General features: G+C 62.0%; 398 protein-coding genes, 4 tRNA genes, 1 other RNA gene and 1 pseudogene. 222 read left to right on the plus strand and 182 right to left on the minus strand.

What is annotated here, in order from left to right:
• Positions 1–394: 394 nt before the first annotated feature.
• Together GR183_RS16480 and GR183_RS16485 are read left to right on the plus strand one after the other, a co-directional pair.
• Complete coding sequence (locus GR183_RS16480; protein WP_160776774.1) at positions 395–565, plus strand: hypothetical protein; 171 nt, start codon at positions 395–397, stop codon at positions 563–565.
• Positions 566–1,083: 518 nt separating this feature from the next.
• Positions 1,084–2,631, plus strand: coding sequence for a peptide ligase PGM1-related protein (locus tag GR183_RS16485; RefSeq protein ID WP_202396162.1), 1,548 nt, complete (start codon positions 1,084–1,086; stop codon positions 2,629–2,631).
• 74 nt (positions 2,632–2,705) lie between these two features.
• Here the strand turns inward: GR183_RS16485 and bhcD are convergent, their stop codons facing one another.
• The 4 genes from bhcD to bhcA all read right to left on the minus strand — a co-directional run bounded on the left by bhcD (position 2,706) and on the right by bhcA (position 7,090).
• Complete coding sequence (gene bhcD / locus GR183_RS16490; protein ID WP_312846851.1) at positions 2,706–3,671, minus strand: iminosuccinate reductase BhcD; 966 nt, start codon at positions 3,669–3,671, stop codon at positions 2,706–2,708.
• Between the two features lie 69 nt (positions 3,672–3,740).
• Positions 3,741–4,898, minus strand: a complete 1,158-nt coding sequence (bhcC, locus tag GR183_RS16495) for a 3-hydroxy-D-aspartate aldolase BhcC (protein WP_160776777.1) — start codon at positions 4,896–4,898, stop codon at positions 3,741–3,743.
• Positions 4,899–4,909: 11 nt separating this feature from the next.
• Positions 4,910–5,890 carry a beta-hydroxyaspartate dehydratase BhcB gene (bhcB, locus tag GR183_RS16500; protein ID WP_160776778.1) on the minus strand — a complete coding sequence of 327 codons (981 nt, stop codon included), beginning with the start codon at positions 5,888–5,890 and terminating at the stop codon, positions 4,910–4,912.
• A gap of 9 nt (positions 5,891–5,899) precedes the next feature.
• A complete protein-coding gene (gene bhcA, locus GR183_RS16505) occupies positions 5,900–7,090 on the minus strand; it encodes an L-aspartate--glyoxylate aminotransferase BhcA (protein WP_160776779.1) in 1,191 nt (396 codons plus the stop codon).
• A gap of 199 nt (positions 7,091–7,289) precedes the next feature.
• Between bhcA and bhcR the strand changes: the two genes are divergently transcribed.
• Positions 7,290–8,105 carry an HTH-type transcriptional regulator BhcR gene (gene bhcR / locus GR183_RS16510; protein WP_160776780.1) on the plus strand — a complete coding sequence of 272 codons (816 nt, stop codon included), beginning with the start codon at positions 7,290–7,292 and terminating at the stop codon, positions 8,103–8,105.
• On the opposite strand, the gene GR183_RS16515 is transcribed toward bhcR, so the two are convergent.
• From GR183_RS16515 to GR183_RS16580, 14 genes are all read right to left on the minus strand, one after another.
• A complete protein-coding gene (locus GR183_RS16515) occupies positions 8,095–9,705 on the minus strand; it encodes an FGGY-family carbohydrate kinase (RefSeq protein ID WP_160776781.1) in 1,611 nt (536 codons plus the stop codon). The two genes, bhcR and GR183_RS16515, sit on opposite strands and share 11 nt — an antisense overlap.
• Before the next feature lie 14 nt (positions 9,706–9,719).
• A complete protein-coding gene (locus GR183_RS16520) occupies positions 9,720–10,394 on the minus strand; it encodes an HAD family hydrolase (protein WP_160776782.1) in 675 nt (224 codons plus the stop codon).
• Positions 10,395–10,475: 81 nt separating this feature from the next.
• Positions 10,476–11,954, minus strand: coding sequence for a mannitol dehydrogenase family protein (locus GR183_RS16525; RefSeq protein WP_160776783.1), 1,479 nt, complete (start codon positions 11,952–11,954; stop codon positions 10,476–10,478).
• 44 nt (positions 11,955–11,998) lie between these two features.
• Positions 11,999–12,772, minus strand: coding sequence for an L-iditol 2-dehydrogenase (locus GR183_RS16530; RefSeq protein WP_312846846.1), 774 nt, complete (start codon positions 12,770–12,772; stop codon positions 11,999–12,001).
• Positions 12,769–13,776, minus strand: a complete 1,008-nt coding sequence (locus GR183_RS16535) for an ABC transporter ATP-binding protein (protein WP_160776784.1) — start codon at positions 13,774–13,776, stop codon at positions 12,769–12,771. The genes GR183_RS16530 and GR183_RS16535 overlap by 4 nt, the downstream gene beginning before the upstream one ends.
• A 9-nt stretch (positions 13,777–13,785) precedes the next feature.
• Positions 13,786–14,616 (minus strand): carbohydrate ABC transporter permease, encoded by an 831-nt coding sequence (locus tag GR183_RS16540; RefSeq protein ID WP_160776785.1) that lies wholly within the window; start codon positions 14,614–14,616, stop codon positions 13,786–13,788.
• Between the two features lie 3 nt (positions 14,617–14,619).
• Positions 14,620–15,492, minus strand: coding sequence for a carbohydrate ABC transporter permease (locus tag GR183_RS16545; protein WP_160776786.1), 873 nt, complete (start codon positions 15,490–15,492; stop codon positions 14,620–14,622).
• Positions 15,493–15,592: 100 nt separating this feature from the next.
• The gene (locus GR183_RS16550) at positions 15,593–16,900 is read right to left on the minus strand and encodes an ABC transporter substrate-binding protein (protein ID WP_202396163.1); all 1,308 of its coding nucleotides are present in this window, start codon (positions 16,898–16,900) and stop codon (positions 15,593–15,595) included.
• 247 nt (positions 16,901–17,147) lie between these two features.
• A complete protein-coding gene (locus GR183_RS16555; RefSeq protein ID WP_160776788.1) occupies positions 17,148–18,089 on the minus strand; it encodes a sugar-binding transcriptional regulator in 942 nt (313 codons plus the stop codon).
• Positions 18,090–18,212: 123 nt separating this feature from the next.
• Positions 18,213–19,202: an ABC transporter ATP-binding protein gene (locus GR183_RS16560; protein ID WP_160776789.1), complete on the minus strand. Its 990-nt coding sequence runs from the start codon at positions 19,200–19,202 to the stop codon at positions 18,213–18,215.
• Entirely contained in the window at positions 19,199–20,200 is a 1,002-nt protein-coding gene (locus GR183_RS16565) for an ABC transporter ATP-binding protein (protein WP_160776790.1), read from the minus strand. The genes GR183_RS16560 and GR183_RS16565 overlap by 4 nt, the downstream gene beginning before the upstream one ends.
• On the minus strand, positions 20,197–21,081 hold the full coding sequence (locus GR183_RS16570) for an ABC transporter permease (protein WP_160776791.1): 885 nt from the start codon (positions 21,079–21,081) through the stop codon (positions 20,197–20,199). The genes GR183_RS16565 and GR183_RS16570 overlap by 4 nt, the downstream gene beginning before the upstream one ends.
• Complete coding sequence (locus GR183_RS16575) at positions 21,078–22,052, minus strand: ABC transporter permease (protein ID WP_160776792.1); 975 nt, start codon at positions 22,050–22,052, stop codon at positions 21,078–21,080. The genes GR183_RS16570 and GR183_RS16575 overlap by 4 nt, the downstream gene beginning before the upstream one ends.
• Before the next feature lie 89 nt (positions 22,053–22,141).
• A complete protein-coding gene (locus tag GR183_RS16580) occupies positions 22,142–23,725 on the minus strand; it encodes an ABC transporter substrate-binding protein (protein ID WP_160776793.1) in 1,584 nt (527 codons plus the stop codon).
• A 175-nt stretch (positions 23,726–23,900) separates the two neighbouring features.
• On the opposite strand from GR183_RS16580, the gene GR183_RS16585 reads away from it, so the two are divergent.
• The 8 genes from GR183_RS16585 to GR183_RS16620 all read left to right on the plus strand — a co-directional run bounded on the left by GR183_RS16585 (position 23,901) and on the right by GR183_RS16620 (position 33,323).
• Positions 23,901–24,482 carry a MarR family winged helix-turn-helix transcriptional regulator gene (locus GR183_RS16585; protein ID WP_160776794.1) on the plus strand — a complete coding sequence of 194 codons (582 nt, stop codon included), beginning with the start codon at positions 23,901–23,903 and terminating at the stop codon, positions 24,480–24,482.
• 15 nt (positions 24,483–24,497) lie between these two features.
• The gene (locus GR183_RS16590; RefSeq protein ID WP_160776795.1) at positions 24,498–25,214 is read left to right on the plus strand and encodes a creatininase family protein; all 717 of its coding nucleotides are present in this window, start codon (positions 24,498–24,500) and stop codon (positions 25,212–25,214) included.
• Positions 25,196–26,215 carry a ketopantoate reductase family protein gene (locus GR183_RS16595; RefSeq protein WP_160776796.1) on the plus strand — a complete coding sequence of 340 codons (1,020 nt, stop codon included), beginning with the start codon at positions 25,196–25,198 and terminating at the stop codon, positions 26,213–26,215. The genes GR183_RS16590 and GR183_RS16595 overlap by 19 nt, the downstream gene beginning before the upstream one ends.
• Positions 26,206–26,961 carry an SDR family NAD(P)-dependent oxidoreductase gene (locus GR183_RS16600; RefSeq protein WP_160776797.1) on the plus strand — a complete coding sequence of 252 codons (756 nt, stop codon included), beginning with the start codon at positions 26,206–26,208 and terminating at the stop codon, positions 26,959–26,961. The genes GR183_RS16595 and GR183_RS16600 overlap by 10 nt, the downstream gene beginning before the upstream one ends.
• The gene (locus GR183_RS16605; protein WP_160776798.1) at positions 26,958–28,364 is read left to right on the plus strand and encodes a dipeptidase; all 1,407 of its coding nucleotides are present in this window, start codon (positions 26,958–26,960) and stop codon (positions 28,362–28,364) included. The genes GR183_RS16600 and GR183_RS16605 overlap by 4 nt, the downstream gene beginning before the upstream one ends.
• Positions 28,361–29,254: a DMT family transporter gene (locus GR183_RS22285; protein ID WP_208999891.1), complete on the plus strand. Its 894-nt coding sequence runs from the start codon at positions 28,361–28,363 to the stop codon at positions 29,252–29,254. Before GR183_RS16605 ends, GR183_RS22285 begins: the two co-directional genes overlap by 4 nt.
• Positions 29,255–29,390: 136 nt before the next feature.
• Positions 29,391–31,862 carry a peptidoglycan-binding domain-containing protein gene (locus GR183_RS16615; RefSeq protein WP_160776799.1) on the plus strand — a complete coding sequence of 824 codons (2,472 nt, stop codon included), beginning with the start codon at positions 29,391–29,393 and terminating at the stop codon, positions 31,860–31,862.
• Between the two features lie 84 nt (positions 31,863–31,946).
• Entirely contained in the window at positions 31,947–33,323 is a 1,377-nt protein-coding gene (locus GR183_RS16620; RefSeq protein WP_160776800.1) for a M20 family metallopeptidase, read from the plus strand.
• Here the strand turns inward: GR183_RS16620 and GR183_RS16625 are convergent.
• Genes GR183_RS16625 through GR183_RS16640 form a run of 4 tightly spaced genes read right to left on the minus strand, consistent with a single transcriptional unit; the run spans position 33,320 to position 37,021 of the window.
• The gene (locus tag GR183_RS16625; RefSeq protein ID WP_160776801.1) at positions 33,320–34,453 is read right to left on the minus strand and encodes an ABC transporter permease; all 1,134 of its coding nucleotides are present in this window, start codon (positions 34,451–34,453) and stop codon (positions 33,320–33,322) included. The genes GR183_RS16620 and GR183_RS16625 overlap by 4 nt on opposite strands.
• Positions 34,450–35,400, minus strand: a complete 951-nt coding sequence (locus tag GR183_RS16630; protein WP_160776802.1) for an ABC transporter ATP-binding protein — start codon at positions 35,398–35,400, stop codon at positions 34,450–34,452. The genes GR183_RS16625 and GR183_RS16630 overlap by 4 nt, the downstream gene beginning before the upstream one ends.
• Positions 35,397–36,347 carry an HlyD family secretion protein gene (locus tag GR183_RS16635; RefSeq protein WP_160776803.1) on the minus strand — a complete coding sequence of 317 codons (951 nt, stop codon included), beginning with the start codon at positions 36,345–36,347 and terminating at the stop codon, positions 35,397–35,399. Before GR183_RS16635 ends, GR183_RS16630 begins: the two co-directional genes overlap by 4 nt.
• Positions 36,344–37,021: a TetR/AcrR family transcriptional regulator gene (locus GR183_RS16640; RefSeq protein ID WP_160776804.1), complete on the minus strand. Its 678-nt coding sequence runs from the start codon at positions 37,019–37,021 to the stop codon at positions 36,344–36,346. Before GR183_RS16640 ends, GR183_RS16635 begins: the two co-directional genes overlap by 4 nt.
• 317 nt (positions 37,022–37,338) lie before the next feature.
• Between GR183_RS16640 and GR183_RS16645 the strand changes: the two genes are divergently transcribed.
• A complete protein-coding gene (locus GR183_RS16645; protein ID WP_160776805.1) occupies positions 37,339–38,040 on the plus strand; it encodes an RNA 2'-phosphotransferase family protein in 702 nt (233 codons plus the stop codon).
• 21 nt (positions 38,041–38,061) lie between these two features.
• On the opposite strand, the gene GR183_RS16650 is transcribed toward GR183_RS16645, so the two are convergent.
• Entirely contained in the window at positions 38,062–39,939 is a 1,878-nt protein-coding gene (locus tag GR183_RS16650; RefSeq protein ID WP_160776806.1) for a glycerophosphodiester phosphodiesterase, read from the minus strand.
• 166 nt (positions 39,940–40,105) lie between these two features.
• Between GR183_RS16650 and GR183_RS16655 the strand changes: the two genes are divergently transcribed.
• Positions 40,106–40,969 (plus strand): formate/nitrite transporter family protein, encoded by an 864-nt coding sequence (locus tag GR183_RS16655; protein WP_160776807.1) that lies wholly within the window; start codon positions 40,106–40,108, stop codon positions 40,967–40,969.
• A gap of 358 nt (positions 40,970–41,327) precedes the next feature.
• Entirely contained in the window at positions 41,328–41,633 is a 306-nt protein-coding gene (locus GR183_RS16660) for a hypothetical protein (protein ID WP_160776808.1), read from the plus strand.
• 203 nt (positions 41,634–41,836) lie between these two features.
• Here GR183_RS16660 and GR183_RS16665 read toward each other — a convergent pair whose 3' ends face one another.
• The 3 genes from GR183_RS16665 to GR183_RS16675 are packed head-to-tail and all read right to left on the minus strand — an operon-like array spanning position 41,837 to position 45,128.
• Entirely contained in the window at positions 41,837–43,069 is a 1,233-nt protein-coding gene (locus GR183_RS16665; protein ID WP_160776809.1) for an ABC transporter permease, read from the minus strand.
• A complete protein-coding gene (locus GR183_RS16670; protein WP_160776810.1) occupies positions 43,066–43,800 on the minus strand; it encodes an ABC transporter ATP-binding protein in 735 nt (244 codons plus the stop codon). Before GR183_RS16670 ends, GR183_RS16665 begins: the two co-directional genes overlap by 4 nt.
• A gap of 11 nt (positions 43,801–43,811) precedes the next feature.
• A complete protein-coding gene (locus tag GR183_RS16675) occupies positions 43,812–45,128 on the minus strand; it encodes an efflux RND transporter periplasmic adaptor subunit (protein ID WP_160776811.1) in 1,317 nt (438 codons plus the stop codon).
• Between the two features lie 495 nt (positions 45,129–45,623).
• Between GR183_RS16675 and GR183_RS16680 the strand changes: the two genes are divergently transcribed.
• From GR183_RS16680 to GR183_RS16695, 4 genes are all read left to right on the plus strand, one after another.
• Positions 45,624–45,917 (plus strand): hypothetical protein, encoded by a 294-nt coding sequence (locus GR183_RS16680; RefSeq protein WP_160776812.1) that lies wholly within the window; start codon positions 45,624–45,626, stop codon positions 45,915–45,917.
• Between the two features lie 291 nt (positions 45,918–46,208).
• Entirely contained in the window at positions 46,209–47,993 is a 1,785-nt protein-coding gene (locus tag GR183_RS16685) for an adenylate/guanylate cyclase domain-containing protein (RefSeq protein ID WP_160776813.1), read from the plus strand.
• A gap of 9 nt (positions 47,994–48,002) precedes the next feature.
• The gene (locus GR183_RS16690) at positions 48,003–49,358 is read left to right on the plus strand and encodes an adenylate/guanylate cyclase domain-containing protein (protein ID WP_160776814.1); all 1,356 of its coding nucleotides are present in this window, start codon (positions 48,003–48,005) and stop codon (positions 49,356–49,358) included.
• A 206-nt stretch (positions 49,359–49,564) separates the two neighbouring features.
• Positions 49,565–49,927, plus strand: coding sequence for a YybH family protein (locus GR183_RS16695; RefSeq protein WP_160776815.1), 363 nt, complete (start codon positions 49,565–49,567; stop codon positions 49,925–49,927).
• A gap of 53 nt (positions 49,928–49,980) precedes the next feature.
• Here the strand turns inward: GR183_RS16695 and GR183_RS16700 are convergent, their stop codons facing one another.
• Positions 49,981–51,735, minus strand: coding sequence for an adenylate/guanylate cyclase domain-containing protein (locus GR183_RS16700; protein WP_160776816.1), 1,755 nt, complete (start codon positions 51,733–51,735; stop codon positions 49,981–49,983).
• Positions 51,736–51,862: 127 nt separating this feature from the next.
• Positions 51,863–52,252: a MerR family transcriptional regulator gene (locus tag GR183_RS22205; RefSeq protein ID WP_160776817.1), complete on the minus strand. Its 390-nt coding sequence runs from the start codon at positions 52,250–52,252 to the stop codon at positions 51,863–51,865.
• Between the two features lie 176 nt (positions 52,253–52,428).
• Between GR183_RS22205 and GR183_RS16710 the strand changes: the two genes are divergently transcribed.
• Both GR183_RS16710 and GR183_RS22025 read left to right on the plus strand, forming a co-directional pair.
• Entirely contained in the window at positions 52,429–52,677 is a 249-nt protein-coding gene (locus GR183_RS16710) for a hypothetical protein (RefSeq protein WP_208999892.1), read from the plus strand.
• A 5-nt stretch (positions 52,678–52,682) separates the two neighbouring features.
• Entirely contained in the window at positions 52,683–52,901 is a 219-nt protein-coding gene (locus GR183_RS22025; protein WP_160776819.1) for a GDCCVxC domain-containing (seleno)protein, read from the plus strand.
• Between the two features lie 226 nt (positions 52,902–53,127).
• On the opposite strand, the gene GR183_RS16720 is transcribed toward GR183_RS22025, so the two are convergent.
• Genes GR183_RS16720 through GR183_RS16730 form a run of 3 tightly spaced genes read right to left on the minus strand, consistent with a single transcriptional unit; the run spans position 53,128 to position 56,513 of the window.
• Complete coding sequence (locus GR183_RS16720; protein ID WP_160776820.1) at positions 53,128–54,882, minus strand: adenylate/guanylate cyclase domain-containing protein; 1,755 nt, start codon at positions 54,880–54,882, stop codon at positions 53,128–53,130.
• A 51-nt stretch (positions 54,883–54,933) separates the two neighbouring features.
• Positions 54,934–55,440, minus strand: a complete 507-nt coding sequence (locus GR183_RS16725; protein ID WP_202396180.1) for an isoprenylcysteine carboxyl methyltransferase family protein — start codon at positions 55,438–55,440, stop codon at positions 54,934–54,936.
• The gene (locus GR183_RS16730; RefSeq protein ID WP_160776822.1) at positions 55,434–56,513 is read right to left on the minus strand and encodes a type III polyketide synthase; all 1,080 of its coding nucleotides are present in this window, start codon (positions 56,511–56,513) and stop codon (positions 55,434–55,436) included. The genes GR183_RS16725 and GR183_RS16730 overlap by 7 nt, the downstream gene beginning before the upstream one ends.
• A gap of 298 nt (positions 56,514–56,811) precedes the next feature.
• Between GR183_RS16730 and GR183_RS16735 the strand changes: the two genes are divergently transcribed.
• The 5 genes from GR183_RS16735 to GR183_RS16755 all read left to right on the plus strand — a co-directional run bounded on the left by GR183_RS16735 (position 56,812) and on the right by GR183_RS16755 (position 60,019).
• On the plus strand, positions 56,812–57,738 hold the full coding sequence (locus GR183_RS16735; RefSeq protein WP_160776823.1) for an AraC family transcriptional regulator: 927 nt from the start codon (positions 56,812–56,814) through the stop codon (positions 57,736–57,738).
• A gap of 254 nt (positions 57,739–57,992) precedes the next feature.
• Complete coding sequence (locus GR183_RS16740; RefSeq protein ID WP_160776824.1) at positions 57,993–58,526, plus strand: DUF4142 domain-containing protein; 534 nt, start codon at positions 57,993–57,995, stop codon at positions 58,524–58,526.
• A gap of 1 nt (position 58,527) precedes the next feature.
• Entirely contained in the window at positions 58,528–58,869 is a 342-nt protein-coding gene (locus GR183_RS16745) for a cupredoxin domain-containing protein (protein WP_160776825.1), read from the plus strand.
• Positions 58,870–58,905: 36 nt separating this feature from the next.
• Positions 58,906–59,295 carry a VOC family protein gene (locus tag GR183_RS16750; protein WP_160776826.1) on the plus strand — a complete coding sequence of 130 codons (390 nt, stop codon included), beginning with the start codon at positions 58,906–58,908 and terminating at the stop codon, positions 59,293–59,295.
• A gap of 124 nt (positions 59,296–59,419) precedes the next feature.
• On the plus strand, positions 59,420–60,019 hold the full coding sequence (locus GR183_RS16755) for a uracil-DNA glycosylase family protein (RefSeq protein WP_160776827.1): 600 nt from the start codon (positions 59,420–59,422) through the stop codon (positions 60,017–60,019).
• A 16-nt stretch (positions 60,020–60,035) separates the two neighbouring features.
• On the opposite strand, the gene uxaC is transcribed toward GR183_RS16755, so the two are convergent.
• Positions 60,036–61,442, minus strand: a complete 1,407-nt coding sequence (gene uxaC / locus GR183_RS16760; protein ID WP_160776828.1) for a glucuronate isomerase — start codon at positions 61,440–61,442, stop codon at positions 60,036–60,038.
• A gap of 21 nt (positions 61,443–61,463) precedes the next feature.
• A complete protein-coding gene (locus GR183_RS16765) occupies positions 61,464–62,921 on the minus strand; it encodes a mannitol dehydrogenase family protein (protein ID WP_160776829.1) in 1,458 nt (485 codons plus the stop codon).
• A gap of 343 nt (positions 62,922–63,264) precedes the next feature.
• On the opposite strand from GR183_RS16765, the gene GR183_RS16770 reads away from it, so the two are divergent.
• On the plus strand, positions 63,265–64,320 hold the full coding sequence (locus GR183_RS16770; protein ID WP_160776830.1) for a dipeptidase: 1,056 nt from the start codon (positions 63,265–63,267) through the stop codon (positions 64,318–64,320).
• Positions 64,321–64,342: 22 nt separating this feature from the next.
• Here GR183_RS16770 and GR183_RS16775 read toward each other — a convergent pair whose 3' ends face one another.
• Positions 64,343–64,654 carry a hypothetical protein gene (locus tag GR183_RS16775; protein WP_160776831.1) on the minus strand — a complete coding sequence of 104 codons (312 nt, stop codon included), beginning with the start codon at positions 64,652–64,654 and terminating at the stop codon, positions 64,343–64,345.
• Between the two features lie 198 nt (positions 64,655–64,852).
• On the opposite strand from GR183_RS16775, the gene GR183_RS16780 reads away from it, so the two are divergent.
• The 12 genes from GR183_RS16780 to GR183_RS16830 all read left to right on the plus strand — a co-directional run bounded on the left by GR183_RS16780 (position 64,853) and on the right by GR183_RS16830 (position 78,043).
• Positions 64,853–65,674 (plus strand): potassium channel family protein, encoded by an 822-nt coding sequence (locus tag GR183_RS16780; RefSeq protein WP_160776832.1) that lies wholly within the window; start codon positions 64,853–64,855, stop codon positions 65,672–65,674.
• A gap of 138 nt (positions 65,675–65,812) precedes the next feature.
• Positions 65,813–66,769 (plus strand): iron exporter MbfA, encoded by a 957-nt coding sequence (mbfA, locus tag GR183_RS16785; protein ID WP_160776833.1) that lies wholly within the window; start codon positions 65,813–65,815, stop codon positions 66,767–66,769.
• Between the two features lie 74 nt (positions 66,770–66,843).
• Positions 66,844–68,259, plus strand: coding sequence for a cytochrome ubiquinol oxidase subunit I (locus tag GR183_RS16790; RefSeq protein ID WP_160776834.1), 1,416 nt, complete (start codon positions 66,844–66,846; stop codon positions 68,257–68,259).
• A 5-nt stretch (positions 68,260–68,264) separates the two neighbouring features.
• Positions 68,265–69,272, plus strand: coding sequence for a cytochrome d ubiquinol oxidase subunit II (gene cydB, locus GR183_RS16795; protein ID WP_160776835.1), 1,008 nt, complete (start codon positions 68,265–68,267; stop codon positions 69,270–69,272).
• The gene (locus GR183_RS21700; RefSeq protein WP_202396164.1) at positions 69,269–69,409 is read left to right on the plus strand and encodes a hypothetical protein; all 141 of its coding nucleotides are present in this window, start codon (positions 69,269–69,271) and stop codon (positions 69,407–69,409) included. Before cydB ends, GR183_RS21700 begins: the two co-directional genes overlap by 4 nt.
• A 17-nt stretch (positions 69,410–69,426) precedes the next feature.
• The gene (locus tag GR183_RS16800) at positions 69,427–70,419 is read left to right on the plus strand and encodes a glycosyltransferase family protein (RefSeq protein ID WP_160776836.1); all 993 of its coding nucleotides are present in this window, start codon (positions 69,427–69,429) and stop codon (positions 70,417–70,419) included.
• Positions 70,420–70,564: 145 nt separating this feature from the next.
• The gene (locus GR183_RS16805; protein WP_160776837.1) at positions 70,565–71,629 is read left to right on the plus strand and encodes a LacI family DNA-binding transcriptional regulator; all 1,065 of its coding nucleotides are present in this window, start codon (positions 70,565–70,567) and stop codon (positions 71,627–71,629) included.
• Between the two features lie 35 nt (positions 71,630–71,664).
• Positions 71,665–73,017, plus strand: coding sequence for an ABC transporter substrate-binding protein (locus GR183_RS16810; protein ID WP_160776838.1), 1,353 nt, complete (start codon positions 71,665–71,667; stop codon positions 73,015–73,017).
• 139 nt (positions 73,018–73,156) lie between these two features.
• Positions 73,157–74,404 carry a carbohydrate ABC transporter permease gene (locus GR183_RS16815; protein WP_202396165.1) on the plus strand — a complete coding sequence of 416 codons (1,248 nt, stop codon included), beginning with the start codon at positions 73,157–73,159 and terminating at the stop codon, positions 74,402–74,404.
• Positions 74,401–75,630, plus strand: coding sequence for a carbohydrate ABC transporter permease (locus tag GR183_RS16820; RefSeq protein ID WP_160776840.1), 1,230 nt, complete (start codon positions 74,401–74,403; stop codon positions 75,628–75,630). Before GR183_RS16815 ends, GR183_RS16820 begins: the two co-directional genes overlap by 4 nt.
• A 32-nt stretch (positions 75,631–75,662) precedes the next feature.
• Positions 75,663–76,940, plus strand: coding sequence for an MGH1-like glycoside hydrolase domain-containing protein (locus tag GR183_RS16825; protein WP_160776841.1), 1,278 nt, complete (start codon positions 75,663–75,665; stop codon positions 76,938–76,940).
• A gap of 17 nt (positions 76,941–76,957) precedes the next feature.
• Positions 76,958–78,043, plus strand: a complete 1,086-nt coding sequence (locus tag GR183_RS16830; protein ID WP_160776842.1) for an ABC transporter ATP-binding protein — start codon at positions 76,958–76,960, stop codon at positions 78,041–78,043.
• Between the two features lie 280 nt (positions 78,044–78,323).
• Here the strand turns inward: GR183_RS16830 and GR183_RS16835 are convergent, their stop codons facing one another.
• The 4 genes from GR183_RS16835 to GR183_RS16850 form a co-directional block, all read right to left on the minus strand.
• Positions 78,324–79,952, minus strand: a complete 1,629-nt coding sequence (locus tag GR183_RS16835) for a thiamine pyrophosphate-binding protein (protein ID WP_160776843.1) — start codon at positions 79,950–79,952, stop codon at positions 78,324–78,326.
• Positions 79,949–81,190, minus strand: coding sequence for a CaiB/BaiF CoA transferase family protein (locus GR183_RS16840; protein ID WP_160776844.1), 1,242 nt, complete (start codon positions 81,188–81,190; stop codon positions 79,949–79,951). The genes GR183_RS16835 and GR183_RS16840 overlap by 4 nt, the downstream gene beginning before the upstream one ends.
• Positions 81,191–81,263: 73 nt before the next feature.
• Positions 81,264–81,755, minus strand: coding sequence for a hypothetical protein (locus GR183_RS16845; RefSeq protein ID WP_160776845.1), 492 nt, complete (start codon positions 81,753–81,755; stop codon positions 81,264–81,266).
• A gap of 154 nt (positions 81,756–81,909) precedes the next feature.
• Positions 81,910–82,728: a CE1 family esterase gene (locus GR183_RS16850; protein ID WP_160776846.1), complete on the minus strand. Its 819-nt coding sequence runs from the start codon at positions 82,726–82,728 to the stop codon at positions 81,910–81,912.
• 231 nt (positions 82,729–82,959) lie between these two features.
• Here GR183_RS16850 and GR183_RS16855 point away from each other — a divergent pair, with 231 nt between their 5' ends.
• From GR183_RS16855 to GR183_RS16865, 3 genes are all read left to right on the plus strand, one after another.
• Entirely contained in the window at positions 82,960–83,376 is a 417-nt protein-coding gene (locus tag GR183_RS16855; RefSeq protein ID WP_160776847.1) for a hypothetical protein, read from the plus strand.
• Positions 83,377–83,629: 253 nt separating this feature from the next.
• The gene (locus tag GR183_RS16860) at positions 83,630–84,169 is read left to right on the plus strand and encodes a YcnI family copper-binding membrane protein (RefSeq protein ID WP_160776848.1); all 540 of its coding nucleotides are present in this window, start codon (positions 83,630–83,632) and stop codon (positions 84,167–84,169) included.
• A gap of 60 nt (positions 84,170–84,229) precedes the next feature.
• Positions 84,230–85,843, plus strand: a complete 1,614-nt coding sequence (locus GR183_RS16865; protein WP_160776849.1) for a copper resistance CopC/CopD family protein — start codon at positions 84,230–84,232, stop codon at positions 85,841–85,843.
• A gap of 102 nt (positions 85,844–85,945) precedes the next feature.
• On the opposite strand, the gene GR183_RS16870 is transcribed toward GR183_RS16865, so the two are convergent.
• Both GR183_RS16870 and GR183_RS16875 read right to left on the minus strand, forming a co-directional pair.
• Positions 85,946–86,419, minus strand: a complete 474-nt coding sequence (locus GR183_RS16870) for a DUF302 domain-containing protein (RefSeq protein ID WP_160776850.1) — start codon at positions 86,417–86,419, stop codon at positions 85,946–85,948.
• A gap of 36 nt (positions 86,420–86,455) precedes the next feature.
• A complete protein-coding gene (locus GR183_RS16875; RefSeq protein ID WP_160776851.1) occupies positions 86,456–87,643 on the minus strand; it encodes a YeeE/YedE family protein in 1,188 nt (395 codons plus the stop codon).
• Between the two features lie 637 nt (positions 87,644–88,280).
• On the opposite strand from GR183_RS16875, the gene GR183_RS16880 reads away from it, so the two are divergent.
• The 3 genes from GR183_RS16880 to GR183_RS16890 all read left to right on the plus strand — a co-directional run bounded on the left by GR183_RS16880 (position 88,281) and on the right by GR183_RS16890 (position 91,894).
• On the plus strand, positions 88,281–89,663 hold the full coding sequence (locus GR183_RS16880; protein ID WP_160776852.1) for a tetratricopeptide repeat protein: 1,383 nt from the start codon (positions 88,281–88,283) through the stop codon (positions 89,661–89,663).
• 154 nt (positions 89,664–89,817) lie between these two features.
• Positions 89,818–90,993, plus strand: coding sequence for an OpgC family protein (locus GR183_RS16885; protein ID WP_260513963.1), 1,176 nt, complete (start codon positions 89,818–89,820; stop codon positions 90,991–90,993).
• Between the two features lie 145 nt (positions 90,994–91,138).
• Positions 91,139–91,894, plus strand: a complete 756-nt coding sequence (locus GR183_RS16890; RefSeq protein WP_160776854.1) for a phytanoyl-CoA dioxygenase family protein — start codon at positions 91,139–91,141, stop codon at positions 91,892–91,894.
• Between the two features lie 82 nt (positions 91,895–91,976).
• Here the strand turns inward: GR183_RS16890 and GR183_RS16895 are convergent, their stop codons facing one another.
• On the minus strand, positions 91,977–92,543 hold the full coding sequence (locus tag GR183_RS16895; protein ID WP_160776855.1) for a DUF4453 domain-containing protein: 567 nt from the start codon (positions 92,541–92,543) through the stop codon (positions 91,977–91,979).
• A 121-nt stretch (positions 92,544–92,664) separates the two neighbouring features.
• Complete coding sequence (gene mdoH, locus GR183_RS16900) at positions 92,665–94,539, minus strand: glucans biosynthesis glucosyltransferase MdoH (protein WP_312846847.1); 1,875 nt, start codon at positions 94,537–94,539, stop codon at positions 92,665–92,667.
• Positions 94,540–94,633: 94 nt separating this feature from the next.
• Between mdoH and GR183_RS16905 the strand changes: the two genes are divergently transcribed.
• Genes GR183_RS16905 through GR183_RS16920 form a run of 4 tightly spaced genes read left to right on the plus strand, consistent with a single transcriptional unit; the run spans position 94,634 to position 97,949 of the window.
• Entirely contained in the window at positions 94,634–95,644 is a 1,011-nt protein-coding gene (locus GR183_RS16905) for a zinc-dependent alcohol dehydrogenase (RefSeq protein ID WP_160776856.1), read from the plus strand.
• A 30-nt stretch (positions 95,645–95,674) separates the two neighbouring features.
• Positions 95,675–96,076: a 6-pyruvoyl trahydropterin synthase family protein gene (locus GR183_RS16910; protein ID WP_160776857.1), complete on the plus strand. Its 402-nt coding sequence runs from the start codon at positions 95,675–95,677 to the stop codon at positions 96,074–96,076.
• Between the two features lie 14 nt (positions 96,077–96,090).
• The gene (locus GR183_RS16915; protein WP_160776858.1) at positions 96,091–97,143 is read left to right on the plus strand and encodes a glycosyltransferase family 4 protein; all 1,053 of its coding nucleotides are present in this window, start codon (positions 96,091–96,093) and stop codon (positions 97,141–97,143) included.
• Complete coding sequence (locus tag GR183_RS16920; RefSeq protein WP_160776859.1) at positions 97,140–97,949, plus strand: methyltransferase domain-containing protein; 810 nt, start codon at positions 97,140–97,142, stop codon at positions 97,947–97,949. Before GR183_RS16915 ends, GR183_RS16920 begins: the two co-directional genes overlap by 4 nt.
• Before the next feature lie 2 nt (positions 97,950–97,951).
• Here GR183_RS16920 and GR183_RS16925 read toward each other — a convergent pair whose 3' ends face one another.
• Entirely contained in the window at positions 97,952–98,791 is an 840-nt protein-coding gene (locus GR183_RS16925) for a RibD family protein (protein ID WP_244313790.1), read from the minus strand.
• A 241-nt stretch (positions 98,792–99,032) separates the two neighbouring features.
• Here GR183_RS16925 and GR183_RS16930 point away from each other — a divergent pair, with 241 nt between their 5' ends.
• Positions 99,033–99,578, plus strand: a complete 546-nt coding sequence (locus GR183_RS16930; protein WP_160776860.1) for a cytochrome b — start codon at positions 99,033–99,035, stop codon at positions 99,576–99,578.
• A gap of 57 nt (positions 99,579–99,635) precedes the next feature.
• Here the strand turns inward: GR183_RS16930 and pcaF are convergent, their stop codons facing one another.
• The gene (gene pcaF, locus GR183_RS16935; RefSeq protein WP_160776861.1) at positions 99,636–100,841 is read right to left on the minus strand and encodes a 3-oxoadipyl-CoA thiolase; all 1,206 of its coding nucleotides are present in this window, start codon (positions 100,839–100,841) and stop codon (positions 99,636–99,638) included.
• 415 nt (positions 100,842–101,256) lie between these two features.
• On the opposite strand from pcaF, the gene GR183_RS16940 reads away from it, so the two are divergent.
• The 5 genes from GR183_RS16940 to GR183_RS16960 are packed head-to-tail and all read left to right on the plus strand — an operon-like array spanning position 101,257 to position 107,172.
• Positions 101,257–101,514: an acyl carrier protein gene (locus GR183_RS16940; RefSeq protein ID WP_160776862.1), complete on the plus strand. Its 258-nt coding sequence runs from the start codon at positions 101,257–101,259 to the stop codon at positions 101,512–101,514.
• Positions 101,514–102,695 carry an acyl-CoA dehydrogenase family protein gene (locus tag GR183_RS16945; protein ID WP_160776863.1) on the plus strand — a complete coding sequence of 394 codons (1,182 nt, stop codon included), beginning with the start codon at positions 101,514–101,516 and terminating at the stop codon, positions 102,693–102,695. The genes GR183_RS16940 and GR183_RS16945 overlap by 1 nt, the downstream gene beginning before the upstream one ends.
• Before the next feature lie 5 nt (positions 102,696–102,700).
• Positions 102,701–103,609 (plus strand): amino acid--[acyl-carrier-protein] ligase, encoded by a 909-nt coding sequence (locus GR183_RS16950; RefSeq protein WP_160776864.1) that lies wholly within the window; start codon positions 102,701–102,703, stop codon positions 103,607–103,609.
• 38 nt (positions 103,610–103,647) lie between these two features.
• A complete protein-coding gene (locus tag GR183_RS16955; RefSeq protein ID WP_160777147.1) occupies positions 103,648–104,646 on the plus strand; it encodes a DUF1839 family protein in 999 nt (332 codons plus the stop codon).
• Between the two features lie 12 nt (positions 104,647–104,658).
• Positions 104,659–107,172, plus strand: a complete 2,514-nt coding sequence (locus GR183_RS16960; RefSeq protein ID WP_202396167.1) for a glycoside hydrolase family 2 protein — start codon at positions 104,659–104,661, stop codon at positions 107,170–107,172.
• Here GR183_RS16960 and GR183_RS16965 read toward each other — a convergent pair.
• Positions 107,157–108,425, minus strand: coding sequence for a lipopolysaccharide biosynthesis protein (locus GR183_RS16965; RefSeq protein ID WP_160776865.1), 1,269 nt, complete (start codon positions 108,423–108,425; stop codon positions 107,157–107,159). The genes GR183_RS16960 and GR183_RS16965 overlap by 16 nt on opposite strands.
• Before the next feature lie 176 nt (positions 108,426–108,601).
• Between GR183_RS16965 and GR183_RS16970 the strand changes: the two genes are divergently transcribed.
• From GR183_RS16970 to GR183_RS16980, 3 genes are all read left to right on the plus strand, one after another.
• Positions 108,602–109,282: a polysaccharide deacetylase family protein gene (locus GR183_RS16970; protein ID WP_160776866.1), complete on the plus strand. Its 681-nt coding sequence runs from the start codon at positions 108,602–108,604 to the stop codon at positions 109,280–109,282.
• Between the two features lie 88 nt (positions 109,283–109,370).
• A complete protein-coding gene (locus GR183_RS16975) occupies positions 109,371–111,167 on the plus strand; it encodes an alpha/beta fold hydrolase (protein WP_160776867.1) in 1,797 nt (598 codons plus the stop codon).
• On the plus strand, positions 111,164–112,384 hold the full coding sequence (locus GR183_RS16980; protein WP_160776868.1) for a sugar-transfer associated ATP-grasp domain-containing protein: 1,221 nt from the start codon (positions 111,164–111,166) through the stop codon (positions 112,382–112,384). The genes GR183_RS16975 and GR183_RS16980 overlap by 4 nt, the downstream gene beginning before the upstream one ends.
• A 5-nt stretch (positions 112,385–112,389) precedes the next feature.
• On the opposite strand, the gene GR183_RS16985 is transcribed toward GR183_RS16980, so the two are convergent.
• The 11 genes from GR183_RS16985 to GR183_RS17035 form a co-directional block, all read right to left on the minus strand.
• Positions 112,390–114,597: a GumC family protein gene (locus GR183_RS16985; RefSeq protein WP_160776869.1), complete on the minus strand. Its 2,208-nt coding sequence runs from the start codon at positions 114,595–114,597 to the stop codon at positions 112,390–112,392.
• A gap of 388 nt (positions 114,598–114,985) precedes the next feature.
• Complete coding sequence (locus GR183_RS22030) at positions 114,986–116,281, minus strand: O-antigen ligase family protein (RefSeq protein ID WP_160776870.1); 1,296 nt, start codon at positions 116,279–116,281, stop codon at positions 114,986–114,988.
• A 50-nt stretch (positions 116,282–116,331) separates the two neighbouring features.
• Positions 116,332–117,606, minus strand: a complete 1,275-nt coding sequence (locus GR183_RS16995; protein WP_160776871.1) for a glycoside hydrolase family 5 protein — start codon at positions 117,604–117,606, stop codon at positions 116,332–116,334.
• The gene (locus tag GR183_RS17000) at positions 117,603–119,561 is read right to left on the minus strand and encodes a heparinase II/III family protein (protein WP_160776872.1); all 1,959 of its coding nucleotides are present in this window, start codon (positions 119,559–119,561) and stop codon (positions 117,603–117,605) included. The genes GR183_RS16995 and GR183_RS17000 overlap by 4 nt, the downstream gene beginning before the upstream one ends.
• Positions 119,561–120,811, minus strand: a complete 1,251-nt coding sequence (locus GR183_RS17005; protein WP_160776873.1) for a glycosyltransferase family 4 protein — start codon at positions 120,809–120,811, stop codon at positions 119,561–119,563. Before GR183_RS17005 ends, GR183_RS17000 begins: the two co-directional genes overlap by 1 nt.
• A complete protein-coding gene (locus GR183_RS17010) occupies positions 120,792–122,099 on the minus strand; it encodes a nucleotide sugar dehydrogenase (RefSeq protein WP_160776874.1) in 1,308 nt (435 codons plus the stop codon). Before GR183_RS17010 ends, GR183_RS17005 begins: the two co-directional genes overlap by 20 nt.
• Before the next feature lie 79 nt (positions 122,100–122,178).
• Complete coding sequence (locus GR183_RS17015; protein WP_160776875.1) at positions 122,179–123,549, minus strand: phenylacetate--CoA ligase family protein; 1,371 nt, start codon at positions 123,547–123,549, stop codon at positions 122,179–122,181.
• A gap of 3 nt (positions 123,550–123,552) precedes the next feature.
• Complete coding sequence (locus GR183_RS17020; RefSeq protein ID WP_160776876.1) at positions 123,553–124,749, minus strand: glycosyltransferase family 4 protein; 1,197 nt, start codon at positions 124,747–124,749, stop codon at positions 123,553–123,555.
• Complete coding sequence (locus GR183_RS17025; protein ID WP_160776877.1) at positions 124,746–125,699, minus strand: glycosyltransferase family 2 protein; 954 nt, start codon at positions 125,697–125,699, stop codon at positions 124,746–124,748. The genes GR183_RS17020 and GR183_RS17025 overlap by 4 nt, the downstream gene beginning before the upstream one ends.
• A gap of 101 nt (positions 125,700–125,800) precedes the next feature.
• On the minus strand, positions 125,801–126,562 hold the full coding sequence (locus GR183_RS17030) for a cobalt-precorrin-6A reductase (protein WP_160776878.1): 762 nt from the start codon (positions 126,560–126,562) through the stop codon (positions 125,801–125,803).
• Entirely contained in the window at positions 126,555–127,655 is a 1,101-nt protein-coding gene (locus GR183_RS17035; RefSeq protein WP_160776879.1) for a cobalt-precorrin-5B (C(1))-methyltransferase, read from the minus strand. Before GR183_RS17035 ends, GR183_RS17030 begins: the two co-directional genes overlap by 8 nt.
• Before the next feature lie 120 nt (positions 127,656–127,775).
• Between GR183_RS17035 and cobA the strand changes: the two genes are divergently transcribed.
• Together cobA and GR183_RS17045 are read left to right on the plus strand one after the other, a co-directional pair.
• The gene (cobA, locus tag GR183_RS17040) at positions 127,776–128,633 is read left to right on the plus strand and encodes a uroporphyrinogen-III C-methyltransferase (protein WP_160776880.1); all 858 of its coding nucleotides are present in this window, start codon (positions 127,776–127,778) and stop codon (positions 128,631–128,633) included.
• Positions 128,630–129,928, plus strand: coding sequence for a cobyrinic acid a,c-diamide synthase CobB (locus tag GR183_RS17045; RefSeq protein ID WP_160776881.1), 1,299 nt, complete (start codon positions 128,630–128,632; stop codon positions 129,926–129,928). Before cobA ends, GR183_RS17045 begins: the two co-directional genes overlap by 4 nt.
• Positions 129,929–130,090: 162 nt before the next feature.
• On the opposite strand, the gene cobM is transcribed toward GR183_RS17045, so the two are convergent.
• From cobM to GR183_RS17080, 7 genes are read right to left on the minus strand one after another with little or no spacing between them, the layout of a single operon-like run.
• On the minus strand, positions 130,091–130,864 hold the full coding sequence (gene cobM / locus GR183_RS17050) for a precorrin-4 C(11)-methyltransferase (protein WP_160776882.1): 774 nt from the start codon (positions 130,862–130,864) through the stop codon (positions 130,091–130,093).
• On the minus strand, positions 130,861–132,681 hold the full coding sequence (gene cobJ / locus GR183_RS17055) for a precorrin-3B C(17)-methyltransferase (protein ID WP_160776883.1): 1,821 nt from the start codon (positions 132,679–132,681) through the stop codon (positions 130,861–130,863). Before cobJ ends, cobM begins: the two co-directional genes overlap by 4 nt.
• Positions 132,651–133,382 (minus strand): precorrin-2 C(20)-methyltransferase, encoded by a 732-nt coding sequence (gene cobI, locus GR183_RS17060; RefSeq protein ID WP_208999894.1) that lies wholly within the window; start codon positions 133,380–133,382, stop codon positions 132,651–132,653. The genes cobJ and cobI overlap by 31 nt, the downstream gene beginning before the upstream one ends.
• Positions 133,379–134,584, minus strand: coding sequence for a precorrin-6y C5,15-methyltransferase (decarboxylating) subunit CbiE (cbiE, locus tag GR183_RS17065; protein ID WP_160776885.1), 1,206 nt, complete (start codon positions 134,582–134,584; stop codon positions 133,379–133,381). Before cbiE ends, cobI begins: the two co-directional genes overlap by 4 nt.
• The gene (locus GR183_RS17070) at positions 134,581–135,249 is read right to left on the minus strand and encodes a precorrin-8X methylmutase (protein WP_160776886.1); all 669 of its coding nucleotides are present in this window, start codon (positions 135,247–135,249) and stop codon (positions 134,581–134,583) included. Before GR183_RS17070 ends, cbiE begins: the two co-directional genes overlap by 4 nt.
• Positions 135,246–136,346 (minus strand): sirohydrochlorin chelatase, encoded by a 1,101-nt coding sequence (locus GR183_RS17075; protein WP_160776887.1) that lies wholly within the window; start codon positions 136,344–136,346, stop codon positions 135,246–135,248. The genes GR183_RS17070 and GR183_RS17075 overlap by 4 nt, the downstream gene beginning before the upstream one ends.
• Positions 136,343–136,597 carry a DUF6732 family protein gene (locus GR183_RS17080; RefSeq protein WP_160776888.1) on the minus strand — a complete coding sequence of 85 codons (255 nt, stop codon included), beginning with the start codon at positions 136,595–136,597 and terminating at the stop codon, positions 136,343–136,345. The genes GR183_RS17075 and GR183_RS17080 overlap by 4 nt, the downstream gene beginning before the upstream one ends.
• A gap of 439 nt (positions 136,598–137,036) precedes the next feature.
• Here GR183_RS17080 and GR183_RS17085 point away from each other — a divergent pair, with 439 nt between their 5' ends.
• Positions 137,037–137,540, plus strand: a complete 504-nt coding sequence (locus tag GR183_RS17085) for a cupin domain-containing protein (RefSeq protein WP_160776889.1) — start codon at positions 137,037–137,039, stop codon at positions 137,538–137,540.
• Positions 137,541–137,630: 90 nt separating this feature from the next.
• Positions 137,631–138,152, plus strand: coding sequence for a glycine cleavage system transcriptional repressor (locus tag GR183_RS17090; RefSeq protein ID WP_160776890.1), 522 nt, complete (start codon positions 137,631–137,633; stop codon positions 138,150–138,152).
• Between the two features lie 69 nt (positions 138,153–138,221).
• Here the strand turns inward: GR183_RS17090 and GR183_RS17095 are convergent, their stop codons facing one another.
• The 9 genes from GR183_RS17095 to GR183_RS17135 all read right to left on the minus strand — a co-directional run bounded on the left by GR183_RS17095 (position 138,222) and on the right by GR183_RS17135 (position 147,122).
• Entirely contained in the window at positions 138,222–139,367 is a 1,146-nt protein-coding gene (locus tag GR183_RS17095; protein WP_160776891.1) for a DUF1513 domain-containing protein, read from the minus strand.
• Positions 139,348–140,484 (minus strand): imelysin family protein, encoded by a 1,137-nt coding sequence (locus GR183_RS17100; RefSeq protein WP_208999895.1) that lies wholly within the window; start codon positions 140,482–140,484, stop codon positions 139,348–139,350. The genes GR183_RS17095 and GR183_RS17100 overlap by 20 nt, the downstream gene beginning before the upstream one ends.
• A 282-nt stretch (positions 140,485–140,766) precedes the next feature.
• A complete protein-coding gene (locus tag GR183_RS17105; protein ID WP_160776893.1) occupies positions 140,767–142,299 on the minus strand; it encodes a di-heme oxidoreductase family protein in 1,533 nt (510 codons plus the stop codon).
• The gene (locus GR183_RS17110; protein ID WP_160776894.1) at positions 142,293–142,595 is read right to left on the minus strand and encodes a hypothetical protein; all 303 of its coding nucleotides are present in this window, start codon (positions 142,593–142,595) and stop codon (positions 142,293–142,295) included. Before GR183_RS17110 ends, GR183_RS17105 begins: the two co-directional genes overlap by 7 nt.
• 14 nt (positions 142,596–142,609) lie before the next feature.
• A complete protein-coding gene (locus GR183_RS17115; protein WP_160776895.1) occupies positions 142,610–143,884 on the minus strand; it encodes an imelysin family protein in 1,275 nt (424 codons plus the stop codon).
• 47 nt (positions 143,885–143,931) lie between these two features.
• Positions 143,932–144,075 (minus strand): hypothetical protein, encoded by a 144-nt coding sequence (locus GR183_RS17120; RefSeq protein ID WP_160776896.1) that lies wholly within the window; start codon positions 144,073–144,075, stop codon positions 143,932–143,934.
• 218 nt (positions 144,076–144,293) lie between these two features.
• Entirely contained in the window at positions 144,294–144,758 is a 465-nt protein-coding gene (locus GR183_RS17125; RefSeq protein WP_160776897.1) for a MarR family winged helix-turn-helix transcriptional regulator, read from the minus strand.
• The gene (locus tag GR183_RS17130) at positions 144,751–146,019 is read right to left on the minus strand and encodes a flavin-dependent oxidoreductase (protein ID WP_160776898.1); all 1,269 of its coding nucleotides are present in this window, start codon (positions 146,017–146,019) and stop codon (positions 144,751–144,753) included. Before GR183_RS17130 ends, GR183_RS17125 begins: the two co-directional genes overlap by 8 nt.
• Before the next feature lie 68 nt (positions 146,020–146,087).
• A complete protein-coding gene (locus GR183_RS17135) occupies positions 146,088–147,122 on the minus strand; it encodes a TRAP transporter substrate-binding protein (protein WP_160776899.1) in 1,035 nt (344 codons plus the stop codon).
• Positions 147,123–147,453: 331 nt separating this feature from the next.
• On the opposite strand from GR183_RS17135, the gene GR183_RS17140 reads away from it, so the two are divergent.
• The 4 genes from GR183_RS17140 to GR183_RS17155 are packed head-to-tail and all read left to right on the plus strand — an operon-like array spanning position 147,454 to position 151,470.
• Positions 147,454–148,872: a circularly permuted type 2 ATP-grasp protein gene (locus GR183_RS17140; protein WP_160776900.1), complete on the plus strand. Its 1,419-nt coding sequence runs from the start codon at positions 147,454–147,456 to the stop codon at positions 148,870–148,872.
• An 11-nt stretch (positions 148,873–148,883) separates the two neighbouring features.
• On the plus strand, positions 148,884–149,831 hold the full coding sequence (locus tag GR183_RS17145) for an alpha-E domain-containing protein (RefSeq protein WP_160776901.1): 948 nt from the start codon (positions 148,884–148,886) through the stop codon (positions 149,829–149,831).
• A gap of 36 nt (positions 149,832–149,867) precedes the next feature.
• The gene (locus GR183_RS17150; RefSeq protein ID WP_160776902.1) at positions 149,868–150,686 is read left to right on the plus strand and encodes a transglutaminase family protein; all 819 of its coding nucleotides are present in this window, start codon (positions 149,868–149,870) and stop codon (positions 150,684–150,686) included.
• A gap of 52 nt (positions 150,687–150,738) precedes the next feature.
• Entirely contained in the window at positions 150,739–151,470 is a 732-nt protein-coding gene (locus tag GR183_RS17155; RefSeq protein WP_160776903.1) for a proteasome-type protease, read from the plus strand.
• A gap of 25 nt (positions 151,471–151,495) precedes the next feature.
• Here the strand turns inward: GR183_RS17155 and GR183_RS17160 are convergent, their stop codons facing one another.
• Positions 151,496–152,401: a LysR family transcriptional regulator gene (locus GR183_RS17160; protein WP_160776904.1), complete on the minus strand. Its 906-nt coding sequence runs from the start codon at positions 152,399–152,401 to the stop codon at positions 151,496–151,498.
• 103 nt (positions 152,402–152,504) lie between these two features.
• Between GR183_RS17160 and GR183_RS17165 the strand changes: the two genes are divergently transcribed.
• Entirely contained in the window at positions 152,505–153,686 is a 1,182-nt protein-coding gene (locus GR183_RS17165) for an NAD(P)/FAD-dependent oxidoreductase (protein ID WP_160776905.1), read from the plus strand.
• Here the strand turns inward: GR183_RS17165 and GR183_RS17170 are convergent.
• Positions 153,673–155,109 (minus strand): helix-turn-helix domain-containing protein, encoded by a 1,437-nt coding sequence (locus GR183_RS17170; protein ID WP_160776906.1) that lies wholly within the window; start codon positions 155,107–155,109, stop codon positions 153,673–153,675. The two genes, GR183_RS17165 and GR183_RS17170, sit on opposite strands and share 14 nt — an antisense overlap.
• 270 nt (positions 155,110–155,379) lie before the next feature.
• On the opposite strand from GR183_RS17170, the gene GR183_RS17175 reads away from it, so the two are divergent.
• Positions 155,380–155,676 carry a helix-turn-helix domain-containing protein gene (locus tag GR183_RS17175; protein ID WP_160776907.1) on the plus strand — a complete coding sequence of 99 codons (297 nt, stop codon included), beginning with the start codon at positions 155,380–155,382 and terminating at the stop codon, positions 155,674–155,676.
• Positions 155,677–155,682: 6 nt separating this feature from the next.
• Here GR183_RS17175 and GR183_RS17180 read toward each other — a convergent pair whose 3' ends face one another.
• Together GR183_RS17180 and GR183_RS17185 are read right to left on the minus strand one after the other, a co-directional pair.
• Entirely contained in the window at positions 155,683–156,477 is a 795-nt protein-coding gene (locus GR183_RS17180; RefSeq protein WP_160776908.1) for a citryl-CoA lyase, read from the minus strand.
• Positions 156,474–157,667 (minus strand): CaiB/BaiF CoA transferase family protein, encoded by a 1,194-nt coding sequence (locus tag GR183_RS17185; RefSeq protein WP_160776909.1) that lies wholly within the window; start codon positions 157,665–157,667, stop codon positions 156,474–156,476. The genes GR183_RS17180 and GR183_RS17185 overlap by 4 nt, the downstream gene beginning before the upstream one ends.
• A 162-nt stretch (positions 157,668–157,829) precedes the next feature.
• On the opposite strand from GR183_RS17185, the gene GR183_RS17190 reads away from it, so the two are divergent.
• Together GR183_RS17190 and GR183_RS17195 are read left to right on the plus strand one after the other, a co-directional pair.
• Positions 157,830–158,540 (plus strand): IclR family transcriptional regulator, encoded by a 711-nt coding sequence (locus tag GR183_RS17190; RefSeq protein WP_160776910.1) that lies wholly within the window; start codon positions 157,830–157,832, stop codon positions 158,538–158,540.
• A 293-nt stretch (positions 158,541–158,833) separates the two neighbouring features.
• A complete protein-coding gene (locus tag GR183_RS17195) occupies positions 158,834–159,463 on the plus strand; it encodes a Crp/Fnr family transcriptional regulator (RefSeq protein ID WP_160776911.1) in 630 nt (209 codons plus the stop codon).
• A gap of 50 nt (positions 159,464–159,513) precedes the next feature.
• Here GR183_RS17195 and GR183_RS17200 read toward each other — a convergent pair whose 3' ends face one another.
• Positions 159,514–160,116: a hypothetical protein gene (locus tag GR183_RS17200; RefSeq protein ID WP_202396168.1), complete on the minus strand. Its 603-nt coding sequence runs from the start codon at positions 160,114–160,116 to the stop codon at positions 159,514–159,516.
• 206 nt (positions 160,117–160,322) lie between these two features.
• Here GR183_RS17200 and GR183_RS17205 point away from each other — a divergent pair, with 206 nt between their 5' ends.
• Entirely contained in the window at positions 160,323–160,853 is a 531-nt protein-coding gene (locus GR183_RS17205; protein WP_160776912.1) for a hypothetical protein, read from the plus strand.
• 44 nt (positions 160,854–160,897) lie between these two features.
• Here GR183_RS17205 and GR183_RS17210 read toward each other — a convergent pair whose 3' ends face one another.
• From GR183_RS17210 to GR183_RS17235, 6 genes are all read right to left on the minus strand, one after another.
• Entirely contained in the window at positions 160,898–161,155 is a 258-nt protein-coding gene (locus GR183_RS17210) for a hypothetical protein (RefSeq protein ID WP_160776913.1), read from the minus strand.
• A 14-nt stretch (positions 161,156–161,169) separates the two neighbouring features.
• Positions 161,170–161,688 carry a transposase gene (locus GR183_RS17215; protein ID WP_160776914.1) on the minus strand — a complete coding sequence of 173 codons (519 nt, stop codon included), beginning with the start codon at positions 161,686–161,688 and terminating at the stop codon, positions 161,170–161,172.
• 133 nt (positions 161,689–161,821) lie between these two features.
• Positions 161,822–162,523, minus strand: a complete 702-nt coding sequence (locus GR183_RS17220) for an alpha/beta fold hydrolase (protein WP_160776915.1) — start codon at positions 162,521–162,523, stop codon at positions 161,822–161,824.
• 3 nt (positions 162,524–162,526) lie between these two features.
• On the minus strand, positions 162,527–163,873 hold the full coding sequence (locus GR183_RS17225) for an HlyD family type I secretion periplasmic adaptor subunit (RefSeq protein ID WP_160776916.1): 1,347 nt from the start codon (positions 163,871–163,873) through the stop codon (positions 162,527–162,529).
• Positions 163,874–163,932: 59 nt separating this feature from the next.
• On the minus strand, positions 163,933–166,194 hold the full coding sequence (locus tag GR183_RS17230; protein WP_376765780.1) for a type I secretion system permease/ATPase: 2,262 nt from the start codon (positions 166,192–166,194) through the stop codon (positions 163,933–163,935).
• An 868-nt stretch (positions 166,195–167,062) separates the two neighbouring features.
• Positions 167,063–169,093, minus strand: coding sequence for a hypothetical protein (locus GR183_RS17235; protein ID WP_160776917.1), 2,031 nt, complete (start codon positions 169,091–169,093; stop codon positions 167,063–167,065).
• Between the two features lie 102 nt (positions 169,094–169,195).
• On the opposite strand from GR183_RS17235, the gene GR183_RS21810 reads away from it, so the two are divergent.
• On the plus strand, positions 169,196–171,562 hold the full coding sequence (locus GR183_RS21810) for a hypothetical protein (RefSeq protein ID WP_208999896.1): 2,367 nt from the start codon (positions 169,196–169,198) through the stop codon (positions 171,560–171,562).
• Positions 171,563–172,273: 711 nt separating this feature from the next.
• On the opposite strand, the gene GR183_RS17245 is transcribed toward GR183_RS21810, so the two are convergent.
• The 8 genes and pseudogenes from GR183_RS17245 to GR183_RS17280 all read right to left on the minus strand — a co-directional run bounded on the left by GR183_RS17245 (position 172,274) and on the right by GR183_RS17280 (position 180,197).
• Positions 172,274–172,516, minus strand: a complete 243-nt coding sequence (locus tag GR183_RS17245; protein WP_160776919.1) for a hypothetical protein — start codon at positions 172,514–172,516, stop codon at positions 172,274–172,276.
• Between the two features lie 110 nt (positions 172,517–172,626).
• The gene (locus GR183_RS17250) at positions 172,627–172,998 is read right to left on the minus strand and encodes a phasin family protein (RefSeq protein ID WP_160776920.1); all 372 of its coding nucleotides are present in this window, start codon (positions 172,996–172,998) and stop codon (positions 172,627–172,629) included.
• A 248-nt stretch (positions 172,999–173,246) separates the two neighbouring features.
• A pseudogene (locus GR183_RS17255) lies at positions 173,247–173,886 on the minus strand (acetamidase/formamidase family protein).
• A gap of 7 nt (positions 173,887–173,893) precedes the next feature.
• Positions 173,894–174,688, minus strand: a complete 795-nt coding sequence (locus tag GR183_RS17260) for a FadR/GntR family transcriptional regulator (protein ID WP_160776921.1) — start codon at positions 174,686–174,688, stop codon at positions 173,894–173,896.
• The gene (locus GR183_RS17265; protein WP_160776922.1) at positions 174,685–175,674 is read right to left on the minus strand and encodes an ABC transporter ATP-binding protein; all 990 of its coding nucleotides are present in this window, start codon (positions 175,672–175,674) and stop codon (positions 174,685–174,687) included. Before GR183_RS17265 ends, GR183_RS17260 begins: the two co-directional genes overlap by 4 nt.
• Positions 175,667–177,604, minus strand: coding sequence for a dipeptide/oligopeptide/nickel ABC transporter permease/ATP-binding protein (locus GR183_RS17270; RefSeq protein ID WP_160776923.1), 1,938 nt, complete (start codon positions 177,602–177,604; stop codon positions 175,667–175,669). Before GR183_RS17270 ends, GR183_RS17265 begins: the two co-directional genes overlap by 8 nt.
• Entirely contained in the window at positions 177,604–178,548 is a 945-nt protein-coding gene (locus GR183_RS17275; protein WP_160776924.1) for an ABC transporter permease, read from the minus strand. Before GR183_RS17275 ends, GR183_RS17270 begins: the two co-directional genes overlap by 1 nt.
• A gap of 92 nt (positions 178,549–178,640) precedes the next feature.
• Positions 178,641–180,197, minus strand: coding sequence for an ABC transporter substrate-binding protein (locus GR183_RS17280; protein WP_160776925.1), 1,557 nt, complete (start codon positions 180,195–180,197; stop codon positions 178,641–178,643).
• A 143-nt stretch (positions 180,198–180,340) separates the two neighbouring features.
• On the opposite strand from GR183_RS17280, the gene GR183_RS17285 reads away from it, so the two are divergent.
• On the plus strand, positions 180,341–181,591 hold the full coding sequence (locus GR183_RS17285; protein ID WP_160776926.1) for a Zn-dependent hydrolase: 1,251 nt from the start codon (positions 180,341–180,343) through the stop codon (positions 181,589–181,591).
• A gap of 34 nt (positions 181,592–181,625) precedes the next feature.
• Here the strand turns inward: GR183_RS17285 and GR183_RS17290 are convergent, their stop codons facing one another.
• Together GR183_RS17290 and GR183_RS17295 are read right to left on the minus strand one after the other, a co-directional pair.
• Positions 181,626–182,141 carry a winged helix-turn-helix transcriptional regulator gene (locus GR183_RS17290; RefSeq protein WP_160776927.1) on the minus strand — a complete coding sequence of 172 codons (516 nt, stop codon included), beginning with the start codon at positions 182,139–182,141 and terminating at the stop codon, positions 181,626–181,628.
• A gap of 3 nt (positions 182,142–182,144) precedes the next feature.
• Positions 182,145–183,470 (minus strand): SCP2 sterol-binding domain-containing protein, encoded by a 1,326-nt coding sequence (locus GR183_RS17295; protein WP_160776928.1) that lies wholly within the window; start codon positions 183,468–183,470, stop codon positions 182,145–182,147.
• A 263-nt stretch (positions 183,471–183,733) separates the two neighbouring features.
• Between GR183_RS17295 and GR183_RS22210 the strand changes: the two genes are divergently transcribed.
• From GR183_RS22210 to ligD (GR183_RS17310), 4 genes are read left to right on the plus strand one after another with little or no spacing between them, the layout of a single operon-like run.
• Positions 183,734–183,865 carry a hypothetical protein gene (locus GR183_RS22210; protein ID WP_260513919.1) on the plus strand — a complete coding sequence of 44 codons (132 nt, stop codon included), beginning with the start codon at positions 183,734–183,736 and terminating at the stop codon, positions 183,863–183,865.
• A 49-nt stretch (positions 183,866–183,914) separates the two neighbouring features.
• Entirely contained in the window at positions 183,915–184,508 is a 594-nt protein-coding gene (locus GR183_RS17300; RefSeq protein WP_202396169.1) for a DNA polymerase ligase N-terminal domain-containing protein, read from the plus strand.
• A complete protein-coding gene (gene ligD / locus GR183_RS17305) occupies positions 184,505–185,500 on the plus strand; it encodes a non-homologous end-joining DNA ligase (RefSeq protein ID WP_160776929.1) in 996 nt (331 codons plus the stop codon). The genes GR183_RS17300 and ligD (GR183_RS17305) overlap by 4 nt, the downstream gene beginning before the upstream one ends.
• Positions 185,497–186,387 (plus strand): non-homologous end-joining DNA ligase, encoded by an 891-nt coding sequence (gene ligD / locus GR183_RS17310; protein WP_208999897.1) that lies wholly within the window; start codon positions 185,497–185,499, stop codon positions 186,385–186,387. The genes ligD (GR183_RS17305) and ligD (GR183_RS17310) overlap by 4 nt, the downstream gene beginning before the upstream one ends.
• Positions 186,388–186,708: 321 nt before the next feature.
• Here ligD (GR183_RS17310) and GR183_RS17315 read toward each other — a convergent pair.
• Positions 186,709–186,798: transfer RNA gene (locus GR183_RS17315), tRNA-Ser, on the minus strand.
• A 577-nt stretch (positions 186,799–187,375) separates the two neighbouring features.
• Here GR183_RS17315 and GR183_RS17320 point away from each other — a divergent pair.
• From GR183_RS17320 to GR183_RS17395, 16 genes are all read left to right on the plus strand, one after another.
• Positions 187,376–188,032 (plus strand): 50S ribosomal protein L21, encoded by a 657-nt coding sequence (locus tag GR183_RS17320; RefSeq protein WP_160776931.1) that lies wholly within the window; start codon positions 187,376–187,378, stop codon positions 188,030–188,032.
• Between the two features lie 53 nt (positions 188,033–188,085).
• The gene (rpmA, locus tag GR183_RS17325; protein WP_160776932.1) at positions 188,086–188,355 is read left to right on the plus strand and encodes a 50S ribosomal protein L27; all 270 of its coding nucleotides are present in this window, start codon (positions 188,086–188,088) and stop codon (positions 188,353–188,355) included.
• A gap of 135 nt (positions 188,356–188,490) precedes the next feature.
• Positions 188,491–189,096 (plus strand): GNAT family N-acetyltransferase, encoded by a 606-nt coding sequence (locus tag GR183_RS17330; protein WP_160776933.1) that lies wholly within the window; start codon positions 188,491–188,493, stop codon positions 189,094–189,096.
• Between the two features lie 265 nt (positions 189,097–189,361).
• Positions 189,362–189,907 carry a GNAT family N-acetyltransferase gene (locus tag GR183_RS17335; RefSeq protein WP_208999898.1) on the plus strand — a complete coding sequence of 182 codons (546 nt, stop codon included), beginning with the start codon at positions 189,362–189,364 and terminating at the stop codon, positions 189,905–189,907.
• Positions 189,904–190,947 (plus strand): GTPase ObgE, encoded by a 1,044-nt coding sequence (gene obgE, locus GR183_RS17340; protein ID WP_160776935.1) that lies wholly within the window; start codon positions 189,904–189,906, stop codon positions 190,945–190,947. Before GR183_RS17335 ends, obgE begins: the two co-directional genes overlap by 4 nt.
• Before the next feature lie 11 nt (positions 190,948–190,958).
• Entirely contained in the window at positions 190,959–192,107 is a 1,149-nt protein-coding gene (gene proB, locus GR183_RS17345) for a glutamate 5-kinase (protein ID WP_208999899.1), read from the plus strand.
• A gap of 41 nt (positions 192,108–192,148) precedes the next feature.
• Complete coding sequence (locus tag GR183_RS17350; protein ID WP_160776936.1) at positions 192,149–193,435, plus strand: glutamate-5-semialdehyde dehydrogenase; 1,287 nt, start codon at positions 192,149–192,151, stop codon at positions 193,433–193,435.
• A 10-nt stretch (positions 193,436–193,445) separates the two neighbouring features.
• Positions 193,446–194,099: a nicotinate-nucleotide adenylyltransferase gene (locus GR183_RS17355; protein WP_244313792.1), complete on the plus strand. Its 654-nt coding sequence runs from the start codon at positions 193,446–193,448 to the stop codon at positions 194,097–194,099.
• A 319-nt stretch (positions 194,100–194,418) separates the two neighbouring features.
• Entirely contained in the window at positions 194,419–194,829 is a 411-nt protein-coding gene (gene rsfS, locus GR183_RS17360) for a ribosome silencing factor (protein WP_160776937.1), read from the plus strand.
• A gap of 56 nt (positions 194,830–194,885) precedes the next feature.
• Positions 194,886–195,368: a 23S rRNA (pseudouridine(1915)-N(3))-methyltransferase RlmH gene (rlmH, locus tag GR183_RS17365; protein WP_160776938.1), complete on the plus strand. Its 483-nt coding sequence runs from the start codon at positions 194,886–194,888 to the stop codon at positions 195,366–195,368.
• A 272-nt stretch (positions 195,369–195,640) separates the two neighbouring features.
• Positions 195,641–196,960 (plus strand): murein hydrolase activator EnvC family protein, encoded by a 1,320-nt coding sequence (locus GR183_RS17370; protein WP_208999900.1) that lies wholly within the window; start codon positions 195,641–195,643, stop codon positions 196,958–196,960.
• Positions 196,957–198,297 carry a S41 family peptidase gene (locus GR183_RS17375; RefSeq protein ID WP_160776940.1) on the plus strand — a complete coding sequence of 447 codons (1,341 nt, stop codon included), beginning with the start codon at positions 196,957–196,959 and terminating at the stop codon, positions 198,295–198,297. Before GR183_RS17370 ends, GR183_RS17375 begins: the two co-directional genes overlap by 4 nt.
• Before the next feature lie 101 nt (positions 198,298–198,398).
• Positions 198,399–199,574, plus strand: coding sequence for a divergent polysaccharide deacetylase family protein (locus GR183_RS17380; protein ID WP_202396170.1), 1,176 nt, complete (start codon positions 198,399–198,401; stop codon positions 199,572–199,574).
• Between the two features lie 9 nt (positions 199,575–199,583).
• A complete protein-coding gene (locus GR183_RS17385) occupies positions 199,584–200,081 on the plus strand; it encodes an RNA pyrophosphohydrolase (protein ID WP_160776941.1) in 498 nt (165 codons plus the stop codon).
• Between the two features lie 105 nt (positions 200,082–200,186).
• Positions 200,187–200,957 (plus strand): SDR family NAD(P)-dependent oxidoreductase, encoded by a 771-nt coding sequence (locus GR183_RS17390; protein ID WP_160776942.1) that lies wholly within the window; start codon positions 200,187–200,189, stop codon positions 200,955–200,957.
• A 19-nt stretch (positions 200,958–200,976) separates the two neighbouring features.
• Positions 200,977–202,182, plus strand: coding sequence for an acyl-CoA dehydrogenase family protein (locus tag GR183_RS17395; protein ID WP_160776943.1), 1,206 nt, complete (start codon positions 200,977–200,979; stop codon positions 202,180–202,182).
• Between the two features lie 18 nt (positions 202,183–202,200).
• On the opposite strand, the gene queG is transcribed toward GR183_RS17395, so the two are convergent.
• Together queG and GR183_RS17405 are read right to left on the minus strand one after the other, a co-directional pair.
• A complete protein-coding gene (queG, locus tag GR183_RS17400; RefSeq protein WP_160777154.1) occupies positions 202,201–203,352 on the minus strand; it encodes a tRNA epoxyqueuosine(34) reductase QueG in 1,152 nt (383 codons plus the stop codon).
• Entirely contained in the window at positions 203,349–204,041 is a 693-nt protein-coding gene (locus GR183_RS17405) for a glutathione S-transferase family protein (protein WP_160776944.1), read from the minus strand. Before GR183_RS17405 ends, queG begins: the two co-directional genes overlap by 4 nt.
• A gap of 193 nt (positions 204,042–204,234) precedes the next feature.
• Between GR183_RS17405 and GR183_RS17410 the strand changes: the two genes are divergently transcribed.
• Positions 204,235–205,041, plus strand: coding sequence for an undecaprenyl-diphosphate phosphatase (locus GR183_RS17410; RefSeq protein WP_160776945.1), 807 nt, complete (start codon positions 204,235–204,237; stop codon positions 205,039–205,041).
• Positions 205,042–205,044: 3 nt separating this feature from the next.
• On the opposite strand, the gene GR183_RS17415 is transcribed toward GR183_RS17410, so the two are convergent.
• Positions 205,045–206,055 carry a helix-turn-helix transcriptional regulator gene (locus GR183_RS17415; protein WP_160776946.1) on the minus strand — a complete coding sequence of 337 codons (1,011 nt, stop codon included), beginning with the start codon at positions 206,053–206,055 and terminating at the stop codon, positions 205,045–205,047.
• 144 nt (positions 206,056–206,199) lie between these two features.
• On the opposite strand from GR183_RS17415, the gene GR183_RS17420 reads away from it, so the two are divergent.
• Complete coding sequence (locus tag GR183_RS17420; RefSeq protein ID WP_160776947.1) at positions 206,200–206,439, plus strand: DUF1127 domain-containing protein; 240 nt, start codon at positions 206,200–206,202, stop codon at positions 206,437–206,439.
• A gap of 55 nt (positions 206,440–206,494) precedes the next feature.
• Here GR183_RS17420 and GR183_RS17425 read toward each other — a convergent pair whose 3' ends face one another.
• Positions 206,495–207,469: a complex I NDUFA9 subunit family protein gene (locus GR183_RS17425; protein ID WP_160776948.1), complete on the minus strand. Its 975-nt coding sequence runs from the start codon at positions 207,467–207,469 to the stop codon at positions 206,495–206,497.
• 349 nt (positions 207,470–207,818) lie between these two features.
• On the opposite strand from GR183_RS17425, the gene GR183_RS17430 reads away from it, so the two are divergent.
• A tRNA-Leu gene (locus GR183_RS17430) sits at positions 207,819–207,905 on the plus strand.
• 86 nt (positions 207,906–207,991) lie between these two features.
• Positions 207,992–209,662, plus strand: a complete 1,671-nt coding sequence (locus tag GR183_RS17435) for a tyrosine-type recombinase/integrase (protein ID WP_160776949.1) — start codon at positions 207,992–207,994, stop codon at positions 209,660–209,662.
• Positions 209,663–209,702: 40 nt separating this feature from the next.
• On the opposite strand, the gene GR183_RS17440 is transcribed toward GR183_RS17435, so the two are convergent.
• Positions 209,703–210,152, minus strand: coding sequence for a very short patch repair endonuclease (locus GR183_RS17440; protein WP_312846848.1), 450 nt, complete (start codon positions 210,150–210,152; stop codon positions 209,703–209,705).
• Between GR183_RS17440 and GR183_RS17445 the strand changes: the two genes are divergently transcribed.
• Entirely contained in the window at positions 210,097–211,233 is a 1,137-nt protein-coding gene (locus tag GR183_RS17445) for a DNA cytosine methyltransferase (RefSeq protein ID WP_202396171.1), read from the plus strand. The two genes, GR183_RS17440 and GR183_RS17445, sit on opposite strands and share 56 nt — an antisense overlap.
• Here GR183_RS17445 and GR183_RS17450 read toward each other — a convergent pair.
• From GR183_RS17450 to GR183_RS17485, 8 genes are all read right to left on the minus strand, one after another.
• Positions 211,173–212,399, minus strand: coding sequence for a PP_RS20740 family protein (locus GR183_RS17450; RefSeq protein ID WP_160776951.1), 1,227 nt, complete (start codon positions 212,397–212,399; stop codon positions 211,173–211,175). The genes GR183_RS17445 and GR183_RS17450 overlap by 61 nt on opposite strands.
• Positions 212,396–214,285, minus strand: a complete 1,890-nt coding sequence (locus tag GR183_RS17455) for an ATP-binding protein (protein ID WP_160776952.1) — start codon at positions 214,283–214,285, stop codon at positions 212,396–212,398. Before GR183_RS17455 ends, GR183_RS17450 begins: the two co-directional genes overlap by 4 nt.
• Before the next feature lie 584 nt (positions 214,286–214,869).
• Positions 214,870–216,225, minus strand: coding sequence for a hypothetical protein (locus GR183_RS17460; RefSeq protein ID WP_160776953.1), 1,356 nt, complete (start codon positions 216,223–216,225; stop codon positions 214,870–214,872).
• Between the two features lie 120 nt (positions 216,226–216,345).
• Complete coding sequence (locus tag GR183_RS17465; RefSeq protein WP_202396172.1) at positions 216,346–217,008, minus strand: hypothetical protein; 663 nt, start codon at positions 217,006–217,008, stop codon at positions 216,346–216,348.
• Positions 217,009–217,116: 108 nt separating this feature from the next.
• Entirely contained in the window at positions 217,117–217,710 is a 594-nt protein-coding gene (locus GR183_RS17470; RefSeq protein WP_160776954.1) for a hypothetical protein, read from the minus strand.
• Positions 217,711–217,859: 149 nt separating this feature from the next.
• Positions 217,860–218,816, minus strand: coding sequence for a tyrosine-type recombinase/integrase (locus GR183_RS17475; RefSeq protein WP_446696958.1), 957 nt, complete (start codon positions 218,814–218,816; stop codon positions 217,860–217,862).
• Positions 218,813–219,337: a hypothetical protein gene (locus GR183_RS17480; RefSeq protein WP_160776956.1), complete on the minus strand. Its 525-nt coding sequence runs from the start codon at positions 219,335–219,337 to the stop codon at positions 218,813–218,815. Before GR183_RS17480 ends, GR183_RS17475 begins: the two co-directional genes overlap by 4 nt.
• A gap of 660 nt (positions 219,338–219,997) precedes the next feature.
• Positions 219,998–220,933, minus strand: a complete 936-nt coding sequence (locus GR183_RS17485) for an HNH endonuclease (RefSeq protein WP_160776957.1) — start codon at positions 220,931–220,933, stop codon at positions 219,998–220,000.
• A gap of 546 nt (positions 220,934–221,479) precedes the next feature.
• Between GR183_RS17485 and GR183_RS17490 the strand changes: the two genes are divergently transcribed.
• The 7 genes from GR183_RS17490 (at position 221,480) to ptsN (ending at position 227,569) form a co-directional block, all read left to right on the plus strand.
• Positions 221,480–222,100 carry a ribonuclease D gene (locus GR183_RS17490; RefSeq protein WP_160776958.1) on the plus strand — a complete coding sequence of 207 codons (621 nt, stop codon included), beginning with the start codon at positions 221,480–221,482 and terminating at the stop codon, positions 222,098–222,100.
• A 191-nt stretch (positions 222,101–222,291) separates the two neighbouring features.
• Positions 222,292–222,978, plus strand: coding sequence for an LPS export ABC transporter periplasmic protein LptC (lptC, locus tag GR183_RS17495; RefSeq protein WP_160776959.1), 687 nt, complete (start codon positions 222,292–222,294; stop codon positions 222,976–222,978).
• Positions 222,975–223,535, plus strand: a complete 561-nt coding sequence (gene lptA / locus GR183_RS17500; RefSeq protein ID WP_160776960.1) for a lipopolysaccharide transport periplasmic protein LptA — start codon at positions 222,975–222,977, stop codon at positions 223,533–223,535. The genes lptC and lptA overlap by 4 nt, the downstream gene beginning before the upstream one ends.
• A 232-nt stretch (positions 223,536–223,767) precedes the next feature.
• A complete protein-coding gene (gene lptB, locus GR183_RS17505; RefSeq protein WP_160777157.1) occupies positions 223,768–224,514 on the plus strand; it encodes an LPS export ABC transporter ATP-binding protein in 747 nt (248 codons plus the stop codon).
• Positions 224,515–224,614: 100 nt separating this feature from the next.
• Complete coding sequence (gene rpoN, locus GR183_RS17510; RefSeq protein ID WP_160776961.1) at positions 224,615–226,150, plus strand: RNA polymerase factor sigma-54; 1,536 nt, start codon at positions 224,615–224,617, stop codon at positions 226,148–226,150.
• A gap of 301 nt (positions 226,151–226,451) precedes the next feature.
• Entirely contained in the window at positions 226,452–227,036 is a 585-nt protein-coding gene (gene hpf, locus GR183_RS17515) for a ribosome hibernation-promoting factor, HPF/YfiA family (protein WP_160776962.1), read from the plus strand.
• 65 nt (positions 227,037–227,101) lie between these two features.
• Complete coding sequence (ptsN, locus tag GR183_RS17520) at positions 227,102–227,569, plus strand: PTS IIA-like nitrogen regulatory protein PtsN (RefSeq protein WP_160776963.1); 468 nt, start codon at positions 227,102–227,104, stop codon at positions 227,567–227,569.
• A gap of 94 nt (positions 227,570–227,663) precedes the next feature.
• Here ptsN and GR183_RS17525 read toward each other — a convergent pair whose 3' ends face one another.
• Together GR183_RS17525 and GR183_RS17530 are read right to left on the minus strand one after the other, a co-directional pair.
• Entirely contained in the window at positions 227,664–227,924 is a 261-nt protein-coding gene (locus GR183_RS17525; RefSeq protein ID WP_160776964.1) for a BQ00720 family protein, read from the minus strand.
• Positions 227,925–227,974: 50 nt separating this feature from the next.
• Complete coding sequence (locus GR183_RS17530; protein ID WP_160776965.1) at positions 227,975–228,406, minus strand: Hsp20 family protein; 432 nt, start codon at positions 228,404–228,406, stop codon at positions 227,975–227,977.
• A gap of 321 nt (positions 228,407–228,727) precedes the next feature.
• On the opposite strand from GR183_RS17530, the gene GR183_RS17535 reads away from it, so the two are divergent.
• Positions 228,728–228,991, plus strand: a complete 264-nt coding sequence (locus GR183_RS17535; protein WP_160776966.1) for a hypothetical protein — start codon at positions 228,728–228,730, stop codon at positions 228,989–228,991.
• An 81-nt stretch (positions 228,992–229,072) separates the two neighbouring features.
• Here GR183_RS17535 and GR183_RS17540 read toward each other — a convergent pair whose 3' ends face one another.
• The 4 genes from GR183_RS17540 to ugpB form a co-directional block, all read right to left on the minus strand.
• The gene (locus tag GR183_RS17540) at positions 229,073–230,155 is read right to left on the minus strand and encodes a sn-glycerol-3-phosphate import ATP-binding protein UgpC (RefSeq protein ID WP_160776967.1); all 1,083 of its coding nucleotides are present in this window, start codon (positions 230,153–230,155) and stop codon (positions 229,073–229,075) included.
• 6 nt (positions 230,156–230,161) lie between these two features.
• Positions 230,162–231,010: a sn-glycerol-3-phosphate ABC transporter permease UgpE gene (gene ugpE / locus GR183_RS17545; RefSeq protein ID WP_160776968.1), complete on the minus strand. Its 849-nt coding sequence runs from the start codon at positions 231,008–231,010 to the stop codon at positions 230,162–230,164.
• A gap of 11 nt (positions 231,011–231,021) precedes the next feature.
• Positions 231,022–231,906, minus strand: a complete 885-nt coding sequence (gene ugpA / locus GR183_RS17550; RefSeq protein WP_160776969.1) for a sn-glycerol-3-phosphate ABC transporter permease UgpA — start codon at positions 231,904–231,906, stop codon at positions 231,022–231,024.
• 140 nt (positions 231,907–232,046) lie between these two features.
• Positions 232,047–233,363 (minus strand): sn-glycerol-3-phosphate ABC transporter substrate-binding protein UgpB, encoded by a 1,317-nt coding sequence (ugpB, locus tag GR183_RS17555; protein WP_160776970.1) that lies wholly within the window; start codon positions 233,361–233,363, stop codon positions 232,047–232,049.
• 358 nt (positions 233,364–233,721) lie between these two features.
• On the opposite strand from ugpB, the gene GR183_RS17560 reads away from it, so the two are divergent.
• From GR183_RS17560 to GR183_RS17580, 5 genes are all read left to right on the plus strand, one after another.
• Positions 233,722–234,087: a group I truncated hemoglobin gene (locus GR183_RS17560; protein ID WP_160776971.1), complete on the plus strand. Its 366-nt coding sequence runs from the start codon at positions 233,722–233,724 to the stop codon at positions 234,085–234,087.
• Between the two features lie 53 nt (positions 234,088–234,140).
• The gene (locus tag GR183_RS17565) at positions 234,141–234,872 is read left to right on the plus strand and encodes a type IV pili methyl-accepting chemotaxis transducer N-terminal domain-containing protein (RefSeq protein ID WP_160776972.1); all 732 of its coding nucleotides are present in this window, start codon (positions 234,141–234,143) and stop codon (positions 234,870–234,872) included.
• Between the two features lie 2 nt (positions 234,873–234,874).
• Positions 234,875–235,381: an HPP family protein gene (locus GR183_RS17570; protein ID WP_160776973.1), complete on the plus strand. Its 507-nt coding sequence runs from the start codon at positions 234,875–234,877 to the stop codon at positions 235,379–235,381.
• Positions 235,382–235,613: 232 nt separating this feature from the next.
• The gene (locus GR183_RS17575; RefSeq protein WP_160776974.1) at positions 235,614–236,537 is read left to right on the plus strand and encodes a hypothetical protein; all 924 of its coding nucleotides are present in this window, start codon (positions 235,614–235,616) and stop codon (positions 236,535–236,537) included.
• A gap of 17 nt (positions 236,538–236,554) precedes the next feature.
• Positions 236,555–238,399, plus strand: coding sequence for a methyl-accepting chemotaxis protein (locus GR183_RS17580; RefSeq protein ID WP_160776975.1), 1,845 nt, complete (start codon positions 236,555–236,557; stop codon positions 238,397–238,399).
• 362 nt (positions 238,400–238,761) lie between these two features.
• On the opposite strand, the gene GR183_RS17585 is transcribed toward GR183_RS17580, so the two are convergent.
• The 3 genes from GR183_RS17585 to GR183_RS17595 form a co-directional block, all read right to left on the minus strand.
• Positions 238,762–238,837 (minus strand) — tRNA-Ala (locus GR183_RS17585).
• Between the two features lie 95 nt (positions 238,838–238,932).
• Positions 238,933–239,008 (minus strand) — tRNA-Ala (locus tag GR183_RS17590).
• Positions 239,009–239,320: 312 nt separating this feature from the next.
• Complete coding sequence (locus GR183_RS17595; RefSeq protein ID WP_160776976.1) at positions 239,321–239,704, minus strand: TIGR02300 family protein; 384 nt, start codon at positions 239,702–239,704, stop codon at positions 239,321–239,323.
• A 348-nt stretch (positions 239,705–240,052) separates the two neighbouring features.
• On the opposite strand from GR183_RS17595, the gene aroA reads away from it, so the two are divergent.
• From aroA to rpsA, 3 genes are all read left to right on the plus strand, one after another.
• A complete protein-coding gene (aroA, locus tag GR183_RS17600) occupies positions 240,053–241,405 on the plus strand; it encodes a 3-phosphoshikimate 1-carboxyvinyltransferase (protein ID WP_160776977.1) in 1,353 nt (450 codons plus the stop codon).
• Positions 241,402–242,022 carry a (d)CMP kinase gene (gene cmk, locus GR183_RS17605; RefSeq protein ID WP_160776978.1) on the plus strand — a complete coding sequence of 207 codons (621 nt, stop codon included), beginning with the start codon at positions 241,402–241,404 and terminating at the stop codon, positions 242,020–242,022. Before aroA ends, cmk begins: the two co-directional genes overlap by 4 nt.
• Positions 242,023–242,275: 253 nt before the next feature.
• On the plus strand, positions 242,276–243,988 hold the full coding sequence (gene rpsA, locus GR183_RS17610; protein ID WP_160776979.1) for a 30S ribosomal protein S1: 1,713 nt from the start codon (positions 242,276–242,278) through the stop codon (positions 243,986–243,988).
• A 90-nt stretch (positions 243,989–244,078) separates the two neighbouring features.
• On the opposite strand, the gene panB is transcribed toward rpsA, so the two are convergent.
• Positions 244,079–244,885, minus strand: coding sequence for a 3-methyl-2-oxobutanoate hydroxymethyltransferase (panB, locus tag GR183_RS17615; RefSeq protein ID WP_160776980.1), 807 nt, complete (start codon positions 244,883–244,885; stop codon positions 244,079–244,081).
• 220 nt (positions 244,886–245,105) lie between these two features.
• Between panB and sppA the strand changes: the two genes are divergently transcribed.
• The 3 genes from sppA (at position 245,106) to GR183_RS17630 (ending at position 246,819) form a co-directional block, all read left to right on the plus strand.
• Complete coding sequence (sppA, locus tag GR183_RS17620) at positions 245,106–246,110, plus strand: signal peptide peptidase SppA (protein WP_160776981.1); 1,005 nt, start codon at positions 245,106–245,108, stop codon at positions 246,108–246,110.
• Entirely contained in the window at positions 246,107–246,406 is a 300-nt protein-coding gene (locus GR183_RS17625; protein WP_160776982.1) for an integration host factor subunit beta, read from the plus strand. The genes sppA and GR183_RS17625 overlap by 4 nt, the downstream gene beginning before the upstream one ends.
• Positions 246,407–246,468: 62 nt before the next feature.
• Positions 246,469–246,819, plus strand: a complete 351-nt coding sequence (locus tag GR183_RS17630) for a LapA family protein (RefSeq protein ID WP_160776983.1) — start codon at positions 246,469–246,471, stop codon at positions 246,817–246,819.
• Positions 246,820–246,822: 3 nt separating this feature from the next.
• On the opposite strand, the gene GR183_RS17635 is transcribed toward GR183_RS17630, so the two are convergent.
• Positions 246,823–247,449 (minus strand): trimeric intracellular cation channel family protein, encoded by a 627-nt coding sequence (locus tag GR183_RS17635; protein ID WP_160776984.1) that lies wholly within the window; start codon positions 247,447–247,449, stop codon positions 246,823–246,825.
• Between the two features lie 143 nt (positions 247,450–247,592).
• Here GR183_RS17635 and GR183_RS17640 point away from each other — a divergent pair, with 143 nt between their 5' ends.
• Positions 247,593–248,618: an alpha/beta fold hydrolase gene (locus GR183_RS17640; RefSeq protein WP_160776985.1), complete on the plus strand. Its 1,026-nt coding sequence runs from the start codon at positions 247,593–247,595 to the stop codon at positions 248,616–248,618.
• Positions 248,619–248,675: 57 nt separating this feature from the next.
• Here the strand turns inward: GR183_RS17640 and grpE are convergent, their stop codons facing one another.
• The 4 genes from grpE to addB form a co-directional block, all read right to left on the minus strand.
• A complete protein-coding gene (grpE, locus tag GR183_RS17645; protein WP_160776986.1) occupies positions 248,676–249,344 on the minus strand; it encodes a nucleotide exchange factor GrpE in 669 nt (222 codons plus the stop codon).
• A gap of 143 nt (positions 249,345–249,487) precedes the next feature.
• Positions 249,488–249,808 carry a thioredoxin gene (trxA, locus tag GR183_RS17650; RefSeq protein ID WP_160776987.1) on the minus strand — a complete coding sequence of 107 codons (321 nt, stop codon included), beginning with the start codon at positions 249,806–249,808 and terminating at the stop codon, positions 249,488–249,490.
• A gap of 112 nt (positions 249,809–249,920) precedes the next feature.
• Positions 249,921–253,409 (minus strand): double-strand break repair helicase AddA, encoded by a 3,489-nt coding sequence (addA, locus tag GR183_RS17655; RefSeq protein ID WP_160776988.1) that lies wholly within the window; start codon positions 253,407–253,409, stop codon positions 249,921–249,923.
• Positions 253,406–256,546: a double-strand break repair protein AddB gene (gene addB, locus GR183_RS17660; RefSeq protein WP_160776989.1), complete on the minus strand. Its 3,141-nt coding sequence runs from the start codon at positions 256,544–256,546 to the stop codon at positions 253,406–253,408. The genes addA and addB overlap by 4 nt, the downstream gene beginning before the upstream one ends.
• Positions 256,547–256,743: 197 nt before the next feature.
• On the opposite strand from addB, the gene GR183_RS17665 reads away from it, so the two are divergent.
• Together GR183_RS17665 and GR183_RS17670 are read left to right on the plus strand one after the other, a co-directional pair.
• Positions 256,744–257,082, plus strand: coding sequence for a type II toxin-antitoxin system RelE/ParE family toxin (locus GR183_RS17665; protein ID WP_160776990.1), 339 nt, complete (start codon positions 256,744–256,746; stop codon positions 257,080–257,082).
• Complete coding sequence (locus tag GR183_RS17670) at positions 257,079–257,267, plus strand: hypothetical protein (protein ID WP_160776991.1); 189 nt, start codon at positions 257,079–257,081, stop codon at positions 257,265–257,267. Before GR183_RS17665 ends, GR183_RS17670 begins: the two co-directional genes overlap by 4 nt.
• A 67-nt stretch (positions 257,268–257,334) precedes the next feature.
• Here GR183_RS17670 and GR183_RS17675 read toward each other — a convergent pair whose 3' ends face one another.
• A complete protein-coding gene (locus tag GR183_RS17675; RefSeq protein WP_208999901.1) occupies positions 257,335–258,177 on the minus strand; it encodes a pyrroline-5-carboxylate reductase family protein in 843 nt (280 codons plus the stop codon).
• A 334-nt stretch (positions 258,178–258,511) separates the two neighbouring features.
• Between GR183_RS17675 and GR183_RS17680 the strand changes: the two genes are divergently transcribed.
• The 10 genes from GR183_RS17680 (at position 258,512) to GR183_RS21705 (ending at position 269,283) form a co-directional block, all read left to right on the plus strand.
• Positions 258,512–258,994 (plus strand): fasciclin domain-containing protein, encoded by a 483-nt coding sequence (locus tag GR183_RS17680; RefSeq protein ID WP_160776992.1) that lies wholly within the window; start codon positions 258,512–258,514, stop codon positions 258,992–258,994.
• A 354-nt stretch (positions 258,995–259,348) separates the two neighbouring features.
• Entirely contained in the window at positions 259,349–260,746 is a 1,398-nt protein-coding gene (ahcY, locus tag GR183_RS17685) for an adenosylhomocysteinase (protein ID WP_160776993.1), read from the plus strand.
• Between the two features lie 244 nt (positions 260,747–260,990).
• Positions 260,991–263,504, plus strand: coding sequence for a sensor histidine kinase (locus GR183_RS17690; RefSeq protein ID WP_160776994.1), 2,514 nt, complete (start codon positions 260,991–260,993; stop codon positions 263,502–263,504).
• A 19-nt stretch (positions 263,505–263,523) separates the two neighbouring features.
• Positions 263,524–265,029: a tRNA (adenosine(37)-N6)-threonylcarbamoyltransferase complex ATPase subunit type 1 TsaE gene (tsaE, locus tag GR183_RS17695; RefSeq protein WP_312846849.1), complete on the plus strand. Its 1,506-nt coding sequence runs from the start codon at positions 263,524–263,526 to the stop codon at positions 265,027–265,029.
• A 28-nt stretch (positions 265,030–265,057) separates the two neighbouring features.
• Positions 265,058–265,792 carry a nucleotidyltransferase family protein gene (locus GR183_RS17700; protein ID WP_208999902.1) on the plus strand — a complete coding sequence of 245 codons (735 nt, stop codon included), beginning with the start codon at positions 265,058–265,060 and terminating at the stop codon, positions 265,790–265,792.
• Between the two features lie 43 nt (positions 265,793–265,835).
• A complete protein-coding gene (locus GR183_RS17705) occupies positions 265,836–266,786 on the plus strand; it encodes a tyrosine recombinase XerC (protein ID WP_160776996.1) in 951 nt (316 codons plus the stop codon).
• A gap of 166 nt (positions 266,787–266,952) precedes the next feature.
• Complete coding sequence (locus GR183_RS17710) at positions 266,953–267,354, plus strand: hypothetical protein (RefSeq protein WP_160776997.1); 402 nt, start codon at positions 266,953–266,955, stop codon at positions 267,352–267,354.
• Positions 267,355–267,523: 169 nt separating this feature from the next.
• Positions 267,524–267,751 carry a hypothetical protein gene (locus GR183_RS17715; RefSeq protein ID WP_160776998.1) on the plus strand — a complete coding sequence of 76 codons (228 nt, stop codon included), beginning with the start codon at positions 267,524–267,526 and terminating at the stop codon, positions 267,749–267,751.
• Positions 267,752–267,940: 189 nt separating this feature from the next.
• A complete protein-coding gene (thiE, locus tag GR183_RS17720; RefSeq protein WP_160776999.1) occupies positions 267,941–268,579 on the plus strand; it encodes a thiamine phosphate synthase in 639 nt (212 codons plus the stop codon).
• A gap of 89 nt (positions 268,580–268,668) precedes the next feature.
• Positions 268,669–269,283: a hypothetical protein gene (locus tag GR183_RS21705; protein ID WP_202396173.1), complete on the plus strand. Its 615-nt coding sequence runs from the start codon at positions 268,669–268,671 to the stop codon at positions 269,281–269,283.
• A gap of 169 nt (positions 269,284–269,452) precedes the next feature.
• On the opposite strand, the gene lpdA is transcribed toward GR183_RS21705, so the two are convergent.
• The 11 genes from lpdA to GR183_RS17775 all read right to left on the minus strand — a co-directional run bounded on the left by lpdA (position 269,453) and on the right by GR183_RS17775 (position 282,900).
• Entirely contained in the window at positions 269,453–270,862 is a 1,410-nt protein-coding gene (gene lpdA / locus GR183_RS17725; protein WP_160777000.1) for a dihydrolipoyl dehydrogenase, read from the minus strand.
• Positions 270,863–270,913: 51 nt separating this feature from the next.
• Positions 270,914–271,678, minus strand: coding sequence for an SDR family oxidoreductase (locus tag GR183_RS17730; RefSeq protein ID WP_160777001.1), 765 nt, complete (start codon positions 271,676–271,678; stop codon positions 270,914–270,916).
• Positions 271,679–271,725: 47 nt separating this feature from the next.
• Entirely contained in the window at positions 271,726–272,088 is a 363-nt protein-coding gene (locus GR183_RS17735) for a tautomerase family protein (protein ID WP_160777002.1), read from the minus strand.
• Between the two features lie 191 nt (positions 272,089–272,279).
• Entirely contained in the window at positions 272,280–273,800 is a 1,521-nt protein-coding gene (gene odhB / locus GR183_RS17740; protein ID WP_160777003.1) for a 2-oxoglutarate dehydrogenase complex dihydrolipoyllysine-residue succinyltransferase, read from the minus strand.
• 114 nt (positions 273,801–273,914) lie between these two features.
• Positions 273,915–276,899 (minus strand): 2-oxoglutarate dehydrogenase E1 component, encoded by a 2,985-nt coding sequence (locus GR183_RS17745; protein ID WP_160777004.1) that lies wholly within the window; start codon positions 276,897–276,899, stop codon positions 273,915–273,917.
• Between the two features lie 265 nt (positions 276,900–277,164).
• Positions 277,165–278,073 carry a succinate--CoA ligase subunit alpha gene (sucD, locus tag GR183_RS17750; protein WP_160777005.1) on the minus strand — a complete coding sequence of 303 codons (909 nt, stop codon included), beginning with the start codon at positions 278,071–278,073 and terminating at the stop codon, positions 277,165–277,167.
• On the minus strand, positions 278,073–279,272 hold the full coding sequence (gene sucC, locus GR183_RS17755; RefSeq protein WP_160777006.1) for an ADP-forming succinate--CoA ligase subunit beta: 1,200 nt from the start codon (positions 279,270–279,272) through the stop codon (positions 278,073–278,075). The genes sucD and sucC overlap by 1 nt, the downstream gene beginning before the upstream one ends.
• An 81-nt stretch (positions 279,273–279,353) precedes the next feature.
• A complete protein-coding gene (mdh, locus tag GR183_RS17760; RefSeq protein ID WP_160777007.1) occupies positions 279,354–280,316 on the minus strand; it encodes a malate dehydrogenase in 963 nt (320 codons plus the stop codon).
• Between the two features lie 210 nt (positions 280,317–280,526).
• Positions 280,527–281,708 (minus strand): cell division protein ZapE, encoded by a 1,182-nt coding sequence (zapE, locus tag GR183_RS17765; RefSeq protein WP_244313793.1) that lies wholly within the window; start codon positions 281,706–281,708, stop codon positions 280,527–280,529.
• Positions 281,709–281,817: 109 nt separating this feature from the next.
• Positions 281,818–282,246, minus strand: coding sequence for a carboxymuconolactone decarboxylase family protein (locus GR183_RS17770; RefSeq protein WP_160777008.1), 429 nt, complete (start codon positions 282,244–282,246; stop codon positions 281,818–281,820).
• A 114-nt stretch (positions 282,247–282,360) separates the two neighbouring features.
• A complete protein-coding gene (locus GR183_RS17775) occupies positions 282,361–282,900 on the minus strand; it encodes a protease inhibitor Inh/omp19 family protein (protein ID WP_160777009.1) in 540 nt (179 codons plus the stop codon).
• 460 nt (positions 282,901–283,360) lie between these two features.
• Here GR183_RS17775 and GR183_RS17780 point away from each other — a divergent pair, with 460 nt between their 5' ends.
• Positions 283,361–283,921 carry a GNAT family N-acetyltransferase gene (locus GR183_RS17780; RefSeq protein ID WP_160777010.1) on the plus strand — a complete coding sequence of 187 codons (561 nt, stop codon included), beginning with the start codon at positions 283,361–283,363 and terminating at the stop codon, positions 283,919–283,921.
• 55 nt (positions 283,922–283,976) lie between these two features.
• Here GR183_RS17780 and GR183_RS17785 read toward each other — a convergent pair whose 3' ends face one another.
• Together GR183_RS17785 and GR183_RS17790 are read right to left on the minus strand one after the other, a co-directional pair.
• On the minus strand, positions 283,977–284,444 hold the full coding sequence (locus tag GR183_RS17785) for an arsenate-mycothiol transferase ArsC (protein ID WP_160777011.1): 468 nt from the start codon (positions 284,442–284,444) through the stop codon (positions 283,977–283,979).
• Between the two features lie 157 nt (positions 284,445–284,601).
• A complete protein-coding gene (locus GR183_RS17790; RefSeq protein WP_160777012.1) occupies positions 284,602–284,949 on the minus strand; it encodes a carboxymuconolactone decarboxylase family protein in 348 nt (115 codons plus the stop codon).
• A 179-nt stretch (positions 284,950–285,128) separates the two neighbouring features.
• Here GR183_RS17790 and GR183_RS17795 point away from each other — a divergent pair, with 179 nt between their 5' ends.
• Complete coding sequence (locus GR183_RS17795) at positions 285,129–285,506, plus strand: MAPEG family protein (RefSeq protein WP_160777013.1); 378 nt, start codon at positions 285,129–285,131, stop codon at positions 285,504–285,506.
• 45 nt (positions 285,507–285,551) lie between these two features.
• On the opposite strand, the gene GR183_RS17800 is transcribed toward GR183_RS17795, so the two are convergent.
• From GR183_RS17800 to mutM, 12 genes are all read right to left on the minus strand, one after another.
• Entirely contained in the window at positions 285,552–285,974 is a 423-nt protein-coding gene (locus tag GR183_RS17800) for a RidA family protein (RefSeq protein WP_160777014.1), read from the minus strand.
• A 107-nt stretch (positions 285,975–286,081) separates the two neighbouring features.
• Complete coding sequence (locus GR183_RS17805) at positions 286,082–286,465, minus strand: VOC family protein (protein ID WP_312846852.1); 384 nt, start codon at positions 286,463–286,465, stop codon at positions 286,082–286,084.
• 262 nt (positions 286,466–286,727) lie between these two features.
• A complete protein-coding gene (locus GR183_RS17810; RefSeq protein WP_160777016.1) occupies positions 286,728–287,510 on the minus strand; it encodes a succinate dehydrogenase iron-sulfur subunit in 783 nt (260 codons plus the stop codon).
• Between the two features lie 146 nt (positions 287,511–287,656).
• Positions 287,657–289,474 (minus strand): succinate dehydrogenase flavoprotein subunit, encoded by a 1,818-nt coding sequence (gene sdhA / locus GR183_RS17815; RefSeq protein ID WP_160777017.1) that lies wholly within the window; start codon positions 289,472–289,474, stop codon positions 287,657–287,659.
• Between the two features lie 4 nt (positions 289,475–289,478).
• The gene (gene sdhD / locus GR183_RS17820; protein WP_160777018.1) at positions 289,479–289,862 is read right to left on the minus strand and encodes a succinate dehydrogenase, hydrophobic membrane anchor protein; all 384 of its coding nucleotides are present in this window, start codon (positions 289,860–289,862) and stop codon (positions 289,479–289,481) included.
• Positions 289,863–289,873: 11 nt separating this feature from the next.
• Positions 289,874–290,272: a succinate dehydrogenase, cytochrome b556 subunit gene (gene sdhC / locus GR183_RS17825; RefSeq protein WP_160777019.1), complete on the minus strand. Its 399-nt coding sequence runs from the start codon at positions 290,270–290,272 to the stop codon at positions 289,874–289,876.
• Between the two features lie 555 nt (positions 290,273–290,827).
• Positions 290,828–291,955: a DNA replication/repair protein RecF gene (gene recF / locus GR183_RS17830; RefSeq protein ID WP_160777020.1), complete on the minus strand. Its 1,128-nt coding sequence runs from the start codon at positions 291,953–291,955 to the stop codon at positions 290,828–290,830.
• Between the two features lie 41 nt (positions 291,956–291,996).
• Positions 291,997–293,115, minus strand: coding sequence for a DNA polymerase III subunit beta (gene dnaN / locus GR183_RS17835; RefSeq protein ID WP_160777021.1), 1,119 nt, complete (start codon positions 293,113–293,115; stop codon positions 291,997–291,999).
• A 151-nt stretch (positions 293,116–293,266) separates the two neighbouring features.
• Positions 293,267–294,733: a chromosomal replication initiator protein DnaA gene (gene dnaA, locus GR183_RS17840; protein ID WP_208999911.1), complete on the minus strand. Its 1,467-nt coding sequence runs from the start codon at positions 294,731–294,733 to the stop codon at positions 293,267–293,269.
• Positions 294,734–296,019: 1,286 nt separating this feature from the next.
• Positions 296,020–296,286, minus strand: coding sequence for a 30S ribosomal protein S20 (rpsT, locus tag GR183_RS17845; RefSeq protein WP_160777023.1), 267 nt, complete (start codon positions 296,284–296,286; stop codon positions 296,020–296,022).
• Between the two features lie 275 nt (positions 296,287–296,561).
• Positions 296,562–297,335: an enoyl-CoA hydratase gene (locus GR183_RS17850; protein WP_160777024.1), complete on the minus strand. Its 774-nt coding sequence runs from the start codon at positions 297,333–297,335 to the stop codon at positions 296,562–296,564.
• 197 nt (positions 297,336–297,532) lie between these two features.
• Positions 297,533–298,456, minus strand: a complete 924-nt coding sequence (gene mutM / locus GR183_RS17855) for a bifunctional DNA-formamidopyrimidine glycosylase/DNA-(apurinic or apyrimidinic site) lyase (protein ID WP_160777025.1) — start codon at positions 298,454–298,456, stop codon at positions 297,533–297,535.
• Positions 298,457–298,565: 109 nt separating this feature from the next.
• Here mutM and ubiE point away from each other — a divergent pair, with 109 nt between their 5' ends.
• The 3 genes from ubiE to GR183_RS17870 all read left to right on the plus strand — a co-directional run bounded on the left by ubiE (position 298,566) and on the right by GR183_RS17870 (position 301,624).
• Positions 298,566–299,369 (plus strand): bifunctional demethylmenaquinone methyltransferase/2-methoxy-6-polyprenyl-1,4-benzoquinol methylase UbiE, encoded by an 804-nt coding sequence (gene ubiE, locus GR183_RS17860; protein ID WP_160777026.1) that lies wholly within the window; start codon positions 298,566–298,568, stop codon positions 299,367–299,369.
• Between the two features lie 5 nt (positions 299,370–299,374).
• Positions 299,375–300,943 carry a 2-polyprenylphenol 6-hydroxylase gene (ubiB, locus tag GR183_RS17865; RefSeq protein WP_160777027.1) on the plus strand — a complete coding sequence of 523 codons (1,569 nt, stop codon included), beginning with the start codon at positions 299,375–299,377 and terminating at the stop codon, positions 300,941–300,943.
• Positions 300,944–301,192: 249 nt separating this feature from the next.
• The gene (locus tag GR183_RS17870; protein WP_160777028.1) at positions 301,193–301,624 is read left to right on the plus strand and encodes a PRC-barrel domain-containing protein; all 432 of its coding nucleotides are present in this window, start codon (positions 301,193–301,195) and stop codon (positions 301,622–301,624) included.
• 2 nt (positions 301,625–301,626) lie between these two features.
• Here GR183_RS17870 and GR183_RS17875 read toward each other — a convergent pair whose 3' ends face one another.
• The gene (locus GR183_RS17875; protein WP_160777029.1) at positions 301,627–302,253 is read right to left on the minus strand and encodes an alpha-ketoglutarate-dependent dioxygenase AlkB family protein; all 627 of its coding nucleotides are present in this window, start codon (positions 302,251–302,253) and stop codon (positions 301,627–301,629) included.
• Positions 302,254–302,558: 305 nt separating this feature from the next.
• Here GR183_RS17875 and dnaK point away from each other — a divergent pair, with 305 nt between their 5' ends.
• The 3 genes from dnaK (at position 302,559) to GR183_RS17890 (ending at position 306,553) form a co-directional block, all read left to right on the plus strand.
• On the plus strand, positions 302,559–304,484 hold the full coding sequence (gene dnaK, locus GR183_RS17880) for a molecular chaperone DnaK (protein ID WP_160777030.1): 1,926 nt from the start codon (positions 302,559–302,561) through the stop codon (positions 304,482–304,484).
• A 254-nt stretch (positions 304,485–304,738) separates the two neighbouring features.
• Positions 304,739–305,866, plus strand: coding sequence for a molecular chaperone DnaJ (gene dnaJ / locus GR183_RS17885; protein ID WP_160777031.1), 1,128 nt, complete (start codon positions 304,739–304,741; stop codon positions 305,864–305,866).
• 72 nt (positions 305,867–305,938) lie between these two features.
• On the plus strand, positions 305,939–306,553 hold the full coding sequence (locus GR183_RS17890; RefSeq protein ID WP_160777032.1) for a class I SAM-dependent methyltransferase: 615 nt from the start codon (positions 305,939–305,941) through the stop codon (positions 306,551–306,553).
• 66 nt (positions 306,554–306,619) lie between these two features.
• Here GR183_RS17890 and GR183_RS17895 read toward each other — a convergent pair whose 3' ends face one another.
• Positions 306,620–309,010, minus strand: coding sequence for a thiamine pyrophosphate-binding protein (locus tag GR183_RS17895; protein WP_160777033.1), 2,391 nt, complete (start codon positions 309,008–309,010; stop codon positions 306,620–306,622).
• 158 nt (positions 309,011–309,168) lie between these two features.
• Complete coding sequence (locus GR183_RS17900) at positions 309,169–310,374, minus strand: methionine gamma-lyase (RefSeq protein WP_160777034.1); 1,206 nt, start codon at positions 310,372–310,374, stop codon at positions 309,169–309,171.
• Positions 310,375–310,511: 137 nt separating this feature from the next.
• Between GR183_RS17900 and GR183_RS17905 the strand changes: the two genes are divergently transcribed.
• From GR183_RS17905 to GR183_RS18045, 29 genes are all read left to right on the plus strand, one after another.
• Positions 310,512–310,970, plus strand: coding sequence for an Lrp/AsnC family transcriptional regulator (locus GR183_RS17905; protein WP_160777035.1), 459 nt, complete (start codon positions 310,512–310,514; stop codon positions 310,968–310,970).
• Positions 310,971–311,079: 109 nt separating this feature from the next.
• Positions 311,080–311,664 (plus strand): NADPH-dependent FMN reductase, encoded by a 585-nt coding sequence (locus tag GR183_RS17910; protein WP_160777036.1) that lies wholly within the window; start codon positions 311,080–311,082, stop codon positions 311,662–311,664.
• Positions 311,665–311,759: 95 nt separating this feature from the next.
• Positions 311,760–312,320, plus strand: coding sequence for an ATP-dependent protease subunit HslV (gene hslV / locus GR183_RS17915; RefSeq protein WP_160777037.1), 561 nt, complete (start codon positions 311,760–311,762; stop codon positions 312,318–312,320).
• 116 nt (positions 312,321–312,436) lie between these two features.
• On the plus strand, positions 312,437–313,564 hold the full coding sequence (locus GR183_RS17920; RefSeq protein WP_160777038.1) for a hypothetical protein: 1,128 nt from the start codon (positions 312,437–312,439) through the stop codon (positions 313,562–313,564).
• Between the two features lie 25 nt (positions 313,565–313,589).
• A complete protein-coding gene (hslU, locus tag GR183_RS17925; protein WP_160777039.1) occupies positions 313,590–314,894 on the plus strand; it encodes an ATP-dependent protease ATPase subunit HslU in 1,305 nt (434 codons plus the stop codon).
• A 78-nt stretch (positions 314,895–314,972) separates the two neighbouring features.
• Positions 314,973–315,467 (plus strand): universal stress protein, encoded by a 495-nt coding sequence (locus GR183_RS17930; RefSeq protein ID WP_160777040.1) that lies wholly within the window; start codon positions 314,973–314,975, stop codon positions 315,465–315,467.
• Positions 315,468–315,679: 212 nt separating this feature from the next.
• Entirely contained in the window at positions 315,680–316,234 is a 555-nt protein-coding gene (locus GR183_RS17935) for a NifU family protein (RefSeq protein WP_160777041.1), read from the plus strand.
• Between the two features lie 161 nt (positions 316,235–316,395).
• A complete protein-coding gene (tsaB, locus tag GR183_RS17940) occupies positions 316,396–317,088 on the plus strand; it encodes a tRNA (adenosine(37)-N6)-threonylcarbamoyltransferase complex dimerization subunit type 1 TsaB (RefSeq protein ID WP_160777042.1) in 693 nt (230 codons plus the stop codon).
• On the plus strand, positions 317,085–317,573 hold the full coding sequence (rimI, locus tag GR183_RS17945; protein ID WP_160777043.1) for a ribosomal protein S18-alanine N-acetyltransferase: 489 nt from the start codon (positions 317,085–317,087) through the stop codon (positions 317,571–317,573). Before tsaB ends, rimI begins: the two co-directional genes overlap by 4 nt.
• Before the next feature lie 128 nt (positions 317,574–317,701).
• Positions 317,702–318,100, plus strand: coding sequence for a Fur family transcriptional regulator (locus tag GR183_RS17950; protein WP_160777161.1), 399 nt, complete (start codon positions 317,702–317,704; stop codon positions 318,098–318,100).
• A 4-nt stretch (positions 318,101–318,104) separates the two neighbouring features.
• Positions 318,105–318,968: a lyso-ornithine lipid O-acyltransferase gene (gene olsA, locus GR183_RS17955; protein ID WP_160777044.1), complete on the plus strand. Its 864-nt coding sequence runs from the start codon at positions 318,105–318,107 to the stop codon at positions 318,966–318,968.
• A gap of 120 nt (positions 318,969–319,088) precedes the next feature.
• Positions 319,089–320,528: a tRNA (N6-isopentenyl adenosine(37)-C2)-methylthiotransferase MiaB gene (gene miaB / locus GR183_RS17960; protein WP_160777045.1), complete on the plus strand. Its 1,440-nt coding sequence runs from the start codon at positions 319,089–319,091 to the stop codon at positions 320,526–320,528.
• A gap of 93 nt (positions 320,529–320,621) precedes the next feature.
• Positions 320,622–321,677 (plus strand): PhoH family protein, encoded by a 1,056-nt coding sequence (locus GR183_RS17965; RefSeq protein WP_160777162.1) that lies wholly within the window; start codon positions 320,622–320,624, stop codon positions 321,675–321,677.
• The gene (ybeY, locus tag GR183_RS17970) at positions 321,674–322,201 is read left to right on the plus strand and encodes an rRNA maturation RNase YbeY (protein WP_160777046.1); all 528 of its coding nucleotides are present in this window, start codon (positions 321,674–321,676) and stop codon (positions 322,199–322,201) included. The genes GR183_RS17965 and ybeY overlap by 4 nt, the downstream gene beginning before the upstream one ends.
• Positions 322,202–322,261: 60 nt before the next feature.
• On the plus strand, positions 322,262–323,413 hold the full coding sequence (locus GR183_RS17975; RefSeq protein ID WP_160777047.1) for a transporter associated domain-containing protein: 1,152 nt from the start codon (positions 322,262–322,264) through the stop codon (positions 323,411–323,413).
• 138 nt (positions 323,414–323,551) lie between these two features.
• Positions 323,552–325,138, plus strand: a complete 1,587-nt coding sequence (gene lnt, locus GR183_RS17980) for an apolipoprotein N-acyltransferase (RefSeq protein ID WP_202396174.1) — start codon at positions 323,552–323,554, stop codon at positions 325,136–325,138.
• A gap of 215 nt (positions 325,139–325,353) precedes the next feature.
• Complete coding sequence (locus GR183_RS17985) at positions 325,354–325,761, plus strand: helix-turn-helix domain-containing protein (RefSeq protein WP_160777048.1); 408 nt, start codon at positions 325,354–325,356, stop codon at positions 325,759–325,761.
• 153 nt (positions 325,762–325,914) lie between these two features.
• Positions 325,915–327,087, plus strand: coding sequence for a methionine adenosyltransferase (metK, locus tag GR183_RS17990; RefSeq protein WP_160777049.1), 1,173 nt, complete (start codon positions 325,915–325,917; stop codon positions 327,085–327,087).
• Positions 327,088–327,126: 39 nt separating this feature from the next.
• Positions 327,127–327,813 (plus strand): tRNA (guanine(46)-N(7))-methyltransferase TrmB, encoded by a 687-nt coding sequence (gene trmB, locus GR183_RS17995; RefSeq protein ID WP_160777050.1) that lies wholly within the window; start codon positions 327,127–327,129, stop codon positions 327,811–327,813.
• 246 nt (positions 327,814–328,059) lie between these two features.
• Entirely contained in the window at positions 328,060–328,629 is a 570-nt protein-coding gene (rimP, locus tag GR183_RS18000) for a ribosome maturation factor RimP (RefSeq protein ID WP_160777051.1), read from the plus strand.
• A 78-nt stretch (positions 328,630–328,707) separates the two neighbouring features.
• Positions 328,708–330,363, plus strand: a complete 1,656-nt coding sequence (gene nusA / locus GR183_RS18005; protein ID WP_160777052.1) for a transcription termination factor NusA — start codon at positions 328,708–328,710, stop codon at positions 330,361–330,363.
• Positions 330,364–330,419: 56 nt separating this feature from the next.
• The gene (locus GR183_RS18010) at positions 330,420–331,067 is read left to right on the plus strand and encodes an RNA-binding protein (protein ID WP_160777053.1); all 648 of its coding nucleotides are present in this window, start codon (positions 330,420–330,422) and stop codon (positions 331,065–331,067) included.
• A gap of 8 nt (positions 331,068–331,075) precedes the next feature.
• Entirely contained in the window at positions 331,076–333,760 is a 2,685-nt protein-coding gene (gene infB / locus GR183_RS18015; RefSeq protein ID WP_160777054.1) for a translation initiation factor IF-2, read from the plus strand.
• 104 nt (positions 333,761–333,864) lie between these two features.
• Complete coding sequence (gene rbfA / locus GR183_RS18020; RefSeq protein ID WP_160777055.1) at positions 333,865–334,275, plus strand: 30S ribosome-binding factor RbfA; 411 nt, start codon at positions 333,865–333,867, stop codon at positions 334,273–334,275.
• A complete protein-coding gene (gene truB, locus GR183_RS18025) occupies positions 334,247–335,254 on the plus strand; it encodes a tRNA pseudouridine(55) synthase TruB (protein ID WP_208999903.1) in 1,008 nt (335 codons plus the stop codon). The genes rbfA and truB overlap by 29 nt, the downstream gene beginning before the upstream one ends.
• Positions 335,255–335,257: 3 nt before the next feature.
• Positions 335,258–335,527, plus strand: a complete 270-nt coding sequence (gene rpsO / locus GR183_RS18030; RefSeq protein WP_160777056.1) for a 30S ribosomal protein S15 — start codon at positions 335,258–335,260, stop codon at positions 335,525–335,527.
• A 378-nt stretch (positions 335,528–335,905) separates the two neighbouring features.
• A complete protein-coding gene (gene pnp / locus GR183_RS18035) occupies positions 335,906–338,023 on the plus strand; it encodes a polyribonucleotide nucleotidyltransferase (RefSeq protein WP_160777057.1) in 2,118 nt (705 codons plus the stop codon).
• 204 nt (positions 338,024–338,227) lie between these two features.
• On the plus strand, positions 338,228–339,040 hold the full coding sequence (gene dapB, locus GR183_RS18040) for a 4-hydroxy-tetrahydrodipicolinate reductase (RefSeq protein ID WP_160777058.1): 813 nt from the start codon (positions 338,228–338,230) through the stop codon (positions 339,038–339,040).
• Between the two features lie 31 nt (positions 339,041–339,071).
• Positions 339,072–339,692: a 2,3-bisphosphoglycerate-dependent phosphoglycerate mutase gene (locus tag GR183_RS18045; protein WP_160777059.1), complete on the plus strand. Its 621-nt coding sequence runs from the start codon at positions 339,072–339,074 to the stop codon at positions 339,690–339,692.
• A gap of 75 nt (positions 339,693–339,767) precedes the next feature.
• Here the strand turns inward: GR183_RS18045 and GR183_RS18050 are convergent, their stop codons facing one another.
• From GR183_RS18050 to GR183_RS18060, 3 genes are all read right to left on the minus strand, one after another.
• Positions 339,768–340,769, minus strand: coding sequence for an adenosine kinase (locus tag GR183_RS18050; RefSeq protein ID WP_160777060.1), 1,002 nt, complete (start codon positions 340,767–340,769; stop codon positions 339,768–339,770).
• 84 nt (positions 340,770–340,853) lie between these two features.
• Positions 340,854–341,744, minus strand: coding sequence for a prephenate dehydratase (locus GR183_RS18055; RefSeq protein WP_160777061.1), 891 nt, complete (start codon positions 341,742–341,744; stop codon positions 340,854–340,856).
• A gap of 47 nt (positions 341,745–341,791) precedes the next feature.
• Positions 341,792–342,526, minus strand: coding sequence for a 3-deoxy-manno-octulosonate cytidylyltransferase (locus GR183_RS18060; protein WP_160777062.1), 735 nt, complete (start codon positions 342,524–342,526; stop codon positions 341,792–341,794).
• Between the two features lie 193 nt (positions 342,527–342,719).
• Here GR183_RS18060 and GR183_RS18065 point away from each other — a divergent pair, with 193 nt between their 5' ends.
• The 9 genes from GR183_RS18065 (at position 342,720) to GR183_RS18105 (ending at position 353,525) form a co-directional block, all read left to right on the plus strand.
• Positions 342,720–343,274: a c-type cytochrome gene (locus GR183_RS18065; RefSeq protein WP_160777063.1), complete on the plus strand. Its 555-nt coding sequence runs from the start codon at positions 342,720–342,722 to the stop codon at positions 343,272–343,274.
• Positions 343,275–343,484: 210 nt separating this feature from the next.
• A complete protein-coding gene (locus GR183_RS18070; protein ID WP_160777064.1) occupies positions 343,485–344,894 on the plus strand; it encodes a diguanylate cyclase domain-containing protein in 1,410 nt (469 codons plus the stop codon).
• 169 nt (positions 344,895–345,063) lie between these two features.
• On the plus strand, positions 345,064–346,950 hold the full coding sequence (locus GR183_RS18075) for an extracellular solute-binding protein (protein WP_160777065.1): 1,887 nt from the start codon (positions 345,064–345,066) through the stop codon (positions 346,948–346,950).
• Positions 346,950–348,818, plus strand: coding sequence for an extracellular solute-binding protein (locus GR183_RS18080; protein WP_160777066.1), 1,869 nt, complete (start codon positions 346,950–346,952; stop codon positions 348,816–348,818). Before GR183_RS18075 ends, GR183_RS18080 begins: the two co-directional genes overlap by 1 nt.
• A gap of 42 nt (positions 348,819–348,860) precedes the next feature.
• On the plus strand, positions 348,861–349,976 hold the full coding sequence (locus GR183_RS18085) for a microcin C ABC transporter permease YejB (protein ID WP_160777067.1): 1,116 nt from the start codon (positions 348,861–348,863) through the stop codon (positions 349,974–349,976).
• A 4-nt stretch (positions 349,977–349,980) separates the two neighbouring features.
• Positions 349,981–351,159, plus strand: coding sequence for an ABC transporter permease (locus tag GR183_RS18090; RefSeq protein ID WP_160777068.1), 1,179 nt, complete (start codon positions 349,981–349,983; stop codon positions 351,157–351,159).
• Between the two features lie 12 nt (positions 351,160–351,171).
• Positions 351,172–351,426 carry a hypothetical protein gene (locus GR183_RS18095; RefSeq protein ID WP_160777069.1) on the plus strand — a complete coding sequence of 85 codons (255 nt, stop codon included), beginning with the start codon at positions 351,172–351,174 and terminating at the stop codon, positions 351,424–351,426.
• Positions 351,426–351,893, plus strand: coding sequence for a type II toxin-antitoxin system VapC family toxin (locus tag GR183_RS18100; RefSeq protein ID WP_160777070.1), 468 nt, complete (start codon positions 351,426–351,428; stop codon positions 351,891–351,893). Before GR183_RS18095 ends, GR183_RS18100 begins: the two co-directional genes overlap by 1 nt.
• Positions 351,894–351,896: 3 nt before the next feature.
• Positions 351,897–353,525 carry an ABC transporter ATP-binding protein gene (locus GR183_RS18105; RefSeq protein WP_160777071.1) on the plus strand — a complete coding sequence of 543 codons (1,629 nt, stop codon included), beginning with the start codon at positions 351,897–351,899 and terminating at the stop codon, positions 353,523–353,525.
• Between the two features lie 26 nt (positions 353,526–353,551).
• Here the strand turns inward: GR183_RS18105 and recR are convergent, their stop codons facing one another.
• The 5 genes from recR to ffs form a co-directional block, all read right to left on the minus strand.
• Positions 353,552–354,160, minus strand: a complete 609-nt coding sequence (recR, locus tag GR183_RS18110; RefSeq protein WP_160777072.1) for a recombination mediator RecR — start codon at positions 354,158–354,160, stop codon at positions 353,552–353,554.
• Positions 354,157–354,723, minus strand: coding sequence for a hypothetical protein (locus tag GR183_RS18115; protein WP_160777073.1), 567 nt, complete (start codon positions 354,721–354,723; stop codon positions 354,157–354,159). The genes recR and GR183_RS18115 overlap by 4 nt, the downstream gene beginning before the upstream one ends.
• Before the next feature lie 7 nt (positions 354,724–354,730).
• Positions 354,731–355,051, minus strand: a complete 321-nt coding sequence (locus tag GR183_RS18120; RefSeq protein ID WP_160777074.1) for a YbaB/EbfC family nucleoid-associated protein — start codon at positions 355,049–355,051, stop codon at positions 354,731–354,733.
• 54 nt (positions 355,052–355,105) lie between these two features.
• On the minus strand, positions 355,106–357,007 hold the full coding sequence (locus tag GR183_RS18125; RefSeq protein WP_160777075.1) for a DNA polymerase III subunit gamma/tau: 1,902 nt from the start codon (positions 357,005–357,007) through the stop codon (positions 355,106–355,108).
• A 98-nt stretch (positions 357,008–357,105) separates the two neighbouring features.
• An RNA gene (gene ffs, locus GR183_RS18130) (signal recognition particle sRNA small type) lies at positions 357,106–357,203 on the minus strand.
• Between the two features lie 212 nt (positions 357,204–357,415).
• On the opposite strand from ffs, the gene GR183_RS18135 reads away from it, so the two are divergent.
• Positions 357,416–357,598 carry a type II toxin-antitoxin system HicA family toxin gene (locus GR183_RS18135; RefSeq protein WP_160777076.1) on the plus strand — a complete coding sequence of 61 codons (183 nt, stop codon included), beginning with the start codon at positions 357,416–357,418 and terminating at the stop codon, positions 357,596–357,598.
• A gap of 17 nt (positions 357,599–357,615) precedes the next feature.
• A complete protein-coding gene (locus GR183_RS18140) occupies positions 357,616–358,011 on the plus strand; it encodes a type II toxin-antitoxin system HicB family antitoxin (RefSeq protein WP_160777077.1) in 396 nt (131 codons plus the stop codon).
• A gap of 40 nt (positions 358,012–358,051) precedes the next feature.
• Here the strand turns inward: GR183_RS18140 and GR183_RS18145 are convergent, their stop codons facing one another.
• The gene (locus tag GR183_RS18145) at positions 358,052–359,680 is read right to left on the minus strand and encodes an acyl-CoA synthetase (RefSeq protein WP_160777078.1); all 1,629 of its coding nucleotides are present in this window, start codon (positions 359,678–359,680) and stop codon (positions 358,052–358,054) included.
• Between the two features lie 127 nt (positions 359,681–359,807).
• Between GR183_RS18145 and GR183_RS18150 the strand changes: the two genes are divergently transcribed.
• The 4 genes from GR183_RS18150 (at position 359,808) to GR183_RS18165 (ending at position 362,543) form a co-directional block, all read left to right on the plus strand.
• Positions 359,808–360,218, plus strand: coding sequence for an HIT domain-containing protein (locus tag GR183_RS18150; RefSeq protein WP_160777079.1), 411 nt, complete (start codon positions 359,808–359,810; stop codon positions 360,216–360,218).
• A gap of 34 nt (positions 360,219–360,252) precedes the next feature.
• The gene (gene nudC, locus GR183_RS18155; protein WP_160777080.1) at positions 360,253–361,188 is read left to right on the plus strand and encodes an NAD(+) diphosphatase; all 936 of its coding nucleotides are present in this window, start codon (positions 360,253–360,255) and stop codon (positions 361,186–361,188) included.
• Positions 361,188–361,784 (plus strand): histidine phosphatase family protein, encoded by a 597-nt coding sequence (locus GR183_RS18160; protein ID WP_160777081.1) that lies wholly within the window; start codon positions 361,188–361,190, stop codon positions 361,782–361,784. The genes nudC and GR183_RS18160 overlap by 1 nt, the downstream gene beginning before the upstream one ends.
• Positions 361,785–361,862: 78 nt before the next feature.
• Positions 361,863–362,543: a sulfate transporter family protein gene (locus GR183_RS18165; protein ID WP_160777082.1), complete on the plus strand. Its 681-nt coding sequence runs from the start codon at positions 361,863–361,865 to the stop codon at positions 362,541–362,543.
• Positions 362,544–363,188: 645 nt separating this feature from the next.
• Here GR183_RS18165 and fsa read toward each other — a convergent pair.
• A complete protein-coding gene (gene fsa, locus GR183_RS18170) occupies positions 363,189–363,842 on the minus strand; it encodes a fructose-6-phosphate aldolase (RefSeq protein WP_160777083.1) in 654 nt (217 codons plus the stop codon).
• Positions 363,843–364,059: 217 nt separating this feature from the next.
• Here fsa and GR183_RS18175 point away from each other — a divergent pair, with 217 nt between their 5' ends.
• From GR183_RS18175 to GR183_RS18200, 6 genes are all read left to right on the plus strand, one after another.
• Entirely contained in the window at positions 364,060–366,264 is a 2,205-nt protein-coding gene (locus tag GR183_RS18175) for a primosomal protein N' (protein WP_160777084.1), read from the plus strand.
• A 300-nt stretch (positions 366,265–366,564) separates the two neighbouring features.
• Positions 366,565–367,125: a F0F1 ATP synthase subunit delta gene (locus GR183_RS18180; RefSeq protein ID WP_160777085.1), complete on the plus strand. Its 561-nt coding sequence runs from the start codon at positions 366,565–366,567 to the stop codon at positions 367,123–367,125.
• Positions 367,125–368,654 carry a F0F1 ATP synthase subunit alpha gene (gene atpA, locus GR183_RS18185; RefSeq protein WP_160777086.1) on the plus strand — a complete coding sequence of 510 codons (1,530 nt, stop codon included), beginning with the start codon at positions 367,125–367,127 and terminating at the stop codon, positions 368,652–368,654. The genes GR183_RS18180 and atpA overlap by 1 nt, the downstream gene beginning before the upstream one ends.
• A 32-nt stretch (positions 368,655–368,686) precedes the next feature.
• Entirely contained in the window at positions 368,687–369,559 is an 873-nt protein-coding gene (locus tag GR183_RS18190) for a F0F1 ATP synthase subunit gamma (RefSeq protein ID WP_160777087.1), read from the plus strand.
• A gap of 25 nt (positions 369,560–369,584) precedes the next feature.
• The gene (gene atpD / locus GR183_RS18195) at positions 369,585–371,009 is read left to right on the plus strand and encodes a F0F1 ATP synthase subunit beta (protein WP_160777088.1); all 1,425 of its coding nucleotides are present in this window, start codon (positions 369,585–369,587) and stop codon (positions 371,007–371,009) included.
• Between the two features lie 24 nt (positions 371,010–371,033).
• A complete protein-coding gene (locus GR183_RS18200; RefSeq protein ID WP_160777089.1) occupies positions 371,034–371,441 on the plus strand; it encodes a F0F1 ATP synthase subunit epsilon in 408 nt (135 codons plus the stop codon).
• A gap of 151 nt (positions 371,442–371,592) precedes the next feature.
• On the opposite strand, the gene GR183_RS18205 is transcribed toward GR183_RS18200, so the two are convergent.
• Positions 371,593–371,799 (minus strand): hypothetical protein, encoded by a 207-nt coding sequence (locus tag GR183_RS18205; RefSeq protein WP_160777090.1) that lies wholly within the window; start codon positions 371,797–371,799, stop codon positions 371,593–371,595.
• Between the two features lie 98 nt (positions 371,800–371,897).
• On the opposite strand from GR183_RS18205, the gene GR183_RS18210 reads away from it, so the two are divergent.
• The gene (locus tag GR183_RS18210) at positions 371,898–372,986 is read left to right on the plus strand and encodes a class I SAM-dependent methyltransferase (protein ID WP_160777091.1); all 1,089 of its coding nucleotides are present in this window, start codon (positions 371,898–371,900) and stop codon (positions 372,984–372,986) included.
• A gap of 15 nt (positions 372,987–373,001) precedes the next feature.
• Here the strand turns inward: GR183_RS18210 and GR183_RS18215 are convergent, their stop codons facing one another.
• From GR183_RS18215 to GR183_RS18245, 7 genes are all read right to left on the minus strand, one after another.
• On the minus strand, positions 373,002–373,523 hold the full coding sequence (locus tag GR183_RS18215; RefSeq protein WP_376765779.1) for an OmpA family protein: 522 nt from the start codon (positions 373,521–373,523) through the stop codon (positions 373,002–373,004).
• A 34-nt stretch (positions 373,524–373,557) separates the two neighbouring features.
• Positions 373,558–374,223 (minus strand): L,D-transpeptidase, encoded by a 666-nt coding sequence (locus GR183_RS18220; protein ID WP_160777092.1) that lies wholly within the window; start codon positions 374,221–374,223, stop codon positions 373,558–373,560.
• Between the two features lie 119 nt (positions 374,224–374,342).
• Entirely contained in the window at positions 374,343–375,968 is a 1,626-nt protein-coding gene (locus tag GR183_RS18225) for an NTP transferase domain-containing protein (protein WP_160777093.1), read from the minus strand.
• Positions 375,968–376,663, minus strand: coding sequence for an XdhC family protein (locus GR183_RS18230; protein ID WP_160777094.1), 696 nt, complete (start codon positions 376,661–376,663; stop codon positions 375,968–375,970). Before GR183_RS18230 ends, GR183_RS18225 begins: the two co-directional genes overlap by 1 nt.
• Before the next feature lie 3 nt (positions 376,664–376,666).
• Complete coding sequence (locus GR183_RS18235; protein WP_160777095.1) at positions 376,667–377,002, minus strand: XdhC family protein; 336 nt, start codon at positions 377,000–377,002, stop codon at positions 376,667–376,669.
• Between the two features lie 76 nt (positions 377,003–377,078).
• Positions 377,079–377,591, minus strand: a complete 513-nt coding sequence (locus GR183_RS18240) for a GNAT family N-acetyltransferase (protein ID WP_160777096.1) — start codon at positions 377,589–377,591, stop codon at positions 377,079–377,081.
• Positions 377,592–377,716: 125 nt separating this feature from the next.
• Complete coding sequence (locus tag GR183_RS18245) at positions 377,717–379,330, minus strand: phosphoenolpyruvate carboxykinase (RefSeq protein WP_160777097.1); 1,614 nt, start codon at positions 379,328–379,330, stop codon at positions 377,717–377,719.
• A gap of 516 nt (positions 379,331–379,846) precedes the next feature.
• On the opposite strand from GR183_RS18245, the gene GR183_RS18250 reads away from it, so the two are divergent.
• From GR183_RS18250 to GR183_RS18275, 6 genes are all read left to right on the plus strand, one after another.
• Entirely contained in the window at positions 379,847–381,226 is a 1,380-nt protein-coding gene (locus GR183_RS18250; protein ID WP_160777098.1) for an MATE family efflux transporter, read from the plus strand.
• 210 nt (positions 381,227–381,436) lie between these two features.
• On the plus strand, positions 381,437–382,135 hold the full coding sequence (locus tag GR183_RS18255; RefSeq protein ID WP_160777099.1) for a response regulator transcription factor: 699 nt from the start codon (positions 381,437–381,439) through the stop codon (positions 382,133–382,135).
• Between the two features lie 53 nt (positions 382,136–382,188).
• A complete protein-coding gene (locus GR183_RS18260; protein WP_160777100.1) occupies positions 382,189–384,006 on the plus strand; it encodes a sensor histidine kinase in 1,818 nt (605 codons plus the stop codon).
• Positions 384,003–384,467: an HPr kinase/phosphorylase gene (locus GR183_RS18265; protein WP_160777101.1), complete on the plus strand. Its 465-nt coding sequence runs from the start codon at positions 384,003–384,005 to the stop codon at positions 384,465–384,467. Before GR183_RS18260 ends, GR183_RS18265 begins: the two co-directional genes overlap by 4 nt.
• Positions 384,468–384,652: 185 nt before the next feature.
• Positions 384,653–385,057: a PTS sugar transporter subunit IIA gene (locus GR183_RS18270; protein ID WP_160777102.1), complete on the plus strand. Its 405-nt coding sequence runs from the start codon at positions 384,653–384,655 to the stop codon at positions 385,055–385,057.
• 29 nt (positions 385,058–385,086) lie between these two features.
• Positions 385,087–385,386 carry an HPr family phosphocarrier protein gene (locus tag GR183_RS18275; RefSeq protein ID WP_160777103.1) on the plus strand — a complete coding sequence of 100 codons (300 nt, stop codon included), beginning with the start codon at positions 385,087–385,089 and terminating at the stop codon, positions 385,384–385,386.
• 36 nt (positions 385,387–385,422) lie between these two features.
• Here GR183_RS18275 and GR183_RS18280 read toward each other — a convergent pair whose 3' ends face one another.
• Both GR183_RS18280 and GR183_RS18285 read right to left on the minus strand, forming a co-directional pair.
• The gene (locus GR183_RS18280; RefSeq protein ID WP_160777104.1) at positions 385,423–386,196 is read right to left on the minus strand and encodes an FkbM family methyltransferase; all 774 of its coding nucleotides are present in this window, start codon (positions 386,194–386,196) and stop codon (positions 385,423–385,425) included.
• 346 nt (positions 386,197–386,542) lie between these two features.
• The gene (locus tag GR183_RS18285; RefSeq protein WP_160777105.1) at positions 386,543–387,736 is read right to left on the minus strand and encodes a lytic murein transglycosylase; all 1,194 of its coding nucleotides are present in this window, start codon (positions 387,734–387,736) and stop codon (positions 386,543–386,545) included.
• Positions 387,737–388,246: 510 nt separating this feature from the next.
• Here GR183_RS18285 and gyrB point away from each other — a divergent pair.
• The 15 genes from gyrB (at position 388,247) to GR183_RS18360 (ending at position 411,363) form a co-directional block, all read left to right on the plus strand.
• Positions 388,247–390,700, plus strand: coding sequence for a DNA topoisomerase (ATP-hydrolyzing) subunit B (gene gyrB, locus GR183_RS18290; protein ID WP_160777106.1), 2,454 nt, complete (start codon positions 388,247–388,249; stop codon positions 390,698–390,700).
• A 431-nt stretch (positions 390,701–391,131) separates the two neighbouring features.
• On the plus strand, positions 391,132–392,721 hold the full coding sequence (locus tag GR183_RS18295) for a hypothetical protein (RefSeq protein ID WP_202396175.1): 1,590 nt from the start codon (positions 391,132–391,134) through the stop codon (positions 392,719–392,721).
• Between the two features lie 573 nt (positions 392,722–393,294).
• The gene (locus GR183_RS18300) at positions 393,295–394,617 is read left to right on the plus strand and encodes an ROK family protein (RefSeq protein ID WP_160777108.1); all 1,323 of its coding nucleotides are present in this window, start codon (positions 393,295–393,297) and stop codon (positions 394,615–394,617) included.
• A 59-nt stretch (positions 394,618–394,676) separates the two neighbouring features.
• Positions 394,677–395,663, plus strand: coding sequence for a sugar ABC transporter substrate-binding protein (locus tag GR183_RS18305; protein ID WP_244313809.1), 987 nt, complete (start codon positions 394,677–394,679; stop codon positions 395,661–395,663).
• 143 nt (positions 395,664–395,806) lie between these two features.
• Positions 395,807–396,883 carry an ABC transporter permease gene (locus GR183_RS18310; protein ID WP_160777110.1) on the plus strand — a complete coding sequence of 359 codons (1,077 nt, stop codon included), beginning with the start codon at positions 395,807–395,809 and terminating at the stop codon, positions 396,881–396,883.
• Positions 396,880–397,677 (plus strand): ATP-binding cassette domain-containing protein, encoded by a 798-nt coding sequence (locus tag GR183_RS18315; protein ID WP_160777111.1) that lies wholly within the window; start codon positions 396,880–396,882, stop codon positions 397,675–397,677. Before GR183_RS18310 ends, GR183_RS18315 begins: the two co-directional genes overlap by 4 nt.
• Before the next feature lie 67 nt (positions 397,678–397,744).
• The gene (locus tag GR183_RS18320) at positions 397,745–398,686 is read left to right on the plus strand and encodes a carbohydrate kinase family protein (protein ID WP_160777112.1); all 942 of its coding nucleotides are present in this window, start codon (positions 397,745–397,747) and stop codon (positions 398,684–398,686) included.
• Positions 398,687–398,699: 13 nt separating this feature from the next.
• Positions 398,700–400,172: a glucose-6-phosphate dehydrogenase gene (zwf, locus tag GR183_RS18325; protein WP_160777113.1), complete on the plus strand. Its 1,473-nt coding sequence runs from the start codon at positions 398,700–398,702 to the stop codon at positions 400,170–400,172.
• Between the two features lie 165 nt (positions 400,173–400,337).
• A complete protein-coding gene (edd, locus tag GR183_RS18330; protein ID WP_160777114.1) occupies positions 400,338–402,158 on the plus strand; it encodes a phosphogluconate dehydratase in 1,821 nt (606 codons plus the stop codon).
• A gap of 13 nt (positions 402,159–402,171) precedes the next feature.
• Positions 402,172–403,059 (plus strand): SMP-30/gluconolactonase/LRE family protein, encoded by an 888-nt coding sequence (locus GR183_RS18335; RefSeq protein WP_376765782.1) that lies wholly within the window; start codon positions 402,172–402,174, stop codon positions 403,057–403,059.
• 96 nt (positions 403,060–403,155) lie between these two features.
• Positions 403,156–403,947, plus strand: coding sequence for an inositol monophosphatase family protein (locus GR183_RS18340; RefSeq protein WP_160777116.1), 792 nt, complete (start codon positions 403,156–403,158; stop codon positions 403,945–403,947).
• Positions 403,948–404,131: 184 nt separating this feature from the next.
• Positions 404,132–405,166: an ABC transporter substrate-binding protein gene (locus GR183_RS18345; protein ID WP_160777117.1), complete on the plus strand. Its 1,035-nt coding sequence runs from the start codon at positions 404,132–404,134 to the stop codon at positions 405,164–405,166.
• Positions 405,167–405,402: 236 nt separating this feature from the next.
• Positions 405,403–407,568 carry an ABC transporter permease gene (locus tag GR183_RS18350; protein WP_160777118.1) on the plus strand — a complete coding sequence of 722 codons (2,166 nt, stop codon included), beginning with the start codon at positions 405,403–405,405 and terminating at the stop codon, positions 407,566–407,568.
• Positions 407,565–408,632, plus strand: a complete 1,068-nt coding sequence (locus tag GR183_RS18355; protein WP_160777119.1) for an ABC transporter ATP-binding protein — start codon at positions 407,565–407,567, stop codon at positions 408,630–408,632. The genes GR183_RS18350 and GR183_RS18355 overlap by 4 nt, the downstream gene beginning before the upstream one ends.
• A 58-nt stretch (positions 408,633–408,690) precedes the next feature.
• Entirely contained in the window at positions 408,691–411,363 is a 2,673-nt protein-coding gene (locus GR183_RS18360; protein ID WP_160777120.1) for an ATP-binding protein, read from the plus strand.
• Here the strand turns inward: GR183_RS18360 and GR183_RS18365 are convergent.
• The 6 genes from GR183_RS18365 to GR183_RS18390 form a co-directional block, all read right to left on the minus strand.
• Positions 411,321–412,067, minus strand: a complete 747-nt coding sequence (locus GR183_RS18365; protein WP_160777121.1) for a winged helix-turn-helix domain-containing protein — start codon at positions 412,065–412,067, stop codon at positions 411,321–411,323. The genes GR183_RS18360 and GR183_RS18365 overlap by 43 nt on opposite strands.
• Positions 412,068–412,177: 110 nt before the next feature.
• Positions 412,178–413,275: an ABC transporter ATP-binding protein gene (locus GR183_RS18370; protein ID WP_160777122.1), complete on the minus strand. Its 1,098-nt coding sequence runs from the start codon at positions 413,273–413,275 to the stop codon at positions 412,178–412,180.
• A 99-nt stretch (positions 413,276–413,374) separates the two neighbouring features.
• Positions 413,375–415,030 carry an alpha-glucosidase family protein gene (locus GR183_RS18375; RefSeq protein ID WP_160777123.1) on the minus strand — a complete coding sequence of 552 codons (1,656 nt, stop codon included), beginning with the start codon at positions 415,028–415,030 and terminating at the stop codon, positions 413,375–413,377.
• A gap of 26 nt (positions 415,031–415,056) precedes the next feature.
• Positions 415,057–415,890, minus strand: coding sequence for a carbohydrate ABC transporter permease (locus GR183_RS18380; RefSeq protein WP_160777124.1), 834 nt, complete (start codon positions 415,888–415,890; stop codon positions 415,057–415,059).
• Positions 415,887–416,822 carry a carbohydrate ABC transporter permease gene (locus GR183_RS18385; protein ID WP_160777125.1) on the minus strand — a complete coding sequence of 312 codons (936 nt, stop codon included), beginning with the start codon at positions 416,820–416,822 and terminating at the stop codon, positions 415,887–415,889. The genes GR183_RS18380 and GR183_RS18385 overlap by 4 nt, the downstream gene beginning before the upstream one ends.
• A gap of 89 nt (positions 416,823–416,911) precedes the next feature.
• Positions 416,912–418,183: an ABC transporter substrate-binding protein gene (locus GR183_RS18390; RefSeq protein ID WP_160777126.1), complete on the minus strand. Its 1,272-nt coding sequence runs from the start codon at positions 418,181–418,183 to the stop codon at positions 416,912–416,914.
• Positions 418,184–418,554: 371 nt separating this feature from the next.
• Here GR183_RS18390 and GR183_RS18395 point away from each other — a divergent pair, with 371 nt between their 5' ends.
• Positions 418,555–419,574, plus strand: coding sequence for a substrate-binding domain-containing protein (locus tag GR183_RS18395; RefSeq protein ID WP_202396176.1), 1,020 nt, complete (start codon positions 418,555–418,557; stop codon positions 419,572–419,574).
• A 4-nt stretch (positions 419,575–419,578) separates the two neighbouring features.
• Here the strand turns inward: GR183_RS18395 and GR183_RS18400 are convergent, their stop codons facing one another.
• Together GR183_RS18400 and GR183_RS18405 are read right to left on the minus strand one after the other, a co-directional pair.
• Complete coding sequence (locus GR183_RS18400) at positions 419,579–420,658, minus strand: ABC transporter ATP-binding protein (protein ID WP_160777128.1); 1,080 nt, start codon at positions 420,656–420,658, stop codon at positions 419,579–419,581.
• A 39-nt stretch (positions 420,659–420,697) separates the two neighbouring features.
• Positions 420,698–421,534, minus strand: a complete 837-nt coding sequence (locus tag GR183_RS18405) for an IclR family transcriptional regulator (RefSeq protein ID WP_160777129.1) — start codon at positions 421,532–421,534, stop codon at positions 420,698–420,700.
• A 210-nt stretch (positions 421,535–421,744) separates the two neighbouring features.
• Between GR183_RS18405 and GR183_RS18410 the strand changes: the two genes are divergently transcribed.
• The 12 genes from GR183_RS18410 to GR183_RS18465 all read left to right on the plus strand — a co-directional run bounded on the left by GR183_RS18410 (position 421,745) and on the right by GR183_RS18465 (position 436,654).
• Positions 421,745–422,989 carry an ABC transporter substrate-binding protein gene (locus GR183_RS18410; RefSeq protein ID WP_160777130.1) on the plus strand — a complete coding sequence of 415 codons (1,245 nt, stop codon included), beginning with the start codon at positions 421,745–421,747 and terminating at the stop codon, positions 422,987–422,989.
• A gap of 81 nt (positions 422,990–423,070) precedes the next feature.
• Positions 423,071–423,988 carry a carbohydrate ABC transporter permease gene (locus GR183_RS18415; protein WP_202396177.1) on the plus strand — a complete coding sequence of 306 codons (918 nt, stop codon included), beginning with the start codon at positions 423,071–423,073 and terminating at the stop codon, positions 423,986–423,988.
• Positions 423,988–424,839 carry a carbohydrate ABC transporter permease gene (locus GR183_RS18420; protein WP_160777131.1) on the plus strand — a complete coding sequence of 284 codons (852 nt, stop codon included), beginning with the start codon at positions 423,988–423,990 and terminating at the stop codon, positions 424,837–424,839. The genes GR183_RS18415 and GR183_RS18420 overlap by 1 nt, the downstream gene beginning before the upstream one ends.
• Positions 424,840–424,852: 13 nt before the next feature.
• On the plus strand, positions 424,853–427,027 hold the full coding sequence (locus tag GR183_RS18425) for an alpha-galactosidase (RefSeq protein WP_160777132.1): 2,175 nt from the start codon (positions 424,853–424,855) through the stop codon (positions 427,025–427,027).
• The gene (locus GR183_RS18430; RefSeq protein WP_160777133.1) at positions 427,024–427,968 is read left to right on the plus strand and encodes a 2-dehydro-3-deoxygalactonokinase; all 945 of its coding nucleotides are present in this window, start codon (positions 427,024–427,026) and stop codon (positions 427,966–427,968) included. Before GR183_RS18425 ends, GR183_RS18430 begins: the two co-directional genes overlap by 4 nt.
• A gap of 327 nt (positions 427,969–428,295) precedes the next feature.
• A complete protein-coding gene (locus tag GR183_RS18435) occupies positions 428,296–428,931 on the plus strand; it encodes a 2-dehydro-3-deoxy-6-phosphogalactonate aldolase (RefSeq protein WP_160777134.1) in 636 nt (211 codons plus the stop codon).
• 31 nt (positions 428,932–428,962) lie between these two features.
• A complete protein-coding gene (locus GR183_RS18440) occupies positions 428,963–430,945 on the plus strand; it encodes a beta-galactosidase (RefSeq protein ID WP_160777135.1) in 1,983 nt (660 codons plus the stop codon).
• 415 nt (positions 430,946–431,360) lie between these two features.
• On the plus strand, positions 431,361–432,695 hold the full coding sequence (locus tag GR183_RS18445) for a substrate-binding protein (protein ID WP_160777136.1): 1,335 nt from the start codon (positions 431,361–431,363) through the stop codon (positions 432,693–432,695).
• 164 nt (positions 432,696–432,859) lie between these two features.
• Entirely contained in the window at positions 432,860–433,888 is a 1,029-nt protein-coding gene (locus GR183_RS18450; RefSeq protein WP_160777137.1) for a branched-chain amino acid ABC transporter permease, read from the plus strand.
• Positions 433,889–433,891: 3 nt separating this feature from the next.
• On the plus strand, positions 433,892–435,046 hold the full coding sequence (locus GR183_RS18455) for a branched-chain amino acid ABC transporter permease (RefSeq protein WP_202396178.1): 1,155 nt from the start codon (positions 433,892–433,894) through the stop codon (positions 435,044–435,046).
• A gap of 10 nt (positions 435,047–435,056) precedes the next feature.
• The gene (locus GR183_RS18460; RefSeq protein WP_160777138.1) at positions 435,057–435,812 is read left to right on the plus strand and encodes an ABC transporter ATP-binding protein; all 756 of its coding nucleotides are present in this window, start codon (positions 435,057–435,059) and stop codon (positions 435,810–435,812) included.
• Positions 435,809–436,654, plus strand: coding sequence for an ABC transporter ATP-binding protein (locus GR183_RS18465; protein ID WP_160777139.1), 846 nt, complete (start codon positions 435,809–435,811; stop codon positions 436,652–436,654). The genes GR183_RS18460 and GR183_RS18465 overlap by 4 nt, the downstream gene beginning before the upstream one ends.
• A 229-nt stretch (positions 436,655–436,883) precedes the next feature.
• Here GR183_RS18465 and GR183_RS18470 read toward each other — a convergent pair whose 3' ends face one another.
• The 3 genes from GR183_RS18470 to GR183_RS18480 form a co-directional block, all read right to left on the minus strand.
• Positions 436,884–438,191, minus strand: coding sequence for an HlyD family type I secretion periplasmic adaptor subunit (locus tag GR183_RS18470; protein WP_160777140.1), 1,308 nt, complete (start codon positions 438,189–438,191; stop codon positions 436,884–436,886).
• Entirely contained in the window at positions 438,188–440,338 is a 2,151-nt protein-coding gene (locus tag GR183_RS18475) for an ATP-binding cassette domain-containing protein (protein ID WP_160777141.1), read from the minus strand. Before GR183_RS18475 ends, GR183_RS18470 begins: the two co-directional genes overlap by 4 nt.
• Before the next feature lie 21 nt (positions 440,339–440,359).
• Positions 440,360–440,623 (minus strand): DUF4915 domain-containing protein (locus GR183_RS18480; protein ID WP_160777142.1); only part of this gene is annotated, 264 nt, incomplete at its 5' end.

Raw genomic sequence — 440,623 nt, forward strand, 5'->3', positions numbered from 1 at the left:
TCCCGGTCCAATAACAAAATTTTCCGAAACTCCGCTGCGTGCATTAACACGTATTTTTTGAACGAACAATTACACTGCAAGGTATAATTGTGCGATAAGGTCAATGAGCGCGGGATTTAGTTTTAAATTCTTGTTAAAGTTGTATTTTTGGCTGACGCTTCATTGACATTTAGAATTCGCGGGCTGGCTACTGCCATCGGGCGTTCACCGGCAGCACATATACATATGGGCGATTCGCCTGCGAACCTCAGACACGGGAATCATGGAACACAACAACCTGAAGGATGCCATCACCTGACACTCGATCCCGAACGGAAAGGCAAGGGTGACGGCGGAATGCAATCCCCAAGGCAAAATGACATCTTCAATAGTCTGACAGACGACGGCGGAGAAAATGCCGGAGCATGCCCGCCCCGAAACCAATACTCCGCTCTCCGTCATGATCCGGTTTGACCGGTGGATCAAAATCGCCGGCCAAGTGGCGCTCCGGTCCACCCTGTCCATCCGTCGTCCACGCGACCACATGGCCGCCGTCGGCAAGGTGGCAAGCGAGGGCCAATCCTGATGGTCCGCCGTGGTGGTGTTGACCGAACGGTCGCCATTGGAAATTCTCCATCACGTCCCGTCCGGCAAACGCCCGCCGGCAGGCAAAATCGGTAAAACGAACAAGGCTTGGGAAAAGGACGCACATCCGCTCGCCCACCGCATGGCGCCGTCCGCGCGCCAGCCCTCAGCGCCGGTCACATCGGGAGCTCAATCAGAAATTGCGCCCCACCCCGCATGCAACTTCAACCACGGTCTGGTGTCGCATCAACCAAACCCGAAAACCGAACAATCACAGACGCTTGAGACCAAACGCAAAACCGCGAAAACCCCAACGGAAACCATCAAACCAATCGCAAGGGCGCCATTCCTATTGCAACTCGCTACCGCCCGCGTTTGGATCGCAGGCCCGTAAACAAGACTGCTCACGGACTTCATGAAAATACGATTGTTTTCGTCATATTCGACGTTTTGATACTGATTGATATACAGTAAGTTCCCGAAACTGTTCCAACATGAGTTTTGCAGCGGCAAATGCGCATGGATCCGGACGCAAGCAAGTTGGATGAAGAGCGCGCCGCGTTCGATCGGCTCCAGAAGAAATTCGCGGGACAATACAGGCGTGTCTTCTCGGATCCGCTCCATCCGCGAACGATTGTGGTCCTTCCAAGCCTTACGCTGGATCAGAATGTATTGTCGGGGATTTCGGGCGTTCACCATTACGAAGAACGCATGCTCTGCTTGCTGCTTCTCCTGAAATTTCCCAAGGCTCGAGTGATATATTTATCGAGCCAGCCGATCGCCGACGAAATCATCGACTATTATCTTCACCTGTTGCCCGGCGTGCCTCACCGTCATGCCGCGAAACGGTTGACGCTGTTTCCCTGTCACGATGTATCGAGCCGCCCGTTGACCACGAAGATCCTCGAGCGGCCAAGGCTCCTCTCGCGCATCAAGGGCCTTATCGACGATCCCGCAACCACGCATATGGTCTGTTTCAACGTATCGCCGTTGGAGCGCCGGCTTGCCGTCGAACTCGGCATCCCGATTTATGGCTGCGATCCCGACCTGCTTCCGATCGGCTCCAAGAGCGGCGGGCGTAAGCTCTTCCGCGAAGCGGGGGTCACGATCCCCGACGGGTTCGAGGACTTGCGGGATGCGAAAGACGTAAGTGTTGCGCTGGCGGAACTGAAAGCCAGGTATCCGGCGATGCGCAAGGCCGTTGTCAAGCTGAACGAAGGATTCTCGGGAGAAGGAAATGCGCTTTTCAACTTCGATCATCTATCGCAAGGTGCCGGGCTTTCCCGGTCGATAGAAGAACAGCTTCATACCCTCAAATTCGAGGCCGGGAGCATGAATTGGGAGACATACTCCGGCAAAATCGGCGAGATGGGCGCAATCGTCGAGGTGTTCATCGGCGGGCGGGACAAGCGTTCCCCGTCCTGCCAGTTTCGAATAGACCCGCTTGGTGCGCTGAATTTCATATCGACGCACGATCAGGTTCTGGGAGGCTCCGGCGGACAGGTTTTTCTTGGCTGTACTTTCCCCGCGGATCCGGCCTATTGCGCCAGCCTGCAGGAGGAAGGGCTGAAAGCCGCGAAGGCGCTGAAGGATAAGGGTGTGCTTGGCCGGTTCGGGGTGGATTTCATAACGCAGAGGCATGGCGACACCTGGACACACCACGCGATAGAAATAAATCTGCGCAAGGGCGGTACGACCCATCCATTTACAATGCTGCAATTCCTGACCGCCGGCCATTACGACACCGATCAAGGCCAATATTTCACCCCGGACGGGCGCTCACGATTTTACTATGCCACCGATAATCTTGAATCTTCCAACTATCGCGGACTTACGCCGGAAGACCTGATCGATTTTTCGGTTCGAAACGGTTTCCATTTCGACGGCGCAACGCAACGCGGCATCGTTTTCCACCTTATCGGCGCATTATCCGAATTCGGAAAACTGGGAGCGATATGCATTGCCGAAAGCGCGCCGCAGGCCGTCGACCTTTATCGCGACATGGTTTCCAGGCTGGAGCACGAAAACACCGCGAACGACGAAAACGCAAACTCTCCGGCGAGTTGAGGCATTTTTATCCGGCCGGCATTGCGGTGGTCCGGTTTCTCGTTTCGGCTGGAGCGCTTTCCGCGAAAGCGTCCTTAAAGGCGGACGAGCGTCGCTCTGCCTTCGACGGAAGCTTTACGCACGGCCGCATCTGCCACCGCGAGGTCTTGCAGCCCGACGCCCGTGCCGTCGAACAGCGTAATCTCGTCATCGCCCTTTCGCCCTGCATGCACACCATTGATGACATCGCCAAGCGGCGTGATGTCGGCTTCCTCTATGAGGCCTGCCGCGACAGCATGCTGCGCCTCGCCGATGGTGATCGACTGGGCAACCTCATCGGTGAAAACGCCTGCGGTAGCGACAAGCCCGGCATCCACCTCCTGCTTGCCTTTGGTGTCCGTCCCCATGCAGGCGATATGCGCACCCGGCTTGATCCATTCGCCGCGTAACAGCGGCTCGAAGGATGAGGTGATGGTGATGATCACGTCCGCCTGTCGGCCCAGCTCTTGAAGCGTGACGCCTTCGAAGGAAAGCCCCAGTTCCCCGGCAACCGTCACAAGACTTTCCAGCTTTTCCGGGCTGCGGTTCCATGCGACCACCTTCTCGAAATCGCGTTGCTCCGCAGCCGCTCGCAACTGGAAGGCCGACTGGTGACCGGCCCCAACGATGCCGAGCACTTTCGCATCCTGCCTGGCAAGATGGGCGATTGAAACGGCCGAGGCCGCCGCCGTGCGCACCGCCGTCAGATAATTGCCGCCGACAACCGCCTTCAGCCTGCCCGTGTCCGGATCGAACAGGAGTACGGAGGACTGGTGGTTCGTCAGCCCGCGCGCCGAATTTCCCGGCCAGTAGCCGCCGGACTTCACGCCCAGCGCCATGCCCGCACGGTCGAAGCCGGATTTGAATCCATAAAGCGCATCGGCATGACCGAGGGCTTCGCGAACGACCGGGAAGTTGCGGGCCTCGCCCCGCGCCATCGCCGCGAACACGCCCTCCACCGCCTTGAAGGCTTCCGCGCGCCCGACGAGCTTTTCACAAACCTCCTCGGACACGATCAGGATTTCGTGCCTGCCGGCCGGGGCGACGTCATTCATGGTTCGTCTCCTTCATGATGCGCCATGAACCCACGTTCAGTAAGCCTTGCCACGCGCGGAAACCGGCCAGAGCGTTTCCACTTTCCCGTTGCGGACGCCGACATACCAGTCATGCACGTTGCACGTCGGGTCGCAGTGACCGGGCACGAGCTTCAGCTTCTCGTTGATCTTCAGCGCGCCGTTCGGGTCGGAGATGACGCCATGCTCGTCGGAGCATTTGACGTATTCGACGTCGTTTCGGCCAAAGACGTAAGGAAGACCGCTGTCGACGGACTGCGCCTTCAGCCCGGCATCGCAGATCGCCTTGTCGGGCTTCGCGTGGCTCATCACGGAAGTCAGGATGAACAGGGAGTTCTCGAACTCCGATATCCGGTCGCCTTTTTCGTCACGGATACGCTGGTAATCGGCATCCATGAAGGCGTAGGAGCCGCATTGCAGCTCGTTATAGACGCCGGAATTCCCCTCGAAATAGTAGGAGCCAGTACCGCCGCCGCCGACGATGTCGCACTCAAGGCCTTCCGCCTTCAGGAGATCGATGGACTCCTTGACCATGGCGACCGCGATATCGATCTTCTCCTTGCGGTCCTCGTAGTTTTCCATGTGCTGCATCGCTCCCTGATAGGCCTGGATACCGGAGAACTTGAGCCCTGGTGCCGCCTCGATCGCCTTCGCCAGTTCGACGACCGGCTGACCGGCACCAACGCCGCAGCGCCCGGCACCACAGTCGATTTCCACCAGGCATTCGATTGTCGTGCCGTGCTTCACCGCCGCTGCGGAGAGATCGGCGACGTTGTCGATATCGTCGACGCACACGATCGTCCGCGCGCCCAGCTTCGGCATACGCGCCAGCCGGTCGATCTTGGCGGCATCCCGCACCTGGTTGGAGACGAGGACATCCTTGATGCCGCCGCGCGCGAAAACCTCCGCCTCGCTTACCTTCTGGCAGCACACGCCGACGGCATCGCCGAGTTTTTCCTGAAGGAGCGCGATATCGACGGACTTGTGCATCTTGCCGTGAACGCGGTGGCGCACGCCCATGTCGCGGCAGAAGGCGGCCATCGCCTTGATGTTGCGCTCCAGCGCATCGAGATCCACCACAAGGCAGGGCGTCTGGATATCCGCCTCGTCCATGCCCGGAAGCGCCGGGACGTCGTAGCCGACTTCGAGGTTTTCAAGCTTCGTCTGCATGTTCATATCCTACGTCCTCAGCCTTGCATCCAGGGCAGCTTGTCGAGATCGACATTGCCGCCGGTGATAATCACGCCCACGCGCTTGCCGCGATAGACGGACGGGTTCCTCAGGATCGCGGCAAGCGGCACCGCGCTGCTCGGTTCCATGACGATTTTCATCCGTTTCCAGATGAGCTTCATCGCGTCGACGATTTCCTGCTCCGATACGGTCTGGATGTCGCTCACGTACCTGGAAACGAAATGCCAGGTGTATTCCTTGAGCGGTACCTTCAGCCCGTCGGCCACCGTCTCGGGGGCGTCGTCGGCGATGATGTAACCGGCGCGAAAGCTGCGCGCGGCATCGTCCGCCTGTTCGGGCTCGGCGGCATAGATCGCAATGTCGGGCGCGATAGTCGAAAGCGTCAGGCAGGTGCCGGACACCATGCCGCCGCCGCCGATCGGCGCGACGACCGCATCGAGCCCGGGAACATCCTCGACGAGTTCCTTCGAGCATGTACCCTGACCGGCGATAACCCGTGGATCGTTATAGGGATGGACGAATTCCGCTCCCGTCTCTGCGACGACTTCCGCGAAGACCGCCTCGCGGCTCGACGTCGAGGGTTCGCATTCCACGATCCTTCCGCCGTAGCCGCGCACCGCGTCCTTCTTCGCCTGGGGTGCGGTATGCGGCATGACGACGGTGCAGGGAATGCCCCGCCGTCCGGCGGCATAAGACAGCGAAAGCGCGTGGTTGCCGGAAGAATGCGTGGCAACGCCGCGCGCCGCCGTTTCCTCGTCCAGGCCGAAGACGGCGTTCGACGCGCCGCGCACCTTGAAGGCGCCCGCCTTCTGAAAGTTCTCGCATTTGAAGAAAAGCTCTGCCCCTGTAAGCTCGTTGATCATCGTGCTCGTCAGAACGGGCGTGCGATGGATATGGGGCTCGATCCGGCGGTGCGCGTCGAGAACGTCGTCATAGGTCGGCAGCGCCAGCCCGGTTTCCGCTGTTTTGCTCAACATCGTCATGCCTCACGCAGCCTTGGTCTGAACGGAACCGCAGCTCGTACGGTAGTATTCTTGCGCCGCGGCGACACCCGAACCGATGCGGATCGGAAAGCCGAGATCGGCCATCACCATTTCCGCCGTTGCAATGCCGGAAAGCGCCATCACGTCCGTCATCGAACCTAGATGGCCGATGCGGAAGACCTTGCCGGCCACCTCGCCGAGGCCGACGCCGAAGGCGACGCCATATTTCTCCGCCGCATGGGTCACGACCCGCGTGCCGTCGAAACCGCTCGGCACGACGATTGCGCTGACGGTATCGGAATAAAGCTTCTGCTCCTTCGCGCAGAGCTTTAGCCCCCAGGCCGAAACAGCCTGCCGCACGCCCTCGGCGATGCGGAAATGGCGGGCGAATACATTATGCAGCCCTTCCGTCTCAAGCATGCAGATCGAACGGTCGAGACCGCGAATGAGGCTCACTGGCGGCGTGTAGGGAAAGCCGCCGCTTGCGTTTAGCTTCAGCATGTCGCGAAAGTCGAAGTAGCAGCGCGGGCATTTTGCGGAAGCCATCGCCAGCTTCGCCTTCGGGCTGATAGCGAGAATCGACAGTCCCGCAGGCAGCATGAAGCCTTTCTGCGATCCGGTTATCGCGATGTCGACGCCCCACTCGTCCATGCGGAAATCCATCGAGGCGATGGAGCTGACACCATCGACGAACAGCATCGCCGGATGTCCCGCTGCATCGATCGCCCGGCGAACCGCCGAAACGTCGCTGCGCACGCCCGTCGCCGTTTCGTTGTGAGTGACAAGAACCGCGCGGATCTCATGGTTGCGGTCCGCCGCGAGCGCTTCTTCGAAGGCCCCAGTCGGCGCGCCCTTGCCCCATTCTTCCTCGATCACCTGGACGTTGAGCCCCTGGCGCTGGCAAAGATCGATCCAGCGATGGGAGAACATGCCGTGGCGCGCGGCGAGCACCTTGTCGCCCGGCGACAGCGTATTGGTGACGGCCGCCTCCCATGCGCCGGTTCCCGTTCCGGGGAAAAGCAGTGTTTCGCCCTGTTTCGTCATGAAGACGCGTTTCAATCCGGCAAGCACGGGTGCGAGCATTTCCTGGAACACGGGCGAGCGGTGGTCGATCGAGGGATAGTCGACCGCCCTGCGCAATTCTTCGGGGATATTTGTGGGACCTGGAATGAAAACCGGGTTCTGCGTGGACATGATCTGCCTCCGTAGCGCCACTTGTCCGGCGCGATGAGCTTGTGAAGAAGCTAACCTTGCGTCGCCCGATGTGCAATTTTTTTGAAAAAGTTTTTCATAATTTGAGTTTTTGCTCTACCATTTAGAAATTACTACACTTTCTATTTTTTCATATGGTGAAAATAGATTTCATAATACAAAGGAACAAGGCTGAGGAACCATGACGAACCGCACCCGTGGCCGCCCGAAGGCCTTTCACGACAAGTCGCAAGGCGCGATAATACAGTCGCTCGACCGGGCGCTCGACGTTTTGAAAATCGTCGCCTCGGGCTCTGGAATGTCGCTGACGGAAATCGCGCGCGCCGGCGATCAGTCGCAGGCCACCTGCTACCGTATCCTGACGACGCTTTCCAAGCACCGGATCGTGGAGTTCGACGAGACAAGCCAGCTCTGGCACATCGGGCTTGAGGCGTTCCGCATCGGCATGAGCTTCCTCGGCCGGACCCGCCTTGCCGAGCGAAGCCGCCCGGTCATGCAGCGGATCATGAACGAGACTGGCGAAACGGCGAACCTTGCGATTCTCGACCGCAGCGAGGTTATCTTCGTCAGCCAGATCGAGACGCACGAGCCGATCCGCGCCTTTTTCAGGCCGGGCACGCGCGGTCCCGGACATGCGTCCGGCATCGGCAAGGCGATCCTGGCCTTCCTGCCGGAAGAGCAGGTCAGGAAACTCATGGCGGAGGATCTGCCGCGCTTCACCGATACGACCATCACCGCTCGTGAAGATTTCATGGCCGAGCTTGCCGAAATCCGGTCTCGCGGTTTCGCCGTCGACAACGAAGAACGCACGGAAGGAATGCGCTGCATCGCCGCTCCGGTCTTCAATGCCTACGGGGAAGCGGTCGCCGGCGTTTCCCTGTCCGGCCCGTCGGTGCGCGTCAGGCCTGGAAGGGATCTTGAATTCGGCGCGCTCATCCGCCGTGCGGCCGATGAGATCACGCGTTCCACCGGCGGCATTCTGCCGGTTACCGCGTGAGCCTGCGTGTCCGCTTTGACCTGTTGCCGACCTTCTCGAGTTCGCAGCGCTGGCGAAGCATCAGGTGGAATATCTCGTAATCGCGGTCGTACGCCTCGCGCAAGGCTGCGTTCGGCAGGCGCGTGCGGTAGGACCGGCGCATGGACCGGCAGGCTTCGGCAAGGCTTGAATAGGTGCCGGCTGCGCTCGCCGCGGCCATGGCCGTGCCAAGAAGCACGGCATCCTCCGTCTCGCTTTGGCGCACGGTGCGCCCGGTGGCATCGGCATAAAGCTCCATAAGGAGCGGATTTCGCGTGTGTCCGCCCGTGACGTGCAGATAGGTGATATCCATGCCGCCGCCGTTCAGGTGGTCGAGGATATGGCGCAGGCCCAGCGCGATGGAAACGGCGGTGCGCCAATAAAGCCGGCACAGGCCGTCGAAGCTCGCATCGAGCGAAAGCCCGCTGATGACGCCCCTTGCATGGGGATCGCCGGAGGGCGAACGATTGCCGTGAAAATCGGGCAGTACGTGCAGGTCGGCCGCGAAATCCTGGCCGGCGTGCAATCTGAGTTCCCTTATCCGGTGGACGATGCGCTCATGCATCCGGGCATCCGGTTCGCCGCCTGCACCATGGATGCGAATGATGTGGTCGAGCAGGGCTCCGGTTGCCGATTGCCCGGCCTCATAGAGCCACAGGCCCGGCAAGGCGGCCTCAAAATAGGGACCCCAGACGCCCGGTGCGAAATGCGCCGAGCTTGAAAAGCCCATCACGCAACTGGACGTACCGGCGATCAGCGCAAGGCTGCGCTCGATTTCGCCCCCCTCATAACCGCCGATCACGCCAAGCGAGCCCGCGAACGCGTCGATCAGACCGGTCGCGACCTGGCACGCTTCGCTCAGACCCAATTCCGCTGCCGCTTCGGCTGTCAGCGTGCCGATGGCGGCTCCGACCGGTACGGTGTCATGCGGCAGTCCGCCGCGCTCGATCAAGTCCTCCAGCCCGACCTTTTCGAAGAAATCCTCCTGCCACCCGCTGTCGTGCGAAAGATACGTCCATTTGCTCGTCAACGTGCAGCGCGAACGATCGTCCCGCCCGCTCGCCCGCCAGGTTAGAAAATCCACGAGATCGAAGAGCTTGCCGCAGGTTTCCCATACATCAGGCAGGTTGCGCTTAAGCCATATGAGCTTCGGCGTTTGCATTTCGGGCGACATCGCGCCGCCTAGGTGATCGAGAACGCGGTGGCCGGTCGCGGTGCATTCATCGGCCTCCGATATCGCCCGGTGATCGAACCAGGCGATTGTATCGCGCGCGGCATCTCCGGATGGCGAGATGCTGACCTTCCCACCATCGCTCCGCCGTGCGACGAGGGAACATGTCGCATCGAAGGCGATACCGGATATGTCCTGCGCCGTCAGGCCCGAGGCCAACAGCGCATTTCTGACGGCTGCGCAGACGGCGGCCCAGATTTCCTCGGAATCGTATTCGGCAAACCCCGCCTGCGGCCTGAAGATGGAAATCTCCTGGGTCGCCCTCCCCTGCAGGCTCCCCGCCGCATCGAAGATGCCCGCTCGTGCGCTGGCCGTCCCGACATCCACAGCACAGACGAACGCGCGTTCCATGGGTTTATCTTCGTTCAGGCCATATGGCCGAGGAGCGCGGGAAGCTCCCGCATGTCATCGAACACGAGATCGGGCCCGAGCGCTTCCGTTACCTCGCGCAAACCACTTGGGCCGGCATGGGTGCCGCCGACGAACGCGAAGACGCGCATCCCCGCGCGCCTGGCAGCCTCGATGCCTGCGGGACTGTCCTCGATCACGAGGCAGTTTTCCGGCGCCACTTTCATGGCACGCGCGGCATGCAAGAAGAGATCGGGTGCTGGCTTTCCGTGTTTCACCATGCTCGCACTGTATAAGTGCGGCTGCAGGCTTTCCAGTAGGCCGGTGACTTTAAGCGACAATTCTATGCGTTCGGGCTGGCTGGAAGAGGCGACGCAGCGGCGAAGTCCTATCTTTGCAAGCGCTTCGGCAATGCCGGGAATAGGCTTGAGTTCGCGGCGAAATCGCTCGTAGAGGCGTGAGCGCATGGCCTCCAGGTGGCCAGCGTTCATCGTCAGCCCGAATTCCTCATGCATGATCCCGGCGACTGTTGCCATCGAACGGCCGAGGAAGCGGCGATAGGCCGTCTCTTCGTCGAGGGAAACGCCCGCCTCTCCGATGATTTCAAGAAGCACCGCCACCGAAATGGGTTCGGAATCGACCAGCACGCCGTCGCAGTCGAAGATCAAAAGGTCCGGGACGTTGCCTGCCATGCCGCTCACGCGGGATCCGTCTTGTCGCCGGCGATCGCCACCCCCTCGCCCTTCAGCCCGAGCTTCATGCCCCATCTCCCCTTATGGTCGGCCTTCGAGATAGGCCTTGAGCACCGATTGGGTGCCGCTTGCCCATAGAGCCGACAGCCAGCCGGCAAAGGCCTTTCGAAATTCTTCCGACAGGCCGATGTCGCCGTAGATGTCATCCATGGCCAGCCAGTTGAGCGGATCGGCTTTCGCCTCGCGTGCTCTCTCGGTCAGCCGGTCCCAATTCGGGTCGTTCGGCGCGATTTCCGCACCGCTGTCGGTCGTGCCGAAGCAGTAGCGGCACCAAAGGGCCGATTCCAGTGCAAGGCCCGAAATACCGAGGCCCTTTTCAAGCCTGTCCCTGATGCTCGGGATGATGAACTTCGGCTGGCGGTTAGTCCCGTCAAGGCAGAGCCGGCGCACGGTATCGCCGATCTTGGGGTTGGCGAAGCGCGTTTCGATCAGCTTGTAGTAATCGCCGAGATCCGTATCCGGCACCGGCGGAACGACGGGAATGATCTCTTCACGCTCGATCTTCGCCAGAAAGCCGCGCACCAGGGGGTTTTCCATGGCCTCATGCACGAAGTGGATGTCCATCAGCCCCGCCGGATAGGCGATCACCGCGTGCCCGCCGTTGAGTATGCGGATCTTCATGTTCTCGTAAGGCGCGACGTCCGGCACGAACTGGACGCCGACCTTCTCGAGTTGCGGGCGCCCCGCGGGGAAATTGTCCTCAAGCACCCACTGCTTGAAGCCTTCGCAGAAAACCGGCCAGGTATCCTCGATTCCGAAGTCGCGGGCGAGGATTTGGCGCTCCCGTTCGCCGGTCGCAGGCGTGATGCGGTCCACCATGCCGTTCGGAAAGGCAACGTTATCCTTGATCCATCCGGCAAGGTCCCTGTCCGAAAGAGCAGCGAGCCCGACGACCGCGTTTTTCGCGATCACCCCATTATGGGGAAGGTTGTCGCAGGACATGACGGTGAATGCGGGGATGCCGGCGGCACGTCGGCGTTTCAGCGCCTCGACGATCAGCCCGAACACGGTCTTCGGCTTGTCCGGGGCGGCCGCATCGGCGGCGATTGCGGGATACGCCGGGTCGAAGGTGCCGGAAGCGGGGTTGATGAAATAGCCCCCTTCGGTGATCGTCATGGAAACGATCCGGATTGCCGGGTCTGCCAACCGCGCGATGATGATTTTTGTGTCGCCGGGTTCGATGTAGTCGATCATCGCCGCCGTGACCCGGGCTTCGCTCTTGCCCGCATCCTGTTCGACGACAGTCGTCAGATAATCTTGCGCCCTCAGCCGTTCGCGGATTTCCTTGTCGCCGGCCATGACGCTGGCACCCACGATCGCCCAATCATGGCCCTCGCCCGAGTTGAAAAGGGCGTCGAGGTAGACCGCCTGATGGGAGCGGTGGAAATTGCCGACGCCGAAATGCACGATACCGCGCGAAAGGTTCGCCTGCTTATAGGCGGGAACGGCAGCGCTCGACGCGATCGCGCCGAGCGAGGCGGCCGAAAGCTTCGTGGTCATGGGATCTGCCTCGTACTCAGTGCGTAATTTGTTGCGAACGAGCATCAGCTCATCCAGTTGCCGCCGTCGACGTTGTAGGTTTGGGCGACGATGTATTTCGCCTCGTCGGTGGCGAGGAAAACAGCCATTCCGGTCAGGTCTTCCGCCGTTCCCATCCGCCCGTAGGGCACAGCCTCGCCGACAAGGCGCTTCTTCTCGCCAAGCGGGCGGTTCTCGTATTTCGCAAACAGCGCATCGACGCCGTCCCAATGCTCGCCGTCCACGACGCCCGGCGCTATCGCGTTGACGTTTATGCCGTGCTTGATGAGGTCGAGACCTGCCGACTGGGTCAGGCTGATCACCGCGGCCTTGCTGGCGCAATAGACGGCGACCAGCGGTTCGCCCCGCCGCCCCGCCTGGCTTGCCATATTGATGATCTTGCCTCCTCGCCCGCGCTCGATCATCGCCCTGGCGACCGCCTGCATGGTGAAAAGCGTGCCGGCGACATTGATGGAAAACAGCCGCTCGTAGCTCTTGCGCGTGATCTCCACGACAGGAGCGAGGTCGAACAGCGCCGCGTTGTTGATGAGGATATCGATCCCGCCGAACGCCTCATCGGCAGCCTTGACGGCGGCGTCGATGGACGCCTGGTCGGTCACGTCCATCTCCACGGCAAGAGCGCTATCGCCTATTTCAGCGGCCGAGCGCGCGGCCCGCGCGATGTCGATATCGGCGATCGCGACCCTTGCGCCCTCGCGTACATAGGCCTCGGTGAACGCCCTTCCGATACCGCGGGCCGCTCCCGTGATAAGCGCTGACCTTCCTTCAAGCCGTCTCACGATATCCGCAGTCCTTCCTTGTCGAACCTGTGAATCTTGTCGTCTTGCGGGCTCAAGAAAACCGTATCGCCGTGGTGAATGTCGACCTCGCCATCGGAACGGACGGTTATCGGCTCGCTGGTCAAGTCCTTCGCGTGCACATGGAGGAAAGTGTCCGATCCCAGGTGCTCAGAAACACCGACGGTACCTTTCCATTGCCCTTCGCTCTTCGAGATCGAAAGGTGCTCGGGCCGGATGCCGATCGTCGCGGCATTGTGCTTTGCCGCCTCGGCGCCCTCGATGAAGTTCATCTTCGGAGAGCCGATGAAGCCCGCGACGAAAAGATTGCGCGGATTGCGGTAAAGATCGAGCGGCGTTCCCACCTGCTCGATGTGGCCCGCGCGCAGCACGACGATCTTGTCGGCCATCGTCATCGCCTCGACCTGATCGTGCGTCACATAGATCATCGTCGTCTCGAGCGAATTGTGCAGCTCGCTGATCTCCAGGCGCATGTTCACGCGAAGCGCGGCATCCAGGTTCGACAGGGGCTCGTCGAAGAGGAACGCGGCGGGCTCGCGCACGATCGCCCGGCCAATGGCGACGCGCTGCCGCTGGCCGCCGGAAAGCTGACCGGGGCGCCGGTCCAGATAGTCGGTGAGGTTCAGTACCTTCGCCGCCGCCTCGACGCGCTTGTTCTGCTCCGCCTGGTCCAGTCCCGCCATCTTCAGCGGGAATGAAATGTTCTTGCGAACGCTCATATGCGGATAAAGCGCGTAGGACTGGAAGACCATGGCGAGGCCGCGCTTGGCGGGCGGAAGTTCCGTTGCAGCCCGTCCGTCGATGCTGATCTGGCCGGACGACACGTCCTCAAGCCCCGCGATGAGGCGCAGCAATGTGGACTTGCCGCAGCCGGACGGCCCGACGAAGACGACGAATTCGCCGTCTTCTATTTCCAGATCGAGCGGCGGGATCACATTGACGTCGCCGAAGCTCTTGGTGACCTGTTCGAGTATGATGCGTCCCATGACTTTTTCCTATTTCACTGCGCCGAACGTCAGGCCGCGAACAAGCTGCTTCTGGCTGAACCAACCCATGATCAGGATCGGCGCGATGGCCATGGTCGATGCCGCGCTGAGCTTCGCGTAAAACAGCCCTTCAGGTGAGGAATAACTGGCGATGAACGCGGTCAGCGGCGCGGCATTCGCCGCCGTCAGGTTGAGCGTCCAGAACGCCTCGTTCCAGGCGAGGATGATGTTGAGAAGCAATGTCGAGGCGATGCCGGGAACCGCCATCGGCGTAAGCACGTAGATGATCTCCGCGCGCAGGCTCGCCCCGTCCATGCGCGCCGCTTCGAGGATATCGACCGGAATTTCCTTGAAGTAGGTGTAGAGCATCCACACGATGATCGGCAGGTTGATCAGCGTGAGTACGATCACGAGGCCCGTCCGCGTGTCCAAAAGCCCTGTATCGCGGAATATCAGGTAAATCGGGATCAGCACGCCCACCGGCGGAAGCATCTTCGTGGAGAGCATCCACATAAGCACGTCCTTGGTGCGCTTGCCCGGCACGAAGGCCATGGACCAGGCCGCGGGGATCGCGACCAGAAGCCCGATCAGCGTCGAGCCGACCGAAATGACCACCGAATTCAGGAAGTGCAGGAAGTAGTTCGAGCGCTCCATGACCGTGGAGTAGTTTTCAAGGGTCCAGTCGAACCCCACGAACGATGGGGGCGAGGCGATCGCCTCGGCCTCCGTCTTGAAGCTCGTCAGGATCGTCCAGAGGATCGGGAAGAAGATCAGGAGCCCGACCCCCCAGGCGAATACGGTGACGGTTGCCTTGCGGGCGGGTGTTACAGCGCGGGCCATGGTTCATGCATCCAGGTTCTTGCCGATCATCCGCATCAGGAAGATCGCGACAATGTTGGCAAGGATGATGGCGACGACGCCACCGGCGGAACCCGCACCCACGTCGAATTGCAGGAGGGACTGGGCGTAAACCAGAAACGTCAGGTTTGTGGTCGCCGTGCCGGGGCCGCCATTGGTCGTGACGAGGATTTCGGCGAACACCGACAGAAGGAAGATCGTCTGGATCAGGATCACGACGGTGATGGCGCGCGAAAGGTGCGGCAGCATGATGTAGAAGAAGCGGCTCAGCCAGCTCGCGCCGTCCATTTCGGCGGCTTCCAGTTGCTCGCTGTCAAGCGACTGAAGCGCCGTCAGAAGGATCAGCGTCGCGAAGGGCAGCCAGCCCCAGGCCACGATCAGGATGATCGAGGACAAGGGCGCATGGGCCAGAAAGTCGAACGGTTCGAGGCCGACGGCCTTTGCGAGAAACGCGAAGAGGCCGTTCACCGGGTTCATGAACATGTTTTTCCAGACCAGCGCGGAAACCGTGGGCATGACGAAGAACGGCGCGATCACGAGGATGCGGACGATGCCCTGCCCCCAGAACGGCTGGTCGAGCAGCAGCGCCAGGAGGACGCCGCCGACGATCGTTATGACAAGCACGCCCCCGACCAGAAGCAGCGTGTTCCATATCGCGTCGAAGAACGCGGGATCGGTGAGGAAGAAACGGTAGTTCAGAAAACCGGCCCATTCCTCCGTGCCCGGCATCAGGAGGTTGTAGCGCAGGAAAGAGAAATAGAGGGTCAGGCTCAGCGGGATCAGCATCCAGCCAAGCAGCAGGAGAACCGCCGGCGAGATCATGAAGCGTGCCGCGGACTTGGAATGCTGCGTCGCCATGTCGAGCGCTCCCATTCCTGGAGGAGGAAAATAAAACGGATGCCAATGAAAAAGAGGCAGGGCCCGCGGTCCGCGGACCCTGCATCCGGGAGGGACGCGGTTACTTGATATAACCCGCCTTCGTCATCTCGCGCGTGGCGACCTGCTGTGCGCTCCGCAGCGCCTGATCGGCGGTAATCGTGCCCGCGAGCGCTGCCGAGAACTGCTGGCCGATCACCGTGGCAAGCCCCTGGAATTCGGGGATGGCGACGAACTGCACGCCGACATAGGGAACCGGATCGACCGTCGGGTGCTGCGGATCGGCCGAGTTGATCGACTGAAGCGTCATCTCGGCGAACGGAACCTTCTTGTATTCCGGGTTCTCATAGAGCGAGGTGCGCGTTCCCGGAGGCACGTTGGCCCAGCCTTCATTGCTTGCGACCAGTTCCAGGTATTCCTTGGACGTCGCCCATTCCACGAACTTCTTCGCGGCTGCCTCGTTGTCGGTGCCGGCCGGGATGGCGAGCGACCAGGCCCACAGCCAGTTGCTGCGCTTGCCAAGGCCTTTGTCCGGGGCGAGCGCGAAGCCCACCTTGTCGGCCACTTCGCTGTCTTCCGGATTCGTCACGAACGATGCGGCGACCGTCGCGTCGATCCACATGCCGCATTTTCCGGTCTGGAAAAGCGCCAGATTCTCGTTGAAACCGTTCGACGATGCGCCCGGAGGGCCCGCGTCTTTCATCAGATCGAGATAGAACGTCAGCGTGTCCTTCCAGGCTTGCTGGTCGAACTGCGGCTTCCAGTCCATGTCGAACCAGCGAGCGCCGAAGGAGTTCGACATGGCGGTAATGAACGCCACGTTCTCGCCCCAGCCGGCCTTGCCGCGCATGCAGATGCCGTAGACCTCGTTTTCCTTGTCGGTCATGGCGCGGGCCGCTTCCGCGATGAAATCCCAGGTGGGCGCCTCGGGCATCTCGAGCCCGGCCTTCTCCATCAGGTCGGTGCGGTACATCACCATTGAGCTTTCGCCGTAGAATGGCGCGGCATAAAGCTCGCCGTCGACGGTCAGGCCACCTCGGATAGCGGGCAGGAGGTCATCGACGTCATAGCTTTCCGGCAGGTCGTTCAGCGAAACGAGCCAGCCCTGTTTGCCCCAGATCGGGACTTCGTAAGTACCGATGGTCATCACATCGTACTGACCACCCTTCGTGGCGATGTCTGTCGTTACCCGCTGACGCAGGACGTTTTCCTCCAGCGTCACCCATTCGACCTCGATATCCGGGTTCTTCGCCGTGAAATCGTCGGTCAGACCCTGCATCCGGATCATGTCGCCGTTGTTGACGGTGGCGATCGTAATCGTCTCGGCATGGACGAGGCCCGTCATCACGCCAAGCGAAACCGCTCCAAGGAGCATGGATTTGAACTTCATGGATTCCTCCCGATCAATCCGCTTCGGCCGGCCTTCCATCGGATTTGCCTATCCGAGGACGAATGAGCCGACCGTTTTCGAAGCGCCAGACCATCTCCTCCACGCTCCTCCGAACGCTGGATGGCCTTATGAGCAATTGCCTTTCGGCTGAGCAAATACTCATCAATCAGCACGTAAAGTCAACAGGAATTCGTTGCCGCAGCGCAGCATCCATCCTGTAGAAAATCGGAATTTTCAGCGCCTTCAGCTAGTTGAGCAAAGCGTCCGCGGTACGCTCATCCGTAATCAAACCGTTAATCAGGCCGCCCTTGATGGCCGCGCGAATGCCCGGAAGCTTCTTCTGGCCCATCGCAATGGCAATCACGCTGGAGGTTTTCGGATCGGGAAGCGGAGCGCTGGCGACCCGGTCGTTGGTGATGCCCTCGATCAACCTGCCTTCTGAATCGAAGGTCCAGCCGACGATCTCGCCGACGGCTCCCGCCGCCTGCAGCTCGTCAAGCTCTTCCTTCGATATGAAGCCGTCGACGAGCAGCGGCGCCTGCGGCCCGAAATCGCCGATGCCGACGAAGGTCACGTCGGCCTTGCCCGCAAGTTCCAGCGTCGGGCGGATCATCGCCTGGTTGTGCAGCATGGTGCGCTCGGTCTGCGAGGAAGCGAAAACCGGCAGCGGCATCGGGAACGAGCGGGACTTCACGGTATCGGCCATGGTGAAGACGACGTTGTAGTAGGCTGCCGAACCATCCGGCGAGATATTGCCGGTCAGCGAGACGACCTTGTGCTGCGGGCATTCGAAGGGCGGAAGCTGCTCGATCGCCGCCTTCAGCGTGCGCCCCGTGCCGAGCGCCATGATGATGGGCTCTTCCTTCCTGAGCCAGCGTTCGATTTCCACCGCCGCCGCCTGGGAGACGCCAAGCGTGGTGGACTCGCTTGCCGGGTCGCTCGGCACGACCTCGCAGAAGCTCAGCGAGTAGCGCTCCTTGAGCCTGCGGGCGAGATCGAGGCAACTTGCGATCGGGTGATCGATACGTACGTTGACGAGACCTTCCGAAACCGCGAGCGACACGAGCCGCTGCGCCGACTGGCGGGATACGCCGAGCTTCGCCGCGATCTGGTCCTGCGTGTTTCCGGCGACGTAGTAAAGCCACGCAGCGCGCGCGGCCTCATCTAGCCGGTTGCCGTTTGACGCCATGTTTCCGACTGCAATCCTGACACGAATGACGAGCGCTCATGGAACGCCCCCTCGCAACATATATGAATTGCAGAACGAATATTGCAAAAGTCTTCATACCGAAGTAGCGGATAACAATCCCCGTCATTCCGCCAGGTGGCAGGCTGCGCAATGTCCCGGCCCGATGAGCCGCAATCGAGGATCCTCGCTCCTGCACAATTCGACGGCGATCGGGCATCTCGGGTTGAAATGGCAGCCTGCGGGCGGAGCGAGAGGTGAAGGTATCTCGCCCATGATCGGCTTGAAATGGACGAGCGCGTCGTCCTCCACCAGGAGTTTGGGGACGCTCTCCAGAAGCCCCTTCGTGTAGGGGTGCTTCGGGTCGGTGTAGATCTTCTCCGTCGGGCCGGATTCCACGATTCGTCCGAGATACATGATCGCCACGTGATCGGAAACGTGCCTTACCACGGAAAGGTCGTGCGAGATGAAGATCAGCGTGATCGACATTTCACGCCGAAGCTTCAGGAAGAGGTTTACGATCTGCGCCTGGATGGACACGTCAAGCGAGGCGACGGGCTCGTCGCAGACAAGCACGTCCGGCTGCATGGCAAGCGCGCGGGCAATCGCGATGCGCTGGCGCTGGCCGCCCGAAAACTGGTGCGGAAACCTGTCGGCGAAGGACGGATCGAGGCCCGCCCGCTCAAGATAAGCCGCGACATACGCCCGCTCGCCCGCCTTGTCGGCGAGACCATGTGCAAGCGGGCCTTCGGCGATGATGTCGCCAACGCGCATGCGCGGATCGAGCGAGGCGAAAGGATCCTGGAAGATCGTCTGGATGCGGGTGTCCGCCTTGCGCCCGCCCTGCATCACCGGCTTGCCGTCGATCCTGACCTGTCCCCCGGTCGGTTCCAGAATGCCGGCGATCATCCGCCCGAGCGTCGATTTCCCGCACCCCGATTCCCCGACGAGGCCGAGCGTCTGACCGCGCTCGACCATCAGCGTGACCCCGTCGACGGCGCGCACGGGCCGCGTTTCCACCCTGGCGCCCAGCTTCGACACGATCCGGTCGGCCATGGAAAGGCGCGGCGAAAAGCGCTTGTAGACGTCATTGATCGAAATGAAAGCTTCGCTCATGCGCTCACCATCTCCTCAAGCGTGTGATGGCAGCGGTAACCGCGATCGTCCGCCCGCGTCATCGGCGGATCCTTGGCGCAGAGTTCGCTCGCGCGGTCGCAGCGCGGGCGGAACGGGCAGCCCTCGGGAAGATCGAGCAGCGATGGCGTCGTGCCGGGTATCTGCTCAAGATCCGTTCCGGGCTTTGCCATGGCAGGCAGCGAGCGCAGCAGCCCCGCGGTGTAGGGATGGCGCGGCGAGCGCAGCACCTGCGCCGTCGGCCCCTCCTCCACGATGCGCCCGGCATACATGACGAGGATGCGGCTTGCGAGCGTCGAGACGGTTGAAAGATCGTGGCTGATCCAGACGAGGGCGGTTCCCATCTCGCGCGCAAGCTCGCGCATTTCGCTCAGGATCTGCGCCTGGATCGAGACGTCGAGCGCCGTCGTCGGCTCATCGGCGATGATCGCCTTCGTGCCGTGCAGAAGCGCGATTGCGATTGCGACGCGCTGGCGCATGCCACCGGAAAACTGGTGCGGATAGGCGTCGAGCCGTGCTGGCGCATCGGGAATGCCGACGCGCGTCAGAGCTTCCGCCGACCGGGCGCGCGCTGCGCGTTTGGAGATGCTTTCGTGCGCGGCGAGCGCAAGATGCATCTGCTGGCCGATGGTGAGCACGGGGTTCAGCGTCACCATCGGGTCCTGGAAGACCATGGCGATCCGCGCGCCGCGCACCTTGCGCAAGCCCGCATCGTTCAGGCCTACCAGTTCCTGGCCCTCAAGCTTCACCGACCCGCCGACGATACGTCCCGGCGGATCGACTAGGCCGATCAGCGAAAAGCCCGTGACCGACTTGCCGGACCCCGATTCCCCGACAAGGCCGATAATCTCGCCCCGGTTCAGCGAAAACGATACGCCGTCCACCGCCTTCACAACGCCGGCGCGAGTGAAGAAATGGGTGGCAAGGTCCCTGACCTCCAGGATCGGCGCCTCGGAGATCGGCTTTCCGGCGGCGGTCATCGGTTGAGCCTCGGGTTCAGGATATCGCGCACGTGATCGCCGACGAGGTTGATCGCCACGATCAGGACGATCAGCGCGATGCCGGGATAGACGGATATCCAGTATCGCCCGCTCATCATGTATTTCACGCCGTTCGATATCAGCATGCCGAGCGAGGGCTCCGTCACGGGCAGCCCGAGACCGAGGAAGGAAAGCGTCGATTCCAGCGCGATCGCATAGGCCACCTGCACGGTTGCGACCACGATCAGCGCGGGCATGGCGTTCGGCAGGATGTGGCGGAAGACGATGCGCATGTTCGAAAGCGGTGTCGCCATCGCCGCCTCGATATAATCCTTCGAACGCTCGGCCGATGCCGCCCCGAAAGCGGTTCGCGCGAAATAGGCATATTGCGCGGCGACGAGTGCCGCGATCAACTGCGCCTTGCCCTGCCCCAGCACCGCGACGAGGACGAGCGCCAGCAGGATCGGGGGAAAGGAGAGCTGCAGGTCGATGATCCGCATGAGGACCGTTTCGGCGATCCCGCGATGATAGGCGGCGAGAATGCCGACGGTCGTGCCGATAATCAGGCCGACGGCGCCCGCAAAAATCCCGATCTGAATGGACACGCGAAGCCCGTAGAGGATCGCCGACCAGAGATCTCGTCCCTGCGCATCCGTCCCGAGCCAGTGAACGTAGGCTCCCGAGCCGACGAAGCCGGGCGGACGGCGCGCATCGCGCAGGGAAAGGCCGGAAAGGTCGTAAGGGTCCTGCGGCGCGATCAGCGGCGCGAAGAGTGCCAGCACCAGGATGATCGCCACGACGATCAGCGCGCCGAGCGCGATCCTGTCCTCGCAAAAGCGGATCCAGAGGTTGCGCCAGGGAGAGACGGCCTTCGTCGTCATTCGGCCCTCCCCCGTCTCAGCCTCGGGTCGAGCACGGCGTAGCCGATGTCGACGCAAAGATTGATTGTCACGAAAAGCCCCGCCGTCAAAATGAGATAGGCGACCATGACCGGCCGGTCGAGGTTCTTGATGGAATCGATGATGAGCTTGCCCACGCCCGGCCACGAGAAGATCGTCTCCGTCACCACGGCAAAGGCAAGCGTCGAGGCAAGCTCCAGCCCGAAGACGGTGACGATCGGGATCGAGATCAGCTTCAACACGTGCCGCGAGAGGATCGTCGTCTCCGACAGACCAGCCGCGCGGGCGAATTTCACCGCATCCGACAGCATCACTTCACGCGTGCCGGCCCTTGCCAGGCGGATCATGATCGCCAGCTTGAATAGCGCGAGGTTTGTCGCCGGCAGGATCAGATGCGACCACCCGTCGAGCGTGAAAATGCTCCAGTCGATGCCGAAGAGCTCCGCCGTATCCCCGCGTCCGCCCGACGGCAGCCAGCCGAGGGAAACGGCGAAGGTGAGGATCAGGATGAGGCCAACCCAGAAGGTAGGCACCGAAAATCCGAGGATCGACACGGCCATGATGGTGCGCGCGGTTACGCTATCGGGCTTGTAACCGGCGTAGATGCCAAGCGGAACGCCGATGAACGTCGCGCCGAGAACGGCCGTCAGCACCAGTTCAAGCGTCGCGGGCAGGCGGTTGCCGATAAGCTGCAGCACCGGCTCGTTATAGATGTAGGATTGCCCGAGATCGCCCTGGAAGAGATTGGAAATAAAGAGGAAATATTGCTCCACCAGAGACTTGTCGAGGCCGAAGCGGGCAATCGTGCGCGCACGCACGTCCTGGGTCGCTTCCGGCGGGATCAGCACTTCCAGCGGATTGCCGATCGCATAGACCCCGGCGAACACGATCACCGACATGACCGCCATAATGACGATACCCTGGAGAATGCGCTGCAGCAGGAAGCTCGACATGGGCCGTCAGGTCTCGTTCAGCGAGTTGATATCGTCACAATAGCAGGCGGCCGCGGTGTCTGCCGCGACCGCCGGATTTCGATGGGGCGTTATTTCGCCGGCTTGATGAAATAGGCCAGCGTCTCCTCGTCCGCACGCGGCGTGACGACGACCTTGTCCTTGTTGCCCGCCCAGACGGACTGAAGGACGACGATGGAGATATAGGCGCGGTCGGCCATGGTCTTTTCCATCGCCTGCTCGAAGAGCGCGCGGCGCTTGTCGGCGTCGAGTTCCTGCGCGCCTTCCTCAAGCAGCCGGTCGACCTCCTCGTTGTGGTACTCGATCCGGTTGAAGGCGCCCATCTTCACCTCGTCATCCGGCGAATGGGCCAGCGAGCCGAGCGTGTAGGAGGCTTCACCTGTGAGCGTGCCCCAGCCGTTCATGAAGACGGAATACTCCTTGCGCGCCTGCGTCGGGAAGTAGACGGTCTTGGAGATCGCGTTGACATTCGTCGCAATGCCGACCTGCGAGAACATCTGGCCGAGCGCCTCGCAGATCGCGCCGTCGCCCGGAAGCCGGTCGTTCGTGCAATAGAGGTCGATCTCGAAACCGTCCGGATAGCCCGCTTCCGCAAGCAATGCCTTCGCCTTTTCGGGATCGTATACCGGCGCGGGGATGTTTTCCGAAGAGCCGAAGAAACCTTCCGGCATCATCTGGTTGGCGGGCGTGCCGAGGCCTTCCAAAACGATCTCGACCATCGTCTCGCGGTCGATCGCAAGGTCGATCGCCTCGCGCACCCGGGAATCGCGCAGCGGGTTTTCGGCAAGCTTGCTGCCGTCCTTGGCGCGCACCTTCGGCGTGTCCTCTCGCTGGTCGAGCTGGAGGTTCATCACATAGACGGAATCGCCAATGAAGGTTGCGATATCGGGATCGCTGTCGAGCGCCAGATAGTCGGCGGAGGAGACATAGTTGATCACATCGACATCCCCGGCCTTCAGGGCTGCCAGACGCGATGCGTCGTCGGAAATTTCCTTGCGCGTCACGCGCTCCCAGGGCGCAGGGCCGCGCCAGTAATCGTCGAAGCGTTCGAGCACCAGGTCGCCCTTCGGCTCCCAGGACACGAATTTGAACGGCCCGGTACCGATCGCAGCCTTGCCGGAGTTGAAACCCTCGGCGGATGTTTCGGCGGTCGAATAGTCCTTCGCCGCGTCTGCGGAGACGATGAAGAGCCGCACGAAGTCGTAAGGCAGCGTCGCCGCCGGACCGTTCGTGTGGATGTTGAGCGTGTAGTCGTCGACGATCTCGACGTCGGCGACGCGGCGCACGTAGATCTCGGTCGTGGTCGGGCCGGTCACCTGCGGGATGCGCTCGATGGAGAATTTCACGTCCTCGGCGGTAAAGTCCGAACCGTCGTGGAACTTCACGCCCTCGCGCAGCTTGAATTCCCAGGTATCGTCGTCGACCGGCTTCCAGGAAACGGCAAGGCCGGGTTCGAGCTGCAGGTCGTCACCGGTCCACACCAGTGGATCGAAGATATGCTTCACAGCATCGGCTTGCGGACCGAGCGCGGAATAGTGCGGGTCCATGGATTCCGGGCCGCCGCGAACGCCGACCGTGAGTTCCTGCGCGCTTGCCGCCGTGGCCACGGCGCTGAGTGCTGCGGCGAAAGCGAAAGCTTTGGCATGTCTGTTCATGGCGTGATTGCTCCTCTCCCCTCTCGCGGCTCCGTGGGATCGCCGAAGGCCGCCGGACAACAAGTTCCATCTGGATTAATTCCAGATCATATATTTCCAAATGGAACTTGTTTATCTCACAATGATGGGCCATTCTGATGGCGTCAAGTCGATTTTGAGGTCGAGGGTCTTGAGGATGCAGTCTCGGCAAGGCAGGCAGGATCGTGAGGATTTTTCGCCCGGCGTAACCGGCGGACCGGTCGCGGCAGCCGGCCTCGACGAGATGACGGCGGCGAAGCTCTGGGGCAATCCCTGCTGGCTCACCTACCGGCTGAACTATCTCGCCCTTCGTTACAACGTGCCGCTCTACAACTGGGTGGAGCGCACTTATGGCCTGTCCCGGCCCGAATATGTCGTGATCTATTCGCTCGGGCTGAAGGACGGCGCGCTTGCCCGCGACATCGCCAATTCTTCCGGCTTTCCGCAGAACACGCTTAGCCGCGCGATCCAGAAGCTCGTCGGCCTCGGGTTGATCGAGCGCACGGCGGATGACGCCGACCGGCGCTGCAACGTCCTTCGCCTGACGAAGGAAGGGCGCGCGCTTTTCGAGGAATCCCTGCCTCGCTTCGTCGACTTCGAGCACATGATGCTGGAGGCTCTCGACGAGGATGAGCGCAAGACGCTTTCAGCCCTGATGGCCAAGCTCGTGCTTGCCTCCACGGGCTGGCCCGGCCGGATCGGCCGGGAAGAAAGCTCTCAAGAAAAAGCAAATTCATAAGGGAGACTGAAAAGTATGCGCATCAGCGACATGAACTGGATGGATGTCGAGAAAAGGGTCGCTGAAGACGATCGCTGCATCCTGCCCATCGGCTCGACGGAGCAGCATGCGCAGCTTTCGCTTTCCGTCGATTCCATCCTTGCCGAGCGTGTCTCGCTCGAGGCGGCCGAGCCGCTGGACATCCCCGTCTTCCCGGTCATGCCCTATGGCCTTGCGCCCTATTTCGCCGCCTATCCGGGCACGGTGACGCTGAGGGTCGAAACGCTGATTTCCGTCATCCGCGACGTCGTCTCCTCGCTGGAACGCTCCGGTTTCCGCCGCATCCTCATCGTCAACGGCCATGGCGGTAATCAGCCGGCGGGCGCCGTCGCCAACGAGATGATGCTCGATTTGCCCCATGTCAGCATAAAATTCCACAATTGGTGGAACGCCCCGAAGACATGGGCGAAGGTTCAGTCGGTCGATCCATCCGGCAGTCACGCCAACTGGATGGAAAACTACCCCTGGACGCGCCTTGCCCATGCGCCAGCACCTCGACCCGATACGCCAAAGCCTGCGCCCGACATGATCTCAACCAAGGCCGCGGCACCGGAGATCGCGCGCGACATTCTCGGCGACGGGGCTTTCGGCGGCGACTATCAGAAGGCCGATGAGATCATGCTCGAAATCTGGAAAACGGGCGTTGAGGAAGTGCGCGCAGCACTCGAGGGACCATGGCCGATCCGATCCTGATCTGGGGCGCCGGCGCCATCGGCGGCACGCTCGGCGCGTATTGGGCACGCGCGGGCGAGGATGTGCTGCTCGTCGATATCGTTCCCGAGCACGTCGAAAAATGCCGCAGCCGGGGCCTTTCGATCACCGGTCCGGTGGAGGAATTCAGGCAGGTCGTCCCCGCCGTCACGCCGGAAGAACTTTCAGGCGCATATCGCCGCATCGTGCTTGCCGTGAAGGCACAGGCGACCGCATCCGCCGCGCAAGCGTTGAAACCTCACCTTGCCGGCGACGGTTTCGTTCTGTCGGCGCAAAACGGCCTCAACGAACTTGAGATCGCCGAGGCGGTGGGGGCGGAGCACACCATGGGCTGCTTCGTCAATTTCGCCGCCGACTGGCACGGCCCCGGCGAAATCCTCTTCGGCAATCGTGGCGCAGTCGTCGTCGGCGAGATCGACCGCGCCATCCGCGAACGCACGAAGGAGATGCACCGCCTTTTGCAGACCTTCGAGCCGAACGCGGTGCTCACCGACGATATCTGGGCCTGGCTCTGGGGCAAGCTCGGCTATGGCGCAATGCTCTTCGGCACGGCGCTGACGAACGACTCGATGGCCGATAACTTCGCCGACCCCACCCGCCGCCCGGCGTGGCGCGCGCTCGGGCGCGAGGTCATGGCGGTCGCGGCCGCACGCGGCGTTTCGCCGAATGGCTTCAACGGTTTCGACCCGGCGGCCTTCGCGCCCGGCGCGCCCGATGCGGCGACGGACGCCTCCATCGCAGCCCTCGTCGAATTCACCAGCAAGACCGCCAAGACCCACACGGGCATCTGGCGCGATCTTGCCGTGAGGAAGCGCAAGACGGAAGTAGACCAGCAGATCGGCAAGATCGTCGAGCTTGCCAGCGAGGCAGGCATCGAAACGCCCGCCATGTCGGCCGTGGTCGATCTCATCCACGACATCGAGGAGGGCCGGCGCGAACAGTCGCTCGAAACGCTTCGGGAGTTGATTGCGCGATGCGGCTGAGTTTCGAGGGCAAGCGCGCACTTGTAACCGGCGCGGCTCAGGGTATCGGGCGGGCCATCGCGGCCAGCCTCAAGGACGCCGGCGCATCGCTCGTCCTTGCCGATATCGATGAGGCCGGTCTCGCCGAAACCGCCGGCAGCCTCAAAGCCAAGCACCATGCTCTCGATCTTGGAGAGCGTTCCGCCGTTCACGGCCTCATCGGAAAACTCGCCTCGTCCGGCAGCGCGCCCGACATCGTCATCCATGCCGCAGGCGGCACGCGCGGTCAGGCAGGCCGGCCGCTGGAAGAGATCGACGAAGCCTCCTGGCGCACGATCTTTGAGGCCAATGTGGACGCCGCATTCTGGCTCGCCCAGGCCGCAAGCCCGCATATGCGCGAAAAAGGATACGGGCGTTTCGTGGCGATTGCGTCGGGCGCGGGCCTGCGTCCCTCTCTCACGGGCATTCAAGCCTATACGGCGGCGAAACACGCGCTCGTCGGCCTCGTCAAGCAGCTCTCGCTGGAACTCGGGCCCCACGGCATCACGGTCAACGCAGTCGCCCCCGGCTTCGTGCGCTCCAATCCGACGACGGAGCGTCAATGGCAGGCGATGGGCGCGGATGGCCAAAAGCGCCTTGTGGAGTCGATCCACACGAAACGCCTCGGCACGGCGGAAGATATAGCAGCCGCCACGCTGTTTCTCGCTTCCGATGAAGCATCCTGGATCTCGGGCCAGATCCTTTCTGTCGATGGAGGCCGTTCATGAGCGATCCAGTCCTTGCCCGCCTTCAGGCCGACCGGGAAGGCATCGTCGCGCGCCTTGTCGAATACGCTTCGGCGCCCTCGGTCAGCACCGATCCGGCCTATCTCGACGGCATGAAGGCTGCCCGCGATATCCTGAAGGCCCGCCTCCAGACCGCCGGTTTCGACGCGGTTCAGGAACTTGAAGCAGGCGGGCATCCCGCCGTTTACGCCGAATGGCTCGATGCGCCCGATGCGCCCACCTTCATCGTCTACGGCCATTATGACGTTCAACCGCCCGATCCTCTCGAACTTTGGAAATCGCCGCCGTTTTCGCCGGAAATCCGTGACGGACGGCTTTTCGGGCGCGGAGTTTCGGACGACAAGGGCCCCGTCTCCATCGCCATTGAAACGCTCGCCACTTTTCTGGCTGTGGAAGGCCGACTGCCCGTCAACGTCCGCCTTCTGATCGAGGGCGAAGAAGAGGTCGGCAGCGCCACCCTCGGTGCGATCCTCGAAAAGCACCGCGGCCTTCTCTCCGCCGATGCCGTCATCTCCGCCGATGGCGCGCGCTGGCGGGCCGATCTTGCCAGCATCAACACGGGCTCGCGCGGAAACATGCGGCTCGAAATCGCGCTCAGGACCGCCGCCAAGGATCTCCATTCAGGCCGCTTCGGCGGCGCGGTGCGCAACGCGCTGCACGAGATGGCAGCCCTGCTTTCCTCGCTGCATCACCCTGACGGCTCCATCGCCATTGAAGGTTACACGCACGATGTCGCCCCGCTTGACGATGCCGAGCGTGCACGTATCGTCGCGCTCCCCTTCGACGAGGCCGATTTCTTCAAGGCAATCGGCGCGAGCGCCCACGGCGAACCGGGCTACCCGGCGCTGGAGCAGCTCTGGCACCGCCCGACAATCGAAGTGAATGGCATGTGGGGCGGTTATCAGGGCGCGGGCTCCAAGACGGTGACGCCGGCCGAAAGTTTCGCGAAACTCACGACCCGTCTCGCACCCGGCCAGGACCCGGCCCGCGCGGGCGAGTTGATCGAGGAACATCTTCGCCGCCATTGCCCGGATGGCGTGGAGCTTTCCATCGACCGGAGTGATTCCGGCACCGCCGCCTATACGCTGCCAGCCGGTCACCCGCTGCTTGCAGCCGCCGAGCAGGCGCTGGAAATCGCCCTTGGCACAGCGCCTGTCAGGGTACGCACTGGCGGCACGCTTCCCCTATCCGATATCGTGCGGCGCGTGCTCGGTCTCGATACAATAATGATGTCGTTTTCGACAGCGGATGAGGATTTCCACGCTCCGAACGAGTTTTTCCGCCTGTCGGCGATAGACGACGGCGTAAAGACCTGGGTCGCCTTCCTGCGTCTGCTCGCGAACCAGACGCCCGAAAACTACGCGCCCTTCAAGCAAAGCCGGTGAGCGCGCCCGCCACGGACACGGTATCGGGCGGCAATCTCAAGGGCGCGCTGCTTCTCATGCTGGCCGGTGCCGTCTTCACCGGCGAGGTGATGTTGGTGCGCCTTGCCGGCGAGACGGCGGCGACCGCGCAGATCGTCTTCTTTCGCGCGCTCGCCCAGCTTCTGCTTGGAACCGCGATGGTCGTCGCCTCGCGCGGCGCCTTCGCCACGCACCGCCCGTTCCTGCAGGTCACGCGCGGGCTGACCAGCCTCGGCGTCTGGTATCTTTATTACGTCAGCTTCCTGCTGCTCGACCTTGCGCTCGCATCCACGCTCACCTTTTCCACCTCGCTGTTCGTCACGCTTCTCGCCGCTCGCGTGCTGGGCGAGCGGATAGGTATGGCGCGATGGGCAGCGACGCTAATCGGCTTTGCCGGCGTCGTCATCGCCTCGGGTGCATCGTCCTCGTCCGTCGAACCCGGCGTCCTCGTCGGCATCGCCAGCGCGGCCCTTGCCGCCGTGCTTGTGCTCCTGAACCGGATACTGGTGCGCACGGAAAAGACGCCGACGATCATGTTTTACATCGGCGTGGTGACGACGCTCGGCACGCTGCCTGTCGCCTGGGCCAACTGGCAGCCTCTCAGCGGGGAAGTCTTCACCCTGCTCACCTGCGCCGGGCTCGTCGGTGCCTCCGGCATGTGGCTCACGATCGAGGCTTATCGCGCGGGCGAGGTTTCGGCTCTTGCGCCGTTCCCGTATCTTCGCCTCGTCTTCGCGGTCGCCGCCGGTTACGCCGTCTTTGCCGAAGTACCGTCAGCAAACACGCTTGCCGGCATGGCCGTCATCGTCGCCACCACGATTTATGTCGCCCGTTCGGAGCGTCGCCGCGGCCTTGCCGCGCCGCATCGATAGCCACGATGACATCACGCCGCGAGGGTGGCAAACACCTGACGGGCGGGCGGGCGGTTATTCCCGACGCCGCTTGAGGTGATAGAGCGCGCTCAATGTTCTACAATGGGACAGACATCCGAAACGGGGAGATCGGGTCATGCGTTTCGTCCCGGAAAATGTCTCGACCGCCATCGCTCGCGCCGCGCTAGCGTCTTTCATGACCGTGACGGGCCTTGCCTGGCAGGCGCCGCCGGCCATGGCGATCGATGTCTTCGACATTCTGCGCTTACCGCCCGTCTATGTGGAGCCCGCGCCGCGACGCCGCGCCTATCCCGCGCCACGACGGGTGCGGCCAGCACGCCCGGCCTATAATTCCGCGCAGGTGCGGCAGGTCCAGAGCATGCTCAACGATCTCGGCTATGACGCCGGCCCGGTCGATGGCGCTTATGGAGGGCGCACGCGTTCGGCCCTTTCGCAGTTCCAGAGCGACTATGGCCTTTCCGCGAATGGCAGGATCAACCAGCAGAGCGTTTCCACGCTGACGGCCGTCTGGCAGCGTTCGGGAGGATCTCCGCCGCAAACGGCGTCTCCGCGAACGGGCAGTGGCGGTGGTACGCCGCTTCAGGCCCCCGCCGCATCTCTCGGCGGCGGACAGGCATCGGGAAGCGACGGGACCGCACAAGCCGCCGGCGCCAATCTTTCGGCGGAAGAGGTACGTCAGCTTCTCATGAACGCCCGCTTTCGCCATGTCGCCGACGACGGTACGGGAGGGACCTTCTTCCTGAGCCCGGACGGCACGATCTCCTCGCATATGGACGGTGCGCCCATGGGCCAGATGGGCAAGTTTTCGATCAAGCCGGACGGACGCATCTGCTGGGATGTTTCGCGCATCAAGGGGTGCTTCCGCTATTATCGCGACAACGGCCAGCTTCGGGTACGCCGCGAGGATGAGGAAAGCACGATGGAGCTTGGCCGCGTCGAGGTAACGGGCGGAGCCGCCTTGCCCGAAACCGCCGCGAGCAGCGCGCCGCAACCGGGTGTCGCGCGAGCGCCCGACCGCTTCACCAGAACGCACATCCGCCAGATCCAGGCGGCACTTGCAAGCGAGGGGTATGACGCGGGGCCGGCGGACGGGGTTCTGGGGCGCAAGACGCAAGCGGCCATCGCCCAGTACGAAGCCGCCAACGGGCTCGAAATCACCGCGGAACCAAACCGTGCGCTTTACGAAGCGCTGATCCTCGGCGGCTCCCGCCAGACAAGCACGGAACCCGGGCCGTTGCAGGCGAATGTGCAATCCGGCTTGCAATCCGCCACCGCTCAGGACGTTCCCGCCCAAAGTGCGCAGGCGCCCGGCGATGGGAGCGCAACCGTCGATCTGACAATCCTCGGGAAGCCGTTCAACCTCAGGCTCGCCTTTGCGGCAGACGAGCCGATCAACCGCGATCCGGCGGAAGTGGCGACGCATTTCCCGCCCGACCTTGCAGCCGCCAGCGACGGCATTTCGAGCGACGACGATATCCTCGCCGTAATCGAGGAACGGGCGTGGGCCGAGCAGTCGCTCTACTGGGAAGAATTCGAAGCGCTTCTGGAGGAGCGCTCGCAAGGCGTTGCGCAAAAGGACCTCAACCAGGTCGAGGAGGATCTTTTCCTCGCCTTCCAGAGCGGAGAAGGTGCGGCGATTTCGCCGGAGATGCAGACGCTGCACGATGAGCAGCTTGCGCTTTACCTCGTTGCGCGCGGCTTGCGCCAGAAGCTCGGCTATCAGGAACCTTCCGGCGGAGACCATTTCACCGTGACAGGTCTGTCCGAAGATGTGCGCCAGAAATTCAAGAGCCAGGGCTTCGACCCCGAGGAAGCCTACCGCAGCTTCCGTCTGCTTCGCGCGGCCTATCGTGTGGGTGATGCGGGGCTCCTGAGCTGGGCCGCCGCCTATCCCGTCAAGCTGATTGACGGCGACGATACGAAGCCGCTGAAGAACCGGGCCGACATCGAAAACGCCGGCACGGACGTCCTGAACATGGCCCTTCGCGAGATCGTGCTGAAGCAGAAGTTCGCCGACATGTTCGTGCGCGATCAGGGCGCGATGTTCGGCAACGGCGAACTCTGGTTGACGCCGGCCTGCGAACAGGGGGCTTGCGAAAGGCTCGGCCTCGGGACGGTGAACGTGACCGGCATCGAGACCCGCGAGCCCATCCCCTTCCCCAGCGCGACGCAGGCGCCGCCGGGTTCAGCCGAAGCCACCCCGCAAGCGCCGCAAACGGACGAGCCCGTCACGACGGCCTCGATCCCGCGGGCGGAAATGACCACGGAGCCGCTGCGCTTCACGCCGGCACCGCAGTCGGATTACCGCTCCGCCCTTGCCCCCTTGCTCGACGGGCCGGACGGCATGGATCACGTCTCGATAGCGCCGTTCGATCTCGACGGCGATGGCGAGGTGGAGCTTGTCGCCAAGCTGACAGGCTCGCTCTGGTGCGGGGCGCAGAACTGCAACTATCAGATCTATGACGAAAACGGCGGCAGATGGGAGATGGTGAAGCCCTATCTTTCGCCCGACTGCGAGCAGGTGGTAACGACGACGGTGAAGAACGGCAGGCGGCAGATCCGCTCCTGCATGGGCGGATTGTTCTGAGGGTAACCTGCGATCCGCCGTTCCTGCCGGCCATGATGAGAGTACTATATAGAGGGGAATCGACGTCACGATAGGGAATGAGGAATGGCATCCAGACACGGAGCGATCACCCGCGCCGAGGCCTATTTCGACGAAGGAAGTTTTCAGGCGGATCTCGCCCGCCTCGTCGCCTTTCAGACCGAAAGCCAGAACCCCGCCCAGGCAGACGAGTTGCGGCGATACCTGAACGAAGCGATCCATCCCTGGCTGACGAGCCTCGGCTTTCATTGCGGGATTTACGAAAACCCCGATCCGCGCGGCGGACCGTTCCTGATCGGCGAGCGGATCGAGGATCCTGCCCTTGAGACCGTCTTCATCTACGGCCACGGCGACGTCATCCGCGCCCAGACCGACCAGTGGCGCGACGGGCTGCACCCCTTCCGCCTTGTGGAGGAAGGCGACAGGCTCTACGGGCGCGGCACGGCGGACAACAAGGGACAGCACCTGATCAACCTTTCCGCGCTCGCATGCGTTCTGGAAGAGCGGGGGCGGCTCGGCTTCAACGTCAAGGTATTGATCGAAATGTCGGAGGAAACCGGCTCGCCGGGCCTTGCCGACTTCTGCAGCGCCAACCGGGAGAGGCTTTCCGCCGACGTGCTGATCGCGTCCGACGGTCCGAGGCTGCAGCCTGAAACGCCGACCATGTTCATGGGGTCGCGCGGCGGGGTGAATTTCGACCTTTCGGTCAACTTGCGCGAGGGCGCGCATCACTCCGGCAATTGGGGCGGGCTTCTGGCCGATCCGGCGACGATCCTTGCCCACGCCATAGCCTCGATCGTCGACCGGCGAGGGCAGATAAAGATCCCCGAATGGCGGCCGACGAGCCTGACGCCGGAAATCCGCAGGGTGCTGAAAGACCTGCCGGTCGAGGGCAACAGCGGACCGGCGATCGATCCGGACTGGGGAGAGGAAGGGCTTTCGCCCGCCGAACGCGTCTTCGGCTGGAATTCCTTTGCCGTTCTCGCCATGAAGAGCGGCGTTCCCGAAGCTCCGGTCAATGCGATATCGGGCTCGGCCAGCGCCCACTGCCAGCTTCGCTATGTCGTCGGCACGGATGCGGACGATATCCTGCCGGCGCTTCGCCGGCATCTCGATGCCAATGGCTTTGAAATGGTGGAAGTGACGCCGGCTGACAGGCTGTTCTTCCGCGCGACAAGGCTCGACCCCGACAATCCGTGGGTGACGTTCGTGGCGGAATCGCTGAAGCGCACCTCCGGCAAGGCGCCGCACATCCTGCCGAACCTGGCAGGCTCGCTTCCGAACGATACGTTCTCCGAAATCCTCGGCCTGCCGACCGTCTGGGTGCCGCATTCCTACCGCGGCTGCTCCCAGCATGCGCCGGGTGAGCATGTGGTGAAGGAAACTTGCCGCGAGGCGCTCGGGCTCATGGCCGGTCTCTTCTGGGATATCGGCGAGCGCTAATCCAGCGTCTGGCGGTAGCGGCTCAGCGATATCACGATAACGACGGCCGCGATTGCGCCGATCGCCGCCATGTCGGATGCGATGTCCGCAAGTCCCGCCCCCTTCAGCATGACTTTTCGCGTGATGCGCAGGAAGTGGGTCGCGGGGATCGCGCTGCCGATCGCCTGCGCCCAGCCGGGCATTCCGGCGAAGGGAAAAAGGAAGCCCGACAGCAGGATCGTCGGAAGCAGGGTGAAGAAGGAGATCTGCATCGCCTGCATTTGCGAGCGAGCGACGGTGGAGATCAGGAAGCCGACCATCAGGTTGACGGCGATGAAGAGATTGAAGCCGATAAAGAAGGCAAGCGGACTGCCGAGGAACGGCACATCGAAGAGGAACCGCGCGGCAAGCAGAAAGACGGCGGTCTGTACATAGCCGACGAGAATATAGGGGATGATCTTTCCGAACATCACCTCCAGCGGGCGCACGGGCGTTGCAAGCAGCGCCTCCATCGTGCCGCGTTCGCTTTCGCGCACGATCGCAACCGCCGTGATCATCACCATGGTCATGGAAAGGATCACTCCAAGCAGCCCCGGCACGATGTTGATCGGCGTCTCGCTTTCGGGGTTGAACTGGCGGTGAACCGTGACCGTGAAGGGTGCTGCCGGACGCGGCTCCGGCTGGCGTGCGCCGGTAAGCGATTGGGCTACGGCCGCATCGACGATGCCGGTAAGCGCCGCGACAGCACCACTCGTCGCCGTGGGATCGGACGCGTCGGCAGCGAGCAGGATGTCGGGACTCAGGCCCCGCAGGACGTCGCGCTCGAAGTTCTGCGGAATGACGACGACGAAATTCGCCGTGCCGTCGCGCAGCGCCCGGTCGCCTTCCTCGCGGCCCGTGACGGCACCGAGAAAATCGAAATAGTCCGACGTCTGCATGCTTGCCAGCACGGCGCGGGTGATCGGGCCGCTGTCGTCCATTTGAACGAGTGTCGGCAGATGCTTCGGATCGGAGTTGATCGCGTAGCCGAAAAGCAGGAGCTGCATGACCGGGATGCCGATCATCATGGCGAAGGTGACGCGGTCGCGCCGCATCTGCACGAATTCCTTGATGAGGACCGCGCTGAACCGGGCGAAGGAGAGGGAGATCATTGTGCGCCCCCGGGAACCGCGAAATTGTCCCGCGCGCCGGCCATCAGATAGATGAAGGCCTCCTCCAGCCCCGCTTCGCGCGCCGTCCACTTGTGCGTGCCGCGCTTGATATGTTCATGCGCGACCTCGTCGAGGGCCGCCTGGTCGGTACCCGAGACATGCAGCACCGGGCCGAAACGGGCGACCTGGCCGACCCGCTCGTCTTCGCGCAGTTCCTCTTCAAGCGCGGAGATATCGCCGCCTTCCACCTGCCACGTGTGCAGGCCGATGATGTTCGGAATTTCGCCTGCGGGGCCGGAAATCAGCCTTCTGCCGTACGCGATATAGGCGATGAAATCGCACTGGACGGCTTCGTCCATATAATGTGTGGAAACGAGAACGGTGACACCTTTCGCCGAAAGCCTGCGGATTTCGTCCCAGAAGTCGCGCCGCGCCTTGGGGTCGACGCCTGCCGTCGGCTCGTCGAGCAGCAGAAGGCGCGGTTCGTGCAGCATGCAGGCGGCTAGCGACATGCGCTGCTTCCAGCCTCCGGAAAGCGTGCCGGCCAGCTGGTCGGCGCGGTCCTTGAGCCCGAGGTCGTCAAGCGCCTTGTCGACACGGGCGGTGCGATCCTTCAGGCGGAACATGCGGGCCATGAAATCCAGGTTCTCGCGGATCGTCAGGTCCTCGTAGAGCGAGAAGCGCTGGGTCATATAGCCCACATGTTCCTTGATCCGGCGCGATTGGGTGAGGATATCGTAGCCGAGGCATTCGCCCTCTCCGCCATCGGGCACGAGAAGCCCGCACATCATGCGAATGGTCGTCGTCTTGCCGCTGCCGTTCGGCCCCAGAAAACCGTAGATCGAGCCGCGCGGGACATCCATGTCGAAACGGTCGACGACCGTCTTGTCGCCGAAACGCTTGGTCAGGCCCCTGACCGAAATGGCAAGGTCGGCGTTGTCGGTCATTGCTTACGCACCAGCGATACCGGCTGGCCCGGCATGAGTTCGCTGTCGCCGTCGATATGCGCCTCCGCGCGGAAAACGAGCCTTGCCCGCTCCTCCCGGCTGTAGATGATGGGCGGGGTATACTGCGGGTCGGTAGCGACGAAGGTGACGGCGACTTCCAGGCCCGGCGGGCAGCCGTCGCAGGAAACCTCGAGACGGTCGCCGAGCTTGAAGGAAATGCGCTCCGGCTCCGGCAGGAAGAAGACGACCTTGCGCCGGTTCGGAGGCAGGATCGAAAGCACCGGCGCGCCGGCGGTCGCAAACTCGCCGGCATAGAATAGGACATCCTCGACGCGGCCCGAAACGGGAGACGCCATCACCCGGTCGTCGAGGTCGGAGCGGGCCCTGTCGGTTTCGGCGACCGCGGCATCCACGGCGGCGCGGGCGGCGGCAAGCTGCGCGTCGCGGCCCGGCAGTTCTGCGACCTGCAGGCGGGCTTTCAGTTCGGCGATTTCGGCTTCGATCTTGTCGAGGTCGGCGCGATGCGTGTCGACGGTCGCCTGCGCCACAAGTTCGCGTTCAAGAAGGGATGTGGAGCGATCCAAGGTCTTTTTCGCAAGCACCCTCTCCGCCTGCGCGCGGGCAAGGGAGGAGCGGATGACCTCAAGCTCCGGTTCCCGGCTTCCGGTCTGAAGGTTGTCGAGGTTGGCGCGGGCTTCCGCGACGCGCGCCTTCGCGGCCTCGAAGGCTGCCCGCTGGGTCCGGTCGTCAAGGATGACCAGTACCTGGCCTTCCGTAATCGCATCGCCTTCCTCCGCCTTGATGTCGGTAATCTTCCCAGGCATCGACGGGGCGATATAGACGAAATCCGCCTCGACATAGCCGTTATAGACGGGCTCCGGCGTGCCGAAGAAGCTTGCGTATATCGCGGCAAGGGCTGCAAGTGCCGAATTGAAGAACTCGCTCATCGCGCGCCATTCCTTTCCGGCGCCAGGCCTGCCATCAGGATTGTCAGGTGGTTGTCGACCAGCCGGTCGATGGCAAGTCCATCTTCGGGCCTTATCCCGAAAACCTCGTCGAGCAGGACATGCATGAACAGCGGGCCGATGACGGTGCGCACGGTAAGTTCGGGATCGACATCCCGAATGTAACCGCCCTCCACCCCTTGCGCGATGAGGCCGGTCATCGCAGGCAAGGCCTTGTCGATAACCTCCTCGCGGTACATGCGCGCGATCTCGGGCACGGCGGCGGCCTCGCGGATGACGAGCTTCGGCACGGCGAAACCGTCCGGCCCCTTGATGGCGCCCGCCACCATCGTCAGGAATTTGCGGATAACGGGGCGCGGATCGCCGCGATGGGCCGCGATCATCTGAAGCGCGCTATCGGCGACCGGCACCACCGCTCGGCGGATCAGCCCCTCAAGCAACGCCTTCTTGGAAGGGAAATAAAGGTAGATCGCGCCCTTGGAGATGCCGGCTTCCTTCGCGACATCCTCCATGCGCGCGGGCGAAAAGCCTTTTATCGAAAAGAGCTTCAGGGCCGCGTCGAGGATATCGTCGGGCCGCGCTTCGGCACGCCTTCGGAATTTCGGCTTGCGTTTGGCCGCATCGGCGGTTCGGTTTTGGGCTGGTCTTCCGGTCATCTCCATATAAATAACTGACTGGTCAGTTATTTGCAAGACAATTCCTGAAAACTCTGCCCGGCTCGATATTTCCCTCTGCGGAACTCGATAATCTTTACGATGCATCGAAAGCGAATTCTCAAATCACTTCAACGTCATGTTTTTTTGAAATTATAATTTTCACAGACATTCTCATGTATAAAATCCATCCATTTCAAAATTTACGCATATTCCGAAATCTTCCTTTAAGTAATCTATGCGAGTCTGTTCCAGCTTGTACCAATGTTCGAAATGACGGGACGCGGCAGAAGGCTGCGTCCGTCACGAGGGGTTTTGCGGTGGAGTTTCCAACTCTCCTCTATCACGGCACCAGCGGCGAGTTCGCACGCAAGGCGTTGCGGGAGGGCCTGAGGCCACGCTCGCTGAATGCCGATGCGCAGGATGAGGGCAAGCTGTCCAATCCTGACTGCGTCTATCTGACGGATGCCTATCCGATCCATCACGCCGCGCTGACTTCAGCGCGTCATGGCGACCCTTACGCCGGCGTTCTGGAAATCGATGTGCTGAGGCTCGACAGCTCCCTTTTTCGCGGAGACGAGAGCGTCATCGAGCAGTTGAACCGCGATAGCGACGGCCTGTCAGGGTCGCGTGAGGATCGGCTGCGGCATTATCGCGAAAAGCTTGAGAACAATTTCGACGATGCCGTGCTGACGCTGGACCGCATGGGTTCGGTCGCCTATCACGGCCCGATCCCGGCGGAAGCGATCAGCCGGATCGCCATTCTCCAGGCCGATCCGCCGATCCTGCCGGTGTCCTGGGCAAGGGACATCTCGGTCTCCGTCGCCAACTATCATTTCGTATGGATGCAGCAGTTCGCCGTCACCGAATGGGTGATGAACGACCGCTGGCCGCGTTTCGACCAGACCAACGACATCTATCGTTTCTGGCTCGGCGAACTGATGAACTACGACAGCCGGCAGGGCATCAAGGTCTCGGAAGCCCCGCGCTACCTCGCCCCGGCGGACGTGGTGAATGCGTGAAGCGGAACCGGCACACCGCCGTTACGCATCCTTTTCCTCGGCGACGAGATCGAAACTGCCGACGCGGAATCGGTCGCTCAGCCACAGCGCCAGGCGCTGGTAGGCCGTCAGGCCGTTGCGCGTTTCCATGACCTGCCTTGCGAGCGCCGGTTCGTTGGTGATCAGCCCGTCCACGCCCATCGAGATCATGCGCGACATCGTCACAGGGTCGTCGACCGTCCAGACGTAGACCTGCTTGCCCGCATCATGCGCCCGCCTGATAAGGCCAAGCGAAACCTGCCCCGTGTTGACGGCAAGGAAATCCGCCTCCAGACCCGCGAGGTTTCCGATCGCCGTTGCCGCCAGCACCCCATAGCGCCACTCGGGGCGCAGCGCCTGCATCTTCCGGATGCCGTCGTATTCCAGCGACATGACGGCGACGTCATCCGCCATCGCCGTTTCTTCGACGATACGGACCACCCGCGCTTCGAGGTCGACGTCATGGCCGTAGTACTTGAGTTCGATGATCACCTTGCCGCGCCCCTTCGCCGCAAGCAGCACCTGCCGCAGCGTCGGCGTTCGTTCCCCGGAATAGGCCGGATCGAACCAGCTGCCGATGTCGATTTCGCCGATATCCGCCATCGTGGCGTCCCAGACCTTCATGTCGACACCGGCGAGCTTCATGAAGTCGCTGTCATGGGCGACGACCACCTCGTCATCGGCGGTTTCCTGAACGTCGATTTCCACCCAGTCGGCGCGGTCCTCCATCGCTTTCTCCACGGCGGCCATAGTGTTTTCCGGGCGGATGCCGGCGGAACCGCGGTGCGCGATGATCTCGACGGTGCGATCCGCGCCGATCTCGTCCAGCAGGCCGCCGCCGAGATATATTCCGCCCGCGATGGCGGCAATCAGACCCGCCGGAATGACGATCTTCGGAATCGGCGAGCTGAGGGCAGGCTCGCCCGCGAATATCTCGACATCGGCAGCCGGTCGGGCTTCGTCTTCCGTCACGCGCATGTAGATGCGGTTCAAAAGATCGGCGAGAGCGCCGTTCGAAAGGGCCGACAGCAGGGCATTTCCCGCCGCCAGAAGCAGCAGGATCGAAATCGTGGCCGAGGCCGCCAGGTGAAGGTTCCCGCCGAACGCGCCGGGCAGGATGTTGATCAGCGCTCCGGCAATCGCCGCCACCGTCGCCGCGAGTGCGCCGCGTACCAGCGCCCAGGCGATGATCGCCGTGACGAGCGCGCGCTTGTGCCCGGCAAGCCGTTCCGCGCTTCGCCGGAAGACTTCCCCCGCCGGCGCGTTGCGGAGGAAAAGAAGGTGCAGCGATATCGCCCAGCCCGACAGCCGCCAGACGAGCACCAGCGCCAGCGCCAGCACGATCACACCGATGATTGCCGCCGCCACCACGAAGTCGGGCGGCCAATAGGTGAGGTAGTAGTTGATGTCGTATTGCCCGAGCGTGAAAAAGGCGATGGCGGCGGCCACGCCAAGAAACGGCACGGCGATCAGGAGAATGCGCAAGGTCAGGCGCGCCGCGAAGCCGAACAGCGCGGCCGATCGCCGGTAAATCAGCGCTAGCCCGAATGCGATCGCGCCGCGCGCGCCATGTTCGCCCCGGCGTATGATGCCGGTCATGATCGCGATATCCATCACGGCGCCCGCAATCAGCAGGCAGGCAACGGCAAGCGCGGCCGCCGCGCCTGAAGGCGTAAACAGGAACCAGGCGATTTCCTGGTCCGTCAGCGCGTCGCGTCCCTGCGTCGCGATGGCGAGCGCAAGGATGAGGCTCGCGAGCGGAACGACGACCGCCAGCACGATGAGACGAACCAGGAGATACGTGGTCAGCAACGGCCAGACGAAGCCGAGCGCCTTGCGGTAACAGTCGAGCGCCTCACGCGCCGGCGCAGCGGTTTTCATCGTATCTCGCACCTCTTCCCGGCCCTCGTTTTAATCATTTCGCAAAGGTCAAGTCGTCTGTTCCAGGCCCCCTTGAATTGATGACCACGGTAACTCGTTTATAAATTCTTGGCATCTGGCATGAACCCTACGTGATGGACCCATAGTAAGCCGGAGCCGCCGACCGATGAACGACGACTATCGCGCCGAGCCGACACCAAGCCACCGTTCACCGGGCCGACCTTCACCGGGTCAACCTTCACCCGCCAGCCTGTCGGTGGATGCCCATCCGCCCCGAAGGATCGCCGAACTCGTAGAAGAGGTGGGGGTCGGGAAAGCCCGCATGGCGCTTTTGCCCATGGCGCTCCTCGCCTTTCTGGCCGGCGTCTATATCGCCATCGGCGCGATGCTCTACACGCTGGTGATGACCGATCTTCAGGCGGGATTGGGCGTGGGCCGGTGGATCGGCGGCATGGCATTCTCCCTCGGGCTCGTTCTGGTGGTCGTGGCGGGCGCGGAACTCTTCACCGGCAACAACCTGATCGTCATGGCGCTTGCCGCTCGGAAGATCACCACGAGGGAACTCCTGCGCAACTGGAGCGTGGTTTACGCGGGCAATTTCGCAGGCGCGGTGGCCGCCGCCCTGCTGGTCTGGGCCGCCGGCACCTATGGGATCGGTGGCGGGCGTGTGGCGGAAACGGCGAATGCGATCGCCGCGGCCAAGGCCGGTCTGCCGTTCGGCGAAGCGCTATTGCGCGGAATTGCCTGCAACGTGCTGGTCTGCCTTGCGGTCTGGCTTTGCTATGCCTCGCACAGCGTGACGGACCGGGTTCTGGCCATCGTCTTTCCCATCGCCGCCTTCGTCGCGTTGGGTTTCGAGCATTCGGTGGCCAACATGTATTTCCTTCCCGTCGCCATGCTGCACGACGCCGAAGGCGTGACGGCGGCCGGCCTGATCGCCAACCTGCTGCCGGTGACTATCGGCAACATGATCGGCGGCGGAGCCTTCGTCGCCGGTGTCTACTGGGTTATTTACCTGCGCAAGAACTGACGCCCCTTGTGCGTTTGATGGCAGTCGCAAAAATTCCAAGGACGCATTGTGAAGTCGCTGTTCCGGCGCCCCGAATAGGCGTGAAGAGCGATTGTCAAAAATACGAATGCCCGCCGTAGATGCATTCGCTTGAAATATGCGCGATTTCGCGCAAGTGAGTAGCGCATCGAAAGGTGTTGGGTATCAATTACGTAGCGGCGAACGGCGTGGAAAATGATTTCTAAATCTGATTAAAGTATTAACAATATAATTGCATTTTTTAACTTATTTTTGATAAAGTATTCTCGATTGCAGGCAATAATTGAAATATAATTACCTGCAATCGTCACGATAGAGTGATTTTAAGGGAGTCGATCTCATGAAAACGCTTACGTTGACGATCGCCGCTGCTGGCCTGCTGGCCATGTCGAGCGCCTCATTTGCAGCTCCGAATGCGAATTCTCAGACGACAGGAAACCCGGGAAACGGGAACCAGGGGTGTGAAAACACGAATGGTGAAGTCGTAGCAAAGAACCCCGGAAAATACTTCCAGGCACAAGAAGAATATAGAGGTTATACAAGGAAAGAATTGTTCGATTGGTTGAGAAACGAAACCAATCTCGGCGAAGATAATCCGAACGTTGTTGCGGATTGGATTGCTCGAGATTGCGGTACGCCGGATTGATCATATGCAGAATGCTGTAACTTCGACATGGAATCTGAAGTTAAGCTAAACCTGCCTCTCCCATCCGGAAATATTACTGGCCAAGACAATGCCCCGAGGCGGGTTCCGCCTTGGGGCACTTGATGCTGGCACTGTACATTTGCTTGAGACTGACCGCGCTTGAGCCCGTAAAATATGGATCAATATTGCTTTCTGTTTATTGATCACTCACTCCTCAAGCACTCTATCGGCTCAAGTGCCGCGGCCCTTCGCGCCGGGTAGTAGCCGAAGAATATGCCGACGGCGCCGGAGAAGGCGATTGCCGCAAGCATCGCTTCCGGCGCGAGGAAGATCGGCCAGTTCGCAAGCCGCGCGATGGCGATGGAAACGGCGACCCCGAAGACAAGCCCGATCAGCCCGCCGAGCAGGCACAGGCACAGCGCCTCGATGAGAAACTGGTTGCGGATGTCGCGCCGCCGCGCGCCGACGGCCATGCGAAGGCCGATCTCGCGCGTGCGCTCCGTCACCGAGACCAGCATGATGTTCATGATCGATATTCCCCCAACGAGAAGCGATACGGAGGCGATCGCCGCCAGAAGCCAGGCGATGGTGCGTGTCGCCGCCCGTTCGGCGGCCATCGCGGCGGCCGGGTTGGTGACCAGGAAGTCGTCTTCTTCCCCGGGTTGCAGCCTGTGCCGCTGGCGCAAAAGGTCTGCGATCTGCCGTTCGGCGGGCTCCGTTCCCTCGCCCGGCCTTGCCTTGGCGAGAATATAGGCGACCGCTTCACGGTTGGTCTGGTGGGCGCTGCCGATGAGGCGCAGCTTTGCCGTTGAAATGGGAATGAAGACAACGTCGTCCTGGTCGCGGCCCGTTCCCGAGGGCCCCTTTTCGTCCAGAATGCCGATCACCCTGAATGGCACCTGAAGAATGCGGATGGATCCGCCGATGGCCTCGGTATTGCCGAAAAGCTGTTCGGCAACGGTGCGCCCGATCAGCGCGACCTTGCCTGCGGATGCCTCTTCCCCTTCGGAGAAATAGCGCCCCTGCGCGAGTGCCCATTCGCGTATGAAGAAATAAGCCGTCGTCGTACCGTTGACCGTGGTGTTCCAGTTCCGGTTGCCGGCCACGATCTGGACATTGCCGCGAATGGACGGCGCTGCGGCCTCCACGAGGGAAAGCTCCGAAATGGCGGTCGCATCGCTTTCGCTGAGCGTGTGGCCGCTTCCGCTTTCGCCGCGTGCGCCGCCCTGTCTCGACGTGCCGGGCTGAACCATCAGCACGTTGGAGCCGAGCGTGCGGATCTGTTCGGCCACTTGCGTTTGCGCCCCCTGCCCGACTGCGACCATGGTCACCACCGAGGCGACGCCGATAATGATGCCGAGCATCGTCAGGAGGCTTCGCACGGGATTTGCCCTGAGCGAGCGTAGCGCGATCTTGAGGCTTTCCAGCAGGTTCACGATACGGCCCCCGCTGCTTCGCGCTGCGCGTCGCGTGCGAAGATACGGTCCTCCACGGCCGCGTCCGATACGATGCGCCCGTCCTGGATGCGCAGGATCCGGCTTGCGTGGCGGGCCACCGCTTCATCGTGCGTGACCATGAGCACGGATTTGCCGAGCGTGTTCAGCTTCTGGAAAATCGCAAGCACCGTACGGCCCGTCGTGCTGTCCAGGGCGCCGGTCGGTTCGTCGGCCAGGATAAGTGCCGGATTGTTGACGACCGCGCGGGCGATGGCGACACGCTGCTGCTCCCCGCCCGAAAGCATGGCGGGAAGATGATCCATGCGGCCCGAAAGTCCGATGATTGATAGGAAGCGCCGCGCCAGTTCGCGGCGCTCGCGGCGTTGCATGCCCGCATAGACGAGCGGCAGTTCGACGTTTTCGATCGCCGAACTGCGCGGCAACAGATTGTAGGACTGGAAGATGAAGCCGATCCGGGCATTGCGCACTCCCGCCTGACGGTCCGGCGAAAGGCCGGTAACATCCTCGCCTTCCAGTATCAGCCGCCCCCCGGAGGGGCGATCCAGCAGGCCGACCAGGTTCATGAGCGTCGTCTTGCCGGAGCCCGAAGGGCCCATGATCGCGACGAACTCCCCGGCACCTATCGAGAAATTCACCGCGTCGAGCGCCGTCAGCGTTCCCGTTCCGGAAGCGTAGGTCTTCGTCAGGTTATGGGCATCGACGAGCTTCATGGGCCTTTCCGTCAGAAGCCGAGGCGGACGCCGAAGATATCGCGGCGGGTCGGCTGCTGGGCGATCTCGTTGACGATCACCTCGTCGCCCGGTTCGAGTGCGCCGGAAAGGACGGCGGTGCTTCGCGCGTCCGACGCCCCGGTCTCGATTTCCACCGGCTCGGGGTCGCCGTCGACAACCTTCCAGACGGTGTTCTTGCCGCCCCCTGCCCCGGCGCGCGCGCGCCCGTCGGGCGAGTAGCGCAGGGCATCGGTCGGGATAAGGTTTGCCGGCTCGCTTTCCATGACCAGTATCTCGACAAGCGCGGTCATTCCCGGCAGCAGCAGCAACGCCTCGTTTCGCGTGCGGATGACGACGGTATAGGTGACGACGTTCTGGATGACCTCCGGCGCTTTGCGGATCTGCACCACTTCGCCGGCAAAGCGGCGTTTGGGGTAGGCATCGACGCGGAAGCCCGCCTTCTGCCCGAGTTCGATCTTTCCGATGTCCGTTTCGTCGATGCGCGCATGAACCTCCATTTCCGAAAGATCCTGCGCGATGGTGAAAAGCGTCGGAGCCTCCAGGCTCGCCGCGACCGTCTGTCCGGCATCGATATTCCGGTCGATGACGATGCCGTCGATCGGCGAGCGGATGGTGGTGCGTTCCAGCTCGACTTCCGCAAGTTTCAGCGTCGCTTCCTTTTCCGGAATATCGGCGACCGAGTTCTGCAGTTCCGCCTTCTCGCGGGACAGTTCGGCCCGCGCGACGGCGAGATCGATTTCATGGGCGGAAAGATTGGCCTCCGCCTCCCGCAGTTCGGCGGCCGTGGCGAGATGAACGGCCAGCACCTCGTCGATGGTGCTTGCCGAAACCGTTCCCCCCGATCCAAGCCGCTGTTTGCGTTTCAGGTCGTTGTCGGCGGCCGTGAACTTCGCCTTGGCACTGTCCCGGCGCGCTTCGAGGACGGCGCGCATGGCCCCCGTTTTCCGCACGGTTTCCTTGGCGCGCTGGACTTCCGCCTCCTGGGTGCGGATGTCGGCTCGCGCCATCTCCAGCGCCGCCTTGGCCTGCGCGAGCCTCGCCTGGTAGCTCTGCTGGTCGAGGATGGCAAGCGGCTGCCCTTTTCGTACGGCGTCGTTGAAATCCGCCCGCAGGGTATCGATCTGGCCGGAAAGCTGCGAGCCCACCTCGACCGTCGTCACCGCGTTCACGGTCCCGCTGGAGGTCACGCTCTCATGCAGCCGTCCCTGGGTTACCGGCGCGGTGACGTAGGTGACGTTCTCACCGCCGCCGCTGGCGAAAGCGAAATAGGCGAGGACAAACAATGCCACCGAAATGGCGGTGATCATTCCAGCCCGCATAGAGTTCCCTTTTACCCTGTACTGAATGGAAACCGCTTGTGGAGTCCAAGCTTAATATCTCAACCATACAACTCAATAGCGCACTCGCTATTTCATGCCTGACAAATGTTTTAAAGAAAATACGCACCGCTGAACCGGTGTAACTTGGAAGCTGTTTCACGCTTGTCGGTGCCTGCAAATTAGGGACTGCCTCAGCGGATCTTTCTGTTTTCGCTGGTTTTTCGGATTTATGTTGCAGCGGCACATTACAGCCTGGAAGCTTCAGCATATGGGCATATTGTCAAAAATAACAATTTACGTAAGGTTAACTGACTTGATTCCCCATTATACAATGCTATAAGTGGATTTATAACAATCCTAATCACTGACATCACTAATTTAGATCAGAAATGATCTAAATTAGCCTTATACAATCCTTGTATAAGGCTTGGATGGGCTTGCTTTATAATTAATTCAAGTCCGATTATACAGGGAGGCCTTGTCATGAGGAAGTCATCTATTTTGATCTCTGCCGCAATCATCTTCGGTTTTACAGGCAGCGCATTAGCAGCTCCCAACGCGAATAGCCAATCCACCGGAAACCCTGGAAACGGAAACCAAGGTTGTGGCTATGGAGATCCTAACTTCTTCAAAAATCCGGGTGACCTTTTCAAGTTCATTAGGGAAAACAACGGACAAAACCCGAAAGAGTTCATCACTGAAAACATTATAATCGACGATCCGGAAACGGTCGGAGAATATCTCAATAATATCTGCAAGGGGACCGACCCCAGCTGATTATTCAGCGGGAACTTTTTCCTGCTTACCGAAGAACTCATACCGGGGTGTTCCCGGCCGGAAATCGGCTGTTCCACCTCCAAGTGAGCGAAAGTAGCGGCTTTTAACAAAAGCGACTCCACACGTAAATAACTTCAAATCCTGTTGCAGCCCAAGACCGGATTGCAACAGGATTTTTTACGTATTCAGCTTCAGGTTCTTTTTTCACACCCCGACAAGCGAACTCCTTGTTGCCTGCACCGCTCCCCAGAAATCTCCTCTATGCTAAATTCACGTTGGGAGAACTAGCCAATGGTGGAGCAGAGGAAGCTCGCCGCGATCCTTGCGGCGGATGTGGCCGGGTTCAGCCGGCTGGCGGGCGCCGACGAGGAGCGTACGCTCGCCCGGCTGCGCGCGCTGCGCAGTGACCTTATCGACCCGACGATAGCCGTCCACCATGGGCGCGTCGTGAAACGGACGGGCGACGGTGCGCTGGTGGAGTTCCGCAGCGTCGTCGATGCCGTTCGCTGCGCCATCGAGGTTCAGACCGCGATGGTCGAGCGCAATGCCGGCCTGCCGCCCGAACGCCGCATAGATTTCCGCATCGGCATTCATCTCGGCGACGTCGTGGAGGAAAGCGACGGCGACCTGATGGGCGACGGCGTAAACATCGCGGCACGCCTCGAAGGCATGGCGACGCCGGGCGCGATATGCCTTTCGGAAGACGCCTACCGGCAGGTGCGCTCGCGCCTTGATCTCAAGACGAGCGACCTTGGCGAGACGAAGCTGAAGAATATTTCCGAGCCGATGCGCGTCTATGCGCTGCTGGTTGGCGCAACCGGGCCTTTGCAGCCTTCGGGTCCTGCCGGTTCGGGCTCCGGCGGCGAAGTGGCGCTTTCCGACAAGCCTTCGATCGCGGTCCTGCCGTTCGACAATATGTCCGGCGATCCGGAGCAGGATTTCTTCGCCGACGGCATGGCCGAGGACCTGATAACCGAGTTGTCGCGCATGCCGTGGTTCTTCGTGATCGCGCGCAATTCAAGCTTCACCTACAAGGGCCGCGCGGTGGATATCAAGCAGGCCGGCCGCGACCTTGGCGCCGCCTACGTTCTGGAAGGGAGCGTGCGCAAATCGGGAAACCGGCTGCGCATCACCGCGCAGTTGATCGACAGCGCCACCGGCGCCCATGTCTGGGCCGAGCGTTACGACCGCGAGATCACCGATATCTTCGACATACAGGACGAGATCGCCCACGCCATCATCGCCGCCGTGACGCCGGAGTTCGTCTCGGCGGAGGTCCGCAAGACCCGGCGCAAGGATCCTGGCGAGCTCAGCGCCTGGGAATGCGTCATGCGCGGGCGCGCCCATATCTGGCGCATGTCGCGCGAGGACGGGCTGGAGGCGCGCCGGTTGTTCCAGCAGGCGATGGACCTTGCCCCCGGCAGCGGCCTCGGCGCCGCCGATCTTGCGCTGGTCCATCTCTACGAGGCGTTTTACGGCTGGAGCGCGGATCGCTCGGCATCCTTCAAGGCCATGCTGGCGACCGCCCAGTCGGCCGTTGAGGTCGACGAGCACGACCCCATGGCCCTGACGATCCTCGCGGTCGCGCAGCTTTTCTCGCGCGAGTTCGATGCAGCCCTTGAGACCGTCGAGCGCGCGCTGGCGATCAGCCCGCATTTCGCCGCCGCCATAGGCATGCGCGGCTCTTTGCTTGCCTGCGCCGACGAGCCGGACCTTGCGATCGCCGCGGTGAAACAGGCCGTGCGCCTCAGCCCGCACGACGGGTTTCTGCCCTTCTGGTACATGGCGTTGTGGTGGGCCTATCATGCCCTTGAGGATTATGAGGAAGCCGCCGCGCTCGCCCGCCGCGCGTGCCGCATCGCGCCGGGCAATCCGTCGCTCCGCCGTCAGCTCGCGGTTTCCCTCCATATGCTGGGAGACGAGGAAGCCGCCCGCAACGCGCTGGCGGAATATCTGAAGCTCATGCCGAACGCGACGGTTGCCGACGCACGCCATATCCCGAGCAAGAACCTTGAGCATCTTGAGCGTTTTCTCGACGCCTTGCGTGCGCTTGGCCTGCCCGAAGGGAACGGATGAAAGGCAACCTTGAAGGCTCCATGTTGGAGCGCTTTTCGACCAGGTGAGGAAACGACCATTCCTGAGGAGCAGAATAACCTGTCCGATCCCGCCGCGCTGGCCCGCAAGCTGCTTGCCGCGGAAGCCGCGGAAAAGGCGATGGGCAGGATCATCGAGATCATCGCCGGGTCCGCGGGCAATGTGGAAGCTTCGGTGGAAGCCATCCTCGACGGCGCGCTCGACCTGTGCGGCGCACAGCTCGGCATTCTCTATCACTACAGTCCGGACAAGGGTTTTCGGGCCGATCACATGAAGGGCGTGCCGGAGCCTTTTGAGAACTTCCTGCAAGACGCGGGGTGGTTCCGGGCCGCTCCCGGCACGGGCCTCGGCCGTATCGAACGCTCAAGGCATCCCGTCAATATCGAGGATGTCGCCGGAGAGAATATTTTCGAAAGCCGCGAGTCTTTGCGCGTTGCAACTGTCGAGCTGGGCGGTGCGAGAAGCTTTCTCGCCGTCCCGATGCTCTCTTCTGGAGAGCTGATCGGCGCCTTCACGATTTACCGGCAGGAGGTAAACCCGTTTTCCGAAAGTGACGCCGCCCTCTTGAAGCGTTTCGCAGACCACAGCGTGGTCGCTTTGGAGAACGCGCGCCTTATTGAAAAGACAAGGTCCCTTTCCGACGAGCTTGCTGAAATGAACCGTTCCCTGCAAAGCCGGGTGGAGGCGCAGGTCAGGGAACTTGAGCGATATTCGATGCTGCGGCGCTTTCTTCCCGGCCAGGTCGCCGATCTTGTGCTCGATGAGGAAAGCGGGGACCTTCTTTCAAGCCACCGGCGCAAGATCGCATCGCTGTTTTGCGATCTCAGGGGCTTCACCGCATTTTCCGAAACCGCCGAGCCCGAAGAGGTGATGGAGGTCCTGGACACCTTTCACAATCTTGCCGGCAGGATCGTCGGCGACCACAACGGAACGATCACGAACCGCGCCGGCGACAGCCTGATGGTGGTGCTGAACGATCCCCTGCCGGTGGAAAACGCCTCGGACGAAGCGGTGAGGCTTGCGGTCGCCCTTCGCGGCGAGTTGATGAAGGCATGCGAGAAATGGAAGGAACTCGGCTTTTCCCTCGGCGTCGGCATCGGGCTTGCTTCAGGCTATGCGACGCTCGGCCTCGTCGGTAGCGAAGGCCAGTTCGATTATACGGCGGTCGGCAGCGTGGTGAACCTCGCCGCGCGGCTGTGCGGCGATGCTGCGCACGGCCAGATCCTGGCCGCAGCGAGGCTCGTCGCCGAATGCAGCCTCCCGGTCGAGTTCGACGATCTCGGAGAGCGTGAAATCAAGGGGGTTTCCCGCCCCGTGAAGGTCCTGTCGATCAAGGCTGTCGGGTGATATCGCCTGACTGACGACACTCCCGGCCCCGTCTCCTGGCGGCGGTTCGCGCAGTCTTGTTCGATCTCGGTTGCGAAGGGAATGCTTCGGCAAATCCTGGATGCCGTAATGGCAATTGTATCGTACCCTTGTGCCGACCAGCTTTCTTGCAGCCTTGAATACAAATTTTATTGCGGAAATTCCATAAAACCAGGGGAGGTTGCCTGATGTCTCTTAAAGATGAAATTGCCGGGATCGGCGTCGAATTTGCCGCGGCTTTGAACTCCAAAAACGCGGCCGGAGTCGCCGCCCATTATACCGACGACTGCGCCGTAATGGCGCCCGGCGCTCCCCGCGTCGACGGCAGGTCGGGCGTCCAGGCATACTGGCAGGCCGCGATAGATGCAGGCCTTGCCAATGTCGCACTGAATACCGTTGAGGTGCAGGATTTCGGCGATACCGCGAGCGAGGTCGGAACGCTCGCCGGCTCCCTGGGAGACACCGCACTTCAGGGCAAATACATCGTGCTCTGGCGCAAGACCGGCGAAGGCTGGAGGCTCCATCGCGATATCTGGAACTTCGACGCCTGACACAGGCCCCGAAAGCGCAGCCGATTTCCCGGATAGATAAAAATCGCTCCGGCTTACCGGGCGCCCGTGTACCCCGCCTTGCGCAGCCCTTCGTAGAGATGCGCCAGTAGACTCGGCTCGGCATAGGGGTAGCTGACCTTCCAGTAGTGGGCGGCGTCGGCCGGCTCCGCCGCTTCCACTTCGGACAGGATCACGCGCGCCTCGTCCATCCTGCCCAGCTGTCCGAGGCCCGCAAGCAGGAGGATCAGGATGAAGGGCAGCCGGCGCAGCGACAGGGCGCGCTCCGCATGGTGCACCGCCTCCTCGTAGTTGCCGAGGTGGTAATGCGCCTGCGCGATGCGGCTGAGGAACATATAGGCCATCGGATCGTGCGGGCTGAGGCGCAGCGCGGTGTGAAGCGGCTCCAGCGCCTCGGTGAAATGGCCGAGAAACACGCGCACCCAGCCAAGCGCCATGAAGCCCACTGCGAAGTTCGGATTGAGATCGATCGCCCGCTGCGCCTCCGCCAGCGCCTGCTCCAGGCGGCCGTGGATCATGTGGCAGCCGAAAACGACATAGCGCGCGTAGGGGTCGCGGTTGTCGAGCGCCAGCGCCCGCTCCGCGGCGGCGCACATCGCGGCCCTGTCGCGGCAGATATCGTCGCTCCAGCCGAAGACGCAGCGCGCCCAGAGCGAGCGCGCCAGCCCCATATGGGCGCGGCTAAGATCGGGGGCGAGCTGTAGCGCGCGCTCGTACCAGCGGATCGCCTCGGCGACATCGTCCTCGGTGGCGAGAAGATGGTGCCACATGCCGCGCATGCAGCATTCGTAGGCATCGAGGTTGCCGACCGGCTTGGCCAGCGCCCTTCGCCCCTCGCCCATCAGTATCTCGGGCTCGATGGCCGCGACCACGTTCTGGGTCAGCTCGTCCTGGATGGCGAATATGTCGGCAAGGTCGCGGTCGTACCGCTCCGCCCACAGATGAGCGCCGGTCTCCGCGTCGATCAACTGGCCGGTGACGCGCACGCGCCCTCCCGCCTTGCGCACGCTTCCCTCAAGCACGTAGCGCACGCCAAGCTCGCCGGCGATCCGTTTCACGTCCACCGACTGGCCCTTGTAGGCGAAGCTGGAGTTGCGCGCGATGACGAAGAACCAGCGGTAATGCGAAAGCGCGGTGATGATGTCCTCCGCCACCCCGTCGGCGAAAAACTCCTGCTCCGGGTCGCCCGAAAGGTTGAGGAAGGGCAGCACGGCGATGGAGGGCTTGTCCGGAACCGTAAGCGGCCCGCCGAGTGCACCGGCCGCGACCGGGTCGGGAAGTTGCCAGCCCACCCCATGCACGGACACCGGGCGGGGCAGGTTCTTCAGGTTCCGCTCGCCCAGGTTCGTTAGCGGAAAGTCAAGCTTTCCCTCGATCTGCTCGCGAAGCGCGCCGGAAATGCAGATGCCGCCGGGCTGCGCCACTTCCTGCAGGCGCGCCGCAACGTTAACGCCGTCGCCAAGGAGATCGTCGCCTTCCACGACCACATCGCCAAGGTGAAGCCCGATGCGGAATTCCAGCCGCCGCTCGGGGGCGAGGTCGGCGTTTCGCCGGCGCAGCGCGCGCTGGATCATGACAGCGGCACGCACGCCCTGCACCGCGCTTGGAAACTCGGCGACGAGCCCGTCGCCTGCGGTGCCGAAGATGCGCCCGCCGTGCTCGCCCACAAGATCGCTGATCGCCGGGCGGTATTCATTGAGCGTCGTAAGCGTGCCTTCCTCGTCGGCGGCGACGAGGCGGCTGTATCCGGCGATGTCGGCGGCGAGAATGACGGTGAGCTTTCGTTCCATTGAAGCCCTCCTGGCCAACGCAAGATTACTCCCACTGTGCAAGGAAAGCTATTTACGCCGCCGCGAACGGCGCACGCTCCACATGCGCTTCAAATGAATAGTTCGCTTGACAGCCTCCGCCGCAGGCCTAACTCCTGCGCAGCGTGTCGAGCATCGGGCACTCGGTGTTTCCGGCGGAACAATTCGCGGTCAGTTCCTCCAGCGCGGCTTCCAGCTTGCGGAGTTCGGCTATTTTCTCGCCAATAGCGCGCAGATGCCGTTTGCTCACATCGAGCACCGCATCGCAATCCGAGCGGGCCGAACCGGACAGGTCGAGCAGCGCCTTCGCATCGGCAAGCGAAAACCCGAGGCTCCGGCAATTTTTCAGAAATTTGAGCAGCCCTATCGCTTCCGTCGAATAAACCCTGCGTCCATTCGCGGAACGTTCCGGCCTCGGGACAATTCCCTCGCGTTCGTAGTATCTGATGGTCTCGATCCCCACTCCGCTTCGCCGTGACGCTTCTCCTATCGCAAACACGTGAACGAGCCCTCCTTGATCCTGTAGCGACTACAGGAAGCATATTGGCTCTCCAATGAAACGACAATGCGCTACCGCATGCGCCCGCAGATTGGATCGACGTGAAAAACTTCATACGCCTCAGCTACTTGAGTTCCCTCACCGCGGTTGGCGTGGCAGCCTGCTGCGTTTTGCCGATGATATTTCTCCTGTTGGGCCTGGGGGGAAGCTGGCTGGCTGTCTTTGGCAAGATCGCCGCCGCGAGTTATTACGTTCTCGCGCTATCCACCGCCGTCATTTTGCTGGCCGGGCTAGTGGCATATCGGCGGGGCTCGCTGACCCGCCTTGGACTTTGGATCGCGGGATCTGCCATTCTGACCGCGCTGGCATGGCTCATTGTCTTTAATGAAGCCCGCATCAACGATCACCTTTTGACCTGGATGTAAGCGCCATGAATGAGCGAACCGCCGTTCTCGAGACCACGATCACCTGCCCGCAGTGCGGCCACAGCGAATCTGAAACGATGCCGACGGACGCCTGCCAATGGTTTTACGAGTGTAAATCCTGCAAGTCCGTCTTGACCCCCAAACCGGGCGATTGCTGCGTTTACTGCTCCTATGCGACTGTCCCCTGCCCTCCGATCCAGCTCGGAGACAGCTGCTGCAATTAGAGCATATTCCGGTCAGGTTGAATCAAACCGAACGACAAGAACATGCCCAAGGCATTGATCCTGAAGCGATTTCCTATCGATCATGCATTTCAACCCGATCGGAAAGCGCTTTAGGGCCGGGGCCTTCCACAACTCAACCTTACCCTGATCAGGGGGTCATGGGGCCTCGCGGCAATCCGGACATTGAAAACCTCGGCGGGCGTTAACGCTACCCACTTCGACCTCATCACCCCACCAGACCCGCCTTCTTCAGCCCTTCGTATATGGGCGCCGTATACTCCAGCTTACGGAACGGGGCGCGGCTCATATGGGACTCGAAGGAATAGTCCGGGTTGATCGCCATGAGCTCGTCCCAGACCTTGCGGGCTTCGTCGATCTCGCCAAGATGGCCGAGCGCCGAGGCAAGGTAGACGCGCGAAAAGTCGGTGTCCGGCACGAGCCTGATCCGTTCGCGGAATTCCGCCGCCGCCGTCTCGTAATTTCCCAGGAGAAGGCGCGCCAGACCCATGAAATGCAGATATTGTTCCGATCCCTGCGGGTCGAGCCGCATTGCCCGTTCAAGATAGGGGAATGCTTCTTCCGCCCTGCCGCTGAAGGTCATGTTAGCGCCTTTGGAGGCGAGCGCCGCTGCGAAATTCGGGCTCAGTTCGAGCGCCTTTTCGATTTCCCTTGCGTTTCGGTCGAAATCCCTGGCGAATGCGGCCACTATCGCCGCAATATGGTGGACATATGCGTCTTTCGGCGCTTTTTCGATCGCCAGATCGGCGTACCGCCTGGCGACATCGACCGACCTGTCCGGATCGTCCGTCCAGCGGTTCTGAAAGTCGAAAACGCAAGCCAGCGCAAGGCCGGCATAGGGCTCCCCGTAATCGGGGTCGAGATCAATGGCCCGCTTGAGCAGCGCCGTCGCCTTTTCGAAGGATGCCTTGTTCTTGGAGCCTGAGAGTTCTTGCCTCGCCTGCAGGAAAAGGTCGTGCGCCTCGACACTCGTCGCGGTGTTGTCGGTAATCAGCGCTTCTTCCGTCGGCGTCAGCGTCACTTTCAGCGCATCGACGATCTTGCGGGTCACCTCGTCCTGCACCTCGAAGATATCGGTCAGTTCCCTGTCGAAACGATCGGCCCACAGGTGGCCGCCCGAGCGCGCATCGATCAGCTGGGCGTTGATCCTGACCCGGTTTCCCGCGCGGCGGATAGACCCTTCCAGAACGGACATCACGCCAAGTTCCCGCCCGACATCGCGGATATCGACGGATTTTCCCTTGTAGGCGAAGCTGGAGTTGCGGGCGATCACCAACAAGCCGCCAACCTTGGAAAGATCGGTGATGATGTCTTCCGAAATTCCGTCGGTGAAATATTCCTGTTCGGGATCGCCGGACATGTTGTCGAACGGAAGCACCGCGACCGACGGCATGCCCGCCTTCGCGCCTGTCGTTTCGGCTTGGGGAGCGGGCGCTTCATAGTCGCCCGCATCCATGTCCGGGTGCCATTTCCACACCCGCACCGGCCTGCCGATATTCTTGACCTGCACTTCGCCGGCGTCGCGAAAGACGGCGTCGGTACGCGCGCCGATGCTCTCGTTCACGATGGAGGAGATGCAGATGCCGCCCGGATCGGCAAGCGGTTCCAGGCGCGCGGCCACGTTGACGCCGTCGCCGTAGATTTCGCCGCCGTCGATGACGATGTCGCCGAGGTTGACCCCGATCCGCAAGGTAATGCGTCCGCCCTCGGCGCCCTCCTCGGCCTTGATGGCCCGCTGGATGGCGAGCGCGCAATTGACGGCATCGACCACGCTGGAAAACTCCACCAGCGTGCCGTCGCCCATGAGCTTGACCACGCGCCCGTTGTGCGCGGCCACGGCCGGGTCGAAGATCGTTTCGCGGTGATGTTTGAGGGCGGCAAGCGTGCCGTTTTCATCGGCGCTCATCATGGCTGAATAGCCGACCACATCCGCGAGGAGGATGGCCGCGAGGCGCCGGTTCATACGCTTTTCTGACATGGGCGGATTGTATTGAATAACCTTGCGGTAAGCTAGTCACTCGCGCTGTACCCGGCATTTCTTCAGCGCGGCATTCTCCGCCCTGATGCGCACGGCCAGAACGCCCGCATTCAGCAAGGAGAACGCGATCGCATAGATCACAAGACCGAACGTCAGCGGCAAAACGGCGATTTCCAGGGCGACGACGAGATAATTCGGGTGCTTCAGGAAACGATAGGGACCGGAACGGATCAGCGGCGCTCCCGGCAATATCACGATCCGTGTCGTCCAGCGCTCGCCGAGCGTCGCGATGATCCAGATGCGGAAAAGCTGCAGGAGCACGAAAACCGCAAGCCAGAACACCCGCACTTCCGCCGACCACGCCAGGATCCACAATCCGCCGAGCCACGCCGCGTGAAGCGCGACGATCAGCGGATAGTGGGCGGGAGATACCTCCACGCCGCCTTTTTCGACAAGGCGCTGCGTATTTTTGCGCGAAAGCAGAAGTTCGGCCAACCGTTGCAGCGTGACGAAAGCCAAGAGGACGATTGCCGCCGTCACCAGGCGCGCCCTATCGGGATGCAGGAGGCAGTGAAACCAGGGCCGAGCGCGGTGAGAAGCGAAAGTCCCGCTTCGCCCGACTGAAGCGCGCGCTCCAGCACGAAAAGAGCGGTCGGCGCGGACATATTGCCGAAGTCGCGCAGGATGTCGCGCTCGTGGGCGAGGCTTGCCGGCTCGAATTCCATCGCCGCCTCTATCGCCTGCAGCACCTTTTCGCCGCCCGGATGGAACAGATATCTCGCCACCTCCCCCGGCTCGATCGACAAACGCTCGCGAAATCCCTCGATGGCCCCGCGCATGTGGCGTCTGGCGAACGGCGGAATCGCGCGGTCGAAGACGACCTCGAACCCGTTCGGATCGACGTTCCATCCCATGATGCCGAGGGTGTCCGGCCACATGTGCTGTGTGCCGGGACCGACCGTGTATTGCGCCTCCTTGCGCCGGGGCCCGATCACGGCGGCCGCCGCCCCGTCGCCGAAGAGCGCGGTCGCGACGATATTGGCCTTGGTCGGCTTGTCGCTGCGAAAGGCGATGGAACAGAGTTCGACGACGACGACCAGCACGGTAAGCCCCTGTTCGCCACTCGCCAGCCGGCTTGCCAGCGCAAGTCCGCTCACTCCTCCCGCACACCCGAGCCCGAAGACCGGAACGCGCAGGATATCGCTCCTGAGGCCCAGGTCGGCGGCTGCCCGCGCCTCCAGAGAAGGTGTCGCGATGCCCGTCGAGCTTACGGTTACGACGGCATCGACCTCTTCCGCAGTCACTTGCGCCTTGTCCAGCGCCTCGCGGGCAGCGCGAACGAAGAGTTCCGTCGCGACTGTCAGATAGGCATCCGTCCGCTGCGACCAGTCGCGCGGCTCCAGGTACCATTCTACCGGCATCGCGAGATGGCGTTTTTCAATCCCTGAATTGACGAAGACGGGACGCAGCGCTTCGAAATCCGGAAATTCGGGCCCGAAGATATCCCCGGCGCGGGCCGCTGCCTCATCCTGTTTCAGGAAATGAGCGGGCGTCGCCGTTGCCAGTCCGCCAAGCGCCGGCCAGGAGTGAATGCGTTGGAGCAGGTCTTCGTTCATGGCCCATTCTACGCCTCGTCCGGCGCATGGGGATCAGGCGCGCGATCAAACGTCGGTGAATGCCCGCGAGCTCCCGGGCAGTGAAGCCGGCGGATTTCTCGCTTACTTTTATTTGCCCCGCGGGAATTGTTTTTCATGCTTGCGGATTTTTCCTCGCGGCCCGGCGCGCAACGCCCTCCGCGATCAATCACAATCTTGGGAAGATACGGAAAATTCGTAGTTCGACGCCCTCACAGGCAATATTCTTTGCACATCGTCCGATCCGTCGGGATCGACATCAACACTGCGGGAGGCAGGAATGGACGTCCTGAACGATATTCTCGATACCCTCAATCTGAAGGGCGCGCTTTATTTCCGCACCGATTTTTCCGATCCCTGGTCCGTCACCGTACCCGATTTGTACCAGGCCGCCCGTTTCCATCTCGTCGTCCAGGGCCACTGCCACGTCCAGTTTCCCGACGATCGCGCGGTCGACCTCGGTCCCGGCGACCTGGTGCTGATCCCGCGCGGGCGCCAGCATGTTCTGGCCGATGCCGCTTGCGAAACCGCGCCTGCCCTCGAAACCGTACTGAAGGATGCCGGATACAGGGGAGATGGCGTCCTGGTCGTCGGCGAGGGTGATCCTAACGCAACGACGCAAATGGTTTGCGGCCACTATACGTTCCGCAATGGCGCCGATCATCCGATCCTGCGCGCCCTGCCGGACTATCTCGTCACCTCCGCCTCGGTGCGAGCCCGCGAACCATGGCTCGATGAAATGCTGCGCCTCGTCGTCCAGCGCGTCTTCTCGGAAGAGATGGGCTCCACCGCCGCCGTCACCCGCCTTTCGGAGATCGTCTTCATCGAGCTTTTGCGCGTCGGCATCGGCCAGAGCGAGGAGTTGCAGATGGTGCTCTCCGCTTTCCGGGACAGGCATATCGGCAGAGCCCTGCAGCTCATTCACTCAAGACCCGCCGAGCCCTGGACGGTGGAGAGCCTCGCTATGGAAGTGGGCATGTCGCGCAGCCGTTTTGCCGAACGTTTCAGCGAGCTTATGGGTACCGGCCCGATGACTTATCTTTCGGACTGGCGCCTGCAAAAAGCCCTGTCGCTGCTGGATGACTGCCGATGCTCCGTCCAGCAGGTGGCAATGCAGACCGGTTATCAGTCTCCGGCCGCCTTCAGCCGCGCATTTTCCGGAAAATTCGGCCTTCCGCCCACGGAATACAGGCGCAACATTGCATAAAGTCCCGACGCACTTTGCGTCCCGTCCCAATGGCTTTGCGAAAACTCTCAGACTAATCGGCGGTTATTGATGGATCGTCCGGTCTTGAGCATTCTCCCCCCATCGGACGCCGGCAAGACGAACAGCCGGCCTGATGGGAAGAGGGCATTCAGAACGCCCCGAATATCAGGCAGGCAATCGTACCGATAAAAACAAAAGGCTTCGAGTTGCCCGGCGTTCGAGAAAACTCAGGACACAGAGAGAGAACCAACGCTATGAAGCTCATCAAAATCGCTGCCGCAGCCGCGGTCGTCGCCGCTTCCTTTACCGCTCCGGCTTTCGCCGAAGAGAAGATGAACGATCTGGAGATCGCCCACACCGCCTACACGGCCGGCAACCTCGACATCCGCTACGCTCACCTCGCGCTCGCGCTCAGCGAAAACGATGCAGTGCGCGAGTTCGCCAGCGTCATGATCCGCGACCACAGCGCGGTGAACGACGAAGCCGTCGCGCTGATCCAGAAGCTCGACGTCACACCGCAGGACAACGGCCTGAGCCAGGCGCTCGTCAAGGGTGCCGCCGAAAAGCGCGCCGAATTCGTGAAGCTTTCCGGCAAGGCCTTCGACTGCGCCTATGCGCAGAACGAACTGGGCTACCACCAGATCGTCAACCAGACCGTCGAAGGCAAGTTCATCCCCTGGACGACGGTCGAGCCGCTGACCGCTCTTCTCGAGGATGCTCTCGTCACCTTCAAGGCGCACGAGAAGCACGCCGAGAACATGGTCGCGGGCCTGCACTGCGGCTCGTAATATGCACCGCTTCGGCCAGATCTGCGGCGCCCTTTCGGGCGCCGCTTTCTCCTTGATGCTTGCGTGTTGCGCCGCGTATGCCGGCCAAACGCACCAGGTCATCATCCAGAAGTTCGAATTCGTGCCCGCCAACCTCACGATAAAGCGAGGTGACACGGTCGAATTCGTCAACAAGGATATCGCGCCTCACACAGCCTCGGAGGAAAGCGACTTTCTCTGGGATACCGGTGAGCTTGTCAGGAACCAGTCGGCCCGGATCGAGTTCACAAAGGCCGGGACGTCGAAATACTTCTGCGTTTTTCATCCGCACATGAAGGCGGAAATCATCGTCACCGCGAACTGACGGGGCGATTACCCATAACCAAGGGAGACAATCTCAATGTCCATCGTCGATCATCTCAGCGTCGGCGTGCCGAGCATCGAAGCCGGCCGCAAATTCTATGACGCCGTCATGGAAGCCATCGGAGCGAAGTGTCTCGCCGCCGGCGACGGGTTTGCCGCTTATGGCACGACGCGCGTTGAGTTTCTGCTGCTACTTCCCTTCGACGGCGGTGCCCCGACAGGCGGCAACGGCACGCACATCGGTCTCGTCGCTCCTTCCCAGTCGGCTGTAGACGCTGCCTACAATGCTGCACTTGCCAACGGCGGCTCCGACGAAGGCGCTCCCGGCCCGCGCGAGGCTTATCCGATCCCGAATGTCTATACGGCCTATGCCCGCGATCCCTTCGGCAACAAGATCGAAGTGATCCACAACGGCTTCGCCGCTTAATAACGGCGGCCGTTTCCCAGGCGAATATGCGAATTTCCGCCGGACATCCGGCGGAAATTCATTTGTGGAGGCACCTGAACTCACGAAGGTGCAATAGCCCCCGCACTGGTGTTCGGAAGTGTTGATGCCCCTCGATCCGTCGCAAAATTCCGGCCTTCCCGACCTGCTTGCGAAAGTTCGCGCTTGCGCAATTTGCGAAGGCCTGCCGCTTGGCCCCAAGCCGATCCTGCAAGCCGGCAGCAAGGCGCGCATCCTGATCGCCGGTCAGGCTCCGGGCAAGAAAGCCCACGAGCGCGGGATTCCCTTCGACGACGCATCCGGCGACAGGCTTCGGCAATGGCTTGGCGTCGACCGCGATACCTTCTACGACACGGAAAAGATCGCCGTGCTGCCCATGGGCTTCTGCTTTCCCGGCACATCGAAGAACGGGGACCTGCCCCCGCGTGCCGAATGCGCGCCCGCCTGGAGGGACAAGCTTCTTGCCAAGCTTGAATCAGTCGATCTGACGATCGTCATCGGCCAATACGCGCAAGACTGGCACCTGGGCGACAGGCGCTCGAAGTCACTGACCGAAACCGTGGCCAACTGGCGTGCGTTCTGGCCCGAAGTTCTGCCTTTGCCGCACCCGAGTCCGCGCAACCAGCGCTGGTTCAAGCAAAACCCCTTCTTCGAAGAAGAGATCCTGCCGGAACTGCAAGGGCGGGTCGGCGAATTGATAGGCTGACCGGTCCCGGTGCCGTTCAGTCCAGAAACCAGCGCTTTGCGTTCGTGTAGCAAACGTCGCGGACGAGGCCTTCCGCCAGATCGAAGTCCGGCGGAATATGGCCTTCATCCATCCAGTTGCCCACCATCCGGCACAAAAGCCTGCGGAAATACTCGTGCCGCGGGAAGGACAGGAACGAGCGGCTGTCGGTCAACATGCCGACGAAGCGCGACAAGAGCCCCATCTGCGCAAGCTGCACCATCTGCCGTTCCATCCCGTCGAGCTGATCGTTGAACCACCAGGCGGAACCGGCCTGCACCTTGCCGGGCACCGCGCCGTCCTGAAAATTGCCGGCGGCGGTCGCGATGACTTCGTTCCTTGAAGGATCCAGGCAATAGAGAATGGTGCGCGGAAGCTCGCCCGTCCGGTCGAGATGATCGAGCAGGCGATTCAGCGGCGCGGCTATCGGCCGGTCACCGATTGAATCCGCTCCGGAATCCGGCCCGACGGCAGCCAGAACCCGAGAGCTGTTGTTGCGTATCGCGCCGATGTGCATCTGCATGACGAGACCGCGCGCCGCATAGGCCCGTCCGAGCCCGACCAATACCGCGGTCTGGAATACCGCGATATCCTTCTCGTCCAGCGTCGCGCCGGAAAGCCGCTTGCGCAGGACCGAATTCGGATCGCCCTTCGCCAGATCATCGGCGATGTGCAAGACGTCGAGACCGTGGTCCGCAGCCCGGCATCCCGATGCGACGAATGCATCGAGACGGCTTTCCAGGGCGCCCATGAGATCGTCGAAAGAGGCAATTCGCACGCCGCACGTCGCCGACAGGCGCTCCAGATATTCCGCAAAGCCATCCTGCTCGATCTTGAACGCCTTGTCGGGCCGGAAACTGGGCACGACGCGAAAGCCCAGATCCTCGACTTTCGAAAGCGCCTGATGATGCTCCAGTGAATCGCAAGGGTCGTCCGTCGTGCCGACAAACTCGACCTTCATCCGCCGAAGAAGCCCGCGCGCACCGAAGTCCGGCTCCGCCAGTTTCGAATTGGCGGCCTCCCAGGCCTCGGTCGCGGTTTTCGGAGAGAAGATCAGGCCGTCGAGACCGAAATAGCGGTAAAGCTCCAGATGCGACCAATGGTAAAGCGGGTTGCCGAGGCATTGCGGCATGGTTTCGGCGAATGCGTCGAATTTCTCGCGGAAATCCGCTTCGCCGGTGATGCGGCGCTCGTCGATGCCGGCCCAGCGCATGGCCCGCCATTTGTAGTGATCGCCCTTAAGCCAGATACGGCCTATCGTGTCCCACTTCGTATCGGCCGAGATTTGAGCCGGATCCAGATGATTGTGATAGTCGACGATCGGCAGGCTGGCTGCGACGTCATGGTAAAGCCGACGCGAAGCCTCGCTCGTCAGGAGGAAATCTGCGCCGAGAAAAGGCTGCATATCGATCGATCCCTTCTGATGTCAGTCGGACGAAAGCGCGGCGACGGCATTCCGCGCGCCCTGCTTGCGCAGCGCCTTGTAGGCATCCGCAATACGCGTGCGAAAACCCGTATCCTCCGAAAGCATCGGCGGAAAAATACCGCTGCGCTCCAGGATCTCGCGGACATATTCCGTTCCATCTTCCGTCGTTATGGCGATATCCGTGAGCTTTTCCGCCAGCGGATCATTGAGCGGCAGCGGGTTTCCCTCATCATCCCGCCCCCGGCAATAAGCCATCCAGCCGGCAATGCCGAGCGCGAGGCGCGGCCAGTCCGCGCCTGAGCGCATGTGATGGCGCACGGACTCGAGAAACCTTTGCGGAAGCTTCTGGCTGCCGTCCGATGCGATCTGGGTCGTGCGGTGCTTCAGGCGACTGTTGGAAAACCGCGCGATCAACGCTCGCGCGTAAGCATCCAGATCGACATCTTCGGGCATCGAAAGCGTCGGCGCCTGCTCCTTCATCATCAGGTCGAAAGCGGCAGCACGGAACGGATCGTCGTTCATGCAGGCCGAGACGGTTTGATGTCCGGCCAATGCGCCGAGATAGGCGATGAACGAATGGCTGCCGTTCAGCATCCTCAGTTTCATTTCCTCAAACGGGCGTACGTCATCCGTAAATTGTGCCCCGGCCAGCTCGAAATCCGGCCGGCCCGCGGCAAAATCATCCTCGATGACCCACTGGCGGAACGGCTCGCAGACGATGCCGTTCGGATCGTCCTCATCGCCGAGAACGCTGTGCAGGACAGCGCGACCCTCATCGTCGAGCGCGGGCACGATGCGATCTACCATCGTCGAGGGAAAACTGACATTCCGGGCGATCCAGCGTGCAAGAGCGGGATCGCGCCTTTCCGCGAATGCCTGCACCACGGCGCGGCAAACGGCGCCATTGTTCGGCAGGTTGTCGCAGGAAAGCAGCGTGACCCCGGCCAACCCGCTTTCCTTTCGCCGGCGCAAGCCTTCCACGAGATAACCGACTGCCGTTCCCGGCGCTTCGGGCGAAGCGAGATCTGCCTGAATGCCCTTGTGATCGGGATCGAGCTCACCGTCCTTCTGGCAATATCCCTTTTCGGTGATCGTGAGCGAGACGATTGAAAGATCCGGATCCTCAAACCGCGCGAAGAGCGCATCCGCGCCGTCGCGCTTCGGGTGACAGGTAGAGACGACCGCCCCGACAGTGCGCGCGGTAATACCCCCGTCATCGACTTCCGCAACCGTATAGAGATGATCGGCGGTATCGAGTTCGGTGAGTTCTTCGGCTCCCGAATTGAGCCGCACGGCACATACGCCCCAATCCCCGTCCGTTTTGCGCAGGATCTCATCCAGATAGACCAGCAGATGCGCCCGCACGAAGGCTCCGAATCCGATGTGAAGAATGCGCGGTTTCAGCCTGTTGCGGTCGTATGACGGGCGAAGCACTGCGTCTTCGGCTGATCGGGACATGGATTTCTCACTCAATCTCGAACGGAACGGTATCGCCGGAACGCGCTCGCTCGCCGATAACGGCAAATCGCGCGTTTCCCCGGCGAGAAGCAAACGACGAACCGTTTCGTTGTCGCATGAATGTGCCGTCCTTGTCAGGCAGTGAATGACGCTCGCGCCTCGCACAAAGCGGCATGGAAGCGCGATCGACCATAAGCGCCCTTGGGTGGGAACTTCGGCTTGCAAATCACCGCGAGTGACAGCAAGACTTCCCGCGAATGCCCCACCGCGGCGCGCCGGGCGTGCTTTCGTCAAACGAAATCGTTCCGGATTCAACATGCCGCAACCAAGCCCGGAGTGCCGAATGCAACCTGCCCCCGTTCCCGTTTTCGACGGGCATAACGACACATTGCTCAAGCTCGAACTCCAAAAGGGCACTGCGAAGGATCGCTCCTTCTTCGAAAAGGCGGCTTTCGATCACATCGACCTGCCGCGCGCGAGAACAGGCGGGTTTGCCGGCGGATTGTTCGCCATGTTCGTTCCCTCGCGCATCGCAAGGAACGGGGAAGCGGCGTTCAATCCGGCCGATCAGGCCAATTTCGCCGAAATCTCCCATGAATTCGCGCGAGAATTCACCAGCCGCCTGTTCGGGCAGGCCGAACGCATCGCCGACAAGGCGCCCGACGCGGTTTCCATCTGCCGGTCGAGCATGGAAATCCGCGAGGCGATGGAAGCGGGCCGGCTGGCCATGGTGCTGCATATCGAAGGCGCGGAGGCTATTGGCGAAGACCTTGCCGAACTGGAGGCGTTCCACGGGCGGGGCCTGCGCTCGCTCGGCCCGGTGTGGAGCCGAAAGAACATTTTCGGCCATGGCGTGCCGATGGCGTTTCCGGCATCGCCCGACACCGGACCGGGGCTTACGGACGCCGGCAAGGCGCTGGTGAAGGAATGCAACAGGCTGAAGATACAGATCGACCTTTCCCACATCACCGAAAAAGGCTTCTGGGATGTGGCGAAGGCGAGCGACGCCCCCTTGGTCGCTTCGCACTCCAACGCCCATGCGGTATGCCCCTCGCCGCGCAATCTGACCGACAGGCAGCTTGATGCCATCGCCGAAACGCGCGGTCTCGCCGGGCTGAATTTCCACGTCGCCTTCACGCGAGAGGACGGGGCGATGCGCTCCGATACGCCGCTGGAGACGCTCGTGCGCCACATGGATCACCTGATCGGCAGGCTCGGCGAGGATGGCGTGGCGCTCGGTTCGGACTTCGACGGATGTCTTGTTCCAGCCGCCATGAAGGACGTGACCGGCCTTCCGAACCTCGTCGATGCTTTCCGCAAAGCCGGCTACGGCGAAGAGTTGATCGAGAAAATCTGCTGGAAGAACTGGATTTCCGTATTGGAACGCGCCGGCATCTGACGCGCAGGCGCGGCCGCCCGCTTCATTCAGCCGCGATCGATACCGCGCATTCCGCCTCGATACGCTCCTGCAGGTAATCTGCAATCCGCAAGGCGACCGCCTGGAGACGCTTCAACTCCGCCTCGCGGCGGCTTTGTGCCGTAACCTCCGTGATGCCGCTGCTTCTGGCGCCGTTTCCGAACCGACCGGCGGCACGAACGATGAAGCGGTAGTTTTCCCCGTCGCCGGACCCCGGAGTGTGAAGGATTTCGCCGACATGCTGCTCGGCAAAGCGAACCGAGTCATCGAGGATCGGATAGGACGCCGGTACTTTCGTTTCGGTATTTCCGCCCATGATACTGCCTGAAATCCGGTTCGCGCCTCGATGTCGTGCAGTCGCAACCTTGTTCCGATTCGTGCGAGAATCCAAAAAATATAAATGAGAGCTTAATTCGCGGAATTTTCAGTTATTCGTGAAGTCGCATCACCTGAATGACCTTACCAAACGGCAGAAACAATTGACGAAACGCGCCGCCTCCGCTTTGGTCTTGCCATGAACAAAGGACGTTCAGCGAAAAACCGAACGCAAGACCTGAATACCGTTCAGCGCCTGCGAAAAACACTGCGCGGCCTTTACTATGGCGACAGCCTCGCCGCACGGCGCTGGCGTTTTTCGCTCCTGGGCTTCGACTTCGTCACGATCGGCTATTTCATCGTCTCGTCGATGTTCGAGCCGCATGAGATCAACCATGTGGTGGATTACGCGATTGCGGTCGTACTTGCTTTCGACTACGCGGCGCGCCTTCTCATCGCCAACCGTCCGTGGAGGGCGGCGCTTGAATTCACCGCGATCATGGATCTGGTGGTGGTCCTTTCGCTCTTCGCATCCGCCTTCATAGACAACCTCGGCTTCCTTCGCGTCGCCCGGATGCTTCGCCTCCTGCGCTCCTACCATCTGCTCAAGGAGTTGAGGAAAACGTCCGCCTATTTCCGTCGCAACGAGGAAATCATCCAGTCGAGCGTCAATCTGCTCGTTTTCATCTTCGTGGTCACCGCGGTCGTCTTCGTCACCGAGGGCCATCAGAATCAGGCGATCAACACCTATCTCGACGCGCTTTACTTCACCGTCACTACGCTGACGACCACGGGCTTCGGCGATATCACGCTCACAGACAGCTTCGGCAGGTTGCTTGCCGTCATCATCATGATATTCGGCGTGGCTCTATTTCTCAGGCTCGTGCAAACGATCTTCCGCCCGCAAAAGATCCGCTTTACTTGCCCCGATTGCGGCCTGAACCGGCACGACCCCGACGCCGTCCACTGCAAGCATTGCGGCCGCACGATCCACATCGAGACCGAAGGCGAGTGGATTTAGCCAAGCGTCCAGACCCTAAGCCGTTGATCGGCAAAGTGTCGCAGCCGATAATTTAACGTAGAGGCACTTAGCGTCCCCGGGATAGCATCGAGCCAAAGCGGGGCAATCGCACTTCTGCATTATCGACCGGTTGTTGGCATGAAGCGATTTCACGAATTGAGCGAAGCCGAGATCCTTGCACTGGCCGTCTCCAGCGAGGAAGAGGATTCGCGCATCTACCAGTCCTTTGCCAACCGGCTGCGGGACGACTACCCGGCGTCGGCAAGGATTTTCGACGAGATGGCCGAGGAAGAGCGCGGTCACCGCCATCTGCTCCTCGATCTCTACAAACGGAAGTTTGGCGAGGAACTGCCATATATCACCCGCCAGGACGTCCGTGGTTTTCTGAAGCGCAGGCCGATCTGGCTCATGGAAGGCCTGCGTATCGATGCCGCCCGCCGTCAGGCCGAAATCATGGAGTTCGAGGCGGCGCAATTCTACGCGAAGGCAGCAGATCGTGCCCGCGACGTGGATGTGCGCAAACTCCTCGGCGATCTGGCCGAAATTGAACGCCGGCATGAAACGCGCGCCGGCGAACTTGAAAAAAGCGTCGTCGAATCCGCCGCCTACGATGAGGAAAAGGAAACCTCGCGCCGCCTGTTCGTGCTACAGGTCGTCCAGCCTGGGCTTGCCGGCCTGATCGACGGTTCGGTCTCGACGCTCGCGCCGATTTTTGCTGCGGCCTTCGCCACCGGAACTTCATGGGATGCCTTCGTCGTCGGCCTTGCCGCCTCGATAGGCGCCGGCATATCCATGGGCCTGACCGAGGCATTGTCCGATGACGGCGAGATCACCGGACGCGGCTCTCCCTGGCTGCGCGGCTTCGTCTGCGGGGTCATGACCGCCGTCGGAGGACTCGGCCATACCCTTCCCTATCTCATCACAGATTTCTGGACGGCGACCACGGTCGCTCTCGTCGTGGTCGTCTTCGAATTGTTCGCGATCGCCTGGACCCGCTGGAAATACATGGAGACGCCGTTTCACTCCGCAATCGTGCAGGTGGTGCTCGGCGGCTTGCTCGTACTCGCCACCGGTGTTTTCATAGGTTCTTCATGACGATGCGTCATCAGCCCATTACGGGGCTCGTTTCGACGTGATCGACGAGGATGCGTGAAAGGTAGGGTGTTGCGATGGACGAATTGGCTCTTGACCTCGCACGGGCGCAATTCGCCTTCACCGTTTCCTTTCACATCATCTTTCCCGCCTTCTCAATCGGCCTTGCCAGTTATCTTGCCGTGCTCGAGGGTTTATGGCTTCTGACCGGCAGGCAAGTCTATCTGAGGCTTTTCCGCTATTGGCTGAAGATCTTCGCCGTCGCCTTCGGCATGGGCGTCGTCTCCGGCCTTGTCATGACCTACCAGTTCGGCACCAACTGGTCGGTCTTTTCCGACAAGACGGGCCCTGTGCTCGGCCCGGTCATAGGCTACGAAGTGCTGACCGCATTTTTCCTGGAAGCCGGCTTCCTGGGCATCATGCTTTTCGGCATGAACAAGGTGGGTCCACGCCTGCATTTTTCCGCAACCGCGCTGGTCGCCTTCGGGACCGCGCTTTCCGGCTTCTGGATCCTTTCCGCCAACAGCTGGATGCACACGCCCGCCGGCTACACCATCAACGAAGCCGGGCAATTCGTGCCCGATGACTGGTTCAAGATCATCTTCAACCCGTCCTTCCCCTACCGCTTCGCCCACATGATGCTTGCCGCATATCTGACGACGGCCTTCGTGGTCGGCGCGGTCGGCGCCTGGCATCTTCTGCGCGACCGGACGAACGAAGCCGCACGCGTCATGTTTTCCATGGCGATGTGGATGGCGGCGATCGTCGCGCCCATCCAGGCTTTCGCCGGCGACATGCACGGCCTCAACACCCTGGCGCATCAGCCGGCGAAAATCGCCGCGATCGAGGGACATTTCGAAAGCCAGACACGCGCGCCCCTGCTTCTGTTCGGCATTCCGGACATGGAAAAGGCCGAAACGCTCTACAAGGTCGAGATTCCCGATCTCGGCAGCCTCATCCTCACCCATTCGCTCAACGGCAAAGTGCCGGGCCTGAAGGATTTTCCGCGCGAGGACTGGCCGAACGCCACAATCGTGTTCTTCACCTTCCGGATCATGGTGGGCCTCGGCATCCTGATGATCGCACTCGGTTTCTTCAGCCTCTGGAAGCGGTGGACCGGCGCGCTCTACGACAGCCCCGTCCTGCACCGTTTCGCGCTTCTCATGGGCCCCTCCGGCTTCGTTGCCGTGCTTGCCGGATGGTTCACGACAGAGGTCGGACGTCAGCCCTTCACCGTCTACGGCCTGCTGCGCACGCAAGACAGCGTTTCGCCGGTCGACGCACCCGCCGTCGGAACGTCGCTGGCCGTCTTCATCCTCGTCTATTGCATCATCTTCGGCATAGGCATTCTCTACATCCTGCGCTCGATGGGCATTTCTCCCGACCAGGGAACCGGCCCCGAAGAGGGGCATCCGATCCGCACCGCCGGCATCACCCCGGCAGCCGCCCTTTCGCAAGACAAGCCGGGCACTTCCGGCGCGCCAGCGGAGTAAATGCAATGGCACTCGATCTTCCCCTCATCTGGGCCATCCTGATTGCCGTCGCGATCTTCGCCTATGTGGTTCTCGATGGCTTCGACCTGGGCGTCGGCATTCTCTTTCCAGCCGGACGCACGGAAAGCGAACGCACGCTCATGATGAACAGCATCGCCCCCGTCTGGGACGGCAATGAGACCTGGCTGATCCTTGGTGGCGGCGGGCTGTTCGCCGTCTTTCCGCTGGCCTATTCGATCCTGATGCCGGCACTTTACGCGCCGATCATCGCCATGCTGATGGGCCTGATCTTTCGTGGGGTCGTTTTCGAATTCCGCTTCAAGTCGTCCGACCGGTCGAGACATCGCTGGGACGCCGCCTTTTTCCTCGGCTCCTTCGTCGCCGCCTTCGCGCAAGGCGTTGCGCTGGGTGCCGTCGTTCAAGGCGTTCCGGTGGAGGGCCGCACCTATGCCGGCGGCTGGTTCGACTGGCTTTCGCCTTTTTCCGTCATGACCGGGCTGGCGCTTGTTTCCGGATACGCGCTTCTCGGCGCGACATGGCTGATCTGGAAGACGGAAGGGCCGTCACAGCAGCATTTCAGGGCGATCGCGCGCAATGTCGGCCTCGCGCTTCTCGTCTTCATCGGCATCGTCAGCATCTGGACGCCGTTTCTCGATCCAGAAATATTCACGCGATGGTTCTCCTATCCCTCCTCGCTCTACACACTGCCCGTGCCGGTGCTGGTGGTGGCCGCCGCGGCCCTCATGTTCACGAGTTTGAGGGGAACACGCGACGGCATTCCTTTCCTGGCGGCACTCGTCCTGTTTCTGCTGTCCTACGTCGGCCTCGCCATCGGCCTTTACCCCTATATCGTGCCGCGCAGCGTGACGATCTGGCAGGCGGCGGCGCCTGAGGACAGCCAGAAGTTCCTGCTCGTCGGCGCGGTCGTACTCCTGCCGGTCATCCTTGGCTACACCGCGTACGCCTATTGGGTCTTCCGCGGGAAAGTACGTCCGGGAGAGGGGTATCATTGAAGGACACTGACGCCCCACGCACGATTGAGACCGGGCCGGCCTGGAAGCGCTGGCTCTGGTTCTTCGGACTCTGGCTGGCAGGTGTCGCCGCGATAACGGCCCTGTCCTATTCGATCAGGTTCCTGCTTCTTCAGTGACTGGAGATCCGCATTCCATGCAAGTCATCGCCATGCGCCCGAACACGTCTCGGGACAATGCGTTCGTGGACCTGTTCAGTCATTCGCTCGCGAATTGCGGCTTCAAGTTGAAGGACTTCAACTGGGAGCTTTCTCCCTTTGCCGGGGCGGATTACGTCATATTGCACTGGCCGGAATATTTTTTTGCCCGGCCAACGCTCGAATCCCGTTTTCGCATGGCGATGCTGCGCTTCATGAAGTTCGTTTTCGCAACGAAATTCGTCTGGGTCGCACACAATATACGCCCCCATGACGGCGGCGATATCGACAACAAGGCAGCGCAGAACTTCTTGAGCAGGCTCGACGGCATCGTATTCCTCTCCAGCGCATCGCGCGAAGAGTTCGAAACAGCCTATCCTGGCACAAGGGCGAAACTGCACACCATCCGGCACGGGCACTATCTGGACAGCATGGAAACCAGGCCTGCGGCAATACCGAATGGAGGACGCATCCGCCTTTTGAATTTCGGCCAGTTGCGCCCTTACAAGAATGTCGACCGGTTGATCGAATGTCTGGTCGGTCTCGGCGACGATGGCGCAACACTCACGATCGCCGGTTTGCGCCGGGACGCGGCCTATGTCTCGAAAATCGAAAAGCTATCCGCCGGCAGGCCCGACATAACGCTCGATATACGCGACGTCCTGCTGCCGCAGCACGATCTTGAAGCGCATCTCGACGCCAGCAACGGCGTCGTCCTTCCCTATTCCGCGATCACCAACAGCGGTGCCGCAATCTTCGCGCTTTCAAGAAACCGGCCGATCCTTGCCCCGAATGCCGGTGTCTTCGCGGAACTGCAAGCCGACGTCGGGAGTGATTGGGTCACGCTTTATGAAGGCGAACTGGACAAGGAAGACCTGAAAAACTTCGTGCGGAAAATCCGTGACTTCACCCGGCAATCCAAGCCCGACCTTTCCGCATACGAGTGGGCGGAAAATAGCGCCTCTTTGGCGAATTTCCTGCGGTCTCTTTAGTTTCGCTCTCGGCGATCGGATGAAAATATCAATCCAAAACCGTTTTTATTGACGACTAAAACCGGTTTTGCGATGATAAAACCAACAAAATGCAATTCGACAGGCGCCGCAGGGAGGAGCCGCTTTCGGGCGGCCGACGCGCATTATGCCGAGAACGAAGGGAAGCGTGACGATCGAGGATGTGGCCCGCCTTGCCGGCGTCGCCAAGGGCACGGTGTCGCGCGTCCTCAACAATTACGGCGACACATCGGCCGAGACGCGCGATCGTATTCTCCAGGCCGTCGAGCGCCTTGAATACCAGCCTTCTGCTGCCGCAAGAAAACTGAAGCGCGGGCGCGTCGACACTCTCGGTATCGTGCTGCCGGCGGGACAGGGTGAGCACGCGGACCCCTTTCTTTCCGAATTCCTCGACGGGATCGCCCAGGCGCTCGACCTTTCCGATCGTGATCTCCTCGTCACCACCGCGCATTCCGATGAGCATGCCGTGACCGTACACGACCGGCTGATACGTTCGCGCAAGGTCGACGGCTTCATCGTAACCCGCACGCAGGGCGACGATCCGCGTATCGGGCTTCTTCTCCAGCGCGGTTTTCCGTTCGTCGCCCATGGGCGCACGAAGGAAACGGACTTTGCCTGGTATGACGTCGACAACGAGCGCGCCTTTCTCGATGCCGTCCGCCATGTCGTGGCGCTCGGACACAGGCGCATCGGCTTCCTCGGCGGCCCCGTGCGGATGAATTTCGCCATTCAGCGAAAGGCCGGATATCGCAGAGGCCTGGCCGAAGCCGGCATCGCGCACGATCCGGCGCTGGAAATCGCTTGCGAGTTGAACGAAATGAGCGGCGCCGAAGCCGCGCGCACGCTCGTTCATCTCGATGAACCGCCGACGGCGCTCGTCTGCGTGACCGATACCCTGGCGATCGGGGCGATAGAGGCGCTGCGCGCGCTCGGTCTTGCAATCGGTCGGGACGTCACCGTCATCGGCTACGACGGCCTTCCCGTCGGCGCCTATATCGACCCGCCGCTCACCACGTTTTCGCAGTCCGCACATGCAGCCGGAGCGCGCGCGGCACAAATGCTGATCGACGTGATCGAGGGCGTCGATCCCCTGGAACGCCAGGAACTTGTCCGGGCCGATCTCGTCAAACGGGCATCCGACGGCCCGCCGGAAAAAACGCCGAAAGAGCTCAAGGAGAGCCTGGCTCGATAAACAGACACCCCGCAACATCAAGGAGGAGACAAGCGATGCTGGGGAAGAAATTACTGACGACGACAGCCGCGGCCGCCATTCTGGCCATTGGCTTCATGAGCCCCGCCACGGCCGAAACGCTGCGCTTCTGGACCACCGAAGAGCAGCCCGAGCGCCTTGCCAAACAGGAAGAGTTGGCAGCCGCATTCAAGGAGAAGACCGGCATCGAGGTGGACGTCATCCCGGTGACCGAAACCGAGCTCGGCACGCGCGCGACCGCCGCCTTTGCCGCCGGCGACCTGCCGGATGTGATCTATCACACGTTGCAATACGTCCTGCCCTGGGCGGAAGCGGGCATTCTCGACACCGACGCTTCCAACGAAGTGCTCGAAGCGCTCGACACGGCGACATTCGCGCCCGGCGCGCTTGCCATGGCGTCTTACGAAGGCGGCCACGCCGCCGTCCCCGTCGACGGATGGACGCAGATGATCGTCTACCGCAAGGACCTTTTCGACGAGAAGGGTCTTGAAGCGCCGACGAGCTATGGGGCGATCCTCAAGGCGGTGGAGGCGCTGCACACCCCGCCGGAGATGTACGCCTTCGTCGCCGCGACGAAGATCGACGAGAACTTCATGAGCCAGGTGCTTGAGCACGTCTTCCTTGCGAATGGCGTTTCTCCGGTCGATGAAAACGGCTTCAAGCCGCTCGATGAGAAGAAGACGATCGAGGCGCTGGAATTCTACAAGGCAATCGCCAAGGCCTCGCCTCCGGGCGAGCTTTACTGGAAACAGTCGCGCGAGCTTTATTTTGCCGGCAAAGCGGCGATGATCATCTGGTCGCCCTTCATCCTGGACGAACTGGCGGGCCTGCGCGACAGTGCGCCGCCGACGATCAACGACGATCCGACCTCCAAGGAGCTGGCTTCGAAGACGGACGTCGTGACACGGTTCTCCGGCCCATCCAACCCGGATGGCGCTGCCTGGGCCGACATTCGCTATTTCGGCATCACCAACGATGCCGATACCGATGCCGCGATAGACTTCGTCAAGTTCTCGATGGACGAGGGCTATCTTTCCACGCTGTCGATCGCTCCGGAAGGCAAGTTCCCGGTGCGGCGCGGCGACGCGAGCGATCCGCAGAAATTCGTCAAGGGCTGGGCGGAGCTTCCCGTCGGCGTGGACCGCAAGGCGCCTCTCACCGATCTTTATGGCGAGGAAACCATCGCCGAGATCGTTGGCGGGCTTGAAAAGGCGAACCGCTGGGGCGTGAACGAAGGGCAGCTTTCGCTCGCCTCGAAGATGGTCAACTCGCAAGTGATCAACCGCCTCGTTCGCGAATATATCGACGATCAGCGCGATGCGGCGCAAACGGTCGCTCGCCTGAACGAGGAACTGGCGAAGATCCAGTAATCGCAAGACGCTCCGCCTGGAAATCCGGCCAGGCGGAGCGCATTTCACCAAATCGTCTCCACCCGGCAACGGCTTGCGAAGAACCATGTCACCGGCAAACGGATTGACGGAACCGCGCCCACCGAAAGGCAGTGGCCCCATGCAGCGGCGCGAAGCGCGCCTTGCCTGGGCCATGCTCGCGCCGACGTTTCTGATCGTCCTCGCGATCGTGCTGTTCCCGCTCGTCGCGAATTTCTGGATCAGCGTGAAACCGGTGGGCCTAGCCGATCTTCGCCCGCCCGCGATCCTCGTCAACGAGCGCCTGCGGGGACGACCGAAAGAGCCGGGCGATCAAGCAACGATCGAGTACCGGTTGCGAAACTCCTCCCAGGACGAGGAAATCCGCAGTGCGCAGCTTGCAGCCACACTTCCGCCAGGCTTCACACCCGCCGGGGCACCCGAAAGCTGCAGCCTGAACAGCGGCGAAATTGCTTGTAAATTCGGCACCATTCCACCCCGCTGGCGTGAAAACGTCCGGCTGGAAGGCACCGTCGATGCGGAGTTTCTAAAGCTTGACGATCCGCTCGACGCCTATCCGGCAGAAACCTCGGGTGAAGCCGACAACATCCTGACGAGCTTCGAATTCACGCTTGAGAATTTTCGCCGCGTCTTCAGCGGTGCGGAATTCTGGTCGGTCCTCAGGGTCACGATCTATTACACCGTCTTCGGCACGGGCGGCGCGCTTGTGCTCGGTCTTTTTGCCGCTCAGCTCATGAACGAGAGTTTCAAGGGCCGGGGCTTCCTTCGCGGGTTGTTCCTCTTCCCCTACGTGGCGCCCGTCATCGCGGTCGCCTTCACCTGGGTTGTGCTGTTCGACCCGTTCTCGGGAATGCTCAACGCGCTACTGACCCGCATGGGCGTGGTTGGCGAGCCGATCAACTTCTTCGGCGCACGGTCGATCCCCATCACGCTCTTCGGCCTTACCTTCGAGTTTCCCCTGGCGCTTTCGACGGTGATCGCATTCGAAGCCTGGCGGTATTTCCCCTTGTCGTTCCTCTTCATCCTGGCACGCATGCAATCGCTTTCGAGCGATCTTTACGAGGCGGCCGAAATGGACGGAGCAACGCCGCTGCAGCAGTTCTGGTACATCTCCCTGCCGCAGCTTGTCGGCATTCTCTCCATCCTCTTCCTGCTGCGCTTCATCTGGACCTTCAACAAGTTCGACGACATCTTCCTGCTCACAGGCGGTGCCGCCGGCACGCGCACGCTCACCGTCGACGTTTACGAGCAGGGCTTCGCGCTCTCCAACCTCGGCGCGGGCGCCGCCGTCGCCGTCGTCGTCTTTGTGCTTCTCGTCACATTCGCAACGCTATTCATCCGCTTTTCGCCGAAGGAGGAAGGGCTATGAGCATCCGCACCGGCTATGCGGCCGCCATCCTCATCGGCGCGCTGTGGGGAGCGCTTTTCATCGTCGTCACCGGCGTTCTCTTCACCCTCGTCACCGGCACGGTATCGGCACCGCCGGCAGGCGCAGCCGCGTTAGCTGGGATCGTCGGAGCACTGGTGCTCGTCACGGCAAAAGCGGAAAACCGCACGCGAACCCGCAAGTTGATCGCGGGCTTGGCGGTTTTGCTCACGCTGGGGCTTTTCACATTCATGTCGCCATTCGGCCTGCCGCTCGACCGGAACCCGCTCTGGCAATTGTTCGCCCTCGTCCTCTTCGTGGCGAGTGTCGCCTTCGCAAGCGAGCGCTGCCTCGCAGACATCCCGCGCGGGCCGATCAATCGTTATCAGAGCGAGCTTGTCTTCATCCGCGCGACGAAAGGGATCGGCTTTGCCGTCTTCACGATCATCGTCGCCCTGCCCTTCTACGTCATGGTGATGACGAGCCTGAAGAGCCAGCAGGCGCTGCTCGCAAACCCGCTCGATCTCTCCATCGACCTCTCGCAAGGCGTGGACAGCCTTTTCCGCTCCTACGTGGAGCTTTTCACGCAGTTCAATTTCGGAAGATACCTGCTCGTTTCGGCAATCGTATCGGTCGGAACGGTGTTGATCACGCTATCGTTCTCCGTGCCGGGCGCCTATGCCGTCTCGCGGCTGCGTTTCAAGGGGCGGGATTTCCTCGCCCGCTCGGTGCTCCTGATCTACATGGTGCCGGCGATCGTGCTCGTAATCCCGCTTTACGCGGTTTTCTCACAACTTGGGCTGAGGAACAGCCTCACAGGCCTTCTGATCGTCTATCCGGCAACGACGATCCCGGTCGCGCTCTACATGCTGCAGGGCTATTTCAGGGGGCTCCCTGCAGAGCTTGAGGAAGCCGGCCTCATGGACGGGCTGACGCGCCTTGGCGTCATCTTGAAGATCACGCTTCCGCTTTCACTCCCGGCGCTCGCCTCCGTTTCGCTCTACGTCTTCATGATCGCGTGGAACGAATTCCTCTTCGCCTACATGTTCCTCGACGATCCGGCGATCTTCACGCTCTCGCGCGGGATCGTCTCCCTCAATTCCTCGGAAGTACCGCGCCAGCACCTGATGGCGGGCGCTGTGGTCGCAACCGTGCCGGTGCTGGTGATCTTCCTCTGGTTCGAGCGCTTCCTGGTACAGGGCCTGACGGCGGGAAGCGTGAAAGGTTAAGCGGCGAACTAATGACCATGGAACAGCAAGAAATGCCCGGAAATCTAGATACGCAAGCGCGTTCGATCCTGAAAGAAAACGATCTTGGCGGCTACACGATCCCGACCAGGGGACTCTACCCTTACCAGTGGAACTGGGATTCGGCGTTCGTTGCACGCGGGTTTCAGACCTTCGATCCGGATCGCGCATGGACAGAAATCGAGACCCTTTTCGAAGGGCAATGGGACGATGGCATGGTCCCGCATATCGTCTTCCGCAAGGACGACCCGAGCTATTTTCCCGGCCCCTCCGTCTGGGGCACGAAGCAGGCGTTGCCGACGTCCGGCCATTCGCAGCCACCGGTCGTTGCCACGGTCGTTCGCGACATCTACGAGGCCGACCGGGAAGCCGGAGAAGCACGCGCACGCGCGCTTTTCCCGAAGATCCTTGCCTGGCATCGCTGGTTTCACCGCTACCGCGATCCGGACGGCCTCGGTGTCGTCGCCGTCATTCACCCTTGGGAAAGCGGGCGCGACAACACGCCCGACTGGGACGGTCCGATGCAGGCCGTGGATACGTCCAACATCAAGCCCTACGTGCGCAAGGACACCTCCCACGTCGACCCTTCCATGAGGCCCTTGAAAGCCGACTACGATCGCTATCTCGCCATTGTCGACTTCGGCCGCTCCTGCGGCTGGGACGCGGCGCGCGTTGCGCGCGACTGCCCTTTCTTCGTCGCAGATCCGGGCATGACGTTCATCCTGCTGAGGGCCGACCGGGACCTGCTCGCCCTTGCGCAAGCCTTCGGGGAAGACGAAGCGGCGCAAGAGATCGGGGAGTGGATCGAACGGGCGGAAACCGGCGCTATCAGGCACTTGTGGAGCGATGAAGTGGAAGGCTTCGTCAGCCGTGACCTGCGCAAGAACAAGCTCATGGACGGAATTTCGAGCGCATCGTTTCTTTCCGTCTATGCCGGGATAGCGGATGAGCGCACGAACGCAGCCCTTGCCCGGCAGTTCGACCGGATAGCGGAAAAAGCCACCTATCTCATGCCCTCATGGGACCCTGAGGACAGCCGGTTCGAGCACCTGCGCTATTGGCGCGGGCCGGTTTGGGCCGTCGTCAATTCCATGATCGGGCGGGGCCTTCTTGAGGCTGGCGATTTCGCGCGCGCCGAACGCATACGCGCCGATACCGCGCGGCTGATCGAAACCAGCGGATTCGCCGAATACTATTCGCCCGTGACCGGGGCGGGTGCGGGCGGCGGGGCATTCTCCTGGACGGCCGCCGTCTGGCTTTTCTTCGCGCGGCACGAAATCCCTCAAGGCTGATGTAACGGAGCTGTTTCATGGGTGCGATCCGGCTGGAATCGGTCGAGAAATGGTTCGGCGACCTGCAGGTTATCAAGGGTGTCGATCTTGACATTGCCGACGGCGAATTCGCCATCTTCGTCGGTCCGTCCGGCTGCGGGAAATCGACGCTCCTTCGCATGATCGCCGGCCTGGAGGAGGCCAGCCGCGGCAGGATTTTGATCGACGGAGAGGATGTTACCGCCCGTCCGCCGTCGGGCCGCGGGCTATCGATGGTTTTTCAGTCCTATGCGCTTTATCCGCATATGTCGGTACGCGAGAACGTCGGCTTTCCGCTGAAAACAGCCGGCATGGCCAAGGCGGACATCGAGAAGAAGGTCGCAGAGGCCGCCGACATCCTGAAGCTCGGCGACTATCTCGACCGCCGCCCGAAGGCGCTTTCCGGCGGACAGCGCCAGCGTGTCGCCATTGGCCGCGCGATCGTGCGCGAGCCGAAAGGCTTCCTGTTCGACGAACCGCTCTCGAACCTCGATGCCGCCCTTCGGGTGGAAATGCGGCTTGAAATCGCCCGGCTCCACACCCGCCTCGGCACGACGATGATCTATGTGACGCACGATCAGGTGGAGGCGATGACGCTTGCCGACAAGATTGTCGTGCTGCAATCGGGCCGGATCGAACAGGCGGGCAGCCCCCGTGAGCTTTACGAACGTCCGGATAATCTGTTCGTCGCCCAGTTTATTGGCTCGCCCAAGATGAATATTCTGCCGATTTCGGTGTCCGAATCTGAATTCGTTCTTTCTTCAGATAACAACGCCAAGGCTGCAGGCGAATATCCACACACAGGGCATTCCCGCAAAGCCACGACACTCGGTATCCGGCCCGAGCATATCGACGTTACATCCCCGGACGCTGAAGGCCCAAACTGCGCAGGTACAGTCGAAGTGGTCGAATACCTCGGCGCGGATACCTTCCTTTACGTTGCAATCGAGGGGCAGGATACCGTAATGGTAAGGACACCGGGCACGATGGTTCACCGACCGGGTGAACGGATCGGGCTGAAATTCCTGACCGATCACCTTCATTTCTTCGATGCAGACGGGAAGGCAATTCGCCGGAATTCCTGACCGGAGAAGTCAGGTTACGGAAGAGGCTGAAAAGATTACCCTTTTCCATACGCCACTTTCGCACTACACTTGGGTTTATCTGCAACAACCTGAAAGGAGGTGATCCAATGTCGAGTGAGTTTTCAGGATCGGACCTGTTGTCTGGGCGGGACTCCTTTGTGTTGGAGCAGCCTTTGGCGCGAAAGGTTTCCGCCGGGATATAATCCGGGCACCAGGTTTCGACCTGTCTCACGGAGGGCCGCATTTTTGCGGCCCTCTTGTGCTTTAAGATATTGTTTTGTCAGATTTTTCCGTTATAAGCGCGACGGCCGATGCGGCAGGCAAGGACCGTGAAGGTATCGCACGACAAGGCTTCTTTCGCTTCCCGCTTCAGGGATTCGACATCATCGATCCACACGCCATGACCTCCGTAAACCCTTGCCAACGCAGGGAAATCCGTCCCGCCGAAGTCGACGCCGAGGTTCGGGCGCTGGGTGTTGCGCTGCTTGAGTTCGATGAGGGCAAGACTTTCGTCAACAAGGACGCAGACGATCACCGGCAGCCCCAAATCACGTAGCGTCGCCAACTCCCCTAGCCCCATTTCGAGGCCGGCGTCGCCGACGAAGACCACCACCGGGCGGTCCTTGTCCGCAAGCTTATGCCCCATACCAAGGGGAAGCGCGCAGGCCATTGTGCAAAGGGCCGAAGACTGAAGCATGCCGCGCGAAACGCCCGTTTCCCAGATTTGCGAGACGAGGATACGATGGGCACCACTGTCGGCCGTTGCCACCGTTTCCGCCGGCAAGACCTCGCGAAGCGCGTGGAAAACCGCAGCCGGGCCCCAGCCTTCCGCCTCGGGCGGAAAATCGGATTTCAGCTTCTCGCGCGCCGCTTGCGGCTCGCCATCCGGCCATGTCTCACCCGGGTTTATCCCCTGCGAAAGCGCGGAAAGCGCCGGCGCGAGACCGCCAATCACGGTATGGCGGACGGAATGCATGCCGTGGGTTCGCACGACCGGGGATATCTCGATGACCGGCGCGCCTTCAGGCCATGGGTCCCGCCAGTTTATCCGCATCTCGATCGGGTCGTAGCCGAGAAGCAGGATACAGTCGCTCTCCTGCAAAAGCGGCAGCAAATGCTTGTCGGCCTTGGGGCTCAAGCCCGCACCGCCAAGGGCGAGCGGATCGGCCTCGTCAAGCAGCCCCTTCGCCTTGTAGCTGGTTATCAGCGGCACGTTGAAGCGGCGGCAGAACGCGGATATCTCCTCGCCCGCATCTTCATTTACGGCATCCACGCCAGCGATCGCGACGGGCTTTCGCGCGGTTTCGAACAACGCCCGCGCGGCGTCGAGCTCAATTCCAAAAGGGGTGAAAAAGGTTCCGGAACCGGGGAGCGAGAAATCCTTTGATGGCTCATCGGTCGTCCCTTCGGCAACGCCGATCGGCACATCGATATGGACCGGACCGGGCTGTCCTTCCAGCGCGATCGTGATCGCCTTTTCCATCATCCTGTCGATGGCGCCAAGGTTCGCCCGGAAACTTGCCTTCACGACAGGGCGAAGGAGTTGCTGATGGTCGAAAACCTGATGGGTGTAGGTTTCAGCTTCCGCGGCGTCCACACAGCCGGTGAGGAAAATCAGCGGCACCCGGTCCTGCCAGGCGTTGGCGACGACATTGACCGCATTGGCGACGCCTGGACCGAGCGTTGCGAGAAGCACGCCGGGCGCGTTCTTTCCCGCCCGCGCCTCGGCATGCCAGACACCTTCGGCCATGAAGCCGCCGGAGTTCTCATGCTTGACGAGATGAAAGGCGAGACCGGCGCGCTCCAGCGCATCCATGACCGCGAGAACCTCGCCGCCCGGAATGCCGAAGGCGTGGCGGCAGCCTGCCGAATAAAGCTTGGCCGCGATCAGATCGGCACCCGTGGTCATGCGTCGTCTCCGGTATCGATGATGTTCTTTGCTTTCAGGTCCGCGATCTCTTCATCGCTCATTTCGAGAAATCGCGACAGCACATGCGCGGTGTCCTGCCCGAGCCGCGGCGGAGCGGCGCGATAGGTAACCGGTGTTTCGCTCATCTTGATCGGATTGCCGATGAGATCCACCGAACCGCTGCCGCTTGTTTCATGCGGCAGGGTAATGCGCATGCCGCGATGGAGGATCTGTTCGTCGGAAAAGACCTGCTCAAGATCGTTGATCGGCCCGCAGGGAACGCCCGCCTTTTCAAGTTCGGCGATCCACCAGTCCGCTGGTTGTTTCGCGGTCAGGCGTTCGACAATCGGTTCCAGTTCCTTTCGGTTTCGAACCCGGTCGGCGTTTTTGGAAAAACGCGGATCCTCGGCAAGCGCGGGCTCGCCCGCGACCTCGCAAAAACGGACGAACTGGGCGTCATTGCCAACCGCGATGATGAAGGAACGGTCGCTCGCCCGATAGGCGTTATAGGGAACGATGGTGGGATGCGCATTGCCGCGCCGGGGCGGCACCTCGCCGTCGGTGAGATATGCGACACCCTGATTGATGAGCCAGGCGACCTGCGTATCGAGAAGCGCAACGTCGATATATTGCCCCTTCCCGCTGACATGCCGGTGATGAAGGGCCGCGAGAATGGCATTGGAGGCATACATGCCGCACATGACATCGGCGATGCCAACACCTGCCTTGGTCGGCTCTCCGCCTTCCTCGTCGGGCCTGCCGGTCAGCGACATGATGCCGCCCATGCCCTGAATGAGGAAATCATAACCGGCGCGCGCGGCATATGGCCCGCTCTGGCCGAAACCCGAGATCGAGCAATAGATGAGCCGCGGGTTGAGCGCCTTCAGGCTCTCGTAATCGAGCCCGCGGCGCTTCAGGTCGCCCACCTTGAAATTCTCGATCAGGATGTCGGCTTTTTCGGCGAGCTTGCGGATGAGCGCCTGACCGCCCTCCGACGCGATATCGACGGCAAGCGAGCGCTTGTTGCGGTTCGCGCTCATGTAATAGGCGCTTTCGCGCGTCTCGCGGCCTTCACGGTCCTTCAGGAAGGGCGGCCCCCAGCCGCGCGTATCGTCGCCCTTGCCGGGCCGCTCGATCTTGATAACCGTCGCGCCAAGGTCGCCCAGAAGCTGGGTTGCCGTCGGCCCGGCGAGAATGCGCGACAGGTCCAGCACCACAACGCCGGAAAGCGGACCCATCCGCCCGCCTCCGGCCTCATCCCGACTTCGATCCGTCGTCACTTTTCCCGTTCAGCTCCTGCTCCAGTCGATCTCACCCCATCCTGAGCCTGACGACGAGACCGGTGATAAATCCGAAGGCCATATGCCCGATCAGCGACGCCCATGCGAGAGGCACGAAGCCCAGGAAGGGCGGCAGGCCGGCGAAGACATGCGCCATGATGTAAAGCGCGAAGACCCAAAGACCAACACCGTAACCGAGCGCGACCAGATACCACGGCAGGAACGGCAGGAAACGGTCCGCAATGGGCTTTGCGATAAAGAGATAACCCAGCGGGTAAAACACAACGCCGACGACGAGGTGGATCAATTCCGCGAGAGGCCAGCTTTGAAAGCCGAACACGGATTGAACGAGGGCTGCCGGCTGAAGCGGACCGCCGACCCACAGCGGCGTGATGACCCGCGCCCAGAACTCCCACGTTCCGTCTGCCAAAATGCCCGCGCCAACGGCCGTCAGCAGGGTGGCAAGCGTCAAGGGTGGGAAGGCGAGGCTCAATGTCCTTTGATTGATTTCCAGTGCGTTCATGATCGGGCACTCCTGTCGTTTGCCACCGGTAAAAGGTGACAGCGCCAGGAAGATGCGCCCGCCTTTCGCTCCGCTCAACACAAAGTGCCGTTACGTAATATTCGATATCTCTCGCGCGTTCGTGATGCTTGCGCGCGTTTTCGTGAAAAATGACCTACCAGCCTTTTCGCTCCGAAAGCTCCTTCCATGCGCGCCTGATCCACTCGCCGCGCACGCTGTGGCCGCCGTCATGAAGGCAGACCTCAAGCAACGCACTGTCCGTTTCCTGACGCTGGCAGGCGATGCCTTCCGCAGGGGCCACGGTGGGGAAGACGAGAGGCAGATGCTCTTCCTTCTGCCAGACGGCAAGGCTTTCCGCGACGTTGGACTGACCCCAGATGCCGCCAATGGGGCGGCCGCCAATCGGCACCGTACGATCCGAGGTGCCATGAACATGAAAAAGGATCGGCGGCGGGGACGGACAGGCCTCCGGGACCGGGTTCCAGAATGCCCCCGCAACCGGTGCGAAGCCGGCGAAAAGGCGACTGCGATAACAGGCAAGGTTCCACACCATCGACCCGCCCATGGAAAAGCCCGAGGCCATGAGGCGGTCCGCCCGCACGGCAAAGCGCGTCGTCAAGTCCTTCACGACGTTCTCGAAATAGGCGAACTCGTCGCGCGTCTGCGTCGGCGAGCCGGGGTAGCTCCATGTTCCGTTACCCTCCGGCGCGACGAAGGCGACGTTGAGATCGTCCGCCATGCGCGCCCAGCCCTTGCTGCGCATTTCCGACCTCGCAGACCCGCGCCAGCCGTGAACGAAGAAGATAGCGCCTATCGGCGTCACGCCGTCCCAGCCTGACGGAAAACGCACGCGGTATTCGCCGCCATCCACCTTGCAGGGCGTATCGACGCCACAGGCGAAAGCGTGTGCGGCGCCACTCCAGCCGAGTGAAGCCGCGGCCAGGCCTGTAAACACAGCCAGACCCATCAACATTCGTGCGATCCGCAACATCAAACACCTGCTTGCCAAACCCGATTTTCGTTCGGCCAAGAATGGCGCCTGCGCACGGATCGGCAAGCGCGGCGCGATCAAGCCTCGGTGAGTGGCCCGGCAGCTTCACGTCGCATCGCACATTTATCAAAACCTTGTTAAGCGCAACGCTTTCGGCAGCATTTCGCGAAAAATTCATTTGCGCCGCACATTAAAGCGGGGCAGCAAAATTGCATGGATCGTTTGCGTCACATGACGCTCCGCATGATCGTCGTTGCGGCCTACGCGACGGTGATGATGGTGATGGGCTTCCTGCACCAGCCGGTTTTCGCGGATGGCGGCGAGGATTATGCATTCGCAAACGAGCTGGAAGAATACCGGCTGCCGGACGGCACGCTGCCGATCATCTGCGTGACGATCACCGAGGATCGCGAAGACCAACGACCCGGCGAAAGCGAAGAACACCGCCACCGCCAGATCATCTGCGAAGCCTGCCTCGTCAATTCCGGCCAGATCGCGGCACCCGCTCCGCCGGTTCTTCCGCTGCCCGCCGCCGAGCGCGCGGAGCGGATCACGATTGTCCGCTCGCAAGTACCGGCATCGCGCCACGCTGGTGGCGCCGGAGCGCGCGCGCCGCCCTTCACATCCTGAAATCGATCCGGATTCATGCGTCACGCGGGTGAATGACCGCTGCCGCCTGCCGGATCCCGCAATTCCCCCTCTTCGGGTTTCCGTAAACGCACCGTCCATTGCGCGCAGTGGGAGGAGCCGGCATCGCGCCGTGCGGACCCCGGCGGCGGTTGCGCGCGGGGGATGGAAGACAAGGGCAAAGCCCGGCTTTCCGCGACCGAAAACCACAAAAGAAAACTTAGGGTCTGGACCCTAGACACAGAGAGACCAACCGATGAAGACCATCAAGACGATCATAGCCGCCACACTCGGCGCGAGCATGCTTGCCGCCCCGACCGCTGCCTTGGCCCATGCCACGCTGGAAGTGCAGGAAGCCGCCGTCGGCTCGACCTACAAGGCGATCGTACGCGTCGGCCACGGCTGCGAGGGCGAGGCGACCCATACGCTGCGCGTCCAGGTGCCGGAAGGCTACGTCAACGTCAAGCCGCAGCCGAAGGCCGGCTGGAAGCTTGAGACCGTGCGCGGCGCTTACGAGAAGGCCTACACGCTCTACGGCCACGAGCACAAGAAAGGCGTGAAGGAGGTGATCTGGTCCGGCAACGAACTGCCTGACGATCACTACGACGAATTCGTGCTTCGCGGCACGCTTGCTTCCGACCTTCAGGCGGGCACGACCTTCCATATTCCCGTCGTCCAGGAATGCGCAAACGGCGCGGAACGCTGGATCCAGATTCCGGCCGAGGGCCAGGATCCGCACGAACTGGAGTCCCCCGCGCCGGGGGTAAAGCTTATCGAAAAGAAAAAAGGCCATTGATCTTGAGGCGCCCCGGATTTCAGCCGGGGCGCCTCTGCAAGCGTCCTTGAGGGTATTTCAATGATTTTTCCGCGCTCGCTTTCGCAATGGACCGGCCTGATTGTCGCCGCACTGATTTGCGTGTCTCTCTTCGCGAGCGATACCATTGCGCATTCGCAACTTTTGACCTCCACGCCATCGGCAAGTGAAATTGTCAACGAACGGCCCGGCGAACTGCGCCTGACCTTCAACGAGCCGGTTTCTCCAGCCAGCATCAAATGGTTCACGCCGGACGGCAGCGAGCAAGCCGTATCCGACGCCCGGTCCGACAAGAACGACCTGGTCGTCCCGGTTCCTGACGCCCTCGAGCGCGGCACGCATCTTATCAGCTACCGCGTCACCTCCATCGACGGGCATGTGGTGGCGGGCTCCTTCGCCTTTTCGCTCGGCGAGGCAACGACCGCGCCCGAGGCCCGGACATCCCCGGCCAATACCCCCGCCCGGCTTGCGGCAATCGGGCGGTTCGTCCTCACGCTTGCCCTGACGCTGGGCGCGGGAGGCGCGGCCTTTTTTTCCCTCGTCGTACGCGGTATGGAAATGCCGGTCTGGCCGAGGAAGCTTGCCCTGTCAGGCGCCGTGCTCGCCGCCCTTGCGATTCCGCTCAACATCGGCCTTCAGGGGCTTGACCTGACCGGCGGAACCGCCGCCGGCCTTTTCTCCGCAGCGCCATATATCGCCGGCTTCGGCTCGCCCTTCGCGCCGACGGCGGGGCTTGCATTCGCGGCATCGCTTCTCGCGATCACAGCGCTTGGCAGCGGTTCTTCAGGCTTCGGTTTGTTCGCCGGATTGCTCGCCTGGCTCATTGCGGCCGCATCATTTGCCGCATCCGGCCATGCGGCCACGGCCGACCCTCAGGCGCTGATGCGACCGGCAATCGCCATTCACGCAGCGGCCTTCCTCTATTGGCTCGGCTCATTGCCGGGGCTTCTGGCGATCGCCAGGACGCAGCCGGAGCATATCGACCGGCTTCTGTCGCGGTTCTCGCTCATCGCCATTCCGGCGGTCGCATTCCTGTTCGGCACAGGCATCGCCATTTCCGCCGTTCAGGTCGGCGCGCCCGAATATCTCGACACGACCGACTATGGACTGATCCTCACACTGAAGATCGCCGCTTTTCTCGCCCTCGTCGGGCTTGCCGGCATCAACCGGCTGGTGCTGACCCCGGACATCGCAAGGGGAGAAGGCAGCGGCGCAAGACGCCTTGCAGCGTCGATCCGCGTCGAGCTGCTGCTGGCGCTCGCAATCCTGATCGCCGCCTCCTCCTTCCGCCTGACGCCGCCGCCGCGCGCGATCATGGCTGCCGACAGGGCAGGCGCAAGCGTCCACATCCATCAGGACGAAGGCTTCGGCAATATCACCGCATTGCCGGGACGACGCGGGGAAAACCGGGCAATCCTGGACCTCTTTGCCGGCAACGCCGAGGCGCTGACCGCCAGGGAAGTGACCGTCTCGTTCTCGCAGGCGGCGCGCGGGGTGGAGCCGATCAGGATTGCCGCGACGCGAGGCGAAGGCGGGCTTTGGTTCGCCGAACCCCTGCCACTCACCGTTTCCGGACCGTGGGACGTTCAGATCGAAGTGCTGATCAACGATTTCAAGGAACTGCGGCTCGAAGGTGTGCTGGAAATCAGGCCCTGATCCGTCAGACAGGATTATCGCAATTGGCCGGGCCCTCTCTCGCCCGTCCCGAGCGCCCGGGCCGGGTGTGAAAATCCGGCCCGGGCATTTTTCCACCGTCGCCTATTCGGCCGCGCTCTTCGCAATCGCCTCGAATATTCCGTCAAGCTCCCTCGCAAGCTCCACCAGCGCCTCGCCGCCCTCGTCGAAATAAGGAGAGAACACGAAGCTCGGCGTCTTGTAGGAAAGCGTGGCCGTGCCGTCCTCGTTCTCCGTGACATAGAAGCGGATCGGCGCCTCGATGCCCGAGGCCACGCTCGCCTCCAGCATGCGGCGGGCGAAATCGTTGCGGTAGACGCCGATCACGCGGTTGCCGGGAATGGCGATGCCTTGCGCCTTCGCACCGCCCGAGGCGCTTGCCTGGGTGACGAGGAGCATGTCCTGCCCCTTGACCGCGGCCTGTACCCGCTCGACGAGATCCGGATAACTGTGGGCGGTTTCGACGACGATCCAGCCTTCGCGTGGGCCGGGACCTTCCGCCGATGCGGCGTTGGCGAGAGCGAAAAAAACAGCGAGCGCGAAGGTCGCAAAGCGCATGGTGATGTCTCCCCAAATGTGTAGCCGAAGCGTTCGTCAAGCCAATGGCGCGGGTGCCGGCGCGTCCATGCCGACGATGACCCTGAGCCGCGTGCCGACGAGGCTGCCGGCGAAGCCGAAGACAAGCCACAGCCACCCGTGCAGCGAGCCCGAGACGATGCCGCCGAGATAGGCGCCGATGTTGCAGCCGTAGGCGAGCCTTGCGCCGTAGCCCATCAAAAGACCGCCGGCGACCGCGGTCACGACATCGCGCCGCGACAGCGACCAGACGGGCGCGAATTTTCCCGCAAGCGAAGCCGCCGCCATCGCGCCGATGATGACGCCGAAATTCATTACCGAGGTCGCATCACGAAAAACCGAGCCCTCGATCGCCGCGACCTGACCGCGCCAATATGGCCAGTCTGTCACGGGCAGGCCGAGCACGTGGCCGATCTTCGCGCCCCACAGCGCGAAACCCGAAGTGATGCCCCACGGACGGCCCAGAACCAGCAGCGTGGCGATGCTGACGAAGGCGATGGCAATGGCGCCCGCCGCAAGGGACCACGGCCCCGAAATCCAGGAGCCCGTGGCGCGACCTTCGGCAAGGCTCCCATGCGCGCGCTTTTCTATCGCGACGGTGCCGAGGGCAAGCAGGGCGAAAACAGACAACGTGAGCGCAACGGCGGCGACGGGCCCCAGCGATGTCACGAAAGAATAGGCCGGCAGGCTGGGCAGCGCGTTCCACAAATGCATATGCGCCGTCGCCAGCACCGACCCGGCAACGAAGAAAGCGAGCGTGACCATCATACGCGTGGAGCCGCCGCCGGCGGTGAAAAGCGTGCCGGATGCGCAGCCGCCGCCAAGCTGCATGCCGACGCCGAAGGTGAAGGCGCCAATCGCCGCCGCGATGCCGAAGGGAAAGACGAAGCCGCCGGCCGGAATGCCGAACTCCCGGCCCCAGCCGATCAGGGGATAGGAGATGACGATCGTCAGTCCAATCAGCAGGAACTGGGCGCGCAACCCCGCGCCGCGTCGTTCTGTCGCAAGCCGGCGCCAGGCGGAGGTGAACCCGAAGCTCGCATGATAAAGGGCGACGCCCGCAAATGCGCCGATGGCCGCGGCAAGAGCCAGACGCATGCCCCCCGCCTGGCCCGCCAGGACGGCGACGGCAAGGAATGCCGCAGCGGCCGCAGAGAGTACGGTGTGGTTGCGATGGGCGCTTGCCTGTCGTGCGGCGACCGTCATTCCAATATCCGCATTCGTGAATGAGTTTCCCCGAAACTGCCCGCCGGGCCCCTCCGAAACAAATCAAATCCGCGTGGACAGGCGGATTTCGGCGCGAGACAGCTTGTCATATACGCTTCAAGGTAGAATAGTTCGGCGAATAGTCGAGTTATTGAATGAACCCCGTGACGGCGCATCAACGTCAGGCCGTTGAAGATAATCCACAGGAAAGCAATTCGTCTCTAGGGCAATTCAAAGCGATGCAAACACACGCAAAACACAAGTTTTTGTGTGTTGCACGTCATCGCGACCCTTCGGAAAAGTGCCCGAACAGAGTGTGAAATCGGCGATCGAAGGAACTTTTGCGTGACATGTTCGAGCCGCACCGGGAAACCGTAGCCGGCCGCAACATCCTGAAAAGGCGAAGACAACCGGGCCGGGTACCAGCCATGCGAGAAAGACGCGCAGAAGTTGCCGCGAATTTTCCCGCACGATTTTGTCGGCGCCTGGAGATCGGATGTCTTCACGCGCATCGCGATAGCCGGCTTCCGCTACGGTCCCACACTCTGGTCGAGGGCGATTTTCGCCACAGATTCGTCACAAGATTGCACCGCTGACATGCCAATCAGGCATCGGGCGCCCCGAAATGCGAGGTTAAATGACCGTTACCGATCAATACGGATACGAGATTACCCTGTCCGATCCGGATGCTCTCGGCTCCTGGCACGCAACCAACCGTGCCTTCCTCGCCCATGGGGCGGACACACCCGTCCATATCGCCAAAACGCTGGAACTCGAGCCCGACTTCGCGATGGGCCACGCGGCTCACGGAATCTTCTGCCTGCTGCTCGGCAGGCGCGAACTCATCACCTCGGCGGAGAAGGACTGGCGCCTCGCCGACCAGGGCCGGCGGGCGAAGGGCGTAACGGCGCGAGAGGCCGCCGTCGTCGACGCGTTGCGGGACTGGCTGGACGGCCATCCTTCGCGGGCCGCGACACGCATCGACACCGCGCTGGCCGCCCACCCCGCCGATGCCCTGCTCCTGAAGCTCGTTCATGCGATCCGCTTCGTGCTTGGCGACGCCGCGGGAATGCGCTCCTCGATCGAGCGGGTGATCGACACATACGGCTCGGATCATTTTGCCGCCGGATACGCCCACGGCTGCCACGCCTTCGCGCTGGAGGAGACCGGCGACTATGCCTCCGCGGAGCGGATCGGCCGCATGGCGGTGGAGATGGCGCCCGACGACGCCTGGGGCCTGCACGCCGTGGCGCATGTGCTGGACATGACGGGCCGGTTCGACGACGGCCGCGTCTGGCTTGAGACCAACAGCGACGGCTGGTCCCATTGCAACAACTTCCGCTATCACTGCTGGTGGCACCTGGCGCTGATGTATCTGGACCGGCGCGACTTCGACAAGGTGCTGGCGCTCTACGACCAGGAAATCCGCCGCGACCAGACCGACGACTATCGCGACATCTCCAACGGCGCGTCCCTTCTCCTGCGCCTCGAAATCGAGGGCGTGAACGTCGGCGGCCGCTGGGAGGAACTTGCGCGCATTTCCGAACGCAGGGTCGACGACAGCTGCAACGTCTTCGCGGACCTGCACTACCTCATGTCGCTCAACGGCGGCAACCGGCGGATCGCGGCCGAGCGACTGGTGGAGAACATCGAGACGCTTGGCGAGGGCACATCGGATATGGCGGTGGTGGCGAGGGGCGCAGGCGCGCCGGCCGCGCTCGGCCTCGATGCCTATCGCCGCGGAAACTATTTCTCCGCCTTCCACAACCTCGACCGCGCACGGCCGGCGCTCCAGTCGATCGGGGGCAGCCACGCCCAGCGCGACATCTTCGAACGGTTGACCGTGGACGCAGCGCTGAAGGCCGGCCTTGCCGACGACGCGGAGCGCGTGCTGAAGGAAAGGCTGGCGCTGAGGACGGCGATGGACCGCTTCGCGGAGGACCGGCTCAAGCTTGTGGAACGGATGCACCAGGCATCGCGCATCATGCAGGACGAGCGCCTGCGCGCCGCGCACGCCTGATCGTTTCAGGCGGATTTGCGGCCAGCACGAAGACGCGCGAAAATCGAAAGAAGAACGAACGACAGCCCGGTTCAGATTGTCGGGCGCAAAACAGAATATCAGGAGTGACCCTCAAGTGAGTGGCCCACAGCCCGTACGCCAACGGGATCCGCGACTGGATTTCTTCCGCGGTCTCGGAATGTTCATTATCTACATCGCCCACTTGCCGAACAATACGTGGACGCTGTGGATCCCGGCCCGCTTCGGCTTTTCCGACGCGACCGAGATCTTCGTCTTCTGCTCCGGCATGGCTTCCGCGATCGCCTTTGGCGCGGTCTTCGAGATGCGCGGATGGATGATGGGCACGGCGCGTATCCTCTTCCGCATGTGGCAGGTCTACTGGGCGCATATCCTGCAGTTCCTGGTAATCGCTGCCGGGCTCGTGGCGATACAGTCGAGCGGTTACCTGGAAGAATGCTGCGGACTGACCGAAAACTACGTGACGAAGCTGAACCTCTGGCACTTCTTCAACAAGACGCCGGACACGCTGCCGGGCCTGCTGACGCTCACCTATGTGCCGAACTACTTCGACATCCTGCCGATGTATATCGTTATCCTGGCGCTCATTCCGGTGATGATGGCGGCATATCGGTTTGCCGGACGCGGCGCGGTCTTCGCGCTCATGGCCCTTTTCTGGCTGGCGGCGACTTTCGATGTGGTCCACTTCCCCGCCGAGCCATGGTCTGACCGCGAATGGTTCTTCAACCCGCTCGGCTGGCAGCTCGTGTTCTTCACCGGCTTCGCCTTCATGCGGGGATGGATACCCGCTCCGCCTGTCAACCGGGGCCTCATGATCGCGGCCGCCGCGCTGGTCCTGGTGACCATCCCCTTCGCGTGGTATCGCATCCATACGCAGGTGCCGGAAATTTCGGCCATCCGCAACATGGTCCGCCCACTCTGGGCGAAGACCGACTTCGGCCTGCTGCGCTATGTCCACTTCCTCGCGCTTGCCTATCTGGCGTGGATAGCTGTGGGCGCCAAGGGCAGGTACCTTGTGATGGACAACGCCTGGGGCAGCGTCGTACGCGTGATCCAGAAGGTCGGTCAGCAGTCGCTCGCCGTCTTCCTGGCGAGCCTCGTCATCGCGCAGGCGGTCGCCATCCTGCGCGACATGGCCTGGGGGCGGGGCGACCCGCTCTTCACCTTCCTGGCCAATGCCGGCGGGTTCGCGGCACTGATCGCGGTTGCCTATGCAGTCAGCTGGTTCAAGGGCCAGCCCTGGAAGCGCAAGCCCGCGGGCGAAGCCTCCAAGACAGAGACGCCCTATCTCGGCAAGCAGCCAGCCGAATAGCACAGGGTGCCCAACGATCCCGACGGAGATCCGCGGCCCGGAGCATCAGTGCCGGGCCGTGTGCTTTCTGCACTATTCCAGAGCCTGCATTTTGGCTAAATCCTTCGCCAACCATCATTGGCCGCAAAATCAAACAGGGGGATTGATGATAAAGACGCCTGCCTTGTCCGAAGAACAGATCGCGGCATTCGAGCGCGACGGTTTCGTCCATGTTCCGGGCGCGTTCGATGCCAAGGACGTCGAAACCATCCTTGCCTGGACGAGCGAAGTGATGGCCATGCCGGAAGAACCGGGCCGGCAGTGGGTCTACCACGAGAAGAGCCGCAATGACGGCGCCGACCTCGTCAACCGGATCGAGAAGATCGCCCCCTTTCACGAAGGCTACCGCCAGCTCACGGATATTCTGGGCGAGGTGGCGTCGAGCGCGCTTCGCGAACCGGCCGCCCTTTTCAAGGAAAAGATCAACTTCAAGATGCCGGGCGGTGGCGGTTTCGAGCCGCATCAGGACGCCCAAGCCGGCTGGAACGACTATGCGCAGGACTTCGTCAACGTGATGCTGTGCCTTGACGAGGCGACGGTTGAAAACGGCTGCCTGGAAGTGACCGCGGGCCACCACAAGCGCGGCCTCCTGCGCGGCATGGAGCCTTTGACGGAAGAAGACATGGAAGGCATGGACTTCGTCCACTGCCCGACGAAGCCCGGCGACCTGGTGCTGTTCGACGCCTACTGCCCGCACCGCTCCGCTCCCAACCCGACGGCCGCCTCCCGGCGAATGTATTTCGCGACCTACAACAAGGCTTCGCAGGGCGACCACTACGACCGCTACCACGCCGACAAGCACCGGAACTACCCGCCCGACATCGAGCGGGATCCGTCCCGCAAATACGTCTACAAGGTTTGACGGGCCGCAGTTTGCGGCAATGAAATTTCTTCCGCCCCGCGTGTCCTCACGCGGGGCTTTTTTCTGAGATGAATATCGGTATTCAGCCCGCGAAATCCTGGCACGGCAGGTTTTGCATGGTCCCGTTCATCCAGCCGCCGCCTTTTACCGGACCCCATCCCGGTTCCGACACCGTTACGTAGGACCAGTTGCCAACGGGCACATGCGTGAAACCGACATAGTCGCCCGGCGAGATCCGTCCGATAACTGCGGAAGCCGGATTGCGTCCGGCGTAAAGCGGCGTCACAGGCCCTATCCAGCCGAGGCAGCCGCCCGGAAACTCATCGAAGATCGGCAGGTCGATCAGCTGGCGACGGATCCACAGGTCGTCGAGATCAAGGTATGTCCGGTTCCGGCTTACCTTGCAGCCGTGGCTCCGCTCCAGCGCCTGTATTTCGGCAACAAGGCGCGAAGACCGCGGATCGACCGACACGGTCTTGCCGATGCAGCCGCCATTGTCGAACATCGCCTGCCCGAGCCGGGTGGAAAAGCAATAGCCGGCGCGGTCCATGACGAGATTGCGCGTGAACCAGAGGTCCTGACAGCCGACGCTTTCATTCGCGGCAGCCGGAGTGGCAATGAGGAAAAGTAGAACCAATAGCCTGCGCATGAAGACAGGCTATGCCGCAACGTAATTCTGTCAAGCAGTCGCAGGCACCAGGTTTCTTTCGAACGGTGAGGGAATGCCGGGGCAAACGCCTGATGGATTGCCCCGACCAAATGACCGATCCTCAGGCGTCGGCCTTTGCAAGATCCGGCTTGTAGTCCGCCGCCGTACCGGCCCCGAGCGCCGTCAAGGCCCCAAGGCGCAATGGCAGCAGACAATTGGGCGCCTCATACTCTTCCGGTATGCGCCAGAGCGAAGAAGAAAGCGCGAGCCGCCCCGCATCGCCGCGTGCCGTCAACAACGCGAAGGGAACGGCCAGCAAAGGCCCGAGGACGACCGGAAGAAGCGGCAGCACCAGCGCCCAGGACTGGTTCGCCGTCCAGAGAATGCCAGCGACACCGAACAGCGTCTGCGGCCAGAGCTTCGACATCGTCAGCCTGAGGGGAAGCCCATGCGGTGTGCGCACCTGCGCGCCCCAGCCGATCGCCCGGCCAAAGGGAAGGCCTGCGATGAAGATGGAAACGGCCACGGCCATGATCGGCGCGAGCAGCGCCGAAAAGGCGATTTCCCCCGCCGTGCCGGCGACGACGCGAAGCCCGCCGCCGAAACGCCTGCGCAAACGCCCGTCCGCCAGAATATCGAGAACCGTCGCGATCTTCGGCGCGAATACCATCGTCATGATGATGACGAAGAGCGCAAAACCCGTCGCCGCGTCGAACTGCAACATCTCGTCGCCACCCAGGACGGCAAGCGTCGCCCCGAGCGCCATGAAGACAAGCCAGGCCGGGGAGCTTGCGAACATGAGGATCGCCAGCACCAGCTGGATGCGGCTGGTAGGCTTTATGCCGGACAGGCCGAGAAGCTTCAGGTACTGGAGGTTGCCCTGACACCAGCGCAATTCGCGGCGGATGAACTCCAGAACGTTCGGCGGGTTTTCCTCGAAGCTTTCCGTCTCGACCGGCAGAACGCGAACCTCGTACCCGGCGCGGCGCATCAAAACCGCCTCGACCTGGTCATGGCTCAGGACCGGCCCCGAAAGCGGCCCCTTGCCCGGCAGCACCGGCAGGTGGCATGCCTCGATGAACGGTTCCAGGCGAATGACCGCGTTGTGCCCCCAGTAGGGGCCGCAATCGCCCTGCCACCAGGCGCTGCCGGTGGTGTAGGAACGCATGCCGAGCCGCATGCCGAACTGGAAGATGCGCGCGAATGCGCTCGTGGTCGGCATGCCGACGACAAGGCTTTGCAGGATACCGAGGCGCGGGTTCGCCTCCATCCGGCGAACCATGTCGAGGATCGTCGAGGCGGACATGAAACTGTCGGCATCGAGCACCAGCGCATAGTCGTGGCGATCGCCCCAGCGTTCGCAGAAATCGCGGATGTTGCCCGACTTGAACGCGAAATTGTCCTCTCGCCGACGATAGGTCACCGACATGTCGCCGCGCCAGCGCTCCGCAAGATCGGCGAATACGCGTTCCTCTCGCGCGGCGATATCCTCGTCCGAAGTGTCGCTGAGGACGTAGAAACTGAAAGACGCCGCCTCGCAGCTGCGCACGAGGTCGGTGATCATCGCCTCGAGATTCGCGGCGACCGCATCGACATCCTCATTGCGGATGCAGGACAATACGGCGGTGGAGGCGGACAGCGGCACCGTCGCGTCGCCTTCCTTTACGGGGCATACACTGGCGAGCGGATCGCGCGACAGGCGCATCACGAGGAGGCCGACGACAGCGTTCCAGAAACCGATCACCGTCCAGGGGAGCGTCAAGGCGAAGCAGAGGATCATCACACTCTCGCCCCAGCTGATGCCGTTCGTGGAAAGGGTAACGGCCAGAAGCGCGACCAGACCGGCCATGGACGCAAGCACGAGCGTCGCGAAGACGGCGCGCCTGAATGGCATGGGATCATGATGCATCGCAGCATCACCTTCCGGGGCAACGGATACGATTTCTGCCGTGGACGTCGGGGCGGAGGTTTCAGCTGAAAGCATGTTACGCGCCATTAAAACCAACTCTTTTTGAATTCAGTCCCACACTGTGGCTGTTTCGAGGCCGGATAGATGCTGTATACGAAGGCAAACCCGCACAGGATTTATGATGCAGCGCAATACGCCTGAACGCCCCTTCGAACAGGCCCCCGTTCATGCGGAGGCTCTCTGGTACGTCGCGCCCGGCAAGCTTGAGATCAGGCGTGAAGCCCTGCCTCTGCCAGCGCAAGGAGAGCTTCGCGTACGCACGCTTTTCAGCGGGGTGAGCCGGGGTACGGAAAGCCTCGTCTTCCGCGGCGCGGTTCCGCAAAGCGAATGGCAGCGAATGCGCGCGCCCTTCCAGGCAGGCGACTTTCCCTTCCCCGTAAAATACGGCTACGCCTGCGTGGGCCTTGCCGAGGCGAACGGCCCATCCGCCGCAGGCCGGCCCGTCTTCGTGTTGCATCCCCATCAGGATCTGTTCAACGCCCCCGTTGGCTCGCTTCTTCCCATACCGGACGGCATACCCGCTGCCCGTGCGGTACTTGCAGCAAATTTAGAGACTGCACTCAACGGGTTATGGGACGGATCGCCATCACCGGGGGATCAAATTACCGTGGTTGGCGGCGGCGTGGTGGGCTTGCTGGCCGGCTGGCTCGCCGCCTCAATTCCCGCCACGTCAGTCACACTGGTCGATGTGAACCCGAAAAGAGAGGCGCTCGCACATACGCTCGGCATGCGCTTTGCCGTTCCCGATAAGGCCGCCGGCGACCAGGATCTCGTCATCCATGCGAGCGGGCACCCCGATGGCCTCGACACCGCGCTCGAGCTTGCCGGAACGGAGGCGACGGTTCTGGAAATGAGCTGGTATGGCGAAGCGCCTGTAAGCGCGCATCTGGGCCGCGCGTTCCACAGCCGCCGGCTGACGCTCAAGTCGAGCCAGGTCGGGCGCATTCCCGCCCACCGCCAGGCGCGCTGGACTTTCCGCCGCAGAATGGAGGCGGCATTATCACTTCTTCGTGACGACAGGCTGGATGCCCTTCTCGAACCGGCAATTCCCTTCCACAAGCTGACGCAGGAGCTGCCCGCCGTCCTTTCAGGCGAGCGCGACGCGCTTGCCCAGGTCGTCACCTATCCCTGAAACCACGCACATATCCAGGAGAAATGCCCCATGCATGCCGTCGAGGTCCGTGACCACATCATGATCGCCCATTCGTTCAAGGGGGATCTGTTCGGCCCGGCACAGGCGCTGCATGGCGCGACCTTCGTGGTGGATGCCGCCTTCTTCTCGCGCGAACTCGACGAAAACGGCGTGGTTATCGACATCGGCCGCGCGCATGAGGTGCTGAAGGAAATCCTCGCGCCGCTGAACTACAAGAACCTCGACGACATCCCGGAATTCGCAGGGAAAAACACGACGACCGAATTCCTGACCCGCCACATCTTCGACCGGCTGAACGACGCCGCGAAGGCGGAGCGGCTGGGAAGAAAGGCCGGAGAGATCGCTTCCATCCGGGTGACGCTGCATGAATCGCACGTCGCACGCGCCTGGTACGAAGGCCCGGCCGGCTGACCGGAAAGAGAGCGATGGGCGAAACGATCCACTTCCTCTATCCGGGCGACCTTGAGACGCCCACTGGCGGCTATGCCTACGACCGCAGGCTGGTCGGGGCCATGCAGGAGGAAGGCATTCACATCGAAACGGCCTCGCTCGGCGATGGTTATCCAGCACCTTCCGACGTGGACATGGAACGCGCGCAAGCGGCGTTCGCGGGCATAGCGGATGGGAGCGCCGTCATCGTCGACGGCCTCGCATTCGGCGTTCTCGACGAAACGGCCCACGCCCACCGGAACCGTTTGAAGCTGGTCGCGCTCGTCCACCATCCGCTGGCGCTCGAGACCGGACTGGAGGAAGGACGAAGCGAGCTCCTTAAGCAAAGCGAGACGCGCGCGCTCGCCTCAGCCCATGCCGTGATCGCGACGAGCCGGGCAACCGCCGATACCCTGATCGAGGACTTCGGCGTTCCGAAAGGAAAGATCACGGTCGCCGAACCCGGTCTCGATCGGGCACAGCCGTCACGCGGCAGAGGCAACGGGAAGGTGGGGCTTGTCGCCGTCGGCTCGCTCGTACCGCGCAAGGACTACGCGACGCTCATTGCCGCGCTCGCCCGCCTGACCCACCTGCCCTGGCATCTCGACATCGCCGGCGACGACACGCGCGACACGGATTACGCGGCTTCGATCCGCGAGATGATCGACGCTCACGGGTTTTCCTCTCGCATCATGTTGCACGGCGCGCTTTCCGCCGAAGCGCTGGATGAGCTTTATGCGTCAGCCGACATTTTCACGCTTACGACCCGCTACGAAGGCTATGGAATGGCGTTTGCCGAGGCGATGGTGCGCGGCCTTCCCGTGGTCGCGACCGGTGAAGGTGCAGTACGCAATACCGTGCCCGGGCAAGCCGGCTTCGTGCTGGAGGGCGGCGATGCCGACGGCGTTGCCGACGCGCTGTCAAAGCTGATCGAAGACGACGATCTGCGCGCGAAATTGCGAAAAGCCGCCATGGAACACGCGGCAAGCCTGCCGACATGGCGCGATACCGCGAATACCGTGATCGCCCGCATGAGGGAAATAGAATGAGCGGCTTTTCAAGCGAATGGCTTTCCTTGCGCGCGCCCGTGGATGCGCGGGCACGCAACGAGGAAGTGACAGCCGCCTTCCTTGAGAGGCTGCCGCAAGACCGGCCTATCCGTATCGTGGACCTGGGATCGGGGACCGGCGCGACGGTCATGGCGCTCGCGCCCCGGATCCATGCAAAACAGCGCTGGACGCTGCTCGACAATGATCCGGCGCTCCTGACCATTGCAGGAAACAGGGCCCGGGAATTTCCGGATATCGAAATCGAAACGTCGCTCGCGAATCTTTCGCGCGGCATCGACGCAAGCGCGCTTGAGCGCGCCGACGCAGTGACGACCTCCGCCTTCCTCGATCTCGTATCGGCGGAATGGATCGACGGCCTTGTCGCCGCGCTTGCCGAAAGGCGCCTGCCGTTTCTTGCCTTCCTGACCTACGACGGGCGGGCGAAGCTCGATCCGCCCCATGCCTTCGACGAGGCGATCCGCCTTGCCATGAACCGGCACCAGAAGACGGACAAGGGGCTGGGCTCAGCGCTTGGCCCCGATGCCGCGCAATTTGCGCTGCAACGTTTTATCTCGGCTGGATTTACGGTCGTCGCAGGCGCTTCGGACTGGCGTACGCTTGCCGGAGAAAAAGCCTTCCAGACAGTGCTACTCGACGGTTGGGCGAGTGCCGCGCGCGAAATCGGCGAGGAGGAAGCCAAAGTGCAGGGTTGGCGCGAGGAACGGCAAAGCCTGCTTGAGGCAGGAGGCCTGACTTCGATGGTCGGTCACGTCGACTTCGCGGCATTTCCACCAAATTCGAATTAGGTTTATGCAGATCCGCCGATCGGTCTGCACCCGGAAAAATCGCAGTCGATCAGGACTTCCTCTCCCAGACGATGGATTGTCGTGCGCGGGCGGACCGCTTCATCGATTGTTTCGATGGGCGGAAGCTGCAGTCCCGTGGGGCCTGCGCCGATGATTATCGGCGCGATCAGGAGATGAAGCCGGTCGAGCGAGCCATTCGTCAGAAAGCGGGAGATCGTCGCCCCGCCGCCTTCGATCAACACCCGGCGAAAGCCCTGTTCGGCAAGCAGCGCGCGGATGGCTTCCGGATCGAAACCTTCCCCTGCCAAAGAAAGCCGAAAGACCTCCACATTGTCCGGCACTTCGGGCCGGGCATCCGGCCCCGTGATCAGGATGCACCTTGCATCGCCGGTACAAAGGCTCGACCAGTCGTGCAGGCGTCCGCGCGGATCGATGACGATGCGCGCCGGATTTCTTCCCGCAACACGCCGGACGGTAAGGCGGGGTCGGTCATACAGCGCCGTGCCGACACCGACTACGACCGCGTCGCAGACCGCGCGAAGCCGGTGAAGATGGGCAAGGCAGGAATCCCCGTTGATATATTTAGAATGTCCGGTCACCGTCGCGATGCGGCCGTCGAGCGACTGGCCGAGCTGGCCGACCATCAAGGGTCTTGCGGAAACGTTCAGGAGGGGCTGAAACAATGCCTGCCACTGATCCGGCAGTTCTCCGCCGCCGTTCTCGAACGCCGCCAGAACATCTGACCAGCCGTCATCCGCGATCTCGCGCGAAGAAGATGACGCAGGAAAACTTCCTTCCATGACCGTCGACGGTCGCGCCGTCATCGCCTGTTCCTCACGCAACGTATTACTCCGGATATCTGCCTGATGGTTTCTTCAGCGTCCGGAGCCGGGAAAGCCAATAAAGCAAGCTTCAAATACCCGTGATCCGATGGTTCTACGAATTCCAAGGGCAAATCGATCACCGGTCGCGAAGGCTTGATCGAAACACGCAACGCGCGAATGCTTCGGGTGTGTCGAAAAGCCACGAAACGCCCTAGAATTCTGTTGAGGGAAATCCGGCTAGAGTTCGGGAGGGGTTCGAATGACGGTGACCGCGGAAACTAAAGGCTTCGTCTACACGCCGACGGCGCGCGTATTTCATTGGGTAACGGCGATACTCGTCCTGGCGATGGTACCGGCGGGAATCACCATGGTGAACATCGGGCCCGGCAAATTGCAGAACACGCTGTTCGACTTTCACCGCTCGACGGGCGTGATCCTCTTCGTCATTACCGCGGCCCGCCTCGCCTGGCGGCTGTCGCACCCGCCCGCTCCCTTGAGCTCCGACATCCCGATGTGGCAGCGCACCGCCGCGCGCGCAACGCATGTGCTGCTGTACGCCGTGTTGCTCGGTTCGCCCATCCTGGGCTGGGTGGCGACCTCCGCCTATCCCGCCCCCATTCCGGTCTACGGCCTCTTCACGCTGCCGCCGATCATCGGCCCGAACCGCGAGCTTTCGAACACGCTTTTCAACGTCCACCAGGTGATCGGCATCATTTTCAGCATTGCCGTCGTTATTCATATCGCGGCCGCGCTTCACCACCGGATCGTGCTGAAGGACGACGTCATGACCCGGATGACGGGATAAAAAACGCGCGGAGAAGTCCTCCGCGCGCTCGTTCGTTTTCAGCTCTTTCCGGATGGATCAGACCGCCTCGATGAGGCTCGCGATCCCCTGCCCCACGCCAATGCACATCGTGGCAAGCGCGCGCTTCGCGCCGCGCGTCTTGAGCTCAAGCGCCGCCGTGCCGACAAGACGCGCGCCGGACATGCCGAGCGGATGACCGAGCGCGATCGCCCCGCCATTCGGGTTCACGTATTCCGCATCGTCCGCAATGCCGAGATCGCGAAGCGTGGCTAGCGCTTGTGCCGCGAAAGCCTCGTTCAGTTCCACCACATCGATGTCGCCGACCGACAGACCCTGCCGCGCCAGCAGCTTCTTGGACGCAGGCGCCGGGCCGATGCCCATGATGCGCGGCGGCACGCCCGCGACCGCGCCCGCGACGATGCGCGCGATCGGCGTCAGGCCGAAGCGTTTCACCGCGTCTTCCGACGCAATCAAAAGAGCCGCCGCGCCGTCGTTCACGCCCGATGCATTGCCCGCCGTCACGCACCCGCCCTCACGGAAAGGGGTGGGAAGTCCACCAAGCTTTTCCGCCGTCGTGCCGGGGCGCGGGTGCTCGTCCTTCGTGACGATGACGGGATCGCCTTTGCGCTGGGGAATGGTGACCGGGACGATCTCCTGTCCCAGACGGCCGTTTTCCTGCGCCGCGACCGCGCGCGCCTGAGAGCGCGCCGCGAAGGCGTCCTGATCGGCACGCGAGACCTCGAAGTCCTCGGCGACGTTTTCCGCCGTCTCCGGCATGGAATCGATGCCGTATTGCTTTTTCATCAGCGGGTTGACGAAACGCCAGCCGATCGTCGTGTCGAAGATTTCGGCGTTCCTGGAAAAAGCGGTCGAAGCCTTCGGCATGACGAAGGGCGAGCGCGACATGCTCTCCACCCCGCCGGCGATCATGAGGTCGGCCTCGCCGGTGCGGATCGTACGCGCCGCCATGAGAGCGGCATCCATGCCCGAACCGCAGAGCCGGTTGATCGTGGTGCCAGGAACATCGACCGGCAACCCCGCAAGAAGGGCCGCCATGCGCGCCACGTTTCGGTTGTCCTCGCCCGCCTGGTTGGCGCAGCCGAAGATGACGTCGTCGACTTCGGCCCATTCGACGCCCGAATTGCGCTTAACGAGCGCGCGAATGGGGATCGCCGCCAGATCGTCGGCGCGCACGGAGGAGAGCACCCCGCCGTAACGCCCGATCGGCGTGCGCGCATAATCGACGATATAAGCTTCTCGCATGGGTATCCTCCCGAAATCTTCTTGCCTCGCAGCGCTGATCTAGATCGCTTTCCGCGAAAACGGAAACACTTTCCCGACGAGAGACCGCACCTGATCGATGCGCCCTCGCGGAGGCGGGCCACTTTTAACGGCCGCACCTTAATAATTAAACGACCGGACGGTCAATTAATATATCGCTCTCAAGTCGACATTTACGGCCGTCCCGCTCAGAGACGGCATGTACCAAAAAAGCTCAAGCAAACACGCCATTTCCGCAAACATCTGCGGCAACCATCTGTAAACGTTAACTGTTTTTAACTTCTTTTTCCTGCGTTCACTTTAATGTTTGTCAATTTCGACTCTCGATACTCACGCAAGGTTCGATTAGAGCCGCCGCCGAACTACCAGCTCGAAGTCAAATAGAGAGAGTCGCGTCATGAGCACAGCGGAAACGGTTCGCGAGATCGTTGCAAAGCACGGAAAACTTCCTGTCGATGTCGGATCGATTGCCGATGACGGCGATCTCTACAGTGCCGGGCTTTCGTCCTTTGCGTCGGTGCAGCTGATGCTGGCGATCGAAGAGGAATTCGACATCGAATTCCCCGAGACGATGCTGAACCGCGGCACTTTCGCTTCGATCTCGGCGATCGCCAAGGCCGTCGACACGATCTGCGCCGAGCAGCAGGCCGCGTGATGAATATCGTCACCAAAGCCGTTCCGGCCGATCTTTCCGACCGCGCCCGCCGCGCCGCCAAGGTGGCAGGCGAGTTTGCCGATGCAGTTGACCGGGAAGGCCGCTTCCCGCGCGAAGGCATGGACGCCCTGAAGGGCGAGCGCCTGATGAGCATCCAGGTTCCGGGCGAACTTGGCGGCGAAGATGCGAGCATGCAGGAAATCGCCGAAGTCTGCGCGATCCTGGGCCAGGCCTGTGCTTCGACCGCGATGACCTACGCCATGCACCAGATCCAGGTGGCCAGCATCGTCGGTTATTCCGGCGACAGCGCCTGGCACGCGGATTTCCTGAGGCGGCTTTGCGACGAGCAGGTCCTGATCGCATCCGCCACCAGCGAGGCGGGCATCGGCGGCAACCTGCGCAATTCGGTCTGCGCGATCGAGGTGGGCGGCGATACGGTTCGCCTCGAAAAGGACGCCACCGTCATCTCCTACGGCGAGATGGCCGATGCGATCCTGATCACGTCGCGCGCCCACAAGGACGCGCCGCCGAGCGATCAGGTGAGCACGCTCTTCCTCAAGGGCCAGTACACGCTGGAGCATACCCGCGACTGGGACACGCTCGGCATGCGCGGCACGTGTTCGGACGGCTATATCTTCCGCGGCGAAGCGCCGAAGGAACAGACCCTTCCCCGCCCCTTCGCGGAAATCGCGGCGGAATCCATGCTTGCCGTCTCGCATCTTCTGTGGGGCGCGCTCTGGTACGGGATCGCGGCGGATGCGGTAAACCGCGCGCAGAGCTTCGTACGGGCTGCCGCCCGGCGCCAGCCGGGGTCGACGCCTCCGGGCGCGCTGCGCCTTGCCGAGGCTTCCAGCCTGCTTCAGCAGGTCAAGGGCAACGTGGTCGCGGGGCTTCGCCAGTTCGAGGCGGCCAAGGCCGACCCCGACAGGCTGTCCGCCATGAGCTTCGCCGTTGCCATGAACAACGTGAAGGTCGGCACCTCGCAGACGATCCTGACGATCATCAACCACTGCATGCTGATCAACGGCATCATAGGCTACAAGAACGGCACGCCATACAGCCTCGGCCGGCACCTTCGCGACGCCCATTCCGCGCAGTTGATGATCTCCAACGACCGGATCCTCGGAAACACCTCGACCATGCTCCTGGTGCACAAGCAGGACACAAGCCTGATCGGATAAGACCCATGGACGCGCAAACTTCCTTTCTCGACAAGCTCTTCGACCGGGGCATCCTGCATTCTTCCGGCGTCGACGGACTTTACGCCAGAAGCGGCGCGTTCGAGGACGTGATCCGCCGTTTCGAGGACTATGTGCTGAAGATCGGCGAAGGCGAGACATCGGAAGCCATGGTCTTCCCGCCCGGCATGACGATGGCCGACTTCGAGACGAGCGGCTACATGAAGAATTTCCCGCAGCTTGCGGGCACCGTCCATGCCTTCTGCGGCGACAATCACGGCCATATGGACCTTCTGGAGTGCATGGCGACCGGCAAGGACTGGACGGAAGGCCAGAAGCGCACGGATCTGGCGCTCACGCCCGCCGCCTGCTATCCGCTCTACCCGATCCTTGCCCGGCGCGGTCCCCTGCCCGAAGGCGGCGTGACGGTGGCGCTCCAGTCCTACTGCTTCCGCCATGAGCCGTCGAAGGATCCTGCGCGCATGCAGATGTTCCGCCAGCGCGAATACGTGCGCGTGGGCAACGCGGACGAGGCGATTGAGTTCCGCGAAACCTGGAAGCGGCGCGGCAAGGAAATCATGGACGCGCTGCATCTGCCCGCGCATGTGGATGTCGCCAACGACCCCTTCTTCGGCCGGGCCGGCAAGATGCTGGGCGCAAGCCAGCGCGAGCAGGAACTGAAGTTCGAGATGCTGGTGGCGATCACCTCGTCGGAAAATCCGACCGCATGCATGAGCTTCAACTACCACATGGACAATTTCGGCAAGGCCTGGGGCATCGCCCGCGCCGATGGCGAGCCCGCCCACACCGCCTGCGTCGGCTTCGGGCTGGAGCGCATCACGCTCGCGCTCTTCCGCCACCATGGCCTTGAGATCGAGAATTGGCCGGAAGCCGTTCGCGCCACGCTGTGGGGCTGAGCCGCATTTCGAAGCATTTCGACCAGGGGCAGAACGACATGGCGAAGCTTTTTCCGGCGCTTGATCCGGCGGACTATCCGCGTCACGCACTGCATGCGTCGGACCGCGACTGGCCGGAAACGAACTGCTATCTGGACGTCTGGATCGAGCTTTTGAACGCTCTCGACCTGCCGCCGGAAGCAGCCCTCGGCTATTCCATCACGCAGGATTTCGAGGGGGACCAGTTCACCTTCTTCAAGGTGCCGCTGGAAGATCTCGAAACGCTGTTCGGCATCCGCGTCACGGAACTTGCGATCTACGACCGGGTGGAAAACCACGTCCTTGAACAGCTAAAGCGCGGGCGCGCGGCGCTGGTGGAGGTCGACAGTTTCTTCCTCCCCGATACTCACGGCACATCCTACCGCACCGAGCACGGCAAGACGACGGTCGCCGTCAACCGCCTCGATATCGAAACCCGCTCGATGGATTATTTCCACGGACTTGGCCTCTTCCGGCTGGAAGGCGAGGATTTCGACGGCATCTTCCAGCGCGGCGATTTCGCTCGCGACACCGCCTTCCTGCCTTATACGGAGTTCGTGAAATTTCCCGAGGGACGCGCGGACCGGACGAAGCTGCCGGAAGCGGCACTAGGCCTCTTGGCGCATCATCTTGCAAGGCGACCGGAGGAAAACCCGATCGCGAAATTCGCGGAAGTGTTTCCCGGCCAGGTCGAGGAGGTGGCGGGCCGCGAATTCGGCTTCTTCCACCTTTACGCTTTCAACACGCTGCGTCAGCTCGGCGCGAATTTCGAGCTTTTCTCAAGCCATCTCGCATGGCTGACGGGCGAAGGCGCAGGCGACTTTTCGGAAGGACAGGCTTCGGCAAAGACGATTTCAGAGGCCTGCAAGATCGCCCAGTTCCAGCTCGCCCGCGCGCTGGCACGCAAGAAATTCGACAAGCTCGCGCCAGCGCTCGTGCCGGCCGTCGAAGCCTGGGGCAATCTCGTTGACAGCCTGGAAGCCCGCGTTTGTGCCAAGGCTTCAAGCCGGGCCGCGTGATGGACACCCACCATGCCATCTGAGGGAAGCGAGCGAACGGTCGCGCGCAGAATTCCGCTGAACGGACCGCGGATCGAAACCCTGACCGAGGGCTGGTCGATGACCGTTGCAGCCTCAGGCGAATGGCAGATACCGGCGGACATTCCGGCCGAAACTCAATGGCACGCGGCGCGCGTTCCCGGCACCGCGGCGCGCGCGCTCACCGATGCGGGGCTCTACGACCCCGAAAATCCGGACCCCCTGCATGACAAGGATGTCTGGTACCGCGCCCGCATCACGCCCCGCACAACAGGCCGCCATACGATCGTCTTCGAGGGTTTGGCGACGATCGCGGAAGGCTGGCTCGACGGCGAACCAATCCTGATTTCCGACAGCATGTTCGCGGCTCAAGAGGTGGAGGTCGAGCTTTCGGGAGACGCCGAGCTCTGCCTTTGCTTTCGTGCGCTGGAGCCGCATCTTTCCCGAAAAGGCCCAAGGGCGAAATGGCGCACCCAGCTTGCAAAATCCCAAGGCCTCCGGCTGATCCGCACGACGCTTCTGGGCCATATGCCGGGCTGGTGTCCCGAAATTCACGCCGTCGGCCCCTGGCGGCCCGTCAGCATGTTTTCCGCGCAAGACACCTTCGCGGAGATTGTCGAGATACGCTCCGATCTGCTTGAGGACGGTACGGGCAAGCTCGATATTTCCCTGAGACTGGCTGACGATCCCCGGAACGTGTATCTCGCCTGCGCCGGGCAGATGGCCGAATTCCTCCGCGACGAAACCGGCCAGCTTCGCGCAAGCCTGGAAATACCGGACGTCGAGCCCTGGTGGCCGCACACCCACGGGACCTCACGACTTTACGACGTCGTCCTCGTCCTCGGCGACGAATTGGTGCACCTCATGCGCACCGGCTTTCGCCGTATCGAGATCGACCGGGGCGCGGACGGTACGGAATTCGCGCTCAAGATCAATGGTGAGCGCATCTTCTGCCGGGGTGCCGTGTGGACGAATGCCGATCTCCTGAGCCTGCCCGGAGACAGGGAAAGCTACCGGCCCTGGCTTGAACTTGCGCGCGAAGCGAACATGAACATGCTTCGCGTCGGCGGCACCATGGTCTATGAAACTCGCGATTTTTTCGAGCTTTGCGATGAACTCGGTATCCTTGTCTGGCACGACTTCCAGTTCGCCAACTTCGACTATCCGGTGAAGGATCCCGAATTCGCGGACAAGGTGTCTCGCGAGGCCGAAGCTTTTCTTGCAGCAACGCAAGGGTCGCCGTCCTTCGCGGTTGCCTGCGGCGGCAGCGAAATCCTGCAGCAGGCGGCGATGATGGGCCTGCCACCCGAGCGCTGGAGCGGGCCGCTGACGAACGAAATCCTTCTCGAAGCGACAACACGACAACGCCCGGACGTGGCCTACGTCGAAAACTCGCCATCCGGCGGGGCCATGCCGTTTTCTCCCAACGAAGGCGTGACCCATTATTTCGGCGTAAGTGCCTATCGCGCGCCGATTGAGGATGCGCGCCGGGCGGACGTGAAATTCGCCGCCGAATGCCTTGCCTTCGCCAATGTGCCGGAGCCTGTGACGGTGGAAACCCGTCTGCCCGCCGGCATCGGCCACAGCCCGGAATGGAAGGCGCGCGTGCCGCGCGACCGGGGTGTGGGCTGGGATTTCGAGGATATTCGCGACCACTACGTGGAATATCTCTACGGCGAAAAGCCGCTCGACCTGCGTTACGGCGATCCTGAACGCTATCTCGACCTTGGCCGGGCTGCGGTGGCGGAAGTTATGGAGGCGGTGTTCGCCGAATGGCGGCGCGAAGGCTCGCGCACGGCAGGCGGGCTGATATGGAACTACCAGGACCTGATGCCCGGCCTCGGCTGGGGTGTGGTCGATGCGACCGGCGAGCCGAAATCCGCATGGTATGCGCTAAAACGCGCGTTCCGCCCGCTCCAGATCGCCCTGACGAATGAAGGCACCAACGGACTTGACGTTCACCTGATCAACGATACGGCGGAGACGCGTCCGGTTACGGTCGAACTTGCGTGCCTGAGAGACGGGCGGATTCCCGTGGTTTCCGGATCGATGGAGATCGACCTTGGCCGTCATTGTGCACAAAAGGTCGCCGCAACGCAGATAATCGGCGCGTTTTTCGATACCACTTACGCCTTCCGCTTCGGCCCGCCCGCGCATGACGTAACCGTGGCGCGTATGAGCGACCGGGAAACGGGCGAGGAACTAGCACACGCCTTCCAATTCCCGCTCGGACGCGGCAAGGCGCTTCATGCCAACGATATCGCGGTCACGCTGGAGACGCCCAGCGAAGGCGAGGCGATGCTGGTGCTTTCCTGCGATTGTTTCGCGCAGTCCGTCCACATTCGCGATGACGGCTTTCGCCCGTCCGACAACTGGTTCCACCTGGCGCCAGGCCGCGAAAAACGCATCCGGCTGACGAGGCGGCATGGAATTCCCGCCGACCGCCAGCCTTCAGGCGAAGTCGCCGCACTCGGCTCAAGCCGGCGTTTCACTTATTCCGCCGGCTGACGAACGCCGCTCGTTCGAACCAGAAACGCCCAGGTCGCGCCGACAAGCGCGACTTGAAGCAGGAGCCTGGCAACGCCTGCGCCGAAAAGCCCGCCCAATTCCGCGCCCAACCAGATTGCCGGGATCATCAGGATGCTGGTGATGACAAGAAGCGCAATTCGAAGCGTTTGCCGGCCAACGGCACGCAGGATATCGGCGCCGATGCCCGAAAGTCCCATGAGAAGCGGATAGAGCGCCAGAAGCTTGATGATTTCCGGAGTTCCCGCGAAATCGTCGCCGATCAGCAGCGGCACGAAATCGGCCCCGATAAAGAGCACGATGGCGACTGAAATCGAAATTGCCAGCGAGAACGGCAGCAGCTTGATACCGAAGCCGACGCTGTCGGCATCGCTCGACGCGGCGTTCCTGAAATGGCGCGTGTATGTGGCGTAAAGCAGAGCCCTGACCGGTGCGGATGCGGCGTCGACGATCTTGAAGCCGGCGGCATACTGGCCGGCGGCTTCCGGCCCGAGCGCCTGGGCGACCGTCGGCTTGTCGAGGTCGCCGACGCTGCCGATGGCCAGAAACTCAAGGCAATACTGGAAGCCGAGCTTCAGGTCGCCCCAAACGACGTTCAGGCGCGGCAGGCCGCAGATCGTCAGCACGAGCATCAGGGAAATGGCCGCACTCAACGCCGAGGCCGCCAGATACCACCAGGCCCAGGCTTCCAGCGTCAGCTTGTCGAGGACGACAATCGCCAGCCCCAGGAATGCTGCCCGCGCAGCCGCTATGAAGACATTGCAGAAAAGCTGGAGTTTCGCCTTGTCGAAGGCCATGAAGGCATTGGCGCAAACCCCGTTTATACGCCCGAATACAATATGAGCGACGGCGATGGCCATGAGCGGCGCCCAGGCCAGTTCGTCGCCGATCAGGTAGTGGCCGACCACGATAACGGCGAGGCCGACGACCGGCAAAGTCGACGCGATCATGACGACGGCATGGCCGAAATAGCGCGAAAACGCCTTCGGCTCTACCGCGACGCGCTGGATCATCAGGTGATCGCAGCCAAGCCCGATGATCAGAACGCCGATTATGCTGACGCTCGAGAGGGTGACGAAAAGGCCGTAGCCGGACGCACCCAGATAACGCGAGACCATGAGGAAATAGCCGAACTGGATGACCAGCTGCAGGCCGAAATTGAACGTGTAGGTGATGGTGTTGCGGGCAAGGGGAGAGGAGCGCAATTGCGCTATATGGCCTTGTAGCCTTCTCATCTGCCCGTCCCGTCGTCCCGAATAACAGCCTGTCCCCGCGCGGCGCGGGAACCTTTTTGACGCCCGTTCCGGCTATAACCCGGATTCCGCAGCGTCTCGTTACGCGGAATAAGGACACAACAACATTAAGATTTCCTCGCCATGATATACGGCAGGTATAGTCCATGGAGCCGGGAATGCTGGCGAGCGAGCTTTACATAACGTTTCACGGCATCGGCGAGCCGCGAGTGGCGCTCACGCCCGGAGAGGAGCGCTATTTCGTCTCGCGCGAGCAATTCGAGACGGCGGTGGAAACGCTCGCGAGGCTGGAGGACCAATACGGAATTCGTGCCCATGTCACCTTCGACGACGGAAACCTGTCGGACTTCGAAGTTGGCTTGCCGGTCCTTCAAAAACACGGGCGGAAAGGGCGCTTTTTCGTCGTCGCCGGACGGATCGGCAAGGAGGGATACCTTTCGGCGGCGCAAATCCGCGAACTTTCCTCGGCCGGCATGGAGATCGGCAGCCACGGATACGATCACGTTAGCTGGCGCGGGCTCGATGATGCGGGCCGGCAAAGGGAGTTCACCGATGCCCGGCGGAAGATCGAGGATGTCCTCGGGCGCCCGGTTACAACGGCTGCGTTGCCCTTCGGCGGCTTCGACCGTTATCTGCTGAACCATTTGAAAAAGACCGGCTTTAAGCGAATTTACACAAGTTCCCAAGGACTTGCGATGAGCGGAAGCTGGTTTTGTCCGCGCCGATCGCTGACCCGCGATTTCGATCCGGCCGCCGGGCTTGCCGAGCTCGCGAAGCCGCCGGCGAAATTCAAGGGTATGGCCTATGCGGCGGCCCGCCGGCTGCGCTATCGCTTTTGAAACCGGAAATTTCCGTAAGGAAATAAACCTTCTATCAGCCCTTTGTCCGTAATCTCAGGTTTCGTGTAACAAGTCTACGGCGCCTGTGATGAATGCACCTTTCGGGGAAAATGACGCTGTTTCCGCAATGCCCTGCTCCCAATCAGGGTTTGCCCAGCCTCTTTATCTGGGCGAGCTGGCGGCGATGCTTCATGCAGGCGACGGCGATACCGGCGTCCTGTTCCTGAGCCCGTGGGGCTATGAGGAACTATGCGCGCGAAAGACCTTCCGCCTGATGGCGGAGCGGCTCGCGGCAGCAGGATTTCCCTCGCTTCGCTTCGACTATCCAGGTACGGGCGATTCCGGCGGCGAGGAGAATTCCGAAACGGGCTGGATCGTTCCTTCCAGGGGCATATTGGGTGATTTTCGTTCCTTTCACGGACTGAAGCGCGTGATCGTGCTCGGTCAGGGGATCGGTTGCCTCTATGCCACTCACCTCGCGGCAACGGATCCATCGGTCGCCGGGCTCGTTCTGCTGGCACCTCCTGCTTCCGGGCGGGGATATCTTCGCGAGGTCGCGGCCTGGACGTCGTTCACCCGACCGACCTTCCTCGTCAAACCCGATGACGGTCCGGAAGGTAGCCTGATGGCCGCCGGTTTCGTCCTGCCGAAGGATGTCGCCGTCGAGGCGAAGATGCTTTCGCTCAAGAAGGAAACTTTGCCGGCAAATCTTCCCACGCTTTTTGTCGCCCGCCGGGACCATCCGGGCGATGCGGCGCTGGTCGATCATCTGAGCGCGGCCGGCTGCGACGTGATCGTGACGCCATTCGAAGGATATGCCGAATATGTTTCGGACCCGACGCTTTCGGACGTTCCGCAAGCCGTGATCGAGGCAGTCGCGGACTGGGCGGAAGAGCGGTTCGAACATTCCGGCCCCGCCATACCCGGACGGACGATCTGCGATGAGGAAACCGCGATCGAACCCGTCGAGGGCGTTCGCGAGGAAATGCTGCGCTTCGGGCCGGGAAAGCGGCTTTTCGGAGTTTTCGCCGAACCTTCAGGCGAAAGCGCGAAAACGGCGGTGCTTTTCCTCAATTCCGGCTACGACCACCACGGCGGCTGGGCGAATGTGCACGTGGACTTTGCCCGCGCGCTTGCGCGAAACGGTATCGCAAGCCTCAGGATCGATCTTTCGAACGTCGGCGAAAGCCCGCGCTGGCCGGACCAGCAGGCGCAGGTGCTTTATTCCGACGGCCAGATCGCCGATGTCGGCGCGGCAATCGACGAGATGAAGGCGCGCGGCATCGAAACGGTGATCGCCTACGGACGGTGCAGCGGCGCCTATCTTGCGCTGCTTTCAACGGTCGCGGACGAGCGCATCGACGCGATGGTGATGGTGAACTCCCGCCGTTTCGCCTGGAATCCGAAACAGGATGTGGACACCGAACTGAGAAAACCCGTCCAGCCGCTCGAAAACTACACCGCCAAGATGCGCGACCCGGCCGCATTGAAGCGCGCACTTTCAAGCCCCGAGGAATTCCGCAAGGCCTCCGCCAAGCTGGCGCGCGGACTTTCCCGCCCGCTCATGCGGGCGCTCGCGCCTGCACTCGGCCCCCTTTCAATTCACAACCGGCTGGACAAGCTTGTGCACGGGCGCATGGCGAGCCTGAAACGACGCGGCGTTCCAGCCCTTGTCATCTACAGCGAGAAGGACCCGGGCCTTGAGGAGCTCAGGAGCTACTTCGGCCCGGAATACGCGCGCATCGAAGCTTATGAAAACGTGCAGCTGACCTTCGTGGCGAACGCCGACCACAACCTGACGCCCGCGCCGGCGCGTGCCGCGGTTCTGGCGCGGCTGACGGCCCTTGCCAGGGCGCTCGACAAGCGCGAAAGGCTTGCCGCATGAGCGAGCCGATATCGAACCCCCGACCTCCCACCAAAAATCGAAGCAGCCTTCTGCGGCCGCTTCGTCGTGTCTACCGCATCCTGAGCGAGGAATTTCCCGTCTATTTCAGGACCGGCGACCGCAAGCCCCTCATGACGCAGGTGGCGGACATTCTCCATTTGTGGAGGCTTTACCGCTATATCCCCTATCAATACGTCAAGCACGGCCTGTTTCGCCGCAGCTTTGGAGCGGAAATCGCCCGCTACCTGCCGCCGGAACTGCTGCACCGAACGCGAGAAGCTGCAAATGCCGGCGGCGACCGGACGTTGATACAGGACAAGCTCGCCTTCGAGGAGCGCCTGGCGCTTGCCGGCACACCGTCGGCCAGGACACTCTACCGGCTGAAAGACCGACTGATCTTCGACCGCGAGGGCTGCCCGGTGACATTCGGGGAATTCGCAAGCGGCATCGAAGACCTTCACCTGCCGCGCGGGATCATCGTCAAGCCGCGCGGCGGCGGATCGGGCAGCGCGATTTTCCGCATGCGCGTCGAGGACGGCAAGCTGCTGCACGAAGGCGCAGCACTCTCGGACAAGGAATTCTTCCACCTCGTCTTCATGACAAACAACGGCTTTTACTGGGACGAATTCCTTGTCCAGGAAACGATCGTCCAGCATGCGGACATGGAACGTTTCAACCCGACATCCGTCAACACCGTGCGCATCGACACGTTGATCGGCGACAATGGGCGGGTCGAGTTCAACGCCGCCGCGATCAAGATCGGCGCGCCCGGCGCCATCACCGACAACGTCTCGAACGGCGGCGTGACGGCGGGCATCGATCTTGCGACCGGCAGACTGGACCGATCAGCCAGGACGGATGCGAAGTTCGGCGGTGGCTATTTCGACCTGTGCGAGAGATATTCGATGTCCCCCGATACGCTTCAAATACCGTTCTGGGACGAGGTGTTGCGTATCGTGACGAAGGCTGCCGAAGTCATGCTGCCCTTTCGTTCGCTCGGCTGGGACATCGCGATTTCAAAGGACGGGCCCGTCATCATCGAGACGAACTACGACTACGGCGTCGACATTCTGCAGGAACATGCGGGCGGCTATCTCGATCGGCCATTGGGGCGGGCCTATATCGAGAAATTCGCGGAAAACAAGCAGGCTCTCGCCGACGTTTTGGGCAAAGTCGAGCGCAAAGGAACTGCGTTCGAAAGAGTTGCCGCCGACTGAAAACTTCAGGCCACGCGCGTTTGAACGACGCAGATCGGACTAGTGCCCGCGACCGCGCGCAAGGCGGGGTCAAGCGTCGAAAGCCTGGAATGAACATCCTGCGGACCGCCAAGCGCGACGAGAACACGGTCGCAAAGCGCGCTGACGGGCTCTAGCGAACGGGCGTCTTCGATGGTGCCCGCATCGACGAACATGAGATCGTAGCCCTTTGCGATCTCGCCGAGTTCCTCAAGCTGACCCTCGCTCAATTCCGGCGGGCGATGCTTGGGCGCGCCCGAAACGAGCGACAGGAAACTCAGGTCGAACAGGCGGTTGCTGACGATGCGCTCCGAATAGGTGAGCGTGCGTAAGGACGCGCTGTCGTCGAGAAGCCGGGTCAGCCCCTTGTCGCGCGCATTCGCATCGACAAGCAGGACGTTGAGCCCCTCCGCCGCGGCACCGAGCGCGAGGGAAAAGGCGGCAAGGCTCAGGCCTTCGCCCAGATGCGGCGCAACGCAGAGGATCGCCATGTTCTCGCCCTCCCGATGGCCGGCGAGCAGGCGCGTGTTGAGGCCGGAGACCGCCGTTTCGAAATTGGCGGCCGGTGCGGGCAGACCGCTGATGTCATCCGTTGCCAGGATACGATAGGCAAGACGGGCGGAAGATTTCAGGTCGAGTTGATCGAGATGGCGCGGTTTCAGCCCGTCGATCGCCGGCAAGACCCCAATGACGGGCAGACCCGAGACCTCGCGCGCCGATTGCGCCTGCGGTTGCGACTGCGGAACCGGGACGGGCGGCGCGCCGGCCCGCAGTTTCGGCCCGAATTCGGCACGTACCTGCCGCCAGACCTCCGCCGAGACGACGAGCCCGGTGCCGAGCATCAGGCCAAGGACGCCCGCAAGAACGAGCAGGATCTTCTTTTTCGGCCAGGACGGGCCCTCCGGCGGCTCGGCCGGCGAAATGATGCGCGCGAGCGGTACGGTGACCTGCTCCAGATCGCCAAGTTCCTTCGCCCGGCCCAACACGTTTTCATAGACCGTGCGGGTGGCGGCGGCCTCCGTCTCAAGCTCGCGCAGGGTGATGAGCTGTTCCTCGCTGGCATCGGAATTGGTCCGCAAGCTGTCGATCTGGCGTGCGAGATTGGCGACCCTCTCCTGCGCCACGTCACGCTCCACCTTCTTCGCCTCGCCGACGGCGCGAAGCTCGTCGCGGATCAGGCTCGAAATGCGCTGGACCTGCGCTTTCGCGCGCTGGAGCGTGGGATGAGAGGGCAGAAGGTCCGTCGAAAGCGAAGCTTCCGCCCTGACCGCGTTGGCGTATTGCTCCAGAAGCTGGGTGATGCGCGGGTTCGACACCACGTCACCGAGCGCCGTCGGATCGACCTGGCGCTGAAGATACCGCTGGATCTCCCGGTAGCTCGCATCGGCAGTTGCAAGCGCGCTGCGCGCCTCGACGAGCTGGGTGTTCAGCCCGTCAAGCTCCTGACCGACGAGGAGCGTGCCCTCCGCCGTGCTCTGGAGCTGGTTTTCCGCCTTGAACTGCTGGACGCGCTGTTCCGTTTCGCGCAAACGCTCGCGCAGGCTGATCAGCCGCTCGTCGACCTGCTCCGACAGGCGATCGGCGCGCTCGCGCGCACTGCGCTGCTGTTCGGCCAGGTACCCTTGAGCTATGGCATTGGCAAGATGCACCGACTTCGACGGGCTTTGCGAGTTCACGGCGATATTGATGACATAGGTCGCGCCCTGACGGGAGACCGACAGGGCCTTGCCGAGCGCGCGAACCGAATTCGTGATGCGTTCCTCCTGCTCCTGCGGGCCGGGAACCGGGGACCCGAGCAGGCCGCCGAGAAGCGTCTTGAGAAGGCCGCCGCCCCCGCCGTCCCCGAACTCCGGATCGTCCACGAGGCCTTGCGCCTCCACCACCGGACGCAGGACGGAGGCCGACGAGATGACGGCGATCTGGCTGTCGACGGCGAAAGGATCGTTTGAAAGCCGCGTTGCCGAATTCGCATCCTCGAAGGGCTGTCGGATCGATGCGTCCAGAATGATCTTCGCGGCGGCCGTATAGACAGGGGTGGCGGTAAAGGCGTAGCCGGCGGTGACCAGCACGACGGCAGCCGCTATCGCGACGATCGCCTTCCAGCGATCGCGCAAGGCACGGATGACGGCATAGGGGTCCGGAAACCCTCCGCCAGCCGGTTCGCCTGCCTGTTGAAGTGCTCTTGTGCGGTCCACGTCGTCCGTCTGCCTGCTAGGGTCTGGACCCTGATCTCTTATATGCTTAGCAGAAAGTAAGCAGACAAGGTTAGCAAACGCTGAATGCCGCAAGGAGACACTTCGCCACGCCGGAACTAGGGTCAGGACCTATTAAATTGAGGAAAATGGTATGAGCCAATTTGGTTGGATACGAGGAGCAAAAACGCAGGAAACCGTCTGGTTTTCAAGGCTTTTCGACAAAGTAGCCGGCCAAATCGGCCATATCTGTACAGACACCGAAACGGCTTCGATCTGCTTCGTCGAAGGGCTTGACCGGGTGCCCGACCCGCTCCGCGCCCTTCTCCTTGCACTTCTTTGCCGTTTTAGGTGCCATTTCCGTCAATTCAATAGGTCCTGACCCTAAGCCTCAGCGGGCGGCCTCCTTCTGCGCGGCGGAATAGGCGGCTGCCATCAGGAACATGAGCCAGGCAAGCGTGTAGCCCCTAAACCAGCTGCTTTCCAGCATGTTATGGAGGATGGCGAAAAGCGCGACGCACAGCACAAGCCAGGCTTCCGCGCGCGAGGAGCCGCGAAATCCGCCGACGTCGAACAGCGTGAAAAAGACGAACAGCACAAGCAGGCCGAAGCCGATCGCCCCGGTTTCAAGCAGCACGTCCACATAACCGTTGTGCGACTGCAGAAGCTGACCGATGAAGCCCGGCGCCTCCAGCGCCACGATGGAGCCGGCACCCGTGCCCCAGAAGGAGCCGTAACCCTGACCGAAAACGGGCTGGCGGGAGATGATGCCGAATATGAAATCCCAGATCTCGGTACGGCCCGTAAACGTGGTGTCGTCGAAAAGGAGCATCGACAGATCGGCGAAGCTGTAATCGAAAAGGTAGTTGAAGAAGACATATCCGCAGATGCCGAAGACCGCGCCGAAGATGACGAGATAGACCGCACGGATGCCCGAAACGGCACTGAGGCCGACAACGCCCGCCGAAAGTGCCGGGATGAGAATGCTCAGGCCGAGCGACGTCTTCGACCGGCTGACGACGATTTCCAGGAGCGCGATTGCGGCAACCGTGAGCGCAAGCAAACGCATGGAGCCGCGATAGCGAACCGCGCCGAAAAGAGCGAAGACGAAGGCATAGGCAGCGACGAGGCCGAACTGGTTCTTGTGCGCGTAGATGCCCTCATGGCCGATCGGGCCCGGAGGCTGCGTGAGCACCGGCACGACGTTGACCGCGACCGTGAGAAGGAAAACGGCGACGATGCGATTCAGCAAGGCCGCGCGATCCGAGACCATGAACATGGGCGCGACGACGGCGAAAACGACGATGACCTGCAGCATCACCCTGCGAAATGCGATGCCTGGCACAGGCGACCACAGGATGCTGGCAAGCGAAAAGCCGAGGAACGCAAGGATGGTGAGCACCGTCGGCTGCCTGAGAACGGGCAGGAGCCGGGGCAGGCGCCGCCAGCCGAAGAGCACCACGCCCGCGAGAAGGCCGATCCAGAAAAGCTGGTTTACCGCGTTCGACTGCGACGCGGTGACGGCGGCGTCCGAGTTTTCGGAAAATTCCCGCACGACGAAAAGCGGCGAGAGCAGCGTGATATAGGCGACGATGAGTGCGGGAACCCAGCCGAGAACGCCGTCATCCGCCGCCCGCCCGGCCAGCACGCCCTCGCCCAATCGCTCACCCGTGGCAGAATGCGTCACGCCCGTCTTGTCCCGCTCCAGACGACATTTCGTAAAAGATCCGGACTTCCTCAGCGGTCGAGCGCTGTAACGTCGAGTCCAAGCGCCTTTACCATGTCCGGGTCGATTGTGCGTGATTCATTGTCAAATACCAATCCGAAGCCGGGATAACCACTGCCTGCGTTATAGTCCCAATAGGCCCAGGCGAAGCCCGAGGCCTCCGCTTCCTCGCGAACGTCCCGGATCCAGACGTCGCGGCCCGGATTTTCAGCCATGCCCGACGGAGGGCGAGCTGCGCCGAACTCGCCAATGACGATACGCGCCGGATCGACCGACTGCGATGCCGCCCAGCGCCGGATGATGTCGAAATGGCTTGCGATATAGGCCCTGTCGATGGGCGGCGGATCGTCGTAATAGCGCGAGATCCCGACCTTCGCCTGCTCAAGCGCGTCTTCGGCAACCCTGTCTGGGTGGGTCCGGCGCAGGAGGGCTATCCGCTCTTCGGTAAGGCGCAGCGTTTCCTCCACGTTCCCATCCGCGCCGGGATAGGCGAGGCCGGCCATATAGCGTGTCGGCTCGCCGGCGAAGAGAAGCGACTGATGCGTGAAATAATGCGGCGAATAATAATGGATATCGACGAATGTGTTTTCGTCGAAAGGCGTCATGTCGAGATATCCAAGCGCCCGGTAGGACGACCAGCAGCCGACCGTGAGCACCAGCGCAAGATCGGGCGCGACATCGCGCACCGCCCGGTAAAGCAGCGGCTGGATATCCGTCCAGTCCGTGGCGACAAGGTGATGACAGTCGGCCTGCGGCTCGTTCATGAGGCCGAGAGCCGATTTTCCCGCCGGCAGCCGGCGCATATGGCGCGCAAGCGTCTCAAGCCAGCGAAGATAGGCTTCGAATTCCTCGTTCGACGGATTTTCCAGGATGCGCGGCGCGCTGAACCGTGGCTCGCCGTGGCCGGGATGCGGATCCAGCAAGACGCCGAAACCGTGATCCTGAAGCCGCCTTACCGTATCGAAAAGCTCATCGATCAATATGCGGCTTTCGGCTTCCGTCACCGACAAAAAGGGCGCGGGCGCCACGGGCAGGCGAATGAAATCGAAACCGATATCCTTCAGCCGCTTCAATTCCGCATCGCTTATCTTCGCAAGATCGCCGCGAAACGGCGGCCACAGGAACCTGCCCGGGCGCTCGGGGTCGCGATGCGCAAGGTTGTGCAGCCGGGCGAGATTGATCCCCTTGGAAAATTTCGGAAGATCCGCGCCGTGAGCGGCAAGCGGCAAGGCCACAAGAAAGACGAGCGCGAAAATACCGCGAAGGATTTTCACGGCGAGGCTCATAGCAGGCGAAGCCTCGTCACGAGGCGCCGGCCGGGGCCCGCGCGGGTTTTCAGCACGAGCTGCCAGGCAGGCTGACGCTCGCCGAAACGCTGCGAGATAAACCCGAGTTTCTCGTCTTCCGCGCCGTTCACGAGGCGCGGTTCCGACCCTTCCGGCGGTTCCAGGCACATGCGCGGAGCGCCTTGGGATATGAAGGCGAAAAAGCCGTTCGTCTGCACGATCTCAACGCCCTCGCCGGCAAGAAAGCCGAGCTGGACATCGAGGGCTTCATCGCCGTCGCCTATAAGCCGGTCGATGATTTCGAAAGTGGCTTCGCCCGTGCGCCGGACCTTGCGGATATGTTCGACGCCGAAAGACTTCCGGTAGCCGTCATGCGATGCCGCGATGAAGAAATTATCGGCGACTTCCGCGATTTCCAGGCGCTTCGAGCGCGCCTTGGCCGACCAGTTGAAGGCGCCAGCAATGCGGCTCTGGTCCTCGCCGCCGATCGTCAGCGTATTGTGAAGGGCGGTCCCGCGGAAGGCATCCCGCCACGCCCCGCCGGAGTGATAGAGATAGGTGCCGGCATCGGCAAGAAGCGGCACGCCGTCGCAGGTGAGCCATAGGCTCAAGGCATCCGCATGGCCGTGGGCGGCGATCGAAAGATAGCCGAGCGGACCGTGATCCATGGCGAAGAGCGCGGGCTTTCCGGCAATCTCGTCACGCAGGATCGTATAGCCCCCGTCGACGAAGGACTTCACGCCGCGAAGCTTCTCCTTCGCCAGGAGAGGACCGCCGAGCACGAGATTGCGGAAATGAACGGGGGCGGCAGCGGGGGCTATGTCCGGCCGGTTACACACAGCGGCAAGGCAGGACAGGACCGAGGCGACGTAGCGTACATCACGCGCGGGATCGTCGAAAAGCACTCTGCCCTCGTCATCGTCGCCGATGCGCAGGCAATGACCGTTTTCGTCGAGAAACCAGGAAAGCGTCTCGCCAGCATGCGCCACCCGCTCGTAAACGGCCGCCGAGAACGGCGCGCCCAGCGCCTCGCCCGCGCGCATGGCGAGAAGATAGAACTCCAGCGTGAAGGCGGTGTAGGTCGGAGACTGTTCGGCGCCGATACCGTCGGCAAGGATCTGCTTCTCCACCTCGCGTTCCAGGATCGCGCGCCCTTTTTTTGCCCAGCACGCGCTTTCGGGATGATCGGTGAGCGTAGCGCCGATGAGATAAAGCCCGGCGGCCTCCGCGATCAGGTGATTGTTGGCGGAGGAAAATTCCGAAGGGTAACGGTCGAGCCATGTCGCGGTAGCGGAAAAGAACGCGCGTATCTTGCCGAGCAGCTTTTTCTCGAATGCCGCCCCGCCGATCAGCCGGACGACGACGAGCACGGTGATCGCACGCAAGGAAAGCTCGATCCCCGATGGCCAGTTGACCCCGAGATAGGGCGGATTTTCGTCGATCCAGCTTTCGATTTCGGCCGCTATGAATTCCTTCAAGCCGCCATTGCAGCCTTTCGCGGCAAGGGCGGCAAGCGGCTGCAGATACTGCAGCCTGTTGACTTCCCAAACGTATTTGACGTCGCCGTAATCCTCGTTGTGGCGATAGTCGATATCGAAACAGTAGCGCTCCTTCGGCCATTCGCGCCCCGTTACCGGGTCGAAATGCCAGAGCGAGGCATTGTCCGCATCCGGCCAATCCTGCCCCAGAAAGGAAAACCGCCGGAAGCGGGCACTGGCGGCAAGTTTCCGCCAGCCCGCAAGGAGATTGTCATCCGCATGATGCAAATCGACCCTGCCGGGAAGAGCCGGAAGCGGCCCCTCCGGCATTTCGAAAGCCGCCCAACCCGCCTCCCAGCCGCGCGCCTGACGCTTTTTCGCAAGCTCGGTGAAGCGATGCGTGATCTCGCCGGCGCTCATCGACCGCAGGCGGTTGGCGTACCAGATCAGGCGGGACTGTTTGCCGTCAGCATGCATCAGGCGGACTTCTTCTCGATTCTCTCGAAAAGCCGGTCATAGGCGGCAAGAAGCACCGGCACGGAGTGGTCCCAGGAGTATGTGTCGAGAACGCGTTTTCGGCCGATCTCGCCCATTTTCGCGCGCCGTTCGGGATCGTCGATCAACTCGACAATCTTTTCGGCGAGATCGCGGGCGTCGTTCTTCCTCGCGTAAAGCGAAGCCTCTCCGGCAGAAACGCGGCCCTCGCGCATGTCGAACTGCACGATCGGCTTCTTCAGCGTCATATACTCCAGGATCTTGTTCATGGTCGAAAGGTCGTTCATCGGCGTGACCCGGTCCGGGTTCACGCAGACGTCCGCCGTGTTCAGCATGTCGAGCAGGAGATCGTCCGGCGCGCGGCCCGTGAAGGTGAAATACGGCCCAAGCCCGCGCTTCTCGACATCCGCCTGGACGACCGGCAGTTCCGGCCCGCCGCCAACGATGCCGAAGTGAATATCCTTGCGCTTCATGCCGTTGACGATATGGTCCGCGGCTTCAGAAAGCAGGTCCATGCCTTCCTGCTGGCCGATCACGCCGACGTAGCCGACGAGATGGGCGAAGCCCTTCTTCAGCTCCGGTTTCGGCTCGCGCAACTGAAGCTTCTCGATCTTCGGGCCTGAGCGGACGACGAAAACATCCTCCGGATCCATGCCGCCGCGCGAGATCGCGATGCCGCGATAGGATTCATTGGTGGCGATGGAAACGCTCGCTGTCTTGAAGGTCAGCCACTCGAAGAACTTCATGGCAGAGTGAAGCAGTCCGCGTTTTTCGAATTTCGCCTCGAAAAGCTCCGGGCAGATGTCGTGATGATCGAACAGGTAACGCACGCCAAAGGGGCGAAAGAGCCAGCCGATCAGGAAGATCAGATCAGGCGGATTGCAGCCGTGAATGACGTGGAAGCCGCGCTCGCGCTTCACCTTCCAGGCAAGGCGCGCTTCATGGAAAAGGGCTGAGGAATATTCGCGCAGGTACCCGAAGGCCCCGCGCGCGTCGACCGGCAGCTTGTGGCGGTAGACGTGAATGCCGTCGATCACCTCGTATTCCGCTTCGAAACCCTTGCCGGTCGGCGAGATGACCGAGACGGTGTATCCGGCGGCGCGCAGCGTCGTCGCCTCCGACCAGACTCGCCGGTCGAAGGGCACGGGCAGGTTCTCCACGATGATGAGAACCCGGCGGTCGTAGATGCTCTCGGCGGACGCCTCGATCTCGTTACCAGTTGACGCCTTCATAGCCTTCCCGTGCGATTTCGATGCCCTTCAGGCGGACAAGGTCGTAGATGCGCTGACGCGGGCCGACCCGGTCCGGCAGCACTTCGAATTCCGGCGCGTTGTTGCCGATGATCACGACGTCGCCGTGGGCGAGCACCGCGTCGAAATCGTCGATCAGAAGCGAAGAGATGTGCGGGATGCGGTTCAGGATGTAATCGCGGTTGGCACCGTAAAGCCGCGCGAAATTCACGAAGCGGTCGTAGATCCTGATGTCCATGCCCTTGCCGAGCAGCTTTTCGACGAGTTCGACCTGCGGGCTTTCGCGAAGGTCGTCCGTGCCGGCCTTGAAGCTGATGCCGAAGACGGAGATCTTGCGCTTGCCATAAGACATGATCGTCTCGAACGCACGGGCGATCTGCTCCTCGTTGGAGCGGATTACGCTGTTTAACAGCGGCAGTTCGAGGTCGAGATCGCGGCCCTTGTAGGTGAGCGCGCGAACGTCCTTCGGCAGGCAGGAGCCGCCGAAGGCGAAGCCCGGCATGAGATAGCGCGGCGAAATGTTCAGCTTCTCGTCGCTGCAAAAAATCGACATCACCTCGTGGCTGTCGACGCCGACGGCCTTGGCGATATTGCCGATCTCGTTGCCGAAGGCGACCTTGACCGCATGCCAGGCGTTATCGGCGTATTTCACAAGCTCGGCGGTATCGACGGAGGTGAGGAACGACGGCGCCTCGATGTGCTTGTAGATCTCGGCGATTTCCCGCGCGCCCTCGGGCGTTTCCGCGCCGACGACGATCTTCGGCGGATTGTCGTAGTCGTAGACCGCGCTCGCCTCGCGCAGGAACTCCGGATTGTTGCCTATCGTGAGCCCTTCGACATGGCCCGCCTTTTCGCGCAGCGCCGGAATAACCACGCCGCGCATGGTGCCGGGCAGCACGGTGGAACGGATGACGACCTTGTGCGGAGCATTCTTCCGCGCGATCGCAGCACCTATTTCCTCGCAGACGCGAACGACGGCATCGGTATCGAGCGATCCGTTCCTGCGGCTCGGCGTGCCGACGCAGACAAGGGACATGTCGCTCTCGCGCACAGCCTCAAGCGCATCGGTGGTGGCCTTCAGCCTGCCGGAGGCGACACCGGCCGCGATCAACTCGCCAACGTGGTCTTCAACGACCGGCGTCTTGCCGTCGTTGACGATGTCGACCTTGACCTGCTGGTTGTCGACGCCGATGACCGTATGGCCATCGCGCGAAAGACACGCGGCAGTGACGACACCGACGTAACCGAGCCCGAAAACGGAAATACGCATGACACTCCCCCGTCCGGTTCAGGTCCGGATGTGGATCTAAATTTCCGTACCGTTATGAAGGAATTTCCTTCTCGTCCTGTTAACCCGAATGGTGAATCACCGGGGTATCTGCTGGATTTCTGCCTGTTTCAGTGGCATTTCGCTCGAATTCCCGAACGACAAGGGGCAGCTTCCCGCGAGATGTACGTTCCAGCGCCTCGCGGAATTCGACCTCGACACGCATGGTATCCGGCAGGCGCGATGACAGCCGCGCCTCGATTTCCGAGCGCATCCCGTCGCCTGCCCTGTCACCGGCGACCGCGAGCACTTGCACGAAATCGGGCGCCGACTGGCGAAGCTGCATCTGCATAAGGCCGGGGATGGCGCGCGGGACATGGTTCATGCCGACAAGACGGCTGCCGTCTGGAGCGAGAAGATAATCGCTCTCGCGGCCCTCGATACGCGCGAAGGAGCGGATGCCCAGCGCGATTTCTTCCAATGCCCGAGGATCATCAACGTCATCCGCGACGATCACGTCGCCGGTCTCGTAACGGACAAGCGGCTGAACGGAATTCCTCAAGTTCGTCGCGATCTGACCGAAACGCCCCTCCCCGAGCGGCTCAAGCTCCACATGACCGTAGGCCGGGAGGAAGCGATACTCGCCTGCCTTCAGGGCATAGGCGAAGGAAACGCGCTCCGCCTGACCGTAGTAATCGGCGACCACCGCGCCAAACGCCTTTTCCGCGCGTTCGCGCAAGCCCTCGGTCAGGACTTCCGAAGAGGTCAATACGATGGGAATCGAAAGCTTGAGGCCTTCCGCCTCCAGACAGGCGATCAGCAACTCAAGCGCCGAAGGATAAGCCCAAAGGATAGGCGGTGCGAAGTCCCGCAAGGCCGCATGGAAGGTCCGCGCCGTCTTCAGGTTCAGATGGGCGGCGGAGAGATTCATCACCCGTCCGCCGCTCTGCATCCGCCAGAAGGGGGGAGTGAAATCGGAAGGGTCCTTGAGACGCTCGCCCCGCAGAACGGCGACGCGGTCTTTCGCGAAATTTCCTCCGGATAGCGCAACCACATGATCGATCGCCGCCTGTTCGAAAACGACCGAGGCGAAGCTGCGCCGGACCGACAGGGGAACGCCGGACGAGCCGCTGGTTTCCCCCTTCGCCACCGGAAGCAGGGACTTCGCGATATAGGCTTGCGGGCGAGACTTGAGCTCCAGTTTGGAGAGCACCGGAAAGGCCGAAAGCGGCTGTCCCATGAGGTTTTCATAAGCCGGCAAACGAGTGGCGTGCCGGAGCATCCGCTCGATAGGAGCATCCTGCCGAGATCTGCGCTCTTCGAGCCCTGCCTCATCGAACTCGGCAAGCTCCCGCCGGTAAGCAGCATAAAGCGGCGGGAAGCGGCGCACGAATGTATCGCCGAGATCGGCAATCTTCAGCCCGTCGACGATCCGCTGCTTCAACCCCGCCATGCCTCAGCCCCTCGCGCCTTCGGAGAAAAGACGCGTCAGGAAGCCGTCATAGGCTTCCACCATGTGATCGAGCCGCAAGCTTTCGCGCGCGGCCTTCGCGCCTTCGGCAAGCTCCGCCTGCTCATCCGGCGAGGACAGGAAGCCGGCAAGGCCTTCAGCGAAACCTTCCTCGCCGCCGGGGATCATCAGCCCGTTTTCGCCATCCGACAGATATTCGACCTCGGGGCTGTGAAAATCATGCTTGAGCGTGACGACCGGCCGCCCGTGGGCAAACGCATGATTGACCGCAAGGCCGAGGTAACCCGGCACAACGACGGCGGCGGCAAGTTTCATCGCTTTGGCGATGCGGATATCGGACGGATCGATCGCGCCGAGGAAATGAACGTTTTCAGCCCCTTGCGCCAAAGCCTCGAGCCGGGCCCGCTCGTCCCCATCGCCGACAATCAGCACCTCGACCGGCTTTCCCGCGACCTCAGGGTGCGATTTCGCAAAGGAAATCAGAAGATCGACGCGTTTGCGCGGTACCAGCCTGCCGACATAGAGCAGGACGCGGCTGTCCGGCTTCAGGGCGAACTCTTCGCGCATAGCCGCAAGGTCGAGGCTTGCGGCTGCGTCCGCCAGGCGGATCTGCTCGTCGACGTCCATGGTGTTGCGGACGACGGCGACATGCGCATCCGGAACGCCGATCTCATGCAGATGTTCCGCGCCCTTTGCCGTGTAGGCGAGATAGCCGCTGCCGAGTTTCGCGAGCAAATCGGCGCCCCGGCGCGCAAGGCCATCCTTCAGGCCGGAAAGACCCGACTTCTGCCAGGACCCATAGGCCTTTCGATAGCCGAAGCCCCACCAGACGACCTTGCGGCCCATGAGCTTCGAGAACAACAGGATCGCGAGGCTTGAGAGGAACTTGAATTCATGGCCGATGACCGCGCCGTCGAAGCCGCCGGACAGATACCGCCAGACGACCGGCTGATAGACGGCGACGGAATTTCCAAGGCGAAGCTCGCGATTCCTGACCTCGACGTTTTCGAAGGAAAACGGTGGCGAGGCCGCCTGCAGCGAGGTGTTGGAGGGCGGTTTTCCGTGAAAGACGACGTATTCGTTGCCCGAAATTTCCGTAAGCCGCTCGAAGAAGCCGCGCCGGTAGACCGGGACGCAGCCCTGATGGAGGACGGCAATCCTGTACCGGCGAGCGGCACTCATTCCGCCGCCTCCGGTTCCGCCGCCCGCGGTTCCGCCACCTCTGGCGCATCGCCGTAGTAGCGCGCGCGCATCCAGAAGGTGAGCTTGCCGACAGCCGACATCACGTGCAGGCCCGCAGCAGCGAACCGCTGACGGTTCACCGGATAAAGCACGAGCGACAACGGCAGGAAGATCGCAAGCTGAAGAAGCGCCTTGGCAACGGTGCGAAGCACCACCTTTCCCGGCCTCGCCGCATGGCTGATCCTGACGAATGTCGTGTTCCTGGCCGTCACGCACTTCCGGCGCAGGAAAGCGGGCAGGCTCGCCTTCTCCTGCGGCCAGTATTCGTGAACAACCGCGTCGGCAACCCAGATGATCTTCCGCCCCTTCAGATGAAGGCGATAGGTGAGATCCGTATCCTCGCCGCCGGAACGGCCAAGCTTCGGGTTAAACGGTTCCGGCTCGCTCAGGCAGCGGCCGACACGGAAAAGGACATTGCCCGTGCGCGCGGCCTCAAGTGTTGCGCCCGTCTCCATCGCCTCGCGCTCTCCGAAAAAGAAGGGGGCCGGGTCGAAACCGAGCCTGTCCATTCCTTCGAAGACCGGCACTACCGGCCCGGTCGCGATGTCGGCGGAATGCGCCTCAAGCGCGCGGAAAAGATTGGATAGCCAGTCGGGCTCGGCGACCTCGTCGTCATCGATGAAGGCCAGAAATTCGCCCTTCGCCTCCGCGACACCGGCGTTACGGGCATGCGAAATGCCGGGGCGCGGCTCGTGAACGTATCGGACGGGATCGCCCGCCGCGGCCGCAGCCTCAACCCAATGCTGCGCGATGCCTGAGGCGGAATTGTCGACGACGACGATTTCGAGGCTCATGCCGTCGGCAAGGGTCTGCGCAAGCACGCTCGCCACGCAGTCGGCAGCGCTCCTGGCCTTTCCGACCGTGCACATGACCACCGAAATTACGGCCAAGACGAACTCCCCTCCGACAAGCGGCGCGGCCCTTGGAAAAAGCACGCAGGGCCCGTCATACAAGAGAGGGGTAAATTAACTGCGACCTTACGTAACTATCGTCAGCCCATTTGAGAGAGGGTTAAGAGACCGTCAAGCCAGGCGATGACGCCTTCCACCGTATCAACCTCCGCAATCGCGGGAAGAACCGGACGGCGGATCATGATGACGGGAAGCTGAAGCTCGCGCGCGGCGAGGATCTTGGCGTACCCGGCGTCGCCGCCGCTGTTCTTGGCGACCAGATGGGTGATGCCGTGGCGCTCCATCAGCGCCTTCTCGTCGTCGGCGGAGCACGAGGGGCGGGCAAGAAGGAGTTCGCCCGGCGGAAGGGCCGTCTTTTCGTCCGGAGCCTCGATCATCCGCATAAGGCACCAGATACGCCGCCGGTTCTTGAAGGCCGATATTTCCTTGCGGCCTATCGCAAGGAACACCCGCGCGCCGTCGGGAACGAAATCGACCGCATGCTCGACGTCGCGCGCGCGCACCCAGTTGTCGCCCGCCTCCGGCTGCCACGCGGGCCTCATGAGGCGGACGATCGGGATTTTCCTCTCGCCGCTGGCTGCGACCGCATTGGTACTGATAGACCGCGCGAAGGGGTGAGTGGCGTCGATGATCGCCGAAAAGCGGTTCTTCTTCAGATAATCCGCAAGGCCATCCGCCCCGCCGAAACCGCCGATGCGGGTTTCCACCGGATAGGCTTTCGGGTTTTCTGTTACCCCGGCAAGCGAGGCGACGACGGACACGCGGCCATCATCCGCAAGCCGGCCGGCCAGTTCCCGCGCTTCGCCCGTACCGGCAAGAAGGAGGATCTTTAATTCAGGCATCTGCGTCGAAACCGGCCTTGCCAATCATGACGCCCTGACGATCTACGATCAGGACTTCGCAATCAACCGGGCTTTCGCGCAAAATCCTTTTCGCCGCCTCCCTGGCCTGCGCCGCGACGATATCGGCGACTTCGATTCCATGGGTGCGGGCGAGATCGAGCACCTCCTTCGCCGTATTCGCATGACGCGCCTTTTCGGCAAGATATCTCGGCGCGCCCGCGCTCATGAGCACCTGCGAAAGTGCTGCGAAATCCACTTGGCTGCGGGCGGAATGAAGATCGAGGGCTCCTTGCGCAAGCTTCACGAATTTCGCGAAACCGCCCGCGAGCGTGAGCCTCTCCACCGGGTGCTGGCGCAGGTACTTCAGGAGCCCACCCGCGAAATCGCCCATGTCGAGAAAAGCATAATCCGGCAGGTCGTAGAGCTTCCTGACCGCATCCTCCGACGTCGAGCCCGTCGCCCCCACCACATGCGTCTGGCCCGCCGCATTGGCGACGTCGATGCCGCGATGGATCGAGGCGATCCAGGACGCGCAGGAAAAGGGACGCACGATACCCGTCGTGCCGAGCACCGACAGACCGCCGATGATGCCAAGGCGCGGGTTCATGGTCTTTTGCGCAAGCTCTTCGCCGCCGGGAATGGAAATCTCCACCTCCACCACACCGTTGCCGCCATGGCCCTTCGCGACCTCGGCCACCGTGTCCTCTATCATGCGGCGCGGAACCGGGTTGATCGCAGGTTCGCCCGGCGGGACGGGAAGGCCTTCGCGTGTCACCGTTCCCACGCCTTCACCGGCGCGGAACGTCACGCCGCTTCCCGACGCCTTCAGCCTGACGGTCGAGATCACCGTGGCACCGTGCGTGACGTCGGGGTCGTCGCCCGCGTCCTTGACGATTCCGGCGCGAGCGAAACCCTCTCCCCTCTCCTCGCAGGCCAAAGCGAAAGAGGGCGTCTCCCCCTTCGGCAGGGTGATTTCGACCGGGTCCGGGAATTCGCCCGTCAAGAGTGCCGTATAGGCCGCTTTGGTGGCGGCCGTCGCACAGGCGCCCGTGGTCCAGCCACGGCGGAGTTTTGCGGGGTCGTGTTCGCTCATTGCGTGCGAATATAGAAGGGCCTGCGGCAGCTGGCGAGTGCATCGTGCGTCGTATTCGCGCTTGATTTCCGCCGCTTCGAGACTTGGCGCGGGCCGGGCGAGCGATTACAAGTCGAACACATGACACACGCATCCGACGAAGCCCTCAAAGCGCTGAACCTGCCCGTCTTCGAGCCGGGCTGGGTGTGGCTTGCAGGTGCCGGCCCCGGCGATCCGGGGCTTTTGACGCTGCACGCGCTGAACGGCCTGCGGCAAGCGGATGTCATCGTCTACGACGCGCTGGTCGACACCTCCATCCTCGGTTTCGCCAAGGAGGGCGCGACGGTCGATTACGCGGGAAAACGCGGCGGCAAGCCGAGCCCCAAGCAGCGCGATATCTCGCTTAAGCTGATCGACTACGCAAGGGCGGGAAAGCGCGTGCTGCGGCTTAAAGGCGGCGATCCCTTCGTCTTCGGGCGCGGCGGCGAAGAGGCGCTGACGCTGGCGGGCGCGCACGTTCCTTTTCGCATCATCCCCGGCATTACGGCAGGCATCGGCGGGCTCGCCTACGCCGGCATTCCCGCGACCCACCGCGACACAAACCAGACCGTGACCTTCCTCACCGGCCACGACCAGACGGGCCTCACCCCGTCGGCGGTCAACTGGGATGCGATCGCGAAAGGCTCTCCCGTAATCATCATGTATATGGCGATGAAGCATCTGGAGACGATCGCGGCCAAGTTGACAAGCGGTGGACGGTCTGTGGACGAACCTGTGGGTATCGTGTGCAATGCCTCGCTTGAAAACCAGGCCGTGCTTGAAACCACGCTCGGACGGGCGGCGGAAGACGTCAAGGCGGCCGGGCTGGAGCCTCCGGCAGTCGTGTGCGTGGGCGAGGTGGTGCGCCTTCGCGCCGGGCTCGACTGGCTGGGCGCGCTGTCGGGCAAGGTACTCGACCCCGACCCGTTGAAACTCGGCAAGAGCTCCGAAACCGGATGAGCGCGCGGGGGCTTATCCTTGCCGCCCCGACCTCGGGCGCCGGCAAGACGACGCTGACGCTTGCGCTACTTAAAGCCTTGAAATCACGCGGGATCCACGTTTCCTCGGCGAAGGTCGGGCCGGATTACATCGACCCGGCGTTTCATGCATCCGCAAGCGGCAGGCCTTGCGTCAATCTCGACTGTTTCGCCATGCGCCCCGCCCTGCTGCGCGAGTTGGCCGCAAGGCAGGCGCAAGATACGGATCTTCTCTTCATCGAAGGCGTGATGGGCCTTTTCGATGGTGCTGCTGACGGCAGCGGCTCCACCGCCGATCTCGCAGCCCTTTTGAATCTGCCCGTCGTGCTCGTCGTCGATGCCGCGAAACAATCGCAATCGGTAGCGGCTCTCGTGCGCGGCTTTCGCGACCATCGCGAGGGTGTGACGGTCGCGGGCGTGATCCTCAACCGCATCGGCAGCCCCCGGCACCGCGAAATGATCGAGCACGCGCTTCAGGGCATCGCGATGCCGGTTCTGGGTGCCGTACCGCGATCTGAGGCTCTCACGCTGCCCGAGCGCCACCTCGGCCTCGTGCAGGCTGGCGAACACGGCGACTTGACTGCGTTTCTGGACGCGGCGGCGGATCATGTCTCCGCCCATGTCGATCTCGATGCCCTGGTGGAAGTCGCAAGGCCCGTTTCGTCAGCCATAACCGCAACGAAACTCCCCCCGCTCGGGCAACGCATAGCCGTCGCCCGGGATGTCGCTTTCGCCTTTTCGTATCCACATATGCTGGACGGCTGGCGCGAACAGGGAGCCGAACTTTCCTTCTTCTCGCCGATAGCCGACGAAGGGCCGGACAGGGCCGCCGATACCGTCTTCCTGCCCGGCGGCTACCCGGAACTTCACGCAGGCACGCTCGCGACAGCATCGCACTTCAAGACAGGCATGAAGCTGGCTGCTGAACGCGGCGCGCTGATCTACGGCGAGTGCGGCGGCTACATGACGCTTGGGCAAACGCTGATCGACGCGGAAGGCGTGCCGCATGACATGCTGGGGCTTCTGCCGCTTGTCACAAGCTTTCGGGAGAGAAAGCTGCACCTCGGCTACCGCAGGCTGACACCTCTTGCCGAACTGCCCTTCGACACCGAATTGACGGCGCATGAATTTCACTACGCCAGCATCGTGAGCGAGGGTGATGGCGAGGCTGAGCGGCTTTTTTTCGCTCGCGATGCGCTGGGAGAAAAACGACCCGCCATGGGCCTGCGCAAAGGCCGTGTGATGGGTTCATTCGCCCATGTGATCGACAGGGTTTGAGCGGTTTTTCACCTTCCGCCACCCTCACCCCGACCCTCTCCCTTCAAGGGAGAGGGGGCGCAAGCTGAACCTTTCTCTCCATATTGCAACCTCTAAGCAACTCGAAACGTTGCAAAAAACGTTGAGCGCTAGCCGCACACTCAATCACCTTTCCCAACCAAATTACGCCTTCGCTTTCCGTTTCGGTCTCAGCACATGCACGTGATCGGCGTGATAGAGCGCGGAATCGCGGAAATCCTCGTCCGGTTCCAGCGCGCGACCGACGAAAATGAGCGCGGTGCGCGTGATCTTGGATAGGCGCACCTTCTCCCGGATGTCGGACAATGTGCCGCGAATGAAGGCCTGATCAGGCCAGCCGACCCTGTAGGCGACCACGACCGGGCAATCCTCCCCGTAAAGCGGGATGAGCTGGCGCTCGATTTCGCGCAGGTTCCGGACCGACAAATGGATCGCAAGCGTCGCGCCTGAACGCCCAAGCGTCGCCAGATCCTCGCCTTCCGGCATCACGGAGGATTTCATCGCCGTTCTGGTGAGGATCACCGTCTGGGCGATTTCGGGCACCGTCAGTTCCTGGCCCAAGGCCGCCGCAGCCGCCGCAAAGGCCGGAACGCCGGGCGTGACGTCGAACGGGATTCCAAGCGCCTTCAGCCGCCTGATCTGCTCGGCAATCGCGCCGTAAAGCGAAGGATCTCCGGAGTGGACGCGCGCCACATCCTGCCCCCGCGCGTGCGCGGCCTCGATCTCTGCCATAATCTCGTCAAGCGTCATGGGTGCCGTGTCGATGACGCGCGCCCCTTCCGGGGCTGCCTCGACAATCGCCTCCGGCACCAGCGAACCGGCATAGAGGCAGACCGGGCAACGCTCGATCAGCTTCAGCCCGCGCACGGTAATGAGGTCCGGATCGCCCGGCCCCGCGCCGATGAAATGAACGGTCATAGCTTCTCCTCGATGCGCTTGGCGTAACCGCGCGGGGTGTAGACGAATGTCTCGCCGGAGCCGCGCCTGACGGCCTTCGAATTCGACGAGCCGACGAGAACGGTCGTCAGCATGTCGACTTCATCCACCGTGAGATCGCCCAGCGTCGTCACGCGCACGGTCTGCCCCTCGCGTCCGAGATTGACGCCGAGGACGACCGGCGTTTCCGCCGGGCGGTGCTGCAACAAAATGTCCTTCGCCGCGGCAAGCTGGGTGCGGCGGCGCTTGGAAACCGGGTTGTAAAAGGCGATGACGAAGTCCCCTTCAGCCGCCGCCTTGAGGCGCTTTTCGATCGCCTCCCAGGGCGTCAAAAGGTCCGAAAGGGAGATCGCGCAGAAATCATGCCCGAGCGGCGCACCGATCAATGCGGATGCCGCCTGAAGCGCCGATATGCCTGGCGCGTTGACGACCTCGATGCGCTTTGCGGCATCGCTGACACCACCTGCGTCGGAAGGGCGGTCCAGCAGCTCGAAAACGAGCGCGCCCATGGCGTAGATGCCGGCGTCGCCCGAGGAGACGAGCGCGACGGAGCGGCCTTCGCCCGCGCGTTCGAGCGCGAAGCGAACGCGCTCCTCTTCCGCACCCAATGGAAAGGCGTGGCGCGGCTTTCCCTGGATGAGGGGCGCGACGATGTCGAGATAAAGCGAATAGCCGACGACCTCGTCCGCTTCCGACAAGAGCCTCGAGGCTTCCGGCGTGCGCCACGCATCCTGCCCCGGCCCGATGCCGATGACGGAAAGCTTGCCGCGCGCCCGGCCAACCGTGGCGGCGTCTATCGGATCATCGGCAATGGCGACCGCAACCGTCGCATTGGCGGATTTCCGCTTTTCCACCAGCAGCCTGGAATGTTGTCCTGCGGCGGCAAGGGCCGCACCCTCCGAAACGCCATGGCAACCGACTTCTGCGAATACCAATTCCGACGGATTGGCCAGACGGTCAGCCACGCGCTCCAGTTCGTCCGCCGAAAAGACGCGAAACGGAGCACTCAACGCTTGCGCAACGGCGGCCATCGCGGGCTCATCCGCCTTGAGATCAAGGCTCGCGACACAGCCGACCGCACCTTCCGAAAGGCCCGCATCGGCAAGTGCCTTGCGGACAAGCCGGGTTACTTCGGCAGGATCCGCGCCGCGCGCACAGCCCACACCGACCGCCAGCCGGCGCGGGTGATAGACGAGCGTGTCCGCGTTTCCTTCAACCGCCTTTACGCTCAGCACGAGCCGCAGCTTCGCATCGCCTTTGACGGCCATGCGCGTGGTCGACAGCCAGGCCGCATGCCCTTCCATCGCCACGGGTTCGCCCGCCAGAAGACGGGCCATGACGCCCTTGGCATCGCGAATGTTGGCGAGCCGCCAGCCTTTAGGCGGCGTGTCGAGGGCAACGCCGAGCGCGGTTTCGCCCGCCGTGGTGATCGCCGCGTGAGCATCGAGAAGAGCCGCGACGTCGCGGGCAAGCGCATTCGCCCCGCGATGGCCGCCGAGAAGCGGCACAACGCTGGCGCCATCCTCCGAAACCGCAATCACCGGAGGCTCCGAAAGCTTGTCGGTGATGACGGCGGCAAGCGCGCGGATGAGAATGCCGCTGGCGCAAACGCCGATGATCGGGCTGCCGGCCTGATAAAGCGCGCGGATCTGGTCAAGCGTATCGGAAAACGGCACATCCGTGCCGCTGACACGGTGGGCAAGCCCGTGCAGTGTCGCTTGCGGGATACCTTCGGCAAGCTTGCGTGCGGTCAAGAGGGCCGCCGGCGTCAGGACGAGAATTGCGGGGGAAGCATCCACGCTTCGTCTCCCTTGTAGATGAGGATCATCGAGAAATAGGGTGCCGCATCCACCTCGAGCCGGGCGAGCGGAACGACGTTTTCCGAAGGAAGTGTCGCGCGTTCCACGTAGCCCGCGTGCGAAAGCAGGCCCATGTCGGCAAGAAGCGACTTGAGGCGGGAAAGATGCCGCCCGACCTTCATGATGGCAATCGCCTGCGCATCCTCGATACGCCTGCGGATTTCATCATCGGGCAGCGGTCCCGGAATGACGGTGAGCACATCGTTTCGCGAGGTGAGAGGCCGCTGGAGCCTGGAGGCGCAAGCCGTGAGCGAGGTGACGCCCGGCACGATTTCGCATGGAAAACGGCCGCCCAGACGCTCGAACAGATACATGAACGAACCGTAGAAGAAGGGATCGCCCTCGCACAGCGTGACGACATCCTCTCCCTCGCGAAGGACGTGGGCGATATCTTCCGCCGCCTTGTCGTAGACGGATTTCGCGGGAAATCTCTCCACCCGCATCGGAACGACGATCGGGATTTCCAGCGCGTTTTCAGGGATGAATTCCGCCGCGATTGCGCGCGCGAAGCTCTCGCCGTCATCGGGCGCCGGATAGGCGATCACGCGCGCCTTCGAGATCAGCCGGTGGGCCTTAAGGGTCAAGAGTTCCGGATCGCCGGGGCCGAGCCCGACGCCGTAAAGCATGCCGGGCTTCGTCATGGCTTCACGAAACTCCATTGGGTGACCGGCATCAGCGGGCGCCAGCCGGTAAGCCCGCCGACGGGCGAAGCGCGCTGGATACTGAGCCGGCAAAGTTCGCCGCCATGCTTTTCGTAAGCTTTCAAAAGCACCGCCTCGCTTTCAAGCGTCACCGCGTTGGCGACGAGACGCCCGCCGGATTTCAGCGCTTCGAGCGCGGCTTCAACCACGCCGGGAGCGGTGAGGCCGCCACCGAAAAAGACCGCATCCGGCCGGGGCAGGCCTTCCAAGCCTTCGGGCGCCGAAGCATCACGCAGATCTAGCCCCGGCGCGCCGAGGGCCGCGGCATTGGCAAGCGCAAAACCGCGCCGTTCGGCATGCGGCTCCAGCGCGATGGCCATAGCGCGTGGAGATGAGCGCATCCACTCGATGGAAACCGATCCCGAGCCCGCCCCGACATCCCAAAGAAGCGCGCCCGGATGGGGCGCGAGCTTCGCAAGGGTTGCAGCCCTGATTTCCCGCTTGGTGATCTTTCCGTCATGGCGAAAAGCATCATCCGGCAGGCCGGGAACGCGGGAACGCACCGGCGTGTCGCGAACGGGCACGGCCTCTATCGCCATCAGATTGAGATCGGCGACAGTCTCGTGCCAGCTTTCGGCAATGCCCGAGACGATACGTTCGCGGGGACCGCCAAGGTGTTCCAGCACCGTCATGCGGCTTGCGCCATAGCCCTCATCGGCCAGGATATCGGCAGCAAGCCGCGGCGTTTCGCCGTCGGTGGTGAGACAAAGCAGACGCGCGCCGGGGTAAAGATGCGCCCTGAGGCCATCGAGCGGGCGGCCATGAAACGACAGCGTTTCCACATCCTGCAGCGGCCAGCAAAGCCTTGATGCGGCAAGGGAAAACGCCGACTGCGCAGGAAGCACCGTCATCTCGCCCACCGGGAAACGACGCGACAAAGTGGCACCGAGGCCAAAGCACATGGGATCGCCGGTGGCGAGTGCAACGGTCGGTCTTCCACGCCTTTGGTCGATCAGTTCAAGGCCGTCTGAAAAGGGGACGGGCCACTGCACGACTTCGCCGGGAACAGGGTCGAGAAGCTCCAGATGCCTTTTGCCGCCGATGACGAATTCGGCGGATTTCAGCGCCGATCTTGCAACCTCGGACAGCCCGGCAAGGCCGTCCTCGCCTATGCCGATCACCGTCAGCCAGGGAGCGGTCATGTGGCGCGCTCCTCCGGCAATCCTGCTGCCAGCGCGTTGACGGCGGCGGAGGCGAGCGCGGAGCCACCGCGACGGCCTTTCAGCGCCAGAAAGGGAACTCCAAAGGGGTTTTCGGCCAGCGCATCCTTCGATTCCGCCGCACCGACGAAGCCGACCGGAAAACCGAGGATCGCAGCCGGTTTCGGATAGCCTTCCGCAATGCGCTCAAGCAGGTGGAAAAGCGCGGTCGGTGCATTGCCGATGGCAACGACAGCCCCTTCCAGACGCTCGGCCCAAAGATCGACAGCCGCCGCCGAGCGTGTCGTGCCGAGCCTTTCGGCAAGGACCGGCACGCGGACATCATCGAGCGTGCAGACGATCTCGTTCCCCTCCTTGAGGTACTTACGGATAATCCCGTGTTCGACCATCTTCACGTCGGTGAAAATCGGCGCACCCGAGCCAATCGCGCGCTTCGCTTGCGAAACGATATCCCCGCCCCATGAAAGCTCGCCTACGATATCGGGCATGCCGCAAGCGTGGACGAGGCGGATCGCGACCTCCCGAAGATCTTCGGGAAAACGGTCGAGCTTTGCCTCCTCGCGCACGATGGCGAAGGACTGGCGGTAGATCGCAGCCGGGTCGCGCTCGTAGTCGTAAAGACGGGCGGGCGCGCCGGTGTCGCTCACGTTCGCCTCATGGATTTCGGCCCGAGCGGATGGTCCGCATGCGGGTAAGGATGGTGGTGATGACCGTGATTGTGGGAATGATCGTGATCGTGATGATGGTGGTGATCATCCCCGTGGTGATGATCATGGGCGTGATCATGGTGATGATGATGACCGCCTTCGCGCACCTGTTTCTCGCAGGCACCCGTGCAAATATCGTCGCAAAGATGGCATTCGGCAGACGACCCGAGCCCTTCCACATGATGGTGGTGGCTTTCCTGGCGAAGGCCGATTTCCGCCTCGAAACCAAGCACCTGCTCGCGGTATTTGCAAAGCTGGCAGTTCATCACGTTCGTGCCTTGAAGGATTTCCTCCACGCGCTCCACGAAGGTGTCGATCACCTGCGGATGGTCGTTCAGGTAGCCGGCCTTTACGAATTCGATGCCTGGATGACGCTCCGCCACCTCATCGGTGAAGGAATAGATGCGGCTGACGAGAACGCCTGTAAAAAGGAAATACGGGAAGACGACGATGCGCCGGTAACCGAGCTTCGCCGCATGTTCGAGTGCGGGTTCCACAAGCGGAAAGGTGACGCCGGAATAGGCGGTTTCCGCCCAGCCGAAGCCCATGCCTTCCCAAAGCAGGCGGGTGATCTTGGCAACGTTGGAATTGGCATCCGGGTCTGACGAGCCACGGCCCACGACGACGAGCAGCGTCTCATGCATCGGCACGTCGCCGCCCGCCGCTTCCAGCGCTTCGCGCACGCGGTCGCCGGCCGCGCGAACCATGCGCGTATCGATGGCAAGCTCGCGGCCATAATCGATGCGAACGCCCTTGTTTTCGGCCTGATAGGTGTTGAGGACCGAAGGAATGTCGTTCTTGGCGTGGCCGGCGGCAAAGAGCATGCCCGGAACGGCGAGAATGCGCGTGCAGCCAGAATCGCGCAGCTTGTCGAGGCCTTCGCGAATCACCGGTTCTGCAAATTCCAGATAGCCGTATTCGACCGGCCAGTCGGGAAAGCGTTCCTTCAAACGCTCCGAAAGGGTGGCGAACTGGCGCACGGCGGCGCGGTTGCGGCTGCCGTGACCGCAGATCATGAGACCGAGTTTCTCGCTCATCCGGCTGCCTCCGCCGTATCCGAATCGGCTTCGACCGCCTCTGCGTCTTCCATTCCCGCTTCAGCTTGCCTTTTGCGCTTCGCCTTCAGTGCGACGATGCCGGCAAGAACGGCTGATCCCGCGATCGCGGCAATGCCCGCCCAATGCGAATGGCCGGCAAGATCGCCGACATGGCCGACATGGGCATGGGCGACGGCGGGAAAGGCGACCGGCAAAAGCGCGGCTGCGGCTGAAAGAAAGGAACGAAACATGCGGAGAGACTCCCTCGTTCGGTCGAAAAGCGATTCGGCGACCAGACAGAGGGGGTGAAAACGAAAGAGGCCAAAGGCCAGCGCGCAAGCGAAAAGGGCTTGCGCGGGATCCTGCAGCTTCAGACAGCTCCGGACTGGGCCCCCGGATTGGGTCGACCGCCACCGAACTCGTTTTCAGCCCCTTACGGGACGCCGTCCTGAGTTGCCGCACGCTAGTGGAGCGGGGAGCGGCCCGCAAGAAGAAATGCGACAGCCGCCGTCGGGCAAGCGGCGTGCCGCCGCGTGAATTTTTGCCGATGGCAGCGAGCAGGCCGCAAAAGGGGCGAAATTCATTTCCAACGCGGTCATTAAAATTGCCATAGAAATCCAAACGCGATTTTCAGCCTCTTTCGCAACATTTCCTCCGTAGGGGAAAGAAAAGATCCGGGAGGGGGGATAAATGTCGGACGATTTCGCCGCGGGGCTCGCGGACGTAGCGAGCCGGGCCGAGCTCAAGGGTTTCGATTTCGCATCCGCTTCCGTCGCCCGGGTTTCCATGCGGCCCGCCCCGATCCGCCCGCACTGGATCATCGAAGGCGAACCCGTGGCGCGTGTTTCACCGCTGGCGCGTTCGATCGACGGCTTTGCGAATACCGCCGTGTGGGATTGCACCGCCGGCAAATTCCACTGGTATTACGGCGGCGACGAAGCGGTCTACATCCTCGCAGGCACTGTCGAGGTAACCGCGCCCGACGGAACCCGGCGGCTGCTTCGCGCGGGCGATACCGCCTATTTTCCCGCAGGCGCATGGTTTCGCTGGCACGTTCATGAGTATGTACGCAAGGTCGCTTTCTGCCACGCCGTGCTGCCGCCTTTCGTGCGCTTCCAGATGAAGGCGCTGAGAAAACTGCGCGGGATCGGCCAAAAGCTTTTCGGCGACGCCAGGGTGCCCGGTCGCAATTAGACCGGTTTAAGCCGCAAGTGCTGTGTTCATGTTGGCGCTACGGGACTACGCTACGTCAAAACGACGCCGCGCTTGCCGAGGAACCGCCCCATGCCCACCGACCTTGTGCTGACCGTTCTCGCAAACGACCGATCCGGTCTTGTCGAGAAACTTTCCGATGTCATCGCCGCCGAAAACGGCAACTGGGTCGAAAGCTCCATGGCGCGGCTCGCCGGCGAATTCGCAGGCATCGTCCGTGTATCGGTGGAGGATGCCCGCGTGCCGATGCTGGAAGAAGCGCTTGCCGGTCTTGGAACCGAAGGCATCTCCGTGACCGTGCGCCGGGGCGCGCCGACGCCGCCGCCGGAAGGCCGGCACGCTTCGCTTTCACTCGTCTGCCAGGACCACCCCGGCATCATCCATTCGGTGGCCGCCGCCCTTGCCGAGCACGGCGTTTCGATCGACGAACTGACGAGCGAGGTCTTTCCCGGCTCGATGAGCGGCGAGCGGATGTTCGGCGTTCAGGCCGACATCGTTCTGCCGCCCGGCACCGACGAAGGCGACCTTCGTGCCGCGCTTGAAGATCTTGCCGGCGACCTGATGGCGGAGATCGACTTCAAGAAGGAAGATTGAGGGAGATCCCGGCTCTGCGAAGCGGCATTGCATGCCGCATCGCGTCCGGGATGACATTCTTGAACGGAATCAACCCCGCCTGACCGCCACCAGATGGTTGTCCCAGGCGATGCCCGCCGAAAGGCTGAGCGCGGCGGGGGTTGAAGCCGGATCGTCCGAATAGCTCAAGCCCCCGCGCCCGTCCGAGATCAGGAAGCCGGTCTCGTCGAGCGCCGCGACACCGCAGCCGTCGGCTACGTCCTGAGCACCGAGATAGCGCCCGTCGGCAGCCGACCAGTAAAGGATACGGCTTCCGCGCGGATGCGAGGTGGCGACGACTTCTCCGCTTGCGTTGACCGCGACCGAGCCGACGTAATTGGCAAGCCGGTCCTGCACCGCATCGGGCGCGGAAAAGAGCTTCGGCGATCCCTCGCGGGTGAGCCTTGCCAGAAGCGGCGGACGGTCGCCCTCCGGCCCCTCGTACTGGCCGCCGACCCATATGCCGCCCGCACCATCCATCGCCATATGACGCAATGACAACTGATGAAGCGTCTTGTCGAGCCTGTGCGAGGCGACGATCTCGCCGCTCTCCCGGTCGATGAAGACGACCGTCGGCACCATCGTGTCGATGTTGAGCTTTTCCCTGCCCTTGTCGGGGTGGGTGAGAATGCCACCGTTTGCGACGACAAGCTTTCTCCCGTCCCCGGAAAGGAGCAGATCGTGCGGGCCGATGCCGCCCGTTTCCATCTCGCCGATGCGTGCCGGCACATCGCCGCTGACGTCATAGACGCCGAGGAGCCCGCGCCCGGCCTCATAGTCGTTTTCCGTCGCGTAGACGAGACGCCCGTTCGGCGAAAAGACGCCGTGACCGTAAAAATGCCGGCCCCTTGGCGCGGTAATGACATGCGGCTCGCGCGTGCCCGCGATATCGAACATGACCGCGAAATTGCCTGGCCTGCGGGCGAAGGCGATGCCGCGTTTTCCAGCAGGGTCGAAGGCGATGTCATGGCCCCGCTCGGGCAGCGGGATACTGACGACCTCGAAGCCTTCGGGCGTCACGACGGCGATGGAGTGGGTGCCGTCCGCCCCGCGCCGCGCACCGGCGAAAAGCGGCTCATCCGGCGACGGGTCGTAAAGGCCAGCCGCCAGCACCGGCGTTTTCGAAAACGCCAGGCCCGCCGAGCCGGCAAAAAGCATCCGCATGAGGTGGCGGCGGTCAATCTCCGTCGAGCGCATTGAAGCCTCCTGAAAGTTCCAGATATCCGGCAAGCTGCTTTCCCATGAGGTCGCGGAAATTGGCTGTGCCAAGCGCGATTACTTCAAGCCGCCGGCGGGCTTTCTCATCGCCAAGAACGGCGGAAAGCGGCTCGGAAAATCCGTTGAGCGCATCGACGGCAAGCTTGTTTTCAAATGAGAGGGAACCTGAAAGCCAGCGGCCATCCTCAGGTGCCGCTTCCACGAAGCCGCCGGCTGCTATCGCCTCGCCCAAGGCGCCGAGGCCCCCGGCAAGATAGACGAACTCGTTTCCGCTTCTGGAAAAGGGCGCACGTGCCGCGCGGGCGCGCGGGTCGCTCTGTTCAAGCACACGTTCCAGAACCTGATCCCGCAAGAGCGCAAGGCCCGTCAACAACGCGTTGAAGACCTCCTCTACGGCTTCCTTTTGCGTTTTCACGAGGGGGTTTTCCGGCGAAGGGCTCAAGAGCAGGCCCGTCTGGCCCTCGCCCTTCCCGTAAGCTTCTTTCAGGTTTTCCGCCGTGTTCGTGAGCCTTGCCGCAATCGCCCCGGCATAACCGCAGGCGAAAGCGCCCTTTTCGCTTGAGCCGTCAAGCACGACATCGCCATGGGAAGAAAACGCCACCCATTCGAGCGCGGACAGGCCCTGAAGCGCGACGCTTTTTTCGCGCAAGCCCTCGGGCTTCGTGGCCTTTGGATCGGGCTTTGCCATGAGTCTGTCGACCTGACGGCGGACGACGCTGCGCGCATCGGGAATGAAGGCGAGACGCTCCAGCCGGTTTTCATCCGCCAGCGCGCCGAAGCGCAGGACAGCGACGCGCACATAGGCATCCACGCTTTCGCGGAAGGCGTTCGCGAATGCGGCTTTCTTCTCCGCCGAGGCCGGATCGGCGCAGGCAGCGTCAATCGCCTCGGGCAGTTTCGCGAAGGTTTCGGCCAGCACGGCGGATTTCGGCACCGCGTAATTCTCGACGAGGTTCCTGACGATTGGCGAATAGTCGATCGTGGGCTGGGCGGAAACAGGAACCGCGAGTAGCGAGAGAGCGGCGAGGGCCAAAGCGACCCGCGCGAAGACGTTGGTTAGCCGGTTATGGATACCGGGTCTGGCCGGTGGCTGCACCTCTCCCCTGGTGGGAGAGGCCGGCGCGGAACGTGCCGGGTGAGGGGGGCAAAGATTGTATTTTTTTTGCGGACGCCGCACACCCTCACCCTGACCCTCTCCCTTCAAGGGAGAGGGAACCAGCGCGCGGCTATCGCTCAGGCGAAACCAGAAACGTTTTCCTGGACCGAAGGCCGTATGGTCGGACGCAGGCTTATTTGAACAACCAGACGCCTCCACTCGGAAATGACGAACCGAGGCGCTTGAAATCGACAAACCGATACCAAATAAACGCATGAAGCCTCACAGGGATTTCAGGAAACGAACGAGCACGTCGCGGTCTTTTTTCTCAAGCGACGCATAGGCATTTTTCGCCGGTTCCGCCTCGCCGCCGTGCCAGAGGATCGCTTCTTCCAGCGTCCGCGCGCGCCCGTCATGAAGATAGCTTTCCTGCCCGCTCACCGTTTCCGTCAGGCCGATGCCCCAAAGCGGCGGCGTGCGCCATTCCGCCCCGCTGGCGCTGCCGACCGGGCGGTTGTCGGACAGCCCCTCGCCCATGTCATGCAGGAGGATGTCGGTGTAGGGCCAGATGAGCTGGAAGCGATGCGCCTTTATGTCCGCCTTGCGCGATGTCACATATTTCGGCCGGTGACAGGAGGCACAACCGAGATCGTGAAAGACCGCCTTTCCGGCAAGGACTTCAACGTTATCGACATCGCGGCGTGCGGGAACGGCGAGATTGCGCGAATAGAAATCGACAAGCCGCATCACCGGATCGGGTGCCTCGCTCGCCCCGAGATGCGCCTGTTCGCCCGTCGGCATGACGCGGCATTCCGTCTGCGCCTTGGTACAGTCGCCGTAGTTCAGGGGCACATCGGGCGTGGAAATGCCAATGTCGCCGGCAAACGCCCCGGCGGACTGGGCGCGCACGGAAGGAGTGGACGCCTTCCACCCGTAACGGCCGATTGTTCTTTCCCCCGTCGCGGGATCCGGCACCCAGCTGATGCGGCCCGAGATGCCGTCGCCGTCGGCATCCTCAGGATCGGCCATCGCAAGGATGTCGCCCGGGTGGATCGCCTGGATAAGGCCGAGGCCGATCATCTGCGGGGCAACGCGCGGCGAAGTCATGACGTCATCCGCCATCGGCCCGAAGCCGAGGTCCGTCATGCGATAGGTCGGCTTTCTGAGCGAAACGACGGTTCCGTCGCCGAGCGTGACGCCGAATTCCTCATAGTCGACCTCAAGCCGCCCCTCCGACTTCAACCCCGGCACGGCGAAGGTCTGGAACTGGCCGCCGTAGGTCGGCTCCGGAATCGATAGCACGGCGCCGCTTTCGACCGCTTTCCTCTGCTCCTCCGTCTTCGGCGGAACGGAAAGACGCAGGAAGAGAGCCACCGCATCCTCCCCCTCGCGCGGCGGGTGGCCGCGACCGTCTTTCAAATGACAGCCCTGGCAGGAGCGGGCGTTGAAGAGCGGCCCGAGCCCGTCCGAGGCTTGCGTGGAAGAGGGCGACGACACCCAGAGCTTGCGGAAGAGACCGTTGCCGACCGCGAAATCCTGCTGCTCCTCGAACGAAAGGTTCTGGGAAGGATGGGAGAAGGCGTTGGCGTTGATGTGCTTTTGCGACGTCGCGGCGCCTGCGCTCATCCGCTCGAAGGGCTCCGCCTTTTCAAGGTCGACATCCGACTTCAGCACCCTTGCAACGCGGGCGCGGTCCTTCGGGATCAGGTCATCGCGATGAGCAAGCGGACCGGCGTCGCCCGCAAGCGTGGGAACGGAGAAAAGCCCGAGCGCGAAAAGCCCGGAGGCGAGGATCGGAAGAGATTTCTTCAGCATGCTTTCTTCACGACTTTTCCGTCAGCGGAGAAGGACGGGCCATTGCGGAGACAGCGGCCCGTCATGTTTGCCGGATATTTCATATGGATCGCAGGCCATCCGTCCAAGGCCTGCGATCCGGGGATGCGAGCGATCAATCGAAGTACCTCGCCAATCCCCCTCACCCGGTGCTTCGCACCGACCTCTCCCACCAAGGGAGAGGTGAGCGCGAGTTGCGAGGTATCGACCTGGGTGCGATGCTCAAATTTGCGGAACGCATGCAAAACGACCATCCGATCTCCCGTGCGCTCCGCCATTCCCGCTTTGCGGCCTACTGGAAGACGGCGTCCACGTTGTCGAGGCTGTCGGAGCCTTCGAACGCGATCCCGTCCAGTTCAAGCGCCGCAACGGCGCGTTCTATCGCGCGGGTCTGGTCGACGAGACCGTCAATCACCGCCTGGACGACGGCATTGCCCTCGTCGTTGCCCTCGCCGATCATCTGGTCGTAGGCCTCGGTCGTCTCGGCGCGCGCCTTCATGGCAAGAGCCTTTTCGACCGTGGTCTCGATCTTCGCCGTGACTTCCTTCGCAAGCCCGGGATCCTTCGCGGCCACGAGATCGCGCAGCGAAGCACCCTTTGTCAGATCGCCGTCCGGCCCCTCGTAGCGGCCGAGCCAGACATTTTGAATGCCGAGCACGTCATCGAGATGCGACATATGCGTGTTGTCGGAGAAGCAGTCATGTTCCTCTTCCGGATCGTGCAGAAGGAGGCCGAGCTTCATGCGCTCGCCGGCAAGCTCGCCGTAGGAAAGGGAACCCATGCCGGTGAGAATGGTCGCGACACCGCCGCCTTCGCCTTTTTCGGCAAGCTCCTTGCGGGCAGCCCCTTCCGGCTGCCAGGCGTCCGCCATCTCCTTCAGGTCGGCAAGCAGAAGATCGGTCGCGGCCTTGAGATACTGAGCGCGTCGATCACAGTTGCCACCGGTGCAATTCGCTGGATCGAAGTCGCTCGCCGGGCGCGCACCCGCACCGGCATCCGTGAAGTTCAGGTCCTGCCCCCAGAGCAGGAACTCTATCGCGTGATAGCCGGTCGCCACATTGGCCTCGATTTCGCCGGCCTCCTGAAGCTTTCCGGACAAGAGTGCCGGCGTGATCGTGCGCGCATCGATCGTCTCGCCGCCGAGCGTCAGGCTGGCGTTGGCGACGACATTGGCTGTGTAGAACGGGTTTTCGGGCGATTCCGAGCCGTAGGTGTCAGCCACATAATCGATGAGCCCCTCATCGAGCGGCCAGGAGTTCACCTTGCCCTCCCAGTCGTCGACGAAAGCATTGCCGAACCGAAAGACCTCCGTCTGCTGGTAGGGACGGCGCGCTGCCTTCCACGCATCGCGGGCGGCGGCAAGGTTTTCTTCCGTCGGTGCGGCGAGAAGCGCATCGACCGCCCGTGCCATCGTTTCCGCCGTGTCGAGCGAATCCCGATAGGCGGCCTCGGCGATATCGGCGTAGGTCGTCAGCACGTCCCCGGCATGAACCTCGCCGTCGTGGGCGAAGGCAGGCGTCGCGACAAGGATAGCTGCGCTCGCGATGAGCGTGGCTTTCAGACGCATTGGTGTTCCTTTCGGTCTTCTTGTTCGGTGGATTTCTTAATCCCGGCTCAATGCCGGACCGATGGCGGGACTTCTCCGAGCTCCGCAAGCTCGGGAACGCCAATGCGAGGCAAGCGGCCCGTGCGGGCGCTGCCGAAGGCGCAGCAGGAAAGCGCGGCAAAGGCGCCGCGCGAAACATTTCCAGATGACATCGCATCCTCCAATAAGCGAAGTTAAAGGCCCCGCCACCAAAGGGAGCGACGCGAAACAGCGCGCCGCATGCGCCACACAAAAATATAGCTGACTTTTATAGTCAAGTTTATTCTTCAAGAGTTTCAATAGGTTATAATCGTTCTAATGTGAAATAATTCTAATGAACATCGCCCGGAACTAAAGCCCGGCGAATGCCGGATGAAAATTCTCAGCTTTTTCAGCTCTTTCGCCCGACGAGCTGCAGGAGCGCGCGGTGCAGGCTCGCGCGAAGGTCGTCGTCGAGCGGGCTCATGAGTTCGGCCTCCGCCATGTGGATACGCTCCCGGATCGAAAAGAACCAGTCCGCACCCTCCGACGAGAGCGAATAGCCGACCTTTCGCGCATCGCCCCGAACGGGCGCGCGCAGGAGGATTTTGCGGTCGACCAGAGGCTTCAGCGCCGTCGTCAGGACGGAAGCTGAGGTCGACATGGCGGCCGATACCTCGCGGTGGGTAACGCCTTCGTTGCGGGAGACGAGCTCAAGCACCATGAACTGAAGCGGCGTGATGTCCTCATCCGCGAAGACGGCGGAAAACACCTGCTGGCCGCGCAGGAAGGCATGGCGCAGCAGATGCCCGACAAGATCGTTCAGGATCCCGCAGTCGAGATCCGCAGGGGCCCGCGATGTGGCCGCTTCAGTCAAGTGTCGCCCCTAATGGCACGATCCGCTCCCTCGCGTTGAGCGCGTCGACGGCGAAGCCCGCCGTCTGCTTGTAGGCGTTCGCCGTTTCCTCAAGCTCCTGCCTGCTCATGACGTCATGGATATCGGCGAAGCCGTCCGGCGCCTTTTCCTCCACGATGTCGAGCACCTTATCCGGACCGTCGGCGCGATTGAGCATGACGACCTTCGCCGTTGCCGGACGCCGATCCGCCTCATAGGCGCGAAGGGCGGCAGGCGAGAGGCCGTGGACGAGAAGCTCGCGAGTAAGGACACGGGCATCCAGGATCGCCTGGCTCGCGCCGTTGGAGCCGATCGGGTACATCGCGTGCGCGGCATCGCCCATCAGCGTCATGCGCCCGAAGGTCCATTGCGGCAGCGGATCGCGGTCGACCATCGGATATTCGTAGATGCTTTCGGCGCCCTGGATGATCGCCGGCACGTCCAGCCAACTGAAATGCCAGTTTTCGAAGCTCGGCAGGAAATCCTCCAGTCTGCCCGGCCGGTTCCAGTCCTCCCGCCGCCAGAGATAATCGTCGGGAAACTTGAGATCCGCGATCCAGTTGATGAGCGAACCGTTCTCGCCCTCGTCGGCGATCGGATAACAGACGAACTTGCGGGGCTTGCAGCCGGCCATCGCCATCGTGCGCCCGGTGAGAAAACGCGGACCGCGGGTCACGCCGCGCCACATGACCGTGCCGCCCCAGGCGGGCGGCCCCTCGTCCGGATAAAGTGCCGCGCGCGCGCTTGAGTGAATGCCGTCGGCGGCGATGAAGAGCGAGCCCGGCACCGTGCCGAGCGAAGCACCGTTCGCACGGTTCGCGAGGTCGACCTCCACGCCGTCACCCGTCTCGCGCCAGCCTTCGACAAAAGCGCCGGTGAGAACGGCATCTTCGCCGATGCGCCGCCGCACTTCGTTGAAGAGCAGCATCTGCAACTTGCCGCGATGGATGGAAAACTGCGGCCAGTTGTAGCCTGCCTCAAGCCCGCGCGGCTCCGACCAGATGAGCTTGCCATGAGTGGAGAAATAGGCGACTTCGCGCGTGCGCAGGGCGATCCTGTCCAGGTCGGCGAGGAGGCCCATCTCGTCAAGCTCGCGCACCGCATGGGGCTGAAGGTTGATACCGACGCCAAGCGGCTTTAGCTCCTCGACCGCCTCGAAAACCTTTACCGGGACACCGACCTCGTGAAGGCTGAGCGCCAGCGTCAGACCGGCGATGCCGCCGCCCGAGATGAGCACCGTCATGGGCTTGCCTCCGCAAAAAGGGAATGCGGAGCCCGGCTTCCGCCGGGCTCTCTTTATTGTGTATCGCCTCAGTTCCCTTCGGCGTATTTGGCGATCATGGCCCTGGCATCCTCGACCATCGCCGCGCCGTCATAGCCCTTGGCCGAGACATCCTCGATCCAGGCATCGACCACGGGGGCAGCCGCTTCCTTCCAGCGGGCGACCTCCTCGGGCGGGAGCTTGATGATCTCGTTGCCGGACTTCTCGGCAATCGCCATGCCCGGAGCATCGCCCTCGTCCATCACGCGGCCGACCCATCTGGACACCTCGCGCCCGCTGTTGGCGTCGATCACCGCTTTCAGGTCGTCCGGCAGGCTTTCGTAACGATCCTTGTTCATGGTGAAGACGAAGAACGCCGTATAGAGGCCGCGGTCGCTGTCGAAGTCGGTATGGGTATCGACAAGCTCCGACACCTTGAGCGGTGCGGTGACTTCCCACGGGATGACGGTGCCGTCGATAACCCCCTTCGACAGCGCCTCGGGCATGGCGGGAACGGGCATGCCGATTGCGGTGGCACCCAGCTTTTCCAGAAGTGCGGTGGTCTGGCGGGTCGGGCCGCGCAGCTTCAGCCCCTGCATATCCTCAAGCTTGTGAACGCCTTCGCCCTTCACATGCAAAAGGCCCGGCCCATGAACGTGGGCGGCGATCATATGCGTGTCCTTGAACTCGTCCTGCAGGTATTTCTCGTAGAAGTCCCAGGCGGCCTGGCTCGTGGCCTCCGCCTTCGCCGGCATGAAGGGAAGCTCGAAGGCTTCCGTGCCAGGGAACCGGCCGGGCGTATAACCGGGCAGCGTCCAGATGATGTCGACGACGCCGTCCTTCGCCTGATCGTAGAGTGCGGGAGGTTTTCCGCCGAGCTGCATGGCGGGATAGACCTCGACCTTGATGCGCCCGTCGGACTCCTTTTCCACCTTCTCCGCCCAGGGCGTGATGAAGTTCTTCGGCACCGGCGCCTGCGGGGGAAGGAAGTGATGCACGCGCAGCGTCACCTCCTGCGCATGGGCATTCGCCGCAGCAAAAAGGATCGCCGCGCCCGCAAGGGCGGCTTTCAGGAAACGCTTCATGATTTTCCTCCCGATCAGTCTTGTCTTTCCTACGTCCCGGATCCCGCCGGTTCGTCCGGGTTGCCAGGATCGTTTATCAGGTAAACGATCTTGGCCGACGTAATCTTCAACGTCAATCCTGGAACGAAAACGCGGCTGAAACGTTTGACACGGCAGACGGGAAAACGCCCGAAGCCGGGTTCTCAACAGACCTTGGAACCGGCCTCAAGACCACTCGGCGGCGCAGAATTCCGCGCCTGCCCGATCATTAGGCAAATGACGTATGGATAATGGGCTTGGGTTTGCCCGAAATCTTTGCAATGCTTTCAATAACAAGAACATCGGGGGTCGCATGGAGGAACGGCAATTCTTCGACGAGATGCTGGACGAAAGCGGCGGAGCCCGCGCGCCCTATCGCGACCTCGCAAAATGGCTTGAGGGCAAGAACCCGGCCGAGCTGAAAAAGAAGTCCCGCGAGGCGGAAGTCATATTCCGCCGCCTCGGCATCACCTTCGCCGTCTACGGAACCTCCGAGGCGACCGAACGGCTGATCCCCTTCGACATCATGCCGCGCATCATCTCCGCCTCCGAATGGCGCAGGCTTTCCGCCGGCATCGACCAAAGGGTCAAGGCGCTCAACGCATTCCTTCACGACATCTACCACCGCCAGGAAATCATCCGTGCGGGCCGTGTCCCGGCGGACCTCGTCATCCAGAACGAGGCGTTCTTGCCCGAGATGATCGGCTTCACGCCGCCGGCGAAGGTTTATGCCCACATAATAGGCACCGATATCGTGCGCGTGGGGGCAAACGAATTCTACGTGCTGGAAGACAACACCCGCACGCCCTCCGGCGTTTCCTACATGCTGGAAAACCGCGAGACGATGATGCGGCTCTTCCCCGAGCTTTTCCGCACGCACCGGGTGGCGCCGGTCGAGCACTACCCCGATCTCCTCAAGGAGACGCTGAAGAGCGTGGCGCCCGACGGCGTCGACGACCCGACGATCTGCGTGCTCACCCCCGGCATCTTCAACTCCGCCTACTTCGAGCATGCCTTCCTTGCCGACACCATGGGCGCCGAACTCGTGGAAGGGCGCGATCTTTACGTGGAAGGCGGAAAGGTGTGGATGCGCACGACCCGCACGCCCCAGCAGGTGCACGTGATCTACCGGCGCATCGACGACGCCTTCCTGGACCCGCTGACCTTCCGGCCCGAATCCATGCTGGGCGTGCCCGGCCTCTTCGATGCCTACCGGGCGGGCAATGTGACGATCTGCAACGCGCCGGGAACGGGAATTGCCGACGACAAGGCGATCTACGCCTATGTGCCGGACATCATCGAATTCTATACCGGGCAGAAGCCGATCCTGAACAACGTGCCGACGTGGAACTGCGCCAAGGAGGACGACCTGAAATACGTTCTCGACCATCTGGCCGAAGTGGTGGTGAAGGAGGTGCACGGCTCCGGCGGATACGGAATGCTGATCGGACCGACCTCCTCCAAGCGGGAACTCGCCGAATTCAGGAAACGGCTGGAGGCCAACCCGAAGAACTACATCGCCCAGCCGACGCTCTCGCTTTCCACCTGCCCGACGCACTCTTCATCCGGGGTCGCCCCCCGGCATGTGGACCTCAGGCCCTATGTGCTGGTGGGGGACAAGGTGCGCATCACGCCCGGCGGACTTACACGCGTTGCACTCAAGAAGGGATCGCTCGTCGTCAACTCAAGCCAGGGTGGCGGCACGAAAGATACATGGGTCCTCGAAGACTGAAGAAAAAAGCCATGCTCGGCAGAACCGCATCCTCGCTCTTCTGGATGTCACGCTACAACGAGAGAGCGGAGAACATGACCCGCCTGCTCGAGGTGGCCTATCGCATCGCCATGACGCCGCGCTATGCATCCGATGCCGAAGAGGACTGGCGCTCGACCCTGGTAAGTGCTGGATGCTGCTCGGGTTTCGAGGAAAAATACAGCGAGTTCACGCAGAAAAACGCGATCAACTTCCTCCTGTTCGACCAGGACAACCCGTCCTCCGTGCGATCGTCCATCGAGCAGGCGCGGCACAACGCGCGTTCGGTACGCACCGCCATAACCTCCGAAATGTGGGAAAGCCTGAACGAAACCTATATCGGCTTTTCGGAAGTGCGCCCGCAGCACATGAGCGACGACAAGCTGCCCGACTTCCTCAACTGGGTGAAGCAGCGGGCCATGCTGTTCCGCGGCGCCCTGCTCGGCACCCTGATGCGCAATGACGGCTACTATTTCTCGCAGCTCGGCGCCTTCATCGAACGCGCCGACAACACGGCGCGCATCCTCGACGTGAAATACTGGATCCTTTTGCCCGACAACGAGGTGATCGGCGGAAGCCTCGACACCTACCAGTGGTCGACCATCCTGCGGTCGGTTTCGGCCAACCGCAGCTACCGGCACGCCTACAGGGATTCCAGCCTGAAGGCCTTCAACGTGGCGGAGTTCCTGATCCTCAGAAAGGAAATGCCGCGCTCGCTCGCCTATTGCTACGACTGGATCGAGGACTGCATGGCCGACCTAACGGAAGGTTACGGCGAGAAGCTTCTCAGCCACGACATGGCGATCGACACGCACGGTATCCTGACCCAACAAACGATGGAAGAAATCTTTCAAAGCGGCCTGCATGAATTCCTGACCGACTTCATCGCCCGCAACAACGGGCTCAGCCACCAGCTGTCAGCCGACTACAACTTCGCCTGAACGACAACGCTCAACCGACCGGGAGACGACAAGAAAATGCGCCTCGCCGTCAATCACACGACCCGATACCGCTACGGCGAGCCGCTGGCGCATACCATCCAGCAATTGCGCCTGACACCGGAGGACGGGCCGGCACAAAAGGTGATCGATTGGACGATCGAGGTGCCGGGTATCGACGAAGCCGCGACCTACCGCGACGCATTCGGCAATCTCGTGCATATCGTCAGCCACCGCGAGCCGATGAGCGAGGTCACGATCACCGCGCGCGGCATCGTTGAAACGCAGGACCTTTCCGGCGTCATCGGCAGGCCGCCCTGCCCGGCACCCGACATCGTCTTCACCCGCGAAACGCCGCTGACCAAGCCAAACCAGGCGATCCGGCGCCTCGGCGCCCTTGCCGAAAAGGACGACATGCTTTCCGGTTTCCACGACCTGATGGCGGCGATCGGCGACAAGGTCATGTATCGTGTCGGCGTCACCGAGGTGCATGCCGCCGCCGCCGACGCACTGGCCGCCGGCGAAGGCGTGTGCCAGGACCATGCGCATATCTTCATCTCCGCCGCCCGGTCCATCGGCGTGCCGGCGCGCTACGTCTCCGGCTACCTGCTGTTGAGCGAAGAGCTGGAGTCCGAAGCCCATCACGCCTGGGCGGAAGTGTTGCTTCCGGGCCTCGGTTGGGTGGGATTCGACATTTCGAACGGCCTTTGCCCGACAGATCACTATATCCGGCTGTCCATCGGCCTCGATTCCCGTTCCGCGGCGCCGATTCGCGGGGTACAATTCGGCGGAATCGACGAACGCCTGCAGGTCGAGGTTTCCGTGTCGCAAGACCAGCAGCAATTCCAGCAGCAGTGAACCGTCTTGCGGCTGGCGTATTGGCCGCCGCGCTGACACGACAGGACGACATATGACCTATTGCGTGGGTCTGAAACTCGACCGCGGGCTCGTTTTCGCCTCCGACACCCGTACCAACGCCGGCCTAGACAACGTCGCCACCTTCAAGAAACTGACCGTTTTCGAAAAGAAGGGAGAGCGGGTGCTCGTCCTTCTGTCGTCGGGCAACCTTGCCGTCACGCAAGCCGTCGTCAGCCTGCTTACCGAGCAGATGAACGACCCGGAAGCGAAAGGCCCCACACTGATGACGGCGGAGACCATGTTCCAGGCGGCGCGCGTGGTGGGAAGTGCGGCGCGTACCGTGAAGAAGATCGACGGCGAGCAACTTGAGGTGAACGCCGAAAGCTTCCTCGTCAGCTTCATCCTGGGCGGCCAGATCAAGGGCGAGGAGCCGCGCATCTTCCAGGTCTATGATGCCGGGAATTTCATAGAGGCAAGCGAGGACACGCCCTTCCTGCAGATCGGCGAGCACAAATACGGCAAGCCCATCCTCGACCGGGTGACGCAGCACGACATGCGCCTGGGCCAGGCGGCGAAACTCGTGCTCCTGTCCTTCGATTCAACGCTGCGCTCCAACCTTTCGGTCGGCATGCCGATCGATCTCCTGCTCTACAACACAGACAGCTTCACCGCCGAGCGCCAGATGCGCATCGAGAAGGACAACCCCTATTTCTCGCAGCTTTCGGAGCTCTGGTCTGAGAAACTGCGCGCGGCGGTGGCGGATATTCCGGATTTCGAGATCTGATGACGCGCGCAGCCCACGCGTGACGTCAGCCGCGTTGCGGGGCAAGCCCGATCAGGTGATCGTCGCCGCGCACGGCATCCGCCAGATAATCCATAAGAGCGCGAACGCGGGCATTCCGGCGAAGATCCTTATGGGTAACGAGCCATAGTTCGGCCGTCAGCTCCGGCAACGGTGAATAGACCGGCTTCAGGTTCGGCCACATGTTGGCGAGCATGAACGGCAGGGCCGCGCAAGCGCGGCCATGGGCAACAAGGGCCGCGACCGTCATCATGCTGCTGGAACGGCATATGATCCTGGCGTTCGGGATGGCCGTCTCGATCCAGCTAAGAACCTCCCGCGCAGCCGCCACCCCGTCCCAGCAAACGAACTCCGCGCCGGCAAGCTCCGGCAACGAACCGGGTTTACCAAGGCGAGCGGCCGTACCGGGCGATGCGAATATACCCCAGCCGAGCGTTCCGACCTTTCGGGCGACAAGGCTTTCTTCCTGCGGCCGCCGGGGCCTGATGGCCATATCCGCCTCGCGATCGACAAGGCTGAGGCGGCGGTTGTCGGAGACGAGTTCGACCGACAAACCGGGATGCGACGAACAAAAATGCGGGAGATGACGGGCAAGAAAGCAGGTCGCCAGAACTTCCGTCGCAGTCACCACGAGACGGCCCGAAAGCTGCTGGTCCCGGCCCGTCACGGCACGATCCCCGGCGAGAGCCTCCTGCTCCATCCGCTCCGCCGCCCGGACGATCTCGCCCCCGGCATCGGTTGGTACATAGCCCGCGCGTATCCTCTCGAACAGCTTGACGCCGAGCTCTTCCTCCACCCGCTCAAGCCGACGAAAAACGGTAGAAAAGGTGACGCCAAGCCGCTCGGCGGCGCCGGCCAGTCCATTGGCGCGCGCCACTTCGAGCACCAGACGATAATCGCTCCAGGCCAGCATTTATTTGCACCTTTGCAAACTCAATTCGCCAAATAACAAGTTTATTTAATATTCTGCAAATTGCACGCTCATCGGCAATTCCTCGCGAACGATGGAGCCATGAATGAGCGATCTCACAATTCTCGGCGGCGGTTTCGCCGGCGTCTGGGCGGCCATGAGCGCCGCCGCGGAGCGCAAGGCCCTCGGCGAGGAAAACATAACGATCTCGCTTGTGACCAAGGACCCATGCCTGACGATCCGGCCCAGGCTTTACGAAGGGGCGAAGGAGGAAATGCGAGTGCCGCTCGCCCCCCTCATGACGACGATCGGGGCAAACCTGATAACGGCCACGGCGAGCGGTATCGACCCGGGGTCCCGGAGCATAGACCTTGCCGATGGCGGAACGCTGGCCTACCGCCGGCTGGTGCTGGCAACCGGCAGCCGGCTGAAGCGAATCCCCGTGCGAGGTGCCGACGAATATTGCCATTGCGTCGACACCTACGAAGAAGCGGCAAGCTTCGACGAAAAGCTCGTCAGCCTGCGCGACACCGCGACGGCGATCGTCATCGGCGCAAGTTTCACCGGCCTCGAGCTTGCCACGGAACTGCGTACGCGCATGGGAGCAAAGGCGCGGATCGTCCTTATCGACAGCGCCGAGCGAGCCGGCATCGAGCTTGGGAACAATCCCCGCGCGGCTATCGAGGAAGCACTCAACGATTGCCGGATCGAGACCCGTTTCGGACGCACGGCCGAGAGAATTTCCGCCGGCGAGATCACGCTCGACGACGGCGAGCGCATCGAGACGGACGTTACGGTGCTCGCAACGGGCATGGAGGCAAGCCCGCTAACGAAATCCATCCCCGGCGAAAAGGACAGACACGGCAGGCTTATGGTCGGCCCCGACCTGAAGGTGTTCGGAGCGAGCGATATATTCGCGGCCGGCGACACGGCCAATGTGCTTGCCGACGACACGCACGAAGTCTTCATGTCCTGCCAGCATGCCATGCCACTTGGCCAGTTCGCCGGGCACAACGCCCTGCGCGACCTTCTGGGCCTGCCGACGCGCGCCTTCAGGAAGGAATTCTACGCGACCTGCCTGGACCTCGGCCCGTGGGGCGCGCTCTTCACGACGGGCTGGAACCGCGAGATCCAGAAAGCACGCGAGGAAGGCAAGGAGATGAAAAGGCAGATCAATACGCAATGGATCTACCCGCCATCACCCGACCTTGGTGCGGACGCCATTTTCGAAGCCGTCGCGCTTCCCGTCGCCACGGATCCGGAGCCCCGCGAAGTCAGGTCAGCGTGAAAGGCACGATGCCGCGGGCGTCCGGATCAAGCTCGATCTTCCGGTCGACCGCCGGAAAGGCGCGCTCCAGACAATCGTCGCGCGGGCAAATGCGGCAGTTGATGCCGATTTTCGCGACCTCGCTTTTCTCGCCGATGGCGAGGCCGTCCGCATAGACGATCTCGCTGGCGTAGGAAATCTCGCAGCCAAGGCCCAGCGCATAGCGACGCTCTCGGGTCTGGTGGCTTGTCGGCGGCTTGACCGTGCTACGGGCAAGGCAAAGATAGCGCGAGCCGTCCGGCATTTCGCCGATCTGAACGAGGGTGCGCGCCGGAAGCTGCTCGAACGCCTCATGCACGTTCCACATCGGGCAGGCGCCACCATAACGGGCGAACTGGAAACGCGTGGCGCTGTGGCGCTTGATGACGTTGCCGGCACGGTCCACTTTCAGGAAATAAAAGGGAATTCCCTTGTTGCCCGGCCGCTGCAGCGTGGACAGGCGATGGCCGACCTGCTCCAGCGAGGCGCCGGCGACGATCTGCATGCGGTCGAGATCGTGACGCGTCGAGCGGGCAAGGTCGAGAAACGCCTGATAGGGCAGAAGCAGCGCGCCCGCATAATGGTTCTGAAGGGCCAGGCGGCAGACCTCCTCGGCCCCTTGCGCGCGAAAACCTGCCCTGGCCACATGGTCGTCGATGATCTCCGCCGCCTCGAAGCGGGCAAGCAGGCCGGCAAGCAGAAAGTCGCGCGTCGACTGCGGCAGGGAAAGCGCGACGATCGCCATCCGCCGGGCGGGATCGAAATGCATGATCGGCCCGTGCGGATCGCCAGCGTCGCTTACCGCCACGGTGACGCCGTGGAGCCCCTCCAGACGCTCGACGATCAGGCGCGCCTTCTCATGGGACCAGGCGAGGCCAAGATCGGCGGCGGTCTTTTCCGCCGCGCGGTCGAGCGGGTCCACGTAATTATCGATGTAATGGAAATGATCCCGCACCTCCTCGTAAGGGAGCGCGGCGCGGGCTTCGGCGCGCGGCGAAGTGCCCTGTGCGTTTATGACATCGTCGACCGAGGCCTGATGCTCCAGAACCCTGCGCATGGCGCCGTGAAGATCGAGAAACGCCTTGGCGAAATCCGGCGCATGGGTGGCGACCGACTTCAGGTCCTGCAGACCGGGCTTCGCACCGCGAAACATCGGATCGGCAAGCGCTTCACCGAGATCGGCGACGATACGCTCCAGATCGTCGGCCTCGAAACTCGCCATGTCGACGGAGAACACCCGCCCGACCGAAAGCAGCACCGCGGCCGACAAGGGCCGCTGGTTCGCCTCAAGCTGATTCACGTAAGAGGCTGAAAGGCCGAGGCGTTTGGCAAACTCCATCTGCGTGAGGCCCTGCCCCTCGCGCACCTTTCTGAGCACGTGACCCGCGAAGATTTTCTTGGCCATAAGGCTAGGTCCTGCAAATTGCAAAATTTTTACAAGATTTCTCCTGTCATTTTTACATCTAGCAATTTTGCAACGCAAACTTTATCCGTCTTCCTATCGCGGTGCAGCAAACCGGCGTGAAACGCCAGAACGGCTGCCAGCCGCATATCCAGAGCGTGGCCTTTAAAAAGTGGTATCGGATGACGCGCTCTGTCTTATCTGTTTATCGCATGTCCTTGCCCCAAAACCGGTACCCACTTTTGGGGGACATGCTCCAGGGAGGTGACAGCAATGGACGGGATTGGCGCGCTTCAGTTTTTCGAAAAGGACGTTCCGGCTCACGACGTCGAGGACGATTACCGCCCGGCGGCGCGCGAGCGCAATTCCACGATCGACGTCCTGTCCTCTCGCCAGCGCGAGATCGTGCGCCTTGCCTCCGAAGGGTTGCTGAACAAGCAGATCGCCTATGAACTGGGCATAACCGTCGCGACCGTGAAGGCGCATATGTCGCTCGCGATCGAACGGCTTTGCGCCAAGAACCGCACCCATGCGGTGGCGATCTACGTGCGCTCGATCCTCACTCACTGAACGCCGTCAGATCGGGTCCGGCCCGTCGTAGGTCCACCGGTACTTCGGCGGGGTCGGACCCTTGTTGCGCCCGCCCTGGTTCATCTGCTCCCAGGCGTGGGCGAGGATGCCGACGGAGCGCGACAGGCAGAAGAGACCGCGGGCAAGCGGCGGCGCGAAGCCAAGCTCGGCGTAGATCACCGCCGTCGCGCCGTCGATGTTCATCGGCACCGGCTTGCCCTTGCGGGCGTTGAGTTCGGTCTGTATCGCGCGGCCGATCGCGGCAAACCTGCCCGAGACCACGCCCTTTTTCTGCGCCTCGTCAACGAGCGAGAGCAGGCGCGGGGCGCGCGGATCGACCGGCTTGTGAAAGCGGTGACCGAAACCCGGCACGTAAGGCGTGCGCTCCGTCTGCCAGCGATCTATCATCTCTCCTGCATATGATGGGCCGCCGGCCTCGTCGATCATATGGTAAAGCTCGACTGCCTGTTCGCCCGCCCCGCCGTGGACGTCACCCAGCATATTCACCGCCGATGCCATCGCGCTGTTCAACGGCAAGCCGCAGGTAACGGCCATGCGGGACGCCGCGATGGAGGGCGCCTGCGGCCCATGGTCGACGGCGGCGACCAGCGCGCATTCGAACAGCGCCGCCTCCTCCGCATTCGGCAAATCGCCACGCACCATCAGCCATATCATCTGCGGAAAGCTGACGCTGCCGATCAGATCCTCGATCGGGTGGCCCCGAAACCGGATGATGCCCGGCGCCATATCGATGATTTCGGTGCGCCACCAGTCGGAAACGTCGCTACGCTCGATGCTCATATCGCGCCCTCGGATTTCAGACGGTCGACCTCTTCGCCCGTAAGACCGAGCGCGGCGTAAATCTCACGATTGTCCTGCCCGAGAACGGGAGGCGGGCTTTCGACCGAGGGCGGCGCGCCATCGAGCTTCACGCCCGTTCGCAGGACGGTGATGTCGCGCCCGACGCCCGGCACATCGGCGAAATCCGCCAGCATTCCGCGCGAGGCGACGACCTCATGCGCCAGAATTTCCGGCACATCGAAAACAGCGCCGGACGGCACGCCTTTCGCATTCAACTCACGCGCCCATTCGCGTGCCGGCCTCGACTGGAGCGCCTTTTCGATCTCCGCCTTCAACGCGAAGCGATGCCGTTTACGTTGCTCGCGCGTTGCGTAATCGGCATGCGACAGCAGATCCTCCCGCCCGATATGCCGGGCAAGGGTCTGCCATTGCTCGTCCTTGTTGGCGGCGATGTTCAAAAGGCCGTCGGCGGCCTGAAACGCGCCGGAGGGTGCCGAAGTCATGTTCTCGTTGCCATGGGCGGCAGGCATGACACCGGCGATCAGCCAGTTGGAGACGACCCAGCCCATGGTCGCGATAACGGATTCAAGCATCGAAACATCGATGAAAGCGCCCTTCTCCCGGTCATTGAGAGCCGCGCAGATCGCGAAGGCCGCCGTCATGCCGCCGATGGTATCGGCGATCGGATAACCGACCCGCAATGGTGACGAAGCCTCGTCCCCCGTGATCGACATGACGCCGGCGGCACCCTGGATGATCTGGTCGTAAGCCGGGCGATGCGTCCACGGCCCGTCCTGCCCGAAGCCGGAAATCGCGCAATAGACGAGCTTCGGATTGACCTCTTTCAGAACTTCGTAGCCAACGCCGAGCCGGTCCATTACGCCGGGACGGAAATTCTCCACCAGCACATGCGCCGTTTCGACAAGCTTCTTCAGGAGCGCCTTGCCGTCATCATGCTTGAGATTGACGGTCACGGATTTCTTGCCGGCATTTTGCGCCAGGAACGAAACGCCCATGAGCTTATCATTCAACTGAGCGTCCGCGCCGAGCTGGCGCGCAAGGTCGCCCCGCCCCGCCGCTTCGACCTTGATGACCTCGGCACCGAAATGGACAAGCTGATGACAGCAGAACGGGCCGGCAAGCACATTCGTCAGATCGAGAACGCGTATGCCCGCAAGAGGTTTGCTCATCTGAAGTCTCCCAGGGTCTGGCCCCGCCCCCACTGCGGCGTATTGGCGATCGCGCCCGCCCACCTGCGGAATGCGTCTTGCGAATGTGGAATTGATTGTTCTATTCTACAGAACGATATTTAATGTAACAGAACGAAACTGCAATTGGAAGCGGCAGGCGAAATGACATCCGCAACCCCGAAAGACGATGGCACCGGCGAACGCGGGGTGGAGGCCGTGGAACGGGCGCTACGGATTCTCGATTGTTTCGGCGCAGAGGACAAAAGCCTCTCGCTTGCAGAGCTTTCGCGCCGTTCCGGCCTTTACAAAAGCACCATCCTGCGGCTGGCCACATCCCTTTCACGCTTCGGCTATCTTCGGCGTGAGGAGAGCGGCCACTTCCGCCTTGGACCCGCACTTTGGAGGCTCGGCGCGCAATATCAAGGCCAGTTCAGCCTGGAGGAAATCGTCCGCCCGAAACTGGACCGCCTGGTGGAGGCGACCGGCGAATCCGCTTCCCTCTACATTCGCGAAGACAATTTTCGCGTGTGCCTCTACCGCCGAAATTCCCCCCGGGCCGTCCGCCACCACCTGGACGAGGGCGCGCGATTTCCCCTGGACGAAAGTGCCACGGCAAACGTGCTGAGAAGCCATGCCGGCCCCGGCCGGCCCCCCGGCGGCACCACTGCCGGGGAAGGACATGCGATATCCGTGGGCGCACGCGATCCGGACGTCGCCTCCGTCTCGGTTCCGGTGGTCGACCGCTCCGGCAATCTGGTGGCGGCGCTGACGGTTTCGGGCCTGGCGGGACGCTTCACCTCGCGCAAGCGTGAAGATGCTGTTAACCTTTTGAAATCATGCGCAAGAGAAATAACGGGAGAACTGCCAAATTAACGTAACTGTATACGATTCCAATCACCGCGATATTCGGGATTGTTGTTTTCAGCGATAATCTGTACGGTTAATTAATTGGGTTGAGGCACGGGCAATAGCGTTTGAGCCAAGTCATGGCGGAGCGCGTTAACGCAACTAGTTTTGGAAATGGACTGCTTGTGCAAAGGCTCAACATGCACACATTTGTCACTCTAAGACGTAAGCTTGGCGCCTTCTCAACGATTCCGGATCGCGAATTCGATGCTCTTGCCGAAAGAATCGGAAAACCACGGGTTGTAGAATCGCGTGAGGAATTGAACCTCGACCATTCCTGGCCGCACAAGGCCTTCCTCATCAACGATGGCTGGGCCTGCACGTACAAGCAGCTGCCGAGCGGCGCGCGGCAAATTGTGGACGTCGCCGTGCCTGGCGATATCCTGGGCATGCGCTCCTTGATGCTGCGCAATCTCGATTTCGCTGCGGCCATGATCACGACGTCGGTCGTCTACGAAATCTCATCCAGGGCGATGTTCGAGCTTCTGGATATAGCCCCGCGGCTCGCCGCGGGTTTTCTGTGGTCGTCCGCGCGCGAGGAAGCGCTTCTCGTGGAACGCCTCGTCGGCGTGGGCAGGAAAACGGCCCTGCAACGTGTCGTCCATTTCTTCCTTGAACTTCAGGACCGCCTCTCGCTGGTCGGCAAGTGCAGCGACGGAAGCTTTTCCTGTCCGCTGAACCAGAGCCAGATCGCCGATGCGCTCGGCCTGACTTCGGTGCATCTGAACCGCATCGTGCGCGAACTTCGCCAGGAAGGCGTCGTAAACCTCAAGGACGGCTGCGTGGAATTCCTCGATCTCGACAAGGCTACCGAGATCGCCCAGTACAACGCCGCCTATCTCGATCACGTGGCAACCGCCCGACGCGGCCAGACGAAACTGGCTCAATAATGCGTCTCGCAGCGGTCTGACCGAGCGGAATCAAAATAGCCCGGAACGACCTACCGATCTTCGCCCGACGAGAAATGTTGAGGCGCAGTTGGCACCGGTTGCAGGCGGGAGTGGCACGCCTTGTGAAGCCTGGGCAGGAACGCCCAGATATCCCGGTTGAGAGCGCGCAAATCCTCGATCGACTTTTTCATCTGCGCGAGGCGCTGCTCGTCCACCGGCTTGATCTCGCCCCATTTGAGCTGGCCGCGCACCTCCAGGAGCTTGAGGGTCTGCGTGTGGGTGATGTCCCCCTCCGGCCCGAGCATGTAAAGGCAGTGGTTGAACTCGTTGCGCGTGCGGCTTGCCTTGTTGAAGCGCTTGATCAGCCTTTGCAGATCCGCGGCTACGTCCTCGTCCTGGATCTTGACCTTCGCAAGCCTGTCTATCAGGTCGAGCCGCGCGCGGGTGGTGTTCAGGGTGGTGAAAACGATCGCCGCCGAAATCTCGTCACTGTCGAGAAGGATGTTCAGGACATAGATGAACAGGCTCTCGTTGTTGGACCAGCTGAACACGAGACTGCCGATGAGCGAAAGGATCGTCGTCCTTTGCTCCGCCGTCCTTGGCGCGTTCGCCTCCATGGTTTCGAAGTCGGGGCTCGGTGGCAGTTGAGCCATTTCATCCTCAGTCGCATCATTCGCCATTTGCATTCGAATATGCGCTCTCGTCACGATAGATCAAATTATAGTACAATGTTTGTTGAGATTTCAGAAGTCATTCGAGACCGCGAAATCCATGAAATTAAATACAAATCCGTCTCATGACGTAAAGTCGACCCGTTATCGAAGCGCGTTTGGCGGACCGGGGCGGCCGGGGTACTGCGATGCTGGAGCTTTGGAAGGCGCGAAAAGCCCGTAAGGCGGCGGTTGCCACAATTGCGCCGATGGTTCGAAGGTCCGAATTCCAGGGCAGCCGCATCACCGACCATCACTGGCTCGACGCCTATATGATCGGTTTCGTGATGATGCTGATAAGCCTTGTCGCAAGGCGGCGCGTCCATTCGATCGACGACGATACGCTCGGCATCGTCCAGGCCGAGGCCTGGGAGGAAATCACCGGACTGCCGGGCAATGTCGGAGGCGAGGAGGCCTGCCTGCTCAGCGTCAACGGACATCGCGATTTTCAGCGCGGATGCCTGAATGCGATCGCGTTCATGGATGCGATGACGGCTGGCGACGCCGGCTTCGCCCCCGATCCGCGCTTGCCCGAAATTCCAGGCGCGGGGGGCGAGCCTTCCGGAGCGGGCAGCGAGCGCGACCGCCAGCTCATGGAGCTTTGGCATGAGTTCTTCGAACAGCCCGTAACGCTCGAACCATTCCAGGAAGCGCAGGTAGACCCGGCCGACCGAGGCTGATTTCCTCAAGATACGGAAAATGCAATACCGCCGGCGGGCGCCTTTCAGTTGCGCGAGCGCTGGCGAGCGTTGCCGGAAGGCCTGCGGCCACGACGACGCCCGAGACGCGGCGGAAGCACCTGCTCCACCGCGTCGAGGAAAGCGCTGTCGTTTTCAGGTTCGCCGAGCTCCAGCCGGCGCACCGTATCCAGAAAGGCTTTGTATTGCGCAGGATTGTCCGTCGGACGCTCCGCCGGTTTCGTCCCGTTGCGCCGACGGCCTCCCGGCTCGGCAGAAGTTCGTGCTTCCGTATCCCGAGACATGATATCCTCCCGCGTCAGACAGGATGGAAGGCGGAGAAAATATCTTCAAGTGCCGTTGCCCGGCGCCGCTCCAACGCTTCGCTGCGAGGCTCGGTCCGCGGCGGCATACTGAGCCGCGGCGTCGGGCCCGACCCGGCCGGCAGGGACGGACGGATGCGCGCCACCGACGAATAGATCGCCTTCTGCAGCCGATAGGTCAGGACCTTCGCCGTCTTCGGCGAAACGCCGAGCGCCCGCTCCAGCTCACGCGCAGGCACGACATGATCCGCCTGGGCGATCAGGTAAATCGACTGAAGCCACACATGCAGCGGCAGGCGGCTTGCTTCGAAAACGGTGCCGATCTTGACGGTGAAAGGCTTCAGGCAGCCGTAGCACTTGTAAGTACCGATGCGGGTGCTCGACCCGTTCAGCTTCCTGATGTTGCTGCTTTCCTGGCAATGCGGGCAAACGGGCCCGCGCGGCCATACCTTGGATTCGACAAATTCATAAGCAGCTTCTTCATTGCGAAAACACGCAAGCGACAAGAGTGACATTCGCGACTCCCCCGGCATACTCCGTACTCGACGCCAGCCCCAATTCCACGAAATGCTTATTTTATTTAGTATTTTTATTGGATAATTATACGAAGTTCATGCCGTACAGTAAAGCACGAGACGCACATTGTGCTTAATCCAACTCCCGATGTAACCATAATGCCATCATATCGAGGGTTGTCCGGTAAATTTCCTCACTCTCAAATAACGAAGCTGCACCCTCCACGATTTGCAAATCGACTTTACAACGCATTTTCTCCCTCGCCTGCCTGTTGACCTTCAGAGAACGAGCATCTTCCGCGCCGACGACAAGCAACGTGGGCGTGCGTACCTGATCCAGGACATCCGTCACCAGATCGGGACGCCCGCGGCGCGCGACGATCGCCGCCATGCGACCTTCGAGAAGGACTGCCGCCCGAATGGCCGCGGCCGTCCCCGTTCTCGCCGAAAGAAACGCCGCTGGAAGATGCGCCAGACGCGCATCGCCCCCGGCCCAGCGCATCGCCTCTACCAGTCGCGAACTCAATTTCGGGATATCGAAGACATTGGCGTGCTCGGCCGCTTCCATCTCGTCGATCAGGTCGAAAAGGAGGGTGGCGAAATTGCGCGAGCACAGATCTTCCGCCAGGCGGATATTTCTCGGGCTCAGCCGGCTCGACCCCGCCCCGAGCGCGAAGACGATGAGGCCAGCCGGCTTTCGCGGCAGCCGCAACACGCCCGGCAGGCGATCGTTTCCGATGATGACGTCATGAAGGTCGCGCGGCGTCGCGGGCCGGCCCGCCGCCAGCGCGGCGGGCCAGGGCGTTGAGCAGGAGGACGCCCCGCCCGCGCCCACGGATCAGGACTCCCGGAACGACCGGCTCATGGAGTCCTTCAGTGGCCTGATGAGATAGTTGAAGAACGTACGTTCGTGCGTCTTGATGTAAACTTCCGCCGGCATGCCGGGCGTGGGACGGAAATTCTGCACCTCTGCCGCGGAATCCTTGTCCAGGCTGATACGCACGACATAGGCATCCGCCGATCCCATGTGCTGATAGGTGTTCTGGTCGCTCGGCAGGGCGTCCGCCGAAACGTAGATCACCTTGCCTTCGATCATCGGCGTCACGCGCTGGCTGAGCGCCGTCAGGCGGATCGTCGCCGTCTGCCCCTCACGCACGTTGTCGATATCCTGCGGGCGGATGGGAGCCTCGATGATGAGTTCTTCCTGCACCGGCACGATCTCGAGAATGGATTTGCCGGGCTCGATAACGCCTCCGGACGTGTGATAACGCATCTTGACGACGATGCCTTCGTCCGGAGCGGTGATATTGATGCGGCCGAGAACGGAACGCGCCGAACGGATGCGCTCGCGAACGTCGTCGATTTCCGCATTCACCTCATGCAACTGCTCCACCACGTTCTTGATCGCGGTGTTGCGCGCAACCTGCACCTGCTCGGTGATGCGGGCGATGCGCTCGCGCGAATCGCCGATCTCGCCCGTAAGCCGTCCGATATTGCCCTGAAGGTTGGCACGGGCACGCTGCAGCGCCAGAATCTCCGGCTTGCGGATCAGCCCGCTCTTCAAAAGCCCCGTCTTGCCTTCCAGTTCCTCCTCGATCAGCTTGAGCTGATCGCGCACCGAGGACATTTCCGCCTTGCTGCCCGAAATACGCTGCTCCAGGGCGTTGATACCGTCGATCAATGTCGCTATCTCGCTTTCCAGCGTATCGCGGCGGGCGTTGAACGTCAGGACCTGCGCATCGATGATGCCGGCGACATCCGCATCCTTTTCGGCTTGCGCCTGAAGGGCCTTCGGCATGTCGACCTCGGGATCCCAGTTCATTTCCGCCTTGAAGCGAGCCTGCACCGCCTGAAGGCGCGCAAGCTTGAGCTCAAGGCGCCTGAGTTCCGCGCGCGGCGTCGTATCGTCGAGAATAAGAAGCGATTCCCCCTTCTCCACGTGGTCGCCCTCGCGAACCAGAATGTCCTTGATAACACCGCCTTCCAGGTGCTGGACGATCTTGTTCTCGCCTGTGGCGACGAAAACGCCGGAGGAAATGACTGCGGCCGCGATCGGCGCGGCATTCGCCCAGACACCGAAGCCGAGCAGACAGACGACCAGCAGTCCGTATCCGAAGAAGGTGGCCCTGCGGGTCGTCCGGACGATCTGCCGGTCCCATTGCTGGTCAATAGCCAGATAAGACATCTATCGCCGCTCCCATTCGCATTTTCTTTTCTTCATCCCACGTGCATCCGATTTGCCGGTCATTTGCGCGGCAGGCTCTTGGTGGATTTTCCCTTGGCGTCCGGGAGGTTGTTGCGCAGCAGTTCCAGCATGTCGTTGCGCTTGCCCATCGCCTGAACCGTGCCGCCCTTCAAAAGCATGATCTTGTCGACGCTCTTCAAAAGCGTCGGACGCTGGGTGATCGCGATCACGGTGATTTCCTTGGCCTTCGCCCGTTTCAACGCCCGCGCCAGCGCCAGTTCGCCCGGCGAATCGAGGTTGGAGTTCGGCTCGTCGAGCACCACCATGCGCGGGTCGCCGAAGAAGGCGCGCGCAAGGCCGATACGCTGCTTCTGACCGCCCGACAACGGCGAACCGTCAAGACCGATCATGGTTTCGTAGCCGGCCGAGAACTGAGAAATCATCTCGTGGACGTCGGCGGTTTCGGCGGCGTCGAAGATCGCATCGTCGCTTGCGTCGTCGCGCATGCGGGCGATGTTGGCCTTGATGGTCGCCGGGAAGAGCTGAACGTCCTGGGGCAGATATCCGACACTTTCGCCGAACTGGCGCGGATCCCAGTTGCGAAGGTCCATATGGTCGAGGCGGATATTGCCCGCCGTCGGCACGATGGAGCCGACCAGCATGCGCGCAAGGGTCGACTTGCCCGCCCCCGACGATCCGACGATCGCCATCGATTCACCGGGCTCAAGCTCGAAGGAGATACCGTTCAGGATAACCTTCTTGCTGGGCGGGGGAACATAGAGCACCCGCTCCACGGAAACCTTGCCGCGCGGGCGCGGAAGGCGCAGGCGCTCCAGATTGAGCGGCGAATTGACGAGGAGCGTGCGGATGCGGGCGTAGCTGGAGCGTGCCTGGATGAACCCGCGCCAGCCTTCGATGGCGCCTTCGATCGGGGCAAGCGCTCGGCTGCCGATGATCGAGGCCGCGATCAGCATGCCGCCCGTAATCTCCGAATGCAGCGCCAGATAAGCACCCCAGCCGAGGATCGCGATCTGGGTGCACAGGCGGGAGAACTTGGAGATGCCGGCGAGCATGACGTTATAGTCCTGCGCCTGCACCTGGGCCTTGAGCGATTCAAGCGTCTCGCGCCCCCAAAGCTGCACGCCTTCCGGAATCATGCCCATGGCGTTGATGACCTGCGCGTTGCGCGACATGGCATCCGCCTGGAGGTTCGCACGCGTGGCATAGGCATTCGCCCGGCCAAAGGGGACCGCGGTGAATTTCTGGTTGATGAGCGCGATCGTCATCAGGATCGCGCCGGAAGCCGCGACGATGTAACCGAGATCGGGATGGATCAGGAAAACCACCAGCAGGTAAAGCGGCATGACCGGAAGGTCGAAGAACGTAAGCAGCACCGGCCCGGTGATGAAGTTCCTGAGCGACTGCAGGTCATGCAGCACCTGGTACTCCCGGTTGGACCCGTTCTGCGAAGCCTTGGCGGCGGCACTCAGCACCGAGGGGCCGAGGCGCGTTTCGGTATCCACGGCGACCCGCATCAGGATCATCCGCCGGACCATGTCGAGCAGGACGTGAATGGCCAGCGCCCCCACGACGATGATGGTCAGCATGATCAGCGTATCGGTGCTGCGGCTTGTGAGCACCCGGTCCGAGATCTGGAACAGGTAGATCGGCACGCAAAGGACGATGAGGTTCACGAAGAAGGAGAACACGCCGATCGTGATGAGGTTCTTGCGGACGTTCGCCAGGCCGTCAGTCAGGACGTTGCGGAAATTGTCGTCGTAGAAGCGCTTCTGCATCTTCGGCGACTGATTGCCACCGTTTCCGCCACCGCCACCGCCGGCGCCGCCCGATCCGCTATCTCCCCCGCCACCCGACGTCTTGGCCGGTGTCGAGTTGCGGGTCTCCATCTTGGCCGTGGCACCTGTCGCCATATCGGAGGGCCGCGTCGCGGTATCCGCGCGCGCCTTCCCCTCGGCCGCACCATCGGTTTGCGGCTTTGCGCCATCGGCCTTTTGCCGCGAAGCATCCGTCTGCTTGCCGCCGGCGTCATGATCCTGCTTGCGCACGTCCGGCGAAGGTTCCTCCGCCTTTCCCGTCTCAGCTTTCGCCTGTTCCGGTTTGTCCGGTCCCTTGCCGGTTTTGCCGGCACTCACCTGCACGGGCTCAGGCTTTTCGGCAGCAGCCTGCCCGCCTGACGAAGAGGCTTCTGGGGATGCGGTTGCCGGCTTCTTTCGCGCATCGACAGATGTCGCGAACGCTTGCGGCCGGGAAGGATGCTGCGAAGATGCGCTCGCCTGATCGCTGCTTTGCTTCGGCACCACGGGTTGAGGCTTCGGCGTTTGAGTGCCTGCTGCGCCGCCGGCTTTCGCAGCCGGCTGCTTTTCCGCCTCCGTTTGCCGCGGCGTGGTTCGAGCTGCCGGATCCTCCGCCCTTTCAGGCTTCTTCGCTTCGTCTGCTGCCGCTGCAGCGCTTTCTTTTTCAAGTGCCGGAGAAACAGGCACCGGCCTTGCGGCGGGCCGAACTTCGAAATCCCGCGCAGCCGCCGGCCCCGAAAGGATCGCATCCACAGCCTTTACGGCGCTGTTCTCGATCTTCGCACTTTCATGCGGACGTGCATCGCCGGTTTCATGCCGTTTTTCAGGCCCGAAACGCGAAAGCGCCGCCGAATCCCGCGGCGGCTTTGCCTTGCAACCATTATCGGCATCGGCCTTGGCAGGCGTGGCCGGTGCATCGGGACCTTTCCCACGCCGTAGAGGATGGATATCCGCCACCGGTGCCCCGGCGCCGGCGGTTTTATCTTTCGCAGCTGCGGACCCTTCGCGCCCCACGCCGCGCATCGACCGATCGACAGGCTTGAGATCTATTGTCGGAGCGGACCGGGCAGAACCGGCCGCGGCGGCACACACCGGATTAGCCAACTCCGCCTTTTCGCGAAGCCGTTTCGCCAGGGAGTAGACCATGGCGTGCCCCTCGGAAGGAAATGACTCGGCCCCGACGTCGGACTCCTGCTTGAACCCGCCCCGGTCAAGACCGTCTTCATGCCCCTTCTTATTGCTGAGCTCCACCGCTATTCCCCCATATTTCGCCGCCCCTGCAAGCCAACATGCCTGCTTCAAGTTCAGGCGGCGTACGCGCTACACTGGAAATGATGATCGCCGGATGACGGCCGGGTCGCCGACGTAGCGACTGTCAGGTCATGACGCCTCCCAGCATGTCTCCTCCATTCGCGATCTCGGCGCCGCTCATGAAGCCCCCGCCGTCGTCGTCGCCGGAACCGCCGCCGGAGGTGTCGACGAATGCGACAAGCTCGCTCGCCAGTTGATCGACATCGCCGTATTCGATGTCGTCATCGTCACCGGCAACGATGTTGGTCTGCACGAGCATGGAATCCTCGTACATCTCGCCGCCCAGGAACTGGTCGCCATAGGCACCGAAATCGTAGATCGACGCGTAGTTTTCGGCCGTGTTCGCTCCGGTCGACAGATATTGCCCGCCGGCTCCCCCGCCTGGCGAGAACATCTGGACCGCGGTATCGACATCGGCGATGACGTTCTTCTGGCAAATGTAGTTTATGTCGTAGTAGTCGCCGGTGACGTAGAGGACATTCATCGTCGTCGAGCCGGCGCCGGAAATCTCCCACCAGGTTTCGGGCTGGATGTAATTCGCGTTCTCGACATCGTCGAGAAAGCTTTCCAGCTCGTCCGTGACTTCCTGGTATTCGCCGTCCCGGTAGGAGTAGATGCTGGCGGTATTGAGCAGATAGTTCTGCCCCGTATAGACCGACTGTCCGCCGCCGCCGTTTTCCGCCATCGAGGCCGACATTACGTAGTCGGAATCCTCGATGAAGTTCATCTGTTTGATGTAGTTGGCGCTGTGATAGTCGCCCAACACGACGATGAGATCGTAGCTTGACCCGAGATCGCTCAGCGAGATCAGATTGTACTGCCCCGTGTGGTCCACCATCAGGCTGTAGTTGGCCGTGCTCATGGACTGGACGGTGATGTCGGTCGAGCAAACGTAGTTTTCCTGGAACAGCGTCTTTATGTCGTAGAAGTCGCCGTGGACCGTCTCGATTTCCCAGTTGAAACCGGTCATCCCGCGATTGTCGATTTCATCGTCGAAGAGGGCCCGGTCGGCGAGTTCCGCCCGGTTCATGGCGACATTGCCGCCGGCTTCCACCAGTGGGCCGAATCCGTTGCCCGCACCGGCCACGGACACATGGTCGTTGTCGGAATAGATGTTGAGCTGGAAGATCGCGTTCGTGACGTGCCAGTTGCCCATGACGACCATTGTGCCGCAGGCTTCGTTGGCATCGACGATGACGGCCGTGTTGTCAGCGATCTTTCCGCCCACCGCCGCCGCCTGGAAGGGGCCTTCGTATTCCGCCTCTGCCGGCTCGATCGCCCCGGCATCAGCCAGGGATGCATCTTCCGATTCATCTTCTTCGTCATCATCCGCAAGGGCCCTTGGCATGAGCGGAGGCGCGCCTTCGCGGTGGCCGTCGTCATCGAAGAGGTCCAGCTTGACCTCGGTGCCTTCCGCCTGAAGCACACCATTGACGTACACACCCTGCACGACCTGCGGGGGCGCTTCGCCGGAGGATGCGATCTCCTCCTGGTGGTTTACGAAGAAATCGAGAATTTCCGCGCCGGTCGCGCCGTCGGGCATATAGGCTTCGGGGAAGGCCGCTTCCGCCAGTTCCATCATGGAGGCAAGGCTTGCCTCGACATCGACGTCATGCAGGTCGGCGATCCCGCTCTCCCAAACCACATTCACGTAGTTGTTCGTGTGCATGTGGTTGGTCTGGTGGATCTCGATCCACTTCTGGTCGCCACCTTCGAAGCGGATAAGGTAATAGTTCGGCTCGATCACGCCGGGAGCGAAATACAGGTTGGCGATGAATTGCTGCACCTGATCGCCCTGTACCGGATGGCCTATGTCCGCCTCCGGCACATTCGCGTCGTGCTTGAACCTGATCCTGATATCGTAAGAGGTGTCCTTCGTATGGGACAGGTCCACATGCGTCGCATTCGCGCCCATGCCTTCGAATGTGACCGGCGCGATGCTCGTAAGCTCGGGATCCACACCGAATTTTTCAGCTGCAATGTATTGTTCCCGGAGAAACTCTTCATAGGCAATTCTTGCACGCGCCAGTTCGTCAGCAAGGTGCAGGTAGCCCGCAAAGTGCCAAATGGCCTCTGTGACGCCTGGTTGATACATGACAGCCTCCTGAACTCTTTATTAAATGAGGCCGGAACTCTTTAGTCTTTTGCCTGCGTTTCCGGTTTAGCTGGGCAAATTCGGAGACGATTCCGCGCGGGAATGATCCCGCGCGGAACGTTTTTGCGGAGTTGGGTATCAGCTGTCGTCGCCCAGCACGTCGCCAGCGCCATCGCCACCGGCGATGTTCATGTTGACGCTGTTGTACTGGAGCTGTGCACCGACCACGATGTCGAAGTTGATCGACGAGTCGACATCGATGTTGGAATCGCCGATCCAATCCTGGTTGACGTGGCCGCCGTTGCCGCCATTGGCTTCGCCGCCGCCGCCGCCGCCGCCGCCGTAACCTTCGGCTGCAAGACCGTCGAACGACATGTCGCCGACCGTGCCGGCCGCACCGGACGCCGTCGCGGCGATGTCACCGATAGCGGAATCGCCCACCATCGCATCGCCGGACGTGGCCGCCGTGTCGAGGCGCGTGACCTGATCCGAAGCAGCGTTGCCGCTGTCGGCTGCCGCATCGACCCTGGAGTCCAGGTCGCCGGTGTTGGCATTACCACCTTCCGCATCGGCGTCCGCATCGGCGTCGATATCGGAATCGGCGTTACCACCTTCGGCATCGTTGTCGAGTTCGGCGAACTGGATACCGGCCAGGGCGTCGCCCGTGTCGGCATCCGCGTCGGCATCCGCGTCAGCATCTGCATCCGCATCGGCATCCGCATCGGCATCGCCGTCATTGTCGACTTCACCGAGCCGTGCAAGACCGCCGTTTGCATCAGCGTCCTGATCGAGCGTGGTGTTGTCGACGGCACCGCCGTTACCACCTTCGGATTCGACTTCGAACTCGTTGTCCTCGTTCTCGGCAAGGCCAAGGAGACCGAGACCAACCGCAACGTTAACGGAAGTCGCATCGTCGACGTCGGCGTCGCCGCCGTCGGAGTCGATGTCGGAACGGGCAACCTGACGCTCGACTTCGCCTTCACCGCCAGCAACATCGATGTCCTCGATCTCGCTTTCGTTGTCGGCATCGGCATCGGCATCTGCATCGGCGTCCGAATCGGCATCCGAATCCGCATCGGCATCGCCGCTGGTGGCTTCAGCCTCCAGTTCCTGCTCGATGTCGTCGATTTCGGCGTCGCCGCCATCGAGTTCAACGTCCTCGACTTCGGCTTCGGCTTCCGCATCGGCATCGCCGGCGTCGGAATCGGCGTCCTGATCGACGTCGATGTCATCTACCTCTGCATCGCCGGATTCGGTTTCAGCGAAGTTTCCGCCAAGGCCGAGTGCGCCGGCAGCGCCGGTATCGGCATCGACTTCGAGGTCGGCTTCGATGTCATCGACTTCGCCGTCGCCGCCTTCGGCGTCAACTTCGATGTCTTCGATGTCGAGGTCGCCTTCGCCGTATCCGCCGTCACCGCCTTCGGTTTCGGCATCGCCGCCATCACCGCCGTCATTGTCGCTGAACGGATCGACATCCACTTCCCAGTCATTCTCGATGTCCTGGAAAGCATTGTCGCCGTCGAAGTCGGTATCGCCGGTGAAGTTGTTGACCTGGTTGATGTTGATGTTATTGCCGTTGCCTTCCAGGCCCTGGATGACGTTCATCGCCTGGGCAACGGAATCTTCAACCTCATCCTCGATCTCTGCTTCGATCTCGGAATCCTCGATATCGACGATGTCGCCGCCGAGCTCCTCGGGGAAATCGATGTCGACCGTGTTGGAATTGTCGAGGGTGTTGTCTTCGATGTTGCCGATGTCGGCATCTTCGAGGTCGATTTCAGCTTCGGCTTCAGCTTCAACAGCGTCTTCTTCAAAGACTACGCCGCCGATGTCATTGTCTTCAAACTCGACATCGCCGCCATCGCCACCGTCACCGCCGTCACCGCCTTCGCCACCCTCTTGCTCAGCTTCCTGTTCTTCGAGTTCGGCTTCAGCGAGGAATGCAGCCTGCACGTCATCGACTTCGGCGGAGTTATTGCCGTTGACGTCGCCGCCACGACCACCATCACCACCGTCGCCGCCGTCTCCGGCTACCGCAACGATGGAGTCTTCAATATCGGCATTAGCGATATTATTATTACGATCGTCAGCCATTTGGGTACTCCACTAACAAAAGGACGCACCCTGCCTGTCGCTAAACCGCCTATCTTCTGCGTAGCGGAACTAGCGTTAAGACCCAGGTGCAAGTTTTCAGGTGGAAATCGGGATGTCTTGTCTACCGAAGACGGCGTGAGCCGTTGCGACGGTCAGCCCCCCGATCGGGTTGAGGTTCAATACGCACTACCGGATTTGACACCTCCCTTATTGACCAAGTACGGCTGCGCCGTCCCTGGCATGACTACGAGCGACACTATTGACGCAAAAGAACTTCTTCGCGCCTTTTACTTATTCGCCGTAGTTCTCAAGACATTTGGAAGGATGATTGACCGATACGCAGGCCAATCTCTTCCCGCTCCCGAGTTTTCGTAGGGACACTTGTTTTCGGAGACGCTTACTCAAACACCGAAACATCAATGACCCTACGGTATGATAGTGGGAAGTTTTCCAATTCCGGTCAATTTCGATAAATATTTTCCTCAACATGGATCAATCGTGTGGAACTTGGCGTACCACAGGATCGACCGCGAAATTGGGTGATACATTTTGCCGGGCAAGCGATTCATCGCATCGGTATTTTTTACGATACTCTTTGAATCTCAAAGGCTTAGACATCGTCGGAGGCACTGATTCGCCGAAAAGTCAAGCTCGATTAACTAAGTCATTAAAGAAGTGTAAATAGACACCCGGAAAAACGCTCCGGAACCGCGTCCGCAGCCCCTGCCTGCGGTCGGGAATTGTGAATTCTTAACACTTTAACCGGCTGCAGCGACGAATCGACCCGCTATGCCCGCATGCGACTCGCGACTCCACCGGCGCAGTTCCCGGACGCCTCAAATCGCCGTATCCCGAGATCAACCGAACCGAAATCATCCCGATTTCGGTTCGAAAGGTTGATCGTCAATTTATCGCGGAGCAACTTGTCTGCGCTCGTCCGAGCGCAGGTTGCTCCGTGGGCGCGAAAACGACTTCGACCTGCCACGTCGAAGCGCTTGATCGGGTGGCCAACCCGTCCTGCGCGCTTCTCCTTGCATCTCTTTGCCGTTTGTTGCGCCATTCCAGTCTTATTTATGGGGCCGTGACCTAGTGACGGGCGAGATGCCGGTAATGCTCCTTTATCTCCCGCGCATCGAACCAATGTCCGTCGGCGGCATGAATGACCGTATAATCGGCCAGCTCATGCGGGAGTTCGGCGACGGCGAAACGAACCGCCTCCTGAAATTCTCCGGAAAAGCGATGCATACGCCCTCCGTAACGTTCGATTACGTTACGCGGCGCTCCCAAAATCAACACGTCAGATGACATCGCCATATCGATCTCGTGCATGGTTTTCTCCATGCCCCCACGAAGTTGAAAAGCAACATCCGAAGACGGCTTTCGCCAACATTCCTTCCCCGTTCGGTCCAGAAGGTCAGACCGCAACGCGGCAAATCGGATTATTTGGAAGTCACGTCCGGTTTGGATGCTTCGGCGGCCGCTTCCACGGATTTGGCGCCGTTAAAGGCAGCATCCCGGAAGAGCGTCGTGAGCTTTTCCGTTTCCCTTACGTAATCCTTGAGCGTGGTCTCGACCCACTCCTGGTGGAGCTTGGCAAGCTCGCCGGCGTTCTTGCACTGCGCGGCGGACCGCTGCAGATCCAGATCCTTGTGGAGCCGCTCATTGGTGAAATCGGCCAACTCTTTCTGCCATTCAAGGCAGGCATTGAAATATGCGCGGCCACTTTCCGCCAGCGTCTCGGCAGCACCGGAAGACATCGGAAATTCGAACGGCATACCTGCGGCGGGCTGCTTGCCCTTTTGAACGCGCATGGAAACGACCTCCCGTCGATTTGCGATCGCGCCTGAAACCGCCGCCGACCGCGTCAGTAATCCGGTGTTTTCACCATTTTTTATTGACTGTTGCGGAGATACATCGATCCGATGGCAAGAATGTGTTCATGCTGCTGTTTTTAATCAAATTTGAACGTAATTTCGCCACTTGACTTACGGGAAAAGTAAAAACGAAATTCGCGTCAGCTATTTAGGGGGCGAGGGCGAAATTCACCTCGCGACAACCCTTACTCGAACACGATTCGGGGAAAACAAAAGGCGACAACCCGGTTCGGTGCGTCGACGATTTCGCTGATACGCAAGTCCCCGCAGACCGAACACAGCATATAGGCATCCTCCGGCGAAATCCCGCGAAGAGAGCAAAGCAGATCGACCATGCCCGAGGCCGCGTCGCGCGACGCCGCATCAGATCCGGCCCGATGCCGGTCGTCACCTCATAGCCTTTCGGATCGAGATGGCGCGTTACGGGCCCCGTCGCCGAAAAACGCGGGTGCCGAGGCCGTCTTGTCGTAGGTCCACAAGTTCAGTTTCGGCTCCGTGAACCGATCGGCCAGAAGCCCGAAGCCCGGAATGATCGCCGTCCACCCGAAGCAGGACGGCTGAAACTCGCGCACGCTCACCTTGAGCGCATCGCCCGGCTCGGCTCCTTCCACGTAAACGGCCCGGTTGCCGGATTGACCTTGTCCGGGTCCATGCGTGCGATATCGGCGGCCGTGCTTTCGCCCGTATAATGGCCGCCGGCGGCTCCATGCATTGGAACAGGAGCGTTTCGCCCGGCTTCGCATGCGCAACCGGAAGGATCGAGTTGTCCCAGCCACAGCGGTGATCGTGGCGGTGGATCGTATGCGCCAGGCCTTGGGTTCCCATCCCGCCCTCAGCCCTGTGCCGTCCGTGCCTTGCCGGGTACGCGCATGGCCGCCATTTCGAGCATGTATTTCTCCGCCTCCACCATATGCTCGCGCATGATCTTGCGCGCCCGCTCGCCATTTCCAGCCTTGAGCGCGCGCATGAGCCTGACCTGATAGTTGAGCCCAGTTTCGCGCAAGGACGGGTTCGGCTTGCGATATATCTCGCGGCATTCGGTCATGTCGCGCAGGAGGCTCAAGAGGAAGATGCAGACGAAGCCCAGAAGCTCGTTGCCGGAGTGCCGCGCGAGTTCGGCATGAAAATCCAGCTCGGCGAGGCGCTGCTCGTATTCCTCCTCCGCCGTCTGAGGCTCCGCTTCATAAAGACGGATCGTCGCCTGCAGGGCGGAGAACCCTTCATCGGTGAGCTTGCCGGCGGCGCTTGCCGCCAGTTCCGGCTCCAGGAGCTTGCGAAGCTGGTAGATGTTGGCGATCGAGGGTTGCTTGAACAAGAAGAGATTGTCGAGGAGCTGAATGGCCTCCGCCGACGTCAGCGAGGAAATGAAGACACCGCCGCCCGGCCCCGTCTTGCTGGTGACGAGACCCTGGATTTCCAGGATCTTCATCGCTTCGCGCAAGGTGCCGCGCGAAGCCTTCATCGTCTCCGGAGACAGCCACTCCTGCGGCAGGCGATCGCCCGGCATGAGGCCACGCTCCACGACAAGCTCGCGAATCCGGTCGGCTATGATGTCCGGCCGTTTGCGCCGCCTGCCGGCAAGGGGCAGCAGCGCATCGCCCCCATCCAGCTCGTTTTGATTCGTCATTCTTCCTCCCCGCCATGCGGATGATAGCAAGCCGCAAGATGCGTGGCTTCCCCGGATTTCGCTTCCAGGGGAGGATGACTTTCCTTGCACTTGTGCGTCGCGTTCGGGCAGCGGGCGAAAAAGGCGCATCCCGGCGGCGGATTGTAGGGGTCGGGAAGTTCCGTGTTCGCATCTTCCGGGACCAGCGACTTGCGCCCGGGTGCTGGCGCCGACTGCAGCAGCAGATGCGTATAGGGATGCCGGGGGTTTGCAAAAACCTCGCGCGCCGGCCCGATTTCGGCGATCCGTCCGAAATACATGACCGCCACACGGTCGCTCACGCTTTCGACCACGGAAAGATCATGGCTGATGAAAACATAGGTGAGGCCGAAGCGGCTCTTGAGGCCGTCGAGGATATTGAGCACCTGCGCCTGAACCGAAACGTCCAGTGCCGAGACCGGCTCGTCCAGCACGATCACTTCCGGATCGGCGGCTAGCGCGCGGGCGATGCCGATGCGCTGCGCCTGGCCGCCCGAAATTTCATGCGGATAGCGGTCGAGAAATTCCGGCGCGAGGTTCACCGCCTCCATAAGCTCTTCAAGCCGCCTTTCCTGATCCTTCTTTCCGAGCCCGATCAGATGTACGAGCGGAGCCGTCAGGATCGTGCGGACCGTCTTTCGCGGATTGAGCGAGGAAACCGGATCCTGAAAGACGTATTGAACCTTCTTTGCAAGTGCGCGCGGATCGTTGCCCGCATCCGCCGCGATATCGCGCCCGTCGAGCGTGATGGAGCCTCCCGTGGGGCGATCGAGCCCGACGATGAGGCGCGCGAGCGTGGACTTGCCGCAGCCGGACTCGCCGACAACGCCTAGCGTCTCGCCCTTGCGAACCTCGAGCGAGATATCCTGCACCGCATGGACCGCAGGCTTGGGCATGCCGAATATCGTGCGCCCGCCGCCAAAGACACGCTCGGCACGATCGATCGTCAATAGCGCCGCCTCAGACATGCTCGCCCTCCTTTACCGGGTGGAGACAGCGCACGGAGCGGCCTTCGGCGATTTCCGTAACGGATATCGGAGCCGCCCGGCAATCGGCCTGCGCTTTCGGGCAGCGGTCTGCGAAGGCGCAGCCTTGCGGAAGGTTGTTGACCATCGGCGGGCGCCCCTCGATCGCATCGAGCCGGCGCTCCGGCTCGCCCAGAACGGGCACGCAGTCGATCAGCTTGGCGGTATAGGGATGGGCGGGACTGTTCAGGATTTCCTCGGTCGTTCCCGTTTCCACGACCTTGCCGGCATACATGACCGCGACCCGGTCGCAGATGGCCGAGACCACGCCGAAGTCATGGGTGATGAAAAGGATCGCGGCATTGCGTTCATGCCGGAGCGTGTTCATCAGCGAAAGAATCTGCGCCTGGACGGTGACGTCGAGCGCAGTCGTCGGCTCGTCGGCGATCATCACCTTGGCATCATTGGCGAGCGCCATGGCGATGCAAATTCGCTGGCGCATGCCGCCCGAAAGCTCATGCGGGTAAACCTTCAGCCGTTCCGCGGGATTGGGGATGCGCACAAGCTTGAGAAGATCCTCGGCGATCTTCCTCGCTTGCGATCTCGTGATCCTTCTGTGGGCGAGGATCGCCTCCGTCAGCTGATCGCCGATGGTGAAAAGCGGGTGCAGCGTCGAGAGCGGATCCTGGAAAACGTGGGAGACATCCGCCCCGCGAAGCTGCCTTATGCGTTCATCGCTCAAAGAGAAGAGATCCTCATCCCCAAGGAAGGCTGCACCGCCGACAATGCGCCCCGGCGGCGAAGGCACGAGCCCCATGATCGACATGGCGGAGACCGACTTGCCGGACCCGGATTCCCCCACAACGCCAAGGCACTCGCCTTGCGCCAAATGCAGGTCGACCCCGCCGGCGGCCTTGTAGACCGTACCGCCGAGATGAAACTCCGTCCGCAGGTCCTGAACGTCGAGGACCGCATCGCCACGCGGCTTCAGGCCCGAAGGAGCTTCCTTGCGGTCTATCGTCGTGCGCGCGACGGGCCTTGTCAGCACACCGGACTTCAGGCGCGGGTCCAGCACGTCGCGCACGCCGTCGCCGAAGAGATTGATGCTCATGACGAGCACCAGGATCATCAGGCCCGGAACGACGGAGACATGCGGCGCGGTGAAGAGGATCTTGCGCCCCTCGCCCAGCATGGAGCCGAGATCGGCCTGCGGCGGCTGCGCGCCGAGGCCAAGGAAGGAAAGCCCCGCCGTCTCGAGGATCATCCAGCCGATCGTCGTCGACATGGTGATGATGATTACGGGAAGAACGTTCGGCAGGACCTCGATAAAGAGGATCTGCACGTTCGACTTGCCCGAAAGCCGCGCGGCATCGACGAATTCGCGCCGGGAAAGGCCAAGGGTGATGCCGCGGATGTTGCGGGCAAAGAACGGGATGTTGACGACTGCGATCGCATAAAGCGCGTTGAGCAGCCCCGGTCCCAGCACGGCGACGATGGCAAGCGCAAGCAGGATGTAGGGAAAGGCCATGATCATGTCGATGCCGCGCATCAGCACGCTGTCGACGCGGCCTGCGGCATAGCCCGCGACGAGGCCAATGAGGGAACCGAAGAAGGCCGCGATCACGGTCGCCGAAAGGCCCACGGCCAGGCTGACCCGCGTGCCCCAGACGATACGCGAGAGAATGTCGCGGCCCAGCGCATCCGTGCCGAGGAAATGATCTGGCGAAAAGGGCGGCATGAGGCGGTTCGCAGGCGCCGTCACATCCGGATCGGCAAGCGGCAGGAACGGTGCCGCGAGCGCGACGAGGGCAACGGCGACAAGAACGATAAAACCGCCCGTCGCCAGCGAATTGTTGAGCAAGAGCCGGATGCTGTCCGGGCGGCGGGCGGTCGTGCGCGCCTTCGGCGCGCTGGATACGGCGGCCTCGGTCATCAGCGCAGCCTCGGATCAAGCATGGTCTGGACGACATCGGCCGCAAGGTTGAACAGCACATAGGCAGCGGCGACGAAGAGAACGCCGCCTTGAACCAGCAGAAGGTCGCGCGTGGAAATGGCCGTCACGAGCATCGAGCCGATGCCCGGCCACTGAAAGACGGTTTCGATATAGACCGCGCCCCCCATGACGAAGCCGGCCTGAATGCCGATCACCGGGATGACGTTGACGAGTGCCGCCTTGAACGCGTGCTTGGCGATCACCTTGCGCTCGGCAAGCCCCTTGGCGCGGGCGGTCCTTATATAGTCCTGGCGAAGCACCTCCAGCATGGAGGTACGCGTCAGCCGCGCGATCACGCCGGTGGCGACCACCGAAAGTGTCAGCGCCGGCAGCACGAGATGATGGATCAGGTCGGGCAGGTCCCCGCCTCCGTAGATTGCGAACATCCCGCTTGCCGGAAACAGCTGAAGCTTCACCGCAAAGGCGAGAATGAGAAGCAGACCGAGCCAGAAGGACGGCGTCGATATGCCGATGAGGACGAGGAAGGTAATAATCTTGTCCGTCCAGCCGAACTGGCGCACGGCAGATACCACACCGGCCAGCAGGCCGAAGATCGAGCAGAGCACGAGCGAGGTGCCGGCAAGGATCATGGTGGCCGAGAAACGCTCCACCACCTCGTCGAGAACGGGGCGGTTGAGCGAATAGGAACGCCCCATGTCGCCCTGCAGGAGATTGCCGAGCCAGATGAAATATTGCTGCGGCAGGCTCTTGTCGAGGCCGAGGTCGCGATTGAGTTTCTCGACGTTTTCAGGCGTCGCGTAGGAGCCGAGGATGGCGGTTGCCGTATCGCCGGGGATCATCGCCATGATGAGGAAGACGATGATCGTCAGCCCGAATAACACGGGGATCGCGGCAATCAGCCGCTTGAGAATATAGCCAGCCAAGGCTCAGGCTCCCGTGAAGGTCATTTAGATAGATGGTGCCTCCGGCAGAGCGATCTCCGCCGGAGGCCGATGTTACGATCGACGGTCTGGCATCAAGGCTTCGCGACTTTCTGAAGCATCAGGAAGAACGACGGCTGAAGCTTGAAGTTTTCGACCCGCGAGGAGGTGACCGCGTTCTGCTTCCAGTTGGCGACGAAAACCCAGGGCGCGTCCTCGTAGACAATTTCCTGCATCTGCTTGTAAAGCTTCGCGCGCTCCGCCTGATCGGTGACCTGACGAGCCTTGTTCAGAAGTTCGTCAACCTTCTCGTTGGCGTAATAGCCGGAGTTGAAGCCGCCCTTGTCGGGGAAAGCCTCGGACCTGAGCGCGAGGAAGGGAAGCGTGTCCGGATCGTTCGTCATCCACGCCATTTCGGCCATGTCGGCCTTGCCTTCCAGGCCCGGATTGACCTTGCCGAGGAAGGTGTTCCACTCGTAGGTCTCGATCTTCACCTTCATGCCCACTGCCTGAAGATCGGCCTGGATGGCCGTGCCCATGGCAACCGGGTCCAGCATGCCCGAACCGCCTTCTGTGACGTAGAAGGTTACTTCCTCGCCGTTGTAGCCGGCTTCCTTCAAGAGCGCCTTCGCCTTTTCCGGATCGTACGCATAGGGTTCGAGCGATTCGTTGTAGGCCCAGGCGAAGGCGGGCGGCGTCGGGCCGGAAGCGACTTCGGCCGTGCCCTGCAGAATGTTTTCGACGAGGGCCGTCTTGTTGATCGCGTAGTTCGCGGCCTGACGAACGGCCTTGTTGGCGAAGGGGCCGTCCTTGGTGTTCAGGATCAGGAACCAGACGTGCGGGCCGGCCTGTTCTTGCACGACGAAACGGTCGTCACCGCGGAACTGCTGCAGGCTGTCCGGCGGCACTTCCACCATCACGTCGAGACCGCCGGAAAGCATTTCGGCAATGCGTGTGTTCGCATCCGTGATCGGGCGGAAGATCACCGCCTCAAGCGGCGCAGCACCGTCCCAATAGGCCTCGTTGCGGGATACGACGACCTTGGCGTTCGCCTCCCACCCCTCGAACTTGTAGGCACCGGTGCCGACGGGATTGCGGCCGAAATCCTTGCCATGCTGCTTGACCGCCTCGGGCGAGACGATGAGACCCGTGGGATAGGCCAGGTTCGACAGGAAGGGCGCATAAGGCTCCGTCAGCTTGAACTCGACGGTGCTTTCGTCAACCGCCGTCACTTCGTCGACCGCGGAGAAGAAGAAGGAAAGCGGGAACGGACCCGTGTCGTGGAACGGGTGGTTCTCGTCCAGCATGCGGTCGAAATTGAACTTCACGGCTTCCGCGTTGAACGGCGTTCCGTCATGGAAGGTCACGCCGTCGCGCAGCTTGAACGTATAGGTCTTGCCATCCTCGGAAATTTCCCAGCTTTCGGCAAGCGACGGCTCCACCTCCAGCGTGCCGTCCTTGTAGCGCACCAGCCCGTCGTAGATGTTCACAAGGATGCGGAAATCGTTGACCGCGGTGACCGCGTGCGGGTCGAGCGATTTTGGCTCCGCGATCTGGCCCACGACCAGAACATTGGGCGGCGTCTGGGCCGCCGCCTGGAATGAGAATGTCATCCACACGGAGGCGATGACAGCAGCCAGCAGGCGTTTCATGGTTTTCTCCCTTGTCTCCCTGGTGAGGCAATTAATGAAAATAATTTGCGCAATAGCAAGTTTTTATCATAATCAATTTTAGGCGGGCGCGGCACGAAAAAAGGGCAACGCCCGGACAAGACATTGGAAATTCAGGTGGAATAATGCCCTCTCTTCGCCCGGCCATCGATGGCGCGCGCTTGCGCAAAACCCTCGACGGGATAAATGCGTTCGGTCACAACCCGCAAACCGGCGGCTATAACCGGCAAGGGTTTTCGGATGCGGATATGGCCGTCAGGCGCTGGTTCGAGGAGGAAGCGCGCACCGACGGCTTCAAGGTGCGCCGCGATGCGGCGGCGAATGTCTTCGTGCGCTACGGGCCGGCGGAAGGCCCTTGCGTAATGAGCGGATCGCATCTCGATACCGTTCCGGAAGGCGGCGCCTTCGATGGCGCGCTTGGGGTCGCAGTCGCATGGGAAGCCTTGCGCGCGATGCGCGATGCGGGCATCACCCCGGCAATAGCCGTCGAGGCCGTGGCGACGGCGGAAGAGGAAGGCCGCTTCGGCGGCATGCTCGGTTCGCAAGCCATCACCGGCAAAGTCACGCGCCAATGGATCGACCAGGCAACGGACGCCACTGGCGAAACTCTAGCCGCTGCGATGCGCGCACAGGGGCTGGACCCTTATGCGGTGCTCGATGCCGCAAGGCCTGCAGGAACCATCAAGGCCTTCGTGGAACTGCACATCGAACAGGGGCCCGTTCTGGAGGCGGGCGGCACGCCGATCGGCATCGCCCATTCCGTTTCGGGCGTAAGCTATATCGCGGCTCGCATGGAAGGTCGCGCCAACCATTCCGGCACGACGCCGATGGACATGCGTGCGGACGCCTTCAGGGGACTTGCCGATGTCGCGGCGGATATTCCGTCTCTGATCGAAACGATCGGCACCGACCAGTCCCGCATCACGATCGGGAAGGTCGACCTGGAACCCAACTTTCCGCACACGATACCGGGCATCGCGGAGTTCACCATCATCATTCGCGACACGGATGAGAGCATCATGCAGGCATTGACGGACGCCGTCAGGGCAAGCATCGAATCGGCAGCGAGACGCCATGGCCTTGGCCACACCGTCGAGACGAAAAGCTGGCTGGCCCCGGTGGCGCTCGACGGCCGACTTGAAAAACTGCTTGGCGAAGAGGCCAAGGCGCTTGGGCTTGCCGCGCAATCCATGCCATCGGGTGCCGGGCATGATGCACAGACCATGCAGTCGCTCTGCCCGTCGGCGCTGGTCTTCGTGCCGAGCCGAAACGGCATCAGCCACGCCCCGGAAGAATGGACCGACTGGGCGGATATCGAAAAGGGCGCACAACTGGTGCTGAACGCCCTTGTCCGGTTGAGCTGCGAGACGAACTGACGCGCCCCAGGCAACGCCTGTTCGAAACGCTGCGTCAGCCTTCAGCCGTTTCCATTTCTCCCGCCTTTTGGGCATCGACACGCCAGCGCCCGACGCCGTCTGCGCCCTTCCCCGCACGCGCGGCGATGCGCCGGCGCGGAACGGTTTCGCCAGTCACGGGATCGATCATGGCAAGAACCGGCCGGCGCCCCGTCTCAATGTCGTAGAGTTCCACGGGCGGCGCCCCTTTGCCGCTTGCATCCCACCTGTCGCCCCACTGCAGCAACGCGATATTTACGAGCCATAGATCCCTGCCCTTATCGCTCAGCACATATTCAAAGCGCGGCGGGCGCTCGTTATATTGCCTGCGCTCGACAAGGCCGTTTGCCTGAAGCGCTTTCAGCCGGTCGGAAAGGGTGTTCGGCGGAATGCCGGTCGATGCCTGGAATTCGTCATAGCGCGAAAGGCCGAGCGACAGGTCACGCAGGATGAGAAAGGCCCAGCGGTCGCCGATTGCCTCAAGCGCGCCGGCGATCGAGCAGGCCATTCCCTTGAAACTTTTTGATCGCATCTTTCACCTCGGAAAGCATCTGCCAAACGCACGGAACAGATCCATCGATCCTTTCACACGCACCTTTCGCAGGATGATGGCCGGCACCATCTTATACTCTCGGTTGAGAATTTTCACCCAAGTGTCGGAATCCGCGAAAACCCGTACGTCAGCCTCACCAAGATGGCCGTTTTTCACGTCGATCGTCCCGTCCTTGACCGTGATCGTCGCTTCGACCTTCTCCTTTCCGGAAAACGTCCAGTGATAGACCGCTGAAAGCCCTTTCGAGCGGCCACGCTGAAATGTGATCGGCAGATAGGCAAGGAACGTCCGCACGTTACCGATCCTTGTCGATCGGCGCACATGTTTCGCCGTTTTGCCCGGAAAGCGCCGCTCGACATGCTTTTCCGCATCCGAACCGGGAAGCACGTAAACCGTTTCCAATTTCTCCGTCAGCGGCTTGACGATCTCCTCGACGTAACCGGGGCGATCCTGAAGAAAGGGATTGGCAACCTCCTCGCCGGCGGGGCAAACGGCGATGCAATAGGCCGCCTTGTAGCCAGGCTTGAAGGAGAGCGACTGCCAGAGCGAAGCCGTCTCGCCATCAGTGAAGCGCTCCCGGTACTGCTTCATGGATTTGGAATCCACGACAGCATCCACCCAGTCCGTGAAATTTCCCAGAAAATCCCGGTAGTTATGGGTGTAGCAGTTCAGGAAGTCGAACTTGCCGTCGGGACTTATCGCGCCGACGGGACACGCGGCAACGCACAACCGGCATTCGAGACAGGGGTTGTATTCGATCGGATGGTCGTAGGCATCGACCTCGGCTTCGATGAGGATCGTCCCCAGAAGCACGAAACTGCCGAACTTCGGATGAATGACGCTGCGGTGAAGGCCGATGTGGCCGAGGCCTGCTTCCACCGCGACGGGCTTATGCGCGACGAGCCAGCCGCGGCCGGGAAGCTGAACTTCCATCGGGAAGGCGGCAACGGCATTGCAGGCCGAAACGCCCGCCTCGTCCAGCGCGCGGACGATCGCCCGCGCCGTCTCGTTCACGTCATCATAGACGGCGTGGAATTCCTGGTTGGCGACGGAACGCGCAGGGGCTCGCACCGGCTCCCGGTTCATGCGCACCATGAAAGAAAGCAGCGTCTTCGCCTTCGGGAACACCTGCTGGATGTAGGGTTCCTGATCGGCGATCGCCTCGCGCCCCACCTCGACAAGACCTACGTCATCCGCCCCGTGCTCAAGCGCAAGCGCCTTCAGCCATTCCGCCTTGACCGCACGCACCGGCTGCGCGGGTGGCGCCTCTTGAAGCTTCAGGATCGTTGGATGCTGTTTTGCGGCCATGTCGCGTCTCCAGTAACTATTATTATAATAGTTACATGCCAATACACATTCACGCAAGCGCTTGCGCGCGGTTGCGCCGGGCTTGAGAATGCCGCGAACGCCGATGCGCCCTTGCCGGGAACGGGCGGCTTCGGGATCTTCTGCCTGAATTTGCCTGGTCGAATTGCAGTACGGATTCACCAGGCCTTCGAGCTCCGCGAGACCTTCAGCCGCACAGCGATATTTACGCCGTCGCCATAAATGCCTACCTCGCCGCGTATCCCGTGCCGAATACCTATCGGGAGTTGCGCCGTGTCGGCGACGGACGGAGCCTTCGCCAGCAGCCCGTCTTCCGTCAGCTTGACGACATGGCATCCTTCGCGCTCAATCGCAGGGTCAGGTCCATCGCGGAATAAAAGCAAAGTCCGAGTTACCGGTTCGACGCCCCTCGTTCGGCGGAAGATGATGACGATGTCGATCAGCGACTACCGACGAAAGCGAGATCTCGCCAAAAGCGGCGAGCCGCGAGGTTCGTCTGGATCGTCGGGTAAAAACCCGATTTTCGTGATCCAGAAGCACGATGCAAGCACGCTGCACTATGACTTCCGCCTGGAGGTGAATGGCGTCCTCAAAAGCTGGGCGGTGCCCAAGGGGCCGTCGACCGACCCATCTGAAAAGCGGCTGGCGATCGAGACCGAAGACCACCCGCTGGAGTACGCCGAATTCGAGGGCACCATCCCCAAGGAGGAATACGGCGGCGGCACCGTGCTGATCTGGGACCGCGGCACCTACGAGAACATCACCCGCAAGGACGGCGACCGCAGGCCGATGGACGAGGCGCTGGCCAGCGGTCATGCGCTTTTCCGGCTGAAAGGCGAAAAGCTTGCGGGCGGATATGCGCTCCAGCGCATCGATGACGACAAGGGGCACTGGCTTCTGGTGAAGATGGATGACGATGAGGCCGACGCCCGCCGCAACCCGGTTTCCACCGAGCCCGAATCCGTCGTCAGCGGCCGGACGCTCGAGGAAATCGCCGATGGCAAAAAGGATAGCTCATGACGGCGAAAGACTTTCCGGCAAAGGCTATCGAGGGCGCGGAGGCCGCGGCTCACCCCGAATGGCGCGCGCCCATGCTTGCGGTTCTGACGGAGGAAAGGTTTTCGAAACCCGACTGGATCTTCGAGCGAAAATTCGACGGAGAACGCATCCTCGTCTTCCGGGAAGGTGAAAATATCCGCCTCCTGACGAGAAACCGCAAGGATGTCTCCGCCACCTATCCCGACCTGGCCGAAGCCCTCACACGTCAGCCCGCGCAGGACTTCGTCGCCGACGGCGAAGTCGTGGCCTTCGAGGGAAAAGTGACGAGCTTCGCGCGCCTCCAGAAGCGCATGCAGATCAAGAATCCGGCGGACGCTCGCGCTTCCGGTATTCCCGTCTTTTTCTACCTGTTCGACCTCCTGCATATCAGTGGGCGTAACGTTGAAGGCCTGCCGCTGCGACGACGCAAACACCTGCTGAAACAGGCCTTGCACTTCCACGACCCGCTTCGCTATACGCCGCACCGGAACGAGGCGGGCGAAAAGTATTTCCGGATGGCCTGCGAGAAAGGCTGGGAAGGAGTGATCGCGAAGCGCGCGGATGCGCCTTACCGCCACGGGCGCTCGCACGACTGGCTGAAGTTCAAATGCGCCAAAGGACAGGAACTTGTCATCGGCGGCTTCACGCCGCCCAAGGGCAAGCGCACCGGATTCGGCGCCCTGCTGCTCGGCTACTATGAGGATGGCATGCTGCGCTACGCCGGCAAGGTCGGCACCGGCTTCGACGATGCCTTCCTTGAAGAATTTCATGAACGCCTTGAAGAGCGGCGGCGCGACACCTCGCCTTTCAAGCCCGCACCCGGCGAAGCCGGCGCCATGTGGGTCCGGCCGGACCTTGTCGCGGAAATCGGTTTCACCGAATGGACGGATCACGGCAAGCTGCGCCACCCCCGCTTTCTGGGATTGCGGAGGGACAAGGCGGCCGAAGATGTGGTCAGGGAGAGACCATCTTGACCGCCAAGGCCTACGAGCTCGACGGACACAGCGTCGAGGTTTCGAACCCCGACAAGGTGCTGTTTCCCGAAGACGGGATCACGAAGAGCGGTCTCGCCGACTATTACGCCCGCATCGCGAAGATCGCCCTGCCGCATTACCGCGACCGTCCGCTGACGATGCAGCGCTTTCCCGACGGGATCGCGGAGGATGGCTTCTTCCAGAAGCATGCGCCCGAATATTTCCCGGACTGGATCGACCGCGCGGAGATAGCCAAGGAAGACGGAACGGTGCGTCATGTGCTGGCGCATTCCGCCGCCGCGCTGGTATATCTGGCGGATCAGGGCTGTATCACACCGCATCTCGGCGTGGCCCGCGCGGACCGGCCCGAGCGGCCTGACCGGCTTGTCTTCGACCTCGATCCCCCGGACGACGATTTTTCCAGGGTTCAGGAGGTAGCGGGCGCCATTCGAGACAGGCTCGACGCGGGAAAGATCACGAGTTTCGTTCAGACCACGGGATCGCGCGGCCTCCATATTGTGGTCGCACTACGCCGGACGGCCGGATTCGACCCGCTGAGGCGGTTCATGCGAGGCTTCGCCGAAAGCGTGGCACGGGCCCTTCCCGATCTCGCCACGACGCAACAGCGAAAGGCGCAACGCGGCGACCGGGTTTTGATCGACACGTTCCGCACAGCCTACGGCCAGACATTCGTGGCACCCTATGCGGTGCGCGCAAGGCCGGGCGCACCCGTGGCGACGCCTGTGGAGTGGGACGAAGCGCTTTCAGCGGACATGTCGCCGCGAAAATATAACCTCAAGACCATCTTCCGCCGGCTCGGCCAGACAGAAGACCCCTGGCACGACATAGACGATCACGCGGTCGACGCCCGCAGCCTTGCAGGCTAGCCGTAGCGTGACATCACGCGAACTCGGAAACGGCGTAGCACTACCGATTCATATTGCGTGAATTCACATTGCGGAAAATTCCCATCCGGATATCCGCTATCCATCCTCGTTCCGGCTTTTCGGCGCAGATGACACCTTGCACAACGTTTGACAAGTTGTCGCGTGCCCGTGCAGGGCTCTGCCCGGTCCGCCGGAAGAGGCGTTCCCTTTCAAGGTCCTGCAATGCCGAGATCAGCGGTTTCCACCGCATCTTTTCGGGACGCAGCGAATGAAGGTTCTTTAAACCGGCAACTTGCCGGCAGGAATGCGTTTTCGGGAAAATGGCGGAGAGAGAGGGATTCGAACCCTCGGAACGCTTGCGCGCTCAACGGTTTTCGAGACCGCCCCGTTCGACCACTCCGGCACCTCTCCGCATTGGGCTGTACTTGGCCTCAGGTGGCGCGGAACATAGCCAAGCGGATTGCACTTAACAAGGGGGGTGGCAACGGTTTTCCGCAGGGGTGGAAAAGCCCCGCCGAAGTGCGAATTCATCCACTGCCAAACGATGGCGCTTGCTTAGTGCGGACCTCCCGCAAACGGGGGGCGGTACGCGGCGCTGAAAGCGCATCACGGCACGATCGAGCGATGATGGCAGCAACTCTAACGAAATTGGCACGATATGCCGCCCTCATCGATTGACTTTGCCACGCCAATCCGTATAGTCCACGCGCTTCGTTGAGGGAACGGTTCCTTCCACGTCGTAATCCGAGGCTCTCCAACCCTTCGTCGATGCAGACGCGCCCGCCTTTGCGGGGGTCTTGCATTTGAGGGGCATCCCGGCCGCAAACCGCGGCGCGGCAAGAACGCCCGGGCAGAAAAACAGGCCCGGTACCGACAAGTCCCGGCCCGCGCGAAATCGAAGCGCGGCAAGGGCGCCGAAGGATACGAACGAAGCCGGTCCGGCAATCCGCCGGGCAAGCGGAAAAACGAAAAGAAGGACGTGCGAGACATGTTCGCAGTGATCAAGACCGGCGGCAAGCAATACACCGTTGCCGCAGACGACCTCCTGAAGGTCGAGAAGATGCCGGCGGAAGCCGGCGATTCCGTCGTTTTCGACGAAGTCCTCATGGTCGGCAACGGCGCTGACACCACGATCGGTTCCCCGACCGTCGACGGCGCGACCGTCGTCGCTGAAGTCGTGGAACAGGGACGCAACCGCAAGATCATCGTCTTCAAGAAGCGTCGTCGCCAGAATTCGCGCCGCCGCAACGGCCATCGCCAGGCTTTCACGCTCGTCAAGATCACCGACATCCTGACGGACGGCGCCAAGCCGGCGGCCAAGGCCAAGGCGAAGAAGGCCGAGCCGAAAAAGGCCGAGGCCGAGAAGGAAGACAAGAAGCCGGCTGCGGCGAAGGAAGAGAAGGCAGAGGCCGAACTTCCGGTCCTCTTCACCGCGCCGGAAGGCGAAAAGGACGATCTGAAGAAGATCGGCGGCGTCGGACCGGTTCTCGAAGGCAAGCTGAACGCGCTCGGCATCACGACCTATGCGCAGATCGCCGCCTTCACGGCCGATGACATCGCCCGCGTCGACGAGGCCCTGAGCTTCAAGGGCCGCATCGAGCGCGAAAACTGGATCGATCAGGCCAAGGAGCTGGCAGGCAAGTAATTGCTTGCGCCCTTGAGAGCCTGAACTGAAGAAATCGGACGAGGAGTTTCGTCATGGCACATAAAAAAGCAGGTGGTTCGTCCCGCAACGGCCGCGATTCCGCAGGCCGCCGCCTCGGCGTCAAGAAATACGGCGGCGAGCACGTGATTCCGGGCAACATCATCGCCCGCCAGCGCGGCACGAAGTGGCATCCGGGAACGGGCGTCGGCATGGGCAAGGATCACACGATCTTCGCCACGGTGGAGGGCAAGGTGGCCTTCCAGCAGAAAACGAATGGCCGAATCTTTATCAACGTACTCCCGGTAATGGCAGCCGCGGAGTAACGCCGACGTGTCCTTTGAAACCGCCGGCGTCTCATCGACCCGGACGGTTTTGAAAACCGGCGCGATCCAGAGAGATCAAGGGGAGATGGGACGCCATCTCCCCTTTTTCTTTTAGCCATCCGCCGGGAGGACAAAATGGTTGCCGATCTGAAGGAAGACAGTGAGGAAAGAAGTCCGGATGCGGCCTTGACGCCGCAGGAAACCGGGCGCCTGTGCCTTGACATGCCGCGCAACGACGATCTCGCCGATATCGTCTATCTGGCCAACAACCGGAAGATCGCCTCGATGCTGGCGACCATGCCGCATCCCTTTGGCCTCGACGACGCGCGCGAAATGGTGGCGCGTTCGCAGAGCAACGGTCCGCGGTGGGCAAAATTCGCCGTCAGGCTGAAATCGACCGGCCGTTTCATCGGAGCCGCCGGCTTCGGCGCGTTCGAGGAGACGGGGGAGTACCACCTCGGCTATTGGATCGGCGAGCCGTTCCAGGGCAAGGGATATGCGACGGAAGCAGCCCAAACGCTGATCGATCACGTTTTCACTAAAACGCCGGTTTCCCGGCTTGAAGGCGCGATCCGGATCGTCAACCCAAGCTCGCGTCGGGTTCTGGTGAAATGCGGCTTCCAGTATCGCGACCAGAGCATGATCCAGTCGCGGGCAGCGGGCGGCGCCGTCTCGGTCGAGCGTTTCTACCTGGAACGCAGCACCTGGGAAGCCCTGAAGAAGTGGGCTCGCGCATCGTGAGGTTGCCGGAACTCATGGCCCGTGACCTCGTTTTGCGCCCCCCTTCCGAAGTGGATGCCGAGGCGATAGAACGCCTTGGCAGGCGCGACCTCGAGGTCGCCCGATCCAGGAAGATGGCTGAGAAGATTGGCTTCATCTCCATGAGCCGGTGTAGAAGATATTCGAAGGCCCGAGACGAAGTGATCTGGAAACTTACGACGCGCCTTGAAGGCAATGAATTTGATAAGAGATATGCATCATGACGGATATTTTAAGGACTGCGCGATTGACCCTGCGCACCCCGGACGAGAGCGATATCGACCGGTTGGTGGAACTGGCAGGTGACTTCGAAGTGTCGAAGATGCTGGCCGTCGTGCCGCACCCTTACGAGCGGCGCCACGCCGTCGAATGGCTTGCGCACATCCGAGCGACCGACGGAAAGGACGAGCAGGCTTTCGCGATCGACGACAGAACCGGCCTCATCGGCGCCGTATCGTTTGGGAAGTTGCGGGAGACACCCCGGATCGGCTATTGGCTTGGCCGGCCTTTCTGGGGCCGGGGCTATATGAGCGAAGCGGCGCATGCGGCACTGACTTGGCTGTTTTCGAGCTTCGACACGGACGCGGTGGAAGCGGAGGCCATGACGGAAAATCCGGCCTCTTTAGCAGTGCTGCGCAAACTCGGCTTTGAAGAGACGGCCAGCGGAAGCTGCGCCTCGCAAGCCAGGGGCGGCGCGATGCCTTCGCTCGTGCTTCGCCTTGAACGAAACACCTTCCTGACGACGACGCAAGAAGCGACCGAGCGGGAAACGGAAAAAGAGCTGGTGGAATGAAGTTTCTCGATCAGGCGAAAATCTATGTGCGTTCCGGCGACGGCGGTGCCGGATGCGTTTCCTTTCGCCGTGAGAAATATATCGAGTTCGGCGGACCGGACGGCGGCGACGGCGGGCGCGGCGGCGATGTGTGGGTCGAATGCGTCGAGGGGCTGAATACCCTGATCGACTATCGCTACCATCAGCACTTCAAGGCGAATACCGGCACGCATGGCATGGGCCGCAACCGCACAGGGGGCAAGGGCGAGGACGTGGTCTTGCGCGTTCCCGTCGGCACCGAAATCCTGGAAGAGGACAACGAAACGCCGATCGCGGACCTGACGACGCCCGGCCAGCGTTTCCTGCTTTTGAAGGGCGGCAATGGCGGTTTCGGCAATTCGCATTTCAAATCCTCGACGAACCAGGCGCCGCGCCATGCCAATCCCGGGCTTTCCGGCGAGGAAAAATGGATCTGGCTCAGGCTGAAACTCATCGCCGATGCTGGCCTTGTGGGGCTTCCCAATGCCGGAAAATCCACCTTTCTTGCCGCTGTTTCCGCCGCCAAACCGAAGATCGCCGATTATCCTTTCACCACGCTGCACCCCAATCTCGGCGTCGTGGAGATCGACGGGCGGGGCTTCGTTCTGGCCGACATTCCGGGCCTCATAGAAGGCGCGCATGACGGTGTGGGGTTAGGTGACCGTTTTCTCGGTCATGTGGAGCGCACGCGCGTGCTCCTGCATCTCGTCGACGGAACGGACGAAGACCCGGGGCACGCCTACAAGGTCGTGCGCGGCGAACTGGAGGCCTATGGCCACGGGCTGACAGACAAGCCGGAAATCGTCGCCCTATCCAAGGCCGACGCGCTGACGCCGGAAGTCCGGGAGGAAAAGGCTAAGGCGCTGGAAGCAGCCTGCGGGCAGAAGCCCGTCGTGCTTTCCTCCGCCAGCCGCGAGAACATCGACCGGACGTTGCGCATGATGGTCCGCGCGATCGACCGCGACAAGGAGGTGGAGGCAAATCAGGTTCCCTCCAAATCCGAAGAGCCCTGGCGGCCTTGAGGCGTGACGGCATGACCACGACCGCCACTCCCATGCATCTTGCCGATTTCAGGCGCATCGTCGTGAAGATCGGCTCGTCGCTTCTGGTCGACAACGGCCGTCTCAAGCGCGAATGGCTGGAATCCCTTGCCGACGATCTTCAAGAGCTGTCCCGGGGAGGCGCCGAAATCGTCGTCGTTTCGTCCGGTTCCATCGCACTCGGGCGAGGCGTCCTCCGCCTGCCCAAGGGGCCGCTGAAACTTGAACAGGCCCAGGCGGCGGCCTCCGTCGGGCAGATTTCGCTGTCGCGCGCCTATTCCGAAAGCCTCGGCACACGCGGGATGACGGCCGGCCAGATCCTGCTCACCCTGGGCGATACGGAAGAACGACGGCGCTACCTCAACGCGCGCGAAACCATTTCGACGCTTTTGAAATTCGGCGCAATCCCGATCGTAAACGAGAACGACACCGTGGCGACTTCGGAAATCCGCTACGGCGACAACGACCGGCTTGCCGCGCGCGTCGCAACGATGGTGAGTGCCGAGTGCCTCGTGCTGCTGTCCGATGTCGACGGGCTTTACACCGCCCCGCCGGCAAGCGACCCGGATGCATTGTTCATTCCCGTCGTACCGGTCGTCACCGAAGAAATCGAAGCCATGGCGGGCTCCGCCGGGTCCGAACTGTCGCGCGGCGGCATGAAGACGAAGATCGAGGCCGCCAAGATCGCCACCTCGGCGGGCACGGTGATGGCGATTGCGAGCGGTAAACGCCTGAACCCTTTGACCGCGATCGACAATGATGCCCGCGCGACATGGTTTCTCGCCTCCTCCACCCCCGGTTCGGCCCGCAAGGCCTGGATCGGAGGGCATCTGGAGACACGCGGCACGCTACACCTCGATGCAGGTGCCGTACGTGCTCTTTTGGGCGGCAAGAGCCTGCTGCCGGCTGGTGTGAAAGCGATTGACGGCGATTTTTCGCGGGGCGACGCCGTGCGCCTCATGGATGATGCGGGACGTCTCATCGGGCGCGGGCTCGTTGCCTATGACTTTCCGGAAGCAAGCCTGATCCTGGGCCGCAACAGCCGCGAGATCGAGACGATCCTGGGCTATGCCGGTCGCGCGGAGATGATCCACCGGGACGATCTGGTGCTTGACGGCGCGGCCGCGGAAAGAAACATGTAAGCCATAAAAGAACGATACGAGAATTTTGCGGGATGAAAGCGATGTTGCAGGAAGCGGTGGCCGGTGAGGCCGATATCGAAGAGCTGATGCTGGAAATGGGCGCCAATGCGCGCGCGGCCGCACGAAAGCTCGCGACGGCGCCAACCGCGGCCAAGAATGCGGCACTCAAGGCCATGGCGGAAAGCCTGCGCGTCCGCACGCCCGAAATTCTTTCCGCCAACGCGCAGGACATCGCCGCGATGAAGGCGAACGGCCAGACATCGGCCTATCTCGACCGCGGCACGCTCAGCGTAGAGCGGATCGAGGCGATAGCCGCAAGCCTGGAGGCGATCGCCGAACTCGACGATCCGGTCGGCAAGGTCGTCGATTCCTGGGATCGCCCGAACGGACTGAAAATCGAGCGGGTCAGAACCCCGCTCGGCGTGATCGGCATCATCTACGAAAGCCGTCCGAACGTAACGGCCGATGCAGGCGCGCTTTGCCTGAAAGCCGGAAACGCCGCCATTTTGCGCGGCGGGTCGGACACCATACGCTCCAACATGGCCATTCACGCAAGCCTTGTGGAAGGGCTGAAGGCCGCGGGCCTGCCGGAGACGGCGATCCAGTTCGTGCCCGTTACAGATCGCGCGGCTGTGGGCGAACTGCTGAAAGGCCTGAGCGGGCAGGTCGACGTGATCGTGCCGCGCGGCGGACGGAGCCTTGTCGAGCGCGTGCAGACCGAAGCCCGGGTGCCGGTATTCGCGCATCTTGAGGGAATCTGCCATCTTTTCGTCGACCGGTCCGCGGATGTGGGCATGGCGGTGGATGTGGTGACCAACGCCAAGATGCGGCGCACGGGCATATGCGGCGCGCTGGAAACGCTGCTCGTCGACCGCGCGGTTGCCGATACCCATCTGGTGCCGATCCTGCGCGCGCTGGAGCAAAAGGGCTGCGAAATTCGCGGCGAGGAGAAAGTAAAAACGTACTTTCCGGACGCCAAACCGGCCGAAGAAAAAGACTGGCATAGCGAATATCTCGACGCGATCCTGTCGGTGAAGATCGTGGACGGTATCGACGAGGCGATCGATCATATCGAGACCTACGGGTCGCATCACACCGACGGCATCATCGCCGAGGATCCAGCCGCCGTGGAGAAGTTTTTCAACGAAGTCGATTCCGCGATCCTCGTTCACAACGCCTCGACGCAGTTCGCCGACGGCGGCGAATTCGGCATGGGCGCGGAGATCGGCATCGCAACGGGGCGGATGCATGCGCGCGGCCCCGTCGGACTGGAACAGCTGACGAGCTTCAAGTACCAGGTGCGCGGCTCCGGCCAGACGCGGCCGTGACGGGCAGGCAATGACAGCCGGCCCTCTCGCAGCATTGCCGCCGGACTGGATGCGGCTGCCCCACGCCGAGCCCGGCAACCGCATCGGCCTGTTCGGCGGTTCGTTCAATCCGCCGCATTCCGGGCACAGGACGGTTGCCGAAACGGCGCTGAAACGCTGCGATCTAGATCAGGTTTGGTGGCTGGTCACGCCCGGCAACCCGCTGAAGGAACACGGCGGGCTCGCGCCGCTTGAAGAGCGGGTGGACGCGGTGAGGAAACTGGCCCGCCACCCGCGCATGAAGGTGACCGCCTTCGAAGCGCTGATCGGCACCACCTATTCCGCCAGGCTGGTCGCAAGATTGCTGGAGATCCGGCCACGGCTCCGGTTCGCCTGGATCATGGGCGCCGACAACCTGATGACCTTTCATCGCTGGCAGTCCTGGCGCTCCATCCTTGAGAACGTGCCTTTGATCGTCGTGGATCGCCCCGATGCCTCATTCGCCCCGCTGAAATCCGTTGCGGCAAACGCATATGCGCCGTACCGCTGGGACGAGAGCCGCGCCACGACCCTTGCCGGCATTGCCCCACCGGCCTGGACTTTCCTGCACACCCGGCTCGACGATACGTCATCAACAGCATTGCGGGCGCAGCGTTGCGGGCATGCGACAGTCGTTCGCCAATAACGCTCGAAAACGCATCCCGAGCCAAATCCTGACGCCTAGGCAACGGCGCGCGTCTTGAAAATGTCAAGGCGGATCGCTTATCTTTATAGCAGTTCGATCCGGCTTCGAGCGCGCGATGTCAGCTCGCCGATGCCGCCTCGGACTTTCGGAAACGCGGGCTGGTCCGCGTTATCCTCGACTTGGAGCGCTTTCCACGAAAGCGGCATCGCTTTCGTGACAAGAAATCGCTCCAGGATCAATGGTTTGAGCATATCCTTGTCGCGAAATCCGGTTCTGATTTCGCGGGATATGCTCTAGACGAAGGGCTATACGTCTGAGCATGACCTTTGAATCCGAGAGGGCCGTGGCGTCCTCTCACCAGGATGAAGCGATTTCCGTTGCTAAGCGCGGCAATCTGCTCGATATCGTCCTCGCCAGTCTCGAAGACTCCAAGTCCGAGGACACCGTTTCCATCGACATCACCGGAAAGTCAGCGATCGCCGATCATATGGTGGTCACCTCGGGCCGTTCTCACCGGCACGTGGGCGCCATCGCCGATCATCTTTTGCGCGATCTCAAGGACTCCGGCCATGGTGCGGCGCGGGTCGAAGGGCTTTCGGCTTGCGACTGGGTGCTGATCGACGCCGGCGATGTGGTGATCCACATTTTCCGGCCGGAAGTACGCGGCTTCTACAACATCGAGAAGATGTGGGCCGCCGACATACCGGCGACACCCAGGCTATCGGGCTGAAGCACGCCTGACGGGCAATATCGTATTCAGGGACCGGAATTTTCCGGCATCAGGCCGTGCGTGTGTTGTTTGCCTCCATCGGGCGGCTGAAAGCCGGCGCCGAAAGGCAGCTTTTCGACAGATACCAGGAGCGGATCGCAAAGGCCGGCCGCGCGCTTGGAATAACATCCGCTGACGAGATAGAGATCGCGGAAGACCGTTCGCCGCGCGCGCAAGAGCGCAAGGCCAATGAAGCGCGCGCGCTAATGAAAGCCCTGCCTGCAGGCAGCATCGTCATCGCGCTCGACGAAAACGGCAGGACCTTCACGAGCGAGGATTTCGCCGCCCGGTTCGAAAGCTGGAAGGACAGCGGCGCGCCGGCAATCGCCTTCCTGACGGGCGGCCCGGACGGGCATGGTGACGAAGTGTTGAACGCCGCGGATCTGAAGCTCGCTTTCGGGCCGATGACCTGGCCGCACCAGATCGTGCGCAGCCTTGCCGCTGAACAGGTCTACCGCGCGATCACGATTTTGAGCGGCCATCCCTATCATCGTCCATGATACTGCTTATTGGCTCGGGATAACCCTCGACACGCCTGTATTCTGCCTCATTTGTAAACTAGCGGTCGATCTGTCGATGAGACCTCGGCACGCATGGTCGCTATGGTTGACGATTCATTAACGTGACGAGGCCATCCTGAGGGAAACGGACAGGCGAAATGACGGTGCAGGAAAAGCACCCGGCCACGGTTTCGGCCTGCTCGCAAGTTTCTCAAGGGGTGTGTATGCGCAAAGGGTCAACCCGGGCTCGGGACGCCGTGGCGGCTTTCTTTTTGAGCGCGGGCCTCCTTTTCGGCGCACCTTCCGCATTCGGGCAGGATGCGGTCGGATTTTCGGCGAATGCGCCGGGCGAAGGCGGCGAAGCGGACGCCCTGGACAGGCGCATTGCCGAGCGCGAAGAGGAACTGGGCGCGCTGACGCAGGATATCGAGCTGTCGGCCGAAAGGCAGGCGGCTATCGCCCGCGAGATCCGCTCGATCGACCGGGACAGGGAGGCGCTCAACGTCGACCTTTTGCGCACGGCGCAGCGGGTCAAGGGCCTTGAGGAGCAGTTGGCGGCAACCGAGGCGCGCCTCGGCCGCCTGGTGAGGAACGAGGAAACCGTGCTGGCTTCGCTGAGAGAACGGCAGGGCGTTTTGACGGAGGTGCTTTCCGCGCTGCAGCGGATCGGCCAGCGTCCGCCGCCTGCGCTCGCGGTAAGGCCTGAAGACGCGATCGGCGCCGTGCGCGGCGCTTTGCTGCTCAACGCGGTAATGCCGGAAATTCACATCGAGACGCAGGCGCTTTCGAGCGACCTGAAGGAATTGCGCCGGCTGAAGATATCGATCGCGGCCGAGCGGGACCGGCTTGGAACCGACGCCGAGCGCCTTGCCGAAGAACGCAAGCGCGTGGAGCTTATTCTGGCGTCCAAGAAGGACCAGCGCGCCAAAAGCCAGGCCGAGCTTGAAGCCGAGCGCGGCCGAGCGGCCGAACTGGCGGAAAAGGCAACGTCGCTGAAGGCTTTGATCGCCTCGATCGAAGAAGAGATCGAAAGCGCGCGCAAGGCGGCGGAAGAAGCACGCGCCGCGGAAGCGGCGCGCGCGAAAGCCGGCGATACGGAAACCGCGGCCGCCCCCTTTGCCGATCCAGGCAGGCTGGCGCCCGCTGTCGCATTTGTGAACACGAAGGCGAACCTGCCGCTTCCGGTGACCGGTTCCCTTCTCAGAAGCTTTGGCGAAGACGACGGATTCGGCGGTTTGACCGAAGGCCAGTCCATAGCCACCCGTTCGGGCGCACAGGTAACGGCACCGACGGATGGCTGGGTGGTCTATGCCGGACCGTTCCGCTCTTACGGCCAGCTCTTGATCCTTAACGCCGGCGACGGGTATCATATCCTGCTTGCCGGTTTGGGGCGTATCGACGTGGAGTTGGGTCAGTTCGTTCTCGCCGGAGAACCCGTGGCGGAAATGGGATCAACGCAATTGGCAAGCGCAGCAACGCTTGACCTTGCAGCGACTCAGCCCGTCCTCTACGTTGAATTCAGAAAAGACGGCATCGCGATCGATCCATCTCCGTGGTGGGATCGAGCCGAAGATGAGAAGGTTCGCGGATGATTCGGAAAGTCTCACTACTCCTGGTTGGCGTCGTCATGGGCGCAACTGCCGTGACGACGTTGTCGCAGGTCCCGGTTCGGGTCAGCGGTGTCGCCAATGCCGCAGCATCCGATACCTACAGGCAGCTCAACCTCTTCGGAGATGTGTTCGAGCGCGTCCGATCCGACTACGTCGAGACGCCGGACGACGCGAAACTGATCGAGTCCGCGATCAACGGAATGCTGTCGTCGCTCGATCCGCATTCCAGCTACCTGTCGCCCAAGAATTTCCGCGACATGCAGGTGCAGACCCGCGGCGAATTCGGCGGCCTCGGCATCGAGGTCACCATGGAAGACGGGCTCGTCAAGGTCGTCACGCCCATCGACGATACGCCCGCCTTCAAGGCCGGCGTGCTTGCCGGCGACCTGATCACCCACCTTGACGGCGAGCAGGTTCAGGGCCTGACGCTCAACGAGGCGGTCGAGCGCATGCGCGGCGCAGTGGGCACGGAAATCGAGATCACGGTTCGCCGAGAAGGCTCGGACGAGCCGAGGAAATTCACGATCAAGCGGGACGTCATTCGCATCAAATCCGTGCGCTACCGCGAAGAGGAAGACGTCGGTTACATCCGCGTCACTCAGTTCAACGAACAGACGTTCGACGGATTGCGCGACGGCATCGATTCGCTGACCAAATCGATCGGCAGCGACAAGCTCAAGGGCTTCGTGCTCGACCTGCGCAACAACCCGGGCGGCCTGCTGGATCAGGCGATCGCCGTTTCCGACGCCTTCCTGGACCGTGGCGAGATCGTCTCGACGCGTGGCCGCAACAGCGAGGAAACGCAACGCTACAACGCGCGTTCCGGCGATCTCGTCAAAGGCGTTCCGGTGATCGTGCTGGTCAACGGCGGTTCGGCGTCCGCTTCGGAAATCGTGGCCGGCGCGCTGCAGGACCACCGCCGGGCGACCATTCTCGGAACCCGCTCCTTCGGCAAGGGGTCCGTGCAGACGATCATCCCGCTCGGCGCGAACGGCGCAATTCGCCTGACCACGGCGCGCTATTACACGCCTTCCGGTACGTCCATCCAGGCAAAAGGCATCGGACCCGACATCGAAGTCCTCCAGGAACTGCCCGACGAACTGAAGGGCAAGGCCGAGACCAAGGGCGAAGCGGGCTTGCGCGGCCACCTGGAAGCAGAGGACGGCGAGGAAAACGAAGGCTCCGGCAGCCAGGCCTATGTTCCCGCCGATCCGAAGGACGATACGCAGCTGAAGCTCGCCCTCGACCTGTTGCGGGGCATCCAGGTTCACAGCGCCTTCCCGCCGACCGGCGACCAGAAGGCATCCATTCCCAACTGATCGGCCAAGTCGCGAGTAGCCGGTTCGAACATCAACGATCGAGTCCTGCCGGGCCATTGAGGGAGTGGCCCGGCGATGCGGCAAAGGCGGTTTGACCGAATATGAACTCGAATGATCTGTCCGCTCCCCTCGGACTGGGCAAGCGCAAGGTTCTGCGTCTGCCTTTCGGCCTTGTCGGGGCCGGCCTTCTCGTCATCCTGATCACGACCGCGCTTGTCTGGATCGGCGTGGTGGACGACCCGCTCGGCGGAGAGCCGACGGCGGTTGTCCGCCTCGAACGGTCGCTGGAGGGCCTTTCGGCGCGGGACATCGCCGTCGTCGGGATCGAGCCCGAAGTGAAGGACGGCTCCTCTACGGCATCCGAAGGCGGTGCGGGCGGAGCGGAAAGGCCGCTCGGACCCAGGTTCGAACCGAATCCCGACGAAACGGAGACCCTTGCAGCGGGCGTTGCTCCGCCAATCCCCTCAAGCCTGTCGATCAGAGCCGATTCGCGCGTCACGGAGCCCGGCCCCTACGGCCCGCTTCCCGCCGTTTCGACCGATGGCCTGCGCCCGCTCGATCTTTATGCCCGCCCTGCCGACAACTCGTTCCCCAACGTACCGAAGATCGCGATCATCGTCGGCGGGCTTGGCTTGTCGCAAACGACGACGCAAATGGCGGTCGAACAGTTGCCGCCGGAAACGACGTTCGCCTTCGCGCCGTACGGGTCGAGCCTCGACCGCTGGATGCAGCGAGCCCGGCAGGAGGGCCACGAGATGCTGCTTCAGCTTCCTCTCGAGCCTTTCGACTACCCCGACAACGACCCCGGCCCGCATACGCTTCTCGTCAGCCTGAAGAGCGACCAGATGCGCGACCGCCTCGCGTGGCTGCTGTCCCGCCTGACCAACTATGTCGGCGTGATCAACTATACCGGAGCCCGGTTCACCTCCGATGAGGCGGCGCTGCAAGGCCTCTTGTCCGAGATAACGGATCGCGGGCTGATGTATGTGGATGACGGATCGTCCTCGCGCAGCGTCGCGACCGCCGCCGCAAGCGGCGAACACACGCCGTTCTCGAAAGTGGACATCGTGCTCGACGAAGTGCCGAAGGCCGACGAGATAACCGCGCGCCTGTTGCAGCTTGAAGGTGTCGCAAGGGCGCAGGGCATGGCCGTGGGAGGGGCCTCCGCTCTGCCGGTGACGATCGAGCAGATCGAGGAATGGTCGAAGACGCTGGAAGAGCGCGGCCTGCAGCTCATCCCCGTCAGCGCCTCTATCGACCGAGCGGTGGGGAACTGAGCCCTTTACATGATTGACGTGGAGACCCTTCCCTACCGCCCTTGCGTCGGCGTCATGCTCCTGAACCAGAAAGGTCTCGTCTGGATCGGGAAACGCGTGCCCGAACACGACGCGGAACCCGAACACGCCTGGCAGATGCCGCAAGGCGGCATCGACCCGGGCGAGGACCCGCTGCTGGCAGCCAGACGCGAGCTTTACGAGGAAACGGCGATACGCTCCGTCGAGCCGATCGCCGAGGCTCCAGAATGGTTCGCCTACGATTTTCCGCCGCAGGTGCTGGAGCGCACGCGCAAGGGAAAATACCGGGGCCAGGCGCAGAAGTGGTATGCCTTCCGCTTCACGGGCGATGAGGCCGAGATCGATATCCTCTCCCCGCCGCACGGACATGAGCGGGAATTCTGCGACTGGCGCTGGGAAAAGGCGTCCAGGCTGTGCGATCTGGTGATCCCCTTCAAGCGGGACGTGTACCAGCGCGTCGTCTCGGCGTTCGCGGATTTGACGTCCTGACCGGATAGCTCCCTATCAAGCCATATACCGGTGACACTGCCGCCACTTCCTCATAAATTCGCGGACAAGCAATGCAAAAGCATTCGTATATCCGGGAGGACGCTTATGGATTTCGGCTCGGCCCTGAAGAGCAAGCGCATTTTGATCACCGGCGCTTCGAGCGGCCTCGGCATGCATTTCGCCCGCCTCGCCGCCCGCCAGGGCGCGAAAGTCGCCGTTGCCGCCAGGCGGCGCGAGCGCCTTGAAGACCTTGCCGGAGAACTCCTGACGCTCGGCGCGGAACGCTCGCTCGCCTGCACTCTGGACGTTTCCGACGAGGCGTCGATCAACGCCTGCATCGATGAGGTGGCCAACGCCTTCGACGGACTGGACGTGCTCGTCAACAACGCCGGCACGGCGAGCGGGGGAGCCGCGCTCGACCAGACGGCGGGAGACTTCGATCAGGTCATCGACGTCAACCTGCGCGGCGTGTGGCTGCTCTCCGTTGCCGCGGGCCGGCACTGGCGCGATACCGGCACGCCGGGCGCGATCGTCAACATCGCCTCCATCCTCGGCGAGCGCGTCGCCAAGGGCGTGGCGCCCTATGCGATCTCCAAGGCGGGCGTCGTCCAGATGACCAAGGTGCTGGCGCTTGAGCTTTCGCGCTACGATGTGCGCGTAAACGCGATCGCACCGGGCTATTTCGAGACGGAGATCAACGCCGGCTTTTTCGACACTCCGCAGGGAGAGGCCATGATCAAGCGTATCCCCATGCGCCGGATCGGCAACCCGGAAGAGCTCGACGGGCCCTTCATCCTGCTTTCGAGCGACGCCTCGCGCTATATGACCGGCGCCGTCATCCCCGTCGACGGCGGCCACCTGGTATCCTCACTCTGAAGACCCCGGAGCTTCGCTTATGGATTTCACGCTCGACCCGCGCCACGACGAGCTTCGCCTCAAGGTTCGCGAATTCGTCGATGAGCATATCCTGCCGCTGGAAAGCGACCCGGCGAACTACAACGAATTCGAAAACATCCGCATGAGCTTGCGCGACGAGCTGAGGCAAAAGGCGAAGGATGCCGGCCTCTGGGCACCGCAGATGCCGCGCGAGCGTGGCGGCCTTGGCCTGCCGATGGTGGGACAGGCGGTGTTCTACGAAGAGGCGAACCGCTCGATCTTCGGGCCGTCCGCCTTCAACTGCGCCGCCCCCGACGACGGCAACATGCGCGTGCTCGAGACTGTCGGCACGCAAGCTCAGAAGGACGCATGGCTGCAGCCGATCGTGGACGGCAAGGTGAATTCAAGCTTCGTGATGACCGAGCCGCACCCCGGCGGCGGGTCGGACCCCGGCATGATCGCAACCCGCGCCGAGCGCGATGGCGACGCGTGGCGCATCCACGGCCACAAGTGGTTCATCTCCGGAGCGGCGGTCGCCCGGCATTTCATCCTGATCGCGCGCACGGATCCGAACCCCGAGGAAAAGCGCCGGCACCTGTCGGCCTTTCTCTTCCACGCAGACCAGCCGGGTTGGCGCATCGTCAGGCGCATCGACAACATGGGCCCCGACGAGCACGGCGGCGTATGCGAGCTGGAGTTCGACGGCCTGACGATCCCGGATGAAAACCGGCTGATGGAAGTGGGCGACGGCCTGAAGCTCACGCAGATCAGGCTCGGCCCCGCACGCCTGACCCACTGCATGCGCTGGCTCGGCCTCGCAAAGCGCTGCATGGAAATCGCCCAGGAGTACGTCTCGCGGCGCGAAGGCTTCGGCATACGCCTTGCCGACCGGGAATCGGTGCAGCTGAAGCTTGGCGAAGTGGCGCACGATATCCAGATCGGCCGTCTTCTGGTGATGAACGCGGCATGGAAGCTCGACCAGGGCGACAGGGCGCGCACGGAGGTTTCCTCGGCCAAGATCCACGTAGCCGACACGCTGCACAAGGCCGTCGACACAGCCTTGCAGCTTAACGGCGCGCGCGGATACTCCAAGGATACGATCCTCGAATGGGTCTACCGCTACGCCCGCTGCGCAAGGCTCGTCGACGGTGCATCGGAAGTGCACAAGATGGTTCTGGCGCGGTTCTACGCCAAGGAAGGCAGCGACTACTGGAAATGGGGCTGACGGCAGGGCAAGGTGCGCTCAGACGCTCCCGGCCGCCCATTCCTCCAGAACCTGAGGATCGCCCTCACGCGGTTTTGCCGCGGCCTGAAGCTGAGCGAAGCGATCGGGCGTCGCCAGTTGCGACAGCGCCCAGACGGCAGCCCCCCGCACGACCGGCGCCGGGTCGTGGAGCAGGCGCTCGACATCGGGCAGAAGCGAACGATCCGCCGAATTGCCGGCCGCGATCAAAACGTTGCGGATGAACCTGTCCCGCCCGATGCGCTTGATCGGCGAACCTGAAAACAGCGCACGGAAAGCCGCATCGTCGAGCTTCAGGAGATCGGCGAGCCTTGGAGCCAGAAGATCGTCGCGCGCTTGCAGCTTCGCTTCCCGCGCCTCGACGGCGAACTTGTTCCAGGGACAGGCCGCAAGACAATCGTCGCAGCCGTAGATGCGGTTTCCCATCGCCTTCCTGAACTCGTGCGGGACCGGCCCCTTGTGCTCGATGGTGAGATAGGAAATGCAGCGGCGCGCATCGAGCTGATAGGGCGCGGGGAAAGCCTTCGTCGGACAGGCGTCGAGGCAAGCACGGCAGGAACCGCAATGGTCGACCTCGGCGTCATCCGCCGGCAAGTCGAGCGTCGTGAAAATCTCTGCAAGAAAAAACCACGAGCCCAGATCCCGCGAAACGAGATTGGTGTGCTTGCCCTGCCAGCCCACGCCCGCCTGTTCGCCAAGCGGCTTTTCCATCACGGGTGCCGTATCGACGAAGACCTTCACCTCGCCATCCTCGCAACCCGCGGCGCGCGCGCGCGAAAGAAGAAACTGCGCCAGCTCCTTGAGCCTGCCCTTGACGACATCGTGATAGTCGCGGTGGCGCGCATAGACGGAGATCGTCGCCCGGTCGCGGCTCGAGAGATGGGCGTTCGGCGCGACACCGGGCGTATAGGAGATCGCCAGCACGATAACCGAGCGCGCGTCCGGCCAGATCGCCTGCGGATGCTGCCGGCGGGCCAGCGTCTCTTCCATCCAGGCCATCGTGCCGTGATGGCCTTTCGCCACATAGGCGCGAAGGTTTTCGCCATGCTGCGGCCCGAGGCCGGCGGGCGCTACCCGGCAAAGATCGAAGCGCAGTTCACGGGCCCTTTCCTGAAGCGCATCCTTGAGACGCGCTGCCGCGCGCGGGGTCAGAAGTCCAGATCCTCGTAGGAAGCCGCCGGCGGCATGCCGCGCACCTTCTCGCTCAGGAGCGGGCGGAAGCTCGGCCGCGACTTTATCCTGGCATACCAGGTCTTCACGTTCTGCTCGTCCTCCCATGGCACCTCGCCCAGGTAGTCGGCGCAGGAAAGCTCGGCCGCCACCGCGAAATCGGCAAAGCCCAGCCGGCTTCCGGCAAGCCAGTTCCGCGAGGCCGCAAGATACCCGAAATAGCGCATATGATGGCGGATGTTGGCCCTCGCCGCGCGCAGCGCCGTCGAATCAGGCGCGCCCCCGCCACTCGAATTGGGCATTTCCTGCTTGTAGACGCGCTCGCGAACGAACGGCCCCACCACCTCCTGATCGAGCTTGTTCACCGCCCAGTCGACCAGCCGGCGCGTTTCGGCGCGCGCATCGGGATGATCCGGCATCAGACGCCGATTGCCGACGGCATAGCCGCGCGTCTCGTCCAGATACTCCATGATGGCGAAAACGCCGCAGACGGGCGGGCCGTCATTTTCCTGCAGCACAGGCACGCTACCAGCCGGATTCAGCAAGAGAAACTCCCGCCGGCGCTCCCACGGGCGCTCGATAACGAGTTCCGACTTCGCCCCGTATTCCGTCAGGATCAGGCGGACGAAACGCGATGCAGGTGAGAACGGATGGTGAAACAGCGTCAGCATGAGGGGAATGGTAACCCGTACGCGCTTATCAAGCGATGTTGGCGACTATAGGCGAAAACACTTTCGCAACCGTTCATACCGTATCGGCAAGTGGTTGCGCCCCCGCGCGCTCCCGTATAGTCCCTGACGCTGCGTAGTACAATACGCCGCGAAGAGAGCAAAAACGATTCGGCGCGAGCGGAGATCGCCCTGTATGGAAACTGATACACTCGCAAGCGCCCTTCTTCTCGGCCTCGTGGAGGGGCTGACGGAGTTCATACCGGTTTCCTCGACAGGCCACATCCTGCTTCTTGGACATTTCATCGGATTCCACAGCACAGGCAAAACTTTCGAGGTTCTGATTCAACTCGGCGCCATACTGGCGATCCTGACCGTCTATTCCTCGCGCCTCCTCAAACTCGCGAAAGCCCTGCCGAGCGACCCGATGGCCCAGCGCTTCACGACCGGCATCGTGCTCGCATTCCTGCCGGCCGCCGTTATCGGCGTTCTCGCCCATGACTTCATCAAGGAAGTGCTTTTCGAATCTCCAGCCCTCATCTGCACGACACTGGTCGGCGGCGGCGTGATCCTTCTTTTCATCGACCGCCTTACGACCAAACCGAAATACACCGACGCGATGAGCTATCCCGTGTGGCTGTGTTTTGCGATCGGCTGTTGCCAGACACTGGCAATGATCCCCGGCGTTTCGCGCTCGGGCGCGACGATCGCCGGCGCGCTTCTGCTTGGAACGGACAAACGCTCGGCAGCCGAATTTTCCTTCTTCCTGGCCATGCCGACGATGGCGGGCGCCTTCGCATTCGATCTCTACAAGAACCGCAATGTTCTTTCCTTCGACGATGCCGCCGTCATCTCTGTCGGCTTCGTCGCCGCGCTCATTGCAGGCATCTTCGTGGTACGCGGCCTTCTGGATTTCGTATCGAAGCACGGCTTCGCGCCCTTTGCCTGGTGGCGCATCGTCATCGGACTTGCGGGATTTGCAGGCCTCTATTTCCACGGCTGAAATTCACCGGGCATCGCGATGCTCGGCTGCCATATTCGCAAGTTCTCGCGCCAACCGCTTTCGCATTCCCTCCGGTGCGACGAGGCGCGCGCCGGGCCCGAGCCAGCGAACGATCGGCAGGACCGCTTCAGGGCGCGTTTCAGGCAATGACACAAGCACCCGCCCTTCGCCCGCAGGCGTGAATGCCGCATGGCGGTAATACCAGTCCGCCGTCAGGGTTTCGGCCTGTTCGGCGGACACCTCGATCCTTGTTATTTCGCTTTCCTTTTCCCACCTGCGCATAGCGCTCGACAGCCACGAACGATCCAGAAATGCGCGAATATCGAAATCGCGCGGCGGGCGGAAATTCAGGCCGGCAACCTCGATCTCGATGATCCTGTCGGTACGGAAGATGCGAACCTCATCCTCATCGACTTCCCGCCCGACAACATACCACCGGTCACGGTCGAACAGGATGCCGTAAGGCTCCACCTCGAATTCCCTGACCCGCTCGCGATAGGGGTTTTCATGGCGGAAGCGCACACGCTTGCCAGCCAGAAGCGCTTCCATGAAACGATCGACCGCGGATTGCATGTCCCCTGCCGCCGCCATCTGCCGCTCCGGGTGAAACACATCGGCCGGCATCCGCTCGATACCGACGATACGCGCACCCTCGATCAGAAGATCCCTCGCCTGTTTCGGCAAGGAGGCGAGCAGCTTCTTTTCCGCCTGCTCAAGATCCTTCGACAGGGGCGTGGCCTTCAGCCCCCTTACCAGGGTCAGCGCAACGAGAAGCGACGCCGTCTCGTTGCGCGTGAGAGAGACCGGCGGCTGGATGTAGCCCGAGGCAAGCCTGTAACCGCCCTCGGCACCGCGCGCCGCCTCCACCGGCACGCCGAGCGCAAGCAGGCGGTCGATATCCCGGTAGATCGTCCTGAGCGACACCTCGAAGCGGCGCGAAAGCTCCGTCGCCGAGACCAGCTTGCCGCCCGTCAGGAGAAGAAGGATCGCGAGTGCCCGGTCGATCGAATTCATGAAAGCCTCTCAATGAGACATCTGCATACAAAAAAACGCACCGCGAGAACAGAACAAGATCAAAGCTGACTCCATGGTGGCAGGATTGACCCGCCATAGTCGACACAGAAGAGGCGAGCGGCCTCTCGATCAGGAGGTGAAGCCATGCTGTCGACGACCGAAAGACACATCCCCGTTCGCATTCGCGCCGGCGGGTGGACTTGGAAGCTCTTCAAGGAAACGTTCGAATATTTCGCCCGCATCAGCCGCAGGCAAAAGGCCCGGCGCGCGCTCGACAGGCTGGACGAGCGGATGCTGAAGGACATCGGCCTGGTGCGCTATTGCGGATATCTGGAATATCCGTCAGGCGACATCGGATGCCGCTACGATATTGAGCGCAAATAGCAAAAAGCGCCGGCGATCAGGCCGGCGCTTTCATTTTCCGAAACAGGCGCGCGGATCAGACGGCGCGATGTTCGTCGTACTGGCCATGCAGGCGGAAGCGGCCGAGATAGGTCGGCAGGATCGCCGCGAGCGTATGGGCCTCGACGCCGAGGCCGTTCAACGTCCGACCATCCTTGATCGCAGCCTCGGAGACGACATTGTCCACCTTGAGCTGCTTTACCTGATCGACCGTCAGGAGCGGCTTCGGCAAAAGCTGCAGGAACTGGGCATTGAGCGACGCAAGGCCGAAAGGCAGAGAAACCAGAACACGCTTGCGCCGGACGACGGAAAGCAGGTCTTCCATGCACTCGCGGAAGGTCTTGATGTCCGGCCCGCCCAGTTCGTAGATCGTGCCTTCCTTCGCCTCGCCATCGACAGCACGTGCCACGGCCTCGGCGACATCTCCGACATAGACCGGCTGAAACTTCGTCCCCCCTCCGCCGATCAGCGGCAGAACCGGAGAGATGCGCGCCATATCCGCGAAGCGGTTGAAGAAGTCGTCCTCCGGGCCGAACACGATCGACGGCCGGAACACGACCGCTTCCGGCACGGTTTCGAACATTCCCTTTTCGCCTGCGGCCTTCGAGCGCGCGTAGCCGGATTCGGCCTCGGGATCCGCGCCGATCGCGGAAATATGCACGACCCTCTTGATGCCTGCCGCGCGGGCTGCTTCGGCAACCGCCCTCGGGCCGAAGGTCTGCACGGCATCGAAGGTCTGCGCGCCGCTCTGGTTCAGGATGCCGACGCAATTCACCACCGCGTCCGCGCCCTCGACCGCCCGGTCGACCGACCACCTGTACCGGAGGTTCGCCTGAACGGGCATGATCTGTCCCGGCACGCCAAGCGGCTGGACATGTTCGGCAAGGTCCGGCCGGCGCACGGCGACGCGCACGCGATACCCCCGGCGCGCAAGCGAACGCACGATGTATCTGCCGATGAAGCCCGATCCACCGAAGACCGTTACGAGCTTTCCATTCAAGGCCGTCGCCATGCCTTTGCTCCTGCCGCTTGGGATCGCCCGTTCCAGCTCCGGCCTGGCCGGATGAAAACCGGTCGATCTCCCTAAATTTTCCCGCGCTCAAGCGCCTGTTCAACCGGGTCATGGGCCGGGTAGCCCGTCACCCCCCGCAACAATTTACCGCACCTTGCCGCCCGAGGTTCCGATTTCCCGCCCGGCAAATCGCGAGCGATCCATGGAACTTGCCCGCGGGATCAAGACGCTTCCTGCTCTCATATCCCCTGGCCAGCGCCATGTGAAGGCACGTTGTGCATGAAATTCATTTTGTCCGAACGCGGTCGTTGACAAGCCCCCGCCTCGTGCTTAGAAGCTCCCTTCACGTGCCCAGGTGGCGGAATTGGTAGACGCGCTAGCTTCAGGTGCTAGTGCTCGCAAGGGCGTGGAGGTTCGAGTCCTCTCCTGGGCACCAATTCACTTCTGATGCGAATGAAATCAGAAGCTTAAGCCTAAACAAGATGTTGCGCTTCGCACTGTGTGATACAAAGGTGCGATACAATGTTGTTCAGGCTAGTGCGTCCGTTGAAGCGATCCGGTTCTTCATTTTCCTATTTTCAGCAGCGAATCCCCGCCGATCTTAAAGACAAGGTGCGCGGAAAATCGCTCGCCCTGCCGGTCGGCTCCGAGACGGTTCTCAGAAAAATTCCTCCCAAAGCGGAAACCATCCGCTTCTCGCTGAAAACACGAGACCCCAGCGAAACCAAGGTTCGGCAAGCCGAGGTCGCGGCCTACCTTGAGCAGGTTTGGGCCTCATATCGAAACGAGGCTCCCCTCTCCCTCACACAGCGACAGGCAGTGGCCCTCTCCGGCGCTCTCTATCGATCCTGGGTCGATGAGGGAAAGGAACGCTCCATCGCCGTTGAGGAACAGCCTGACGGCAGCTTCAAGCGTGCCGATGTCGAGACCCCGGATGAGCGAAAGGCAGTCTGGGCGGCCATTTCAGAGGCATGGAACGGCAACCTCTCAGAGATGGACCCCGAAGTCCTTGAGCCGAAACTTGGGCCCATAGTCGACCGAAAGCTTGCCGAGAAAGGCGTTGGCGCGGTCGATCAACAATCCCGCCTCTTCCTGTTGAGCGCCTTCGCGCAAGCTCTCAGCGATGCTTTCGCGACCCGAAGCCGGAACGCGGCGGGTGACTTCACGCCTGACCCGAAGGCAGAGCGCTTCCCCGAATGGGAAGACCCGAAGCAGCCGGAGGTTAGACCCGTCAGGGCGATTGCCCCAAGCTCGCTTACGGCGCTTATCGAGGGATGGTGGCAGGAGGCGAAGGCGACACAGCGAGCCGTCAGTACCTATGAGAGCTACCGCAACACGATGGCCCGCTTTGTGGACTTCCTCGGCCACGACGATGCGCGGCGGGTCACGAAAGCCGATGTCATCGCGTTCAAGGATTTCCGGCTGGCCCAAGTGAACCCGAGGTCCGGCAAGCCGGTCTCCCCGAAGACGGTCAAGGACAGCGACCTTGCGGGGCTGAGAGCCGTCTTCAACTGGGCGGTGGTGAACGACCGGATGGCGAGCAACCCGGCTGAAGGTGTCACCATCAAGCTCGGCAAGCAGACACGCACACGCTCCAAAGGGTTCACTCAAGGTGAAGCGAAAGCACTACTCGCCCACGCCCTCAATCACCAACGCGGCACGGAACAGCCGAAAACCTTCGCGGCGAAGCGATGGGTCCCGTGGCTATGCGCATACTCGGGAGCACGGCTCGGGGAAATCGTTCAGCTTCGAAAGCAGGACATCCTGCAGGAGGGCGGCATCTGGATCATGACGCTCACGCCCGAAGCCGGAACCATCAAGAACAAGGAAGCTCGCGAGGTGCCCTTGCATGAGCATCTGGTTTCACTGGGCTTTCTGGAATTCGTGAGGTCGTCCGCCGATGGCTACCTCTTCCTCACTCCCGCCAAGGACGGCAGCACGCGCGGAGCGTGGCGAGGCGTCAAAAACCGGATCGCGCAATTCTCGCGAGAAGTCGTGACAGACCCCAACGTCGCCCCGAACCACGGCTGGCGTCACCTCTTCAAGACAATCGCAATCGAGGCCGGAATTCAGGAGCGGGTGATTGACGCAATCTGCGGCCACGCTCCCAAAAGCGTCGGCGCGACATATGGTGAGGTGACGGCAAAGGCGAAGGCGGACGGGCTGGCGCGGTTTCCAAGGTTTGAGGTTTGAGAAAATTCGAAAACTTGAACCAGACGGTCGATTTGCTAGTTTAACTATCAAGGAACGTAACAATGCTCTTTGCTAATAACTCAACGTCTCGGATCTCACATTCCCATATTACGTATGAATTCCACCCTTTTTCGGATAGCTTTTCAATGTTGGATTGATCGCGTTCAGTGGTTCTTTCAAACTTTGGAACCCAGTAATCTAGGTTACTCTTTGGCGATGATGCCAATTTGCATCCCTCATGCCTATGCCAAAAACATCCATGAACAAAAATGACCTTGCGGCGAGATGGAAATACGAGATCGGGTTTTCCTGGCAAATCAGTACGATGAACCCGAAATCTGTATCCAAGCGCATGCGCCACACGCCGGACGGCCAACTCCGGCTTGGTGTTTTTCGCACGGATGTGCGACATGCATTTGCGGCGTTGATCAGGCGTGAGTACGTCCATTTGTCCGATGCCGATTCCATCTAAGAAAAAAACAGTTACCATAAACAAACGAAACGGAGCGGCTACTTTGATTCTCAGTCTTTTCTCAGGCTGCGGCGGGTTGGATTTAGGCTTTGAAATGGCTGGATATAAGACTGCGTTGGCGTTTGATATCCGACCGCATTCAATATCATCTTGGAACCGGAACCGACCGCAAAATCCCTGTGGACATGTAGCGGATATCACGCAATTGAGCCTAGAAGCTCTGGACCGCGCGTTTGGCTCCAAATTCGCGCCCTTTGGTGTGATAGGCGGCCCGCCATGTCAAAGTTTCACCAAGGCAAATCATTTTCGCTCTGATGCAGACCCCCGGAGCAAGCTCGTAAATTCGTTTTTCACGCTAGCACTGCAACTGCATAACACGCGACGCCCTCTGGACTTTATAGTCATGGAAAACGTTAGAGAACTCGCCAGAGCTCAAGAAGGACTATTGCTCAAGAGTGAAATAAAACGGCTCGAAGAAGCGAATTTCTCGGTCAACACATTCGAACTCAATGCGAAAGACTTTGGAGTTCCGCAAAACAGGCATCGCCTGTTTCTAGTTGCGCTTAATAGTCAATTGATAGGCTCGAAGAGATTCCGCCTCCCCACTTCAACAATCACGCATAAGACCGTCAGAGACGCACTTTTTGACCTCCCTGAACCAGTTTACTTCTCAAAATCCTCGACCACGGAGAACAAACCGTATCACCCAAATCACTGGTGCATGACGCCTAAATCGAGGCGCTTCTTCGATGGCTCTCTGAAGGCTGGCGCATGCTCTTCAAGAAGTTTCAAAACATTAGCCTGGGATCAACCTAGCAAAGCAGTCTCCTACGGGCATAGGGAGGTACACGTCCACCCCAGTGGAAAGCGTCGGCTAAGTGTATTCGAAGCCATGAGATTACAAGGCTTTCCGGACAAATTTGTGCTTAACGGAACTTTGTCGGCGCAAGTCGACCAAGTAAGTGAAGCTGTACCTCCGCCCCTCGCAGAGGCAGTCGCCAGAGCCGTTAAAGATGCGATACACACAAATTTCACTGATCAAAGCGCCCCTAAAGCTGCTGAAAATTCTTCCAAAGTAGAAAGTGCAGTTGCCGTATAGCCAACGTCTTCCAGCAACTCTTTTGTTTCACTAACGAGGCTCCTGCGCAACCCGTCGTCACAAGCAATTATTTGATCGAGGTCTCTCATAGAACCAACTTTATCGAGCGCCCTCATCGAAAAATCTTCATCCGAACCACCCTGCGCTGGTTCGGTGCGTATTACTCTATAGGGATCCGGCAGGCCCATCGGTGGTGGCACAAATTCAAACACCAAGCATGGCATAGTTGGGCGCTCGACATCCGCCTCCGCAGTAGAATAATAATATGAGTTATGTACCTTTAAACCCCATAGCTTGCTTTCCGCCAGATGTAAAAGCCACTTAGCAAACCCAAGCGAGAATAATTGCAAGAATTTACTTCCATCATCCGAGGATGCGGCAGTAAGTACTCCTTCTAAAGTATAATCACCTACTCCAAACATCGAAATCGTTTGACTTTTAAATTCCTCACTGTTAGACGCGTTCTCACGAATCGCGTCGGTTAGACTTTCAAGCGTGCTTTTATTAAGGTTTTCTTTTCTGACATCGACGGTGATATAGAGAAGCCATCTTGTTGTACAATGATGGATCTGCATCTCCACTATACGATGAATCGCATCAACTAATCGATTATCATGGCTACTGCTCGGCAATGCTAGCGACCCGCAAGCGTCAATATTTACTATATGAAATGGGCCACGGCGACGAAGGTCAGCGTAAGCGGCGCTTTTCGTTGAACTCACCTCTTCGAGCTGCCGCCATACCGTATAAGATCGATCCGTTATGTGACCTGCTTTAATAAGAGCGTCTTGGCGCACTTCTGCTCGCGCTTTCATCGGATTGCCCGTGCCTGCCGCCAGGAAGCCAGTGCTGGTTAGACTGCATCCATTGGCTTTGCAGCATTCGGCAAGCATTTTCACGTCCAGGTAATCCGTACCAGGTAACGTAAGGTAGCGAATTTCATCGCCGCCATTAGATCCAGGCACAAGAGAATGCCCCTTGATCAACCGGCCGATTAAGCGATTTGCGTGCTCAATCCATTGGCGTCGGCGGATGTACTGCTTTCTCGGCTTGTGCCAAGGGAATAGCTTTTGCAGCTCAATTGGTACTGCCGCGTCGGCTACCGCTTCTGGGAGGACTTCTTCAGCAATGTCCTGATCGGCTTCATCAACTTCATCTGTCATCATGTTGGGCGTAGAACTCGTAAAATGTCATTGATCAATTCGGCACGTGTCCGCGCGGAAAGCCCGGAAAGCACCCCATAAGCTTCAAGTACGACGGCAAGGGCAGATGCCTGTTCTGGATCTCCAATTGGCGGAACTGTTTTCCAGTCAATCTCAACCCCGCCAACTTCGGAGGCAGCTTCCTGCACCTCAAGGTCGATTAGAGGCGGATCAGAAGACTCGCCAAGACGTTCACTCCAAACGCGCATCGCCGATGTAAAAACCGCTTTTCGTGTCTCGACGGCTTCCCGAGCGCGTTCCCGTTTTAGATCCTCGTCTGCAATTGCTTTTAACCGATTCACCATGAGGCGGAGAGATTTATGTAGCCACCGCTGTACGTATAAAAAATGGGGATGGCTATAATTAAATGACTCCCGATCAATGTTTATAGCGCTATCTAATCCGTCATGAACAAAAATTTCAGCTGTAATTTGGCGAAGTCTTGTTTGCTCAGAAATTTGATAATTGAGAAAACTTTGATCAAAAAGTGTCCCGCTTGCATCTCGCACTCGAATAAGAACGCCAGCTGTATCTTTCGGAATGATTTTACTATTCCAATAGAGGTATGCTTCAAATGAAAGCTTCCCTCCCGCACGCTCAAGATCGCTTTCTTTAAATGGCGCCTCTTCTTTCGATATCATCATGACGGGCGCACCAACCCGCGAATATTTCCGTAACTTCCTCGGCAATTCGATTGGTCGTGCGAGTTGTATACCGTCGAGATTCACCGAAAAACCGCCGCAGGGATCATGACTCCCGGCGGTCAAACTCAAGAACTCCCTCAATGACCTATCTGCAGGTACATTGATTTCGGCCGCCTGACCTTTACCACTGGGCACATCATAGAGAATGATCCCCGAGTCGCCTTTAATGTCGAACGGATGTCCATAAATGTAATCAAGTGGCAGAGATAAGCTCAACTTCCAGATCAAACGAAGATATTCGTCAAAATGCTCTAAATTGGCGGGCTTTGAAGCTTTTCCGGAACCTTCTGCCGCCGCTGCAAATAATCCTTCAAATTTCTCCCTTGGGCTATCGCTTGCCTCCCATGGAAATTTACCTTCGATTGGAGTAGAATTTTTTCCTAATGCACCTTCACTAACGCCAATATGATAGATTGGCCGCTCAGTTACAGGCCTCCCATCAACGCCCTCCGCGAGACTACTATGCCAGCGCCTTAAGCTCTGAAGTACACGTCTAATTTCCGGACGAAGCGCATAAAGCACGATTGATGTCCCGTGAGACGAAATTTCATCTTCTGGAACATTTTCGGACTTAATTGTTACGGTGCCTGCTACGTATTCTTCCTCCGCCTCTCTAAGCCGATCCTCGTCATGAGTTTTCAAGCGCACGGTGGCGGAAGTTCTCATCTTGTCGCCAGAGGCTTTTGTAATTATTTGGAAATGTTGTGTTAGCTGCGCAACAGCAAAGAGACCAATTCCAATCTTTCCAATAAGGGGCCGTCCTCCAGGACTGAGATCTGCATCTTCTGTATCTGATGTATGCAGCACTGCTCCGGCATGGGTGCGCTTTGAGCTGCCGCCAATGCTCCTCAACACATACGCGAGAGTATCGGGTGACATCCCGTTACCATTGTCGCGGACCGTAACTTGGGCAAAATCTGGCGCCCCAGTTTCCACTACGACACTAGTAGCATCAGCATCGTATGCGTTAGCTATCAGCTCTCGAAAGGCGGCCCATGGTTCACGATAAATCCCATCTGTGACCCGAGCGATTATCCGTTCGCTGGTGCCAAGCGTCGTCTCAACGGGAATCTGGGTATCCGCGCTCTCTCGAATATCGCTAGCGAGTTTTTCGATTTTACTAGGCTCATTGGCTGCAAGTGCCATACGCTCATTCCTAATTCGCCGCCAACATGATCAATGCTGTAGTGAGATGATAAAAGTGTAAATATTCCATTTTTCAATGCGTTAAGACCAATCGCGATTAGCGGGAACGTAGACTAATTTGGCTTGTTGTTTAGTTCTTGGCAACTCGCACACAATTGATGCGCCGCACGCTCATTTGAATAGATAACGCTCCATGTAGTACCCCATTATTTGAGATTTGACGACCCCTCTATGCTTTCTGCATTCAAACCAACGCCTTCACCAACAGATGTAACGTATTGACTCATGACCACCCGCCATATCCTTACGATCCAAGTCACTATATTACCTTTCGACATATATCGACAGGTTGCCGCGCTTAGAGAGGCAATGGCTATCTGGAATGGGGGTGAGGGAAAAATTTCAATCCATGCATCACTAACAACTCGACGCCCCTTAAAGCCACTTGGACATCGCTGCACAAGCCTCCCAAAGGTTACCTCCAATGAATATGGGGAGGGATTGATCCCTTCCTCTCCCATCCCCTTGGAGCAGGAACCTTCATGGCTCCTACCTAATGGTTCCTACCTCCTCTTTAGTGCAGGTCATAAGGCTTCAAATCCGCAGTAATCCGCCGGATATTCGATCTTGACCAGCCCGCGAGATATATCGGGGTCTGCATCTCGAAAGCCATCGAAATGGCTAAAGGTCTCAAGCATCGCTTCCTTTGCGGTTTCAGCGTGCGGGACCGCTACCATTACCGCATCGTGGATGGGCAGAGCGGTAATACCGATATTGAACAGAGCCCTTAGGAGGTCGATCAGCATCTCGCTTTCGATGAGCATCAGCCTGAAGCCGAACCCGGTTCCGAAGCGATGCGCGATTGCCGGATGCCGCGCCAGGACGCGCTCACGGACATCCGCCACTTTGGTCCCTTCCGGGAAGAGTGAGGCGGTATCCCTGGGCCATCGCGTGAGGGGCTTTTCAGCAAAGAGCATCGCGTTCACGAGCTTCTTGATGCCTTCCCTGTGGCCTTCGAGACCATCAATGGCATAGAGATCGCCCGCAGGCTGTGACGCGCCTTCCACCACGTAGCACAGGCGAAGGTAGAGCTGTCCGTAGTCGACATCGGCAACGCGCTCCCCATCGATCCTGAGACGCTGCAAGCGATCCGCTCGACCCAGGTGCTGCCAGAAGCCACCGAAGAGCCGCCCGCCCTGCTCCAAGCTTCCATTGTTGAAATGCCGCTTTAGCAGTCTTTGAGTCGGATCCAGCGGTCGGCCATCTCGATCCATACCGAACCGTGGTCCACCGCCTTCGGCCTCCACAAGCGCGATATCGGCCCTGCGGAGATTGTCATTCAGGCGCTTGATGGCGTTCCGCATAGGTTTGATCCTGCGGATATCTGGCAATGGAAGCCTCTCCGGCGCATCACGGCTCACTCCCCGCTTCGACCTGGACTTGGGGGCGTTGAGGATAATCAGCCCTTCCTCAATCTCCCGCCGCAAATCGCGGGGGTGGAAATCATCAAGCGGCAGATGATCCCACAACGCGGGCCTTGGGCTGATGGTTGACGGTTGGCCGGCGCGGCCCTCAATGCGGTGACCTTGAGTTTGGCTCGCAAGGCCGATCTTCGGATGCGACATCAGGTCAAGCGCATCGAGAAAGGCTTGGCCATAGACCTCCGGGCGGGAGGGATCGGCTTTTCTGATTATGGAGAGGCTGCGGTAAAGCTCGACGGGTGGACCCGGATTATCCTTTGCATCATTCGCAAGCCATTTGGCCATCAGGAGGTTGCATCCGATCACTTCGACGGCGAGGCGAAACTTGCGTTGGTCCTTCTCCTTCCTCGCCCGGTTCCTCAGGCCGAGGTTCATCTCTTCTCGCTCAAGGTGAACAGCAAGGCGCTTCAAGGCGGATTTCAGGGTGTCGCGCTCAGCGCGGCGCGAAGGATCGAACACAATCCCGCGCGTTGAAACCGGAGTAAAGGTCATGGGGTCTTTTCAATAAATGGGCTGAACATGTGACAACCGCCCCGCTTCACCGTATCAGTCGATCAAGCGGGGCATTGTGGTATCGGTTCAGTTGCGGGCCCAGCGCGGACGCCAGCCGGGAAGATGGGATGGATGGAGGCCGAACCGCTCTCGCTTTGCCATCAGCACCGGCTCCACCGCCCTCTCCGTTGCCAGCTCGCAATCGGTCTCGATCATCTGGCCAAGGATGCGCAGCACGCGACCGGCAGACTTCGGGTAGGCATGAAGCTCCGTCTTGAACGTCGACCCGTCCGAACGCTCCCGCTCCCATGCGCGATGCGTGCCCGAGGCAAGACGATGAGCGGCCTTGGCCGTCTGCACGAGGCGAAACTCCGGGACGTTGTGGCTTCCCCTATCGTCTTCGATGATCGCCGACACCGCGATATGGATGGCGAGGAGGCGCTCCGGCTCAATCTCCGCTTCACGGAGCCTGGCGAAGGCTATCCTGGCGCGTTTTTCAGCCGATAGACCCCGCAGGCGCGTCGCTATCTCCGCCTCTCCAGCACTCTCCATGGTGCCACGCAGGCGCGACAACGCATTGGCGACATAAGGATCGCTCCGGTTGTCTTCGATCCAATCCCGAGCCGTCCGCAGGTAGGGTGCAAGGTCTTTCGTCCGATACGTCGGGCACCAATGCGAGCCGTGGCGGGAACGGAACTGAACGTGATAGCGGCAATGATATTCCGCCAACCCATCACCCGCCTTGCGCATCGTCTCGCGATGGCATCCGGGGACGGCACAGCGCCCCGGCAAGTGATCTGCCGGGGACGCCATGCGTCGGCTTAAGGAATCTTTGGATCGCAGCATGCCTTAAGCCGATCAATCAACTTGAACCGAAAGCTCATTCATCCATGCCAAGGATTGATCATCTACAATAAATTTTTCCGGAACAACGGCGGCGGTACGCGCTTTTTCAGCCTGCAAATAAGCAACATTGGACGCCTGCACAAAGAGCGAATTTTTGGTTGAACTTTTATAGTCTGCGAATTGTATCAAACATTCGGGCAACAGATGCGCCAACCGGAAAAGAGGGTCTTCTCTGGATCGATCAACCTTTTTGCCTCGTGCAATCTTCCTGAGCTGACTATCAGTTAGAAATATAAGTGTGTCTGCGAAGTTCGTGAAAATTCGGAAGCGAGGAGAATTTTCAAGAAGCACTGCTTCTTCTGCAATCCTAAGCACACCGGAGGCTGCTGCTCGGGCGTTGTCTACACCCCGCGCCCTGCCCCAATGGCAATAGGTGTGGCCGTCTACGTTCGCAGCAAATGCATAGGCATACCCGATTGGATCTTGGTACTGCGTTTGGCTCACCGCAAGATAGATTTCGATAGTATTGTTTGTAGTTTCCATAAATTTGTCGTCCTGCTGATACATGGGGAAATCATCGCCCCCCAAACCGGCACCTTGCTTCAAGGAACCGCTTCCACCTATCAATGCACACCAAGTATGAGGGTGAAGAAGTTAAATTCAACCTTTATTTTCAATGTGTTATAGCATGTCCTCGGGAAGGACATGACACTCATCTAACTCAAACACTTAGCAACTTGAAGCGAGAAAAAATCTTAGATCAGCACCCGCTCGACCTCATCGAGTGTCACCTCATCGCTTCGACGGTCATAGAGCTGCGTCGTGCGGGTGGAGGCGTGATTGGCCATGGCTGCCGCCTTCTCCAGCGTCCCGCCGTTCTTCAGATAGGCGGTGATGCCAGTGGCGCGGAAGCTATGACAGCACACCTTTGTGTCGATGCCCGCAGCCTTTACCCGGCGCTGGATCATCGCGAAGGCATTCGCCTGAGGGAGGGGATTAAGGGTCAATAATTTGGTCCCCCGCCCGATAGTCCGAAAGAGCGGAGCCTTGAGGTCCTTCGCCAAGTTGCAGCCGTCGATATATTCATGGAGGTAGGCTTCAAGATTGTGATGGCAGGGCATCTCGTGCCGCTTGCCGCCTTTCTCGTGAAGCCGGACCCAAAGCCTTCGTTGCTGAACGAAGACATCCTCGACGGTCATGCCCAGCGCCGCACCGACGCGGGCGAAGGTGTAGACCATCAGGCCGATCAACGCTCGATCCCTCAAGCCGGCCGGGGTCGATACGTCGATGCTGTCGAGAAGGGTCCGCGTTTCGTCAGGCGAAAGCACGGCGGTCTTCCCACGTCTCACGCTGTGAGATGGACCCCGTACCGATGCGGCGGGATTGATCGGGATAATCTGCCCGGTAACAAGCCAATCGAAGAGATGGCGGATTGCTGCTAGGCGCTGCTTGACAGTTTGGACTGAATGATTTGCTCCAAGCTCCTCAATCCACGCGGCGACGTGAATGGGTTGGATGGAGGAAAGCGTGACAACACCTCGCTCCGAACACCAATTGAGAAACCCCGTTGATGCACGGAGATACGCTCGGCGCGTGTTCTGATTGCGGATGTTAGCGGTGAAGAATTCGAGAAAGTGCTTTTGAGTACGGCTTTCCCGGAAGAAACTCAGCGCAAGTGGCGTATGAACTTCACGTTCGATGGAGGAGATCACCCGAGGTCTCCAAAATTTTCGAAAGTCGCCTGGGCATATTGCACCAGGTCCAGAGTAGCGCTCCATTGAGTTCTACCGCGCCGGCCCTCCAGGTAAACAACTGGGTTGATTACCTCGAACGCCCTTCCATTTCGCGCAATTGTTTCAATGCGAATGTTCTCAGCATGAATTATTTTGTTACATGCTTCCCTTAATGTGAGGCACTGCGCATCTGGCCGTTGCACATCTCGAACCCATTCCCCGCACGAGCGATCTACAGGCGCAAATGACAATTCATTCGGATCTTGCCTTGGACCTTGCATGTGATCGTCATGCGCACGATTGGCGATAGCCGTTCCAAACAGCAAATGAACTATTTCCTCCTCAATGAACAGACTCCTAAGTTCAGCGAGTTGATCGTTTTCGTTCGCGGCTGCAACCGCAATCGCATCATCCGCCAGCACCAAGGAAAGCAGCCGATAGACATATTTCAGGATGATCGACGAATTCAATTCGTAGTTACGTCGCCCGGTCCATTCCATCTCCCCCTCCATCGCCTCAAAAAAGCACGTATATGAAGAAGCTATGTCCGATAAAGGTCATTATCATACATAGGTCGCCCACTTTCGCAATTGCATCTTCACGGACTCATCCATCTGAAGTTGCTTCGGGCGCTGCCCTGAGGGTATGGGCGTTGAAGGCCGAACCCCAAATAAGAGGCATAACCAGTCCGCTACTACTCTCTCATGTTGAGCGGAGACCTGATGAATTTCAGCAAATGAATTGGAGTTGCGACAGCACTTGTTATTTGAGGTCACGGTGAAGTAGCGGGCTACTGGTCAAAACCGTCTGTCCACGACAGCACCCCGAATGCAGCTTCTTGCACGTGACCGCGTTTGCCTACGACAGCAGAACCTTCGCGGAAGAGGCTACCCAGTTCGCAAACGACGCCGCCGATTACGCACGCTTAAATGAGATGAATTGGTGAGTGAGGTCGAGTGATCTCTCTGGGTGAAAGGCCATTATTGAGAAAAGCACCCACCCCACGGGGGGAAACGCTCATCGGTTGGCACGTTGGGTGGGCACAAAAATGGGCGATCCCTCGGGTAGTCAAGGGCGCTATTCAGTGAACGCCTGATTGCAATACCGAAAGCCAACACTCTCACTTGCCATCGGCGGTGCCTTTTCGACGCCTGCTATCATCATCCCTTGAATACCGCCTCTCGGTGATACTTGAGAAAATGCGGGTGAGGACGGTCTTCAATCCGCGAGGGTAAAAGCAGCCGCCGATCAGGGTTGATGAGTCTGGACACCGTATCGGGCACTGAATTGCCGGCGGTTAGTATGCGGTAGTCATCATCCACGGATATCAAGCCGCGATCAAACATCCAATGCACTGTGCCCGAGAGGGCAATGCCATTTCGAACACTGTCGGGCCCCAAATCGGCGACGGGCCGAATGTGAGCCGCCTGCACCTCGGACCGGCCACCGCCGTTGATAATCTTCAGACCCGTGACAGCGCATGTATCCCGGTAGGCGTTTTTAATCGCAACCGCGAAGGCCCGGTCCCGGAACGGTCGCTGGGAAACGGTCTTTTCAAGATTGCGAAGTGGAAGCTCCGGCTCCAGTCGACCCAGGCCCTCTTCAGCGAAGCCTGGAAGCGGTTCTTCAGGACGGTCGGGGAGCGGGCGCATACGCTCTTCACGGCCAAGGACATGTGCGAATCCGGCCTGAAGGATGAGGTCATATTCGCGATCCGGAAGGTTGCGCACGGCTCGACCGAATGCACCCTTGTTGGTCGTGCCATCTTCCTTCCTGAGAGCACCTTCGTAATAGAAAGCGCCATCCTTGAAGGGCACAGCGCGATCAAACTCCAGGTAGTCGGCGACATGCGCATAGAAATGGTCGGGCGTTGCCGGATCGGCGCTGATCTTCGTCAGGCGAGCGGTTGCGAAATAGGATTGCCGTCCGCCGACGCTCGCTAAATCGCCACTCCTGCGGCGGGGTTCGTAATACAGCACCCAATCGCCGAGAGCGGCTTCGGCCTGGCGCAAATAGGTTCTCGGGAAATGATACCGTTCTTCCGGCAGATCATCATATGTCGGATCGATTTTGGTTATCAAAACCGCCTTTGCCATATGTCAGCCGTTCCCGTTTCCAGGCGTCTGTGAAGGACACCACCAAGCGCAAATCATCGCGTTCCAAAATACCTTGAAAAATCGAGCTTCCAAAAGCGGCGAAACGAAAGCTACCCAAATGCGCTTTCCAGATTTACGCCCCATCGTCAGCAGCGCGTACCCTGAACCTTCTGAAAACTCCCAAGGAGCGAACGTTGGATAACCCACAAGAACAGGGCAAGGGAAAAGGCATTGATTGTGGCATACCCAAGTGATACACAATGCACAAGAAGCGCCGCAAAAAGGCTAATAGAAACAATGCGCAAGAGGGATTTCCGCTGATTCCTCTCCTGGGCACCATCCGTTTTCGATATCTACTCTCGCTTGGCTGCCGATATCGGCGGGAGACCGGTCGACAAGACATCCAAAAAAAGCGGTCGAGGCTTGCCCGGCCGCTTTTTTGTTTCCCGCGAATCGTGCAGGCAAGCTAAATAGCCCCGACATTTGCCCGCGCACGTATCGATATGGCGTATCGATATGATGCCAGGTTGATCGAAAGAGGCCGCCATGACCATCCGCCTGCATAAAAACGACCTTCCCGACCTCGATGCCTATGCGAATGCGAAAGCCGTCGCCATCGACACGGAAACGCTCGGCCTCAACCCGCATCGCGACCGGCTTTGCCTCGTGCAGCTGTCGCCGGGCGACGGGACCGCGGATGTCGTGCAGATCGACCGGGGACAGCGGGAAGCGCCGAACCTCGCGCGCCTGATCTCGGACCCCGGCAAGCCGAAGATCTTCCACTTCGCCCGCTTCGACCTCGCGGTGATCCACAAGTATCTGGGCGTCATGGCCGAACCCGTGTTCTGCACGAAGATCGCCTCAAAGCTCGTGCGCACCTATACCGACCGTCACGGCCTGAAGGACCTTTGCCGCGAGTTGATCGGCGTGGAGATTTCCAAGCAGCAGCAGTCTTCCGACTGGGCGGCCGAGGAGCTGAGCGATGCGCAACTCGCCTATGCGGCTTCGGACGTTCTTTACCTGCACGACCTGCGCGAGCGCCTGACGGGCCTTCTTGAACGCGAGGAACGGACCGCCTTCGCCCAAGCCGCCTTCACCTTCCTGCCGACCCGCGCGAAGCTCGACCTCGCCGGCTTCGAAGAGAGCGATATTTTCGCCCATTCCTGACGGCGCATTCGCCTTGCACAAGGTATCGAGACATTCTCGTCCACCTCGCCTATATATGTGGTGGGACCGGGCGTTGCCGGCCCGTTCGATCCGTTTCACGAACCGATAATTGCGGCGCGTGCGGCGGTATAGAGCGGCGATAACCGGCTGGCCTGCACGTACTTCCGGCGAGAATCGCAGACGCTGCAACGATGGACAAACGCCTCCACGACGATACCTTGGTGTCCGGCCGTTTCGAAACGGAGTGGAGTGGCGTGGATTTTTCACGCCGGATGCGCACGCGCCGCGCCGCCATACGCCACAGCCGCCTGGTAAAGGTGCTGAAGGTGGGGATTCCGGGGCTGGGTATCCTGCTGTTTGTCGGCGTCGTTGCCCTGATCGGCATCACCAACTATCTGTCCAACCTCGGCTTCGGCAAGATCAGCCTGACCGCGGACGGCCTTGTCATGGACCAGCCGGAGCTTTCCGGCCACGACGGCAAACGCTCCTACCGTGTCGCCGCGACAAGAGCCATCCAGCGCATTTCCGACCCCCGGATATTCGATCTTGAAACGATCGTCGCCGAGCTGAAAGTCGAGCAGAACCAGCGGGTCGCAATCGAAGCGGCAAACGGCACCTACGACAGCCAGGCGGAAACGCTGCGGCTTTCGGGGGGCATTTCCGTTGCCACCAGCGACGGGCATTCGGCGGAGCTGGAACGCCTTTTCGTCGACCTCCAGGAAGGATCGCTGACCACCGATGACCCGATCTCCATCGCCACCAGCCAAGGCACGCTGAAGGCCTCACGAATGCGTTTTGATAAACACGACAGTTCCCTTGTATTCTTCGACGGGATATCGATGACCCTGCAGCCGCCGGCAAAGGAGACCGAAAAATGACGCGTACATTCGGCAAAATTGCGTTTGCCCTGGCGGTGGCATCGCTCGTGATGCTCTCCGCGGGTTCCAGGACCAGCGCCCAGACCTTCTCCGACGCATTCGCGGGCTTCGGCTCCAACGATCGCGAGCCGATCCAGATCGAGGCGAAGGAACTCAAGGTGCAGGACAAGGACCAGAGCGCTGTCTTTTCCGGCGACGTGCACGTGACGCAGGGCGACTCGGTGCTGAAGACCCAGCGCCTCGTGGTCCATTACGCAGGATCGGCCGCCGACGGCGTCCAGCAGCGCATTTCGAAGCTCGAGGCTAGCGGACGGGTCTATATCGCCTCCAAGGACCAGACCGCGACCGGCGAGGCGGCGACATTCGACATGAACAGCCAGATCATGGTCATGACCGGCGATGAAGTGGTGCTTTCACAAGGTCCGAACGTGGTCGTCGGCAGCAAGCTGACCGTCAACCTGAAAACCGGGCAGGCGGATCTCGAAGCGCCCAAGAGCGGACGCGTGAAGGTGCTGATCCAGCCGAACGGTTTCAAGACGCAACAGAGCGGCAACTGATGCGGCTCGACAGACCGCCGATATGCGCCTAAACAACAGGTTCGGCGAAGTTTAACAGGCCGCGATGAGGATTTGGCGCTTTGCAGCGCCACGAAACGTCTCACCCTCGCCACGGCCCAGACGGCATTGGAATTCCGTGAAGCTCTTCTCCCCCCTTTTCCGCAAATCGTCCGACGGCAATGGCACCGCCCATGCGCCGGATCCCCATGCGGCGAGGCACCCCGGGCACGACATCGCCGGCACGGGGAAGGCGGAGGACGGCTTTCTGGTGGTCGACGGCATCGGCAAGACATATCGCCGGCGGCAGGTCGTGCGTCACGTCAGCCTGACGGTGGAGCGCGGCGAGGCCGTGGGCCTGCTCGGGCCGAACGGCGCGGGCAAGACGACGTGCTTTTACATGATCACCGGCCTGATACAGCCCGATCACGGCACCATCCGTCTCGACGGTTTCGACATCACCCGGCTGCCGATGTACCGCCGAGCGCGTCTTGGCATCGGCTACCTGCCGCAGGAAGCCTCCATTTTCCGGGGCCTTACGGTTGAGGAAAACATTCGCGCCGTGCTTGAGGTGGTCGAGCCCGACAAGAGCCAGCGTGAAGCCGACCTCGATGCGCTGCTCGACGAATTCGGCGTCACGCATCTGCGCAAGTCCCCGGCGATCGCGCTTTCGGGCGGCGAGCGCCGGCGCGTCGAAATCGCCAGGGCACTGGCGAGCCGGCCTTCCTTCATGCTGCTCGACGAGCCATTCGCCGGCATCGACCCTATCGCGGTCGGCGATATCCAGCAGCTTGTCCGGCATCTGACCCAGCGCGGAATCGGCGTACTCATAACCGACCACAACGTGCGCGAAACGCTCGGCCTGATCGACCGCGCCTATATCATCGCCTCCGGGGAGGTGCTGACCGAGGGCAGCCCCTATGAAATCGTCGCCAATCCGGACGTGCGCCGCCTCTACCTCGGCGAACAATTTACGCTTTGAGCGAATCGTGGATTAAACTACAAAGCAAGAATCGGACCATCGCGGGGGAGGATGCCGGAAAATCGGTCCGGCATCCGGCGAGTGGACCGCGGGAATGCACATGGCACTATCGCCGAAGCTCGAAATAAGGCAATCCCAGTCACTGGTAATGACGCCGCAGCTGATGCAGGCCATCAAGCTGCTGCAGATGTCCAATGTCGATCTCGTTTCCTATGTGGAGACGGAACTGGAGCGCAATCCGCTTCTGGAACGAACCGACCCGCAGCAGAACGCGGACGAACCGTACCCTTCATCGGAAAATGCCGAGGCAGGCGAAGCGCCGGCGTCCGACGGCGACTGGATGCAGCAGGACCTCGACCCCCGCTCCTCCGAAATCGCCTCGCGGATGGATACCGATCTCGGCAATGTCTTCCAGGACGACAGCGGCGTTCAGCAGGCGCCCGACCCCGCGGCGATGAAAGGCGACCCGTGGCAGGCCCCAGGCCCCGCATCGTCCCATGTTTCCAGCGACGATTACAATCTCGAGGCGTTCGTTGCTTCCGAGGTTTCCCTTTCTCAGCATCTTGGCGAACAGATCCCTCTGGCCATTGCCGACCCTGCGGACCGCATTATCGCCGGGCACCTTGCCGACAGTCTCGACAGCGACGGATATCTGCGCATCGATCTGGACGAGGCGGCACAGCGCCTCGGCGTTGAACGAAGCCGCATCGATGCCGTGCTGGCGGCACTTCAAACTTTCGAGCCGACCGGCGTGTTCGCGACATCCCTCAAGGAATGCCTGGCCCTTCAGCTGAAGGAGAAGAACCGCTACGACCCGGCGATGGAGGCCCTGATCGACAATCTCGAGCTTCTGGCCCGCCACGACTATGCCGCCCTCAGGCGCCTTTGCGGCGTGGACGACGAAGATCTTGCCGACATGGTTGGCGAACTGAAGCTCCTCGACCCCAAGCCTTGCAGCGGCTTTTCCAACTCCCCTCTCCAGCCGGTCGTGCCGGACGTTCTGGTCTACCCGGCATCCGACGGCGGATGGTCCATAGAGCTGAACTCGGAAACCCTGCCCAGGCTGCTGGTCAACCAGGGATATTACGCGACGGTTTCGAAGACGGCGAAGTCCGATACCGACAAGGCTTTTCTGACCGATTGCCTGCAAACGGCGAACTGGCTCGTGAAGAGCCTGGACCAGCGCGCGCGCACCATCCTGAAGGTCTCCAGCGAAATCGTTCGTCAGCAGGACGCTTTCCTCACGCATGGGGTGCGCCATTTGCGGCCGCTCAACCTTCGCGCCATCGCGGAAGCCATTGAAATGCATGAATCGACGGTCAGCCGCGTGACGTCGAACAAATATATGTCCACCCCGCGCGGAATCTTCGAATTGAAGTACTTCTTCACCTCCGCAATCTCGGCGACGGAGGGCGGCGACGATCACTCCGCGGAATCCGTACGTTACAGGATCAAGGAGATGATCGACGCCGAAAGCGCCGAGGCGGTTTTGTCCGATGATGCGATTGTCAAAAATCTGCAGCAAGAAGGCATCGACATTGCCCGCCGAACAGTTGCAAAATATAGGGAATCGATGCGCATTGGCTCATCGGTTCAACGGAGACGGGAAAAGCGCGCTCGCGCCAGAAGCGCCTGACGGCTCCCGATCCGATTCAGTAGGTGCGGACCATGTCAGTTGCCGCGACTTGTCGACAACGTAACAAACGCGCCCTCGGTTGGCGCGAACGCTCGCGTGACGTTTCGATGACGCCATCGATTGACTTCGCTGGCAAGGCCGCTTATAGCGACCGCCGCAGCCGGACCGCGCCGGACTTTGGCGTGGCAGCCGGCTTTTGCCGTTTGGGAAACCCCCATGCGCCGAAGGCCGTCCGGCATGACGCGGAACAATCTGCAAAGGCGGTCACGCAGGTTCGTCTCGATAACGATAAGAGGTTCCCATGACACTGCGGGTTTCGGGGAAGAACGTCGACGTTGGCGATGCGTTGCGCGCCCACATCGAAGACCGGGTCGAAGAAGCCATGTCGAAATATTTCGACGGCGGATATACGGGCCACATAACGATCGGCCGTGAAGGTTCCGGCTTTCGCACGGAGTGCGCGCTGCACCTCGATACCGGCATTGTTCTTCAGGTTTCCGCAGACAGCCAGGAACCGCGCCCCAGCTTTGATGCCGCGGCCGACCGCATAGAAAAGCGCCTGCGCCGCTACAAGCGCAAGCTGAAAGATCACAAGAGCGCCGGTAACGGCCGCGACGTGCTCGAGGCCTCGTCATACGTTCTTGCTTCCACCGAGGAAGACGAGGAACTGCCTGCCGATTTCACGCCCGTCGTCGTGGCGGAAACTTCGGCGAAGATCAAAACGATGACCGTCGGGATGGCGGTCATGGAACTCGACCTCAGCGAAGCCCCGGTCGTCGTTTTCCGAAATGCCGGTAGCGGTGCCGTAAACGTGGTTTACCGCCGTGCGGACGGGAACTTCGGCTGGGTGGACCCGGATCTGGCCAAAAACGGCCGGGCCGGGTGAGCCGCGCAAAACAAATTCCAGGCTGCGTGATTGGCCGGGTTTGAACCGAAAGCAGAGATTATCTTATGGATCTTAGCGATCTGATCTCACCGCAAGCCGTGGTCCCTGTACTCAAGGCGACGAGCAAGAAGCAGGCGATCCAGGAACTGGCGGCGAAGGCCGCTGCCGTGACCGGACTGCCCCAGCGCGATATCTTCGACACGCTGCTCCAGCGCGAAAGGCTCGGTTCCACGGGTGTGGGCAACGGCATCGCCATTCCCCACGGCAAGCTCGTCGCGCTCGACAAGCTCGTCGGCCTGTTCGCGAGACTGGAAAAGCCGATCGATTTCGATGCTCTCGACGATCAGCCCGTGGACCTTATCTTCCTGCTTCTCGCGCCCGAAGGGGCAGGTGCCGATCACCTGAAGGCGCTTGCGAGGATCGCACGCCTGTTGCGCGACAGCGGCACGGCGCAGAAGCTGCGGGCGACCGCCGATGCGGAAGCGCTCTATACGATCCTGATGCAGCCATCGGCCTCGTCGAACGCCGCGTGATGCGGGAAGGCTTCGCTACGGGCATGTACGCAAAAAGGGGAAGGCCGATGCCTTCCCCTTTTCCTAACAAAAGACGCGTTGCTTGCCTGACGGTTCAGTGCAGGCTTACGGTCTCCAGTTCCTGCTCCGCCGCATTCGCAACCGCCGCCTCGCGGCTGTCCGCAAGCAGGATCGGCGTGCCGTCGGCATGGAGCAGCACCCACAGCTTCAGCCCTGCTTCGAGCTTCGGCGTTTCGGGAAAAAGCGAATTCACGTCTTCCGAGGTCATCGGTTTCACATAGGCGATATGCCCGGCGCCGAGGCTTTGCAGAGCCTCGCTCGGTATTTTCGAGGATTTGAACTCTTCACGGGTCATTGGGCTACTCCAGTACATGTGGCCGCCATGCCTTGATGGGAAACCGTCTCTCAATCGCGCGCGGTAATTTCGATCCGCCGCACGATCCGCTCCGGTTCGGGCCGAAACAGATCGATCGACAGGAGTCCGTCCTTGAGTTCGGCGCCGAGGATCTCGATGCCTTCGGCAAGAACAAAGGTACGCTGGAACTGCCGCGCGGCGATACCCCGATGGAGGAATTGCCGTGACTTGTCCTCTTCTTCCTGACGTCCGCGGATGACGAGCTGGTTTTCCTCAACCGACACGTCAAGCTGCTCGCGCGTGAAGCCGGCAACGGCTAGCGTTATGCGTATGACATCGCCGTGGCCGTCCGTGCGGGGCATTCTCTCGATGTTGTACGGAGGATAACCGTCGTTGGTCGCCTTGCTGACCCTGTCCAGAACCCGCTCGATATCGTCGAAACCGAGCAGAAGGGGACTGGAAAACGCCGATACACGCGTCATTTCGATTGCCCTTTTCAAGCGGCCGTCGCCTGAGCGACCTTCTTCCGCCCCGTCTTGCGGCGGCGGATACCATTGATATTCGGACCCTTTTCAGGCACCCGGCCAAGGCGAACATCGCCTCGTTTGGTTATAGATATGGCGGTTTGGGCCCACGGTTTCAAGGTGACCCAAGCCATGACGAAATTGTGGGGGCCGTACGAAAAGACCTGCGAAAATAACGTTTCATGGCCACAACAGGAATGCCGATAATGCGCGATCCTTGCGTAAGCCGCCCGCCGGGCGGATATGTGCGGGGTTTCTCACTTGATCGGAAAATCGGCCATGCGCCAATATTTCGTGGCAGCGACCGCTGCGCTGCTCGCCGTTTCGGCAACCACCGCATATGCGGACGTTCTGTCTTCCCGCGTCGTTTCCTATGACCAGGCGAAGCGCCAGTTGCACCTGACGGACCGCACGATCGTCGACGTCGACCTGAAGAATTTCAACCTGCCCGTTCCCGCGAAGCAAGGTGACCGTGTCGAGATCACCTACGACGGGAGCGAGAACGGTATCGACAAGATCCGCAGCATCAAGATCGTCCAGTGAACGCAAAACGCCGCGAGGCCTTTCTAGCTCCGCGGCGTTTTCACATCATGGTCCCGTGGCAGGAAGAGACCTTCCCGGACCCTATCCGTTAAGGCGCCCGCCGTTCGCCGCATCGAACACATGGAGCCGGTCGCGCGATGCCTTGAGGTTGAGCTCGGCGCCGGCCGAAAATTCGGCCTTCGCCGGCACACGCACGACGACATCATCCACAACGCCGGCTACCCGACCGTGGACATAGCTTTCAGCACCCACCGGCTCAACGGCAATGACCTTCATCCTGAGCGATAGAGCGTCGGCGTTTTCCGCCCCATCCGCGTCCACCTGAAGATCCTCCGGCCTGACGCCAAGGAGTGCATGTTCCGCGCCGAAACCGTCCGGCGCGTCGAGCCCTTCTCCGCTTTCCAGATGCAGGCGTCCATCCTTCGCCTTGACGGGAATGAGGTTCATGGCCGGCGAACCGATGAAGCCGGCAACGAAGGTCGATGCCGGTTTTTCATAAACTTCCAAAGGCGTCCCGATCTGCTCGATACGGCCATGGTTCAAGACGACGAGACGATGGGCGAGCGTCATCGCCTCGAGCTGGTCGTGCGTGACGTATACGCTCGTCGTGCCCAGGGTCTCCTGCAGACGCTTGATCTCGATACGCATCTGGACACGCAGTTTCGCATCAAGGTTGGACAGCGGCTCGTCGAAGAGGAAGGCCGCGGGCTTGCGCACGATCGCCCGGCCCATGGCGACACGCTGCCGCTGGCCGCCGGAAAGCTGGCGCGGCTTGCGGTCCAGAAAATCGCCGATCTCAAGGATGCGTGCCGCCTCCTTGACGCGTTTATCGATCTCGTCCTTCGGCTCGCCCCGGTTTTTCAGGCCGTAGGCGAGATTGTTGTAGACCGTCATATGCGGATAGAGCGCATAGTTCTGGAAAACCATGGCGATATCGCGGTCGGCCGGCTCCACGCGGTTGACCACACGGTCCCCGATGCGGATTTCGCCGTCCGAGATTTCCTCCAGCCCCGCGATCATTCGCAAGAGCGTGGACTTGCCGCAGCCCGACGGGCCGACGAGAACGATGAACTCTCCGTCGGCGATGTCGATCGAAACGCCCTTCACGGCTTCTACGCCGCCGGCATAGACCTTGCGGACTTTGTCGAGCGAGATGGTGGCCATGTCTTCTTATTTCTCCGTCTCTACAAGGCCCTTGATGAAGAGGCGCTGCATGAACACAACGACCAGCACCGGCGGGATCATGGCGAGAAGCACGGTCGCCATGATTACATGCCAGAGCGGTTCGGAATCGGGAACCGTCACCATCCGCTGAATGCCCATGACGATCGTGTAGTAGCTTTCGTCCGTCGTCACGATCAGCGGCCAGAGATACTGGTTCCACCCGTAGATGAAGAGGATGACGAAAAGGCCTGCCATATTGGTTCGCGACAAGGGCAGCAGGATATCGCGGAAGAACTTGAGCGGACCCGCACCGTCTATTCTCGCGGCCTCCGACAGCTCTTCCGGAATGGTCATGAAGAACTGCCGGAAAAGGAATGTCGCCGTGGCGCTGGCGATCAGGGGCAACGTAAGGCCCGAGTACGAATTGAGGAGGCCGAGGCCCGCTGTCACCTCGAACGTGGGCAGAATGCGCACTTCCACAGGAAGCATCAGCGTGATGAAGATGGTCCAGAAGGCGAGCACCCGGCCCGGAAACTTGAAATAGACGATCGCGAAGGCGGAGATGATCGAAATCGCGATCTTTCCGATGGCGATCGCCATGGCCATCACCATGCTGTTCACCATCATGAGCCCTACGGGCGGTGCGCCCGCCGAGGACAGCCCTTCGACGAATATCTGGTAGTAGTTCTGGAAGAACTGATCGCCGGGCGTCAGCGGCACGACGCCCGAGAGCATCGACTTCGGATCGTAGGTGGAGGCGACGAAGGCCACCCACACGGGGAAGACCACGATCGCAAGGCCGATGATGAGCACGAGATGGCTGATGAAGGTAAGCCAGGGTCTGTTTTCTACCATGCCGTCCTCCCTCAGTACTCGACGCGGCGTTCGATGAAGCGAAACTGCACCACCGTCAGACTGATGACGATCAGCATGAGGATGACGGACTGAGCCGCCGACCCGCCAAGGTCGAGGCTGACGAAACCGTCGCGCCAGACCTTGTAGACCAGGATCGAGGTGGCCTGTCCCGGCCCGCCGGCGGTCGTGGCGTGGACGATGGCGAAGGTTTCGAAGAACGAGTAGACGATGTTGACCACCATGAGGAAGAAGGCGGTTGGCGACAGAAGCGGAAAGACGATCGTCCAGAAGCGCTTTTGCGGCCCCGCTCCGTCGATCGCGGCCGCCTCAATCAGCGAGCGCGGAATCGCCTGAAGCCCGGCCAGGAAGAAGAGGAAATTATAGGAAACCTGCTTCCACGCGGCGGCGATGATGATCAGCAACAAAGCGTCATTGGCATTGAGCGTGTGGTTCCAGTCGTAGCCGAGCTGGCGCATCGTATAGGCAAGGATGCCGATGGTGGGATTGAACATGAACCACCAAAGCACGCCCGCCACCGCCGGAGCGACCGCATAAGGCCAGATCAGAAACGTCTTGTAGAAGGTCGAGCCACGGATCACCCGGTCGGCCATGACCGCGAGTAGAAGGGCCGCCCCCATCGACAGGAGCGTCGTGCCCGCACTGAAGACGAGCGTCACCTTGAAGGAAGAGAGGTAAAGCGGGTCGTCAAAGAGCGTCTCGAAATTCTCGAACCAGACGAACTCCGAGCTCAACCCGAATGCGTCCTCTCTCAACACGGACTGGTAGAGCGCCTGGCTTGCCGGCCAGATGAAGAATACCAGCGTTATCGCCAATTGGGGCGCCACGAGAAGGTAGGGCAGCCACCTGTTATTGAAGGTTATGCGCTTTGTTTGCATGCGCCGTCGCTCTTTGCCTCACCAGGCACGAATGTCGTGCAAGGTCGTCCAGACCCGAAGCCGCCCCGGACGACCGGGACGGCTTGCAGCTGCAATGAGCCGGCGGGCGCAGCACCTGCGCCGCCGGCCTTGTCTTGAGCTTAGTTGTTGGCTTTTTCGAACTGGCGAAGAAGCTTGTTGCCGCGGTCGACCGCGGTGTCGAGCGCCTCTTCGGCCGACTTTTCACCCGACCAGACCAGTTCCAGCTCCTCGTTGATGACATCGCGGATCTGGACGAAGTTGCCGAGGCGAAGGCCCTTGGAGTTTTCCGTCGGAGCCTTGCCGAGCATCTGCTCGATGCCGACGTCCGCACCCGGGTTCTTCTCGTAGTAGCCCTGTTCCTTCGAGAGCTCGTAGGCCGCCGTGGTGATCGGCAGGTAGCCGGTGAACTGGTGCCAGTCCGCCTGCACTTCCGCGGACGACAGGAACGTGAAGAACTTCGCCACGCCCTTGTATTCCTCGGCATCATGGCCGCCGAGGACCCACAGCGTCGCGCCACCGATGATGGAGTTCTGCGGAGCGCCTTCCACGTCCGGCCAGTACGGCAGCTTGGACACGCCGACGTTGACACCTTCCATGTTCGCCAGAACGCCCGCGCGCGAAGCGGAGGAGTTCATGTACATGGCGCATTCGCCGGAATAGAACTTCGGCGCGGAATCCGAGCGGCGTCCGCCGTAATCGAACACCTTGGTCTTCTGCCACTCGCCGAGCTGGCCGATGTGCTTCTTGTGAATGTCCGAATTGATCACAAGTTCGGTTCCCAGCCCGCCGAAACCGTTGGCGAGCGTCGCGAAGGGAACGTTGTGCCAGGCCGAGAAATTCTCAAGCTGCACCCACGACTGCCAGCCGGTCGTGAAGCCGCAGGCGACGCCGTTTTCCTGGAGCTTCTTCGCCGCCTCGCCGACTTCCGGCCAGGTCTTCGGGGCTTCGGAAATGCCCGCTTTCTCGAAGAGATCCTTGTTGTAGTAGAGAACCGGCGTGGACGAGTTGAACGGCATCGACAGCATCTTGCCGTTCGCATCCGTGTAGTAGCCGATGACCGGCTGCAGGAACGCCGCCTGGTCAAAAGGCTCGCCAGCCTCTTCCATCAACTTGTAGACGGGATAGACAGCGCCTTCGGCGGCCATCATCGTTGCGGTGCCGACTTCGAACACCTGCACGATCGCCGGCTGTTCCTTGGCGCGGAATGCCGCGATCGCGGCGGTCATGGTCTCGGTGTAGTTACCCTTGTAGACCGGCTTCACGACGTAGTCGGACTGGGACTTGTTGAAGTTCGCCGCGATCTCCTCGACCTTCTCGCCGAGTTCGCCGCCCATTGCGTGCCACCATTCAACCTCGGTGGCCGCGAGCGCCGCGGTGGATGTGCTTGCAAGCGCCGCAACAGCGACGATATGTGCGATAGCGCGGGAATGTGCCATTCATACCTCCCTTTTTGGGTTTCAGGACGCACTCGATCAATCGGCCTCCGCCGCGTCCTGCATCGACCGGCAAAACCTGACGACTGATCTTGAATAGCACCAAATCGTTTTCGGATGAAAGATTAATGGCGTTCAAATGAACATTAGATGACACCCACCGATCACGATTTCGGGCGCACGATGCGATGCGGCGGGAAAAGCCGGGAAGTTTCCGAGCGTACGCACGAAAAGGCACCCTTCCGCGATGGCCTACGTTTCCTGCGGGAAACCGAATAGTTCGCAAATGCTGCACCTATATATCGAAATTTAAGTATTAAACGCTATTGTAGTAACAGATTTCGAATCGAAAGGAGCGTAAATGTCAATATATGATGATATCGGCGGCAAAGAGGCTGTTGACGCAGCGGTAAACATACTATACACACGCCTTCTTGACGATAAAAACACCTCACATTTCTTCGACGGAATGGATGTCGCCAAGCAAAGAATGAAAATGCGCCTGTTTCTAACTTACGCACTGGGCGGCGCGGCGCAGTATAACGGCAAGGACCTGCGCACATCCCATGCGCACCTGAACCTGACCGATCAAGATTTCGACAACGTCGGCGGTCACATCAAGGCGACGCTCGAGGAGCTGTGCGTTCCCGGACATCTCGTCGACAGCATTCTGTCCGTCGTGGAAACGACGCGCGACGAGATTGTGAACAGGGCCTCCGCGGCCTGACACCCGCGCCGCAAACCGGCCGGCAGCGGCCGCCCACAGATGGGGGAACGCGCATGAACCCCGACACCTTGCACACCCAGGAGCCGTCGGAAAGAGCCGACCTCAGCGGCCCCGTCTACGTCGCCTTGATCAATCTTGCCGGCCGGCAGCGCATGCTTTCCCAGCGCGTCGGACTATACCTGTTGAACTTCCATATCCACAGGCAGGGCGGGCGGGAGATCGGCGAAGAGGACATCGACGCATTCAGGCGTGCGGCTTCGGACTTTCTCTCGGCGCATTCAACGCTGGTCGAAGGAGACCGCAAGCGCGCCATCCCTCCCCTGTTTTCCGAAAGCGTCAAGGAAATCCTGTTCGGCAAGGCGCAAGGCGCGCGGCACATCGAACGCTTCATATCGCTGTGCGAACGATACGAGGCCGACATGATCGGCGGCCAGACATACGACCTGGCAGAACTTCTGCAGGCCATCACCTTCATCAAGGGCGATCTGCTCATCCTGCTCCAGGCCGTCGTAAAGGCGCTGGAAGACGACTACATCGCGTTCAACAAGAATATCGATAAAGTGAGGGAGAACGAAACCCGTTCAGTACTGAACGCGCTCGAAAAAATTCAGAAATCGGCGCATATGTCTCGACTTGTCGCCTTCAACGCCAAGATTTCCTCCATACGAGCCGGCGAATACGGCCGGGAATTCGGCGCGTTGACCGACGAACTGAAGCGGATATCGGACGAAATCGGAGAGTCCTCGAAGCTGATAGCCCGCAATCTGTCCAGACAGGCTTCCTGAAAATGCGTGCGAACGCGGATGTTTTGTCCATCGGCATCAAGGGTCTTGTGGCCACGGCGCTTTTCTTCGCGATCGCACATATCTTGTCGCCCCTGGTCCCGCAGGATTTCATCCTTGGTTCCTATGGCGCCCTTGCCGTGGTGCTGATCGCCCTTCAGAACGAACCGGTTGCCAGCTTTCGAACGATCGTGACCGCCCATATGACGGCTGCAACCGTCGGCTTTGTCCTGTTCCATGCATCTCCTTTCGTACCCGCGGGAATTCTGGTGACCGTGACTATCGCCGTCACGCTCTTCCTGATGGCGTCCATGAACGCGATTCATCCGCCCGCCGGTGCCGTTGCCTTTGTCGCCGTCTCTCCGCACTCACCGGTGGAAACGCTCGGACTTTCGTTCATCGCGCTTTGCGGATTGGCCGGGCCGGTCACATTCGTCGCGATCTGCCGCACAACTGAAACTGTTTTCGAGCAACTTAAGAATGTTCTTTTTCGATATTCAATTAAAAGATGATTTTATACTACGGAAGACACCTGAATCTATATAAAATCATATAAATGAAGTCTTTTCGATATATTTGTTACCTATAGTAAGTTTTTATATGTATTTTTCTGTAATAATGAGATTCGTGTCGAATATTAAAAACGCATTTCTCAGGATATTAGAATTTTATACATAAATTAATGGCATCTATGGCGTCATAAACGCTCTTGTTCCTTATAGAAAATACGCCAACGAGGTTCGCATGCGCGCATTCAAACGGTTTGCAGCATTGTCGCTCATGACGCTAGGTCTGCACTGCTCCCCGGTCGCAGCCCAGGACCTGACGCCGTCAGACGCCTTTCAGCGCGCCGCCCAGATCAAGTCTATGGTTCTGCTGATGCTTGAGGCCGACCTTTACGACGTGAAGGATTTGCCTGACCCCGAGGTGGTTCCAAGCCGGCCGAGGCACGTGCTGCGCGTCGCGGTAGACGTTTTCGAACGCATCCAGACCCTGCGCCTGCTCAATGGTCTTGCTCAAAACCCGGCGCCGGCCACGCCGGCCAAGCCGACGGAACCCGCACATGTCGTGGGCGTTCTGGAGCAGGCTGCCGCCGAACTCCAGGAACTGGGGCCCATTTACGGTGTGAACCTCAAGATCGACATGCCCGGGAAAGCCGAGGACAAGGTGCCCGGCGAAGTGCTTGCGCATCTGCGGGCGATAAACGCCGGCCTGGAGCTTCTGGGTGTGCCCTCGACGCTTCCCAACGATGTGCAGCGCACCGCCCTTGAAATCCGTCAGGAGATGGGGAAGGCCGTCGCCCTCACTGGAGCTTCAACCGAAGCGAAAGCCGAGCGCGTCAGTTCCGCGATGCCGAGCGACGCCCTTTCGGAGGTCATGGCCCTGATCGACGATCTTCGTGCCGCGGGCGAGAGCAATCCGAAGCTTGCCCTGCCCGCCGGCGTCGCGGCTCCGCCCATGCCCGAGGGCGGGAACCAGGTCAGTCCTTCCGATGTCCTTCTCGCCGCGCAATTCGCTTTGGCCGACATCTATGCGCTCAATGTTTCGCTGGGCAACGAGGACGCCCTTGAACGCATCCCGACCCAGGCCGGAAAGAACCCGGCCGACGTCAAGAACGTCATCGCATATTCGCGCGCCCAGCTGGCCGCCATCGTCGCTGCAGAATAATCGGAGTCGGACATCCCATGCTCGCAACAAAGTCGATGATTGCACGGCTGAAGTCCCAACCCATCGCGTCGATGTTGGGCATTAACACGCGTGTATTCGCGCTTGCGTTGATCCCGATCATCCTGCTTGCCGGTGCCGTCGTCTACGAAGCAAAGACGATGTACGACACCTTCAGCTCAAGCCTCGACGATATTTCCTGGCAGACGAAGGATCACGCGAAATCGCAATTGCTGGCCCAAAACGCGCTTGCGGCGACAAACACGCTCGTTCTCTCCGTTTCCGCGCTCGCCAACAACCAGCAGATCGGCCTCCTGAATCGCGACCCGGGGTATCTCGACAGATCCCAGACGCTCGTAGGCGAACTCGACGAAGCGACGGCGGGATATCTGTCTGCGATCGAGGCCCTGTCGGACTTCGACATCCTCATCGCCGAAATCGGCGACGAGGCCCTCTTTCGCCAGTACATGTACCTGCGCCGGAATGCGACCACGGTTGCCAAGCTGATCGAATTCGCGAAAGCTTCGACCGACCGCACCAACGGCCTTGCCCTGCTTTTCCAGATGGACAGCGCGGTCACGAACTTCATCTTCGAGGAAAGATTCCGCTTTGACGCCGTAACCAAGCGGCTGACGCGCTCGGCCAGCATGATGACCGCCCTGGCGAACACCTTGCAGGCGGAAATCGCCAACCGGTTCGAACAGATCGACAGCGAGGCCAAGGCAAAGGCGAATTCGCAGATCACGGCGATCCTCACATTCGTCGGCATAGCGGTCGTGGCCTTGCTTGTAGGCTCCCTGTTCGTCTCCATCATGACGATCACGCGGCCCCTGAAGAAAATGGTGGCTGCCTTGAGCGAGCTTGCCGGCGGAAACATCGAAACGCCGATACCGGCCGCCGGAAAGGACGAGATCGGCCAGCTTGCCGAGGCGATGACCGCATTTCGCGACAATATGATCGAATCGCGCAGGCTTGCCGAGGAGCAGGAGCGCCTGAAGCGTGATACCGACGAACATCAGCGCCGGATGATGGAGGAACTTGCCGCGAACTTCGAGAAAACCGTCGGCGGCATAATTTCCCAGGTTCAGCATGCCGCGAACGACCAGCGTACGGCCGCTCAATCCCTCAGCGAAGCGGTGCGCCTGGCGAAAGACGAGGCCCAATCCGTGGCAAGCAGTTCGCATGATGCCAGTGTGAACGTGCAGATGGTGGCATCCGCCACGGAAGAGCTTGCGGCATCGGTACGCGAAATCGGCCGCCAGGCCACCGAATCGGCGGATGCGGCGAACGCGGCCGCCAACGATGCGGATCAGACCGTTTCCATGGTCAAGGTCCTGTCGGAGACGGCGGCCCGAGTGGGCTCCGTCGTCGGCCTGATCAGCGATATCGCGGAACAGACGAACCTGCTTGCGCTGAATGCCACCATCGAGGCGGCTCGTGCCGGCGATGCGGGCAAGGGGTTTGCGGTGGTCGCCTCCGAAGTGAAGAAACTCGCCGATGAAACCAGCCGGGCCACGTCGGAAATTTCCGAACAGGTGACCGCGATCCAGCAGGCGACGACGACGTCCGCGGATGCGATCACCAAGGTATCGGCAACGATCCGCGGGCTGGACGGCATCGCGACGACGATTGCAAGCGCGGTGGAGGAGCAGACCTCCGCGACGCAGGAAATCGCCCAAAGCGTCCAGCAGGTCTCGGTCGGCACCCAGGACGTCTCCTCCAGCACCCAGCGTGTGACGCAAGTAACGGAAGACGCGACCGAAACCGCCGCACGCAGCCTGCAGTCGGCAGAACAGCTTGCCACACATGCCAACGCACTGGCCTCCGAAATCTCGGAATTCCTGAAAGGACTTCGCGCGGCATAGGGCGCTTCGGCCCAAAGCTTCCAGCTCCTGTCACAGCTCGATCCTTCCCGGCAGCCCGATATGAATCAGGGCCGCCGGGGAGGATTTTTTATGGCAACGTCTTCACGGGAGTTGACCCTGCCGGCCTTTCGCACCTTCGGGCGCGACGCCGCGAACCGGCATGGAGCATTTTCTTGACCGGAATTCGCCCCGGTAGAGGCACCTTGAGAATATCCTCGCCGCCAAATTCGATTCAGATTCGGCGGGATATGCTGCAGAGTAAAAGGGCGTTATGGCTCGCCGCCGACGAATTCAGCCGCATCGCGCGCCGATTTACGGACGGCGCGCATCCGCAGCGAATGGTGTTAGGTTTTCCTGAAAGATGGTGGAGCCGAGGGGAATCGAACCCCTGACCTCTTGAATGCCATTCAAGCGCTCTCCCAACTGAGCTACGGCCCCGCTAAAACCCTTTATCCGACGAAACGGCCGTAAGCTTCGCACAAGGAGCGAAACGCCGTTACGCCCGCCATAAACCGGTGCGACACTGACGGAATTGGTGGAGCCGAGGGGAATCGAACCCCTGACCTCTTGAATGCCATTCAAGCGCTCTCCCAACTGAGCTACGGCCCCGTTTTCCGTCCGTCACACCCGCGATTGGCGGTCCGTCGAACCGATCGGCCGGCTTGGGAAACCGGCCTTCGAGCATCGCCAATCCATGCAAACGCACACGGGATGCCCAACTGTTCGATCCGGGTTGGTTTTCTGCCAGCCAAGTGATTTCACCCGCCTGAAAACCGCTCCGGTGCGGGCGGAACATAGATTGTCCGCCCTAGGTGTCAAGCACAATGTCGCCGTCCGCTGCTTGCATGTTTCAAAGCTCGCGGAGCTGTGGACGGCGAAGCGCGATACCCAGCTTCGCAGCCCATGATCCGGCTTCAAACTTCAGCGATCGGTGTCGTCGTCCTCGCGCTCGACCGCGATGCCGACGTCGCCGTCGTCATCATCCTCTTCCTCGATGAAGACGTCCTCGTCGCCGCCAATGTCCTCATCGACCTCGACGTCGTCCGTGTCATCGCCGTCGACGGTGTCGCCTTCGTCGGCATCGGCCTCTTCGAGGCTGACGATTTCGGCGCCTTCCAGCTCCTCTTCATCGTCGTCTTCTTCGACCACGGCCTTCTTGGAGGCCTTGGCAGGCCGCACGCTGGCCGCTTCAAGCGCGAAGATCGTCCCGCACTTCGGACAGGTGATCGGGTCGCGATTGAGATCGTAGTATTTTGCGCCGCATCCGCTGCAGAGGCGCTTGGTGCCGAGTTCCGGTTTCGCCACGGTTCTAGACCCTTATCCTCAATTTAGCGGGGATCGCATAAACGCTGCCTGCCCGCGTGTCAAAGCCAAATCTCACCGGCGGGTTTCAAGCTTGCCCTGCTAGGCAAAACCGCTACACGCAATGGCGCGAAAGCCCGCCGGCCGGACCGCTGAAACCATCACCTGCCGGCGGCAGTGACGGCTCGCTTCCTTCGTGCTAGATCAGCCTGCGCTCAGGTGGAATGATCTGAACAAGGAAAGCTGATCGTTTTCACAATCTCGGAGCATTCGGCACACATTGTTCAAAATGCGGACCGAATGTTCTAGGAGGAGCCGTTTTATGGTGCCGATGCAACCCCGGAATTGAAAATGTCCCACGCTTCTTCACCCCAACCTTTGACCGCCAGCCCCGGCAAGCCGCTTAAAGGGCGCATTCGCGTGCCGGGCGACAAGTCGATCTCGCATCGCTCGATCATGCTTTCGGCACTTGCGGTGGGGCGCAGCACGGTTCGTGGAATTCTTGAATCCGAAGATGTGCTGAACACGATCGCTGCCATGCGCGCGGTTGGCGCGCGCGTCGAAAAAGCCGCGGACGGCACCTGGACGGTCGACGGCATCGGTCTCGGCAGCCTGCTGGAGCCGGAAAGCGTGATCGACTTCGGCAATGCCGGCACCGGCGTCCGGCTTGCGCTCGGTATCGTCGGTTCGCACCCGATCGCGACCACATTCGTGGGCGACGCCTCGCTGTCGCGCCGCCCGATGGGCCGGGTGCTCGATCCGCTGCGCATGATGGGCACCCAGGTCGTCGCCCGCGCTGGCGACCGGCTGCCGCTTTCCGTTCGCGGGCCCGAAACGCCAAGCCCGCTCACCTATCGCGTGCCGGTGGCATCCGCCCAGGTCAAATCCGCCGTGCTGCTCGCGGGGCTCAATGCGCCGGGCGTGACCACGGTCATCGAGCCGGTTCCAACCCGCGACCATACGGAAAAGATGCTGAAAGGCTTCGGCGCCGATATCACCGTGGACCTCAACGACGCGGGCGAGCGCGTCATTCGTCTTGTCGGGCAGCCGACGCTGAAGCCTCAGGACATTACCGTGCCGGGCGATCCTTCATCGGCCGCCTTCCCCGTGGTCGCCGCGCTGATTACCCCCGGTTCGGACCTTGTCGTCGAAAACGTTCTCCTGAACGAACATCGCACGGGTCTTTTCACGACGCTGAAGGAAATGGGCGCCGATATCGAGATCGAGAACATCCGCGAGACCGGCGGCGAGGAGATCGGCGACATCCATGTGCGCCACAGCAAGCTCGCAGGCGTGACGGTGCCGGCGGAACGCGCCCCTTCGATGATCGACGAATATCCCGTGCTTGCGGTAGCGGCATCTTTTGCAAAAGGCGAGACCCATATGCCGGGGCTGGATGAATTGCGCGTGAAGGAATCCGACCGTCTTGCGGCGGTCGCCCGGGGGCTTGAGGCCAACGGCGTGCCCTGCCGCGAGGGCGAGGCGGAGCTTACCGTCATCGGCGGCGGCAGTCGGATCGGCGGCGGAACGGTGACGACGCACCTCGACCATCGCATCGCCATGAGTTTCCTGGTGCTTGGACTTGCCGGCGAAAAGCCCGTGAGCGTGGATGACGGCGCGGTCATCGCCACGAGCTTTCCGGGCTTTCGTGAACTCATGGCGCAAATCGGCGCCGATATCTCTTCCTCGAAGGAGGCGGCATGATCATTGCGATCGATGGTCCCGCCGCATCCGGAAAGGGAACCCTCGCCCGCCGGCTCGCCCGGCACTACGGGCTCCACCATCTCGATACCGGCCTGACCTATCGTGCGGTCGCCGCGGCGCTTCTTGCACGCGGCTTGCCTCTGGGCGACGAGGAAATCGCGATCTCGGTCGCGCGCAATCTCGATCTGTCGCGTCTCGATCGCGATGTGCTCGCGGCGCATGAGGTGGGTGAAGCGGCTTCGCGCATCGCCGTCCTGCAAGGCCTGCGCGACGAACTGGTGCGCCTCCAGCGCGACTTCGCCAAACGCGAACCGGGAGCGGTTCTCGACGGGCGCGACATCGGCACGGTCGTCTGCCCGGACGCGCCCGTGAAGTTGTACGTGACCGCCTCTCCGCAGGTGCGCGCGCGCCGGCGCACGGATGAGCTTCTTTCCAAGGGAAAGCCCGCCGACTATGCCTCGATCCTGGCGGATTTGAAGAAACGCGACGAGCGAGACTCCTCACGCAGCGTCGCTCCGCTGAAACCGGCTGAAGATGCCCACTTGCTCGATACGAGCGAAATGGATATAGAAGCCGCATTCAAGGCGGCTGTGGATATCGTCGAGCAGGCCCGGTAACATCGGCGCTTGCGCTTGGCTTTCCAGGCCGCTTTCCGTCTCACCGGCTCTTGTGAGGGCGAGACGACACCGCTTCGCCCGGCATATCCGGGCAGAGGCGTAAAATTGGACGAACCCGGATCAGCACCGTCCGCTTCGCCGGCCCGCGTGAAAACGCGGTTGCCTGTTCCCCTCGAACAGGCCGGATGAGCGCTCGATCCCGAAGCAACACGAACCCGCCGGCGACAAGCCGTAATGGCTTTCAGGAGAATTCATGGACACTCTCAACCCCACCCGCGACGATTTCGCCGCGCTTCTCGAAGAATCTTTCACCACTCAGGAGCTTTACGAAGGCGCGGTGGTGAAGGGCACGGTGATCGCCATCGAGAAGGATCTCGCGGTGATCGACGTCGGCCTCAAGGTGGAAGGCCGCGTTCCCTTGAAGGAATTCGGCGGCAAGGGCCGCGAGGACGAAGGCGGCGTTAAGGTCGGCGACGAAGTCGAGGTCTACCTGGAGCGCGTCGAGAATGCGCTCGGCGAAGCCGTTCTGTCGCGCGACAAGGCCCGCCGCGAAGAGAGCTGGGTACGCCTTGAAGTCGCATTCGAAGCGGGCGAAAAGGTCACCGGCCAGATCTTCAACCAGGTCAAGGGCGGCTTCACCGTCGATCTCGACGGCGCCGTGGCCTTCCTGCCGCGTTCGCAGGTGGACATCCGCCCGGTTCGCGACGTCACTCCGCTGATGCATACGCCCCAGCCCTTCCAGATCCTCAAGATGGACAAGCGCCGCGGCAACATCGTCGTCTCGCGCCGAGTCGTGCTTGAAGAGACCCGCGCCGAGCAGCGCTCCGAGCTCGTCCAGAGCCTGGAAGAAGGTCAGGTCGTGGAAGGCGTGGTCAAGAACATCACCGACTACGGTGCGTTCGTCGACCTCGGCGGCATCGACGGCCTGCTGCACGTCACCGACATCGCGTGGCGGCGCATCAACCATCCGAGCGAGGTCCTGTCGATCGGACAGACCGTCAAGGTGCAGATTATCCGCGTCAACCAGGAAACGCACCGTATCTCGCTCGGCATGAAGCAGCTTGAAGCCGACCCGTGGGACGGCATCGAGGCGAAGTACCCGGTCGGCGCCAAGTTTACCGGCCGCGTCACGAACATCACCGACTACGGTGCGTTCGTCGAGCTGGAAGCCGGCATCGAAGGCCTGATCCACGTTTCCGAGATGTCCTGGACGAAGAAGAACGTCCATCCGGGCAAGATCGTCTCCACCTCTCAGGAGGTCGAGGTGATGATCCTCGAGGTCGATCCGGTCAAGCGCCGCATCTCGCTCGGTCTCAAGCAGACCCTGCAGAACCCGTGGGAAGCCTTCGCCGAGAAGTTCCCGGTCGGTACCGAGGTCGAGGGCGAGGTCAAGAACAAGACCGAGTTCGGCCTGTTCATCGGCCTGGAAGGCGATGTCGACGGCATGGTCCACCTCTCCGACCTCGACTGGAACCGTCCGGGCGAGCAGGTCATCGAGGAATTCAAGAAGGGCGACATGGTTAGCGCCCAGGTCCTCGATGTGGACGTCGAGAAGGAGCGCATCTCGCTCGGCATCAAGCAGCTCGGCGGCGATCCGTTCGAGACCGCGGCCGCCGGCGAAATCCGCAAGGGCGCCGTCGTGACCTGCGAAGTGCTCGAGGTGAAGGACAACGGCCTGGAGGCGAAGATCGTCGACACGGACCTCGCGACCTTCGTGCGCCGCGCCGATCTTTCCCGCGACCGCGCTGAGCAGCGTCCGGAACGCTTCTCCGTCGGCGAGAAGTTCGACGCCCGCATTACCCAGTTCGACAAGAAGACGCGCCGCGTCTCCGTCTCCATCAAGGCGCTGGAAATCGCCGAGGAGAAGGAAGCCGTCGCGCAGTACGGTTCGTCGGACTCCGGTGCGTCGCTCGGCGACATCCTGGGCGCCGCCCTCAAGGCGCGCGAGGAAGGCGACGAAGAATAAGCTTCTCGCTTCGCCACATACGAAACGGAAAAGGCCCGGTCTCGCGACCGGGCCTTTTTTGTCCGCCAGGGTGTCAAGCGTCGCGAAAATTCATCCGTAGCAGTGTTCGGGTGCCGGGTACGCGCCTGTTTCCACCTCCTCCACGAAGGCACGGAACGCGGCTTCAACATCGCCTCGCCCCTCAAGGTAGTTCTTCACGAAGCGGGCCTTGCGCCCACGGGTGAGGTTCAGCATGTCATGCAGGACGAGGACCTGCGCATCCACCGAAGGGCCCGCGCCGATGCCGATGACCGGCACCCTTGCCGCTTCCGCCACCGCCTTGCCGACGGCATTCGGCACGCATTCGAAAAGCAGCATCCGCGCTCCGGCCGCCTCCAGCGCCAGAGCGTCTTCAACGATCTTCCTGCCCGCGCCTTCGCCCTTGCCCTGAACGCGGTAGCCGCCCAGCATGTCCGTCGTCTGCGGCGTCAGGCCGAGATGGGCGCAGACCGGAATGCCGTGAGCGGTCAGGAACCTTACGGTCTCCTCCATGACCGCGCCGCCCTCCACCTTGACGATATTCGCGCCCGCCTGCATGAGCCGCGCGGCATGACCCGCCGCTTCCAGCGGAGAAAACGTCGTCGCAAAGGGCATGTCCGCCATGACGAGCGGCTTGTCATCGCTGTCGCGAACGCCGCGCGCCACGCATTCCGTGTGATAGATCATGTCGTCCATCGTCACCGGCGCGGTGGACCGGCGTCCCTGGACGACCATGCCAAGGCTGTCGCCGACAAGAACGACCGCGACACCCACCGGCCCCATCATTGCCGCGAAAGTGGCGTCATAGGCCGTCAGGACCGCAAAGCGCCGCCCTTCGCGCTTCATCGTGTCGAGGCCGGCCAGCGTTACCTCAGCCATGACTTCAATTCCTCCCGTCGATATTTTTGCTGCATCGCAGCACAGCTGTTAGCGGATAGCGGGTGGCAAAATCAATCCCGCCGGAGGGCGAATAGTTTGTTCAGGATATGCCCCATTTGCCGAGATACGGAACGCGCAATGGCATCACAGGTCTTTTCAAGCAGCGCTCGGGGCTGTAGCGATAGTCGCCAGGGAATTCGTAACGGAGGCTTTAGCCGTCATGCCCCTTGACGCCGATCAGATCGTCGACCGCCGCCGCCTGCGCCGCAAGGTGAGCTTCTGGCGGGTCGTCGCCTTCCTTGTCATTGCGGTGGCGCTCATAGGCGCCGTTGCCGGACTCGCGGGGCTCGCCGGCCCGAGCAAGCGTTCGGCCCATATCGCGCGTATCGACGTGACCGGCATCATCGCAAGCGACCGCAAGCGCGACGAAATGATCGAAAAGATCGCCGAATCCGACGCGGTAAAAGGCGTGATCCTGTCCATCAATTCTCCGGGCGGCTCCACCACCGGCGGCGAGGCGCTTTACACCGCACTGCGCAAGCTGGCGGATAAAAAACCCATGGTGACGCAGATCGGCACGCTCGGCGCATCCGCCGGCTACATGGCCGCGGTCGCCTCAGATCATATTATCGCACGCCATTCCACGCTCGCCGGTTCCATCGGCGTCTATATCCAGTACGGCAACATCAAGGGCCTGCTCGACACCCTCGGGATCGAGGTAGACGTCGTCAAAAGCGGCCCGTTGAAAGCACAGCCGAATTTCTTTTCGCGAACACCGGAAGACGCGGTCGCGAACCTCCAGGCGGTTATCGACGACAGCTATGACTGGTTCGTCGATATCGTCGCGGAACGACGCAAGATGGATGTGGCAGAGGTGCGCAAGGTTGCAACCGGCGGCATATATTCCGGGATGCGCGCGCACAAACTCGGCCTTGTCGATGCTCTCGGCGGGGAGGAAGAGGCCGTGAAGTGGCTGGAAACGGAGCGCGGTGTACCGGAGGACCTTCCGGTCGTCACATGGCGAAAACCCTCCGAACTCGATGAGCTCCCCTTTGCCTCCCGCATAGCGGCAGCATTCGGCCAGGGGCTTTCAAGCGGCCTCCTGGCGAATATCGACGCGGTTAAAGGCCTTGTTCCTGCGGGTGTTTCGCTTGACGGTCTCGTGTCGGTTTGGCACGCTCCAGATGCGTCAGATAAAAACGACACGACAGGGGCTGACCGATGATCAAATCGGAACTGGTGCAGAGGATCTCCGAACAGAATCCTCACCTTTACCAGCGCGATGTGGAAAATATCGTAAATGCTATACTCGACGAGATCACGGAGGCTCTCAAGCGTGGCGACAGGGTTGAGCTCAGGGGCTTCGGGGCGTTTTCGGTAAAAAACCGCCCCGCTCGCGTCGGTCGCAACCCCAGAACGGGTCAAAAGGTCGAAGTGAGCGAAAAGAACGTGCCCTTCTTCAAGACGGGCAAGGAAATGCGCGAAAGGCTTAACGGCGGCGTGGATCACGGCGACGACTGACTGGCCCGCACGCCGATTGCCGGCCATCTCAAGCTGATCAAAGAACTTTCGAGGAAAGATACGTGGCGCGATTCCTGAAATCCCTGATCTTTTTGCCGCTTGCCATCCTTCTCGTGGTATTCGCGGTGGCGAACAGGCATGACGTCACCTTCTCTCTCGATCCGTTTTCGGCGAATGATCCGGCACTTACCGTCACCGCGCCGCTTTTCTGGTTTCTGTTCGCGGCCGTTGCCGTCGGCGTGATCATCGGCGGTGTGGCGACGTGGACGAAGCAGGGCAAATACCGCAAGGAAGCGCGCGTGAAGCGGCGCGAGGCAGACCGGTGGCATGAAGAGGCCGACAAGCTGAAAGCCATTTCCGAAACCACGAACGCACCGGCGCTTACCGGACCCGATCAGCGCAACGCCGCCTGATTTTCAGTTTTCGCCGCGATCGCCCGTTCCCCGACTGGCACCATACGGTGGCAGCTGCCAGCCGAACTGTATCGCGCCGCCGCGCAGGACCATGGCCGTCGCGAATCCTGCGATCGCCGCCGGCCATTGAGGAACCCCCGCCGCATTCAGGCATACGTAGACCGCGGCGCCCGCGAAGGCGGCGGTCAGATAGATTTCCGACTTTGCGATCGCCGTGGGCTGACCCGCGATCGTGTCCCGGATGATGCCGCCGAAAGTTGCCGTCGCAATTCCCATCATGACGGCCACTACCGGCACGTCGCCGATGGACAGCGTTTTCGCGGCTCCCATGACGCAATAGGCCGAAATTCCCACCGCATCCGCCCAGCGCAGCGGCTTTCCCAGTTTCTCGATCCATCCAGCCGCGAACCAGATCGTCACGCCTACGGCGACGCAGACGATCAGATACGTCTGATCCTCGACCCAGAATACGGGAACGCCGAGCAGGAGATCGCGAAGCGTCCCCCCGCCGACCCCGGTGAAACTGGCAAAAAAGACAAATGCCAGAACATCGAGCTTCAGGCGCGACGCGACGATCGCTCCCGTCATGGCGAAAACGGCGACACCCAGAAAGTCGAAAAATTGCAGCATTATAGTGCGCTTGCTCCCTTCCTCCAGATGAGTCGATCCGGGATGTACCACGCTCTCGAGTCTAACGGGGGGCTGGACTTTATTCTCGTTTTGATTGTATATTTTATTTATTCAATCTTTATTTTAGTTTGCGCGAGGAAATTATGCCTTCATATGACTACCTTATCTCCGCAAGACAAATAAACGGCAAAGTATTTGGAGGCGAACCAGGTCCGCTTTCCTATATAAAGATACCGTCCACCTCAAAGTCCTATGACACGTCTCACATCGTCAAAAAGAAAAAGAAATGGGCACGAGAAATTCAGGGCCTTGCCGATGGCGACGAAAATCCGAACTCCATTTCTCCTACCGGCGATGTTCTGATATTCGTCCACGGCTACAACAACGATATTCCAATTGTCCTCAAGAGGATGCGTCAGCTGCGAAGGGATTTGCAGGCGGAAGGATGGCGCGGAGAAGTCATCGCATTCGACTGGCCGAGCGAAAACTCCACACTAAACTACCTTGAAGATCGGGCAGATGCTGCGAAAGTGGCTCACTCACTCGTGACGGAAGGCATTGATCTGCTCATCCAAAAGCAGAAAAACGGTTGCAGTACCAATATTCACCTGCTCGGTCACTCAACGGGCGCCTATGTGATAATGGAAGCTTTCGCGCAAGCTGAGAAAGTTGGTGCCTATTTCAAAAGCGACTGGCGCGTTGGACAGGTTGCCTTGATTGGGGCCGACGTGTCTACCAACAGCCTCAACCTAACTAGCGACTGGTCGAAGCCCATGTTTCGGCGGATAATGCGCCTGACAAACTACTCCAATCCCTTCGATTCAGTACTGGCCGTGTCGAACGCCAAGCGCTTGGGTACAAGCCCGCGCGTTGGCCGCCACGGATTGCCGGACTCCCATGACAGGAAAGCCGTGAACGTTGATTGCGGCGACCATTTCAAATCCCTGGACCCCGACGGACAGCCCCATTTCGGCTCCTGGCCGCACTCCTGGCATATCGGAGACAGGGTCTTTGCCCGCGATCTTGCGATGGCGCTCGAGGGTGCGATCGATCGCAATGCAATACCGACAAGGCGGAAAACCGAAGCGGGCCTGTCGCTTCAGGATGCGCCGCGCCCCCAATTCATGCCGCACTGGGACATCAAGGAAGGGGTGCGCCCTATTGCCTGAAAGAAAAGAAAAGGCAAGCTGGCTGCCTGCCCTTCCAATTCATTACGGCTCGCGCATTCAAGCTGTCTTGTCGACGGTCGCACCCGGTTCAGTGCCCTCACCGCCTCCGTTGGACGGCCTGGTCTCTTTCGGCCCGCCTTTCGAGACTCCGACAAGGGCCGGGCGCAGCACCCTGTCGCCGATGACATAGCCGGACTGGACCACCTGGACGACCGTATTCGCGGGAACGCTCGGGTCCGGCACCTCGAACATCGCCTGATGGAAGTTCGGGTCGAACTTCTGACCCGCCGGGTCGAGCTTCTTCACGCCATGCTTTTCAAGCTGGTTCAGCATCTCGCGCTCGGTCATCTCGACGCCCTGCACGAGGCTTTTCAGGCCTTCATTGGCAGCTTCCCGGGCTTCGGCAGGAATAACTTCCAGCGCACGTCGCAGATTGTCGCTGACAGAAAGCATATCGCGCGCGAAAGTCGCGACCGAATACTGCTTGGCGTCCTTGAGTTCGCGCTCGGTGCGGCGGCGGAGATTTTCCATCTCCGCAAGCGTGCGGAGCGTGCGCTCCTTCAGTTCGGCATTTTCCGCCTTCAGGGCATCCACCGGGTTGTTTTCGGCTTCGCCACCAATGCCTTCGCCCGCAGCACCTTCAACCTGATCGGTTGCGCCAGCGCCCGCGTCCTGCTGCGTCTCGACGGTTTCCGGATTTTCCTCAGGTCTGTTTTTCTGCGTCATCGCCTGTACGTTCAATCGTTTTGGATGGAGTTGACTACCGCACCTTCGGTGCCGGGCACCTTTTAGCGGATAACCTCAATGCGTAAAGTCCGGCAAGCAAAAAAGCCGCCGGACCCTTCGCATCGCTTCGGAAAATCGGCGCGTCAGGTCGCGCTCTTGATCCAGTCCGAAAGCTTGTTCTTCGGAGCCGCTCCGACCTGCGTCGCCACCGGCTCGCCATCCTTGAAAAGGATCAGCGTCGGGATGGAGCGCACGCCATATTTGATTGCGATGTTCTGGTTCTCGTCGACGTTGAGTTTCGCGACCTTAACCTGACCGGCAAGCTCGTCCGAAATCTCTTCGAGCGCTGGAGCGATCATCTTGCAAGGACCGCACCATTCGGCCCAGAAATCCACCACGACCGGCTCGGACGCCTTCAACACATCCGTCTCGAAGCTATCATCGGTAACGACATTAGTGGCCATGTTCGCCTCTCATAAAATCCGGGTGCGTCACCTGACGCGGCCCTCGAGTTGCAACGAAGGTAGGAAGTGCGACAAGCCTCGTCAAGCGAGCCGGGAGGACAGATTTACCTGTCTAGCGCAGTTCCGCATACGCTTTTTCCATGAGCTCGGCGGGAAGTTCCATCAGGCGGGGAGCGGCCGTCCACAGCAATGCCGCGCGAATTGCCTTTCCCGGATAAATCTCGCCGAGAAGCCGGCGATAGACGGCAAGCTGGGTAACATATTCGAGAGGTGCCGCCTGGGCGGCCTCCGGCGCATGCCGGTTCGTCTTGTAGTCGACGATCAGAACCTCGCCCTCGGTCACCAGCAGGCGGTCGATCTGCCCGCTGACGAGGATTTCCTCGCCGTCCGGCGCCTCAATCCGGCCGACGATGGGAACTTCCGCCCGCGCTTGCGATGAGAATACGGCGGAAAACCGAGCATCGTTCAAAACCTTGAGCGCCTCTTCGGCAAGTTCCGGCTTTTTCGCTATCTCCTCCGGCCCAAGCACGAGATCGAGATAGCGCTCTGCCGCGCCGCGCCGCGCGTCCTCGTCGATTTCCGGCAGCGTTTCCAGCATTTTGTGCATCAGGTTGCCGCGCTTCAGCGCCCAGTCCGCGGATGCGCGCGCGGCCTCAAGGGCGGCCAGACCGTCGGGCTGTTCATGCCTCTCCTTGGCTTCCATCTCATCGAAGGCCTTCGACGGCTGCAGGCGCCGCGGGCGAACCGGCGCGCGAGCAGGCCTCGACAGCCAATCGGGCGCAGGCGCGCCGGAAGAGGTGGAAGATGACGGCGACCTGGCAAGTTTGGGCGCCTGCGGCTCAGCACCGCCCTTGCGCCACAGCAGGCGTGAAAGCGCGCCTTCCCCGTCCTTTTCCTCCACCGCCTGCGGGGCCAGGGCGTCGCGCACGAGGCTGTACCAGGTCCCCTCGGGCGGAGCTTTTTTTCCTGCCCAGCCGCAGATGACGAGCCGGTCGCGGGCGCGCGTCATCGCGACATAGAGAAGCCTGCGGTATTCCTCACCCGACTTCGCGCGAAGTTCGCCAACCGCCTCTTCATGCCAGGCGGTACGGTCGGCCTTCGCCGGCATCCAGATAAGGCCGGGGGTAACGAAATCATTGTCGCCGCGAGGGAATTCAAGCATCGCGGGATCATGGTGCGCGGATACCGGAGCGGCTCCGGGATCGGCCAGTATGACAACGGGAGCCTCCAGCCCCTTCGCACCATGGACCGTCATGATGCGGACCACGCCTTCGGCGCTTGCCAGTTCGCGCTTGATCTCCGTAGGCGCGGCCGCAAGCCAGGCAAGAAACCCTTCAAGCCCCGGCGTTCCCGTCTGCTCGAAGACAATCGTCAGGGCCAGAAATTCATCAAGAATATCATCGATTTCCGTGCCGATGCGGGCGCGGAACGCCTTTCGTCCCCCATCCGCGCCCAGAAGCCTTGAGAATAATTCGAAGGGTGGCACGAAATCGGCGCGCGCGCGCCAGTCCTCAAGCTTTTTCCGCGCTTCGCCGAATTGCGGGTCTGCGTCCGATTTCTTCACCAGCGACTGCCACAGCGTGCCGGCGCGCGGGCGCTCCGGTTCATCGCGGGCGATCCGGAAGAGATCATCGTCGGAAAGGCCGAAAAGCGGGCTTTTCAGGACGCTGGCGAGCGACAGATCATCCTCGGGCAAGAGCAGGAAACGGCCCAGCGCAACCAGATCCTTCACCGCAATATGGTCGGTGAGAATGAGCCTGTCACTGCCGGCGACAGGCACGCCACGGCGCTTGAGTTCGCGCGTCAACGCCTCCACGAATGGGCCGCGCTTCCTGACGAGGACGAGCACGTCACCGGGGTCCGCCTCTCCGTTTTCGCGCCAATTATCAACGGCTTGCGCGATTCGCCGGGCAACGCGCATCATCGGGCTTCCCGTCGAGACACGGTCGATCGGCTGCGTCCAGTCGTCGCTTTCCTCTGTTTCTTCAGCCTGTTCGAGAGGCCAGATTTCAACGAGGCCCGGATCGTTGCGGCGCACGGCCTCATGCACCGGCGCCTCGCCGTCTTCCGAGAGCCCCTTGCGAGCTGAAACGTCAGCAAAAACAACGTCTACCGCGCCAAGAACATCCGGAGTGGAGCGGAAAGACAGGGTCAGATCGATCGCATCGAAGGTTACATCCGCATCTTCCGCGCGGCGGCCGAAACCCCGGCGCATCTTCGCGAAATAGGCGGGGACAGCGCCCTGGAAAGAATAGATCGACTGTTTTTCATCCCCGACCGCGAAGATGGTGCGCGTGACATCGCGCGCGCCCTTTCCGGCGAAGAATTCCCCGGCCAGGGCGTCGATCACTTCCCACTGGCGCGGGCTCGTGTCCTGGGCCTCGTCGACCAGGATATGATCGAGGCCCCGGTCGAGCTTGTACTGCACCCAAAGGGCGGCATCGGCGCGCGAAAGCAGGTTCGCCGTCCTGACCACCAGATCCTCGAAGTCGAGAAATCCCCGCCGGGTCTTTTCTTTTTCATAGGCCCCGAGCATGGCGTCGGAAAGCTTCAGGATCGCTTCCGTTCCCCGGATCGTGACGACCTTGCGGCGCTGATCCAGAAGGTCGAGCAGGCGAAGTTGTTCGCGCTCGAAAGCCTCCAGGACGTGGGGATAATTGTCGCCAATCGCCTTGGTGGCGAGCTTCTTTCGAGGTTCCAGTTTCTGGGTCAGAAATACGGAAAGCCAGGCGTCCCGGCGGCGAAGGCCAGGCCCGGCTTCAGCGCAAAACTTGAGAATTTCCGCCGTTTTCTTGTCGTTTACGCCGCCGGCTTCGAAAATACCAACTAAATTCCAAAGCGGGATTTTTGAAAGCAAATCGGGGTTTTCAAGGTTATTTTCGATGCTCTCAAGGCTCGTCGCCGGATCGACGCCGAAATGCCGCGCGAGATCATAAACCGCTTCATCGAGACCGGGGAAATCTATCAGCCAGCGGCGAAGCCGATCGCGCTTCGCAACCATCTCGTCAAGGACAGAGCCCACGCCTGAATCCGAAAGCTCGTCAATGAGAAACGAAAGCGACCGTCCAAGATCGCTGTCGGGATCGTTTTCGGCCCTAAAGAGGACACTGGCGCGGGCCTCGGCCAGAAGTTCCGCAGCGACACGATCATCCAGAACCGTAAAGTGCCCGGCGATATTGGCTTCGAGCGGAAACTGATGCAGCAACGCTTCGCAAAAGGCGTGGATCGTCTGGATCTTCAACCCGCCGGGGGTTTCGAGCGCCTTGGCGAAGAGATGCCTTGCCCTGGCAAGACGCCGCGCATCGGGTTTTTTTCCCTCAATTTCGGCCAATTCCTCGGCAAGGCGGGCATCGTCCATATTGGTCCAGTCACCCAGCGTCGCGAATACGCGGGTCGCCATTTCGGCGGCCGCCGCCTTGGTGAAGGTGAGGCACAGAAGCCGCGACGGATCGGTGCCGGACAAAAGCAGGCGCACGACGCGCCGCGCGAGAACGAAGGTCTTGCCGGAGCCCGCATTGGCGCTGACCCAGGCGGAGCGTGCGGGATCGGCGGCGCGCGACTGTTTCTCTTTAGTGGCGGCTGGAATCTCGGGCCGGCTCATGCATCCTCCCCGTCGCCGAGCGACCATTCCTGAACGCGGGCGAGATGATCGTAGACGCCGCCCATGACGCGCTCTTCCAGAACACGCGCGCGCGCGAGATACCCCCGCTCCGGCAATTCGTAGGCAGCCAGAAGCTGGCGAAGGCGGGCCTCGGCGTCGTCCGTCAGTTCGGAGATCGAACGGTCCTTCGGGTTGCGCGGCAGGGCCTCAAGCGGCACACGCCCACCGGACAGGCGAACGTAGAGAAGGTCCGATACCGGCAAGCGGCCATCGACGTCCTTGAAGCCACCACCCCGGATGAGCGCCGCCTCCAGCGGCAACTGTGGCGAAAGGAGCGCTGATACCTGCTTGAGCGACGGCGCCTGGCCCGTCTTGTAGTCGATGACGGCAAGCGTACCGTCGGCAAGCTCGTCGATCCGGTCGGCGCGACCCGTGAGCCTGATCGCGCGGCCTGGCGTCAGGTCGATTTCCATGCCGCCGCCGATCTCCAGGTGGCGCTTCGAGATGCGGCCTGCCCGCTCAGCCTCGAACCCGATGAAGGCTTGCGCCACGCGCTGGAAACGCGGCCACCACAGAGCCTTGACGGCCGGAAAGGCATCGAGCGGGGCGAAACGCTCCGCCCCGATTTCGAGCAACCGTGCAAGGGCCGCCTCTTCGAACGGGCCGTTCCAGCCTTGCAGAAAATCGGCAAGGCAATCGTGAATGATCTGCCCGCGCTCGGCGGCATCCGGCTGACCGCCAATCGGGTCGACCTCATCGAGGCGCAGCACGCGCCTGGCGTAAACCGCGTAAGGATCTCGCACCAGCGCCTCGACCTCGGTGACCGAGAGCCGGTCGGGCCGGGCGGCGACGGGCGGCTTCGGCTCCGGACGCTGTGCGAAACGCACCGGACCTTCAGCCGTGTCCAGCAGGCCCACGAAGTGGCGAAAGCGCGCGCCGCGACGGCGCATGGCATCAGTGACCTCCTTGCCAAGAAGGGTGGTCAGCCGCTGAAGCCAGCGGGAGGCGACCGTCGGCGCGCCATCCGCGCGCGTCGCACGCGAAAGAACGACTTCGGCGGCCCCCATCCCCTCGCAAAAATCATGGGCGGCGGCCCCGATCCTGCGTTCCGGCGGATCGAGGCCGAGATCGCGCTTCATCGGCCGGTTGAGCCAGGGATCGTTGCGCGTCGACTGGGGCCAGCTGCCCTCGTTCAGACCGGCGAGAATGACGAGATCCGGCCTGTGCAGGCGCGCTTCCAAAGGCCCGAGAATGGCGATGCGCGGATCGCCCGGAAGGCGGCGGCGCACGTTTATGCCGGACAGGAATGCGGCAAAGACATCCGGCCAGTCGAAAGCGGGCAGGACAAGCCCGGTACCCCTGGCCTCCAGCATGTCGGAAAGCGTGCGGGCGAGCTGGTCGCCGGTTTCGCCCGCATAAAGCTCATCAGTCGAGCCGGCTTCATCGACACTGAGCCGGGTAAGGCACTCGACATGCGCTTCGACCAGCGCTTCCACCGGAACCTCGCCGGAGACATCCGCGAAATCCTCAAGCGGTTTCAGCGCATGGGCAAGCCGGGCAACCAGATCCTCGACCGCGTTCCAGTCGTCCTCGACCAGCTTTTTCCAGCGCGGAACCCTCTCGCCCGCCGCCTCTTTCAACGCACTCTCATTGCGCGACGCGGCAACCGCAGCCAAAAGCCCGCAAGTGCCGGGGGCCGCACGCGGCCCGCGAAGCACCGCGCGCTCCAGCGCCCGCGCGCCCGAGCGCACATCCTTGACCGACAGGCCGAGCCGGCAGAGCGGATGCTTGAGAAGCGAAAGGAGATCGACAGGCTCAAGCCCGCGAAGCGCCAGCCGCGCGGCAAGGCTTGCCAGAACGGCAGGCGGCGTCTGGTCGAGCGGGCGGCCGGCGGAATCATCGACAACGATGCCCCAGCGGGCGAGATCGACGGCGACACGGCGGGCAAGCGTGCGGTCCGGCGAAACGAGAGAGGCCGTCTTGCCCTCCTCCACCGCCTCGCGCAGCACGGTTGCGAGAAGCAAGGCCTCATCCGCCTCGTTGCGCGCTTCCACAAGCGAAACATTGCCGAACGCCGCCAGACGCGCAGCAACCGGGGTGGAACCCAGAATGCGCGGCCAGGCATCGGTCGTCTCCGCCGGACGCAGCGCCTCGGCGACCAGCCTGTCGCGGGCGGCAAGTTCAGGCGCCGCACCCGCCCCCAAAGACGCCACACCCTCCCGCTTCACGCCAAGGCGGGATAAAAGCAGTTTCAAACTGTATTGCGGATGGGCGGGAACGGACGCCGCCTCGCCCGCCCGGCCCGGCTCGCCCAGCGCCACCCAGCTTTCCTCATCCAGCGCGAGATCGAGGCCCGGAAGGACGATGGCGCCGTTTTCAAGCCCGGCCACGGCTTTAAGCAATTCCGCCGTGGCGGGAACCGAGCCGGTGGTGCCCGCGACGATGACGGGCCCGCGCGGCGGATGAGCGCGCAGGCGCTCCGCCTCGCGACGGATGAGCGCGGAGCGGCGCGCCTTCGGGTCCATCAACCCGCGCTCGGCCAGATGCTCGGGCCATGCTTCCGTCGCGATCTTCAAGAAATCCAGCGTGATCTGCCAGTAGCGGGCGTGATCCTCCGGCACGAGGGACGTGAGCGCCTCCCAGCCCGCCTCCTCCGTCGCGACCTCATCCATGAGGGAGACGAGATCACTCGCAAGCCAGGCCGCATCGGCAGCCGACGCCGGCGCGCCGAAGGGGACATCCGGCGGCAGCCCCAGAACGTCGCGCCGCAGCGCGCCTTCCCAGGCGTGTACCAGCCGCGTCATCTCCATCAACCGCTCCATCGCCGGGATTTCCGGCGGCAGGTCGATCGTATCCGCGCCGGAATAAAAGGCATGCTCATCCTCATCGACGTCGCCCAGCGGGCGGATCGACGGGAGGAGACAAGCGCCGGTTCCCAGCTTTTCGCGGAAAATATCAGGCAAAGCACGGGCCGCACGGCGCGTCGGCAGATAGAGGGTGACGCCGGCCAGGGCGAGAGGATCGCCCCCGGCATCGAAGCCCGGCACCAGACGGCCGGCAAGAAGCGCATCGACCAGCGTTTCAAGAAAATTCGCCGAGGGCGGGATCGTGAAAATGGATGGCTCGCGAATCGTCATAGCGTCATTTTGACGGCTTCGCGCCTCCCGTCCAGAGCGCTCCTTGTCGGCACCTGGAAAACGACAAGCCATCAAATTCCATATATTTTATATATATCCAAACAAAAACGATCTTTATTTTGCCAAATTCTACCATCAACAATTCATAAATACTTCGAATCAGGGAAGTCAGCTGCAAAAAAACAAAGCAGCTTCGGATGTTGACAGACAAGAGAAAGTTTCCAGCGTACTTCCTACGCTTGGAGTGCGGGCGAGAACCAGCTCGTGATTGGCTGGAAACTCTAGGTAAGGATGATCGTTTGATCATCGATACGGAGATAGAGAAGCTCGAATTCGGGGAGCCGCTCGGCCTTACCTACGGCCGGCGCATCGGCGGCGGCCTATTCGAACTCAGAAGTTATCTTTCAGGCGGGCGCTTCGCCCGCATTTTTTATGCCATTTCGAGACGGCGCCTCATCCTTATCCACGGCGTGACGGGAAGCAGCCGGATACCGGGTGAAGTCAGGCGGTTTGCAAAGATCGGAGCTCGGAAATGATCAGGGAAAGCGAGATCGGAACGGCATTCGACGACTTCCTTCGCAAAGACGGCTTGCTGGCCGATGCCGAGGAACGGGCCATTCGCGAGGTCATCAAGGATCAGGTGAAGGACGCGCTGTCGGGAGCGGAGGACAGTCGCGGCAACAGGCACGGCACAGCACCGCCACCCCTCTTGAGCGGATAAGCAACAGGCTCACAGTTCCGCATGGATTCCGGGCTCGAGCCCGGTGCGCAACGTGACATTCCATCGCTCACCCCAGCGACTTCGCCTTGTCGTATGCGGCGTCGAGGCCATCGGATATCGCCTGCGACAGGGCTGAATTCCTCATGACCTCAAGACCCGCCGCCGTGGTGCCGGCATAGGCGATCATTTCCGCGACCCGCTCGGCAGGCGTCGGTTCCGTCTCTGAGAGCGTCACGCCGCTTGCGTGAAAGAGCTGGCGGACGGCGCGATCCGCGATCTTCGGATCGACCCCGTGACGGAGTGCATATTGCGCCATGCAATCGGCAAACAGCGCGACGAAACCGGGTACGGGCCCGGTAAGCGCGGTGAACCGGTCTATCTGGTCCTCGTTTGAAACCTCATCCGTCAGGCCGCAGGCCTTGAACAGGAAGCCCACCGTTTCCCGGTCCTTCTCCGTCACGCCCGGCGCCGCCACCCAGGGCGAATAGGCAAGGCCGTATTCCGCGGCGGGGCTCGACATGGCGCGCACGATCCGGGTCGTGCCAGTCATTTCGCCGATGCGCTCCACCGTCAGACCAGCCACGACGGAGACGACGAGACGCCCTTCCGCCTTCAGCTCCAGACCCTTCGCGACGTGCGGCGGCACGGAAAGGAGTATCGTCTCGCAAGCTTGCGCCAGTTCCTGATTGTCCGTCGTGGAGCGCACGAAAGGCCACTTCCGGAAGCCGTCGAGCTTGCCGGATGTATTGGAGATCCAAAGGTGATCGGGCGCGAGCGTGCCCGTGAGCAGAAGCTGGCGCGCGATCGCGCCGCCGAGCTGACCGCTGCCGCCAATAATGCCGAAAGAGTGATGGATGGCCATGACGCTGCCCTTTATGAAGCCTTCCTTGAGTGCGTCGGGCACATACATTAGCACATCGGCTGTGCAATTTACGCTGCGGCTTTGCGCGAAAAGGGAATTGCGCATCCTTGGACAGCGGGACTGGACAGCGGGCCGAGGCAGCAGGTTGCGGCATCGAGCGGCCCGATCATCGCACCGCGCGAAGAATTTTACCGCAAACAAAACTTTCATTTACGAAGTATACCACTTCTCGGATCACAAATTTTCATTGAAGCTGCACGACTATATTTTCCTCCAAAAGATGATCCTCCACGGCCAACGTTCGTAAAACTCCACAATCGGCTTTTCCAGCAAAAGAGCCGGACAGGGGCAGGGGTCGAACACTCAAGGAAGGACATCGCACATGCGCAAGCTTCTACTTGCATCCGCATTCGCACTCGCAACCGCAACCGCCGCGCATTCGGCGAATATCGTGGAGACGGCCAAGGGCGCCGGCACGTTCAACACGCTGCTTGCCGCGGCCCAGGCAGCCGGCCTTGCCGATGCCCTGGCGACGACGGACAATCTTACGGTCTTCGCGCCGACGGACGAAGCTTTCGCGGCCCTGCCCGAAGGCACCGTCGAAAATCTGCTGAAGCCGGAGAACAAGGATCAGCTCGTCGCGATCCTGAGCTATCACGTCGTGCCGCAGAAGATCATGTCCGGGCAGATTTCAGACGGTTCGGCGGAAGTCGCCACCCTTAAGGGAAGCGGCGACAAGACCATCACCGTCGAAAAGAGCGCCTCGGGCGTCACCGTCGACGGGGCGAATGTGGTTACCGCCGACGTGGAGGCCGACAACGGCGTCATCCACGTCATCGACAAGGTGATCCTTCCGTCCGACTGACGGAATTCGCCGCGCTTGTCAAAAAGGGCGCCATTCCGGCGCCCTTTCAATCGGTCGGGATTGCCGCCTCGTTTTCTCATAATGAATTGAAAGATTATCTCAGCAATGCGCGGCAGCGGCTCGATCGATGATATAAAGAAATCTTTATATCCTTATTGCTTTAAGCCAAAGGCCGGTATATAACCCGCCATCGTAGAACAGGGCTTGCGTCCTGCGCTTTGGAATTCAAGGCGCGAAACGCGCCTTTTCGAACCGATTGCCGCTCCGCGACGGCAGCCGCCCTTTGCCGGGATGCCGGCGACGAGCCCGGGCACCGGATGCGAGATCGGCCGAATTTTCAACGGAAGGATCAACATGACCACCGCCAGCGACTATTACGTCAAGGACATTTCGCTCGCCGACTACGGGCGCAAGGAAATCACCATCGCCGAGACCGAAATGCCGGGCCTGATGGCCTGCCGCGAGGAATTCGGCGCTTCGAAGCCGCTGAAGGGTGCGCGCATCGCCGGTTCGCTGCACATGACGATCCAGACTGCCGTCCTCATCGAGACGCTGGTCGCGCTCGGCGCCGAGGTCCGCTGGGCGTCCTGCAACATCTTCTCCACCCAGGACCACGCCGCCGCCGCGATCGCCGAAAGCGGAACCCCCGTTTTCGCCGAAAAGGGCGAGACGCTGGAGGAATACTGGGACTACTGCGACCGCATCTTCCAGTTCCCGGAAGGCACGGCCAACATGATCCTCGACGACGGCGGCGACGCCACGCTCTACATCCTGCTCGGCGCGCGCGCCGAGGCGGGCGAGAACGTTCTGGCCGATCCGAAGTCGGAAGAAGAGACGATCATGTTCGCGCAGATCAGGAAGCGCATGGAGCAAAGCCCGGGCTGGTTCTCAAAGCAGCGCGACGCGATCCAGGGCGTCTCGGAAGAGACGACCACCGGCGTCAACCGCCTCTACCAGCTCAAGAAGAAGGGCCTCCTGCCGTTCCCGGCGATCAACGTCAACGACAGCGTGACAAAGTCCAAGTTCGACAACAAGTACGGCTGCAAGGAAAGCCTCGTCGACGGCATCCGCCGCGGCACGGACGTGATGATGGCCGGCAAGGTCGCCGTCGTGTGCGGCTACGGCGACGTGGGCAAGGGCTCCGCACTTTCGCTGCGGGGCGCCGGCGCGCGCGTGCAGGTGACCGAGATCGACCCGATCTGCGCCCTGCAGGCGGCGATGGACGGCTTTGAGGTCGTCACGCTGGAAAAGGCCGCGTCCAACGCCGACATCGTGATCACCACGACCGGCAACAAGGACGTCATCACGCTCGACCACATGCGCCAGTTCAAGGACATGGCGATCGTCGGCAACATCGGCCACTTCGACAACGAGATCCAGGTCGAGGCGCTGCGCAATTACAAGTGGACCAACATCAAGCCGCAGGTCGACATGATCGAGTTTCCCGACGGCAAGCGGATGATCCTGCTCTCCGAAGGACGCCTCTTGAACCTCGGCAACGCCACCGGCCACCCGAGCTTCGTCATGTCGGCAAGCTTCACCAACCAGGTGCTGGCGCAGATCGAGCTCTTCACCAAGGGCGAGCAGTACGGCAAGGACGTCTATGTGTTGCCCAAACACCTCGATGAGAAAGTTGCGCGCCTCCATCTTGGAAAACTTGGCGTCGAACTGACCGAGCTCAGCGAGGAGCAGGCCGCCTATATTGGCGTGACCCAGGAAGGCCCGTACAAGCCGGAGCACTACAGATACTGATACGGCTACAAATTATCTACAATATATAGTATTGCCACTGGCAATACCCGCATAAGCCGAAAAATGAGCAGGAGCTGTGGACCCCCACAGCTCCTGTTTACTTTTTGGTAAGAGGCTCTTCTTCGCGATTCTCAAACGCGGTATGGTTTTGCGAATCGGACGATTTGTGGGGCAACAATGTCCGGTGAAGCCTGAGCGGGGGCAAAACCGATCGGGCGCGAAATGCGGCGATAGGGGATCAGGAATGCCGGCGGACGGCTTTCAGCATGCGTGCCAGCGCGCGTCATGGCGCGGACGGAGTCTGAGAGGGCTTGCGCGCGCCGGCGCGAGCGTCCTCGCGCTCACGACGGCAATCAGCCCCGCCTTCGCGATGAGCGCCGTTCCCGACCTTGCCTCCCCCGGCGTCGATGCGCTCAAGGTCGTCTGGCTGTCGGCAACGGGCGGCGCGATCGCCTTCGCCGTGACGACGGCGACCGTGCTTGTCGTGAACCGCCGCAAATCCGCCAGCGACTTCGCGAACGTACGCCGCCAGAACGCATCCCTGAAAGCGCGGCTCGACAGGCTGGAAAGCCTGATCGACAGCGAGGATCAACGCCTGATCATGTGGAGCGGGCGCGACGAGGAGCCGATGATCGCCGGCGCGCTTTCGGAAGAATGCGGCGTTCCGCGCGGCGACGCGCAGCTTCTCGCCTTCGGACAGTGGCTGGAGCCGGCATCGGCCCAGGAACTGGAGCGCGCGCTCGACCGCCTGCGGCTGAACGGCGAAGGCTTCACCATGCGCCTGACCACCCGCGCGGGCGCACTGCTGCAGGCAACCGGCCGCCCTTCGGCGGGCGCCGCCGTGCTGAAGCTTTGCGACCTGACCGGCGAACGGCGGACGCAAGCGCTCCTCAACGAGAAACATGCCGCCGTTTCAGCGGAACTCGCGGCGACGCGCGAGCTTTTCGACGCCCTGAGCAGCCCGGCATGGCAGCGCGACGTCGACGGAAAGCTGGTGTGGGCGAATGCAGCCTACGCGAAGGCCGTGGACGCCCAGACCATCCGCCAGGCGCTTGAGGCGGGGACGGACATCCTGGACGGCAATGCGCGCAAGGTGATAACCGCCGGGCGTGGCGAGGACGGCGTTTCCCGGGGCCGCCTGCCGGTGGTCGCCGGCGGCAAGCGCCGCATCTTCGAGGTGACGGAAGCCGCTACCGATGCCGGCAGCTTCGGCCTTGCCATAGATATCAGCGAGCTTGAGAACGCCCAGCGCGAACTTACGCGCACGGTGGAGTTCCACGCGCGCACTCTCGACGAGCTTGCCACCGCCGTCGCGATATTTTCGGCCGACCACAAGCTGCAGTTCTACAATGCCGCCTTCCGCACGCTCTGGGACCTCGACCCGGCCTTTCTGGAGGGGCGGCCGGAGGAAAGCGCGATCCTCGACAGCCTGCGCGCCGCGCGCAAACTGCCCGAACAGGCGGACTATCGCGGCTGGCGCGCCAAGCACCTGGACAGCTACCGCTCGCTGGAAGCCAAGGAATACTGGTGGCACCTGCCGGACGGGCGCACGCTTCGCGTGATCGCCAATCCCCACCCGAAGGGCGGGGTGACCTACATCTACGAGAACGTGACCGAGCGTCTGGACCTTGAAAGCCGCTACAACGCGTTGACGAGGGTGCAGGGCGAAACGCTCGACAATCTGTCGGAAGGTGTCGCCGTGTTCGGCTCCGACGGGCGGCTGAAGCTTTTCAACCCCACATTCTGCGGGATCTGGCAACTCGACGGGAAGGTGCTGGACGAAAGCCCGCACATCAAGGCGATCGCGGAAAGGATTTCCGGCGACGAGGATGTGGCGGGCGCCTGGCATGCCCTTACACTTGCCGTTACCGGGCTTGCCGACAACCGCGAACCGGTGACGGGGCGGCTCGAACGCGGCGACGGCGATGTCGTCGACTACGCGACCGTGCCGCTGCCCGACGGGGGCACGCTCGTCACCTTCGTGAACGTCACGGATTCGGTGAACGTGGAGCGGGTGCTGCTTGAAAAGAACGAGGCGCTGGAAGCCGCCGACCAACTCAAGAACGCCTTCATCCAGCATATTTCCTACGAGTTGAGATCCCCGCTTACCAACATCATCGGCTTCGCGCAGCTCCTGTCCGACACGAAGTTCGGGCCGCTGACGGAAAAGCAGGCCGAATATACCGACTACATTCTCTCCTCTTCTTCCGCCCTTCTCGCCATTATCAACGACATCCTCGACCTTGCGACCATCGACGCCGGCATCATGGAACTCGACCTTTCCGACGTCGACGTCGCCAAGACCGTGACGGCGGCGATCGAAGGCCTGAAGGACAGGCTCATGGACGCGGGCATCACGATCCGTGCCGACGTGCCGAAGGACGTCGGCACGCTTCAGGCGGACGAGCGGCGCCTGCGGCAGGTGCTCTTCAACCTGATCTCGAACGCCGTGCGCTACTCCGACGACGGGGGGGCGATCGACATCTCCTGCCGAAGGCTTTCCGACGCCATCGAATTTGAAGTGCGCGACCATGGCTGCGGCATCCCCGACGACCTTCTCGACCAGGTGTTCGGCCGGTTCGTGGGCCGCGATGCGGGCGCGCGCCGGCGCGGAGCGGGACTTGGCCTTTCCATCGTGAAGAGTTTCGTGGAGCTGCATGGCGGCACCGTCGACATCCAGTCCAAGGAGGGCGACGGAACCAGAGTCACCTGTCGCCTGCCGCTTTCGCCGCAGGCGATACGGCACGCTGCCGAGTGACCTGCCGGAGGCCGCGCGTGTGAGCCTTGAAACCCTGACCCTGAATTGCGCCGACGAGACCGCGACCCGGCGTCTGGCGGAAGATGTCGCGTCGATCCTCAAGCCCGGCGATTGCATACTGCTGGTCGGCGATCTGGGGGCTGGAAAATCCACCTTCGCGCGGGCCACCTTGCGCGCGCTGGCCGGCAACCCCGCTCTCGAAGTGCCGAGCCCGACCTTCACCCTCGTGCAGACCTACGCGCTTGACCGACTCTCCATCGCCCACCTCGACCTCTACCGCCTGGAGGAGGCGGACGAACTGGATGAACTGGGGCTCGACGAACTGCTGGAACGCGGCGCGGCGCTCATCGAATGGCCGGAACGCGCCGAAGACCGCTTGCCTGAAGACGCGCTTGTCGTCCGTATCGAGCCGGGAGAAAGGCCGGAGGCGCGCTCGGTCTCCCTTTCCTGGACCGAAGGCGACTGGGGCATACGCCTTGCCCGCTCGCGGGCGGTGCGCCGCTTTCTGGATGCCGCCGGCTGGAACGATGCCGCCCGCGTGCCGCTGCAGGGCGACGCTTCGACAAGGGCCTATGAAACCGTAACGGCCCATGGACGAACGGCGATCCTCATGAACGCACCGGCGAGGCCCGACGGTCCGCCCGTGCGCGAAGGGCTGCCTTACAGCAGGCTCGTGCATCTGGCCGAGGACGTCCGCCCGTTCGTCGCGATCGACGAGGGTTTGCGAAAGGCGGGATTTCACGCCCCCGAGATTTTCTCAAGCGACGTTGAAGCCGGCCTGCTGCTGCTTGAAGACCTGGGGCGCGAAGGTTTCGTCAAGGACGGGGCGCCGATCGCCGAACGCTATTTTGCCGCCGTCGAACTGCTGGCCGATCTCCATTCGCACGAATGGCCGCGGGAAGCGCCCCTGCCCGACGGAACGCGCCACCTCCTTTCGCCCTACGATGCACGCGCGCTGATGTTCGAGGCGGAGCTTTTCCTCGACTGGTATCTGCCCCATGCGGGATATCCGGCGGACGAAGGGCTGCGAGGCGAATTCGCGGAACTCTGGACCCCGCTGCTTGAGCGGCTGGAGACGGCGGAGAAGACCTGGGTGCTGCGCGACTACCATTCGCCGAACCTCATCTGGCGCGGCGAGGAGAAGGGCAACGACCGCATCGGGCTGATCGATTTTCAGGACGCCGTCATCGGGCCGAGCGCCTATGACGTCGCTTCCTTGACGCTCGATGCCCGTGTCACGGTGCCTGAAGAACTGGAGAAGGCGCTTTGCGCCCGATACGTGGAGCGCCGGAAAGCGAATACGCCCGGCTTCGACGAGGAACGCTTTTCGCAAGACTACGCCATCATGGCCGCGCAACGGCAGTCCAAGCTTTTCGGAATATTCGTGCGCCTTGCGAAGCGCGACGGCAAGCCGCGCTATCTCGGTCATCTGCCACGCATTGAAGACTATTTCCGCCGCGTCGCCAGGCACCCCGTTCTCGCCGATCTCAGGCTCTGGTATGAGACGCACGGCGTCTCTACATGAGAGACTGCAAACCGGAGATTGACGACATATGGTGCAAACCGACGGCTTCCGACCGAAACGGGCAATGGTCCTCTCCGCAGGCATCGGCAAGCGCATGCGCCCGATTACCGCGACGACGCCGAAGCCGCTGATCGAGGTGGCGGGGCGCGCGCTGATCGACCATGCGCTGGACAAGCTGGCGAAGGCGGGCGTGGAGACATGCATCGTAAACGTCCACTATCTGGCCGACCTCGTCGAGGTTCACGTCTCGCGGCGGACTTCCCCGAAAATCGTCATCTCGGACGAGCGCGGCGAACTGCTGGAAACGGGCGGCGGTATTACGAAGGCCCTGCCGCATCTGGGGGACGAGCCGTTTTTCCTGCTCAATTCCGACAGCACCTGGATCGAGGGCGTGACGCCAAACCTGGAGCACCTCGTGCGCCACTGGGACGACGCGCGCATGGACGTTCTGCTGCTGCTTTCGGAAACGGTGACCTCAGTCGGCTACGACGGGCGCGGCGATTTCGACATGGACAAGGAAGGCAGGCTTACCCGCCGCAACGAGCGTTCCGTCTCGCCGTTCGCCTATGCAGGAGCGGCGATCCTTCACCCACGCCTTTTCGAAGGAGCGCCGGAGGGGGCTTTCTCGCTGAATGTGTTGTTCGACAGGGCGCTTGAAGACGGCAGGCTCTTCGGTGTGCAAATGGAGGGCATCTGGCTTCACGTCGGCACGCCGTCCGCGATTGCAGACGCCGAACGGGCGGTGAGCGAAAGCATCGACTGAGGCGGCGGCTGCCTGCGAGAGCACTCTTCGCTACAATTCCCCCATGACGGACAGTGATTCGCTCCTCGTCTCGGCCAGGCCCGATCTCAATCGGGCCATTTCCGACTGGCTCGACCATCTCGGCTCCGAACGCCGGCTCGCCGACAAGACGCTCATCGCCTATGAACGCGATATCCGCCAGTTCCTGTTCTTCCTGACCGACCACCTGGGCGGCGCGCCGGGCCTTGGCGACGTCAAGGAACTTAAGCCGGCCGACTTCCGCGCCTTCCTGGCAAGACGCCGCCGAGGCGGCGTGCAAAGCCGGTCCATAGCCCGTGCGCTTGCCGGCATCCGCTCTTTCCTGGCCTTTCTGGAGGAGCGCGGCATGGTCAACGCGGCGGCAGCCGCCGTCATCCGCCCGCCACGCCAGCCACGTTCCTTGCCCAAGCCCCTTGCCAGCGCAGACGCGAAACGCGTGGTCGACGCCGACATGGAGCTTGAGGCCGAACCCTGGGTCGCGGCGAGGAACGCCGCCGTGCTGACGCTTCTCTACGGCTGTGGCTTGCGCCTTTCCGAAGCGTTGTCGCTGACGGGGGATACGGCGCCGAGGAGCGGGGCGAGAACCCTGCGCATTCGCGGCAAGGGCGGCAAGGAGCGGATCGTGCCGATCCTGCCCGTGGTGACGGAAGCGGTGGAGAGCTATCTCTCGCTCTGCCCCTATACCCCGCAGCCGGACGGGCCGCTGTTTTTCGGCGCGCGGGGCGGGCCGCTCAACCCGCGCATCGTGCAATACGCCATGCAGAAGCTGCGCGGCGCGCTCGGCCTGCCCGATACCGCAACCCCGCATGCGCTGCGCCACTCATTCGCCACGCATCTGCTTGCCGGCGGGGGCGACCTGCGCACGATCCAGGAATTGCTCGGCCACGCGAGCCTTTCAACGACGCAGGTCTATACCGAAATCGATACCGCAAGGCTTCTGGAGGCCTACGACAAGGCGCATCCGCACAACAGATGATTTTTCGCGCGACTGTGGACAAAAAGACACAGGTTAAACGCAGGTTAAGTGATTCGCCGCACACTCGTGCGGCGGAGTTCCGGAGCGCATTCCATAAGGTCCCAGTCGCATTGCTGATTGGAAATCGCTTCAGAATCAATATGTTCCAAAGTTAAAGGCCGCGATCATGCGTATCTGGCTTGTCGCCCTTCTCCTGGCGATTGCGGGCAGCCTGCCTGCAAAAGCTGAGGATAACTCCTGTATAACTTCCGAAAGCGGAAGCTGGCGGGCGAAGGACCCGGAACTGAAACGCCTGCACCGGATCGAGGTCGAAGCACGCTGCCATGGCGAGGCCAGGGCCTATCGTATCCGCGCCTTCACGCTGTGCTATCCACGCGACTGCAAGTGGGGCTGGACCGAGGGCGTGCGCGTCGGCAACTCTTTAGTCGTTGATTTCCTGGGCTTTTTCGGAAAGCGCTCGATCCGCCTGTCGGCCATGGGCGAGCGCATGTCGGCCGAAGTGCACTCCGATCCGTATGACCCAGAGGCATCTGACGAACTCTATAGTATAATTCTTTATAAAGAATAGCTCATCTCAGTGTTGCCTTGGATTTCTTTGTGACTATTAGATGTCAAGCGGTGGATATCCCCAGACGATTTGATTTTCCATAACTTTCCGTTACACTCTGTTGCATCGAAAGCACGAGAGTTGCTTTCGACATCACCTTCAGTGTCGTCCTGGAGCAGGGAGGACTGACATGAGAGTGCTTTCAGGGTTGGTTTTGACAACCGCATTCGTCGCTTTCGTCCCAGGCACCGCCATTGCCTGCGAGTGGATGAAGTCGGCCAAATCCCCGATGACCGAGATCACGCTTGACCAGACCTCCAAGCCGGTCACGTCGCTTGCGACGAACGATCTCGATAGCAGCATCGTGGCCGAGGAAGAGGCCAGGGAGATCAGGAAGCCGGTCCGGCCGGCTGAATGATCCGACCGCAAAGGGTTTGAAAAAGTTGTCTGACGCCTGCCGGAGGGGTGAGGCGTCCCGACAGTAAGTGTCCTGACCAATTGTGCCCGCGTGGGTGAACCTGCGCGGGCTTTTTTTGTTTGAAGCGGAGATGGATCGCTGCCAATTGTGACGAAGTCACGCAATACTTAAAGCAGCGAGCCCATCCGCATGTCGAAGCCTGTCGTCGACCTTTCGCTCTATCTCGTTATCGGCCCCGCGGACTGCGGCGGGCGAAACCCGGCGGAGATCGCTGCGGCAGCGGCATCCGGCGGCGCCACGCTGGTGCAACTGCGCGACAAACAAAGTGCGACCCGGGATATCCTGGCCCTCGCCCGGGAGATGAAGGCAAGGCTGGATCCGCTCGGCGTACCGCTCATCGTCAACGACCGGATCGACGTTGCGCTTGCCGCGGGTGCGCAAGGCGTTCACCTCGGTCAGGACGACATGCCCCTTGAAGACGCCAGACGGCTTGCGGGGCCCGACTTCGTGATCGGCGTATCCATCGGATCGGAAGCGGAACGCGACGCAACACCGCTGGAGCTTGCCGATCATGCGGGCGTTGGCGCATGCTTCCCTTCCGCTACGAAAGCGGACGCCGATGCGCTGGGTGTCGACGGCTTGAGGCAGCTCCGCCCGTCCCTGCCCATGCCCGTCGTCGGGATTGGCGGGATTTCGGCTGAAAATGCCGCCGACGTGCTTTCGGCAGGTGCCGACGGCGTTGCCGTCGTCTCGGCGATCTGCAAGGCGAAGGACCCGGCAGCGGCGGCGCGGGAACTTTCAAAAATCATCGACAAATCAAGATTTTAACTTTCGATTAACCATAACAGGGCCATCAATTGCATTCTGCGAAAACGTTAAGCTTTCGCTAGCTAATGCGAGTATTTTTCGAGGCCTTCATGACAAGTCCGATTTCCCCGAATTCGAGTTTCAACGCCTATTCCATCCTGACCGGCGGTACGGCGGGCGGTGCCGGCGGGCTGGGCAAGGCCCCGTCCGCACTCCAGCTTCTGGGCGGCAGTGGCGGTGGCGCGTTTGGCGGAGGCGGCTTCGGTGCGAGCGCACCGGCCACGGACGCGCAGGCCTTCATCTTCAAGACCATCCTGCAGAAGGGCCAGGAACTGCCGCCCGCGCAGACCGACGATCCGCAAGCCGCGAACCACGCCTCCAACATCCACAGCGAACTGAAGGTCAACGGCAAGACACTGGTGCGCGCGTTCAACGACGGCAGCATCGAAGTCGCGCCGACGCTGAACGTCGTGCTGCAATATGAAGGCCTGAGCGAGAATGGCGCGCTCGGCCCCGACGCAGCGGAAGTACGGGTAAGGAAAATCGCCGAATACCTGTCCGAGATTGGCGTTCCGGAAGAAAGCAGCGAACCTTCCGGCACGCCGGACAACCCGAAGCTCGAGATCGTCATCGCCGAAACGGCGCTTACCCAGGAAGAATATATCCAGGCGAAGATCGACCGGGGCGAGACAGGGCCGGGCCTGCTTTTCTCCGGCGTAATCTGAGCGGGGATCCTAGAGCGCGTCTTGATTAAGCAGAGTCACACGACACGCTCTAACTTTTTGATATTTCGCATGTCCTTGTCCCAAAACCGGTATCCACTTTTGGGGGACATGCGCTAAAAAAGCGGCGGAAGCGATCCGCCGCTTTATGCACCCCTGTCCGAAAGCCCGATCAGATATGGATCGGCTTGGCGAAGGTGGCCAGAGCCGCTTCCTTGACCGCCTCGCTTATGGTCGGATGCGCATGACAGGTGCGGCCAAGGTCTTCCGACGCGCCGCCGAACTCCATCAGCACCGCCGCCTCGTGGATCATCTCGCCCGCGCCGAAGCCGACGATGTGAACGCCGAGCACACGGTCGCTCTCGGCATCGGCCAGCACCTTCACGAAACCGTCCGTCTGGAGCATCGCCTTGGCGCGGCCATTCGCCGTCATCGGGAACTTGCCGGCCTTGTACTTGATGCCGGCGGCCTTCAGTTCCTCTTCCGTCTTGCCGACGGAGGCGACCTCCGGCTGGGTGTAGACGACGCCCGGAATGACCTCGTAATTCACGTGGCCGGCCTGACCGGCGAGCATTTCGGCAAGGGCAACGCCCTCGTCCTCCGCCTTGTGGGCAAGCATCGGCCCGGCGATCACATCGCCGATCGCATAGATGCCATTGACGCTGGTGCGGTAGTGATCGTCGGTCTTCACGCGGCCGCGCTCGTCCAACTCGACACCGGCCTCCTTCAGGCCCAGGCCATCGGTGTAGGGCTTGCGGCCGATCGCCACCAGCACGACATCGGCGGCAAGCGTTTCCGCGGCCGCCTCGCCGCCGGCGGCAGGCTCGACCGTCACCTCCAGTTCCTTGCCCTTCTTCGTGACCGCCGTCACCTTGGAAGAGAGCTTGAAGTTCATGCCCTGCTTTTTCAGCATGCGCTGGAACTGCTTGGAAACATCGCCGTCCATCGGCCCCAGGATCTTGTCCATGAATTCGACGAAGGTGACCTCGGCCCCGAGACGCGCGTAGACGGAGCCAAGCTCCAGCCCGATGACGCCCGCGCCTACCACCACGAGCCGGTTCGGAACCTTGTCGAGCTCAAGAGCGCCGGTGGAGGAGACGATCTGCTTCTCGTCGATCTCCACACCCGGCAGCGGCATCACGTCGGAGCCGGTGGCGATCACGATGTTCTTCGTCTCAAGCACCGAGGTGGAGCCGTCGTCCGCCTTCACCTCGACCTTTCCGGCGCCAAGCACCTTGCCGGTGCCGTGATGGGCATCGATCTTGTTCTTCTTGAACAGGAACGAAATGCCGGAGACGTTGCCTTCGACCGTCTTTTCCTTGTGGGCGAGCATCTGCTTCCAGTCGAGCTTGGGCTTGCCGACCTTGATGCCGAAGGTCTCGAAATTATGCGCGGCTTCCGCGAACATTTCCGAGGCGTGCAGCAGCGCCTTGGAGGGAATGCAGCCGACATTCAGGCAGGTGCCGCCATGGGTGGCGCGTTTTTCGACGACGGCAACCTTCATGCCAAGCTGGGCCGCCTTGATGGCGCAGACATAGCCGCCGGGGCCGGTGCCGATGACCACAAGATCGTATTGGGGCATTTCGCTCGCCTCTTTCGTTCAAGCTTTTCCGTTCAAGGATTGGGTTTGGAGTCAGGGAAGGGTCGAGCGCCCTCCGGAAACGTCGAGGATCGCGCCGGTGGTATATGACGCCTCGTCGGACATCAGCCAGAGGATCGCCTTCGCGACCTCATCCGCCGTGCCCTCGCGTTTCATGGGAAGCTGGCCGCGCATCTGCGCGACCCTGTCCGGCTGGCCGCCGGAGGCATGGATATCGGTATCGATGATGCCGGGCCTGACGGCATTCACCCGTATGCCTTCCGCTGCGACCTCCCGCGAAAGGCCGACGGTGAAGGTATCGATCGCGCCCTTGGCGGCGGCATAGTCGACATATTGATTTGCGGCGCCGAGCTTGGCGGCCGCCGACGACAGATTGACGATCGACCCGCCCTTGCCGCCGTGCCTGGTGGACATGCGCTTCACCGCCTCGCGCGCGCAGAGGAACGAGCCGGTGATGTTGATCGCGAACATGCGCGTCAGCCGGTCGAGGCTCATTTCGTCGACGCGTTGCGGCACATCGACGACGCCCGCGTTGTTGACGAGGGCGGAAAGTGTGCCAAGGCGGTCGCCCGCCTCGAAGATCTTCAGGATATCCGCTTCCGACGCAACATCGCCCTTGACCGCTTCGGCCTTGCCGCCGGCGGCCACGATTTCAGCAACCAGCGCTTCCGCCGCCTTCGCGTTCGAGACGTAATTGACGAGGACGGCATAGCCAGCGCGCGCCGCAAGCCGGCAGACCGCCGCGCCTATGCCCCGGCTTCCCCCCGTTACGATCGCGACTGGGTCATTGCTCGACATGTGCTGACTGTCCCTTTCGTATCACCCCGGTTCGCGGAAAATGGCGCTCAAGCGTCCGCAGGCACCCAGGCCGGCAGCGGCGCGCCGCCGCAAATATGGTTTTCGGACGGCGTTTCCCGGAACAGAACATAAAGATCGGCCGGCGGTGAGCCGATTTCGCGTTCGAGAAGTTCGGCAATCGCGTCGACCAGCGCCTTCTTTCTCTCCGGCTCGCGGCCGGGCCTCAGATCGACCTGTACCAGCGGCGCTCCATCACCGATTTCGGCAACCACTTCCCTGACAGCAACGTAGTCGTATTTCGTCTCTTTCGGAGCAAGGGTGCGCAAAACCGCATCCTTCACCCCGAGGCGGATACGCTTTTGCGTCTCGAGCGGCGTTCCGCCTGGAACATCAACGCGGATTACTGGCATTGGCCCTTACACTCCCCCCGGAATTCAATCCCCAAATCGCTTGCGCTCCAAGTGCACCCGGCGCGACATCGCCTCGAGAGCGACGACCGGCACAAAAAAGACCGCCATAAGACCGGCAAATTCGAGACGGTACCGGGACATCGACTGCCGGACAAGGAAATGGCACCGCAAGGTGCCATTTCCTGATGTTTTCAGAGATCCAGCACGAGGCGCTGGATATCCTCAAGGCTTTCCTTGACGCGCACGAGGAAGGTGACCGCCTCCTTGCCGTCGACGATGCGGTGATCGTAGGAGAGCGCCAGATACATCATCGGGCGGGCGACGATCTGCCCGTCGACGACCATCGGCCGCTCCTGGATCTTGTGCATGCCGAGAATGCCCGACTGTGGCGCGTTCAGGATCGGCGAGGACATCAGCGAACCGTAGACGCCACCGTTGGAGATGGTGAAGGTACCGCCCTGCATCTCATCGATGCCGAGCTTGCCGTCGCGCGCCTTGCGGCCGAATTCGGCGATCTTCTTCTCGATCTCGGCGATCGACATCTCATCCGCATCGCGCACGACCGGAACGACCAGCCCCTTTTCCGTGCCGACCGCCACGCCGATGTGGCAGTAGTTCTTGTAGATGATGTCTGTGCCGTCGATCTCCGCATTGACCGCCGGAATTTCCTTCAGGGCATGGCAGACGGCCTTGGTGAAGAAGCCCATGAAGCCGAGCTTCACGCCGTGCTTCTTCTCGAAAAGATCCTTGTACTGCTTGCGCAGTTCCATGACCGGGCCCATGTCCACCTCGTTGTAGGTGGTGAGCATGGCAGCCGTGTTCTGCGCATCCTTCAGGCGCCGTGCGATGGTCTGGCGCAGCTTCGTCATGCGCACGCGCTCTTCGCGCTCCCCATCGGCGGGCGCGCTCGGCGCGCGCGGGGCCTTGGCCGCCGGTGCCTCGGCCTGCTTTGCAGCAGTGCCCGCGGCAAGGGCCGCGATCACATCTTCCTTCAGCACCTGTCCGCGCTTGCCGGACCCAGAAACCTGATCGCCGGAAATCCCGGACTCCGCCATCATCTTGGAAGCCGACGGTGCCGGCGGCATGGAGGACGCCTTTGCAGCGGGCGCTTCCGCCGGTGCGGCGGGCTTCGCGGCGGCGGCACCGGCCCCAACCGCGATGCGGCAGAGGATATCGCCCGGCTGAACGGTGTCGCCGGTATTCTTCAAAACCTCGACGACCGTGCCGGCCTGGGGTGCCGGAATTTCCTGGGCGGCCTTGTCCGTCTCAAGTTCGACGAGCGTATCGTCGGCCTTGACCGCATCGCCAGCCTTGACCATCCATTCGCCGACTTCCGCTTCCGTGACGCTTTCGCCGGCGGAGGGAACGACGACGTCCACGGTCTCGGCGGCCGCGGCCTTTTTCGGTTCGGCAGGCTTTTCAGCTTTGCCCGCACCGTCGGACTTCTTGGCCGGAGCCGGCTTGGCGCTGCCCGCACCTTCGCTGATCTGGCCGAGCAGCGCGCCGACTTCCACCGTGTCGCCTTCCTTGACGAGGATTTCCTCAAGCGTGCCGGAAGCGGGAGCCGGCACTTCAACGGTGACCTTGTCGGTCTCCAGTTCCACGATGGGCTCATCGGCGTTGATCGCCTCGCCCGGCTTCTTGAACCACTGGGCGATGGTCGCCTCGGTAACGGATTCGCCCAGGGTGGGCACTCGGATTTCGGTCGCCATGATCGTTTCTCTTTGCCTTGGCCGGAACCCGGCCCCGCGATGCCGTCATGCGGGACCCGGGCCCATGTAAACCTTCACGCCTAATTTGCGCGCGATCGAAAGACGGCCTTCGCCTCAGGCGGCGAAGGCCTCGTCGAGAAATGCCTGCAATTGGGCGAGATGCTTGGACATCAGGCCGGTCGCGGTCGCGGCCGAAGCGGCCCGCCCGACATACCGCGGGCGGTCGTGCTTCGCGCCGATCTGGTTGAGCACCCATTCCACATAGGGCTGGATGAAGGCCCAGGACCCCATGTTCTTCGGCTCCTCCTGGCACCACACGATTTCCGCGTTCTTGAAACGCGAAAGCTCCTGGCTGAGCGCCTTCGTGGGGAAGGGGAAGAGCTGCTCGACGCGCATGATGTAGACGTCGTCGATACCGCGCTTCTCACGCTCCTCGAAGAGGTCGTAATAGACCTTGCCCGAGCACAGGATGACTCGGCGGATCTTCTTGTCGTCGGCAAGCTTGATGCCGTCGCCCGGCCTGTGCTGAGCATCGTCCCACAGGAGCCGGTGGAAGGTGGCGTCCTCGCCGAATTCCGAAAGTTCGGAAACCGCCCGCTTGTGACGCAGGAGAGACTTCGGCGTCATCAGGATCAGCGGCTTGCGGAAGTCGCGGTTCAACTGACGGCGCAGGATGTGGAAGTAGTTCGCGGGCGTCGTGCAGTTGGCGACCTGCATGTTGTCTTCCGCGCACATCTGCAGGAAACGCTCCAGCCTTGCGGAGGAATGTTCCGGACCCTGCCCTTCATAACCGTGCGGCAGCAGGCAGACGAGGCCCGACATCCTGAGCCACTTGCGCTCGCCCGACGACAGGAACTGGTCGAACACCACCTGCGCGCCGTTTGCGAAGTCGCCGAACTGCGCTTCCCAGAGCGTCAGCGCGTTCGGCTCGGCCATCGAGTAACCGTATTCGAACCCAAGGACCGCTTCTTCCGAAAGCATCGAATTGATGACCTCGTAGCGCGCCTGGCCTTCCCGCAGATTGTTGAGCGGGATGTAGCGGCTTTCCGTCTCCTGGTCGTACAGCACGGAATGGCGTTGCGAGAACGTGCCGCGCTCGCAATCCTGACCGGACAGGCGAACGGCATGCCCCTCGTAGAGCAGAGACCCGAACGCCAGCGACTCCGCCGTCGCCCAGTCGATGCCTTCACCCGATTCGAACGCCTTCTTGCGGTTGTCGAGGAAGCGGCGGATCGTGCGGTGTACGTTGAAGCCTTCGGGAACGGCCGTAAGCTTCTCGCAGATCGTCTTGAGCGTCGTGTCGTCGAGGCCCGTCATGCCGCGGCGCGGCTCGTCGACCTGGTTGGCCTGCTTCATGCCCGACCACTTGCCGTCGAGCCAGTCGGCCTTGTTGGGCTTGTAGGCGTTGCCGGCCTCGAACTCCTCGTCGAGGCGCGAACGGAAGCTCGCCTTCATCTCCTCGACTTCCTCGGCCGTAACGACACCGTCCTTCACCAGCTTTTCGCCGTAGATCTGCAGCGTCGTCGCGTGCTTGCGGATCTTGCGGTACATGATCGGCTGCGTGAACGCCGGCTCGTCGGACTCGTTGTGGCCGAAGCGGCGGTAGCAGATCATGTCGATCACCACCGGCTTGCCGAACTGCTGGCGGAACTCCGTCGCGATCTTGGCCGCATAGACCACCGCTTCCGGATCGTCGCCGTTACAGTGGAAGATCGGCGCCTCGATCATCTTCGCGACATCCGAGGGATAGGGCGATGAGCGCGAGAAACGCGGGTTGGTGGTAAAGCCGATCTGGTTGTTGATGATGAAGTGGACCGAGCCGCCCGTGCGGTGCCCGCGAAGCGCGGAAAGGCCGAAACATTCGGCCACCACGCCCTGGCCGGCAAACGCCGCGTCGCCATGCAGAAGCAGCGGCATCACCTTCGACCGGTCGACTTCGGTCGTGTCCACCCAATGCCCGTCGACGGCCGAAAGCTGGTCCTGCTTGGCGCGCGCCTTGCCGAGCACAACCGGATCGACGATCTCAAGATGCGAGGGGTTCGCCGTCAGCGACAGGTGAACCGTGTTGTCGTCGAACGAACGGTCGGACGAGGCGCCGAGGTGATACTTCACGTCGCCCGAACCTTCCACGTCGTCCGGCGTGAACGAGCCGCCCTTGAATTCGTGGAAGATGGCGCGGTGCGGCTTGCCCATCATCTGCGCGAGCACGTTGAGGCGGCCACGGTGGGCCATGCCGAGCACGATTTCCTTCACGCCGAGCGCGCCGCCGCGCTTGATGATCTGCTCGAGCGCGGGGATAAGCGCTTCACCGCCGTCGAGGCCGAAGCGCTTGGTGCCGGTGTATTTGACGTCCAGAAACTTCTCGAAGCCTTCCGCCTCGATCAGCTTGTTGAGGATCGCCTTCTTGCCCTGCTCGGTGAAGGTGACCTGCTTGTCCGGCCCTTCGATGCGCTCCTGGATCCAGGCTTTTTCGGCCGGGTCCGAGATATGCATGAACTCCACGCCGAGCGTGGAGCAATAGGTGCGCTTCAGGATCGCCAGCATCTCGCGGATGGTGGCGAACTCAAGCCCCAGCACGTGATCGATGAAGATCTTGCGGTCCCAGTCGGCTTCCGTGAAGCCATAGGTCGCGGGATGCAGTTCCTCGTGATCGCCGGGCGTCTTGAGCCTCAGCGGATCGAGATCGGCGTGCAGATGGCCGCGCATGCGGTAGGCGCGGATCATCATCAGCGCGCGAACGGAATCGCGCGTCGCCTGCTGGACCTCGGCATCGCTGATCTCGATGCCCTTGGCCTTCGCCTTGCCCTTGAGCTTGTCGCCAAGGTCCTTCTCGACCGGCGCCCAGTTGCCGTCGAGCGCGCTGACAAGCTCGCCGTTGGCGGCGATCGGCCAGTCGGCCCGCTTCCACGGCGCGCCGCGCGCTTCCTTCAGAACATCGGACTTCTCGTCCTTCAGTTCGCCGAAGAAAGTGCGCCACTCTTCGTCGAGCGAGGCCGGGTTTTCCTGGAATTTTGCGTAAAGATCTTCAATGTAGCCCGCGTTTGCGCCGTACAAAAACGACGTGAGGGCGAAGAGGTTGTTCTCGTCTTGCCGAGCCATCTCACCTTTTGGCGGTGTTTATCCGCCGTGCTCCATACGGGGTGCCCTTTCACGCAGCGCCCCTAAAGCCTGATTTTTATAAAGACCGGCACGGGGCGTGTCCCACGCCAGCCTGATCCCCAGTAGGACCGGCCTGCCACAAGGACAAGCCGGCCACTCCTACTATGGTGCTTGGCGCGCAGTTAAGAAAGAGGGAACCGCGCGCCAATCGATCACTCGCATTCAAGCGTATTCACCCGAATGCGCGAAGATGTGATCATCCGGCTTACCCCTTGAGAACCTCGAGCAGGGTCTCGCCAAGCTTGGCCGGCGACGGGGAAACGCGGATGCCCGCCTCTTCCATCGCCGCGATCTTGTCTTCGGCACCGCCCTTGCCGCCGGAAATAACGGCACCGGCGTGGCCCATGGTGCGGCCCGGAGGCGCGGTGCGGCCCGCGATGAAGCCGGCCATCGGCTTGCTTCGGCCCTTCTTCGCCTCGTCCTTCAGGAACTGGGCGGCATCCTCCTCGGCCGAACCGCCGATCTCGCCGATCATGATGATCGACTCCGTCGCGTCGTCGGCGAGGAACATCTCCAGCACGTCGATGAACTCCGTGCCCTTGACCGGGTCGCCGCCGATGCCGACGGCCGTCGTCTGGCCAAGCCCGGCGTTCGTCGTCTGGAACACCGCCTCGTAGGTCAGCGTGCCGGAGCGCGAGACGACGCCCACCGAGCCCTTCTTGAAGATGGAGCCCGGCATGATGCCGATCTTGCATTCCTCGGGTGTCAGGATGCCCGGGCAGTTGGGGCCGAGAAGCCGCGAGTTGGACTTTTCAAGCCGCGCCTTGACCTTGACCATGTCCATCACCGGAATGCCTTCGGTGATGCAGACGATGAAGGGGATCTCGGCGTCGATCGCCTCGATGATGGCCGCAGCCGCACCTGCCGGCGGAACGTAGACGACGGAGGCATCCGCGCCGGTCGCCTCGCGCGCCTCGCCGACGGTGGCGAAGATCGGCAGTTCGGCGGCACCGTCGAGCCCGCTCGACCACATCTCGCCGCCCTTCTTCGGGTGCACGCCCGCGACCATCTTCGTGCCGTAGTATTCCAGCGCCTGCTCGGTGTGGAAGGTGCCGGTCTTGCCGGTCAGGCCCTGGACGATGACCTTGGTGTCCTTGTTGACGAGGATCGACATCACTTGCCCCCCTTCACAGCGGCGACGATCTTCTGTGCGGCATCGTCGAGATCGTCAGCCGCAATCACGTTCAGGCCGGAGTTGTTGATGATGTCCTTGCCAAGCTGGACGTTGGTGCCTTCGAGGCGAACCACGAGCGGCACCTGGAGGCCGACCTCCTTCACCGCCGCGACCACGCCTTCCGCGATCACGTCGCAGCGCATGATCCCGCCGAAGATGTTGACGAGAATGCCCTTCACGTTCGGATCGGCGGTGATGATCTTGAAGGCCGCCGTCACCTTCTCCTTGGAAGCGCCGCCGCCGACGTCCAGGAAGTTGGCGGGCTCGGCGCCATAGAGCTTGATGATGTCCATCGTCGCCATGGCAAGGCCCGCGCCGTTGACCATGCAGCCGATGTCGCCGTCGAGCGCCACATAGGCGAGATCGTGCTTGGAAGCCTCGATCTCCTTGTCGTCTTCCTCGGTGATGTCGCGAAGCTCGACGATTTCCGGATGGCGGAAAAGCGCATTGCCGTCGAAGGAGACCTTGGCGTCGAGCAGGCGCACGCGCCCGTTCTTCATGACGATCAGCGGATTGACCTCAAGAAGGCTCATGTCCTTCTCGACGAAGGCCTTGTAGAGGATCGGAAAGATCTTCATGCCGTCGGCGCGTGCCTCGCCCTCAAGCTTCAGCGCATCGCAAAGCTTGCCTGCAGCCTCTCCCGTCACGCCCGCGTCCGGGTCGATCGGCAGGGTCAGGATCTTTTCAGGCGTTTCCTCGGCAACGGTCTCGATATCGACGCCACCTTCGGTGGAGGCGACGAAAGCCACCTGCCCGACCGTGCGGTCGACGAGGAGGGAGAGATAAAGCTCACGCTCAATATCCGCGCCATCCTCGATATAGAGGCGGTTCACCACCTTGCCGGCAGGCCCGGTCTGCTTGGTGACGAGCGTGTTGCCCAGCATTTCCTTCGCGTTGGCGACGACTTCCTCAAGGGAAAAGGCAAGGCGCACGCCGCCCTTGGCATCGGCCCCGAGTTCCTTGAACTTGCCCTTGCCGCGTCCGCCGGCATGGATCTGGGACTTCACGACCCAGAGCGGGCCGGGAAGCTTCTTGGCAGCCGCTTCCGCCTCATCGGCGGAAAATATGGCCACACCTTCGGCAACCGGCGCGCCATATTCCTTGAGCACGGCCTTTGCCTGATATTCGTGGATGTTCATGAGCTATATCCCCCGAAGCGTGGAGACGGGCGGCTCTATACAGATGAGGGCCGCCGATGCGGCCCCCACTGCAGCCTTCGATCAGGCGAGCGCCGGTTGGATCTTCTTGCAGGCGTCGACCAGACCTTCGACGGAGGCGACGGACTTGTCGAACATCGCCTTCTCATCGGAGTTGAGGTCGATCTCGATCACCCGCTCGATGCCGCCGGCACCGATCACCGTCGGCACGCCGACATAGGTGTTGGTAAGGCCGTACTGGCCGTCGAGATGCGCGGCGCACGGCAGCACGCGCTTCTTGTCCTTCAGGTAGCTTTCCGCCATCGCGATGGCGGAAGCCGCCGGGGCGTAAAAGGCGGAACCGGTCTTGAGCAGGCCGACGATCTCCGCGCCACCGTCGCGCGTGCGCTGGACGATCTCTTCAAGCCGCTCCTTCGTGCACCAGCCCATCTTGATGAGATCGGGCAGCGGGATGCCGGCAACCGTGGAGTAGCGGGTGAGCGGCACCATGGTGTCGCCATGACCGCCGAGCACGAAGGCGGTGACGTCTTCCACCGAGACGCCGAATTCCTCCGCAAGGAAGTAACGGAAGCGCGCGCTGTCCAGAACGCCGGCCATTCCGACCACCTTGTTCGTCGGCAGGCCGGAGAACTTCTGCAGCGCCCAGACCATGGCGTCCAGCGGGTTGGTGATGCAGATGACGAAAGCGTCCGGCGCATGCGCCTTGATGCCGGCGCCCACCTGCTCCATCACCTTGAGGTTGATTTCAAGCAGGTCGTCGCGGCTCATGCCGGGCTTGCGCGGCACGCCGGCGGTGACGATCACCACATCGGCGCCGGCGATCGCCTCATAGCCATTGGTGCCGACGAGCTTCGCGTCGAAACCGTCCACGGGCGAGGACTCGGCGATATCCAGCGCCTTGCCCTGCGGGATGCCCTCGGCGATGTCGAAGAGGACGATATCCCCGAGTTCCTTCAGTCCGGCCAGGTGGGCGAGCGTGCCGCCAATCTGCCCCGCGCCGATCAATGCGATCTTGTTTCGAGCCATGTCCAAAAGTTTCCCTTTACGTAAACTGGAGCATGCGCCATACTGTGATGACCGGGCATGGCACTACTCCCTTTGAGCGCCCCTTGCAACATCAACGAAGGAATATTGCGGTCTGGCCGCCCGATTTTCGGTCGCCGGATATTTCTTTCCGCTCTTCCCCGGCGAGCCCCGATAAAATTTTCCGTGGCGTCTCCCGCGCCCGGGAGGAAATCAGCTCGCCGCTGCTGACGCTCCGGTACCGGCCAGCCAGCTTTCCGAACGCATTTCCGTGAGACGCGAGATCGTGCGCGCGAATTCGAAGGTTTCAGCCCCAGTCGTCGCCGTATAGAGCCCATCCGGCTCCGTTTCTGCCGAAAGTATGAGCTTGATGGAATTGTCGTAGAGCGCATCGACAAGGTTGATGAAGCGTTTGGCCGCGTTTCGTTGCGCAAGCCCCATGACGGGCACGCGGTCCAGGACGAGCGTGTGATAGGCGTGGGCGATCCTCAGGTAGTCGGAGGCGGAAAGCGGCGCCTCGCAAAGTTCCGCAAACGTAAACCTCGCGACGCCGGCAACGGTGCGCGGCACATGGATCTTGCGCCCCTTGACCTCCAGATCCTCCGAATGCGCCGTCATGCCGTGAGTGAGCTTGCGCCAGAGCCGGTCGACCTCGGCATCCGCGCCATCATGCAGCGGAGTGACGTATACGGAAGCCCCCGCCAGCTTCTCCAGCCTGTAGTCCGTGCGCGCATCGAGCTGCATCACGTCGGCGCGCGTCTTCAAAAGCTCGATAAATCCAAGAAAATGCCCGCGGTTGAGGCCGTCCTTGTAAAGATCGTCCGGATCGACGTTGGAGGTCGCGACCACGACCACTCCGCGCTCGAACAGCTTTGTGAAGAGCCGCCCGAGGATCATGGCGTCCGCGATATCCGTGACCGAGAATTCGTCGAAGCAAAGGAGCCTCGTTTCTTCCGCCAGAGCATCGGCGACCGGGGGAATCGGGTCGTCGCCCTTGATTTCCCCGTCCTTGATCGCCTGGCGGACCGCATGAACGCGTTCGTGCACGTCGGCCATGAACTCGTGAAAGTGGACCCTTCGCTTGCGGCGCGGCACGGCGACGTCGAAGAAAAGATCCATCAGCATGGTCTTGCCGCGCCCGACAGAGCCCCAGACGTAGAGCCCCTTCACCGGATCTTTCGCGCTTCCGCGCTTTCCGAAAAGCCAGCCGAGCGAACTTTTCTTTGACGCCAGACGGCGTTCGGCCAGCGCCTCGTTCAGCCTGTCGAGGCGCCTGACGATCGCTTCCTGCGCCGCGTCGCTCTCGATCTCTCCGGCTTCGATGAGCGATGAATAGCGCCCTGCGACGGTGCGCGTCATCGGAAGGCGGCTGGAGGAGGATGAGATATCGCTCATGAAGGGATTTCGCTCCAGGCCTCGGTACAGCAGAGCAGCTTTGGATTTGGACAACTTGGGGCAGATAGCCAATCAGCGCGGCCCCATGCAAGGCCAAAGGCCGTCAAGCTCATTCACCCTTTGGAGAATTCGGGGCTCTCGGCGATTGTTTGAACGCCTCGTCGACCGGAACCTGAAGCGCGCTTGCAAGGCGGTTCGTCTCGCTCGCCATGCCGACGACCGACAAAAGCTCGCCGAACTGCGCCTCGCTCATGCCCTTTGCGCGGGCGGACGCCGTATGGGAACTGATGCAATAGTCGCAGGCATTCGAAACGGAAACGGCGATATAGATCATTTCCTTGACGAGCGGATCCAGTTCGCCAGGTCCCATGACCTCCTTCAGGCTTTCCCAGGTTCGCTTCATCAGGGCGGGATCGTTGGCAAGCACCCGCCAGAAATTGTTCACGAAATCGGTCTTTCGCGTTTGCCGGATGTCATCGGCGACGGCGCGCGCCGCCTCAGGCATTTCGTCATCCTCAAGGATTGGCCAGACGGACATTGCCTTTCTCCCGCATGAAGCAGGCCCCGCGGTCTGGGCGGAACCGCATTTACGGAAGCTAAACGCAAGCGAAGCGCCGGGGCAATGCGGCGGCGCTTCGTCTTTCGTCTGAAATCAGCGGAATACGGTGATCGGCTGGCCGGTCGAGGTCTGTCCGCTGAACTGGGTTCCGCCGGCGGAATAAAGGTTCGCGACCGTCGCTCCGGCGTCGTTCTTCAAAACGACCTGCTTGCCCGTTAGGTCCCAGGCGGAAATGCCCTGAAGATCCGGCGAGCCGCAGCCGCGCGTATTTGCGCGGTAGCCGCCGCTCCATGTCGTCAGCGTCATGAAGAGCTGGCACCTGTCGGCGACCGATTGCATGGTCCAGCCGCCGAGAAGATCGCTGCGGCCGATTTCCTTGGCTTCCGCCGGCGGCTCGAATGGGGCCGCCGCAACCTGCTCTCCGGCACCGTCGACCGCATCGAGGGGCTGCTGCTCGATCGTGCCGTCGGACGTCTGCACTCCGTCGAGCGGCGTCAGCGGCTGGCTGTCGACCGGCGGCGTGGGCGTTGCCGGAAGGGGCGAGCTGCTTGATCCTCCAAGCCCCAGCCGCTGACAGCCGGCAACAGCGACAGCAAGGCCGACGATGAGGACGATTGAGACTGGACGGTTCATTTTCCCTTTTCCTTCCGGCTCCAGGGCGCGCATTCAACCACCAAAACGGCATGAATGCAGGCGAAATTTCGTCTTCCGGCACGGGCCGCATGGCATTGCGACGATCAGCCGGCATGGAATCAGCATTGCCGGTTATGGTGACTGAAACGTTGATAAACCTGAAACGGGCGAAATCATGGCCAATTAAACTTTGGGCAATTTTTAGACTGCCATAGTATTTTCGCACTGCACAATTATACAGGGTTCAATCTAGGGAACCAAGGAGTGGCTCGCACCAGAGCGCTTTCCACGAAAGCAGGATCGCTTTCGTGACAAGAAATCGCTCCAGAATCGATATCTTGAGCATATCCTTGGTCCGCGAAATCCGGCTCGGATTTCGCGGGATATGCTCTCCAGGGTCCCAACCAGAGTTGGGCCCTCGGTCGAGGCGAAAGCCTCTTTACGATCGTGAGGGCGAGGCATGCCACATCGTTTAGGAGAAGGCCTGATCAGGAAGCTTGCCGCGACCGATCAGGCGCAGTTCCGAGACCATCTCTTGCGGCTTTCGCCGGAAGCCCGGCGCAGCCGCTTCGCCATGACGGCGAGCGACCCCTTCCTGAGAAGCTATGCCGAAACCAGCATGGCGCTCGGGTCCGTCATCCACGGTTTCTTCGAAAACGGCACCTTGCGTGCGGTTGCGGAACTGAGGACCGTTGACGGCCATACGACTGCGGAAGCGGCGTTTTCCGTCGAGGACGCCTGGCAGAATTCGGGGCTTGGCACACGGCTGATGGAACTGACGCTGATCGCCGCCAGAAATCGTGGCTACCGGCACATCTACATCAACTGCCTTGCCACGAACCGGGCCATGCAACTTCTGGCAAGGAAGTTCGAGGCCGAGCTGACCTTCGAGGCCGGCGACGTGGTCGGGCGGCTGGAGCCGGTCGAATTTTCATTCTTCTCTCTCTTCCGGGAGGCGATGAACGACGGCTTCGGCGTTGCGGGCTCCCTGCTCGAAGCGGGCCGTAAACGGCTGGCATAACGCAATAGCGCGAATAGAAAGGCCGGGTTGAAATGCCCGGCCTTCCTTCATTTCGTCAGCTTGCCGCAAGAAGTACCTGCGGGAGAGCCGGCGCGAGGCCGAAATCGCCCTTCTTCAAGGCCGAATGGACCGCATGCTTCACCTCGCGCAAGGCCTTGCAAAGGCGAAACTGTGTGTGAGAATGCAAATCGGGCTCTTCCAGCGACCACCGCAACTCGCGTGGCGCACTCGGCCATTGAGGCGGGCGAAACCTGCGCGCGGCCTGCGTCATGAAGACCAGGACATCCGGCACCGGCGCATGAGGCAGCGCGAAGAAATCCCAGGATTTCGGCTCGAGGCCCGAGGCTTCAAGGCCGGCCTCGCAAAGCACGGCCTTCAGCCCGCGCCGCATTTCGCGCTGAGGCTTCGGCCCGGCGGAAAACGCGCGCATGCCTTCCGGCGCCGTCGCGTTCAGGCAAGCCTCCGCCATGAGACTCAACCCCGCGTTATCTTCACAGACGAACAGGACGGTCGTCGCCTTCATGAAATAGTGCTCCTTCCCGACTTTCGGGAACCTGTTTTCAAGCGTCCGCCGCTTGATTCGTCAAAGAAATACCGGCTTTCCGAGTCGCCGGTGTGACAGGAATGGGACGGTTTGCGGGCACGGCTTAAAGTTGTGCAGCGCAAAATAATCAGGCGGCTCAAATATCCCGGAAACTGTCGAACGCGGCCAGCGCTTCCGCACCGTAAATCATCGACGGCCCACCGCCCATGTAGACGGCGACGCCAATCGCCTCCATCACCTCTTCGCGACTTGCCCCGAACTTCGCCGCGGCACGGGCGTGGTAGGCGAGACAACCGTCGCAGCGGACCGTAATGCCGATGGCGAGCGCGATCAGTTCCTTCGTCTTGGAATCGAGAGCGCCCTTGCCGATGGCCGACTTGGCGATCTCGTGAAAGCCTTGCGCAACGCCCGGAATGCCCTTGCGCAGGTCGGCCATGCGCTTGTCGGTTTGCTCTATGAAATCCTGCCAGTCGCTGACGGCCATGCTCCTCACTCCTCCACTCACCACCGGAAACCGGCGCTTCAGGTGAGGTCATGCCGAATTTTGAGGCAGCCGTCCTTGAGCCTTGTCAAAGGCCGGGAAAACAAGCGAAAACCGAAATCCCTTCGAGGCCGTAGGGAATTCACGGGTTGAAAAACTTCCAATCAAGAAAGAAACGGACCATGCCATTTGCCGTCTGGTGCATCCTGATCGCCGCGATCCTGCCGTTCGCGGCAATCTATCCGGGAAAGTTCTCGCGCGAGTTCGACAATTCGAAACCGCGCGACCCGGACTATTGGAAAGACGGCTTCCGCGCCCGCGCAAGGGCGGCAGAAAGCAACAGCTTCGAAGCCTTTCCCTTCTTCGCGATCGCCGTGATCGTCGGCCTCGGACAAGGCGGCGACCCGGACTGGATCGACAGGCTCGCCGGCCTCTTCGTCGCCGTCCGGGTCATCTTCGTTTTCTGCTATCTGACGGACCGGCCAACGCCGCGCTCGCTCGCCTGGGCAGTTGGCTTCTTTTCGACAGTCGCCATCTTCACAAGCCCGGTGTGGAGCTGAAATGCGTGAGGTGACTTCTGCGTATCTTATTGAAATAACTACTACTTACCATTTCGGTTCGTGATAGCGCTCATACGGGATCACGGCGATCGGCACAAGCTCGACCAGCAGCTCCGGCACCACGAGGCCCGGCGTCTGGATCAGGATGCTCGCGGGCGCGATTTCCGGCGCAAGCTTTTCCGCCCTCACCTTCTGGATCGCCGGCAGGTCCGCCCGTTTCAGAAAGTAGATGGTGAGCGAGATGATATCCTCCAGCCGCCCGCCAACGGCGCTCAAAATATGCTCAACGTTTTCAAAGCACTGGCGGATTTGAACCTCGCAATCTCCCTCCCCGATGAGCTTGCCCTCCCCGTCCCAGGCGACCTGGCCGGTCATATGCAGCGTCTTGCCCTCAGGCTGGACGATGCCATGGTTGAAGGCGCGGCCAAGTTGTGGCCAACCCGTCGGCGGATTGAAGCGGGTGGTCATGGGACGAACTCCTTTTTCGGATACTGAAATGCCGGAGCCAGTCTCTACCATCTAACGCCTAGTGAGGATCAAGCACTCAACCCTAATTCCTTGAAATTACGCGCGTTTCATTCAGGTTTGTGGCAGACGGCCTCGAGATTGTGGCCATCAGGATCGAGGACGAAGGCGCCATAGTAATTCGGATGATAGTGGGGCCTGAGACCCGGGGCGCCATTGTCCTTCCCGCCGGCAGCTAACGCCGCGTCGTAAAAGGCATGGACGTCCCCTCGCGTAAAAACCGTGAAGGCGACATGGAGGCAGCCTTGCAATGGCTTGCCGGTGCCGATCCAGAATTCGGGAAACTCCTTGCCGAAGCCGCAATGGCTTCCCGAACCCGTCTGTTCCGGCCCGACCTCAAGCAGAAGCTTGATGCCGAGCGGCGAAAGCGCCCTTTCATAGAAGGCCCTGGAAGCCTCATAATCGCTGACGGGAAAGCCGATGTGATCCAGAATACCCATGTCGCCTCGCAAAATTCCCTGACGGCCGAATTCGTTTCCAAAGCGGGTGAAAAAGGTAATCGAGAAATCCGTCACAGCCAATCAGGGGCAAAACGCGGAACGCAGCAGCACCGGATCGAAGGCGTAAACGAGGCAGGATAACCCGGCCCGCCCGGACGGGGATAACCTTCGAAAACAAAAAAGCCGCTCCGGGCGAACCGGAGCGACTTATCCCCGCAAGCGGAGAATGCGGGTAGACTTCAAGGATCGAACGGGGTCAGACCCGCCGCTCGACCATCATCTTCTTGATCTCGGCAATCGCCTGCGCCGGGTTCAGCCCCTTCGGACAAACCTGGGCGCAGTTCATGATCGTGTGGCAACGATAAAGACGGAAAGGATCTTCCAGATTGTCGAGACGCTCGCCCGTCGCCTCGTCGCGGCTGTCGATCAGCCAGCGGTAGGCCTGCAGCAGGATGGCGGGGCCGAGGTAACGGTCGCCGTTCCACCAATAGCTCGGGCAGGAGGTGGAGCAGCAGGCACACAGGATGCACTCGTAAAGACCGTCGAGCTTGGTGCGGTCCTCATGGCTCTGGCGCCATTCCTTCTCCGGCGCCGGGCTGACGGTCTGCAGCCACGGCTCGATGGAGCGGTGCTGGGCGTAGAAGTTCGTCAGGTCCGGCACGAGATCCTTGACCACCGGCAAATGCGGCAGCGGATAGATCTTGACCGTGGCGTCCTTGACCTCGTCCATGCCACGGGTGCAGGCGAGCGTGTTGGTGCCATCGATGTTCATGGCACAAGAGCCGCAAATACCCTCGCGGCAGGAGCGGCGGAAGGTCAGCGTCGGGTCGATCTCGTTCTTGATCTTGATGAGCGCGTCCAGAACCATCGGCCCGCAGTCGTCCATGTCGACATAATAGGTGTCGACGCGCGGATTGCGCCCGTCATCCGGGTTCCAGCGGTAGATCTTGAACTCCCGAACGTTCTTCGCACCCTCGGGCTTGTCCCAGACCTTGCCCTCGGTCACCTGCGAATTCCTGGGAAGCGTCAGCTGAACCATTTTTCCTTCGCTCCGCTGTTCACCCGGCCTTCGTCACCGGAAGGCCGGAAATTTGCTCCGTCGCGCCACAAGCCCGACGATCAGATTGTATTTTTGGTCCGACGGCCGCACCCCGCATCCGCCGGGCGGCCGACATGTGCGAACCGTCAGTAAACGCGTTCCTTGGGCAGGATCTTCTGCGGATCGATGCCGCCCTCGTCCATGGAGATCTGCGGATCGACGACGACCGGACGATAGTCCAGCGAGACCTTGCCGGCCTCATCCACCCAGGAAAGGGTGTGCTGGCGCCAGTTCTCGTCGTCACGCTTGGAGAAGTCCTCGCGCGCATGGGCGCCGCGGCTCTCCTTGCGTGCTTCCGCGCTGTAGACGGTGGTGATTGCGTTCGCCATTAGGTTCTCAAGCTCAAGCGTCTCGACGAGATCCGAGTTCCAGATCATCGAGCGGTCGGAAACCTTGAGGTCCGAAAGCTCGCCCCAAAGTTCCGAAACGCGCTTGCAGCCGCTTTCGAGCGTCTCCTGCGTGCGGAAGACGGCGGCATCCTCCTGCATGGCTTTTTGCATGTTGAGGCGAAGCTCGGCCGTGGGCGTGCCGCCATCGGCATTGCGCAGCTTGTCGAACCTGTCCATCACCTTGTCGCACCAGGCCTCGTTCGGCGTCGGCACGGGAGCCTTGCGGTCGACAACCTCGCCCGCCTTGATGGCCGCCGCGCGGCCGAAGACGACCAGATCGATCAGCGAGTTGGAGCCCAGGCGATTGGCGCCATGCACGGACGCGCAGCCCGCTTCGCCCACGGCCATGAGGCCCGGCTGGATGGCGTTGGGGTCTTCCTTCGTCGGGTTCAGCACCTCGCCCCAGTAGTTGGTCGGGATGCCGCCCATGTTGTAGTGGACGGTCGGCAGCACCGGGATCGGCTCCTTCGTCACGTCGACGCCGGCGAAGATCTTCGCCGATTCCGAAATGCCGGGCAGACGCTCCGCCAGGATCGCGGGATCGAGGTGATCGAGATGCAGGAAGATATGGTCCTTGCCCTTGCCGACGCCGCGCCCCTCGCGAATTTCCATCGTCATGCAACGCGAAACGACATCGCGCGAGGCAAGGTCCTTGGCCGACGGCGCATAACGCTCCATGAAGCGCTCGCCCTCGGAATTGACGAGATAGCCGCCCTCGCCGCGCGCACCTTCGGTAATGAGGCAGCCGGCGCCGTAAATGCCCGTCGGGTGGAACTGCACGAACTCCATGTCCTGGAGCGGCAGGCCCGCGCGAGCGACCATGCCGCCGCCGTCACCCGTGCAGGTGTGGGCGGAGGTGGCCGAGAAATACGCCCGCCCGTAACCGCCGGTGGCGAGCACCACCATCTTGGCCGAGAAGCGGTGGATCGTGCCGTCGTCGAGGTTCCAGGCGATCACGCCCTGACAGACGCCGTCCTCCGACATGATGAGGTCGAGCGCGAAATACTCGATGAAGAATTCGGCGTTGTTCTTCAGCGACTGGCCGTAGAGCGTGTGCAGGATGGCGTGGCCCGTACGGTCGGCGGCGGCACAGGTGCGCTGCACGGGCGGGCCGTCGCCGAAGTTCTGCATGTGGCCGCCGAAGGGGCGCTGGTAGATGCGCCCGTCTTCCGTGCGCGAGAAGGGCACGCCGTAGTGCTCAAGCTCGTACACCGCTTTCGGTGCCTCATGGGCGAGATATTCCATCGCGTCCACGTCGCCCAGCCAGTCCGACCCCTTGACGGTGTCGTAAAGGTGCCAGTGCCAGTGGTCCGGCGTCATGTTCTGCAGGCTTGCCGCGATACCGCCCTGCGCCGCCACCGTGTGCGAGCGCGTCGGGAAGACCTTGGTCACGCAAGCGGTGCGAAGGCCCTGTTCGGCCATGCCGAGCGTCGCGCGCAAGCCCGCGCCGCCCGCACCGACCACGACGACATCATATTTGTGGTCGACGAAGGAATAGGCTTTTCCACCCGACATCTATTCAGCCTCCGAAGCTGATCTTGAGAATGGCGAAAACCGAACCGAAGCCGATCAACGCGCAAAAGAAGGTGTTGGCGATGAGGGTGACGTATTTCAGCCCCTCGCCGTGGACGTAATCCTCGATGATCACCTGCATGCCGAGCTTCATGTGATAGACGGCAGACGCGACCGTCAGCGCCATGAGGATGGCGACGACCGGATTTGAAAGGGCCGACGTCAGCTCCGCATGGCTGGCGCCCTGCGTGGCGATGATGAAGATCACGAAGAAGGTGATCAGGAAGACGTTGGCAACGGCCGAGAGCCGCTGGCGCCAGAAATGCTCCGTGCCTTCCTTCGCCGAACCGAGGCCGCGGACCTTGGCGAGCGGTGTGCGCATGTCACTCATGGAAAGCCCCCTTAGCGAACGGCGTAGCCGATGATCCACAGAAGGATCGTGATCACGATCGAACCGGCGAGATTGGCGCGAACCAGCCACTCACGCGCTTGCGGACCGAAGCCGTAGCCCATGTCCCAGATGAAGTGGCGAATGCCGCCGAGCATGTGGTGCACCAGCGCCCAGGTGAAGCCGAAAAGGATGAGCCGCCCGAGGAACGAACCGTAGATTTCGTTCACGAAGTCGAAATAGGCAGGCCCCGAGGCCGCCGCGATCAGCCACCATGCGACCAGCACCGTGCCAAAATAAAGTGCGGCACCCGTGATGCGATGCACGATCGACATGACCATGGTGAGGATCGGCTTGAAGATCTGGATGTGGGGCGACAGCGGCCGGTTTGACTTTATATCGGCGTTCGACATGGAACCTTTTCTCCCGTCCACCCGTCATGCCGCAGCTTACGTAAACGGCAGCATTAACAAGGATTTGTCTGACGGCTTTCTAGCGCCTGAACCAGTATCCGTCAAAGTGTCAGAAAGGCTTAGTGAGATACAAATGCGAATATCGGGTTACCGGGCGGTTCTTGCGCGAAATCCGGCGTGAGAAAGCGACAGGTGCCACGCCCGGCGTTCGCACGAATTGGTGAGGAGGAGCGGGAAAGGGAATGCGGGGGGCGTGATGCCGGGCCGGGGTGGCTGTTTTCGCCCTGAGGCTCCACGGGTCGTGAGGCCTTGGCCCGGTGCGGGCTGGAAAAATACATTGTCGTTCGCATAACCAGCCGCCTGCGGAATCATTCCATTTCGCGCTCAGAAGGATGACGCTGGGCGTTTCCCTCTCCCTCCAGGGGGAGAGGTGGGGCGAAAATAGCCAAATCTCTGCGATATCGTTACCACACAGTGCGGCCAACCGCCGTAGGCCCCGGCATAACAATCCACCAGACCCAGTCCGCTGTTGCTTCCCGACCGCCTCTGTGCCCCCTACCCTTCCACCTTGCCATCACCCACGGTGAAAAGCTGCGCGGAATGCCCGAGCGATTCGAACAGGAGCGGGTCCGTGCCGGTCATGAAGACCTGGAGGCCCAGCGTATCGAGGCGGGCGAAGAGGGCCGCGCGGCGATCCGGATCGAGATGGGCCGCGATTTCATCGAGCAGAAGCACCGGCGTCATGCCGGCGACGGACGCCGTGAGATCGGCATGGGCAAGGACGAGGCCGATCAGGAGCGCCTTCTGCTCCCCGGTGGAGGCCATGCCGGCCGGCATGTCCTTGGCAAGGTGGGTGACGGCAAGATCCGACCTGTGCGGACCTTCGAGCGTGCGCCCCGCCGCACGGTCGCGCGCCCTGCCCTCCCGCAGGATCTCGATGTAGCGATCCTCGATATCGGAAGCGGCAACCGCATCCGCCTCCACCTCGAAAGAGCCTTCCAGACGGATGCCGGCTTGCGGAAAGGGCAAGCCCAGCGCGCCTTGCGCCGCGATGCGACCCGACAGGAGGTTCACCGTTTCGCGCCGGGCCAGCGCGACCGCGACGCCGATCTGTGCGATCTGGCTTTCGATCGCGTCGAAGTAAGCGGGTGTCGCGCCCTCTTCCAGCAGGCGGTTGCGCGAACGCAGCGCCTTTTCGAGATCGGCGACCCGGCGCCCGTGACCGGGGTCTATCGCCAGCACCAGCCTGTCGAGAAACCGCCTGCGATCCCCGGCGGACCCGGTGAAGAGCCCATCCATCGACGGCAGAAGCCAAAGCACGCGAAGATAGTCGAGCAGGCTTTCGGACGTGCGCGCATCCTCCCCGTCGATGCGCACGCGCCGGCCCGTCTCGCCCGGGTCGTACCCAGTGCCGAGCCGCGTTTCGCCATATGGCCCGTCGAGAAGGGCCGAAACCGCGAAACCGCCCGCTGCCCCCTTGCGAATGAGATCCGCAAGCGGTGCGCGGCGAAGGCCGCGGCCCGCCGTCAAAAGCGAAACCGCCTCAATCAGGTTCGTCTTGCCGGCGCCATTGGCGCCGACGAAAGCGACGAGCCGCGCGCCCACATCGAGCGAGAGCGACGCGTAGTTGCGGAAATCGGAGAGCGTCAGGCGGCGAAGCGCGACCGGCGTCGGTCCAGCCATGCTGTCCCGCTCCTTGTAATGATCGATCCGGCGAGGCCGGATCAGACGCGCATCGGCATCAGCACGTAGAGCGCTTCCTCCGAGCCGTCGTCCTGGATCAGCGTCGGCGCGCCGGGATCGGCGAAGCGGAAACGCGCAGTGTCCTTGTCGAGCTGGGCGGCGATATCGAGCAGATAGCGCGAGTTGAAGCCGATCTCCAGCGGGTCGGCCTCATAGTCGACCGCAAGCTCTTCCGTCGCCGTGCCGGAATCCGGATTGATGACGGTCAGCACCATGCGCCCTTCGGAAAGGGCCATCTTCACGGCACGCCCACGCTCCGACGAGATGGTCGACACGCGGTCGACCGCTTCCTTGAACTCTTCCCGATCGACCTGGAGAAGCTTGTCGTTGTGCTGCGGGATGACGCGGCCATAATCCGGGAAGGTGCCGTCGATCAGCTTGGACGTCAGCACCACGTTGGCCGTCGTCAGCCGAACCTTGGTTTCGGAAATCTCGACCTTCACGTCTGCTTGCGGATCTTCCAGAAGCTTCTGGATCTCGCCCACCGTCTTGCGCGGCACGATGACGCCCGGCATGCCGGAGGAACCGGAGGGCGCCGGGATCTCGGCCTGGGCGAGGCGGTGACCGTCGGTCGCAACCGCGCGGAAGCGCTCGCCCCCCGGCGTCTCGACCGTGTGGAAGTAGATGCCGTTCAGATAGTAGCGCGTCTCTTCGGTCGAAATCGCGAACTGGGTGGAATCGATCAGCCGCTTGAAGTCGCCCGCCGGCAGGGAGAAGACGTGGCTGAACTCGCCCGCCGTCAGGTCCGGAAAATCCGCCTCTGGCAGCATCTGCAGCGCAAAGCGCGAGCGCCCGGCGCGAATTTCGAGCGTGGCATTGTCGGCGGACGTCTCAAGCTGGACCTGCGCCCCGTCGGGAAGTTTGCGCACGATATCGTAGATCATATGCGCGGGCACCGTCGTCGCGCCGGGCTGCTCGACCATGGCCGCGACGGTCTCCGAAATCTCGAGATCGAGGTCCGTCGCCTTCAGGCGCAATTCGCCGCCGTCGCAGCGCAACAGGACGTTCGACAGGATCGGGATCGTGTTCCGGCGCTCAACGACACGATGAACATGGGTCAGGGACTTCAGGAGATCCGTCCGCTCGAGGGTCACTTTCATTGCGCTGTCCGTCGTTGAGAAGCGGCGGGGCCCCGCCGCATGTGATGCGTTCAAACTTCAAAAATGGGGAGACGACACTGCCCGCTGCCGCTCGGAAATGCAAGAGGGGCAGCACGTCATGCCACCCCTCAACCCTCTGTATTGGCTCGCTTCACGCATCCAGCATGCGCTTGAGCAGTTCGATCTCCTGGGCAAGGCCGTTGTCCGCCTTGGCAAGCTCCTCGATCTTGCGAACCGCATGCAGCACCGTAGTGTGGTCGCGGTTGCCGAAGCGGCGCCCGATCTCGGGCAGCGAACGCGGCGTCATCATCTTGGCGAGATACATGGCGATCTGGCGCGGGCGCACGATGGTGCGCGTGCGGCGCGCCGACAGAAGATCGGCCTTCGTCACGTTGTAATGCTTGGAGACGACGCGCTGGATGTCCTCGATCTTGACCCGGCGCGGCTCCACGGAGCGGATGAGATCGCGAAGGGTCGCCTCCGCCATCTCCTGCGTGACCGGCTGGCCGGTCAGCTGATTGTGGGCGATCAGGCGGTTGAGCGCGCCTTCGAGATCGCGCCCCGAGGCGGTGACGTTGCGCGCCACATAATCGATCACGCCCTCTGGGATCGAGAAATTCGGGTAGGAGGCGCGCACGGTCTCGACCCGGTTCGTGATGATGGCGCGGCGCAGCGAATAGTCCGGATCGTCGATGCCGACGACCAGCCCGCCGGCAAGGCGCGAGCGGACACGGTCATCCAGGCTGTCGAGATCGGACGGCGCGCGGTCGGCGGCGACGATCACCTGACGCGCGCTGTCGATCAGCGCGTTCAGCGTGTGGCAGAACTCCTGCTGCACCTGCTTGCCATGCAGGAACTGCATGTCGTCGATCAGGAGCAGGTCGATCGTCCGCAGCGTATCCTTGAAGGCGATCGCCGACTGCGCCTTGAGCGCGGAGACGAAGCGGTACATGAAATGCTCCGCCGTCAGATAAAGCACGCGCCGGCCCGAAGCCTTGGCCTGGGCGGCGACGGCCTGCATCAGGTGCGTCTTGCCGAGGCCCACGGAGGCATGGACGTAAAGCGGATTGAAATTCACCTTGCCGCCGGCGGCGACCTGACGGGCGGCGGCAAGCGCAAGCGCGTTGGAATCGCCTTCCACGAAGGTTTCGAACGTATATTTCGGATCGAGCGAGGCGCCCTGCAGGACGTCGTTTTCCTGGGTGCCGCCCTGCGCCTTGTGCTCGGGCGCGGCCGCAGGCTGGAGACCCACGAGCGCCGCCGGACGGCCGACGTTTTCGGCAATGGCGATCGGACGGGTGTCGCCGGCGGGACGCGAGGCGGCAACGGCCCGCTGCTGGCCTTCCGCCGGCTTGCGAGCGGCGGGGCGCATGGCGCCGCGCACCGTCAGCTCTATACGGTGAACATCCTCGCACTCGCGCTGCCACAGCCCCATCAGACGGTCCCGGTAATGCGACTGGATCCACTGCTTCAGAAAACGCGTGGGAACCGAAAGCCGGACCGTGCCGTCATCGTGACCCTCAAGGTCGACGCGTGCAAACCAGCTCGTATAGACATCCTCACCCAGTTCCGCGCGAAGCCGCTTCTTTACGCGTGCCCACTGTTCCGGCCCCGCCATATCGTGAAGGTCCATTGCTTACGCCTCCTAAGCTCCTTATCGGAACGCGCCGCCGCAATCGTTCCGAAGAATTTTTCTGGCCCCTGCGCCACCCGCCCCTGACCGGCAAGCGGCACAAAATCTTCCCGGCGGGGCGACGCCGCCGCCCCGTCAAATACCTGGTTCATTCCGGTAATCGCGTATCGCTCATCGACAGGACAAGACGCCTATCGACGGCCGCTCACCGCCCGACGCTCCTCGAACGGTCCGGGACCCGCTTCGTGCAGGTCCCGCGCCGCCGGTCCGGTGCCTGCGGCGGAGCGGCACAAAAAGGCCATTGCGCCGCCGCGGTCAAGCCCCTTGTTCAATCCATCTTCGAACGCGACCGGAGCCGTTTTCCCCGAAGGCCCGCGCCCCGCTACGTAAGCTGCGAAAGCCGATCCGGCGCCGATAACGTTTCCAATTGAGGTGAAGGTTAATCCGGTTCCCCGGCGTTTCCCCGCGCCGCGGCCGCCTTGAGCATATCGAACCCGGAGCGGCTTCCGATCACGAAAGCGCTCTGGATGCGTCTTGCCCCGCAAAGGCGCGCAGATGCCGCCTCCGGCACATCCGGTTTTCATTAACTCAGACACACTGCCCCCTTCTCGCCGAATGTATTCGGCAAGCAACCAAGATAATCTTTTTGGTGATTACGCCCGCTACATGAACAGGCCTGAAGTATCCGACCCCGGACTTATGCCGTCGTCGAGTGGCCTACGTGCGAACACTGGTCGAAATGATCGCTCAGAATTTGGGCAATATTTCTTCATTGCTCTTTCACAGGCTCGTTGATCTTCGATTTACGATTAGACCGGGCGACCGCCCGATGGAGATGACAATACACAGCCCCTTTACCCCCTGCAACAGCGTATGGTTACCGATTTCTTAACGCAGCGTCCGTATGCGTGAAGCCTGCAACATCACCCAAAGGGGTGAGGAAATGAGAAGGCTTTTGGACTCAATGTTTTTTTCCCGCCGCAAGCGTCGAAACCCCCGGTATGCAAAAGCTCAAAAATTTTTTTTCGACCCCGATCTTGACTCTCAAAAAAACGTATAGGCACCCCTCCCCACTTGGGGACATCCTCGTAACCAACTGAAAAACATGCATAAATTTTGACACGCTAAAAATCGTTATTTTTCCGTATCAAGAACCTGAACTTTAGGCGAATACCCTTGCGGAAGCCTTCACCGGCTAACAAAAAAGCCCGGTCAAAAAACCGGGCTTTCTAGCGCAGATTGCAGGTTTTTCACCCGCAGTCGCATATCTATCAGGCGCCGAGCGCCTTGATGCGGGCATTCAGGCGCGACACCTTGCGCGCAGCGGTGTTCTTGTGAAAGACGCCGCTGGATGCCGCACGCATCAGCTCCGGCTGCGCGGCCTTGAGAGCCTCGCTCGCCTTCGTCTGATCGCCGGAGGCGATCGCCTCCTCTACGGTGCGAAGGTAGGTCCGCACGCGGCTGCGGCGGGTCTTGTTGATGGCCGTGCGGCGAGCGATCTTGCGCGCTGCCTTCTTGGCCGAGGGTGTATTGGCCATTTTCAGTCCTGATCCGTTCGGCTGAGCCCGGAGCACCTTCCACGAAGGCGGCCCCAGGATCATTACGTGAGAGCAAATCCGTTTGGCCGGAACTGCCCTCGGTCCAAGTCAAGATCGAGGCTGCGGCAAGCCGCCCCGGTCAGACAATTGCGAGAAACGAAAACGGCGGCGGCACGAGCCGCCACCGATCAAGCGGTGCTTATAAGGCCGCGCAATTCGCCCGTCAACGCGTTTCAGGACGGAAATTGGGCATTCCCGCGCGTCCCGCCCGCATATTATTTGTTCCTAAACTGCGGCGCGCGCTTTTCCACGAAGGCGGCCATGCCTTCCTTCTGGTCTTCAGAAGCGAACATCGCATGGAACAGGCGGCGCTCGAAGCGCACGCCTTCGGCAAGCGTCGTCTCATAGGCGCGATTGACGCTTTCCTTCGTCATCATGGTGATGGGCAGCGAGAAATCGGCGATCTTTTCCGCCACCTTCAGCGCTTCGTCCACAAGCTCGTCGACAGGAAGGACGCGGCTGACAAGACCCGAGCGCTCGGCTTCCTGCGCATCCATCATGCGGCCCGTCAGGCACATTTCCATGGCCTTCGACTTGCCCACGAAACGGGTGAGCCGCTGGGTGCCGCCGGCACCCGGCATGACGCCAAGGGTGATCTCGGGCTGGCCGAAGCGCGCGTTTTCGCCCGCCAGGATGAAATCGCACATCATGGCAAGCTCGCAGCCGCCGCCCAGCGCATAGCCCGCGACCGCCGCGATGATCGGCTTGCGGAAGCGCGAGACGTTGTCCCAGCTCGTGATGAAGTCGCCCTTGTAGGCGTCCATATAGGTGAGCGAGCTCATCTCCTTGATGTCCGCGCCCGCCGCAAAGGCTTTTTCGGAACCGGTCAGCACGACGCTGCCGATCTTGTCGTCCGCCTCGAAGCCGGCCAGGGCCTCGTTCACCTCTCCGATAAGCACGGAATTGAGCGCGTTGAGCGCATTCGGCCGGTTGAGCGTGATCAGCCCCACCTTGCCGCGTTTTTCGACCAGAATATTGTCGTAGGCCATGAAACCTCCCGATGATGAGCGAATGGCGCAATGTCCGGGCGCCGGCCCGTGCCAGGACGCTTCGCCCGCCCGAACGCACAGCAAGCGCACATATATATAAGTCAGGCAAGAAGGGGTAACGGAAGCAACCGCGCCCCGCAACTGGACGTGCGGCCAGTGCCCGCATGCGCAGGCAGCCGCACCCGCACCCGGCGATGCTATTTCTGGCAGCGCGCGCAGAAAAAGGACGAGCGCCCGCCCTGCACCTCGCGCAAGACCGTGCCGCCGCAGCCTTCCCGCGGGCAGGACGCACCCTCCCGGTCGTAGACCAGGAAGCTGTGCTGGAAATATCCGAGCGTGCCATCCGCCTGCCGGTGATCGCGCAAGGAGGACCCGCCGGCAGCGATCGCCTCGGCGATCACCTCGCGGATCGACCGCGCCAGCCTTTCCGCCGCCACCGTGCCCTTGCCGGCCTTCGTGACGATGGTGCCGGCGGCGCGTTTCGGGGAAAGGCCCGCCCGATGCAGCGCCTCGCACACATATATATTGCCGAGCCCCGCAATCAGCCGCTGGTCGAGAAGGGCTGCCTTGAGCGGCGTCTTCCGGCCGTTGAAGAGGCGCGCCAGCAGATCCGCGTCAAGCTGGTTTCCCGTCGGCTCGATGCCGAGCTTTTCGAAAAGGGGATGACTTGCAAGACCCGCGCGTTCAACAAGCGTCATGAAGCCGAAGCGGCGCGGATCGTTGTAGACGATCCTGACGGCGCCCGGACGCGCGGCGCCTTCAAGATGAAAGACAACGTGATCGTGGCGCTGGTCCTTCGAGCGGGGGTGGTGAAACTCGCCGGGCGCTTCCGCCTCGCCCGCCTCCGACTGACCCGCCTCCGACTGACCCGCCTCTACCCTGAAAGAACCGGACATGCCGAGATGCATGACCAGCACGCTGCCGTCATCGAGATCGGCCATCAGGTATTTCGAGCGCCGCCCGAGGCCGGTCACGCGCCGCCCCGTAAGCCTGTCCGCGAAACGCTCGGGAAAAGGAAAGCGCAGGTCCGGCCGGCGCTGCTCCACCCGCAGGATGCGCGCATCCTCGAAACTGGGGGCAAGGCCGCGGCGAACCGTCTCAACCTCTGGCAATTCGGGCATGGAAATCGGTATCCCTTTCTATCTTCCGGCAATACATACAGGATTCAGCCTACGCCGTGGCAATGCGATGCGGCTTATATTATGGTCCGCCGCGAAAAGGAGAACAGGCATGACGGCGAACAAGACCTCCGCCGGGGAAAAAGCCCGCGCGCATGGGCCGGATATGGCAACGAGCTTCGGCTACCGCACGGTTGCCGACGGCGAGAAACAGCCGCTCGTCAACGACGTGTTCCACAAGGTCGCCCGCCGCTATGACGTCATGAACGACCTGATGTCGGGCGGCCTGCACCGGCTGTGGAAGGACGCGATGGTCTCGCGCCTCGCGCCGCCGCGCTCGGCCAGGACGCCGTATCGCGTTCTCGACGTTGCCGGTGGAACGGGCGATATCGCGACGCGTATCGTCACCCGTTCCGGCGGGCCGGCGGAAGCCACCGTCCTTGATATCAACGGCTCGATGCTGGCGGTCGGCCGCGAGCGGGCGGAAAAAGCCGGCCTCGCCGACAAGATCCGCTTCGTGGAGGCGAACGCGGAAGACCTGCCCTTTCCCGACAGGCACTTCGACGCCTATACGATCGCCTTCGGCATCCGCAACGTGCCGCATATCGACAAGGCGCTATCGGAGGCTTTCCGCGTGCTGAAGCGGGGCGGACGCCTGCTCGTGCTGGAGTTTTCGCAGGTCGATGTGCCGATGCTGGACCGTGTCTACGATGCCTTTTCCTTCAACGCGATCCCCGCGATCGGGCGCTACGTTGCCGGAGACGGCGAACCCTATCGGTATCTCGTGGAATCGATCCGCAAGTTCCCCCATCAGGAGCGCTTCGCGCAGATGATCCGCGAGGCCGGTTTCTCGCGCGTCGACTACCGGAATTTCTCAGGCGGCATCGCCGCGCTCCACAGCGGCTGGAAGATTTGAGCAACATGGCGATAGGCGCAATTTTCCGCCTTTCACGAGCCGGGTTCGTCATGGCCCGCGAGGGCGTGTTTTCCATCGTCGATCTGCCCGACCTGCCGGCGGGGCCGAAATTCGCGCTCAAACTCGTGCGCCTGCTCGAGCGCCGCTCCGTCCGGCGAAAGACGAAGGAGGGCAGGCTTTCCGACGCGTTCAACCGGCTGGGACCGTCCTATGTCAAGCTCGGCCAGTTTCTGGCGACCCGCGCAGATGTTGTCGGCGACGAGGTGGCGCGCGAACTTTCCGCCCTGCAGGACAAGCTGCCGGAGTTTCCTCAGGATCAGGCGCGCCGACAGGTGGAAGAGCAGCTCGGACGTCCGGTCGAGGAGATATTCGTGGAGTTCGGCGAGCCGGTGGCGGCCGCCTCCATCGCCCAGGTGCATCCGGCGACGATCCGCACCCGCGACGGGGAGTTGAAGAAGGTCGCCGTCAAGGTGCTGCGCCCGAAGGTGGAAAGTCGCTTCAAGCGCGACCTCGACGGGTTTTATTTCGTCGCCCGGCTGATCGAGCGCATCCACGCCCCCTCGCGGCGGTTGAGGCCGGTCGCCACCGTCGATACGCTGGCGCGCTCCGTCGAGCTTGAAATGGACTTCCGCCTGGAAGCGGCAGCCCTTTCGGAAATGGCGGAAAACATCCGCGAGGACGAAGGCTTCCGCGTTCCGGCCGTGGACTGGACGCGCACCGCGAAACGCGTGCTGACGCTCGACTGGATCGAGGGAACGAAGCTCAACAACCTGGAAAAGCTGAAAGACGACGGCCACGACCTGGTGAAGCTGGGCGAGACCGTCATCCAGTCGTTCCTGCGCCATGCGGTGCGCGACGGCTTTTTTCACGCCGACATGCACCAGGGCAACCTGTTCGTCGATCCGGACGGGACGATCGTCGCCGTCGATTTCGGCATCATGGGCAGGCTTTCGCGCGCCGAACGGCGGTTCCTCGCCGAAATCCTCTACGGCTTCATCACCCGCAACTACCGCCGTGTGGCCGAAGTGCACTTCGAGGCGGGCTACGTGCCGGACGATCAGGACGTGGAGGTTTTCGCCCAGGCCTTGCGCGCGATCGGCGAGCCGATCCAGGGTCACGACGCGTCGGAAATCTCCATGGCGCGGCTTTTGACCCAGCTTCTGGAAGTGACCGAGCTTTTCAACATGCACACCCAGACGCAGCTCATCATGCTGCAAAAGACGATGGTGGTGGTGGAAGGGGTTGCCAGAACGCTCAATCCGCATCTCGACATGTGGAAGACGTCGGAACCCGTCGTGCGCACCTGGATCGAGCAGAACCTCGGCCCGGCGGCCCGCCTGCAGGACGTTGCAAGCGGCCTTTCCGCGATGGGGCGCATCGCCGCCGACCTGCCGATCTTCGCCGACCGTCTGGGGAGGCTGTCCTCCGACCTTGAGGGCATGGCCCAACGGGGGCTCAGGTTCGACGCGCAAACGGCGGAGGCCATCGGCCGCGCGGAGGCGCGCCACTCGCGTTCAGGGCGCATCGCGCTCTGGGTCATCGCGGCCCTCATCGCCATTGCCGTCCTTTCATAGAAGACTCAGTGTGGTGAATTTGAAATACGCCCGGGTTTAGCAGCCTTCTCCGAAGCGTATTTCAAATTCGAAAACCACACTGGATACATTTTTTTGCCAGTCACCCTTTTGAATCTGAAGTTCGTTCAGAGCCTGCCGGGAATTGAGGCGAACTTCAGATCCAGGTGACTGGGGGCTCATTATTGCCCAAAGGACGCCACTGTCTTTTCCTATTCTGATCGGACCATGCGGCGGATGAAGGAGGCCTGCATGACCCGACCCCTGAAGTGGCTGATTTTCGCCCTCGTGCTGGCGGCGTTCCTGGGGCTTGACGCCTATGCCGTGCAGCCGGCCGCGCAGGATGCGGCGCAAGCCCCGAATCAAGCCGGGGAAACGGAAAAGAAGCCCCCTTCGACGGCGGACGGACAGCCCGTGCCGCGCGACGCCGAAACGGTGTGGATCGGCCTGCCGCTGGTCAACTCCGACGGCAAGACCATCGGCACCGTCGCCGGCATCCGGCGCGACAACGAAGGCATCGTGCGCGAGGTGACGGCGGAAACCGGCGGAATGCTCGGCTTTTTCACGAGCCGGCGGGCGATCCCCGTCGACCGGATCGTGCCGGAGAGCGAGCGCATCGTCGTGCCCATGACCGATCAGGAAATCGAGGAAATGCCGGAACCCGGCGATGCGGCGGGGAAGTGATTTCAGGCTTCGGCTTCGGGGGCCGTCACCCGTCTGAGCGTCAGATTTATGCGCCCGCCGCCGGCTAGCAGCGTCGAGGAGCCGGGGATGAGCCTGTCCACCCCGTGATAGGCAAGGCGCGAGGCCCCGCCAAGCACCAGAACATCCCCCGATGACAGGCGGAAGGAACGCGTCGGCGCCTTGCGCGCCGTCCCGCCCAGCCTGAAGACGGCGGTATCCCCAAGCGAAACCGAAACGACCGGGGCGTCGAACGTGTCCTCGTCGCGATCCTGATGCAGGCCCATGCGGGCCTTTTCCTCGTAATAGTTGATGAGGCAAGCTTCCGGCGGCGGCGCGTCGGGCGCGACGTCTGCCCAGAGCCTGGAAAGAACCGCAGGCATTTCGGGCCAGGCTTCGCCGGTTTCGGGATGGCGCGGCTGATAGCGGTAGCCCTTGATATCCGAAACCCAGCCGAGCGGACCGCAATTCGACATGCGAACCGAAAACGGCTTTCCCGTTCGCGGCATGAAAGGCCGGAAAAGGGGAGCGGCACGCACCGCGGCGCGGATCTCCTCAACCAGCGCTTCCTGCGCGGACTTGTCGAAATAGGAAGGCAGGAAGCGAAAGCCTTCTGGAAAATCGTTCGTCATGTGCCGGTCCGTATTTTCCTTGCCTGGTCAGGAGATGCAGGCCGACCCCGACCCCTCCTCGGGGCGAGGCGCCTCACGCCTGCCGCGCCCATAATGACGGCTTGAGCGCCGAGCCTTCAACCGTCACAAACATGAGACAAGACCGGCGCTGGCGTCTTGCGGCGCGGGACACGCCCACTTATATAGCGGTCACGAATTCGTACCTGTTGCGGCAGCGCCCGCGACACATCAAATCTTGTATCTGCAATGGGGACCGGCGTGACGCCTCAACGGGTCTGATCGGTCTGCTGGAAAGGAAGGACGCTATGGGCAAGGTCATTGGTATCGACCTCGGCACGACCAACTCGTGCGTCGCCGTCATGGACGGCAAGAACGCCAAGGTTATCGAGAATGCGGAAGGCGCGCGGACGACGCCCTCCATGGTGGCGTTTTCCGACGACGGCGAGCGCCTCGTCGGGCAGCCGGCGAAACGCCAGGCCGTCACCAACCCGAGCGGCACGCTGTTCGCCGTCAAGCGCCTGATCGGACGGCGCTTCGACGACCCGACGGTGGCCAAGGACAAGAAGCTCGTCTCCTACGAAATCACCAAGGCCGACAACGGCGACGCCTGGGTCAAGGCCGGCGACAAGAGCTATTCCCCCTCGCAGGTTTCCGCCTTCATCCTGCAGAAGATGAAGGAAACCGCCGAAAGCTACCTCGGCGAGACCGTCACCCAGGCGGTGATCACCGTTCCCGCCTATTTCAACGACGCCCAGCGCCAGGCGACCAAGGACGCCGGCAAGATCGCGGGCCTCGAGGTGCTTCGCATCATCAACGAGCCGACGGCTGCCGCTCTCGCCTACGGGCTTGAGAAGAACGAGGGCAAGACGATCGCCGTCTACGACCTCGGCGGCGGCACCTTCGACGTCTCGATCCTGGAGATCGGCGACGGCGTGTTCGAGGTGAAGTCGACCAATGGCGACACCTTCCTCGGCGGCGAGGACTTCGACATGCGCCTCGTCGACTACCTCGCCGAGGAGTTCAAGAAGGAAAACGGCATCGACCTGAAGAACGACAAGCTCGCGCTGCAGCGCCTGAAGGAAGGCGCTGAAAAGGCGAAGATCGAGCTGTCCTCGGCAACGCAGACGGAAATCAACCTTCCGTTCATCACCGCCGACCAAACCGGGCCGAAGCATCTGACGATGAAGCTGACGCGCGCCAAGTTCGAGCAGCTTGTCGACGATCTCGTCCAGCGCACGGTCGCGCCCTGCAAGGCGGCGCTCAAGGATGCCGGCCTCGCGGCGGGCCAGATCGACGAGGTGGTGCTCGTCGGCGGCATGACGCGCATGCCCAAGGTCCAGGAAGTCGTGAAGAACTTCTTCGGCAAGGAGCCGCACAAGGGCGTGAACCCCGACGAGGTCGTGGCCATGGGCGCCGCGATCCAGGCGGGCGTCCTGCAGGGCGACGTCAAGGACGTGCTCCTGCTCGACGTCACTCCGCTCTCGCTCGGCATCGAGACGCTGGGCGGCGTCTTCACGCGCCTGATCGACCGCAACACGACGATCCCGACGAAGAAGAGCCAGGTGTTCTCCACAGCCGAGGACAACCAGACCGCGGTGACGATCCGCGTCTTCCAGGGCGAGCGCGAGATGGCGGCCGACAACAAGATGCTCGGCCAGTTCGACCTTGTCGGCATTCCGCCGGCACCGCGCGGCGTGCCGCAGGTTGAGGTCACCTTCGACATCGACGCCAACGGCATCGTCAACGTTTCGGCCAAGGACAAGGGCACCGGCAAGGAGCAGCAGATCCGCATCCAGGCTTCCGGCGGCCTGTCCGACGCCGACATCGAGAACATGGTGAAGGACGCCGAGGCGCATGCGGACGAAGACCGCAAACGCAAGGAACTCGTCGAGGCGAAGAACCAGGGCGAGGCGCTGGTCCATTCGTCGGAGAAGTCGGTCAAGGACTACGGCGACAAGGTTTCCGCCGACGACAAGGCCGCGATCGAAACGGCGATCACCGACCTGAAGTCGGCTCTGGAAAGCGACGACGTGGAGGACATCAAGGCGAAGACGCAAGGCCTCGCCGAAGCCTCCATGAAGCTGGGCGAAGCCATGTACAAGGACGCCCAGGCCGAGCAGGAAGCCGGCGAGACCGCTTCCGAGGAAGGCGGCGAGACGTCCAAGGACGAGGACGTGGTCGACGCCGACTTCGAGGAAGTCAAGGACGAGGACGACAAGAAGTCGGCCTGACTGTAGTATGTCTTTCCGGCGCCGGACTTCCGGCGCCGGAATTTTATGTCAGGTGTCCCGTCCGATGAGATCGCTCCAAATCGAGCTGCCAATCGAAAGCTGCGCCGTGCACCGCCCCGCCGACCGAAAGCGGGGCGTAATGCTGCCGGGCGCTGCGCGCATGCGGACCGAATTACAGCGCTCCATGGCCTCTTCACCGTGGCCGGGAAATGACGGAGCGCACATGACGCCGAAAACGTCAGGTGAAGTCATTCATGGATAAACGCGACTACTACGAAGTGTTGGGAGTTGGCCGGGATGCCGACGAGAAAGTGCTCAAAAGCGCTTATCGCAAGCTCGCGATGCAGTTTCACCCCGACCGCAACCCCGGCGACGAGAGCGCGGAAATCCGCTTCAAGGAAGTCAGCGAAGCATATGACGCGCTGAAGGACCCGCAAAAACGCGCAGCCTACGACCGCTTCGGCCATGCAGCGTTCGAAAACGGCGGCTTCGGCGGCGGAGGCGGCGGACACCCCGGCGACTTCGCGTCCGCCTTCTCCGATATTTTCGACGAATTCTTCGGCATGGGCGCAAACCGCCGCTCCGGCGGGCGCGAGCGCGGCGCGGACCTGCGCTACAACCTCGAGGTCACGCTGGAAGAAGCCTATACGGGCAAGACTGTGGAAGTGGAGGTTCCGACCTCCCTTACCTGCGACGAGTGCTCCGGCTCCGGCGCCAAACCCGGCACGGAACCGCAGACCTGCCGAACCTGCGGCGGCGCGGGCCGGGTCCGCGCGGCGCAGGGTTTCTTCACGCTGGAACGCACCTGCCCCTCTTGCCAGGGCCGCGGCCAGGTGATTTCCGACCCGTGTTCGGGCTGCGGCGGTTCGGGCCGCAAGTCCCAGATGCGCACGCTTTCGGTCAATATCCCGGCCGGCATCGAGGATGGAACGCGCATCCGCCTCGCGGGTGAAGGCGAAGCGGGCCTGCGCGGCGGGCCTTCCGGCGACCTCTATATCTTCCTGTCGCTGAAGCCGCACGAATTCTTCCAGCGCGACGGAGCGGACCTTTTCTGCCGCGTGCCGGTTTCCATGACGACTGCCGCACTCGGCGGGCAGATCGAGGTTCCCACACTCGAAGGCGTGACCACGCGCGTGAAAGTGCTGGAAGGCACGCAGACCGGAAAGCAGTTCCGCCTGCGCGGCAAGGGCATGCCGGTGCTGCGTTCGCCCCAGTTCGGCGACATGTACATTCAGGTGACAGTGGAAACACCAACGAACCTGACGAAGAAGCAGCGCGAACTTCTGGCCGAATTCGAAAGCGAATCCTCTGGCGAGACACATCCCGCCGCCCATGGTTTCTTCTCGAAAGTGAAAGATTTTCTCGACAATCTCGGTGGTTGAACGGAAAGTGCCTTGAATTTGCCATTCAGGGAATAAAAACTCTGCGAAAGTTTTCATGACAGGGTGTTGGCGATGATCGATATTTCCGCACGGAAGGTTCGCGGATTGCGCGAGAAAATCGCCGACGAGTTGCGCTTTTTTCGAAGCTGGGCGGGAAACCCGCTGACCACGGGCGCCGTCAGCCCTTCAAGCCCCGACCTGGCGCGCCGCATGGCCGGCTTCATCGAGACGGACGGTAACGGCAAGGTGCTGGAACTTGGGCCGGGAACCGGCGTCGTGACGAAGGAAATCCTGCGCCACGGCGTGCCGGCCAGCGATGTCGTCGCGCTGGAGTACAACCGCGAATTCTGCCGCCTGCTGCAACGCCGGTATCCCGATATGGCCGTTGTGGAAGGCGATGCCTATACGCTTAGAGAGACGCTGAACGACATGGAGCCCGGCTCGCTGTCGAGCATCGTTTCGTCCCTCCCGCTTTTCACCAAGCCCAGGCGCGAGCGGCGCTCTCTGATCGAAGATGCCCTGACGCTCCTGAAACCGGGCGCGCCCTTCATCCAGTTTTCCTATGCGCTGTTTCCCCCCGTTGCGCCGGAAGCGGACTGGTGCACGCTGCAGCGCACCGGCTGGATCGTCATGAACCTGCCCCCGGCAAGGGTCTGGATCTACCGCCGTCCGCCAAGCCGACATTAAGGCCAATCTATCGATTCCGGGGCGATTCCGACCGAGCCCGTTCTGGCCGCGGGGAAGCCGCCAGCTTCACGCCACCTGCCCCGACAGCCTGACCGGACGGCCCGGCGCGATTTCGGAAGCCGCCGCAACGATGGCATCTGCATCGATGCCGTAATGCCGGTAGAGATCGGCGATAGTGCCGGTCTGGCCGAAATGCTCCACGCCGAGCGCAACGGTGCGGTGCCCGGCGACGCCGCCAAGCCAGGCAAGCGTTGCCGGATGACCGTCGATGACGGCGATCAGCGTGCAGTGGCGCGGCACGGCCTCAAGAAGCCGCTCGGCATGGCTTTTCGCGCCCTTCATTCCGCGCTTGCGCATACGGTTGGCCGCGTGCCAGCCGGCATTCAGACGATCGGCGGAAGTGACCGCCAGCACGCCGATATCCCGCCTGTCCTGACCGATGCGGCCCGCGGCCTCTACTGCCTCCGGCGCGACGACGCCCTGATAGGCAATGACGACCTCCGCATTGGGGCCAGGCTCGCGCAGCCAATAGGCCCCGTCGATGACGCCCTGGCGGAAATCCGCGCCCGAACGCGGCAGCGGCTGCTCCAGGCTGCGGGTGGAAAGGCGCAGGTAGACCGAGCCTCCGGTCTCGTCACGAAGCCAGGTACGCTCGTCCGGATCTCCCTCGCCGTCGCGCTGCATATAGTCGAACGCCCAGTCCATGACGATGGAAAGCTCGTCGAGATAGGCAGGCTCGAAGGCGGCAAGCCCATCCTGCGACATGCCGATGAGCGGCGAGCCAATCGACTGATGCGCACCGCCCTCCGGCGCGAGCGTGACGCCCGACGGCGTGCCGACGACGATAAATCGCGCGTCCTGATAGGCGGCGTAATTGAGCGCGTCGAGCCCGCGCGCGACGAAGGGATCGTAAAGCGTGCCGACGGGCAAAAGACGCTCGCCGAAGAGCGAATGCGACAGCCCCGCCGCCCCCAGCAACAGGAAAAGGTTCATTTCGGCGATGCCGAGTTCGATATGCTGGCCACTTTTGTCGAAACGCCATTTCTGTGCGGAAGGGATACGCTCCTCGCGAAAGGTGTCGACGATCTCCTCGCGCGCGAACAGCCCGCGCCGGTTCACCCAGGGGCCGAGATTGGTGGAGACGGTGACATCCGGCGAGGTCGTGACGATGCGTTCCGCCAGCGGGGAATCGGATTTCGCCAACTGGTCGAGGATCTTGCCGAAGCCGGCCTGCGTCGAAAGCTCCTTGTCCTCAAGCGCGACCGGCCCCGGCGTTTCGACCTTCGCCGCCGTATAGCGCCGCGGACCGTCCTTGAAGAAGGCGACACGGCCAAGGAAGGCCTCCAGTTCCTTTTCCGGAAGATCGAGCCCCTCGAAACGGTCCCACTCGTACCCCTCGCGAATATTCATCTGCGCGCGGAAAGCTTCCATCTGCTTCGGCGTCATCAGGCCGGAGTGATTGTCCTTGTGGCCGGCGAGCGGCGTGTTCCAGCCCTTGATGGTATAGGCGACGAAGGCGACCGGCCTGTCGTGGTCTATCTCCTCGAAGGCATCCATCAGGGTCTGAAGGCAGTGGCCGCCGAGGTTCGTCATCAGGGTCTGCAGGTCATCGTCCGAACGGCGGTCGACGAGGGCCGAAACTTCGCCCTGATCGCCGATATCGTCCTGCAGACGCTTGCGCCAGGCAGCCCCACCCTGAAAGGTGAGCGCGGAATAAAGCGCGTTCGGGCAGGTGTCGATCCACGTCTTCAGCGCTTCGCCGCCGGGTTCGGCAAAGGCCTCGCGCTGGAGCGCGCCGTATTTGAGGCGAACAACATCCCAGCCGAAGGCACCGAAGATGGCCTCGATGCGACCGGCGAGCCCCTCGCGTACCACGCCGTCGAGGCTCTGGCGGTTGTAATCGATGATCCACCAGGTGTTGCGAAGGCCGTGCTTCCACCCCTCCTGCAACGCCTCGTAGACGTTGCCCTCGTCAAGCTCGGCATCGCCGACGAGCGCGATCATTCGCCCGTCCGGGCGCCTCGATGCCCAATCCTTTGCGCCGATATAATCCTGCACCATCGAGGCGAAGGCGGTGATCGCGACACCGAGGCCGACCGAACCGGTGGAGAAGTCCACGTCGTCGATATCCTTGGTGCGGCTTGGATAGGACTGCGCGCCGCCGTAGGCACGGAAAGCCTCCAGCTTCTCGCGCGTCTGGTTGCCCATCAGGTATTGGATCGCGTGGAAGACGGGCGAGGCATGCGGCTTGACCGCCACCCGGTCCTGCGGGCGAAGCACGTGGAAATAAAGCGCGGTCATGATGGAGACCATCGACGCGGAAGACGCCTGGTGACCGCCGACCTTCAGCCCGTCCGCCTTCTCGCGCAGGTGGTTGGCATTATGGATCGTCCAGGAGGCGAGCCACAGCAGCTTCTTTTCAATGGCTTTAAGGGTGGCCTTGCTCTTATTGTCCATGCCCGTCCTCCGCGCTGACGCTTCAGTTTGAATCAGGAAACGCAGCCTAGGAAACCCGATCAAGGAATTTCGGCTCATTCGGTCGTCGAACAGCGGAAATCGGCAAGAATCTTTCCCGCAAAACTCGCAAACGGGAAAGATTCTTTCACTTGGCCGGATCAGGCGGCGCGCCGCGTCTCGCCGTCGAGGGCGTTCATCAGATCGTCGACGATGTCGGCAGGCGTTTCCAGCCCGACCGACAGGCGGATGAGGCCATCCGATATGTCATGCGCGTGGCGTTCTTCCGCCGTGTAGGTGGAATGGGTCATGCTCGCCGGATGCTGGACGAGGGTTTCGGCATCACCCAGGCTGACGGCGCGGCGCACAAGCCCAAGCCGGTTCAGGAAGCCGATGCCGGCCTGAAGGCCGCCCTTCAGCTCGAAAGCGATCATGCCACCGAAGGCGCTCATCTGCCGTTTGGCAAGCTCGTGCTGGTGAAACGAGGCAAGGCCCGGATAGAAGACGGAACCGACCGCCGGGTGGGATTCAAGGGCCTGGGCAACGGCCATTGCCGAAGAGGAATGGCGCTCCATCCTGAGTTCCAGCGTCTTCAGCCCGCGCATGACGAGATGCGCGCTCATCGGCGAAAGAACCGCGCCCGTCATGTCCTTCAGGCCGACGAGGCGGACCTGCGCCATATCTTCCGCACTGCCCAGCGCGATGCCGGCGACGAGATCGCCATGCCCGCCCAGATATTTGGTCGCCGAATGAACGACGATGTCGGCCCCCAGTTCGATGGGACGGGTGAGGACCGGCGTGGAATAGGTGTTGTCGACGACCGTCTTCGCGCCATGCGCCCGCGCGATATCGGAAATGGCGGCGATATCGACGAGCCGCATGTTCGGATTGGCCGGCGTTTCGAAATAGACGATGCGGGTCTTCTTCGAGATCGCGGCTTCAAGGTTCGCAGGGTCGGTCATGTCGACATGGGTGATCGTCACGCCGAAACGCGACAGCCCGTGGCGCATGTAGGCGAAGGTGCAGCCGTAGAGCGTCTTGTCGACGATCACCTCGTCGCCGGGCGCAAGAAACGTCCACAGGACGGCGGTGATCGCGCCCATGCCGGAAGCGGCCGCAACACCCGCCTCCGCCCCTTCGAGCGCGGCGACACGGCGCTCCAGCAGATCCACCGTCGGATTGGAAATGCGCGAATAGACATGGCCCGCGCGCTCGCCCGCGAACATCTCCCCGCCCGCTTCCGCCGTTTCGAAAGCGAATGTCGAGGTCATGTGAACGGGCGGCGTCAATGCGCCGTCGTTCATCGCCGGATCGTAACCGTGGTGGATGGCGGTGGTGGAAAAGCCGGTTGCGCGCGCAAGTGCCATGCGAAGTCTCCATATCCCGTGGGCCTGCCTCAGGAGCCGGCCCTCGACGGAAAACTAACCGAAGCGATGCGCAAGTTTCTGGCGTATTCTGCCATGTAATGTACATATGTTGGCAGTTCCTGCCAAGGAAAGACGAGATGGATGCCATAGACAGTCGCATACTCCGCGAACTGCAGAAGGACGGGCGCCTGACCAACCAGGAGCTTTCCGAGCGGGTGAACCTTTCGCCCTCCCCATGCCTGAGGCGGGTCAGGAACCTGGAGAAGGCAGGGATCATCGGCGGATATGCGGCGATCGTCGACCAGGAGGCCTGCGGCCTGCCGGTGACGGTGTTTCTGCAGGTGCGCCTCGACCGGCACTCGGAAGAAAACGTCAAGGCGTTCGAGGCGGCGGTGGAACGCATCGACGAAATCATGGAATGCTACCTGATGGCGGGCGACCGCGACTACCTGTTGCGCGTGGTGGTGGCGAACCTTGCCGACTACGAGGACTTCATCCGCCGGCGCATCCACAAGATCCCCGGCATCGCGTCGCTCGATTCAAGCTTCGCCTACGGCGTTGTGAAACGCAGCCAGGTGCTGCCGACAAGGCCCTGAGCGCCGGCAAAACCATGACCCAGGCTGGTCCGGCGGATCAACCGGCATATATGCAAGTGACGATGCGCCATCATCCGAACCTCAGCTCATGAACTCCGAGAGGCACTTCATGCAGGCTCCGAAAATCCTCGTCTTCGCCGGCTCCATTCGCAGCGGGTCCTACAATGCCAGGCTTGCCGGCCATATGGCCAAGCAGCTCGCACTCGCCGACGCGGAAGTCACGCAAATCTCGCTCGCCGACTATCCAATGCCGATCTACGACGGCGACCTGGAGAAGGAAGAAGGCGTGCCGGAAAACGCGAAACGGCTGAAGAAGCTGATGACAAAGCAGCACGGGGTCTTCATCGCCAGCCCGGAGTACAACTCCAGCATCACGCCGCTTTTGAAAAATACGATCGACTGGATATCGCGTCTTTCAGACGAAGGCGAACCGCCATCCGCGGCCTTCAGGAACCGGGTTTTCGCCGTCGGCGGCGCATCTCCCGGCCGCTTCGGCGGCATGCGCTCGCTCATCACGCTGCGCACGATCCTGGAAATCGGGGTGGGCGCGCTCGTCATTCCCGACATGGTTTCGGTGTCGGATGCGAAAAACGCCTTCGACGAGCGTGGCGACCTGAACGAAGGTCCGGCGAAACGGGCGGCGGCAGCAGTGGCGGCGCGGCTGATCGAGGAGGCTCGGCTCAGGGCAACTTGATCGAAGCGCTGTTTGCAAACGCCCGCCCAAGGCTTACATAGGTCCTGCCCGGCGGATGCGCCGCCGGAAGGACACGCTAGTTGAACGAGGCGGGAATGAAGACACAAGGCGAACCGGCAAGCTGGCACGGAACAACGATCCTGACCGTACGCAAGGGCGGCAAGGTGGTGGTTGCCGGCGACGGCCAGGTCTCGCTCGGCGAGACGGTGATCAAGAACACGGCCCGCAAGGTGCGCCCGCTTGCCAAGGGCGAGGTTATCGGCGGTTTCGCGGGCGCGACCGCCGATGCCTTCACCCTGTTCGAGCGCCTGGAAGCGAAGCTCGAACAATATCCGGGCCAGCTCATGCGCGCCTGCGTGGAACTGGCCAAGGACTGGCGCACAGACCGCTACCTGCGTCGGCTGGAAGCCATGATGATCGTGGCCGACGAAACGACCTCGCTGGTGCTGACCGGCAATGGCGACGTGCTGGAGCCGGAAGGCGGCGTCATCGGCATCGGTTCGGGCGGAAATTTCGCGCTGGCCGCCGCACGCGCCCTCGTCGACACGGACCTCGACGCGGAACAGATCGCCCGCAAGGCCATGGCGATCGCCGCCGACATCTGCGTCTTCACCAACGACCAGCTCACGGTGGAAACGCTGGAAAGCAAGACCTGAACGGCCGATGCATATTTATCGCCGGTAAACTTTCCTGAATTTTATTAGACACTCCAACGAACGGATTTGCCGTCGCATTCGCTCGCGTTCGGCCAAGAATTTTTTTTGGAGTTTATATGTCCATATCCAGGAAAGCTCTCGACGGAGCAATTGCGAAGGGAATTCTGTCGGAACAACAAGCCGCGCAGCTTTTCGACCACTTGAGGCCAAGCCCAACCGGGGATTTACCGGAGCCAGAGAACGGGAACGAGGATTCCATAAGCGCGGCCGACGCTGAAGAAGTCCGGTTCGCACGCGGTTTCCACGACGTGTTCGTGACGATCGGCATCATGATATTCATGTATGGCTTGCTGATCGGGCTACGCAGCATATCCGGAGGAAGCGGCTTCACTTCCACGATTACGCTTCTGGGAATGGCAGCGGCGGTGTGGCTTCTCGCTGAAGTGTTCGCCCGCCGGCTGCGGCTGGCGCTTCCCTCCATCGTGCTGAACTTGTACTTCGTTCCGCTCGCTTTCCTCGGAATTTCCGGAATCATCGATCAATCGATCGCGGCCAGCTTCACATATGCTCCCACGCTCAAGTCGATCGGGACCCATTTACGCGACGTATCGTCCGTGCTTCCGCTCCTCCTGATCGAATTTTCCGGACTTGCCGTTGCGGTCGCTTTCCAGCTCCGGTTCAAGGTCCCGATCGGAATTGCGATCATCGCCCTGATCGTGATCGCGATGTTCGTGACGCTTCTTACATATTTTTTTCCCAATTTCTTCTTGTCCAACTTCGCCTGGGTCACCTTGGCCATAGGCCTGGCCTGTTTTGCTTGTGCAATGCGGTTCGACGTGCGGGACCCCACGCGCAAGACCGTCAACTCCGACAAGGCTTTCTGGCTGCATCTGCTTTCCGCCCCCCTCATCGTGCATTCGACCCAGGGGTTGCTGGGGGCTGTTTTCATCGTGAATGCCGAGGGGGCGACCAAGGTCATGGCGACCGTGGGCCTCATCGCGATTGTCGCGATTATCGTCGACCGGCGGGCGCTGCTGGTTTCCAGCCTCATCTATCTGGCATATGCCATTACCGTGCTGCTTCAGGACGCAAACCTTTCGACGGATGGCCTCTTGGCACTTGTCCTGGTGTCGCTTGGCAGCGTCGTGCTGATGCTTGGATCGGGCTGGAGCGTTTTGCGAAAGAGGGTAGTCGCATTATTTGCGGGAACGCCCCTTGTCCGATGGCTGCCGCCCACCCACTAATAAGGGGGCAAAAGGGAACGACCGAATGACCAATTACTCGCCGCGCGAAATCGTCTCCGAACTCGACCGCTACATCATCGGCCAGAAAGAGGCCAAGCGGGCGGTCGCGATCGCGCTCAGGAACCGCTGGCGCCGTCAGCAGCTCGAAGGACCGATGCGCGAGGAGGTTCTGCCCAAGAACATCCTGATGATCGGGCCGACTGGCGTGGGCAAGACGGAAATCTCCCGCCGGCTCGCCAAGCTCGCCAATGCGCCGTTCGTGAAGATCGAGGCGACGAAATTCACTGAAGTTGGCTACGTCGGCCGGGATGTCGAGCAGATCGTGCGCGATCTCGTGGAAGTCGGCATTTCGCTGGTGCGCACCGAAAAGCGCCAGGAAGTGCAGGCGAAGGCGCATATCCAGGCCGAGGAAAGGGTGCTCGACGCGCTCGTGGGCCCGAACGCGAGCCCGTCTACCCGCGATTCATTCCGCAAGAAGCTGCGCGAAGGCGACCTCGACGAGAAGGAAATCGAGGTGGAGGTGCGCTCCCACCCACAGATGCCATCCTTCGAGATGCCGGGCATGCCGGGGGCGAGCGTGGGCGTGATGAACCTTTCCGACATTTTCGGCAAAGCCTTCGGCGGGCAGACGAAGACGAAGCGCACGAGCGTGAAGGACAGCTATCAGCTGCTGATCGACGAGGAGTCCGACAAGCTCCTCGACGAGGAAAAGGTGGTGGAAGACGCGATCTCGCGGGTGGAAAACGCCGGAATCGTCTTCCTGGACGAGATCGACAAGATCTGCGCGCGCGGCGAGCGCGCCGGCGGCGACGTTTCGCGCGAAGGCGTGCAGCGCGATCTCCTGCCGCTGATTGAGGGCACCGTGGTCGCCACAAAGCACGGCCCGGTGAAGACCGACCATATCCTGTTCATCGCCTCGGGCGCCTTCCACGTCTCAAAACCCTCCGACCTCCTGCCCGAACTGCAGGGCCGCCTGCCGATCCGCGTGGAATTGCGCGCGCTGACGAAGGACGACTTCCGCGCGATCCTGACCGAAACCGAGGCAAGCCTCATCAAGCAATACGTGGCGCTGATGGGCACCGAGGAAGTGGAGCTCGAGTTCACGCCGGAGGCGATCGACGAGATCGCATCGATCGCCGTCGACCTCAATGCGACGGTGGAGAACATCGGCGCGAGGCGCCTTCAGACCGTGATGGAGCGCGTTCTCGACGAAATCTCCTTCACCGCGCCCGACAAGGGTGGAGACAAGGTCGTCATCGACGCCGACTACGTGCGCGACAATATCGGCGAACTTGCCAAGAACATCGACCTGTCCCGCTTCATTCTCTGAAATGAATCAGGGGGCTTTGTTCGCACCCGCGACGTCAAGACGCTTGTTCCACGGCAATGTCGATGGCAGCATGCGCGCATGGTAGCGATCCGAAAGAGCTTCGAAGAAGGCCACCGCCGAAAATTCCTCGTCGTCGTGGACGATACGCCGGAATGCGAAAAGGCGATCCTCTACGCCGCCAAACGCGCCGAACGCACCGGCGGCGTCGCGATCCTGCTTTACGTGATCGCGCCCGGCGATTTCCAGCACTGGCTGGGCGTTGAGGACATCATGCGGGCGGAAGCGCGCGAGGAAGCCGAAACCGTGCTCGCCAAGGCCGCCGACCGGGTGCGTGCCGTCGCCCGCACGGAGCCTGAAACGGTGATTCGCGAGGGCAACCGATCCGACGAGATCGTGGAACTGATCGAGCAGGACGCCGATATCGCGATCCTGGTGCTGGGGGCGGCGACAGGATCCGAAGGGCCGGGACCGCTGGTGACGTCCATCGCCGGCAAATCCGCCGCCACCTTCCCCATCCCCGTCACCATCGTGCCGGGCGACCTTGACGAGGCGTCGATCGTCGCGCTCGCGTGATTTTTACGAAAGCCGCAGACAGAGCCCCCCTTGAAGCGCGGCAAGGGCGCGTTACTTTCAACGGCAGTCTGGAACAATTCTAAGCTGGCGGCTACGCGAACACACGTATATAGTGGCCGCAAATTCCGATGCGATTTCGATGGCATCACGCCGAATACGCGAGCGGCCACTTCGCGGAACCTGCCGCCGCGCGACGAAGAAGGACGACAGAAATGTTCATTCAGACCGAAGCAACGCCGAATCCGGCGACCCTGAAGTTTCTGCCGGGGCGCATCGTTCTGCAGGAAGGAACGCGCGATTTCCGCGATTCGGCCGATGCCGCCGTTTCGCCGCTGGCCGAGAAGCTCTTCTCGGTGCCGGGCGTCGTCGGCATCTTCTTCGGGCACGACTTCATCACCGTGACGAAGGACGATACCGACTGGCAGCACATGAAGCCGGCGATTCTCGGCGCGATCATGGAACACTTCATGTCCGGTGAAGCGGTGATCCGCGACGGCGGGCCTGGAGAAACCTCGGAAGAGTTCTTCGACGAGGGCGACGAGGAAACCGTCGACATGATCAAGGACCTGATCGAGACCCGCGTGCGACCGGCCGTGGCGCAGGACGGCGGCGACATTACCTTCAAGGGCTTCAAGGAAGGCGTGGTCTATCTTTCCATGCGCGGCGCCTGCGCCGGTTGCCCGTCATCCACCGCGACACTTCAGCACGGCATCCAGAACCTGCTTCGCCACTTCGTGCCGGAAGTGGAGGAAGTGCGCCCCATCTGATCGTCGCGGGCTCATGACGTCGAATGCCCGGCGCGGCTTGCGCCGGGCTTTTTCTTTGGATCGCCAGGGCATTATTGCGAAGCTTCCTCGACAATTGCGTCGAAAGTCTTCATCCGAAAGCAGTGCTCGACCGCCAACCAACCTCGCCCTTTAATCCTGAAATGATCCTGCTTGCGATAGATACCGCCCTTTCGGCCTGCTCCGCCGCCGTTCTCGTGGACGAGGACGGAGAACGCCGGTTTTTCTCCCAAAGCGAGGAACTGGGCCGCGGCCATGCGGAACGGCTGATGGAGATGATCGCGGAGGTCATGGCCGAGGCGGGTGTCGCCTTCACCGATCTCGACCGGATCGCGGTCACCACCGGGCCGGGCAGCTTCACGGGCCTTCGCGTGGGGCTTTCCGTGGCGCGCGGGCTTGCGCTCGTTCTCGAGATCCCGGTGATCGGGGTAACAACGCTTGCCGCCGTCGCCCAAGGCGTACGCCGGGAGCTTCAAGAGCAAGGCCTAACGCCATCGCCCGTTCTCGTCATCCTCGATGCGAGGCGCGACGAAATCTACACGCAGACCTTCGGCGCGAAAGGCGAACCACTCGACGAACCGCGCGTCGCGCGCGTGGCCGATCTGATACAGGCCGCGAAAACCGGCGCCAGATTGGCCGGATCCGGGGCACGCATGCTTGCCGAGGCGGCCGATCTGGACGACAGTCTGATCGTCAACGAAGCAGGATGGCCGGAGATCAGCGACGTGACGACATTGGGAAGCCTGGCCCAACCGGGCCGGGGCGCGCCGGCGCCTCTTTATCTAAGGCCCCCCGACGCCAAGCCGCAGGTGCGGGACCGCCGGTTGCGCGTATGACGTTCTGGTGGTTCTGGAATCAGCCGCCGGTGGTCGAGGAGGCGACCGTGGAGGACCTCGACAGGCTGTCGGAAATCCACGACATGAGCTTCCGCCAGACGTGGCACACGGAAGAACTGGCCGCCCTTCGCGCGCAGGCCGGCGTCACGATCCTGATCGCGCGGCGCGCAAGCCCCTATGGCACGCGAAAGGCGCTCGGCTTCGTAATCCTGCGAACCGCCGCCGACGAGGCGGAAATCCTGACGATCGCCGTCGACCCGGCGGCGCGCGGGCGCGGGATCGCGCGGCAACTCATGCGGGCCGCGCTTTCGCGTCTCTATGCGGATCGGGTAAAATCCATATTCCTGGAGGTCGACGCCGCGAACGAAGGCGCGATCGCGCTCTACAAGAGCCTTGGCATGCGCCAGGTCGGCACGCGGCGGGGATACTACTCGGCGAGCGAAGGCGACGGCAGCGCGCTTGTCATGCGCCTTGATCTGGCTTAAGCGCATCTTCCAGAATACCGGCCTGACGCGGAACGCTTGTTCGCCGGCAAGAAAGCACGTGATCCGGAGACGACGTGACGGAATCCGATATCCCCCTTTCGCTTGAAGAGCAATGCGTGGCCAAAGGCATGCGCATGACGGACCAGCGCCGCGTGATCGCGCGCGTGATCGAATCTTCGACCGACCATCCGGACGTCGAGGAGCTTTATCGCCGCGCCGTCGCGGAAGACCCGCGCATTTCCATTTCCACCGTTTACCGCACGGTGAAGCTGTTTGAGGATTCCGGCATCATCGAGCGCCACGACTTCCGCGACGGGCGCGCGCGCTACGAAACCGTGCCCGACGAGCACCACGACCACCTGATCGACCTGAAGTCCGGACGGGTGATCGAATTCCGAAACGAGGAGATCGAGGCGTTGCAGGACGCTATCGCCCGCAAGCTCGGATACCGCCTCGTCGACCACCGGCTGGAGCTTTACGGATTCCCCCTGAAGGCGGAAGACACGCCACCGGAAAGCGAGGAGTGAGAGGATGACGCGGGTTCGGGCAGCCTACGTGCTGGCCGTACTGACCATCGTCACGCTGGCGGCGATCCCGCTGCAGTGGCTGGCGCTGAGGGCCGACTGGCCGATGAAGCGCCGTTTGCCCCTCCTCTGGCACAAGATCGCCTGCACGCTCGTCGGTATCCGCGTTCGAGAGAACGGCGCGCCGGCGCAAGAACGCCCGCTGCTTATCGCGGCCAATCACGTCTCCTGGATCGACATCACGGTGCTCGGCTCGCGCATGCCGCTCTCCTTCATCGCGAAGTCCGAGGTCGCGGGATGGCCGGTCTTCGGCCTTTTCGCAAAGCTGCAGCGCTCCGTCTTCGTGGACCGGCAGCGGCGCAGCGCGACCGGCAAGGTGGCGGAGGAAATCGGCACGAGATTGTCCGACGGCGATGCCATGGTGCTGTTCGCCGAAGGAACGTCCAATGACGGCAATTGCGTGCTGCCCTTCCGCTCCGCGCTCATAGGCGCGGCCCGCCACGCGATGGGCGACGACGAGGCGAAGGTGTGGATACAGCCGCTATCGATCGCCTACACGAGGCTTCACGGACTGCCGATGGGACGCCAGTTCCGCCCGCATGTCGCATGGTACGGCGATATGGAAATGGCGCATCATTTCCTCTCGGTCGTCGGCGAAGGCGCGATAGACGTGGAGCTCACCTGGGGCGAGCCCGTGGAGGTGGCGGACGGGGACGACCGCAAGGCTTTGGCGCGCAAGCTGGAAGAAGAGGTACGCCGGATGACGGCCGCGGCGCTGAACGGGCGGCGGGACGACGCCTCGCATCCGCGAATCGATGACGGCGCGCTATTCTCAAATGGCGAAAAAACCGCTAATGCTGACGCCGCCTGAGGGAAGGCAGCCTGGTACCTTGCGGGAACAAACAGGCAAAGCGACGATCGGGCGTTCAAACAACCGACGGGAATTGCGAAGCGGGCGGTGCGCAAATGCCCGCGGCAGATTGAGGAAGACATGACGGACGACCGGCAGGCAGCGAAAGAGACAGGACAAGGCGGGGGCGCCAACACACGGCGCGTTTACGTCAAGACCTACGGCTGCCAGATGAACGTCTATGATTCCGACCGCATGAGCGATGCGCTGGCGCCGGAGGGCTATGCGCTGACCGAAGCCCCGGAAGAGGCCGACCTCATCATCCTCAACACCTGCCACATTCGCGAAAAGGCGGCGGAAAAGGTCTATTCCGAACTCGGCCGCCTGCGGGTGATGAAGAAGCAGCGCGAAAGCGAGGGAAGAGCGTTGATGGTGGGCGTCGCCGGCTGCGTGGCGCAGGCCGAGGGCGAGGAGATCGCCCGGCGCGCGCCGGTGGTCGACATGGTGTTCGGGCCGCAGAGCTACCACCGCCTGCCGGAACTGGTTCGGCGCGCAAGCACCGGCGCGAAGGTCGTCGAAACCGAATTCGACGTCGAAGAGAAATTCGCGCATCTGGCGACGCCATCGCGAAAGGCCGTGCGCGCGCGCGGCGTGACGGCTTTCCTCACGGTTCAGGAAGGCTGCGACAAGTTCTGCACCTTCTGCGTGGTTCCCTATACGCGTGGCGCGGAAGTCTCCCGCCCCGTTTCGCAGATCGTGGCGGAAGCGGAGCGACTGGCGGAAGCCGGCGTGCGCGAGGTAACGCTGCTCGGCCAGAACGTGAACGCCTGGCACGGCGCGGGCGAGGACGGGCGCGAATGGGGGCTCGGCGAGCTGCTGTTCCGGCTCGCCAGGGCCGACGGCATCGAGCGCCTGCGCTACACGACGAGCCATCCGCGCGACATGGACGACGCGCTGATCGCCGCGCACCGCGACCTCGACATGCTGATGCCCTACCTGCACTTGCCGGTGCAGACCGGATCCGACCGCATCCTGAAGGCGATGAACCGGCGCCACACGCGCGACGACTATTTCCGCCTGATCGACCGTATCCGCGCCGCACGCGCCGATATCGCCATGTCGGGCGATTTCATCGTCGGCTTTCCGGGCGAGACGGACGCGGATTTCGCCGATACCATGGACCTTGTAGAGCGCGTGGGCTACGCCTCGGCCTTCTCCTTCAAATACAGCCCTCGCCCCGGCACGCCCGGCGCCACGATGGACGCTCAGGTGGAAGAAGCGGTGAAATCCGAACGGCTTGCCGCCCTTCAGGACCTTTTGCAGAGGCAGCAGCGCGCCTTCAACGCCTCATTGACCGGGCGCACTTTCGATGTGCTTTTCGAAAAGCCCGGCCGTCACGAGGGCCAGCTTGCGGGACGCTCGCCATGGCTTCAGCCGGTGCAGGTCGACGCGCCGGAAAACCTGATCGGCAAGCTCGCAACGGTGGAAATCGTCGATGTGGGCACAAACTCCCTGTTCGGGCGGTTGATTAACGGGCAGGATAGAAAAGGGTCCAACGTGAATGTTGCGATTCCTGCCTGAGCGAAATCCTGGATCAGGAGGTGGTTCTTGACGGGCAATGCCCCTCCACCGACCCGTAACGGCAAAAGCCGTGACGCGGTTCCGGCTTCCGACATGACGCATGTCGTGCTGGCTTTCGATGACAATCGCCTCGTCGGCGACTTGTTCGGACAATTCGACCAGAACCTTGCCATTATCGAGCAGCGCCTGGGTGTCGACGCGGTCGCGCGCGGCAACCAGGTGACGATCAAGGGCGCGCATTGGGCCTGCGAGCAGGCGCGGCATGCGCTTGAATCGCTCTATGCGCGCTTGCAGCAGGGCCACGAATTGCACCCGGCGGACGTGGAAGGAGCGCTCAGGATGGCGGCGGCCGCCGATGCGCAACTCAACCTTCCCACGATCGAACCCAAGTCGCGAATGGCGTTCGCCCAGGTGGCGACACGCCGCAAGACGGTGATCGCGCGCACTCCGGCGCAGGACGCCTATATCCGCGCCATGGACCGGGCCGACCTTGTGTTCGGCACGGGACCGGCCGGCACGGGCAAGACCTTCCTCGCGGTCGCCTATGCCGCGACGCTGCTTGAGCGAGGCGACGTCGCGCGCCTCATCCTCTCCCGCCCGGCCGTGGAAGCCGGCGAGCGCCTGGGCTTCCTGCCCGGCGACATGAAGGAGAAGGTGGACCCCTACCTGCGGCCGCTTTACGACGCGCTTTTCGAAATGATGCCGCCGGAAAAGGTCGACCGTGGCCTGCAGTCGGGCATGATCGAGGTTGCGCCTCTTGCCTTCATGCGCGGGCGCACCCTTTCCAACGCCATGGTGATCCTGGATGAAGCCCAGAACACCACGACGATGCAGATGAAGATGTTCCTGACGCGCCTTGGCGAAAATTCAAAGATGATCGTCACCGGCGACCCCAGCCAGGTCGACCTGCCGCCCGGCCAGAAGTCGGGCTTGCGCGAGGCGCTTTCGCTTCTGCCCGAAGTGGAAGGCGTGGCGCATGTGGCCTTTACCGAGGCCGATGTCGTGAGGCACGAACTGGTCGCGCGGATCGTGCGCGCCTATGACGATGCCTCGCGCAGAGCGTCCGAGGAACGCGAGGCACGCGAGCGCGAGGCCGACGAAGCGGACGGGCATCAGGCGCTCGCCTGGGACCGCAGCAGGCAGCGATGACGCAGGTTTCACGCGTGGAAGCGTCCGGCGAGGTCGAAATCGACATCAGCGTGGAGGCTTCTTCCTGGGGCGATGCCGCCCGGTTCCGGCAGCTCTTCGAAAGGGCCGTGCACGAAGCCTTTGCGGAAGAGAACCTGCGGGCGGTGCCGGGCGCGGAACTTTCGCTCGTGCTGACCGACGACGCCTCGATCCGCGAGCTAAACCGCGAATGGCGGGGCAAGGACAAGCCCACCAACGTGCTGTCCTTTCCCGGCGGAGACGAGGACGAACCGCCCTTCGGCCCCCTCCTCGGCGATATCGTGATTGCCCGCGAAACGCTGGAACGCGAGGCGGAATCCGAAAAAAAGAGCTTTGAAGCGCATTTGACGCATCTGTTTATTCACGGTCTACTTCATCTTTTCGGGTACGATCACCAGATAGAGGAAGAAGCGCAGGAGATGGAAGACGCGGAACGGCGCATTTTGGCGCGGCTCGGCATCAGCGATCCCTACGCCGAAACACCCCTTGCCGGGGACGAGGCCTGATCCGGTGGCATATGGCCCTGACAGCATGCAAACGCGCCCCGGCGTGAACGAATTGAGACGATGAACGACGCAGAAACACGAAGTCCCGACGCTTCTTCCGAAAAAGCGGCCGCATCCCCGGATGCGGGAGCGGCCCGACAACCTGACGCGGCCGGTCCGCTGTTCGCCCCTGTCCGCGAACTCCTGAGGCGGATCAGGCTGTTCGGCGGCGGCAAGGCCTCCTTGCGCGAAAACCTGCAGGACGAACTGGCCCGCGTCGACGGTCACGACATGATCTTCACGCCGGAAGAGCGCATGCTCCTCGGCAACATCCTGCGGCTTCGGGAAGTGCGGGTGGACGACGTGATGGTGCCCCGCGCCGACATCGACGCGGTCGACGAGGGCATCCTGATCGGCCGCCTCATGGAGGTTTTCCAGGAATCGGGCCATTCGCGCATGCCGGTCTATCGCGACACGCTCGACGACCCGCGCGGCATGGTCCACATCAAGGACCTGATGTCCTATTTCGCCGAGCAGGCGCAAAAAGGCGCCCAGGAGCCGCCGAGGAAACCGCCCGTAAAGCAGAACGGCAAGACGAACGCCGCCAATGACGAGGAAAGCAAGCCCTCAGACGGTTCCAACAGCGACCTGGGGCTCGACCTTTCCAACGTCGATCTCAACGCGCCTCTTTCCGCGCTCGACATCATCCGTCCGGTGCTTTTCGTTCCGCCGTCCATGCCCGCTACAGACCTGATGGCGAAAATGCAAACCGAACGCGTGCAGATGGCGCTCGTCATCGACGAGTACGGCGGCACCGACGGCCTCGCCTCGCTGGAAGACCTGGTGGAAACGGTCGTCGGCGACATCGAGGACGAACACGACGAGGATGAAGAGGCGATGATCGCCAAGGTTGGCGAGAACGTCTGGATCACCGACCCGCGCGTCCTGATAGAGGATGTCGAGGAACAACTCGGCGCCGATTTCCAGATCGGCGACCTGGCGGAAGAGGTCGATACGCTCGGCGGCCTTCTCTTCACGCTGATCGGCCGCGTGCCGGTTCGCGGCGAATTGATCTCCCCGCGCGCGCTTCCCGGTTTCGAATTCGAGGTGCTCGACGCCGACCCGCGGCGTATCAAGCGCATGCGGATCCGCCGGCGCAGGGCCGGAGACCAGAGACTGGCCGAAACCCGCCGGCGCGGACGCCGGGAAGACGGCACGGCGGAAGCGAGTTAGGCCTTACCTGATTCCGGCGCTTTTCCGCGAATTTCGGCTGCTTTCACTTGACCACTTATCCTACGTCAGCCGATCTTTTTGCGATGCGGATGCGTGATTCGCGCGCTCCCTGATTCGCCTTTGCGAAAGGCTCAACGAGTGCATCGCCTGTCACACATATTCCTGATCAGCTGGGGCTGGCGGCGCCTCGGCCTTGCATTTGCCGCAGGCGCGATTTCCGCCCTCGCCTTCGCACCGTTCGGATGGTTCGCGATACTCGCCCTCACACTGCCGGCACTAGTCTGGCTGCTCGACGGCGCGATCGAACCCGAATCCGGAGGGCGGCGCATCAGACCGGCGATGTTCGTCGGGTGGTGGTTCTTCTTCGGTTTCCATCTTGCAGGCCTGTGGTGGATCGGGCGCGCCTTCCTGGTCGATGCCGACCGGTTCCTGTGGCTGATGCCGCTGGCAATCGTCGCCATGCCTGCCGGGCTTGCGCTTTTCGGTGCTCTGGGAACGGGCATCGCCGCGCTGTTCTGGCGCGACGGCTGGCCGCGCATTTATGCGCTTGCCTTCGCATTCGCCACGACGGACTGGCTGCGCGGCAACATTCTTACCGGATTTCCCTGGAACACCTGGGGGCAGGCTTTCGCCGAAACGCCGGTTCTTGCACAATTGGCATCCGTCACCGGAGCATACGGGCTTGGATTTTTCGTCGTTCTGATCTTCGCAAGTCCCGCCCTCCTGGCGGAAAATACGCGCGGCAGCCGCGCCATGCCGGTCATTTCCGGCCTTCTGCTGATTGCGATCGCCGGTTTCGGCGCCGCGCGCCTTGGGGCGGTCAGCCCGGGCGAATATGAGGATATCGGGCTTCGCATCGTCCAGCCGGCAGTCCCGCAGGAAGAAAAATGGCGGCCGGAAAAGAGGGCCGAAGTCTTCTCCACGCTTATTGAAATGTCCTCGCAACCGTTTTCCGACCCCTACGCGGAGCGGCCACGCCACATCATCGTCTGGCCGGAGTCGGCGGTTCCCTTCCTGCTGACGGAAGAGCCGGGCGCGCTTTCCGAAATCGCCGCCACGCTGCGCGCCGGCGACATACTGATAACGGGCGCGATCCGATCCGAGCGAAGGGACGGTGAGCGCGTTTTCTACAACAGCATCTATGCCATCGGCGACGACGGCACGATCCTCGATGCTTACGACAAGGTTCATCTCGTCCCGTTCGGCGAATACGTGCCGCTGGAATCGTTCTTCGAACTTCTCGGCATCACCACGCTCGTGCAAGGGGCCGGCGACTTTCTGCCGGGTTTCAGAAACCGGCTGCTCGAGGTCGATGGAATTCCGGCGTTTTCGCCGCTCGTCTGCTACGAGATCATATTTCCCGGCGCGATCCAGACGCCCGACGGGCGATCGGCGTGGATATTGAACGTCACCAACGATGCCTGGTTCGGCGAGACGTCGGGACCCTACCAGCATTTCGCCCAGGCCAGACTTCGCGCCGTGGAACAGGGCATCCCCGTAGTGCGCGCAGCCAACACCGGAATTTCCGCTGTGATCGACCCTTACGGGCGCATCGTAGCAAGACTCGACCTGCAAAATCGTGGTAATATCGACTCAGGGTTGCCAAAATATATTAATGCAACCTTCTTTTCCTACTACCAAAAATACCTGTTTTCTTGTTTCTTTTTCATTTCGCTGATCCTCCTCACAATATTACGCTACGTAAATCGTACTCGTAATGATTGACGAGGGTGCGGCGGGGGCGGCATTATTGGATGCGACCGTTACGTTTAGTTTCGGTCCATATAAACGAGGAATGGCATCCGGAACGAATCTTCCCTGACAGTTCTTCGTCCGACATAAAGAAATCCAGCATTCGGCCGGAGATCCGAAAAGAACATACAATCAAATAAAAAGAACTCGGGTTACGTCTACCACTGTGGCAACAAAGAGGGCCAGAAATGCCCAGCAAAAAGGCACCTAATCCCATCGACGTTCATGTGGGCAGCCGCGTGCGGCTGCGACGCATGATGCTTGGAATGAGCCAGGAAAAGCTTGGCGAGAGTCTTGGCATAACTTTCCAGCAAATTCAGAAATACGAAAAGGGCACAAACCGGATCGGCGCAAGCCGCCTTCAGCATATCGCTACCGTTCTCAAGGTGCCTGTATCCTTCTTCTTCGAAGATGCGCCCGGCAGCCCTGAGGATGTGCCGGCAAGCGGGGATTCGCAGCAAACCTCCTATGTGGTCGATTTCCTCTCCTCCTCCGAGGGACTATCGCTGAACAAGGCGTTCGTACGCATCGAAGATGCCAAGGTTCGCCGGCGGATAGTCGACCTCGTGCGCTCAATCGCAGGCGAGGACGCCTGATCGATACCGGGCGTTTTCCCATCGAATTGAAGGCGGCTCGCCCGGCACCCGGACTTGACGGCCATCGGCGAACCATTCATTAGAGCTTCTGCAAGTCATGAAGCGGCGGATATTCCGCCGCTTCTCATTTGTTTTCCCAGAAGGACGATTGCCATGGCGCGTCAGGAGTATCTCTTTACTTCCGAGTCCGTTTCGGAAGGACATCCGGACAAGGTCTGCGACAGAATATCCGACACGATCGTCGATGCGTTCCTGGCTGAAATGCCGGAAGCGCGCGTCGCCTGCGAAACGCTGGCAACGACGAACCGGGTGGTGATTGCAGGCGAAACGCGCGGCCCGAATACCCTGACGCACGACTACCTGGCCCATCTGGCGCGCCTGGCGATCAAGGATATCGGCTACGAACAGGAGGGCTTTCACTGGGAAACCTGTGATGTCGCGGTCCATCTGCACGGCCAGTCTGAGCATATCGCCCAGGGCGTGGACGCCGCCGACAACAAGGACGAGGGCGCGGGCGACCAGGGCATCATGTTCGGCTATGCCTGCCGCGAGACGCCGGAACTCATGCCCGCGCCGATCTTCTATTCCCACAAGATCCTTCACATGCTGGCCGATGCCCGCAAATCCGGCCGCGAGCCGGCGCTCGGGCCGGACGCCAAGAGCCAGGTCACGGTGCGCTATGCGGACGGCCGCCCCGTGGGTATCACGTCGATCGTGCTCTCCACCCAGCACATCGACCCGGACCTGACCTCCGACGACGTGCGCGCGATCGTCGAACCCTACATCCGCGCTGCGGTGCCGGACGGCTGGATCCTGCCCGAGACCGTCTGGCACGTGAACCCGACCGGAAAATTCGTGATCGGCGGACCTGACGGCGACTGCGGCCTGACGGGGCGCAAGATCATCGTCGACACCTACGGCGGCGCGGCCCCGCATGGCGGCGGTGCGTTTTCCGGCAAGGATCCGACCAAGGTGGACCGGTCGGCCGCCTATGCCGCGCGCTATCTCGCCAAGAATGTGGTCGCGGCCGATCTTGCCGATCGCTGCACGATCCAGCTTTCCTACGCCATCGGCGTTTCCGAGCCGCTGTCGGTCTATGTGGACCTGCACGGAACGGGGCGTTGCGAGGAAGCAAGGCTCGAGACCGCGCTTCGCAAGGTCATGAGCCTGACGCCGCGCGGCATTCGCGAGCACCTGCAACTGAACCGCCCGATCTACGCCCGCACGGCGGCCTACGGCCACTTCGGCCGCGAGCCGGAAGCCGACGGCGGGTTCTCCTGGGAAAAGATCGACCTGGTGCATGCCATCCGCGACGCCGTGAGCTGACGCTTGCGAACCGCAGGCCCCGAGCGCGCTTCGACCCGAATGATCGACCATACCAAAGGCTCCTTTTTCGGCCGCCGAAAGGGAAAGCCGCTGCGCGAGCGGCAGGCTTCCCTTCTGGAAACCGTTCTGCCGAACTTGCGTCCGGACCTCGCCAGCCCGCCGCCGGGCGATATCCGGGAGCTTTTCCCCTGCCCGGTGAAGAACGTCTGGCTCGAAGTCGGCTTCGGCGGGGGCGAGCACCTGCTGCACGAAGCCGGACGTTTGCCGGAAACCGGTTACATCGGCGTCGAGCCCTTCGTCGGCGGAATGGCGAAGACGGTCGCGGCGGTGGCCGAGGCTGGCGTTCAAAACGTGTGCCTTTATGACGACGATGCGGGCAAGCTGCTCGACTGGCTGCCGGATGGCTCGGTCGACGGGGTCTACCAGCTCTATCCCGACCCCTGGCCGAAGAAGCGCCACTGGAAACGCCGTTTCATCAACCCGGTGAATCTCGACCGGTACGCACGGGTCATGAAGTCCGGCGCCTCCTTCCGCTTCGCCAGCGACATCGACACCTATGTCGACTGGGCGCTCCGGCACATGCGCGATCACCCCGCTTTCGAGTGGACGGCGGAACGGGCGGCGGACTGGAAGGAGCCGTGGCGGCCATGGTCGGGCACGCGATACGAAAAAAAGGCGATCGCGCAGGGCCGAATGCCGCGATATCTGGAGTTCCGGCGCATCTGACGGCGGCAAACCCGGCCAACGCGAGAGCGATCGCCTCTTGCGTCAGAGGCCTTTTTGGCTATATATGAGCGCAAAGTTCTCAAGCGGCTCTTGTGAGTGGTTGGAGAGTGGGCCCACCCCGGGACCCGCTCTTTTTTGTTTCTCAAGCACGGCCACCCGGCAGGAGCCTGCCGAAATCCATAGTGGAAAGCTTCTGACGGGCGAAACGCCGCGGGAGCAAGACAGGGACGAAAGACGGGCGGCCAATTGCAGGAAGACCAGCGGCTTGTAAAGGAAAGCGGCCTTGAGGCGCGCGTTGCGGCGATCGTCGAGCCGGTTATCGAGGATCTCGGCTACCGGCTGGTGCGCATTCGCATATCCGGGCTGAACGGCTGCACCCTGCAAATCATGGCCGAACGCCCGGACGGCACGATGACCGTCGAGGATTGCGAGGAAATAAGCCGGGCGGTGTCGCCCGTTCTCGACGTGGATGACCCGATCAAACGGGCCTACAATCTCGAGGTTTCCTCGCCCGGTATCGACCGTCCCCTGGTACGCGCGGGCGATTTCGACCGTTGGAGCGGACATCTGGCCCGTATCGAGATGGCGATCGCCGTCGACGGGAGGAAGCGCTTCAAGGGCATCGTGCTCGGCTCCGAAGGCGGCAAGGCAGTCGTCAAGCTGGAAGATGCGCCGGCCGATCAGGAGCCTGACGTACGGCTCGAGATCGAGGATATCGCGGAGGCGAGGCTTATCCTGACCGATGACCTGATTTCCGCTTCTCTCAAGGCGGAAAAGGCAGCGAAGGCCGCACGGGGCATCGACGACGAGGACTGAAGTGCGATCGGGCGGAACGCCCGCAAGAACGAGGAACGACGCTCCCGCGAAACACGGGCGCGAGAGGAGTAATCTGAGATGGCAATCAGTGCGAACCGGCTGGAACTCCTGCAGATCGCGGATGCGGTGGCGCGGGAAAAGACGATCGACCGTGAGATCGTGATCGCCGCGATGGAGGATGCGATCCAGAAGGCGGCGCGTTCGCGCTACGGCACGGAAACGGAAGTGCGCGCCGAGATCAACGGCCGCACCGGCGATATCAAGCTGCAGCGCCTGCTGCTGGTCGTCGACGACGTCGAAAACGTTTCCACCCAGATTTCGCTGGAAGACGCGCAGGCGCGCAACCCCAACGTGGAACTTGGCGACTACATCGCCGAGCCGTTGCCGCCGCTCGACTTCGGCCGCATCGCCGCACAGTCGGCCAAGCAGGTGATCGTGCAGAAGGTGCGCGAGGCCGAAAGAGACCGCCAGTACGAGGAATTCAAGGACCGCATCGGCGAAGTGGTCAACGGCGTGGTCAAGCGCGTGGAATACGGCAACGTGATCGTCGACCTCGGCCGGGGCGAGGGCATCGTGCGCCGGGACGAACTGATCCCGCGCGAGATTTTCCGCAACGGCGACCGTATTCGCGCATACGTCTACGACGTGCGCCGCGAACAGCGCGGTCCGCAGATTTTCCTGTCGCGTACGCATCCGCAGTTCATGGCGAAGCTCTTCGCCCAGGAAGTGCCAGAAATCTACGACGGCGTCATCGAGATCAAGCATGTGGCCCGCGATCCGGGCTCACGCGCGAAGATCGCCGTGATTTCCAAGGATTCCTCCATTGACCCCGTTGGCGCTTGCGTTGGCATGCGCGGCAGCCGCGTGCAGGCGGTGGTCGGCGAACTCCAGGGCGAGAAGATCGACATCATTCCCTTCAACGAGGATCCGGCGACCTTCATCGTCAACGCGCTTCAGCCGGCGGAAGTCGCCAAGGTGGTGCTCGACGAGGATGCGGAGCGCATCGAGGTGGTGGTTCCCGACGACCAGCTTTCGCTCGCCATCGGCCGGCGTGGCCAGAACGTTCGCCTTGCCTCGCAGCTTACGGGCTGGGCGATCGACATCATGACCGAGCAGGAAGAATCGGAACGCCGGCAGAAGGAATTCGCCGACCGGTCCCAGCTCTTCATGGAAGCGCTTAACGTTGACGAGGTGGTGGGCCAGCTTTTGGCCTCCGAGGGCTTTACCTCCGTAGAGGAAGTGGCCTATGTCGATCTCGACGAGATTTCTACGATCGAAGGCTTCGACGAGGAAACGGCAGAAGAGATCCAGGCGCGTGCGCGCGAACACCTTGAGGAACTGGAAGGCAAACTCGATGCCGAGCGCCGCGAAATGGGCGTCGCCGACGAGTTGCGCTCCATCGACGGGCTGACCACGGCAATGCTGGTCGCCCTTGGCAAGGAAGGCATCTGTACGATGGACGACCTTGCCGGCTGCGCCGCGGACGATCTCGTCGGCTGGACGGAGCGCAAGGATGGCGAAGTGGTGAAATACGACGGTGCGCTGAGCGAATTCGACGTGAGCCGGGCAGACGCGGAATCCATGGTCATCGCGGCCCGTCTTGCCGCCGGCTGGATTACCGAAGAAGACCTTGCCGAACCGGAAGCGGCCGAGGACGGCGAGGAGACGGATAGCGTGGAAGCCGAGGACACGGCCCCTGCGCTGGAGCCGACCGGGCGGGTGCACGAAGTTTGAGGAGGGCGCTGCCGCGAACCGACGGCGCTATGTGAAAACGAACGAGCGGAACAGCCGTGCCCAGGAAGAACGAACCGCTCGAAAGAACCTGCGCGCTTACGCGCGAAGTAAAGCCGGTTTCGGAACTGCTTCGCTTCGTCGAGGCGCCGGACGGGACCGTGGTTCCGGATATAAAGGGCGTCTTGCCGGGGCGGGGCATTTGGATTACCGCTACGGCGGAAGCCGTCGACGAAGCGCGAAAAGCCCGTGTTTTCGCTCGAGGCCTGAAGTCGGGCGCCCGCGCCGAGCCGGACCTTGCCGGCAACGCGGACGCCCTTTTGGAAAAAGCGGCCCTGGGCGCGCTGTCGCTGACGCGCAAAGCCGGTGAAATCGTCACCGGCTTTTCCAAGGTCGAGGCGGCTTTGAAACGGGACCCCGTGGCCGGCCTCGTCGAGGCGCGGGACGGCGCGGAGGACGGAAAAAGGAAGCTGGCGGCGATCGCCGCCGCGAGATTCGGATCAGCAAACGGATGTCCGGTCGTCCGTTTGTTCACGTCGGCTCAATTGGATTTGGCATTGGGCCGGTCAAATGTGATACATGCTGCACTGCTCGAAGGCCGGACGAGCGAAGGCTTCCTGACGCGCGCGCGCCGTCTGGAAAGATTTCGCGGCGGGCCGGACGGGCCTGCCCGGCAGGAAATGAGCAGCGCAGGGACGCAGGACTGAAGGCGGATATGAGCGAAACGAAAAACCCAGGCGACAAGACGATAAGCGTTGAGCGCAAGACCCTTGGCCTCAAGCGGGGCGTGGAACAGGGCACCGTGCGCCAGAGCTTCTCTCACGGCAGGTCGAAGGCCGTGGTGGTGGAGAAGAAGAAGCGCCGCATCGTCATGCCGGGTCAGGAAGCAAAGCCCGAAACCGCCGAGGCCCCGCAACAGCAAGCCCCGGCGGAGGCGAAGCAGCCCGGACCCGAGGCAAAGCGGCCCGCTGCCGGGAAATCCGATAGCGGCCAGCGGCGCGGCGGCGGACAGTCCAGCCGCCAGCAGAAATCCGGAAACGGCGGCGGCGCCGGAACGCTGACGAGCGCCGAGGCGGCCGCGCGTGCGGCGGCACTGCGCGAGGCGCAGGTGCGCGAAGTCGAGGAACAGAAGCTGCGCGAGGAAGAAGCGCTCCGCCGTGCCGAGGAAGAAGCCCGCCTGAAGGCGGAGGCCGAGGAGCAGGCGAAACGCGAGGCCGAAGAGGCCGCCAAGCGTGCCGCGGACGAGGACGCGCGCAAGAAGGCGGAGGAAGATACCGCTGCAGCGACGCCGGCAGCAGTTGCGCCTGAAGCGCAAGCCGCCGCACCGGCGCAAACGCCTGCGGACGCGCGCTCGAAACCGGCATCTCAGGACGCCGCAGCCGAACGCCAGGCAGCAGCCGCGCGCAGAAAGCCCGGCCAGGAAGAAGACGACAGCCGCAAGGGTGTCAAGCCGGCCAAGCGCGGCGCCAGCAAGCCGCAGCCGACGCGCAGTCCCGGCCGCGGCGACGATCGCCGCCGTTCGAAACTCACGATTTCCTCCGCTACGGATGGCGAAGAGGGCCGCAGCCGCTCGCTCGCTTCCCTGCGCCGCCGCCGCGAGAAGGAAAAGCGCGCCGGACAGCAGGTGCAGCGAGAGAAAATCCTGCGCGAGGTGATCCTGCCGGAGGCGATCACCATCCAGGAACTCGCCAACCGCATGGCGGAGCGCGCGGTCGACGTCATCAAGCTCCTTATGAAGCAGGGGCAGATGCTGAAGATCAACGACGTGATCGACGCCGACACCGCGGAGCTGATCGCCGAGGAAATGGGCCACACGGTCAAACGCGTTTCGGAAGCCGACGTTGAGGAAGGCCTTTTCACCGAGGCCGAGGACGAAGGCGGCCTGAAGCCGCGCCCGCCGGTCGTGACCATCATGGGCCACGTCGACCACGGCAAGACGTCGCTGCTCGACGCCCTTCGCAACGCCAACGTCGTTGCCGGGGAAGCCGGCGGTATCACGCAGCACATCGGCGCCTATCAGGTAGAGCGCAACGGCCAGAAGGTGACCTTCATCGATACGCCGGGCCACGCGGCATTTACCCAGATGCGAGCGCGCGGCGCCAAGGCGACGGACATCGTCATCCTGGTGGTTGCCGCCGACGACGGCGTGAAGCCGCAGACGAAGGAGGCGATCGCCCACGCGAAGGCGGCCGGTGTTCCGATCATCGTCGCGATCAACAAGATCGACAAGCCGGCAGCCGACCCGAACCGCGTTCGCACGGAGCTGCTGCAGGACGAGATCGTCGTGGAATCGATGGGCGGCGACGTAATCGAGGTCGAGGTTTCCGCGCTGAAAGGAACCAATCTCGACAAGCTGGTCGAGATGATCCTGCTGCAGGCCGAAGTCCTGGAACTCCAGGCGAACCCCGACCGCACGGCCGAAGGCATCGTCATCGAAGCTCAGCTCGACAAGGGCCGCGGCCCGGTTGCCACCGTTCTCGTGCAAAAGGGCACGCTGCATGTCGGCGACATTCTGGTGGCAGGCGCCGAATGGGCACGCGTGCGTGCCATGCTCGATGAGAACGGCAATCAGGTGAAGGTGGCCGAACCCTCCAAGCCGGTGGAGGTTCTGGGCTTCCAGGGCACGCCCGAAGCCGGCGACCGCGTCGCGGTCGTCGAGAACGAGGCCCGTGCCCGCGAGATCGTCGATTATCGCCAACGCCAGAAGCGCGAGAAGGCTTCCGTCCAGTTCTCCGGCGCACGCGGTTCGCTCGAGCAGATGATGAACCGCCTGCAGGAAGCCGGCCGCAAGGAGTTCCCGCTCGTCATCAAGGGTGACGTTCAGGGCTCGGTAGAGGCTATCGTCGGCGCGCTTGAAAAGCTTGGTACCGAGGAAGTGGCGGCGCGCGTTCTGCATGCGGGCGTCGGCGGCATCACCGAATCCGACGTAACGCTCGCCTCCGCGTCCAACTCGCCGATCATCGGCTTCAACGTGCGCGCCAACAAACAGGCGCGCGAAGCTGCGGAACGCGACGGCATCGAAATCCGCTACTACAACATCATCTACGACCTCGTGGATGACATTAAGGCGGCAATGTCCGGCCTGCTTTCGCCGGAGCGTCGCGAAACGTTCCTCGGCAACGCGGAAATCCTGCAGGTCTTCAACATCTCGAAGGTCGGCAAGGTCGCCGGTTGCCGGGTCAGCGAAGGCACCGTGGAGCGCGGCGCGGAAGTGCGCCTCATCCGCGACGACGTGGTGATCCACGAAGGCAAGCTCGGCACGCTGAAGCGCTTCAAGGACGAGGTCAAGGAAGTCAAAGCCGGTCAGGAATGCGGCATGAACTTCGAAAACTACCAGGACATGCGTCCGGGTGACGTCATCGAGTGTTTCCGGGTCGAGCAGATCGCCCGGACACTGTAACGGCCTCGCCAGTCACGGAACATTCCGGCGCCGGCGGCCACCGCCGGCGCCGGTGTCTTTTGACAAGCCATTCGCCAAACAGCGGAACGAAACAGACAAGAACCATGTCGCGGGCACACAGGGACAATCCAGGCCAGCCATCGCAGCGCCAACTGCGCGTCGCCGAACTCGTGCGCAAGGAACTGGCGGACATCCTTTCACGCGGACAATTGCGCGATCCCGGCCTCGACGGTCTCGTCATCACCGTGCCGGAAGTCCGCATGACGCCGGATCTGAAGGTCGCCACCTGTCTCGTCATGCCGCTAGGCGGCGAGAAGGCGGATCAGGCCGTCGCGGCGCTCAACCGCAGCGCCAAATACCTGCGCGGGCAGGTTTCACGCCGGATGACGATGAAATACATGCCCGACTTGCGGTTCGTGCTCGACACCCGCTTCGACGACGACGACCGTATCGGCCGGCTTCTGCATTCCGATCCGGTGCGCCGCGATGTCGAACACGACGACAACGACGATTGACGGCATGACGCAGGGCAAAAAGAAAAAACGCAACCGCATCGACGGCTGGCTCGTCCTCGACAAGCCGGCCGGACTGACGTCCAATGACGCGCTCAACCGTATCAAGCGGCTGATCCATCCGGAAAAGGTCGGCCACGCCGGCACGCTGGACCCACTGGCGTCGGGTCTCTTGCCGCTCGCCTTCGGCGAGGCGACGAAGACGGTGCCCTTCGTCATGGACGGGCGCAAGGTCTACAGCTTCGAGGTCACCTGGGGTGCGGAGACGGAGACCGACGACACCGAAGGCGAGATTACCGAAACCTCCGACATCCGACCGACGGAAACCGAAATCCGCGACGTGCTGCCGGATTTCAAGGGAACCGTCATGCAGGTGCCGCCGAAATATTCGGCGATCAAAATCGGCGGCGAACGCGCCTACAAGCTTGCCCGTTCGGGCGAGGACGTGGAAATGGAAGCCCGCCCGATCGACGTGCACCGCCTCGACCTGGTGGAGTGCCCCGACGAGAACACGGCCGTTTTCGAGGCCGAATGCGGCAAGGGCACCTACGTGCGCGCGCTTGCCCGCGATATCGCCCGCAGGCTCGGTACGCGGGGCCATGTGACCGCTCTGCGGCGTCTTGTCGTCGGCCCCTTCGGCGAAGACGACATGATTATGCTGGAAAATCTTGAAGAACTGGGGCAATGTGCGCCCGGCTTGGGCCTCTCCGAGGACCATGCTTCCCTGTTTCTGCCCGTTGAAACCGCGCTGGACGACATCCCGGCGCTGGCTGTCAGCCGGGCGGATGCCGCTCTGCTTCGAAAAGGACAGAGCGTTTTGCTGCGCGGGCGGGACGCGCCAATGGTCAAGGGCCTAGTCAGTGTAAGCGCGGGCGGCGAGCTGGTCGCGCTTGGCGAGGTCGACCGTGGCGCAATCCGGCCGAAGCGCGTTTTCAACCCGGCACCGGCCACCACCGGCGCCGTCGTAACCATGAAGGAATGACCGATGTCGATTACCGCTGAGCGCAAGGCCGAGCTCATCAAGGAATACGGCCTGAAGGATGGCGATACGGGGTCTCCGGAAGTCCAGGTCGCTATCCTGACCGAGCGGATCACCAACCTGACCGAGCACTTCAAGTCCCACGGCAAGGACAACCATTCCCGCCGCGGCCTTCTGAAGCTGGTCAGCAACCGCCGTTCCCTCCTCGACTATGTCAAGAAGAACGACGAAGAGCGTTACCGCTCCCTGATCCAGCGTCTGGGAATTCGCCGCTAAGACGGCTTGAGGCGCGGCGGACGGCAAGTCCGCCGCGTTCTCGTTTCGCGTGTTGCGGAACTGGAAGAACAGAATATGCGGCCGCCGCTTCCGGCCGGCGAAAGAGCAAGACAGCGTTCCGGATACGGCGGAACAGAAGCGAGGATCCGTATCGAACCGCAACGACGGTCATGGGGCAGGATCGCAGGCGACTTCCGGCCCGCTTTCCGGCCAAAAGGCATAAACGGCCTTCGCGCCGGCAGGGCTTGGAGTTTCCCGCCGTCTTGCCCGTGCCCGTCCCGACGGTGATGCGCCGCTTACGATGAGCGTGACCGCATCGGTTTACCCGTCCGGCACCGGATTCGCCCGGAGCACGGAGCAACGAAGTTAGGATAAGAAATGTTTGACGTACATCGCGTGGAAGTGGAGTGGGGCGGACGCCCGCTCACACTCGAAACCGGCAAGATCGCCCGTCAGGCCGACGGCGCCGTGCTCGCCACCTATGGCGAGACAAAGGTGCTTGCAACCATCGTTTCCGCCAAGGAGCCGAAGCCGGGGCAGGACTTCTTCCCGCTTACCGTGAACTACCAGGAAAAGGCGTTCGCCGCCGGCAAGATCCCGGGCGGCTACTTCAAGCGCGAAGGCCGCCCGTCGGAGCACGAGACGCTGACCTCGCGCCTGATCGACCGCCCGATCCGCCCGCTGTTCGCCGATGGCTTCAAATGCGACACGCAGGTCATCCTCACGGTTCTGACCCACGACCTTGAAAACGCGCCCGATATCGTCGCCATGGTCGCGGCTTCTGCGGCACTCACGATTTCCGGCGTGCCCTTCATGGGCCCGATCGGCGGCGCGCGCGTCGGCTACATCAACGGCGAATACGTGCTCAACCCGCTGATCGACGATATGCCGGAATCCTCGCTCGACCTCATTGTCGCCGGTACCGGCGAAGCCGTGCTCATGGTCGAATCGGAAGCCAAGGAGCTTGCCGAGGACGTGATGCTCGGCGCGGTCATGTTCGGCCAGAAGAGCTTCCAGCCGGTCATCGACGCGATCGTCAAGCTTGCCGAGACGGCCGCCAAGGAGCCGCGCGAACTGGTGGTCGCGGATCATTCGGAACTGTTCGCCAAGATCGAGGGCATCGCCGCCGAAGAGCTCAAGGCGGCCTACAAGATCACCACCAAGACGGAGCGCAAGAACGCCATCGACGCCGTCAAGGCGAAGGTCGTCGAGGCGCTGATCCCGGAAGGTGCGGAGGATGCACCGGACAAGACCGTGGTGGGCGACCTCTTCAAGAAGCTCGAGGCCAAGATCGTGCGCGGCAACATCATTGCCGATGGCGTGCGTATCGACGGGCGCGACCTGAAGACCGTGCGTCCGATCGTAGCGGAAGCCGGCATCCTGCCGCGCACCCATGGGTCGGCGCTCTTCACCCGCGGCGAAACGCAGGCGCTTGCCGTCGCGACGCTCGGCACCAACGAGGACGAGCAGTTCGTCGACGCGCTTGAGGGCACCTACAAGGCGACCTTCATGCTGCACTACAACTTCCCGCCCTATTCCGTCGGCGAGACGGGCCGCATGGGCTCGCCCGGCCGCCGCGAGATCGGCCACGGCAAGCTTGCCTGGCGCGCCATCCACCCGATGCTGCCGCCCCATCACGAGTTCCCCTACACCATCCGCGTGGTGTCGGAAGTGACCGAATCGAACGGCTCGTCCTCCATGGCGACCGTTTGCGGCACGTCTCTGGCGCTGATGGATGCCGGCGTTCCGCTCACCTCCCCGGTGGCCGGCATCGCCATGGGCCTCATCAAGGAAGAGGGCGCTTTCGCCGTTCTCTCCGACATTCTCGGCGATGAGGACCACCTCGGCGACATGGACTTCAAGGTCGCGGGCACCGAGAACGGCATCACCTCGCTGCAGATGGACATCAAGATCGACGGCATCACCGAAGAGATCATGAGTGTCGCTCTCGGCCAGGCCAAGGACGGCCGCCTCCACATCCTCGACGAGATGAGCAAGGCCCTGTCCGAGGCACGTTCCGAGCTCGGCGAATACGCGCCGCGCATCGAGGTCATCAAGATCCCGGTCGACAAGATCCGCGAAGTCATCGGCTCCGGCGGCAAGGTCATCCGCGAGATCGTGGAAAAGACCGGCGCAAAGGTGAACATCGAGGATGACGGCACGGTGAAGATCGCCTCTTCCGACGGCAAGGCGATCAAGGCCGCGATCAACTGGATCAACTCCATCGCCGCCGAACCGGAAGTTGGCGTGATCTACGAGGGCACGGTCGTGAAGACCGTGGACTTCGGCGCCTTCGTGAACTTCTTCGGCGCGCGTGACGGCCTCGTCCATATCTCCCAGCTCGCTCCGCACAAGGTCGGCAAGACGACCGACATCGTGAAGGAAGGCGACAAGGTGTGGGTGAAGCTCATGGGCTTCGACGAGCGCGGCAAGGTGCGCCTGTCGATGAAGGTCGTCGACCAGGAGACCGGTCAGGAAATCCAGGCGGCGGAATAATCCCCATCGCTTTACCTGAATTCGAATGGCCGGGTGCTCGCATCCGGCCATTTTCGTCTCGCACATTGTCATACGGTGGCCGAAGCACATCCCTGAGCGAATTCTTCTCACGAAAGCCATCCCGCTTTCAGGACAAGCGCTCCAGATGATATACCGCCGCATGAGGGCATCCGTGCCCGTTCGGATATCAAGAGGAATGCGGATATGAGCGATTTGCGCCTTGTTGTGGCCGGAGCTGGAGGCCGCATGGGACAGGCCCTGATCCGCGCCGTCGCCGAGATCGAGGGCGTGACGCTTTCCGGCGCGTTCGACCGAAAGGGCGCGGATGCGATCGGCCGTGACGCGGGCGAGCTTGCCGGCCTTGGACAAAACGGCATCACGGTGAGCGAAGACCCGCTGCCGCTTCTGGCCCAGGCCGACGGCCTGCTGGATTTCACGGCACCAGCGGCGACCGTTCAACTGGCCGAATACGCCGCGCAGGCCCGCATCGTCCACGTGATCGGTACGACCGGACTATCGCGCGAGGACGAGGAGAAGATCAAGGCCGCTTCGCGCCATGCGCGCATCGTGAAGTCCGGCAACATGAGCTTCGGCGTGAACCTGCTTGCAAGCCTCGTCAGGCAGGCGGCGAAGGTGCTGGACGTCGACTACGACATCGAGGTCCTGGAAATGCACCACCGCCACAAGGTTGACGCACCCTCGGGCACGGCCCTGCTTCTGGGCCATGCGGCAGCGGAAGGGCGTGGCATCGATCTGGACAGTCATTCCGTGCGCTCGCGCGATGGCCACACCGGCGCACGCAAGACCGGCGATATCGGCTTTGCGGCGCTGCGCGGCGGCAGTGTCGTCGGCGATCACAGCGTGATCTTCGCCGGACCGTCGGAGCGTATCACGCTTTCCCATCACGCGGAGGACCGCAAGATCTTCGCCAATGGCGCCGTCAAGGCGGCGATCCGCGCGCACCCGATGAAGCCGGGACTCTATTCGATGGCCGATATCCTCGGCCTGACCACGTAAATCATATCCACACAAGGGAGTTTGGACGCTCATGGAACGTCTGTTGGTGCTGGTCCGTCACGGCCAGAGCGAGTGGAACCTGAAGAACCTTTTCACCGGCTGGAAAGACCCGGACCTGACGGAACTGGGCGTCGAGGAGGCGGTTGCAGCCGGCAAGAAGCTGAAAGAGCTGAAGCTTACCTTCGACATCGCCTTTACCTCCGTCCTGAAGCGCGCGCAGCACACGCTTGATCTCATTTTGACCGAACTTGGCCAGGAGGGACTTGAAACGATCCGCGACCAGGCGCTCAACGAGCGTGACTACGGCGACCTGACCGGCATGAACAAGGACGAGGCGCGCGAGAAATTCGGCGAGGAGCAGGTGCACATCTGGCGCCGCTCCTTCGACGTGCCGCCGCCGGGCGGCGAGAGCCTGAAGATGACCGCCGAGCGCACCCTGCCCTATTATCGCAAGGAAATCCTGCCGCGCGTGCTTGCCGGCGAACGCGTCATCGTCGCCGCCCACGGCAATTCGCTGCGCTCGCTGGTCATGGACCTTGAAGGCCTCTCGCCAGAACAGATCCTGAAGCGCGAACTGGCGACGGGCGTTCCGATCGTCTACCGCCTCACGGAAGACGGTGGCGTGGAAAGCGTGCAGGATCTCGCCGACTGAGGTCGCAGCCTTGCAATTCCCAAAACGAAAAACGGCGGCCGACCGGCCGCCGTTCGCATTTCGGAAAGAGAACTGTCAGGCGGCAAATCCGGCCTGCGTAATCAGGCCCGAAAGCGATTTTTCGGGCCGCGCGCCGACATGACTGATGACTTCCGCCGCGCAAAGACAACCGATTTCCGCACATGCGGCAAGGCCCAGATCGCGCGACAGGCCGAACATGAAGCCTGAGGCAAAAAGATCGCCCGCACCGGTCAGATCCACCACGCTATCGACCTTCGCCGCCGGAACATGCACCGTCTCCTCCCGCGAGATGGCCATGGCGCCCTTCTCGCCGACGGTGAGAGCGGTAAGCCTGCAGTCCTCGCGCACCGCATTGATCGCGGTATCGAGATCGGCCGTTTCGTAAAGCGCCTTCAGCTCATGTTCGTTGGCGAACAGGAGGTCGACGATCCCGTCACGCATGAGAGAGATGAACTCGGACCGGTATCGGTCGACGCAGAAAGAGTCCGACAGCGTGAGGCTTACCCTGCGGCCTGCCTTATGGGCGATTTCGGAGGCATGGAGAAACGCCTTCTTCGCCGCCGGCGGATCCCACAAATAGCCTTCCATATAGGTGATCGCGGAAGCGCGGACGTCCTCGGCGTCAATGTCCTCGGGCGAAAGCTCGACGCAGGCGCCGAGATAGGTGTTCATCGTGCGCTCGCCGTCCGGCGTGATCAGGATCATCGAACGTGCGGTCGGCGCACCGTTCTTCAGCGGCGCAGTTTCGAAATGAACGCCGGTTCCGCGCATGTCATGCCTGTAGGCATTGCCGAGTTCGTCCTCCGCGACCTTGCCGACGTAGGCAGGCTTGCCGCCGAGCGAGGCGATGCCGGCGGCCGTATTACCCGCACTCCCTCCCGATATGCGCACCGTCTGCCCCATCTTGTCGTAGAGCCCGACCGCCGTGTCGGTGTCGATGAGCTGCATGGAGCCCTTCACCATTTCCTCGCGGCGGAGGAAATCCTCCTCGACATGGGCGAAGACGTCGCAAATGGCGTTGCCTATGCAAAGCGCGTCGTAGCGGAGTTCCGTCATGAAACAGATGTTCCCCTGTTCTGGTGGTTATCCGGTCGCGGCGGGCCATTCGCCGCCAGCCATTTGTGGCACGGTTGGCGGCGTTCAGCTTGCCGGGTTGGGCCGCAGGGCGCGATTGGCCTCGGGCTCGCGGATCTTTTCGCGAAACGGGCTCGCACGATAGACCCCGAGAAGCTTGAACTCAGCCGAGAAGAACTCAAGTTCCTCCAGCGCCAGCGCCACGGACCGGTCTTCCGGGTGACCCTCTACATCGGCGTAGAACATGGATGCGAAGAACTGGCCTTCGAGCTGGTAGGATTCCAGCTTGGTCATGTTCACGCCGTTGGTCGCAAATCCGCCGAGCGCCTTGTAAAGCGCCGCCGGCACGTTGCGGACCCGGAATATGAACGTCGTGATGACGGGCTGGCCGTTGTTTGCCGCCGTCAGCTTTTCCCGCGACAGGATCAGGAAGCGGGTCGTGTTGTGGGCCTCGTCCTCCACATTCCTGCGCAGAATGTCAAGGCCGTAGACCTCGGCCGCCATTTCCGGCGCAAGCGCGGCGGCGCTCATGTCCCCACGCTCGGCGATCTGGCGGGCCGACCCGGCGGTATCCGCACCGATGACCGGGGCAAGCCCGAGTTCGCGGATGATCTTGCGGCATTGGCCAAGCGCCATGACGTGGCTTTGCACCGTCTTGAGCCCTTCGAGCGTCGCGCCCTTGGGTGCTACGAGCTGAAAGCGGATCGGCAGGAAGAACTCGCCGATGATATGGAGCGAGGAACGCGGAAGCAGGTGATGGATATCCGCCACCCGGCCCGCAACGGAGTTTTCGACCGGAATCATCCCAAGGTCCGCTTCGCCATTTTCAAGCGCCTGGAAGCAATCCTCGAATGTCGCGCAAGGAATGGCCTCGTAATCCGGATAGACGTTGCGGCAGGCCATATGCGAATTGGCGCCCACCTCTCCCTGAAACACGATCTTCTTCTGGTCCGACATTGATTCCGCTTCTTCCGATTTGCGTTGAAAACTGGTTCGAGACGCGCTTACGCCGCCCCGGTCATTGCCCGCCGGGCGCGCTCCAGGTCATCGGGCGTGTTGACGTCCATCGGCGCGCTGTCGATCAGGCTGACGTCGATACGCATGCCGGCTTCCAGCGCGCGAAGCTGCTCCAGCTTCTCCCGCCGCTCAAGCGGCGATGGCGGCAACGCGACGAAACGCTCAAGCGCTGCCCTGCGATAGGCATAGACGCCGATGTGCCAGTAAAGAGGTCCGTCGCCGGTGGGCGCCGTCGCACGCGTGAAATAAAGCGCGCGGTGGCGCCGGCCCTCGACCGGAGTAACGACAGCCTTCACGAAACTCGGGTCATGGCGCCCGTGATCCGGCATCACGGTCATGATGGTCCCGATATCCACATCCGGATCGGACAATGGCTCGAAAGCCGCGCGCGCCGCGTCCGGCTCGATCATCGGCACGTCGCCCTGAAGGTTCAGCACCACATCGTAGCGCCTTTCGGGGTCGACAAGCTGCAGAGCCTCGTGCAGACGGTCGGATCCGGACTCGTGATCTGCCCGCGTCAAAACCGCGCACCCGCCGGCGGCTTCCACCGCCTGCTTGATGCGTTCGTCGTCGCAGGCCACCACGACGGGACCGATTTGCGCGGCTTCCGCATGGCGAACCACATGCGCGATCATCGGCAGACCGGCTATTTCCGCTAGGGGTTTTTCCGGAAGGCGGGTCGATGCCATGCGGCTCGGGATCAGGACGATGGCGTCGCTCACGGCATACTCCGGACCAAAGCCGCGACAAAGCGGGCTGAAAGAATGAAAAGTCTCATGGATTGCCCTTTTATACCTATGGACACGGGCGTCAAAAAATTTGTAGGTTCCGGCGACTTTTCGTTGACGCGACGTTTACCGGCGGAATAACCCGTAGTCGCGCGTATGCGCTTATCACAAGTTGGAGCCAGGCAGGATGGATTCCTTCGAGCTGAACAAGATCGCCGGCGCGGTTTTGCTTTCCCTTCTGGTCGTCATGGGGCTGGGTGTCGTCTCGGACCTGATTTTCGAAACGAACCCGCCGGAAATCCCGGGCTACGAAATCGCCGTGGCTACGGACCATGAAGGCGGGGAAGCTCAGGCAAGTGCCGAGCCGGATGTCGTGCCGATCGGCACTCGCCTGGTCGAGGCAAGTGCGGAAAGCGGCGAGAAGGCCGCCAAGAAGTGCGCCGCCTGCCATTCATTCGAACAGGGCGGGCCGAACAAGGTGGGTCCGGCGCTCTGGGGCGTCGTGGGCCGCGCGCCCGGCTCTCACGAAGGCTTCGGCTATTCCGGCGGCATGAGCGAATTCGCAAGCTCGCACGACGCCTGGTCCTACGAAGAGCTGGATCATTTCCTGACCAATCCGCGTGGCTACATCGACGGAACGACGATGTCGTTTGCCGGCATCAAGAAGCCGGCCGAACGCGCCGACGTGATCGCCTACCTGCGGTCGCTTTCGGAAAATCCGGAGCCGCTGCCGACTGAGTAGCGTGGACGGATGCAAGATCCCGCAAAGTTGCCTTAAAGTCACAGGGAGCAATATTCCCCTGTGACTTCAAGGATTTGCGGAAGAAAGGTATCGACTTTCCGCACGACGTGTTAAGCCGGGCATAGCCCGGCTTTTTTTGTTTTTAGCAATGCGTAAGTTTCAAGTCGTATTTACGTAAGGATAGGTATTTTATCGTGGGGGCCGAATTTCATGCATGGGACGATAATGTCGCTTGAGGGCGGACCGCCGGTTGGCGGCGCGCGGCGGCGCGGCATGCTGGCGGCGGGCGTCGCCGGCATCATCGTTCTTTTCGCCGGCATCCTGCTTACCGAACTCATTGCGAATCTGATGAACGACGCCGCGCGGGAACGCCTTCAGGCCACGGCGCTTTCGCGCCTTGCCGAGGCTCGCGCGAAGCTTGAAGGCGAAATCAACGCAACGCTTTACATCGGCCAGGGGCTCGTCAGCTATGCCGCGACGCGGCCCGGCCTTTCTCAGGAGGAGTTTCAGCGGTTTGCGGAGCAGACCGTATCCATCGGCCGCAATGTGCGAAGCGTGGCGATCGCGCCCGACAACGTCATCGCCTATGTCTACCCCCTGGCGAGCAATGAACGCGCACTCGGGTTCGACTACCGCGAAAGCGCCGATCAATGGCCGGCGGTAAAACGCGTAATGGACGAACGCGCCACCATTATCGCAGGCCCCGTCGACCTTGTGCAGGGAGGCAGGGCGCTTATCGCCCGAACGCCGATATATCGCCCGGGACTGGATAGCGACCCCCAGGCCGAGCCGGGATATTGGGGCGTCGCCTCGGTCGTCATCAACATGGAGGGCCTGTTTGCCGATGCCGGCATCCTGCCCAAGACGGGCGGCTATGAATTCGCCATGCGAGGCGCGGATGGCAAGGGAGCCGACGGTGACCCTATAATGGGAGACCCTGCCCTGTTCGAAAATGACGCCGTCACCCTGCCCGTGTCATTGCCGCACGGGAGTTGGGAACTGGCGGCACGCCCGGCTGGCGGCTGGTATGTCGACAAGACCGGGATCCACGCCGCACGGGGCATCGGCTACGGGATTTCGCTGCTGATCGCCGTCTTGAGCGGGCTCGTCGTGTCGGCCCATCAACGCGCGCGCGCGATGGCGCTGCACGATCCCTTGACCGGCCTGCCGAACCGCCGCCTGCTGGAGGACCGGCTAAGCCAGCTCGCCGCGCTTTGCGAGCGGACCGACCTCGGCTTTCTCGTGCTCTATCTCGATCTCAATGGCTTCAAGCCGATCAATGATGCCTACGGCCACGCCGTGGGCGACGCGCTCTTGCAGGAAATCGGCCGGCGCATCACCGACGCAACCCGCAGATCCGACACGGTCGCTCGGATCGGGGGCGATGAATTCGTCATCATCGTACCGGGAGCGGGCGGAGAACAGACGGCGCGGCATCTGGCTGGCCGCCTGCGCCAGCGCGTGAGCGAGCCGCTGATCATCGGCGAGCGTTCCATTACGATTGAGGTGAGCATTGGCTGGGCGGCCTTTCCCACCGATTCCTCATCGGTCGACGATCTTCTCGCACTCGCCGACAGGCGCATGTACAGCGCAAAGAAAAGCGCTTCCGCTTCGTCCTGATAGGCAGGGCACCCTTGCCGGAATGCGATTAAACTTTTGTCATTAATCGTTTCTAAGGTGTCGAAGCGCGGTTCGAGCCCCTAATATATCGAAACTGACGATTTGCCCGTTCGCGCCTCCCGCCCGGAGTGCGCCTGACGCCAGCGAACCGAGGGGACCGAAAATAATCATGCCGAGCTTTGCAAGGTTTCGACGCAACGCCGCAACGACACTTGCCTGCGTGCTGCCGGCGCTCTTCCTGATCGGCGCAAGCTCGACGCTGCACGAGGCGCGCGCAGCGGAACCTGAATGGAAACATGCATCGGCCCTGACTGGCGATCCCAAATATCCGCCCGAGTTCGAACATTTCGGCTATGTAAATCCCGATGCGCCAAAAGGCGGCATCGTCAGGCTGTCCGACGTTGGCGGCTTCGACAGCTTCAATCCGGTCCTGCCACGCGGCAACCCGGCGATCGGCCTTGGCCTTATCTACGATTCGCTGACCGAATCCGCGCTCGACGAGCTGGATATCAGCGCCGCCTACGGGCTGATCGCCGAAGCGGTGCGCTATCCGGAAGACTTTTCCTGGGTGGAGTACAGGCTGAATCCGGACGCGCGCTGGCACGACGGCGAGCCCATCACCGTCGATGACGTGATCTGGAGTTTCGAAAAGATCACCGAGGTCAATCCCAGCCAGAAATTCTACTATCGTCATGTGACCGGCGCGCAGAAGGTGGGGGACAGAACGGTTCGCTTCACCTTCGATGGGCCCGGAAACCGGGAATTGCCTCACATCGTCGGCCAGCTTCTCGTGCTTCCCAAACACTGGTGGGAAGGCACGGATAAAAACGGCAATCAGCGCTCGATCGAGTCTGGAACGCTGGAACCGCCGCTCGGTTCAGGCCCTTACCGCATCAGGAATTTCGAGCCGAACCGCTTCGTCGAATACGAGCGGGTGCCCGATTATTGGGCCGCGAACCACCCCGTTCGCGTGGGTACGTATAATTTCGACAGGATCCGCTACGACACGTTCCGCGATTCAACGGTACTGCTGGAGGCTTTCAAGGGCGATCAGTACGATTTTCGGGCCGAGAACAGCGCCAAGAACTGGGCCACCGGTTACGACTTTCCAGCCGTCAAGGACGGTCGCGTAATCCTTGAGAAGTTCCCCGACAAGGCGAGTGGCGTCATGCAGGCCTTCGTCCCGAACCTCAGGCGGGAGAAATTCTCCGACGAGCGGGTGCGCCGGGCGTTGAATCTCGCCTACGACTTCGAATCGGCCAACAAGACGACCTTCTTCGGCCAATACAAGCGCGTCGGCTCTTACTTCGCCGGCACCGAGCTCGCCTCCTCCGGCCTGCCCGAGGGCAAGGAACTGGAGATCCTGGAGAGCGTGCGCGACAAGATCCCGCCGGAAGTTTTCACCGAGCCTTACGAAAACCCCGTCAACGGCGACCCGCAAAAGCTGCGCGAAAACCTGCGCATGGCGCTGGAGCTTCTGCAGGAGGCGGGCTGGAAGCTCGACGGGCGCAGGCTCGTCAACGCCGCGGGCGAGCAATTCGAGATCGAATTCCTGTCGAACGATCCCAATTCCGAGCGGCTCGTGCTGCCCTACGCCCGCAACCTGCAGCGCCTCGGCATCAAGCTCAACCTCAGGGTCATCGACACGCCGCAATACATCAACCGCATCCGCGACCGTGACTTCGACATGATCACCTCGCTCTGGCCGCAGTCGCTGTCGCCGGGTAACGAGCAGCTGGACTTCTGGGGATCCGAAGCCGCCGACCAGGCACAGTCGCGCAACTATGCCGGCATCAAGGACGAAGGCGTAGACGCCCTGATTCGGAAAGTGATCTTCGCCAGTGACCGGGACGAACTCGTGGCCGCGACCAGAGCGCTGGATCGCGTCCTCCTGCACCACAATTTCGTCGTGCCGCAGTTCTATCTCGATGTCGACCGCACCGCCCGCTGGGACCGGTTCGGCCATCCGGACAACATTCCGGAATTCACCCACGGCTTCCCCACGATCTGGTGGTGGGACGAGGAAAAGGCCGCGCGTGTGGAGCAAAAGAAGTGATGAAACAACGACTCCCCAGCCGTCGGACGGTCCTGAAACTGGGCGGAGCCGCCGCAGCAGCCGGCCTGCTGCCGTTCCCCGCAAGCCTTGCCCAAACGGGGGGGAGGCACGGCATGTCGGTTTTCGGCGAGTTGAAATATCCGCCCGAATTCGCCGCATTCGACTATGTGAACCAGCAAGCGCCGAAAGGCGGGCGCATGGTCTACACTGCTCCCTCCTGGGCGTATAACCAGAACCCGCAGACCTTCAACACCTTCAACAGCTTTATCCTGAAGGGCGATGCCCCGCCGCGCATGGAGCTTTGCTTCGATACGCTGATGGTGCGCGCGCTCGACGAGCCTGATGCGGTTTATGGTCTTGTCGCCGAAAGCGTCGAAAAATCCGAGGACGAAAACCGCTACACCTTCACCATCCGCCCCGAGGCCCGCTTCCACAACGAAAAGCCGCTGACGGCGGAAGACGTAGCCTTTTCGCTGATGACGCTGAAGCAGGACGGCCATCCGCTGATCCGCCAGACGATCGAGGAAATGGCCGATGCGGTCGCGCTCGACGAGCGGCGGGTCCGGGTGACCTTTTCCGGCAAGCAGTCCCGGCAGCTTCCGATGACGATTGCCGGCCTGCCGATCCTGTCGAAGGACTATTACACCCGCTACGACTTCACGCAGTCGACGCTGACACCGCCGGTCTCCTCCGGCCCTTACCGTGTCGGCGATTACGAGGTCGGCCGCTATATCGAGTATGAGCGCGTCGAGGACTGGTGGGCGAAGGACCTTCCCGTTTCGCGCGGCCACTACAATTTCGATGTGCTTAGGCTGGAGTTCTTCCGCGACCGCCAGGTGGCCTTCGAGGCCTTCAAGAAAGGCACGATGACCTTTCGCGAGGAATTCACCTCCAAGACATGGGCGACGGAATATAATTTCCCGGCCGTGCAGGACGGGCGCGTCAAGCAAAGCGAGTTCCCGGACGGGCGCCCCTCTGGGGCGCAAGGCTGGTTCTTCAACACAAGGCGCGAGAAGTTTTCCGACCCCAGAGTGCGCGCGGCGATCGGATTTGCCTTCGATTTCGAGTGGTCGAACAAGAATCTCTTCTTCGACCTCTACACACGCACCGAATCCTTCTTCGAAAATTCCACGATGAAGGCCGAGGGTGAGCCGGGGCCCGAAGAGCTTGCCCTTCTGGAACCCTATCGCGAGAGCCTTCCGGAAGCAGTCTTCGGATCGGCCGTCCAGGCCCCCGTTTCCGACGGATCGGGGCAGGACCGCAACTTGCTTCGCAAGGCGGACAGCCTGTTCCGCGAAGCAGGCCTCACCCGAAACGGGCGCCAGCTCATTCTGCCTTCCGGCGAGCCGCTGACAATCGAATTCCTGTCGAATTCGCCATCGTTCGAACGGGTCGTCCTGCCCTATATCAACAATCTCAAGCTTCTTGGCGTTACGGCCAATTTCCGGCTGGTCGACCCGTCGCAGTACCAGGCGCGGATCAACGAGTACGATTTCGACGTCGTTTCGCGCCGCTATTCGCTGGCGCCGACGCTCGGCGAATCAATCCGCCAGTTCTGGGGCTCGAAGGCCGCCGGAACGCCGGGCAGCAACAATCTCGCGGGGATCAGCCATCCGGCGATCGACGCCTTGATCGAAAAGGCTATTTTCGCCGAAACGCGCGACGAAATGGAGATTGCCGCGCGCGCCCTCGACCGATGCCTGCGCGCCGGTTACTACTGGGTGCCGCATTGGTACAAACCGACGCATACGGTTGCCATGTGGGATATCTTCGGCATGCCGCCGGAGCCCCCGCGCTACGACTTCCCGGTCGAGACGACGTGGTGGTTCGACGAGGAAAAGGCCGCGGCGGCGGGCAAGGCAGGCTGAGCGCACAAACCTGGGCAAAGGCGGGCAAGGTAAGAACGAACGATGGGCGCCTATATTCTCCGGCGACTTCTGCTGATCATCCCGACTCTGGTCGGCATCATGGCGATCAATTTCGTCATCATCCAGTTCGCGCCGGGCGGCCCGGTCGAGCGGATCATAGCCCAGCTTCAGGGAACGGACGTCTCCGCAACCGCGCGCATCAGCGGCGGCGGCGGCTCGGATATTTCCGCCGGCGGGCAGGACAGCGGCGGCGGAGGTGGCGAAGCCGTGAGCTCCAAGTATAGAGGGGCTCAAGGCCTTGATCCCGAATTCGTCAAGGAGCTGGAGGCCCAGTTCGGCTTCGACAAGCCGCCGCTCCAGCGTTTCGGCGAGATGCTGTGGAACTACGCCCGATTCGATTTCGGGGAGAGCTATTTCCGCGATATCTCGGTCATAGAGCTCATAATCGAGAAAATGCCCGTCTCCATCTCGCTCGGACTATGGATGACGCTGCTTTCCTACTCGATCTCCATTCCTCTCGGCATCCGCAAGGCCGTGAAGGACGGCTCGCCTTTCGATGTATGGACATCCGCCGTTATCATCGTCGGCTATGCGATCCCCGGCTTCCTCTTCGCCGTCCTGCTGATCATCCTTTTCGCAGGCGGCTCCTTCTTCGACTGGTTCCCCTTGCGGGGGCTCACCTCCGACAATTGGGAGCAGCTTTCCTGGCCGGCGCGGATCGTCGACTATCTGTGGCACCTCGTGCTTCCCATCACCGCCATGGCGCTTTCGGCGTTCGCGACGACGACGCTGTTGACCAAGAATTCCTTCCTCGACGAAATCCGCAAGCAATACGTCCAGACCGCGCGCGCTAAGGGCCTGACGGAGCGCCAGGTGCTTTACGGCCACGTTTTCCGCAACGCCATGCTGATCGTGGTCGCCGGTTTTCCGGGCGCCTTCATCTCCGCCTTCTTCGCCGGTTCCCTCTTGATCGAGACGATCTTTTCGCTCGACGGCCTTGGCCTCCTGGGCTTCGAAGCGGTGATCAACCGGGATTATGCCGTCGTCTTCGCCACGCTCTACATCTTTTCGCTGCTCGGCCTCGTCGTGAACCTGATCTCGGACCTCACCTACACATGGATCGATCCGCGGATCGACTTCGAAAGCCGGGAGGTCTGACGACATGGACACCCGCGCGGAAAACAGGGATGCGGTCCAAAACCGTTTCGTTGGAGCGGGCGAGGGGCAGTTCCGGCCCAGGGGCCGCTTCGAGCTTTCGCCGATCAACAAGCGCAGGCTTGCCAACTTCAAGGCGAACAGGCGCGGCTTCTGGTCGCTCTGGATCTTCCTGGTTCTCTTCGTGCTCGCGCTTTTCGCCGAGTTCATTGCCAACGACAAGCCGATTCTCGTCTCCTACAAAGGCGAGCTTCTGACCCCTATCTTCGTCGACTACCCGGAAGAGAAGTTCGGCGGCTTCCTTGCGGTAACGGACTATCGCGATCCCTTTATCCAGGACGAGATCAACGCCAACGGCTGGATCCTCTGGCCGCCGATCCGCTACTCCTACGATACGGTCAACAACGAGATCCCGGTTCCGGCACCCGCCCCTCCGTCATGGATGCTCGACAAGCAGGAGCGCTGCGAGCAGTACCCAAACGGCGCGGAAGACGCCAATTGCACCCTCGGCAACTGGAACTGGTTCGGCACCGACGATCAGGGACGGGACGTCGTCGCGCGCCTCATCTACGGCTTCAGGATCTCCGTCCTCTTCGGCCTCGCGCTCACCTTCGCCTCGTCGGTCATCGGCATCGCGGCCGGCGCGACACAGGGCTATTACGGCGGCTGGGTAGATCTCTTCTTCCAGCGTTTCATCGAGATCTGGACGGCCATCCCGACACTTTACCTGATCCTCATCGTCTCATCGGTGCTGATTCCGGGCTTCTGGACACTCTTCACGATCCTGCTCGCCTTTTCCTGGGTGGCGCTGGTCGGCGTCGTTCGGGCCGAGTTCCTGCGCGCCCGCAATTTCGAATACGTCACGGCCGCCAAGGCTCTTGGCGTGTCGAACCCCGTCATCATGTGGCGGCACATGCTGCCGAACGCGATGGTGGCCACGCTCACATTCATGCCCTTCATCCTGAACGGGTCGATCACCACGCTGACGGCGCTCGACTTCCTGGGTTTCGGCCTGCCGCCGGGCTCGCCTTCGCTCGGCGAGCTTCTGGCTCAGGGCAAGAACAACCTTCAGGCGCCCTGGCTCGGCATCACCGGCTTCTTCATGATCTCCATCATGTTGAGCCTGCTGATCTTCATCGGCGAGGCTGTGCGCGACGCCTTCGATCCGCGCAAGGCATTCGCGTGATAGGATGGGGCAATGGAGGATGCGATGAACAGGATCGTAAAAACGCACTACCCGGTCGAAAAATTGCCGGAGGATTTGCGTAAAGGGTTGCCCCAGCGCGGAGAAGTGACCGTGACACTGGAGGTTGAGGGTATTTCCGATACGCGCGGCACGATTTCGCTTGATGCGATATTTGACGCTCTCCCCGAGGATTTGCGCAAGAATAGTGACCAGATAGACGAAGATATTCGCCTCTCTCGCGATCAATGGGAACGCAAGGGCGAATAATGGTTCTCGTCTACGTCGACACGAACGTGTTTGTTCATGCGCTGGAAGAAAAGCAAGAGGGCGAAGCTGGCATCCTCGCAAGGAGACTGATCAGAGCAGCTGCGGATGGAAAACTTGACGCCGTCACAAGCGAGTTGACCCTCGCCGAAGTTCTCGCTCCGAACAAGCGCCATGCCGGCGCGCTCCCGGCTATGCTCGAACGTGCTTATCTCGACTTGATCGTGCATGGCGGGTTCATCGGCCTTGAAGCACTGGTTCGAGAAGACATGTATGAATCAGCCAAACTTCGCGCCTGGCAAAAAACGAAGGTAGGTTTGCCGGATGTTCTTCACCTTGCTACCGCCATTCGCACAAATGCCGATGTATTCGCGACAAACGACAAGGCGATAAGCATACCTCAGGGTATGAAAAAGCTTGATTTGTCATCCAAGGGCATTGGAGCGCTTCTCACAGAATTGGGATCTTGACCAGTGACCTCCCCACTCCTCTCCGTTCAAGACCTCTCCGTCGCCTTTTCGCAGGAAGGCAGGAAGACGCTCGCCGTTGACCACATTTCCTTCGACATCAATTCGGGAGAGACGGTCGCGCTCGTCGGAGAAAGCGGATCGGGCAAATCGGTCTCGGCGCTTTCGACCGTCAGGCTCCTGCCCTATCCGACCGCCTCGCATCCGAGCGGGAAGATACTCTTCAAGGGCAAGGACATGCTCACCGCGAATGATGCGGCCCTGCGCAAGGTGCGCGGCAACGAGATCTCCATGATCTTCCAGGAGCCGATGACCTCGCTCAATCCGCTGCATCAGGTGGAAAGGCAGATCGCCGAAGTCCTGAAAATTCACCGCGGCATGAGCGATACGGCGGCGCGCAAGCGCGTGCTCGAGCTTCTGCACCAGGTCGGCATCCCTCAGCCGGAAAAGCGTCTCCAGTCCTACCCGCATCAGCTTTCCGGCGGGCAGCGCCAGCGCGTGATGATCGCCATGGCGCTCGCCAACGAACCGGACCTGCTGATCGCCGACGAACCGACGACGGCGCTCGACGTCACGGTGCAGGCACAGATCCTCCAGCTTTTGAAGGATATCCAGCGCGATGTCGGCATGGCGATGCTCTTCATCACCCATGACCTCGGTATCGTCCGCAAGATTTCGGATCGCGTCTGCGTCATGACCGAAGGCAAGATCGTCGAGAAAGGCGAGACGGAGAAGATTTTCTCCAATCCGCAGCACGACTACACGAAGCATCTGCTGGCGGCCGAGCCCAAGGGCAATCCGCCTCAAACGGACACTTCGAAGCCGATCGTCGTCAAGGCCGACGACCTCAAGGTCTGGTTCCCGGTCAAGCGCGGGTTCATGCGCCGCACGGTCGATCACATCAAGGCCGTGGACGGGGTCGATATCTCGGTTCGCGAGGGCCAGACGCTCGGCATCGTCGGCGAAAGCGGATCGGGCAAGACGACGCTCGGCCTCGCCCTCCTCAGGATGATCTCTTCGACCGGCGAGATCAGCTTCCGCGACAGGGATATCCAGCGCTTTTCCTGGAAGGAGATGCGGCCGCTGCGGCGAGACATGCAGATCGTCTTTCAGGATCCGTTCGGCTCGCTATCCCCACGCATGTCGATAGCCGATATCGTGGGAGAAGGTCTTGCGGTCCATTTTCCCGACATTTCGCAATCCGAGCGTGATGCGCGCGTGGCCAACGCTCTCGAGGAGGTCGGCCTCGATGCCGCAACCCGCTTTCGCTACCCGCATGAATTCTCAGGCGGCCAGCGCCAGCGCATTTCGATCGCCCGCGCAATGGTGCTGGAGCCGAAATTCGTCATGCTCGACGAGCCGACTTCGGCGCTCGACATGAGCGTGCAGGCGCAGGTGGTCGACCTGCTGCGCGACCTGCAGAAACGCCATGACCTCGCCTATCTCTTTATCTCGCACGACCTGAAAGTCGTGCGCGCGCTCGCCAACGACGTGATCGTCATGAAGGACGGCAAGGTGGTGGAATCCGGCCCTTCGGAGAAGGTCTTCGACCATCCGGAGACGGACTACACCAAGGCGCTGATGGCCGCCGCCTTCCGTATCGAGACGGCGGGCGCGGGCATCGTTAGCCAGTAAAGCGGGGCACTTTTTCCAATCTGGTATCAGAAGGCCGTGCGGGCCTTCAGCGCCTGCGTCAGCGTGCCTTCATCCAGATAGTCGAGCTCGCCGCCGACGGGCACGCCATGGGCAAGCTTCGTCACGCGAACGTCGAAACCGGCAAGCCGGTCTGTCACGAAATGCGCCGTAGTCTGGCCTTCGACGGTCGCGTTGACCGCAAGGATCACCTCGCTCACGCCGCCGGCTTGCACCCGGTCGACAAGCCCGCCGATGTTGAGATCGTCCGGCCCGATGCCGTCAAGCGGCGACAGCGTGCCGCCGAGCACGTGATAGCGGCAGTTGAGTGCCGCCGCCCGCTCCAGCGCCCAGAGGTCGGCGACATCCTCCACGACGAGAATGGTTGAGGCATCGCGGCGCGGGTCGGAGCAGATCGTGCAAGGATCGCTCGTGTCCACCGTTCCGCAAGTCGAGCAGATCCCCACCTTTTCCACGGCGACATCCATCGCCTCGGCCAAAGGCACGAGCAGTTGCTCTTTCTTCTTGATCAGGTGGAGTGCGGCCCGGCGCGCCGAGCGCGGCCCCAGCCCCGGCAGTTTCGCCAGAAGCTGGATCAGGCGCTCGATCTCGGGGCCAGCGGTCGTTTTGGTGCTCATTTGAGCGCCCCAGAATATTTACGTAGCTCGTTTGATAGAGATCCATATTCAAGTTGCAGATTTGAAAGAGAAGAAAACTTCTCTCGCGCCAACTGTAAATTATTCAATGCGACCCCATGCATCTTTTTTTCATTCTCAGACATATCTTCAGTCGGATTTTGAATATTATATTGATACCAAATTCCCAGATGCGCTTTTATATCTGAAGATAATGCCACAGCTTTTGCATGCAGAGAATAAGATGAATTTTTCAATTTTTCGTCACGTATCCTTGAAATATGCTCCCTGTTCCTACCTAATATTGAAAGTTCCGATAAAATTTGCTCGATTTTATGATCCGGTATTCTCGAAGACGACTCATAAATATCTTTCGCGGAATTTATAATATTAATCAATCCACTAAAACTATCCGATAGAAACTCGCAAACTAATTTTTCTTTATCTCGTCTGTCATAACGAAAATGTAGGCGAGCTTGGACCCACGCACCCAAAAGCGCGATTAGGGCACCGACCACGATGCCCCAGAAAAACTCGCTTACTAGAATTCTGATTATAGCGTCCATTTGCCACTCAGAACGGCAGCTTCATGCCGGCGGGCAGGCCAAGGCCCCCCATCAGCTCCTGCGTCTTTTCCTGCATGGCGGTTTCCGCCTTGGCCTTGGCGTCGTTGAAGGCCGCCATGATCAGGTCTTCGAGGATTTCCACCTCGTCTTCCTTGGCAAGCGACGGGTCGATCTTGAGGCCCTTCATCTCGCTCTTGCCGTTGAGCGTCACGGTCACGAGGCCCGCACCGGCGGTTCCGGTCACCTCGATCTGGGCGACCTCTTCCTGCAGCGTGCCCATCTTTTCCTGAAGCTGCTTGGCCTGCTTCATCATCTTCATGAAGTCCATGGGGTATCTCCGTCGATTGGAGCCAATCAAAGCGTGGTCGTTGAATAGGGTGACTTAAGCGTTCGGGTCCTGCTCGTCACCATCGAATTCGCCTTCGTCCGGATTTTCCGGCACCGCCTCGGCGGACGGCGTGTCGCCCTCCGGCGCGCGGACGTGAACGTTGACGATCTCCGCGCCCGGAAATGCGGCGAGCAGCTCGGCCACCAGCGGTTCGGAGCGCGCATCGGTCAGAAGCTGGCGCTTGTTGGCCTCCCGCTCCTCATGCAGCGTTGGCCTGCCTTGCGTACGGCTGACGATGCAGATCCAGCGCGTGCCGGTCCATTCGGTAAGCTTGCGGCCCAGGTTTCCGGCAAGATCGGCATCGGCGTCCGGCGTCGGCTGGAATTCGATCCGCCCAGGCTCGAAACTGACGAGCCGCATGTTGCGCTCGATCGCCACCTTCAGCGGAATATCGCGCTTTTCGGCGGCAAGGGCGGCGCATTCGGCAAGCGATCCCGGGCCGTTTACCGCCGGTTCGGGCCTGGTGGGCACATGCGGCACCGGCGCTTCCGCCACTTTTGGTTCCGGCGCGCTTTCAACGGGCCGGAGTTGCGCGGACGGGCTGCCCGCCATCCGGGCGGAGGGTCCATGGCCGGACGATGCCGGCCCTGCCTGTGCAGTGCTCATCCGCGCCTGGACCGGCTGTCCGCCGGCACCTTGCGGCGCCCCCCGACCTGCCCCGGAGCCCGGCTGCTGCGCGCCCGCGGGCGGCAGAGTGCCATCCCTCAAGGCTTTCAGCGCCTCTTCCGGGTCGGGAAGGTCGGCGGCATAGGCAAGGCGCACCAGCACCATGTCGGCGGCCGCCAGCGGCTTGGGCGCGGCCTGCACTTCGGCAATCCCCTTCAAGAGGATCTGCCATGCCCGCGACAGCAGCCGGAGCGAGAGTTTTTCGGCAAACTCCCGCCCGCGCGTACGCTCGGCCTCGGTGACGGATGCCTCGTCGCCGGCTTTCGGCACGATCTTGAGGCGCGTGACGAGATGCGTGAAATCGGCGAGATCGGAAAGCACCACCACCGGATCGGCGCCGATTTCGTATTGCCCCTTCATTTCCTCAAGGGCGGCTGCCGCATCGCCCTTCATCACCTGTTCGAACAGGTCGATCACCCGGGCGCGGTCGGCAAGACCCAGCATTTCGCGCAAGTGTTCGGAGCCGATGTGACCGCCGCCATGGGCGATCGCCTGGTCGAGCAGCGAAAGGCTGTCGCGCGCGGACCCTTCGCCGGCCCGCGCGATCAGAGCAAGCGCTTCATCGGCGATGTCGATCCCTTCCTTGCCGGCGATGTCCCGCAAAAGCGACACCAGCTTTTCGGCGTCGATGCGGCGCAGGTCGAAGCGCTGGCAGCGTGAAAGCACGGTCACCGGAACCTTGCGGATCTCGGTGGTGGCGAAAATAAACTTCACATGCTCCGGCGGCTCCTCCAGCGTCTTCAGCAGGCCGTTGAAGGCCGCGTTGGAGAGCATGTGCACTTCGTCGATTATGTAGACCTTGTAGCGCGCCGAAGCCGGGCGGTAGCGCGCAGCATCCGTGATCTCGCGAATGTCGCCGATGCCGGTGTGCGAGGCGGCGTCCATTTCGATCACGTCGACATGGCGGCCTTCCATGATCGCTTCGCAGTGGATGCCGGGCTTGTCGAGGCGGATGGTCGGCTGCTCGACTTCGCCGGGGATTTCATAGTTGAGGCCACGGGCAAGAATGCGCGCCGTCGTCGTCTTGCCGACGCCACGCACGCCCGTCAGCATCCAGGCCTGGGCGATCCGGCCCGTCTCGAACGCGTTCTGCAGCGTACGCACCATCGGCTCCTGTCCGACGAGATCGTCGAAGGTGCGCGGGCGGTATTTGCGCGCGAGAACGCGGTAGGCGTCGTCCTTCTTGGCGCCTGATTCGAAGCCGGATTCTGGAGAAATCGTGCCGTCCATGGCGACCAGTTTATAGGCCTTGCGGCGCTCTGTCTCGCCAGGTGGCGTCTTGTCACCGCAAATCGGCGCCGAGCCGGCCGAACGCGCTGACGGCGAGGGTGGGAGGCCGGCACGATGACCCGTGCCGAAACTCGTTAGGGCTGCTTCCTTCCGGACCTGACCCGGTTGGCGAGTGGCTCGTCCACCACCAGCCTCCCGACGCCCTTATATCAGAAGAGGGGCGCGGCTTGGCAAGAGGGGAGGAAGGGAATCTTTTCCGGTCGCGTCTCGTCCCATGAGTGCAGATACCTATTTCGAGATTTGCCAGCTAAAGTCTCCTCGATCGCAATGCCAGCGAAAACTAGTACGCATAATAATGCGCATAAATTTTGACCCAGATTGAAATTCAGCTTAGATTTGAGACAAGGCATGGACCGCGACAGCGCGACGATCATCAAAAAGCTCAAGAAAGATGGTTTCGTATTGATTGGCGTTCGAGGCTCACATCACAAGTATCGCAAGGGGAATAAAACGGTAATCGTCCCCCATCCGAAACGTGACCTGCCACTCGGCACAGCCCGCGCGATCGCAAAACAAGCCGGGTGGCTTTAGAACAGGAAAATCATTCAATGCGTCACTATATCGCCGTCATCCACAAAGACAGCGACAGCAGTTACGGTGTCCATTTCCCTGATGTTCCAGGTTGCTTTTCCGCCGGAGATACGCTGGACGAAGCGATCCGAAACGCGGGTGAAGCCCTGCGGTTTTTCGCGGAAAATAGCGAGCCGATGCCGGTGCCGCGCAGCCTCGAGGAAATTCGGGCTGATCCACAGGTCGGTCAGGATATCGGTCTTGGCTGCACCTTCGCTGCAATACCCTTCTTTCTGGATGCGCATAGGACCGTAAGGGCGAATCTGACGATGGATGCTGCACTCCTGGAAGCAATCGACGTGACCGCGAAGGCGCGTGGCCAGACGCGCTCCGGTTTTCTGGCGTCGATCGCGAGGAAGGAAATCTTCGAGTGAGCCGCTCAGGCAACGGCAGATCGCCGGCAGCTGTCGCGTCTCACCCCTCCTCCGCAGCCCTTTGCCTGAGTTCCCTGCGGATGATCTTACCGGTCGTCGTCATCGGCAGTTCTTCGACGAATTCCACCTCGCGCGGATATTCATGCGCCGCAAGACGCGTCTTCACCCAGTCCTGGATTTCGCCTGCAAGTCCGTCCGACGGCACGGCATCTTCGTTCAGCACCACATAGGCCTTCACGATCTCGGTGCGAAGCTTGTCGGGCTTGCCGACGGCCGCCGCCAATTTCACCGCAGGGTGGCCGATCAGACAGTCTTCTATCTCGCCGGGGCCGATCCTGTATCCGGCAGACGTGATCACGTCATCGTCGCGCCCGACGAACCGGATCCAGCCCGCCTCGTCCTGAATGCCGGTATCGCCGGTCAGCAGCCAGTCGCCGGCGAATTTCGCCCGTGTTGCCTTCTCGTTTCGCCAGTAGCCCAGGAACATCACCGGGTCGGGCCGCCGGACGGCGATATTGCCGATCTCGCCGTTTGCAAGCACCTGCCCGCCGTCGGTAACGATGGCAAGCTCGTGGCCCGGCACCGCGCGGCCCATGATGCCGGGCCGCGCGTCCATGATCGCCCCGCAGGAGGAAACGATCATGTTGCATTCCGTCTGGCCGTAGAACTCGTTGATGGTGAGTCCGAAGACACGCCTGCCCCAGTCCAGCAGTTCCGTGCCCAGCGTCTCCCCGCCGCTTGCTACCGATCTGAGGTTCAGCTTCCAGCGCTTTTCCGGGTTATCCACCTGCCGCATCATCTTCAGCGCGGTCGGCGGCAGGAAGGCGTTGCGGATCTTTTGGTCCTGCAGAAGCTGGAACGCCGCCTCCCCGGTGAACTTGGAAAACCTTCGCGCGACGACGGGAACGCCATGATGAAGGGCCGGCATCAGCACGTCGAGAAGCCCGCCGATCCAGGCCCAGTCCGCCGGCGTCCAGATGCGGTCGCCCTCTTGCGGAAAAAAGTCATGGCTCATTTCCACTCCCGGCAAATGGCCGAGGAGTACACGATGCGCATGCAGCGCGCCCTTGGGCTGGCCCGTCGTGCCGGAAGTGTAGATGATCACCGCCGGATCGTCGGCGCTGGTGTTGACGGGCGTGTACTGAGCGCTGTGCCCCGCCATTTCCTCGTGCAGGTCGCGGGTGCCGATGTGCTTTCCATCGACGGTGAAGACATGGCGAAGCTCAGGCAACCGGTCGCGAATCGGCAGGATCTTGTTGGCACCGTCCGTGTTGGTGATGATCGCGCGCGCACCGGAATCCTTCAGCCTGTAAAGCAGCGCCTCCTCGCCGAAGAGCATGAACAGCGGAATGGAGATCGCGCCCATCTTGTGGGCGGCGATATGTCCGAATGCGGTCTCGGGCGCCTGCGGCAGCAGGATGCCGACCCTGTCCCCCTGGATGACGCCGGAAGCGGTCAGCAGGTTCGCGAGCCTGTTCGAAAGCCGGCTCAGATCGGAGAACGTGTAGTCCGACGCATTTCCCTCTTCGTCGATGAAGGTGAGCGCCAGCCGGTCCGGGTCGCTTGCCGTCCATTTGTCCGAAACGTCGACGCCCATGTTGAAGCGTTCCGGCACGTCCCAGCGGAACTTCCTCGTCAGGGCATCGTAGCTATCGGCTTTCGGCAGCATATATTTCCTCCGCTCGGTCTCCGCGCATGAACCAGTTTTGACGCGCAATCGCGAAAATGTCACGGGTCCGGCTTTCCGTCCTCTCCGGCAAGGGTATAGTCTCAGCCCTCGTTTCAGGAGCGTCCCCATGATCCCGTTCGATATCAACCCAAGGCTTGCCGGCGACACATACCACGTGGCGGATCTGAAGCTTTGCGCCGTCAGGCTCATGAAGGATGCCAATTATCCCTGGCTGATCCTCGTTCCGCGAAAGCCGGACCTGATCGAACTGATCGACCTTGAGGCTCCTGAACGCGCGGAACTGATGGAAGAGATCGCACTCGCGAGCCAGGCGCTGCGCGAGACGACCGACTGCCAGAAGCTCAATGTCGCGGCCCTTGGCAATCAGGTTTCCCAGCTTCACATACATATCATCGCCCGTCATCAGGACGACGCGGCCTGGCCCGGGCCGGTCTGGGGCGCCGTCAAGCCCGTCGCCTATGATCCGGGCGAGCGCGACCGCCTGATTTCCGATCTGGCCGACCGTTTGAGCGCCTGACACCTTTCGATTCCATAAGGACACTTTCCACTTCATGAGCCAGCATCGATTCGAACCGTTCGCCTACGGCGCAAATCCGCTCGACCGCCTTTCGGAGCATCGCGGCGACGCCGAATGGTTCAACCGGCACCGCACTTCGGATACAGCCCGCTTCTTGCTTTTTTCCGCCGACCGGCCCGTGGTCGATGTTTCCGGCAAGGCGTTGAACATTTTCCACGGACAGGCCCTGGCGGAAGAGTTCGCGGCGACCATTGAAGAAACGGTGCTTCTTGGCTTTCGTCCACAAACGGAGGCTCCGGTTTTCTCCGTCCAGATATTGGCGGCCGAAGAAGAGATTGAAAGAAACGGCGCATTCAAGCTTATCGACATCCGCTCGCTCGCCATTCAGGGCGCGCTCCCGCCGGAGGATCTCGGCATCCTCGCTCAGGCCCGCGCGCTCGGCCACTGGCACATGACGCATGGCTTCTGCTCGCGTTGCGGCGAAAAGAGCGTCATGACGCAGGGCGGATACCGCCGCGACTGTCCGAACTGTGGCGGGCTGCATTTCCCGCGCACCGACCCCGTCGCGATCATGCTGATCGCCGATGGCGACGAATGCCTGCTCGGCCGCCCGCCGCGCCTGGCCGAAGGCGTTTATTCCACGCTCGCGGGCTTCATCGAGCCCGGAGAGACGGTGGAGGATGCCGTCCGGCGCGAGGTCTTCGAAGAGTCCGGCATCAAGGTCGGCAAGGTTGCCTATCGCGCAAGCCAGCCCTGGCCGTTCCCCGCTTCGCTCATGATCGGCTGCAGCGGCGAAGCGCTTTCGCGCGACATCGTCATGGACGAAACGGAACTGGAAGACTGCCGCTGGTTTTCCCGTGACGAAGTCCGTCGGATGATGGCGGGCGAGCACGACGAAGGCAAGATTATCCCTCCGGGCATTTCCATCGCCCATTGGCTGATCCGGGAGTGGGTGGAAGGCAACGATTGATGCGCGATTGCACCTATCTCACGCATCCTGAAGTTCTCGTCGCACCCGAAATTCCCGTCCCCGACTGGTCTCTTTCGCCAAAGGGGCGCGAGCGTGCGTTCGCCTTCCTCCGCCAGCCCTTTCTGCGTTCCGTGCGCCATATCTTTTCAAGCGCGGAGAAAAAGGCGCTGGAGACGGCGGCAATTATTGTTCAGCACCTGAATGTCGAAGTGGTCACTGATGCGGATATGCATGAGAACGACCGCAGTTCGACAGGCTTTCTGCCGCCGGAGGAATTCGAGAAGATGGCGGATGCTTTTTTTGCTTCGCCGGAAGAAAGCGTCGGCGGATGGGAACCGGCGCTCCTTGCACAGCAGCGTATCGTCACCCGCGTTACCAGCGCGATCGATTCGCTTCGCACGGACGGCGCGGCGCTGTTCGTCGGCCATGGCGCCGTGGGAACATTGCTGAAGTGCCATCTTATGTCTCTACCGATAGACCGCGCTCAAGATCAGCCGGCTGGCGGCGGACATTTCTTTCGTTTCAGCTCGACCTGGCTGACTGCTCGCCAAGCGCATCCGCTGCCCTGGCGGCGCATGGAAATTCCGGAAGCTTAGCTCGAAACTCTTGTGTCGCGCGTCGCCGCCTCTTACCTCCGGGCGTGAAACAGAACCTTCAAGGACACCCCACAGCCGATGATCGCCGCCGCCATTCGCGCCATGAGCCAGGTTTTCCAGCCCGCGTTCCGGGCGATCTTGTGGAAGTCGCTGGGTTTCACGCTTGCGGCGCTCTTCCTCATCTGGATCGCGCTGAACGGGCTGGTCGCAGGCTTCGTCGACCTGCCCTACCCCTGGCTCGACACCGCTCTGTCGATTCTCACCGGCGTCGGCGCCTTCATCGGCCTCGGCTTTCTGATAGCCCCCGTCACGGCGATGTTCGCCGCCTTCTTTCAGGACGATGTCGCCTTGATCGTCGAACGCGAGGATTACCCCGCCGACGGGCCGGGCCGCGCCATGCCGCTGCCCGAAAGCATCTGGCTTACGGTGAAATTCACCGGCATCGTCATTCTGGCCAATATATTCGCGTTGATGCTGCTGCTTGTACCGGGCATCAACCTCGTCGCCTTCTTCCTCGTGAACGGCTATCTGCTGGGTAGGGAATTCTTCGAATTCGCGGCAATGCGCTTCATGCCGCAGGCAGACGCGAAGTCTCTGAGAAAGGCGCACGGCGGCACGGTTTTCCTGGCCGGCCTCGTGATCGCAGGCGTGCTGGCCGTGCCGATCCTCAACCTCGTGACGCCGATCTTCGCCACCATCCTGATGGTGCATCTTTACAAACGGTTGGCGCGACGCCAGGCGGCGGCAAGGGCATATTGAAATGGGTCGATTTCTGATCGCGAAAGCAAATCCGCGTTCGCGGGATGCGTTTTGGGATCAGCGATCGCATAGATCGCCGGCCCGGCATCAGGATTTCAGCTTGTGCGTGTTCCGCGTCCAGTAAAATGCGAGGCCGATAACGATCGCCACGGCAATGATCGGCCACACAAAGGCGAAAACATCCAAACTTGTCATCGACCCAAGCCTCTTAATACCTGTCTGGCGGAATAGTGTAAGCCCATACCCAGGAACAAGAATAGCACGCAGGTCAGGGCAATTCGACCAACCTCGGGAATATCGAGAACCGCAGGCCCGTTGACTGCCGCCAAAAACGGCGCCACCACACCGGTTATAATCATGCCCGCTGCAAGCATGTTCAGCCAGTTGGCTGTCAGTCTGATTAATTCGTCGCGCAAGTCAGGGCCAAGCCATCTTTAAAATAATTCTTTCATCAGCAAAAACAATCTAAAGGCGCGAAATATAAAACACAACCATTGATCGGAATTGGTCTTTCGACGGCTCTGCTTGAGCCGCCGAAAGCGAAAAGCACCCCTGACCCCATGAAAGTCCAAGATTTCGGAACATCAAGCTTTTCTGATCCAAGGTGAAACCCCGGCAAGCCATGGCCGGCAGTCACCGCCTGTCTCAGAGAATGCTCTGTCCGGTCTTCGCCCAGTCGGCGAGGAAGGCTTCAAGTCCCTTGTCCGTCAGCGGGTGCTTGGCAAGGCCCTTGAGAACCGACGGCGGCACCGTCGCGACATCCGCGCCGACAAGCGCGCAATCCTTCACGTGATTGGCGTTGCGGATCGAAGCGGCAAGGATTTCCGTCTCGAAGCCGTAGTTGTCGTAGATCACGCGGATTTCGCGGATGAGCTCCAGCCCGTCGAGGTGGATGTCGTCGAGGCGGCCGATGAAGGGCGAAATGAAGCTTGCTCCCGCCTTGGCGGCCAGCAGCGCCTGGTTGGCGGAGAAACAGAGCGTCACATTCACCATCTGCCCGTTGTCGGAGAGGGTGCGGCAAGCCTTCAGGCCGTCCAGCGTGAGCGGCACCTTGATGGCGATATTGTCGGCGATTTTGCCGAGCACTTCGGCCTCCGCCATCATGTCCTTGAATTCGGTCGCCGTAACTTCCGCCGAGACCGGACCTTCGACGATCCCGCAAATCTCGGCGATAACCTCCTTCATCGGGCGTCCCGCTTTCATGATGAGCGAGGGGTTGGTGGTCACGCCGTCAAGCAGGCCGATATCGGCCAGTTCCTTGATTTCGGCGGTATCGGCGGTATCGACGAAGAATTTCATGTGACACGGGCTCCATATCTCGAGCGTCAATCGGGCCATCGCGGCGGATTTCGGCAAATCTTACTGCGGGAAAGCGGCTGGAGTTTGCCTCCGGTGTTCTCTTGGTCCGAATTCGCCGTCTCTTTAACGTAGGATAACGACAAGGAACACCCCTGATTCGCCGGGCGGATGCGATTCGCCGGCAAAACACCGCAGTTTTTCAAGGTTCGCCGCACCCGTGTTGTTCGATGACGAAGCCCTGGATGGTTCCCTGCCCGTGACGGTGAGCGTGCTCGTACCCGTCGCCGTGGACGAGGCATACAGCTACCGGGTTCCAGCGGGCATGCGCGTGTGCCCCGGCTCGATCGTCCGCGTGCCGCTCGGCCCACGCGAAGTGATCGGCGTCGTGCGCGATATCGAGGAAGGCGCGACTGTCGCGCGCGGCAGGCTGAAGGACATTCTGCACGTCTATGACGATGTCCCGCCGCTGAAAGCCGATCTGATGCTGTTTCTCGACTGGGTGGCGAACTGGACCCTTTCCCCGCCCGGCATGGTCGCGCGCATGGTGCTGCGGTCCGAAGAAGCGCTTGAGCCCGAGGCCCCGCTGCCGGGCGTGCGCAAGGTCGAAGGTGCGGAGATCGAGCGCATAACGAAGGCTCGCGCCCGCGTTCTCGAATTCGTTGAAGACGGTTTCGCCTGGACGAAAAGCGGCCTTGCGGGGGCTGCCGGTGTCAGCCCCTCCGTGGTGGACGGCCTGATCTCCCACGGTGTGCTGGAGGTTGTCTCCATGCCGGCGAGCCCTCCGCCGCCGGCACCCGAACCGGACCGGGAAGGGCCATCACTCACGCCGGCTCAGGAAGCCGCGGTCGACAGCCTTCGCGCTGCCATCGGCAAGGGCTTTTCGGTTTTCCTGATCGACGGCGTGACAGGCTCGGGCAAGACAGAGGTTTACTTCGAAGCCGTTGCCGAGGCGATCCGCCAGGGCAGGCAGGTGCTCCTGCTCCTTCCCGAGATTTCGCTGACCAGCCAGTTTCTCGACCGTTTCGAGACCCGATTCGGCGCGCGCCCCGCCGAATGGCATTCCGACGTTCCACCCAAGAAACGCGCCCGCGTCTGGCGCGGCGCGGCAAGCGGCGACGTAAAGGTCGTGGTCGGTGCACGCTCCGCCCTCTTCCTTCCCTTCATGGATCTTGGCCTGATCGTCGTCGACGAGGAGCACGACACAGCCTACAAGCAGGAGGACAGGGTTTCCTATAACGCCCGCGACATGGCGGTGGTCAGGGGAAAGATCAGCGGCTTCACCGTAGCGCTCGCCTCCGCCACGCCGTCCGTCGAAAGCCAGGTGAATGCGCTTCAGGGCCGCTACACGCGGCTGGAACTTCCCGAACGGGCATCGGGCGCGGCCCTTCCCGATATCATCCCGATCGACATGCGCACCGAAGGGCCGGAGCGCGGGCGCTGGCTTGCGCCGAAGCTGGTCGAAGCTCTGGCCGAAACCGTTTCCGACGGTGCCCAGGCGCTTTTGTTCCTGAACCGACGCGGCTATGCGCCCTTGACGCTCTGCCGGACCTGCGGTCACCGCTTCCAATGCCCCAATTGCTCGACGTGGCTCGTCGAGCACCGCTTCCGTGGAAGGCTGCAATGCCACCACTGCGGCTACAGCGAGCCGGTGCCCAATGCTTGCCCGAGCTGCGGCAATGCCGATACGCTGGTCGCCTGCGGGCCGGGGGTGGAGCGGATCGCCGAGGAAATCGCCGATATCCTGCCCGATGCCCACACATTGGTGCTTTCCTCCGATCTTCCGGGAGGCCCGGACAGGCTCAAACGCGAGATGAAGGTGATCGCCGAGGGCGGGGCCGATATCGTCATCGGCACCCAACTCGTCGCCAAGGGCCACAATTTTCCGCTCATGCGCCTTGTCGGCGTGGTGGATGCGGATTTGGGGCTGGCGCATGGCGACCCGCGCGCGGGCGAGCGCACGTTCCAGATCATTTCGCAGGTGACGGGCCGGGCGGGGCGCATCGCGGGCCAGGGTCGCGGCTTCTTGCAGACCTACGCGCCGGAGCATCCGGTCATCGAGGCGCTTCTGGCAAACGACCGCGATGCCTTCTACAAGAGCGAGATCGAGGCGCGGCGCGCTTCCGGCCTGCCGCCGTTCGGCCGCCTTGCCGCGTTGATCTTTTCCGGCGCGGACAGGAACCAGACGGCTGATTTCGCAAGAGCCGTGGTGCGCGCCGCCCCGCACGATCAATCCGTAACGCTGCTTGGCCCGGCGGAAGCCGCGCTTTCCCTGGTGCGCGGCCGGCATCGGTTCCGTGCCCTCGTCATGGCGCCGCGCGCCTTCGACCTTCAGGCCTATCTCAGACAATGGTTGAAAGTGGCGCCAAAGCCCAGGGCGTCGCTCAGGCTCCAGGTCGACGTCGACCCGCAAAGCTTTTTGTGAGCCCCATCCACGCTTTTTCTTGAGTTCGCCAGCCGTTTTGCGGCCCGCCGCTCTTGCCGGGCGCAAGGAAAAGCCATAAGGATCATCCGCGGTGGCGGCGAAAGCTGGCATTTGCGGGCATTTCCGGGCCGTCAGGCGCTGTTGCGCAGGGAGAAAGCCTGTGCTATGCGGAGCGCGGCTTCGGGGGATCGGACTTGGCTTTCGGCCCTCAAATCCACCAATTACGACCAATTTTCAAAGCCTTGCTGACAGCTCAGCTGAAAGCTCCGGCACCAACCTGCGTCAGAGAGCACGGAACCTGTGACTGACAACGTATCTCTCATCTCAGGCGTGGCCTTACGATACGCTACGGCGCTCCTGGAGCTTGCCGAAGACCAGAAGGCCGTCGACGCCGTCGAGAAGGACCTCGACGGCTTCGAAAAGCTTCTGGGCGAAAGCGCCGATCTTCGCCGTCTCGTTCAGAGCCCCGTTTTCTCCGCCGACGAGCAGCTCAAGGCTCTCTCCGCCATTCTCGACAAGGCAGGCCTCAAGGGTCTTGCGGCAAATTTCCTGAAGCTTGCCGCCAAGAACCGCCGCCTTTTCGCCGTGCCTGGCATGATTTCGGCGTTTCGCGCCGTCCTTGCCGCGAAGCGCGGAGAAACCACCGCGGACGTTACGTCCGCAGCCCCCCTTTCCGACGACCAGGTGGAAGCGCTGAAGAAAGCGCTCCATGCGTCGACCGGAAAGACCATAAAGATTTCCGCGAAGGTCGATCCTGAATTGATCGGCGGCCTGATCGTCAAGGTCGGCAGCCGCATGATCGACACTTCGCTGAAGACCAAACTCAACTCCCTCAAATTCGCGATGAAAGAGGTCGGCTGATGGATATTCGGGCCGCGGAAATCTCCGCCATCCTCAAGGAGCAGATCAAGAATTTCGGCCAGGAGGCCGAAGTTTCCGAGGTCGGCCAGGTTCTGTCCGTGGGTGATGGTATCGCCCGCGTCTACGGGCTGGACAAGGTCCAGGCCGGTGAAATGGTCGAGTTCCCTGGTGGCATCAAGGGCATGGCCCTCAACCTGGAAAGCGACAACGTCGGCGTCGTGATCTTCGGCTCCGACCGTGACATCAAGGAAGGCGACACGGTCAAGCGGACCGGCGCCATCGTGGAAGTCCCGGTCGGCAAGGGCCTTCTCGGCCGCGTCGTCGATCCGCTCGGCAACCCGCTCGACGGCAAGGGCCCGATCGAGGCGACCGAACGCCGCCGCGTGGACGTGAAGGCGCCGGGCATCTTGCCGCGCAAGTCGGTGCACGAGCCGATGTCGACAGGCCTAAAGGCCATCGACGCGCTTATCCCGATCGGACGCGGCCAGCGCGAGCTCGTCATTGGCGACCGCCAGACCGGCAAGACCGCGATCCTGCTCGACAGCTTCCTGAACCAGAAGCCGCTCAACCAGAGCGACGACGAGCACCAGAAGCTTTACTGCGTTTATGTCGCCGTCGGCCAGAAGCGTTCCACCGTCGCCCAGTTCGTGAAGGTGCTGGAAGACAACGGCGCGCTCGAATATTCGGTGGTTGTCGCCGCCACGGCATCCGACCCGGCGCCGCTTCAGTTCCTGGCGCCGTTCTCCGGCACGGCCATGGGCGAATTCTTCCGCGACAACGGAATGCACGCGGTGATCGGCTACGACGATCTGTCCAAGCAGGCCGTCGCTTATCGTCAGATGTCCCTGCTGCTTCGCCGCCCGCCGGGACGTGAAGCTTACCCGGGCGACGTCTTCTACCTGCACTCCCGTCTGCTTGAGCGCGCCGCCAAGCTCAACGAGAATCACGGCAGTGGATCTCTGACCGCGCTCCCCGTCATCGAGACGCAGGGCAACGACGTGTCGGCCTTCATTCCGACGAACGTGATCTCCATCACCGACGGCCAGATCTTCCTCGAGACGGATCTGTTCTACCAGGGTGTCCGCCCGGCCGTGAACGTCGGCCTGTCGGTGTCGCGCGTGGGCTCCTCGGCCCAGATCAAGGCGATGAAGCAGGTTGCCGGCAAGATCAAGGGCGAGCTGGCGCAGTACCGAGAAATGGCGGCCTTCGCGCAGTTCGGTTCCGATCTCGACGCCACGACGCAGCGCCTGCTCAACCGCGGCGCCCGCCTGACCGAGCTTCTCAAGCAGCCGCAGTTCTCTCCGCTCAAGACGGAAGAACAGGTCGCGGTCATCTACGCCGGCGTGAACGGCTACCTCGACAAGCTGCCGGTCGACAAGGTTCGCGAATTCGAGGAAGGCCTGCTTTTGAACCTGCGTGCCGAGCACAAGGATCTGCTCGACGCGATCTGGGAGAAGAAGGCCCTCGACGACGAGCTTGAAGGCAAGCTCAAGTCGGCGGTCGAGGCATACGCCAAGAACTTCGCCTGAACGGCTGACCGGACGAAGGAGTAGGGGCGGCAATGGCCAGCCTTAAGGACCTCAGAAACCGCATCGCCTCGGTGAAGGCGACGCAGAAAATCACCAAGGCCATGCAGATGGTGGCCGCGGCGAAGCTGCGTCGCGCCCAGGAGGCCGCCGAAGCCGCTCGCCCCTATGCCGAGCGCATGGAAACGGTGCTGGCCAATCTCGCGGTCGCCTATGAGGGCCGCGAGGATGCGCCGGCCCTCCTGAAGGGCACGGGCGGCGATCAGATACATCTGCTTGTCGTCGCCACCGCCGAGCGCGGCCTTTGCGGCGCATTCAACACGTCGATCGCCAAGCTTGCGCGCGACCATGCCCGCAGGCTCATCGCCGACGGCAAGACGGTGAAGATCCTGTGCGTCGGCAAAAAGGGCTATGACGTCCTGAAGCGCGAACTGTCGCAGAACATCATCGACACTGTCGAACTCAGAAGCGTGAAGCAGATCGGCTTCAAGCACGCCCATGAGATCGGCGCGCGCGTGCTCAAGATGTTCGACGACGGCGAGTTCGACGTCTGCACCCTGTTCTATTCGCGCTTCAAGTCGGTGATCAGCCAGGTCCCGACCGAGCAGCAGCTCATTCCCGCCGTGTTCGAAAAGGACGAGGCCGCCGAAAGCGTCGTCTACGAATACGAGCCGGGCGAGGATGAAATCCTCTCCGATCTGCTGCCGCGCAACATCTCCGTCCAGATCTTCCGCGCGTTGCTTGAAAACGTCGCGGGCGAGATGGGCGCGAAGATGACGGCGATGGACAACGCCACGCGCAACGCCGGCGAGATGATCGACAAGCTGACGATCACCTACAACCGCCAGCGCCAGGCGCAGATCACCAAGGAACTCATCGAAATCATCTCGGGCGCCGAAGCGCTCTGACCGGATCGACACGAGGATTGAAGAGATGGCTGACAAGACAGTCGGACGGATCACCCAGGTCATCGGCGCCGTTGTCGACGTTCAGTTCGACGACCATCTGCCGGCGATCCTGAACGCATTGGAAGTTGACAACCAGGGCACGCGCCTCGTTCTCGAGGTGGCTCAGCACCTCGGCGAGAACACGGTACGCACCATCGCCATGGACGGCACGGAAGGTCTCGTGCGCGGCCAGGAGGCAAAGGATACCGGCGAACCGATCGCCGTGCCGGTGGGCGACGGCCTGCTCGGCCGCATCATGAACGTCATCGGCGAGCCGGTGGACGAAGCCGGCCCGATCGCGCATGACACCAGGCGCGCCATCCACCAGGACGCGCCGGAGTTCATCGAACAGTCGACCGAGGCGGAAATCCTCGTCACCGGCATCAAGGTCGTGGACCTGCTGGCGCCTTACGCCAAGGGCGGCAAGATCGGCCTGTTCGGCGGTGCCGGCGTCGGCAAGACCGTTCTGATCATGGAGCTCATCAACAACGTCGCCAAGGCGCACGGCGGTTACTCCGTCTTTGCCGGCGTCGGCGAGCGTACCCGTGAGGGCAACGACCTTTACTGGGAAATGATCGAATCCGGCGTGAACAAGGAAGGCGGCGGCGAAGGCTCCAAGGCCGCGCTTGTCTACGGCCAGATGAACGAGCCTCCCGGAGCTCGCGCCCGCGTCGCCCTCACCGGCCTGACGGTCGCCGAGCACTTCCGCGACCAGGGCCAGGACGTGCTGTTCTTCGTGGACAACATCTTCCGCTTCACCCAGGCGGGTTCGGAAGTGTCGGCCCTTCTCGGCCGCATCCCCTCCGCCGTGGGTTATCAGCCGACGCTTGCCACCGACATGGGCGGCATGCAGGAGCGCATCACCACGACGACCAAGGGCTCGATCACGTCCGTGCAGGCCGTTTACGTTCCTGCCGACGACCTGACCGACCCGGCCCCGGCCTCCACCTTCGCCCACCTGGACGCGACGACGGTGCTGAGCCGCTCGATCGCCGAAAAGGGCATCTACCCGGCCGTGGATCCGCTCGACTCCACCTCGCGCATGCTCGACCCGCGCATCATCGGTGACGAGCATTACGAGACGGCCCGCCGCGTGCAGGAGACGCTGCAGCGCTACAAGGCGCTTCAGGACATCATCGCGATCCTGGGCATGGACGAGCTTTCCGAAGAAGACAAGCTCACCGTCGCCCGCGCCCGCAAGGTGGAGCGCTTCCTGTCGCAGCCGTTCTTCGTGGCCGAGGTCTTCACCGGTTCGCCGGGCAAGCTCGTCGACCTGGAAGACACCATCAAGGGCTTCAAGGGCCTTGTGAACGGCGAATACGACCACCTTCCGGAAGCCGCATTCTACATGGTCGGCACCATGGAAGAAGCGGTCGAGAAGGCACAGCGGCTCGCCGCTGAGGCCGCGTAACACAAGACGGGACGAGACAGGCCGATGGCGGAAGCATTTAATTTCGAGCTCGTCGCGCCGGAGCGCCTTCTCGTGTCGGACGAGGCGATCGAGGTCGTCGTGCCCGGCACCGAAGGTCAGTTCGGCGTCATGAAGGGGCATGCGCCCCTCATGTCGACGATCCGGCCGGGCATCCTCAAGGTCCGGCGTCCGAACGGCAACGTGGACGAATATTTCGTACGCGGCGGTTTCGCGGAAGCCGGCGCCGAGGCACTGACGGTTCTGGCCGAACAGGCGATCCCCGTTAAGGATCTGAACGCGGAGGATATCCGTTCCCAGATCCAGGACGCCGAGGAAGACGTGAAGGACGCAAAGAACGACGAAGCGAAGCAGGCCGCGGAAACGCTGCTTTCCCAGCTTCGCGAGGTTGAGACGGCCCTTAAGGCTTCCTGACCCGCTCGTTATTCTTCATCACGGAACATGAAACGCCCGGTCATCTGGCCGGGCGTTTTTTATCGCCTGCCGACTTCCTCAAACAAAAACCCCGGCCGATGAACCGGGGTTTCGTAAAAGTCCGCGAGTTGCCTCGCAATATATTTCTGCCTCAGGCGGCGATCCGGCGCTGCTGGCTCACCTGCGGGTTCTCCCGCTGGCGGCGGCGCTCTTCCGGCGAAATATAGACCATCGCGTGGTGTTCGGCGCAGTAGGAAATACCGGCCTCGACGCGGTTCTGGCAGGGGAAGTAATAATCTCCGCCCGTGCCCTCGGCCCATTTGCACTGGCCGGCGCGCGGCAGTCTCTGTACGGTCATGATCTCAAATCCTTCTTGTCCGGCGTCGCGGACCGGAAGCCCGATCGCGCCAGCGGGTGGTTTTTGGAATTTTTCCATAAAAAGACCCGACCGGCCGGTTGACCGACCGCGGGTCTCATTATCATCGAAATGTTATATACGCATTGTGGCGTTATTCCGCAACCGCAGTGCACAAATTAAGCTATGCAAATGCTGCAATGCAGAAATGTGCGTTAACACCCAGTTTCGCAGGTGGCGGCACACGCCGAGGCTGCTCTCCGGCCTTGCGCTGCCGCATGGATTTTGAGGGTCTCCGGGTTGCTCGCCGCGCCTTACGCTCCACCCTTATGGCCTGTAGCACCAGCAAACCCGAGGGAGATGCCGATATCCCCTACATCAAAAGCAGACCCTACGCCGGCGGTTCGATACCCGAAAACTACGAGCGCTTTCTCGTGCCGCTCCTGTTCAGTCCATATGCGGCGGACCTCGCCCAAAGAGTGGACGTGCCCGAAGATGGCACGGTGCTTGAAACGGCATGCGGCACCGGCGCTGCGACGCGCTGGTTGGCGGCTCATCTCCCGGAAGATACTTCCATTATCTCGACGGACATTGCCTCGGCAATGGTCGAGGAGGCGAGAAAGAACCTTGGTGACTATTCGGGAATCGACTACGCCGAAGCTGACGCGACCAAGCTGCCTTATCCGGATAATTCCTTTGATGCCGTGGTCTGCCAGTTCAGCGTGATGCTTTTCCCGGACAAACCCGCAGGCATGCGCGAAGCCGCGCGCGTCCTCAAGCCGGGTGGCAAATTCGTGTTCAATATCTGGGACCGCCTCGAGCGTAATGGCTTTTCACATGCGGTTCACGAAGCGGTTGCGGAAATATTTCCGCAGGACCCGCCCCACTTTCTGGAAACGCCCTACGCCTATCACGATCTGAGCGTCGTTGCGGACGCATTGCAGGGTGCAGGTTTCCGGCAGATCGATATCACTGTTCTGCCAAAGACAAGTTCCGCGAGCGATGCCGCTCAGGTTGCCATGGGGCTTGTCGCCGGCTCGCCGCTGGCCAACGAAGTTGATGACCGGGAAACGCCATCGCTGGAAGAGGTGACCTGGCAGGTGCGTGATGCGCTGGTTCAGCGGTTCGGTGCAGGCAGCATCAGTGCGCCTATGCAGGCCTTTCAGATCGTCGCCCAGATGCCGGCCTGAGCGCGATTGTGCAGCTTACGCTTCCTTCTCCTCGCGCAGGTTCGTCACCACGCGGCGGTTTTGCGCCTTGCATTCGATGTCGTCGCAATCGCGCACGAGCCGCTCCGTGCCATAGCCCTTGGCCCACAGGCGATCCGGCGAGACGCCTTTCGAGACCAGATAGGCCATCACGGCATCCGCCCGTTTTTGGGACAGGGAGATATTCGCCGCGTCGCCACCCGGATCGTCGGCGAAGCCCTGGACCTTTGCGTACCAGTTCGGGTTGGCTTTCAGGAATTCGGCCTGCTTGTCGAGCGTCATCTTCGCCGTGTCGTCAAGCGTGGCGGACCCTTGCGTGAAATAGGCGCGCCGTCCCACGTTGACGATAAAGTCCTGCTCGCTGCCTGCGGAGATCTTTTCAAAGCCCGCCGCCGGTGCGTTGGTCACATCCGGCGTGGAAGCCGCTTCCATCGTGTTGCAGCCGGAAAGGGCGAGCGCCGCCATCAAAACCGCAATCGGAACGCCGAGGGCAGCGCGGCGAAGGGTCGGTATCGTCACGGGAATCTCCTTGGGCGTTCTTGAACGGTCGCGGTCAGCCGTCGCTCGCGGTGCTGTCGGCGCCCAGGTGTTCGAGCACCAGAACCCGCGTGCCGATGGGGCAGCGCTGGTAGAGGTCGATCACGTCTTCGGGGAACATGCGGATGCAGCCGGAGGAAACGTCGTTGCCGATGCTCCAGGGCTCCAGCGTGCCGTGCAGGCGGTAGCCGAGGTCCGAACCGCTGCGGTAGAGGTACATCGCGCGCGGGCCCAACGGGTTGTTCGGCGCGCCGCCCTTCACGAGCTTCGGCAGGTCCGGCTGACGCTCCAGCATTTCGGGAGGCGGCACCCATCGCGGCCAGAGCGACTTGCGGTCGATGCGAGCGCGCCCGTACCACTTGAAGCCTTCGCGCCCGACGCCAACACCGTATCGGAGCGCGGTGTTGTTTTCCCAGATCCAGTAGAGAAAATGGTTGCGCGTATCGACAACGACGGTGCCCGGCGGCTCCTGCGAGAAATATTTCACCATCTGCCGGCGCCAGTGAGGCTTGATCACCGAGAAGTTCGTCGTGCGGTAGGAAAAGCCGTTGTCCTCGGCGGCCCCGGTGAACCATTTGGAAGCGACGTCGCCGCTTGCCGGGGTAATTGCGGGGAGCGAGAAGAGCGATGCTGCGGCGAGCGCCCCCGCCCCCTTCGTCAAGGCCCTGCGGGTGAGATCCATGCCCGTTGTCCCTCCCGAAAAAATAAAGCGGCCCCCCAGCCGCCTGTGAATATTACTAACCAAAATTTCCGTAGGGTCAATATGACTGAGGTGGAATGGCCACTACTGTTGCCACAATGCTACAGATCTCGGCCCGGCGCGGCAGATCCTCCTGCTGCAGCAAGGGCTTCCGGCGTATCGACGTCAAGCCGCGCCGCCTCGCCGATCTCCACCTCGGCCACCTGGTCGGCATGGCGCGCGATCAGGTGGCGCGCGCCGATATCGCCTTCAAGACGCAACAGGTCGGGGAAATAGCGGCGGTCCCAAAGCACCGGGTTTCCGCGCTTTCCGGCCACTGTGGGCACGACGATCGTCTTGCCGTTGCCGGGGTCGTAGGCGGCGATGATCAGGTCGATCATATCCTCCGTGAGGCCCGGCATGTCCGACAGAAGCACAAGTGCCGCATCCGCATCCGATGGCACGGCGCGAATGCCGCAGCGGATCGTACTGGCGATCCCTTCGCCGTAGTCCGGGTTGTGCGTGAAGGTGACATCCAGGCCGGAGAGCGCCCTCTCGACATCCTCATGCATATGGCCCGTAACGACGGTGACGCCCGACAGCCCGCTTGCCAGCGCGGTCTCGGTCGCGATGCGCACCAGCGGCTTGCCGCCGATCTCGGCCAGAAGCTTGTTTACCGCGCCCATGCGGCGCGAGCGGCCGCCGGCAAGCTGCACACCCGCCACTTTTCGCTTGCGCTGAACCGTCTCCCGCTTTTTCTCGCGCGGTTGCGGGCGCGTTCCGATTTCCATCAGAAGTCCGCCGACGCCCAGCCCGGTAATGTCATGAACTGTTACCGGCAGGTCGGCGATCAGCCGGTTCAGCACCCAGTCGAAGCCGTTTTCCTTGGGGCTCCGGGCGCAGCCCGGCGCGCCGATCACCGGGATGCCGTCAAGGTCGGCCAGGAGCAGCAGGTTCCCCGGATCGACCGGCATTCCGAAATGGATCACCTCGCCGCCCGCCGAATCGATCGCGGAGGGGATGACATCGAGCCGGTCGACGATCGCCGATGCGCCGAAGGCGATGATCATCTCAGCGCCCATGTCGCGAAACTGCAGCATGGCCATGGCAACCGCCGCCGCCTCATGCTCCACACGCAACTCGGAGATGATTTCGGAGCCGGAAGCCGCAAGCCGCTCCTCGGTGATGCGCCGCGTCTTGTCCATGACGGATGGCTTCAGGTGCTCCAGTTCGGTAGCGACAAGGCCGACGCGCCGCGCCCTGTAAGGTGCGATCATGACGGCATCCAGCACCGTCGTCTCCGCCTCTTCCACCAGCTTTTCGGCAACGGCGAAGGGGATGATCTTGGCCGTCGCCACCATCCGCCCCTTGTCGACGGAGGTGAAATTCTCAAGCGTCGCGAAGGTGATCGCCGGGTCGATCCGGTTGACCGCATCGACCGACGCCTTGTCGACGGTGAAAACACCGGCTTCGCGCGCGAACAGGTTCACCCTGCCCGTGAACGCCGGATCGCGGCGGATGTTTCCGCCGTCGGCGGCGCGTGCCAGCCGGTCGGCGGCGGCATCCTCGTGCAGGTCTCCCGCGTCGAGTTTCGCGACGACGATCTCGCGAATTCCCGCAGAGGCTATTAACGCAATATCTTCCGCCGAAAGCCTGCGCCCCTTCTTCAGTGCCCGTCCGTCAAGCTTGAGCGAATGCGCAAGCAGCGCTCCTTCAGCGTCCTTGACAGGCAGGGGAGCGAACTTCATCAGCCGCCCTCCGGGCCTTTTCTCAGTGCCTTGATGACCGAGCCGAGCACGGCGACGGCAATTTCCGCCGGCGAGGCCGCGCCGATATCGAGGCCGATCGGCGCGTCGATCCGTGAAAGCGCTTCGTCTGAAACGCCCGCCTCCTTCAGCCGGTCGAGACGCTTGCCGTGCGTCTTGCGGCTGCCCAGCGCACCAACGTAGAAGCACCCCGCTTCAAGCGCCGTCTTTAGCGGAAAATCGTCGATCTTGGGGTCGTGCGTTACCGCCACGAGCGCCGTGAAGGCATCGAGCGGCACGTCCTTCAGCGCATCCTCCGGCCAATCGGCCTTCAGAAAGCGTTCGGGGAAGCGGTCGGGCGTGGCGAACGCCGTTCGCGGATCGATCACCGTGACGTCGAAACCGGCGATTTCCGCCATCGGCACCAGAGCCTGCGATATATGCACGGCCCCTATGATGACGAGCCTGCGCGGGGGAACGGAAACGGTCAGGAAAAGCTCACGTCCGTCTTCCGTCTCGACCATCCCCGACTTGCCGGAGCGAAATCGTTTTGCCAGTTCATCGGCCAGCGGATCGCCGGACAGGCTGTCGGCGTGGCGCACAAGCCGCTGTTTACCGCTTGCGGTATCCGTGATGAGGATCGCAGCGCGGCGGTTCGCCCGTTCCTCGTTCAGCTCCTGCAGAAGTTTGAAATCCATTGCTCACGCCACCGGTTCGACGAAAACGCGGATCCGCCCGCCGCAGGAAAGCCCGACCCGCCATGCGGTCTCATCGGCAACGCCGAATTCCAGCATCGTCGGCTTGCCGGTTTCCAATACCTCCAGCGCCTCGGCGACGACGGCGCCTTCCACGCAGCCGCCTGAGACGGAGCCTTCGAAATCGCCCTCCTGGTCGATGACAAGATGCGACCCGACGGGGCGCGGCGCGGAGCCCCAGGTCTCGACGACGGTCGCAAGCGCCACCTTGCGCCCGGCCTTCGTCCAGTCTTCTGCGATCTTGAGCGGGTCGAGCGTATCGCGGCTCACGGTTTCGGCCATCGGCTTTCTCCTTCACGAACATGCAGAATATATGGTCGGGGCCACTCGCGCGACAGGGAGGAAAAGCGATTTTCGCTCAATTGGATGCCAGCCGATAGGACTTCGCGGGCGCGTCATCCGCCATGGTTTCCCCGGCAAAGCGCAAGCCGATCTTTTCCGCGACCTTGATCGAGGCTGCGTTTTGCGGGTGGATATCGGCAACGACGGCGGAAACCTTCAGCGTTTCGAAGGCATGCCGCAGCACCGGCAGGGCCGCTTCCGGCGCCATACCCCGCCCCCAGCATTCACGTTTGAGACGCCAGCCGATTTCCGCCGCGTTTTCCTCTCCTTCGACGGGCAACAGAAGTATCCAGCCGAGAAAGTTGGCCCCTTCTGCGGCATTCCTGTCCAGGATCGTCCAGTAGCCCATGCCGGGCGGATAGGGATGGGACATGCGTTCCAGCACGAATGCGCGGTGTGCGTCCGGTTCGCCCCAGGGTCCGGCCACGAAACGGGTCACCAGCGGGTCGCGATCCATGGCAAGGCAGTCTTCAAGATCGGCAATGCGCCTTGGGCGCAGGAAAAGCCTTGTCGTCAGGAATTCGGTCAAATGTGTCTTTCCGGAATTCGCCAGGAGGGGACGATTATGAGCGAATACACTGAAAAATCGCGCAAAAAGCAACGGCCCCGGAAGGATGTCCGGGGCCGCCTTCTAAAATTGGAAACCCTCAGGCTTTACTCGGCCGCCGCCTTGAAACCGGGCGCGGCATCGAGCACGCTTGCGTCCACATGCGCTTCGAAGATCGCGAAGTTCTTCACGAACATGTCGACGAGGCGTGCCGCCTGCCGGTCGTAGGCCGCCTTGTCGGCCCAGGTCGAGCGCGGATCGAGGATCGCGCCATCGACGCCCGGCACGGAGATCGGAACGGCGAAGCCGAAATTCGGGTCCGTTCGGAATGCCGCTTCGTTGAGCGACCCGTCGAGCGCCGACGTCAGCAGAGCGCGCGTCGCCTTGATCGGCATGCGATGGCCGGTGCCGAAGGCCCCGCCCGTCCAGCCCGTGTTGACGAGCCAGCAGTCGACGCCATGCTCGGCGATGAGGTCGCGCAAGAGGTTGCCGTATTCGGAAGGATGGCGCGGCATGAAGGGGGCGCCGAAGCAGGTGGAGAAGGTCGCCTGCGGCTCGGTCACGCCCTTTTCGGTGCCCGCCACCTTGGCCGTGTAGCCGGACAGGAAGTGGTACATCGCCTGGGCCGGCGTCAGCCTGGCGATCGGCGGCATCACGCCGAAGGCATCCGCCGTCAGCATGATGATGTTCTTCGGCTGCGGGGCGCGGCCCGTGTCGCTGGCGTTGGAAATGAAGTGGATCGGATAGGCGCAGCGCGTATTTTCCGTCTTCGACCCGTCGTCGAAGTCGGGCGTGCGGGTTTCATCGTCCACGACGACATTCTCCAGCACCGTGCCGAAACGCTGTGTCGTGGAATAGATCTCCGGCTCGGCTTCTTCCGAAAGCCGGATCGTCTTGGCGTAGCAGCCGCCTTCGAAATTGAAGACGCCGTCCTTGCCCCAGCCGTGTTCGTCGTCGCCGATCAGCGTGCGCGAAGCGTCGGCGGAAAGCGTCGTCTTGCCGGTGCCGCTCAGGCCGAAGAATACCGCCGTTTCGCCGGCGTCGTTCACGTTCGCCGAGCAGTGCATCGGCATGACGCCGCGCCCGGGCAGCGCGAAATTCAGGAAGGTGAAGACCGATTTTTTCATCTCGCCCGCGTAGGACGTGCCGCCGATCAACACGATCTTGCGGCTGAAATCGCAGGCGATCACCGTTTCGCCACGCGTGCCGTGGCGTGCGGGGTCCGCCTTGAAGCTCGGCAGGTCGATGATCGTCATCTCCGGCACAAAGCTTTCGAGCGCCGCCCTTTCCGGACGGATCAGCAGGTTGCGGATGAAGAGGGAATGCCAGGCGAATTCGGTGAAGACGCGAACGGCGATCCGCTCGTTCTCGTCCGCTCCACCGTAAAGGTCCTGCGCGAAAAGCTCCATGCCCTCGGCATGCTTGAGCATATCGGCGTGAAGCGTGTCGAAGTGCTCGCGCTCCATCGCCGCGTTGTTGTCCCACCACACGGCCTCTTCGGTCGTCGCGTCGCGCACGACGAACTTGTCCCTGGGCGAACGGCCGGTGTGAATTCCGGTGTCGACGAGAAGCGCGCCGCCGTCGGCGATCGATGCTTCGCCCCGCCGGATCGCATATTCGTAGAGAGCGGGCTCGCTAAGGTTGAAACTGATGCCCGCAAGGCCCTTGAGTCCCGTTTCCTCGGCGCCGATAGCAGGGTTTCTGACACCCTTTTCTTTCATGATCCCGCAAAGTCCCTGTTCTTGATTGAACGCTTGTTTCGACTTCCCGCCCGCCTGTCCCGGACCGAACCCCGCCCATGCCGGGTTGACTGTTCAGTCTTCACGTTCATTGCCACTAAACCGCTGGTTCGTCAGGCGAAGAACGGAAACGATCAGCCGATCGGAGTGGGCACGACGGTAGTTGAAGCGCGAAAATGCAACAAGTCGCCAGCAGGTCCAGGCATAGTATTTAAATCGATTTAATCTGCGGAAATTGCACTTGAAAGTCTTTTCTTCACCACGATTCGCCTAGTTATCCGCCAATATTCGCGCTTGCTATACGTACCTCATCATTTTCCGGCGGATTTCCTTAATTTGACCCAAGGTTACGTAATTGTCCGAAGGATGGCTCCTGCCGGCGAACCTCGCGCGGCGCCTTTCCGTCGACATTGAAAACAAATTGATGTGACAGCCGCGTTCGCGATAGCTATCCCTCGCGCTTTCCACGGTCACCCGGCCGTTTCCCAGCGAGGCTTCATGACATTGACTGCCGGCGATCGCCCGGTCCCGATCGGCCATCACATCCGCCGCACATTCACGCTCGCCGCGCCGATCATCCTTGCTCGCGCCGGCATCATAATCATTACCACGGTCGATACCGTCATGACCGGCTGGGCCGGAGCGGATGAGCTTGCCTACCTCGCCCTTGCCCTCGCCACGCAAGTAAGCTTGATGATGGTTGCAATCGGCGCTTTGCAGGCCGCCGCAGTCATGACGGCACAGGCGATCGGCGCCGGCGACGGTGCAATGGTCGGAAACGTCCTTCGCGTCTCCCTGGTCCACGCGCTTTTGTTCGCGCTTGCCATCCTCTTCGTCACGCCCTTCTCAAGGGATTTCTTCCTCTGGACCGGCCAGAGCCAGAATCTGGCGGCCGGTGCGGCGGTGGTCACTTTAGCCTTTGCCGTGGGTCTTCCCGGATTCCTTGTCTTCATGGTCTGCAACATGTTCCTTGAGGCGACCGGGCGGCCGAAAGTGGGCATGGTCGTCATGCTTCTCGTCAATCTCGCGAATGTGCCGCTCAACGGCGTCATGGCGCTCGGCTGGGGCGGCTTCATGGAGCCCCTCGGCGCCGAAGGCGCGACGTTTGCAAGCTCGATCCTCAGAACGCTCGCGGGACTTGCGATCCTCGTCGTGGTCTTCCGGGGCACCGCTCGCGGCGAAAGCTCCCTGCTTTCGGCCGGCGCCCGTCACTGGGCCGATGCGGTTTTCCGCCTCGGCGGGGCGACGGGCCGCCAGCTCCGCCGCCTCGGCCTGCCCATGGGTATCGCCCAGGGCGTGGAAAGCGCCGCTTTCGCGACCGTCGTCATGTTCGCGGGCCTGATCGGCGCGGACGACCTTGCCGCCTATCAGATCGTGACGGGTTTCGTCACGCTCACCTTCATGATGGCGGTGGGAACCAGCGGCGCGACCGCCATCCGCGTCGGGCGGGCCTTCGGCGCGGGCGAGCGTGCGGCCACCCGCCACGCCGGCTGGGCCGGCATCGGCCTTGGCGCGCTCCTGCCCGTTCCGGTGATGCTTGTCTTCCTGTTCGCGCCGGAAGCGCTGGCGGGTCTCATCACGGACGATGTCAAGGTCATCGCCGTTGCCTCGCAAACGTTCGCCGTCGCCGCTTTCATGCTGTCGGGCGATGCCGGCATGGGCGTCGCGCTCGGCGCGCTGCGCGGGCTCGGCGACGTCTGGATCCCGACCCTGCTGCAGATCGCCGCCTTCTGGCTTTTCGCCATTCCGATCGCCTGGGTCGGCGGTATCGGGCTGGATCTCGGCGCACCCGGTCTTTTTGCCGGACTGCTCGCGGGCGTCTATATATCCTTCCTGTGCCTTGCGGTTCGGTTTCACGCGATTTCGCGCCGAGCGTAAGATTTCACGCCGTTTCGCCGCGAATCCGGAAATAAGGTAAACAATTCGAAAAATCCTTGGCCCGTCAGGATTTCGACGTGGCGATTGATGGATCGTGCTTAACGGAATAGTGTCAATTGAAGATATCGCGCCATATTTTCCGCGCAATTGAAGGGCCAAAGGCAAGCATCGATCAAGATCATGAACACGCACAAACCGAAGGCCCGCACTATGCCGACCATTGCCCTCGTCGATGACGATCGCAATATCCTGACCTCGGTCTCCATCGCCCTGGAAAACGAGGGCTATCGTGTGCAGTCCTATACCGACGGCGCGTCCGCGCTCGACGGGTTGACGACGCATCCGCCGGACCTTGCCATCTTCGACATCAAGATGCCGCGCATGGACGGCATGGAGCTTTTGCGCAGGCTTCGCCAGCAGTCGGACCTTCCGGTGATCTTTCTCACTTCAAAGGACGACGAGATCGACGAGTTGTTCGGCCTGAAGATGGGGGCCGACGATTTTATCCGCAAACCCTTCTCCCAGCGCCTTCTGGTGGAGCGCGTGCGCGCCGTCCTGCGCCGTATCCAGCCGCGCGAGGCGGGCACGGCCAAGCCTCAGGGCGACAAGATCCTCGAGCGCGGCCTCCTCGTCATGGACCAGGAGCGCCACACCTGCACCTGGAAGGGCGAACCGGTGACGCTGACGGTCACCGAATTCCTGATCCTTTTCGCATTGGCCCAGCGCCCCGGCGTGGTAAAGAGCCGCAATGCGCTGATGGACGCGGCCTATGAGGATCAGGTTTATGTTGACGACCGCACGATCGACAGCCACATCAAGCGTCTGCGCAAGAAGTTCAAGCAGGTCGACGACGATTTCGACATGATCGAAACCCTTTACGGCGTCGGCTACCGGTTCCGGGAGGTATAAGCGGATCCTTATCCGCGGTCGCGCCGCCCCATGGGACGGTGCGGGAGTAGCGAATGGCGGTTGACACCGAAACACGCGGGGAAGGCGGCGGGCTGGCGCCGACCGACGCCGAGCGCGCGGCCACCTTGCGCCGGCTCGGCGACCGTCGCGTGCGCCGCCGTTTCTTCCGCCGCATCGGCATCTTCCTCGGCACCTACATATTTTCCTCGCTGACGCGGCGCATCATCGTTCTCAATCTCGTCGGCCTGTGCGTGCTCGTGGCCGGCATTCTCTACCTCAACCAGTTTCGCGCAGGCCTTATCGACGCGCGCGTGCAGAGCCTGTTGACGCAAGGTGAAATCATAGCCGGCGCGATCGCGGCCTCCGCCTCGGTCGAAACCGACGGGCTGAGCGTCGATCCGGAAAAGCTCCTCCAGCTCCAGGCGGGCGAAAGCGTGACGCCGATGGAGGATACCCGCCTTCTCGATTTTCCGATCAACCCCGAACGGGTCGCCCCCGTGCTGCGCCGCCTCATATCGCCGACCAAGACGCGCGCGCGCATCTACGATCCGGAAGGCATCCTGATCCTCGATTCGCGCCACCTTTACGCGCGCGGCCAGATCCTGCGCTTCGACCTTCCCCCGCCCGAGCCGGAACAGCCGGGCCTTCTCGACCAGATCTGGGCGGACCTGAAGCTCTGGTTCCGGCGCGGAGACCTGCCGCTCTACGAGGAGATCGGCGCCGGCAACGGACGCGCCTATCCGGAGGTCGAAGCGGCCCTCGCCGGGTCTCCGGCAAGCGTCGTGCGCGTATCGCCGCGCGGCGAGCTGATCGTGTCCGTCGCCGTGCCCGTACAGCGGTTCCGCGCGGTTCTGGGCTCCCTTCTCCTGTCCACGCAAGGCGGCGATATCGACGCGATCGTGCGTGCCGAGCGCCTTGCCATCATGCGCGTCTTCCTCGTCGCGGCCGTGGTCATGGTCGTCCTGTCGATCCTGCTCGCGGGCACCATCGCCGGGCCCGTGCGCCGGCTTGCGGCAAGTGCGGAGCGCGTGCGCCGCTCCATCAAGTCACGCGAGGAGATCCCCGACTTCTCCACCCGCCAGGACGAGATCGGCCACCTTGCAGGTGCGCTGCGCGAAATGACGAACGCCCTCTACAACCGCATGGACGCGATCGAGACTTTCGCCGCGGATGTGGCGCATGAGATCAAGAACCCCTTGACCTCGCTCAGAAGCGCCGTCGAAACGCTTCCCCTTGCCCGGAACGAGAATTCGCGCGAACGCCTGCTGGAGGTCATCCAGCATGACGTGCGACGCCTCGACCGCCTCATCACGGACATTTCCGACGCCTCGCGCCTCGATGCCGAGCTTGCCCGTGCGGATGCCGGCCCCGTCGACGTGTCGACGCTCCTGCGCACGGTCGTCGATTTCGCCAACGAGCGTGCCGAACCGGGGTCCGCGCCCGTCAAGCTGAAGGTGGAGGCCTCGCGCCGGCCCCATCCCTATCGCATCATCGGCCACGACAGCCGGCTTGCGCAGGTCGTCAACAACCTTGTGGACAACGCGCGTTCCTTTTCACCGGACGGCGGCGCAGTGCGCATCAACGCAAGGCGCGAGGAAGACGCCGTCGTCATCACCGTCGAGGATGACGGTCCCGGCATTCGTCCCGACGTTCTGGAGCGCATATTCGAGCGCTTCTATACAGACCGGCCGGAGGATGACGGCTTCGGCAACAACTCGGGCCTGGGCCTGTCCATCACCCGCCAGATCGTCGAGGCTCACCGCGGCACGATCTCGGCGGAAAACCGGATGAGGAAAATTCCCGGGACCGGAGAGGGAGAGGTCGCCGGTGCGCGTTTCATCGTCCGCCTGCCGGCGGATACCGTGAAATGACGCTTGAGACGATCCATGCGACCTGCGTCGTCATCGGGTCGGCCGGGGTGCTGATCCGCGGCTCGTCGGGCAGTGGCAAGTCGAACCTCGGCGAGGAACTGGTCGATCGGGCAACGGCGCGTGGGCGCTTCGCCGCCTTCGTCTCCGACGACTACTGCCTCGGCGAAGCGGCGAACGGCCGCCTGGTGGTCCGCCCGCCCGAGCCGCTGGCCGGGCTCTGGGAAAGGCGCGGCGAAGGCATCGTCCGCGTTTGCCATGAGCCCGCGGCGATCGCCCGCCTGCTGGTCGATCTGGCACCCGTCGGCGATATCGACCGGCTGCCGGAGGCTGGCATCGCGAGCGAGCGGATCCTTGGCGTGGCGCTGCCCGTCATCCGCCTGCCGGAGGGGCGCGAAAGCCTTGATGCGCGCCGGGTGCTGCGCTGGGTTTTCGAGGGTCCTCCACAGCTTGTCGAGGGATAAAGCATGCCGCTTGTGCCGATTTTCCTTGCACTGCCGCGCCGCCTTGTCGAAATTGGGCGCTCCGTTTTATGGGCTTGATCCTGATCGGCTTTCGGTTTTCAGTGTTGATCGGCGGCGGGACAGGGCCCGAATTACAAACGTGAAAAGGACGCGGCAACCATGCGCGGACAAGGCACGGACAGGGTATGATCGGTCTCGTACTCGTCACCCACGGCCAGTTGGCCAAGGAATTCCAGTCGGCGCTGGAGCATGTCGTCGGACCTCAGGACCGGATCGACACGATATGTATCGGTCCGGACGATGACATGGAGCAGCGCCGGCAGGACATCCTGAAGGCCGTCGAGAACGTCAACGACGGCTCGGGCGTCGTCCTCCTTACCGATATGTTCGGCGGCACGCCGTCCAATCTCGCGATTTCCGTGATGGACGGCACGACGATCGAAGTCGTGGCGGGCGTCAACCTGCCGATGTTGATCAAGCTTGCGAGCGTGCGCGGCGAAATGAAACTCGCAGAGGCAGTGGACGAAGCGCGCAAGGCCGGGCAAAAGTACATTTCCGTCGCCAGCCAGGTCCTGTCGGGCCAGGGCTGATGCGACACTGACAGGACGTGTTCCAGGAAATGAACGCACCGGTGAACGAAAAGACTGCCGAGTTGAGACGCGAACTGAAGATTGTAAATCAGCGCGGCCTGCATGCCCGCGCTTCCGCGAAATTCGTCAAACTCGCCGAAACATTCAACGCCGACGTCACGATCACCAAGGACGGTCAGAGCGTCGGCGGCACGTCGATCATGGGGTTGATGATGCTCGCCGCCTCGCCCGGCTGCTCCATCCTCGTGGAGGCGAGCGGGCCTGATGCCCATGCCGCGCTGGAAGCACTTTCCAACCTCGTCTGCGACGGCTTCGGCGAGAGGGATTAAGCGAGCGAATCTCAAGCTGCGCTGCAAGCAGCGGCATTAACCAGCATGCATGTAGAGAAAATTATCGCTGGGAAATTCCTCTCGCAATGTATAGCCATGCCCTTTTAAAATTCTATTCGTTTCGTGAAATTTATTCGCAAACGTCTCAACGAATATGATTGGCTTATGCATCTCGATTGTCTTATCGGCTCCTTTAAGCACTTCTACCTCAAAGCCCTCGGTGTCTATTTTAAGCATGCCGATTTTGTTTTCTTCCGAAATAAATCCGTCAATCGAGATCAGGCTAAGATCGCCAGACTCGTCATGCTGCAGCTTGGTCGCCCCTATATTGCTGGATTTGAAGCTTTCTATGCGAGCCCTCGAAGGCTTATCGGAAACGCCAAACTTTTGAGCCGAGATCTGGGCGGTTTTATTGTTTGCCTCAATATTTTTTACAAGAATTTCAAAAGTGGAACTCACCGGTTCGAAACAAACGACCTTCCTCTCCGGACTTTTCTGAACCCAAAATAGGGCATGATTTCCAATATTGGCTCCAATATCGAGAATCAGGGCGTCTTTTGGAACATATTCTTCCAATCTCTCAAGAATATCCTGTTCATAAAATTTTCTGGTAGTGTATATGATTTTTTGTATTTCATCTTCAAAAAGATTCGGTAGATTTAATATTGTTCCATCTTCAATTTCCACCTTGTAATCAAAGTCTTTTCTCTCGGAGATAAACGTTTTTATTATTTCAATATCCCGGCTCATCGCCTGAATCGACTTTGTTCTTTTGATAAAGCTATTGATAAATTTAAATCTTTGAGACATGCACAATCTTTTCCTGAACTATAACTCCGGCAAATGCGGCGTGACGCAGTCTCCCACCCGGGCGACATTCGGCGAATGACCGCGAATTGAGTTAACCGGACCCGCGAAACCGTGCACCCTGCCGGTATGCTGAATCGATGGATCAAGCTCCGGTCCAATAAACGACGTTACGTTCGTCAATCTGAGATTCGCCAAAGAGCACCTAATAGCCGTCAAATTACCGTGATTTGTCACCTTATCCCGAACCACCGACGTTGGAGTGACGGCCCGGCGCTCGGCGCAGTTCCGGTGAATTCGATTTGCCTTAAAGTATTTCGGCCCGAAAGGCGTCGCAGCGCGACGCGCCTCACAGCTTCGCCAGCAGCGCCTGCGTCGGCCAGCCGTCCGCCGGGAGGCCGAGGCGCACCTGCTCCGCGCGAATGGCCGCGCGCGTGCCGCTGCCCAGGATCCCGTCGATCCCGCCGACGTCATGGCCCTTGGCCTGCAGCTTCTGCTGCAATGCCTTCATCTGCGCATCGCTCAGGCCCGGATCCGGGTTGCCGGCGTCGTAGCGTGGCGCACCGGCCAGACGCGTCGCGAAATAGGCGGCGGACGTCGTGTAGATGAACGACTGGTTCCACTGCAGATAGATGTTGAAATTCGGATAGGCCAGAAACGTAGGTCCGTTGCGCCCCTGCGGCAAAAGCAGCGAGGCTTGCAGGTTTCCCGGGGGGAGCGATCCGGCGCGCGGGCGAACGCCGAGTTCCGCCCATTCCGACACGGTCTTGGCGGCGTGCAGGCCTGCGTCCTGCCACGGCAGGTTCGCGGGCGCCGCCACTTCCTGCAGCCAGGGTTCGCCCCGCCGCCAGCCGAGGCTCTGGATGAAATGCGCCGCCGTCATGATCGCGTCGGGCGCGCTTGTCTTCAGCGTAACGTGCCCGTCCCCGTCGCCGTCGATGCCGTAGCGCACGATATCCTCGGGCAGCATCTGCACCTGCCCGATCTCGCCCGCCCAGGCCCCGGTGGTACGGCGCGGGTCGAGGTCGCCGTGCTGCACCATCTCGATCGCCGCCAGAAGCTGCGGGCGGAAAAGCTCCGGCCGGCGGCAGTCATGGGCAAGCGACGCCAGCGCATTGACGGTGTTGAAGTCGCCCTGCACCGCGCCGTAGTCGGTCTCAAGGCCCCAGAACGCGGTAATCACAGGCGCCGGCACGCCGTAGTCGCGCTCGGCACGGGCAAAGACGCTCGCGTATTTCTGCATGTTCGCCGCGCCGTGCTTCAGCCGGTATCCGTTGACGGAGCGTTTGGAGAATTCCAGGAAGGTCTGCTTGAAGACGCCTTGTCGGCGATCCAGCGAAAGCACCTTGCGGTCGACGGAAGCCCCCGACAATGTTGCGTCGATCGCGCGCTCCGACAGCCCCCTGGAAAGCGCTTCCTGCTTCACGCCTTGCAGGAAAGCGCGGAAATCGCCGCCGCAGCCTTGCGCCGCCGCCTGCCCGGCAAGGAGTGCCGCCACGGCGCCGAAAACGGTTCCGGCTGCGATACGTCGCACTGCTTTCATTGGGTATCTCCCGCTTTCGCCTTCCGCCACGCCAATTGGCCCGACGGCGCACGGTGAAGTCAAGTCCCCCTCGGCCGTCGCCCTGGACTTTTGCGGCGTCACGAAGCGATGCTCCGCGGACTTGGCGCTTGCTCTGCGACGAACGTCATACCGGACAAGCGAGGCGAAGCCGAGCGCCGATCCGGTATCCGGATATCTGTTGCGGGCAAGGCCCGCTCATGTTCCGAGGAAGCGCGATGTCGCGCTACTGATGCGCTGTTTCCCGGCGCAGGCGATGCGCCAGGGGCGCGCGCAGGCCGGGATAATGATTGCAGGCACGAAGCACGCCAGGGAGGCGGACACGGTGCATCCTGGCCGCACCCGCCATTCCCGGTTCTGCCTTTAAAAACCCATGTTTTTTAAGGAAAACCCCTGCATTCGGACGCACCTGGATGCAGCCTTGGTTGAACCTTGCCGCCAAGGCCGTATAACCGGAACTGCACGACTTCTCTGACCGGAAAAGTGATTCGGATGAGCGATACTGAAACCCCTGGCAACGGAACGCCCGAGACGGCCGCAAGCAGCGGCGAATACGGAGCGGAATCCATCAAGGTCCTCAAGGGGCTCGATGCGGTGCGCAAGCGCCCGGGAATGTATATCGGCGACACCGACGACGGGTCCGGCCTGCACCACATGGTCTACGAGGTGGTCGACAACGCCATCGACGAGGCGCTCGCCGGCCACGCCGACCATGTCACGGTCACGCTCAATGCCGACGGTTCGGTGACCGTCACCGACAATGGGCGCGGCATTCCGACCGACATTCACCAGGAAGAAGGCGTGTCCGCCGCCCAGGTCATCATGACCCAGCTTCATGCGGGCGGTAAGTTCGACCAGAATTCGTACAAGGTCTCCGGCGGCCTGCACGGCGTCGGCGTATCCGTTGTGAACGCGCTTTCGGCATGGCTCGACCTGCGGATTTACCGCAACGGGCAGGAGCATTTCATGCGCTTCCGCCATGGCGAGCCCGATGACGACCTCAGGGTCGTCGGCGCCGCCGAAGGCCGGACCGGTACGGAAGTTTCCTTCCTTCCGTCGACGGACACCTTCACCAGGGTGGAGTTCGACTACGAAACGCTGGAGCATCGCCTTCGGGAGCTTGCTTTCCTCAATTCCGGCGTCCGCATCATCCTTACCGACGATCGCGGCGTTGAGCCGCGCCGCGAGGAGCTTTTCTACGAAGGCGGGCTTGAGGCTTTCGTGCGCTATCTCGACCGGGTGAAGCACCCGCTGATCGAAAAACCCATCACCATGATCCAGGAGCGCGACGGCATCACCGTCGAGGTCGCCATGTGGTGGAACGACAGCTACCACGAGCAGGTGCTCTGCTTCACCAACAACATTCCCCAGCGCGATGGCGGCACCCATCTTGCCGGTTTCCGCGGCGCGCTGACGCGCCAGATCACCGGCTACGCGGATACCTCCGGCCTCTTGAAGAAGGAAAAGGTCTCCCTTTCCGGCGAGGATTGCCGCGAAGGCCTGACCTGCGTCCTGTCCGTCAAGGTGCCCGATCCGAAGTTCTCCTCCCAGACGAAGGACAAGCTCGTCTCCTCCGAGGTTCGTCCGGTGGTTGAGAACATCGTCAACGCGGCCCTTTCCGAATGGCTTGAGGAAAACCCGTCGCCGGCACGCTCCATCGTCGGCAAGGTGGTGGAGGCGGCGAGCGCACGCGAGGCCGCGCGCAAGGCACGCGAACTGACACGGCGCAAGGGCGCGCTCGACATCGCCTCGCTCCCCGGCAAGCTTGCCGACTGTCAGGAACGCGATCCCGCCAAGGCCGAGCTTTTCCTGGTGGAGGGCGATTCCGCCGGCGGCTCGGCCAAACAGGGCCGTCATAGGGAAAATCAGGCCGTCCTTCCCCTGCGCGGCAAGATCCTGAACGTGGAGCGCGCGCGATTCGACAAGATGCTCTCCTCCAACGAGATCGGCACGCTGATCACCGCGCTCGGCACGGGCATCGGCAAGGAGGAATTCAACGTCGAGAAGCTGCGTTATCACAAGATCATCATCATGACGGACGCCGATGTCGATGGCGCCCACATTCGCACGCTGCTTCTCACCTTCTTCTTCCGCCAGATGCCCGAGCTTGTCGAGCATGGCTATATCTATATCGCCCAGCCGCCGCTCTACAAGGTCAAGCGCGGCAGCTCGGAACAATACCTGAAGGACCAGGAAGCCCTTGAAAACTACCTGATTTCCTCAGGGCTTGAGGAGGCGACGCTGACGCTCCATACCGGAGAGACGCTCGCGGGCGCGGACCTTCGCGGCGTGATCGAGAAAGCCCGCCAGATCGCCGATGTCCTCGACGGGCTGCACTCGCGCTACGACCGCGATACGGTCGAGCAGGCGGCGATCGCCGGGGCCCTCAACCCGGATGTCCTTCACGACCGTGAAAAGGCGAACGAGGCCGCCGCCTACATCGCCCGCCGGCTCGATATTCTCGCCGATGAGTTCGAGCGTGGCTGGACGGGCGAGGCGCGCGACGACGGTTCGCTTCATTTCGAACGCACGGTTCGCGGCGTCAAGGAAGTCACCATGATCGACGCCGCTCTGCTTGGCTCCGCCAATGCGCGCAAGCTGAACGGCTACGCCGAGCACCTTCAGGCGATCTACGTGAAGGCCGCGACGCTGAACCGCAAGGACAAGGTCAACGAGATCAGGGGCCCGCGCGCCCTGCTCGACGCGGTCTTCGCTGTCGGACGCAAGGGCATTTCGCTCCAGCGCTACAAGGGCCTGGGCGAGATGAACCCGGATCAGCTCTGGGAAACGACGCTCGACCCCAACGCCCGCTCCCTCCTCCAGGTCAAGGTGAAGGAGGCGGACGCCGCCGACGACATCTTCACCAAGCTTATGGGCGACGATGTCGATCCGCGCCGCGAGTTCATTCAGGAGAACGCGCTCGCCGTTGCCAATCTGGACGTGTAGGCGGCGGTTGACATCTGCTTGCGTTGCGGCTCGTTGGTCGGTCTCCGCCGCCGGCGGCGTACAGTTTTCGTCTCCGTAAGGTCCCGTTTCGATGACTTCCGGTCGAGACTTGGGTTTCGGCAAAAAATGCATCGGCGGATGGGCATTTCGGACAGGATCGCCCTTCTGGGCGATATGTGGAACCCGGCTTGCCGGCGCATTACAGCGTTACGGTACCAGAGGCGCAATTTGAGACAGCAGGTCGGGATCGATCCTGAAAATAGCTCGACCACCCGCAACTTCCGGTTAATTACGTTGTCACTACGCATTCTTAAGATGCGCCGCTTTAAATTTTAAGAATGCGTCGGAAACATCCTTTTTCACTGATTTTCTTTGTCATAACGGCCATCGTCTTCGTACTTCAGTTGATTCCGATTACCGGAATCTTCCTGATGTTCGCGTTTGCTAGCGGCTGGTCAGCGGTACTCGTGAACGCCGGAATAATCGGCATCGTGATCGAGACCCTGAGCGGCCGCGTATCGCGTCGCTGGCTGATCCTGCCGGTTGCCTTCTATGGTGGCTATTTCGCTTTCGCCTTGCAGGAACGGCTGGTGCTGAAAGTGCTTACCGCTTCCAACGACGGGGCAAACGCGCAAGTTTCCGCTGGATTTGATCCCGAGCGCGAGGCGCTAGTCTTCGACGGTTATTTGGATGCGGTCCGGTTCGTGCCGCACTATGGTGTGCCGGTCGTATATTCCGTTCGGTCGGACTATCCGAGCGGTTATGCGGCACACCGGTTGGTGGAGGCCCCGCTCTGCGAAATGATGCGTCACGGGGGGGCAATAAGGAATGCCGCCCGCATTCAGGTTCACACCGTCTACGACGACCGCCAGGCAGGTCGACAGCGCGTTGGAGAACGCTTCTGCGTATTGTCGATGCCGGAAAAGCCGGAATTGCCGCATGTCCAGATATCCCGAAATGAAACGAAAACCTATAGGGGGACGCTACCCGTCACCAAGGTGACAACCGGCATCGCCATGCCGGATGGTCGGCATTTTGAAGTCGTCGGCGGCGATGCCACACCGCTCTGGTGGCTGCCGGCACCGGCCATGGGATGCGCCCTCAACTCGGCCCGGCCAAGCTGGCAGTGCTTTGCGGGATTTGCGCGCGGCAAGCGCAGGCCCATCGTCTCGGGCACAAGCAGGGCCCGTCGGGATTCGTTGGCCCTAGCCGTGGCGCTCGGCTTCAAGCCAGTTGCCCCTTCAGATCGTCAGGCAAGCGATACGAAACTCGTTCTGGAGAAGATCGCTCTGGCGAAAGATGCGGCGATCACGCGTCAATTCGACATCCTCGATACAATCATCGCGGACCCTCTTGCCAGGGTAAAGATCTGGTGGGTCGAGCTCGCCGCCAACCGGCCGGAAGCGTTGATCTCCCGGGCGGATGCACTCATGAGCGGAATCGAACGTGCCGCGTCGGTGACGGAAGAGAAGAAACGCGAACGGGCGGGGAAGAACGGGCAGGTTATCGCCCAACTGCTCGCCGGGCTTCCGCGCGACAGTTTCGTCGAATTCGGCCCTCGCCTTCTCTTCGTCTATTCGCAAGCCGACAACCGGCACTGGCTGTGGGATGCCAAGCCCTTGTTGGCCCGGTTAGGCGACCTCGGCGCCGATGCCTTACCTTACCTGCTCAATCCGCGCGCCCTGCCTTCACGCCTCGACAAGGCTGTAGCCGGGGTAGAGGGCCTGTGTCGCGTCGGCGAGGCGGCTCGTGCTGAAGCAGTGCCGATATTACTTGAGATGTGGAGCAAGTCCCACGACTTCCATCGCGAAGAACGTGCCGTACTGTTCGTCGCAATGCGGCGCATCGGGATCTCGCCGCCGCCACTATCCGAAGACAAAAACGGTCTTTTTGCCGAATTGCAGGCCGAATGGGCCGATGTCACACCGCACTCGCCGTCCCGAGTCTGTTCGGTTTCTGCGGATCGTCAGGCGCGACAGGAGGAAGATGACCGGGGCCTGCGGCTCGATAGCCTGGAATAAGACAGCAGCGATCCGGATCCCCTGAGTGGCGTCACGGCATTGGCGGGTGAAAAGACGGGATTGCAGTTCGCCTTCTCGCCGCCGACGACATCTTCACCAAGCTGATGGGCGACGATGTCGATCCGCGCCGCGAGTTCATCCAGGAAAACGCGCTCGCCGTTGCCAATCTGGGTGTCTGACCGATTGCGTGACGTTACTTTGATGGCCGGAGCAGGTTCCGGCCGTCGTATTTTCTCGCCGGATTTGAAATTAAAGGAATTTTCTTTTCCCTTTTTTTCGTGCGATTTTTGCGGAAATTCACCTTTTTCGGCTGAACGGGGATAACGCCGGTTGCAAGGCGGCGCTAAATTCAGGCTAAAAATTCGGCAGCACCACTCTCGAATGCGATGATATTAATCGCTTTTCCGGAATTCCGTCAGCTTCCATGCATTGCGAAACATGAGGGATATTGACAGGGAGCCGCAATTGTGGATTAATTAAATCAAGTGGAATTAATTAGTTTCGGTGATCTTGCGCGGGTAGGCTTCGCGTCGGAATAATCATAATAATAGGCCGGAACGAGGGGAGGACAAAGTGGCGAAACGGCCTCGGGTCGGTCGCGGCTCCAATTCGGTTCAGCTGCGCCGCTACAACGAGCGGATTGTTCTCCAGGTGCTGCGCCGCGTCGGCGAAGCGTCGAAAGCCGAACTCGCCCGCCTCGCAAATCTCACAAATGCCGCCATTGGCGGAATCATTCAGGAACTGGAAGGCGGCGGCCTCATTCGCGCGGTCGGCAAGCGCCACGACGGCGGACGCGGCCAACCGGCGACGATCCTGCGCCTTGATTCAGCAGGCGCATTCGGTTTCGGCGTTCGGCTCGACCGTACGTCCATCGAAACCGTCCTCGTCGACTTCTCCGGCAGGGTCATCGGCCGGCGCGCGCACGACCGCATCCTTCCCACGCCGGAAAAAGCCTGCGACATGATCGCGCGAGATATCGACAACCTCCTGGAACTGCTGGACGAATCCCAGCGCGAGCGGATCACCGGCGTTGGTCTCGGCATGCCGTTCAACCTGGGCGCCTGGCTTCATGAGCTTGGCCTTCCAGGCGACACCTTCCGCTTATGGGACGATGTCGATTTTCGTCTGCTGCTTGAAGAAGCGCTGCCTTTTCCGGTTTTCTGCGAAAACGACGCAACGGCCGCGACAATTGCCGAGCTTTTCTACGGCTCCGGCCGGCAACACGATGATTTCCTTTATGTTTTCATCGGCCCGGCAATCGGCGGCGGGGTCGTGATCGGTGGCGATTGCCTGAGGGGCGTCTCCGGCAACGCGGGGCATTTCGCGGTCATTCCCGTGCCGACAAGCAAACTTGCGTCCGCGCCGAAACCCTCCGGGCCGTGGGATCTTCTCATCACGCGGGCATCGCTTGCAGCGCTTACCCGGCATCTCGCTTTTCGCGGCGTTGGCACCTCCAGCCGCACCGACCTGGAACAGGCGGCGGAATCCGGCCACCCGGCCGTGGTGGAGTGGCTCGACGATTGTGTAGATGCGCTACTTCCAGCAATCTGGTCGGCCCACGCAGTCGTAGACGTTTCGGTGCTGGTGATCGACGCGGATATTGATGGCGGGCTGATCGATCAGATCATCTCACGCCTGCGCAAGGCCATGGCCGAAACCGCGCCGGAAGCCCGCAAGCCGCCACAGATCGAGCGCGGATCGTTCGGCCCGGATGCCGGCGCGATCGGCGCCGCGAGCCTGCCGATGTTCTTCAACTTCTCGCCCCGGGCCTCGATCCTGACGGGCGACGATCCGGGGCAAGGCGAACGGCCGGTTTCTGCCGGCGCCGCCGAGCTCCGCCCTCAGACACGTACGGGAGCCGGTCTGGTCAGCTCCCGTGCGTCTGCACCACGATAGACCAGGGAGGAAAACTTATGATCCGCAAGATCCTGTTAACGGGCTCCGTCCTTGCAACCATGGGCGCGATGGCCGCCGTCGCCCCCGCTCAGGCGGAGGATATCACCGCCTGCCTCATCACCAAGACGGATACCAATCCGTTCTTCGTGAAGATGAAGGAAGGTGCCACCGCCAAGGCTGACGAACTCGGCATCACGCTGAAGTCCTACGCCGGCAAGATCGACGGCGACCATGAAAGCCAGGTCGCAGCGATCGAAACCTGCATCGCCGACGGAGCCAAGGGCATCCTGCTTACCGCCTCCGACACCAAGGCGATCGTGGACAGCGTCAAGCAGGCACGGGACGCGGGCATCCTCGTGATTGCGCTCGACACCCCGCTTGAGCCGATTGACGCTGCGGACGCAACCTTTGCGACCGACAACTTCAAGGCAGGCGAACTGATCGGCCAGTGGGCCGCGGCCACACTCGGCGATGCCGCCGCCGACGCGAAGATCGCCATGCTCGACCTTGCGGTCAGCCAGCCGTCGGTCGGCGTGCTGCGCGACCAGGGCTTCCTCACCGGGTTCGGCATCGACGTGAAGGACGTGAACAAATGGGGCGACGAGGACGATCCGCGCATCGTCGGCAATGACGTTACCGCCGGCAACGAGGAAGGCGGCCGCACGGCCATGGAAAACCTTCTCACCAAGGACCCCACGATCAACGTGGTCTACACGATCAACGAGCCCGCTGCTGCCGGTGCTTACGAGGCGCTGAAGGCGGTCGGCCGCGAGAACGACGTTCTGATCGTATCGGTGGATGGCGGCTGCCCGGGCGTCGAGAATGTGAAGGATGGCGTCATAGGCGCGACCTCTCAGCAATATCCGCTGCTGATGGCTTCGCTCGGCATCGAGGCGATCAAGGCCTGGGCCGACAGCGGCGCCAAGCCGGAGCCGACGGAAGGCAAGAACTTCTTCGACACCGGTGTTTCGCTGGTAACGGACAAGCCCGCTCCCGGTGTCGAATCCATCGACACGAAGGAAGGCATGGACAAGTGCTGGGGCTAAGCTGAACCGAAAGATGGCAAGGCGGCGTCAATCCGCCTTGCCATTCGCGGTTCGCTACCAAGACGAAGCCGTATCCGGAAGGGGCGCTGTCCAGCGCGGCGGAAAACGCCGACCCTATCCGACCATCCAGGGTGGAGACAATCATGGCCGAAGCACAAACGGCAAAAGACCACGACTTCGAGAAAGGGCTCGAAGGAAGCTCGACCGGGGTCGCGAGCTTCGATACGCACTCGCGAAGCCTGCTCGACCAGATCCAGCACACGCTGCACTCCCACCCCGCGGGCGTGCCCCTGATCGTGCTGCTCGCCTCCGTTGCCGGTTTCGGAATCATCCTCGGATCGAAATTCTTCTCGCCCTTCGCCCTGACGCTGATCCTCCAGCAGGTGGCGATCGTCGGCATCGTCGGCATGGCACAATCGCTCGTCGTGCTGACGGCGGGCATCGACCTTTCCGTCGGCGCGATCATGGTGCTGTCGTCAACGGTGATGGGCCACTTCACCTTTCGCTATGGCCTTCCCGCGGGCTTCGCGGTCATGTGCGGCCTCGCCTGCGGCGCGCTCTGCGGATTCATCAACGGCACGCTGGTTTCGCGCATGAAGCTGCCGCCCTTCATCGTCACGCTGGGCATGTGGCAGATCGTGCTGGCGACGAACTTTCTCTATTCGGCCAACGAGACGATCCGAAGCCAGGACATTTCCGAACAGGCGCCGATCCTTCAGTTCTTCGGCGAGAAGATAAATATCGGCGGGGCTGTCTTCACCTATGGCGTGATCGGCATGATCCTGCTGGTCCTGGTGCTCCAGTACATTCTCAATCACACCTCCTGGGGCCGGCACGTCTACGCTATCGGCGACGATCCGGAAGCCGCTGAACTTTCCGGCGTACGCGTCAGGCGCACCCTCGTTTCGGTCTATACGCTCGGCGGCCTGATCTGCGCTTTCGCAGGCTGGGTGCTTATCGGCCGGCTGGGGTCGGTCTCCCCCACGGCTGGCCAGTTCACCAACATCGAATCGATCACCGCCGTGGTGATCGGCGGCATTTCGCTCTTCGGCGGGCGCGGCTCGATCCTCGGCATGATGTTCGGCGCGCTCATCGTCGGCGTCTTCTCCCTCGGCCTGCGCCTGATCGGAACGGACCCGCAGTGGACGTATCTCCTGATCGGCCTGCTTATCATCTTCGCCGTAGCAATCGACCAGTGGATCAGAAAGGTGGCATCATGACCCGGGACACCTCCAAGCGCGAACCGATCCTCACGGCCCGCAATCTCGTCAAGCGCTACGGCCGCGTCGTCGCGCTCGACCACACGGATTTCGATCTCTACCCCGGTGAAATCCTGGCGGTCATCGGCGACAACGGCGCCGGCAAATCAACCCTCATCAAGGCCATATCCGGCGCGGTCGTGCCGGATGAGGGCGAAATCCGGCTGGAAGGAAGCCCGATCCACTTCACCTCGCCGATGGATGCGCGCGAGGCGGGCATCGAAACGGTTTACCAGAACCTTGCCCTGTCGCCCGCGCTCTCGATCGCCGACAACATGTTCATGGGCCGCGAAATGCGGGTTCCCGGCTTCTTCGGAAAATACTTCCGCAAGCTCGACCGAAAGGCGATGGAGCGGGTCGCCCGCGAGAAACTCAACGATCTCGGCCTCCTGACCATCCAGAACATCAACCAGGCGGTGGAAACCCTGTCAGGCGGCCAGCGTCAGGGCATCGCGGTCGCCCGTGCGGCTGCCTTCGGCTCCAAGGTCGTCATCATGGACGAGCCCACGGCGGCCCTTGGCGTGAAGGAGAGCCGGCGCGTTCTGGAACTCATCAAGGACGTGAAGGCGCGCGGCCTGCCCATCGTGCTGATTTCGCACAACATGCCGCATGTCTTCGAGGTGGCGGACCGCATCCACATACATCGTCTGGGGCGCCGTCATGCGGTTATCGATCCCAAGGATTTCTCCATGTCCGATGCGGTCGCCATCATGACCGGCGCGATGGAACCGCCGGAAAACGCCCAGGCAGCCTGACTGAACCCGCCGGCTTCGGCTGGCGGGTCTCTTTTTCCAATTCTCGCAATATGGACGAAAAGATCCCATGATCCTCGTTTGCGGCGAAGCGCTTTTCGACCTGTTCGCCGAAGAAACCGCAACAGGCTTCCAGATCGATGCGCGGATCGGCGGCTCGCCTTTCAACGTCGCGGTGGGCCTTTCGCGCCTTGAAACGCCGGCGGCTTTTTTCAGCGGACTGTCCACCGACCTGTTCGGCCGGCGCTTGCGCTCCGCGCTTGAAAGCGAAGGCGTCGATTTGCGTTTCGCCGTCGAGAAAAGCGCACCGACCACCCTGTCCGTCGTGAGCCTCGGCCCCGACGGCTCCCCGGAATACGCCTTCAACGGCGAGGGTGCGGCGGACCGCCTGATCGAAACCGGAGATCTGCCCGAGCTTGACGATACGATCGAGGCGATCCACCTCGGATCTTTCTCGGCGCTTGTGGAGCCGGTCGGCACGAGCGTGCTCGGTCTGGTCAAGCGCGAAAGCGCAAGACGCGTGATTTCCTACGACCCGAACATCCGCCCGACGGTTGTTGCGGACATGGAGCGCTGGCGCGCGCGTATCGAAGAACTCCTGGATCACGTTCATATCCTGAAAATCAGTGCCGAAGACCTTGAAAATCTCTATCCCGGCGCCGACCGGGCCGCTCTCGCCTCTTCATGGATCGAGCGTGGCGTGCGCCTTGCCGTAGTGACCGACGGCGGGAAGGGCGCTTACGGGTACACGGCAGCGGGAGAACTGCATGTTCCCGGCAAAACGGTAGATGTCGCCGATACCGTCGGCGCGGGCGACAGTTTTCAGGCTGCTCTTCTTGCGGCAATGTCGCGTGAAGGATTATTGAAGGCTGACCGCCTGCGGGCCCTCGACCGGGATGCGCTGCGCGGCATCCTGTCGTTTGCCGTCGAGGCGGCGGCGATCACCTGTTCACGGCGAGGTGCCGACCTTCCCTCCCGGGCCGATCTCGCCTCCTCGCAAGCTCGAAACTGAGGACTTACGCCCCATGGCATCCCGCGTTATCGAAGTTGATCCCTTCGACCTGATCGTCTTCGGCGCAACCGGCGACCTTGCGCACCGCAAACTCCTGCCGGCCCTCTATCACCGCGATTGCGACGGCCAACTGCCGGACGAGGCCCGCATAATAGCCTGCGCACGGCGCGACCTCGAACCCGGCAAATACAGGGAATGGGCCGAAGAATCCGTGCGCGAACATGTCGGCGATCTGGACGAGACGGTCTTCAAGAGGTTTCTCGAACGTATCGACTATCTTGCCGTCGACGCCGGGGCCGACAAGGGGTGGCAGGACCTTGCCGGAGTGCTCGCCGAACGTCCGGACGTCGTGCGCGCGTTCTATCTCGCGGTTTCGCCCGACTTTTTCGGCCCGATCTGCGAGCGCATCGGCGCGCATGATCTGGTGACCGATACGACCCGCGTCGTCATCGAAAAGCCGATCGGCAAGGATGGAGCTTCCGCAAAAAAGCTCAACGACACTGTGGGAGAGGTTTTCCGCGAGGATCAGATCTTCCGTATCGACCATTACCTGGGCAAGGAGACGGTTCAGAACCTGATGGCGCTTCGCTTCGCCAACGCACTGTTCGAGCCGCTGTGGAACTCCGCCCATATCGATCATGTGCAGATAACGGTGGCCGAAAGCCTCGGCGTGGAAGGGCGCGCCGGCTATTACGATACCGCGGGCGCGCTGCGCGACATGGTGCAGAACCACCTGCTCCAGCTTCTCTGCCTTGTGGCCATGGAGCCGCCGGAATCCATGGATGCCGATTCCGTACGCGACGAAAAACTGAAAGTTCTCAAGGCGCTTATGCCGCTCGATCCGGAAACGGTCGAAAAGCGGACGGTGCGCGGCCAATATCGTGCGGGCGCATCGGCCGGTGGCGCCGTTTCGGGGTATCTGGAGGAGTTGGGCCGCACGGATTCCGTCACGGAGACCTTCGTCGCCATCAAGTCGGAAATCGCCAACTGGCGCTGGTCCGGCGTGCCGTTTTACCTCAGGACCGGCAAGCGGCTGGCCGCCCGGGTTTCGGAGATTGTCGTCCAGTTCCGGCCGATCCCGCACTCCATCTTCGACGGCGAAGCGGGCTCCATCAACGCAAACCGCCTCGTTATTCGGCTTCAGCCGAATGAAGGCGTGCGCATGCAGATCATGATCAAGGACCCCGGCCCGGGCGGCATGCGCCTGCGCGAGGTTCCCCTCGACATGTCCTTCGCCGAAGCTTTCAAGGTGCGCAACCCGGACGCCTACGAGCGCCTGATCATGGACGTGATCCGCGGCAACCAGACGCTCTTCATGCGCCGCGACGAGGTCGACGCCGCCTGGGCCTGGGTCGATCCGATCCTGGAATGCTGGGCGCAGGCGAAGGATGCGCCGAAAGGCTATACCTCCGGCACCTGGGGGCCTTCGGCCTCCATAGCCCTGATCGAGCGCGACGGGCGTACATGGTTCGAGGACATGATCTAGAGAATATCCCGCGAAATCCGGATCGGATTTCGCGACAGGATATGCTCAAAGAGCTGCCAACGGGCCGTGCGAAAACCGCACTGCTGCCCTAAATCGATTTAGAGAACTCAGGAAGGGTACTGGCCGCCGAGCGCCGGCCTGCCCGAAAGCCAAGGGAATTGATCAATGACCGTTCACGAGAGGATTGGCGAAGTTACGGAACGCATCCAGAAGAGAAGCCGTGACAGCCGCGAGATCTACCTTGAGCGTATCCGCAAGGCGGGCGAGGACGGCCCGCGCCGGGGCACGCTTTCCTGCGGCAATCTCGCCCATGGCTTCGCGGCCTGCGGACTTGTCGACAAGGAACGTCTTTCCGGCGATGTCGTGCCGAACCTCGGCATCATTACCGCCTATAACGATATGCTTTCCGCGCATCAGCCCTATGAGCGGTTTCCGGATCTGATACGCGAAGCGGCGCGTGACGTGGGTGCGGTGGCGCAGGTGGCGGGCGGCGTGCCGGCCATGTGCGACGGCGTCACGCAAGGCCAGGCGGGCATGGAGCTCTCCCTCTTCTCGCGCGACGTGATCGCCATGGCGGCGGCGGTCGGCCTGTCGCACCAGATGTTCGATGCCGCCGTCTTCCTCGGCATTTGCGACAAGATCGTGCCGGGCCTCGTCATCTCCGCACTCTCCTTCGGTCATCTGCCGGCGGTTTTCGTGCCGGCGGGACCGATGCCCACCGGCCTTCCGAACGACGAAAAGGCTAAGGTCCGCCAGCTCTATTCAGAAGGCAAGGTCGACCGTGCGGCGCTTCTGGAAGCGGAATCTAAATCCTATCATTCGCCCGGCACATGCACTTTCTACGGCACGGCGAATTCCAACCAGATGCTCATGGAGATCATGGGCCTGCACCTGCCGGGCGCAAGCTTCGTCAACCCGAACACGCCGCTGCGCGATGCGCTGACCAGGGAAGCCACGCGGCGCGCACTCGCGATAACCGCGCTCGGCAACGAATACACGCCCGCGGGCGAAGTGATCGACGAACGCGCCATCGTCAACGGCGTCGTCGGCCTGCATGCCACCGGCGGCTCCACGAACCACACGATGCATCTCGTCGCCATCGCCCATGCGGCCGGCATCAGGCTGACGTGGGACGACATCTCCGATCTTTCGGACGTCGTGCCTTTGCTTGCACGCATCTATCCGAACGGCCTTGCCGACGTGAACCACTTCCAGGCGGCCGGCGGTCTTGGCTTCCTGATCCGCGAACTGCTTTCGGACAAACTCCTGCACGAGGATGTGCGCACGGTGAACGGCACCGGCCTGTCCGGCTACACGGTGGAAGCAAAGCTCAACGACGACGGCACAGTGCGCCGCGAAGCCGCTCCGCAAGCTTCCGGCAACGAAAAGGTGCTCGCTACCGCGAAAAAACCGTTCCATCCGACGGGCGGACTTTCGGTGCTTACGGGCAATCTCGGCAAGGCGGTTATCAAGGTTTCGGCGGTAAAGCCGGAGCATCAGGTGGTCGAGGCGCCGGCCCGCGTCTTCCATTCGCAGGAGGAAATGCAGGAAGCCTACAAGGCCGGAGAGCTGACGTCGGACTTCATCGCCGTCATCCGCTTCCAGGGGCCGAAGGCGAACGGCATGCCCGAACTCCACAAGCTTACACCCGCGCTTGGTGTGCTGCAGGACCGGGGACTGAAGGTCGCGCTTGTGACGGACGGGCGTATGTCCGGCGCATCCGGCAAGGTGCCGGCGGCGATCCACGTCACGCCGGAAGCCGCCGAAGGCGGGCCTATCGCTCGGGTGCGCGACGGCGATATCTTGCGCGTCGATGCAGCGAAAGGCACCCTGGAAATCCTTGTCGACAGGGCTGAATTCGACGCGCGCGAACCCGTCGTTGCCGATCTTTCGTCAAACCAGGCGGGCGTCGGGCGGGATCTCTTCACAACCTTCCGCGCGATGGTCGGCAGCGCCGATACCGGCGCGCATGTCTTTGGCGCATGAATCTTGAGGGGGCATTTCTGTGACGCATGATATTCACTGCCTTATCGACGCGCGCCATGAACTTGGCGAAGGTGCGACCTGGGACGAGCGTACCAACCGGCTGCTCTGGTGCGACATCAAGGGCTGCGCGATCCACGCCTATGATTGGGCGAGCGGCGAACAGCAGGTCTGGTCGTTCCCCGACACTATTGGTTCCTTCGGCCTGACGGAAGATGGGCGCTTCATCGTCGCCCGGCGAAACTCCGTCGTCCTGTTCGATCCGCAATCGGGTGAAGAAATCCATATCGCGGATATCGAAAAGGATAACGAGCACACCCGCACGAATGACGGCAAGGTGGGGCCGGACGGCGCATTCTGGGTCGGCACAATGCACGATCACAAGCCGCGGGAACCTCTCGGCGCGCTCTACCGGGTGACGGTGGATGGGTCGGTGACGAAAATCGTCGACGGGCTCTACGTCTCGAACGGTCTTGCGTGGTCGCCGGACGGCACGAGACTGTATCACGCAGACAGTTCGTCGGGTTACGTCGACATCTGGGACTTCGATCCGGCCACCGGGTCGGCTGCCAACCGCCGGCGCTTCGTCGACCTGAAGAACGAGGATGGCCGGCCGGATGGCGCGACGACCGACACCGAAGGAAACTACTGGTCGGCCGGCGTTTCGGCTGGCGTCGTCAACTGCTTTTCGCCGGACGGTGAACTGATCGAGAAAGTGCCCTTTCCGGTCCCGCGTCCGACGATCCCCTGCTTCTGCGGGCCGGATCTCGATACGCTGGTGGTAACGAGCTTGCGGCCCGGCGACGACCCGGCCCTTCTGGAAGAGCACCCGATGTCCGGCAGCCTCTTTGCCTTCAAGCCGGGCAAGCGCGGACTGCCTCCCTATCGGTTCCGCATTTCGTGACCGCCCGCCGGATTATTCGGCATGCCTGAAATCGTCCGTTCACAAACGGTCCGTATCCGATGGGCCGGGACAGATTTTTCAAACGAGGACGATTTCATGTCGAATGCAAACGAAGCACTCCTGTCGGCACGCCGCCGCGTGGCCGAAGCTGCCGCGCGAGAGGCGGGCAAGCTTGCGCTCGATCGCTTCCGGAACCGCAGGTTCACCGTGGAGGCGAAGGGCACGCAGGATTTCGTCAGCGAGGTCGACAAGGAAACCGAAAAGCTGATCCGCGAGCGGCTCGGCGCCGTTTTTCCCGAAGACGGCTTCATCGGCGAAGAAACCGGCGGAACGCCGGATCGTATCGTCTGGGTTGTCGACCCGATCGACGGCACGCATAACTTCGTGCGCGGCATCGGCTTCTGGTGCGTTTCGATCGGCCTCGTCGTCGACGGCAAACCCTCTGTCGGTGTGATTTACGATCCGATCCAGGACGAGCTTTATTCCGCGGCCGCCGGCCAGGGCGCGACGCTCAACGGCGAAGCGATCAGTGTTTCGGCGACCACGGAACCGACGGAAGCGGTCGTCGCAATCGGCTCCAATTTCCGAAAACCGCCTGAGCTTCACGTCAACACCATCGCCACGCTTTTCGAGGAGCGCTGCAGCCATCGCGGCCAGGGCGCGGGCGCGCTCTCGCTCGCCCTCGTTTCCGCCGGGCGGCTCGACGGATATTTCGAAAACCACATCAATTCCTGGGATGTGATGGCCGGCATCGTTCTCATCGCGGAAGCCGGCGGCTACGTGAACGACTTCATGGCCGACAACGGGCTGATGGAGGGCAACACCATTTTCGCCTGCACGCCCGGCCTGAAGGGTTTCCTGAGCAAGGCCACAGGTTTCGACTGTTAACAGAATTACAAACGGTCGCCGGCATCTGAAATTTCCGGTTCATATCGGGGGCACAGGCTGGAAGCACGGGTTCGCCGTCAGGCTACCGGCCCAGCCGCTTTCCTGCTTTGGGTCGGACAGTGCGGCGATCGTCCGAGAAAACGGGGGTGAGCAACGCCCCGGATAATTCTGTTTGGAGGAAACGATGAAAACGATCTCCGGCAGGCTTCGCCTGCTTGCCTCGACTGCCGCTCTTGCCGTCACCTTGTCGAACGGCGCGGCGATGGCCGAAAGCCTCGTCCTTTACTGCAGCGTCGGGGAAGAGTGGTGCTCGGCCATGGCCAACGGCTTCAGCCGCGCAACGGGCATCGACGTCGCGATGACCCGCAAGAGCTCCGGCGAGACCTACGCCCAGCTAAAGGCCGAAGCAAGCAACCCGAAGGGTGACGTGTGGTGGGGCGGCACCGGAGATCCGCACCTGCAGGCGGCCGAAGAAGGCCTAACCGAGGAATACACCTCGCCGATGCTCGAGAAGCTGCAGCCCTGGGCGGTCTCGCAGGCGACCTCTTCCGGGAACCGCACTGTAGGCATCTATGCCGGCGCGCTCGGCTTCACCTACAACACCGAGGTCCTGGAAGACAAGAACCTGCCGGTGCCGAGCTGCTGGGCCGACCTGATCAAGCCGGAGTACAAGGGCGAGATCCAGATCGCCAACCCGAACTCTTCCGGCACGGCCTATACCGCGCTTGCTTCGCTGGTTCAGCTGCTGGGTGAGGACGCTGCCTTCGATTACCAGAAGCAGCTCCACAACAACATCAACCAGTACACCAAGTCCGGCTCCGCACCCGCGAAAGCCGCGGCACGCGGTGAAACCGGCATCGGCATCAACTTCATGCACGACGGCGTGCAGCAGCGCGTCGGCGGGTTCCCGGTCAAGGTGATCGCGCCTTGCGAGGGCACGGGCTACGAGATCGGCTCGATGAGCATCGTCAAGGGCGGACCGAACCCGGATGCCGCGCGCAAGTGGTACGACTGGGCGCTGACCGCCGAAGCGCAGGAGATCGGCGCATCGGTGAAGAGCTTCCAGGTTCCGTCGAACGTCGGCGCGAAAGTCCCGCCGGAGGCGCCGAGCCTCGATACGGTGAAGCTGATCGACTACGACTTCAAGGAATACGGCAGTTCCGCGACGCGTCAGCGCCTGCTTTCGCGCTGGGATGACGAGATCGGCAGCCTCAACTAAGAGCAAGCCGTCAGATCGCTCCGCATTCGGATGGCGACATCCGGATGCGGAAATTTGATCGGAACAAGAGCGTTAGGGCCGCCATATGCGCGAACATTCGCGCTCATGTGGCTCTATCAGGCGGCCGGCTCCCTCCCGACGTGAGCCGAAACGCGTACCAAAGAGCCGGCCGCTCGCTCGTTCGTAGAAAAGGCCCGTTGCCAGCGGGCATATCGCATCTTCAAGGACGCATCGACATGCGACGCAGCCAATGGTTCTGGCTCGCCGCGGGTTGGATCGGTTTCGCCCTTCTACCGTGGTACGACACGCCCCTGTCCGATGACCGGACATGGTCCCTGCCCGCTCTTTTCGCCGGCCTCTTCGGCTCCGCGCCCTGGCTCCTGCCGTTGCTGGTGCCGTTACTCTTGCCGATCGTCTATCTCACGAAGGACGTTCAGTCGCGCGCTTCGGCGCTTGTGGCCGCAGGCATCATCGGCATCGCATATATGGTGCTGCAGGGTTTCGCATTCGGGCTGAACGGCTGGTCCTGGGCGTTCCTCCAGAGTGTTTTCGGCCCGACGGACCGTTTTCAAAACGGTTTCGGATACGGCGCGAACGTCACGCTGTTTTCCTTCCTGTTCATGCTGACGGAGGGCCTTGCCGCACGCGGCTGGATGAAGGGCGACCGTTTCGTAACAGGCTCGATCGGCCTCGTGATCGGCACGATCCTCTTCTTCGTCTTCCTTCCCGTCAGTACGATCCTGACCAATGCCGCGATTCCCGACGGCGAACAATCGGCGGTGGTTTCCTTCTTCTACAGGATGACCGATGCGGACATCTGGAGCCTTTCCTGCGCCTTTGAAAACCGGCGCTGCGGCGTTTTCTGGAACAGCCTTCGCCTTGGCATCCTGACCGGCGCGATCACGACGCTGCTGGGGCTTGCCTTCGCGCTGATCGCAACGCGCACGAACTTCCCTTTCAAGCGCGGACTACGCCTGCTTACCGTCCTGCCGATCATCACGCCGCCCTTCGTGATCAGCCTTGCGATCATCCTGCTTTTCGGACGCAACGGGACGGTTACGACCTTTTTCGCGGATGCGTTCGACATCGGGCGGTCGCGCTGGATCTACGGCCTGCCCGGCATTCTGATGACGCAGGCACTCGCCTTCACGCCCATCGCCTTTCTCGTGCTGATCGGCGTCGTGCAGGGCATTGCCCCTTCCATGGAAGAAGCATCGCACACCCTGCGCGCCAACAGGTGGCAGACGTTCAGATACGTCACATGGCCGCTGCTGCGCCCCGGACTTGCCAACGCCTTCCTCATCGGCTTCATCGAAAGCCTGGCCGACTTCGGTAATCCGCTCGTCCTTGGCGGCAACTACGACGTTCTTTCCACCAAGATCTTCTTTGCCGTCGTGGGATCGCAGAACGATCCGGGCCGCGCGGGTGCGCTGGCCATCGTGCTCCTGATGCTTTGTGTCGGCGCGTTCTACGTCCAGCGTCGCTGGCTCGGCAAGAAGTCTTACCAAACACTGACCGGCAAGGGCGATTCCGGCCGTCCATCGGAGCTTCCGCGCGGACTGAAATACGTCTGCTATGCCACCGCCATTCCCTGGGCGGTGTTCACGCTGATCCTCTACACGATGATCATGTTCGGCGGTTTCGTGAAGAACTGGGGCCGGGACAACAGCTTCTCGCTTGACCATTTCGCGGCGAACTTCGGCCTGGAATGGACCGAGTTCGGGCTGTTGTGGTCCGGCCGGGCGTGGGATTCGCTATTCACCACGCTGGAGATCGCCGCCATTTCCGCACCGCTGACGGCCGGCATGGGCCTCCTGACCGCCTATCTGCTGGTTCGCCAGCGCTTCGCCGGCCAGGCGAGCTTCGAATTCATCACCATGTTGAGCTTCGCCATTCCCGGCACCGTCATCGGCGTCAGCTATATTCTCGCCTTCAACACGCCGCCGCTGGAAATCACCGGCACCGGCATCATCCTCATACTCTGCTTCATCTATCGCAACATGCCCGTCAGCATCCGCGCGGGCGTTGCGGCGATGAGCCAGATCGACAAGAGCCTGGACGAATGCGCGATGACGCTTGGCGCGACCAGCGCCCAGACCGTGCGCCGCGTGGTTCTGCCGTTGCTGCGGCCCGCGATCGTCGCGGCTCTCGTCTATTCCTTCGTCCGGGCTATCACGTCGGTCAGCGCGGTGATCTTCCTCGTCAGCGCGCGCTACGACCTTGCGACGTCCTACATCGTCGGGCGCGTGGAGAACGGCGAGTACGGCCTGGCGATCGCCTATAGCGCGACGCTGATCGTCATCATGGCGGCGGCGATCACCCTGATCCAGTTCGCCGTCGGCGAACGCAAGGTTTCAAGAAGAACATCCTCTGACGCGGTCAAACAGGAGGTCCCCGCATGAGCGTCGACACCAAATCGGGCGGCGTCGAATTCCGCAATGTCACCCGCCGTTTCGGAAACGTCGTCGCTGTCGACAACGTAAGCTTTACCGCCGACCCCGGCACGCTCGTCACGCTGCTCGGCCCTTCCGGCTGCGGCAAGACGACCACCTTGCGCATGATCGCGGGGCTTGAATCCGTCAGCGAAGGCACGGTCCTCATCGGCGGCAAGGACGTAACCCTCCTGCACGCGACCGACCGAAGCGTGGCCATGGTATTCCAGAGTTACGCGCTTTTCCCGCATATGACGGTGATCGAGAACGTATCCTTTGGCCTTGAGATGTCCGGCTTTTCGCGCAAGGACCGGGAGGAAAAGGCGGCGGAGGGCCTGAGGCTCGTTGGTCTTGCGGGCTTTGAAGGGCGCTTGCCGAGCGAGTTGTCCGGCGGTCAGCAGCAGCGTGTGGCCGTGGCGCGCGCGCTCGTGCTTGAGCCCGAGGTCCTGCTTTTCGACGAACCGTTGTCCAACCTCGACGCCAAGCTGCGCCGGCGCATGCGCGACGATATCCGCGACCTGCAACAGAGCCTTGGGCTCACCTCCGTCTATGTGACCCACGACCAGGAGGAAGCGCTTGCCGTTTCCGACAAGATCATCGTGATGAACAGGGCGGTGATCGCGCAGGAGGGAACGCCGCGCGACCTCTACGAGCGCCCGGCCGACCGCTTCGTCGCGGACTTCATCGGCGGCGCGAACCTGATCGAAGGCCGGATCACGGGCCGGGTCGAGCGGTCTGCCACGGTCGACGTCGGAGGAGTGTTCCTCAATGTGCCGGATCGGCCGGAAGCTCCGGAGGATGTGCTCGTCGCGATCCGCCCGAACGCCATCCGCCTCGATACCACGCGGCAGCAAGAAGGCCTGCCGGTCGTCGTGCGCAAATCCGTCTATCTCGGCTCGCACATGGAATATGCGCTTGAAAGCGAGGTTGGCGAGCTGTTCGCAATCGACCACAATGTCGCCGGCGCCGTTGCGCCGGGGACCGATGCGGTGGCATGTTTCACGGAAACGGGGATGGCTCTAGTGGCGAGATAACCGCAACAGGGGCCCTGCCATCCTAAAAGCCCTTGGATAAACAACCAGGCGGGAAATGATGTCCGGCGCGCTGAAGCCACGCGGGGTCCATGGTCGGCTGATGGTGGCGCTCGGAGCGCTGGTCGGTCTGACGCTGCTTGCCGGCGTGACCGGCTGGCACGGTTTCACGCGAACCGAGACGGCGCTCGAGACGCTTCAGGCAGACAGTCTGAGCGATCTTTCGCTTGTTCTGACGGTGGCGGAACGAAGCGCGAGCCTTGCCGCGCGCGCGCCATACATTTCGGAACTCAGGAGCGAACGGCAAATAACGGCGGGCCGCGCGGAAATCGAAGCGCGTCTTGCCGAATTCACCGAACTTGCGATCAGCCTGCCGCGGCTTAATGAGAAGAACATTCCCCGCCCGACGGACGTTCCCTCCGCCGTCCGCCTCGCCGCGCGCCTTGAGGGAATACTGCGGGCGCTGTTGGATGTCACCGGAGAACGGCTTGCGGCCGATGCCGGCATGACGCATGCCTTCACGGCGCTCGCCGACTTCAGGAACTCCGCCAAGCGGATTGACGATACCGCGGCAGATCCCAGCAGCCTGTCGCCGAACCTTGCCGCCCGCCTTGGCGATCTGAGCGAACTCGTTCTTGAGGCAAGCGCAGCGGAAACGGTCGTCGCCGTGGAGGAAATCCGCAAGCGTTTTCTCAAGATGGCGCTACTCGTGGAAAGCGAACTCGCCTTCGGGCCGCACGCCGGCCTCAACGGCAAGATCGAGGCGATGGCGCCGATCTTCACCAGCCGTTTAAACCAGATCAGCACCCGAAACCGCTCGGAAGTCCTTCTGGCGGCGATCAACACCGCCTCGGCGCAGTTGACGGCGACGGTATCCTCGCTTGCCGACGTGGTGCGCTCATCCGCCCTCCAACGCAGCGAGGAAACGATTTCGGTGCTGCGCTTTGGCAAATCGGCGCTTCTTGCGGTTGCCGGCCTCTGCCTGCTGGCGGCATTGGGAGCCGCCAGTTTCGTCATGCGCGACGTTGCCGACAACCTGCGCCGCGCGACCGGCGCCATGACGCGCCTAGCCGCCGGAGACCGAAGCGCGGAGGTTCCCGGCGTCGAGCGCCAGGACGAACTGGGGGACCTCGCGCGCGCCTTCGACATCTTCAAGCGTCAGGCCATCGAGCGGGAGGAGCTTTCCGAAAAGCTCGCCGACAATGCGAAAACGCTGCAGGCGATCTTCGACAACCTTTCCGACGGCATCTCGCTTTTCAACGGCGAAGGCCGTCTGATCGCCTGGAACCCGCGCTTTGCTGAGTTGAGCGGCCTGAACCCGGAAGAGATCCGAGAAGGCGTTTCCATGCCGGAGTTGCTCGACAGGCTTTCGGCGACCAATGTCAAGGCGCGGACGGTCGACGGACGGCCGATCGACCTGACGCGTTTCGCACGTGGGCGCATCGCGCCCTTCGCGGTGCTGGAACTGCACACGCCCGACGGTCGAACGATCGAAATTCGCGCGGGCGCCATGCCGAACGGCGGCGTAATCGCCAGCCTGACGGACCTGACGGACCGCAAGGCCCTGCAACAGCAATTGCAACAGGCACAGAAGATGGAGGCCGTCGGGCAGCTTACCGGCGGCATCGCCCACGATTTCAACAACCGCCTTGCCGCGATCATGGGCAATCTGCAGCTGATCCACGACGACGGCGCGGCATCGGAAAAGCTGAAAAGCCGGTCCTTGCGCGCACTCGATGCGGCGGAAGGCGGGGCCGCGATGACGCAGCGCCTGCTCTCCTTCGCCCGCCGGCAGGCGCTCCTGCCGCAAGTGACCGATCTGAACGAGCTGGTGGAAAGCCTGAACGACCTGCTCGGCTACAGCCTCGATCCCGGCATTGAGCTCATGCTAGATCTCGACCCGTCGATTCCCCCGGTCATGGTCGATCCCGCGCAACTTGAGAACGCGCTTTTCAACCTCGTGTTCAACAGCCGCGATGCGATCGACGGACGCGGGCGGATTACCATTGCGACACGCGCGAACTCCGATCCTTCAGGGGCCACGCGCGAAGTGACGATCCTTGTACGCGATACCGGCAGCGGCATGACCGCGGATGTCCGGGCAAGGGTGCTGGAGCCCTTCTTCACCACGAAACCCTTCGGACGGGGAAGCGGCCTCGGCCTGTCGATGGTCTATGGTTTCGTACGCCAGTCGGGCGGGCGGATCGAGATCGAAAGCGCGCCCGCGCAAGGCACGTCGATCCAGCTTTGCTTTCCGGCGACAAGCGAGACCGTCCGGCCCGCACCGCGCGATGAGGTTGCGGTACCGGTGCCGCGGGCGAACGGGGAAAAAATTCTGGTCGTCGAGGATGAGGATCTGGTCCGCGAAACGGCCGTCGACATGCTATCGGGCCTTGGATACCGGGTAACGGCTGTTGCCAATGCGGAGGATGCGCTTGACGGGATCCGCGCCGAAAATTTCGATCTGTTGTTCACCGACGTCGTTCTTGCCGGTGGCGTGAATGGACCGGAACTTGCCGAGCGGGCGCTGAGGATCAAGCCACTGATGCCGGTGCTTTTCTGCTCCGGCTTCATGCGCCAGACACCGCCGGACCGGGCGGCGGCCCCCATGCCGGAGCGCATTCTGGAAAAGCCCTATCGCCGGGAAACCCTGGCGCTCAGAATCCGTGAAGCGCTTGATGGCGCCCGTATTCAGGAGCCGTCAAGCGGCTCTACCTGTGCGTCGAACACATAGCCGAGGCCACGCTCGGTACGGATGAACCGCGGATTGCGCGGGCTCGGTTCGATCTTGCGCCTGAGCCTGAGTATCAACACGTCTATTGTCCGGTCGAAAACGTCGTCGTTGCGCCGGCGCATCAGGTCGAGAAGCTGGTTGCGCGACAGCACGCGCCCGCGCGCCTCGACGAGGGCCGCAAGAAGATCGAACTCCGAAACGGTAAGAGAAACCGGGACACCCGACGGGTCGGTGAGCTTGCGCCCGTCAAGGTCGAGCGAGAACCCCAGGAAGCGATAGCCGCGCCGCTGCGTTTCGGCGGGAACCGGCGAAAGCTGGCCCGGTCCCTTGCGGCGAAGCACCGCCTTAACCCGGGCAAGAAGCTCGCGCGGATTAAACGGCTTGACCATATAGTCGTCCGCGCCGATCTCCAGGCCGACGATACGGTCCACATCGCTGCCGCGCCCTGTCAGCATGATAATCGGTATATCGCTGGAAGAACGGATGGAGCCGGCCACGGCAAGGCCATCCCGGTCCGGAAGCTGCAAATCGAGGATGATCAGCTCTGGCGGATTCACATCCCCCATAAGCTTGGCAAGCGCGCCCGCGCTTTCGCAAGCAAGCGCGCTGAAACCGCCCTCCTGCAGAATGTCGACCACCGTATCGCGGACGATCCGGTCGTCCTCGACGACCGCGACACGTCCACCCGTCGCCGACGACGTCATCGGCATCCTCCCGAGCATGCTTCGTTCTTGTCATTCGTTAGCGGCGTAAATGTTTCACGACTTTCGCTGCTCGGCAAGCGGAAGGGGTCTGCGGGTATCGTACCGCCACGTTAGATGTTTCTGCCGAAGGCCAGTTCGTCCGAGGCGCGGAACATGTGGCAAAGCTCGTTGGAAACGCCGAGGCTGACTTCATCACCCTCGTTATAGGCCGCATCGCCGGGGATTTTCGCCGTCACGAGCGAGCCATCGGCAAGTCTTGTGTGCAGCAGATAGGCCTCGCCCAACTGTTCGAGCACATCCACCTTGCCTTTCAAAACGGTATCGGATCCCTCGGTCCGTGTCGTCAAATGTTCCGGGCGGATGCCAAGAATGACGCTGTCGCCGGCCGACGCACCATCGCCCTTCACCTTCGCCACAGCCGAACCGCCGCCCGGCAGCCCGACCTTTATCCCCTCCGCGTCGACCGCATCGATTTTTGTGTCGATGAAATTCATTTTCGGTGAGCCGATGAAGCCGGCCACGAAGATGTTGCGCGGGTGGTGGTAAAGCTCGAGAGGCGGACCGACCTGCTCCACGTTGCCGGCATTCAGCACGACGATCTTGTCGGCAAGCGTCATGGCCTCGACCTGGTCATGGGTGACGTAGATCATCGTCACGCCCATCTCCTTGTGAAGCTTGGCGATCTCGATGCGCATCTGCACCCTCAGGGCGGCATCGAGGTTGGACAGCGGTTCGTCGAACAGAAATACGCGAGGGTTGCGCACGATGGCCCGCCCGATGGCGACACGCTGGCGCTGCCCGCCCGAAAGCTGCTTGGGCAACCGGTCGAGAAGCGGCGTCAGCTCCAGGATCTCTGCGGCCGCGCGCACGGCCTTGTCGATTTCTTGCCTGCCGGATTTGGCGAGCGTCAGGCCGAAGGCCATGTTCTCGTAGACCGTCATATGCGGATAAAGCGCATAGGACTGGAAGACCATGGAAATTCCGCGCTCCTTGGGCGTTTTGGCATTCACGCGTTCGCCACCGATCAAGAGGTCGCCGCTCGTGATATCCTCCAGCCCCGCAATCAGGCGCAGCAGCGTGGACTTGCCGCAGCCCGACGGCCCCACGAAGACCGCAAATTCTCCGTCGGCGATGTCAAGATCCACGCCGCGGATCACCTTCACGGAGCCGAATTGCTTGGTCACGTTCTTGAGGACCACTTGCGCCATTCCATTCCTCCCGCAGGATCAACCCTTATTCAGTTGGAAGCGGCTGAATACGAAAAGTTGATCGCTTTCATTTCGTCTCCGTTGCATTTGCCTACCTGATCAAACCCTGAAGAACCCGGCGTCATGCCCGTCAAGCCGCAGCGTCGCCTCCTGCACAAGGCCGGAAAAACCATGCCCGTCCAGGGGCGACGGCTGCATGAGATCGCCAAGCGCCACGCTCACCGGCTCCGCCCCCAGATTGAACGCGCACAGCACCTTTTCGCCCCCCTCTTCGCGCACGAACGCCAGAACCGGCTCCGGCAGGTCGAGGAAACGGATCGAGCCCTTGCGAAGCGCCATGTTGCGGGACCGCCAGGCGAGAAAGCGGCGCACGCGCGACAGAACGGAACCCGGATCGTTCTTCTGCGCCGAGACAGCATGCACGGCATGATCGGCCGGCACGGGAAGCCACGGATCGCCGCTTGAAAAGCCGGCGTGCGGCGCGCTGTCGGACCAGGGCATCGGCGTGCGGCACCCGTCCCGGCCCTTGTACTCGGGCCAGAACTGGCGCCCGTAAGGATCCTGCAGCAATTCATAGGGCACGTCGGCCTCCACGAGGCCGAGTTCCTCCCCCTGGTAGATGCAGGGGCTTCCCCTGAGCGAGGCGATGAGAGCGACCAGCATCGGAGCGGCACGGCTCGTGTCGTGATCGAGGTTCCAGCGCGAAATCACACGGCGCACATCGTGGTTGGAAAACGCCCAGCTCGGCCAGCCCGTACCGATCGCCGCCTCGAAATCCTCTACCGTCTTGCGAATGAAAGCGGCTGAGAAGCTTTCCGACAAAAGGTCGAACGTATAAGCCATGTTGAGGCGCTTTCCGGCCTCTGTGTAAGCCGCCATGGTGGCAAGCGGATCGTGATCGGCACCGATCTCGCCGACGGTGGCAATGCCTGAATAGCTGTCGCAAAGCCGCCTCAGGCGCTCCAGAAACGCGAGGTTTTCCGGCTGCGTCTTGTCGTGGATGTGGTCCTGATAGGCGTAAGGGTTGGACAGCGCGACGCCTGCAACCCTCGCCTTCTCGCCAACCGGCGGGTTGTCCTTCAGGTCCTTGTCGTGAAAGTAGAAGTTGACCGTGTCCAGACGGAAGCCGTCGACACCGCGGTCCAGCCAGAAACGGGCGGCTTCGAGAACCGCATCCTGAACCTGAGTGTTGTGATAGTTGAGATCCGGCTGGGATTTCAGGAAGTTATGCAGGTAGTACTGGTGCCGGCGCGTGTCCCACTCCCATGCGGGTCCGCCGAAGACCGAAAGCCAGTTGTTGGGCGGCGTCCCATCCGGCTTCGCATCCGCCCAGACATACCAGTCCGCCTTGTCGTTCGTGCGGTTCGACCGGCTTTCGGCAAACCAAGGATGCTGGTCGGAGGTGTGCGAGATGACAAGGTCGATCAGCACTTTCAGCCCGCGCTCATGGGCGGCCTCCACCAGCCGGTCGAAATCCGCAAGCGTGCCGAACATCGGGTCGACATCGCAGAAATCCGCGACGTCATAGCCGAAATCGTCCATCGGCGAGCGGAAGAACGGCGAGATCCAGATCGCATCGGCACCAAGCTCGGCGATATGGCCGATATGGTCGACAATACCCGGCAGGTCGCCGATACCGTCGCCGTTCGAATCGGCGAACGAGCGAGGGTAGACCTGGTAGATGACCGCCCCGCGCCACCAGTCTGCCTGGTCGGGCGAGCGGCTGGCAGCCGGATTTTCTGCATGCGACGACATGGATTATCCCTTGATTGCGCTTCCTGTCAGCCTTTTACCGCTCCTGCGGTAAGGCCCGAGACGATGCGGCGCTGGAAGATGAGAACGAGGATGACGACGGGCACAGTGACGATGACCGATGCCGCCATGATGTTGCCCCAGGGAAGCTCGAACTGGCTTGCGCCCGAAAGGAGTGCGATGGCAACAGGAACGGTGCGCTGTTGCGCCGAAAGCGTGAAGGTGAGCGCGAAGAGGAATTCGTTCCACGCCGCGATGAAGGCAAGCAGTCCTGTCGTGACCATGGCAGGCCACATCAGCGGCATGAAGATCTTGCTGACGACCGTCCATGGCGATGCGCCGTCGACATAGGCTGCCTCTTCCAGTTCCTTCGGCAGTTCGCGCATGAAGGTGGTCAGCACCCATACGGTGAAGGGAAGGGTGAGAATGAGGTTTGCAAGGATCAGGCCCGGAAGCGAATTATAGATACCGAGTGTGCGGATAAGTTCGAACATGCCGGAAAGCACCGCGACCTGCGGGAACATCGAGACGCTGAGGATCGTCAAAAGCAGCAAGCCACGCCCTGTGAACTGCACACGGCCCAGCGCATATGCCGCCGTCAGCCCGAGGAAGAGGGAAATCGCCACCACGGTGAAGGCTACGACGACGGAATTCAGGATATTTCGCCCGAAGGGCTGCTCCGTGAAGACGGAGACATAATTCCTGAAGTCGAAATGGTCGGGCAGGATCGACGCGGTGAAAAGCTCTGAGCCCGAACGGAAGGACGACAGGATCGCGTAGTAGAAGGGAAAGACCGCGAATATCGCGATTGCGATCAGGAGTGCCCAGAAAGCGACTTTTCCGACAAGACGTTGCACGCTCATTTCACCTCCTCCCCGAGACGGACCTTGCCGACGGTCAGCGTCAGCACCACGAGTACGGCGATGATCATGAAAAGCATGGTCGAGGCGGCCGAACCGTAGCCGACCTCCTGGAAATCGACCAGTTGCTGGCGCGCGTAGACCGACATGGTCATGGTTTCGCGCGAGTTGGAGGTCAGCACGTAGATCAGGTCGAAGATGCGCAGCGCATCGAGGCCGCGGAAGATGAGCGCGACGACCAGCGCCGGGCGGATAAGCGGCAGCGTCACCTTGAAGAAAACCTTGACCGGGTGAATGCCGTCGACCTTTGCCGCCTCGTAGCAGTCGGTCGGCAGGATCTGCAGCCCGGCCAGGATCAGGAGCGCCATGAAAGGCGTCGTCTTCCACACATCCACCATGATGACCGCCCACATGGCGGTGTCGGGCGAGGCGGTCCAGGCGATGGGCGCGGAAATGATGCCGATGCCGATTAGGATTTCATTGAGGATGCCGAACTGGTCGTGCAGCATCCAGCCCCACATCTTGGCGGAAACGATCGTCGGGATCGCCCAGGGGATCAGGATCGCGGCGCGCAGGTATCCGCGCCCCTTGAACGCGGTGTTGAGCGTCAACGCCACGATCATGCCGAGCACGGTCTCAAGCGCGACGGAAACCACCGTGAACCAGATCGTGTTCCAGACGGCGTTCCACCAGTCGGGATCGACGAGCAGGCCGTACCATTCGCCTTCGTAGTACTCCAGGAAGTTCGCGAAGCCGATGAAGCGCGTGTCGTCGAGCGCGGAAAGATTGGCGTCGGTGAAGGCGAAATAGATCGTGCGGATCAGCGGCCATCCGGCGACCAGCGCCAGGACGATCATCATCGGCGTCAGGAATATCCAGGCGGATCTGACACGCGCACGAGTGAGTTCCGACGCACTGCCTGCGGCAACGGACATGGCCGCCCCCTTTCGGTTTCGCGAAAGTCCGGATCTTGAAACTGAACCCCGGCGCCGCCCAAATGCCGGACGGCGCCGGCCGATCGCAGTTACCAGCCGCGCCGGCTCATGCGCTTGAGAGAGCTTTCGAGATCGGAAAGCGCATCTTCAGGAGATTTCGTGCCCGATAACACGGCGTGCGTTTCGTTCCAGAACTCGTTGGAAACCTGATTATAGGCCGTTCCCGTCACGCGCGACGGCCGCGCGACCGCATTGACGAACGTGTCATAGAGTTCGCCGAAGAAAGGGTTGGCCTCAAGCACCTGCTTGTCCTCGTAAAGCGCTGCGATCGTCGGATTGTATGCGCCTTTCACGGCGCGCCGCTTCTGCTCGTCGTAGCTCGTCAGATACATGACGAGATCGGCGGCGACTTCCGGATTTGCGGAATATTTGGAGACCGCAAGCTGCCAGCCGCCGAGCGTACCCGTGTGCTTGCCGTCGCTACCGCCTTTCGGCAGGGCGGCGACACCGATCTTGCCTTTCACCGGACTGTCTTCCGAATTGCCCAGCGCCCATGCGTAAGGCCAGTTGCGCATGAAGACCGCATTTCCGGACTGGAAGACGCCGCGCGCTTCCTCTTCCGCGTAGTTGAGAACGCCTTCCGGCGCGATATTGCCCACCCAGCTTCCGGCAAGCTTCAGCGCGGCCAGGGCGTTCTCGTTGTTGACCGTCACATCGCCTTCCCCGTTGACGATCGTCCCGCCGCCATAGGCGTCGATCCATTCCAGAGCGTCGCACGTCAGCCCCTCGTAGGCCTTGCCCTGGAAGACGAAGCCCCACATGCCGGTATTGCCCTCGCCACGCTCGGAATCCTGGACCCTCTTGGCGATTTCCGTCATTTCGTCCCAGGTTTGCGGGACGCTTTCGCCATATTTCTCCAGAAGGTCGGCGCGATAATAGAGGACGCCGGCATCCGTGAACCACGGCATGGCGACGAGTTGACCGTCGACCGTGTTGTTTTCGATGATCGAGGGGAAATGCTCCTTCTCCACTCCGCCGGAGTAAGGCGCCAGATCGATGAAATGCGAACCGAGAATGCCGGGCCAGATAACGTCGATCTGGAAGACGTCGATATCGCCGGCTCCGGCGGCGAGAAGCTGCTGGTAGAGCGCCAAGCGTTCGGTCGTCGAGTTCGGCGTCGAGACGATGACGACCTCGTTGCCCGTCTTTTGTGCCCATGCGTCGGCCGCCTCGCGGCAAAGTTCGAGCTCCTGACCGACCGCGCCGCAGGAAATGGAAACGCTTGCGGCCGATGCCGGGCTCGCCATCAAAGCCGCTGCAAGCGTCATTGCGGATGCGCCGAACAATGCTTGGAATTTCATGATGCTCTCCTCCCAACTGGGACCCTTTTCGAGGCAGTCGCCACTCCCCGGATCCGGCGCCCAGACTGAACGCTTGCGATGTCCGAATTCGGGCGGTTCGCGGATCGGCGGCTCCATGCCGGGCCGGGCGAGCGGAACCGAATTTCGACCGCAAATGCATCCCTTCAAAGCGCTTTGGATAAAGCATAAGTGCATCATCGAGAGTGAGTCAACTGGCACTTTTGCGAAGACAATCGAAAAAATGGTACTTTTCTGCTAGTTTCCTGTTGCCGTTCAATGTATTTCCGGCAATCATAAAATCGATCAGGAAGCGTCCTGCGGCGCACAAATTCATGCTGCAGGCGCGAAATTCAAAGCGCTTTGAAGAAAATATGAAACTCAAGGACCTCGCCGAACACCTGCAACTTTCGCAAACGACGGTCTCGCGCGCGCTCAACGGATACCCGGAAGTTGCCGAGGAAACGCGACAGCGCATCGTCGAAGCCGCAAGGCAGTTCGGCTACAGGCCGAATGCCGCCGCCAGGCGCCTGGCGACCGGGCGAACGGGCAGTGTCGCGATCCTGTTTCCCGCCGAGCGCAACCTGCTCGTCGACCCGCATTTTTCCGATTTTCTCGCAGGTCTCGCGGAGAAATTCGGCGAAGCCGACATGGACCTTTCTCTCAAGGCCACGCGCAAGGCGGATGAACTGGAAACCTATCGGCGCCTCACCACGATGGGCCGGGTCGACGGCTTCATCGTTTCTTCGCCGCGCAGCCATGACGAGCGCCTGTCCCTCCTGGCCGGGCTCAATGTCCCCTTCGCCGTTCACGGACGCTCGCAGGATGGACTGACCTTTCCTTTTTTCGATATCGACAACGAAGGCGCTTTCAGGCGCGCGACGGATCTGCTGCTCGACCTCGGCCACGAGCGCATCGCCCTATTGAACGGCATCAGGGACCTCAATTTCGCCAGGGCGCGCGAGGAAGGCTTCCGCTCTGCTCTCGCCGAACGCGGCATATCCGCCGAACCGGAGCTGATTTTCAACGGCCCCATGGTGGAAGAACTGGGCTACCGCCAGACGTGCCGCCTGATCGACCGGCCTTCCCGGCCGACCGCACTACTTGCCGCAAGCGTTCTGCTTGCTTTCGGCGCCTACCGGGCAGCGCGGGACCGCGGACTTGCGATCGGGAAGGACATTTCGATCATCGCACATGACGACGGCCTGCCCTTCCTCAAGGCGGAAACGCTGGAGCCGCCACTCGCGGCAACCGTATCTTCCATCAGGAACGGCGGATACAGGCTCGCCGAAATCCTGCTGGAACGGATCGCGGGCAAACCTGTGAGCGAGTTGCAGGAGATCGCGCCGGTCGATCTCGTCTTCCGCTCTTCCGTTGGCTCGGCCAGGAAGTAAGCCTCTATCTCAGCCGCAATCCGCCTTCGTCGAACACGCGGACATCGCTCAGGCTGAAAGCCGCCTCGACCTTTTCGCCAACCCGGTGAGTGTCGTAACCACGCCGCTCCAGCACGACGATCTCGCCATCCGGCAAACGCCCGTGAACGTAGGACGTCCCACCCAGGTGCTCGATCACCTCCACGGTAAGCGGCAGGCTGACATCGGCATCTGCGGGCTTGTCCATATGCTCCGGGCGAATGCCGATGCGGATCGGCATGCCGGACTTGAGCGCTTCGCCTTCGATCGGCAGGTCCAGCGTCGGCCCGTCGCCGCCGAGTCGGACACGTCCTGAACCACCATCGGTCGCAATCGCATTCAGGAAGTTCATCTTCGGCGAGCCGATAAAGCCGGCGACAAAGGCATTGGCCGGGTTTTCGTAAAGTTCCAACGGCGTTCCGAATTGCTCGACGCGTCCTTCGCGCAGAACCACGATCTTGTCGGCCAGCGTCATCGCCTCCGTCTGGTCGTGGGTGACGTAGATCATCGTGCTGCCAAGCTCGCGGTGAAGCTTGGCGATCTCCACACGCATCTGGACGCGAAGTTCCGCATCGAGGTTCGAAAGCGGCTCGTCGAACAGGAAAACACGCGGATTCCTGACAATCGCCCGTCCGATGGCAACCCGCTGACGCTGCCCGCCGGAAAGTTGAGACGGCTTGCGCGCAAGCAACGCGTCGAGCTGCAGAATTTCCGAGGCGCGGTGAACGCGCTCGGCGATTTCAGCCTTCGGCGCCCCGGTCATCCTCAGGCCGAAGCTCATGTTTTCTTCAACCGTCATGTGCGGATAGAGCGCATAGGACTGGAACACCATGGCCACCCCGCGCTTGGCGGGGTCGGTTTCGTTCACCCGCTCGCCGCCGATCGTAACCTCGCCGGACGTGACATCCTCAAGGCCTGCGATCATGCGCAGCAGCGTGGACTTGCCACAGCCGGAAGGTCCGACGAAAACGACGAAATCGCCGTCCTCGATCTGAAGGTCGACGCCATGGATGACGTCCGTCGTACCGAAGGCCTTGCGCACCTGATTGAGCTCAACCCGGGCCATTGAATTTCCTCCCAAAGTCTTTTTGAAGCCGCCGTATTTTCAACGATCGAGAAATTGGATCTCCGCGGCTCGTGCAATGCGATGCGCGGTTTCCTTCAAGCTCGGCACCGCCGCCTCCAGCTTTTCGGGCGAGCCCGCATTCGTTGTCGTCGTGACCGAAAGGCCGCCGATCAATGCCTTCTCCCGCGACAGGATCGGCACGGCAACGCAGATGATCGAGGGTTCATGCTCTTCGTCGTCGAAGGCGTAGCCGCGCTCGCGGATTTTGGCCAGTTCCGCCTCCAATGCGGCGCGGTCCGCAATGGTTTTGGGCGTATGACGATGAAAGGCCTGGCGGTCCAATGCCTCGCGAAGCCGCTCCGGCGAAAGGCTTGCCAGCATCGCCTTGCCGATGCCCGTGCAATAGGCGGGACCGATGCGCCCCGGACGGGAAAACATCTCGATCCCGTGAATGCGGTTACGCTTGTCGAGATAAAGCACCTGGCCATTTTCCAGACAGCCGAGATGAACGGTCATGCCGAGTTCCGCCGAAAGCCCTTCGACGTATGGGCCGCCGACCTGCGCAAGCGAAGCGTCCTGCCATGCTCCGTGAGCGAGCCTGATCAGGCGAAGTCCGAGGCGGTAACGCTGTGCGCGCACGTCATGAATAACCATTCCCTCATGCTCGAGCTGCCGCAAAAGCCGGTGAAGTGTCGCCTTGGGAAAGCCGCTTGCTCGCTGCAGGTCGGAAAACCGTACCTGCCCCTCGCTCGCCGCCATGGCATCCAGAAGGAAAAACGCCTTGGAAATGGGACTGGAAAGGTCTCCGGCGATCGAAACGCCTGCTTCCGCGGCCGTTCCCTTATCGCTCGCGCGTCCTTCCCGGTCGTCTTTCATCGAAATGCTCCTGCCGTCTTGACAGTCCTAATTGCCCTTCTTAGGATTTTCAATAGTCGAAACTTAGTTCCATTGAATGAGACTATCTGTTTGAAGTCAAGCGGAACCCCTGGATGTTTTGACGCTTGTTTCGACGCATTGTTTTGAAATCGAGAGAACGAGCCCGGCAGCGCCGGGAATCACGCCGCGCCAGCGGCATCGGGAGGAAACATGTTCTCAAGGAAATCCGCCGGACAGGCGGCCGCGCTCGCCGCCGTTCTGTCGCTCGGCCTGGCCGCTTCGGCTCACGCAGGCACGCTCGTCATCAACACCGATACGTCCGACCCCGCGCCGAAGGCGGCGTTCGAGGCCGCGATCGAAGGCTTCAAGGCCGAGAACCCCGACGTCGAGGTGAAGTGGAACATCTTCGATCATGAAGGCTACAAGACCTCGATCCGCAACTTCCTGACGGCCGAGGCGCCGGACATCGCCGCATGGTATGCCGGCAACCGCATGGCGCCTTTCGTAAATGCGGGACTGTTTGCGGACGTGAGCGACGTCTGGGAAGAGAACGGGCTTAACGACAGCCTCGCCTCCGCAGCGTCATCGATGACGATCGACGGCAAGAAATGGGGCGTTCCCTACACCTATTACCAATGGGGCATCTACTATCGGCAGGACATCTTCGATGAACTCGGCATCGAAGTGCCGAAGACCTGGGACGAACTGAAGGCAGCTTCCGCGAAACTCAAGGAAAACGGCATCACGCCCTTTGCCATCGGCTCCAAGGCGCTTTGGCCGACGGGCGGCTGGTTCGACTACATGGACCTTCGCGTCAACGGCTACGAGTTCCACATGGACCTCACCGCCGGCAAGGTTCCCTACACCGACCCGAAGGTGGTTGAAGTCTTCGACAAATGGTCGGAATTGGTGGAACCCGGTTATTTCCTTGAAAACCACGCAGCCTACGACTGGCAGGAGGCCGTGCCCTTCTTCGTCAACGGCGAGGCGGCGATGTACCTGATGGGCAATTTCGCCGTCGATCTCTTCAAATCCGGCGGACTTACCGAAGACCAACTCGGCTTCATGCAATTTCCGGAAATCACACCGGGCCTGCCCAAGGCCGAGGATGCGCCGACCGACACGATCCACATTCCGGCGAACGCCAGCAACAAGGAAGACGCGAAGAAGTTTCTGGCCTATGTCGCCCGCGCCGAAGTCCAGTCGCAGATGAACGAGATTCTCGGCCAGTTGCCGACGAACAAAGGATCGAAGCGCCCTGAAGACAAATACCTGAGCCAGGGTTTCGAGATGCTGTCGGAGGCCTATGCGCTCGCTCAGTTCTACGACCGGGATGCCCGGGCGGAAATGGCAAAGGCCGGCATGGAAGGCTTCCAGGAATTCATGGTCAAGCCAGGCAACCAGGACCGGATTCTCCAGCGTCTCGAGAAGATTCGCTCCCGCGTCTACAAGTAGCGGTAGAATGAAGGGTGCCGGGCGGAAAGACCTTCCGTCCGGCATCGGCCTTTTCTTCCAATCCACCGAAAGGTAGCGAGCATGAACCGCCCCGCGGCCATGTCCGGCAGCACGAGCTTCTGGCAGCGCCACCAGCGCCGGATCGCGCCGTGGTTTTTCCTTGCGCCCGGCGCCTTCATGTTCGCCGTCTATGTGATCCTGCCGATCTTTCAATCCATGTGGATCAGCCTCTACGACTGGGACGGGATCGGCGAGAAAACCTTCATCGGAATTGCCAATTACGTCGAACTCTTCGACGACGATGCCTTCTATACGTCCTTGAAAAACAATGTCATCTGGCTCGTCCTCTATATGCTCGCCGTGCCCGCGGGCCTGTTCGTGGCGCTTTTTCTCAACCAGACCGTCTTCGGCATTCGCCTGGTGAAGTCGCTGTTCTTCTTTCCCTTCGTCTTGAGCCAGGTGGTCGTGGGCCTCGTTTTCGCATGGTTCTATGACCCCTCCTTCGGCCTTCTGGCGCAGGTTTTCGAGGCCTTCGGGCTGAAACCGATCGCCGTTCTGGCGGATGAGGACTACGTCACCTACGGGATCATCGCCGCCGGGCTCTGGCCGCAGATCGCCTATTGCATGATCCTCTATCTCACTGGTTTGAATAACATTTCTCCGGAACAGATAGAGGCCGGCCGTCTTGACGGCGCGAAGGGCTTGCGCATGCTCTGGCATGTCGTCCTGCCGCAGCTACGGCCCGCGACCTTCATCGCCGTCGTCGTTACCGTGATCGGCGCGCTCCGGTCCTTCGACCTCGTGTCGATCATGACCGATGGTGGCCCATATGGGTCGAGCCGCGTGCTTGCCTACTACATGTATGAGCAGGCGCTATCGGAGTATGGCTTCCGCATGGGATACGGGGCGGCAATCGCCGTCGTGCTCTTCGCCATCATGATGGTCTACATCACGCTGTTTCTCGTGCGCATGTTCTCCGAAGAACGGGGAGCGCGCTGATGTTTCCGACCCCGATCGAGAAAACCGATGCGCATTGGCGCATGATCTACAAGATCGCGCTGCCGATTTCGCTGATCCTCTGGCTCATTCCGCTGCTCGCGGTGATGCTGACCTCGATCCGCTCCGCAGGCGATCTTGCCGCCGGAAACTATTGGGGCTGGCCACGCGACTTTCATCTTCTCGAAAACTACACAGCGATTTTCGAGAACTCTCCGATCGGCGCCTATATCCTGAATTCCTTCAAGGTCACCATCCCGACCGTGATCGGCGCGGTCGGGCTTTCCTGTCTGACAGGGTTCGCATTCGGCATCTACCGGTTTCGGGGCAACCTTGTGCTCTTCTTCATATTCGTCGCCGGAAACTTCGTTCCATTTCAAATACTTATGGTCCCGGTTCGTGATATGACGCTGAACCTCGGCCTTTACGACACGACCGCCGGGCTGGTGCTTTTCCATGTCGCGTTCCAGACCGGGTTCTGTACGCTCTTCATGCGCAACTTCATCCGCGCGCTTCCCTTCGAACTCATTGAAGCCGCAAGGGTAGAAGGCGTTTCGGAATGGCAGATTTTCACCCGCGTGGTCATGCCGCTGATGCGCCCTGCGATTGCCGCCCTTTCCGTCCTGGTCTTCACCTTCATCTGGAACGACTACTTCTGGGCGACGGTTCTGGTGCAGGGAAAGCACGCCTTGCCCGTGACTGCGGGGCTATATTCCCTTAACGGTCAATGGCTTGCGGCCTGGCACCTGGTTTCCGCGGGCTCTATCGTCGCCGCCCTTCCGCCGGTGATAATGTTCTTCCTGATGCAGAAGCACTTCATCGCCGGGCTGACGCTCGGCGCGACCAAAGGCTGACGCGGGACAAGCCATGACCGACAGCCAATACACTGACATAAAAGGAAAAATCCGGACATGGCGGATCGACGGCGGCGGTGTGACGCTGGCGCTCGCCGCAGAAGACGAGCGCCTGCCGCATGTCGTCCACTTCGGGCGGGCCCTGCCCGGGGATGAAGACCTTGCCGCGCTGGCGCTTGCCACTGCCCGTCCGGTGGTTCATGCGGGCCTCGACCGCCCATATATACCATCTCTATTTCCGGAAGCGGGACAAGGGTTTGCGGGCCATCCGGCACTTCTTTCGCACCGCGCGGACGGAACGGGGTTCGAGACGCAGTTCCACCTTGAGAACGTCGAGGCGGAGCGGGGAAAACTCGCCTTCCGTGCAAGCGACAACGTCGCCGGATTGCATCTTGAAATTTGCGTCGAGCTCGACGAAAAAACGGGAAATCTCGCGGCAAAAGCGGCAATCGAGAATTCCTCAGAAATCCCGCGCGACATCGACTGGCTTTCCTGCCCGGCCCTCCCCATCCCAAGAGATCACGGCCGCGTGATCACATGGGCGGGACGCTGGTGCGCGGAATTCCAGCGCGAGTTATCCCCGTGGCCGCACGGACAAAAAGTGCTGGAGAACAGGACCGGGCGAACATCGCACGAAGCCTTCCCCGGAATCATGACGCTTTCCCCGGAGGCAGACCTCGACCACGGCGAGGCGATTGCCATTCACCTCGGCTGGAGCGGCAACTGGCGCCTGATCGCCGAGGAAACGGCTGACGGCGACCGGCAGATCCAGACCGGCATCCTTTACCTGCCGGGCGAATGCGTTCTGGCGCCGGGCGAAAGGCTTGAGACGCCGGATGTGTTCGCCGCTTGGTCAGACGAGGGTGAAAACGGGATCGCACGAAAATTCCAGAGTTTCGCGCGGGAGAAAATCCTTCGCCATCCGAACCCGGAAAAGTCGAGACCCGTGCATTTCAACAGCTGGGAGGCGGTCTACTTCCACCACGACCTGGAAGAGTTGAAAGCGCTGGCGGAAAGAGCGGCGAGCCTTGGCGCGGAACGTTTCGTCCTCGACGACGGATGGTTCCTGAACCGGAACGACGACACAGCGGGCCTTGGCGACTGGACCGTCGATCCGGGCAAGTATCCAGATGGGCTGACGCCACTGATCGATCATGTCCGCAATCTCGGCATGGGTTTCGGCCTGTGGGTGGAGCCGGAGATGGTGAACGCCGACAGCGAACTCTACCGTGCCCATCCCGACTGGGTGCTCGAAATCGAAGGCCACACCCGCCACGAGGGCCGACAGCAACTGGTGCTGGATATCGCGCGGCCCGAAGTTTCCGACCACCTCTTTAGCCGGCTTAACGACTTGCTTTGCGAGTACCCCATCGAATACCTGAAATGGGACATGAACCGGGTGCTGACCGCACCTGCGCGAAACGGCAAGGCGGTGGCGGCGGAACAGGCGCGCGCGCTTTACGAGCTCCTTGGCCGGTTAAGGACCGCGCATCCCGGCGTCGAGATCGAAAGCTGCGCATCGGGCGGCGGGCGGATCGATTTCGGCATTCTGAAACACACGGAACGCTTCTGGCTTTCCGACAACAACGACACGCATGACCGCTGGCCGATGCATAGGGAGGCCTCGCTGTTCTTTCCGCCCGAGCTCTTCGGATTCCACGTCGGGCCATCACCGTCGCACACCAGCGGACGGAAGCTCGACATGGCTTTTCGCGCCTGGTCGGCCGCCGTCGGCGGCCATATGGGCCTTGAACTCGACGTACGGAAGCTGACCGCAGATGAGGCGGAAGCGCTTGAAAACGCGATCCGCTTTCACAAGGAATGGCGCCGCGTCCTGCACGGCGGCACCACACTGAACCTTGCCTCGGCCGATGACGAGATCACGGGGCGCATTACGATCGCGGAAGATGGCAAACGCTTCGTCGCCTCCTTCGTTCAGGATGCCACGATCTCACGCAGGATCACGGCCCCCGTACGCCTTGCAGGACTTGACCCGGATGCGCGCTACCAGGTGGAATTTCCGAAAGGCTCTACCGTGATCGACCGGGCGCGGCGCTCATCCCCTTCATCGTTGGCATGCGGCGAGAGCCTGACGTTATCGGGCGCGGCACTGATGGCGACAGGCATCCGCCTGCCGCTCGCCTGGCCAGACAGCATCCATGTAATGACCGGAAGGCGTATCCCATGACCGCAGGCACCCGATACATATGCGTCGACTGGGGAACCTCCAACCTGCGCATCTGGCTGATGGAGGCGGACGGCACCGTGATCGCCGAGCGGCGCGCGGCGGAGGGGATGCAGACGCTTTCGCGCGAAGACTACGAGCCTGCGCTTCAGCGCCATCTCACATCCCTTTGCGAGGGCGGGCATGCGCCTGTGGCGAATCCGAAAATCATGGTCTGCGGCATGGCCGGAGCGCGACAAGGCTGGCTGGAAGCGCCTTATGCGGACCTGCCGGCGGAACTGGAGAACCTGAGCGAAAAGGCTATCCGCGTTCCAAACCGGCTTGGCGCGGACATCCGTATCATGTCGGGCATCGCAAGACGCGATGCGGCGCGACCCGATGTCATGCGCGGCGAGGAAACGCAGCTCCTCGGCCTTGCGGCGGCAAGCGGGAAGGCAGCCTTTACCGGCACCGTCGTCATGCCGGGCACCCACTCGAAATGGGTCGAGATCGCTGACGGCCGCGTCACCGATTTTTCGACCTCCATGACGGGCGAGCTTTTCGCGCTGCTTTCCGCCAACTCGATCCTTCGCCACTCGATCGGCGGCGCAAAACCCGGCTCCGACCCGATGTCCGACGGGTTCCGGCGTGGTCTGGACCGTGCCATCGATCGGGACATCGGCCTGTCGCGCGGCCTCTTCGCGCTAAGGGCGGACGCCTTGCTGTTCGATATCGCGGGCGATGAGACCGCCGATGCCCTGTCCGGCTTCCTGATCGGCCGCGAGATCATGGACACGCTTGGAAGCCGCAGGCCGGACAAGGTGACGCTGGTGGCGGATGAGGCGATCGGCGGGCTATATGCCGCGGCATTTGAAAGGCTTTCGATCAGAGCCGAACCGGCGCAGGCCGGAACGTTGACGCAGACGGGGTTGCTTGCGGCGGCGAAGACGATCTGGCCGGGGTGATATGGTGATGCAAGGATATCCGGTATTGGGCAGTCGCCAAGGCAATGACAGACGCCACGTCGCGAAGATCGTCATGCCGGGCGAATGAGGCGAAAGCCGAATGATGACCCGGCATCCAGACATCTTCCGCGGGCAAAGCCCGCACCTGATCGATAGTGGCGCGCTGACGCGCGAACGAAATGCTGGGCCCCGGCTCTCGCGATGCGCTTACGCGCATACGGGCCGGGGTGACGTTCTTCGTCTAGAAGCGCTTTCGAATTCCAGCTGCTTCTTGCCAACCATCGACCCAAGAATTGCGCCCGTGCAGATGAATGAGGACCAACCCGGATGCCGAAACCAACCTCCACCCCATGGCCCGAATTCCGGCGCGATCTCGTCGCGATCCTGCGCGGCGTGAAGCCCGGCGAGGCGGTTGCCATAGGCGAAGCGCTGGCGGAAGCCGGGTTCGAGGCGATCGAGGTGCCGCTCAATTCGCCGGAACCGCTGAAATCCATCGAGGCGCTGAGGCGCGCTCTCCCCGACAACGTGCTGGTGGGGGCGGGCACGGTGCTGGAGGCGGATCAGGTGGACGCGGTGAAACATGCCGGCGGCGGGCTGATCGTCTCGCCCAACTGCGACCGCCAAGTGATCTCGCACTCGGCCAGCCTCGGACTTGTTTCGCTGCCGGGCGTCTTCACAGCGACAGAAGCATTCATGGCGCTGAGGCATGGCGCTTCGGCACTGAAGTTCTTTCCCGCCTCCAACCTTGGAACCGGCGGCATCAAGGCGCTGACCGCCGTCCTGCCGAAAGAAACGGTGATTGCCGCCGTCGGCGGTGTGGCGGATGGCGATTTCCAGTCCTACCGCAATGCGGGAACGCGCGCCTTCGGCCTCGGCTCCTCGCTCTACAAGCCCGGATATTCGGCACAAGACGTGGCGGAGCGCGCGCGTGCCGCCGTTGCCGCCTACGACGCCCTTTCCTGACCGCGAAAGCGCTCCATCACGGACCTGCCGCATGACCGCACAAAGCCTTGGTGTTTGCTACTACCCCGAGCATTGGCCTGAAGAACGCTGGGAAACGGACGCGGACCTGATGCGCGAGGCGGGGATCGCCTATGTACGCATCGGCGAATTCGCATGGAGCAGGCTGGAACCGAACCCCGGCGAATATGATTTCGGCTGGCTTACGCGCGCCATCGATACGCTGCATGAAAAGGGCCTGAAGATCGTGCTCGGCACGCCGACGGCGACGCCACCGAAATGGCTGGTCGACCGGATGCCGGATATGGTCGCGCTCGATGCCGACGGCCGCCCGCGCGGGTTCGGCTCGCGCCGGCACTATTGCTTTTCGCATGAGCCCTACGCCCGCGAGTGCGAGCGGATCGTTACGGCGCTGGCGAAAGCCTTCGGCGAGCATCCGGGCGTTGCCGCGTGGCAGACGGACAACGAATACGGCTGCCACGATACTGTAGTGAGCTATTCCAGGGCCGCGCGCGATGCCTTCCGCGAATGGCTTGAGGCCAAATACGGAGAAATAAGCCGGCTAAACGAAGCCTGGGGCAACGTCTTCTGGTCGATGGAATACCGCGGTTTCAGCGAGATCGACCTGCCGAACCTGACCGTGACGGAGGCGAACCCGGCGCACCGGCTCGACTTCCGCCGTTTTTCATCCGACCAGGTGCTTCGCTTCAACCGCCGACAGGTGGAGATCATCCGCGAATTTTCGCCGGGCCGGGATATCCTGCACAATTTCATGGGCTCGGTGACGGACTTCGACCACTACAAGCTTTCCGAAGACCTCGATGCCGCCTCCTGGGATTCCTATCCGCTCGGCTTTCTGGAAAGGGACACCGACGACGAGGCGCACAAGCTGAAATACATGCGCGTGGGCGACCCGGACCTGCAGGCCTTCCACCACGACCTGTACCGCGCCTGCGGACGCGGGCGGTGGTGGGTGATGGAACAGCAGCCGGGGCCCGTGAACTGGGCGCCATGGAACCCCGCCCCCCTTGCCGGTGCCCAGCGCCTGTGGGCATACGAGGCTTTCGCGGCGGGGGCCGAAGTCGTCTCCTGGTTTCGCTGGCGGCAGGCGCCGTTCGCCCAGGAACAGCACCACGAGGCGCTGCTGCTGCCCGACGGGAGCCGGAACGAAGCCTATGAGACCTGCAGGGCCGTCTCGAAAGAACTGGCGGCGCTGGATTGCAAGGTCGTGAACATGCGCGCCGACGTCACCCTCGTGTTCGACTACGAAAGCGACTGGGCCTGGCGGATCCAGCCACAGGGCGCCGACTTTTCCTACCTGAAGCTCGTGCTCGCCTTTTACCGGGGCTTGCGCAAGGCGGGACTGACCGTCGACATCGTGCCGCCGTCAGCGGAGGCGGTGAAGGAGCGCAAGCTGATCGTCCTGCCTGGCCTCATGTGCCCGAACGGCGAACTCATCAATGAGCTTGCGACGTCTCCGGCGATGATCCTGGCGGGCCCGAGGACAGGCGCGAAGACCGACGACTTCCAGATCCCCTCCGGTCTTCCGCCCGGCGACTTCCGGAAGGTGATCGATTTCGACGTGTGGCGGGTGGAAACCCTGCGCCCCGGCGCGCAGGTGCGCCTGAAGAACCGCGATGCCGGCCTTTGCCTGGAACGTTGGCGCGAATTCGCGCGGCCCGGCGAAGGCGCAATGCCGATCATCGAAAGCGAGGACGGCCACCCGGCCCTTCTCGCAAACGGCAAACGCGCCTATCTGGCCGGCTGGCCGACCGAGGACCTGCTCGACGAGGTGATCGCCTATTGCCTGGAACAAGCAGGACTTCCACGCCTGACCCTTCCGGACGGCATTCGCATCCGCGATCATGGCCCCCATCGATTCGTCTTCAACTACCTGGAAGACGAGCAGGACATATCCGCCTTTTCAGGCGGAGGCGAAATTGCCGTGGGCGGAAAACGGCTTGCGGGTGCCGGCGTCGCCATCGTCGCGAAGCGCGGGGATAAAGTCGACCGGTGACGGATCATACAAATTGGCAAGGAACCCTGAAGCCTTTGGCATGATTACACAAAATCGGACTCATTATCCGGCAAAGCCGAACAACTGTTTAAATTCTGAATTCTTCAGTATTTCCGTGAACCGTGAGGAAATTTTCCGATAACTGCCCAATTTTTATACAATTAATACAATACTGAACTGTATTTGCTGCACCGCACAAAATCTAAACTTTAATTTATTCTGCGACTTGATCACCAATTTCAAATCCAGCATATGCGGAAGGTCCGATATTTCGATATTATACTAAAATAGCGTTGCGCATGAATTTCATATCTCCGACGGTAGTGCTCCGAGGCGGACCGTGCCCCAACGCGTCTGCGCTCGCGAAATATAAGCCTCTCGAAACGAGGCATCGGGAAACGTTGGAGGAGAATCCATGATCAAGCGTAATATAAGCCGCCGCGGGCTCATGAAGGGCGCGGCGGTCGCAGGCGTCGGCCTTGCCGCACCGCAGTTTTTCATCCGCGGCGCCTACGCCTATACGAACGAGCCCAAGGGCGGCAGCGTCATCCTCGGGTTCAACGTGCCGCAGACCGGCGCCTACGCCGACGAGGGCGCGGACGAACTGCGCGCCTATCAGCTCGCCGTGGAACATCTTAACGGCGAAGGCGACGGCGGCATGCTGAACACCTTCTCCTCCAAGGCGCTGAAGGGAAGCGGCGTCCTCGGCAAGAAGGTGGAATTCGTTACCGGCGACACCCAGACCAAGTCCGACGCGGCCCGAGCTTCCGCCAAGCGCATGATCGAAAAGGACGGCGCGGTGATGATCACCGGCGGTTCGTCTTCGGGCGTGGCGATCGCCGTGCAGGGCCTTTGCCAGGAGGCAGGCGTCATCTTCATGGCCGGCCTGACCCACTCGAACGACACCACCGGCAAGGACAAGCGCGCCAACGGCTTCCGACACTTCTTCAACACCGAAATGTCGGGCGCGGCACTTGGCCCCGTTCTGAAGAACGCCTATGGCACGGACCGCAAGGCCTACCACCTGACCGCCGACTACACCTGGGGCTGGTCGCAGGAAGGCTCGATCAAGAAATACACCGAGCAGCTGGGCTGGGAAACGACGGCCGCGGTGCGCACGCCGCTGGGCGCCGGCGACTTCTCGCAGTACATCACCCCGGTGCTGAACTCCGGCGCCGACGTGCTGGTGCTGAACCACTACGGCAAGGACATGGTGAACTCGCTCACCCAGGCCGTGCAGTTCGGCCTGCGCGACAAGCAGGTGAACGGCAAGGACTTTGCCATCATCGTTCCGCTCTACTCCCGCCTGATGGCGCAGGGCGCGGGCGAAAACGTGAAGGGCATCCTGGGCTCCACCAATTGGCACTGGTCGCTGCAGGACGAAGGCTCCGTCGCCTTCGTGAAGTCCTTCGGCCAGAAATACGGCTTCCCGCCGAGCCAGGCCGCGCACACGTGCTACTGCCAGGCGCTGCTTTATGCCGACGCCGCGGAGCGCGCGGGCACCTTCATGCCGAGCGAGGTGGGCAAGGCGCTCGAAGGCTTCACCTTCGACGGCCTCGGCAACGGGCCGACCGAATACCGCGCATCCGACCACCAGTGCTTCAAGGACGTGCTGGTCGTGAGGGGTAAGGAAAACCCGACGTCGAACTACGACCTTCTGGAAGTCGTCGAGGTCACGCCGCGCGCCCAGGTCGAATATCCGGCCGAAATGCTGGGCGGCGAACTGGGGCCGTACAACAACGGCGCCTGATACGCCTTGCCCGAAACTCAGGCCGGCCGCAGTCATGCGGCCGGCTCCCAGGGCGCTTTCTTGCACCGGGAAATCGCCCCAAGATCAATATTGCGGAGCATATTCCCTTCGCCGGAACGGCAGCATCCTGAAGGAATATGTTCCCGGCCTGGATGCTCGAGACGATGGACGCGATTTTACTTCAGGTCCTCAACGGACTGGACAAGGGCGGAGCCTACGCGCTGATCGCGCTGGGGCTCACGCTCATTTTCGGCACGCTGGGCGTGGTCAATTTCGCCCATGGCGCGCTCTTCATGCTGGGCGCGTTCTGCGCGGTTACGCTCAAGGAAATCCTGAGCTGGGAAATGGTCACGATCGACCCGACCCAGAAGACCGCCTGGGGCACGCCCCTTGAAGTGAGGACCCCCTATATCGAAGCCTGGCTGGGCGACGCCGGCAGCTTCATCCTCGACTATTCGGTGCCGTTCTCGATCCTGTTCGCCATACCGATCATGCTGGTCATCGGCATCGTCATGGAACGGGGCCTGATCAAGCATTTCTACAAGCGCCCGCACGTCGAGCAGATCCTCGTCACCTTCGGGCTGGCGATCGTGCTGCAGGAAATCGTGAAATCGGTCTTCGGCGCGAACCCGATCCCCCAGCCCGCACCCGACATGTTGTCCGGTTCCGCCGATATCGGCGCGTTTTTCGGCCTGCCGGCGAACACGGTGGTCTACCCCTACTGGCGCATGGTTTACCTGGCCTTCTCGGGCGTGGTGATCGCCGGCGTCTTCGCCTTCCTGCAGTTCACGACATTCGGCATGGTGGTGCGTGCAGGCATGGCCGACCGCGAAACCGTGGGCCTGCTCGGCATCGACATCGACCGGCGCTTCACCATCGTCTTCGGGCTCGCCGCCGTGGTCGCGGGGCTTGCGGGCGTCATGTACACGCCGATCCTCTCGCCCGACTACCACATGGGCATGGACTTCCTGGTACTCTCCTTCGTCGTCGTGGTGGTGGGCGGCATGGGCAGCCTGGGCGGCGCCGTCGCCGCGGGCTTCCTGCTCGGCATCCTCCAGAGCTTCGCCTCCATGAACGAGGTGAAGAGCATCTTTCCCGGCATCGACCAGATCATCATCTACCTGATCGCCGTGGTCATCCTGCTCGTGAGGCCGCGCGGCCTGATGGGCCGCAAAGGCGTGATGGAGGGCTGAGCGATGGTCAAGGCTTTCAAGAGACACAGCGACACCATCCTCATGCTGGTGTTCATCGCCGCCGTTCTGGCAGGGCCGGTGATCCTGGAGCCGGTGGGCGCGGGATATCCCGACCTTCTGCAGAAATTCGCGATCTACGGGATCTTCGCGCTCGGCTTCAACATCCTGCTGGGGCTGACGGGATATCTCTCCTTCGGCCACGCCGCCTTCCTCGGCGTCGGGTCTTACACGACCGTGTGGACCTTCAAGCTCCTCAGCATGAACCCGCTGCCGGCGCTCGTCTTCTCGATCCTGGCCGCGGGCCTCTTTTCGCTCCTGATCGGCTGGATCTCGCTAAGGCGCACGGGCATCTACTTCTCGATCCTCACGCTCGCCTTCGCGCAGATGTGCTACAACCTCGCCTATTCGGTGCTCACCCCGATCACCAACGGCGAGACCGGCCTGCAGCTTTCGCAATCCGACCCGCGCGTTCTCGACACCGCCTTCGGGCGCGACTACGGCGCGGTGCTGCCCGCGTCCGACCTCTTCGGCATCGAGATGACGGGCTATCCAGGCTTCTACTTCTGCGGCGTGCTGCTGATCATCTGCTTCTACATCGCGCTTCGCATCTTCCGCTCGCCCTTCGGGCTGATGCTGCTGGGCGTGAAGTCGAACCAGAACCGGATGAACTACACCGGCCTCAACACGCGCCCCTATGCGCTGGCAGCCTTCGTCATCTCCGGCATGTACGCAGGCCTTGCCGGCGGCCTTCTGGCCGTGACCGACCCGCTGGCGGGCGCCGAACGCATGCAGTGGACGGCATCCGGCGAAGTGGTGCTGATGACGATCCTCGGCGGGGCCGGCACGCTGCTGGGCCCCGTGATCGGCGCCGGCGTGATCAAATACGCGGAAAACATCTTCTCCGCCTTCAACGAAGGCACGCTCCAGTCCGCCTTCAGCTTCCTGCCCGAGCCGCTGCAGCATATCGCGGTATCCATAACGGGCCTCTTCGTCGGCGAAGGATGGCACCTGACGCTCGGCATGCTGTTCATGGTCATCGTCATCTTCCTGCCCGGCGGCCTGATGGAAGGCGTGAACCGGATCATCAACCTGTTCCGGCGCTCCAGCGGCGGCGGAGGCGAAGGCACGGCTGAAACCGCGCCCCAGCCGGCCGAGTGAGGGGGCGCGCATGGGCATTCTTTCCGTAAAAGACGTCAACAAGAACTTCGGCGGCCTGAGGGCGCTCAGCCACGTCAACCTCGACGTGGAAGAGGGTACGGTGCACGCCATCATCGGGCCGAACGGCGCGGGCAAATCGACGCTGCTCAACTGCTTCGTCGGCCGGCTGGAACCCGACAGCGGCTCCGTCACCTTCGCCGACAGGTCGCTGCTCGGCATCCGGCCCTACCAGATCAACCAGATCGGCATCGCCCGCGTCTTCCAGACGCCGGAAATCTTCGCCGACCTGACCCTGATCGACAACGTCATGATCCCCGCCTTCGCCAAGCGCGACGGCGATTTCAAGGTCAACATGTGGCGCAGCGTCGCCAACGAAAGGGGCGTGCACGACAAGGCGATGGCGATGCTTGAGGACGTCGGCCTCGACATGAAGGCGGACCAGATCGCCGGCCAGCTTTCACGCGGCGACAAGCGCCGCCTGGAACTTGCCATGTGCCTGGTCCAGGAGCCGAAGCTGCTTCTTCTGGACGAGCCGACCGCCGGCATGGCGCGGGCCGACACCAACAACACGATCGACCTTCTGAAGCAGATCTCCAGGCGCGGGATAACCATGGTGGTGATCGAGCACGACATGCATGTCGTCTTCTCGCTGGCCGACAAGATTTCCGTTCTGGCGCAGGGAACTGTTATCGTGGAGGACGTGCCGGAGAAGATCAAAGGCAATCCGAAGGTCCAGGAAGCCTATCTAGGGGGCGCACATCTATGAACGAGGTCGCGACGATCGTTCCGCAGGCCCAGTCGAACGATGCGAAGCCGGCCGAAAATGCCGGCCGGCTCATCTCGGACGCGCCGCACAAGGGCGCGGCACCCGGCGCTCCGGCGCGGAAGAACCAGGGCGGCGGGCAGTCCTATTTTTCCGTGTCGAACCTGCATGCCTATTACGGCGAAAGCTACGTCGTCCAGGGCGTAAGCTTCAACGTGCGCGAGGGCGAAATCGTCGCCCTGCTGGGGCGCAACGGCGCGGGCAAGACATCCACCTTGCGCGCCATTGCCCGCGTGGACAGCCCCGCGGTGCGCCGGGGCGAAGTCTGGCTCGACCACAAGCCCCTGCATGAAATGCGCGCGCATGAAGCGGCACGCAACGGCATCGGCCTCGTGCCGGAGGACCGCAGGATCATCCAGGGCCTGACGGTGGAGGAAAACCTGAAGCTTGCCCAGATCGCCCCGCCGAAGGGGTGGTCGCTGGAGCGCATCTACGAGCTCTTCCCGCGCCTTGCGGAACGGCGCGAGCAGGAAGCCACGACGATGTCCGGCGGCGAACAGCAGATGCTCGCGCTCGCCCGCGTGCTTGCGCGCGACGTGAAGCTGCTTCTCCTCGACGAACCTTACGAAGGCCTCGCGCCCGTTATCGTCCAGGAGATCGAAAAGACGCTGGAGGAAATCAAGTCGCTCGGCATGACGACGATCATCGTCGAGCAGAACGCGATCGCCGCCCTGCATCTCGCCGACCGCGCGATTATTCTCGATACCGGCGAAATCGTCTTCGACGGAACGGCGCAGGAAGTCCTCGACAACGAGGAACTCAGGCACGACTACCTGGCGCTATAGGTCACGGGCTCGCAAGACTGAAGTGGTACGCGCGGTTCGTTCTTATACCGAAGCGCTTTCGACGAAAGGGCTCTAAGTGATGGAATGATAAACAAGGCTGGAATGGCGCATAGAACGGCAACGAGAAGCAAGAAGAAGCGCACCGGACGGGACAAGGAAAGAACACATATATTTTTGAAATTATTGTATAATTTCATGACCTAAACCCCTGTCGGACCCGCTGCGCCTGCTACCTCTCCCTCAAGGCACGCTGCCTCGCGCGGTTGACGGGCTTGAGGAGATAGTCGAGCACGGAGCGTTTTCCGGTGACGAGGTCTACGCGGGCGACCATGCCGGGCAGGATCGGCAGGTCCTCCTCGGCGTGGGGAAGCGTCGTATCGCCGGTGCGGATGCGGCCGATATAGAAGTGCCGGCCCTGATCGTCGGCGACGGTATCGGCGCTCAGATACTCAAGCTCTCCCGACAGCGAACCGTAGATGGCGAAGTCATAGGCCGTCAGGCGCAGGTTCGCCTGCTGACCGATCCACAGGAAGGCGATGTCCTCCGGCTTGATCTGCGCCTCGACCACGAGGGTGTCTTCCTCCGGCACGATCTCGACCAGCGTCTCCCCCGGCTGGACCACCCCGCCGACCGTGTTGACAAGCACTTGCTTGACAATGCCGGAAACGGGCGCGCGCACCGCCGTGCGGCTGACCCGGTCCGAAGACGCGACAAGCGCCTCGCCGAGACCCTCGGCTTCCGTGTTCAGCTCGTTGCGCCGCTCGATGGCCTCGGTGCGGAAGCGGTTGATGATTTCGCCGCGCTCCTGCTTGCCTTGCGCCAGAAGCGCGCCTGTGGTGGCGATCGCCGTCTCGTTTTTCTTTCGCTCCGCGTCGAGCTGGTTCAGTTCGCGCCTGAGCCGCAACACCTCCACCTCGCTGACCGCCCCTTGAGAGACCAGCGGCTCGACCAGCCCGATCTCCTTTTCCAGAAGCTCCCGGTCGTCGATCATCAGGCGGTTACGGGCATGAAGCGTTTCCAGTTCCTCACCGCGGCGCGCAAGCTGCTCGTCGACCGCCGCGAGAGTGTCTTCAAGCTGCCTGCGCCGGCTTTTGTAAAGCGTCATGGCGCGCTCCACCGCATCCGGACGCTCTTCGGCGAGCTCTGGCGGAAACTCCGGCGCACGCCCCTCGATCTCCGCCGAAAGCCGCGCGATCTCCGCGCGCAGCTCGAACAGCTTCTGCCTGGTGCCGTTAAGCTCCGCCGTCAGCGACGTGCCGGCGATCTGCAGGAGCACGTCGCCGGTCTTCACATGACGGCCCGCCCGCACCAGGATCTCCTCCACGATGCCGCCTTCCAGGTTCTGGATCGTCTGAACCTCTCCCGAAGGGATCACCCGCCCCTCGGCGAAGACGATCTGGTCAAGCTCCGCCGAATAGGCCCATGCCAGAAAGCCCGACATAACGACGCAGATCGCGATGAGCATGGCGCGCGCGGCAATGCGCGGCGGCGCCATCAGCGCGGCACTCGTCGAGGTTATCACGCGCCGCTCTTTCATGCCGCCTGCCCCAGCTTGCGCAGGACCTCCTGCTTCGGTCCGTCGGCGGCTATCGCGCCCCGGTCCATAACCACCAGGCGGTCGACCAGCGAAAGCAGCGCAGGCCGGTGGGTGACGACCAGCAGGGTCTTGTCCGCCGCGATGTCCTTCAGGTGCGCGATGAAGGCGGCTTCCGTACGGCTGTCGAGCTGGCTCGTCGGTTCGTCGAGCAACAGGACCGACGGTTTGCGGATCAGTGCACGGGCGAGCGCCAGCGACTGGCGCTGACCGCCCGACAACGCGCCGCCGTGCTCGCCGATCGGCTGGTCGAGGCCGAGCGGGCATTGCTCCAGCCAGCCGCTTGCCCCGGCACCCGCCATCGCCGCCAGGATCTCATCCTCGCTCGCCTGCGGGTAGTGCAGCGTCACGTTTTCGCGGATCGTGCCCTGGAAAAACTGCGGCACCTGCGGCACATAGCCGATCGCCTGGCGAAGGTCCGCCGGCTCGACGCGGGTGACATCGAGATCGTCGACGAAAACCCGCCCTGAAGTCGCCCGGTACAAGCCAAGCACGAGCTTGACCAGCGTCGTCTTGCCGGAGCCGATGGCGCCGACGACCGCGGCCCTTTCGCCCGCCTGGAACGACAACGACAGGCCGTCGAGGACCTTAACCGGCGTGTAGCCATCGGGGCTCTGGCCCGCCGGCAGGGGATAGGCGAAGTCGATCCTGTCGAAACGGATCGCGCCTCTTACCCGTTCCGGCCGGACGAAAGCCTCGCCGGCGGGGCGTTCCGGCGGCGCTTCCAGAAGCGGCTTCAGCGCCCGGTAGGCGATCACCGCGCCGTGCAGCCGCCCGATCGCCTGCACCACCTGGCCGAGCGGGGCCATCGCCCGCCCGCTCAAAAGCACCGCCGCAATCAGCCCGCCTTGCGAGAGTTCGCCTTCGGCTATGGCAAGAACGCCGAATATCACCATGACGACCGTGACGGTGACCTGCGCGATCACGATCAGGTTGGTGTTGACGAGCGACAGGCCGCGGATCGGCACCATGGCGCCGAGGCTCGCCGCATGCGCGCGCTCCCAGCGCCGCGCGGCCCAGCTTTCCGCCCCCAGCGCCTTCAGCGTCTCCATGCCGCCGAGAATGTCGAACAAAACGGCATTGCGGTTCGAGGCGTTCTTGTAGGCCCGGCCCATGAAGGCGACGATGAAGGGCTGAAGCGCAAGGCTTGCGAAAAGAACGACCGGCAGGGCGATCAACGGGACGAGCGCTATATTTCCAGCGACGATCCACAGCACCAGAAGAAAGAGGCCGAGAAACGGCAGGTCGCCGAGCGCCACCAGCGTGCCTGAATTGAAGAACTCGCGCAGCGCATCCAGCTCGCGCACAGCATGCGCCGTGCTGCCTGAGGCGGCCTGCGTGCGGTCGATTCGCGCCTGCAGCAGGCGGTCGAGCACCTGGTTGCCGAGCACCACATCCATCCGCCGCCCGGCGACATCCGTCAGATAGCCCCGCAACTGGCGCAAACCGATATCGAAGAGGCCTGCCAGGATAACGCCCGCCGACAGCACCCAGAGCGATTCCAGCGCGCCTGTCGGCACCACCCGGTCGTAAACGTTCATGATGTAAAGCGGCATCGCAAGGCCGAGCATGTTGACCATCAGCGTGCCGAGCAGGATCTGGCCGTAAAGCCCCTTGTTCGCCCACATGCTATGGCGGATCAGACGACCGAGCGAAAGCGTATCCGCCCCCTTACCCGATGCGGTACCCGCCTCCGCCTCCAGCGCGAAGGCGTAGACCCTTCCCGCGAATTCCTTGCGGTAGCTCTTGAAATCGGCCTCGCCGCCGCCTTCCAGCAGGAGACCGGCAGGCTTGCGCCCGCGCCCCGGCACGACATCGGCGATCATCTCCACCGCCCCATCGTCACGGATGGCTATTGCCGGAACGTCAAGCGCCGTGAAGCGGGAAAGTTCCACCTGGCGAACGGAGAGCCCGGCGCGTACGGCGGCATCGGCCAGCCGTTCCTCCGGCAGGTCGCCCTTTTCCGTCAGCGGAAAACCGCTTAAGAGCGCCTCCGCCGACCGTCGCACACCGAGCCGCGAGGCGATCAGCGAAAGCCCTGCCGCAAGCGGCGTGCGGACCTCTTCGCGGTCTGCCCCCGTCTCATCCATGCCGCCTGCCGCTCCTTCTTGCTATTGCACTGTCGCGGGCTTGGGCAGGGGCGCCATGTCGGCGACGGAGACCACGCGGCGCACCTCGTCCGACTTGAAACCGATCATCATCGGCTTCTTAACGCCGGGCAGCGACACCACGTCGTAAAGCTCGGTAACGACGCCATGCAGCCGCGCCCAATGGGCGACATCGCCCGTCTTGAGATCGACCACATAGATCGCGCAGCGCGGTTCCACCTTGCGCGCGGCCAAGGCATCATCCAGCGCGAGACCGGAGAAGGTCTT

This window comes from Stappia sediminis (assembly GCF_009826895.1).
Taxonomy (GTDB): domain Bacteria; phylum Pseudomonadota; class Alphaproteobacteria; order Rhizobiales; family Stappiaceae; genus Hongsoonwoonella; species Hongsoonwoonella sediminis.

What these genes read in the sequence shown, in the direction of transcription:
- GR183_RS18065 (WP_160777063.1), top strand. Translation starts at nt 342,720, where the DNA reads ATGGATTCCTTCGAGCTGAACAAGATCGCCGGCGCGGTTTTGCTTTCC.
- GR183_RS17465 (WP_202396172.1), bottom strand. Translation starts at nt 217,008, where the DNA reads ATGCGCAAGGCGGGTGATGGGTTGGCGGAATATCATTGCCGCTATCAC.
- GR183_RS18050 (WP_160777060.1), bottom strand. Translation starts at nt 340,769, where the DNA reads ATGACGGAACTCCGCTACGACGCGCTTTGCATAGGCAACGCCATTTGC.
- GR183_RS18120 (WP_160777074.1), bottom strand. Translation starts at nt 355,051, where the DNA reads ATGGACTTCATGAAGATGATGAAGCAGGCCAAGCAGCTTCAGGAAAAG.
- aroA (WP_160776977.1), top strand. Translation starts at nt 240,053, where the DNA reads ATGTCCCACGCTTCTTCACCCCAACCTTTGACCGCCAGCCCCGGCAAG.
- GR183_RS17570 (WP_160776973.1), top strand. Translation starts at nt 234,875, where the DNA reads ATGCGTGCGAACGCGGATGTTTTGTCCATCGGCATCAAGGGTCTTGTG.
- sucD (WP_160777005.1), bottom strand. Translation starts at nt 278,073, where the DNA reads ATGTCGATCCTCGTCAACAAGGACACCAAGGTCATCGTCCAGGGCCTG.
- GR183_RS16605 (WP_160776798.1), top strand. Translation starts at nt 26,958, where the DNA reads ATGAGCGATCCAGTCCTTGCCCGCCTTCAGGCCGACCGGGAAGGCATC.
- dnaK (WP_160777030.1), top strand. Translation starts at nt 302,559, where the DNA reads ATGGGCAAGGTCATTGGTATCGACCTCGGCACGACCAACTCGTGCGTC.
- GR183_RS16840 (WP_160776844.1), bottom strand. Translation starts at nt 81,190, where the DNA reads ATGGGTCCGCTTTCCGGCGTTGTGGTGCTGGACCTGTCGCGCATTCTC.
- GR183_RS17320 (WP_160776931.1), top strand. Translation starts at nt 187,376, where the DNA reads ATGTTCGCAGTGATCAAGACCGGCGGCAAGCAATACACCGTTGCCGCA.
- rsfS (WP_160776937.1), top strand. Translation starts at nt 194,419, where the DNA reads ATGACCTTTGAATCCGAGAGGGCCGTGGCGTCCTCTCACCAGGATGAA.
- GR183_RS17745 (WP_160777004.1), bottom strand. Translation starts at nt 276,899, where the DNA reads ATGGCTCGGCAAGACGAGAACAACCTCTTCGCCCTCACGTCGTTTTTG.
- sdhD (WP_160777018.1), bottom strand. Translation starts at nt 289,862, where the DNA reads ATGAGTGACATGCGCACACCGCTCGCCAAGGTCCGCGGCCTCGGTTCG.
- atpA (WP_160777086.1), top strand. Translation starts at nt 367,125, where the DNA reads ATGGATATTCGGGCCGCGGAAATCTCCGCCATCCTCAAGGAGCAGATC.
- GR183_RS17295 (WP_160776928.1), bottom strand. Translation starts at nt 183,470, where the DNA reads ATGGCCGCAAAACAGCATCCAACGATCCTGAAGCTTCAAGAGGCGCCA.
- GR183_RS16895 (WP_160776855.1), bottom strand. Translation starts at nt 92,543, where the DNA reads ATGCGCAGGCTATTGGTTCTACTTTTCCTCATTGCCACTCCGGCTGCC.
- GR183_RS18380 (WP_160777124.1), bottom strand. Translation starts at nt 415,890, where the DNA reads ATGAGCGTGCAACGTCTTGTCGGAAAAGTCGCTTTCTGGGCACTCCTG.
- GR183_RS17280 (WP_160776925.1), bottom strand. Translation starts at nt 180,197, where the DNA reads ATGAAACGCCTGCTGGCTGCTGTCATCGCCTCCGTGTGGATGACATTC.
- ybeY (WP_160777046.1), top strand. Translation starts at nt 321,674, where the DNA reads ATGACGCAGGTTTCACGCGTGGAAGCGTCCGGCGAGGTCGAAATCGAC.
- GR183_RS16930 (WP_160776860.1), top strand. Translation starts at nt 99,033, where the DNA reads ATGACGGTGACCGCGGAAACTAAAGGCTTCGTCTACACGCCGACGGCG.
- GR183_RS17730 (WP_160777001.1), bottom strand. Translation starts at nt 271,678, where the DNA reads ATGTCGAGCAATGACCCAGTCGCGATCGTAACGGGGGGAAGCCGGGGC.
- GR183_RS18125 (WP_160777075.1), bottom strand. Translation starts at nt 357,007, where the DNA reads ATGGACGGCACGATTTCTCCAGAATCCGGCTTCGAATCAGGCGCCAAG.
- nusA (WP_160777052.1), top strand. Translation starts at nt 328,708, where the DNA reads ATGGCAATCAGTGCGAACCGGCTGGAACTCCTGCAGATCGCGGATGCG.
- cobI (WP_208999894.1), bottom strand. Translation starts at nt 133,382, where the DNA reads ATGACGAAGCCCGGCATGCTTTACGGCGTCGGGCTCGGCCCCGGCGAT.
- GR183_RS16835 (WP_160776843.1), bottom strand. Translation starts at nt 79,952, where the DNA reads ATGACCACGGGTGCCGATCTGATCGCGGCCAAGCTTTATTCGGCAGGC.
- GR183_RS17905 (WP_160777035.1), top strand. Translation starts at nt 310,512, where the DNA reads ATGGATGCCATAGACAGTCGCATACTCCGCGAACTGCAGAAGGACGGG.
- GR183_RS17640 (WP_160776985.1), top strand. Translation starts at nt 247,593, where the DNA reads ATGCCTTCATATGACTACCTTATCTCCGCAAGACAAATAAACGGCAAA.
- dnaJ (WP_160777031.1), top strand. Translation starts at nt 304,739, where the DNA reads ATGGATAAACGCGACTACTACGAAGTGTTGGGAGTTGGCCGGGATGCC.
- GR183_RS18355 (WP_160777119.1), top strand. Translation starts at nt 407,565, where the DNA reads ATGAGCGTCGACACCAAATCGGGCGGCGTCGAATTCCGCAATGTCACC.
- ugpE (WP_160776968.1), bottom strand. Translation starts at nt 231,010, where the DNA reads ATGGTAGAAAACAGACCCTGGCTTACCTTCATCAGCCATCTCGTGCTC.
- GR183_RS21705 (WP_202396173.1), top strand. Translation starts at nt 268,669, where the DNA reads ATGACAAGTCCGATTTCCCCGAATTCGAGTTTCAACGCCTATTCCATC.
- GR183_RS17450 (WP_160776951.1), bottom strand. Translation starts at nt 212,399, where the DNA reads ATGATGACAGATGAAGTTGATGAAGCCGATCAGGACATTGCTGAAGAA.
- GR183_RS16960 (WP_202396167.1), top strand. Translation starts at nt 104,659, where the DNA reads ATGCCATCTGAGGGAAGCGAGCGAACGGTCGCGCGCAGAATTCCGCTG.
- GR183_RS17985 (WP_160777048.1), top strand. Translation starts at nt 325,354, where the DNA reads ATGCCCAGCAAAAAGGCACCTAATCCCATCGACGTTCATGTGGGCAGC.
- GR183_RS16595 (WP_160776796.1), top strand. Translation starts at nt 25,196, where the DNA reads ATGGCCGATCCGATCCTGATCTGGGGCGCCGGCGCCATCGGCGGCACG.
- GR183_RS18235 (WP_160777095.1), bottom strand. Translation starts at nt 377,002, where the DNA reads ATGGCCGAAACCGTGAGCCGCGATACGCTCGACCCGCTCAAGATCGCA.
- GR183_RS16870 (WP_160776850.1), bottom strand. Translation starts at nt 86,419, where the DNA reads ATGCGCTTTGCGACCTTCGCGCTCGCTGTTTTTTTCGCTCTCGCCAAC.
- GR183_RS16550 (WP_202396163.1), bottom strand. Translation starts at nt 16,900, where the DNA reads ATGAAGTTCAAATCCATGCTCCTTGGAGCGGTTTCGCTTGGCGTGATG.
- GR183_RS17785 (WP_160777011.1), bottom strand. Translation starts at nt 284,444, where the DNA reads ATGAAGGCGACGACCGTCCTGTTCGTCTGTGAAGATAACGCGGGGTTG.
- GR183_RS18135 (WP_160777076.1), top strand. Translation starts at nt 357,416, where the DNA reads ATGGACCGCGACAGCGCGACGATCATCAAAAAGCTCAAGAAAGATGGT.
- GR183_RS17535 (WP_160776966.1), top strand. Translation starts at nt 228,728, where the DNA reads ATGCGCCAATATTTCGTGGCAGCGACCGCTGCGCTGCTCGCCGTTTCG.
- GR183_RS17395 (WP_160776943.1), top strand. Translation starts at nt 200,977, where the DNA reads ATGGATTTCACGCTCGACCCGCGCCACGACGAGCTTCGCCTCAAGGTT.
- ptsN (WP_160776963.1), top strand. Translation starts at nt 227,102, where the DNA reads ATGGATCTTAGCGATCTGATCTCACCGCAAGCCGTGGTCCCTGTACTC.
- GR183_RS17870 (WP_160777028.1), top strand. Translation starts at nt 301,193, where the DNA reads ATGACCCGACCCCTGAAGTGGCTGATTTTCGCCCTCGTGCTGGCGGCG.
- GR183_RS16745 (WP_160776825.1), top strand. Translation starts at nt 58,528, where the DNA reads ATGCACCGCTTCGGCCAGATCTGCGGCGCCCTTTCGGGCGCCGCTTTC.
- GR183_RS18260 (WP_160777100.1), top strand. Translation starts at nt 382,189, where the DNA reads ATGGCGGTTGACACCGAAACACGCGGGGAAGGCGGCGGGCTGGCGCCG.
- GR183_RS16970 (WP_160776866.1), top strand. Translation starts at nt 108,602, where the DNA reads ATGCTGGCGAGCGAGCTTTACATAACGTTTCACGGCATCGGCGAGCCG.
- mdh (WP_160777007.1), bottom strand. Translation starts at nt 280,316, where the DNA reads ATGGCTCGAAACAAGATCGCATTGATCGGCGCGGGGCAGATTGGCGGC.
- zapE (WP_244313793.1), bottom strand. Translation starts at nt 281,708, where the DNA reads ATGAGCGATATCTCATCCTCCTCCAGCCGCCTTCCGATGACGCGCACC.
- GR183_RS17235 (WP_160776917.1), bottom strand. Translation starts at nt 169,093, where the DNA reads ATGTATCAACCAGGCGTCACAGAGGCCATTTGGCACTTTGCGGGCTAC.
- GR183_RS17350 (WP_160776936.1), top strand. Translation starts at nt 192,149, where the DNA reads ATGTTGCAGGAAGCGGTGGCCGGTGAGGCCGATATCGAAGAGCTGATG.
- GR183_RS18345 (WP_160777117.1), top strand. Translation starts at nt 404,132, where the DNA reads ATGAAAACGATCTCCGGCAGGCTTCGCCTGCTTGCCTCGACTGCCGCT.
- GR183_RS18160 (WP_160777081.1), top strand. Translation starts at nt 361,188, where the DNA reads ATGCGCGATTGCACCTATCTCACGCATCCTGAAGTTCTCGTCGCACCC.
- pcaF (WP_160776861.1), bottom strand. Translation starts at nt 100,841, where the DNA reads ATGCGAGAAGCTTATATCGTCGATTATGCGCGCACGCCGATCGGGCGT.
- GR183_RS16585 (WP_160776794.1), top strand. Translation starts at nt 23,901, where the DNA reads ATGCAGTCTCGGCAAGGCAGGCAGGATCGTGAGGATTTTTCGCCCGGC.
- GR183_RS16710 (WP_208999892.1), top strand. Translation starts at nt 52,429, where the DNA reads ATGATATTTCTCCTGTTGGGCCTGGGGGGAAGCTGGCTGGCTGTCTTT.
- GR183_RS16780 (WP_160776832.1), top strand. Translation starts at nt 64,853, where the DNA reads ATGAACAAAGGACGTTCAGCGAAAAACCGAACGCAAGACCTGAATACC.
- GR183_RS16865 (WP_160776849.1), top strand. Translation starts at nt 84,230, where the DNA reads ATGATTTTTCCGCGCTCGCTTTCGCAATGGACCGGCCTGATTGTCGCC.
- GR183_RS17715 (WP_160776998.1), top strand. Translation starts at nt 267,524, where the DNA reads ATGAGAGTGCTTTCAGGGTTGGTTTTGACAACCGCATTCGTCGCTTTC.
- GR183_RS17375 (WP_160776940.1), top strand. Translation starts at nt 196,957, where the DNA reads ATGATTCGGAAAGTCTCACTACTCCTGGTTGGCGTCGTCATGGGCGCA.
- rpsT (WP_160777023.1), bottom strand. Translation starts at nt 296,286, where the DNA reads ATGGCCAATACACCCTCGGCCAAGAAGGCAGCGCGCAAGATCGCTCGC.
- GR183_RS17670 (WP_160776991.1), top strand. Translation starts at nt 257,079, where the DNA reads ATGATCAGGGAAAGCGAGATCGGAACGGCATTCGACGACTTCCTTCGC.
- GR183_RS17270 (WP_160776923.1), bottom strand. Translation starts at nt 177,604, where the DNA reads ATGACCGAGGCCGCCGTATCCAGCGCGCCGAAGGCGCGCACGACCGCC.
- GR183_RS18460 (WP_160777138.1), top strand. Translation starts at nt 435,057, where the DNA reads ATGGGCATTCTTTCCGTAAAAGACGTCAACAAGAACTTCGGCGGCCTG.
- GR183_RS16600 (WP_160776797.1), top strand. Translation starts at nt 26,206, where the DNA reads ATGCGGCTGAGTTTCGAGGGCAAGCGCGCACTTGTAACCGGCGCGGCT.
- GR183_RS18220 (WP_160777092.1), bottom strand. Translation starts at nt 374,223, where the DNA reads ATGGATCTCACCCGCAGGGCCTTGACGAAGGGGGCGGGGGCGCTCGCC.
- GR183_RS17185 (WP_160776909.1), bottom strand. Translation starts at nt 157,667, where the DNA reads ATGAGCAAACCTCTTGCGGGCATACGCGTTCTCGATCTGACGAATGTG.
- GR183_RS17795 (WP_160777013.1), top strand. Translation starts at nt 285,129, where the DNA reads ATGCCATTTGCCGTCTGGTGCATCCTGATCGCCGCGATCCTGCCGTTC.
- GR183_RS17005 (WP_160776873.1), bottom strand. Translation starts at nt 120,811, where the DNA reads ATGAAGGCGTCAACTGGTAACGAGATCGAGGCGTCCGCCGAGAGCATC.
- nudC (WP_160777080.1), top strand. Translation starts at nt 360,253, where the DNA reads ATGAGCCAGCATCGATTCGAACCGTTCGCCTACGGCGCAAATCCGCTC.
- uxaC (WP_160776828.1), bottom strand. Translation starts at nt 61,442, where the DNA reads ATGCAGCCTTTTCTCGGCGCAGATTTCCTCCTGACGAGCGAGGCTTCG.
- lptC (WP_160776959.1), top strand. Translation starts at nt 222,292, where the DNA reads ATGGACAAACGCCTCCACGACGATACCTTGGTGTCCGGCCGTTTCGAA.
- mdoH (WP_312846847.1), bottom strand. Translation starts at nt 94,539, where the DNA reads ATGGCGCGTAACATGCTTTCAGCTGAAACCTCCGCCCCGACGTCCACG.
- GR183_RS17225 (WP_160776916.1), bottom strand. Translation starts at nt 163,873, where the DNA reads ATGTCTTATCTGGCTATTGACCAGCAATGGGACCGGCAGATCGTCCGG.
- gyrB (WP_160777106.1), top strand. Translation starts at nt 388,247, where the DNA reads ATGAGCGATACTGAAACCCCTGGCAACGGAACGCCCGAGACGGCCGCA.
- lpdA (WP_160777000.1), bottom strand. Translation starts at nt 270,862, where the DNA reads ATGCCCCAATACGATCTTGTGGTCATCGGCACCGGCCCCGGCGGCTAT.
- GR183_RS16790 (WP_160776834.1), top strand. Translation starts at nt 66,844, where the DNA reads ATGGACGAATTGGCTCTTGACCTCGCACGGGCGCAATTCGCCTTCACC.
- rpmA (WP_160776932.1), top strand. Translation starts at nt 188,086, where the DNA reads ATGGCACATAAAAAAGCAGGTGGTTCGTCCCGCAACGGCCGCGATTCC.
- GR183_RS18100 (WP_160777070.1), top strand. Translation starts at nt 351,426, where the DNA reads ATGGTTCTCGTCTACGTCGACACGAACGTGTTTGTTCATGCGCTGGAA.
- GR183_RS17330 (WP_160776933.1), top strand. Translation starts at nt 188,491, where the DNA reads ATGGTTGCCGATCTGAAGGAAGACAGTGAGGAAAGAAGTCCGGATGCG.
- GR183_RS17420 (WP_160776947.1), top strand. Translation starts at nt 206,200, where the DNA reads ATGCTGTCGACGACCGAAAGACACATCCCCGTTCGCATTCGCGCCGGC.
- GR183_RS16830 (WP_160776842.1), top strand. Translation starts at nt 76,958, where the DNA reads ATGGGTGCGATCCGGCTGGAATCGGTCGAGAAATGGTTCGGCGACCTG.
- GR183_RS16660 (WP_160776808.1), top strand. Translation starts at nt 41,328, where the DNA reads ATGAAAACGCTTACGTTGACGATCGCCGCTGCTGGCCTGCTGGCCATG.
- GR183_RS17935 (WP_160777041.1), top strand. Translation starts at nt 315,680, where the DNA reads ATGTTCATTCAGACCGAAGCAACGCCGAATCCGGCGACCCTGAAGTTT.
- GR183_RS18075 (WP_160777065.1), top strand. Translation starts at nt 345,064, where the DNA reads ATGCCGAGCTTTGCAAGGTTTCGACGCAACGCCGCAACGACACTTGCC.
- addB (WP_160776989.1), bottom strand. Translation starts at nt 256,546, where the DNA reads ATGACGATTCGCGAGCCATCCATTTTCACGATCCCGCCCTCGGCGAAT.
- GR183_RS17075 (WP_160776887.1), bottom strand. Translation starts at nt 136,346, where the DNA reads ATGAGCGAGAAACTCGGTCTCATGATCTGCGGTCACGGCAGCCGCAAC.
- GR183_RS16625 (WP_160776801.1), bottom strand. Translation starts at nt 34,453, where the DNA reads ATGATCTCCCTCTCCTTCGCCCGGTTCAGCGCGGTCCTCATCAAGGAA.
- mutM (WP_160777025.1), bottom strand. Translation starts at nt 298,456, where the DNA reads ATGCCCGAATTGCCAGAGGTTGAGACGGTTCGCCGCGGCCTTGCCCCC.
- GR183_RS18425 (WP_160777132.1), top strand. Translation starts at nt 424,853, where the DNA reads ATGACCGACAGCCAATACACTGACATAAAAGGAAAAATCCGGACATGG.
- cydB (WP_160776835.1), top strand. Translation starts at nt 68,265, where the DNA reads ATGGCACTCGATCTTCCCCTCATCTGGGCCATCCTGATTGCCGTCGCG.
- GR183_RS16680 (WP_160776812.1), top strand. Translation starts at nt 45,624, where the DNA reads ATGAGGAAGTCATCTATTTTGATCTCTGCCGCAATCATCTTCGGTTTT.
- ligD (WP_160776929.1), top strand. Translation starts at nt 184,505, where the DNA reads ATGACGGCGAAAGACTTTCCGGCAAAGGCTATCGAGGGCGCGGAGGCC.
- GR183_RS17000 (WP_160776872.1), bottom strand. Translation starts at nt 119,561, where the DNA reads ATGCATGCTGACGGCAAACAGTCCCGCCTGATCTGGTACGCCAACCGC.
- metK (WP_160777049.1), top strand. Translation starts at nt 325,915, where the DNA reads ATGGCGCGTCAGGAGTATCTCTTTACTTCCGAGTCCGTTTCGGAAGGA.
- GR183_RS16860 (WP_160776848.1), top strand. Translation starts at nt 83,630, where the DNA reads ATGAAGACCATCAAGACGATCATAGCCGCCACACTCGGCGCGAGCATG.
- zwf (WP_160777113.1), top strand. Translation starts at nt 398,700, where the DNA reads ATGGCATCCCGCGTTATCGAAGTTGATCCCTTCGACCTGATCGTCTTC.
- GR183_RS18450 (WP_160777137.1), top strand. Translation starts at nt 432,860, where the DNA reads ATGGACGCGATTTTACTTCAGGTCCTCAACGGACTGGACAAGGGCGGA.
- trmB (WP_160777050.1), top strand. Translation starts at nt 327,127, where the DNA reads ATGATCGACCATACCAAAGGCTCCTTTTTCGGCCGCCGAAAGGGAAAG.
- rpsA (WP_160776979.1), top strand. Translation starts at nt 242,276, where the DNA reads ATGGACACTCTCAACCCCACCCGCGACGATTTCGCCGCGCTTCTCGAA.
- GR183_RS17385 (WP_160776941.1), top strand. Translation starts at nt 199,584, where the DNA reads ATGATTGACGTGGAGACCCTTCCCTACCGCCCTTGCGTCGGCGTCATG.
- GR183_RS16980 (WP_160776868.1), top strand. Translation starts at nt 111,164, where the DNA reads ATGAGCGAGCCGATATCGAACCCCCGACCTCCCACCAAAAATCGAAGC.
- cobA (WP_160776880.1), top strand. Translation starts at nt 127,776, where the DNA reads ATGACACACGCATCCGACGAAGCCCTCAAAGCGCTGAACCTGCCCGTC.
- GR183_RS17095 (WP_160776891.1), bottom strand. Translation starts at nt 139,367, where the DNA reads ATGCGCTCGACGGAGATTGACCGCCGCCACCTCATGCGGATGCTTTTT.
- GR183_RS18115 (WP_160777073.1), bottom strand. Translation starts at nt 354,723, where the DNA reads ATGGACGCTATAATCAGAATTCTAGTAAGCGAGTTTTTCTGGGGCATC.
- GR183_RS16615 (WP_160776799.1), top strand. Translation starts at nt 29,391, where the DNA reads ATGCGTTTCGTCCCGGAAAATGTCTCGACCGCCATCGCTCGCGCCGCG.
- GR183_RS17265 (WP_160776922.1), bottom strand. Translation starts at nt 175,674, where the DNA reads ATGTCTGAGGCGGCGCTATTGACGATCGATCGTGCCGAGCGTGTCTTT.
- GR183_RS18370 (WP_160777122.1), bottom strand. Translation starts at nt 413,275, where the DNA reads ATGGCGCAAGTGGTCCTCAAGAACGTGACCAAGCAATTCGGCTCCGTG.
- GR183_RS17930 (WP_160777040.1), top strand. Translation starts at nt 314,973, where the DNA reads ATGGTAGCGATCCGAAAGAGCTTCGAAGAAGGCCACCGCCGAAAATTC.
- GR183_RS16800 (WP_160776836.1), top strand. Translation starts at nt 69,427, where the DNA reads ATGCAAGTCATCGCCATGCGCCCGAACACGTCTCGGGACAATGCGTTC.
- GR183_RS17485 (WP_160776957.1), bottom strand. Translation starts at nt 220,933, where the DNA reads ATGGCAAAGGCGGTTTTGATAACCAAAATCGATCCGACATATGATGAT.
- GR183_RS17735 (WP_160777002.1), bottom strand. Translation starts at nt 272,088, where the DNA reads ATGCCAGTAATCCGCGTTGATGTTCCAGGCGGAACGCCGCTCGAGACG.
- GR183_RS16570 (WP_160776791.1), bottom strand. Translation starts at nt 21,081, where the DNA reads ATGACGACGAAGGCCGTCTCTCCCTGGCGCAACCTCTGGATCCGCTTT.
- GR183_RS16575 (WP_160776792.1), bottom strand. Translation starts at nt 22,052, where the DNA reads ATGTCGAGCTTCCTGCTGCAGCGCATTCTCCAGGGTATCGTCATTATG.
- ahcY (WP_160776993.1), top strand. Translation starts at nt 259,349, where the DNA reads ATGACCACCGCCAGCGACTATTACGTCAAGGACATTTCGCTCGCCGAC.
- GR183_RS17300 (WP_202396169.1), top strand. Translation starts at nt 183,915, where the DNA reads ATGACGATGTCGATCAGCGACTACCGACGAAAGCGAGATCTCGCCAAA.
- GR183_RS17665 (WP_160776990.1), top strand. Translation starts at nt 256,744, where the DNA reads ATGTTGACAGACAAGAGAAAGTTTCCAGCGTACTTCCTACGCTTGGAG.
- trxA (WP_160776987.1), bottom strand. Translation starts at nt 249,808, where the DNA reads ATGGCCACTAATGTCGTTACCGATGATAGCTTCGAGACGGATGTGTTG.
- GR183_RS17895 (WP_160777033.1), bottom strand. Translation starts at nt 309,010, where the DNA reads ATGGACAATAAGAGCAAGGCCACCCTTAAAGCCATTGAAAAGAAGCTG.
- GR183_RS17285 (WP_160776926.1), top strand. Translation starts at nt 180,341, where the DNA reads ATGCCCTCTCTTCGCCCGGCCATCGATGGCGCGCGCTTGCGCAAAACC.
- GR183_RS21810 (WP_208999896.1), top strand. Translation starts at nt 169,196, where the DNA reads ATGATCCCGCGCGGAACGTTTTTGCGGAGTTGGGTATCAGCTGTCGTC.
- GR183_RS16995 (WP_160776871.1), bottom strand. Translation starts at nt 117,606, where the DNA reads ATGAGCCTCGCCGTGAAAATCCTTCGCGGTATTTTCGCGCTCGTCTTT.
- GR183_RS22025 (WP_160776819.1), top strand. Translation starts at nt 52,683, where the DNA reads ATGAATGAGCGAACCGCCGTTCTCGAGACCACGATCACCTGCCCGCAG.
- GR183_RS18270 (WP_160777102.1), top strand. Translation starts at nt 384,653, where the DNA reads ATGATCGGTCTCGTACTCGTCACCCACGGCCAGTTGGCCAAGGAATTC.
- GR183_RS16920 (WP_160776859.1), top strand. Translation starts at nt 97,140, where the DNA reads ATGAGCGGCTTTTCAAGCGAATGGCTTTCCTTGCGCGCGCCCGTGGAT.
- GR183_RS16655 (WP_160776807.1), top strand. Translation starts at nt 40,106, where the DNA reads ATGAACGACGACTATCGCGCCGAGCCGACACCAAGCCACCGTTCACCG.
- GR183_RS18275 (WP_160777103.1), top strand. Translation starts at nt 385,087, where the DNA reads ATGAACGCACCGGTGAACGAAAAGACTGCCGAGTTGAGACGCGAACTG.
- GR183_RS17405 (WP_160776944.1), bottom strand. Translation starts at nt 204,041, where the DNA reads ATGCTGACGCTGTTTCACCATCCGTTCTCACCTGCATCGCGTTTCGTC.
- GR183_RS17480 (WP_160776956.1), bottom strand. Translation starts at nt 219,337, where the DNA reads ATGGAATGGACCGGGCGACGTAACTACGAATTGAATTCGTCGATCATC.
- thiE (WP_160776999.1), top strand. Translation starts at nt 267,941, where the DNA reads ATGTCGAAGCCTGTCGTCGACCTTTCGCTCTATCTCGTTATCGGCCCC.
- GR183_RS18375 (WP_160777123.1), bottom strand. Translation starts at nt 415,030, where the DNA reads ATGTCGTCGCATGCAGAAAATCCGGCTGCCAGCCGCTCGCCCGACCAG.
- bhcA (WP_160776779.1), bottom strand. Translation starts at nt 7,090, where the DNA reads ATGTCCACGCAGAACCCGGTTTTCATTCCAGGTCCCACAAATATCCCC.
- GR183_RS16640 (WP_160776804.1), bottom strand. Translation starts at nt 37,021, where the DNA reads ATGACCGGAAGACCAGCCCAAAACCGAACCGCCGATGCGGCCAAACGC.
- GR183_RS16820 (WP_160776840.1), top strand. Translation starts at nt 74,401, where the DNA reads ATGAGCATCCGCACCGGCTATGCGGCCGCCATCCTCATCGGCGCGCTG.
- GR183_RS18265 (WP_160777101.1), top strand. Translation starts at nt 384,003, where the DNA reads ATGACGCTTGAGACGATCCATGCGACCTGCGTCGTCATCGGGTCGGCC.
- GR183_RS17575 (WP_160776974.1), top strand. Translation starts at nt 235,614, where the DNA reads ATGCGCGCATTCAAACGGTTTGCAGCATTGTCGCTCATGACGCTAGGT.
- miaB (WP_160777045.1), top strand. Translation starts at nt 319,089, where the DNA reads ATGACGGACGACCGGCAGGCAGCGAAAGAGACAGGACAAGGCGGGGGC.
- GR183_RS17165 (WP_160776905.1), top strand. Translation starts at nt 152,505, where the DNA reads ATGAGCGATCTCACAATTCTCGGCGGCGGTTTCGCCGGCGTCTGGGCG.
- GR183_RS17625 (WP_160776982.1), top strand. Translation starts at nt 246,107, where the DNA reads ATGATCAAATCGGAACTGGTGCAGAGGATCTCCGAACAGAATCCTCAC.
- GR183_RS17680 (WP_160776992.1), top strand. Translation starts at nt 258,512, where the DNA reads ATGCGCAAGCTTCTACTTGCATCCGCATTCGCACTCGCAACCGCAACC.
- GR183_RS16770 (WP_160776830.1), top strand. Translation starts at nt 63,265, where the DNA reads ATGCAACCTGCCCCCGTTCCCGTTTTCGACGGGCATAACGACACATTG.
- cmk (WP_160776978.1), top strand. Translation starts at nt 241,402, where the DNA reads ATGATCATTGCGATCGATGGTCCCGCCGCATCCGGAAAGGGAACCCTC.
- GR183_RS16650 (WP_160776806.1), bottom strand. Translation starts at nt 39,939, where the DNA reads ATGAAAACCGCTGCGCCGGCGCGTGAGGCGCTCGACTGTTACCGCAAG.
- GR183_RS18435 (WP_160777134.1), top strand. Translation starts at nt 428,296, where the DNA reads ATGCCGAAACCAACCTCCACCCCATGGCCCGAATTCCGGCGCGATCTC.
- GR183_RS16675 (WP_160776811.1), bottom strand. Translation starts at nt 45,128, where the DNA reads ATGATCACCGCCATTTCGGTGGCATTGTTTGTCCTCGCCTATTTCGCT.
- GR183_RS18230 (WP_160777094.1), bottom strand. Translation starts at nt 376,663, where the DNA reads ATGGATTTCAAACTTCTGCAGGAGCTGAACGAGGAACGGGCGAACCGC.
- bhcR (WP_160776780.1), top strand. Translation starts at nt 7,290, where the DNA reads ATGACGAACCGCACCCGTGGCCGCCCGAAGGCCTTTCACGACAAGTCG.
- GR183_RS17565 (WP_160776972.1), top strand. Translation starts at nt 234,141, where the DNA reads ATGAACCCCGACACCTTGCACACCCAGGAGCCGTCGGAAAGAGCCGAC.
- GR183_RS16940 (WP_160776862.1), top strand. Translation starts at nt 101,257, where the DNA reads ATGAGCACAGCGGAAACGGTTCGCGAGATCGTTGCAAAGCACGGAAAA.
- GR183_RS16520 (WP_160776782.1), bottom strand. Translation starts at nt 10,394, where the DNA reads ATGGCAGGCAACGTCCCGGACCTTTTGATCTTCGACTGCGACGGCGTG.
- GR183_RS17080 (WP_160776888.1), bottom strand. Translation starts at nt 136,597, where the DNA reads ATGTTTCGTTCCTTTCTTTCAGCCGCAGCCGCGCTTTTGCCGGTCGCC.
- GR183_RS17950 (WP_160777161.1), top strand. Translation starts at nt 317,702, where the DNA reads ATGCGCATGACGGACCAGCGCCGCGTGATCGCGCGCGTGATCGAATCT.
- GR183_RS17975 (WP_160777047.1), top strand. Translation starts at nt 322,262, where the DNA reads ATGAACGACGCAGAAACACGAAGTCCCGACGCTTCTTCCGAAAAAGCG.
- GR183_RS17205 (WP_160776912.1), top strand. Translation starts at nt 160,323, where the DNA reads ATGCTGGAGCTTTGGAAGGCGCGAAAAGCCCGTAAGGCGGCGGTTGCC.
- GR183_RS17145 (WP_160776901.1), top strand. Translation starts at nt 148,884, where the DNA reads ATGCTCGGCAGAACCGCATCCTCGCTCTTCTGGATGTCACGCTACAAC.
- GR183_RS17710 (WP_160776997.1), top strand. Translation starts at nt 266,953, where the DNA reads ATGCGTATCTGGCTTGTCGCCCTTCTCCTGGCGATTGCGGGCAGCCTG.
- rpoN (WP_160776961.1), top strand. Translation starts at nt 224,615, where the DNA reads ATGGCACTATCGCCGAAGCTCGAAATAAGGCAATCCCAGTCACTGGTA.
- GR183_RS17875 (WP_160777029.1), bottom strand. Translation starts at nt 302,253, where the DNA reads ATGACGAACGATTTTCCAGAAGGCTTTCGCTTCCTGCCTTCCTATTTC.
- GR183_RS16955 (WP_160777147.1), top strand. Translation starts at nt 103,648, where the DNA reads ATGGCGAAGCTTTTTCCGGCGCTTGATCCGGCGGACTATCCGCGTCAC.
- ubiE (WP_160777026.1), top strand. Translation starts at nt 298,566, where the DNA reads ATGACGGCGAACAAGACCTCCGCCGGGGAAAAAGCCCGCGCGCATGGG.
- GR183_RS16480 (WP_160776774.1), top strand. Translation starts at nt 395, where the DNA reads ATGCCGGAGCATGCCCGCCCCGAAACCAATACTCCGCTCTCCGTCATG.
- fsa (WP_160777083.1), bottom strand. Translation starts at nt 363,842, where the DNA reads ATGAAATTCTTCGTCGATACCGCCGATACCGCCGAAATCAAGGAACTG.
- GR183_RS17130 (WP_160776898.1), bottom strand. Translation starts at nt 146,019, where the DNA reads ATGACGGTGCTCATCTCGGGCGGCGGCATCGCCGGTCTGACGCTGGCG.
- GR183_RS17890 (WP_160777032.1), top strand. Translation starts at nt 305,939, where the DNA reads ATGATCGATATTTCCGCACGGAAGGTTCGCGGATTGCGCGAGAAAATC.
- GR183_RS16545 (WP_160776786.1), bottom strand. Translation starts at nt 15,492, where the DNA reads ATGGCGACGCAGCATTCCAAGTCCGCGGCACGCTTCATGATCTCGCCG.
- GR183_RS17530 (WP_160776965.1), bottom strand. Translation starts at nt 228,406, where the DNA reads ATGACGCGTGTATCGGCGTTTTCCAGTCCCCTTCTGCTCGGTTTCGAC.
- hpf (WP_160776962.1), top strand. Translation starts at nt 226,452, where the DNA reads ATGACACTGCGGGTTTCGGGGAAGAACGTCGACGTTGGCGATGCGTTG.
- GR183_RS17560 (WP_160776971.1), top strand. Translation starts at nt 233,722, where the DNA reads ATGTCAATATATGATGATATCGGCGGCAAAGAGGCTGTTGACGCAGCG.
- GR183_RS17090 (WP_160776890.1), top strand. Translation starts at nt 137,631, where the DNA reads ATGCCCACCGACCTTGTGCTGACCGTTCTCGCAAACGACCGATCCGGT.
- recF (WP_160777020.1), bottom strand. Translation starts at nt 291,955, where the DNA reads ATGGCTGGACCGACGCCGGTCGCGCTTCGCCGCCTGACGCTCTCCGAT.
- GR183_RS17175 (WP_160776907.1), top strand. Translation starts at nt 155,380, where the DNA reads ATGGACGGGATTGGCGCGCTTCAGTTTTTCGAAAAGGACGTTCCGGCT.
- GR183_RS16910 (WP_160776857.1), top strand. Translation starts at nt 95,675, where the DNA reads ATGCATGCCGTCGAGGTCCGTGACCACATCATGATCGCCCATTCGTTC.
- GR183_RS16950 (WP_160776864.1), top strand. Translation starts at nt 102,701, where the DNA reads ATGGACGCGCAAACTTCCTTTCTCGACAAGCTCTTCGACCGGGGCATC.
- GR183_RS18415 (WP_202396177.1), top strand. Translation starts at nt 423,071, where the DNA reads ATGAACCGCCCCGCGGCCATGTCCGGCAGCACGAGCTTCTGGCAGCGC.
- GR183_RS18225 (WP_160777093.1), bottom strand. Translation starts at nt 375,968, where the DNA reads ATGAAGTTCGCTCCCCTGCCTGTCAAGGACGCTGAAGGAGCGCTGCTT.
- GR183_RS18470 (WP_160777140.1), bottom strand. Translation starts at nt 438,191, where the DNA reads ATGAAAGAGCGGCGCGTGATAACCTCGACGAGTGCCGCGCTGATGGCG.
- GR183_RS17015 (WP_160776875.1), bottom strand. Translation starts at nt 123,549, where the DNA reads ATGGCGGGGTTGAAGCAGCGGATCGTCGACGGGCTGAAGATTGCCGAT.
- GR183_RS18085 (WP_160777067.1), top strand. Translation starts at nt 348,861, where the DNA reads ATGGGCGCCTATATTCTCCGGCGACTTCTGCTGATCATCCCGACTCTG.
- rpsO (WP_160777056.1), top strand. Translation starts at nt 335,258, where the DNA reads ATGTCGATTACCGCTGAGCGCAAGGCCGAGCTCATCAAGGAATACGGC.
- hslU (WP_160777039.1), top strand. Translation starts at nt 313,590, where the DNA reads ATGACCAATTACTCGCCGCGCGAAATCGTCTCCGAACTCGACCGCTAC.
- GR183_RS16535 (WP_160776784.1), bottom strand. Translation starts at nt 13,776, where the DNA reads ATGGGACGCATCATACTCGAACAGGTCACCAAGAGCTTCGGCGACGTC.
- GR183_RS18400 (WP_160777128.1), bottom strand. Translation starts at nt 420,658, where the DNA reads ATGGCCCGGGTTGAGCTCAATCAGGTGCGCAAGGCCTTCGGTACGACG.
- GR183_RS16700 (WP_160776816.1), bottom strand. Translation starts at nt 51,735, where the DNA reads ATGGAACGAAAGCTCACCGTCATTCTCGCCGCCGACATCGCCGGATAC.
- GR183_RS17580 (WP_160776975.1), top strand. Translation starts at nt 236,555, where the DNA reads ATGCTCGCAACAAAGTCGATGATTGCACGGCTGAAGTCCCAACCCATC.
- GR183_RS16540 (WP_160776785.1), bottom strand. Translation starts at nt 14,616, where the DNA reads ATGGCCCGCGCTGTAACACCCGCCCGCAAGGCAACCGTCACCGTATTC.
- cobM (WP_160776882.1), bottom strand. Translation starts at nt 130,864, where the DNA reads ATGACCGTTCATTTCATCGGCGCGGGGCCGGGCGATCCGGACCTCATT.
- GR183_RS16485 (WP_202396162.1), top strand. Translation starts at nt 1,084, where the DNA reads ATGGATCCGGACGCAAGCAAGTTGGATGAAGAGCGCGCCGCGTTCGAT.
- GR183_RS18475 (WP_160777141.1), bottom strand. Translation starts at nt 440,338, where the DNA reads ATGGATGAGACGGGGGCAGACCGCGAAGAGGTCCGCACGCCGCTTGCG.
- GR183_RS16905 (WP_160776856.1), top strand. Translation starts at nt 94,634, where the DNA reads ATGCAGCGCAATACGCCTGAACGCCCCTTCGAACAGGCCCCCGTTCAT.
- GR183_RS18145 (WP_160777078.1), bottom strand. Translation starts at nt 359,680, where the DNA reads ATGCTGCCGAAAGCCGATAGCTACGATGCCCTGACGAGGAAGTTCCGC.
- GR183_RS18315 (WP_160777111.1), top strand. Translation starts at nt 396,880, where the DNA reads ATGACCCGGGACACCTCCAAGCGCGAACCGATCCTCACGGCCCGCAAT.
- GR183_RS16590 (WP_160776795.1), top strand. Translation starts at nt 24,498, where the DNA reads ATGCGCATCAGCGACATGAACTGGATGGATGTCGAGAAAAGGGTCGCT.
- grpE (WP_160776986.1), bottom strand. Translation starts at nt 249,344, where the DNA reads ATGACGCAGAAAAACAGACCTGAGGAAAATCCGGAAACCGTCGAGACG.
- GR183_RS17260 (WP_160776921.1), bottom strand. Translation starts at nt 174,688, where the DNA reads ATGACGAATCAAAACGAGCTGGATGGGGGCGATGCGCTGCTGCCCCTT.
- GR183_RS16875 (WP_160776851.1), bottom strand. Translation starts at nt 87,643, where the DNA reads ATGACGGTCGCCGCACGACAGGCAAGCGCCCATCGCAACCACACCGTA.
- infB (WP_160777054.1), top strand. Translation starts at nt 331,076, where the DNA reads ATGAGCGAAACGAAAAACCCAGGCGACAAGACGATAAGCGTTGAGCGC.
- GR183_RS17790 (WP_160777012.1), bottom strand. Translation starts at nt 284,949, where the DNA reads ATGGCCGTCAGCGACTGGCAGGATTTCATAGAGCAAACCGACAAGCGC.
- GR183_RS16620 (WP_160776800.1), top strand. Translation starts at nt 31,947, where the DNA reads ATGGCATCCAGACACGGAGCGATCACCCGCGCCGAGGCCTATTTCGAC.
- GR183_RS16945 (WP_160776863.1), top strand. Translation starts at nt 101,514, where the DNA reads ATGAATATCGTCACCAAAGCCGTTCCGGCCGATCTTTCCGACCGCGCC.
- GR183_RS17030 (WP_160776878.1), bottom strand. Translation starts at nt 126,562, where the DNA reads ATGCCTGAATTAAAGATCCTCCTTCTTGCCGGTACGGGCGAAGCGCGG.
- GR183_RS18190 (WP_160777087.1), top strand. Translation starts at nt 368,687, where the DNA reads ATGGCCAGCCTTAAGGACCTCAGAAACCGCATCGCCTCGGTGAAGGCG.
- GR183_RS16580 (WP_160776793.1), bottom strand. Translation starts at nt 23,725, where the DNA reads ATGAACAGACATGCCAAAGCTTTCGCTTTCGCCGCAGCACTCAGCGCC.
- GR183_RS16685 (WP_160776813.1), top strand. Translation starts at nt 46,209, where the DNA reads ATGGTGGAGCAGAGGAAGCTCGCCGCGATCCTTGCGGCGGATGTGGCC.
- GR183_RS17355 (WP_244313792.1), top strand. Translation starts at nt 193,446, where the DNA reads ATGACAGCCGGCCCTCTCGCAGCATTGCCGCCGGACTGGATGCGGCTG.
- GR183_RS17210 (WP_160776913.1), bottom strand. Translation starts at nt 161,155, where the DNA reads ATGTCTCGGGATACGGAAGCACGAACTTCTGCCGAGCCGGGAGGCCGT.
- GR183_RS18055 (WP_160777061.1), bottom strand. Translation starts at nt 341,744, where the DNA reads ATGTCGGACCAGAAGAAGATCGTGTTTCAGGGAGAGGTGGGCGCCAAT.
- GR183_RS16515 (WP_160776781.1), bottom strand. Translation starts at nt 9,705, where the DNA reads ATGGAACGCGCGTTCGTCTGTGCTGTGGATGTCGGGACGGCCAGCGCA.
- GR183_RS18255 (WP_160777099.1), top strand. Translation starts at nt 381,437, where the DNA reads ATGCCGACCATTGCCCTCGTCGATGACGATCGCAATATCCTGACCTCG.
- GR183_RS18390 (WP_160777126.1), bottom strand. Translation starts at nt 418,183, where the DNA reads ATGAAATTCCAAGCATTGTTCGGCGCATCCGCAATGACGCTTGCAGCG.
- GR183_RS18285 (WP_160777105.1), bottom strand. Translation starts at nt 387,736, where the DNA reads ATGAAAGCAGTGCGACGTATCGCAGCCGGAACCGTTTTCGGCGCCGTG.
- GR183_RS17160 (WP_160776904.1), bottom strand. Translation starts at nt 152,401, where the DNA reads ATGCTGGCCTGGAGCGATTATCGTCTGGTGCTCGAAGTGGCGCGCGCC.
- GR183_RS17775 (WP_160777009.1), bottom strand. Translation starts at nt 282,900, where the DNA reads ATGAACCGTCCAGTCTCAATCGTCCTCATCGTCGGCCTTGCTGTCGCT.
- tsaB (WP_160777042.1), top strand. Translation starts at nt 316,396, where the DNA reads ATGATCCTGCTTGCGATAGATACCGCCCTTTCGGCCTGCTCCGCCGCC.
- GR183_RS16695 (WP_160776815.1), top strand. Translation starts at nt 49,565, where the DNA reads ATGTCTCTTAAAGATGAAATTGCCGGGATCGGCGTCGAATTTGCCGCG.
- GR183_RS18445 (WP_160777136.1), top strand. Translation starts at nt 431,361, where the DNA reads ATGATCAAGCGTAATATAAGCCGCCGCGGGCTCATGAAGGGCGCGGCG.
- GR183_RS17020 (WP_160776876.1), bottom strand. Translation starts at nt 124,749, where the DNA reads ATGAGTGCCGCTCGCCGGTACAGGATTGCCGTCCTCCATCAGGGCTGC.
- dnaN (WP_160777021.1), bottom strand. Translation starts at nt 293,115, where the DNA reads ATGAAAGTGACCCTCGAGCGGACGGATCTCCTGAAGTCCCTGACCCAT.
- GR183_RS18395 (WP_202396176.1), top strand. Translation starts at nt 418,555, where the DNA reads ATGAAACTCAAGGACCTCGCCGAACACCTGCAACTTTCGCAAACGACG.
- obgE (WP_160776935.1), top strand. Translation starts at nt 189,904, where the DNA reads ATGAAGTTTCTCGATCAGGCGAAAATCTATGTGCGTTCCGGCGACGGC.
- GR183_RS18350 (WP_160777118.1), top strand. Translation starts at nt 405,403, where the DNA reads ATGCGACGCAGCCAATGGTTCTGGCTCGCCGCGGGTTGGATCGGTTTC.
- GR183_RS18385 (WP_160777125.1), bottom strand. Translation starts at nt 416,822, where the DNA reads ATGTCCGTTGCCGCAGGCAGTGCGTCGGAACTCACTCGTGCGCGTGTC.
- hslV (WP_160777037.1), top strand. Translation starts at nt 311,760, where the DNA reads ATGAAGACACAAGGCGAACCGGCAAGCTGGCACGGAACAACGATCCTG.
- GR183_RS17800 (WP_160777014.1), bottom strand. Translation starts at nt 285,974, where the DNA reads ATGACCACCCGCTTCAATCCGCCGACGGGTTGGCCACAACTTGGCCGC.
- GR183_RS17180 (WP_160776908.1), bottom strand. Translation starts at nt 156,477, where the DNA reads ATGAGCATCGAGCGTAGCGACGTTTCCGACTGGTGGCGCACCGAAATC.
- GR183_RS17110 (WP_160776894.1), bottom strand. Translation starts at nt 142,595, where the DNA reads ATGGCGGAGCGCACGGGAGATCGGATGGTCGTTTTGCATGCGTTCCGC.
- GR183_RS16815 (WP_202396165.1), top strand. Translation starts at nt 73,157, where the DNA reads ATGCAGCGGCGCGAAGCGCGCCTTGCCTGGGCCATGCTCGCGCCGACG.
- edd (WP_160777114.1), top strand. Translation starts at nt 400,338, where the DNA reads ATGACCGTTCACGAGAGGATTGGCGAAGTTACGGAACGCATCCAGAAG.
- addA (WP_160776988.1), bottom strand. Translation starts at nt 253,409, where the DNA reads ATGAGCCGGCCCGAGATTCCAGCCGCCACTAAAGAGAAACAGTCGCGC.
- GR183_RS17635 (WP_160776984.1), bottom strand. Translation starts at nt 247,449, where the DNA reads ATGCTGCAATTTTTCGACTTTCTGGGTGTCGCCGTTTTCGCCATGACG.
- GR183_RS18410 (WP_160777130.1), top strand. Translation starts at nt 421,745, where the DNA reads ATGTTCTCAAGGAAATCCGCCGGACAGGCGGCCGCGCTCGCCGCCGTT.
- lptA (WP_160776960.1), top strand. Translation starts at nt 222,975, where the DNA reads ATGACGCGTACATTCGGCAAAATTGCGTTTGCCCTGGCGGTGGCATCG.
- GR183_RS17540 (WP_160776967.1), bottom strand. Translation starts at nt 230,155, where the DNA reads ATGGCCACCATCTCGCTCGACAAAGTCCGCAAGGTCTATGCCGGCGGC.
- GR183_RS16915 (WP_160776858.1), top strand. Translation starts at nt 96,091, where the DNA reads ATGGGCGAAACGATCCACTTCCTCTATCCGGGCGACCTTGAGACGCCC.
- sdhA (WP_160777017.1), bottom strand. Translation starts at nt 289,474, where the DNA reads ATGTCGGGTGGAAAAGCCTATTCCTTCGTCGACCACAAATATGATGTC.
- GR183_RS17215 (WP_160776914.1), bottom strand. Translation starts at nt 161,688, where the DNA reads ATGTCACTCTTGTCGCTTGCGTGTTTTCGCAATGAAGAAGCTGCTTAT.
- GR183_RS18080 (WP_160777066.1), top strand. Translation starts at nt 346,950, where the DNA reads ATGAAACAACGACTCCCCAGCCGTCGGACGGTCCTGAAACTGGGCGGA.
- GR183_RS18430 (WP_160777133.1), top strand. Translation starts at nt 427,024, where the DNA reads ATGACCGCAGGCACCCGATACATATGCGTCGACTGGGGAACCTCCAAC.
- GR183_RS17035 (WP_160776879.1), bottom strand. Translation starts at nt 127,655, where the DNA reads ATGAGCGAACACGACCCCGCAAAACTCCGCCGTGGCTGGACCACGGGC.
- GR183_RS18440 (WP_160777135.1), top strand. Translation starts at nt 428,963, where the DNA reads ATGACCGCACAAAGCCTTGGTGTTTGCTACTACCCCGAGCATTGGCCT.
- ugpB (WP_160776970.1), bottom strand. Translation starts at nt 233,363, where the DNA reads ATGGCACATTCCCGCGCTATCGCACATATCGTCGCTGTTGCGGCGCTT.
- GR183_RS17435 (WP_160776949.1), top strand. Translation starts at nt 207,992, where the DNA reads ATGTTGTTCAGGCTAGTGCGTCCGTTGAAGCGATCCGGTTCTTCATTT.
- recR (WP_160777072.1), bottom strand. Translation starts at nt 354,160, where the DNA reads ATGAGCACCAAAACGACCGCTGGCCCCGAGATCGAGCGCCTGATCCAG.
- ugpA (WP_160776969.1), bottom strand. Translation starts at nt 231,906, where the DNA reads ATGCAAACAAAGCGCATAACCTTCAATAACAGGTGGCTGCCCTACCTT.
- atpD (WP_160777088.1), top strand. Translation starts at nt 369,585, where the DNA reads ATGGCTGACAAGACAGTCGGACGGATCACCCAGGTCATCGGCGCCGTT.
- GR183_RS18150 (WP_160777079.1), top strand. Translation starts at nt 359,808, where the DNA reads ATGATCCCGTTCGATATCAACCCAAGGCTTGCCGGCGACACATACCAC.
- sucC (WP_160777006.1), bottom strand. Translation starts at nt 279,272, where the DNA reads ATGAACATCCACGAATATCAGGCAAAGGCCGTGCTCAAGGAATATGGC.
- GR183_RS17140 (WP_160776900.1), top strand. Translation starts at nt 147,454, where the DNA reads ATGGAGGAACGGCAATTCTTCGACGAGATGCTGGACGAAAGCGGCGGA.
- GR183_RS16755 (WP_160776827.1), top strand. Translation starts at nt 59,420, where the DNA reads ATGCCCCTCGATCCGTCGCAAAATTCCGGCCTTCCCGACCTGCTTGCG.
- sdhC (WP_160777019.1), bottom strand. Translation starts at nt 290,272, where the DNA reads ATGTCGAACGCCGATATAAAGTCAAACCGGCCGCTGTCGCCCCACATC.
- GR183_RS17250 (WP_160776920.1), bottom strand. Translation starts at nt 172,998, where the DNA reads ATGCGCGTTCAAAAGGGCAAGCAGCCCGCCGCAGGTATGCCGTTCGAA.
- GR183_RS17200 (WP_202396168.1), bottom strand. Translation starts at nt 160,116, where the DNA reads ATGGCTCAACTGCCACCGAGCCCCGACTTCGAAACCATGGAGGCGAAC.
- rimI (WP_160777043.1), top strand. Translation starts at nt 317,085, where the DNA reads ATGACGTTCTGGTGGTTCTGGAATCAGCCGCCGGTGGTCGAGGAGGCG.
- cbiE (WP_160776885.1), bottom strand. Translation starts at nt 134,584, where the DNA reads ATGACCGCTCCCTGGCTGACGGTGATCGGCATAGGCGAGGACGGCCTT.
- sppA (WP_160776981.1), top strand. Translation starts at nt 245,106, where the DNA reads ATGCCCCTTGACGCCGATCAGATCGTCGACCGCCGCCGCCTGCGCCGC.
- GR183_RS17135 (WP_160776899.1), bottom strand. Translation starts at nt 147,122, where the DNA reads ATGAAGCGTTTCCTGAAAGCCGCCCTTGCGGGCGCGGCGATCCTTTTT.
- GR183_RS17440 (WP_312846848.1), bottom strand. Translation starts at nt 210,152, where the DNA reads ATGGTAACTGTTTTTTTCTTAGATGGAATCGGCATCGGACAAATGGAC.
- GR183_RS16635 (WP_160776803.1), bottom strand. Translation starts at nt 36,347, where the DNA reads ATGAGCGAGTTCTTCAATTCGGCACTTGCAGCCCTTGCCGCGATATAC.
- proB (WP_208999899.1), top strand. Translation starts at nt 190,959, where the DNA reads ATGACCACGACCGCCACTCCCATGCATCTTGCCGATTTCAGGCGCATC.
- GR183_RS16890 (WP_160776854.1), top strand. Translation starts at nt 91,139, where the DNA reads ATGATAAAGACGCCTGCCTTGTCCGAAGAACAGATCGCGGCATTCGAG.
- GR183_RS16730 (WP_160776822.1), bottom strand. Translation starts at nt 56,513, where the DNA reads ATGAACGAAGACCTGCTCCAACGCATTCACTCCTGGCCGGCGCTTGGC.
- GR183_RS17910 (WP_160777036.1), top strand. Translation starts at nt 311,080, where the DNA reads ATGCAGGCTCCGAAAATCCTCGTCTTCGCCGGCTCCATTCGCAGCGGG.
- GR183_RS16630 (WP_160776802.1), bottom strand. Translation starts at nt 35,400, where the DNA reads ATGACCGACAACGCCGACCTTGCCATTTCGGTCAGGGGCCTGACCAAG.
- GR183_RS17920 (WP_160777038.1), top strand. Translation starts at nt 312,437, where the DNA reads ATGTCCATATCCAGGAAAGCTCTCGACGGAGCAATTGCGAAGGGAATT.
- GR183_RS16975 (WP_160776867.1), top strand. Translation starts at nt 109,371, where the DNA reads ATGAATGCACCTTTCGGGGAAAATGACGCTGTTTCCGCAATGCCCTGC.
- GR183_RS18420 (WP_160777131.1), top strand. Translation starts at nt 423,988, where the DNA reads ATGTTTCCGACCCCGATCGAGAAAACCGATGCGCATTGGCGCATGATC.
- GR183_RS17690 (WP_160776994.1), top strand. Translation starts at nt 260,991, where the DNA reads ATGCCGGCGGACGGCTTTCAGCATGCGTGCCAGCGCGCGTCATGGCGC.
- GR183_RS17525 (WP_160776964.1), bottom strand. Translation starts at nt 227,924, where the DNA reads ATGACCCGTGAAGAGTTCAAATCCTCGAAAATACCGAGCGAGGCTCTG.
- GR183_RS17150 (WP_160776902.1), top strand. Translation starts at nt 149,868, where the DNA reads ATGCGCCTCGCCGTCAATCACACGACCCGATACCGCTACGGCGAGCCG.
- ubiB (WP_160777027.1), top strand. Translation starts at nt 299,375, where the DNA reads ATGGCGATAGGCGCAATTTTCCGCCTTTCACGAGCCGGGTTCGTCATG.
- GR183_RS17190 (WP_160776910.1), top strand. Translation starts at nt 157,830, where the DNA reads ATGACATCCGCAACCCCGAAAGACGATGGCACCGGCGAACGCGGGGTG.
- GR183_RS17490 (WP_160776958.1), top strand. Translation starts at nt 221,480, where the DNA reads ATGACCATCCGCCTGCATAAAAACGACCTTCCCGACCTCGATGCCTAT.
- GR183_RS16735 (WP_160776823.1), top strand. Translation starts at nt 56,812, where the DNA reads ATGGACGTCCTGAACGATATTCTCGATACCCTCAATCTGAAGGGCGCG.
- GR183_RS18280 (WP_160777104.1), bottom strand. Translation starts at nt 386,196, where the DNA reads ATGTCTCAAAGATTTAAATTTATCAATAGCTTTATCAAAAGAACAAAG.
- GR183_RS18205 (WP_160777090.1), bottom strand. Translation starts at nt 371,799, where the DNA reads ATGACCGTACAGAGACTGCCGCGCGCCGGCCAGTGCAAATGGGCCGAG.
- GR183_RS17085 (WP_160776889.1), top strand. Translation starts at nt 137,037, where the DNA reads ATGTCGGACGATTTCGCCGCGGGGCTCGCGGACGTAGCGAGCCGGGCC.
- pnp (WP_160777057.1), top strand. Translation starts at nt 335,906, where the DNA reads ATGTTTGACGTACATCGCGTGGAAGTGGAGTGGGGCGGACGCCCGCTC.
- GR183_RS18465 (WP_160777139.1), top strand. Translation starts at nt 435,809, where the DNA reads ATGAACGAGGTCGCGACGATCGTTCCGCAGGCCCAGTCGAACGATGCG.
- GR183_RS18070 (WP_160777064.1), top strand. Translation starts at nt 343,485, where the DNA reads ATGCATGGGACGATAATGTCGCTTGAGGGCGGACCGCCGGTTGGCGGC.
- GR183_RS17425 (WP_160776948.1), bottom strand. Translation starts at nt 207,469, where the DNA reads ATGGCGACGGCCTTGAATGGAAAGCTCGTAACGGTCTTCGGTGGATCG.
- GR183_RS18320 (WP_160777112.1), top strand. Translation starts at nt 397,745, where the DNA reads ATGATCCTCGTTTGCGGCGAAGCGCTTTTCGACCTGTTCGCCGAAGAA.
- odhB (WP_160777003.1), bottom strand. Translation starts at nt 273,800, where the DNA reads ATGGCGACCGAAATCCGAGTGCCCACCCTGGGCGAATCCGTTACCGAG.
- GR183_RS17245 (WP_160776919.1), bottom strand. Translation starts at nt 172,516, where the DNA reads ATGCACGAGATCGATATGGCGATGTCATCTGACGTGTTGATTTTGGGA.
- GR183_RS18365 (WP_160777121.1), bottom strand. Translation starts at nt 412,067, where the DNA reads ATGACGTCGTCGGCGACGGGTGGACGTGTCGCGGTCGTCGAGGACGAC.
- GR183_RS18405 (WP_160777129.1), bottom strand. Translation starts at nt 421,534, where the DNA reads ATGAAAGACGACCGGGAAGGACGCGCGAGCGATAAGGGAACGGCCGCG.
- GR183_RS16555 (WP_160776788.1), bottom strand. Translation starts at nt 18,089, where the DNA reads ATGGCGTCAAACGGCAACCGGCTAGATGAGGCCGCGCGCGCTGCGTGG.
- truB (WP_208999903.1), top strand. Translation starts at nt 334,247, where the DNA reads ATGTCGAACACGACGACAACGACGATTGACGGCATGACGCAGGGCAAA.
- GR183_RS17700 (WP_208999902.1), top strand. Translation starts at nt 265,058, where the DNA reads ATGGTGCAAACCGACGGCTTCCGACCGAAACGGGCAATGGTCCTCTCC.
- panB (WP_160776980.1), bottom strand. Translation starts at nt 244,885, where the DNA reads ATGGCTGAGGTAACGCTGGCCGGCCTCGACACGATGAAGCGCGAAGGG.
- GR183_RS17045 (WP_160776881.1), top strand. Translation starts at nt 128,630, where the DNA reads ATGAGCGCGCGGGGGCTTATCCTTGCCGCCCCGACCTCGGGCGCCGGC.
- GR183_RS16740 (WP_160776824.1), top strand. Translation starts at nt 57,993, where the DNA reads ATGAAGCTCATCAAAATCGCTGCCGCAGCCGCGGTCGTCGCCGCTTCC.
- GR183_RS17105 (WP_160776893.1), bottom strand. Translation starts at nt 142,299, where the DNA reads ATGCTGAAGAAATCTCTTCCGATCCTCGCCTCCGGGCTTTTCGCGCTC.
- GR183_RS17410 (WP_160776945.1), top strand. Translation starts at nt 204,235, where the DNA reads ATGGAAACTGATACACTCGCAAGCGCCCTTCTTCTCGGCCTCGTGGAG.
- GR183_RS16825 (WP_160776841.1), top strand. Translation starts at nt 75,663, where the DNA reads ATGCCCGGAAATCTAGATACGCAAGCGCGTTCGATCCTGAAAGAAAAC.
- GR183_RS16855 (WP_160776847.1), top strand. Translation starts at nt 82,960, where the DNA reads ATGGATCGTTTGCGTCACATGACGCTCCGCATGATCGTCGTTGCGGCC.
- GR183_RS16670 (WP_160776810.1), bottom strand. Translation starts at nt 43,800, where the DNA reads ATGAAGCTCGTCGATGCCCATAACCTGACGAAGACCTACGCTTCCGGA.
- GR183_RS17770 (WP_160777008.1), bottom strand. Translation starts at nt 282,246, where the DNA reads ATGTCCGTCTGGCCAATCCTTGAGGATGACGAAATGCCTGAGGCGGCG.
- GR183_RS17705 (WP_160776996.1), top strand. Translation starts at nt 265,836, where the DNA reads ATGACGGACAGTGATTCGCTCCTCGTCTCGGCCAGGCCCGATCTCAAT.
- GR183_RS16765 (WP_160776829.1), bottom strand. Translation starts at nt 62,921, where the DNA reads ATGTCCCGATCAGCCGAAGACGCAGTGCTTCGCCCGTCATACGACCGC.
- GR183_RS17120 (WP_160776896.1), bottom strand. Translation starts at nt 144,075, where the DNA reads ATGTCATCTGGAAATGTTTCGCGCGGCGCCTTTGCCGCGCTTTCCTGC.
- GR183_RS16720 (WP_160776820.1), bottom strand. Translation starts at nt 54,882, where the DNA reads ATGAACCGGCGCCTCGCGGCCATCCTCCTCGCGGATGTGGTCGGCTAT.
- GR183_RS17115 (WP_160776895.1), bottom strand. Translation starts at nt 143,884, where the DNA reads ATGCGTCTGAAAGCCACGCTCATCGCGAGCGCAGCTATCCTTGTCGCG.
- GR183_RS16845 (WP_160776845.1), bottom strand. Translation starts at nt 81,755, where the DNA reads ATGAACGCACTGGAAATCAATCAAAGGACATTGAGCCTCGCCTTCCCA.
- GR183_RS17390 (WP_160776942.1), top strand. Translation starts at nt 200,187, where the DNA reads ATGGATTTCGGCTCGGCCCTGAAGAGCAAGCGCATTTTGATCACCGGC.
- GR183_RS16965 (WP_160776865.1), bottom strand. Translation starts at nt 108,425, where the DNA reads ATGAGAAGGCTACAAGGCCATATAGCGCAATTGCGCTCCTCTCCCCTT.
- GR183_RS18295 (WP_202396175.1), top strand. Translation starts at nt 391,132, where the DNA reads ATGTTCGCGTTTGCTAGCGGCTGGTCAGCGGTACTCGTGAACGCCGGA.
- GR183_RS18090 (WP_160777068.1), top strand. Translation starts at nt 349,981, where the DNA reads ATGGACACCCGCGCGGAAAACAGGGATGCGGTCCAAAACCGTTTCGTT.
- GR183_RS18095 (WP_160777069.1), top strand. Translation starts at nt 351,172, where the DNA reads ATGGAGGATGCGATGAACAGGATCGTAAAAACGCACTACCCGGTCGAA.
- GR183_RS17780 (WP_160777010.1), top strand. Translation starts at nt 283,361, where the DNA reads ATGCCACATCGTTTAGGAGAAGGCCTGATCAGGAAGCTTGCCGCGACC.
- GR183_RS16565 (WP_160776790.1), bottom strand. Translation starts at nt 20,200, where the DNA reads ATGACCGCCGCCGGAAAGCCGATCTCCGAGGCGCCGATCCTGGAGGTC.
- GR183_RS16805 (WP_160776837.1), top strand. Translation starts at nt 70,565, where the DNA reads ATGCCGAGAACGAAGGGAAGCGTGACGATCGAGGATGTGGCCCGCCTT.
- GR183_RS17850 (WP_160777024.1), bottom strand. Translation starts at nt 297,335, where the DNA reads ATGGCCTACGACAATATTCTGGTCGAAAAACGCGGCAAGGTGGGGCTG.
- GR183_RS16775 (WP_160776831.1), bottom strand. Translation starts at nt 64,654, where the DNA reads ATGGGCGGAAATACCGAAACGAAAGTACCGGCGTCCTATCCGATCCTC.
- GR183_RS17415 (WP_160776946.1), bottom strand. Translation starts at nt 206,055, where the DNA reads ATGAATTCGATCGACCGGGCACTCGCGATCCTTCTTCTCCTGACGGGC.
- olsA (WP_160777044.1), top strand. Translation starts at nt 318,105, where the DNA reads ATGACGCGGGTTCGGGCAGCCTACGTGCTGGCCGTACTGACCATCGTC.
- GR183_RS17290 (WP_160776927.1), bottom strand. Translation starts at nt 182,141, where the DNA reads ATGCGATCAAAAAGTTTCAAGGGAATGGCCTGCTCGATCGCCGGCGCG.
- GR183_RS16850 (WP_160776846.1), bottom strand. Translation starts at nt 82,728, where the DNA reads ATGTTGATGGGTCTGGCTGTGTTTACAGGCCTGGCCGCGGCTTCACTC.
- bhcC (WP_160776777.1), bottom strand. Translation starts at nt 4,898, where the DNA reads ATGAACATGCAGACGAAGCTTGAAAACCTCGAAGTCGGCTACGACGTC.
- bhcB (WP_160776778.1), bottom strand. Translation starts at nt 5,890, where the DNA reads ATGTTGAGCAAAACAGCGGAAACCGGGCTGGCGCTGCCGACCTATGAC.
- GR183_RS18305 (WP_244313809.1), top strand. Translation starts at nt 394,677, where the DNA reads ATGGGCGCGATGGCCGCCGTCGCCCCCGCTCAGGCGGAGGATATCACC.
- GR183_RS18455 (WP_202396178.1), top strand. Translation starts at nt 433,892, where the DNA reads ATGGTCAAGGCTTTCAAGAGACACAGCGACACCATCCTCATGCTGGTG.
- GR183_RS17010 (WP_160776874.1), bottom strand. Translation starts at nt 122,099, where the DNA reads ATGCGTATTTCCGTTTTCGGGCTCGGTTACGTCGGTGTCGTCACTGCC.
- GR183_RS18245 (WP_160777097.1), bottom strand. Translation starts at nt 379,330, where the DNA reads ATGAAAGAAAAGGGTGTCAGAAACCCTGCTATCGGCGCCGAGGAAACG.
- GR183_RS18165 (WP_160777082.1), top strand. Translation starts at nt 361,863, where the DNA reads ATGATCGCCGCCGCCATTCGCGCCATGAGCCAGGTTTTCCAGCCCGCG.
- dnaA (WP_208999911.1), bottom strand. Translation starts at nt 294,733, where the DNA reads ATGGCGGGGCCGGAACAGTGGGCACGCGTAAAGAAGCGGCTTCGCGCG.
- mbfA (WP_160776833.1), top strand. Translation starts at nt 65,813, where the DNA reads ATGAAGCGATTTCACGAATTGAGCGAAGCCGAGATCCTTGCACTGGCC.
- GR183_RS17155 (WP_160776903.1), top strand. Translation starts at nt 150,739, where the DNA reads ATGACCTATTGCGTGGGTCTGAAACTCGACCGCGGGCTCGTTTTCGCC.
- GR183_RS16880 (WP_160776852.1), top strand. Translation starts at nt 88,281, where the DNA reads ATGACCGTTACCGATCAATACGGATACGAGATTACCCTGTCCGATCCG.
- GR183_RS17455 (WP_160776952.1), bottom strand. Translation starts at nt 214,285, where the DNA reads ATGGCACTTGCAGCCAATGAGCCTAGTAAAATCGAAAAACTCGCTAGC.
- GR183_RS18250 (WP_160777098.1), top strand. Translation starts at nt 379,847, where the DNA reads ATGACATTGACTGCCGGCGATCGCCCGGTCCCGATCGGCCATCACATC.
- GR183_RS18310 (WP_160777110.1), top strand. Translation starts at nt 395,807, where the DNA reads ATGGCCGAAGCACAAACGGCAAAAGACCACGACTTCGAGAAAGGGCTC.
- GR183_RS18340 (WP_160777116.1), top strand. Translation starts at nt 403,156, where the DNA reads ATGTCGAATGCAAACGAAGCACTCCTGTCGGCACGCCGCCGCGTGGCC.
- GR183_RS17810 (WP_160777016.1), bottom strand. Translation starts at nt 287,510, where the DNA reads ATGGTTCAGCTGACGCTTCCCAGGAATTCGCAGGTGACCGAGGGCAAG.
- GR183_RS17675 (WP_208999901.1), bottom strand. Translation starts at nt 258,177, where the DNA reads ATGTATGTGCCCGACGCACTCAAGGAAGGCTTCATAAAGGGCAGCGTC.
- GR183_RS17380 (WP_202396170.1), top strand. Translation starts at nt 198,399, where the DNA reads ATGAACTCGAATGATCTGTCCGCTCCCCTCGGACTGGGCAAGCGCAAG.
- GR183_RS18200 (WP_160777089.1), top strand. Translation starts at nt 371,034, where the DNA reads ATGGCGGAAGCATTTAATTTCGAGCTCGTCGCGCCGGAGCGCCTTCTC.
- rbfA (WP_160777055.1), top strand. Translation starts at nt 333,865, where the DNA reads ATGTCGCGGGCACACAGGGACAATCCAGGCCAGCCATCGCAGCGCCAA.
- GR183_RS18140 (WP_160777077.1), top strand. Translation starts at nt 357,616, where the DNA reads ATGCGTCACTATATCGCCGTCATCCACAAAGACAGCGACAGCAGTTAC.
- GR183_RS16525 (WP_160776783.1), bottom strand. Translation starts at nt 11,954, where the DNA reads ATGACCACGAAGCTTTCGGCCGCCTCGCTCGGCGCGATCGCGTCGAGC.
- GR183_RS18360 (WP_160777120.1), top strand. Translation starts at nt 408,691, where the DNA reads ATGTCCGGCGCGCTGAAGCCACGCGGGGTCCATGGTCGGCTGATGGTG.
- GR183_RS17900 (WP_160777034.1), bottom strand. Translation starts at nt 310,374, where the DNA reads ATGGCACTTGCGCGCGCAACCGGCTTTTCCACCACCGCCATCCACCAC.
- GR183_RS17170 (WP_160776906.1), bottom strand. Translation starts at nt 155,109, where the DNA reads ATGGCCAAGAAAATCTTCGCGGGTCACGTGCTCAGAAAGGTGCGCGAG.
- GR183_RS18045 (WP_160777059.1), top strand. Translation starts at nt 339,072, where the DNA reads ATGGAACGTCTGTTGGTGCTGGTCCGTCACGGCCAGAGCGAGTGGAAC.
- GR183_RS17965 (WP_160777162.1), top strand. Translation starts at nt 320,622, where the DNA reads ATGACGCATGTCGTGCTGGCTTTCGATGACAATCGCCTCGTCGGCGAC.
- dapB (WP_160777058.1), top strand. Translation starts at nt 338,228, where the DNA reads ATGAGCGATTTGCGCCTTGTTGTGGCCGGAGCTGGAGGCCGCATGGGA.
- GR183_RS16560 (WP_160776789.1), bottom strand. Translation starts at nt 19,202, where the DNA reads ATGAGCGAAGCTTTCATTTCGATCAATGACGTCTACAAGCGCTTTTCG.
- GR183_RS16810 (WP_160776838.1), top strand. Translation starts at nt 71,665, where the DNA reads ATGCTGGGGAAGAAATTACTGACGACGACAGCCGCGGCCGCCATTCTG.
- GR183_RS16750 (WP_160776826.1), top strand. Translation starts at nt 58,906, where the DNA reads ATGTCCATCGTCGATCATCTCAGCGTCGGCGTGCCGAGCATCGAAGCC.